This window comes from Pseudomonas sp. MPB03, from assembly GCF_046605385.1.
Classification (GTDB): domain Bacteria; phylum Pseudomonadota; class Gammaproteobacteria; order Pseudomonadales; family Pseudomonadaceae; genus Aquipseudomonas; species Aquipseudomonas zanjanensis.
The window spans coordinates 5,487,458-5,940,675 of sequence record NZ_CP176770.1 but is presented as its reverse complement, the minus strand read 5'-3'; the positions used below and the strand labels follow the sequence as shown (position 1 = coordinate 5,940,675).

The 453,218-nt window shown below is 61.5% G+C and carries 413 protein-coding genes, 8 tRNA genes, 3 rRNA genes, 1 other RNA gene and 2 pseudogenes (2 of these 427 running past the window's edge); 233 read left to right on the top strand and 194 right to left on the bottom strand.

Annotated features, from left to right (window positions below; all coding sequences use genetic code 11):
- Together eat and ACLH0I_RS25900 are read right to left on the bottom strand one after the other, a co-directional pair.
- Positions 1-89, bottom strand: partial view of an ethanolamine permease gene (gene eat, locus ACLH0I_RS25905; protein WP_411385724.1) — the 5' portion only. The gene continues 1,360 nt to the left of window position 1, outside the view; 89 of the gene's 1,449 nt are visible here — the first part of the coding sequence; its start codon is at positions 87-89; the stop codon falls past the left edge of the window.
- 238 nt (positions 90-327) lie between these two features.
- Positions 328-1,848, bottom strand: a complete 1,521-nt coding sequence (locus tag ACLH0I_RS25900) for an aldehyde dehydrogenase family protein (protein ID WP_186706587.1) — start codon at positions 1,846-1,848, stop codon at positions 328-330.
- Between the two features lie 544 nt (positions 1,849-2,392).
- Here ACLH0I_RS25900 and ACLH0I_RS25895 point away from each other — a divergent pair.
- The 4 genes from ACLH0I_RS25895 (at position 2,393) to ACLH0I_RS25880 (ending at position 6,936) form a co-directional block, all read left to right on the top strand.
- Positions 2,393-4,312, top strand: coding sequence for a sigma-54-dependent Fis family transcriptional regulator (locus ACLH0I_RS25895; RefSeq protein WP_411385723.1), 1,920 nt, complete (start codon positions 2,393-2,395; stop codon positions 4,310-4,312).
- 368 nt (positions 4,313-4,680) lie between these two features.
- Positions 4,681-6,030, top strand: coding sequence for a UDP-N-acetylmuramate:L-alanyl-gamma-D-glutamyl-meso-diaminopimelate ligase (gene mpl / locus ACLH0I_RS25890; RefSeq protein WP_411385722.1), 1,350 nt, complete (start codon positions 4,681-4,683; stop codon positions 6,028-6,030).
- On the top strand, positions 6,027-6,659 hold the full coding sequence (gene ubiX / locus ACLH0I_RS25885) for a flavin prenyltransferase UbiX (protein WP_053189919.1): 633 nt from the start codon (positions 6,027-6,029) through the stop codon (positions 6,657-6,659). The genes mpl and ubiX overlap by 4 nt, the downstream gene beginning before the upstream one ends.
- Positions 6,652-6,936, top strand: a complete 285-nt coding sequence (locus tag ACLH0I_RS25880; RefSeq protein ID WP_186706584.1) for a YceK/YidQ family lipoprotein — start codon at positions 6,652-6,654, stop codon at positions 6,934-6,936. Before ubiX ends, ACLH0I_RS25880 begins: the two co-directional genes overlap by 8 nt.
- Before the next feature lie 142 nt (positions 6,937-7,078).
- On the opposite strand, the gene ACLH0I_RS25875 is transcribed toward ACLH0I_RS25880, so the two are convergent.
- The 3 genes from ACLH0I_RS25875 to ACLH0I_RS25865 all read right to left on the bottom strand — a co-directional run bounded on the left by ACLH0I_RS25875 (position 7,079) and on the right by ACLH0I_RS25865 (position 10,024).
- Positions 7,079-7,720, bottom strand: a complete 642-nt coding sequence (locus ACLH0I_RS25875; RefSeq protein ID WP_411385721.1) for an oxidoreductase — start codon at positions 7,718-7,720, stop codon at positions 7,079-7,081.
- Between the two features lie 27 nt (positions 7,721-7,747).
- Positions 7,748-9,466 carry a C13 family peptidase gene (locus ACLH0I_RS25870; protein WP_411385720.1) on the bottom strand — a complete coding sequence of 573 codons (1,719 nt, stop codon included), beginning with the start codon at positions 9,464-9,466 and terminating at the stop codon, positions 7,748-7,750.
- Between the two features lie 102 nt (positions 9,467-9,568).
- Positions 9,569-10,024: a MaoC family dehydratase gene (locus tag ACLH0I_RS25865; protein ID WP_186730290.1), complete on the bottom strand. Its 456-nt coding sequence runs from the start codon at positions 10,022-10,024 to the stop codon at positions 9,569-9,571.
- A gap of 349 nt (positions 10,025-10,373) precedes the next feature.
- Here ACLH0I_RS25865 and ACLH0I_RS25860 point away from each other — a divergent pair, with 349 nt between their 5' ends.
- The 3 genes from ACLH0I_RS25860 to ACLH0I_RS25850 are packed head-to-tail and all read left to right on the top strand — an operon-like array spanning position 10,374 to position 12,053.
- Positions 10,374-10,739, top strand: a complete 366-nt coding sequence (locus ACLH0I_RS25860) for a CidA/LrgA family protein (RefSeq protein ID WP_053125681.1) — start codon at positions 10,374-10,376, stop codon at positions 10,737-10,739.
- Complete coding sequence (locus ACLH0I_RS25855; protein WP_053125679.1) at positions 10,736-11,452, top strand: LrgB family protein; 717 nt, start codon at positions 10,736-10,738, stop codon at positions 11,450-11,452. Before ACLH0I_RS25860 ends, ACLH0I_RS25855 begins: the two co-directional genes overlap by 4 nt.
- A 10-nt stretch (positions 11,453-11,462) precedes the next feature.
- Complete coding sequence (locus tag ACLH0I_RS25850; RefSeq protein WP_186706578.1) at positions 11,463-12,053, top strand: LON peptidase substrate-binding domain-containing protein; 591 nt, start codon at positions 11,463-11,465, stop codon at positions 12,051-12,053.
- Between the two features lie 277 nt (positions 12,054-12,330).
- On the opposite strand, the gene ACLH0I_RS25845 is transcribed toward ACLH0I_RS25850, so the two are convergent.
- Complete coding sequence (locus ACLH0I_RS25845; RefSeq protein WP_411385719.1) at positions 12,331-13,647, bottom strand: bifunctional DedA family/phosphatase PAP2 family protein; 1,317 nt, start codon at positions 13,645-13,647, stop codon at positions 12,331-12,333.
- 161 nt (positions 13,648-13,808) lie between these two features.
- A complete protein-coding gene (locus ACLH0I_RS25840) occupies positions 13,809-14,486 on the bottom strand; it encodes a DNA-3-methyladenine glycosylase (RefSeq protein WP_250965058.1) in 678 nt (225 codons plus the stop codon).
- Between the two features lie 404 nt (positions 14,487-14,890).
- Between ACLH0I_RS25840 and ACLH0I_RS25835 the strand changes: the two genes are divergently transcribed.
- From ACLH0I_RS25835 to ACLH0I_RS25770, 14 genes are all read left to right on the top strand, one after another.
- Complete coding sequence (locus ACLH0I_RS25835; RefSeq protein ID WP_186730293.1) at positions 14,891-16,162, top strand: glutamate-5-semialdehyde dehydrogenase; 1,272 nt, start codon at positions 14,891-14,893, stop codon at positions 16,160-16,162.
- Position 16,163: 1 nt separating this feature from the next.
- Positions 16,164-16,850 (top strand): nicotinate-nucleotide adenylyltransferase, encoded by a 687-nt coding sequence (gene nadD / locus ACLH0I_RS25830; RefSeq protein ID WP_411385718.1) that lies wholly within the window; start codon positions 16,164-16,166, stop codon positions 16,848-16,850.
- 71 nt (positions 16,851-16,921) lie between these two features.
- The gene (rsfS, locus tag ACLH0I_RS25825; RefSeq protein ID WP_186706573.1) at positions 16,922-17,416 is read left to right on the top strand and encodes a ribosome silencing factor; all 495 of its coding nucleotides are present in this window, start codon (positions 16,922-16,924) and stop codon (positions 17,414-17,416) included.
- A gap of 9 nt (positions 17,417-17,425) precedes the next feature.
- A complete protein-coding gene (gene rlmH / locus ACLH0I_RS25820; protein ID WP_047229490.1) occupies positions 17,426-17,893 on the top strand; it encodes a 23S rRNA (pseudouridine(1915)-N(3))-methyltransferase RlmH in 468 nt (155 codons plus the stop codon).
- 10 nt (positions 17,894-17,903) lie between these two features.
- Positions 17,904-19,799, top strand: coding sequence for a penicillin-binding protein 2 (gene mrdA, locus ACLH0I_RS25815; protein WP_411385717.1), 1,896 nt, complete (start codon positions 17,904-17,906; stop codon positions 19,797-19,799).
- A gap of 31 nt (positions 19,800-19,830) precedes the next feature.
- Entirely contained in the window at positions 19,831-20,934 is a 1,104-nt protein-coding gene (rodA, locus tag ACLH0I_RS25810; RefSeq protein WP_186706612.1) for a rod shape-determining protein RodA, read from the top strand.
- Positions 20,935-20,951: 17 nt separating this feature from the next.
- Positions 20,952-21,962, top strand: coding sequence for a lytic murein transglycosylase B (gene mltB / locus ACLH0I_RS25805; RefSeq protein ID WP_411385716.1), 1,011 nt, complete (start codon positions 20,952-20,954; stop codon positions 21,960-21,962).
- The gene (locus ACLH0I_RS25800) at positions 21,962-22,987 is read left to right on the top strand and encodes a septal ring lytic transglycosylase RlpA family protein (RefSeq protein ID WP_186706570.1); all 1,026 of its coding nucleotides are present in this window, start codon (positions 21,962-21,964) and stop codon (positions 22,985-22,987) included. Before mltB ends, ACLH0I_RS25800 begins: the two co-directional genes overlap by 1 nt.
- Positions 22,988-23,154: 167 nt before the next feature.
- Entirely contained in the window at positions 23,155-24,312 is a 1,158-nt protein-coding gene (locus ACLH0I_RS25795; RefSeq protein ID WP_186706569.1) for a D-alanyl-D-alanine carboxypeptidase family protein, read from the top strand.
- An 81-nt stretch (positions 24,313-24,393) separates the two neighbouring features.
- The gene (locus tag ACLH0I_RS25790; protein WP_053125656.1) at positions 24,394-24,669 is read left to right on the top strand and encodes a DUF493 domain-containing protein; all 276 of its coding nucleotides are present in this window, start codon (positions 24,394-24,396) and stop codon (positions 24,667-24,669) included.
- Positions 24,669-25,316, top strand: coding sequence for a lipoyl(octanoyl) transferase LipB (gene lipB / locus ACLH0I_RS25785; protein WP_411385715.1), 648 nt, complete (start codon positions 24,669-24,671; stop codon positions 25,314-25,316). Before ACLH0I_RS25790 ends, lipB begins: the two co-directional genes overlap by 1 nt.
- Position 25,317: 1 nt before the next feature.
- Complete coding sequence (gene lipA, locus ACLH0I_RS25780) at positions 25,318-26,340, top strand: lipoyl synthase (RefSeq protein WP_014340371.1); 1,023 nt, start codon at positions 25,318-25,320, stop codon at positions 26,338-26,340.
- Positions 26,341-26,544: 204 nt separating this feature from the next.
- Positions 26,545-26,685 carry a hypothetical protein gene (locus ACLH0I_RS25775; protein ID WP_250965065.1) on the top strand — a complete coding sequence of 47 codons (141 nt, stop codon included), beginning with the start codon at positions 26,545-26,547 and terminating at the stop codon, positions 26,683-26,685.
- An 848-nt stretch (positions 26,686-27,533) separates the two neighbouring features.
- A complete protein-coding gene (locus ACLH0I_RS25770; RefSeq protein WP_411385714.1) occupies positions 27,534-28,466 on the top strand; it encodes a S66 peptidase family protein in 933 nt (310 codons plus the stop codon).
- Between the two features lie 111 nt (positions 28,467-28,577).
- Here ACLH0I_RS25770 and ACLH0I_RS25765 read toward each other — a convergent pair whose 3' ends face one another.
- The 5 genes from ACLH0I_RS25765 to leuS all read right to left on the bottom strand — a co-directional run bounded on the left by ACLH0I_RS25765 (position 28,578) and on the right by leuS (position 34,779).
- A complete protein-coding gene (locus ACLH0I_RS25765) occupies positions 28,578-29,900 on the bottom strand; it encodes a lytic murein transglycosylase (protein ID WP_411385713.1) in 1,323 nt (440 codons plus the stop codon).
- Positions 29,901-29,972: 72 nt separating this feature from the next.
- Positions 29,973-30,137, bottom strand: coding sequence for an alternative ribosome rescue factor ArfA (gene arfA, locus ACLH0I_RS25760; RefSeq protein WP_030140368.1), 165 nt, complete (start codon positions 30,135-30,137; stop codon positions 29,973-29,975).
- Positions 30,138-30,399: 262 nt separating this feature from the next.
- The gene (gene holA, locus ACLH0I_RS25755) at positions 30,400-31,437 is read right to left on the bottom strand and encodes a DNA polymerase III subunit delta (protein ID WP_250965945.1); all 1,038 of its coding nucleotides are present in this window, start codon (positions 31,435-31,437) and stop codon (positions 30,400-30,402) included.
- Positions 31,438-31,476: 39 nt separating this feature from the next.
- On the bottom strand, positions 31,477-32,082 hold the full coding sequence (gene lptE / locus ACLH0I_RS25750; RefSeq protein ID WP_411385712.1) for an LPS assembly lipoprotein LptE: 606 nt from the start codon (positions 32,080-32,082) through the stop codon (positions 31,477-31,479).
- A 90-nt stretch (positions 32,083-32,172) separates the two neighbouring features.
- Positions 32,173-34,779 carry a leucine--tRNA ligase gene (gene leuS, locus ACLH0I_RS25745; RefSeq protein ID WP_411385711.1) on the bottom strand — a complete coding sequence of 869 codons (2,607 nt, stop codon included), beginning with the start codon at positions 34,777-34,779 and terminating at the stop codon, positions 32,173-32,175.
- A gap of 293 nt (positions 34,780-35,072) precedes the next feature.
- On the opposite strand from leuS, the gene ACLH0I_RS25740 reads away from it, so the two are divergent.
- Both ACLH0I_RS25740 and ACLH0I_RS25735 read left to right on the top strand, forming a co-directional pair.
- Positions 35,073-35,393, top strand: coding sequence for a hypothetical protein (locus ACLH0I_RS25740; RefSeq protein ID WP_181289424.1), 321 nt, complete (start codon positions 35,073-35,075; stop codon positions 35,391-35,393).
- 103 nt (positions 35,394-35,496) lie between these two features.
- Positions 35,497-36,258 carry a YdcF family protein gene (locus ACLH0I_RS25735; protein ID WP_250965943.1) on the top strand — a complete coding sequence of 254 codons (762 nt, stop codon included), beginning with the start codon at positions 35,497-35,499 and terminating at the stop codon, positions 36,256-36,258.
- A gap of 150 nt (positions 36,259-36,408) precedes the next feature.
- Here ACLH0I_RS25735 and lnt read toward each other — a convergent pair whose 3' ends face one another.
- The 5 genes from lnt to miaB form a co-directional block, all read right to left on the bottom strand.
- Complete coding sequence (gene lnt / locus ACLH0I_RS25730) at positions 36,409-37,932, bottom strand: apolipoprotein N-acyltransferase (protein WP_411385710.1); 1,524 nt, start codon at positions 37,930-37,932, stop codon at positions 36,409-36,411.
- A gap of 27 nt (positions 37,933-37,959) precedes the next feature.
- The gene (locus ACLH0I_RS25725; protein ID WP_186706560.1) at positions 37,960-38,799 is read right to left on the bottom strand and encodes an HlyC/CorC family transporter; all 840 of its coding nucleotides are present in this window, start codon (positions 38,797-38,799) and stop codon (positions 37,960-37,962) included.
- A 40-nt stretch (positions 38,800-38,839) separates the two neighbouring features.
- A complete protein-coding gene (gene ybeY / locus ACLH0I_RS25720; RefSeq protein WP_186730301.1) occupies positions 38,840-39,298 on the bottom strand; it encodes an rRNA maturation RNase YbeY in 459 nt (152 codons plus the stop codon).
- Positions 39,291-40,301 (bottom strand): PhoH family protein, encoded by a 1,011-nt coding sequence (locus ACLH0I_RS25715; protein WP_186706558.1) that lies wholly within the window; start codon positions 40,299-40,301, stop codon positions 39,291-39,293. Before ACLH0I_RS25715 ends, ybeY begins: the two co-directional genes overlap by 8 nt.
- A gap of 216 nt (positions 40,302-40,517) precedes the next feature.
- The gene (gene miaB / locus ACLH0I_RS25710; RefSeq protein ID WP_186706557.1) at positions 40,518-41,846 is read right to left on the bottom strand and encodes a tRNA (N6-isopentenyl adenosine(37)-C2)-methylthiotransferase MiaB; all 1,329 of its coding nucleotides are present in this window, start codon (positions 41,844-41,846) and stop codon (positions 40,518-40,520) included.
- A gap of 133 nt (positions 41,847-41,979) precedes the next feature.
- Between miaB and ACLH0I_RS25705 the strand changes: the two genes are divergently transcribed.
- Entirely contained in the window at positions 41,980-42,309 is a 330-nt protein-coding gene (locus ACLH0I_RS25705) for a DUF1820 family protein (protein ID WP_003185742.1), read from the top strand.
- Positions 42,310-42,476: 167 nt separating this feature from the next.
- On the opposite strand, the gene ACLH0I_RS25700 is transcribed toward ACLH0I_RS25705, so the two are convergent.
- The 4 genes from ACLH0I_RS25700 to ACLH0I_RS25685 form a co-directional block, all read right to left on the bottom strand.
- Positions 42,477-43,031: a tetratricopeptide repeat protein gene (locus ACLH0I_RS25700; protein WP_411385709.1), complete on the bottom strand. Its 555-nt coding sequence runs from the start codon at positions 43,029-43,031 to the stop codon at positions 42,477-42,479.
- A gap of 217 nt (positions 43,032-43,248) precedes the next feature.
- Positions 43,249-44,532, bottom strand: a complete 1,284-nt coding sequence (gene hemL / locus ACLH0I_RS25695) for a glutamate-1-semialdehyde 2,1-aminomutase (protein ID WP_411385708.1) — start codon at positions 44,530-44,532, stop codon at positions 43,249-43,251.
- Positions 44,533-44,560: 28 nt separating this feature from the next.
- Positions 44,561-45,187, bottom strand: coding sequence for a thiamine phosphate synthase (gene thiE / locus ACLH0I_RS25690; protein ID WP_250963307.1), 627 nt, complete (start codon positions 45,185-45,187; stop codon positions 44,561-44,563).
- Positions 45,188-45,204: 17 nt separating this feature from the next.
- A complete protein-coding gene (locus ACLH0I_RS25685) occupies positions 45,205-46,002 on the bottom strand; it encodes a hydroxymethylpyrimidine/phosphomethylpyrimidine kinase (RefSeq protein WP_024616125.1) in 798 nt (265 codons plus the stop codon).
- A gap of 405 nt (positions 46,003-46,407) precedes the next feature.
- On the opposite strand from ACLH0I_RS25685, the gene ACLH0I_RS25680 reads away from it, so the two are divergent.
- The 4 genes from ACLH0I_RS25680 to ACLH0I_RS25665 all read left to right on the top strand — a co-directional run bounded on the left by ACLH0I_RS25680 (position 46,408) and on the right by ACLH0I_RS25665 (position 53,091).
- Complete coding sequence (locus ACLH0I_RS25680) at positions 46,408-48,792, top strand: hybrid sensor histidine kinase/response regulator (RefSeq protein WP_411385707.1); 2,385 nt, start codon at positions 46,408-46,410, stop codon at positions 48,790-48,792.
- A 70-nt stretch (positions 48,793-48,862) separates the two neighbouring features.
- Positions 48,863-50,512: an acyl-CoA dehydrogenase family protein gene (locus tag ACLH0I_RS25675; RefSeq protein ID WP_250963305.1), complete on the top strand. Its 1,650-nt coding sequence runs from the start codon at positions 48,863-48,865 to the stop codon at positions 50,510-50,512.
- A 360-nt stretch (positions 50,513-50,872) separates the two neighbouring features.
- Positions 50,873-52,372: an AMP nucleosidase gene (gene amn / locus ACLH0I_RS25670; protein WP_186706611.1), complete on the top strand. Its 1,500-nt coding sequence runs from the start codon at positions 50,873-50,875 to the stop codon at positions 52,370-52,372.
- Between the two features lie 152 nt (positions 52,373-52,524).
- A complete protein-coding gene (locus tag ACLH0I_RS25665; protein WP_411387559.1) occupies positions 52,525-53,091 on the top strand; it encodes a pseudouridine synthase in 567 nt (188 codons plus the stop codon).
- Here ACLH0I_RS25665 and ACLH0I_RS25660 read toward each other — a convergent pair.
- Positions 53,086-53,295, bottom strand: coding sequence for a DUF2788 domain-containing protein (locus ACLH0I_RS25660; RefSeq protein ID WP_003228500.1), 210 nt, complete (start codon positions 53,293-53,295; stop codon positions 53,086-53,088). The genes ACLH0I_RS25665 and ACLH0I_RS25660 overlap by 6 nt on opposite strands.
- Before the next feature lie 306 nt (positions 53,296-53,601).
- A complete protein-coding gene (locus ACLH0I_RS25655; protein WP_003185723.1) occupies positions 53,602-54,081 on the bottom strand; it encodes an Lrp/AsnC family transcriptional regulator in 480 nt (159 codons plus the stop codon).
- Positions 54,082-54,495: 414 nt separating this feature from the next.
- Here ACLH0I_RS25655 and ACLH0I_RS25650 point away from each other — a divergent pair, with 414 nt between their 5' ends.
- Positions 54,496-55,506, top strand: coding sequence for a DUF6515 family protein (locus ACLH0I_RS25650; protein WP_411385706.1), 1,011 nt, complete (start codon positions 54,496-54,498; stop codon positions 55,504-55,506).
- Between the two features lie 153 nt (positions 55,507-55,659).
- On the opposite strand, the gene ACLH0I_RS25645 is transcribed toward ACLH0I_RS25650, so the two are convergent.
- Positions 55,660-56,553, bottom strand: a complete 894-nt coding sequence (locus ACLH0I_RS25645) for a cation diffusion facilitator family transporter (protein WP_411385705.1) — start codon at positions 56,551-56,553, stop codon at positions 55,660-55,662.
- A 28-nt stretch (positions 56,554-56,581) separates the two neighbouring features.
- On the bottom strand, positions 56,582-57,001 hold the full coding sequence (locus ACLH0I_RS25640; RefSeq protein ID WP_053125612.1) for a hypothetical protein: 420 nt from the start codon (positions 56,999-57,001) through the stop codon (positions 56,582-56,584).
- Positions 57,002-57,096: 95 nt separating this feature from the next.
- Here ACLH0I_RS25640 and hrpB point away from each other — a divergent pair, with 95 nt between their 5' ends.
- On the top strand, positions 57,097-59,613 hold the full coding sequence (gene hrpB, locus ACLH0I_RS25635; protein ID WP_411385704.1) for an ATP-dependent helicase HrpB: 2,517 nt from the start codon (positions 57,097-57,099) through the stop codon (positions 59,611-59,613).
- Positions 59,614-59,749: 136 nt separating this feature from the next.
- Here hrpB and ACLH0I_RS25630 read toward each other — a convergent pair whose 3' ends face one another.
- A complete protein-coding gene (locus ACLH0I_RS25630) occupies positions 59,750-60,829 on the bottom strand; it encodes an endonuclease/exonuclease/phosphatase family protein (RefSeq protein WP_411385703.1) in 1,080 nt (359 codons plus the stop codon).
- Positions 60,826-61,485 carry a YciC family protein gene (locus ACLH0I_RS25625; protein WP_250963295.1) on the bottom strand — a complete coding sequence of 220 codons (660 nt, stop codon included), beginning with the start codon at positions 61,483-61,485 and terminating at the stop codon, positions 60,826-60,828. Before ACLH0I_RS25625 ends, ACLH0I_RS25630 begins: the two co-directional genes overlap by 4 nt.
- A 176-nt stretch (positions 61,486-61,661) precedes the next feature.
- Between ACLH0I_RS25625 and ACLH0I_RS25620 the strand changes: the two genes are divergently transcribed.
- From ACLH0I_RS25620 to ACLH0I_RS25610, 3 genes are all read left to right on the top strand, one after another.
- Positions 61,662-62,411, top strand: a complete 750-nt coding sequence (locus ACLH0I_RS25620; RefSeq protein ID WP_411385702.1) for a DUF2076 domain-containing protein — start codon at positions 61,662-61,664, stop codon at positions 62,409-62,411.
- A 128-nt stretch (positions 62,412-62,539) separates the two neighbouring features.
- Positions 62,540-63,019 carry an NYN domain-containing protein gene (locus ACLH0I_RS25615; protein ID WP_411385701.1) on the top strand — a complete coding sequence of 160 codons (480 nt, stop codon included), beginning with the start codon at positions 62,540-62,542 and terminating at the stop codon, positions 63,017-63,019.
- 21 nt (positions 63,020-63,040) lie between these two features.
- Entirely contained in the window at positions 63,041-63,652 is a 612-nt protein-coding gene (locus ACLH0I_RS25610) for a PolC-type DNA polymerase III (protein ID WP_250963293.1), read from the top strand.
- A gap of 123 nt (positions 63,653-63,775) precedes the next feature.
- On the opposite strand, the gene ACLH0I_RS25605 is transcribed toward ACLH0I_RS25610, so the two are convergent.
- Entirely contained in the window at positions 63,776-64,228 is a 453-nt protein-coding gene (locus ACLH0I_RS25605) for an Lrp/AsnC family transcriptional regulator (protein ID WP_053125600.1), read from the bottom strand.
- A 161-nt stretch (positions 64,229-64,389) separates the two neighbouring features.
- On the opposite strand from ACLH0I_RS25605, the gene yedA reads away from it, so the two are divergent.
- On the top strand, positions 64,390-65,292 hold the full coding sequence (yedA, locus tag ACLH0I_RS25600) for a drug/metabolite exporter YedA (RefSeq protein ID WP_411385700.1): 903 nt from the start codon (positions 64,390-64,392) through the stop codon (positions 65,290-65,292).
- A 58-nt stretch (positions 65,293-65,350) separates the two neighbouring features.
- Positions 65,351-66,688, top strand: a complete 1,338-nt coding sequence (locus tag ACLH0I_RS25595; RefSeq protein ID WP_186706542.1) for a DEAD/DEAH box helicase — start codon at positions 65,351-65,353, stop codon at positions 66,686-66,688.
- Between the two features lie 135 nt (positions 66,689-66,823).
- On the opposite strand, the gene ACLH0I_RS25590 is transcribed toward ACLH0I_RS25595, so the two are convergent.
- Together ACLH0I_RS25590 and ACLH0I_RS25585 are read right to left on the bottom strand one after the other, a co-directional pair.
- The gene (locus tag ACLH0I_RS25590) at positions 66,824-68,065 is read right to left on the bottom strand and encodes a TIGR03862 family flavoprotein (RefSeq protein ID WP_411385699.1); all 1,242 of its coding nucleotides are present in this window, start codon (positions 68,063-68,065) and stop codon (positions 66,824-66,826) included.
- A gap of 277 nt (positions 68,066-68,342) precedes the next feature.
- On the bottom strand, positions 68,343-69,263 hold the full coding sequence (locus ACLH0I_RS25585; RefSeq protein ID WP_186706540.1) for a histone deacetylase: 921 nt from the start codon (positions 69,261-69,263) through the stop codon (positions 68,343-68,345).
- 73 nt (positions 69,264-69,336) lie between these two features.
- On the opposite strand from ACLH0I_RS25585, the gene ACLH0I_RS25580 reads away from it, so the two are divergent.
- The 3 genes from ACLH0I_RS25580 to ACLH0I_RS25570 all read left to right on the top strand — a co-directional run bounded on the left by ACLH0I_RS25580 (position 69,337) and on the right by ACLH0I_RS25570 (position 71,469).
- The gene (locus tag ACLH0I_RS25580; protein ID WP_207967007.1) at positions 69,337-69,906 is read left to right on the top strand and encodes a GNAT family N-acetyltransferase; all 570 of its coding nucleotides are present in this window, start codon (positions 69,337-69,339) and stop codon (positions 69,904-69,906) included.
- Positions 69,907-70,009: 103 nt separating this feature from the next.
- Complete coding sequence (tesB, locus tag ACLH0I_RS25575) at positions 70,010-70,879, top strand: acyl-CoA thioesterase II (protein WP_039594097.1); 870 nt, start codon at positions 70,010-70,012, stop codon at positions 70,877-70,879.
- Entirely contained in the window at positions 70,876-71,469 is a 594-nt protein-coding gene (locus tag ACLH0I_RS25570; protein ID WP_411385698.1) for an HAD family hydrolase, read from the top strand. The genes tesB and ACLH0I_RS25570 overlap by 4 nt, the downstream gene beginning before the upstream one ends.
- A 126-nt stretch (positions 71,470-71,595) precedes the next feature.
- Here the strand turns inward: ACLH0I_RS25570 and ACLH0I_RS25565 are convergent, their stop codons facing one another.
- Complete coding sequence (locus tag ACLH0I_RS25565) at positions 71,596-72,543, bottom strand: alpha/beta hydrolase (RefSeq protein WP_411385697.1); 948 nt, start codon at positions 72,541-72,543, stop codon at positions 71,596-71,598.
- Positions 72,544-73,428, bottom strand: coding sequence for a neutral zinc metallopeptidase (locus tag ACLH0I_RS25560; RefSeq protein WP_411385696.1), 885 nt, complete (start codon positions 73,426-73,428; stop codon positions 72,544-72,546).
- A 252-nt stretch (positions 73,429-73,680) separates the two neighbouring features.
- Here ACLH0I_RS25560 and ACLH0I_RS25555 point away from each other — a divergent pair, with 252 nt between their 5' ends.
- Positions 73,681-74,559: a DMT family transporter gene (locus ACLH0I_RS25555; protein WP_186730609.1), complete on the top strand. Its 879-nt coding sequence runs from the start codon at positions 73,681-73,683 to the stop codon at positions 74,557-74,559.
- A 197-nt stretch (positions 74,560-74,756) separates the two neighbouring features.
- Here ACLH0I_RS25555 and ACLH0I_RS25550 read toward each other — a convergent pair whose 3' ends face one another.
- The gene (locus ACLH0I_RS25550; protein WP_411385695.1) at positions 74,757-76,094 is read right to left on the bottom strand and encodes an MFS transporter; all 1,338 of its coding nucleotides are present in this window, start codon (positions 76,092-76,094) and stop codon (positions 74,757-74,759) included.
- A gap of 269 nt (positions 76,095-76,363) precedes the next feature.
- Between ACLH0I_RS25550 and quiC the strand changes: the two genes are divergently transcribed.
- Together quiC and ACLH0I_RS25540 are read left to right on the top strand one after the other, a co-directional pair.
- Positions 76,364-78,265, top strand: a complete 1,902-nt coding sequence (quiC, locus tag ACLH0I_RS25545; RefSeq protein WP_411385694.1) for a 3-dehydroshikimate dehydratase QuiC — start codon at positions 76,364-76,366, stop codon at positions 78,263-78,265.
- A gap of 102 nt (positions 78,266-78,367) precedes the next feature.
- Positions 78,368-79,045 carry a TetR/AcrR family transcriptional regulator gene (locus ACLH0I_RS25540; protein ID WP_411385693.1) on the top strand — a complete coding sequence of 226 codons (678 nt, stop codon included), beginning with the start codon at positions 78,368-78,370 and terminating at the stop codon, positions 79,043-79,045.
- Between the two features lie 149 nt (positions 79,046-79,194).
- Here ACLH0I_RS25540 and ACLH0I_RS25535 read toward each other — a convergent pair whose 3' ends face one another.
- From ACLH0I_RS25535 to ACLH0I_RS25520, 4 genes are all read right to left on the bottom strand, one after another.
- Complete coding sequence (locus ACLH0I_RS25535; RefSeq protein ID WP_411385692.1) at positions 79,195-80,046, bottom strand: shikimate dehydrogenase; 852 nt, start codon at positions 80,044-80,046, stop codon at positions 79,195-79,197.
- Positions 80,047-80,051: 5 nt separating this feature from the next.
- A complete protein-coding gene (gene aroQ / locus ACLH0I_RS25530) occupies positions 80,052-80,492 on the bottom strand; it encodes a type II 3-dehydroquinate dehydratase (RefSeq protein WP_186706530.1) in 441 nt (146 codons plus the stop codon).
- Positions 80,493-80,789: 297 nt separating this feature from the next.
- Complete coding sequence (gene trmA / locus ACLH0I_RS25525) at positions 80,790-81,869, bottom strand: tRNA (uridine(54)-C5)-methyltransferase TrmA (protein ID WP_411385691.1); 1,080 nt, start codon at positions 81,867-81,869, stop codon at positions 80,790-80,792.
- Positions 81,866-83,161: an NCS2 family permease gene (locus ACLH0I_RS25520; protein ID WP_411385690.1), complete on the bottom strand. Its 1,296-nt coding sequence runs from the start codon at positions 83,159-83,161 to the stop codon at positions 81,866-81,868. Before ACLH0I_RS25520 ends, trmA begins: the two co-directional genes overlap by 4 nt.
- 204 nt (positions 83,162-83,365) lie before the next feature.
- On the opposite strand from ACLH0I_RS25520, the gene ACLH0I_RS25515 reads away from it, so the two are divergent.
- Positions 83,366-83,821, top strand: a complete 456-nt coding sequence (locus ACLH0I_RS25515; protein ID WP_411385689.1) for a DUF4879 domain-containing protein — start codon at positions 83,366-83,368, stop codon at positions 83,819-83,821.
- Between the two features lie 161 nt (positions 83,822-83,982).
- Positions 83,983-84,549, top strand: coding sequence for a DJ-1 family glyoxalase III (locus ACLH0I_RS25510; RefSeq protein ID WP_250963278.1), 567 nt, complete (start codon positions 83,983-83,985; stop codon positions 84,547-84,549).
- 6 nt (positions 84,550-84,555) lie between these two features.
- Here ACLH0I_RS25510 and ACLH0I_RS25505 read toward each other — a convergent pair whose 3' ends face one another.
- Both ACLH0I_RS25505 and ACLH0I_RS25500 read right to left on the bottom strand, forming a co-directional pair.
- The gene (locus tag ACLH0I_RS25505) at positions 84,556-84,843 is read right to left on the bottom strand and encodes a HigA family addiction module antitoxin (RefSeq protein WP_186730615.1); all 288 of its coding nucleotides are present in this window, start codon (positions 84,841-84,843) and stop codon (positions 84,556-84,558) included.
- A gap of 15 nt (positions 84,844-84,858) precedes the next feature.
- The gene (locus ACLH0I_RS25500; protein ID WP_411385688.1) at positions 84,859-85,137 is read right to left on the bottom strand and encodes a type II toxin-antitoxin system RelE/ParE family toxin; all 279 of its coding nucleotides are present in this window, start codon (positions 85,135-85,137) and stop codon (positions 84,859-84,861) included.
- Between the two features lie 192 nt (positions 85,138-85,329).
- On the opposite strand from ACLH0I_RS25500, the gene ACLH0I_RS25495 reads away from it, so the two are divergent.
- Genes ACLH0I_RS25495 through ACLH0I_RS25485 form a run of 3 tightly spaced genes read left to right on the top strand, consistent with a single transcriptional unit; the run spans position 85,330 to position 89,056 of the window.
- On the top strand, positions 85,330-85,857 hold the full coding sequence (locus ACLH0I_RS25495) for a (2Fe-2S)-binding protein (RefSeq protein ID WP_250963276.1): 528 nt from the start codon (positions 85,330-85,332) through the stop codon (positions 85,855-85,857).
- On the top strand, positions 85,854-86,855 hold the full coding sequence (locus ACLH0I_RS25490; RefSeq protein WP_250963275.1) for an FAD binding domain-containing protein: 1,002 nt from the start codon (positions 85,854-85,856) through the stop codon (positions 86,853-86,855). Before ACLH0I_RS25495 ends, ACLH0I_RS25490 begins: the two co-directional genes overlap by 4 nt.
- On the top strand, positions 86,855-89,056 hold the full coding sequence (locus ACLH0I_RS25485; protein ID WP_411385687.1) for a xanthine dehydrogenase family protein molybdopterin-binding subunit: 2,202 nt from the start codon (positions 86,855-86,857) through the stop codon (positions 89,054-89,056). The genes ACLH0I_RS25490 and ACLH0I_RS25485 overlap by 1 nt, the downstream gene beginning before the upstream one ends.
- Before the next feature lie 156 nt (positions 89,057-89,212).
- Here ACLH0I_RS25485 and ACLH0I_RS25480 read toward each other — a convergent pair whose 3' ends face one another.
- Positions 89,213-90,451 (bottom strand): MFS transporter, encoded by a 1,239-nt coding sequence (locus tag ACLH0I_RS25480; protein ID WP_186706521.1) that lies wholly within the window; start codon positions 90,449-90,451, stop codon positions 89,213-89,215.
- Positions 90,452-90,968: 517 nt separating this feature from the next.
- Here ACLH0I_RS25480 and ACLH0I_RS25475 point away from each other — a divergent pair.
- Genes ACLH0I_RS25475 through ACLH0I_RS25465 form a run of 3 tightly spaced genes read left to right on the top strand, consistent with a single transcriptional unit; the run spans position 90,969 to position 93,591 of the window.
- Entirely contained in the window at positions 90,969-92,405 is a 1,437-nt protein-coding gene (locus ACLH0I_RS25475) for a cytochrome ubiquinol oxidase subunit I (protein ID WP_411385686.1), read from the top strand.
- Positions 92,406-92,408: 3 nt separating this feature from the next.
- Positions 92,409-93,416 carry a cytochrome d ubiquinol oxidase subunit II gene (gene cydB / locus ACLH0I_RS25470; RefSeq protein WP_411385685.1) on the top strand — a complete coding sequence of 336 codons (1,008 nt, stop codon included), beginning with the start codon at positions 92,409-92,411 and terminating at the stop codon, positions 93,414-93,416.
- Positions 93,417-93,426: 10 nt separating this feature from the next.
- Entirely contained in the window at positions 93,427-93,591 is a 165-nt protein-coding gene (locus ACLH0I_RS25465; RefSeq protein WP_003205785.1) for a DUF2474 domain-containing protein, read from the top strand.
- 39 nt (positions 93,592-93,630) lie between these two features.
- Here the strand turns inward: ACLH0I_RS25465 and ACLH0I_RS25460 are convergent, their stop codons facing one another.
- Together ACLH0I_RS25460 and ACLH0I_RS25455 are read right to left on the bottom strand one after the other, a co-directional pair.
- The gene (locus ACLH0I_RS25460) at positions 93,631-94,770 is read right to left on the bottom strand and encodes a methyltransferase (protein WP_411385684.1); all 1,140 of its coding nucleotides are present in this window, start codon (positions 94,768-94,770) and stop codon (positions 93,631-93,633) included.
- Positions 94,771-94,952: 182 nt separating this feature from the next.
- Complete coding sequence (locus ACLH0I_RS25455) at positions 94,953-95,666, bottom strand: autoinducer binding domain-containing protein (protein ID WP_250963270.1); 714 nt, start codon at positions 95,664-95,666, stop codon at positions 94,953-94,955.
- A gap of 282 nt (positions 95,667-95,948) precedes the next feature.
- On the opposite strand from ACLH0I_RS25455, the gene ACLH0I_RS25450 reads away from it, so the two are divergent.
- Positions 95,949-96,725, top strand: a complete 777-nt coding sequence (locus ACLH0I_RS25450; RefSeq protein ID WP_250963269.1) for a ferredoxin--NADP reductase — start codon at positions 95,949-95,951, stop codon at positions 96,723-96,725.
- A gap of 54 nt (positions 96,726-96,779) precedes the next feature.
- On the opposite strand, the gene mscL is transcribed toward ACLH0I_RS25450, so the two are convergent.
- On the bottom strand, positions 96,780-97,193 hold the full coding sequence (mscL, locus tag ACLH0I_RS25445; protein ID WP_003205779.1) for a large-conductance mechanosensitive channel protein MscL: 414 nt from the start codon (positions 97,191-97,193) through the stop codon (positions 96,780-96,782).
- 281 nt (positions 97,194-97,474) lie between these two features.
- On the opposite strand from mscL, the gene katB reads away from it, so the two are divergent.
- The 3 genes from katB to radA all read left to right on the top strand — a co-directional run bounded on the left by katB (position 97,475) and on the right by radA (position 101,093).
- Positions 97,475-99,016, top strand: coding sequence for a catalase KatB (gene katB, locus ACLH0I_RS25440; protein WP_411385683.1), 1,542 nt, complete (start codon positions 97,475-97,477; stop codon positions 99,014-99,016).
- Positions 99,017-99,156: 140 nt separating this feature from the next.
- The gene (locus ACLH0I_RS25435; RefSeq protein WP_411387558.1) at positions 99,157-99,684 is read left to right on the top strand and encodes an ankyrin repeat domain-containing protein; all 528 of its coding nucleotides are present in this window, start codon (positions 99,157-99,159) and stop codon (positions 99,682-99,684) included.
- 41 nt (positions 99,685-99,725) lie between these two features.
- Positions 99,726-101,093: a DNA repair protein RadA gene (radA, locus tag ACLH0I_RS25430; protein WP_030140305.1), complete on the top strand. Its 1,368-nt coding sequence runs from the start codon at positions 99,726-99,728 to the stop codon at positions 101,091-101,093.
- Positions 101,094-101,300: 207 nt separating this feature from the next.
- Here radA and ACLH0I_RS25425 read toward each other — a convergent pair whose 3' ends face one another.
- Positions 101,301-101,657, bottom strand: a complete 357-nt coding sequence (locus ACLH0I_RS25425; protein WP_411385682.1) for a PilZ domain-containing protein — start codon at positions 101,655-101,657, stop codon at positions 101,301-101,303.
- A gap of 158 nt (positions 101,658-101,815) precedes the next feature.
- On the opposite strand from ACLH0I_RS25425, the gene ACLH0I_RS25420 reads away from it, so the two are divergent.
- From ACLH0I_RS25420 to yjiA, 3 genes are all read left to right on the top strand, one after another.
- Positions 101,816-103,882 carry a carbon starvation CstA family protein gene (locus ACLH0I_RS25420; protein WP_411385681.1) on the top strand — a complete coding sequence of 689 codons (2,067 nt, stop codon included), beginning with the start codon at positions 101,816-101,818 and terminating at the stop codon, positions 103,880-103,882.
- Positions 103,883-103,897: 15 nt separating this feature from the next.
- Positions 103,898-104,095, top strand: a complete 198-nt coding sequence (locus ACLH0I_RS25415) for a YbdD/YjiX family protein (protein ID WP_003182142.1) — start codon at positions 103,898-103,900, stop codon at positions 104,093-104,095.
- A 411-nt stretch (positions 104,096-104,506) separates the two neighbouring features.
- The gene (gene yjiA / locus ACLH0I_RS25410; protein WP_411385680.1) at positions 104,507-105,475 is read left to right on the top strand and encodes a GTPase; all 969 of its coding nucleotides are present in this window, start codon (positions 104,507-104,509) and stop codon (positions 105,473-105,475) included.
- A 140-nt stretch (positions 105,476-105,615) separates the two neighbouring features.
- Here yjiA and ACLH0I_RS25405 read toward each other — a convergent pair whose 3' ends face one another.
- From ACLH0I_RS25405 to ACLH0I_RS25385, 5 genes are all read right to left on the bottom strand, one after another.
- Entirely contained in the window at positions 105,616-106,308 is a 693-nt protein-coding gene (locus ACLH0I_RS25405) for a GntR family transcriptional regulator (RefSeq protein WP_411385679.1), read from the bottom strand.
- A 22-nt stretch (positions 106,309-106,330) separates the two neighbouring features.
- The gene (locus ACLH0I_RS25400) at positions 106,331-107,035 is read right to left on the bottom strand and encodes a FadR/GntR family transcriptional regulator (protein ID WP_411385678.1); all 705 of its coding nucleotides are present in this window, start codon (positions 107,033-107,035) and stop codon (positions 106,331-106,333) included.
- A gap of 58 nt (positions 107,036-107,093) precedes the next feature.
- A complete protein-coding gene (locus ACLH0I_RS25395) occupies positions 107,094-108,407 on the bottom strand; it encodes a C4-dicarboxylate transporter DctA (protein WP_411385677.1) in 1,314 nt (437 codons plus the stop codon).
- Positions 108,408-108,902: 495 nt separating this feature from the next.
- Positions 108,903-110,156: a serine hydroxymethyltransferase gene (gene glyA / locus ACLH0I_RS25390; protein WP_039593914.1), complete on the bottom strand. Its 1,254-nt coding sequence runs from the start codon at positions 110,154-110,156 to the stop codon at positions 108,903-108,905.
- A 157-nt stretch (positions 110,157-110,313) separates the two neighbouring features.
- Positions 110,314-114,162 carry an EAL domain-containing protein gene (locus ACLH0I_RS25385; RefSeq protein WP_411385676.1) on the bottom strand — a complete coding sequence of 1,283 codons (3,849 nt, stop codon included), beginning with the start codon at positions 114,160-114,162 and terminating at the stop codon, positions 110,314-110,316.
- Between the two features lie 271 nt (positions 114,163-114,433).
- Here ACLH0I_RS25385 and ettA point away from each other — a divergent pair, with 271 nt between their 5' ends.
- A complete protein-coding gene (gene ettA, locus ACLH0I_RS25380; protein ID WP_030140297.1) occupies positions 114,434-116,098 on the top strand; it encodes an energy-dependent translational throttle protein EttA in 1,665 nt (554 codons plus the stop codon).
- Positions 116,099-116,279: 181 nt separating this feature from the next.
- On the opposite strand, the gene ACLH0I_RS25375 is transcribed toward ettA, so the two are convergent.
- The 4 genes from ACLH0I_RS25375 to ACLH0I_RS25360 form a co-directional block, all read right to left on the bottom strand.
- Positions 116,280-116,771 (bottom strand): GreA/GreB family elongation factor, encoded by a 492-nt coding sequence (locus ACLH0I_RS25375; RefSeq protein ID WP_411385675.1) that lies wholly within the window; start codon positions 116,769-116,771, stop codon positions 116,280-116,282.
- 69 nt (positions 116,772-116,840) lie between these two features.
- Positions 116,841-117,197 (bottom strand): hypothetical protein, encoded by a 357-nt coding sequence (locus ACLH0I_RS25370; RefSeq protein ID WP_250965584.1) that lies wholly within the window; start codon positions 117,195-117,197, stop codon positions 116,841-116,843.
- Between the two features lie 102 nt (positions 117,198-117,299).
- Positions 117,300-119,153, bottom strand: coding sequence for a DUF4105 domain-containing protein (locus ACLH0I_RS25365; protein ID WP_411385674.1), 1,854 nt, complete (start codon positions 119,151-119,153; stop codon positions 117,300-117,302).
- A gap of 87 nt (positions 119,154-119,240) precedes the next feature.
- Positions 119,241-119,729: a DUF3015 domain-containing protein gene (locus tag ACLH0I_RS25360; protein WP_030140293.1), complete on the bottom strand. Its 489-nt coding sequence runs from the start codon at positions 119,727-119,729 to the stop codon at positions 119,241-119,243.
- Positions 119,730-120,004: 275 nt separating this feature from the next.
- Here ACLH0I_RS25360 and ACLH0I_RS25355 point away from each other — a divergent pair, with 275 nt between their 5' ends.
- From ACLH0I_RS25355 to ACLH0I_RS25340, 4 genes are all read left to right on the top strand, one after another.
- Positions 120,005-122,443: a Lon protease family protein gene (locus ACLH0I_RS25355; protein WP_411385673.1), complete on the top strand. Its 2,439-nt coding sequence runs from the start codon at positions 120,005-120,007 to the stop codon at positions 122,441-122,443.
- 329 nt (positions 122,444-122,772) lie between these two features.
- A complete protein-coding gene (locus tag ACLH0I_RS25350; protein ID WP_013694243.1) occupies positions 122,773-123,114 on the top strand; it encodes a hypothetical protein in 342 nt (113 codons plus the stop codon).
- A gap of 131 nt (positions 123,115-123,245) precedes the next feature.
- Positions 123,246-123,734 carry a TIGR00645 family protein gene (locus ACLH0I_RS25345; RefSeq protein ID WP_250966034.1) on the top strand — a complete coding sequence of 163 codons (489 nt, stop codon included), beginning with the start codon at positions 123,246-123,248 and terminating at the stop codon, positions 123,732-123,734.
- Between the two features lie 204 nt (positions 123,735-123,938).
- A complete protein-coding gene (locus tag ACLH0I_RS25340) occupies positions 123,939-124,556 on the top strand; it encodes an FKBP-type peptidyl-prolyl cis-trans isomerase (RefSeq protein WP_186709820.1) in 618 nt (205 codons plus the stop codon).
- Positions 124,557-124,703: 147 nt separating this feature from the next.
- Here the strand turns inward: ACLH0I_RS25340 and ACLH0I_RS25335 are convergent, their stop codons facing one another.
- The 3 genes from ACLH0I_RS25335 to ACLH0I_RS25325 all read right to left on the bottom strand — a co-directional run bounded on the left by ACLH0I_RS25335 (position 124,704) and on the right by ACLH0I_RS25325 (position 126,712).
- Positions 124,704-124,961, bottom strand: coding sequence for a hypothetical protein (locus tag ACLH0I_RS25335; RefSeq protein ID WP_003205743.1), 258 nt, complete (start codon positions 124,959-124,961; stop codon positions 124,704-124,706).
- Between the two features lie 206 nt (positions 124,962-125,167).
- Positions 125,168-125,509 (bottom strand): zinc ribbon domain-containing protein YjdM, encoded by a 342-nt coding sequence (locus ACLH0I_RS25330; protein ID WP_139649853.1) that lies wholly within the window; start codon positions 125,507-125,509, stop codon positions 125,168-125,170.
- A gap of 234 nt (positions 125,510-125,743) precedes the next feature.
- Complete coding sequence (locus ACLH0I_RS25325) at positions 125,744-126,712, bottom strand: polyprenyl synthetase family protein (protein ID WP_072346139.1); 969 nt, start codon at positions 126,710-126,712, stop codon at positions 125,744-125,746.
- A gap of 239 nt (positions 126,713-126,951) precedes the next feature.
- Here ACLH0I_RS25325 and rplU point away from each other — a divergent pair, with 239 nt between their 5' ends.
- The 6 genes from rplU to ACLH0I_RS25295 all read left to right on the top strand — a co-directional run bounded on the left by rplU (position 126,952) and on the right by ACLH0I_RS25295 (position 133,153).
- Positions 126,952-127,266: a 50S ribosomal protein L21 gene (rplU, locus tag ACLH0I_RS25320; protein WP_003176051.1), complete on the top strand. Its 315-nt coding sequence runs from the start codon at positions 126,952-126,954 to the stop codon at positions 127,264-127,266.
- A gap of 35 nt (positions 127,267-127,301) precedes the next feature.
- Positions 127,302-127,559 (top strand): 50S ribosomal protein L27, encoded by a 258-nt coding sequence (rpmA, locus tag ACLH0I_RS25315; protein WP_003176049.1) that lies wholly within the window; start codon positions 127,302-127,304, stop codon positions 127,557-127,559.
- A 190-nt stretch (positions 127,560-127,749) separates the two neighbouring features.
- Positions 127,750-128,973 (top strand): Obg family GTPase CgtA, encoded by a 1,224-nt coding sequence (gene cgtA / locus ACLH0I_RS25310; RefSeq protein ID WP_039593902.1) that lies wholly within the window; start codon positions 127,750-127,752, stop codon positions 128,971-128,973.
- A gap of 289 nt (positions 128,974-129,262) precedes the next feature.
- Positions 129,263-130,381 carry a glutamate 5-kinase gene (proB, locus tag ACLH0I_RS25305; RefSeq protein WP_030140287.1) on the top strand — a complete coding sequence of 373 codons (1,119 nt, stop codon included), beginning with the start codon at positions 129,263-129,265 and terminating at the stop codon, positions 130,379-130,381.
- A gap of 9 nt (positions 130,382-130,390) precedes the next feature.
- A complete protein-coding gene (locus ACLH0I_RS25300; RefSeq protein ID WP_003205733.1) occupies positions 130,391-130,846 on the top strand; it encodes a CreA family protein in 456 nt (151 codons plus the stop codon).
- A 297-nt stretch (positions 130,847-131,143) separates the two neighbouring features.
- A complete protein-coding gene (locus tag ACLH0I_RS25295; RefSeq protein WP_411385672.1) occupies positions 131,144-133,153 on the top strand; it encodes a hypothetical protein in 2,010 nt (669 codons plus the stop codon).
- Positions 133,154-133,549: 396 nt separating this feature from the next.
- On the opposite strand, the gene rpsT is transcribed toward ACLH0I_RS25295, so the two are convergent.
- Positions 133,550-133,828: a 30S ribosomal protein S20 gene (rpsT, locus tag ACLH0I_RS25290; protein ID WP_003185593.1), complete on the bottom strand. Its 279-nt coding sequence runs from the start codon at positions 133,826-133,828 to the stop codon at positions 133,550-133,552.
- Positions 133,829-134,082: 254 nt separating this feature from the next.
- Here rpsT and murJ point away from each other — a divergent pair, with 254 nt between their 5' ends.
- From murJ to ispH, 6 genes are all read left to right on the top strand, one after another.
- Positions 134,083-135,621 (top strand): murein biosynthesis integral membrane protein MurJ, encoded by a 1,539-nt coding sequence (murJ, locus tag ACLH0I_RS25285; protein WP_186709825.1) that lies wholly within the window; start codon positions 134,083-134,085, stop codon positions 135,619-135,621.
- Positions 135,622-135,750: 129 nt separating this feature from the next.
- Positions 135,751-136,689, top strand: a complete 939-nt coding sequence (gene ribF, locus ACLH0I_RS25280) for a bifunctional riboflavin kinase/FAD synthetase (protein WP_186709827.1) — start codon at positions 135,751-135,753, stop codon at positions 136,687-136,689.
- Positions 136,690-136,702: 13 nt separating this feature from the next.
- Positions 136,703-139,534, top strand: coding sequence for an isoleucine--tRNA ligase (gene ileS / locus ACLH0I_RS25275; protein WP_411385671.1), 2,832 nt, complete (start codon positions 136,703-136,705; stop codon positions 139,532-139,534).
- Entirely contained in the window at positions 139,527-140,039 is a 513-nt protein-coding gene (gene lspA, locus ACLH0I_RS25270; RefSeq protein ID WP_014340279.1) for a signal peptidase II, read from the top strand. The genes ileS and lspA overlap by 8 nt, the downstream gene beginning before the upstream one ends.
- Positions 140,032-140,469: an FKBP-type peptidyl-prolyl cis-trans isomerase gene (fkpB, locus tag ACLH0I_RS25265; protein ID WP_030140281.1), complete on the top strand. Its 438-nt coding sequence runs from the start codon at positions 140,032-140,034 to the stop codon at positions 140,467-140,469. Before lspA ends, fkpB begins: the two co-directional genes overlap by 8 nt.
- Before the next feature lie 173 nt (positions 140,470-140,642).
- On the top strand, positions 140,643-141,590 hold the full coding sequence (ispH, locus tag ACLH0I_RS25260; protein WP_122564938.1) for a 4-hydroxy-3-methylbut-2-enyl diphosphate reductase: 948 nt from the start codon (positions 140,643-140,645) through the stop codon (positions 141,588-141,590).
- On the opposite strand, the gene ACLH0I_RS25255 is transcribed toward ispH, so the two are convergent.
- On the bottom strand, positions 141,544-142,083 hold the full coding sequence (locus tag ACLH0I_RS25255) for a GspH/FimT family pseudopilin (RefSeq protein ID WP_411385670.1): 540 nt from the start codon (positions 142,081-142,083) through the stop codon (positions 141,544-141,546). The genes ispH and ACLH0I_RS25255 overlap by 47 nt on opposite strands.
- A gap of 128 nt (positions 142,084-142,211) precedes the next feature.
- On the opposite strand from ACLH0I_RS25255, the gene ACLH0I_RS25250 reads away from it, so the two are divergent.
- The 8 genes from ACLH0I_RS25250 to ACLH0I_RS25215 all read left to right on the top strand — a co-directional run bounded on the left by ACLH0I_RS25250 (position 142,212) and on the right by ACLH0I_RS25215 (position 150,622).
- Positions 142,212-142,682, top strand: a complete 471-nt coding sequence (locus ACLH0I_RS25250) for a GspH/FimT family pseudopilin (protein ID WP_186730515.1) — start codon at positions 142,212-142,214, stop codon at positions 142,680-142,682.
- A complete protein-coding gene (pilV, locus tag ACLH0I_RS25245) occupies positions 142,679-143,140 on the top strand; it encodes a type IV pilus modification protein PilV (protein ID WP_250964791.1) in 462 nt (153 codons plus the stop codon). Before ACLH0I_RS25250 ends, pilV begins: the two co-directional genes overlap by 4 nt.
- A complete protein-coding gene (locus tag ACLH0I_RS25240) occupies positions 143,137-143,853 on the top strand; it encodes a PilW family protein (protein WP_411385669.1) in 717 nt (238 codons plus the stop codon). The genes pilV and ACLH0I_RS25240 overlap by 4 nt, the downstream gene beginning before the upstream one ends.
- A 5-nt stretch (positions 143,854-143,858) precedes the next feature.
- Positions 143,859-144,338, top strand: coding sequence for a PilX N-terminal domain-containing pilus assembly protein (locus tag ACLH0I_RS25235; protein WP_411387557.1), 480 nt, complete (start codon positions 143,859-143,861; stop codon positions 144,336-144,338).
- Complete coding sequence (locus ACLH0I_RS25230; RefSeq protein WP_411385668.1) at positions 144,325-147,426, top strand: pilus assembly protein; 3,102 nt, start codon at positions 144,325-144,327, stop codon at positions 147,424-147,426. Before ACLH0I_RS25235 ends, ACLH0I_RS25230 begins: the two co-directional genes overlap by 14 nt.
- Before the next feature lie 11 nt (positions 147,427-147,437).
- A complete protein-coding gene (locus ACLH0I_RS25225; RefSeq protein WP_250964795.1) occupies positions 147,438-147,836 on the top strand; it encodes a type IV pilin protein in 399 nt (132 codons plus the stop codon).
- Positions 147,837-147,892: 56 nt separating this feature from the next.
- On the top strand, positions 147,893-148,993 hold the full coding sequence (gene thiO / locus ACLH0I_RS25220; RefSeq protein ID WP_411385667.1) for a glycine oxidase ThiO: 1,101 nt from the start codon (positions 147,893-147,895) through the stop codon (positions 148,991-148,993).
- A 1,263-nt stretch (positions 148,994-150,256) separates the two neighbouring features.
- On the top strand, positions 150,257-150,622 hold the full coding sequence (locus tag ACLH0I_RS25215) for a DUF6124 family protein (protein ID WP_411385666.1): 366 nt from the start codon (positions 150,257-150,259) through the stop codon (positions 150,620-150,622).
- A 192-nt stretch (positions 150,623-150,814) separates the two neighbouring features.
- Here ACLH0I_RS25215 and ACLH0I_RS25210 read toward each other — a convergent pair whose 3' ends face one another.
- From ACLH0I_RS25210 to ACLH0I_RS25195, 4 genes are all read right to left on the bottom strand, one after another.
- Positions 150,815-152,158 carry a sigma-54-dependent transcriptional regulator gene (locus tag ACLH0I_RS25210; RefSeq protein WP_411385665.1) on the bottom strand — a complete coding sequence of 448 codons (1,344 nt, stop codon included), beginning with the start codon at positions 152,156-152,158 and terminating at the stop codon, positions 150,815-150,817.
- The gene (locus tag ACLH0I_RS25205; protein ID WP_411385664.1) at positions 152,155-153,744 is read right to left on the bottom strand and encodes a two-component system sensor histidine kinase NtrB; all 1,590 of its coding nucleotides are present in this window, start codon (positions 153,742-153,744) and stop codon (positions 152,155-152,157) included. The genes ACLH0I_RS25210 and ACLH0I_RS25205 overlap by 4 nt, the downstream gene beginning before the upstream one ends.
- Positions 153,734-153,970, bottom strand: coding sequence for a PP0621 family protein (locus ACLH0I_RS25200; protein ID WP_186708979.1), 237 nt, complete (start codon positions 153,968-153,970; stop codon positions 153,734-153,736). Before ACLH0I_RS25200 ends, ACLH0I_RS25205 begins: the two co-directional genes overlap by 11 nt.
- Before the next feature lie 124 nt (positions 153,971-154,094).
- Positions 154,095-155,111: an outer membrane protein assembly factor BamD gene (locus ACLH0I_RS25195; protein WP_186708980.1), complete on the bottom strand. Its 1,017-nt coding sequence runs from the start codon at positions 155,109-155,111 to the stop codon at positions 154,095-154,097.
- A 151-nt stretch (positions 155,112-155,262) separates the two neighbouring features.
- On the opposite strand from ACLH0I_RS25195, the gene rluD reads away from it, so the two are divergent.
- The 9 genes and pseudogenes from rluD (at position 155,263) to ACLH0I_RS25150 (ending at position 162,138) form a co-directional block, all read left to right on the top strand.
- Positions 155,263-156,225, top strand: a complete 963-nt coding sequence (gene rluD, locus ACLH0I_RS25190) for a 23S rRNA pseudouridine(1911/1915/1917) synthase RluD (RefSeq protein ID WP_186708981.1) — start codon at positions 155,263-155,265, stop codon at positions 156,223-156,225.
- Complete coding sequence (gene pgeF / locus ACLH0I_RS25185; RefSeq protein ID WP_411385663.1) at positions 156,222-156,947, top strand: peptidoglycan editing factor PgeF; 726 nt, start codon at positions 156,222-156,224, stop codon at positions 156,945-156,947. The genes rluD and pgeF overlap by 4 nt, the downstream gene beginning before the upstream one ends.
- Before the next feature lie 130 nt (positions 156,948-157,077).
- Positions 157,078-159,642: an ATP-dependent chaperone ClpB gene (gene clpB / locus ACLH0I_RS25180; RefSeq protein ID WP_186708990.1), complete on the top strand. Its 2,565-nt coding sequence runs from the start codon at positions 157,078-157,080 to the stop codon at positions 159,640-159,642.
- 314 nt (positions 159,643-159,956) lie between these two features.
- Positions 159,957-160,032, top strand: a tRNA-Asn gene (locus tag ACLH0I_RS25175).
- Between the two features lie 7 nt (positions 160,033-160,039).
- A tRNA-Pro gene (locus ACLH0I_RS25170) sits at positions 160,040-160,116 on the top strand.
- Positions 160,117-160,121: 5 nt separating this feature from the next.
- A tRNA-Lys gene (locus tag ACLH0I_RS25165) sits at positions 160,122-160,197 on the top strand.
- A gap of 94 nt (positions 160,198-160,291) precedes the next feature.
- A tRNA-Pro gene (locus ACLH0I_RS25160) sits at positions 160,292-160,368 on the top strand.
- Between the two features lie 144 nt (positions 160,369-160,512).
- Positions 160,513-161,283: pseudogene (locus tag ACLH0I_RS25155) on the top strand (MCP four helix bundle domain-containing protein); the annotation flags it as partial.
- Positions 161,275-162,138 carry a methyl-accepting chemotaxis protein gene (locus ACLH0I_RS25150; RefSeq protein WP_411387556.1) on the top strand — a complete coding sequence of 288 codons (864 nt, stop codon included), beginning with the start codon at positions 161,275-161,277 and terminating at the stop codon, positions 162,136-162,138. The pseudogene ACLH0I_RS25155 and the gene ACLH0I_RS25150, both read left to right, overlap by 9 nt.
- Before the next feature lie 157 nt (positions 162,139-162,295).
- On the opposite strand, the gene ACLH0I_RS25145 is transcribed toward ACLH0I_RS25150, so the two are convergent.
- The 5 genes from ACLH0I_RS25145 to ACLH0I_RS25125 form a co-directional block, all read right to left on the bottom strand.
- Positions 162,296-163,594, bottom strand: coding sequence for an NAD(P)/FAD-dependent oxidoreductase (locus ACLH0I_RS25145; RefSeq protein ID WP_411385662.1), 1,299 nt, complete (start codon positions 163,592-163,594; stop codon positions 162,296-162,298).
- Between the two features lie 60 nt (positions 163,595-163,654).
- Entirely contained in the window at positions 163,655-163,828 is a 174-nt protein-coding gene (locus ACLH0I_RS25140; protein ID WP_039593877.1) for a DUF3094 family protein, read from the bottom strand.
- 52 nt (positions 163,829-163,880) lie between these two features.
- Entirely contained in the window at positions 163,881-164,408 is a 528-nt protein-coding gene (locus ACLH0I_RS25135; protein ID WP_411385661.1) for an MOSC domain-containing protein, read from the bottom strand.
- A complete protein-coding gene (locus ACLH0I_RS25130) occupies positions 164,405-165,031 on the bottom strand; it encodes a DUF1780 domain-containing protein (protein ID WP_186709015.1) in 627 nt (208 codons plus the stop codon). Before ACLH0I_RS25130 ends, ACLH0I_RS25135 begins: the two co-directional genes overlap by 4 nt.
- Positions 165,032-165,354: 323 nt before the next feature.
- The gene (locus tag ACLH0I_RS25125; RefSeq protein WP_411385660.1) at positions 165,355-166,248 is read right to left on the bottom strand and encodes a LysR substrate-binding domain-containing protein; all 894 of its coding nucleotides are present in this window, start codon (positions 166,246-166,248) and stop codon (positions 165,355-165,357) included.
- Positions 166,249-166,399: 151 nt separating this feature from the next.
- Here ACLH0I_RS25125 and ACLH0I_RS25120 point away from each other — a divergent pair, with 151 nt between their 5' ends.
- From ACLH0I_RS25120 to ACLH0I_RS25110, 3 genes are all read left to right on the top strand, one after another.
- Positions 166,400-166,813, top strand: coding sequence for a tautomerase family protein (locus ACLH0I_RS25120; protein ID WP_250964603.1), 414 nt, complete (start codon positions 166,400-166,402; stop codon positions 166,811-166,813).
- A gap of 19 nt (positions 166,814-166,832) precedes the next feature.
- Positions 166,833-167,519 carry an energy-coupling factor ABC transporter permease gene (locus tag ACLH0I_RS25115; RefSeq protein WP_411385659.1) on the top strand — a complete coding sequence of 229 codons (687 nt, stop codon included), beginning with the start codon at positions 166,833-166,835 and terminating at the stop codon, positions 167,517-167,519.
- 63 nt (positions 167,520-167,582) lie between these two features.
- On the top strand, positions 167,583-167,798 hold the full coding sequence (locus ACLH0I_RS25110; protein WP_053125334.1) for a hypothetical protein: 216 nt from the start codon (positions 167,583-167,585) through the stop codon (positions 167,796-167,798).
- 80 nt (positions 167,799-167,878) lie between these two features.
- On the opposite strand, the gene yacG is transcribed toward ACLH0I_RS25110, so the two are convergent.
- The 5 genes from yacG to pilB are packed head-to-tail and all read right to left on the bottom strand — an operon-like array spanning position 167,879 to position 172,509.
- Positions 167,879-168,085 carry a DNA gyrase inhibitor YacG gene (gene yacG / locus ACLH0I_RS25105; protein ID WP_186709040.1) on the bottom strand — a complete coding sequence of 69 codons (207 nt, stop codon included), beginning with the start codon at positions 168,083-168,085 and terminating at the stop codon, positions 167,879-167,881.
- Positions 168,082-168,705, bottom strand: a complete 624-nt coding sequence (gene coaE / locus ACLH0I_RS25100) for a dephospho-CoA kinase (RefSeq protein WP_411385658.1) — start codon at positions 168,703-168,705, stop codon at positions 168,082-168,084. The genes yacG and coaE overlap by 4 nt, the downstream gene beginning before the upstream one ends.
- Positions 168,706-168,717: 12 nt before the next feature.
- A complete protein-coding gene (locus ACLH0I_RS25095; RefSeq protein WP_411385657.1) occupies positions 168,718-169,587 on the bottom strand; it encodes a prepilin peptidase in 870 nt (289 codons plus the stop codon).
- 1 nt (position 169,588) lies between these two features.
- Positions 169,589-170,806 carry a type II secretion system F family protein gene (locus tag ACLH0I_RS25090; RefSeq protein ID WP_411385656.1) on the bottom strand — a complete coding sequence of 406 codons (1,218 nt, stop codon included), beginning with the start codon at positions 170,804-170,806 and terminating at the stop codon, positions 169,589-169,591.
- A gap of 2 nt (positions 170,807-170,808) precedes the next feature.
- Positions 170,809-172,509 (bottom strand): type IV-A pilus assembly ATPase PilB, encoded by a 1,701-nt coding sequence (pilB, locus tag ACLH0I_RS25085; RefSeq protein ID WP_411385655.1) that lies wholly within the window; start codon positions 172,507-172,509, stop codon positions 170,809-170,811.
- A gap of 224 nt (positions 172,510-172,733) precedes the next feature.
- On the opposite strand from pilB, the gene ACLH0I_RS25080 reads away from it, so the two are divergent.
- Complete coding sequence (locus ACLH0I_RS25080) at positions 172,734-173,150, top strand: pilin (RefSeq protein WP_411385654.1); 417 nt, start codon at positions 172,734-172,736, stop codon at positions 173,148-173,150.
- 270 nt (positions 173,151-173,420) lie between these two features.
- The gene (locus ACLH0I_RS25075) at positions 173,421-173,774 is read left to right on the top strand and encodes a BON domain-containing protein (RefSeq protein WP_411385653.1); all 354 of its coding nucleotides are present in this window, start codon (positions 173,421-173,423) and stop codon (positions 173,772-173,774) included.
- A gap of 311 nt (positions 173,775-174,085) precedes the next feature.
- Here the strand turns inward: ACLH0I_RS25075 and ACLH0I_RS25070 are convergent, their stop codons facing one another.
- The 14 genes from ACLH0I_RS25070 to dksA form a co-directional block, all read right to left on the bottom strand.
- Positions 174,086-174,382, bottom strand: coding sequence for a DUF2845 domain-containing protein (locus tag ACLH0I_RS25070; protein WP_250964595.1), 297 nt, complete (start codon positions 174,380-174,382; stop codon positions 174,086-174,088).
- 1 nt (position 174,383) lies between these two features.
- Entirely contained in the window at positions 174,384-177,317 is a 2,934-nt protein-coding gene (locus tag ACLH0I_RS25065; RefSeq protein WP_411385652.1) for a DUF748 domain-containing protein, read from the bottom strand.
- A 120-nt stretch (positions 177,318-177,437) separates the two neighbouring features.
- Entirely contained in the window at positions 177,438-178,454 is a 1,017-nt protein-coding gene (locus ACLH0I_RS25060) for a class I SAM-dependent rRNA methyltransferase (protein ID WP_411385651.1), read from the bottom strand.
- Positions 178,455-178,594: 140 nt separating this feature from the next.
- Complete coding sequence (acs, locus tag ACLH0I_RS25055) at positions 178,595-180,532, bottom strand: acetate--CoA ligase (protein WP_411385650.1); 1,938 nt, start codon at positions 180,530-180,532, stop codon at positions 178,595-178,597.
- A gap of 113 nt (positions 180,533-180,645) precedes the next feature.
- Positions 180,646-182,310: a glucose-6-phosphate isomerase gene (pgi, locus tag ACLH0I_RS25050; RefSeq protein WP_186709079.1), complete on the bottom strand. Its 1,665-nt coding sequence runs from the start codon at positions 182,308-182,310 to the stop codon at positions 180,646-180,648.
- A gap of 342 nt (positions 182,311-182,652) precedes the next feature.
- The gene (panC, locus tag ACLH0I_RS25045) at positions 182,653-183,513 is read right to left on the bottom strand and encodes a pantoate--beta-alanine ligase (protein WP_411385649.1); all 861 of its coding nucleotides are present in this window, start codon (positions 183,511-183,513) and stop codon (positions 182,653-182,655) included.
- Positions 183,510-184,310, bottom strand: coding sequence for a 3-methyl-2-oxobutanoate hydroxymethyltransferase (panB, locus tag ACLH0I_RS25040; protein WP_411385648.1), 801 nt, complete (start codon positions 184,308-184,310; stop codon positions 183,510-183,512). The genes panC and panB overlap by 4 nt, the downstream gene beginning before the upstream one ends.
- A gap of 330 nt (positions 184,311-184,640) precedes the next feature.
- Positions 184,641-185,126, bottom strand: a complete 486-nt coding sequence (gene folK, locus ACLH0I_RS25035; protein ID WP_411385647.1) for a 2-amino-4-hydroxy-6-hydroxymethyldihydropteridine diphosphokinase — start codon at positions 185,124-185,126, stop codon at positions 184,641-184,643.
- A 3-nt stretch (positions 185,127-185,129) separates the two neighbouring features.
- Positions 185,130-186,527, bottom strand: a complete 1,398-nt coding sequence (locus tag ACLH0I_RS25030; RefSeq protein ID WP_250964587.1) for a polynucleotide adenylyltransferase PcnB — start codon at positions 186,525-186,527, stop codon at positions 185,130-185,132.
- Between the two features lie 717 nt (positions 186,528-187,244).
- Positions 187,245-188,678 carry a sigma-54-dependent transcriptional regulator gene (locus tag ACLH0I_RS25025; RefSeq protein WP_186709094.1) on the bottom strand — a complete coding sequence of 478 codons (1,434 nt, stop codon included), beginning with the start codon at positions 188,676-188,678 and terminating at the stop codon, positions 187,245-187,247.
- A gap of 22 nt (positions 188,679-188,700) precedes the next feature.
- The gene (locus tag ACLH0I_RS25020; protein WP_186709097.1) at positions 188,701-191,655 is read right to left on the bottom strand and encodes a sensor histidine kinase; all 2,955 of its coding nucleotides are present in this window, start codon (positions 191,653-191,655) and stop codon (positions 188,701-188,703) included.
- A complete protein-coding gene (locus ACLH0I_RS25015) occupies positions 191,639-191,815 on the bottom strand; it encodes a hypothetical protein (RefSeq protein ID WP_003176118.1) in 177 nt (58 codons plus the stop codon). The genes ACLH0I_RS25020 and ACLH0I_RS25015 overlap by 17 nt, the downstream gene beginning before the upstream one ends.
- A gap of 77 nt (positions 191,816-191,892) precedes the next feature.
- Positions 191,893-192,774, bottom strand: coding sequence for a tRNA glutamyl-Q(34) synthetase GluQRS (gene gluQRS, locus ACLH0I_RS25010; protein ID WP_411385646.1), 882 nt, complete (start codon positions 192,772-192,774; stop codon positions 191,893-191,895).
- 232 nt (positions 192,775-193,006) lie between these two features.
- Positions 193,007-193,450 carry an RNA polymerase-binding protein DksA gene (dksA, locus tag ACLH0I_RS25005; RefSeq protein WP_186709115.1) on the bottom strand — a complete coding sequence of 148 codons (444 nt, stop codon included), beginning with the start codon at positions 193,448-193,450 and terminating at the stop codon, positions 193,007-193,009.
- A 338-nt stretch (positions 193,451-193,788) separates the two neighbouring features.
- Here dksA and ACLH0I_RS25000 point away from each other — a divergent pair, with 338 nt between their 5' ends.
- Complete coding sequence (locus ACLH0I_RS25000) at positions 193,789-194,961, top strand: pyridoxal phosphate-dependent aminotransferase (RefSeq protein WP_411385645.1); 1,173 nt, start codon at positions 193,789-193,791, stop codon at positions 194,959-194,961.
- The gene (sfsA, locus tag ACLH0I_RS24995; protein ID WP_250964582.1) at positions 194,961-195,707 is read left to right on the top strand and encodes a DNA/RNA nuclease SfsA; all 747 of its coding nucleotides are present in this window, start codon (positions 194,961-194,963) and stop codon (positions 195,705-195,707) included. The genes ACLH0I_RS25000 and sfsA overlap by 1 nt, the downstream gene beginning before the upstream one ends.
- On the opposite strand, the gene ACLH0I_RS24990 is transcribed toward sfsA, so the two are convergent.
- A complete protein-coding gene (locus ACLH0I_RS24990) occupies positions 195,663-195,980 on the bottom strand; it encodes a Rieske (2Fe-2S) protein (protein WP_186709124.1) in 318 nt (105 codons plus the stop codon). The two genes, sfsA and ACLH0I_RS24990, sit on opposite strands and share 45 nt — an antisense overlap.
- 255 nt (positions 195,981-196,235) lie before the next feature.
- Here ACLH0I_RS24990 and ACLH0I_RS24985 point away from each other — a divergent pair, with 255 nt between their 5' ends.
- From ACLH0I_RS24985 to ACLH0I_RS24970, 4 genes are read left to right on the top strand one after another with little or no spacing between them, the layout of a single operon-like run.
- On the top strand, positions 196,236-197,114 hold the full coding sequence (locus tag ACLH0I_RS24985) for a hemin ABC transporter substrate-binding protein (RefSeq protein WP_411385644.1): 879 nt from the start codon (positions 196,236-196,238) through the stop codon (positions 197,112-197,114).
- Positions 197,115-197,164: 50 nt separating this feature from the next.
- Entirely contained in the window at positions 197,165-198,148 is a 984-nt protein-coding gene (locus ACLH0I_RS24980; protein ID WP_411387555.1) for a FecCD family ABC transporter permease, read from the top strand.
- Positions 198,148-198,915 carry a heme ABC transporter ATP-binding protein gene (locus ACLH0I_RS24975; protein WP_411385643.1) on the top strand — a complete coding sequence of 256 codons (768 nt, stop codon included), beginning with the start codon at positions 198,148-198,150 and terminating at the stop codon, positions 198,913-198,915. The genes ACLH0I_RS24980 and ACLH0I_RS24975 overlap by 1 nt, the downstream gene beginning before the upstream one ends.
- Before the next feature lie 16 nt (positions 198,916-198,931).
- Complete coding sequence (locus ACLH0I_RS24970) at positions 198,932-199,786, top strand: ChaN family lipoprotein (protein WP_250964578.1); 855 nt, start codon at positions 198,932-198,934, stop codon at positions 199,784-199,786.
- 222 nt (positions 199,787-200,008) lie between these two features.
- On the opposite strand, the gene ACLH0I_RS24965 is transcribed toward ACLH0I_RS24970, so the two are convergent.
- From ACLH0I_RS24965 to ACLH0I_RS24955, 3 genes are all read right to left on the bottom strand, one after another.
- Positions 200,009-200,281: a TfoX/Sxy family protein gene (locus ACLH0I_RS24965; protein ID WP_003205623.1), complete on the bottom strand. Its 273-nt coding sequence runs from the start codon at positions 200,279-200,281 to the stop codon at positions 200,009-200,011.
- Positions 200,282-200,503: 222 nt separating this feature from the next.
- On the bottom strand, positions 200,504-200,845 hold the full coding sequence (locus ACLH0I_RS24960; protein WP_250964577.1) for a pentapeptide repeat-containing protein: 342 nt from the start codon (positions 200,843-200,845) through the stop codon (positions 200,504-200,506).
- Between the two features lie 91 nt (positions 200,846-200,936).
- Positions 200,937-202,493, bottom strand: a complete 1,557-nt coding sequence (locus ACLH0I_RS24955) for an AAA family ATPase (protein ID WP_411385642.1) — start codon at positions 202,491-202,493, stop codon at positions 200,937-200,939.
- Between the two features lie 118 nt (positions 202,494-202,611).
- On the opposite strand from ACLH0I_RS24955, the gene mrcB reads away from it, so the two are divergent.
- Genes mrcB through ACLH0I_RS24940 form a run of 3 tightly spaced genes read left to right on the top strand, consistent with a single transcriptional unit; the run spans position 202,612 to position 205,995 of the window.
- Entirely contained in the window at positions 202,612-204,930 is a 2,319-nt protein-coding gene (gene mrcB / locus ACLH0I_RS24950) for a penicillin-binding protein 1B (protein ID WP_186709141.1), read from the top strand.
- A 16-nt stretch (positions 204,931-204,946) separates the two neighbouring features.
- Positions 204,947-205,666, top strand: a complete 720-nt coding sequence (locus ACLH0I_RS24945) for a hypothetical protein (RefSeq protein ID WP_250964574.1) — start codon at positions 204,947-204,949, stop codon at positions 205,664-205,666.
- Positions 205,666-205,995 (top strand): YqcC family protein, encoded by a 330-nt coding sequence (locus ACLH0I_RS24940; RefSeq protein ID WP_186709145.1) that lies wholly within the window; start codon positions 205,666-205,668, stop codon positions 205,993-205,995. Before ACLH0I_RS24945 ends, ACLH0I_RS24940 begins: the two co-directional genes overlap by 1 nt.
- 6 nt (positions 205,996-206,001) lie before the next feature.
- Here ACLH0I_RS24940 and ACLH0I_RS24935 read toward each other — a convergent pair whose 3' ends face one another.
- Positions 206,002-206,424 (bottom strand): DUF4124 domain-containing protein, encoded by a 423-nt coding sequence (locus ACLH0I_RS24935; protein WP_411385641.1) that lies wholly within the window; start codon positions 206,422-206,424, stop codon positions 206,002-206,004.
- Positions 206,425-206,824: 400 nt separating this feature from the next.
- Here ACLH0I_RS24935 and ACLH0I_RS24930 point away from each other — a divergent pair, with 400 nt between their 5' ends.
- The 14 genes from ACLH0I_RS24930 to ACLH0I_RS24865 all read left to right on the top strand — a co-directional run bounded on the left by ACLH0I_RS24930 (position 206,825) and on the right by ACLH0I_RS24865 (position 222,303).
- Complete coding sequence (locus tag ACLH0I_RS24930; protein ID WP_186709149.1) at positions 206,825-208,549, top strand: acetolactate synthase 3 large subunit; 1,725 nt, start codon at positions 206,825-206,827, stop codon at positions 208,547-208,549.
- Between the two features lie 2 nt (positions 208,550-208,551).
- Complete coding sequence (ilvN, locus tag ACLH0I_RS24925) at positions 208,552-209,043, top strand: acetolactate synthase small subunit (RefSeq protein WP_003176102.1); 492 nt, start codon at positions 208,552-208,554, stop codon at positions 209,041-209,043.
- A 45-nt stretch (positions 209,044-209,088) separates the two neighbouring features.
- Entirely contained in the window at positions 209,089-210,105 is a 1,017-nt protein-coding gene (ilvC, locus tag ACLH0I_RS24920) for a ketol-acid reductoisomerase (RefSeq protein ID WP_003185459.1), read from the top strand.
- Between the two features lie 146 nt (positions 210,106-210,251).
- The gene (gene pssA, locus ACLH0I_RS24915) at positions 210,252-211,097 is read left to right on the top strand and encodes a CDP-diacylglycerol--serine O-phosphatidyltransferase (RefSeq protein ID WP_053125264.1); all 846 of its coding nucleotides are present in this window, start codon (positions 210,252-210,254) and stop codon (positions 211,095-211,097) included.
- A 75-nt stretch (positions 211,098-211,172) separates the two neighbouring features.
- Entirely contained in the window at positions 211,173-212,186 is a 1,014-nt protein-coding gene (gene msrP, locus ACLH0I_RS24910) for a protein-methionine-sulfoxide reductase catalytic subunit MsrP (RefSeq protein WP_411385640.1), read from the top strand.
- Positions 212,186-212,806 (top strand): protein-methionine-sulfoxide reductase heme-binding subunit MsrQ, encoded by a 621-nt coding sequence (msrQ, locus tag ACLH0I_RS24905; RefSeq protein ID WP_411385639.1) that lies wholly within the window; start codon positions 212,186-212,188, stop codon positions 212,804-212,806. Before msrP ends, msrQ begins: the two co-directional genes overlap by 1 nt.
- Before the next feature lie 553 nt (positions 212,807-213,359).
- Positions 213,360-214,896, top strand: a 16S ribosomal RNA gene (locus ACLH0I_RS24900).
- A 123-nt stretch (positions 214,897-215,019) separates the two neighbouring features.
- Positions 215,020-215,096 (top strand) — tRNA-Ile (locus tag ACLH0I_RS24895).
- A 10-nt stretch (positions 215,097-215,106) separates the two neighbouring features.
- A tRNA-Ala gene (locus ACLH0I_RS24890) sits at positions 215,107-215,182 on the top strand.
- Between the two features lie 242 nt (positions 215,183-215,424).
- A 23S ribosomal RNA gene (locus ACLH0I_RS24885) occupies positions 215,425-218,316 on the top strand.
- A 157-nt stretch (positions 218,317-218,473) separates the two neighbouring features.
- A 5S ribosomal RNA gene (gene rrf, locus ACLH0I_RS24880) occupies positions 218,474-218,589 on the top strand.
- The 16S, 23S and 5S rRNA genes sit together here with 2 tRNA genes alongside, the layout of an rRNA operon.
- 148 nt (positions 218,590-218,737) lie before the next feature.
- Positions 218,738-219,397 carry a paraquat-inducible protein A gene (locus ACLH0I_RS24875; RefSeq protein ID WP_186729802.1) on the top strand — a complete coding sequence of 220 codons (660 nt, stop codon included), beginning with the start codon at positions 218,738-218,740 and terminating at the stop codon, positions 219,395-219,397.
- Positions 219,384-220,007 (top strand): paraquat-inducible protein A, encoded by a 624-nt coding sequence (locus tag ACLH0I_RS24870; protein ID WP_250965041.1) that lies wholly within the window; start codon positions 219,384-219,386, stop codon positions 220,005-220,007. The genes ACLH0I_RS24875 and ACLH0I_RS24870 overlap by 14 nt, the downstream gene beginning before the upstream one ends.
- Entirely contained in the window at positions 220,000-222,303 is a 2,304-nt protein-coding gene (locus ACLH0I_RS24865) for a PqiB family protein (RefSeq protein ID WP_186729801.1), read from the top strand. The genes ACLH0I_RS24870 and ACLH0I_RS24865 overlap by 8 nt, the downstream gene beginning before the upstream one ends.
- Positions 222,304-222,420: 117 nt before the next feature.
- Here ACLH0I_RS24865 and mksF read toward each other — a convergent pair whose 3' ends face one another.
- From mksF to mksB, 3 genes are read right to left on the bottom strand one after another with little or no spacing between them, the layout of a single operon-like run.
- Positions 222,421-225,261: an Mks condensin complex protein MksF gene (mksF, locus tag ACLH0I_RS24860; protein WP_411385638.1), complete on the bottom strand. Its 2,841-nt coding sequence runs from the start codon at positions 225,259-225,261 to the stop codon at positions 222,421-222,423.
- Complete coding sequence (gene mksE / locus ACLH0I_RS24855) at positions 225,258-225,959, bottom strand: Mks condensin complex protein MksE (RefSeq protein ID WP_014340217.1); 702 nt, start codon at positions 225,957-225,959, stop codon at positions 225,258-225,260. Before mksE ends, mksF begins: the two co-directional genes overlap by 4 nt.
- On the bottom strand, positions 225,949-227,229 hold the full coding sequence (mksB, locus tag ACLH0I_RS24850) for an Mks condensin complex protein MksB (protein WP_411385637.1): 1,281 nt from the start codon (positions 227,227-227,229) through the stop codon (positions 225,949-225,951). The genes mksE and mksB overlap by 11 nt, the downstream gene beginning before the upstream one ends.
- Positions 227,230-227,409: 180 nt before the next feature.
- Here mksB and ACLH0I_RS24845 point away from each other — a divergent pair, with 180 nt between their 5' ends.
- Positions 227,410-228,189 (top strand): energy transducer TonB, encoded by a 780-nt coding sequence (locus ACLH0I_RS24845; protein ID WP_250965036.1) that lies wholly within the window; start codon positions 227,410-227,412, stop codon positions 228,187-228,189.
- Positions 228,182-228,634, top strand: coding sequence for a ribosomal protein S18-alanine N-acetyltransferase (gene rimI / locus ACLH0I_RS24840; RefSeq protein ID WP_250965035.1), 453 nt, complete (start codon positions 228,182-228,184; stop codon positions 228,632-228,634). The genes ACLH0I_RS24845 and rimI overlap by 8 nt, the downstream gene beginning before the upstream one ends.
- 112 nt (positions 228,635-228,746) lie before the next feature.
- Here the strand turns inward: rimI and ACLH0I_RS24835 are convergent, their stop codons facing one another.
- On the bottom strand, positions 228,747-229,151 hold the full coding sequence (locus ACLH0I_RS24835) for a serine kinase/phosphatase (protein WP_411385636.1): 405 nt from the start codon (positions 229,149-229,151) through the stop codon (positions 228,747-228,749).
- Between ACLH0I_RS24835 and ACLH0I_RS24830 the strand changes: the two genes are divergently transcribed.
- On the top strand, positions 229,150-229,278 hold the full coding sequence (locus ACLH0I_RS24830) for a hypothetical protein (RefSeq protein ID WP_284739223.1): 129 nt from the start codon (positions 229,150-229,152) through the stop codon (positions 229,276-229,278). The two genes, ACLH0I_RS24835 and ACLH0I_RS24830, sit on opposite strands and share 2 nt — an antisense overlap.
- A 5-nt stretch (positions 229,279-229,283) precedes the next feature.
- Positions 229,284-229,928 carry a carbonate dehydratase gene (gene can / locus ACLH0I_RS24825; protein ID WP_003185433.1) on the top strand — a complete coding sequence of 215 codons (645 nt, stop codon included), beginning with the start codon at positions 229,284-229,286 and terminating at the stop codon, positions 229,926-229,928.
- A 178-nt stretch (positions 229,929-230,106) separates the two neighbouring features.
- On the opposite strand, the gene ACLH0I_RS24820 is transcribed toward can, so the two are convergent.
- Both ACLH0I_RS24820 and ACLH0I_RS24815 read right to left on the bottom strand, forming a co-directional pair.
- Positions 230,107-231,267: a hypothetical protein gene (locus ACLH0I_RS24820; RefSeq protein WP_411385635.1), complete on the bottom strand. Its 1,161-nt coding sequence runs from the start codon at positions 231,265-231,267 to the stop codon at positions 230,107-230,109.
- Between the two features lie 113 nt (positions 231,268-231,380).
- Positions 231,381-232,799, bottom strand: coding sequence for a short-chain fatty acid transporter (locus ACLH0I_RS24815; protein ID WP_053125223.1), 1,419 nt, complete (start codon positions 232,797-232,799; stop codon positions 231,381-231,383).
- Positions 232,800-233,011: 212 nt separating this feature from the next.
- On the opposite strand from ACLH0I_RS24815, the pseudogene ACLH0I_RS24810 reads away from it, so the two are divergent.
- From ACLH0I_RS24810 to ACLH0I_RS24795, 4 genes and pseudogenes are all read left to right on the top strand, one after another.
- Positions 233,012-233,788 (top strand): annotated as a pseudogene (locus tag ACLH0I_RS24810) (PAS domain-containing protein); the annotation flags it as partial.
- Between the two features lie 108 nt (positions 233,789-233,896).
- Positions 233,897-234,328 (top strand): methyl-accepting chemotaxis protein, encoded by a 432-nt coding sequence (locus tag ACLH0I_RS24805; RefSeq protein WP_411387554.1) that lies wholly within the window; start codon positions 233,897-233,899, stop codon positions 234,326-234,328.
- Positions 234,329-234,456: 128 nt separating this feature from the next.
- Positions 234,457-234,975, top strand: coding sequence for a DUF2975 domain-containing protein (locus ACLH0I_RS24800; protein ID WP_411385634.1), 519 nt, complete (start codon positions 234,457-234,459; stop codon positions 234,973-234,975).
- Between the two features lie 7 nt (positions 234,976-234,982).
- A complete protein-coding gene (locus tag ACLH0I_RS24795) occupies positions 234,983-235,216 on the top strand; it encodes a helix-turn-helix domain-containing protein (protein ID WP_250965030.1) in 234 nt (77 codons plus the stop codon).
- Here ACLH0I_RS24795 and ggt read toward each other — a convergent pair.
- The 3 genes from ggt to ACLH0I_RS24780 form a co-directional block, all read right to left on the bottom strand.
- Entirely contained in the window at positions 235,198-237,051 is a 1,854-nt protein-coding gene (gene ggt, locus ACLH0I_RS24790) for a gamma-glutamyltransferase (protein WP_411385633.1), read from the bottom strand. The two genes, ACLH0I_RS24795 and ggt, sit on opposite strands and share 19 nt — an antisense overlap.
- A 179-nt stretch (positions 237,052-237,230) precedes the next feature.
- Positions 237,231-237,307, bottom strand: a tRNA-Met gene (locus ACLH0I_RS24785).
- Between the two features lie 103 nt (positions 237,308-237,410).
- Positions 237,411-239,468: a methyl-accepting chemotaxis protein gene (locus ACLH0I_RS24780; RefSeq protein WP_186704998.1), complete on the bottom strand. Its 2,058-nt coding sequence runs from the start codon at positions 239,466-239,468 to the stop codon at positions 237,411-237,413.
- Positions 239,469-239,797: 329 nt separating this feature from the next.
- Between ACLH0I_RS24780 and ACLH0I_RS24775 the strand changes: the two genes are divergently transcribed.
- The 5 genes from ACLH0I_RS24775 (at position 239,798) to ACLH0I_RS24755 (ending at position 245,829) form a co-directional block, all read left to right on the top strand.
- Entirely contained in the window at positions 239,798-241,015 is a 1,218-nt protein-coding gene (locus tag ACLH0I_RS24775; RefSeq protein WP_411385632.1) for an MFS transporter, read from the top strand.
- Positions 241,016-241,247: 232 nt separating this feature from the next.
- Positions 241,248-241,691 carry a DUF3592 domain-containing protein gene (locus ACLH0I_RS24770; RefSeq protein WP_250965020.1) on the top strand — a complete coding sequence of 148 codons (444 nt, stop codon included), beginning with the start codon at positions 241,248-241,250 and terminating at the stop codon, positions 241,689-241,691.
- 4 nt (positions 241,692-241,695) lie between these two features.
- The gene (locus ACLH0I_RS24765) at positions 241,696-242,283 is read left to right on the top strand and encodes a hypothetical protein (RefSeq protein ID WP_053187275.1); all 588 of its coding nucleotides are present in this window, start codon (positions 241,696-241,698) and stop codon (positions 242,281-242,283) included.
- 5 nt (positions 242,284-242,288) lie between these two features.
- Entirely contained in the window at positions 242,289-242,660 is a 372-nt protein-coding gene (locus ACLH0I_RS24760) for a c-type cytochrome (protein ID WP_250965018.1), read from the top strand.
- A gap of 1,105 nt (positions 242,661-243,765) precedes the next feature.
- Complete coding sequence (locus ACLH0I_RS24755; RefSeq protein ID WP_411385631.1) at positions 243,766-245,829, top strand: calcium-binding protein; 2,064 nt, start codon at positions 243,766-243,768, stop codon at positions 245,827-245,829.
- Between the two features lie 94 nt (positions 245,830-245,923).
- On the opposite strand, the gene ychF is transcribed toward ACLH0I_RS24755, so the two are convergent.
- The 8 genes from ychF to ACLH0I_RS24715 all read right to left on the bottom strand — a co-directional run bounded on the left by ychF (position 245,924) and on the right by ACLH0I_RS24715 (position 252,841).
- A complete protein-coding gene (gene ychF, locus ACLH0I_RS24750) occupies positions 245,924-247,024 on the bottom strand; it encodes a redox-regulated ATPase YchF (protein ID WP_411385630.1) in 1,101 nt (366 codons plus the stop codon).
- A gap of 22 nt (positions 247,025-247,046) precedes the next feature.
- Complete coding sequence (gene pth / locus ACLH0I_RS24745; protein ID WP_003185374.1) at positions 247,047-247,631, bottom strand: aminoacyl-tRNA hydrolase; 585 nt, start codon at positions 247,629-247,631, stop codon at positions 247,047-247,049.
- A 166-nt stretch (positions 247,632-247,797) separates the two neighbouring features.
- Positions 247,798-248,400, bottom strand: a complete 603-nt coding sequence (locus ACLH0I_RS24740) for a 50S ribosomal protein L25/general stress protein Ctc (RefSeq protein WP_060740648.1) — start codon at positions 248,398-248,400, stop codon at positions 247,798-247,800.
- A 140-nt stretch (positions 248,401-248,540) separates the two neighbouring features.
- The gene (locus ACLH0I_RS24735; RefSeq protein ID WP_003171603.1) at positions 248,541-249,482 is read right to left on the bottom strand and encodes a ribose-phosphate pyrophosphokinase; all 942 of its coding nucleotides are present in this window, start codon (positions 249,480-249,482) and stop codon (positions 248,541-248,543) included.
- 47 nt (positions 249,483-249,529) lie between these two features.
- Positions 249,530-249,604 (bottom strand) — tRNA-Gln (locus tag ACLH0I_RS24730).
- Positions 249,605-249,641: 37 nt separating this feature from the next.
- On the bottom strand, positions 249,642-250,493 hold the full coding sequence (gene ispE, locus ACLH0I_RS24725) for a 4-(cytidine 5'-diphospho)-2-C-methyl-D-erythritol kinase (RefSeq protein ID WP_411385629.1): 852 nt from the start codon (positions 250,491-250,493) through the stop codon (positions 249,642-249,644).
- 1 nt (position 250,494) lies between these two features.
- Positions 250,495-251,112, bottom strand: coding sequence for a lipoprotein insertase outer membrane protein LolB (lolB, locus tag ACLH0I_RS24720; protein WP_186705004.1), 618 nt, complete (start codon positions 251,110-251,112; stop codon positions 250,495-250,497).
- A 4-nt stretch (positions 251,113-251,116) separates the two neighbouring features.
- The gene (locus ACLH0I_RS24715) at positions 251,117-252,841 is read right to left on the bottom strand and encodes a tetratricopeptide repeat protein (RefSeq protein WP_186705005.1); all 1,725 of its coding nucleotides are present in this window, start codon (positions 252,839-252,841) and stop codon (positions 251,117-251,119) included.
- 172 nt (positions 252,842-253,013) lie between these two features.
- Between ACLH0I_RS24715 and hemA the strand changes: the two genes are divergently transcribed.
- From hemA to ACLH0I_RS24685, 6 genes are all read left to right on the top strand, one after another.
- On the top strand, positions 253,014-254,303 hold the full coding sequence (gene hemA / locus ACLH0I_RS24710) for a glutamyl-tRNA reductase (RefSeq protein ID WP_186705006.1): 1,290 nt from the start codon (positions 253,014-253,016) through the stop codon (positions 254,301-254,303).
- Positions 254,300-255,382 (top strand): peptide chain release factor 1, encoded by a 1,083-nt coding sequence (gene prfA, locus ACLH0I_RS24705; RefSeq protein WP_250964074.1) that lies wholly within the window; start codon positions 254,300-254,302, stop codon positions 255,380-255,382. Before hemA ends, prfA begins: the two co-directional genes overlap by 4 nt.
- 14 nt (positions 255,383-255,396) lie before the next feature.
- Positions 255,397-256,227, top strand: coding sequence for a peptide chain release factor N(5)-glutamine methyltransferase (gene prmC, locus ACLH0I_RS24700; RefSeq protein ID WP_411385628.1), 831 nt, complete (start codon positions 255,397-255,399; stop codon positions 256,225-256,227).
- A complete protein-coding gene (locus ACLH0I_RS24695; protein ID WP_186705009.1) occupies positions 256,221-256,976 on the top strand; it encodes a molybdopterin-synthase adenylyltransferase MoeB in 756 nt (251 codons plus the stop codon). Before prmC ends, ACLH0I_RS24695 begins: the two co-directional genes overlap by 7 nt.
- The gene (gene murI / locus ACLH0I_RS24690) at positions 256,969-257,760 is read left to right on the top strand and encodes a glutamate racemase (RefSeq protein ID WP_411385627.1); all 792 of its coding nucleotides are present in this window, start codon (positions 256,969-256,971) and stop codon (positions 257,758-257,760) included. Before ACLH0I_RS24695 ends, murI begins: the two co-directional genes overlap by 8 nt.
- A 114-nt stretch (positions 257,761-257,874) precedes the next feature.
- Positions 257,875-258,393: an acyloxyacyl hydrolase gene (locus ACLH0I_RS24685; protein WP_186705011.1), complete on the top strand. Its 519-nt coding sequence runs from the start codon at positions 257,875-257,877 to the stop codon at positions 258,391-258,393.
- Between the two features lie 134 nt (positions 258,394-258,527).
- On the opposite strand, the gene ACLH0I_RS24680 is transcribed toward ACLH0I_RS24685, so the two are convergent.
- The 6 genes from ACLH0I_RS24680 to ACLH0I_RS24655 form a co-directional block, all read right to left on the bottom strand.
- Positions 258,528-258,833 carry a YkgJ family cysteine cluster protein gene (locus tag ACLH0I_RS24680; RefSeq protein ID WP_250964070.1) on the bottom strand — a complete coding sequence of 102 codons (306 nt, stop codon included), beginning with the start codon at positions 258,831-258,833 and terminating at the stop codon, positions 258,528-258,530.
- A 27-nt stretch (positions 258,834-258,860) separates the two neighbouring features.
- On the bottom strand, positions 258,861-259,634 hold the full coding sequence (locus ACLH0I_RS24675) for an SDR family NAD(P)-dependent oxidoreductase (protein WP_250964069.1): 774 nt from the start codon (positions 259,632-259,634) through the stop codon (positions 258,861-258,863).
- Between the two features lie 121 nt (positions 259,635-259,755).
- Positions 259,756-261,207: a deoxyribodipyrimidine photo-lyase gene (gene phrB, locus ACLH0I_RS24670; RefSeq protein ID WP_411385626.1), complete on the bottom strand. Its 1,452-nt coding sequence runs from the start codon at positions 261,205-261,207 to the stop codon at positions 259,756-259,758.
- 12 nt (positions 261,208-261,219) lie between these two features.
- A complete protein-coding gene (locus ACLH0I_RS24665; protein WP_411385625.1) occupies positions 261,220-262,164 on the bottom strand; it encodes a MerR family transcriptional regulator in 945 nt (314 codons plus the stop codon).
- Positions 262,164-263,126 carry a YbgA family protein gene (locus ACLH0I_RS24660; protein WP_411385624.1) on the bottom strand — a complete coding sequence of 321 codons (963 nt, stop codon included), beginning with the start codon at positions 263,124-263,126 and terminating at the stop codon, positions 262,164-262,166. The genes ACLH0I_RS24665 and ACLH0I_RS24660 overlap by 1 nt, the downstream gene beginning before the upstream one ends.
- A gap of 176 nt (positions 263,127-263,302) precedes the next feature.
- Positions 263,303-264,289: an NAD(P)/FAD-dependent oxidoreductase gene (locus ACLH0I_RS24655; protein WP_186705017.1), complete on the bottom strand. Its 987-nt coding sequence runs from the start codon at positions 264,287-264,289 to the stop codon at positions 263,303-263,305.
- Between the two features lie 196 nt (positions 264,290-264,485).
- On the opposite strand from ACLH0I_RS24655, the gene ACLH0I_RS24650 reads away from it, so the two are divergent.
- Positions 264,486-265,385, top strand: a complete 900-nt coding sequence (locus ACLH0I_RS24650) for a TIGR01777 family oxidoreductase (protein ID WP_411385623.1) — start codon at positions 264,486-264,488, stop codon at positions 265,383-265,385.
- Between the two features lie 13 nt (positions 265,386-265,398).
- On the top strand, positions 265,399-266,424 hold the full coding sequence (hemH, locus tag ACLH0I_RS24645; protein WP_411385622.1) for a ferrochelatase: 1,026 nt from the start codon (positions 265,399-265,401) through the stop codon (positions 266,422-266,424).
- Between the two features lie 144 nt (positions 266,425-266,568).
- Here the strand turns inward: hemH and ACLH0I_RS24640 are convergent, their stop codons facing one another.
- Complete coding sequence (locus tag ACLH0I_RS24640) at positions 266,569-267,843, bottom strand: uracil-xanthine permease family protein (RefSeq protein WP_411385621.1); 1,275 nt, start codon at positions 267,841-267,843, stop codon at positions 266,569-266,571.
- Between the two features lie 2 nt (positions 267,844-267,845).
- Positions 267,846-268,484 (bottom strand): uracil phosphoribosyltransferase, encoded by a 639-nt coding sequence (upp, locus tag ACLH0I_RS24635; protein ID WP_186705021.1) that lies wholly within the window; start codon positions 268,482-268,484, stop codon positions 267,846-267,848.
- Positions 268,485-268,646: 162 nt separating this feature from the next.
- Here upp and ACLH0I_RS24630 point away from each other — a divergent pair, with 162 nt between their 5' ends.
- Positions 268,647-269,204 (top strand): hypoxanthine-guanine phosphoribosyltransferase, encoded by a 558-nt coding sequence (locus ACLH0I_RS24630; protein WP_053125250.1) that lies wholly within the window; start codon positions 268,647-268,649, stop codon positions 269,202-269,204.
- Between the two features lie 3 nt (positions 269,205-269,207).
- Positions 269,208-269,681: a WbuC family cupin fold metalloprotein gene (locus tag ACLH0I_RS24625; RefSeq protein ID WP_250964062.1), complete on the top strand. Its 474-nt coding sequence runs from the start codon at positions 269,208-269,210 to the stop codon at positions 269,679-269,681.
- Between the two features lie 173 nt (positions 269,682-269,854).
- Here the strand turns inward: ACLH0I_RS24625 and dauA are convergent, their stop codons facing one another.
- A complete protein-coding gene (dauA, locus tag ACLH0I_RS24620) occupies positions 269,855-271,597 on the bottom strand; it encodes a C4-dicarboxylic acid transporter DauA (protein WP_411385620.1) in 1,743 nt (580 codons plus the stop codon).
- Between the two features lie 329 nt (positions 271,598-271,926).
- Between dauA and ACLH0I_RS24615 the strand changes: the two genes are divergently transcribed.
- From ACLH0I_RS24615 to ACLH0I_RS24605, 3 genes are all read left to right on the top strand, one after another.
- Entirely contained in the window at positions 271,927-272,412 is a 486-nt protein-coding gene (locus ACLH0I_RS24615; RefSeq protein WP_411385619.1) for a hypothetical protein, read from the top strand.
- Between the two features lie 61 nt (positions 272,413-272,473).
- The gene (locus ACLH0I_RS24610; protein WP_411385618.1) at positions 272,474-272,761 is read left to right on the top strand and encodes a PA4642 family protein; all 288 of its coding nucleotides are present in this window, start codon (positions 272,474-272,476) and stop codon (positions 272,759-272,761) included.
- A gap of 179 nt (positions 272,762-272,940) precedes the next feature.
- The gene (locus ACLH0I_RS24605; RefSeq protein ID WP_411385617.1) at positions 272,941-273,399 is read left to right on the top strand and encodes a hypothetical protein; all 459 of its coding nucleotides are present in this window, start codon (positions 272,941-272,943) and stop codon (positions 273,397-273,399) included.
- Between the two features lie 63 nt (positions 273,400-273,462).
- On the opposite strand, the gene mqo is transcribed toward ACLH0I_RS24605, so the two are convergent.
- Together mqo and ACLH0I_RS24595 are read right to left on the bottom strand one after the other, a co-directional pair.
- Positions 273,463-274,968, bottom strand: coding sequence for a malate dehydrogenase (quinone) (gene mqo / locus ACLH0I_RS24600; protein ID WP_411385616.1), 1,506 nt, complete (start codon positions 274,966-274,968; stop codon positions 273,463-273,465).
- A 738-nt stretch (positions 274,969-275,706) separates the two neighbouring features.
- Positions 275,707-275,940: a hypothetical protein gene (locus tag ACLH0I_RS24595; RefSeq protein ID WP_014340171.1), complete on the bottom strand. Its 234-nt coding sequence runs from the start codon at positions 275,938-275,940 to the stop codon at positions 275,707-275,709.
- A gap of 364 nt (positions 275,941-276,304) precedes the next feature.
- On the opposite strand from ACLH0I_RS24595, the gene ACLH0I_RS24590 reads away from it, so the two are divergent.
- Positions 276,305-276,889 (top strand): YajG family lipoprotein, encoded by a 585-nt coding sequence (locus tag ACLH0I_RS24590; protein WP_003205489.1) that lies wholly within the window; start codon positions 276,305-276,307, stop codon positions 276,887-276,889.
- Between the two features lie 132 nt (positions 276,890-277,021).
- Here the strand turns inward: ACLH0I_RS24590 and ACLH0I_RS24585 are convergent, their stop codons facing one another.
- A complete protein-coding gene (locus tag ACLH0I_RS24585; RefSeq protein WP_058544127.1) occupies positions 277,022-277,228 on the bottom strand; it encodes a hypothetical protein in 207 nt (68 codons plus the stop codon).
- Positions 277,229-277,453: 225 nt separating this feature from the next.
- Between ACLH0I_RS24585 and ACLH0I_RS24580 the strand changes: the two genes are divergently transcribed.
- Positions 277,454-277,735, top strand: a complete 282-nt coding sequence (locus ACLH0I_RS24580; RefSeq protein WP_411385615.1) for a hypothetical protein — start codon at positions 277,454-277,456, stop codon at positions 277,733-277,735.
- 237 nt (positions 277,736-277,972) lie between these two features.
- Here ACLH0I_RS24580 and ACLH0I_RS24575 read toward each other — a convergent pair whose 3' ends face one another.
- Positions 277,973-279,139 carry a 1-acyl-sn-glycerol-3-phosphate acyltransferase gene (locus ACLH0I_RS24575; RefSeq protein WP_060740673.1) on the bottom strand — a complete coding sequence of 389 codons (1,167 nt, stop codon included), beginning with the start codon at positions 279,137-279,139 and terminating at the stop codon, positions 277,973-277,975.
- Positions 279,140-279,278: 139 nt separating this feature from the next.
- On the opposite strand from ACLH0I_RS24575, the gene ACLH0I_RS24570 reads away from it, so the two are divergent.
- From ACLH0I_RS24570 to ACLH0I_RS24560, 3 genes are read left to right on the top strand one after another with little or no spacing between them, the layout of a single operon-like run.
- Positions 279,279-279,461, top strand: coding sequence for a CPXCG motif-containing cysteine-rich protein (locus ACLH0I_RS24570; protein WP_250964054.1), 183 nt, complete (start codon positions 279,279-279,281; stop codon positions 279,459-279,461).
- 11 nt (positions 279,462-279,472) lie between these two features.
- Positions 279,473-279,733: a putative signal transducing protein gene (locus ACLH0I_RS24565; protein WP_186705031.1), complete on the top strand. Its 261-nt coding sequence runs from the start codon at positions 279,473-279,475 to the stop codon at positions 279,731-279,733.
- 39 nt (positions 279,734-279,772) lie between these two features.
- Positions 279,773-280,396 carry an SOS response-associated peptidase gene (locus ACLH0I_RS24560; protein ID WP_207964445.1) on the top strand — a complete coding sequence of 208 codons (624 nt, stop codon included), beginning with the start codon at positions 279,773-279,775 and terminating at the stop codon, positions 280,394-280,396.
- Positions 280,397-280,702: 306 nt separating this feature from the next.
- On the opposite strand, the gene ACLH0I_RS24555 is transcribed toward ACLH0I_RS24560, so the two are convergent.
- The 3 genes from ACLH0I_RS24555 to algW form a co-directional block, all read right to left on the bottom strand.
- Positions 280,703-281,422 (bottom strand): DUF4198 domain-containing protein, encoded by a 720-nt coding sequence (locus tag ACLH0I_RS24555; protein WP_250964052.1) that lies wholly within the window; start codon positions 281,420-281,422, stop codon positions 280,703-280,705.
- A 10-nt stretch (positions 281,423-281,432) separates the two neighbouring features.
- A complete protein-coding gene (locus ACLH0I_RS24550; protein ID WP_411385614.1) occupies positions 281,433-283,538 on the bottom strand; it encodes a TonB-dependent siderophore receptor in 2,106 nt (701 codons plus the stop codon).
- Between the two features lie 245 nt (positions 283,539-283,783).
- Positions 283,784-284,944 carry a Do family serine endopeptidase AlgW gene (algW, locus tag ACLH0I_RS24545; RefSeq protein ID WP_411385613.1) on the bottom strand — a complete coding sequence of 387 codons (1,161 nt, stop codon included), beginning with the start codon at positions 284,942-284,944 and terminating at the stop codon, positions 283,784-283,786.
- Positions 284,945-285,048: 104 nt separating this feature from the next.
- On the opposite strand from algW, the gene ACLH0I_RS24540 reads away from it, so the two are divergent.
- The 3 genes from ACLH0I_RS24540 (at position 285,049) to cysN (ending at position 288,900) form a co-directional block, all read left to right on the top strand.
- Positions 285,049-285,807, top strand: a complete 759-nt coding sequence (locus ACLH0I_RS24540) for a Nif3-like dinuclear metal center hexameric protein (protein ID WP_411385612.1) — start codon at positions 285,049-285,051, stop codon at positions 285,805-285,807.
- Positions 285,808-286,074: 267 nt separating this feature from the next.
- Positions 286,075-286,992: a sulfate adenylyltransferase subunit CysD gene (gene cysD / locus ACLH0I_RS24535; protein WP_411385611.1), complete on the top strand. Its 918-nt coding sequence runs from the start codon at positions 286,075-286,077 to the stop codon at positions 286,990-286,992.
- 9 nt (positions 286,993-287,001) lie between these two features.
- Positions 287,002-288,900: a sulfate adenylyltransferase subunit CysN gene (cysN, locus tag ACLH0I_RS24530; RefSeq protein ID WP_411385610.1), complete on the top strand. Its 1,899-nt coding sequence runs from the start codon at positions 287,002-287,004 to the stop codon at positions 288,898-288,900.
- Positions 288,901-289,084: 184 nt separating this feature from the next.
- On the opposite strand, the gene ACLH0I_RS24525 is transcribed toward cysN, so the two are convergent.
- From ACLH0I_RS24525 to ACLH0I_RS24515, 3 genes are read right to left on the bottom strand one after another with little or no spacing between them, the layout of a single operon-like run.
- Positions 289,085-289,993 (bottom strand): acyltransferase, encoded by a 909-nt coding sequence (locus ACLH0I_RS24525; RefSeq protein WP_411385609.1) that lies wholly within the window; start codon positions 289,991-289,993, stop codon positions 289,085-289,087.
- Positions 289,994-292,093 (bottom strand): phosphate acetyltransferase, encoded by a 2,100-nt coding sequence (pta, locus tag ACLH0I_RS24520; RefSeq protein ID WP_053125134.1) that lies wholly within the window; start codon positions 292,091-292,093, stop codon positions 289,994-289,996.
- 54 nt (positions 292,094-292,147) lie between these two features.
- Positions 292,148-292,486, bottom strand: coding sequence for a DUF3565 domain-containing protein (locus ACLH0I_RS24515; RefSeq protein ID WP_250964045.1), 339 nt, complete (start codon positions 292,484-292,486; stop codon positions 292,148-292,150).
- Here ACLH0I_RS24515 and ACLH0I_RS24510 point away from each other — a divergent pair.
- The 3 genes from ACLH0I_RS24510 to ACLH0I_RS24500 all read left to right on the top strand — a co-directional run bounded on the left by ACLH0I_RS24510 (position 292,455) and on the right by ACLH0I_RS24500 (position 294,899).
- A complete protein-coding gene (locus tag ACLH0I_RS24510; protein ID WP_018612607.1) occupies positions 292,455-292,940 on the top strand; it encodes a peptidylprolyl isomerase in 486 nt (161 codons plus the stop codon). The two genes, ACLH0I_RS24515 and ACLH0I_RS24510, sit on opposite strands and share 32 nt — an antisense overlap.
- Positions 292,941-293,053: 113 nt before the next feature.
- The gene (locus ACLH0I_RS24505; protein WP_250964044.1) at positions 293,054-293,536 is read left to right on the top strand and encodes a glutathione peroxidase; all 483 of its coding nucleotides are present in this window, start codon (positions 293,054-293,056) and stop codon (positions 293,534-293,536) included.
- 259 nt (positions 293,537-293,795) lie between these two features.
- Positions 293,796-294,899: an NADH:flavin oxidoreductase gene (locus ACLH0I_RS24500; protein WP_411385608.1), complete on the top strand. Its 1,104-nt coding sequence runs from the start codon at positions 293,796-293,798 to the stop codon at positions 294,897-294,899.
- Positions 294,900-295,036: 137 nt separating this feature from the next.
- On the opposite strand, the gene ACLH0I_RS24495 is transcribed toward ACLH0I_RS24500, so the two are convergent.
- Positions 295,037-296,236 carry a glycosyltransferase family 4 protein gene (locus ACLH0I_RS24495; RefSeq protein ID WP_411385607.1) on the bottom strand — a complete coding sequence of 400 codons (1,200 nt, stop codon included), beginning with the start codon at positions 296,234-296,236 and terminating at the stop codon, positions 295,037-295,039.
- Positions 296,237-296,276: 40 nt separating this feature from the next.
- The gene (gene cysZ / locus ACLH0I_RS24490) at positions 296,277-297,032 is read right to left on the bottom strand and encodes a sulfate transporter CysZ (protein ID WP_186729782.1); all 756 of its coding nucleotides are present in this window, start codon (positions 297,030-297,032) and stop codon (positions 296,277-296,279) included.
- A 311-nt stretch (positions 297,033-297,343) separates the two neighbouring features.
- Between cysZ and trxB the strand changes: the two genes are divergently transcribed.
- Positions 297,344-298,306: a thioredoxin-disulfide reductase gene (trxB, locus tag ACLH0I_RS24485; RefSeq protein WP_207964420.1), complete on the top strand. Its 963-nt coding sequence runs from the start codon at positions 297,344-297,346 to the stop codon at positions 298,304-298,306.
- Positions 298,307-298,491: 185 nt separating this feature from the next.
- Here trxB and ACLH0I_RS24480 read toward each other — a convergent pair whose 3' ends face one another.
- The 7 genes from ACLH0I_RS24480 to ACLH0I_RS24450 form a co-directional block, all read right to left on the bottom strand.
- On the bottom strand, positions 298,492-299,742 hold the full coding sequence (locus ACLH0I_RS24480; RefSeq protein WP_411385606.1) for an aspartate aminotransferase family protein: 1,251 nt from the start codon (positions 299,740-299,742) through the stop codon (positions 298,492-298,494).
- Between the two features lie 301 nt (positions 299,743-300,043).
- A complete protein-coding gene (locus ACLH0I_RS24475; protein WP_411385605.1) occupies positions 300,044-300,382 on the bottom strand; it encodes a HopJ type III effector protein in 339 nt (112 codons plus the stop codon).
- Entirely contained in the window at positions 300,375-300,671 is a 297-nt protein-coding gene (locus ACLH0I_RS24470; RefSeq protein ID WP_250964037.1) for a DUF1244 domain-containing protein, read from the bottom strand. Before ACLH0I_RS24470 ends, ACLH0I_RS24475 begins: the two co-directional genes overlap by 8 nt.
- A 97-nt stretch (positions 300,672-300,768) precedes the next feature.
- Positions 300,769-301,149, bottom strand: coding sequence for a dihydroneopterin triphosphate 2'-epimerase (gene folX / locus ACLH0I_RS24465; protein ID WP_025211888.1), 381 nt, complete (start codon positions 301,147-301,149; stop codon positions 300,769-300,771).
- On the bottom strand, positions 301,150-301,710 hold the full coding sequence (gene folE, locus ACLH0I_RS24460) for a GTP cyclohydrolase I FolE (protein ID WP_186705049.1): 561 nt from the start codon (positions 301,708-301,710) through the stop codon (positions 301,150-301,152).
- A 20-nt stretch (positions 301,711-301,730) separates the two neighbouring features.
- The gene (folM, locus tag ACLH0I_RS24455) at positions 301,731-302,441 is read right to left on the bottom strand and encodes a dihydromonapterin reductase (protein WP_250964035.1); all 711 of its coding nucleotides are present in this window, start codon (positions 302,439-302,441) and stop codon (positions 301,731-301,733) included.
- 233 nt (positions 302,442-302,674) lie between these two features.
- Entirely contained in the window at positions 302,675-303,235 is a 561-nt protein-coding gene (locus tag ACLH0I_RS24450; RefSeq protein WP_250965704.1) for an antibiotic biosynthesis monooxygenase, read from the bottom strand.
- A gap of 219 nt (positions 303,236-303,454) precedes the next feature.
- On the opposite strand from ACLH0I_RS24450, the gene ACLH0I_RS24445 reads away from it, so the two are divergent.
- Positions 303,455-304,414, top strand: coding sequence for a MerR family transcriptional regulator (locus ACLH0I_RS24445; RefSeq protein WP_250965705.1), 960 nt, complete (start codon positions 303,455-303,457; stop codon positions 304,412-304,414).
- A 19-nt stretch (positions 304,415-304,433) separates the two neighbouring features.
- On the opposite strand, the gene ACLH0I_RS24440 is transcribed toward ACLH0I_RS24445, so the two are convergent.
- The gene (locus ACLH0I_RS24440; protein WP_411385604.1) at positions 304,434-305,039 is read right to left on the bottom strand and encodes a hypothetical protein; all 606 of its coding nucleotides are present in this window, start codon (positions 305,037-305,039) and stop codon (positions 304,434-304,436) included.
- A 54-nt stretch (positions 305,040-305,093) separates the two neighbouring features.
- Complete coding sequence (locus ACLH0I_RS24435; RefSeq protein WP_250965702.1) at positions 305,094-305,567, bottom strand: PAS domain-containing protein; 474 nt, start codon at positions 305,565-305,567, stop codon at positions 305,094-305,096.
- A 152-nt stretch (positions 305,568-305,719) separates the two neighbouring features.
- On the opposite strand from ACLH0I_RS24435, the gene ACLH0I_RS24430 reads away from it, so the two are divergent.
- The 8 genes from ACLH0I_RS24430 (at position 305,720) to ACLH0I_RS24395 (ending at position 317,056) form a co-directional block, all read left to right on the top strand.
- Complete coding sequence (locus ACLH0I_RS24430) at positions 305,720-306,175, top strand: flavodoxin (protein ID WP_250965701.1); 456 nt, start codon at positions 305,720-305,722, stop codon at positions 306,173-306,175.
- Positions 306,176-306,315: 140 nt separating this feature from the next.
- Positions 306,316-307,098, top strand: a complete 783-nt coding sequence (locus ACLH0I_RS24425) for a class II aldolase/adducin family protein (RefSeq protein ID WP_186705055.1) — start codon at positions 306,316-306,318, stop codon at positions 307,096-307,098.
- A complete protein-coding gene (locus ACLH0I_RS24420) occupies positions 307,098-308,000 on the top strand; it encodes an alpha/beta fold hydrolase (RefSeq protein WP_411385603.1) in 903 nt (300 codons plus the stop codon). The genes ACLH0I_RS24425 and ACLH0I_RS24420 overlap by 1 nt, the downstream gene beginning before the upstream one ends.
- 508 nt (positions 308,001-308,508) lie before the next feature.
- The gene (locus ACLH0I_RS24415) at positions 308,509-309,420 is read left to right on the top strand and encodes an SDR family oxidoreductase (RefSeq protein WP_053181805.1); all 912 of its coding nucleotides are present in this window, start codon (positions 308,509-308,511) and stop codon (positions 309,418-309,420) included.
- 673 nt (positions 309,421-310,093) lie between these two features.
- Entirely contained in the window at positions 310,094-311,887 is a 1,794-nt protein-coding gene (locus ACLH0I_RS24410; RefSeq protein ID WP_411385602.1) for a DUF1302 domain-containing protein, read from the top strand.
- Between the two features lie 22 nt (positions 311,888-311,909).
- Positions 311,910-313,277: a DUF1329 domain-containing protein gene (locus tag ACLH0I_RS24405; protein ID WP_186705062.1), complete on the top strand. Its 1,368-nt coding sequence runs from the start codon at positions 311,910-311,912 to the stop codon at positions 313,275-313,277.
- Between the two features lie 322 nt (positions 313,278-313,599).
- Positions 313,600-316,149, top strand: a complete 2,550-nt coding sequence (locus ACLH0I_RS24400; protein WP_411385601.1) for a LuxR C-terminal-related transcriptional regulator — start codon at positions 313,600-313,602, stop codon at positions 316,147-316,149.
- Between the two features lie 205 nt (positions 316,150-316,354).
- A complete protein-coding gene (locus ACLH0I_RS24395; protein ID WP_250965695.1) occupies positions 316,355-317,056 on the top strand; it encodes a hypothetical protein in 702 nt (233 codons plus the stop codon).
- Here ACLH0I_RS24395 and ACLH0I_RS24390 read toward each other — a convergent pair.
- Positions 317,021-317,842, bottom strand: coding sequence for an IclR family transcriptional regulator (locus ACLH0I_RS24390; protein ID WP_411385600.1), 822 nt, complete (start codon positions 317,840-317,842; stop codon positions 317,021-317,023). The genes ACLH0I_RS24395 and ACLH0I_RS24390 overlap by 36 nt on opposite strands.
- A gap of 340 nt (positions 317,843-318,182) precedes the next feature.
- Here ACLH0I_RS24390 and hmgA point away from each other — a divergent pair, with 340 nt between their 5' ends.
- Genes hmgA through maiA form a run of 3 tightly spaced genes read left to right on the top strand, consistent with a single transcriptional unit; the run spans position 318,183 to position 321,435 of the window.
- The gene (hmgA, locus tag ACLH0I_RS24385) at positions 318,183-319,487 is read left to right on the top strand and encodes a homogentisate 1,2-dioxygenase (RefSeq protein ID WP_411385599.1); all 1,305 of its coding nucleotides are present in this window, start codon (positions 318,183-318,185) and stop codon (positions 319,485-319,487) included.
- 2 nt (positions 319,488-319,489) lie between these two features.
- Positions 319,490-320,788 carry a fumarylacetoacetase gene (gene fahA / locus ACLH0I_RS24380; RefSeq protein WP_411385598.1) on the top strand — a complete coding sequence of 433 codons (1,299 nt, stop codon included), beginning with the start codon at positions 319,490-319,492 and terminating at the stop codon, positions 320,786-320,788.
- Positions 320,789-320,796: 8 nt separating this feature from the next.
- Positions 320,797-321,435, top strand: a complete 639-nt coding sequence (gene maiA, locus ACLH0I_RS24375) for a maleylacetoacetate isomerase (protein WP_411385597.1) — start codon at positions 320,797-320,799, stop codon at positions 321,433-321,435.
- Positions 321,436-321,558: 123 nt separating this feature from the next.
- On the opposite strand, the gene ACLH0I_RS24370 is transcribed toward maiA, so the two are convergent.
- Complete coding sequence (locus tag ACLH0I_RS24370; RefSeq protein WP_411385596.1) at positions 321,559-322,362, bottom strand: SirB1 family protein; 804 nt, start codon at positions 322,360-322,362, stop codon at positions 321,559-321,561.
- 187 nt (positions 322,363-322,549) lie between these two features.
- On the opposite strand from ACLH0I_RS24370, the gene ACLH0I_RS24365 reads away from it, so the two are divergent.
- A complete protein-coding gene (locus ACLH0I_RS24365; RefSeq protein WP_186705070.1) occupies positions 322,550-323,569 on the top strand; it encodes a Glu/Leu/Phe/Val dehydrogenase family protein in 1,020 nt (339 codons plus the stop codon).
- Between the two features lie 227 nt (positions 323,570-323,796).
- On the opposite strand, the gene glyA (ACLH0I_RS24360) is transcribed toward ACLH0I_RS24365, so the two are convergent.
- The 5 genes from glyA (ACLH0I_RS24360) to ACLH0I_RS24340 form a co-directional block, all read right to left on the bottom strand.
- Positions 323,797-325,035, bottom strand: a complete 1,239-nt coding sequence (gene glyA / locus ACLH0I_RS24360) for a serine hydroxymethyltransferase (protein WP_186705071.1) — start codon at positions 325,033-325,035, stop codon at positions 323,797-323,799.
- Positions 325,036-325,046: 11 nt separating this feature from the next.
- Positions 325,047-326,300: a threonine synthase gene (thrC, locus tag ACLH0I_RS24355; RefSeq protein WP_411385595.1), complete on the bottom strand. Its 1,254-nt coding sequence runs from the start codon at positions 326,298-326,300 to the stop codon at positions 325,047-325,049.
- A gap of 96 nt (positions 326,301-326,396) precedes the next feature.
- Positions 326,397-326,828, bottom strand: a complete 432-nt coding sequence (locus tag ACLH0I_RS24350; RefSeq protein ID WP_250965561.1) for a Rid family detoxifying hydrolase — start codon at positions 326,826-326,828, stop codon at positions 326,397-326,399.
- Positions 326,829-326,855: 27 nt separating this feature from the next.
- The gene (locus tag ACLH0I_RS24345; RefSeq protein ID WP_250965562.1) at positions 326,856-328,028 is read right to left on the bottom strand and encodes an NAD(P)/FAD-dependent oxidoreductase; all 1,173 of its coding nucleotides are present in this window, start codon (positions 328,026-328,028) and stop codon (positions 326,856-326,858) included.
- Positions 328,025-329,230, bottom strand: a complete 1,206-nt coding sequence (locus ACLH0I_RS24340) for a benzoate/H(+) symporter BenE family transporter (RefSeq protein WP_411385594.1) — start codon at positions 329,228-329,230, stop codon at positions 328,025-328,027. Before ACLH0I_RS24340 ends, ACLH0I_RS24345 begins: the two co-directional genes overlap by 4 nt.
- A gap of 341 nt (positions 329,231-329,571) precedes the next feature.
- Here ACLH0I_RS24340 and ACLH0I_RS24335 point away from each other — a divergent pair, with 341 nt between their 5' ends.
- Positions 329,572-330,963: a PLP-dependent aminotransferase family protein gene (locus ACLH0I_RS24335; protein ID WP_186705075.1), complete on the top strand. Its 1,392-nt coding sequence runs from the start codon at positions 329,572-329,574 to the stop codon at positions 330,961-330,963.
- A 66-nt stretch (positions 330,964-331,029) separates the two neighbouring features.
- Here ACLH0I_RS24335 and ACLH0I_RS24330 read toward each other — a convergent pair whose 3' ends face one another.
- Positions 331,030-331,290, bottom strand: a complete 261-nt coding sequence (locus ACLH0I_RS24330; RefSeq protein WP_003205410.1) for a YebG family protein — start codon at positions 331,288-331,290, stop codon at positions 331,030-331,032.
- 336 nt (positions 331,291-331,626) lie between these two features.
- Between ACLH0I_RS24330 and ACLH0I_RS24325 the strand changes: the two genes are divergently transcribed.
- A complete protein-coding gene (locus ACLH0I_RS24325) occupies positions 331,627-332,127 on the top strand; it encodes a phosphate-starvation-inducible protein PsiE (RefSeq protein ID WP_053125067.1) in 501 nt (166 codons plus the stop codon).
- Here the strand turns inward: ACLH0I_RS24325 and ACLH0I_RS24320 are convergent.
- On the bottom strand, positions 332,124-332,441 hold the full coding sequence (locus tag ACLH0I_RS24320) for a DUF3509 domain-containing protein (protein WP_250965565.1): 318 nt from the start codon (positions 332,439-332,441) through the stop codon (positions 332,124-332,126). The genes ACLH0I_RS24325 and ACLH0I_RS24320 overlap by 4 nt on opposite strands.
- A gap of 496 nt (positions 332,442-332,937) precedes the next feature.
- On the opposite strand from ACLH0I_RS24320, the gene ACLH0I_RS24315 reads away from it, so the two are divergent.
- The gene (locus ACLH0I_RS24315; protein ID WP_411385593.1) at positions 332,938-333,348 is read left to right on the top strand and encodes an HPF/RaiA family ribosome-associated protein; all 411 of its coding nucleotides are present in this window, start codon (positions 332,938-332,940) and stop codon (positions 333,346-333,348) included.
- Between the two features lie 319 nt (positions 333,349-333,667).
- Here the strand turns inward: ACLH0I_RS24315 and ACLH0I_RS24310 are convergent, their stop codons facing one another.
- Entirely contained in the window at positions 333,668-334,543 is an 876-nt protein-coding gene (locus ACLH0I_RS24310; RefSeq protein ID WP_250965567.1) for a helix-turn-helix domain-containing protein, read from the bottom strand.
- A gap of 136 nt (positions 334,544-334,679) precedes the next feature.
- Between ACLH0I_RS24310 and ACLH0I_RS24305 the strand changes: the two genes are divergently transcribed.
- The gene (locus tag ACLH0I_RS24305; RefSeq protein ID WP_186705081.1) at positions 334,680-335,582 is read left to right on the top strand and encodes a DMT family transporter; all 903 of its coding nucleotides are present in this window, start codon (positions 334,680-334,682) and stop codon (positions 335,580-335,582) included.
- A 154-nt stretch (positions 335,583-335,736) separates the two neighbouring features.
- Here ACLH0I_RS24305 and ACLH0I_RS24300 read toward each other — a convergent pair whose 3' ends face one another.
- The 5 genes from ACLH0I_RS24300 to norR all read right to left on the bottom strand — a co-directional run bounded on the left by ACLH0I_RS24300 (position 335,737) and on the right by norR (position 340,993).
- On the bottom strand, positions 335,737-336,708 hold the full coding sequence (locus ACLH0I_RS24300; RefSeq protein WP_411385592.1) for a 2-hydroxyacid dehydrogenase: 972 nt from the start codon (positions 336,706-336,708) through the stop codon (positions 335,737-335,739).
- Positions 336,709-336,911: 203 nt separating this feature from the next.
- Entirely contained in the window at positions 336,912-337,661 is a 750-nt protein-coding gene (locus tag ACLH0I_RS24295) for a YkgJ family cysteine cluster protein (RefSeq protein ID WP_411385591.1), read from the bottom strand.
- Positions 337,662-337,740: 79 nt separating this feature from the next.
- Entirely contained in the window at positions 337,741-338,070 is a 330-nt protein-coding gene (locus tag ACLH0I_RS24290; RefSeq protein WP_411385590.1) for a hypothetical protein, read from the bottom strand.
- Positions 338,071-338,187: 117 nt separating this feature from the next.
- Positions 338,188-339,090 (bottom strand): chemotaxis protein CheV, encoded by a 903-nt coding sequence (locus ACLH0I_RS24285; protein ID WP_030139917.1) that lies wholly within the window; start codon positions 339,088-339,090, stop codon positions 338,188-338,190.
- A gap of 346 nt (positions 339,091-339,436) precedes the next feature.
- Positions 339,437-340,993 carry a nitric oxide reductase transcriptional regulator NorR gene (norR, locus tag ACLH0I_RS24280; protein WP_411385589.1) on the bottom strand — a complete coding sequence of 519 codons (1,557 nt, stop codon included), beginning with the start codon at positions 340,991-340,993 and terminating at the stop codon, positions 339,437-339,439.
- Positions 340,994-341,145: 152 nt separating this feature from the next.
- On the opposite strand from norR, the gene hmpA reads away from it, so the two are divergent.
- The 9 genes from hmpA (at position 341,146) to ACLH0I_RS24235 (ending at position 349,711) form a co-directional block, all read left to right on the top strand.
- Positions 341,146-342,327 carry an NO-inducible flavohemoprotein gene (gene hmpA, locus ACLH0I_RS24275; RefSeq protein ID WP_250965151.1) on the top strand — a complete coding sequence of 394 codons (1,182 nt, stop codon included), beginning with the start codon at positions 341,146-341,148 and terminating at the stop codon, positions 342,325-342,327.
- Between the two features lie 456 nt (positions 342,328-342,783).
- The gene (locus ACLH0I_RS24270) at positions 342,784-343,293 is read left to right on the top strand and encodes a disulfide bond formation protein B (protein ID WP_060740730.1); all 510 of its coding nucleotides are present in this window, start codon (positions 342,784-342,786) and stop codon (positions 343,291-343,293) included.
- Between the two features lie 776 nt (positions 343,294-344,069).
- Positions 344,070-345,017, top strand: coding sequence for a ubiquinol oxidase subunit II (cyoA, locus tag ACLH0I_RS24265; RefSeq protein WP_186705089.1), 948 nt, complete (start codon positions 344,070-344,072; stop codon positions 345,015-345,017).
- 3 nt (positions 345,018-345,020) lie between these two features.
- Positions 345,021-347,051, top strand: coding sequence for a cytochrome o ubiquinol oxidase subunit I (gene cyoB / locus ACLH0I_RS24260; protein WP_411385588.1), 2,031 nt, complete (start codon positions 345,021-345,023; stop codon positions 347,049-347,051).
- A gap of 3 nt (positions 347,052-347,054) precedes the next feature.
- The gene (locus ACLH0I_RS24255; protein WP_186705091.1) at positions 347,055-347,681 is read left to right on the top strand and encodes a cytochrome o ubiquinol oxidase subunit III; all 627 of its coding nucleotides are present in this window, start codon (positions 347,055-347,057) and stop codon (positions 347,679-347,681) included.
- Positions 347,682-348,017, top strand: coding sequence for a cytochrome o ubiquinol oxidase subunit IV (gene cyoD / locus ACLH0I_RS24250; RefSeq protein WP_014340102.1), 336 nt, complete (start codon positions 347,682-347,684; stop codon positions 348,015-348,017).
- A gap of 11 nt (positions 348,018-348,028) precedes the next feature.
- A complete protein-coding gene (gene cyoE, locus ACLH0I_RS24245) occupies positions 348,029-348,916 on the top strand; it encodes a heme o synthase (protein ID WP_003178131.1) in 888 nt (295 codons plus the stop codon).
- 139 nt (positions 348,917-349,055) lie between these two features.
- Positions 349,056-349,400 carry a toxin gene (locus ACLH0I_RS24240; protein ID WP_250965154.1) on the top strand — a complete coding sequence of 115 codons (345 nt, stop codon included), beginning with the start codon at positions 349,056-349,058 and terminating at the stop codon, positions 349,398-349,400.
- On the top strand, positions 349,397-349,711 hold the full coding sequence (locus ACLH0I_RS24235) for a helix-turn-helix domain-containing protein (RefSeq protein WP_030139928.1): 315 nt from the start codon (positions 349,397-349,399) through the stop codon (positions 349,709-349,711). The genes ACLH0I_RS24240 and ACLH0I_RS24235 overlap by 4 nt, the downstream gene beginning before the upstream one ends.
- Positions 349,712-349,902: 191 nt before the next feature.
- On the opposite strand, the gene ACLH0I_RS24230 is transcribed toward ACLH0I_RS24235, so the two are convergent.
- The 4 genes from ACLH0I_RS24230 to ACLH0I_RS24215 all read right to left on the bottom strand — a co-directional run bounded on the left by ACLH0I_RS24230 (position 349,903) and on the right by ACLH0I_RS24215 (position 353,712).
- Positions 349,903-350,607, bottom strand: a complete 705-nt coding sequence (locus ACLH0I_RS24230) for a hypothetical protein (protein ID WP_411385587.1) — start codon at positions 350,605-350,607, stop codon at positions 349,903-349,905.
- Positions 350,608-350,728: 121 nt separating this feature from the next.
- Positions 350,729-351,472: a DUF72 domain-containing protein gene (locus tag ACLH0I_RS24225; protein WP_411385586.1), complete on the bottom strand. Its 744-nt coding sequence runs from the start codon at positions 351,470-351,472 to the stop codon at positions 350,729-350,731.
- Positions 351,473-351,551: 79 nt separating this feature from the next.
- Positions 351,552-352,565, bottom strand: coding sequence for a sensor domain-containing diguanylate cyclase (locus tag ACLH0I_RS24220; RefSeq protein WP_250965157.1), 1,014 nt, complete (start codon positions 352,563-352,565; stop codon positions 351,552-351,554).
- 244 nt (positions 352,566-352,809) lie between these two features.
- Positions 352,810-353,712, bottom strand: a complete 903-nt coding sequence (locus ACLH0I_RS24215) for a LysR family transcriptional regulator (RefSeq protein WP_411385585.1) — start codon at positions 353,710-353,712, stop codon at positions 352,810-352,812.
- A 98-nt stretch (positions 353,713-353,810) separates the two neighbouring features.
- On the opposite strand from ACLH0I_RS24215, the gene ACLH0I_RS24210 reads away from it, so the two are divergent.
- The gene (locus tag ACLH0I_RS24210; protein ID WP_411385584.1) at positions 353,811-354,986 is read left to right on the top strand and encodes an aspartate aminotransferase family protein; all 1,176 of its coding nucleotides are present in this window, start codon (positions 353,811-353,813) and stop codon (positions 354,984-354,986) included.
- 152 nt (positions 354,987-355,138) lie between these two features.
- Positions 355,139-355,873: an OmpA family lipoprotein gene (locus tag ACLH0I_RS24205; RefSeq protein WP_018604257.1), complete on the top strand. Its 735-nt coding sequence runs from the start codon at positions 355,139-355,141 to the stop codon at positions 355,871-355,873.
- Positions 355,874-356,118: 245 nt separating this feature from the next.
- On the opposite strand, the gene ehuA is transcribed toward ACLH0I_RS24205, so the two are convergent.
- The 4 genes from ehuA to ehuB all read right to left on the bottom strand — a co-directional run bounded on the left by ehuA (position 356,119) and on the right by ehuB (position 359,230).
- Positions 356,119-356,988 carry an ectoine/hydroxyectoine ABC transporter ATP-binding protein EhuA gene (ehuA, locus tag ACLH0I_RS24200; RefSeq protein WP_408003292.1) on the bottom strand — a complete coding sequence of 290 codons (870 nt, stop codon included), beginning with the start codon at positions 356,986-356,988 and terminating at the stop codon, positions 356,119-356,121.
- On the bottom strand, positions 356,988-357,644 hold the full coding sequence (gene ehuD / locus ACLH0I_RS24195; RefSeq protein WP_250965161.1) for an ectoine/hydroxyectoine ABC transporter permease subunit EhuD: 657 nt from the start codon (positions 357,642-357,644) through the stop codon (positions 356,988-356,990). The genes ehuA and ehuD overlap by 1 nt, the downstream gene beginning before the upstream one ends.
- Positions 357,641-358,300, bottom strand: a complete 660-nt coding sequence (gene ehuC, locus ACLH0I_RS24190; protein ID WP_411385583.1) for an ectoine/hydroxyectoine ABC transporter permease subunit EhuC — start codon at positions 358,298-358,300, stop codon at positions 357,641-357,643. The genes ehuD and ehuC overlap by 4 nt, the downstream gene beginning before the upstream one ends.
- A 72-nt stretch (positions 358,301-358,372) precedes the next feature.
- The gene (gene ehuB / locus ACLH0I_RS24185; RefSeq protein ID WP_411385582.1) at positions 358,373-359,230 is read right to left on the bottom strand and encodes an ectoine/hydroxyectoine ABC transporter substrate-binding protein EhuB; all 858 of its coding nucleotides are present in this window, start codon (positions 359,228-359,230) and stop codon (positions 358,373-358,375) included.
- A 290-nt stretch (positions 359,231-359,520) separates the two neighbouring features.
- Here ehuB and ACLH0I_RS24180 point away from each other — a divergent pair, with 290 nt between their 5' ends.
- From ACLH0I_RS24180 to ACLH0I_RS24145, 8 genes are all read left to right on the top strand, one after another.
- Positions 359,521-360,915 (top strand): PLP-dependent aminotransferase family protein, encoded by a 1,395-nt coding sequence (locus tag ACLH0I_RS24180; RefSeq protein ID WP_411385581.1) that lies wholly within the window; start codon positions 359,521-359,523, stop codon positions 360,913-360,915.
- A 332-nt stretch (positions 360,916-361,247) separates the two neighbouring features.
- The gene (gene eutB / locus ACLH0I_RS24175) at positions 361,248-362,219 is read left to right on the top strand and encodes a hydroxyectoine utilization dehydratase EutB (RefSeq protein WP_411385580.1); all 972 of its coding nucleotides are present in this window, start codon (positions 361,248-361,250) and stop codon (positions 362,217-362,219) included.
- 22 nt (positions 362,220-362,241) lie between these two features.
- Complete coding sequence (locus ACLH0I_RS24170; RefSeq protein ID WP_411385579.1) at positions 362,242-363,234, top strand: cyclodeaminase; 993 nt, start codon at positions 362,242-362,244, stop codon at positions 363,232-363,234.
- Between the two features lie 39 nt (positions 363,235-363,273).
- Entirely contained in the window at positions 363,274-364,464 is a 1,191-nt protein-coding gene (gene doeA, locus ACLH0I_RS24165) for an ectoine hydrolase DoeA (RefSeq protein ID WP_411385578.1), read from the top strand.
- A gap of 3 nt (positions 364,465-364,467) precedes the next feature.
- Complete coding sequence (gene doeB, locus ACLH0I_RS24160; RefSeq protein WP_411385577.1) at positions 364,468-365,469, top strand: N(2)-acetyl-L-2,4-diaminobutanoate deacetylase DoeB; 1,002 nt, start codon at positions 364,468-364,470, stop codon at positions 365,467-365,469.
- A gap of 188 nt (positions 365,470-365,657) precedes the next feature.
- A complete protein-coding gene (locus tag ACLH0I_RS24155; RefSeq protein WP_411385576.1) occupies positions 365,658-366,137 on the top strand; it encodes an Lrp/AsnC family transcriptional regulator in 480 nt (159 codons plus the stop codon).
- A gap of 130 nt (positions 366,138-366,267) precedes the next feature.
- Positions 366,268-367,755, top strand: coding sequence for an NAD-dependent succinate-semialdehyde dehydrogenase (locus tag ACLH0I_RS24150; protein WP_411385575.1), 1,488 nt, complete (start codon positions 366,268-366,270; stop codon positions 367,753-367,755).
- On the top strand, positions 367,752-369,137 hold the full coding sequence (locus tag ACLH0I_RS24145; protein WP_411385574.1) for an aspartate aminotransferase family protein: 1,386 nt from the start codon (positions 367,752-367,754) through the stop codon (positions 369,135-369,137). Before ACLH0I_RS24150 ends, ACLH0I_RS24145 begins: the two co-directional genes overlap by 4 nt.
- Before the next feature lie 245 nt (positions 369,138-369,382).
- On the opposite strand, the gene ACLH0I_RS24140 is transcribed toward ACLH0I_RS24145, so the two are convergent.
- On the bottom strand, positions 369,383-369,820 hold the full coding sequence (locus ACLH0I_RS24140) for a YhcB family protein (RefSeq protein ID WP_181287677.1): 438 nt from the start codon (positions 369,818-369,820) through the stop codon (positions 369,383-369,385).
- Positions 369,821-369,968: 148 nt separating this feature from the next.
- Between ACLH0I_RS24140 and ACLH0I_RS24135 the strand changes: the two genes are divergently transcribed.
- The 3 genes from ACLH0I_RS24135 (at position 369,969) to zapE (ending at position 373,174) form a co-directional block, all read left to right on the top strand.
- Complete coding sequence (locus ACLH0I_RS24135) at positions 369,969-370,598, top strand: alpha/beta hydrolase (protein WP_411387553.1); 630 nt, start codon at positions 369,969-369,971, stop codon at positions 370,596-370,598.
- 24 nt (positions 370,599-370,622) lie between these two features.
- Positions 370,623-371,978, top strand: a complete 1,356-nt coding sequence (locus ACLH0I_RS24130; RefSeq protein WP_411385573.1) for a tryptophan--tRNA ligase — start codon at positions 370,623-370,625, stop codon at positions 371,976-371,978.
- 101 nt (positions 371,979-372,079) lie between these two features.
- Positions 372,080-373,174: a cell division protein ZapE gene (zapE, locus tag ACLH0I_RS24125; protein WP_411385572.1), complete on the top strand. Its 1,095-nt coding sequence runs from the start codon at positions 372,080-372,082 to the stop codon at positions 373,172-373,174.
- Positions 373,175-373,355: 181 nt separating this feature from the next.
- Here zapE and ACLH0I_RS24120 read toward each other — a convergent pair whose 3' ends face one another.
- Entirely contained in the window at positions 373,356-374,252 is an 897-nt protein-coding gene (locus ACLH0I_RS24120) for a GlxA family transcriptional regulator (protein ID WP_186705196.1), read from the bottom strand.
- 244 nt (positions 374,253-374,496) lie between these two features.
- Between ACLH0I_RS24120 and ACLH0I_RS24115 the strand changes: the two genes are divergently transcribed.
- Positions 374,497-375,633, top strand: a complete 1,137-nt coding sequence (locus tag ACLH0I_RS24115; RefSeq protein WP_186729577.1) for an acyl-CoA dehydrogenase family protein — start codon at positions 374,497-374,499, stop codon at positions 375,631-375,633.
- A 127-nt stretch (positions 375,634-375,760) separates the two neighbouring features.
- Here the strand turns inward: ACLH0I_RS24115 and ACLH0I_RS24110 are convergent, their stop codons facing one another.
- On the bottom strand, positions 375,761-376,801 hold the full coding sequence (locus ACLH0I_RS24110; protein ID WP_250962891.1) for an NADP(H)-dependent aldo-keto reductase: 1,041 nt from the start codon (positions 376,799-376,801) through the stop codon (positions 375,761-375,763).
- Positions 376,802-377,046: 245 nt separating this feature from the next.
- Between ACLH0I_RS24110 and rplM the strand changes: the two genes are divergently transcribed.
- The 7 genes from rplM (at position 377,047) to ACLH0I_RS24075 (ending at position 381,924) form a co-directional block, all read left to right on the top strand.
- Positions 377,047-377,475: a 50S ribosomal protein L13 gene (gene rplM / locus ACLH0I_RS24105; protein WP_003205365.1), complete on the top strand. Its 429-nt coding sequence runs from the start codon at positions 377,047-377,049 to the stop codon at positions 377,473-377,475.
- Between the two features lie 14 nt (positions 377,476-377,489).
- Positions 377,490-377,882 carry a 30S ribosomal protein S9 gene (rpsI, locus tag ACLH0I_RS24100; RefSeq protein ID WP_003205364.1) on the top strand — a complete coding sequence of 131 codons (393 nt, stop codon included), beginning with the start codon at positions 377,490-377,492 and terminating at the stop codon, positions 377,880-377,882.
- Positions 377,883-378,138: 256 nt separating this feature from the next.
- Positions 378,139-378,732, top strand: coding sequence for a ubiquinol-cytochrome c reductase iron-sulfur subunit (petA, locus tag ACLH0I_RS24095; RefSeq protein ID WP_039591565.1), 594 nt, complete (start codon positions 378,139-378,141; stop codon positions 378,730-378,732).
- Complete coding sequence (locus ACLH0I_RS24090) at positions 378,732-379,943, top strand: cytochrome b (RefSeq protein ID WP_186705118.1); 1,212 nt, start codon at positions 378,732-378,734, stop codon at positions 379,941-379,943. The genes petA and ACLH0I_RS24090 overlap by 1 nt, the downstream gene beginning before the upstream one ends.
- Positions 379,943-380,725, top strand: a complete 783-nt coding sequence (locus ACLH0I_RS24085) for a cytochrome c1 (protein ID WP_186729579.1) — start codon at positions 379,943-379,945, stop codon at positions 380,723-380,725. The genes ACLH0I_RS24090 and ACLH0I_RS24085 overlap by 1 nt, the downstream gene beginning before the upstream one ends.
- Positions 380,726-380,876: 151 nt before the next feature.
- Positions 380,877-381,494 carry a glutathione S-transferase N-terminal domain-containing protein gene (locus ACLH0I_RS24080; protein WP_003178195.1) on the top strand — a complete coding sequence of 206 codons (618 nt, stop codon included), beginning with the start codon at positions 380,877-380,879 and terminating at the stop codon, positions 381,492-381,494.
- A gap of 16 nt (positions 381,495-381,510) precedes the next feature.
- Positions 381,511-381,924: a ClpXP protease specificity-enhancing factor gene (locus tag ACLH0I_RS24075; protein ID WP_053124982.1), complete on the top strand. Its 414-nt coding sequence runs from the start codon at positions 381,511-381,513 to the stop codon at positions 381,922-381,924.
- A 769-nt stretch (positions 381,925-382,693) separates the two neighbouring features.
- Here ACLH0I_RS24075 and ACLH0I_RS24070 read toward each other — a convergent pair.
- From ACLH0I_RS24070 to ACLH0I_RS24055, 4 genes are all read right to left on the bottom strand, one after another.
- Positions 382,694-383,272 (bottom strand): BON domain-containing protein, encoded by a 579-nt coding sequence (locus ACLH0I_RS24070; RefSeq protein ID WP_030139689.1) that lies wholly within the window; start codon positions 383,270-383,272, stop codon positions 382,694-382,696.
- The gene (locus ACLH0I_RS24065) at positions 383,269-383,862 is read right to left on the bottom strand and encodes a phosphoheptose isomerase (RefSeq protein ID WP_007928463.1); all 594 of its coding nucleotides are present in this window, start codon (positions 383,860-383,862) and stop codon (positions 383,269-383,271) included. Before ACLH0I_RS24065 ends, ACLH0I_RS24070 begins: the two co-directional genes overlap by 4 nt.
- 102 nt (positions 383,863-383,964) lie before the next feature.
- Positions 383,965-384,327, bottom strand: a complete 363-nt coding sequence (locus ACLH0I_RS24060; protein ID WP_411385571.1) for a YraN family protein — start codon at positions 384,325-384,327, stop codon at positions 383,965-383,967.
- Positions 384,327-386,138, bottom strand: a complete 1,812-nt coding sequence (locus tag ACLH0I_RS24055; RefSeq protein WP_411385570.1) for a penicillin-binding protein activator — start codon at positions 386,136-386,138, stop codon at positions 384,327-384,329. Before ACLH0I_RS24055 ends, ACLH0I_RS24060 begins: the two co-directional genes overlap by 1 nt.
- 363 nt (positions 386,139-386,501) lie before the next feature.
- Between ACLH0I_RS24055 and rsmI the strand changes: the two genes are divergently transcribed.
- The 18 genes from rsmI (at position 386,502) to lpxC (ending at position 405,978) form a co-directional block, all read left to right on the top strand.
- A complete protein-coding gene (gene rsmI, locus ACLH0I_RS24050; protein WP_411385569.1) occupies positions 386,502-387,407 on the top strand; it encodes a 16S rRNA (cytidine(1402)-2'-O)-methyltransferase in 906 nt (301 codons plus the stop codon).
- 74 nt (positions 387,408-387,481) lie between these two features.
- Positions 387,482-387,835, top strand: an RNA gene (gene rnpB, locus ACLH0I_RS24045) — RNase P RNA component class A.
- Between the two features lie 308 nt (positions 387,836-388,143).
- Entirely contained in the window at positions 388,144-388,599 is a 456-nt protein-coding gene (gene mraZ / locus ACLH0I_RS24040; protein ID WP_003205355.1) for a division/cell wall cluster transcriptional repressor MraZ, read from the top strand.
- Positions 388,596-389,543, top strand: coding sequence for a 16S rRNA (cytosine(1402)-N(4))-methyltransferase RsmH (gene rsmH / locus ACLH0I_RS24035; RefSeq protein ID WP_411385568.1), 948 nt, complete (start codon positions 388,596-388,598; stop codon positions 389,541-389,543). The genes mraZ and rsmH overlap by 4 nt, the downstream gene beginning before the upstream one ends.
- Entirely contained in the window at positions 389,540-389,833 is a 294-nt protein-coding gene (ftsL, locus tag ACLH0I_RS24030; RefSeq protein WP_003178214.1) for a cell division protein FtsL, read from the top strand. The genes rsmH and ftsL overlap by 4 nt, the downstream gene beginning before the upstream one ends.
- A complete protein-coding gene (locus tag ACLH0I_RS24025) occupies positions 389,833-391,572 on the top strand; it encodes a peptidoglycan D,D-transpeptidase FtsI family protein (RefSeq protein WP_186705198.1) in 1,740 nt (579 codons plus the stop codon). Before ftsL ends, ACLH0I_RS24025 begins: the two co-directional genes overlap by 1 nt.
- Positions 391,572-393,035, top strand: a complete 1,464-nt coding sequence (locus tag ACLH0I_RS24020) for a UDP-N-acetylmuramoyl-L-alanyl-D-glutamate--2,6-diaminopimelate ligase (RefSeq protein WP_411385567.1) — start codon at positions 391,572-391,574, stop codon at positions 393,033-393,035. The genes ACLH0I_RS24025 and ACLH0I_RS24020 overlap by 1 nt, the downstream gene beginning before the upstream one ends.
- Positions 393,028-394,395, top strand: coding sequence for a UDP-N-acetylmuramoyl-tripeptide--D-alanyl-D-alanine ligase (locus ACLH0I_RS24015; protein ID WP_411385566.1), 1,368 nt, complete (start codon positions 393,028-393,030; stop codon positions 394,393-394,395). Before ACLH0I_RS24020 ends, ACLH0I_RS24015 begins: the two co-directional genes overlap by 8 nt.
- Entirely contained in the window at positions 394,395-395,477 is a 1,083-nt protein-coding gene (gene mraY / locus ACLH0I_RS24010) for a phospho-N-acetylmuramoyl-pentapeptide-transferase (RefSeq protein ID WP_047228816.1), read from the top strand. The genes ACLH0I_RS24015 and mraY overlap by 1 nt, the downstream gene beginning before the upstream one ends.
- Before the next feature lie 5 nt (positions 395,478-395,482).
- Entirely contained in the window at positions 395,483-396,829 is a 1,347-nt protein-coding gene (gene murD, locus ACLH0I_RS24005) for a UDP-N-acetylmuramoyl-L-alanine--D-glutamate ligase (RefSeq protein WP_186705125.1), read from the top strand.
- The gene (gene ftsW / locus ACLH0I_RS24000; RefSeq protein WP_411385565.1) at positions 396,826-398,043 is read left to right on the top strand and encodes a putative lipid II flippase FtsW; all 1,218 of its coding nucleotides are present in this window, start codon (positions 396,826-396,828) and stop codon (positions 398,041-398,043) included. The genes murD and ftsW overlap by 4 nt, the downstream gene beginning before the upstream one ends.
- Positions 398,033-399,103 (top strand): undecaprenyldiphospho-muramoylpentapeptide beta-N-acetylglucosaminyltransferase, encoded by a 1,071-nt coding sequence (murG, locus tag ACLH0I_RS23995; RefSeq protein ID WP_186705126.1) that lies wholly within the window; start codon positions 398,033-398,035, stop codon positions 399,101-399,103. Before ftsW ends, murG begins: the two co-directional genes overlap by 11 nt.
- Positions 399,096-400,556 (top strand): UDP-N-acetylmuramate--L-alanine ligase, encoded by a 1,461-nt coding sequence (gene murC / locus ACLH0I_RS23990; protein WP_053124957.1) that lies wholly within the window; start codon positions 399,096-399,098, stop codon positions 400,554-400,556. Before murG ends, murC begins: the two co-directional genes overlap by 8 nt.
- Complete coding sequence (locus tag ACLH0I_RS23985; RefSeq protein ID WP_053124955.1) at positions 400,553-401,518, top strand: D-alanine--D-alanine ligase; 966 nt, start codon at positions 400,553-400,555, stop codon at positions 401,516-401,518. Before murC ends, ACLH0I_RS23985 begins: the two co-directional genes overlap by 4 nt.
- A gap of 3 nt (positions 401,519-401,521) precedes the next feature.
- Entirely contained in the window at positions 401,522-402,388 is an 867-nt protein-coding gene (locus ACLH0I_RS23980) for a cell division protein FtsQ/DivIB (RefSeq protein WP_186705128.1), read from the top strand.
- A gap of 15 nt (positions 402,389-402,403) precedes the next feature.
- Positions 402,404-403,663 carry a cell division protein FtsA gene (gene ftsA / locus ACLH0I_RS23975; RefSeq protein ID WP_003205342.1) on the top strand — a complete coding sequence of 420 codons (1,260 nt, stop codon included), beginning with the start codon at positions 402,404-402,406 and terminating at the stop codon, positions 403,661-403,663.
- A gap of 97 nt (positions 403,664-403,760) precedes the next feature.
- On the top strand, positions 403,761-404,954 hold the full coding sequence (gene ftsZ / locus ACLH0I_RS23970) for a cell division protein FtsZ (RefSeq protein WP_411385564.1): 1,194 nt from the start codon (positions 403,761-403,763) through the stop codon (positions 404,952-404,954).
- Between the two features lie 112 nt (positions 404,955-405,066).
- Positions 405,067-405,978 carry a UDP-3-O-acyl-N-acetylglucosamine deacetylase gene (gene lpxC / locus ACLH0I_RS23965; RefSeq protein ID WP_095106092.1) on the top strand — a complete coding sequence of 304 codons (912 nt, stop codon included), beginning with the start codon at positions 405,067-405,069 and terminating at the stop codon, positions 405,976-405,978.
- Between the two features lie 580 nt (positions 405,979-406,558).
- Here lpxC and ACLH0I_RS23960 read toward each other — a convergent pair.
- From ACLH0I_RS23960 to ACLH0I_RS23940, 5 genes are all read right to left on the bottom strand, one after another.
- Complete coding sequence (locus tag ACLH0I_RS23960; protein WP_411387552.1) at positions 406,559-408,052, bottom strand: sensor domain-containing diguanylate cyclase; 1,494 nt, start codon at positions 408,050-408,052, stop codon at positions 406,559-406,561.
- Between the two features lie 230 nt (positions 408,053-408,282).
- Entirely contained in the window at positions 408,283-409,650 is a 1,368-nt protein-coding gene (locus ACLH0I_RS23955; protein WP_186705130.1) for a heavy metal sensor histidine kinase, read from the bottom strand.
- Complete coding sequence (locus tag ACLH0I_RS23950) at positions 409,637-410,320, bottom strand: heavy metal response regulator transcription factor (RefSeq protein ID WP_186705131.1); 684 nt, start codon at positions 410,318-410,320, stop codon at positions 409,637-409,639. Before ACLH0I_RS23950 ends, ACLH0I_RS23955 begins: the two co-directional genes overlap by 14 nt.
- Positions 410,321-410,329: 9 nt before the next feature.
- Positions 410,330-413,446, bottom strand: coding sequence for a multidrug efflux RND transporter permease subunit (locus ACLH0I_RS23945; RefSeq protein ID WP_411385563.1), 3,117 nt, complete (start codon positions 413,444-413,446; stop codon positions 410,330-410,332).
- On the bottom strand, positions 413,443-414,600 hold the full coding sequence (locus ACLH0I_RS23940; protein ID WP_250962876.1) for an efflux RND transporter periplasmic adaptor subunit: 1,158 nt from the start codon (positions 414,598-414,600) through the stop codon (positions 413,443-413,445). Before ACLH0I_RS23940 ends, ACLH0I_RS23945 begins: the two co-directional genes overlap by 4 nt.
- A gap of 467 nt (positions 414,601-415,067) precedes the next feature.
- Here ACLH0I_RS23940 and ACLH0I_RS23935 point away from each other — a divergent pair, with 467 nt between their 5' ends.
- Complete coding sequence (locus ACLH0I_RS23935; RefSeq protein WP_250962875.1) at positions 415,068-415,325, top strand: hypothetical protein; 258 nt, start codon at positions 415,068-415,070, stop codon at positions 415,323-415,325.
- A gap of 28 nt (positions 415,326-415,353) precedes the next feature.
- Here the strand turns inward: ACLH0I_RS23935 and ACLH0I_RS23930 are convergent, their stop codons facing one another.
- Complete coding sequence (locus ACLH0I_RS23930) at positions 415,354-416,322, bottom strand: LysR family transcriptional regulator (protein WP_186705135.1); 969 nt, start codon at positions 416,320-416,322, stop codon at positions 415,354-415,356.
- A 318-nt stretch (positions 416,323-416,640) separates the two neighbouring features.
- On the opposite strand from ACLH0I_RS23930, the gene ACLH0I_RS23925 reads away from it, so the two are divergent.
- The 4 genes from ACLH0I_RS23925 to ACLH0I_RS23910 are packed head-to-tail and all read left to right on the top strand — an operon-like array spanning position 416,641 to position 421,495.
- A complete protein-coding gene (locus ACLH0I_RS23925) occupies positions 416,641-418,218 on the top strand; it encodes an efflux transporter outer membrane subunit (RefSeq protein WP_411385562.1) in 1,578 nt (525 codons plus the stop codon).
- A gap of 11 nt (positions 418,219-418,229) precedes the next feature.
- On the top strand, positions 418,230-420,431 hold the full coding sequence (locus ACLH0I_RS23920; protein WP_250962873.1) for an FUSC family protein: 2,202 nt from the start codon (positions 418,230-418,232) through the stop codon (positions 420,429-420,431).
- Positions 420,421-420,621 (top strand): DUF1656 domain-containing protein, encoded by a 201-nt coding sequence (locus tag ACLH0I_RS23915; protein ID WP_250962872.1) that lies wholly within the window; start codon positions 420,421-420,423, stop codon positions 420,619-420,621. The genes ACLH0I_RS23920 and ACLH0I_RS23915 overlap by 11 nt, the downstream gene beginning before the upstream one ends.
- Positions 420,622-420,631: 10 nt before the next feature.
- Entirely contained in the window at positions 420,632-421,495 is an 864-nt protein-coding gene (locus ACLH0I_RS23910) for an HlyD family secretion protein (protein WP_250962871.1), read from the top strand.
- A gap of 334 nt (positions 421,496-421,829) precedes the next feature.
- Here the strand turns inward: ACLH0I_RS23910 and ACLH0I_RS23905 are convergent, their stop codons facing one another.
- From ACLH0I_RS23905 to yaaA, 15 genes are all read right to left on the bottom strand, one after another.
- Complete coding sequence (locus ACLH0I_RS23905) at positions 421,830-422,654, bottom strand: SDR family oxidoreductase (protein WP_411385561.1); 825 nt, start codon at positions 422,652-422,654, stop codon at positions 421,830-421,832.
- 34 nt (positions 422,655-422,688) lie between these two features.
- Positions 422,689-423,153: a multidrug transporter gene (locus ACLH0I_RS23900; RefSeq protein WP_411385560.1), complete on the bottom strand. Its 465-nt coding sequence runs from the start codon at positions 423,151-423,153 to the stop codon at positions 422,689-422,691.
- A gap of 174 nt (positions 423,154-423,327) precedes the next feature.
- Positions 423,328-424,779, bottom strand: coding sequence for a mannose-1-phosphate guanylyltransferase/mannose-6-phosphate isomerase (locus ACLH0I_RS23895; RefSeq protein ID WP_250962868.1), 1,452 nt, complete (start codon positions 424,777-424,779; stop codon positions 423,328-423,330).
- 217 nt (positions 424,780-424,996) lie between these two features.
- Positions 424,997-425,662: an alginate O-acetyltransferase AlgF gene (locus ACLH0I_RS23890; RefSeq protein ID WP_411385559.1), complete on the bottom strand. Its 666-nt coding sequence runs from the start codon at positions 425,660-425,662 to the stop codon at positions 424,997-424,999.
- A 14-nt stretch (positions 425,663-425,676) separates the two neighbouring features.
- Positions 425,677-426,852: an alginate O-acetyltransferase gene (locus tag ACLH0I_RS23885; protein WP_186705141.1), complete on the bottom strand. Its 1,176-nt coding sequence runs from the start codon at positions 426,850-426,852 to the stop codon at positions 425,677-425,679.
- An 11-nt stretch (positions 426,853-426,863) separates the two neighbouring features.
- A complete protein-coding gene (locus ACLH0I_RS23880; RefSeq protein ID WP_411385558.1) occupies positions 426,864-428,429 on the bottom strand; it encodes an MBOAT family O-acyltransferase in 1,566 nt (521 codons plus the stop codon).
- 222 nt (positions 428,430-428,651) lie between these two features.
- Positions 428,652-429,788, bottom strand: coding sequence for a mannuronate-specific alginate lyase (locus tag ACLH0I_RS23875; RefSeq protein WP_186705143.1), 1,137 nt, complete (start codon positions 429,786-429,788; stop codon positions 428,652-428,654).
- Positions 429,789-429,799: 11 nt separating this feature from the next.
- Positions 429,800-431,251 carry an alginate O-acetyltransferase gene (locus ACLH0I_RS23870; protein ID WP_186705144.1) on the bottom strand — a complete coding sequence of 484 codons (1,452 nt, stop codon included), beginning with the start codon at positions 431,249-431,251 and terminating at the stop codon, positions 429,800-429,802.
- 11 nt (positions 431,252-431,262) lie between these two features.
- The gene (gene algG / locus ACLH0I_RS23865; RefSeq protein WP_411385557.1) at positions 431,263-432,855 is read right to left on the bottom strand and encodes a mannuronan 5-epimerase AlgG; all 1,593 of its coding nucleotides are present in this window, start codon (positions 432,853-432,855) and stop codon (positions 431,263-431,265) included.
- Positions 432,856-432,881: 26 nt separating this feature from the next.
- Positions 432,882-434,372: an alginate export family protein gene (locus ACLH0I_RS23860; protein WP_411387551.1), complete on the bottom strand. Its 1,491-nt coding sequence runs from the start codon at positions 434,370-434,372 to the stop codon at positions 432,882-432,884.
- 5 nt (positions 434,373-434,377) lie between these two features.
- Positions 434,378-435,889, bottom strand: a complete 1,512-nt coding sequence (gene algK, locus ACLH0I_RS23855; RefSeq protein ID WP_411385556.1) for an alginate biosynthesis TPR repeat lipoprotein AlgK — start codon at positions 435,887-435,889, stop codon at positions 434,378-434,380.
- A gap of 9 nt (positions 435,890-435,898) precedes the next feature.
- Complete coding sequence (locus ACLH0I_RS23850) at positions 435,899-437,068, bottom strand: HlyD family efflux transporter periplasmic adaptor subunit (RefSeq protein WP_411385555.1); 1,170 nt, start codon at positions 437,066-437,068, stop codon at positions 435,899-435,901.
- Between the two features lie 35 nt (positions 437,069-437,103).
- On the bottom strand, positions 437,104-438,585 hold the full coding sequence (gene alg8, locus ACLH0I_RS23845) for a mannuronan synthase (RefSeq protein WP_411385554.1): 1,482 nt from the start codon (positions 438,583-438,585) through the stop codon (positions 437,104-437,106).
- A gap of 100 nt (positions 438,586-438,685) precedes the next feature.
- Positions 438,686-440,002: a nucleotide sugar dehydrogenase gene (locus tag ACLH0I_RS23840; RefSeq protein ID WP_053124910.1), complete on the bottom strand. Its 1,317-nt coding sequence runs from the start codon at positions 440,000-440,002 to the stop codon at positions 438,686-438,688.
- An 810-nt stretch (positions 440,003-440,812) separates the two neighbouring features.
- On the bottom strand, positions 440,813-441,592 hold the full coding sequence (yaaA, locus tag ACLH0I_RS23835; RefSeq protein WP_411385553.1) for a peroxide stress protein YaaA: 780 nt from the start codon (positions 441,590-441,592) through the stop codon (positions 440,813-440,815).
- Between the two features lie 299 nt (positions 441,593-441,891).
- Here yaaA and ACLH0I_RS23830 point away from each other — a divergent pair, with 299 nt between their 5' ends.
- The 6 genes from ACLH0I_RS23830 (at position 441,892) to ACLH0I_RS23805 (ending at position 447,217) form a co-directional block, all read left to right on the top strand.
- Positions 441,892-443,016, top strand: a complete 1,125-nt coding sequence (locus ACLH0I_RS23830) for a polysaccharide deacetylase family protein (RefSeq protein WP_250962857.1) — start codon at positions 441,892-441,894, stop codon at positions 443,014-443,016.
- A 335-nt stretch (positions 443,017-443,351) separates the two neighbouring features.
- Positions 443,352-444,746, top strand: a complete 1,395-nt coding sequence (locus tag ACLH0I_RS23825; RefSeq protein ID WP_030139644.1) for a PhoH family protein — start codon at positions 443,352-443,354, stop codon at positions 444,744-444,746.
- A gap of 259 nt (positions 444,747-445,005) precedes the next feature.
- Entirely contained in the window at positions 445,006-445,479 is a 474-nt protein-coding gene (gene moaC / locus ACLH0I_RS23820; RefSeq protein ID WP_030139643.1) for a cyclic pyranopterin monophosphate synthase MoaC, read from the top strand.
- Positions 445,476-445,718: a molybdopterin converting factor subunit 1 gene (moaD, locus tag ACLH0I_RS23815; RefSeq protein WP_250962855.1), complete on the top strand. Its 243-nt coding sequence runs from the start codon at positions 445,476-445,478 to the stop codon at positions 445,716-445,718. Before moaC ends, moaD begins: the two co-directional genes overlap by 4 nt.
- A gap of 3 nt (positions 445,719-445,721) precedes the next feature.
- On the top strand, positions 445,722-446,174 hold the full coding sequence (gene moaE / locus ACLH0I_RS23810) for a molybdopterin synthase catalytic subunit MoaE (RefSeq protein ID WP_411385552.1): 453 nt from the start codon (positions 445,722-445,724) through the stop codon (positions 446,172-446,174).
- Between the two features lie 266 nt (positions 446,175-446,440).
- Positions 446,441-447,217: an ABC transporter substrate-binding protein gene (locus ACLH0I_RS23805; protein WP_250962853.1), complete on the top strand. Its 777-nt coding sequence runs from the start codon at positions 446,441-446,443 to the stop codon at positions 447,215-447,217.
- Positions 447,218-447,322: 105 nt separating this feature from the next.
- On the opposite strand, the gene ACLH0I_RS23800 is transcribed toward ACLH0I_RS23805, so the two are convergent.
- The 5 genes from ACLH0I_RS23800 to ACLH0I_RS23780 all read right to left on the bottom strand — a co-directional run bounded on the left by ACLH0I_RS23800 (position 447,323) and on the right by ACLH0I_RS23780 (position 452,607).
- Positions 447,323-447,949: a transcriptional regulator gene (locus tag ACLH0I_RS23800; RefSeq protein ID WP_186705153.1), complete on the bottom strand. Its 627-nt coding sequence runs from the start codon at positions 447,947-447,949 to the stop codon at positions 447,323-447,325.
- An 89-nt stretch (positions 447,950-448,038) separates the two neighbouring features.
- Entirely contained in the window at positions 448,039-449,166 is a 1,128-nt protein-coding gene (locus ACLH0I_RS23795; RefSeq protein ID WP_411385551.1) for an NAD(P)/FAD-dependent oxidoreductase, read from the bottom strand.
- A 151-nt stretch (positions 449,167-449,317) separates the two neighbouring features.
- Positions 449,318-450,265: an ornithine cyclodeaminase family protein gene (locus ACLH0I_RS23790; RefSeq protein ID WP_411385550.1), complete on the bottom strand. Its 948-nt coding sequence runs from the start codon at positions 450,263-450,265 to the stop codon at positions 449,318-449,320.
- 123 nt (positions 450,266-450,388) lie between these two features.
- The gene (gene rhlB, locus ACLH0I_RS23785; RefSeq protein ID WP_186705156.1) at positions 450,389-451,852 is read right to left on the bottom strand and encodes an ATP-dependent RNA helicase RhlB; all 1,464 of its coding nucleotides are present in this window, start codon (positions 451,850-451,852) and stop codon (positions 450,389-450,391) included.
- Positions 451,853-451,950: 98 nt separating this feature from the next.
- Positions 451,951-452,607: an alpha/beta hydrolase gene (locus tag ACLH0I_RS23780; RefSeq protein ID WP_250962849.1), complete on the bottom strand. Its 657-nt coding sequence runs from the start codon at positions 452,605-452,607 to the stop codon at positions 451,951-451,953.
- A 472-nt stretch (positions 452,608-453,079) separates the two neighbouring features.
- Between ACLH0I_RS23780 and ACLH0I_RS23775 the strand changes: the two genes are divergently transcribed.
- A protein-coding gene (locus ACLH0I_RS23775; protein ID WP_053124867.1) for an amino acid ABC transporter substrate-binding protein crosses the window boundary here: on the top strand, positions 453,080-453,218 show its 5' end (the start). Its footprint extends 893 nt past the window's final position; the window shows 139 of its 1,032 coding nt (coding positions 1-139); its start codon is at positions 453,080-453,082; the stop codon falls past the right edge of the window.

The following is a 453,218-nucleotide window of genomic DNA, read 5'->3' as shown; positions in this document are numbered from 1 at the left end:
AGTTCGCGTTGTTGGAAATAATCGGAACCGACTTTTTCGAAGTCGACCGAGGACGTTGCCGGTTGCGGGTTTGCATGATCGCTTGGCATAAGGGTTTACCTGTTTTTATTGTTTTTTGGCCCTGTTGGAGCGGGGCTGCTCTTGGAACCGGTGTGTTGCATACAGCATGGATGCAAGCTGGACCGCCGCTATCGCGAGCAAGCTCGCTCCCACAGTGGATCTACTTCAACCCTGAAGGAGAGTTATCCACAAATCCCTGTGGGAGCGAGCTTGCTCGCGATAGCGATCTAAAGGGCCAGGCAGAATGACCTGCCTGGCCCCAAGGGCTTAGAAGAACCCCAACGGATTGATGTCGTAGCTCACCAGCAAATTCTTGGTCTGCTGGTAATGATCGAGCATCATCTTGTGCGTCTCACGCCCGACGCCGGACTTCTTGTAGCCACCGAACGCGGCATGCGCCGGGTACAGGTGGTAGCAGTTGGTCCACACGCGACCGGCCTTGATCGCCCGGCCCATGCGGTAGGCGCGGTTGATGTCGCGGGTCCAGAGGCCGGCGCCGAGGCCGAACTCGGTGTCGTTGGCGATCGCCAGGGCTTCGGCTTCGTCCTTGAAGGTGGTAATGCTCACCACTGGACCGAAGATTTCTTCCTGGAACACGCGCATCTTGTTGGTGCCCTTGAGCAGGGTCGGCTGGATGTAATACCCGGTCGCCAGGTTGCCTTCGAGTTTTTCCACCTTGCCGCCAGTCAACAGCTCGGCGCCTTCGCCCTTGGCGATTTCCAGGTACGAAAGAATCTTGTCGAATTGCTGCTCGGACGCCTGGGCGCCGACCATGGTGTCGGTGTCCAGCGGGTCGCCGCGTTTTATCTGCAGGACTTTCTTCATCACTACTTGCATGAATTCGTCGTAGATCGACTCCTGCACCAGGGCGCGGGATGGGCAGGTGCAGACTTCGCCCTGGTTGAAGAACGCCAGCACCAGGCCTTCGGCGGCTTTCTCGATGAAGCTTGGCTCGGCCTGCATGATGTCTTCGAAGAAGATGTTCGGCGACTTGCCGCCCAGCTCCACGGTGGACGGGATGATGTTCTCGGCGGCGCATTTCATGATGTGCGAGCCCACCGGGGTCGAGCCGGTGAAGGCGATCTTGGCGATGCGCTTGCTGGTGGCGAGGGCTTCGCCGGCCTCTTTGCCGAAACCTTGCACCACGTTCAGTACGCCGGGTGGCAGCAGGTCGCCGATCAGCTCCATGAGCACGCAGATGCCCAGTGGAGTTTGCTCGGCCGGCTTGAGCACCACGCAGTTACCGGCGGCCAGGGCCGGGGCGAGTTTCCAGGCGGCCATCAGCAGCGGGAAGTTCCACGGGATGATCTGCCCGACCACGCCCAGCGGTTCGTGGATGTGATAGGCCACGGTGTTGCCGTCGATCTCGGCGGCGCTGCCTTCCTGGGCCCGCAGGCAACCGGCGAAGTAGCGGAAGTGGTCGGCGGCCAGGGGGATGTCGGCGTTGAGGGTTTCGCGTACGGCCTTGCCGTTGTCCCAGGATTCGGTGATCGCCAGCACTTCAAGGTTGGCTTCGATGCGGTCGGCGATTTTCAGCAGGATCAGCGAACGGGCCTGGACCGAGGTGGCGCCCCAGGCATCGGCGGCGGCGTGGGCGGCGTCCAGGGCTTTGTCGATGTCTTCGGCCGTGGAGCGCGGGAATTCGGCAATGGGCTGGCCATTGACCGGGGATGTGTTGGTGAAGTACTGACCTTTGACAGGCGCGACGAACTCGCCGCCGATGTAGTTACCGTATTTAGCCTTGAACGAAACGATAGCGCCTTCAGTACCGGGGTGAGCGTAACGCATGATGAGTTCTCCTTGGCTTTTGTGCTTATTAGGGAGCCGCGCAAATTCGCGCTGGTACTTAAGCCTAGAGCAAAGGTTGGGCCATTGCCTTGCAGGGCCCGGAAATCAAGACTTTAGGAGGAGTTGGCCGGACAAACGGAGGGGCTGTGTGACGCTTGCGATACAGCGGGTGTGACAGTTTGTGCCAGATGCGAGACAGTCTGTGACCGGCAGGTCGCGCCAGCATTGCAAAGGCGGTTGGGCTGGAGGATGCTGGCTCCGACGGCGAGGCCATGGACGGAGCGCTTTTGTGGCAAGACTGCTTTTCTTGCAGGACTGTTTGGGTGACAAGACCGCTTTTGTGGCGAGGGAGCTTGCTCCCGCTGGACCGCGAAGCGGTCCCCCAAAGCCAATTCGGTCAGCCTGATACACCGCAAACTCAGGTTTTGGGGCTGCTGCGCAGCCCAGCGGGAGCGAGCTCCCTCGCCACAAGGTTGGGTGTTCACAGTTGGATATTCACCAGTTGCTCCAGTGAGGCAGATCCTTCGGGGAGAACAATAAAAAAATGCACAGCAACCATTTGAGTCGCCATGCCCAGCAAGTCCTGACGGTCACCCAGGGCAAGGCCCATTTGCAGGGCCCTGGCAGCGATCCGTCGATTGCCCGTTCCTGGCTGCGCTGCCTCGAGGACTATCACCTCGACCCGGCCCAGAACCTGGCGCCGACGGTGCTTGAGCATGGCCGGGTGCTGGAGAGCCGCGAGCGCTTGCAGCAAGTGCTGCACATCGCCGGCAATGAAATGACCAGCCTGCACCAGCAACTCTCCGGCGCCGGCCACGCGGTGCTGCTCACCGACGCCCGGGGCGTGATCCTCAACTGCGTCACCGCCCCCAGCGAACGGAAGATTTTCGAACGGGCCGGCCTCTGGCTCGGCGCCGACTGGAGCGAAGCCTGCGAAGGCACCAACGGCATCGGCACCTGCCTGGTGGAGCGCCAGGCCCTGACCATTCACCAGGAAGAACACTTTCGTGGCCGCCACACCGGCCTGACCTGCTCGGCCAGCCCGGTGTTCGATCCCCACGGCGAATTGCTGGCGGTGCTCGACGTGTCCTCGGCCCGGCCGGACGTGTCGCGCCAGAGCCAGTTCCACACCATGGCCCTGGTCAATCTCTCGGCGAAGATGATCGAGAGCTGCTACTTCCTGCGTTGCTTCGACAATCAATGGCTGCTGCGCTTCCACTTGCAGGCCGAGTCCGTAGGACTATTCAGCGAAGGCTTGATGGCCTTCGACGGCGACGGGCGGATCTGCGCGGTCAATCAGAGCGCGCTCAATCTCTTGGGACATATTCGCGGAGGCTTGCTCGGTCAGCGGGTCGAGGACTTCTTCGACTGTTCACTGGACGAGTTGCTGGGCCGGGCCAGCGCCCAGGCCAGCGCCAGTTGGCCGTTGCGCACCCGTGACGGCCGGCATTTGTTCGCCGTGTTGCGTGGCCAGCCCCGCAGCGTGCCGGTGCCGGTCGCGCCGTTGCTCAAGGCCATCGAGCCCGCGCGGCTGCCGGGCATCTGCCTGGGCGACGCGGCGTTGCAGGAGCATTTTCGCAAGGCGCTGCGGGTCTACGAGCGCGATGTGCCGCTGCTGATCCAGGGTGAAACCGGCTCCGGCAAGGAGGCGTTCGCCAAGGCCGTGCACCACGCCAGCCAGCGCGCCGGGAAAAACTTCGTCGCCCTCAACTGCGCGGCCATCCCGGAAAGCCTGATCGAGAGCGAGCTGTTCGGTTATCGCGGCGGCAGTTTTACCGGCGCACGCAAGGAGGGCATGCGCGGCAAGCTGCAACAGGCCGACGGCGGTACGCTGTTCCTTGATGAAATCGGCGACATGCCCCTGGCTTTGCAGACCCGCTTGCTGCGGGTGTTGGAAGATCGCCAGGTGGTGCCCATTGGTGGCGAGCCCGAGGCGGTGAACGTGCGCATCATCAGCGCCACTCACCGGCAACTGCTCGACCGCGTTCGCGATGGCAGCTTTCGTGAGGATTTGTATTACCGCCTTAATGGCTTGGAAATCCCCCTCCCAGCGTTGCGCGAACGCAGTGACAAGTCGCAGTTGCTGGATTTCCTGTTGGCTGAAGAGAGCGGCGCCGAGACGGTGTTCATCGACGAGCCGGCGCGCCAGGCATTGCTGGGCTTCGACTGGCCGGGCAACGTGCGACAACTGCGCAATGTGCTGCGCACCCTTGCCGCTTTGTGTGATGGCGGGCGGATAGGGCTGGAGGATTTGCCAGCGATGATCCGCCAGCGTCCGGTTGCGCCGGTTGAAGCCCCGACTGAACACCCGCTGGCAGATGCCGAGCGCGTGGCATTGCTCGATGCGCTGGAACGCCAGCGCTGGCACATGACCCACACGGCGGAACAACTGGGGATCAGCCGCAATACCCTTTACCGCAAGTTGCGTAAACACGCGATTGCCCGCTGTGCCACTGACAATTGAACTGCTGACTGCTGACTGCTGACTGCTTGGCAACTGACTGCTTTTGTGGCGAGGGAGCTTGCTCCCGCTGGGCTGCGCAGCAGCCCCAAGCTTTTTTCCCACCCTGAAACCGAAGGCGACTGCTGCGCAGTCGAGCGGGAGCAAGCTCCCTCGCCACAAAAGCAGCCGGTAGCAAGCCGGGGTTGTGCGGTCAACTGTGGGAGCGAGCTTGCTCGCGAAGGGGCCTGTCCATTCAACATGGATGCAACCTGAACCACCGCTTTCGCGAGCAGGCTCGCTCCCACACTGGATCTCGGTGTGGGGCTCAAACACAAGGTGCGATTTTCCCCTCCCTACGCTAACCTGCGGCCATGTTTACGAGGTCGACTATGCACATCCATATTCTCGGTATTTGCGGCACTTTCATGGGTTCGATGGCGGTCCTGGCCAAGGAGCTGGGCCATCATGTGACCGGTTCCGACGCCAACGTCTACCCGCCGATGAGCACGCAGCTGGAGGCCCAGGGCATCGAGCTGACCCAAGGCTATGACCCGGCGCAACTGGACCCCGCGCCAGACCTGGTGGTCATCGGCAACGCCATGTCCCGTGGCAACCCGGCGGTGGAGTACGTGCTCAACAAAGGCCTGCCCTACGTATCCGGGCCGCAGTGGTTGGCCGATCACGTGTTGCAGGGCCGTTGGGTCCTGGCCGTGGCCGGCACCCATGGCAAGACCACCACCAGCAGCATGCTCGCCTGGGTGTTGGAGCACGCGGGCATGAGCCCGGGCTTCCTGATCGGTGGCGTGCCGCAGAATTTCTCGGTGTCGGCGCGCCTGGGTGGCACGCCGTTCTTCGTGATCGAGGCCGACGAATACGACAGCGCGTTTTTCGATAAGCGTTCGAAATTCGTCCACTACCGTCCACGCACGGCGATCCTCAACAACCTTGAGTTCGATCATGCCGATATCTTCCCCGATCTACCGGCCATCGAGCGGCAGTTCCACCACTTGGTGCGCATCATTCCCAGCGAAGGCCTGGTGATTCACCCGACCACTGAGCCGGCGTTGCAGCGCGTCATTGAAATGGGCTGCTGGACCCCGGTGCAGACCACCGGCGTGGGCGGTCAGTGGCAGGTGAAGTTGCTCAAGGATGACGGTTCGCAGTTCGAAGTCATGTTCGAAGGCCAGTCCCAAGGCGTGGTCGAGTGGGACATGACCGGCCAGCACAACGTTGCCAATGCCTTGGCGACCCTGGCGGCAGCCCGTCATGTCGGCGTGGTGCCGTCCATGGGCATTGCCGCGTTGAGCGCGTTTAAAAGCGTGAAGCGGCGGATGGAGAAGGTCGCCGAGGTCAACGGCATCACCATTTATGACGACTTCGCCCACCACCCGACGGCCATCGCCACCACCCTCGACGGTCTGCGCAAGCGCATCGGTGACGCGCCGCTGGTGGCGATCATCGAGCCGCGTTCCAATTCCATGAAGCTCGGCGCCCACCGCGACGGCCTGCCGGAAAGCGTGGTCGATGCCGACCAGGTGATCTGGTACGCACCGGCCAACCTCGGCTGGGACCTCGGCGCCACCGCCGCGCTGTGCACGGTGCCGTCGATTGTCAGCGATTCCCTGGAGGGCATCATCGAGCGCGTGAAAAGCCAGGCCCAGCCCGGCACCCACGTGGTGATCATGAGCAACGGCGGCTTCGGCGGCCTGCACGGCAAACTCGCCGAGGCGCTGAAATGAGCAACGGCCCGGAACGCATCACGCTGGCGATGACCGGTGCGTCCGGCGCCCAGTACGGCTTGCGCCTGCTCGATTGCCTGGTGCGCGAGGACCGCGAAGTGCATTTCCTGATCTCCAAGGCCGCGCAACTGGTGATGGCCACCGAGACCGACGTGACCCTGCCGTCCAAGACCCAGATGATGCAGGCCTTCCTCACCGAATACACCGGTGCGGCGGCGGGGCAGATTCGTGTGTACGGCAAGGAAGACTGGATGTCGCCGGTGGCCTCGGGCTCCGGCGCGCCAGCAGCGATGGTGGTGGTGCCGTGTTCCACCGGGACGCTGTCGGCGATTGCCACCGGGGCCTGCAACAACCTCATCGAACGGGCGGCGGACGTCACGCTCAAGGAGCGCCGCCAGTTGATTCTGGTGCCGCGGGAAGCGCCGTATTCGAGCATTCACCTGGAGCACATGCTCAAACTGTCGAACATGGGCGTGACCATCCTGCCGGCGTCGCCGGGTTTCTATCACCAGCCGCAGACCATCGACGACCTGATCGATTTCGTGGTCGCGCGGATCCTCAATCTGCTGAACATTCCCCAGGACATGTTGCCCCGTTGGGGCGAGCATCATTTGAGCAGTGATGAGTAAGCTGCTGATCGTGCTGCTGGCGCTGCAACTGACCGGCTGCGCCACCGCCCGCACCCTCGACGCGGCCAAGCCGGGCGCGCCGGTGGTCTACGCCGGCACGCGCCTGGACTTGTATGCCCTGAAGGGTGGCTGCTGCGCCAAGGACCGCTTTGGGGCCGAGGCGCCGAGTTACCCGGGCGTGGACCTGCCGGGTAGCGCGCTGTTGGATACCTTGTTGTTGCCGTTGTCGTTGTTCACGGCATTAGGCGTAGGGTTCCGGGCGACAGGCGGGTTGTAGCAAACACCACAATGAGTGCTTGGCTTTGGATTGGCGGTGCTTCCCATCGCGAGCAAGCTCGCTCCCACAGAGATTGCGGTCCAACTCGGTCCACTGTGGGAGCGAGCTTGCTCGCGATGGCTTCTGTCCAGGCACCACAGGGCTATTTGCCAAGCCTGCGCAACTCATCCGACTCCACCACCCGCACCCCATCCTGTTCTTCCAGCGCCAGACGCCACATGGCCCGGGCCAGTTGGCAGGCTTCGATGCCATGGTATTTGCCGGGGATCAGCTTCGACAACGGCCCGGCCAGTTGCTCGGCCAGGCGCGGTTCGACGCGGTCGCCCAGCAGCAGGGAAGGGCGGCAAATGGTCAGTTGCGGCCAGCCCTGGGCCTTGAGGGCCGCCTCCATCTCACCCTTGACCCGGTTGTAGAAGAGCGATGACTTGGCATCGGCCCCCAACGCGCTGATCACCACCAAATGCCGTGCGCCCAGTTCCCGGGCGCGCTTGGCAAACGCCAGGACCAGGTCCAGGTCCACCGCGCGGAAGGCTTGCTCGGAGCCGGCTTTCTTGAGGGTGGTGCCAAGGCAGCAAAAGGCAATGTCGACCTGGCCACTGAGTTGTGGCAGCACCTGGGCCGGCTCCCCTACCGGGTTTTCCAAGTGTGGATGCTCGGCCAGTGGCCGGCGTGAAGGCGCCAATACACGGGTGATGGTCGGCTCGTTGAGCAGCCGGTCCAGTAGGTGTTCCCCGGTCAATCCGGTCGCACCGGCGAGCAAAACATGCTGAGGCGTCAAGTACATAGTGTTTCCCCCTTGATACGGTTCAGCTTAGTTGCTCTTTGTCGCCTCGTCGTTCAATGCCGCACTTTGCAATGCTTTTCGCGCCTGCTGCTTGCGCAGCAATTGCCAGTGGGACAGGACCGTCCTTGGCGCCCAGATCTGCGGTTCCGAGGCTTCGAAGTTGTCTGCCTGCTCGCGCTCGGCAACGATGCCCTTGGCCCGTTTGAAGGCCTGCTCCAGGTCGTCGGTCTGGTTCAGCGCCTGGGCGAACAGCGCGTCGCCGAAATAGGTGAAGTTGGCTTCCTCGGAGCAGCCGAAGGACACCCGGTCGGCCCGGGAAGCGGTCATGACCAGCGTGCGTTCGTCCTTGAGCGCCGGGATGAAACCGCCGGAATAACAGGCCGAGATCACCACGATCTTGTCGCGATGCTTCAGCGGTGCGAGGACCACGGCCAGTTCATCGGCGGGCAGGTCGGCCAGCTCCATGCGCGGCTGGTCGAGCACCAGTTCGTGCTCGCTGGTGCCGTGGCTGGTCAGGTAGATGAAAATCAGGTCTTCCGGGCCGCTGCGTTCGGCCAGGGTGGCGGCGGCGCGGCGCAGGCTTTCACGGCTGGCCATGGGCCGGTCGCCGAGGTGGTCGCGGTGGTTCACCAGGCGGATCTGCCCGAACGCGCCGAAGCGGCTGGTGAGCATGTTGGCGACATAGTCGGATTCGCGCAGGAACACGCTTTGCTTGCCGTCGCCGCCCAGGGTCAGGCTGTACAGCTCCACCGCCGGTGTCGAGGCCGGGATGTTCGCCAGGGCGTCCTCCAGCAGGCGGCCCTGGGCCAGCAGGCCGAGTTCGAGCACATCCGGCAGCAGCCTGCCGTCGGCGTCGCGCACCCGTTGGCCGTTGGCCCAGGTGCCGCTTTGCACCGTGCCATCGGTGAGCACCAGGGTACCGCGCCCGTGATAGCTGTCGGCCTCGAACTGGCCAATGTAGAAACTGCCGTCGGGCAGGTTCAGGCGGCCCTCGCCGGTAAAGCGCCAATCATTGAATCGACCGAGGTAGTGGCTGCCGTCGGCGCCGATCAGTTCGCCCTTGCCGGTCAGTGCGCCGTCCTTGAACTGGCCGATCCAGACATCGCCGTCGGCATTTTCGTAGCGACCGCGACCGTTGAGCTGGTTGTTCCGGAAACCGCCAATGTAGACATCGCCTTCGGCACTGTTGAAGGTGCCTTTGCCTTGTAGTTGCCCATCGACAAAGTGCCCGGTGAACTGGTTGCCGCTGGCGTCGAAGCGCTGGCCTTCACCGTTGGGCTTGCCGTTGACGAAGGGGCCCTGGTACTGGCTGCCGTCGTCGAGTTCCAAGCGTCCGAGGCCGGAATAGCGGTCGGCCTTGAATTCGCCCCGGTAGGTCATGCCGTTTTCCTTGAGCGTCCCTTCACCGTCCCGTCGCCCCAGCTTGAAGCCGCCGGTGTAGCTGCTGGTGGGTGTGGTCAGGCTGCCCTGGCCATGAAACAGGCCCTGGTGGAACTGGCCGCGATAGACCTCGCCGTTGCTGCCATGCCATTCCCCGGTGCCGTGCCATTGACCCTTGTCGAACTGCCCGGCGTACCAACTGCCGTTGGGGTAGTCGATGCGCCCCTGGCCCTGCAGCAGCCCGTCCACCAGGTCGCCACGGTAGCGGCCGCCGTCGGGCAGGCGCGCGTCGGGAGGCAGCGGCGATTCGCCGGCGCCACAGGCGGTGAGCAACAGGGTCAGGGTCAGTGGGACGAGTAAGCGCATAACGGGATCCAGGTCATCAGGCCACGAGTATGCCGCAGCTTTGGCTCCCGGATATAGAGAAGCGATGCGAAACTGCCTGGACGGTTTCGCATGTGCGCAGGTTTACACGAAGCAGAGCGACAGCGGCTCGGCGATGTAGGCCGGTTTTTCCGAACCTTCGATTTCCAGGGTGGCGGTGGCCTTGAGCAGCCATTGGCCGGGTTTTTTCTCGGTGACTTCCACCAGGTCGACCTTGAGCCGGACCTTGGAATCGACCTTCACCGGTTGGATGAAGCGCACGCTGTCCAGCCCGTAGTTGACGACCATCTTCACGCCCTCGGGCAGGATCAGGATGTCTTCCATCAACTTGGGCATCAGCGACAGCGACAGGAAACCGTGGGCGATGGTGCTGCCGAACGGGGTCTGCGCGGCCTTGACCGGATCGACGTGGATGAACTGAAAGTCGCCAGTGGCTTCGGCGAACAGGTTGATGCGGTCCTGGTCGATGGTAAGCCAATCGGAACGTCCAAGTTCCTTGCCGACATAATCTTTGAGCGCTGCAACGGGGACGTAGGGCATTGAGACTCTCCTTGGGTTCATCGTTTTTACTTTTTCTGGAGCGGGGATTTTGCGTCCCCGGAAAACCACTGTAGATCAACATGGCGGGCCGGGAAGGTCATCGACCATGCTTTTTACGAATGCCGAACCATAGCGCGGGCATGCTTATAATGCCGGCGCATTCTTTGCAATTCGGTTCATTCAACGTGTGTGTTCGATTGTGGCGAGGGAGCTTGCTCCCGCTGGGCTGCGCAGCGGCCCCATTTTATGAGCGCTTCGCACTCAAACGGGAGCAAGCTCCCTCGCCACAGAATCACGCCGTGAACCGAATTGGCGCGTTCATTGGGGCTGTTGCGGGGGGATAGAGCGGATGTTGCTACGGGGCCTGACCTGGCTGGTGCTGTTTCAATTGCTGGGCACTGCGATCAATCATTTGTTCCTGCCGGTACTGCCGGGGCCGATCATTGGCCTGCTGTTGCTGCTGGGGTATCTGGTGGTGCGCGGCGAAGTCAGCGAGCCGTTGAACCTGGCCGCCGGCAGTCTGCTGCGTTACCTGCCATTGCTGCTGGTGCCGCCTGCGGTAGGGGTGATGGTCTACGCCGGGGCGATTGCCGCCGATTTCTGGGCCATCGTTGGCGCGTTGACCTTGTCCCTGGTGCTGTCCGTGGCGCTGACGGGCGTGCTGATGCAGCGCCTGGCCCGTCGCCACGTCGCCGCTCCGGAGGACAGCCAATGATGCTCGATTGGCAGGGCGCCTGGACCTCGGTCATCCATCATCCGCTGTTCGGCATTGGCATAACCCTGGGCGCCTACCAACTGGTGCTGGCGGCGTACGAAAAAACCCGCTGGGTGTTCCTGCAACCGGTGCTGATGTCGATGGTGCTGTTGATCGGGGTGCTGGTGGGCTGTGGCATCGGTTATGCCGAGTACCGCAAGAGCACCGAGATCCTCAGCATCCTGCTGGGCCCGGCCACGGTCGCCCTGGCGGTGCCGCTGTATTTGAACCTGCGACGGATCCGGCAGTTGTTCTGGCCGATTTTTACTACGCTGGTGATAGCCGGGGTGTTTGCCACGGGCTCTGCAGTGGTGTTGGGCTGGGCCTTTGGCGCCGAGCACATGATTCTGATGACCATGGCGCCCAAGTCGGTGACCTCGCCGATCGCCATGCTGGTGGCCGAGCAGATCGGCGGCGTGGCGGCCATGGCGGCAGTGTTCGTGTTGATCACCGGGGTGCTCGGGGCGATTCTCGGCCCGAGTATTCTGACCCGGTTGGGTGTCCATAGCCCTGAGGCCCGAGGCATGGCCCTGGGGTTGGCGGCCCATGCGGTGGGCACGTCGGTGGCGTTGCAGGAAAGCGAGGAGTCGGGTGCCTTCGCGGCGCTGGCAATGAGTCTGATGGGCGTGGCCACGGCGGTGTTGCTGCCGTTGGTGGTGTCGATGACGGTTTAAGGAATTGGTTATGAGCTTGCCGCTTTTCCCGTTGAACACCGTGCTGTTCCCCGGTTGCATCCTCGACTTGCAGATTTTCGAGGCGCGTTACCTCGACATGATCGGGCGCTGTATGAAAAAGGGCGAAGGCTTTGGTGTGGTGTGCATCCTCGATGGCGAGGAAGTCGGCGTCGCGCCTGAAGGTTATGCGCGGGTCGGTTGTGAGGCGCTGATTACCGATTTTTCCCAGCAGGACAATGGCCTGCTGGGGATTCGCGTGCAGGGCGGACGGCGTTTTCTGGTGCACAGCAGCAGTGTCCAGGCCGATCAACTCACGGTGGCCGAGGTCGAGTGGCTGGAAGACGAGCCGGAACAACCGCTGCAAGACGAAGATGCCGACCTGGTGGCGCTGCTCAAGGCCCTGGCCGAGCACCCGATGGTCGAGGCGCTGAACATGGGCACCGAAGCGACCGGCCAGCAATCGCTGGCCAATCAACTGGCCTACCTGTTGCCATTCAATGAGCTGGACAAGATCGACCTGCTGCAACTCGATGATCCCCAGCAGCGGCTGGATGCGATCCAGGCGTTGCTCGATGAGTTGCAGGGCGAACTGTTCGCCTGATCCCTCACTGATAGGGCTGGCCCCTGTGGGAGCGAGCTTGCTCGCGATAGCGGTGGATCAGCTGCGTCAATGTTGAATGTGCCGCCGCCATCGCGAGCAAGCTCGCTCCCACAATGGTTTTATGTTGATTGCGGGATTGATGTTCGCCACAGCCTCCTGTGGGAGCGAGCTTGCTCGCGAAAGCGGTGGGTCAGCTCGCATCAAGGGTGACTGTGCCGCCGTCTTCGCGAGCAGGCTCGCTCCCACAGGGGATCTTCAGTGCCCACAAATAGTGTGTTCAATAGGCATACCGCAACATCGCATGGGGCAAGTGCCGCAGGGCGAAGAAGCTGAACGCCGCCGTCAGCGCCGGCAGGACCAGCCACCAGACTTTCGGTGGCATGGCCGGCAGCAGGGTCTGGCGCTGGCTCAGCCATAGGGCGGCCGCACAGATGCTGGCGGCGAGCATCGCCCCGGCGACGATGTCGCTCGGCCAATGCGCTCCCAGGTAGACCCGCGACAGGGCGATGGCCAAGGCCGGCAAGCAGCCCAGCAACAGCCAGGTCAGGCGCAGGCGTGGCGGTTGGCCGCGGCCGGCCAGCACGGCGAGAGACAGGAACAGCGCGAATGCCCCAGAGGAGTGGCCGCTGGGCATGCTGTAGCTGGTCAGTGGGTCGGTGAGGATTTCCGGGCGCACCCGGGCAAAGAAGTGTTTGCAGCCGGTATTGGCCAGGGCGGTGAACAACATCGTGCCGCCGGCAAAGATCGCCTGGCGCCATTGCCGTGCCAATAGCAGCAACGCGGTCACCAAGCTGCAGACAATCAACATGTAGCGGAATTCGCCGATCAGGGTAAAGGTCACGGCGATTTCATCCAGCGTCGCGCTGCGATGCTCCTGGACCAGGGCCATCAAGCCTTGGTCGAACGCCGTCAGGTAGCGAAAGCCGATGAACAGGCCGATCAGGATCACCAGGCCGATGCCGGCGATCAGCGCCGTGGCATGGCGATGGCGACGCAGGGTGCTGTTGACGCTCAGCCCGATCATCACCGCGATGCTGCCGATGACCACGCCGGCCTGGGGCCAGAAACCCTCGGGCAGCGGCAGGCGAAACGCCGCCCCGGTGGCCCAGCCCGGCAACAGGTACGCCACGGTCCAGCCGGCGGCGGCCAACACGCTGACGGCGGCGAAGCGCGGGAACGGCATGTCGCACATGCCGGCCACCATCGGCAACATGGGCCGCAGCGGGCCGATGAAGCGGCCCACCAGCAGGCTGGCGATGCCGTAGCGCTGGAAATAGCTTTCCGCCGCGCTCATCCATTCCGGGTGATGCCGCAGCCCCGGCAGGCGCCGGATATTCTGGTGGAAATGCCGGCCGAGTAAATACGACACCAAGTCCCCCAGCAGGCCTCCGAGCAGCCCCAGCAGCAGCGTCTCGCCCAAGGACAACGCGCCGCTGCCGGCCAGCACCGCAATCGCAAACAACAGCACCGTGCCCGGCACGATCAACCCGGCGATGGCCAGGCATTCCACGCAAGCAACGACAAAAACCGCCACCGCCAGCCATTGCGGGTTGACGGTCAGCCAGGCGGTGATGCTATCGAGCCATGGGCCCATAAGAACAACTCCATTGAATAGTGATGGGCATGCAGTTTTTACTGTGGGAGCGAGCTTGCTCGCGATTGCGGTGTGTCAGTCAGCCCCCCTTCTGCTGACCCGACGCTATCGCGAGCAAGCTCGCTCCCACAAGGGGCCGCAGGGTCATGCAGTGTTTGTGTTCATGAAAGCAAAAAATAATCCCGCCCTTCGACCTGTCCGCGCCGCAACGGGTTGCGGGTGCACCAAGGGGCGTAGGCAGCGTCGACGAAGCGGTAGGGCAAATGCTCGTCCCGTCCCAGGGGAATGCCCAGGCGGGTGGTCTGGATCGCATTGACCGTTGGCACGCCGACGTCTTCCACCAACAAGCGCTCGGGGTCGAAGCGCTTGGCGTCCCAGTCCGGCACTTTCAGCCCCAAAGCTTTGCACAACAGGGTCTGGCCGGCACAGAGTTTTTGCGGTGTGCGTGGCCGGCCTTGGGCGTCGGGGTTGTTCAACAGCATCTGCGCCAGGCTCGCCGGCCCCGAAACGGCATCGACCCACGGGTAGGCCGATTTGATCAACACCGCGTTGCCCGGGCCCTGGGCGCTGAAGTTCAGCGAATCGCCGCCCCGGGCGTAGTACATATAGATGTGCCCGCCATCCAGAAACAAAGCCTTACGTTTTTCCGTGTAGCCCAGGGAGGCGTGGCTGCCTTTTTCGGCGAAGTAATACGCCTCGGTCTCGATGATCCGCGCGCTGAGCCACAGGTCGCCGACCTTGTGGCGGATGACTTTGCCCAGCAGGTCCTTGGCAAGCACCTGGGCGTCGCGATCGAAAAAGGCGTGGGGCAGGGCGTTGGGCGATGGCAAATCGGTCATGGCGATAGACGAAGTGAGGCCAAAGGAAGCGCGATGATAGCAATGGAAAGCTTAATCACCGCTGAACACTCGTTTCAACCGTAATGCCGTTCACTTAGGAAAAATGATGACCCAGTGGCGAGGGAGCTTGCTCCCGCTCGGCTGCGAAGCAGCCGTAAACCGGCGGGTGCGGTGTGTCTGATACGCCACAATTGGCAGGTTTTGGGGCCGCTTCGCGGCCCAGCGGGAGCAAGCTCCCTCGCCACGGGTTTGTCGATTGCCTTAAGTGAACAGCATTGCGCTTCAACCGGCTGTTTATGGCTGTTTTGCTTCTCCGCCGGTCACCACTGCGAGTCCATGCTGTTAGTCGAGGGTTACGACAGCTATAATCTGCCGCTTTCCCCATCGCCAAGACCACACAGACCATGACTGAGTCCGTTCTTGACTACATGACCCGCCTGGGTCGCGCCGCTCGCGAAGCGTCGCGCATCATCGGCCGGGCCAGCACCGCGCAGAAAAACCGCGCCCTGCAGGCCGCCGCCAATGCGCTGGACGCTGCGCGCGCCGAGTTGTCCGCTGCCAACGAGCTGGACCTGGCCGCCGGCCGGGCCAACGGTCTGGAGCCGGCCATGCTCGAGCGCCTGGCGCTGACTCCGGCCCGCATCGACGGCATGATCGTCGGTCTGCGCCAGGTCGCGGCCCTGCCGGACCCGGTCGGGGCGATTCGCGACATGAGCTACCGCCCGTCGGGCATCCAGGTCGGCAAGATGCGCGTGCCCCTGGGCGTGGTCGGGATCATCTACGAGTCGCGGCCGAACGTGACCATCGACGCCGCGAGCCTGTGCCTGAAGTCCGGTAACGCAACCATCCTGCGGGGCGGCTCCGAGGCCATCCATTCCAACCGTGCCATTGCCGCCTGCATCCAGCGCGGCCTGGCCGAGGCCGATCTGCCGGCGGCCGTGGTGCAAGTGGTGGAAACCACCGACCGCGCCGCAGTTGGCGCGTTGATCACCATGCCCGAGTTCGTCGATGTCATCGTGCCGCGCGGCGGCAAGGGCCTGATCGAACGGGTCAGCCGTGACGCCCGGGTGCCGGTGATCAAGCACCTGGACGGCATCTGCCACGTCTACGTCAGTGCCCACGCCGAATTGCCGAAGGCCCAGCGCATCGCCTTCAACGCCAAGACCTACCGCTACGGTATCTGCGGCGCGATGGAAACCCTGCTGGTGGACCAGGCCGTTGCCCAGGACTTCCTGCCGTCGATGGCTGCCCAGTTCCGCGAAAAAGGCGTCGAACTGCGCGGTTGCGAGCGCACCCGGGCAATCATCGAGGCCGTCGCGGCCACGGCAGAAGACTGGGACACCGAATACCTGGCGCCGATCCTGTCGATCCGCGTGGTCGACGGGCTGGACCAGGCCATCGAACACATCAACCGCCACGGCTCGCACCACACCGATTCCATCGTCAGTGAGCACCAGGGCGAAACCCGGCGTTTCGTGGCCGAAGTGGATTCGGCGTCGGTGATGATCAACACCCCGACCTGCTTCGCCGATGGCTTTGAATACGGATTGGGTGCCGAGATCGGCATTTCTACTGATAAGCTGCACGCCCGCGGCCCGGTGGGCCTGGAAGGCCTGACCTGCGAGAAATACATCGTGGTCGGTGACGGCCAGTTGCGCGGACAGGAGTCGGTCTGACTTGGGCGACCTCGAACCGCCGGCCCCTGTGACGACGACAACCCCGGCCCGGCGCATCGGTATCCTGGGCGGCACGTTCGACCCGGTGCACATCGGCCATTTGCGCGGTGCGCTGGAAGTCGCCGACGCCCTGGCCCTCGATGAGCTACGCCTGACGCCCAGCGCCCGGCCGCCTCACCGGGATACGCCGCAGGTGTCGGCCCGGGATCGCCTGGCGATGGTCGAGTGCGCGGTGGCCGGTGTGGCACCGCTGGTGGTGGACGCCCGCGAATTGCAGCGGGACAAACCGTCCTACACCATTGATACCCTGGAGCTGATGCGCGCCGAACTGGCCGTTGATGCCCAGGTTTTCCTGCTTCTGGGCTGGGACGCATTTTGCGGCCTGCCCACTTGGCATCGCTGGGAAGAGTTGCTCCAGCATTGCCACATCCTGGTGTTGCAACGCCCGGATGCCGACAGCGAGCCGCCGGATGCCTTGCGCAACCTGCTGGCGGCCCGCTCGGTGAGCGACCCGCTGGCCCTGAAAGGGCCGAGCGGACAGATTGCATTCGTCTGGCAGACGCCGCTCGCGGTATCCGCCACCCAGATCCGTCAACTGCTGGCCAGCGGTAAGTCGGTACGTTTCCTGGTGCCCGACGCGGTCCTGGCCTACATCGATGCGCACGGGCTCTACCGTGCGTCGAACTGAAAAAGGCGCGCTTCAAGGCACGTGAATGCGTGTAGCGAAGCGCCCGAACATACGAGCAAAACGAGTTTTATATGACTGACAAAGACGTAAACAAAGTAAAGCGCAAGGGCACGTTCAAGAGCGCCCCGCTGCCTGTAGAAGTCCACACCGGCGTGGCGCTGGTTGGCGAAGAACTGGTCAAGGTGGCCGTGGCAGCCCTGGAAGACGTCAAGGCCCAGGACATCCAGGTGATCGACGTTCGTGACAAGCAGAGCATCACGGACTACATGATCATCGCCACCGGTACCTCCAACCGCCAGATCGGCGCGATGCTGGACAAGGTCCGCGAAGCGGTCAAGGCCCAGGGCGTCAAGCCATTGGGTGAAGAAGGCAAGGGCGACAGCGACTGGGTCCTGTTGGACATGGACGATGTCATCGTGCACATGATGACTGCCTCGGCGCGCCAGTTCTATGACCTGGAACGCCTGTGGGCCGGTGCCGAGCAGAGCCGTTCGGCCAGCGCTGCGCACCACAGCCCGGAAAACCCCCATGAGCACTTCACCAAGCTCAACAAAGACCAGCAATAAGGGACCGCTGTGCGACTGCGCCTGATCGCCGTCGGTTCTCGCATGCCCAAGTGGGTGGAAGAAGGCTGGCATGAATATGCCAAGCGTCTTCCGTCCGAGCTGGCCCTGGAACTGGTGGAAATTCCGCTCAACACCCGTGGCAAGAACGCCGACGTGGCGCGCTTCATCCGCCAGGAAGGCGAAGCCATGCTGGCCAAGGTCGGGCCGAACGAGCGCATCGTCACCCTCGAAGTCCACGGCAAGCCCTGGAGCACCGAGCAACTGGCGGTGGAGCTCGATCGCTGGCGATTGGACGCGCGCACGGTCAACTTCATGGTCGGTGGCCCGGAAGGGCTGGCGCCGGAAGTCTGTGCCCGGGCCGACCAGCGCTGGTCGTTGTCGCCGTTGACGTTGCCGCACCCGCTGGTGCGGATCCTGATCGGCGAACAGCTGTATCGTGCCTGGACAGTCCTGTCCGGGCACCCTTACCACAAGTAATCCTGCCCTCATGCCCCAGCCGATCCGCATCAAGGACCACGAAAAAGACGCCCGCCTGGTGCGTGGTCGCGTCGTGTTCGGCGCTATTGCGGTGGTGACGCTGATTGGTGTGCTGATCGCGCGGTTGTATTTCCTCCAGGTGATCCAGTACGAGTATCACTCGACCTTGTCGGAGAGCAACCGCGTACACGTACAGCCGATTCCGCCGACCCGCGGGCTGATTTTCGACCGCAATGGCGTGGTGGTGGCGGATAACCGGCCCAGCTTCAGCCTGAGCATGACCCGCGAGCGTTCCGGCGACTGGCAAAAAGTCCTCGACGTGATCGTCGAAGTGCTGCAGTTGACGCCCGAGGACCGGGCGATCTTCGAGAAGCGCATGCGCCAGGGCCGGCGTCCCTTCGAGCCGGTGCCGATCATGTTCGAGCTGACCGAAGAACAGATCGCCCTGATTGCGGTGAACCAGTTCCGCCTGCCGGGCGTCGAGGTGGTGGCGCAGCTGGTGCGGCATTATCCCCAAGGGCCGCACTTTGCCCACTCGGTCGGCTACATGGGGCGGATCAACGAGAAAGAGCTCAAGACTCTCGACCCGGTCAACTACAGCGGCACCCACCACATCGGCAAGACCGGTATCGAGCGTTTCTACGAGGCCGAGCTGCACGGGCAAGTGGGTTACGAGGAAGTCGAGACCAATGCCCGTGGCCGCGTGTTGCGCGTGCTCAAACGCACCGACCCGATTCCCGGCAAGGACATCGTCCTGAGCCTGGACATCAAGTTGCAGGAAGCCGCCGAAGCGGCGCTGGGCGGCCGGCGCGGCGCCGTGGTGGCGCTGGACCCGAACACCGGCGAAGTGCTGGCGATGGTCAGCCAGCCTAGTTTCGACCCGAACCTGTTCGTCACTGGCATCAGTTTCAAGGCCTATGCCGAGCTGCGGGATTCCATCGATCGGCCGCTGTTCAACCGTGTGTTGCGCGGCCTCTACCCGCCGGGCTCGACCATCAAGCCGGCCGTGGCGATTGCCGGGTTGGATGCGGGCGTGGTCACCGCGTCGAGCCGGGTCTACGACCCGGGGTATTACCAACTGCCGAACTACGACCACAAGTACCGCAACTGGAACCGCACCGGTGACGGCTACGTGGACCTGGAAGCGGCGATCATGCGTTCCAACGACACCTACTTCTACGACCTGGCCCACAAGCTGGGGATCGATCGGTTGTCGTCCTACATGAACAAGTTCGGCCTCGGTCAGAAAGTCTCCCTGGACATGTTCGAGGAGTCGCCCGGCCTGATGCCGTCCCGGGAATGGAAACGGGCGACCCGCCGCCAGGCCTGGTTCCCGGGTGAAACCCTGATCCTGGGGATCGGCCAGGGCTACATGCAGGCAACGCCCTTGCAACTGGCCCAGGCCACGGCGCTGGTGGCGAGCAAGGGCAAGTGGTATCGCCCGCACCTGGCCAAGACCATCGAAGGCCAGAAGCCGGTGGACCCGGACCCGATGCCGGACATCATCCTGCGCAATCCGGCGGACTGGCAGAGGGTCAACAACGGTATGCAGGCGGTGATGCACGGCGCCCGAGGCACCGCGCGCAAGGCGGCCCTCGGCGCGCAATACCGGATTGCCGGCAAGAGTGGTACGGCCCAGGTCGTCGCCATCAAGCAGGGCGAGAAGTACGACCGCTCCAAGGTCCAGGAACGTCACCGCGACCACGCCTTGTTCGTCGGTTTTGCGCCAGCCGAGAACCCGAAGATCGTCGTGTCGGTGATGGTCGAGAACGGTGAATCCGGTTCCGGCGTCGCCGCGCCGGTGGTGCGCCAGATCATGGACGCCTGGTTGCTGGATGAGCACGGCCAGCTCAAGCCTGAATACGCAAGCCCCATCACTGCGGAGGCTACGGCCCGTGAAGAATAATTTCGACCGGATCCTGTCCAGCGAAGACGTGATGCGCCGCCGTGCCACCTTGCTGCAGCGCATGCACATCGACGGTCCGTTGCTGATCCTGCTGCTGACCCTGGCCGCCGGCAGCCTGTTCGTGCTGTATTCGGCCAGCGGCAAGAGCTGGGACTTGCTGGCCAAGCAGGCCACCTCGTTCGGCATCGGCCTGGTGTCGATGATCGTCATCGCCCAGCTCGAGCCGCGGTTCATGGCGCGCTGGGTGCCGGTGGCCTACATCGTCGGCGTCGGTTTGCTGGTGGTGGTGGACATCATGGGCCACAACGCCATGGGCGCCACCCGCTGGATCAACATTCCCGGGGTCATCCGCTTCCAGCCTTCGGAATTCCTCAAGATCATCATGCCGGCGACCATTGCCTGGTACTTGTCCAAGCGCTCCTTGCCGCCACAGCTCAAGCATGTATGTGTCAGCCTGTTGCTGATCGGCATCCCATTCATCCTCATCGTGCGCCAGCCGGACCTCGGCACCTCGCTGTTGATCCTGGCCGGCGGCGCCTTCGTGCTGTTCATGGGCGGGTTGCGCTGGCGCTGGATCCTCAGCGTGATCGCCGCCGCCGTGCCGGTGTCGGTGGCCATGTGGTATTTCGTGATGCACGACTACCAGAAGCAGCGCGTCCTGACTTTCCTCGACCCGGAAAGCGATCCGCTGGGCACCGGCTGGAACATCATCCAGTCCAAGGCCGCCATCGGTTCCGGCGGCGTATTCGGCAAGGGCTGGCTGATGGGCACCCAGTCGCACCTGGACTTTTTGCCGGAAAGCCACACCGACTTCATCATCGCCGTGATGGGCGAGGAGTTCGGCCTGGTGGGCATCTGCGTGCTGCTGCTGATCTATTTATTGCTGATCGGCCGGGGGCTGGTGATCACCGCCCAGGCCCAGACATTGTTCGGCAAGTTGCTCGCGGGCAGCCTGACCATGACGTTTTTTGTTTATGTTTTCGTCAACATCGGTATGGTCAGTGGCCTGTTGCCGGTCGTGGGGGTGCCGTTGCCTTTCATTAGCTACGGAGGAACTTCGCTGGTGACACTACTGTCAGCGTTTGGGGTTTTGATGTCGATTCATACGCATCGCAAGTGGATCGCGCAGGTTTGAATAAGGTGAAGAGTTCAATGCAAGCAATGCGTGGCTGGTCGACGCGATGTGCGCCGTGGATCGGCCTGGTCGGCCTCCTGGGCAGTGCGTCGCAGGCCTTGGCCGGTGAATACGAAGGCTCGCCACAGGTGGCCGAATTCGTCGGCGAGATGACCCGCGACTACGGTTTCGCCGGTGAACAACTGATGGGGGTGTTTCGCGAGGCCGAGCGCAAGCAGTCGATCCTCGACGCGATCTCCCGGCCCGCCGAGCGGGTCAAGCAGTGGAGCGAGTACCGGCCGATGTTCATCACCGAGGCGCGTGTCGCCCGGGGCGTGGACTTCTGGCGCCAGCACGAGGCGGCCCTGGCCCGTGCCGAGCAGGAATACGGCGTGCCGGCCCAGTTCATTGTGTCGATCATTGGCGTCGAGACCTTCTTTGGCCGCAATACCGGGAATTTCCGGGTGATCGACGCGTTGTCGACCCTGGGCTTCGATTACCCGCCGCGTGCCGAGTTCTTCCGCAAGGAGCTGCGCGAGTTCCTGCTGCTGGCCCGTGAAGAGCAGGTCGATCCGCTGACCCTCAAGGGCTCCTACGCCGGGGCCATGGGCCTGCCGCAATTCATGCCCAGCAGTTTCCGCGCCTACGCGGTGGACTTCGATGGCGACGGCCACATCAATATCTGGACCAACCCGACCGATGCCATTGGCAGTGTCGCCAGTTATTTCAAGCGGCACGGTTGGGAACCCGGCCAGCCGGTGGTCAGCCGCGCCGATGTGCGCGGCGAGCAAGTGGACCAGGGCCTGACCGAGGGCATCGAGCCGACGAAAACCGTCGGGGAGTTGCGGGCGTTGGGCTGGTCGAGTCATGATGCGCTGCGTGACGACATGCCGGTCACCGCGATGCGCCTGGAAGGCGAACAGGGCCCCGAATACTGGATGGGCCTGAAGAATTTCTACGCGATTACGCGTTATAACCGCAGCGTGATGTACGCCATGGCCGTATATCAACTGTCTGAAGAGCTGGTCAAAGCACGGGGCGTCAAATAATGCGGGCATTGCCTACCTATCAACCCCTGAAAACCAAGCCTTTCAAGCTGGTGGCGCTGGCTGCGCTGTCGCTGCTGGTCGTCAGTTGTTCGACCAGCCGCGCGCCGGTCCAGAAAAACACCACCGCCGTGCGCGCCACGCCCGGTCTGGACATCAACCGGGCCCACAAGGACGGCGCGCCGTGGTGGGACGTGGACGTCTCGCGCATTCCCGACGCCACGCCGACCCTGCACACCGGCCCCTACAAGGCCAACCCCTATACGGTGCTGGGCAAGACCTATTTCCCGATGGCCGAGTCCAAGCGCTACGTGGCCTCGGGCACGGCATCCTGGTACGGCACCAAGTTCCACGGCCAGAACACCGCCAACGGCGAAGTGTACGACCTGTACGGCATGAGCGCGGCCCACAAGACCTTGCCGCTGCCCAGCTATGTGCGGGTGACCAACCTGGACAACAACAAGACGGTGATACTGCGGGTCAACGACCGTGGGCCGTTCTATTCCGACCGCATCATCGACCTGTCGTATGCGGCGGCAAAAAAGCTGGGTTACGCTGAAACCGGCACCGCCCGGGTCAAGGTCGAAGGCATCGACCCGCAGGAATGGTGGGCCCAACGTGGCCGTCCGGCGCCTTTGATGCTCAACGAGCCGAAAGTGGCGCAAAATGCCGCGCCCACCGTGACGGCGTCCACCGGCACGGTCGAGCAGTGGACACCGCCGCCGCAGCAACACGCCGCGGCCGTGCTGCCAGTGCAGATCGATGCAAAAAAAAACGCTTCTGCAACAGCGTCTGGCCAGTTTCTGCAAGTGGGCGCGTTCGCCAACCCGGACGCTGCCGAGCTGCTGAGGTCGAAGCTCAGCTCGATGGTGAGCGCCCCGGTGTTCATCAGCTCGATCGTGCGCAACCAGCAGACACTGCATCGGGTGCGCCTGGGGCCGATCGGTTCTCCGGGTGAAGTCCAGAAGGTGCAGGACAGTGTGCGCCTGGCCAATCTCGGTTCGCCGAGCCTGGTCACTGCTGAGTAATTGATTGAGGCCCGCTTGCGGTTGGAGCGGGTCAGGTTGTTGGCTCCATGAATAACAAAAGCCCGGCAAGGGTTGTGAGTGAGCAACTTAAATACGCGGCGGCCCGTTAGAAGGTTGCCTGTTTTAGTTTGCCTTCGGGCAGTCCCATTAGCGATTTCGAGAGACGGATGAACATCACCACCTTTGCCAAACGCCTTTGCCTGCTAGTCCCGCTGCTTCTCTCACCGGCCGCGTTCGCGGTCGAGATGATGCCGGCGCCCCCTCAATTGGCTGCTAAATCCTTTGTGCTGATGGATGCCAGCAGCGGCGAGGTGCTGGTGGAGAACAACGGTGACCAGCGTCTGCCACCGGCCAGCCTGACCAAGCTGATGACCGCCTACATCGCGACCCTGGAAATCCGTCGTGGCCAGATCGGTGAAAACGATCCGGTGACCGTCAGCGAAAACGCCTGGCGCACCGGCGGCTCGCGGATGTTCATCAAGGTCGGTTCGCAAGTGACCGTCAGCGACCTGCTGCACGGCATCATCATCCAGTCCGGCAACGACGCCAGCGTCGCCCTGGCCGAGCACATCGCGGGCAGCGAAGATGCGTTCGCCGACATGATGAACAAAACCGTGGCCGACCTGGGCATGACCAACAGCCACTTCATGAACCCCACCGGCCTGCCGAACCCTGAGCACTATTCGTCGGCTCACGACATGGCGATCCTGGCCCGGGCAATCATTCATGAAGACCCGGCGCACTACGCCATCTACTCCCAGAAGGAATTCTTCTGGAACGGCATCAAGCAGCCTAACCGCAACCTGCTGCTGTGGCGCGACAAGACCGTCGATGGCCTGAAGACCGGCCACACCGACGAAGCCGGCTACTGCATGGTGTCCTCGGCTGTGCGTGACGGCATGCGCCTGATCGCCGTGGTCTTTGGCACCAGCAGCGAAGTGGCCCGTGCCGCCGAGACCCAGAAGCTGTTGACCTACGGCTTCCGTTTCTTCGAAACCCAGACCTTCTACCAGAAGGGCACCGAACTGGCCCAGGCCCAGGTCTGGAAAGGCTCGACCAACCAGGTCAAGGCTGGCCTGGCCCAAGACCTGACCATGACCCTGCCTAAAGGCCAGCTCAAGAAGCTCGCTGCCAGCATGACCATGAACCCGCAACTGACCGCTCCTATCGCCAAGGGCGACGTGATCGGTAAAGTCGAAGTCAAACTGGACGACAAAGTGGTGCACAGCGCTGACCTGATCGCTCTGGACGCGGTCGAGGAAGGTGGTATCTTCCGCCGCATCTGGGATAGCATCCGTCTATTCTTCTACGGCTTGTTCAACTGATTGAAGTGTTGACGTGCATGGCCTCGTTCCCCTCCGGAGCGGGGCCATGTGCGTTACCACGGCTTACGAGGCCGTTACGCCATGACAGACTCCGAAGTAAAGGCGCCAAAAATTGAATTCCCCTGCGCGGATTACCCGATCAAGGTAATCGGCGACACCGGCGTGGGTTTCAAGGACAAGATCATCGCGATCCTTGAAAAACATGCCACCGTTGATCACAAGACCCTGGCCGAGCGCCAGAGTACCAACGGCAAGTACACGACGATCCAGTTGCACATCATTGCCACCGGTCAGGAACAGCTCTACGACATCAACAGCGAGCTGCGCGCCACCGGTTTCGTGCACATGGTGTTGTGATGCCGGGCACGCTGGGCTTTCGCGAGCTGGGCACGATGGCTTACGAGCCGGTCTGGCATGCCATGCAACGCTTCACCAACGAACGCGGCACCAGCGCCGACGATGAAGTCTGGCTGGTGCAACATCCGCCGGTGTTCACCCAGGGCCAGGCCGGCAAGGCCGAGCACCTGTTGCTGCCGGGGGAAATCCCGGTGGTGAAGGTCGACCGCGGCGGGCAGGTGACCTACCATGGGCCTGGCCAACTGGTCGCCTACCTGTTGCTGGATGTGCGCAAGCTGGGGTTTGGCGTGCGCGAGCTGGTCACCCGCATGGAAACGTGCCTGATCGAGCTGCTGGCCAGCTACGGGGTGACGGCGGCGGCCAAGCCGGATGCGCCGGGTGTCTACGTCGATGGGGCGAAGATCGCGTCCCTGGGTTTGCGGATCCGCCACGGCTGTTCGTTTCATGGCCTGGCGTTGAACGTGGACATGGACCTGGCGCCATTCCGACGGATTAATCCCTGTGGCTACGCGGGACTGGCGATGACCCAGTTGAGCGAGCACGCAGGACCGATTGAATTTGCCGAGGTAAGTGCCCGGCTGCGCGCGCAGCTCGTCAAACACCTCGACTATGCTGAGCAGACGACCCTCACGGGCGGAATCGACTGATATGACTACTGATGCAGTGCAAACCATGATCCCGACGCTGGACGTCACCGAGCGTCCGGCCCCGCGTGCCAAGGTAGAGGCCGGCGTCAAGCTGCGCGGCGCCGAGAAGGTTGCACGCATCCCGGTCAAGATCATCCCTACTACCGAATTGCCGAAGAAACCCGACTGGATCCGCGTGCGCATCCCGGTTTCCCCGGAAGTCGACCGTATCAAGGCCCTGCTGCGCAAGCACAAGCTGCACAGCGTCTGCGAAGAAGCCTCCTGCCCGAACCTGGGCGAGTGCTTCTCCGGCGGCACCGCCACGTTCATGATCATGGGCGACATCTGCACCCGTCGCTGCCCGTTCTGCGACGTCGGCCACGGCCGTCCGAAGCCCTTGGACACCAACGAGCCGGAAAGCCTGGCCATCGCCATCGCCGACCTGAAGCTCAAGTACGTGGTCATCACCTCCGTGGACCGCGACGACCTGCGTGACGGCGGTGCCCAGCACTTCGCCGACTGCATCCGCGAGATCCGCAAGCTGTCGCCGAACGTCCAGCTGGAAACCCTGGTGCCCGATTACCGTGGCCGCATGGACATCGCCCTGGAAATCACCGCCGCCGAGCCGCCGGACGTGTTCAACCACAACCTGGAAACCGTGCCGCGCCTGTACAAGGCCGCGCGTCCGGGTTCGGATTACCAGTGGTCGCTGACCTTGCTGCAGCGCTTCAAGCAGATGATGCCGCACATTCCGACCAAGTCTGGCTTGATGCTGGGCTTGGGTGAGACGGATGAGGAAGTTATCGAGGTCATGAAGCGCATGCGTGAGCATGACATTGACATGCTGACCTTGGGCCAATATTTGCAGCCTTCCCGTAGCCACTTGCCGGTGCAGCGTTTTGTGCATCCCGATACTTTTGCCTGGTTTGCCGAGGAAGGGTACAAGATGGGGTTCAAGAACGTGGCTTCGGGGCCGTTGGTGCGGTCTTCGTATCATGCGGATGAGCAGGCTAAGTTGGTCAAGGCTGAGCTTTTGGGGTCCTGATTTTTTGGGGCGGTGTGTATATCCGTTTCTTCGGTAACGGCTACTTATGGTTCCGCCCTTACGGCGGGTCACTTTTGAAAAGCCCGGAAGCCGGCCCAGCCAAAAGTAACCAAAACGCTCTTGCCCCACCACTCGGTGCCTCGCTTAGGCTCGGCATGCCCTCACTCCGGCATTGCTCCGTGGGCCCGCCGCGAAGGGCCATCCATGGCCCAGCGCGGCTATCCCGGCATCCATGCCGGGATACCCACTCCACAATGCCTGCGTTCGGCCATCGTGGTTAACGGGGCGCCCCAGATCAAGATCAAAATCAAGATCAAGATCAAAAGCCAAAGCGAGGCGGCCTGATAGCCGACCTGGCTCTGGCAGTCGTACTTCGATCCAATTGTGGGAGCGAGCCTGCTCGCGAAGGCGGTGGGTCAGTTTGCGGTGATGTTGGATGTGCTGGCCCCTTCGCGAGCAGGCTCGCTCCCACAGGTTTTTGCGGTGTATATGGGTTTGTGTCTGCTGAAGATCTAATGTGGGAGCGAGCCTGCTCGCGATGGCGGTGGGTCAGTTTGCGGTGATGTTGGATGTGCTGGCCTCATCGCGAGCAAGCTCGCTCCCACAGGTTTTCGCGGTGTATATGGGGTTTGTGTCTGCTGTAGCTCCCATGTGGGAGCGGTGTATATGGGTTTTGTGTCTGCTGAAGATCTAATGTGGGAGCGAGCTTGCTCGCGATAGCAGTGGTGCAGCCACACAAATGCCAGCTCCGACCGCTTTTGCTTTGCTTTGCTTTGCTTTGCTTTGCTTTGCTTTGCTTTGCTTTGCTTTGCTTTGCTTTGCTTTGCTTTGCTTTGCTTTGCTTTGCTTTGCTTTGCTTTGCTTTGCTTTGCTTTTGATCTTGATCTTGATCTTGATCTTGATCTGAGACGCCCCGTTAAACCACGCTGGCCGAACGCAGGCATTGCGCAGTGGGCATCCCGGCATGGATGCCGGGATAGCCGCGCTGGGCCATGGATGGCCCTTCGCGGCGGCCCACGGAGCAATGCCGGAGTGAGGGCACACCGAGCCTTAGCGAGGTGCCGAGTGGTGGGGCAAAGCGTTTTTGGTTACTTTTGGCGCTCTTCCAAAAGTGACCCGCTGTAAGAGCGGAACCCTAAGTGGCCGTTACCGCAGAAACGGATATTCACACGATCAAAAAAACCGGGAACCCCATGGCCCTAACCCCACACCACCCAGTCCCAGCCCTCCCTAAAGAAGGCCTGATCGGAGTGATAGCCCCAGCCGGCCCCGCCCCCCTGGACACCGAAAAAGCCACCCAATGGATGCGCGCAAGGGGCCACGAACTGCGAATCTTCCCAGGCGTCTACGAAAAAGACGGCTACCTCGCCGGCAGCGACGACACACGCCTCAACGACCTGCACACAGCCTTCGCCGACCCAGAAATCAAAGCCATCATCTGCCTGCGCGGCGGCTACGGCACCCCCCGGCTGCTGGATCGCATCGACTTCGACCTCATACGCCGCAACCCCAAGCCATTCGTAGGCTACAGCGACATCACCGCCCTGCACCTGGCCATCAACCGCTACGCCGGCTTCGTGACCTTCCACGGCCCGCTGCTCAACGCCGACCTCCTCGGCGACAAGGAACCCCCAACCGTCACCTCGTTCTTCAGCCTGCTACGTGGACAAGTGAAAGCCGGCAGCCTGCTGAGCCATCCCGCGGCCTATCCGTTGACCACCGTCGAGCCAGGCATCGCCCACGGACGCCTGCTGGGCGGCAACCTCTCGATGATCGCCGCGACCATGGGCACGCCCTATCAGATCGACGCCGAAGGGGTGATCCTGTTCATCGAAGATGTCAACGAACCGCTGTATCGCATCGATCGACTGCTGACTCAATTGCGACTGGCGGGCACCCTGGCGAAGTTGCACGGGGTCCTGGTAGGGGATATAGCGGGGGTAGACCTCGAGGCGTTGAACCGGTTGCTCAAGCAGACCTTCACGCCGTTGCGCATCCCGGTGTTGTCCGGCTGGCGCAGCGGGCACTGCGATCCGAACCTGACTTTGCCCATGGGGGCATTGGTGACGCTGGATGCGGGGGAGAAGCGGCTGGTGTTGGAGCAGGATGTGGTGATCAGCCGCTAGTCATGTAGCGCCTGCAAGTCAGTCTTCGCGAGCAAGCTCGCTCCCACAGGGTGACCGGAAACCCGGTGGGAGCGAGCTTGCTCGCGATGGCGTCAGCGGCCATACGCCCATTCAGCGGTTGCGCAACGCCTCAAGCAGTTGGTGCGTCGGATACCCATCCGCCGGCCAGCCGAACGACTGCTGGGCGCTGCGGATCGCTTTGCGGGTGTTGGCACCGATGATGCCGTCGGGGTTGCCCGCGTCGTAGTTGTGCTTGCCCAGCAGGGTTTGCAGTTCCACGCGTTCGCTGCGGCTCAGGGGCAGGTCTTCCTTTGGCCATTGGCCGTAGACCAACCCCGCACCGCTGAAGCGCTTCGACAACAGTCCGACCGCCAAGGCATAGGACGATGAATTGTTGTACTTGAGGATGGCGCGGAAGTTATCGAAGATCAGGAACGCCGGACCGCGATGGCCAGCCGGCAGGAGCAAGGACGCCGAGAGCTGCTTGTCCTCGGGGGCGATTGGCAAGCCGCCATATTCTGAAACGCCTAGCCGCATCCATTCGGAGACAGGCTTGCGGATCGTGCCATCGGCCAGCGTGTAGTCGAAGCCCTCGTTGAGCGAGACCTCGAACCCCCACGGCTGGCCGCGCTGCCAGCCGGAGCTTTGCAGGTAGTGCGCGGTCGAGGCCAGGGCGTCGGTGGAGCTGCCCCAGATGTCGCGGCGCCCGTCGCCGTCGAAATCCACTGCATGGGTGTTATACGTGGTGGGAATGAACTGGGTCTGGCCCATGGCACCGGCCCAGGAGCCGAGCATTTTTTCCGGTGTGATATCGCCCTGTTGCAGGATCTGCAGCGCGGCGATCAATTGCGCATGGGCAAAGCCCGGGCGCCGTCCTTCGTAGGCCAGGGTCGCCAGGGAGTTGATGACCGACTTGCTGCCCTGGAACTGGCCGAAGTTGCTCTCCATGCCCCATACCGCCACCAGCGCCTCGCGATCGACGCCATAACGCTGCTCGATACTTTGCAGGATCTGGGCGTGCTGTTGGATCAGGCTCTTGCCCTTGTTGACTCGCAGTGGCGACAGCGCACCGTCGAGGTATTCCCACACGGGACGGGTAAATTCCGGCTGGCTGCGGTCGGCCTTGATCACGCTCATGTCCGGGCTGACGCCGACAAACGCGCGGTCGAACAAATCGGCACGGATCCCGGCGGCCAGCGCTTCCTTGCGAAACCCGGCCTGCCATTCAGCAAAGGTCTGGGTGGGCGCAATCACCAAGTCGTCACCGGTGGGCACCACGGGCGGCACGATGGCAGGCGCGGTCACGATGGGAGCTGTCGGGAGCGGTTGGGCGTCGGCGGCGGTAGGTTTTTCGGCGCAGGCGACAAGCAGGACAACGCTTGCGGCAACAATCATTTGGCGCAGTGGCCAACGATGGGAAAGACAGAAGGGCATGCACGGGTCCAGAAATACAAATCAGGTGCTGACCTTATCATGCGAAAGGGGCGTAGGGCTTGTCCGAGTGTTTCAAGCGGCCAGAAAGCAAGAAGCCTCCCAGTTGTCAGACTGGAAGGCTTCGCGGCGGTAGCTGCCCTTGCCCTTGGCGGGTCGTTCCTGGCGGCTGCGGAACAGGGGCTGGGCGACGATGGACTTGGCCTTGTTGGGGCCATGCCTGGATGGCTTTTTGCTCATGATGGGTACTCTCGTGGGGTGGTTTTTGCGGGGCAAATCATGGGACAGAGTTGGGTGGTTGTCCAGTCCCTGCATTGCGTAGGAAATGTCATCTGAGGTGAAGCGCTTTTGTGGCGAGGGAGCTTGCTCCCGCTGGGCCGGGCTGGCGTTCCAGCGCGCAGCGGCCCTGTTTTTTTGGGTCTGCTGCGCAGCCCAGCGGGAGCAAGCTCCCTCGCCACAACAGCATTCTTGTCACAAAAAATCTGTTGTCTGGAAACGAGGGTTATTCAGCGGGCAAGGAGAGCCGCTGCCCGGCCATCAACAGCGACAACCGACTGAGGCTCATCCACGGCGAGCCCGCGGCCTGGCCCTTGATCTGCGCGTCGATGCGTTGGGCCTCGAGCAGCAATTGCGCCCAGCGCGACGCGGAATAGCGCTGCAGGGCCTTGCTCATCAGCGGTTTGCGCTTGTCCCAGACGGGCGGGCGGGCCTGGCTGAAGGCTTTGTCCAGCGGTACGCCCTGGCTGTATTGCAGGGACAGGTTGGCCAGCAGGCGCAGCTCCCGAGCCAGGGCCCAGAGGATGACCGGCGGCTCGACGCCTTCGCCCCGCAGGCCTTCGAGCATGCGCAGGGCATGGGCGGCCTCACCGTTGAGGATCGCATCGGTCAGCCCGAAGACATCGAAGCGCGCACTGTCGGCCACGGCGGCTTGCACCGTTTCCACGGTGATCTGCCCGCCCTCGGCCATCAGCTTGAGCTTTTCGATTTCCTGGGCAGCGGCCAGCAGGTTGCCCTCGACCCGGGCGGCAATCAGCTCCACTGCGTCCTGTGTGGCCGAGAGACCCGCCTGGGACAGGCGCTGACGAATCCAACTGGGCAACTGGCTGACGTCCACCGGCCAGATCTGCACGAACTGGGTCTGCGGGCCTTCCACCAGGGCTTTGCCCCATTTGGTCTTCTGCGCGCTGCCGTCAAGTTTCGGCAAACTGATGAGCAGCACCGTGTCTTCGGCCGGGCGTGAGCAATATTCGATCAGCGCGGCGGCGCCCTTGTCACCGGGCTTGCCAGACGGCAAGCGCAGTTCCAGCAGGCGTTTTTCGGCGAACAACGACATGCTCGCCCCTGCCTGCAGGAGCGTGCCCCAGTCGAAACTGGCATCGGCGGCGAAGACCTGGCGTTCGTCGAAGCCTTGTTGGCGAACGGCGCAGCGGATGGCGTCGGCGGCTTCCTGGCACAGCAGCGGGTCATCGCCGCTGATGATGTAGACGGGCGCAAGCGTGCCTTGCAGGTGTTTGCCGAGTTGGGCGGGAGCGAGCTTCATAAGAGAAGGCGAGCGGGGCGCCGGAGCGCCCCGCAAGGCTTATTCAGCCGGGATCTGCATCGGCGACTGCTGCGGGGTTTCCGCTTCAGCCTTGCGTGCCGCTTCCAGCGCTTCGGCTTCGGCCTTGGCCTTGGCGTCGGCGGTCTGTTGCAGCTGGTCCAGTTGGGCCGGGCTCAGCTGTTGCAGACGCAGCATCATGCGTTGCACGAGGTCACGACGCATTTCGTCGCGCACTTCGCTCGACTCCTGGTCGGAACCGGTGATGTTGTTGCCGTCGTGCAGGTAGACCTTCTGTACCTCCAGCTTGTCGTCCAGCAGCACCAGATCGTTCTGGCCGCGGATTTCATAGCTCAGCACGTTGTTCAGTTCGTATTCGGCCGCACGACCGGCGCCGGCATAGCTCAGGCTGCGCTGGCTTTGCTGTTCGCGGGTCAACACCAGCTTGTACGGCGCTCCGCCGTAGACTTTCACGCCGCTGTTTTCCAGGTTGTCGCGCAGCATCTTGACGGTTTCGCCATAGGCGTCCCGTGCGCTGAGGTCCAGTTCGTTGATCGCCAGCTCGGTGGTGCCGGTGCCGCGCAGTTGGAAGCCGCAGGCGCTCAACAGGACCGCCAGGCCCACTACCAGCAGATTACGTTTGATCATCTTGTTGCTCCCCTTGAACCCTATGGGGGTCGACCAGGCGACCCCGCAGGTTGTATTCGGCGCCAGGCTCGAGCCTGGCGCCCGATCCAATTAGCTTGCGACGATGTTGACCAGCTTGCCGGGCACGACGATCACTTTGCGAATCGTCAGACCATCGACGAAGCGCAGCACGTTTTCGTTGGCCCGTGCAGCGGCTTCGACTTCTTCGCGAGTGGCGGCGGCCGGCATTTCGATCTGGCCGCGCAACTTGCCGTTGACCTGGATGACCAGGGTCAGGCTGTCCTGCACCAGCGCGGTTTCGTCCACCAGCGGCCAGCGTGCATCGATCACCGGGTCGGCGTGACCCAGTTGATTCCACAGCTCGTGGCTGATGTGCGGCGTGATCGGCGCCAGCAGCAGCGTCACGGCTTCCAGGCCTTCGTGAATCAGTGCGCGATCCTGCTCGGTGCCTTGGGCGGCTTTTTCCAGCACGTTCATCAGCGTCATCACCTGGGCGATGGCGGTGTTGAACTTGTGGTTCTGGCCGACGTCATGGCTGGCCTGCTTGATGGCCAGGTGGATCGAGCGGCGAACGGCTTTCTGCTCGTCGCTCAGGCCGGCGACGTCCAGTTTGCCCGGCAGGCCCTGGCTGACATGGGCTTGGGCCAGGCGCCAGACGCGCTTGAGGAAACGGTGCGAGCCTTCGACGCCGGAGTCGGACCATTCGGCGCTCATGTCAGGTGGCGAGGCGAACATCATGAACAGGCGGCAGGTGTCCGCGCCGAACTGGTCGATCATCGACTGTGGGTCGACGCCGTTGTTCTTCGACTTGGCCATCTTCTCGGTGCCGCCGATTTCCACCGGCAGGCCGTCGGCGATCAGCTTGGCGCTGATGACCTTGGCCTTGCTGTCGCGTTCGAGTTCGACGTCGCTCGGGTTGAACCAGGTGTAGGCACCGTTGGCTTCGCGACGATAGTAAGTCTCGGCGATCACCATGCCTTGGGTCAGCAGGTTCTTGAACGGCTCGTTGGAGCTCACCAGGCCTTCGTCGCGCATCAGCTTGTGGAAGAAGCGTGCATAGAGCAGGTGGAGAATGGCGTGTTCGATGCCGCCGATGTACTGGTCCACTGGCAGCCAATGGTCCGCCGCGGATTTTTCCACCAAGCCACCTTCATAGTGCGGCGAGGCGTAGCGGGCGTAATACCAGGAGGACTCGACGAAGGTGTCCATGGTGTCGGTTTCACGCTTGGCTGGCGCGCCGCATTTCGGGCAACTGCACTCATAGAATTCAGGCATGCGTGCCAGGGGCGAACCGGCGCCGTCGGGTACGACGTCTTCCGGCAGGACCACAGGCAGTTGGTCTTCCGGCACCGGTACGTCACCGCAGGTGTCGCAATGCACGATCGGGATCGGGCAGCCCCAGTAGCGTTGGCGGCTGATGCCCCAGTCACGCAGGCGGAACTGGGTGCGCGAGGCACCGAGGTTCTTCTTGATCAGGGCGACTTCGATGGCGTCGAACGCACCGGCGAAATCCAGGCCGTTGAACTCGCCGGAGTTGATCAGCTCGCCGTGTTCGCCGTAGGCGTCCTGCCAAGGTGCCGGGGTCTGGTCGCCCGCGCTGGTGCGCACCACCGCCTTGACCGGCAGGTTGTACTTGTGGGCGAATTCGAAATCACGCTCGTCGTGGGCCGGCACGGCCATGACCGCGCCGTCGCCGTAGTGCATCAGCACGTAGTTGGCGACCCACACCGGCAGTTTTTCGCCGGTGAGCGGGTGCTCGACGAACAGCGACGTCGGCAGGCCTTTCTTCTCCTGGGTGGCGACGTCGGCTTCGGCGACGCTGCCGCCCTTGCATTCGGCGATGAACGCCTGCAGCTCAGGGTTGTTGCGGGCGGCCAGGGTCGCCAGCGGATGCTCGGCGGCCACGGCCACATAAGTGGCGCCCATCAGCGTGTCGGGGCGGGTGGTGAAGACTTTCAGGGTGCCGGCTTCGCCGATGGAGGCGACGTCGTACGGGAACTGCACTTCCATGCCCCGGGACTTGCCGATCCAGTTGCGCTGCATGGTCTTGACCTGCTCGGGCCAGCCGGTCAGCTCGTCGAGGCTCTCCAGGAGTTCATCCGCATAGGCGGTGATCTTGAAGTAGTACATCGGGATCTCGCGCTTTTCGATCAGCGCGCCGGAGCGCCAGCCGCGCCCGTCGATCACTTGCTCGTTGGCCAGTACGGTCTGGTCCACCGGGTCCCAGTTCACGGTGCCGTTCTTGCGGTAGATCACGCCTTTTTCGAACAGGCGGGTGAACAGCCATTGTTCCCAGCGGTAGTAGTCGGGCTTGCAGGTGGTCACCTCGCGGGACCAGTCCACCGCCAGGCCCAGGCTGCGCAGCTGGGATTTCATGTAGGCGATGTTTTCGTAGGTCCACTTGGCGGGCGCCACGTTGTTCTTCATCGCGGCGTTTTCCGCCGGCATGCCGAAGGCGTCCCAACCCATGGGTTGCAGGACGTTCTTGCCTTGCATGCGCTGGTAGCGGGAGATCACGTCGCCGATGGTGTAGTTGCGCACGTGCCCCATGTGTAGCTTGCCGCTGGGGTAAGGGAACATCGACAGGCAGTAGTAAGTCTCCTTGCCTGGCTGTTCACTGACTTCAAAGGACTTTTGCTCGTCCCAGAACGACTGGGCGGCGGCTTCGATTTCACGGGGCTGGTAGTGTTCGTGCATGGCTACTTTTGTACTGAATGGGGTGGCCCAATCCTCTTCGTGGCCATGCTGGGCGCAGACGACGCCGAATGCGGCGTTTTCGATGCCCAGCCAAGCTGGAAGTGGAGTTACAGGAAGCGCCGTAGCATACATGACCGCGCTCTACCGAGGGAAACCTTAGATTGCGTGTCGACCATCGACGACCCCAGGCGATGACCCGTGTTCAGGGCCGTTGGTCGCGGCGCCCTGCCGGTTTGCCCAGCGAAGCTAAGCTTCTCAATGGGGAGTGAGTCTTATCTTCAATGAGGTGAGGGATGGTTGAATCACAACGAAAAGTCGCTACACCTGAGTTGTATGAAAAATTGATCGATCGTCTCGGGGTGGCCCTGGACGCTGCAAGAACCGCCGGTCGCTTGCGTGATGAGCGCCCGGCAGAGCTGGAGCTGCGTGGCTTGAGCCCCGCAGAGTTCGAACTGGTCAAGGCCTACCTTGAGCAGGTCGGGCACCAGGCCCCCGCAATCGGGGCCCAGGCAAACAAGCGTCTCGATGCGCCCCGTTCGGCCAAAGTCGTGTGGCTCAAGGACCGGACGCCTGACAAGGATGCTGTAAAGGTCCGGTCACTGCAGTTCAAGTAACGCCGGATTCACGCGTGTCGCTTTTTTTGATTCAAGGTTTTTTCGAATCTGTTGTCGCTTTGCGTCAACCCACCTAGGCTTCGGGCATCTATGGAGATGCCCGATGCCGTTTCGCTATTTCATCAAACAACTTTTATTGCCTCCCGGCATTCTTTTGCTGCTGTTGGCGCTTGCCTGGTGGTGGCGCCATTCACGACCGCGCCTGGCCCGCCTGTGTTTCGTCGTGGGCTTGGGCGGCTTCTGGCTGATGAGCCTGCCGGTGGTGGTGCAGTGGAGCGCCAAGGCCTTGGAGCGTGATCCACCGCTGCTGCGCAGTGACTGGGCGACCCTGGCCCAGCGTGCCGACGCCATCGTGGTGCTGGGCTCCGGTCGCGAGCGCGGTGACCCGGCCTGGGGGGCCGACCAGCCCACCGGTGTGGGGCTTGAGCGCCAGCGTTATGCGGCGCGGCTGGCCAAGGCTTCGGGCTTGCCCGTGCTGACAACCGGGGGCTTGCACTATGGCACCCCGCCCAGCGAGGCCAGGCTGATGGCTGACTCGATGCGCGATGATTTCGGCGTGACCGTGCGCTGGCAGGAAGAGCGCAGCCGCACGACCTGGGAAAACGCCCAGATGAGCGCCGAAATCCTGCTGCCCGCCGGCATCAAGCGAGTCGTGGTGGTCACCCAGGCCTGGCACATGCCGCGGGCGGCCTGGAGTTTCGAACGCTCGGGGTTTGAAGTGGTGCCGGCGCCTGTCGGCTTCCTGGGCCAGGACAACGCCCGGCCACTGGGTGGCTGGATGCCGGAATTCAAGGCGATCTGGCAGTCCGGGCAACTGATGAACGAGGCGGTGGGGCTGGTGGGGTATTGGTTGTTCTACCGCTGAAACACCGCGTGGAGTGAGCTGATCGCTGTTGTGGCGAGGGAGCTTGCTCCCGCTGGGTCGCGAAGCGGCCCCAAAAAAAGGGCCTGCTGCGCAGGCCAGCGGGAGCAAGCTCCCTCGCCACAGGGTTTTTCATTCACATGGGGGAACGAGTTAAACCGTCCTGGCCATCCGGCTCGCCATCAGCGCCCAGCCCAGCAACAACACGCACAAAACGATCAGCGGCCACGAGCGCCATTGCAGGTACGGGGTCAAGCCGTGCATCGGCACTACTTCGCCATACAGGATGCCGCGCTCGAATTGCGGGATCTGTGCGGTGATCTGGCCGAAGGGGTTGATCAGGCCGGTCACGCCGTTGTTGGTGGCGCGGATCATCCAGCGGCCGGCCTCCAGGGCGCGCATCTGGGCCATTTGCAGGTGTTGCAACGGGCCGATCGAGGTGCCGAACCAGGTGTCGTTGCTGATGGTCAGCAGCAGGTCGCTGCGCGCCGACAGGCTGGCGGCAAACTCCGGGTAGACCACTTCATAGCAGATGAACGGTGCGATCTGGTAACCCTTGGCTTGCAGCAACGGCTGGTCGGCCGGGCCCCGGGCGAAGTCCGACATGGGCAGGTCGAAGAAGGCGATCAGGCCGCGCAGGATGTCCTGCAGGGGCACGTATTCGCCGAACGGCACGAGCTTTTGCTTCAAATAAGTACCGTCACCTTCGCCGGTCACGGTGATGCCGTTGTAGTAACGCTTTTCGTGGCGCACCACTTGCCGAATCGGCACGCCGGTGATCAACGCCGACTGCCGTTCAGCGGCGAAGTTGCCCATCATGTCCAGGTAGCCCTGGGCGGACTCCTTGAGCACCGGCACTGCGGTTTCCGGCCAGATCAGCAGGTCGACGCGCTTGGAGGCGAAGCTCATGTCGCGGTACAGCGCCAGCTGCGCATTGAGCTGGTCGGGGTCCCACTTCATGCTTTGTTCGATGTTGCCCTGGATCGCCGCGACACTCAGCGGCTCGCCCGAAGGGCTGGTCCAGGCATGGCCCTTGAGCGCCATGCCGGCCACCCATGGGCCGATCAGCAGCAACACGCCCGCGGCAATAAAGCCTTTGCGGGCACCGCGGAGCAATCGGGGCGCGTTGTACAGCAGCGCGGCGGTCAGGGCCAGGGTGAAGGAGATCAGCCACATCCCGCCCAATGGCGCGAGGCCGGCCAGGGGGCCGTCGAGTTGGCTGTAGCCGGAATACAGCCACGGGAACCCGGTGAGAAACCAGCCACGAAACGCTTCCTGGCCCAACCACAGCGCGGCGAATGCCAGGGCATCGGCCAGTGGCGCCTCGTTGCGGCGCAACCAGCGCGCCCACAACCAGGCGGGCAGGGCGAAGAACCAGGCGATGGCGGCGATGAACAGCAGCATCAAGAACCCGGCGAGCAGCACCGAGGCGCCACCGAAGTTGTGGATGCTGACGTAGATCCAACTGGTGCCGGCACCAAACAAACCGAAACCGAAACACCAGCCACGGCCCAAGGCCTGGCGCGGCGAAAGCTCGCGCAGCCCGGCGTAGAACAAACCGACCGCCAGCAATGCCAGCGGCCAGATATCGAACGGCGCCAAGGCCAGGGTGGTGATCGCACCGGCCGCCACGGCCAGCAAGTTACCGGGCCAGCCGGGGCGGGTTGTCCAGCGCATGTGTGTCCTTAGCGGGTCTCGCAGGGGTTATCGGCCAATGGGTGATAGGCGCAGCAAGTGAATTCGACGGCTGTCGGCATTCAGGATGCGGAAGCGCCAGGAGCCGATTTCCGTGGTTTCGTTGCGCTTGGGCAGGTGCCCGAAAGCACTCATCACCAAGCCGCCGACGGTGTCGAACTCATCGTCGGAGAACTGGCTGTCGAAGAATTCGTTGAAGTTCTCGATCGGCGTCAGGGCCTTGATCAGGAAGTCGCCGCTGGGCAGTGGCTTGATGTAGCTATCTTCCTCGACGTCGTGCTCGTCCTCGATGTCGCCGACGATCTGCTCGAGCACGTCTTCGATGGTGACCAGGCCGGCCACGCCGCCGTATTCGTCGATGACGATGGCCATGTGGTTGTGGTTGGCGCGGAATTCACGCAGCAGCACGTTCAGGCGCTTGGACTCGGGCACGAAGGTAGCCGGGCGCAGCAGGTCCTTGATGTTGAAGCTGTCGCCGTTCTCCTGGAGGATCAGCGGCAGCAGGTCCTTGGCCAGCAGCACGCCCATGACATCGTCATGGCTCTCGCCGACGACCGGGTAGCGCGAGTGAGCGGAGTCGACCACGGCGGGCAGGAATTCACGCGGGGTCTGGGTCGCCTTGATGCTGACCATCTGCGAGCGCGGGACCATGATGTCCCGCACTTGCAGGTCAGCGACCTGGATGGCGCCTTCGACGATGGCCAGCGCTTCGCTGTCCAGCAGTTTGTTCTGGTGTGCATCGCGCAGCAGCTCCAGCAGCTCCTGGCGGTTTTTCGGCTCATGGGCAAAAGCCTGGGTGAGCTTGCCCAGCCATGACTTCTGCCCGTTGGTCGATCGATCTTCGCTCATAGCGATTACTCTGAATCCTTTGTCGTTACAGGTTGATGTATCAGTGTTCGTCGCCGGCGTAGGGGTCGGGATGACCCAGCTCTGCAAGCAACGTTCGTTCCAGCGCTTCCATTTCTTCGGCTTCGTCATCTTCTATATGGTCGTAACCCAATAGATGCAAGCAGCCGTGAATCACCAGATGGGCCCAGTGGGCCTCGGATGTCTTGTCTTGTTCCGCCGCTTCACGCTCCACCACCGGGACGCAGATCACCAGATCGCCCAGCAGCGGGATGTCGAGCAGTTCGTCGGGAACATCGGCGGGGAACGACAGCACATTGGTGGCGTAGTCTTTCTGCCGCCAGGTGTGGTTCAGTTCACGGCCTTCGGCTTCGTCCACCAGGCGGATCGTCAACTCGGAATCGGCGCTGCGCTGGCGCAGGGCCAGTTCGCACCATTGGCGGAACTGGGCTTCGCTGGGGGCGGCGTGTTCACAGGCCACTTGCAGGTCGAGTTCAAGCATTGCGGCCATTGCCTTTGCTTTCGGCCAACTCTTCCTCGGCGCGATGCTCGAAACGCTCGTAGGCTTCGACAATGCGCTGCACCAACGGGTGGCGCACGACGTCCTTGGGCATGAAATGCGTGAAGCTGATGCCCGGCACGTCCTTGAGCACCTGGATCACATGGTTCAGGCCGGACTTGGTGCCCCGGGGCAGGTCGACCTGGGTGATGTCCCCGGTGATGACGGCGGTGGAGCCGAAGCCGATCCGGGTCAGGAACATTTTCATCTGCTCGACCGTGGTGTTCTGGCTTTCGTCGAGGATGATGAAGCTGTTGTTCAGGGTCCGGCCGCGCATGTAGGCCAGCGGCGCAACCTCGATGACTTGGCGCTCGATCAGCTTGGCGACGTATTCGAAGCCGAGCATTTCGTACAGCGCGTCATAGAGCGGGCGCAGGTATGGGTCGATCTTCTGGGCCAGGTCGCCGGGCAGGAAGCCGAGTTTTTCACCCGCTTCGACCGCCGGTCGCACCAGCAGGATACGCCGCACCTGTTCGCGTTCCAGCGCATCGACGGCGCAGGCCACGGCCAGGTAGGTCTTGCCGGTACCGGCCGGGCCGATGCCGAAGTTGATGTCGTTGCCGAGGATTTCCTTCACGTAGCGCTGCTGATTCAAGCCGCGCGGGCGAATCATGCCTTTTTTCGTGCGCAGGGCCACGGCAGGTTCCGACGGGGCGGGGTTGTCGAGTTCTTCGACAGCCGACTCCTGGAGGAACAGGTGGACCGTATCCGGCGACAGCTCGCTCCCCTTGGTTTCCCGGTAGAGACGGCGCAGCAGGTTTTCCGCGGAGGTGGTGTGCTTGGGTTCGCCGATCAGTTCGAACTGGTTTCCGCGGTTGCGGATCTCGATGGCCAGGCGCTGTTCGATCAAGCGCAGATGCTCGTCGAATTGCCCGCACAGATTGGCGAAGCGGCGAGCCTCGAAGGGCTCGAGAATAAAGCGATGTGGTTCGATGGGTGCGTTCAAGGTCGTTTTTAGCCGCCCAGGGGCAATTAAGGTGAAATCAAGGATAACGCCAGTAGGCTGGGTGCGAAAGCTCTTAAACAGGCGAATCTGATGACAGGGTTTGGCACGGCCACTGTGGGAGCGAGCTTGCTCGCGATGGGGGCCTCACATTCAACCTGGGTATTGACTGTGATACCGCTATCGCGAGCAAGCTCGCTCCCACAGGGGAATAAGTGCTCACTGAATGAGCGAACCCCGCAGCGAGTGCGGTTGCGCGGCGTCGATGTGCACGTCGGCGAACTGGCCGATCAGGGCCGGGGTGTCGCAGCGGAAGTTGACGATGCGGTTGTTTTCGGTGCGTCCTTGCAGCTCGCCCGGGTCTTTTTTCGAATAATCGGTCACCAGAATCCGCTGGACGGAACCGACCATTTGTCGGCTGATCTCGAAACCTTGCTGGTTGAGGCGGTGTTGCAAGGCGTTGAGCCGTTCTTTTTTCAGTTCTTCCGGGGTTTCGTCCGCCAGGTCGGCCGCCGGGGTGCCAGGGCGTTGGCTGTAGACGAAGGAATAGGAGAAGTCGAAGCCCACGTCTTCGATCAGCTTCATGGTTTGCTGGAAATCTTTCTCGGTTTCGCCGGGGAAGCCGACGATAAAGTCCGAGCTGATGCAGATACCGGGCACTGCGGCGCGCAACTTGCGCAGTTTGGATTTGTACTCCAGCGCCGTGTGGTTGCGCTTCATGGCCGCGAGGATCCGGTCAGAGCCCGATTGCACCGGCAGGTGCAGGTGCTTGACCAGTTCGGGAACCTCGGCGTGGGCCTGGATCAGGCTGTCGGAGAACTCCAGCGGGTGGGAGGTGGTGTAGCGGATGCGGTCGATGCCGTCCACTGCCGCCACGACGCGGATCAGTTCGGCGAGGTCCGCCAGGCGCCCGTCATGGGTCAGGCCGCGATAGCCGTTGACGTTCTGCCCCAGCAGGGTCACTTCGCGCACGCCGTTTTCCGCCAGGTGGATGATCTCGGCGATCACGTCGTCGAACGGCCGGCTGACTTCTTCGCCGCGGGTATAAGGCACCACGCAGAACGTGCAGTACTTGCTGCAGCCTTCCATCACCGACACGTAGGCACTGGGGCCGTCGATGCGCGGTTCGGGCAGGTGGTCGAATTTTTCGATTTCCGGGAACGAGACGTCCACTTGCGGCAGTTTGGTGCTGCGGGCGGCGTCGATCATCTCCGGCAGGCGGTGCAGGGTCTGCGGGCCGAAGACCACGTCCACGTAGGGCGCGCGATCACGAATGGCGGCGCCTTCCTGGCTGGCCACGCAACCGCCCACGGCGATGACCATCTCCGGGTTGGCCAGCTTCAGTTCACGCCAGCGGCCGAGCTGGGAATACACCCGGTCCTGGGCGCGTTCGCGGATCGAGCAGGTGTTGAGCAGGATCACGTCCGCGTCTTCGGCGCGAGCGGTGACTTCCAGGGCCTGGTGTTCGCCCAGCAGATCGACCATGCGCGAGCTGTCGTACTCGTTCATCTGGCAACCGTGGGTTTCGATGTAAAGCTTCTTGGCCATGGACGGGGTCATCACGTGATTCAAAGAACCGCGCATTATAGAGAACAAGTCCCTGGGTTCCCACCGCTGTGCGAACAGTGGCTATGCTATAGTTCGCGCCCTCATTTTTACCCGCCGATGTGTTTCGCCAGCCATGACCAAACGTGAAGCTCCAATCTACAAGGTGATTTTCCTCAACCAGGGCCAGGTGTTCGAAATGTACGCCAAGCAGATCTATCAAAGTGATCTGTGGGGCTTCCTGGAAGTGGAAGAGTTCGTCTTTGGCGAGCGCACGCAAGTGGTCGTCGACCCGAGCGAGGAAAAGCTCAAGGCGCAGTTCGAAGGCGTGGTGCGCAGTTTCGTGCCGATGCACTCGATCGTGCGCATCGACGAAGTCGAACGCCTGGGCACCCCGAAAATCAGCGAAGCCCGCGGCGCGGTCGGCAATGTGATGCCGTTTCCGATGCCGATGCCTGAGAAGTAAGCCTGTCGATAGGTTGAGCGCAGTCCTTTGTGGCGAGGGAGCTTGCTCCCGCTGGGCCGGTCCGACGCCTCGGGCGCAGCGGCCCCAAGATCTTGCGGTCGCTGCGCAACCGAGCGGGAGCAAGCTCCCTCGCCACAAAAGCTCCCAGCCACAGGCCTGTGGTGGATTCAGGGCAACGGCGAAAAAGGCGTACGCCCATCGGCGTTCTGCAATTCCATCAGGTATTTGCGAAAGATCTGGCCCAGCACCTGGGTCGCCACTTCCAATTCATCGCGAGGCATCTGCTCGGCGACTTCGTCGGCGGTGTCCAGGGCTTCTTCGGCGCCGTTGACCGCGGCCATCTTCAGCACGATGTAGGCCTGGACGTTGTTGGCCGGCACGCCTTCGCCATGGAAGAACATGCCGCCGAGCTTGAATTGCGCCTGGGCATGGCCTTGCAGCGAGGCTTTTTCGAAGTAGTTGAGGGCTTGCTTGAGGTCGCGGGGTGCCGACTTGCCTTCGTAGTAGAACTCGCCCAACTCGTATTGCGCTTGTGCATCACCCGCGTCCGCCGCTTTTTGACAGGCGTCGAGTGCCGGTGCGAGATCTTGTGGCTGGGTGTTGAGCGTGCAACGGCCCAGCGCCGGGATCAACAACGAGTTGCCGCCTGCCTGTGCATTCGCCAGCAGCGGCTGAAGGAGCAACAGGCAGCCCAAGGCAAGGGTGCGGCCGGTGCGGTTCATGGGAATCGACTTACCTCTGAGGGGCGCGCGGACCCTCCGGGGGATCCAATAAGCGCGCATTATGAAATAAGCGGGGCCATCCTTACAAAGTCTTTACTCGTTTTTCTGCTGCGAGGGAATGCTAATAGCAGCTTCGGGCATAAATACGTAGGAAAAGGGCGGGGGGTTGTCAGCAATCACTGACGCCGGCGTCAGCCAGCGTCAGTTATCCACAGGCTTACTTCAGTGCCGCGAAGGCCCGTTCGGCCGCGTCGAGGGTAATCTTCAGCTCGGCCTCGCCATGGGCGATGGAGGTGAAGCCGGCTTCGAACGCACTCGGGGCCAGGTACACGCCGCCGTCGAGCATCAGGTGGAAGAAACGCTTGAACCGATCGGCATCGCTGGCCATGACGTCTTCGAAAGTGACGATGTCATCGGCGCCGCTGAAATACAGGCCGAACATGCCGCCGGCCTGGGTGGTCACGAAGGGGATGCCGGCCGCATCGGCGCGGATCTGCAAGCCGTCGAGCAGGCGGGTGGTGTAGTCGGTCAGTTCGGCGTGGAAGCCCGGGCGGCTGATCAGGCGTAGCGTGGTCAGGCCGGCGGCCATGGCCAACGGGTTGCCCGACAGCGTACCCGCCTGGTAGACCGGGCCCAGCGGCGCGATGCATTCCATGATCTTGCGCTTGCCGCCGAAGCAGCCCACCGGCATGCCGCCGCCGATGATCTTGCCAAAGGTGCTCAGGTCCGGCGTGACGCCGTAGTGGGTCTGGGCGCCGCCGAGGGCCACGCGAAAGCCAGTCATCACTTCGTCGAAGATCAACACCACGCCATGCTGGTCGCACAGGCTGCGCAGGCCTTCGAGGAAGCCCGGCGCCGGTGGTACGCAGTTCATGTTGCCGGCCACCGGCTCGACGATGATGCACGCCACTTCCTGGCCGACTTCGCCGAGCATCTTCTCGACTTCTTCGAGGTCGTTGAACGGCAGGGTCAGGGTGTGCTTGGCGAAGGCTGCGGGTACGCCGGCCGAACTCGGCACACCTTGGGTCAGCGCGCCGGAGCCGGCCTTGACCAGCAGGCTGTCGGAGTGGCCGTGGTAGCAACCTTCGAACTTGATGATGCTGTCGCGACCGGTGTAGCCCCGCGCCAGGCGGATTGCGCTCATGGTCGCCTCGGTGCCGGAGCTGACCATGCGCACCATTTCCATCGACGGCACGATCGAACAGACCAGGTCGGCCATCTCGGTTTCCATCGCGGTCGGGGCGCCGTAGGACAGGCCGTGGACCAATTGCTTGCGCACCGCATCCAGCACGTCCGGATGGCTGTGGCCAAGGATCATCGGGCCCCAGGAGCCGACGTAGTCGACATAGCGCTTGTCGTCTTCGTCAGTGACGTACGCGCCTTCGGCGTGCTTGAAGAACAACGGGGTGCCGCCGACGCTCTTGAACGCACGAACAGGCGAGTTCACGCCGCCGGGGATGTGTTTCTGGGCGTTGGCAAACAGGGTTTCGGAACGGGACATGGTTGGGCTCTCGAAAACGAAAAATGGACTATTTGATCTGCAGCAGTGCGTTGAAGGCGCGGGCACGGCGCGTCACTTCAGTGGTGCTGTCGGCGCCGAACAGGCCATGGACCACCGCCAGCAGGTCGACCCCGTGGGCCACCAGCGGGGCGGCGTTCTCCAGGGTGATGCCGCCAATGGCGCAGACCGGGGTATGCAGTTTGATGTGCGCCTGTTCGAGCAGTTCAAGGTTTGCGCTGGGGGCGCCGGGTTTGGTGTTGGAATTGAAGAAGCGCCCGAACGCGACATAGGTGGCGCCTTCGCTGGCGGCCTGTTCGGCCAATGCCAGGCTGGCGTGGCAGGTGGCGCCGACGATTGCCTTGTGCCCGAGCAGTGCCCGTACTGGTGCCAACGGGCCGTCGGTCTGGCCCAGGTGCACGCCGACGCCCAGGCGTGCGGCCAGCTCGGCGTCGTCGTTGATGATCAATTGGGTCTTGTAGCGTTCGCACAGGTTGCGCAGGGCTTCGGCTTCCCGCAGGCGGCGGGCCTCGTCGCTGCTTTTGTCGCGGTATTGCAGCAGGGTCACGCCACCTTCCAGCGCCGCTTCTACATAAGCGAGGAACTTGCCGGCCAGCAATTGGCTATCGGTGATGGCGTAAAGGCCACGTAATTTCATTCCACAGGCCTCCGGTGCTACGAGCAGAAATCCAGCGGCAGGCGACGCGGGACGAACTGGCCTTTGCCCAGTTGTTCGGCATCGCGCAAGGTGCGCCAGGTGTAGTCCAGCGCTGTCTTGACGGCGCTGGCGAGCTGTTCGCCCTGGGCCAGCCGACCGGCGAGGGCGCTGGCCAGGGTGCAGCCGGAACCGTGGTAGCTGCCAGGCAAGCGCTGGCAGGTAAAGGTTTCGCGGCGGCCATCGCGGCTGTACAGGCGATTATGGACTTCATGTTCGTCGCCATGGCCACCGGTGATCAACAGGTGTTTGACGAAGGGCAGCAGTTTTTCCGCGCACTCGTCGGCGCTGCCTTCGGGCAGTTCGGCGAGGATGCGTGCTTCAGGCAGGTTGGGGGTGGCGATGATCGCCAGGGGCAACAGGCGTTCGCGCATGGCGTAGCCGACCTCATCCTTGCCCAGGCGCCCACCACCGCCGGCGCGCAGCACCGGGTCGCAGACCATCGGCAGATGCGGGTGCGCCTGGAGCAGTTCGACCACCGTGTCGACCATTTCCAGTGAGCCGAGCATTCCCAGCTTGACTGCTGCTACTTGGGCATCGTTGAGCACGGCATTGGCTTGCGCCAGCACCCACTCACGGTCGAGCACACGGAAATCGCTGACGTTGACGGTGTCTTGCACGGTCAATGCGGTAACGGCCGGGGCGGCGTGACAACCCTGGGCGAGCAGGGCTTCGATATCTGCCTGCAAGCCGGCGCCACCACTGGGATCATGGCCGGAGAGACAGAGGACAACGGGGCGAGAGCTGTAGATATTCATGGTGCGCGAGCTTACCACCAAACCTGTTTTATCGGTGCTCGGACGCTGAGGGTTTTGTACTGGGTTGCTTGCGACTGAGTGCTTTTGTGGCGAGGGAGCTTGCTCCCGCTGGAGTTCGCAGCGCTCCCAAAAACCGAGGCCGCTTCGCAGCCCAGCGGGAGCAAGCTCCCTCGCCACATTGATCCGTCAGTTATCGACCTGACCAATGCAACAGCTCTATCTCAATGCTTTGCTCTGAAACGCCCGTTCTAGAGCCCTCTGTCGGAAAAATTTCAATGGTGCAAATTGGCCATCAGCGGCTATGCTAGAGATGGATCCAACACATAACAGGTAATGCCGGTTTTACGTCTACTCAGGGAATGGGGGGCTTCCTGACTCAACCGGACAGGCCACGCTGGGGCTTAAATGCGCTATTTGCTGATGTTGCTGCTGTGCTTGCCCTCGCTGGCAAGTGCCCTCGAATTCGATGAATTCACCCAAAGCCTGCCCTTGGGCCATGCCCTGCAAGTGTTCGAAGACGCGGCCGGCACGGCCACTATTGACGAGGTCCTGGCCCAATCCGCGGCGGGTGCTTTCAAGCCCCACGATAAAACCACGCTGAACGCCGGTTACTCACGGTCAGCCTTCTGGCTGAAAATCGACCTGCACTATCGCCCCGCCAATCCGGACGCCCAGCGCACCTGGCTGCTGGAGCTGGCGTACCCGCCGCTGGACCACCTCGATTTGTACCTGCCTGACGCGGCGGGAGCCTATCGCCTGGTTCGCCAGACCGGTGACGCGTTGCCATTCGCCAATCGCGAAATCCGCCAGAACAATTACTTGTTCAGCCTGGCGTTCAAGCCCGAGCAGCGGCAGACCGTCTACCTGCGCCTGCAAAGCCAGGGTTCGATCCAGGCGCCGTTGACGCTGTGGTCGAGCACCGCGTACCTCGAGCAACAGCCGGTGCGCCTGTATGTGCTGGGCATCATCTATGGCGTGCTGCTGGGGATGCTGGTGTACAACCTGTTCATCTACCTGAGCGTGCGCGATACCAGCTACCTCTATTACATCTTCTATATCGCCTCGTTCGGCCTGTACCAGTTGTCGGTCAACGGCGCCGCCGTCGAATACTTCTGGCCGGACAACCCCTGGTGGGCCAACGCCGCGACACCGTTCTTCATCGGTTGCGCGGGGCTGTTCGGCAGCCAGTTCGCCCGCAGCTTCCTGCAAACCGCCCAGCATGGCCGCTGGATGGATCGCTTGCTGTTCGCATTGATCGCCTACAGCGCCGTGGTGGTCGGCCTGTCGCTGATGACCAGCTACGCCCTGGCGCTGCGCCTGGCCACGGCGTTGGCGCTGGTGTTCACGGTGGCGATCTTCGCCGCCGGGCTGTTCGCCTGGTGGCGTGGCCTGCGGGTGGCGCGTTATTTCATCATTGCCTGGTCGGCGTTTTTGCTGGGAGGCATCATCAATACCTTGATGGTGTTGGGTTACCTGCCGAACGTCTTCCTGACCATGTACGCCAGCCAGATCGGCTCGGCCATCGAAGTGGCGCTGTTGTCCCTGGCCCTGGCCGATCGTATCAATGCCATGCGCGAACAGCAGGCCCAGACCCTGTTGGACGCCGGGCAGAAGCTCGAAGTGCTCAACCAGCAACTGGCCCACGGCAACAAGCTCAAGGATGAATTCCTCGCCACCTTGACCCACGAACTGCGCACGCCGATGAACGGTGTGATCGGCTCCCTGGAGTTGATGGAAACCGTCGAGATGGACGAGGAACTGACCCAGTATCAACAGACCGCCGCCGGTTCGGCGCGGGACATGATGCGCATGGTCAACGGCATGCTCACCCTCACCGAGTTGCAGGCCGGCAAGCTCAAGGTCTATCCGGCGCCGTTCAGCCTGCGCGGGGTGGTCGATGCGCTGCAGTTGCAGTTCGGCGCCAATGCCGCGGCCAAGGGCCTGGATTTCAAGGTCGACGTAGCTCCGGGCCTGGCGGACCGCTTGCTCGGCGACAGCGGCAAACTGGCCCAAAGCCTGGAATGCCTGTTGGACAACGCCATCAAGTTCACCCGGGTGGGCGGCCTGGCCCTGCGCGTCAGCGGCCGGCCGACGGAGTTTGGTCGGGTGGTGTTGTCCTTTGCCGTCATCGACACCGGAATCGGTTTTACCGACCTGGGGGAAGCGACCTTGTACCAGCGCTTCTTCCAGCTCGACGGCTCGATGACCCGGGAGTACGGCGGTCTCGGCGTGGGCCTGGCGATCTGTCGGCAATTGGTGGAACTGCTGGGCGGACGCCTGACCCACACGTCCGAGCCCGGTCGCGGCAGCCGTTTCCAGTTGGACGTGGAGTTTGATGTCGCCTTGCCGGCGGCGGTCCCGACGCCGTTTTCCTTCGGGAGCCGCCAGGGCTCGCGCCAGCCCCAGGATTGCACGGTGCTGCTGGCGGACGACAACAACATCGATCAGTTGGTCATGCGCGGCATGTTGCTCAAGCTGGGTTATCGGGTGCGCACCGCCGACAGCGGCCGCGCCGCGCTGGAGCTGCTGCACGGCGAGCGCTTTGATGCGGTACTGCTCGATTGCCAATTGCCGCCGTTGGACGGTGTGTCGGTTTGCTGCCAGATCCGCGCGTTATCCGGCTGTGAAGAGCTGCCGGTGCTGGTGGTCAGCCCGAACCTGGGCCAGGCGTGCTGCCCGTCGGGCGCGTTGATCGATTACCTGAGCAAACCGGTGAAATTCGAGGCATTGCAGGCGACGCTCCAGCGCCGGGTACTGTGCCCAAGGCAGGGCGAAAGCGCCGATATTTAGGCGTATATGACACTTTGTTCGGCCTGGAGGCGGTGCTTAACTGAATCCCTGCCGATCGAGGAGCCCTGTCATGAACCTGCATCAGTTCGCTGAAACCCACGACGTCACCAATCAGCCGCCGTCCCTGGATGGCGCCAACCTGTACCGCATCGACCTGCCGCTGCAACAGTGGTCGCAGCGCTTTGGCGCCGGCTGGGCGCAGGCGCGGATCGATGCCTATGGGGCGCTGGCCGGTGGGCCGTTGATGGAAGCAGGCTTCCTCGCCAACCAGAACAAGCCGGTGTTCTCCAGCCATGACCGTTATGGCCATCGCATCGACCTGGTGGAATTCCATCCCGCTTATCACCAGTTGATGCGCACCGCCATTGAACATGGCCTGCCCAGTTTGCCCTGGGCCCAGCCACAGCCCGGTGCGCATGTCGCCCGTGCCTCGATGACCTATCTGCACAGCCAGGCCGAAGCCGGCACCGGTTGCCCGCTGACCATGACGTTTGCCAGCGTGCCGGCGCTGCGCTTGCAGCCGGACCTGGCCGAGCGTTGGATGCCGAAGGTGCTGGCCACCGAGTACGACCCGCGCAACGTCGGCATGGCCCACAAGGCCGGGGTGACCCTGGGCATGGCGATGACCGAAAAACAGGGCGGCACCGATGTGCGCGCCAACACCACCAAGGCCTATCCGGTGGGCGCCAGCGGCCCGGGCCAGGCCTATGAGCTGGTGGGCCACAAATGGTTCTGTTCGGCGCCGATGTGCGACGCCTTCCTCACCTTGGCCCAGACCGACAAGGGCCTGACCTGTTTCCTGCTGCCGCGCCATCGCCCCGACGACACGCGCAATCAGTTCTACATCCAGCGCTTGAAGAACAAGCTGGGCAACTGTTCCAACGCCTCCAGCGAAGTCGAGTTCCGTGGCGCCCTGGCCTGGATGGTCGGTGAGGAGGGCCGAGGTGTGCCGACAATCATCGAGATGGTCGCCATGACCCGCTTCGATTGCATGGTCGGTTCCAGTGCCCTGATGCGCCAGGCGCTGACCCAGGCCAGTCATCACTGCGCGCACCGCAAGGTCGGTGGCAAGCTGTTGAGCGAACAGCCGCTGATGCAAAACGTCCTGGCGGACCTGGCGCTGGAAAGCGAGTCTGCCCTGGCCTTGAGCCTGCGCATGGGTCGGGCGCTGGACCACTTGAGCGACGAGCACGAGGCCAAGTTCGCCCGGCTGGTGACGGCGGTGGGCAAGTACTGGATCTGCAAGCGCGCCCCCGCGATGATCAACGAAGCCGCCGAATGCATGGGCGGCGCCGGCTACGTCGAAGACAGCATCCTGCCGCGCCTGTACCGGGAGGCACCGGTCAACTCGACGTGGGAGGGTTCCGGTAATGTGCAGTGCCTCGATGTGTTGCGCGCCTTGTCCAAGGAACCCGGTGTATTGGAGGTCTTGTTCAATGAGTTGGGCGATGGCCACGGCGACAAGCGCCTGGCCCGCCATATCGACCAATTGCACGCCGCGTTCAAGGACACCGTCGACATCCAGTACCGCGCCCGACAATTGACCGAAGACATCGCCGTGGGCCTGCAAGCCAAGCTGTTGCTCGAAGCGGGCAATAGCGAGGTCAGCGATGCGTTCATCGCCAGCCGCCTGGGGTCGACCGGCCGGGTGTACGGTGCCTTGCCGAGGGGCTTGAATGTCGAGGCCATCGTCGCCCGCTCGACCCCGCACGACTTTTAAGAAGACTCAGGTCGGCACAGGCCCCTGTGGGAGCGAGCCTGCTCGCGAAAGCGTCGGCCCATTCAGCATCTGTAGTGGCTGATACACCGCTATCGCGAGCAGGCTCGCTCCCACAGTGGACCTGAGTCGTACACAGCATCGGAGTACGCCACCGAACCTTGTGGGAGCGGGCTTGCTCGCGAAAGCGTCGGCCCATTCAGCATCTGTAGTGACTGATACACCGCAATCGCGAGCAAGCTCGCTCCCACAGTGGACCTGAGTCGTATACAGCATCTGAGTACACCACCAAACCTTGTGGGAGCGAGTCGTACGCAACATCTAAGTACGCCACTGTTCCCGTCGGGCGGCGATGCAGGCAAGATGAAGACCTGCAAGTCAGAACACAGGAAGCTGATCGTGACCGAAGCGTTTATTGTCGTTCAAACCGCCGAACAAGCCGTGGATCGTCTGGCGGCCCTGCACGAGCGTGCGACCACCGCGCTGAACCAGGCGCTGATGCGGTATCTCAAGGACCGCGTCGAGCCGGATGCCGAGCAGCGTGCATTGTTTCGTTATCCCGCCCTGCGCCTGACCTATCACTGCCACGGTGAAGTCCCGCAAACCACGCGTGCCTATGCCAAGGTCCAGTTGCCCGGCACCTACAGCGTCACCGTCACTCATCCCGCCGCGTTCCGTAAATACCTGCTGGAACAGCTGGTCCCGCTGATGCACGACTTTACCGTCACCGTGGAAGTGGGGGTCAGCGAGCAGAACATTCCGTACCCGTACGTGGTGGAACAAGGTGATGAGTTGGCCGGCTCCGGCGTGACCGCCGCCGTGCTGGCGCGGGTATTCCCCAGCACCGACCTGTCGGCCGCCACCGATGGCATCGCCGACGGCCTCTATGATTGGGAAAACACCGACCCGCTGCCCCTGGCGCTGTTCGACGCCGCGCGGGTGGACTTTTCCCTGCGCCGGCTGGTGCATTACACCGGCAGCGACTGGCGCCATGTGCAGCCGTGGATCCTGCTGACCAACTACCACCGCTACGTCGACCAGTTCATCGTCCATGGCCTGGAGCAGTTGCGCAGCGACCCGCGTTTCGTGCGCATGGTCCTGCCGGGTAACGTGATCATCGACAAGAACATGGAGCACAGCGAAGCGTCGGCCATCGCTGCCGGCGTGGTCTGGCACCGCTACCAGATGCCGGCCTATCACTTGCAGGCCAGCGACGGTCATGGCGTGACGCTGGTGAACATCGGTGTCGGCCCGTCCAACGCCAAGAACATCACCGATCACCTCGCCGTGCTGCGCCCGCATTGCTGGCTGATGATCGGCCACTGCGGCGGGCTGCGGCAGTCCCAGACCATCGGCGACTACGTGCTGGCCCACGCCTACATGCGCCGCGACGGGATTCTCGACCGGGTGGTGCCGCCGAATATTCCGATTCCAGCCCTGGCCGAAGTGCAGATGGCGCTTCAGCAGGCCGCGGCGAACATCACTGGCGAGAAGGGCGACGAGCTGAAAAAACGCCTGCGCACCGGCACCGTGCTGACCTACGACGACCGCAACTGGGAATTGCGCTGGGCCCAGGAACGGCCGCTGATCAACCTGTCCCGCGCCGTGGCGGTGGACATGGAAAGCGGCACCATCGCCGCCCAGGGTTATCGCCTGCGGGTGCCCTATGGCACGTTGCTGTGCGTCTCGGACAAACCGTTGCACAGCGAGATCAAATTGCCGGGCTCGGCCAACGCATTCTATGAACGGGCGGTCAACCAGCACCTGAAGATCGGCATCGCGGCGTTGGACCTGCTGCGCACCGAACTCAACTCGTTGCACTCGCGCAAGCTGCGCAGCTTCGACGAGCCGCCGTTCCGCTGATGTCCTGTTGAAGGGGGATGGTGGTTATTTAACGGTCGGGCCACTAGCATGGTCGGCCCTGACCGTTAGATGTTGTATTTGCCATGCCCCGTCCTCCACGCCCTGCTTCCCGTCGCCCTGGCGCGAAGCCTGCAATCGCCGCACCGCGCCGTGTGGCCAAGGCTCCGCCGGCCGCGCCGAAGCTGATCCTGTTCAACAAACCCTTCGATGTGCTGACGCAATTCAGCGACGGTGAGGGGCGGGCGACGCTCAAGGATTTTATCGACGTACCGGGCATCTACCCGGCCGGACGCCTGGACCGGGACAGCGAAGGTTTGCTGTTGCTGACTAACGATGGGCAGTTGCAGGCGCGTATTGCCGACCCCAAGCACAAATTGGCCAAGACCTATTGGGTGCAGGTCGAGGGTGAGCCGAGCGCTGAACAGTTGCAGCGTTTGCGTGATGGCGTGGAGTTGAACGACGGCATGACGTTGCCGGCCGAGGCGCGCCCATTGGACGAACCGCAATTATGGCCACGCAACCCGCCGGTGCGTTTTCGTAAAAGCGTGCCGACGAGCTGGCTGGAGCTGGTGATCCGCGAAGGGCGCAATCGCCAAGTGCGGCGCATGACTGCCGCAGTGGGCTTGCCGACACTGCGCCTGGTGCGGGTCAGGATCGGCGACTGGACACTCGAAGGGCTCGACCAGGGCCAGTGGAAAGAAGTCCCGGCGCGCTTATAACGCGCCGGATTCGATCAGGCCGATCACCACGCTCTTGATGATGAACGCCGCCACGCCGAGGCCCAGCACGAAAAACAGGATGAACGAGCCAAAACGCCCGGCCTTGGACTTCTTCGCCAGGTCCCAGACGATGAAGCCCATGAAAATGATCAGGATGCTGACCAGGCCGGTCATCATCCACTCTTCGAAGACAGCAGGATCCATCAGGACACTCCGGCGTGGGCGGGATTGAAAAGGCGCGGCGAGTATAAGGCATGGGGGGCGGGTGGAGGATTGGCCTGCGGCGGTGTGTCGCAGCTATTCATCGCCTGGGCTGACGCTATAGCCCCCTGTGGGAGCGAGCTTGCTCGCGATGGCGGTAGCACATCCAACATCAATGCAAGCTGAACCACCGCTATCGTCGGATCGCCGCCCGGAGCAAGCTCGCTCCCACAGGGATTTGCAGTAGACGCGTTTTCTGTGTGCACCCCGGAACCCAGGCGGGAGCAAGCTCCCTCGCCACAAAAGCGGTCAGCTGCGCAGATGAGTCAACGGCAGTTCGGTGCTGTTAAGCACCTGGTTCAGCACAAAACTCGAACGCACGCTGGTAACGCCATCGATCCGGGTCAGGTGCCCCAGCAGCAGTTTCTGGTAATGGTCCATGTCCGGCACGACGACCTTGAGTTGGTAGTCGGCGTCCATGCCGGTGACCAGGCTGCACTCCAGCACTTGTGGCAGGTTGCGGATGGCGGCTTCGAAGTTCTCGAAGCGCTCGGGAGTGTGGCGGTCCATGCCGATCAGCACATAAGCCGTCAGGCTCAGGCCGAGCAGCTTGCGGTCGAGCAGGGCGACCTGACGGGTGATGTAGCCGTCATCCTCCAACTGCTTGACCCGCCGTGAGCAGGGGGAGGGCGACAGGCCGATGCGTTCGGCCAGTTCCTGGTTGGAGATGCGCGCGTCACGTTGCAATTCCGCCAGAATGCTCAGGTCGTAACGGTCGAGTTTGCTCATCGGTCGGGCCTTTATCTTGATAATTGCGGCGGATTATCTATCCGGGGTTAAAAATTGCGCAAGTGATGTTTATTTCCGCAATCTTCGCAATCATCCGTCGGCACCCCAGGCTTATGCTTACCACCAAGATCACTGCTCGGACAAACAGTCCAGTGCAGCCCGCCCAATCAGGCCGGCTGCGGCCGCAGTACCCACCGGTACTGGCAGGCCCCCGAGCTGCACACCGTCCAGAAGACGGCGTGAGGTGAGCCGACGTCATAAGCGTCGCGCACGGACGAAATTCTCAAGGGGAGGCCGACGGGCCTCCCTTTTTTAATGCCTGCGAAATAAACCCCGTGGCTGATAATCTGTCGCAGAACCGGCCTGGGCTTTCTCAGTCTTATCATCAGGCCTTGAACCGTTGTGAGGAATTTCATGAAGTCGCGCATCTGGCGTTTGGCAGGTGTTGGTCTGTTGTGGGCAAGTGTCAGTGCGCAGGGAATGGCCGACGATCAGCAAAGCCGTGGCGGCCCGGACGGCGGTCGCGGGCAGGACGGTCGGGGCGGCAATGGCCAGGGTCATTCGGGCCAGCCACGGCCGCAGAGCAACGAGATCATTCGGGGCGACAACAGTCGTCAGTTCGAGGTCAAGCCGCAGCCGCAATACCAGGGTGGCCAGCACTATGAGCGTGGGCCCCAAGACCCCAACGGCCAGGGCCGCCCGCAGCCGCAGCCTGGCAACAACTTGCCCATCCAGGGCCGGCCCGACAGCGTGACCCAGACCCGTGAACCGCAACCGGGGTATTACCGCGATATTCCTCGGCGCAACGATGGCTATCCGAACGCAGGTCCGCGACCCGACCATGACGGTCGTCCCGATCAGCATTGGTCCGGTCGGCCGGGTGGGCATGGCAACGGTTGGGGGCCAGGGCCGCAATACCGTCCGGGTTATGTGATCGACCGTTTCCCGGATCGCAACTACCGCGTGCCCTATCGCGGCCAGGACTATTTCTATTCGGGCGGCTACTGGTATCGCCCGCAAGGGCCGCGTTATGTCGTGGTCGAGCCGCCGCGGGGCATCCGCACCCGTTACCTGCCTGATTACGCCCGGGAAGTGTGGATTGGCAGCTCGCTGTTCTTCCTCGCAGCTGGCGCCTATTACATCTATGAAGCCAACACCCAGGATTACGTCGTGGTCGATGCGCCGGTCGCCAACCCGCAGCCGCAACCCCAGGGCAATAGTTTCGATGTGGTGGCCTATCCCGCCAATGGCCAGCCGCCCGAACAGGTCAATCAGGATGGCTACGACTGTTATCGCTGGGCAGTGCAACAGAGTGGTTTCGACCCGCGCAACTACACCTACCCACCGGCACCGGAAGTGGTGCAGACCTATCGCCAGGCCCAAGGCAGTTGCTTGAACAGTCGTGGGTATCAGGTGATGTACTGAGTTCTGCTGGGAGGCAAGATGCCGCTCTTGTGGCGAGGGAGCTTGCTCCCGCTGGGCCGGTCCGACGCTTCGGGCGCAGCGGCCCTAAGATCTTGCGGTCGCTGCGCAACCGAGCGGGAGCAAGCTCCCTCGCCACGAGTTCTGTGTTCGGTATCAGGCGCTGGCGCGCTTCACGACTTCCGACGGATCTGCATGCACCAGCACTTCGGCTTTCGGATAAGCGCGATGGATCGCATCGGCGGCCTGGTCGCTGATGCCGTGGGCGACTGACAGGGTCAGTTCCCCCGGCAGCTCCAGGTGCAGTTGCACGAACCAGTGGTTGCCGGAGACCCGCGTACGCAGGTCATGGGCGCCGAGTACGCCGGGCACCGCGCAGGCCAGTTCCAGCATGCGTTGGCTGACGTCGGGCGGCAGTTCTTCATCCATCAGCACGGCGAAGCTTTCCCGGGCGATCTGGATGGCGCTCCACAGGATGTACACCGCGATCCCCAGGCCGAACCAGGCGTCGAGTTGATACCAGCCCAACCCGGCCAACACCAGCGCCACCAGGATGCTGCCGTTGAGCAACAGGTCCGAGCGATAGTGCAGCGAGTCGGCGCGCACGGCGTTGGACCCGGTGGCGCGGATGACCCGATGCTGCAACGCCAGCAGCGCCAAGGTCAGCACCAGGGAAAACACGATCACACCGACGCTGAGCCAGGGCGCGTCCACCGGCACCGGCTCCTTCAGGCGTTCGAAGGCCTGCAAGGCGATCAGTACCGCACTGCCACCGATAAACAGCGCCTGGGCCATGCCCGCCAGGGATTCGGCCTTGCCGTGACCGTAGCGATGGTCATCGTCGGCGGGACGCAAGGCATAATGCACCGCCAACAGATTGAGCAGCGAGGTGACGCCGTCCAGTGCCGAGTCGGTCAGGCCGGCGAGCATGCTCACCGAACCGCTGAGCCACCAGGCGAAGGCCTTGGCGACAATCAATGTCAGTGCCACGGCCACCGACGCCCGGGTGGCAAGGCGCAACAGGCGAGCGTGTTCGGTGCTGGTGGTCATGGCGCGGTCGTTCCTTCCGTCGCGTCGGTCATGCGGCCGGTTTGAGACCGAGGGCAGCCAGTTGTTGTGCGCTGCCCTTGTGCTGGATCAGGCGCGGATCGTCCAGCGGGAAGCTGCGGCCCAGTTCGCGTTCCAGGATCGCCTGCAATTTCTGGTTATTGACGGTGCCATCGGGGTTGATGGCCGGCTTGAGTTTCTCGGGCTCGATCTGGACGCTGCGGCCCGGTTCGAAATAAATGGCCCCGGTGGCAAAGTCCACGGCGAACGCGATCAGGCCGGGGATGATGTAGAACAGCAGGCCGACGGCATCGAGGGCGGCGATGGCCGGGTCGATCTTGCCGTCGATCTGGCCGCGACGGTCCGGGTAGAAGATCGAGCCGCAGGCGCTGATCTGGGTCAGCAGGGTGGCGACCAGCACGCCACCGATCACGCGAAAGGGAATACGCATAGCAATCTCCTGAACAGGTAGAGGCGTTGCTGGTTGGAGTCCAGACCACGCTAAACAGTTCGCCGTTATACTCGGCCCTCTGTTTTGGAGCCAGCATGATTTCTTTGCCGATTGATGAAGTTTTACCCGCCCTGCGCCAAGCCTTGGCCTCGCGCCACGAAGCCGTGCTCGAAGCGCCGCCCGGTGCCGGTAAAACCACCCGTGTTCCCCTGGCCTTGCTGAACGAGCCGTGGCTGGCCGGACAGACTATCCTGATGCTCGAACCCCGGCGCCTGGCGGCACGGGCGGCGGCCGAGCGGCTGGCCAGCGAACTGGGGGAAAAGGTCGGCGAGACGGTCGGCTACCGGATTCGCCTCGACAGCAAGGTCGGGCCCAAGACCCGCATCGAAGTGGTCACCGAAGGCATCCTCACCCGCCGCTTGCAGGACGATCCGGCGCTGGACGGTGTGGGGCTGCTGATCTTCGATGAATTCCATGAACGCAGCCTCGACGCCGATCTGGCCCTGGCGCTGAGCCTCAACGGTCGGGAGTTGTTTCGCGACGACCAGCCGCTGAAGATCCTGTTGATGTCTGCCACCCTGGAAGGCGAGCGCCTGGCCGGGTTGCTGGGCGACGCGCCGATCCTGCGCAGCGAAGGCCGCATGTTTGCGGTGACGGTGCGCTGGGGCCGGCCGTTCCAGCCCGGCGAGTTCATCGAGCCGCGCCTGGTGCAGACGGTGCTCGACGCCCTGCACGATGAAACCGGCAGCGTCCTGGTGTTCTTGCCCGGGCAGGCGGAGATTCGCCGGGTGCATCAGCAACTGGCCGAGGCCTTGGGTGAGGGCGGCAATGTATTGCTCTGTCCGTTGCACGGCGAACTGGACCTCGCCGCCCAACGCGCCGCCATCGATCCGGCGCCCCCCGGCCAGCGCAAAGTGGTGTTGGCCACCAACATCGCCGAGACCAGCTTGACCATCAACGGCGTGCGGGTGGTGATCGACGCCGGACTGGCCCGGGTGCCGCGTTTTGATCCGGGCAGCGGCATGACCCGTCTCGACACCCAGCGCATTTCCCGGGCCAGCGCCACCCAGCGGGCCGGTCGTGCTGGGCGCCTGGAACCGGGGGTGTGTTACCGGTTGTGGTCCGAAGACCAGCATGAACAATTGGCCGCTTACGGCAGTGCGGAGATTCTGTCGGCGGACCTGGCCGGGTTGGCCCTGCAACTGGGGCGCTGGGGCGTGACGCCGCAGCAACTGGTCTGGCTCGACGTTCCGCCCGCCGCTGCGTATGCCCAGGCCCAAGACCTGCTGCAACGCCTGGGCGCGCTGGAGGGTGAGCAACTGACCCGTCACGGCCAGGCCATGGCGGAACTGCCGGCCCACCCGCGTATCGCCCATTTGCTGTTGCGCGGCCAGGCGCTGGGCCTGGCAGACATGGCCTGCAATGTCGCCGCACTGTTGGGCGAGCGCGACATTCTCCGCGGTGCCGGCGCGGACCTGCACAGTCGCCTGGCCTTGCTGTCCGGCGAAGAACGCGCCGCGCGGGGCGCCCAAGGTGGGGTGCAACGGGCCCGGCAATTGGCTCGGCAGTATCGCGGCTACCTGCGGGGCAAGGCCGAAGAAGCCGTGGCCGATCCCGATCATCCGCGCTGGCTCGGCGCCTTGCTGGCGTTGGCCTATCCGGACCGTGTCGCCCAGCAGCGCCGGCCCGGCGGCGCGGAATATCGTTTGGCCAATGGTCGTGCGGCGCTGTTTGCCGAGGCCGACAGCCTGATGAAACAGGCGTGGTTGGTGATCGCCGATTTGGGCAGTCGCCAGGGCCAGCGCGAAGAGCGAATCTATCTGGCGACGGATTTCGACCCGACGCTGTTCGATTCGGTGCTGGCCGAGCAAGTGAGCACTGTGGACCAACTGGATTGGGACGAGCGCGAAGGCGTGCTGCGGGCCGAGCGCCAGCGCAAGGTCGGCGAACTGGTGCTCAGCCGCGAACCGCTGACCGGCCTGGATGAGTCAGCCCGTAGCCAGGCCTTGGTGAACCTGGTGCGGCGCAAGGGCCTGGAATTATTGCCCTGGACCCCGGAACTGCGGCAATGGCAGGCGCGGGTGGCGCTGCTGCGGCGCCTGGACCTGGACGCCAAGGGCGAGAGCGAATGGCCAGACGTCAGCGACGGCGCCTTGCTGGACAGCCTCGAGCATTGGTTGATGCCGTATCTGGGCCGCGTCTCGCGCCTCAGCCATTTCGCCAACCTGGACGTGTCGAGCTTCGTTCACAACCTGTTGCCCTGGCCCCTGCCGCAACGCTTGGATGAACTGGCGCCGCACCATTTGCACGTGCCCTCGGGTTCGTCGATCCGCCTGGACTACAGCGAGCATCCACCGATCCTCGCGGTGCGCCTGCAGGAACTCTTCGGCCTTGCCGACACCCCGCGCATTGCCAGCGGCCGGCAGGTGGTCAAGTTGCACCTGCTGTCGCCAGCGCGGCGGCCGGTGCAGGTGACCCAGGATTTGGCGAACTTCTGGCGCAGCACTTATGCCGAGGTGAAGAAGGATCTCAAGGGGCGTTACCCCAAGCATTACTGGCCGGACGATCCGCTGGTGGCGGAGGCGACGGCGCGGGTCAAGCCGCGTAAGTGAGCTGATTCAAGATCCAACACAGATCCACTGTGGGAGCGAGCTTGCTCGCGATTGCGGTGGATCAGCAGCATTATTATCGACTGACACACCGCTATCGCGAGCAAGCTCGCTCCCACAGGGGGCTTCGGTGAGTCCGCTAAGGCGCGGCCGGCAACAGGAACCGCGCAATCACCGGCAAGTGATCGGAGATGCGCAAGGTATCGTCCTGCCTTACCTGGGCCTGGACCCGTTTGATGCGCGGGCTGTAGAACAGGTAGTCGACGGTGCGGTCGGGGCCGTTGAGGCCGGGGTCGTTCGGGTAGTGGGTCAGCCAATGTTCGCGGTCGATGCCGCTGGCTTCGTTGTTGGTGGGGATCATCGGGTATTTGTCCCACAGCAGGTGCAGCGGGCTGTCGGCGGCGTAAGGCGTGCGCTGCTCGGATGGCAGGCGCCGGTACTGGCCCAGGGGCAGCAGGTTGAAGTCGCCGCCGATCAGCCAGGGCGTGCCCGCGGATTCGAATTTATCCACTGCCTTGGTGACGGCGGCGATTTGCTTGGGCAGGGTGTCGTCCGGCTCGGTGGCCCGTTCCAGATGGGTGTTGAGCACCGCCAGTTGGCCGCCGTCGCTCAGCGCCAGATAACTCACCAACAAAGCGTTTTTTGGCTGGAACTGACGGCTGATGAAGTTGGCGTCGGCCACCGGCAGTTGCACCCGTTCGGCATGGTCGATGCGGTAGCGACTCAGGGTCGCCAGTTGCCGGCCGACACTGCCGAAGATACGCGGGTTGGGGATGAAGTCGGCCTTCCAGTCGAAGGCGCTGGTGCCGCACGGATAGAGGTCGGCCAGGCGTTCCTGTAGCAGCTTGAGCTGGTCCTGGTAATCGCTGGCCTTGGCGCCCTTGTCCAGTTCCTGGAGCAACACGATGTCCGGTTGTTCGTCGCGAATGACCCGGGCCACTTCGTCGAGGCTGAAGGCCATGTCCTCCAAGGTCGGGCTTTCATCGTCGCCCTGGGCCAGGTCGTGCCAGAACACGTAGCGCTTGCCGGCGAGGAACTGGACGTTCCAGGTCATCACCTTCAAGGCCTGGCCGGGCACCAGCGCTGCTGCGTTGGCAGTGCAACTGACGGGCAGTGCTTCCCGGGCCTGGGGGCGCCAGGTCAGGCCATAGGTTGCAAAGGCACCGATGCCGACAATCAACAGCAGGCCCAGCAAGGCGTGGCGTAGTAGACGGGTCATGGCTTGGGTTTTTCTGCAATCAGCATGAACATTCGGAACAACACCACGGTGGTGAACAATTGCAGGAAGCTGTGGAGGCTGTCGACCAACAAGCTGATCAACGGATTCTGCGGCGGCGGATACACCGAGACGCTGGCACCCTTGAGCAACCACAGCGGGACCATGACGGCCAGGATGCAAAGCAGGATTCGCCAGAAATGGCCTCGACTCAGGCGCGCGCTTTCCTTCATGGCGGCCAGTGGCGCCATGCCCCTCAACACCAACAGGTATTCGCCGAAGGCCAGGACGACCATCAGCCACAGCCCAGGCAGGAAGTACAAGGAGATGCCGATCAGGATCAGCAACGTGTTGAGAGCGGTCAGCAAGGCGAAGCGCGGCCACTGGAGCAGGGCGGCGGCAAGCAGGTCTCGCGTGCGTGGCGCTTCACCACGGCTGCGGGCATCGAGAAACAGAATCAGCGCCGCGGTGTACAGCGGATAGACCAATAACCCAACGATGACGCTGTAGCCGGAAAAACCGTCGGCCCCCAGGGCGTTGTCCACCCCTTGTTGCAGCACGGCTTCAAGTATCACCAGCGGCAGGCACAACTGGGCGATCCGGCCCAGATGGCGCTTGAAAAAATACAAGGAGTCACGCAGTACTTCTAACGGATTCATGGGTCGGTATCGCAGTTCAAAAAAAGCGGTCCGACACTTTACCCATCAGGTGACCGCAGAAACAAACGTAAACATCAGGTAAAGACCATTGAAAGCTTTTCGACGCGCCCCATTACTGATGGGCACCGGTCTTCGGGATCGGAATGGTTTCTACCCGGCAATCGAATGAGGTCGCCATGAACAGCGAAGAACAAACCCTGATCGATGGACTGTTTTCACGGCTGCGACAGGCCGAAAAGGATTCAGCCCCGCGCGATGCCCAGGCCGAGGCGCGGATCAAGGAGCACCTGGCGAGCCAGCCAGCGGCGGGCTATTTCATGGCCCAGGCGATCCTGGTGCAGGAGGCTGCGATCAAGCGCCTCGATGAGCAGAACAGGCAGCTCTCCCAGCAGGTCGAGCAGTTGCAGGCCGAGTTGCAACAGGCTCGCAAGCAAGCGCCGGCGTCCAGCGGTGGCGGTGGTTTCCTCTCGAGTATTTTCGGCGGAAGCCCACGGGACTCGCGCCCGGCGAGCGCACCGGCCTCCAGCGGAGGTGGTTGGCGCGAACCGACACCGTCGTCCTTCAATGCCCCGGCGCAACAGGGTTTCGGCGCGCCGCCCGGCAATTATGGCGCGCCGCAGCAGCAGGCCCCGGCAGCGGGCAGCTTCCTCGGCGGCGCGCTGAAAACCGCGGCGGGCGTGGCCGGTGGCGTGATGCTGGCCCAGGGCATCAGCAGCCTGTTCCACAGCAACCAGCAACCGCAGGAAATCGTCGAGATCCTCAAGGAAGAACCGGCGCAACCGGTCAACGACACCACTGACAGCAGTTGGGGCGATGACCAGCGTATGGCCGATAACGACGCCTACGGAAACGACCCGGGCGGCTTCAGCGACGCGGACTACAGCGACGATTCATCTTCCTTCGGCGACGACGACTCCTTCGTCTGAGCTGCCATTCGTCCGGGGCGCCCTGGCGCCTCGGGCCGATTATTCGCGGAACAACCCCTCTGGCTGGCATACTGGGCGACTTTTCGGCCCTGGTGGTCTGCCTGCGTGTGCATCCAAGAGGAAACGCGGTGAAAAAAATTGCAGTGTTCGCCGATGTCCAGAACCTCTACTACACCGTGCGCCAGGCTTATGGTTGCCATTTCAACTATGCCGCGCTGTGGGCAGATGTCAGCAAACAAGGCCAGATCGTCGAGGCCTACGCCTATGCGATCGATCGCGGTGACAGCAAGCAGCAGCAGTTCCAGCAGATCCTGCGCAACCTGGGTTTCATCGTGAAGCTCAAGCCCTACATCCAGCGCAGCGACGGCTCGGCCAAGGGCGACTGGGACGTGGGCATCACGCTGGACATCATGGACGCTGCCGATCACGTCGATGAAGTGGTGCTGGCCTCCGGCGATGGCGATTTCGACATGCTGCTCGAACGCATCATCAACAAGCACAGCATCCAGGCCGTGGCCTATGGCGTGCCGGGGTTGACCGCCAACTCGCTGATCCGCGCCGCCAGTCGCTATGTGCCCATCGAAGGCGCGTTGTTGCTCAAGAATTGATTTTCACGGAGTTCAAAAGGTTTGGAACGCATCGCAGTCATCGACTTTGAAACCACCGGCATCACCCCGAGCAGCAGCTGCCGGGCCACTGAAATCGCAGTGGTGATGCTCGAACAAGGCCGGATCGTCGACCGCTACCAGAGCCTGATGAATGCCGGTGTACGCGTCCCAGCCTTCATCGAACAACTGACCGGCATCAGCAACGCCATGTTGCGCAGCGCACCGTCGGCGGAAAAGGTCATGAACGAGGTCAACGAGTTTGTCGGCACCACGCCGCTGCTGGCCCACAACGCTGCGTTCGATCAGAAGTTCTGGGATTTCGAGCTGGGACGCATCAAGCGCACCCGCCTGCAGAATTTTGCCTGCTCACTGTTGCTGGCCCGGCGCTTGATGCCGGCGGCGCCGAACCACAAGCTAGGCACACTCAACACGTTCGCCGGCTTGCCCCACACCGGCCAGGCTCACCGGGCCATGGCCGACGCCGAAATGGCCGCCAACCTCACCGCGCACCTGGCTGCGGAACTGCGGCAGAAGCACGGGCTACGGGAGCTGTCCCATGATCTGCTGTGCAGTTTGCAGAAGGTGCCGGCGGCGAAGATCAACGAGCACCTCAAGCGGCATCGCGGGTTCTAGACACACCACAAAACAAAAACTGTGGGAGCGAGCTTGCTCGCGATAGCGGTGTGTCAGTCAATAGAGAGGCTGACTGATCCGACGCTATCGCGAGCAAGCTCGCTCCCACAGTTTCGATTAGCGTTACTTGCCATTCCCTTCCAACTGCCCCAACGGCACGCGCTTTTCAATGGCACTGGACAGCACGATCGAGGTCTTGCTGAAACCGAACTTGGCGATGCGGTTGATCAGCTCTTCCAGCTCGGGCATCGAGCCGACAGCCGCTTGCATGATCACGCACGGGTCCCCGGTGACCCGATGGCATTCGGTCAGTTGTGGGATCTTGCACAGTTCATCGTAGGTCTTCTGGTTGCCGTGCTGGTTCATGCGCAGTTCGATGACGCACTGCACCGGCAGGCCGATCTTGGCCATGTCGACCTTGGCTTGATAGCCGGTAATGACGCCGCTGGTTTCCAGTTTGCTGACCCGCTCGGCCACGGCCGGGGCTGACAGGTTCACTTTGCGGGCCAGTTCAGCGTAGGACGCACGACCGTTTTCCAACAAGGCGCTGAGCAGCATGCGGTCGTATTTATCCACAGGTAGGCTTCCAAATGACGTGACTTTCGAAAGCGCGATTTATAGCGCCGAACGCCGTGTTTTGAAAAGTGTATGGCTTGGATAAACAGGTTTTGTAACTTAAATTCCGTCTGTCGCCTTTCTAGAATAACGTCTCTCATTGTCCTGACTTCGAGTTGAACATGCCTGGCACACGCCGTTTTCCCCTGCCCTTGATCGCTGCCTTCTTTGCCTTGTACGTCATCTGGGGGTCGACCTACCTGGTGATTCGTATCGGCGTGGAGCATTGGCCGCCGTTGCTGCTGGCCGGGATTCGTTTTGTGCTGGCCGGTTCGCTGATGTACGGCTTCCTGCGCTGGCGTGGGGCGCCGGCACCGACCTGGGCGCAGTGGAAGGCCGGGGCGATCATTGGCGTGCTGCTGCTCAGTTTTGGCAATGGCGCGGTGAGTGTCGCCGAGCACACGGGCGTGGCGTCCGGGGTCGCGGCATTGGCGGTGGCGACGGTGCCTTTGTTTACCCTGTTGTGCGGCTATTTCTGGGGCGCGCGTAATACGCGTCTGGAATGGGCGGGCATTGTGCTGGGGTTGATCGGCATCGCCATGCTCAACCTCGGTTCCAACCTGCAGTCCAGCCCGTTGGGCGCGACCTTGCTGGTGTTCGCGGCGGCGTCCTGGGCCTTTGGCTCGGTGCTGAGCAAGCATTTGCCGTTACCGGCCGGGGCGATGGCCAGTGCCGTGGAAATGCTGGTGGGCGGTGTGGTGCTGTTGATCGGCAGTTTCGCCAGCGGCGAACACTTGGACAGCATGCCGCCGCTGGAAGGTTGGTTGGCCTTGTTCTACCTGATCGGCTTCGGTTCGATCATCGCCTTCAACGCCTACATGTACCTGCTCAAGCATGTGCGCCCGGCGGCGGCCACCAGTTATGCCTACGTCAACCCGGCCGTGGCGGTGCTGTTGGGCATCGTGTTTGCCGGTGAAACCATCGGCATCGAGGAGGCCCTGGCGATGTTGGTGATCATCAGTGCCGTGGTGTTGATCGGCTTGCCGCAGTGGCGCAAGCCCAAGCCTGCGCCGGCCGCCGCCTGATTTAGGGTAAACTGCCGCGCATTGCACACCTTGCGCTGATTTTTCCTACGGTACTTCCATGACTTTCGCCACCCTTGGCCTGATCGAACCCTTGTTGCGCGCCCTCGAGACGCTCGGCTACCAGACTCCGACCCCGGTTCAGGCCCAAGCCATGCCGGCGGTGCTCGCCGGTCGCGACCTGATGGCCGCGGCCCAGACTGGCACCGGCAAGACCGCCGGTTTTGCGGTGCCGCTGTTGCAGTTGCTGACCACTGAAGGGCCGAAGGTCGCGGCCAACTCGGTGCGGGCGCTGATCCTGGTGCCGACCCGTGAACTGGCTGAGCAGGTCCATGAAAGCGTGCGGCAGTACGCGCAGAACCTGCCACTGAGCACCTACGCGGTCTACGGCGGCGTCAGCATCAATCCGCAGATGATGAAGTTGCGCAAGGGTGTCGACCTGCTGGTTGCCACGCCGGGTCGCTTGCTCGATCTGTTCCGCCAGAACGCACTGAAGTTCAACCAGTTGCAGACCCTGGTGCTGGACGAAGCCGACCGCATGCTCGACCTGGGCTTCTCCGAGGAACTGGCGAATATCTACAAGGCGCTGCCGAAGAAACGCCAGACTCTGTTGTTCTCGGCGACCTTTTCCGATGCGATCCGCCTGTTGGCCGGGCAGATGCTCAACGATCCGCTGAGCATCGAAGTGAGCCCGCGCAACGTCGCCGCCAACACCGTCAAGCAATGGGTGGTGACGGTGGACAAGAAGCGCAAGGCGGAGTTGTTCGTGCACCTGATGCGCAAGAACAAGTGGAAGCAGGTGCTGGTCTTCGCCAAGACCCGCAACGGTGTCGATGCGCTGGTGGAAAAACTCCAGGGCCTGGGCGTCAACGCCGACGGCATCCACGGGGACAAGCCCCAGGCCACTCGCCAGCGGGCGCTTGACCGCTTCAAGGCCAGCGAAGTGCAGATTCTGGTCGCCACTGACGTCGCTGCTCGTGGCTTGGACATCGAGGATTTGCCGTTGGTGGTGAACTTCGACCTGCCGATCGTCGCCGAAGATTACATCCACCGTATCGGCCGTACCGGTCGGGCGGGCGCCACCGGGCAGGCGATTTCCCTGGTCTGTGCCGACGAGGTGAATCTGCTCTCGGCCATCGAGATGCTGACCCGCCAGACGTTGACTCGGCAGATGGAACAGGACTTCGAACCCGAGCACCGGGTGCCGGACACCGATGCCAGCGGCCAGGTGATCAAGAAGCCGAAAAAACCGAAGAAACCGAAAACTTCCGGTGGTGGCGGCAAGCGCAACCTGGGCAAGTGGGTGGACAGTGGCGACGCTGCGCCTGTGGAACCTTCGGTCAAGCCTGTGCGAAAAGTGCCAGTGTTCAATACCGGGCCGCGTAAGCGTAAGCCTTGATGATTTGCTGTGCCTGAGATACCGCTATCGCGAGCAAGCTCGCTCCCACAGTGGTGCTCAGGTGCTCACAGATCCTGTATGCACCACAGATCTTCTGTGGGAGCGAGCTTGCTCGCGATGGCCGCGCCTCGGTCTTCAATCCAGGCGCTGTAACCACTCCACCAACCCCAACCCCGCCGCCCGGCCGCTGGCAAAGCAGGCGGTGAGCAGGTAGCCGCCGGTCGGCGCTTCCCAGTCGAGCATTTCCCCGGCGCAGAACACGCCGGGCAGGTGCTTGAGCATCAGGCGTTCATCCAAGGCCTCGAAGGTCACGCCACCGGCGCTGCTGATGGCTTCGTCCAGGGGACGAGGCTTCACCAGGGTGACCGGCAGGGCCTTGATCGCCTGGGCCAGTTGCGCCGGGTCAGTGAAGCACTCGGCCGGCGTGAGCTCGCGCAGCAGCGCCGCCTTGACGCCATCGATCCCCAGCTGGCTGTGCAAGTGCTTGGCCATCGAGCGTGAGCCGCGCGGTTTGTTCAAGGCCTGGAGGATTTTATCCACAGGCCGGCCCGGCAACAGGTCCAGATGAACGGTCGCATGGCCATGCTGGTTGATGGCTTCACGAATGGGCGCCGACAGGGCATAGACCAGGCTACCTTCGAGGCCGGTGACGGTGATCACGCATTCGCCGAGGCGTGGCACATCGTCGTTCAGGCCCATGGCGATGTTCTTCAGCGGGGCGCCGGCGAATTTGCTGATCATCAGGTCGCTCCAGGCCTCGACCTCGAACCCGCAGTTGCTCGGTTGCAACGGCGCCAGCGCTACGCCGCGTTGTTCCAGCGGTAGCATCCAGGCGCCATCGGAGCCCAGGCGCGACCAACTGCCGCCGCCCAACGCCAGCAAGGTGGCCTGGGGGCGCAGGGTTTTTTCGCCTTCCGGCGAGGCGATGCGCAAGCTGCCGTCGGGGTTCCAGCCGAGCCAGCGGTGACGGGTGTGAATCGCCACACCGGCATCACGCAGGCGCTTGAGCCAGGCGCGCAATAGCGGCGCGGCCTTCATGTCGGTGGGAAATACCCGCCCGGAGCTGCCGACAAAGGTGTCGATGCCCAGCCCGCGGATCCAGGTGCACAACTCGTCCGCCCCGAACGTTCGCAGCAGTGGCGCGAGGTTGGGCGCGCGTTCGGCGTAGCGGGACAGGAAGGCCGGGAAGGCTTCGGAGTGGGTGATGTTCATGCCGCCCACACCGGCCAGCAGGAATTTGCGGCCCACCGATGGCATGCCGTCGTACAGGTCGACCTGCAAGCCGGCTTGGCTCAACACCTCGGCCGCCATCAGGCCGGCGGGGCCGCCGCCGATGATGGCGATGTTTGGGGTAGAAGGCTGGACGGTCGAGGTCATGATCTGGGCTGCGGGGCTGGAATAGGCGAGGCATTCTATCAGCACAAAATTCTGTGGGAGCGAGCTTGCTCGCGATGGCGGTGTGTCAGTGGCATTGATGTAACGGGTCCACCGCTATCGCGAGCAAGCTCGCTCCCACGGGGAATGCAGGTGTTTTTTAGAACTCTGATCAAAAAACAGCCAAGCCTCTGTACGCTTCAGGCGGCATAGCCTGTAGGCCGTTTCGCTCAGGTTATCCACAAGCCGCTCCACAGGCATTGTGGGTAAAGCCCAGGTTTCAGTGACAACCTGATGACGTCCAGACCCTTTGTGCGCTGTGGTGCAGGATCCCGTGGCGGCGGGCCAGGGCCTGGCGATCCTTGCTATAGCCACCGCCGATCACCCCGACCACCGGGATGTCGCGTCCCAGGCAATGGCGCATGACGCTCTCGTCCCGGGCGGCGAGGCCTTCGTCCGTCAGCTTCAGGTAACCGAGGGCGTCATCCTTGTGCACGTCGACGCCGGCGTCATACAGCACCAGGTCCGGTTGATAGAGCGGCAGCAGGTAGTTGAGCGCATCGTCCACCACGTTCAGGTAAGCGGCGTCGCCCATGCCCATCGGCAGCGGGATGTCCCAGTCGCTTTGCGCCTTGCGTGCGGGAAAATTCTTTTCGCAGTGCAAGGAAACTGTCACGGCGTCCGGGGTGTCATGGAGTATTCGAGCGGTGCCGTCGCCCTGATGCACATCGCAATCGAAGATCAGCACCCGCGACACCCGGCCGCTGGCCAGGAAATAACGGCTGATCACCGCCAGGTCGTTGAAAATGCAGAACCCGGCCGGGTGGTCGTAGTGGGCGTGGTGGGTACCGCCGGCCAAGTGACAGGCCAAGCCGTGTGCGAGGGCTTGCTCGGCGGCCAGGAGCGAACCGCCGACGGCGCGCACCGTCCGGCGGGCCAGGGCCTCGCTCCAGGGCAGGCCCAGTCGCCGTTGGTCTTCACGGGACAACTCGCCGCCCATGTAGCGCTCGATATACGCGCGGTCGTGAGCCAGGGCGAGAATGTCCGGCGGACACAGTGAGGGGCGCAACAGGTCGGCATCGCGGGTCAGGCCGCTCTCCACCAGGTGGTCGCGCAACAGGCGAAATTTGTCCATGGGGAAGCGGTGTTCCGCCGGGAATTCGGGGCTGTAGTCTTCGTGATAGATCAGCGGTAGCGGCATGGTGTTTTCAGTGGTGATTGAGCCACGAATCCTACCAGCGATGTAGACTCTGAGGGCATGGAGGGGAGTGAAGATGGAGCCGATACTGGAACTGGAAAGCGCACGGCTGATATTGCGGCAGTGGCGCGACGATGATTTGCCGGCGTTTGCGGCCATGTCTGCCGATCCGCAAGTGATGCGTTATTTTCCGGCACCCTTGAGTCGCCTGGAAAGCGCTGCGTTGATCGGCCGTGTGCGCGGGCATTTTGCCGAGCATGGTTTTGGTTTGTGGGCGTTGGAGCGCAAGGACACCGGGGCTTTCATTGGCTTTACCGGGCTGGGCGTGGTCGGGTTCGACGCGCCTTTCACGCCAGCGGTGGAGATCGGCTGGCGCCTGGCGCGCGAGCATTGGGGGCTCGGTTATGCCAGCGAAGCGGCGTGGACCGCGCTGCGCTGTGCCTTCGACCGCCTGGGGTTGGATGAAGTGGTGGCGTTTACCGCTGTGGATAACCTGCCGTCGCAGAAAGTCATGCAGGCCATCGGCATGCAGCATGATCCTGCCGACGATTTCGAGCACCCAAAACTCGCGGTCGATCATCCATTGCGTCACCATGTGCTTTATCGCATCAATCGTGAGCAATGGTTGCAGACCCTTCACGGTTAGCCGACACGGACGTTTACAATGCCCGCCAGAATGGCCTGGGCCAACAATCGATCCACCGCCGCGGCGTAGACTGCGGCAATTGCGCTGTGTGAGGAAAGTCTGAATGAGCCACGTGTTGGAAGATCTGGTCGACCTGCTGACCCTGGAACCGATCGAAGAGAACCTGTTTCGCGGTCGCAGCCAGGACCTGGGGTTTCGCCAGCTGTTCGGCGGCCAGGTACTGGGCCAGTCGTTGTCGGCGGCCAGCCAGACCGTGGAAGAGGCGCGCCATGTGCATTCGATGCACGGTTATTTCCTGCGTCCAGGCGATGCTGCGCTGCCGGTGGTCTACCAGGTGGACCGGGTGCGTGACGGTGGCAGTTTCAGCACCCGCCGGGTGACGGCGATCCAGAAGGGCAACCCGATCTTCACCTGCAGCGCCTCGTTCCAGTATGACGAGCAGGGTTTCGAGCACCAGAGCACCATGCCGCAAGTCGTCGGCCCGGAGAACCTGCCGTCCGAGCTGGAGCTGACCCAGCAGCGCGCGCACCTGTTGCCCGAGCACATGCGTGAAAAACTGCTGTGCCCCAAGCCGATCGAAGTCCGCCCGGTCACCGAAAAAGACCCGTACAACCCGCAACCGGCCGACCCGGTGAAATACGTGTGGTTCCGTGCCGATGGCGCCTTGGCGGACATCCCGGCCCTGCACAAATACCTGCTGGCCTACGCGTCGGACTTCGGCCTGCTGACCACCTCGATGCTGCCCCACGGCAAATCGGTGTGGCAGAAGGACATGCAGGTCGCCAGCCTTGATCACGCGTTGTGGTTCCACGCTGACCTGCGCGCCGATGACTGGTTGCTCTACGCCATGGACAGCCCGTGGGCCGGCAATTCCCGTGGTTTCTCCCGTGGCAGCGTGTTCAATCGCGCTGGGCAACTGGTGGCGTCGGTCACCCAGGAAGGCCTGATTCGCCACCGCAAGGACTGGGCATGAGCCTGGCCGAGGTTCGTCACTGGGTGTTCGACATGGATGGCACGCTGACCATCGCCGTGCATGATTTCGCGGCGATCCGCGTGGCCCTGGCGATTCCGGCCGAAGATGACATTCTCACTCACCTGGCAGGGTTGCCCGCTGAGGAGGCCGCGGCCAAGCATGCCTGGTTGCTGGAACACGAGCGGGACCTGGCGCTGGGCTCCAAGCCTGCGCCGGGCGCGGTCGAATTGGTGCGCGAGCTGGCCGGGCGCGGCTATCGCCTGGGGATCCTGACCCGCAACGCCCGTGAGCTGGCCCACGTGACCCTGGAGGCCATTGGCCTGGCGGACTGTTTCGCGGTGGACGATGTGCTGGGCCGCGATGAAGCACCGCCCAAGCCGCATCCCGGTGGCCTGTTGAAACTGGCCGAGGCCTGGAGCGTGACGCCCGACACGATGGTGATGGTGGGCGACTACCGCTTCGACCTGGATTGCGGCCGTGCGGCGGGGGCGCGGACGGTGCTGGTGAATTTGCCGGACAATCCATGGCCGGAGCTGACGGATTGGCATGCGCGGGATTGCCTTGAGTTGCGGCGGATGTTGTCGGCTTGAGATTGATATTGGCCGGCTAGCCGCCATCGCGAACAAGCTCGCTCCCACAGGGGATGTGTGGCGAACACAGAAAACCCTGTGGGAGCGAGCTTGCTCGCGATGAGGCCCTATCAGTCGCCACGAGGCTTACTGCCCAAACAACACCCTCAGCCCCTCCGGCGAATTGAACATCCCATCCCCATCGTGCCCGACCCCAGGCACCTCGATCAGCCGCTGGTTCAGCCCCTCGGGATGGCGCCGGGTCAGGTAGTCGAAAAAGAAATGCCCACGCAGTAACCGATACGCCCCCTGGGTCTGTGCTTCACAACCCTTGTCCAACGCCGGATGCTCCGGATCGATGTCCTGCTGCCCGAGCAGATAAACGATATCGCGCTTGACGTAGTGTTCCTCCAGCTGGGCGGGCGTTCGCCCAGCGGCATAGGCGGGCAGGTCCTGCAGGCCGTATTTCCAGCGGTTGAAGCCCGGGCAACTGGCGGCGTCGAAGGCCATGGGCCGTTGCGCATCGAAGTAGGCATAGGACGACGGGTTGGCGATGACGAAACGCGGGTTGATCCGGTATTGGCCTTGGGCGAGCAGGGCATAGCGCTGCACGACCTGGGCGCCGCCGGAATGACCGGCGATGACGATGTCCTTTACTTGGGGAAATTGCTGCCGGTCACTGACCCGCGCGACGATGTCGTCGAGGACTTGGAAGGAGCTGACCGGGTTGGGCCCCGTGGACAGGCCTGCGGCCATCCAATCATTGCCCTGCCAGCGCAGTAGATCATTGGGCAACGTGTGGCGAGCCACGTCCTGCTCGTTGAGGAATTGCGGGGCGATGACCAGCGTCGTGCCCTGTTGCCCGGCCTGCCCGGCAGCTTTTTCGGCGCTGTGCAGGTAGGTGTCGGCGTTGCGCAGCCGACCATGAAGGATGATCAGCACGCGTTGGATGGATGCCGGGGGCGGGCTGACGGCGACGGCCATGGCACCGCCCTTGAGTTGCAGGCGCCCCTGGGCGACCACGTTGACGCCGTGTTCATCGGCCTGGGCCGCGGCGCAGCACAGCACCAGCCCGATCAACGCCCACCCCTTCATCTACAGGGTTTTCGCCGCGAACGTGTCGCACTGACTGACCTGGCCCTGGGCGAAGCCGGTCTTGAACCAACGCACCCGCTGCGCCGACGTACCGTGGGTGAAGGAGTCCGGCACCACGCGGCCCTGGCCTTGCTGCTGCAAGCGGTCGTCACCGATGGCATTGGCGGCGGTCAAGGCCTCTTCGATGTCTCCCGGCTCCAGCCAGTTCAGGCGCTTCTGCGCATGGTTGGCCCAGACCCCGGCCAGGCAATCGGCCTGCAACTCCTGGCGCACCAACAAGCCGCCGTCGCCCTCCATCTGCCGGCCTTGCTGGCGTGCTTCCTGGATTTTCGCCGACACGCCGAGCAGCGTCTGCACATGGTGGCCGACTTCGTGGGCAATGACGTAGGCCTGGGCGAAGTCGCCGGCGGCGGCAAAGCGTTGGGACATTTCCTTGAAGAAACTCATGTCCAGGTAGACCTGCCGGTCCGCCGGGCAATAGAACGGCCCGGTCGCCGAGGAGGCCAGGCCGCAAGCCGAATTGACCCGACCACTGAACAGCACCAGTTTGGGCTGCTGGTATTGGCGTCCGGCCTGCTGGAAGACTTGGCCCCAGGTGTCTTCGGTATCGCCGAGGATCGAGCGCACGAACTCGGCCTGTTCGTCGTTGGCCGGTGGCGCCTGGCGGGTTTGTGACGTGGCGGGTGCGGACTGGTCCATCTGCCCGGCCAGTTGCCCGAGAATCTGCATCGGGTCCTGGCCGGTGATCCAGCCGATGCCGACGATCAGGAGAATGGCCGTCAGGCTCAATCCCTTGCCGCCGCCAAAACGCATTCCGCCACCGCCCCCACCATCACCACGGGCGTCCACCACGTTGTCACTGCGGCGACCTTTTTTCCATAACATGTGGGAGATCCTCTAAATGACGCTGCGAGAAATGACTGCTGTGGCGGTGAGTCTAGCTTTTAGGCGCCCAAGGTGCGCGCCGCGCTTGTGCTGTCAGGCAACGGACACGGGTTTTGGTTCATCGAAGTGCCGATCCTGCCTGGCGCCGGAATTTTCATTACACTGCCGATTCAGAACTTATCGGCATGCTCGCTGGCCCAACAACTGCATCGTGCGTCACGGCCCTTATATCAAGCAACGCAGGTTTCCCTCATGACCGTCAGCACACCGCTCTCCGGCGTCAATCAGGCTTTCAAGGGCATCGTGCTAATCCTGGCCGCAACGTTCCTGTTCTCCAGTCATGACGCGTTGTCCAAATACCTGTCCGGTTTTTATCCGATCGTCATGGTGGTCTGGGCGCGTTACGTGGTGCACACGTTGTTGATGGCGGGTATTTTCCTGCCACGCTCGGGGCTGCGGGTACTGCGTACCAAGCGCCCGTTGTGGCAGTTGGCCCGGGCGTTGTGCCTGCTGGGCACCAGTCTGTTTTTCACCACCGCGTTGATGTTCATACCTCTGGCGGAGGCGACGGCGGTCAACTTCCTCGCGCCCGTACTGGTGACGGCGCTGTCGGTGCCATTGCTGGGCGAACGGGTGACGCGCGGTCAATGGATCGCGGTGATCTTCGGTTTCATCGGGGTGTTGATCATCGTCCATCCCGGCGGCGATCTGTTCACCCCGGCGGTGCTGTTACCGTTCTGTTCGGCACTGTTTTTCTGCTTCTACCAACTGCTCACGCGCAAGCTCAGCGAGATCGACAGCCCGACCACCAGCAATTTCTTCGCCGGCCTGTGCAATACCTTGGTGATGAGCGCGCTGGTGCCGTTCTTCTGGCAGGTGCCGAGCCTGATGCACGGGGCGATGATGTTGGCGCTGGGGGCCTGCGGGATGACGGCGCACCTGATGCTGACCCAGGCCTTCCGCTTTGCCGCCCCGGCGCTGCTCGCGCCGTTCGGGTATTGCCAGATCGTGTTTGCCGGCCTGCTGGGCTGGTTGTTGTTCAACCACACGCCGACGCTGACCACCGTGGTGGGCATCGTCTTGATCTGCTTGAGTGGGTTGGCGGCGGCGTGGCAACAGCGGCGGGCGTAACCGCTGACAAACCCTTTTGTGGCTAGCACAGCACTCTCTGGGCTAGCACAGCCCCCAGTGGCGAGGGAGCTTGCTCCCGCTGGGCCGGTCCGACGCTTCGGGCGAAGCGGCCCTCGCTTTTTTGCGATTGCTGCGCAATCGAGCGGGAGCAAGCTCCCTCGCCACAGGTGAATCGTTGCCCGTTAGCGTGTGGACAGTCATTTTTCCAGGGTAGGCACCTTGCGCGGCGCCATGAAGTACAGCCAGGTCAGGGCAATGAAGTACATCGCCGGGATCAGGGTGAACAGCACGGTGTAGTTATTGTGGGTGATCGTGAGAATGTGGCCCACCAGTTGGGTCATGAACATCCCGCCGATGGCCGCGCACATGCCGCCGAAGCCGAACACCGTGCTCATCATGTGCTTGGGCGTGTAGTCCATCACCAGGCTCCAGATGTTGGCGGTCCAGGCCTGGTGCGCGCCAATGGCCAGGGAAATGGCGAACACCGCCATCCACAGGCTGCTGGAACCCGCGGCCATGATCACGCCGATGATGCAGCAGGCGAACAGCAGCATGGACACCAGGCGCGCCTTGATCGGGTCGAGGCCGCGGCCGATCAGGAACGACGACAGGATCCCGCCGCCGACGCTGCCGAAGTCGGCGGTGAGGTAGATGATGATCAGCGGGATGCCCATCTGGGTCACGTTGATGCCCAGGTTGTATTGCTGGTTCAGGAACGGCGGCAACCAGTAGAGGTAGAACCAGAATACCGGCGCGGTGATCGAGTAGGCCAGGGCGAACGCCCAAGTGCCGCGCATGCGCAGGATGCGCGAGAACGGTACGCGGACCGGGTCCGGTTCGTCCTGGGCCTGGATGTAGTCCAGCTCCGACTGTTTGACGGTGGGATGGTCTTCAGGGTTGAAGTACTTCAGGCCCCAGAACAGCAGCCAGATCCCGCCCAGCGCGGCCATGCACAGGAACGCCGCCTGCCAGCCCCATACGTGCAGGACCAGTGGCAGCAGCATCGGCGTGAACATCGCACCGACGTTGGTTCCGGCGTTGAAGATACCGGTGGCGACAGCCCGTTCGCCCGCCGGGAACCACAGCCGGGTGGTCTTCACGCAGGCCGGGTAGTTGGCGGCTTCGGTAAGGCCGAGAATGAAACGGCAAACCATGAAGCCCACTGCCGACGTGGCCAGGCCGTGGGCGCCGGTCGCCAGGCTCCAGAGCAGCACGGCGCAGAAGAACACGCGCTTGACGCCGATCCGGTCGATCAGTCGCCCCTGCAACACGAAGCCGATGGCATACCCGACCTGGAACCAGAAGTTGATGTTGGCGTAGTCCATCGCCGTCCAGCTCATTTCCTTGGCCAGGATCGGCTGCATGACGCCCAGGGCGGCACGGTCGATGTAGTTCAGGGTGGTGGCGAAAAACACCAGGGCGAGCATGCCCCAACGGGTCTTGCCCACGGCCATGGCGCCGCGGATCTTGTCACCGACGCTGCCGGTGGAGGCACCCAGGCCAGGGGCCAGGCGGGAGCTTTGGGAGGGAATCATAGCGTGTACCCGTTTTTGAAATTCTTATGGTTGGTCTGGGTCTGTCCATCGAGATTGGCGATCAGAGCCGGTGTCAATGTGGAAGCGATGGTGCGCAGTGAGCAAAAAATCGTCAATTCAGCCATGGGCATTGTGTTCGATAATCGCCCAAAAAACTAACCGGATGGTACATATTGAATTGCTGAAAGAAACCGGCAGCTCAATAATCGGCTGACTCTTTAAAAAGCGGCGCACCTTTGTAGCCGATGCCTGTCCCGGGAGCCGAAGTCATGCAGCGTTCCATTGCCACCGTGTCCTTGAGCGGTACTTTGCCGGAGAAACTCGACGCCATTGCCGCCGCCGGTTTTGATGGGGTGGAAATTTTCGAGAACGACCTTCTTTATTACGATGGCAGCCCTCGAGAAATCAGGCAGATGTGCGCTGACCTGGGCATCGCCATCACCTTGTTCCAACCGTTTCGTGATTTCGAAGGCTGCCGCCGCGATCGTCTGCCGCGCAACCTGGAGCGGGCCGAGCGCAAGTTCGACTTGATGCAGGAGCTGGGCACCGACCTGGTGTTGGTGTGCAGCAATGCCTCGGCCGACAGCGTCGGCGATGAACAGATCCTGATCGATGACTTGCGCCTGCTGGCCGAACGGGCCGGTGCCCGCGGCTTGCGCATCGGTTACGAGGCGCTGGCCTGGGGCCGCCATGTAAATACTTATCAACAGGTCTGGAACATCGTGCGCCAGGCCGATCACCCCAACCTCGGCGTGTTGCTCGACAGCTTCCACACCTTGTCCCTCAAGGGCGACCCGAGCGCCATTGCTCAGATCCCGGGCGACAAGATCTTTTTTGTGCAAATGGCCGATGCACCGATCCTGGCCATGGACGTCCTGGAGTGGAGCCGGCATTTCCGTTGTTTCCCGGGCCAGGGCGAATTCGACTTGCCGGGGTTCCTGGCGCCGATCATCAAGAGTGGTTATACCGGGCCGCTGTCGCTGGAGATCTTCAACGACGGTTTTCGTGCCGCGCCGCCACGGGCCAATGCCGCCGACGGCCTGCGTTCGCTGCTGTACCTGGAAGAAAAGACCCGCCAGCGCCTGGCCGAAGAAGCGAGCGCCGCTGGCAATGCCGACATCCTGTTCGCTACACCCCCGGCCAGCGAATACGACGGCATCGAATTCCTCGAGTTTGCCGTGGACGATAACCTCGGTGCCAAGCTCTCCCACTGGTTGGAACGGTTGGGGTTCGTCAAGGCGGGCCAGCATCGCTCGAAGAATGTCAGCCTGCTGCGCCAGGGCGACATCAACCTGATCCTCAACAGTGAACCGTATTCCTTCGCCCACAGCTTTTTCGAAGCCCACGGGCCATCGTTGTGCGCCACCGCCGTGCGGGTGAAAAACAGCGCCAGTGCCCTGGAGCGGGCGGTTGCCTACAAGGGTCAGCCCTATCGCGGATTGGTGGGGCCCAATGAGCTGGAGCTGGCGGCGGTGCGTGCACCGGACGGCAGCCTGATTTACCTGGTAGACCAGGACGCCGACGTCTATGGCACCGATTTCAACCTGCAACCGGGGGCGGTCATCGGGGCCGGGCTCAAGCGCATCGACCACATGGCGATGGCGCTGCCGGCCGACAGCCTCGACAGTTGGGTGCTGTTCTACAAGAGCCTGCTGGATTTCGAGGCCGACGACGAAGTGGTCTTGCCCGACCCCTATGGCCTGGTAAAAAGCCGGGCGCTGCGCAGCCGCTGCAGTTCGATCCGCTTGCCGCTGAACATTTCCGAGAACCGCAACACCGCGATCTCACATGCGCTGTCGAGTTATCGCGGCTCCGGCGTGCATCACATCGCCTTCGACTGCGACGACATCTTCGCCCAGGTCAGTCGGGCCAAGGAGGCGGGCGTACCGTTGCTCGACATCCCGCTCAACTACTACGACGACCTGGCGGCGCGTTTCGATTTCGATGACGAGTTCCTCAGCGAACTGGCTTACTTCAACGTGCTGTACGACCGTGATGCCCAGGGTGGCGAGCTGTTCCACGTCTACACCGAGCCGTTCGAGGGGCGGTTTTTCTTTGAGATCATCCAGCGCAAGAACGGTTACGCCGGTTATGGCGCCGCCAACGTCGCGGTGCGCCTGGCGGCCATGGCCAAGTCCCGCAGCGGTGGCTTGCGGCACGCCAAGTTGTAGGGAAATCGTAAACGTGGCGGTAATGGGCGGTGCCGTGGCTTCCTTCAGTGCACGGTGCGGCCCATAATCGCCAGCCTGTGCAGTGATGGCCGTGAGCCCGCAATGACTATGAATCCAGAGCTTTCCGCAGCGCTCGACGAACCTGTCGCCCAGCCGCGCAAGAGTCGCAAGAACAACCCGGAGAAGACCCGGGAAAACATTCTTCAGGAAGCCATCGTCGAATTCGTCCAGCAGGGCCTGGCGGGTGCCCGGGTCGACGCCATCGCCGAGCGCATCCACACCTCCAAGCGCATGATCTACTACTACTTCGGCAGCAAGGAGCAGTTGTACGTCGAGGTGCTGGAAAAACTCTACGGCGATATCCGCACCACCGAGAGCCGCCTGCACCTGGCGGAACTGGCCCCGGTGGACGCGATCCGGCGCCTGGTGGAATTCACCTTCGACCACCACGATCGCAATGTGGATTTCGTGCGCATCGTCTGCATCGAGAACATTCACAACGCCGAGTACGTGAAGCAGTCAGGCGCGATCAAGGCGATGACCAATACCATCCTCGATTCCCTGGGGGTGATCCTGCGGCGCGGCGCCGAAGAGGGCGTGTTCCGTGCCGGCCTCGAGCCGCTGGATGTGCATCTGCTGATCAGCTCGTTCTGTTTCTACCGGGTGTCCAACCGCCAGACGTTCGGTGAGATCTTTCAGATCGACCTGTCGGATGAAGCGGTGAAGCAGCGGCATCGGCAGATGGTGTGTGAATCGGTGTTGCGGTACTTGCAGGCCTGACACCGAACCTGATGTGTGAGCGGGCTTATGTGGGAGCGAGCTTGCTCGCGATAGCGGTCGATCAGCCAACATCAGTTGCGACTGACACACCGCCATCGCGAGCAAGCTCGCTCCCACAGGTCATTTCCACAGGGGATTCATCACCGGCTTCAGTGATTCATGCTCTGAAAATGCGCCAGCATCCGCTGCGCGTCCGGCGCCACGCCACTGAACAGTTCGAACGCCTTCACCGCCTGGAACACCGCCATGTTGCCGCCATCCAGCGTGCGGCAGCCGATGGCGCGGGCGTTGCGCAGCAGCTCGGTTTCCAATGGGAAGTAAACGATTTCAGCGACCCACAAAGCGCCCCGCAACAACTCGACCGGCACTGGCATGCCCGGCAGTTTCGCCATGCCCATGGGCGTGGTGTTCACCAGACCGTCGGCCTCGGCCATGGCCGTTGGCAGGTCATGCCCGGCGCGAGCGCGGCCGGTGCCGAAGTGTTGATTCAAGTTGTTGGCCAGTGCCTCGGCGCGGCTGACTTCGACGTCAAAGATGCTCAGGGTTTCCACGCCCTCTAGCAACAGCGCATGGGCCACCGCCGCGCCAGCGCCCCCCGCGCCCATCTGGACCACGCGCTTGCGCGCCACTTCCCCCAGGCCACGGCGAAAACCTTCGGCGAACCCCAGGCAGTCGGTGTTGTGGCCGATGCGCTTGCCGTCCTTGAGCACCACCGTATTGACCGCGCCGATGCCTCGGGCCTCGGGCGACAGCTCGTCCAGCAGCGGGATGATCGCCTGCTTGCAGGGGAAGGTGATGTTCAGGCCGGTGAAGTCCATGCGTTCGGCGGCCATCAGCAAATCGGCCAGGGCACCGCTGTCGAGCTTCAACGCGTCCAGGTCGATCAGTCGATAGAGATAACGCATGCCTTGGGCATCGCCTTCGCGCTCATGCAGCGCCGGCGTGCGGGACGCCTGGATACCCGCGCCGATCAGGCCGGCCAGCACAGTGATATTCGACATGCCCATCAACCCTTCAACCGCTGACTGAAATGTTCAAGGGCCAGGCGATAACCATGGCTGCCAAACCCGCACATCACGCCAATGGCGACGGATGAGACAAAGGAGTGGTGGCGGAAGGTTTCACGGGCATGAACGTTGGACAGGTGGACTTCGATGACCGGCACTTCGCTGGCCACCAGGGCGTCACGGATCGCCACGGAAGTGTGGGTCCAGGCCGCCGGGTTGATGACGATACCGGCGCACCGGCCCCGGGCACCGTGAATCCAGTCCAGCAATTCGCTTTCCTGGTTGGTCTGGCGGAACTCTACCGCCAGGCCGAATTCGTCGGCGGCGCGCCCGCACAGTGCAGAGATATCGGCCAGGGTTTCATGGCCGTAGGTGGCCGGCTCGCGGGTGCCGAGCAGGTTCAGGTTCGGGCCGTTGAGCACCAGAACGATCGGAGGCATCGCAGTTTCTCCACATTTTTATTGTTGGTGTCGGCGGGGTTTCAGCCGGTGGAGATAAATTGTACTAGATGGTTAATTTGGTCAAATAAAGCCGCGGTCGTTGGGCAATAAGTGTTCGATGATCGAACATTGCCGGCCGAAAGGTGAGGGAGAGCAATTGTGGCGAGGGGATTTATCCCCGCTCGAGTGCGCAGCACTCGCAAGAGGCCAGACAAGACAGAGCAGAGGGCCGCTTCGCAGCCCAGCGGGGATAAATCCCCTCGCCACAGGGTAATCCTTCACCCCGAAAGGGAGGACTCAGCGCCGAGTCAACAACACCCCGGATTCCATGTGATGGGTCCAAGGAAATTGATCGAACAACGCACAACGCGTGATGCGGTGGGTGTCGTTCAATTGCGCGATGTTCGCGGCGAGGGTCTCCGGGTTGCAGGAGATGTAGAGGATGTTGTCGAACCGCCGAGTCAACTCGCAGGTGTCCGGGTCCATGCCGGCACGCGGCGGGTCGACGAATACGCTGCCGAATTCGTAGCTTTTCAGGTCGATGCCCTGCAGGCGACGGAACGGTCGGACTTCGTTCAAGGCTTCGGTCAGTTCTTCGGCGGACAGGCGCACCAGGGTAACGTTATCCACAGCGTTTTCGCTGAGGTTGCTCAGCGCGGCGTTCACCGAGGTCTTGCTGATTTCGGTGGCCAGGACTTTGCGCACGCGGGTGGCCAGGGGCAGGGTGAAGTTGCCGTTGCCGCAGTACAACTCCAGCAGATCGTCGCTGCGATCGCCCAGCGCTTCATAGGCCCAGTTGAGCATCTTCTGATTCACCGTGCCGTTGGGCTGGGTGAAGGCACCCTCGGGTTGGCGATAGCTGAAGGTGCGGCCGCCCACTTCAAGTTTCTCCACCACGTAATCGTGGCCGATCACTTCCCGCTTGCCCTTGGAGCGGCCAATGATGCTGACGCCCAGGTCGGCCGCCAATTTTGACGCGGCCGCGTGCCAGTGCTCGTCCAGCGGGCGGTGATAACACAGGGTGATCATCGCATCGCCCGCGAGGGTGGTCAGGAATTCCACTTGGAACAGCTTATGGCTCAGGGGCGCACTGGCTTGCCAGGCGGCCTTGAGCTGCGGCATCAATTGGTTGATGCGCAGGCTGGCAATGGGAAATTCCTCAATGAGGATCGGTGTGCGTTTGTCGTCCTGGGAGAACATTGCGTAATGCCGTTCGCCGGCCTCGCGCCAGAGGCGGAATTCGGCCCGCAGGCGAAAGTTTTTCAGGAGCGAATCGAACACCGCAGGTTCCGGTGCGTCGAACGGCGCCAACAGGTCACGCAAGCGGGTGACCTTGTCCTGTAACTGGGCGGCGTAGGCCTGGGAATCAAAAGTCATGCGTTGAACCAACCCAACTTGATCACGAACAGGATCGACAGAATAACCAGCGCCGGGTTCAGCTCACGGCCACGGCCAGACACCAGTTTGATGGCGGTCCAGGCGATGAAACCGAAAGCGATGCCGTTGGCGATGGAATAGGTGAATGGCATCGCCAGGGCGGTCACCACCACGGGCGCGGCGACGGTGATGTCATCCCATTCGATTTCCGCCAGGCCCGAGGTCATCAGCACGGCGACGAACAACAGGGCAGGCGCGGTGGCGAAGGCCGGGACGCTGGCGGCCAGTGGCGAGAAGAACAGCGCCAGCAGGAATAGGATCGCCACCACGATGGCGGTCAAACCGGTGCGGCCGCCGGCGCTGACGCCCGCCGCCGATTCGATGTAGCTGGTGGTGGTGGAGGTGCCCAGCAGCGAACCGGCCATGGCGGCGGTGCTGTCGGCGATCAGCGCACGGCCCATCTTCGGCATGTGGCCGTCCTTGCCCATGAGTCCGGCGCGCTTGGCCACGCCAATCAGGGTGCCGGAGTTGTCGAACAGGTCGACGAACAGGAAGGCGAAGATCACGCTCACCAGGCCGATGTCCAGGGCGCCCTTGATGTCCAGTTGCAGGAAGGTCGGGGCCAGGGACGGTGGCGCGGAGATGACGCCGTTGAACGGGGTGAAGCCCATCAGGATCGAAACGATGGTGACCGCGAGGATGCCGATCAGCACCGCGCCGCGTACTTTCAAGGCTTCGAGGGCGACGATCAGGACAAAGCCGAGGGTCGCGAGGATCGGCGCCGGTTGCTTCAAGTCGCCGAGGCCCACCATGGTCGCCGGGTTTTTCACCACGATGCCGGCATTGTTCAGGGCGATCAGCGCCAGGAACAGGCCGATACCGGCGGCAATGGCCGAGCGCAGCGGCAGCGGGATGCTGTTGATGATCCACTCGCGGATGCGGAAGATCGACAGCAGGAAAAACAGCACGGCGGAGACGAACACCGCGCCCAGGGCCACTTGCCAGGTGTGGCCCATGTGCAGGACCACGGTGTAGGTGAAGAAGGCGTTCAGGCCCATGCCCGGCGCGAGGGCGATCGGGTAGTTGGCGATCAGGCCCATGACCGTGGAGCCAATGGCCGCCGCCAGGCAGGTGGCGACGAATACCGCGCCTTTGTCCATGCCGGTTTCGCCGAGGATGCTCGGGTTGACGAACAGAATGTAGGCCATGGCCAGGAAGGTCGTGACGCCCGCCAGGATCTCGGTCCGCACGTTGGTGTTGTGTGCCTTGAGTTGAAACAGCCTTTCCAGCATGTCTGCTCCCCGTGGCGCGCCCGGCGCCGTGAATGTATCGACCTCAACAGCAAAGCACAGGTCGCCAGCGGCGCCCGGGAATTTTCTGCGGGTCGGAAAAAGCCGCGCATCATACCAGCAGCGTAGCGTTGTGGCTGCGATCGTCGTCGATGTTTTGCCAACGCGCCAAGTGGGCCATACTGCCCGCGGTTCCGGGAGGTCTCTATGCTTCACATGAATAAAAAGCGGCTGGTGGCCGTGGGCTGCGCGCTGGCCCTGTGGATGCTCGGCCAAGCCGTCAATGCCGCGTCGGCACCGCCCTTGAGTGAGGTCAAGGTACTCAAGGTCGAGTCGCCGGCCTGTGGTTTCGAGGACATCGTCCCCGGGCAGGCGCAGACGCGTTGCGATCACGGCGGGCCGAACATCAAGGTCTACGTGCTGGAAGTCGGCTATGGCCATCAGCCCCATGTCACCCTGGACGGCTTTGAAGTCGACGGCACCCGCTCGCCGGTATGTGCCTACAGCAATGGCAATCTCAACGACTGCTCGGTGCGGACCAAAGTCGTCGGCTATGTGTACATCTTCGACCTGAAGGGCAAGCAAGAGGGCACCTTCAGCTTCAGCAACCAGTCGATCAACGCCCCGGGCAACCGGATGTCGACCCAGTTGTACATCAAATAGCCCGGCCCCCGCGTGAGAAATGCATAACCGTTGTGTAGGAGCTGCCGAGCGAAGCGAGGCTGCGATCTTTCCCCAGACGCTTGAGTCTCAAGCGCTTGTAAAAAGATCGCAGCCTTCGGCAGCTCCTACACTACAGGCATCACCCAGTGGAGAGAGCGCCCATGATTCCTGGAACCAAGATCCCCCGAGCCCTGATTGCCGTCGCCGAGGGCGTCGACGACTTGCAGACGGTCACCTTGATCGATGTGCTGCGGCGCGCGCAGATCGAAACCGTGGTGGCGAGCATCGAAGGACGGCGCATGCTCACTTGCGCCCGCGGCACGCGCCTGACGGCCGATGGCATGCTGGTGGACGTGCTCGTGCAGGATTTCGACCTGGTCGTCCTGCCGGGCGGCATCATCGGCGCTCAGCACTTGGCGGCCCATCAGCCGCTGCAACAATTGATCAAGGACCAGGCCGCCGCCGGGCGTTTCTTTGCCGCCATCGCCGAAGCCCCGGCCCTGGCGCTACAGGCCTTCGGCGTCCTGCGCCAGCGCCGCATGACCTGCCTGCCAGCGGTAAGCCAGCAACTGTCCGGTTGCAGCTTCGTGGATCAGCCCGTGGTGGTAGACGGCAACTGCATCACCGCCCAAGGCTCGGCCGCCGCCCTGGCGTTTGCCTTGATGCTGGTGGAACAACTCAGTGGCAAGGGCGTGAGGAGCGTGGTGGCGGCGGAGTTGCTGGCCTGACGGAGGTCAAGCGTGTTGGGGGAAAGGTTCGATCGCGGGTTGCTCGCGGCGCTCGGCTTGCCACAAGTCATAGTCGGCCTGGACGCCCAACCACACCCTGGCCTTGCCGATCCCGGCACGTTCCAGGCGCACCGCCAGATCGGGGCTGATGGGCGCATGGCCATGCAATACCCGGGAGAGATGAGGCCGGGCGAAGCCCAGGTGTCGTGCCAGTTCGGTGACCGTGATGCCCAGCTCGGGCAACACGTCCAACCGCAAGGTTTCGCCAGGGTGTGGCGGATTGTGCATGGGCATGTTCCAGCCTCCTGATCAGTGGTAGTCCAGATAATCGACCAGTTCGATATCGGACCCGATGAAACGAAAAATAACCCGCCAGTTTCCCGAAACCCCCAGCGACCAGTATCCATCCAGCCCACCCTTGAGCGGATGCAATCGCCATCCCGGGATATCCAAGTCGTTGGCGGCCTGCGCCCTGTCCATGAACTGGAGCATGCGGGCCAGGCGTTTTCCGTGGTCCGCCCGGATACCACGGGTCGACCCCGTCTCATAAAAGAGCCTGAGGCCTTTGTGCTGGAAGGATTTAATCATGGAACAGAGTGTAAGGCGATACATTACACTCGGTGCGGTACATATATACCGCACAGGCCCGTTAAATTCATGTTGCTTGCAGTGCCCGCAGCATCGCAATTGCCTTGAACGCATCACCCCACCCTGAAGTCGTAACCCTTATGACGGCGGTTTCCCAAAACGCCGCGAGTACGACCAACCGTGAGGTGTTCCATGAGCGCGACCCTGTCCGAAGCGACGTCGGCGTCCTTCGTCCGTCATCCGATTCGCCTGACCCTCAATGGCCAAGTGCGAGAGTTGCAAGTGCTGGCCTGGACCACCTTGCTGGACCTGCTGCGTGAGCAACTGGACCTGGTGGGCAGCAAGAAAGGCTGCGACCACGGCCAGTGTGGGGCCTGCACCGTGCTGCGCGATGGCAAGCGGATCAATGCCTGCCTGACCCTGGCGGTGATGTGCGACGGCGCCGAATTGACCACCATCGAAGGCCTGGCCAGTGATGGGGCATTGCATCCCATGCAGCAGGCGTTCATCACCCATGACGCGTTCCAGTGCGGCTACTGCACGCCGGGGCAGATCTGTTCGGCGGTGGGGCTGGCCAACGAGGGCAGGGCGCAGACCCGCGCACAGATCAGTGAGCTGATGAGCGGCAATCTGTGCCGGTGCGGTGCCTACAACAACATTCGCGATGCCATTGAAGACGCCTTGCCTCGTTGCCGTCAGGAACAAGGGGGTGACCGATGAACCCTTTCCAATACAGCAAGCCGGACACGGTGCAGGCGGCCGTCGATCTGTCGAGCCCGGTGTCCCGCTTCATCGCCGGCGGCACCAATCTGCTGGACCTGATGAAGGAGAACCTCACCCGCCCTGAACACTTGATCGACATCACCGGCTTGCCCCTGGCGGACCTCAGTGAAACCCCTTCCGGCGGGGTGATGATCGGGGCCTTGGTGAGCAATGCCGACCTGGCCTGGCACCCGTGGATCGAACGCCGTTATCCACTGCTGGCCCAGGCGATCCTGGCGGGGGCCTCGCCGCAACTGCGCAACATGGCCAGCACCGGCGGCAATCTGCTGCAACGTACCCGCTGCTATTACTTCTATGACGCGAGCGTGCCGTGCAACAAACGCCGGCCCGGCAGCGGGTGCCCGGCCCGGAACGGTTTGAACCGCATCCACGCGATTTTCGGTGCCAGCGATCAATGTGTCGCCACCCATCCCTCCGACATGTGCGTGGCCTTGGCGGCCCTGGAAGCGGTGGTCCACGTCATGGGACGGGGCGGGGCGCGGACCATCGAGTTCGCCGATTTCCATCGTCTGCCCGGCGATGCCCCGGAACGTGATAACCAGTTGGCTGACGATGAATTGGTCACCGCCATCGAGTTGCCTGCCGCCGGTTTTGCCGACCATAGCCACTATCTGAAGATCCGTGACCGTGCCTCCTACGCCTTTGCCCTGGTTTCGGTGGCGGCGGCGCTGGAGCTGGACGGGCCGGTGATTCGCCAGGCACGCCTGGCCCTGGGAGGCGTGGCGCACAAACCCTGGCGCGACAGGGCGGTGGAGAGCTGGCTGACCGGGCAGACTGTCAGCCGCGAAACGTTCACCGCCGCCGCCGATGCGCTGCTGCAACACGCCGAGCCGCTGGAGCACAACGGCTTCAAGGTCAGGTTGGCGCGGCGGGCGATTGTCCGCGCCTTGAGCAATGCCGCGTTGGGTAGCGCACCGCAGGGAGGACACGCCTGATGAACGCTTCGAGCAAATCCATAGGGCAGCCACTCGACCGGGTCGATGGCTTGCTCAAGGTGACGGGCCAGGCGCGTTACGCCGGCGAATACCCCGAGGACGGCCTGCTTCATGGCAGCGTCGTGTCCGGTACGGTCACCCGTGGCCGTGTGCTGCGCATCGATGCGTCCCGAGCCTTGGCACTGCCCGGCGTAGTCGCAGTCATCGACCACACCAACCGGCCGAGAATCGCCAGCTACGACGAGCCCTACCAGGATGCCGATGCGGCGGATGGCTCGCCGTTCCGGCCGTTGTACAACGACCAGATACTCTACAGTGGCCAGCCACTGGCCCTGGTGGTGGCGGAAAATCTCGAGCTGGCGCGGTATGCCGGCTCACTGGTTGATATCGAATATGCGGCCGAGGATCACCAGACCGATCTGAAAATCCTGCAAAACGAGGCCCATCCGGCACCCGCTGAATTGCCCAAGCCTCGTGGGAATTTTCAGGGCGAGTACGCCAGTTCCGCGCTCAGCGTGGATGTGTCCTACAGCACGCCGGTGGAACACCACAACCCGATGGAGCCACACGCCTCCACCGTGCTGTATCAGCCTGACGGCAGCCTACACATCCACGACAAGACCCAAGGCACGCAAAATTGCCAAGCCTATGTGCAAAAGGTCTTCGGCCTTGAGAAAGAGCAGGTGCGCGTGTTTGCCGCGTTTGTCGGCGGCGCCTTCGGTTCCGGACTGCGTCCGCAATATCAATTGCCGTTGGCGGTGATGGCGGCACTGGCCCTCAAGCGTTCGGTGCGGGTCAGCCTGACGCGCCAGCAGATGTTCACCTTTGGCTATCGGCCGCGCACGTTCCAGCGCGTGCAGCTGGGGGCGGCGGCCAATGGTCGCTTGCTGGCCGTGGCGCACACCGCTGTCGGCCAGACCTCGCGTTTCGAAGACTTCACCGAGCACGTGGTGGAGTGGAGCGGCATGCTCTATCACTGCGACAACGTGACATTGACCTATAAGTTGGTGCCGCTGGACGTCTACACGCCCCTGGACATGCGTGCGCCCGGCGCGGCCCTGGGGCTGATCGGCCTGGAATGCGCCATGGATGAACTGGCCTGTGCCCTGGCGATCGATCCGGTGCAACTGCGGTTGATCAACTACGCCGAACGCAACGAGAACGAAGGCAAGCCCTATTCCAGCAAGGAACTGCGTGAATGTTATGCCCAAGGTGCCCGTCGTTTCGGCTGGGACAAGCGCAATCCGGAACCGCGCAGCATGCGTGAAGGCCGGCAACTGGTCGGCTGGGGCATGGCCGGTGGCGTGTGGGAGGCCATGCAGCAGAAGGCCAGTGCCCGGGCCTCGCTGGATACGAATGGCAAGCTGACCGTCAGCAGCGCCACCACGGACATCGGCACCGGGACCTACACGGTCATGACCCAGATCGCCGCCGAGGCGTCAGGCGTTTCCCTTGAGAACGTCACGTTTGTCCTGGGCGATTCATCGCTGCCCACCGCGCCGTTGCAGGGCGGTTCGTTCACCGTCTCGTCGGTGGGCACCGCCGTGCAGCAGGCCTGTGAGGCGCTGAAGGAAAAACTCCTGGCCGTGGCCCGCCAGGCGTGTCCGGCCTTCAGCGGCGCGACCCTTGAGCAGGTGACGTTTGCCGATGGCCAGCTGCGGCTGGGCGAAGCGAGTGTGGCATTGGCAGAGCTGGCGCAGAAAAGCGGCGAGACACCGCTGCAGGCCCAGGTCACCGCCGAGCCGGACAAAAAACGCCAGGCCTACGCCACGGCCACTCACTCGGCGGTGTTTGTCGAAGTGTGGGTGGACGAGGATTTGGGGACGGTGAAGGTCAACCGAGTGGTCAGTGCCATCGCCGCCGGCCGGGTCGTCAACCCGAAAACCGCCCGCAGCCAGATTCTCGGGGGCGTGGTGTGGGGCGTCGGCATGGCCCTGCACGAAGAAACCCTGACCGACCACGCCCTCGGACGCCACATGAACCACAACCTGGCCGAGTATCACGTGCCGGTCAGTGCCGACATCGGTGACATCGAGGTGATTTTCGTCGAGGAACAGGACGATATCGTCAATGCGCTCGGGTCCAAGGGCGTCGGTGAGATCGGCATCGTCGGGGTGGCCGCGGCGGTGGCCAATGCGATCTACCATGCCACTGGCAAGCGGGTGCGGGACTTCCCAATCACCCTCGACAAATTAATCTAGTGGCCTGTGTGGCTAATTCGTGCACTCAACTTCGGCGCCAGAACTTGCCAGGCTGCGTTGCCATTCCTCGCCGTAGCGGGCTACGACTCGTCATGGCGCCTTGCCTGGCAAGCCCTGGCACTCGAATTTGAGTACTCGAATTAACCGTACAGGCCACTAGGCCTTCGCTTCGTCCACCGGTTCGTGCATCCGGTCGCGGTTGGCCAGGGTCGGGAACAGCTTGATCCAGGTCCCGGTCACCAGCAGCGTGCCCACACCGCCCATGACCACCGCCGGCACCGTGCCGAACCAGTGGGCGGTGAGGCCGGATTCGAATTCGCCCAACTGGTTCGAAGCGCCGATGAACAGCCCGTTCACCGCGCTGACCCGGCCGCGCATTTCATCCGGGGTTTCCAGTTGCACGAACGAGGCGCGGATCACCATGCTGATCATGTCTGCCGCGCCCAGCACCACCAGCACTGCCAAGGAAAACCAGAACGAGGTGGAAAGGCCGAAGGCAATGGTGGCGACGCCGAACACGCCCACTGCGGTGAACATCACCCGGCCAACCTTGCGCTCCACGGCAAACCGCGCCAGCCACAGCGACATCAGCAAGGCCCCGACCGCTGGCGCCGAACGCAGCAGGCCCAGGCCCCAGGGGCCGGTGAGCAGGATGTCCTTGGCGAACACCGGCAGCAGCGCCGTCGCGCCGCCGAGCAGCACGGCGAACAGGTCCAGGGAGATCGCCCCGAGGATGTCCGGGCGGCTGCGAATGAAGCGAACCCCGGCCAGCAACGAATCCAGGGTCGCCTTGCCTTTGTTCAGCGGCGTCTGCCGGGCGGGCAGGTTGAGCATCAGGCAGCAGGCAATGAGGTAAAGCACCACGGTGGGCCCATAGACCCAGACGCTACCGAAGGCGTAGAGCAAGCCGCCCAGTGCCGGAGCGACGATGGTGGCTGATTGCTGGGCCGATTGCGCGGCGGCCACGGCGCGGGGAAACAGGCCGGCCGGCACGATGCTGGGCAACAACGCCTGGGTGGTCGGCATTTCGAAGGAGCGGGCGGCACCCAGCAGGAAGGCAAGGATGAAGATCATTTCCCGGGTGACATGGTCGGTGGCGCTGCCGATCGCCAGCGCCAGGGCAATCATCGCCTGCAACGACTGGCAAATGGCTGCGACCTTGCGCCGATCGTAGCGGTCCGCCACATGCCCGGTGTGGAGCATGAACAGCACGCGCGGGGCAAATTCCACCAGGCCCACCAGGCCCAAGTCGAGAACGTTGCCGGTCAGTTGATAGAGGTTCCAGCCGATGGCCACGGTGAGCATCTGGAAGCCGCTGGCAGTGAAGATCCGGGCCAGCCAGAAGGCGATGAAGGGACGATGGTGACGGAGCAGCAGCGGTGCTTGGCTGGGCATCTATGACGGGTCCGGTGATGAAGGCTACGAGATTATCATCGAGCTGTAACAGGAAGTTGCGGTAGCGGGAAAAATAGTTAGCCAAACATCTACTTTTACTGGCAGAAGCGGTTGTTCCCGGGAACATGCGGGCCTCTGTGGCGAGGGAGCTTGCTCCCGCTGGGCTGCGCAGCGGCCCCTGGATTTTGCGGTCGCTGCGCAACCGAGCGGGAGCAAGCTCCCTCGCCACGGGGGCCGTGTGGGTTTGGAAATCACAGCTTGAAGCAGGATTACGACACTGAGACAACCTGTCACGCGACAAAAGACCACGCCGTCCATCGGCAATAATGCGACTACTCTTTGAGCATTGCTTGATCCAGATCAATGCCCTTCGGGGCGTTGCACTGGTGGCCATCCGGCCTGCGTCCTGCGTTGTGACGGTTAAAAAAAGAACGATTTGAAAAGCACTGCACTCCATATCCCTGGGGGTTGGTGCAAGCCCCACCCGCAGCCGGTTTTACCTGACAGAGGAAGACTTATGTTCGGTTTGGAGGCGCTCGATCTCGCCCGAATCCAATTCGCGTTCACCATCTCGTTCCATATCCTGTTCCCGGCCATCACCATCGGCCTGGCGAGTTACCTGGCGGTGCTCGAGGGCTTGTGGCTCAAGACCCGCGATGACACCTACCGTGACCTGTATCACTTCTGGTCGAAGATCTTTGCCGTCAACTTCGGCATGGGGGTGGTGTCCGGGTTGGTCATGGCCTATCAGTTCGGGACCAACTGGAGCCGCTTTTCAGACTTCGCCGGTGCGGTGACCGGGCCCCTGCTGACCTACGAGGTGCTCACGGCGTTCTTCCTCGAGGCGGGTTTCCTCGGCGTGATGCTGTTTGGCTGGAACCGCGTCGGCCGTGGCCTGCATTTCTTTTCCACGGTCATGGTGGCGATCGGCACCCTGATCTCGACCTTCTGGATCCTGTCGTCCAACAGCTGGATGCAGACCCCCCAGGGCTACGAAATCATCGACGGCCGGGTGATCCCGGTGGACTGGCTGGCGGTGGTGTTCAACCCCTCGTTTCCTTATCGCTTGTTGCACATGTCCACCGCGGCGTTCGTGGCCACAGCGTTCTTCGTCGGCTCATCGGCGGCTTGGCATTTGCTACGCGGTCGCGACAACCCAGCCATCCGCCGGATGCTGTCGATGGCGATGTGGATGGCGTTGCTGGTGGCGCCGATACAAGCGGTCATCGGCGACTTCCATGGCCTGAACACCCTCAAGCATCAACCGGCGAAGATCGCCGCCATCGAGGGCCACTGGGAAAACGTCGGCAATGAACCGACCCCGCTGATCCTGTTCGGCTGGCCCGACATGCAAGCGGAAAAAACCAAATACGCCGTGGAAATTCCCTACCTGGGCAGCCTGATCCTGACGCATTCGTTGACCGAGCAAGTGCCGGCCCTCAAGGAGTTCCCGCCTGAAGATCGACCCAATTCGACCATCGTGTTCTGGTCGTTCCGGGTCATGGTCGGCCTTGGGTTGCTGATGATTTTTACCGGCCTGTGCAGCCTGTGGCTGCGCCGCAACGATCGGATCTATCAGTCCCGGCCGTTCCTCCACCTGGTGCTGTGGATGGGGCCGTCCGGGCTGGTTGCGATCCTGGCCGGCTGGTTTACCACTGAGATCGGCCGCCAGCCTTGGGTGGTCTACGGCTTGATGCGCACAGCCGATGCTTCGTCCGGCCACAGCTTCGCCCAGATGAGCATCACTCTGGTGCTGTTCGTCGTGGTGTATTTCGCGCTGTTCGGTGCGGGCCTGAGCTACATGATGCGCCTGGTGCGCAAAGGGCCGGTGGCCCACGAAGCCGAACCGAGCGATGGCGGCCCGGGCCAGAAACGCACCCCGGCCCGGCCATTGTCGGCCGCCAACGAAGGCGACGACGTGGACCACAACGACCGCTCGAACAAGGGGAATTGAGTCATGGGTATTGATCTTCCGCTGATCTGGGCCGTGGTCATCATCTTCGGCATCATGATGTACGTAATCATGGACGGCTTCGACCTGGGGATTGGCATCCTCTTCCCCTTCGTCAAGGGCGAGCGCGACCGCGACGTGATGATGAACACCGTGGCGCCGGTCTGGGACGGTAACGAAACCTGGCTGGTGCTGGGTGGTGCCGGATTGTTCGGGGCGTTTCCGCTGGCCTATTCGGTGGTGCTTTCGGCCCTGTACCTGCCGTTGATCTTGATGCTCATCGGCCTGATCTTCCGCGGCGTGGCTTTTGAGTTCCGTTTCAAGGCCAAGGCTGAAAAGCGCCACCTCTGGGACAAAGCGTTCATTGGCGGTTCGCTGACGGCCACCTTCTTCCAGGGTGTGGCGCTGGGGGCGTTCATCGACGGTTTCGAGGTGGTCAATCGCCAGTTCGCCGGAGGCTCCCTGGACTGGTTCACGCCGTTCACGGTGTTCTGTGGCCTGGCGTTGATCGCGGCGTACGCGTTGCTCGGCTGCACGTGGCTGATCATGAAGACCGAGGGCAAGCTGCAAGAGCAGATGCATGACCTGGCCCGGCCGCTGGCGTTCGTGGTGCTGGCCGTGATCGGTATCGTCAGCATTTGGACGCCGCTGGCCCACGCCGACATTGCGGCCCGCTGGTTCACGTTGCCGAACCTGTTCTGGTTCCTGCCGGTGCCGATCCTGGTATTGGTGACCATGTACGGGTTGTTCCGCGCGGTGGACCGCAATGCCAACTACACGCCTTTCATCCTGACCCTGGTGCTGATTTTCCTCGGCTACAGCGGCCTGGGCATCAGCCTGTGGCCGAACATCGTACCGCCGTCCATCTCGATCTGGGACGCCTCGTCACCGCCCCAGAGCCAAGGCTTCATGCTGGTGGGCACGCTGTTCATCATCCCGTTGATCCTGGTGTACACCTTCTGGAGCTACTACGTGTTCCGCGGCAAGGTGACCCATGACGACGGCTACCATTGAGGGCGTGAGCATGGCCAAACCTGACTTGAAAGACATCGAAGCCGCCGAACGCAAGCCACTCTGGCAGCGGCTCGGCTGGCTGGCGCTGATCTGGGCTGGCAGCGTACTGGCGTTGTTCATCGTCGCCAGTTTGATGCGGATGTTCATGAATGCCGCCGGGCTGACCACCCACTGATCCCCTGTGGGGGCAAGCTTTGCTCCCACAGGCCAATCATTATTTTCGGGCCTTGAGGATCACGAATTTCGGCGTGGCGGCCACTTGCTCGACACCTCGGAACAGCCGCGCCACTTTGCTGTGGTAGCCCAGGTGCCGGTTGCCGACGATGTACAGCGCGCCGCCTACTACCAACGCTTCGCGAGCCTGCTGAAACATCCGCCAGGCGAGGAAATCGCCCACCACCTGCTGCTGGTGAAAGGGCGGGTTGCACAGCACCACATCCAATGACTGCGCCTCTTGCCCGGCCAGGCCATCACCGGCCCGGACGGTCACTTCGCGCTCGCCCAAGGCCGCGCGCCAGTTCTCGGCGGCCGATTGCACGGCCATGTACGACTCGTCCACCAAGGTGTAGTGGGCCTCAGGGTTTTGCAGGGCACTGGCGATGGCCAGCACGCCATTGCCGCAGCCCAGATCGGCGACCCGGGCCGTCCCGAGATTTTTTGGCAGATGGGGCAGGAACGCACGGGTACCGATGTCCAGGCCTTCGCGGCAGAACACGTTGGCGTGGTTGAGCAGTTCGATCTTCGGCTCGTCCAGCCAGTAGCGCGTGGGATAGGGCGATACGGCCGGCACATTGCCCGGCGAAGAGGCAGCTGGCGGCGTGGCGATCAATAGCCGCGCTTTTTTCACCGCCAGTGAGGCCTGCACCGGGCCGATGTAACGCTCCAGCAAATCGCCGGCGGCCCGGGGCAAGTGCTTGACCATGGCCCCGGCAATCACTTGGGCGCCCGGCGCCAGTTGGCCTTGCAGGCGAATCAGTTGTTCCTCCAGCAGGGCCAGGGTTTTCGGTACTTTGATCAGGACGCGATCGAACGGGCCGGTCAACGGCTCGCTGGCGGGCAACGTGGGCACCGCATCGAAGGGCCGGCCATTGCGCACCAGGTTTTTCTCCAGGGCCTGCAAAGCCAGGAAGGAATCACCGCTGCTGGTCACCAGGACGTTACCGGCCAGGCTGGCCGCCAGGGCGCCGAAGCCGTCATTGAGCACCAGGACCCGAGTCTGCGCGACCGGTTGTTGTTCGGCCAGGTACGCGAGCAGGTATTCGTCGGCCGCATCGAAGGCTTGCAGCGGTTCGTTCTGCTGTTCGGGTTGGCGGATCAGGTCAAGTTGAGCGAAAGGGCTGTCAAGCAGGGGCATGGCTGGGGACTCTGGAGATCAACGAATGTCCCGCTGCCTGGAGGTAGGTGTCTGTGCGGGACCACCTGAATGAACGGCGTCGCGTGCTAGCAGCGGCATCATTCAAGAGGAACCGCAAATGGTACGTTTTTTTGTTGCACATTACTCGCGGGTTTTTCAGCTCGGCAACGCCGGGCCAAGGGTTAGATCACATGGATCTGGGCGGCTTTGGCCACTGCTGAAATCTTATTGCTGACGTTTAGCTTTCGCATGCAACTGCACACATGAAAATTCACGGTTCGTTCGGAAAGACAGAGAATCCTGCCCACTTCCGACGCCGTCTTGCCTTCGGCTGACCACCTCAACACTTCGATTTCTCTTGGCGACAAGTGACATTTGGGTTGGGCTGTGATGGCGTCTGCCAGTTTTTTGCTGGCCAGGGCATGCAGTTTTTGACTGGCATAGATGGCGTAGCCGAGATTTCCATAGTGCTCCTCGATATCGATGGGGCAATGAGTCCGTGCGAGGCTGAACAGGCTGCATTGCGCGTCTTGTTCGTCATGAACGGCCTGGGTCCAGCCGTACTTGAGTCCCAGTCGATTAAGTTCCCGCCATAACTTGGGGGCTTTAGCGAAAACACTCTCCTCCCACAGGATCGGGAGCGTTGATTGATTGCAATGTGCTACTACTGGGTCATTCGCTGCATAACCGTTTTGTTCATAAAACCGGTCCCATCCATAAGGGTAGTTGTTCAGGTCCACCTTACTGGTGTGTTTGTGGGGGCTTCCGAGATAGGCTGAAAATGCACAATATTCAAATCCTTGATTGTTAAAGAAATTCAGTACCAGACGATAGGCCGTCTGCAGGTCTTTTTCACAGGATAATTTCCTCAGCTGTAAATCCTTCCACCTGTCCATCGCTTTCTCCTGAGTTTGATCCGTCTATATGGATCCAATCCATGATGCGCATTTTTTAGTGTAGGACTATTCCTAACTTTGTATGAGATTTTTTAACTAGCTTACAAAACTGTAATGTAATTTTTCTGTAGGTTGATTTCTTTTGCAGCGTTTATAACTTTGTACAGTTTTGGTAAAAGTTATGCGTGGAATGAGTCCAGCTAAAGTGCTATTGCTCGCTCGTCGGTGGTGAAAGGGTTCACTTTGCGGGACACTGCACGTCTTGTCTCATAGGAGTGGCCCATGACCGACAGCGCAGAGAAGTTCACCCGCCAGACCCTGCTCGATGTCCAGCCGTTGACGCCTCATTTATTTACCTTGCGCACGACCCGGGATCGCGGTTTTCGCTTCCGGGCGGGCCAGTTTGCCCGGCTGGGCGTCGCCAAGGCGGACGGCGCCACCGTCTGGCGGGCGTACTCCATGGTGTCGTCGCCATTCGACGAATTCCTCGAATTTTTTTCCATCGTGGTTCCCGATGGCGAATTCACCAGCGAACTCAGCCGCTTGCAGCCGGGTGACGAACTGTTGGTGGATCGCCAGGCTTTTGGCTACCTGACGCTGGACCGCTTCGTCGACGGTCGGGATCTGTGGTTGCTGTCCACGGGGACGGGCGTGGCGCCGTTTCTTTCGATCCTCCAGGATTTCGAGGTCTGGGAAAAATTCGAGCGGATCATCTTGGTCTACAGCGTGCGCGAGGCACGGGAGCTGGCCTATCAGGAGCTCATCAAGGAACTGCCCCAGCGTGACTACCTGGCCGAGTACGCTCACAAGTTTCGTTTCATTGCGACCATCACCCGTGAGCAGCATCTGGGAGCGCTCAACGGGCGGATTACTACGCTGATCGACAATGGCGAGTTGGAGCGCGCGGCCGGCGTAGCGCTGACACCGGAGCATTCGCGGGTGATGCTATGCGGCAACCCGCAAATGATCGACGACACGCGCAAGCTGCTCAAGGCCAGGGGCCTGCAACTGAGCCTGACCCGTCGTCCGGGCCAGGTGGCGGTGGAAAACTACTGGTAGGTTGTGGTGTGGAGGATTGGCTCCTCGCCACAGAAGTGTCAGTGATTAAACGGCTCAGGGCCGCTCGTTCTGAGCCTTGAGCAGATCGCGAATCTCACTCAGCAGCAGCTCTTCCTTGGTCGGGACCGGCGGGGCGCTGGGAGCCACGGCCTCTTCACGCTTAAGGCGGTTGATGGCCTTGACGCCCATGAAGATGGCGAACGCGACGATGATGAAATCAATGGTGCTCTGGATGAATTTACCGTAGGCCAGTACCACCGCAGGCGCATCACCCTGGGCGGCCTTGAGGGTGATGGCCAGGTCACTGAAGTCCACGCCACCGATCAACAGGCCAATTGGCGGCATGACCACGTCGCCAACGAATGACGAAACGATTTTGCCAAAAGCGGCCCCGATGATGATCCCGACGGCCATGTCGACGACATTGCCTTTGACCGCGAAGGCCTTGAACTCGCTTAGCACGCCCATGAGTTATTCCTTGTGACAGATGAAAGATGAGTGGCAGTGTAAGTCAGCCCAACGGGTCTTGCTCGAAACGCTTGCTTACAAAGCTTCCGTTATCGACCTGAGCGGGGAGGAAAAGTTTACAAAGTGCCATCAATCGCGCGCGATACGCGGTTTCAGGCCCGGGCCCTATAACGTTTTTTCTATCGGCACGGTATGGCATTTCTATTTAGGTTTTCTTTTTTCCGGCACTAGCCTCTGGATGGCGCACATGGATGCGCTCTATAACATCAGAGGAACATGCTATGAACACTTCCCTTGGCCACGGGGCTTATTCCCATCGCCGCGCTTTTTTTGTGCTGACCGCGAGCCTTCTATCCTTGTCTGTCAATGCGGCCACCCTGACCCGGGACAACGGTGCGGCGGTCGGCGATAACCAGAATTCGCAAACGGCAGGTCCCAACGGTCCGACCCTGTTGCAAGACGTGCAGTTGATCCAGAAGCTCCAACGCTTCGACCGTGAACGCATCCCCGAGCGCGTGGTGCATGCCCGCGGTACCGGTGCCCACGGCACCTTCACGGTGTCCGACGACCTCAGCGACTTGACCAAGGCCAAGGTGTTCGCCGCAGGCCAGGTGACCCCGGTGTTCGTGCGGTTTTCGGCCGTGGTGCACGGTAATCATTCACCGGAAACCCTGCGCGACCCCCGAGGCTTCGCCACGAAGTTCTACACCGCCGACGGTAACTGGGACTTGGTGGGCAACAACTTCCCGACCTTTTTCATTCGTGATGCCATCAAGTTTCCAGACATGGTTCATGCCTTCAAACCCGACCCGCGGACCAACCTGGACGATGATTCGCGCCGGTTCGACTTCTTCTCCCATGTTCCAGAATCGACCCGCACCCTGACCGAGTTGTATTCCAACGCCGGCACGCCCGCCAGTTATCGTGAAATGGACGGTAATGGTGTGCATGCCTACAAATTGGTTAACGCCAAGGGTGAAGTTCATTATGTGAAGTTTCATTGGAAAAGTTTGCAGGGTTTGAAAAATCTCGATCCGAAAGAAGTTGTGAAAGTTCAGGGTCAAGATTACAGCCATATGACCAATGACTTGGTCAGTCATATCAATAAGGGCGACTTCCCGAAGTGGGACTTGTACGTCCAAGTGTTGAATCCACAGGACCTGGCCAAGTTTGATTTCGATCCATTGGACGCGACCAAGATCTGGCCGGGTGTGGCTGAGCGCAAGGTCGGGCAAATGGTCTTGAACCGTAATCCGGCGAATGTCTTCCAAGAAACCGAGCAGGTGGCCATGGCGCCGGCCAACCTGGTGCCGGGCATCGAGCCTTCCGAGGACCGTTTGCTCCAGGGACGGGTGTTTTCCTACGCCGATACGCAAATGTACCGGATAGGCGCCAATGCCCTGCAGTTGCCGATCAACGCCCCCAAGGTGGCGGTGAACAACGGCAACCAGGACGGCGCGATGAACCCGGGCAGCACCAGCACCGGCGTGAATTACCAACCGAGCCGCCTGATGCCTCGCGAAGAACCGCAAGCGGCACGCTACAGCCAGGCCGCGCTGAGCGGCAGCACCCAGCAGGCGAAGATCCAGCGCGAGCAGAACTTCAAGCAGGCCGGTGATCTGTATCGTTCGTTCAGCAAGAAAGAGCGTGATGACTTGATCGAAAGCTTTGGTGGCTCCCTGGCGACCACCGATGACGAGAGCAAGCACATCATCCTGTCGTTCCTCTACAAGGCCGATCCTGAATACGGCACTGGCGTGGCCCGTGTTGCCAAAGGCGACCTGGCCCGGGTCAAGGCGCTGGCGGGAAAACTGAGCGACTGATCCATCTGTGAGAGCGAGCTTGCTCGCGATGCAGGCAACTCGGTCTGGCTGTGCACCGCAGTGTCTGCATCGCGAGCAAGCTCGCTCCCACAGTCTTTGAGGAATGAGGAGACGTCATGATGGGTAAATTGCTTTTATCGATGCTTGTGGCCTGGTCAGTGAATGCACTGGCCGATCAACCAATAGCCACCGAACCGGCGGCGGTGCAGGAGCAACTGCAAAGTTATTATTTCGACGCCGCGCGTCGGGGCGACGTGCCGATGCTCGATACGTTTATCGAGGCCGGCTACTCGTTGGATACCCGGGATGAGAAGGGCTACACCGCGCTGATTCTGGCGGCCTATCACGGCCACGGGCCGGCGGTGGAGCGGTTGCTGGCCGCGGGGGCCGATGCCTGTGCCCAGGACAAGCGTGGCAACACCGCACTGATGGGCGCCATTTTTAAAGGCGAAGTGCAGATTGCGCGTCGTTTATTGTCCACCGACTGCAGCCCGGACCAACGCAATGGCGCGGGGCAGACCGCCGCGATGTATGCCGGCCTGTTCAAGCGTGGCGAGTTGCTCGATGCCTTGAAGGCCAAGGGCGCCGACCTGGAGGCCAGGGATCCGTTGGGCAATACCGCGACGAATCTGGCCAACGGTGAAATCAGAATGCCGGCCCCGCAATAAAGCCCGACTGCTATCATCGCGGTTTTTACCCCGGAGTTGAGATGGCCAAGGCAAAGCGCATGTACGGCTGCACCGAGTGCGGCTCGACCTTCCCCAAGTGGGCCGGACAATGCAGTGAATGCGGAGCCTGGAACACCCTGACCGAAACCATGGTGGAAAGCGGCGGCGCGGCGGCCCCTACCGGGCGCACGGGCTGGGCCGGCCAACAGGCGCAGATCAAGACCCTGGCCGAAGTCAGCGTCGAAGAAATCCCGCGTTTCTCCACCGCGTCCGGTGAATTGGATCGGGTGCTGGGGGGCGGCTTGGTGGACGGCTCGGTGGTGCTGATCGGTGGCGATCCGGGCATCGGTAAATCCACCATCCTGTTGCAAACCTTGTGCAACCTCGCCACGCGCATGCCGGCGTTGTACGTCACGGGCGAAGAGTCCCAGCAACAGGTCGCCATGCGCGCCCGGCGCCTGGGCTTGCCCCAGGACCAACTGCGGGTCATGACCGAGACCTGCATCGAAACCATCATTGCCACGGCGCGCCTGGAAAAGCCCAAGGTGATGGTCATCGACTCGATCCAGACCATTTTCACCGAACAACTGCAGTCGGCCCCGGGCGGCGTGTCCCAAGTGCGTGAAAGCGCGGCGTTGCTGGTGCGCTACGCCAAGCAGAGCGGCACGGCGATTTTCCTGGTGGGCCATGTCACCAAGGAAGGTGCGTTAGCGGGACCGCGGGTGTTGGAGCACATGGTCGACACCGTGTTGTATTTCGAAGGCGAATCCGATGGGCGCCTGCGTTTGCTACGGGCGGTGAAGAATCGCTTTGGCGCGGTCAATGAACTGGGGGTGTTCGGCATGACCGACAGGGGCCTGAAAGAAGTCTCGAACCCGTCGGCGATCTTTCTGACACGTGCCCAGGAAGAAGTCCCCGGTAGCGTGGTCATGGCAACGTGGGAAGGGACCCGGCCGATGTTGGTCGAGGTGCAGGCGCTGGTGGACGACAGTCACTTGGCGAACCCACGACGGGTCACCCTGGGCCTGGATCAGAACCGGCTGGCCATGCTGCTGGCGGTATTGCATCGACACGGTGGGATCCCGACACATGACCAGGACGTGTTCCTCAATGTCGTGGGTGGGGTCAAGGTACTGGAGACCGCATCCGACCTCGCGTTGATGGCGGCGGTCATGTCCAGCCTGCGCAACCGGCCGCTGCCCCATGATCTGTTGGTGTTTGGTGAAGTCGGGCTGTCGGGGGAAGTGCGACCGGTGCCCAGCGGGCAGGAGCGGCTCAAGGAAGCCGCCAAGCACGGCTTCAAACGCGCCATCGTGCCCAAGGGGAACGCGCCGAAGGAAGCGCCGGCTGGGTTGCAGATCATTGCAGTGACACGCCTGGAACAGGCGTTGGATGCGTTGTTCGAATAATGCCGAGGCGGATGCAGGCCTCCGTGGCGAGGGAGCTTGCTCCCGCTGGGGTGCGCAGCAGCCCCTCAAATATGCATCGCGGTGTGTCAGGTTGGTGGAGTTGCTGCTCTTGGGGCTGCTACGCAGCCCAGCGGGAGCAAGCTCCCTCGCCACAGGGGATCGTGCACAGGGCGGGGACTGTGCACACGGGGGCTGCGGCGGGGCTTTTCAAATATGGATCAAAGCCTTCAACTCCCGCTCCAGCTCCTTAGGGTCGCCCAGGTTCAGCTCTATCAATCGGCGTAGGTGTGCGATGGAAGCCAGGTCGATATGTTCGCAGACGAAGCCCAGGTGACCATGGTCATCATGGGCCAACCGAACTTCCATTTTGATCTCCGCGTCAGGGCTCAAATGGATATCCGCCATGAAGGGTTGGTCGGGGGCGCCAAGCCAGGGTTCGGGTTTTGTGATCAGCAGCCCCTTGAGGGATAAATCCAATAACTCCACCGGCCAGATAAACGGGCCCTGGCTCAGTTCGGTCCTGGCATGGAATTCAACTCGTACGAAGCGGCGACGTTCGCTCATTACGCATTCCCTCTGGAGATTCACTGACTATAGACCGAACTGGGAGAGCATCGTCACCGTTCGGCAACAGACAGACGAATGTCGGGTATGGCCTTTGCCCAGGTTAGCGCTAAACTCCAGTGGCTATCTTTCTTGTCCACCCTGGCTGGAATATAAAAATGAAAAACAATAATAGCCTGCTACGCCATCTGCCCTGGCTACTGCTGGCCGTCATAGGTGCGAGCGCCCTGGGCGTCGTGGCCTTGCGTCGAGGCGAGGCGATCAACGCCCTCTGGATCGTCGTCGCCGCCGTGGCCATCTACCTGGTCGCCTACCGCTACTACAGCCTCTTCATCGCCAACAACGTGATGCAACTCGATGCGCGCCGGGCCACCCCCGCCGTGCTCAACAACGATGGCCTGGACTACGTCCCGACCAACAAACACATCCTTTTTGGCCACCACTTCGCGGCCATTGCTGGCGCGGGGCCGTTGGTCGGGCCGGTGCTGGCGGCGCAGATGGGCTACCTGCCCGGCACGCTCTGGCTGATCGCCGGCGTGGTGCTGGCCGGTGCGGTGCAGGACTTCATGGTCCTGTTCCTGTCCACCCGCCGCAACGGTCGCTCCCTGGGCGACATGGTGCGCGAGGAAATGGGCCGTATCCCCGGCACCATCGCGCTGTTCGGCTGCTTCCTGATCATGATCATCATCCTCGCGGTGCTGGCGCTGATCGTGGTCAAGGCCCTGGCCGAGAGCCCGTGGGGCATTTTCACGGTGATGGCGACCATCCCGATCGCGATGTTCATGGGCATCTACATGCGCTACATCCGCCCGGGCCGCATCGGCGAGATCTCGATCATCGGCGTGCTGTTGCTGCTGGGTTCGATCTGGCTGGGCGGGCAGATTGCCGCCGACCCGGTCTGGGCCAAGGCCTTCACCTTCACCGGGATCCAGATCACTTGGATGTTGATCGGCTACGGTTTTGTCGCGGCGGTGCTGCCGGTGTGGCTGATCCTCGCGCCACGGGACTACCTGTCCACGTTCCTCAAGATCGGCACCATCGTCGCCCTGGCGATCGGCATCCTGGTCACCATGCCCGAGCTGAAAATGCCGGCACTGACCCAGTTCACCGACGGCACCGGGCCGGTGTGGAAGGGCGGGCTGTTCCCGTTCCTGTTCATCACCATCGCCTGCGGCGCGGTCTCGGGCTTCCACGCGCTGATCTCCTCGGGCACCACGCCCAAGCTGCTGGATAACGAAACCAACGCCCGCTACATCGGTTACGGCGGCATGCTGATGGAGTCCTTCGTGGCGATCATGGCCATGGTGGCCGCTTCGGTGATCGAACCGGGCGTGTACTTCGCCATGAACAGCCCGGCGGCGATCGTCGGTACTGATGTGGTGGCCGTGGCCCAGACCGTCAGCAGTTGGGGCTTTGCAATCACCCCCGACGCGCTGCAAGCGGTGGCCAAGGACATCGGCGAGACCACCATCCTGGCCCGTGCCGGCGGTGCGCCGACCCTGGCGGTCGGGATCGCGCAGATCCTGCACTCGGTGCTGCCGGGTGAGAACACCATGGCGTTCTGGTACCACTTCGCGATCCTGTTCGAAGCGCTGTTCATCCTCACCGCGGTGGACGCCGGCACCCGTGCCGGGCGGTTCATGCTGCAGGACTTGCTCGGCTCGTTCGTGCCGGCCCTCAAGCGCACCGAATCCTGGACCGCCAACCTGATCGCCACCGCCGGCTGCGTGGCGCTGTGGGGTTACTTGTTGTACCAGGGCGTGATCGATCCGCTGGGCGGCATCAACACCTTGTGGCCGCTGTTCGGCATTTCCAACCAGATGCTGGCCGGGATCGCCCTGATGCTCGCCACCGTGGTGCTGATCAAGATGAAGCGCCAGCGCTATGTCTGGGTCACGCTGCTGCCGGCGAGCTGGCTGCTGATCTGCACCACCACCGCGGGCCTGATCAAGCTGTTCGACGCCAACCCGGCGATCGGCTTCCTGGCCCTGGCGCGCAAATACAACGACGCCCTGGCCGCCGGCCAGATCCTGGCCCCGGCCAAGAGCATCGAGCAGATGCAGCACGTGGTGTTCAACGCCTACACCAACGCAACGCTGACGGTGTTGTTCCTGTTCGTGGTCTTCAGCATCCTGTTCTACGCGCTCAAGGTTGGCATCGCCGCCTGGGGCACGAAGGAACGCACGGACAAGGAAGCACCCTTCCAGGCCCTGCCGGACGCTTGATAGAGGATTGCAACGATGTTCAATGACTTGAGTCGCTTGGGTAAATACCTCGGTCAGGCCGCCCGCCTGATGGTCGGCATGCCCGACTACGACAACTACGTCGAGCACATGCAAACCAAGCACCCGGACAAGCCGATGATGGACTATGAGGCGTTCTTCCGGGAACGCCAGGAGGCCCGTTACGGTGGCAAGGGTGGGCCCAAGTGCTGTTGAACCGCTGATTGCCAGTGGATGATGCAACCCTGTGGGAGCGAGCTTGCTCGCGAAGGCGTCAGGTCAGTCGCCATTGATGTGGCTGACACACCGCTATCGCGAGCAAGCTCGCTCCCACAGTTGTTTTGGGTTGGTCCTCAGGATTTGCCTACACCACAGATCCCTTGTGGGGTGGTCTCAGGATTTGCCTACACCACCGATCCCTTGTGGGGTGGTCTCAGGATTTGCCTACACCACCGATCCCTTGTGGGGTGGTCTCAGGATTTGCATACACTACCGGTCCCTTGTGGGAGCGAGCTTGCTCGCGATAGCGGCGTGTCAGTTAATGATAATGTCGACTGACCTGACGCCTTCGCGAGCAGGCTCGCTCCCACAAAACCGTTTTCCTTTCAGGCATCAAGGAGATTCAGTTTGTCCTCTCCCATCCCGGTCACCATCCTCAGCGGCTTCCTCGGCGCCGGCAAGACCACGCTGTTGCGCCATCTGCTCAAGGCCGAACACGGCCTGAAAATCGCCGTGATTGAGAACGAATTCAGCGACGCCAGTATCGACACCCAACTGCTGGGCGACGAGCCGGTGCAAGTCATGACCCTGGCCAACGGTTGCGTGTGCTGCACCATTCACACCGACCTGACCAAGGCCTTGTACCTGTTGCTCGAGCGGCTGGACAGCGGCGAAATCGCTTTTGATCGCCTGGTGATCGAATGCACCGGATTGGCCGACCCGGCCCCGGTGGCGCAGACTTTTTTCATCGACGAGGACTTGCGCGAGCGTTATATCCTCGACGGCATTCTGACGCTGGTGGATGCCGCTCACGCCGATATCCACCTGGCCCAGGCCATCGCCCAGGCCCAGGTCGGGTTTGCCGATCGCCTGCTGCTGAGCAAGACCGACCTGGTGGACGCCGTCCAGGTCCAGGCCCTAGGCGAGCGCCTGACACGCATCAATCGGCGGGCGCCGATCAGGGTGGTCGAACACGGCCAGATCGACTTGGCCGAGTTGCTCGACATTCGCGGCTTCAACCTCAATGCGGACCTGGGCGCAGGGTTCAGCCTGCGACCGGTGGGCAAGGCCACCCCGGGCGATCGCATCAGCAGCCTGGTGTTGCGCACCGACAAGGCGCTGGATATCGACAAGCTCAGCGAGTTCATGAACCAATTGCTGGAAGAACACGGCAAGCAACTGCTGCGCTACAAAGGCGTGCTGAACATCGCGGGCGAACCCCGTCGACTGGTGTTCCAAGGCGTGCTCAAGTTGTACGGTTTCGATTGGGACACCGAATGGGCACCCGACGAAGCTCGGGAAAGCGTGATCGTGTTCATCGCCGACGAACTGCCTGAAGAGAAGATCCGCGCCGGATTCGAAGCCGCGCTACTTTGACTGTGCCTGCGTTCGTCAAAACGTCTGCCTGAGGCGCTTTTCGTGGCGAGGGAGCTTGCTCCCGCTCGGTTGCGCAGCAACCGCCAAAAAGCGAGGGCGGCTACGCCCCCCAGCGGGAGCAAGCTCCCTCGCCACAACAGCTATTTGATCAGCAATTTTTGCTCCAGATGGTCCAGGTGCTCGTCCATCAGCCGCACGGCTTCGTTGACGTTGCGACCTTCCACGGCGTCGACGATCGCCAAGTGTTCCTGCCAGGCGCAATGTCGGCGCGACTTGACCTCGTGTCGCGCCAGGGCCAACGAGGTCAACGGCACCAGGCTGCCGAGAAATTGCAGCAACGGCGCGTTACCGGCCATGGCGGCCAGTTGCAGGTGAAACTCGCCGGACAGGCGTATCGCCGGGCCACGCTCGCCGCGGTCCAGGCAGTGCTGTTCCTGTTCCACCAGATCCCGAAGCCGTCGTAGATCCTGCGGTCGCGGCGCCTGGCAGGCCAGGCGCACCAGCGTCTGCTCGGCCAGGCGGCGAGCGTGGAGGATCTGCCGGGTCTGCTCCAGATCTGGCGCGGCGACCTGGGGGCGGTGGTTGGGCCGCAGTATCACCACTTGCTGGTGGGACAGGCGCGCCAGGACGCGGCGAATGATGCTGCGGCTGACACCGAACACGTCTCCCAGGCTTTCCTCGGTGAAGCGGCTGGCCGGGGCAATGCGTTGTTCGAGGATGGCGTCGAAGATCCGCGGGTAGATATCGTCCACCGACGGTTTGCCGATCCGGCCGGGCAGGGGCAGGGTGGCGAGTACATTGCGGTTATGTTGATGGGAAACGAGAGTGTTCATGACGGTCTCCGCAGGCCCAGGCTCAAGTGCCGAGGCTGTCGTCCGGAATATTCAATTCGATGCCCATGCGCTGGCCTTCCCGGAGAATGTGCCGACGCATTTCGGCGCTGGCCTGGGCGCTGTTCTTGCCACGGATGGCACGGACCACGGCTTCGTTTTCTTCCAGGCGTTCGGCCAGGTGTTCGGGCGAGTTACGCAACACATCGGCGCTTTGCTTGAGGGCGTTGCTGGTCTGCTGGACCACGTTCTGGAAGATCGGGTTGGACGTCAGGGCAAACAGTTCTTCATGGAAAGCGATGTAGGCGTTGGCACAGGCGTCGCTGTCATTGGCTTCCAGGGCTTCGCGCATGTCCATGAGGGTCAGGCGCAACTGGCCGACTTCCTTGCTGCTGATGGACTGGGCAACGAGGCCGACGATGAAGGGCTCCAGGGTGTAGCGCAGTTGCAGCAGGTCTTCCAGGCTCGCGCCGGCCATGGCGCTGCCTTCACTGACGGTATCGTTGAGATTGGCCTCCAATACCACGACGCCTTTGCCGGGCATCGAACGCACCAGACCCAGGGTCTCCAGGACGATCACCGCTTCACGCAGGCTGGGCCGGCTGATGCCCAGTTGCTCGGCCAGTTCGCGCTGGCCGGGCAGCATGTCCCCCGAGCGCCACTGGCCCCGGGCGAGGGCGGCGCGGAGTTTCTCCACCACGGAATTGACGACGGTCGATGAGCTGATCACATGTGACTCCTTGGAAATCAACAGGCAATGCCGGCTCGCGGGCCGGCATCGCCGTCTTTCAGAATTGCTGGTGATGGGCACTGCCCACCGGTTTTCTGGGTTGAAAGGTATAGCCTTGTTGGCCGGACAGCACCTTGCGCGCGCGAGGAACATCGATGTCTTTCTCCCAGCGGGCAATCGCCACGGTGGCCACGCAGTTGCCAATCAGGTTGGTCAGGGCCCGGCCAATGCCCATGAACCAGTCGACGGCTAACACCAGCACCAGGCCCACCACCGGGATCGCCGGGATCGCGGTCAGCGTCGCCGCCAGGATTACCAATGCCGAGCCGGGAATGCCATGGGCGCCCTTGGAAGTGATCAGCGACACCAGCAGGATGGTCAACAGATCGCTCAGGGCCAGGGGTGTACCGGTGGCGTTGGCAATGAAGACAATCGCCAGGGTCAGGTAAATCGAAAAGCCATCCAGGTTGAACGAGTAACCGGTTGGAATCACCAAGCCCACGGTGGAGCTGCCGATCCCCAGGTGCTCGAGCTTGCGCATGATCTGTGGCAGCACGGCATCGGACGAAGCGGTACCGAGGACGATCAGCAGCTCTTCGCGCAGGTATTTGAGAAACGGCAGCATCGGCAGGCCCGATGCGCGCATCACCAGACCGAGAATCACGGCGACGAACGCGATGCAGGTCAGGTAGAACAGGCCGACGAGGCTACCCAGGTGCTGCAGCGAGTCCAGGCCATATTTGCTGGTGGTGAAGGCAATGGCGCCAAACACGCCGATAGGGGCCAGGCGCACGATCATGCCCATGATGCGGAAGATCACGTGGCTGAGTTCGTTGATCAGCCGTGAAATACCGGAAGCGGCGTCACCCACGAGGTTCAAGGCACTGCCGAACAGCACGGCGAACAGCAGCACCTGCAGGATATTGTTTTCCGCGAACGCTCCGATCACTGAGGTCGGGATCAGGTTCATCAGGAACTGCGTAGTGGTGACCAGGTGCTGGCCGCGCTGGGCGATATCGTTCACGTCCGTGCTGGAGAGCTGCTCCAGGTGGATGTTCGCACCACTGCCAATGCCGGTGCTGAAGGCAAGGACCAGGCCGATGATCAGGGCGATGGTGGTGAGCACTTCGAAGTAGATGACCGATTTGAGGCCAATGCGCCCGACCTTCTTGAGATCACCGGCGCCGGAGATGCCGCTGACCACCACGCAGAACACGATCAGGCCGATGAGCATCTTGATCAGCTTGATAAAGCCGTCGCCGAGGGGTTTGAGCTGTGCAGAGTATTCGGGAAGGGTAAGCCCGCAGACGATGCCGAGCACCAGTCCGAGGACAACTTGAAGGAAGATCGACCGCGAGCACCATTTGAGCATGGGAGGGATTCCTGGTTCGGTGTCCTTGTTCGCCAGAGGGGCTGGCGTCGGGACTTCATTATTGTGGTCTTACCGGTTTGTCCAGTGCAGGCGCAGTCTAGGCGCTGTTTTCGCGGGTATGCAAGCCCGGCTACAGCGATTTGGCTTGACCGGTCTTACCAGTTGTGGTGAAAGCCCTGTGCTTGAGCCTTTCCCAAGTTGGAAAAAATTTTGCCCCCAAGGCCTAAGCGAATAACGAGGACATGATACAAACCTGTGGCGAGGGAGCTTGCTCCAGCTGGCCGGTCCGACGCTTCGGGCGCAGCAGCCCCAACATTTTGCGGTCGCTGCGCAACCGAGCGGGAGCAAGCTCCCTCGCCACAGGGGGTAGATGGTTATCCCAGCCTCACCGGTGTTCTACCGGTATTCACCTCAGAGGATGCTAAAAATGAACGCCAATAAAAAAGGCCCGCATCTTTCGATGCGGGCCTTTTTGGCTACGCGTTAGCGAGCTAATTAAGCGCCGTATACCGGCAGCTTCTTGCAGATGGCCTTGACCTTCTCACGCACGGCGTCGATGACCGCTTCGTTGTTCAGGTCTGCCAGGATGTCGCAGATCCAGCCGGCCAGTTCCTTGCACTCGGCTTCCTTGAAGCCGCGAGTGGTCACGGCTGGGGTGCCGAAGCGCAGGCCCGAAGTGACGAACGGCGAGCGTGGGTCGTTGGGCACCGAGTTCTTGTTGACGGTGATGAACGCCTTGCCCAGCGCCGCGTCGGCGTCTTTGCCGGAGATTTCCTGCTTGATCAGCGAGAGCAGGAACAGGTGGTTTTCAGTACCGCCGGACACCACGTCGAAGCCGCGCTCGATGAACACGCCGGCCATGGCCTTGGCATTCTTCACCACTTGTTGCTGGTAAGCCTTGAACTCAGGTTGCAGGGCTTCCTTGAAGCAGATCGCCTTGGCTGCGATCACGTGCTCCAGCGGGCCACCCTGGGCGCCCGGGAAGACGGCGGAGTTCAGCTTTTTCTCGATGTCGGCGTTGGCACGGGCCAGGATCAGGCCACCACGTGGACCGCGCAGGGTCTTGTGGGTGGTGGTGGTGACCACGTCGGCGAACGGCACCGGGTTCGGGTAGACGCCTGCGGCGACCAGGCCGGCAACGTGGGCCATGTCGACGAACAGGTAGGCACCGACCTTGTCGGCGATCTCGCGGAAACGCGGGAAGTCGAGGACTTGGGAGTAGGCGGAGAAACCGGCCACGATCATTTTCGGCTTGTGCTCGAGGGCCAGGCGCTCGACTTCGTCGTAGTCAATCAGGCCGTTGCCGTCGATGCCGTACTGGACGGCGTTGTACAGCTTGCCAGAGGAGGAAACGCTGGCGCCGTGGGTCAGGTGACCGCCGTGGGCCAGGCTCATGCCCAGGATGGTGTCGCCGGCCGACAGCAGCGCCAGGTACACGGCGGCGTTGGCTTGGGAGCCAGCGTGTGGCTGGACGTTGGCGTAATCGGCGCCGAACAGTTGCTTGGCGCGGTCGATGGCCAGTTGCTCGACCACGTCGACGTATTCGCAACCACCGTAGTAGCGCTTGCCTGGGTAGCCTTCGGCGTACTTGTTGGTCAGTACCGAGCCTTGAGCTTCCATCACCGCGGGGCTGGTGTAGTTTTCCGAAGCGATCAGCTCGATGTGCTCTTCCTGGCGCTGAGCTTCTTGCTCCATGGCGGCAAAGAGATCGGCGTCGTACTTGGCAATAGTCAAATCACGGCTGAACATGGCGGTCCTCAAGGATCGGGGCAGAAAAGGGGGGCATTCTACCTCAACCGGTTTTGGAAGGCATATGAAAGGGCGTCATGTCTTGGACGAATGGGTTTCATGGACAATTGTGTGTCGTCCAGGCTCGCGATGAGGCCGCTACAGGCGCTGAAGGGCCTCAGTCGAGCATGAACAACGCATCATTGCTGAACTGCGCTTCGAACCGATTGGCCGGCATCGGCCGGCCGAACAGGTAACCCTGGACTTCGTCGCAGCCGTGTTCACGCAGGAAGTCCAGTTGCTCGTGGGTCTCGACGCCTTCGGCGATCACCGCCAGGTTGAGGCTGTGGGCCATGGCGATGATCGCCCGGGCGATCTGCGCATCCTGCTCGCCGGAGGGCAGGCCGTCGACGAAGGTGCGGTCGATCTTCAGCACGTCGATGGGGAATTGCTTGAGGTAGTTGAGCGACGAATAACCGGTGCCGAAATCATCGACGGCAATGCTCAGGCCCAGGTTCTTCAACCCGGCGAGGATCTGCATCGCCTCGCTGACTTCACGCATCAGGATACTTTCCGTCAGTTCCAGCTCCAGGCAGGCCGGCGGCAGGCCAGTGCTGCGCAGGATATTGGCAATGCGCGTGCCCAACTGGCCGTCGGAGAACTGCCGGGCGGAAATGTTGACCGAGACTTTCGGCACCCGGACCTTGGCCTGGTGCCAGGTCCTGAGCTGCCGGCAGGCTTCGGTGATGACCCAGTCGCCGACATCCACCACCAGCCCGAGTTCTTCGAGTACCGGGATGAAATCCCCCGGCGGCACCAACCCGCGTCGCGGATGGCGCCAGCGCAACAAGGCCTCGGCGCCGGTCAGGCGTTTGCCATCGCCGCTGAACTGCGGCTGGTAATACAGCACGAACTCGTTCTGCTCCAGGGCATGGCGCAGGTCACTTTCCAGTTCCAGGCGCTCCAGGGCGCTGGCGTTCATGTCGGCCTGGTAGAACTGGAAGTTGTTCTTGCCGCGTTCCTTGGCGTGATACATGGCCGTGTCGGCGTTCTTCATCAACTGGCTCAGCTCGTTGCCGTCCTGGGGGCTCAGGGCGATGCCAATACTGGCGGTGACGAAGAACTCGCGGCCTTCGAGCACGAAGGGGCGGACCAGACTGGCGAGGATCTGCTCGGCCACGTTGATGGCCCGGTTCAGCGCCATTTCACGGCTGGCGCGCGGTTGCAGCAGCAGGGTGAACTCGTCGCCGCCCATGCGCGCCACGGTGTCGTCGTCGGCGACGCAGCCGAGCAGGCGCGTGGCCATTTCCTTGAGCATCCGGTCGCCGGCGGCATGGCCGAGGGAGTCGTTGATCGGCTTGAACCGGTCCAGGTCGAGGAACATCAGCACGACCCAGGTCTTCTGCCGTTCGGCCGATTGCAGCGCGGTGTGCAGGCGATCCTGGAACAGCGTGCGGTTGGGCAGGTGGGTCAGGGCGTCGTAATAGGCCAGGCGATGAATGCGCTGCTCGCTGGCCTTGCGTTCGCTGATGTCGCTGAAGAAACACACATAGCTGGCCAGGTCGCCTTCGTCATCCAGCACCGCGGTGATGCCGACCCAGGCAGGGTAGTGCTCGCCATTGCGGCGCTTGAGCCAGACTTCGCCTTCCCAGGTGCTGTGCTGTTGCAGTTGCTTGAGCACGTAGCGCAGGTGGGCTTCCTGCTGGTCGTCCACGGTCAGCATGTTGGGCAATTGGTCCAGCACTTGCGATACAGCATAACCGCTGACGCGACTGAAGGCTTCGTTGGCCTGGACGATGTAGCCGGCCGGGTCGGTGATCAGGATCGCCGAGGTCGAGTGCTCGAAGACCGTGGCGGCCATGCGCAGGTCTTTTTCGGCGCGACGTTGCTGGCTGATGTCGCGGCCCACACCCAGAACGCCTTCGAACGCGCCATGTTCATCCCACACCAGCACCAACCGCAGCTCGATGGGGATCTTGCGCCCGTCGGCACGCAGGCAGTCGAACAGGAACAACTGGGTCTGCATCTGGTTGCGCAGCTCGGCCAGTTGTGCGGGCTTGTCGAGGGCCTTGCTGACCCGGTCCATCAGGCTGTAGATGCCGGTCAGTTGTTGCGGGTTGGCGATGATCGATTGCCAACCGTTCTGGAAAATCCAATCGGCGGTGTAGCCCAGCACCGCTTGCACCGACGGGCTGACATAGTTGAGCGAAAGCTTGTTGTCGGTGGAGAAAATCACGTCGCTGATGCTTTCGGCGAGCATCCGGTAGCGTTGCTCGCTGTCGCGCAGCGATTCGCTGGCCTCGATCTGCTCGGTGACGTCCTTGGCCACGCCGATGATTCGCGTCACCTGGTTATGTCGGTCGCGGGCCAGGGCCTGTTCACGGATGTCGAAACAGCGCCACTTGCCATTGCGATGACGAAAGCGCAATTGGCATTGCAGCAACTGCGTGTAGCCGCCCCGCCGTTGTTCCTGGCGCAGGTTGTGGTAGTGATCGGCATCGTCGCTGTGCAGCAGGATTTCCCAGAAGTACTCGCCCATCTGGTGCAGTTCGGTGCGGTCATATCCCAGGGTCTGGCCCAGGTGATGGTTGCTGAAGATCATCCGCTGGCTGATGACGTCCTGCACATAGAGATGGTCCGGCACGGTGCGCACCACGTCGGACCAGAACCCCTCGCGTTCGAGCAGCGAGAGCTCGATCAGCTTGCGGCTGGTGATGTCGCTGATGCTCAGGATGACCGCGTTGTAGTCGTGCTGTTTTTCCGGCAGGCGCAGCACCAGCCACAGGTGCTGGTCGCGACCATGGGCGTCCTGGAGCTTGATCTCCAGTTCCAGTTGCTTGTGTTGGTCGAGCAGCGCTTCGAGCAGCTTCGAGCCGACGGGGTTGTTGTCCTGCGCACCTTTGCCGACCAGCAACTGCCAAGCCTGGTCGCAGGAATCGACGTTGAGCAATTTCAACGCCATCTGGTTGACTTCGGTGACGTGAACTTCCTGGCGCAGCTGTTCGAGTTGGTGAGTGGTTTGCAGCCAGGCGCGCAATTGATCGCCCGTGTGCAGGCCGGCTCGCTCAAAAAAGGCCTTGAGCCCCGACAGGTCAAGTACGCACAGGGCCACGCCGGTGCCTTCGAAAATATCCTGGTAACGTCGCCGCCCCTCGTGCAACTGCCGTTGGCGCCGACGCATGTTCAACAGCGCGATCACCGGCAACAACGAAAACGCCAGGCCCAGCAGGCATTTGCCGATGAAGGCCGGCAACAGTTGTTCGATCACCTGGCGGCGGTCGAACAGCCCTCGCAGTTGCCAGTCGCTGCTGCTCAGGGGCACGGTCAGTACGGTGCTTTTCAGGTCATCCGGCGACAGATGGGTCGGGCTGCTCGAAGGCAGGCTCTCGTCGCGGCTGATGATTTGCTGGTTGAGGCGGTTCTCCACCAGCCATAGCGGGCGCAACCCCACATCGGCTTGCTTGGTCAGGGTGGCGAAAAAGTTCGGGGTCAAGCGCAGGGCCCAATAGCCACGGCCGCTACCGCTGGCCTGGTGCAACAATAGATGCACCACGGAACCGTCTTCGGCATTGCTGAAATAATGGGCCTGGGCCCGGCTGCGTCGCACCAGTTCGCTCAGGTAATCGGCATCGTGGCTGTTGGCATCACTGTCACTGAGCACCCGGCCGGAAGGGCTCAACAATGCCAAGCTGCGCAGCTCGGGGAGCGACTGCTGGAGTTTGTGAACCAGGGCCTGCTGCTCGTCGATACTTTGCGGTTGTTCGACGATCGGTAGCAGGTTGAGGGCGATTTGCGCGTTCAAGGCCATGTTCAGGCTGACCTGCGCGGCGAGATCGGCGGTGTAGTCGATGGTGTACTGGCGCTGTTGCTGCTGGGTTTCGCGCAGTTGATCGAGCAGTTGCCAGAACAGCAAGCCGAGCAACAGCAGCACGAGCGTGGCCAGCGCCCCCTTCAATGTCCCGCGCAGGGGCGAGCCGGGCACGACAGCGGGTGCGCGAGGGGACAGGGGTGGAGTGACGTTGGACAAGCTGTAATCCTGCGTTTTGCTGGACTGGCGCGACGTGCACTATAAGCCGGACGCCCGAAGGGCGGCTAGCATGCCTTGACTTGTGGCAAAGTGCCAGCCCTGGGCGGCTGGACCTTGACCGACGGTTGAGGTAGCTTTGCCGGTCAAACAAGAGCGTTCCAGCTCCAGATTCCCAGGCTCTATCCGCCCGCAGGCATTGATGATCGTCAAGAGCCCGCGCCGCGCATGGCCTGGCTCGTTCTTTTCACCTGTCACTGACGCTAGGTTCACCATGGCTCAATACGTCTTCACCATGCATCGGCTGAGCAAAGTTGTTCCGCCGAAGCGGGAAATCCTGAAAAACATTTCTCTGTCCTTCTTCCCTGGCGCCAAGATCGGCGTGTTGGGCCTCAACGGTTCGGGTAAGTCCACGCTGTTGAAAATCATGGCCGGCGTCGATAACGAATTCGACGGCGAAGCCCGTCCGATGCCGGACCTGAACATCGGCTACTTGCCGCAAGAGCCACAGCTGGACCCAACCAAGACCGTGCGTGAAGTGGTCGAGGAAGCGGTCAGCGTGATCAAGGACGCCCAAGCGCGTCTCGACGAGGTCTACGCCGCCTACGCCGACCCGGATGCCGATTTCGACAAGCTGGCCGCCGAACAGGCCAAGCTCGAAGCGATCCTGCAGGCCAGCGACGGCCACAACCTCGATCGCCAGCTGGAAGTTGCCGCCGATGCGCTGCGCCTGCCGGCGTGGGACGCGAAGGTCGAACACCTCTCCGGCGGTGAGAAGCGCCGCGTGGCCCTGTGCCGCCTGCTGCTGTCGGCCCCGGACATGCTGCTGCTCGACGAACCGACCAACCACCTGGACGCCGATTCTGTCGCCTGGCTCGAACACTTCCTGCACGACTTCCCAGGCACCGTGGTGGCGATCACGCACGACCGGTACTTCTTGGACAACGTCGCCGGCTGGATTCTCGAACTCGACCGCGGCGCGGGCATTCCGTACGAGGGCAACTACTCGGGTTGGCTGGAAGCCAAGTCCGATCGTCTGGCCCAGGAATCCAAGCAGCAGTCGGCCCATGAAAAAGCCATGAAGGAAGAACTGGAATGGGTGCGCAAAGGCGCCAAGGCCCGCCAGTCCAAATCCAAGGCACGTCTGCAACGCTTCGAGGAAATGCAGTCCCAGGAATTCCAGAAGCGCAGCGAAACCAACGAGATCTACATCCCGGCCGGTCCGCGCCTGGGTGACAAGGTCATCGAGTTCAAGAACGTCACCAAGGGTTATGGCGACCGCGTGCTGATTGACAACCTGTCGTTCTCCATGCCCAAAGGCGCCATCGTCGGTGTGATCGGTGGTAACGGCGCGGGCAAATCCACGCTGTTCCGCATGTTGATGGGCAAGGAAACCCCGGATTCGGGCAGCATCGAGATCGGCGAAACCGTGCAACTGGCCTGCGTTGACCAGAGCCGCGAAGACCTGGACGGCAGCAAGACCGTGTTCCAGCAGATCTCCGACGGTTCCGACCAGATCCGCATCGGCAACTATGAAATCCCGTCGCGCACTTACGTGGGCCGCTTCAACTTCAAGGGCGGCGACCAGCAGAAGTTCGTCAAGGACCTGTCCGGCGGTGAGCGCGGTCGCTTGCACCTGGCGTTGACCCTGAAGGAGGGCGGCAACGTCCTGCTGCTCGACGAACCGTCCAACGACCTCGACGTGGAAACCCTGCGTTCCCTGGAAGAAGCCTTGCTGGACTTCCCGGGCGCCGCCATTGTGATCTCTCACGATCGGTGGTTCCTCGACCGCGTGGCGACCCACATCCTGGCGTACGAAGACGACTCGCAAGCGGTGTTCTTCGAAGGTAACTACACCGAGTACGAGGCCGATCGCAAGAAACGCCTCGGCGAAGCCGCTGCCCAGCCCCATCGCGTACGGCACAAGAAGCTGGCCTGATTCGGTCGGTTGCATAAAAAAACGGAGCCTTCGAGGGCTCCTTTTTTTATGGATGCAAATCCATTGTGGGAGCGAGCTTGCTCGCGATAGCGGTGTGACAGTCAGTGGAAATGTTGACTGATACTCCGCTATCGCGAGCAAGCTCGCTCCCACAGTGTGTAAGGCTTAATTACCGGCAGTATCACTGGAGATCGATCGCAACGACCTCGATAACGAGATTCCCCAGCGGTCGTTCCCATGTCACCTCATCCCCAACCTTTGCCCCCAGCAACGCCCGTCCAAGCGGCGAGCCCCAATTGATCAAGCCACTGGCCGCATCGGCCTGGTCTTCCCCGACCAATTGCACCCGCTGCTCGTGGTCCTGTTCATCGACAAAGGTCACCCAGTGGCCGATCCGCACTTGTTCGGATGAAGTCGGCGCAACGACCTGTGCGCTTTGCAAGCGTTGGTTGAAATACCGCAGGTCCCGTTCGATATCGGCGATACGCTGTTTATCCGCTTGCTCGCCCTGGGCAGTCTGTTGGCTATGCAGTTGCTGCAATTCGGCGACCTGCGCCTGCAATTGGGCAAGCCCTGCGGATGTGACGTAGTTGGGCTGCGAACTGACCTGGCGTTCGACCGGCTGGTCGGCCTGGGCAGCGGCGTTGTCTTCGTTGACGAAAGCGCGGCTCATGAAACCTCCTCTTGTTGGAGTTTGGGCCATGGTCGCAGGTTTTGGTTTCGACAGATGTCTGTATGCGACTTACTGCGAGCGATAAGCCCGGGCGGCGTCCTGGTCCTTCTGTTGCTGCCAGGCCCGTTCACGTTCGTCCCAATGGCGTTCGCGGTAGGCGTTACGCTCTTCACTCTCACGCATCGCCTGGCATTGGCGGAAGCCGTCGCTCCAGCCTTCGGCGTAGCGCGGGTCCTTGAGGTAACGCGGCACATCTTTCCTGAACTGCCCGGTGATCACCCCGGCCGCTTGCCGGCCACTGCTGCAGCCATCGTCGTAGCCATCGGCGAAGGCCGGTGGATAACCTCGGGCGATCAGGTCTTCGTGGGTGGTTTCACAACCACCGAGCAACATCAGCACACCCAGTACCATCGCCGCGCGCTTCATTTTCGTTTTCCTGCCGAATCCCGCCTACAAGAAGTCTAGAAGTGGATTCGTCGCAGAGACGTGAAAGCGCGGTGATCAATCCGTTGGTTGCTCAGGCCAAGGTCAGTAGTGATACCACTTCACCTCAAGCATCACCTCGTTCTCCGGCGAGGCCAATTGGCTGAACTCCCGTTGGGCACTCAGGCGCAGGCCGAGGTTGCGGGACAGTTCCCATTGCTGATTGAGGCTCAGGCTACGGCGCACTTCGCCGTTGACGAAATAATCGCCCTTGGCTTCCAGGCTCAGGTTGCCCAGTGGGTTTTTCCACAGCACACCGCTGTTGAAACCGGCGGCCGGGGCGATGAACTGGGCAAAATCGTTGTTGTGTTCCACCCGCACCGTGCCCAGGGCAAAGCCCAGCACATTGTCGCCCAGCGCCCAGGTGCCGCCTGCGCCGCCGTTGACGTGGCTGACCAGGGTTTCATCGTCGTGTTTGCCCGGCACCCGCTCCAGGCCGCCGGTGACCTGCCAGGACAGCGGCTGTAGCAACTCGTTGCGTGGGGTCAGGGAGCGAATGGTCGCCAGGTCCAGTTGCTGCACCTGCCAGTCGTTGCCCTCGTACTGGCGCAGCTTCAATTGGAGGATTTCGATCTGTGCCCCCAACGGAAAGCTTTCGGCATTGTCGTTGAGGTCGTGATAGGCCATGCGCAAGCCATATTCGCCGAATGCCCGGTCGCCCCGCGTGCCGAGGCCGGCCTGCCAGGTGCGCGATTGATGACCGTCCTCGGGCAGGCCCGGTTGCGGGATCTCGAGTTCCGGCGCGGGGTTCTGGTTGATCGCCCGCAACAGCTCGAAGCTGCGTTGGGCCCGTTGCGGATCACGTTCCTGGCCGTTGGCGCGATAGCGCTCCAGGCGATAGGCCGCATCGATGATCAGCGCCTGGCGCTCACGCGGCAGCGCCTTGAAGGCCGGCGTTTGCAACTGCTGCTGGTCGGCGCTGACCTTCAGTACCCATTGCTGTTCATCATCGCTGAGCGGTTCGGCGCGGCTGAGCAGTTCCCGTTCCCGGGACGGTCGATACTGGATGCTTTCCACCAGGCCGGCTTCCTTCACCGCCTTGACGGTGTCGGTGGGAATCGCCGTCAGCGGGAATTGTTCGGTCAGGCGCAGGCTGGGGCGGGCCACTTGCAACAACTCGAGCAGGCGATAGGAGCAGTTTTCGTCGAAGAAGAAATAGTCGAACTGGATCTGCTTGAGTTCCCAGACATGCTCGACCATGCGCTCGGTTTCCGCCTGGCTCAGGTTGAGGCGGTATTCCCACAGGTCGCGGTTCTCCAGGCTACGGTACTCGGAGAGTTTTTCCTGATATGGCACCAGGGCGAACAGGCCGGGGTAACCGCCCATCAGGCCTTTCCAGGCATAGAGGAGGCTATTGTCGGAACCTTCGATGTAGGCGCCGAAGTTGATTGCGTAGCTGAGCAGGGCAGTCTTGTCGCTTTGCACGTCGGCCTGGTCGATGCGCAACAGGGTGTGGCCGAACATCGAGGACGGGCTGTTCAGGTACGCGGCCGGGAAAATCATCACCGCGCTGTGGGGCGCCACGTCCTTGAACCATTGGGTGAAGTCGTGGCAATCGACTGCCGGCAGGTCTGCCAGGTTGAGCTGCGCCTTCAGCCAGCGGGTTCGCGCCGGGTAGACGCACTGGGCATGTTGCTGGCCGGCGTTGGCTGGGCCATACAAGGCTTGCAGCGTGGCGGTCAGTTCACGGTCGGGATGTTCGTTGCCATCGGGGGCGAGGAAGAATTTTTTCTCGCTGATATAGCTGCGCCAACCGCCGAGCTTGGCGGTTTCGTAGTGGCCCAGGGAAATCCAGAAGGGGTCGTTGGCCAGTTGCTGCAAACGTTGAGGGTCGACATGAGGTGCGGCGGACAGCGGGGCGCACACACAGAGCGCCAGCCAGGCAAGGCGTTTGAGCATAGTCGGCTACTTGGAAAGTCGAAAAATAAAGACCGAAGGGCCCCAAAAAGAAAACCCGCTCCCCGAGAGGAGCGAGTGCTGCCGAGCTTAAGCTTGAGTGGCGTACTTGGCCAGGCGTGGGTCGTTTTTCAGCACGGCCAGGGTGTTGGTATGCACGTCTTCGGCAGTTACGTCAGCTTTGCTGAAGATCTGCTGGAAGTGCTCGTGGGTCACAGCGGAGAAGTGCGCGCGGTCTTCCGGCGCCACGCCCAGTACCACGGCGTAGGTGGTCAGCGCTTCGCCCTGACCCTTGGCCATGTCTTCGGACAGCTCGTTCATCATCCCATTCATGGCCAGCCAGGACTTGCCGCCGTAGGTCAGTGCCGCGTTGGTCGAGCAGCCGTTGGTGCCGGAGGTCATGCCGAAGGTTGCGTTACCGGACGTGCCGTTGGTGGTGGATGCCAGGAAGTGTGCCGGAGTGCCACGCTGACCTTCGAACAGCATGTTGCCCCAGCCGCAATCCGGACCGCCCGGCGCCTGAGCCATGGCGTTGATGGATACAGCGGTGAAGAGAGTACCGAGAAGAATCCGTTTCATAGCTATGTTCTCTTTTATGTGCATACCGATGGACAGGGTCTGGCCCCTACAGCAGCCAGTGGGCCGGTTATTGTTCCAGCCGCGCAGTTTGGAGTTTAGGCACGATCCGAGGGTTCCGTGACATTTTGCAAAAACATTACATGTGATCGGCGTTTTACGGGGCCCGGCCCGGGGTTTTGCCGTTGGCTATGCTTTGGTCAGAGGCGCTCCTTGCCAGTCAGGTACAGGCAGCGCCAGAATGCCGCTATCTGCCCCGCCTGATGTAAGGAAGCCCGATGCCTGATCCTGTTGCTGCCAGCTTGCGTCTAGCGCCCGAAGCGCTGACCCGTCCGTTTTCCGCTGAACAGTTCAGCTTCTCTACCACCAATGATCTGGAGCCCTTCCGCGGTGTGCTTGGCCAGGAACGTGCGGTCGAAGCCTTGCAGTTTGGCGTGGCCATGCCACGCCCCGGTTACAACGTATTCGTCATGGGCGAGCCCGGCACCGGCCGGTTCTCGTTCGTCAAACGCTACCTCAAGGCCGAAGGCAAGCGCCTGCAGACCCCGGCGGACTGGGTCTACGTCAACAATTTCGATGAGCCCCGCGAACCCCGCGCCCTGGAACTGCCGTCGGGCACGGCGGGTGCGTTCATCGGTGACATCAACGGCTTGATCGACAACCTGCTGGCGACCTTTCCGGCGGTGTTCGAACACCCGTCCTACCAGCAGAAGAAAAGCGCCATCGACCGCGCCTTCAACCAGCGCTACGACCGCGCCCTGGATGTGATCGAGCGCCTGGCGCTGGAGAAGGACGTCGCGCTGTACCGTGACAGCAGCAACATCGCCTTCACGCCGATGAGCGAAGGCAAGGCCCTGGACGAGGCGGAGTTCGCCCAGTTGCCGGAAGCCGAGCGCGAGCGTTTCCACGAGGACATCTCCGGCCTTGAGGAGCGCTTGAACGAAGAGCTCGCCAGCCTGCCGCAATGGAAGCGCGAGTCCAGCAACCAGCTGCGCCAGCTCAACGAAGAAACCATCACCCTGGCCCTGCAACCGTTGCTGGCGCCGCTGTCGGAAAAATACGCGGAGAACGCCGCGGTCTGTGGTTACCTGCAAGCCATGCAGGTGTATCTGCTCAAGACCGTGGTCGAGCAACTGGTGGACGACAGCAAGAGCGACGCCATCGCCCGCAAACTGCTGGAGGAACAATACGCCCCGAGCCTGGTGGTCGGGCATCCGTCCAGCGGTGGCGCGCCGGTGGTGTTCGAGCCGCACCCGACCTACGACAACCTGTTCGGCCGGATCGAATACAGCACCGACCAGGGCGCGCTCTACACCACCTACCGGCAACTGCGTCCGGGTGCCTTGCACCGGGCCAATGGTGGCTTCCTGATCCTGGAAGCGGAAAAAATGCTCAGCGAACCGTTCGTATGGGATGCGCTCAAGCGCGCCCTGCAATCGCGCAAGCTGAAGATGGAATCGCCCCTGGGTGAAATGGGACGCCTGGCCACGGTGACCCTGACGCCGCAACACATCCCGCTGCAGGTCAAGGTCGTGATCATCGGCGCCCGCCAGCTCTATTACGCCTTGCAGGACCTGGATTCGGATTTCCAGGAAATGTTTCGCGTGCTGGTGGATTTCGACGAAGACATCCCGATGGGCGACGAGAGCCTGGAGCAGTTCGCCCAGCTGCTCAAAACCCGCACTTCGGAAGAAGGCATGGCACCCCTGACCGCCGACGCGGTGGCGCGCCTGGCGACCTACAGCGCCCGCCTGGCTGAACACCAAGGGCGCTTGTCGGCGCGCATCGGTGACTTGTTCCAGTTGGTCAGCGAGGCGGATTTCATTCGCCAATTGGCCGGTGACGAAATGACCGATGCCGGCCACATCGAACGCGCCCTCAAGGCCAAGGCCACCCGCACCGGGCGTGTCTCGGCGCGGATCCTCGACGACATGCTGGCCGGGATCATCCTGATCGACACCGCAGGTGCGGCGGTGGGCAAATGCAACGGACTGACGGTGCTCGAGGTCGGCGACTCGGCGTTTGGCGTGCCGGCACGGATTTCCGCCACGGTGTACCCGGGCGGCAGTGGCATCGTCGACATCGAGCGGGAGGTCAACCTTGGCCAGCCGATCCACTCCAAGGGTGTGATGATCCTCACCGGTTACCTGGGGAGTCGTTATGCCCAGGAATTCCCGCTGGCGATCTCGGCCAGCATCGCCCTGGAGCAATCCTACGGTTATGTGGACGGCGACAGTGCGTCCCTGGGCGAGGCGTGCACGCTGATCTCGGCCCTGTCGAAGACGCCGTTGAAGCAGTGCTTCGCCATCACCGGCTCGATCAACCAGTTCGGTGAAGTGCAGGCGGTGGGCGGGGTCAACGAGAAGATCGAAGGCTTCTTCCGCCTCTGCGAAGCCCGGGGTTTGACCGGTGAGCAGGGGGCAATCATTCCCCAGGCCAACGTCGCGACCCTGATGCTCGATGAGAAAGTGCTGGCCGCCGTGCGCGCCGGGCAGTTCCATGTCTATGCGGTGCGCCAGGCCGACGAAGCCCTGAGCCTGCTGGTGGGCGAGCCTGCCGGCGAGCCGGATGAAAACGGTGAGTTCCCGGAGGGCAGCGTCAACGCCCGGGTGGTGGAGCGGCTGCGGGTGATCGCGGAGATGATCAGCGAAGACGACATCAAGGAAGCGGAAAAGGAACTGGCACAGCAGGCCTTGGCGGAGGCCAAGCCGGCTTGATGTTTTCCTGAGGGCCGCAAGACGTCTGTAGAAGTCCACTGTGGGAGCGAGCTTGCTCGCGATAGCGGAGTTTCAGTCATGGTTTTCTCGACTGTCACACCGCTATCGCGAGCAAGCTCGCTCCCACACTGTTTTGTGGATTATCGCTAAAAAGCGCCACCACTTTGGCGTCAATATTCACACTGTGACCGCTCGGCGCATTCTGGTCTCGAAAAGCCGTGGGGCCGGAACTTTTCTTCTATCCTCAGCTCAAGGATAACGAGAGTCATCATTGGATCGAAACAGTCTCCTCCCGAGACTGAATACCGGATCTACCGAGGGGCGCCGCCATGTCGCGCAACCTTTGCCTCACTCGTCAATGCCTGGGCCTTGTCACCCGTATCGAATGCGCCATCCGCCCGCTGGCGGGAGATACCGGTATGTGGACCTTGCTCTTCGCCGCCGGAATGGCGGGCGAACAACCCTCCGCCATCAAGGCCCAAGGGCCATTCCCCGGCCCGACTGCCGCCGAATCCATCCTCGATACCATCGTGCAAAGCCTGACCTTGCACGGCTATGAGCTGGCCGATGACCCGCAGATCTGGTCCTTGCACATGCAGGCCCAACTGCGTGAAATCAATGGAGGCCGTTGTCGCAACGTCGGCGGCTTCGAGTTTCGTCCGCTGCATTGAAAGCTGGCACCGCACGGGCAGTGGCAGTAAAGTTTTGACACAAGGCGGGGACCAGGGAGGGGCCCGGCATTTGTGGGGCTGGTCATGGCTGATATACTCGCCGCGATTTTTCAGCCCAGGTGTGAGATTCAATGGAACGCTTTATCGAAAACGCAATGTACGCCTCCCGTTGGCTGCTGGCGCCGATCTACTTCGGGCTGTCCCTCGGCCTGCTGGCCTTGGCGTTGAAATTCTTCCAGGAAGTCTTCCACGTCATCCCCAACGTGTTTTCCATGGCCGAGTCCGATCTGATCCTGGTGCTGCTGTCGTTGATCGACATGGCGCTGGTGGGCGGCCTGCTGGTGATGGTGATGATTTCCGGCTACGAGAACTTCGTTTCGCAGCTGGATATCGCCGACGACAAGGAAAAGCTCAACTGGCTGGGCACCATGGACTCTTCGTCGCTGAAGATGAAGGTCGCCGCCTCGATCGTGGCCATCTCGTCCATCCACCTGCTGCGCATCTTCATGGACGCCAAGAACGTCGATCCCGACCACCTGATGTGGTACGTGATTATCCACATGACCTTCGTGGTCTCGGCGTTTGCCATGGGCTACCTGGACAAACTGACCAAGCACTGAGGTCTGTCGACCGCGCTGATGCAACGCCCGCCTGTAGAGCCACAGGCGGGCGTTGTCGTTTCCGGCGCCGCACTTTGGCGCGAGGGCTCGTCACCCGCCGTGGCATCTGTGCTAGTCTGCTCGCCCTTTTGGTTCCGGGCGCTCCGGGATGCGCTGTGGCACACACGGCAACTTCTCGAGCCGTCCGCACAGCGGAGCAGCATCATGTCCGAAGTTAACCTGTCCACCGACGAAACCCGCGTCAGCTACGGCATCGGCCGTCAGTTGGGCGACCAACTGCGCGACAACCCGCCACCGGGTGTCAACCTGGACGCGATCCTGGCCGGCCTGACTGACGCGTTCGCCGGCAAGCCAAGCCGTGTGGGCCAGGACGAGATGTCTGCCAGCTTCAAGGTCATTCGTGAAATCATGCAAGCCGAAGCAGCCGCCAAGGCTGAAGCCGCTGCTGGCGAAGGCCGTGCGTTCCTGGCGGAAAACGCCAAGCGTGAAGGCATCACCACCCTGGCTTCCGGCCTGCAATTCGAAGTGCTGACCCAGGGTGAAGGCGCCAAGCCGACCCGTGAAGACCAGGTGCGTACCCACTACCACGGCACCCTGATCGACGGCACCGTGTTCGACAGCTCCTATGATCGCGGCCAGCCAGCCGAATTCCCGGTAGGCGGCGTGATCCCAGGCTGGACCGAAGCCCTGCAACTGATGAACGCCGGCAGCAAATGGCGCCTGTACGTGCCGAGCGAACTGGCCTACGGCGCTCAAGGCGTTGGCAGCATTCCACCGCACAGCGTGCTGGTGTTCGACGTCGAGTTGTTGGACGTCCTGTAAGACCCTGTCCGGTTTTTACAGTCGGACAAAAAACTGTGGGAGCGAGCTTGCTCGCGAAAGCGGATAGTCAGTCGACATCCTCGTTGCTGACGCACCGCCATCGCGAGCAAGCTCGCTCCCACAGGTTCTCCCACAGGTTATTTATGCTCATCCGTGGAACCTGCCGCTGAAATCACCCGTCGGGCGCAACGCCCGGGCATAGCAGAACAGGAACAGATTGCGCACCAGCTCCTTGAGCACCAGTGGCTCACTGGAATTGAGGCTGTTGAGGTCGAGGTCTCCTTGGTCCTGCAGCTCATTCAAGGCTTCTTCTTCAAGCACCGCACAGACTTCCCCGGTTTCCCGATGCAGGATCCTGAGGTAGGGATGTGGGCGGTCCAGCCAGGCATCGATCAAATAAGTCATGGTTCTCATCTCCTTGATGGGTTCGATGAGAATAATTCTTATTCGCTAAATAGCAAGTCTCTATTGGTGTTCCGATTGTTTTTCTGACGATGGGTTGTGGTAGCTCAAGACGACTGGCACTTGGCTAACGCCCGGAAAATAGGGCTGAAGCGGGGGAGGGTCAAGCGCCATCCCACACGCGGGGCATGGGATGGAATACAGCAGGATCAGACTTTTCTGACGAACTCGGATTTGAGTTTCATCGGGCCGATGCCGTCGATCTTGCAGTCGATGTCGTGGTCGCCGTCGCACAGGCGGATGTTCTTGACCTTGGTGCCGACCTTGACCACCAGTGAGGTGCCCTTGACCTTGAGGTCCTTGATCACGGTGATGGTGTCGCCGTCCTGCAGGACGTTGCCGACCGAATCTTTCTTCACAGTGTCGTCGGACGCCGCTTCAACTTCGCCGCTGGCGGACCATTCGTGGGCACACTCCGGGCAGACCAGTTGGGTGCCGTCTTCGTAGGTGTATTCGGAATTGCATTTCGGGCAGGGAGGCAACGTGCTCACTAAGGTTCCTTGGGTATCAGGAGGGCAAAAGGGCGCACATTGTATAGGGTTTTGTTACGAGATGGGTGATGCGGGGCTTTTGTGGCGAGGGAGCTTGCTCCCGCTGGGCTGCGAAGCCGCCCCAATTGGATTGCTGCGATCATTCAGTTGGATCGCGTCAGCCGGATTTACGACGGCTGCGCCGCCGAGCGGGAGCAAGCTCCCTCGCCACAAAAGCTCGCCGTTTTCATGCAATCAATGGGTACGGGCGACCGCAAATTCACTCAGCTCCACCAGTGCATCGCGGTATTCGCTGGCTGGCAGGGCATCGAGGCATTTGATTGCGCGGGCGACGTAGTCCCGGGCCAGTTTCGCAGTGTATTCCAGCGAGCCGGAGGCTTCGACCGCGACACGGATGCTTTCGAGGTCTTCGATCCCGCCTTTCTGGATCGCCTGGCGTACCAGCGCCGCCTGTTCCGGCGTGCCCTCGCGCATGGTGTAGATCAGCGGCAGGGTCGGCTTGCCTTCGGCCAGGTCGTCGCCAACGTTCTTGCCCAGGGTCTCGGCGTCGCCCTTGTAGTCCAGCAGGTCGTCCACCAACTGGAAGGCCACGCCCAGGTGGTCGCCGAAGGTGCGCAGCGCTTCGCTCTGCTCGGCGCTGGCACCGGCCAGGGCGGCGGCGCTGTGGGTCGAGGCTTCGAAGAGCATCGCGGTCTTGCCGCGGATGACTTCCATGTAGGTTTCTTCCGTGGTGCTGGCATCGCGCACCTTGGACAGCTGCAGCACTTCGCCTTCGGCGATGATGCGCGTGGCTTGGGACAGGATCTTCATCACCGGCATCGAGCCCAGTTCGACCATCATCTCGAACGAGCGCGAATATAGAAAGTCGCCCACCAGCACGCTCGGGGCATTGCCCCACATGGCGTTGGCGGTCGAACGGCCACGGCGCATGCCGGACATGTCGACCACGTCGTCATGCAGCAGGGTCGCGGTGTGCAGGAATTCGATGGTGGCGGCCAGCAGGCGCATGTCGTCGCCTTCGCGACCCAGGGCCTTGCCGCACAGCAGTACCAATAAAGGACGCAGGCGTTTGCCGCCGGCCGAAGTGATGTAGTCGCCGATTTTCGATACCAGCGGCACTCGGGAAGTCAGCTGCTTCTTGATGATGCCGTCGACGGCACTAAAATCGTCCGCCACTGCGCGGTAGAAAGCTTGGGGTTGCATCAGCGACAGGCGCTCCAGAAGGGTTGCGCGGCATGCTAGGACCCACGTCCAGGCCTGTCAAGGCGCGATAGACGGCCACTTGCAAGGCTCGACCGGCTTGCGTACAATCGCGCACCCTGAACTTCCTGGGCAGCACCTGCCTTACGCAATTGCATCCGGGCCTTCCAGCCCATGCAGCCATGCCAGCCAATACCTCTTCTTATAAAGCGCTGGGTGAGCAGGATTATCGGAGAAATACCATGTCGTACGCAGTAATTGTTACTGGTGGCAAGCAATACAAGGTCGCCCCAGGTGAATACCTGAAGATCGAAAAACTGGAAATCGCTACCGGCGAATCCGTGACTTTTGATCGCGTTCTGTTGGTCGCCAATGGCGATGACGTGAATATCGGCGCTCCAGTCGTTGCTGGCGCTACCGTTGTGGCTGAAGTGATCTCCCAAGGTCGTCACGATAAAGTCCGCATCATCAAGTTCCGTCGTCGTAAGCACCACATGAAGCGTATGGGCCACCGCCAGTGGTACACCGAGATCAAAATCACCGGTATTCAGGCTTAATTTCAGCCTAATTCCTCACTAGGAGAATTGAACTCATGGCACACAAAAAAGCTGGTGGTAGTACCCGTAACGGTCGCGACTCAGAAGCCAAACGCCTTGGCGTGAAGATGTATGGCGGCCAGAAGATCATTCCGGGCAACATCATCGTGCGTCAGCGCGGCACCCAATTCCACGCCGGTTACGGTGTTGGCATGGGTAAGGATCACACCCTCTTCGCGAAAATCGAAGGCGTGATCAAGTTCGAAGTAAAGGGCGCGTTCAACCGCCGTTACGTGAGCGTTGTCGCAGCTTAATTGCGAGATCGCTGGAAAAGCCCTGTCTTGCGACGGGGCTTTTTCGTTTGTGGGGTGAGTCTCTTGCAAAACTGTTTGTATGGGCTGTCGGCGCTGCGGTTGGGGCGTGTCATCAGGTCGCTGCGCTCATTTTTGCAAGAGTCTTATGTCTTGTTTTTTTGGCTCGTCCGTATGGCGAGAGGCGTGTGTCATGAAGTTTGTTGATGAAGTATCGATTCGAGTGAAGGCTGGCGACGGCGGCAATGGTTGCATGAGTTTCCGTCGGGAAAAGTTCATTGAAAACGGTGGTCCGAACGGTGGTGACGGGGGTGACGGCGGCTCGATCTACATGCTCGCCGACGAAAACCTCAACACCCTGGTGGACTACCGTTACACCCGGCACTTCGATGCCGAGCGTGGCTCCAACGGCGGCAGCACCGACTGCACCGGCAAGAAGGGCGAAGACCTGATCCTGCGCGTGCCGGTTGGCACCACGGTGATCGATTCGGCCACCCAGGAAGTGATCGGTGACCTGACCAAGGCCGGCCAGCGTCTGCTGGTCGCCCATGGCGGTTGGCACGGCCTGGGCAACACCCGTTTCAAGTCCAGTACCAACCGCGCGCCGCGCCAGACCACGCCAGGCAAGCCGGGCGAGCAGCGTGACCTTAAGCTGGAAATGAAAGTGCTGGCCGATGTGGGCCTGCTGGGCCTGCCGAACGCCGGTAAAAGTACCTTCATTCGCTCGGTATCCGCTGCCAAGCCGAAAGTGGCCGACTACCCGTTCACCACCCTGGTGCCGAACCTGGGCGTGGTCAGTGTCGACCGCTGGAAGAGCTTCGTGATCGCCGACATTCCGGGGTTGATCGAAGGGGCTTCCGAGGGCGCCGGCCTGGGGATTCGTTTCCTCAAGCACTTGTCCCGTACCCGTTTGTTGCTGCACCTCGTCGACATGGCGCCGCTGGATGAAACCAGTGCTGCCGATGCTGCCGAAGTCATCGTCAACGAGCTGACCAAGTTCAGTCCGGCCCTGGCCGAGCGCGACCGTTGGCTGGTGCTGAACAAGTGTGACCAGATCCTTGAAGAAGAGCATGAGGAGCGGGTCAAGGAAATCGTCGATCGCCTGGAGTGGGAAGGTCCGGTCTACGTGATCTCGGCCATCGCCAAGGAAAACACCGAGCGCCTGTGCCACGACATCATGCGGTACCTGGAAGATCGTGCCGACCGCCTGGCCAACGACCCGGCCTACAAGGAAGAGCTGGCCGAGCTCGATCAACGTATCGAAGACGAGGCCCGTGCCCAGTTGCAAGCGCTGGACGACCAGCGTGCCTTGCGCCGCAGCGGCGTCAAGTCGGTCCATGACATCGGTGACGACGATTGGGACGAAGAGGATGTGGATGACGAGGACGGTCCGGAAATCATCTACGTTCGCGACTGATCGTGTGCTGATGCGACTCAGCTGAAGTCAGTACCTGTGAGAACCCCTGTGGGAGCGAGCTTGCTCGCGATAGCGGTGTATCAGCCGCTATCGATATGGCTGACCCCACGCATCGCGAGCAAGCTCGCTCCCACAGGTTCAACTGTTTCGGTGCGGTGTTATCATCGCAGCCAGCCGGTTTCCAAGGCGCCGCTCATTCGAGCGGCGTTTTGGTATCTGTAAAACGCAAATACGAATAATCCCATGGGCGGCGCTGGGTCGCGCCGTTCGCTGGCAAAGGTTGAAGATGATGCGGAGCAAGGTGACGGGTGCGCAGCGCTGGGTCGTGAAGATCGGCAGTGCACTGCTGACAGCGGATGGCAAAGGCCTGGATCGCCAGGCGATGGCGGTGTGGGTCGAGCAGATGGTGGCCTTGCATGAGGCTGGCGTCGAGCTGGTATTGGTCTCTTCCGGGGCTGTGGCTGCCGGTATGAGCCGCCTGGGCTGGACGTCGCGACCCAGCGCGATGCATGAGCTGCAGGCTGCCGCCGCCATCGGCCAGATGGGCCTGGTGCAGGCCTGGGAGTCGAGCTTTGCCGAGCATGGCCGCCATACGGCGCAGATCCTGCTGACCCATGACGACCTGTCCGACCGCAAGCGCTACCTCAATGCCCGCAGTACCTTGCGGGCGCTGGTGGAGCTGAAAGTCATCCCGGTGATCAACGAAAACGACACGGTGGTCACCGACGAGATCCGTTTCGGCGATAACGACACCCTGGCCGCGCTGGTGGCGAACCTGGTGGAGGCGGACCTGCTGGTGATCCTCACGGATCGCGACGGCATGTTCGATGCCGATCCGCGCAACAACCCCGATGCCAAGCTGATCTACGAAGCCCGTGCCGACGACCCGGCGCTGGATGCGGTGGCGGGCGGCACTGGCGGTGCGCTGGGTCGTGGCGGCATGCAGACCAAGCTGCGTGCGGCGCGTCTGGCGGCGCGCTCCGGCGCTCACACCATCATTGTCGGCGGGCGCTTGGAGCGGGTGCTGGATCGTCTGAAGTCGGGCGAACGCATTGGCACCTTGCTCTCCCCGGAGCGCGGCATGCTGGCGGCGCGCAAGCAGTGGCTGGCTGGGCATCTGCAAACCCGTGGCACGCTGGTGCTGGACGCCGGTGCCGTATCGGCCCTGTCCCAGGGCAACAAGAGCCTGCTGCCGGTGGGCGTGAAGCTGGTCCAGGGCAGTTTCCGCCGGGGCGAAATGGTCGTTTGCGTGGCGCCGGACGGTCGTGAGATCGCTCGCGGCCTGGCTAACTACAGCGCGCTGGAAGCGCAGAAAATCATCGGTCAGTCGTCTGATGCGATTGTCGGTCTGTTGGGTTACATGGCGGAGCCCGAACTGGTTCACCGTGACAACCTGATCCTCGTCTAAGGAAAAATCATGGGTTTGGCAAAAGGATTGATCGGCTTGCTGCTGGCAGTGCCGCTGCTGGCTTCGGCCGAAGAAATCGGTCAGGTGTCCACCGTGTTCAAGTTCGTCGGGCCGAATGACCGGATTGTGGTCGAGGCGTTCGACGATCCTAAAGTGGATGGCGTGACCTGCTACCTGTCGCGAGCCAAGACTGGGGGTGTAAAAGGCGGCCTGGGCCTGGCCGAAGATCGCGCCGAGGCGTCCATCGCCTGTCGCCAGGTCGGGCCGATCAGCTTCAAGGGTGAGCTCAAGGACGGCGAAGAGGTGTTCCGCGAACGCACTTCGCTGGTGTTCAAGACCATGCAGGTGGTGCGGTTCCTCGATAAGAAGCGCAATACGCTGGTGTACCTGGTCTACAGCGACCGGGTGATCGAGGGCAGTCCGCAAAATGCGGTGACCGCCATTCCGATCTTGCCTTGGCGTTAAGTATCGACTGATGAGCGAGCCAGTCGGCTAATGCCGATCAGTTGAGTGGGTGTCACGAGGAAACACACAAGCCGTGGCGAGGGAGCTTGCTCCCGCTGGGTCGCGAAGCGGCCCTGTTTTGGGGCTGCTGCGCAGCCCAGCGGGAGCAAGCTCCCTCGCCACAGGATGATTGCCCGGCTTTATTTCGCTTAACTGACGGGCATTAAGCCAGTCGGCTCGTTTTTTTAATGTCCATGAATGTTGTTGTGCTTTTGGCGCGAAGGGATTCGTATGCGTTCGTTTTTGCTGCTGTTTGTATTGAGTTGTACTGTTTCCGTCGGAGCCCTGGCGGAGCCGTTTTATAACGCCAAGCCCCTGGCCCATCCGCTGATAAAAAGCTCCCAGGAGAGTGGGGCGACGCTGGCGTTTATCCGTGAAGCGGAGGGAGTTGTCGGCTATTCATGCCTGTGCGATTCGCCGGATGGCGCGCCGCAAGTGCTCGACCGGTATGGCGAGGCCAGTGTCGAGTCGGTGTTCTACGCCAGCCTCGACAGTGATCTCCAGACGTTGGTCGTGCTGTCCCGGGCGAAGGGGCAATACGCCCTTCATGGTTATCGGTTCGTGCCGTCTGCTGGGACGTACCGTCGGCTCGAGACGCTTCAGCCGGTGCTGGATCGTATCGCTGCCAATCGCAAAGTCCTCAATGCCGCCATTGTCCAAAAAGCCCTGGGCGCGTTGCCGCCTTACGCTTACGGCGCCGTGGTGCCTGTGACCGGTATCGTTGAATTCGACACGCTCAATCCCGCTGACGGTACGCTGGTGGGCTACTTCGGTGTCGACGGTGTCCCGGCCTCGGCGGGGCAGCCGGCAGAGGACCCCCATCGTGACACCTACAAAAAGACCTTCCAGCAGCGCGACGGGCGCTGGCTCACGCTGACGTATGAGCGCGTGTCGCCTGGGGATGAGGATGTGGGGGCTGCGTATAGCGTCAGCCGGATGGCTTGGGAAACCCGTCCGCAGCTGTACCGAGGCTCTGAGGATGGGATGGGGGCGATCATGGGGGATAGGCAGCTCTGGGCGCTGGGTTCGTATGTCCAGGGCAAGAAATCCGGTCAGTGGAAGGAGTTTGGCCCGTCGGGCGACGAGTCTACCGGCGCCTACGTGGATGGGGTGCGCCAGGGGCCGTGGGTTATCAGTGATAGGGGGACGGTTTCCAAAGGCATGATTGTCGATGACTTCTACGAGGGGCGCTGGACGATCGAGGGGTACGACGATGAGGTGCTGATGTCGGGCTTCGATACTTACAAACACGGTGATTTTGACGGGCCTTCCGAGCGTGTGCGTCATGGCGAGGTGATCCAGCGCGGCGATTTCGTGGGGGGCATGCAGCACGGGGATTGGAAAATGCCGTGGGGCGAGGGGCGTTACGTGCAAGGCGTCCGGGAGGGGCGTTGGACATTGAAGGTGGAGGGCGGTGGCGTCCAGACCGTGGATTTTGTCGCCGACAAGATGCACGGCGAGTTGCGAGAAGTGGATGCTGCGGGGGTGTTGCGGCGGGTCGAGCACTACCGAGCGGGTGTGTTGGATGGGTTGAAAGAGACCTATGCGGCGAATGGCAAGCTCACCTATTCGGCTCACTACGCCAATGGCCAGATCGAAGGGCGGGCGCTGACCTACACGGACGACGGTGCCGTGCTGCTGTCGGATATCTCCTGGCGTTACGGTTCGCGAGAGGGCGCCTTTCGTCTCTATCACCCCAATGGCCAGCCCGATACGGTGGCAACGTACGAAAAGGATGAGCCCATTGGCAACGTGCAATCATTCGACGCGAATGGGGTGTTGATCGCGGACCGCAACTATTGCCATGTGCCGGATGGGAAGTACACCCGCATCAAGTTGTGCGGCAAGCAGCGCGGGGCGTTCAATAACGGCCACTTCGATTCCGAGAGTGACTACCTGTTTGGTAACGAACAGAGTGCCCGCCATACCCAGGATGGGCGCAATGTGCGGGAGGTGTTGCTGGGGCCTGATGATCGTGTGACCCACAAGGAGTACTACCCCAGCGGTCAGTTGAAGTCCTCCGAGGCCCGGCAGGGGTTCCGGCTGATAACGGTCTATGGGCGCGAATACAAGGACTATTCGTACGCCAAGCGCGAAGGCGAGACGGTTTATTACTATCCGACGGGTGTGGTCGAGCGCCGCATGACCTTCAAGGATGACAAGATCGTGGGCTGCTACACCGGCTACGACGAGGCGGGCGTACAGAACTTCCCACCACCAGGAGGTTGCCCTCCGCCGAAGCCGGTGGTGTTCAATTTCGGCGAGTAGGGATTCTGATTTTTTTGGTCTTCCCCCTCCCAGTCAGTGTGGGCGGTTGTGGTGAGTGGAAAATTTATGCCCGCTGAAGAGCGAGTGTGGGAGCGAGCTTGCTCGCGAAGGCGGCAGTACAGTCGGCATCTCCATTACCTGACCCACCGCCATCGCGAGCAAGCTCGCTCCCACAGGGGGAATGTGGTGGGTACAAGATGTATGCCCCGCTGCAGTTCCAGTGTGGGAGCGAGCCTGCTCGCGAAGGCGGCGATACAGTCACTATCTCCATTGACTGACCCACCGCCATCGCGAGCAGGCTCGCTCCCAAAAGGGGAGGGGCTGTTCTGGTTGGGGGGTTAAATCGCAGGCAATAAAAAACCGACCCTGAGGTCGGTTTTTTAATGAGCGCGTCGCTTAGGCAGCAGCGGCAACGTTCAGGGCCTTTACGTGGCCATTCAGGCGGCTCTTATGGCGAGCAGCCTTGTTCTTGTGGATGATGCCTTTATCGGCCATGCGGTCGATAACTGGCACAGCCAGAACGTAAGCAGCTTGAGCTTTTTCAGCGTCTTTTGCGTCGATGGCCTTGACTACGTTCTTGATGTAGGTACGGACCATGGAACGCAGGCTGGCGTTGTGGCTGCGACGCTTCTCAGCCTGTTTTGCACGTTTTTTGGCGGAAGGTGTGTTGGCCACCGTCGAGCTCCTCGAAAGACTTTTTGGGAAATAGCAAACAAAATAGGCCGCGAATCATGCCGATGAGTTGAAGTCTTGTCAAGGGCGGGTGACGCGTTCCGCTGAATGGCAGGTGCTGCGCACCGAAGGATTTCTTTCCGGCGTGCGACCTGTAAACTCGCGGGCTTTGGCTCTGCACTGTTTAGCGGCGCGGAGTATCGCACAAGTGGGCGCGTTGTTCGCCTGCTGTTTATCGACAGGCAAAAACTCTTTTCATGAATCTGCTCAAATCGTTGGCCGCCGTCAGCTCTATCACGATGCTTTCCCGTGTCCTGGGGTTCGTTCGCGATACGTTGATCGCACGGATATTCGGCGCCGGGATGGCCACCGACGCCTTCTTCATCGCCTTCAAGCTGCCCAACCTGTTGCGGCGGATCTTCGCCGAAGGCGCGTTCTCCCAGGCCTTTGTGCCGATCCTGGCGGAATATAAAAGCCAGAAGGGCGACGAGGCGACTCGCACATTCATTGCCTACGTCACCGGCCTGCTGACCTTGGTGCTGGCGCTGGTCACGGCCGCCGGCATGCTCGCCGCGCCCTGGGTGATCTGGGCCACGGCGCCGGGCTTTACCGATACCCCGGAAAAATTCCAGCTCACCGCTGACCTGCTGCGGGTGACCTTTCCTTATATATTGCTGATTTCCCTGTCGTCCCTGGCCGGGGCGATCCTCAATACCTGGAACCGCTTTTCCGTGCCGGCCTTTGTGCCGACCCTGCTCAACGTCAGCATGATCGTGTTCGCGGTATTCCTGACGCCTTACTTCGATCCGCCGGTAATGGCCCTGGGCTGGGCGGTACTGGTCGGCGGCCTGGCGCAACTGTTGTATCAACTGCCGCACCTGAAAAAGATCGGCATGCTGGTGCTGCCGCGGCTGAACCTGCGCGACAGCGGCGTATGGCGGGTGATGAAGCAGATGCTGCCGGCGATCCTCGGGGTGTCGGTGAGCCAGATTTCCCTGATCATCAACACCATCTTTGCCTCGTTCCTGGTGGCCGGCTCGGTGTCGTGGATGTACTACGCCGATCGCTTGATGGAGTTGCCGTCCGGCGTGCTGGGCGTGGCCCTGGGCACGATCCTGCTGCCAACCCTGGCCAAGACCTACGCCAGCCAGGACCGCCACGAATATTCGCGGATCCTCGATTGGGGCCTGCGCCTGTGCTTTGTGCTGGTGCTGCCGTGTGCGCTGGCGCTGGGGATCCTCGCCGAACCGTTGACCGTCTCGCTGTTCCAGTACGGCCAATTCAGTGCCTTTGATGCCTTGATGACTCAGCGGGCACTGATCGCTTACTCGGTGGGCTTGCTCGGGATCATCGTGATCAAGGTGCTGGCGCCTGGGTTCTACGCTCAGCAGAACATCCGCACGCCGGTGAAGATCGCCATTTTCACCCTGGTGATGACGCAGTTGTTCAACCTGCTGCTCATCGGCCCGCTGGCCCACGCGGGCCTGGCCCTGGCGATCAGCGCCGGTGCCTGCCTCAATGCCGGGCTGCTGTTCTATCAGTTGCGCAAGCAGAAGATGTATCAACCACAACCGGGCTGGGCCAAGTTCGGCCTCAAGCTGCTGGTTGCCGTGGCGGTGATGTCGGCGGTATTGCTGGGGGCGATGCATTTCATGCCGGCCTGGGGCGAAGGGCAGATGCTCGAGCGTTTCCTGCGCCTGGGCGCCCTGGTGGTTGCTGGCGTGGTGGCGTATTTCGGCATGTTGCTGCTGATGGGGTTCCGCCTGCGCGACTTCAACCGCAAGGCCTTGAGCTGAGGGCGGGCCCTCGATAATCCCGGGCCGGGCAGTGGTTTTGTCGGTTCGATCACTTTGGGGTGCGGTGTTGCCTGTCGTCGGCCGCCGGGTGTGGTTATAATCGGCCACTTTATGAGCAAGAAGCGCGTTATGCAGCTGGTTCGAGGCCTCCACAACCTGCGCCCCCAGCATCGGGGCTGTGTCGCCACTATTGGCAACTTTGACGGTGTTCACCGTGGCCACCAGGCTATCCTGGCGCGGCTGCGCGAGCGTGCGCTGGAATTGGGCGTGCCCAGCTGCGTGGTGATCTTCGAGCCGCAGCCCCGGGAATTTTTCGCCCCGGACACCGCCCCGGCCCGTTTGGCCCGGTTGCGGGACAAGCTGCAACTGCTGGCCGCCGAAGGCGTCGACCGGGTCCTGTGCCTGGCCTTCAACCAACGCCTGAGCAAACTCAGCGCCGCCGAATTCGTCGAGACCATCCTGGTGGACGGTCTCGATGTGAAACATCTGGAAGTCGGCGATGATTTCCGTTTCGGCTGCGACCGGTCCGGGGATTTCGATTACCTGCAACAGGCCGGTATCGCCCAGGGGTTCACCGTCGAAGCGGCGCAGACCGTCGAGATGGATGGCTTGCGCGTCAGCAGTACCCAGGTCCGCAATGCCTTGGCGGCGGCCGACTTCGAATTGGCCGAGCGCTTGCTCGGCCGGCCGTACCGGATTGCCGGGCGGATCCTGCACGGGCAGAAACTGGCGCGCCAACTGGGCACGCCGACGGCCAACGTGCAGCTCAAGCGCCGTCGTGTGCCGCTGACCGGGGTGTTCCTGGTGAGTGTCGAGATCGACGGCAAGACCTGGCCCGGCGTCGCCAACATCGGCGTGCGACCCACGGTCCAGGGCGATGGCAAGGCCCACCTTGAAGTACATGTTCTGGATTTTGCCGGCGATCTGTATGACCGGCGTTTGACGGTGGTTTTCCACCATAAGCTGCGTGAAGAGCAGCGTTTTGCCTCCCTGGAGGCGCTCAAGACGGCGATCCATGCAGATATCGCCGCCGCCCGTGCCCTTGTCGCAACCAGCGCCAATCGCTAATGAAGAGCCTTAAATGACCGACTATAAAGCCACGCTAAACCTTCCGGACACCGCCTTCCCAATGAAGGCCGGCCTGCCTCAGCGCGAACCACAGATTCTGCAGCGTTGGGACAGCATTGGCCTGTACGGAAAGTTGCGCGAAATTGGCAAGGATCGTCCGAAGTTCGTCCTGCACGACGGCCCTCCGTACGCCAACGGCACCATCCACATCGGTCACGCGCTGAACAAGATTCTCAAGGACATGATCATCCGCTCCAAGACCCTGTCGGGTTTTGATGCGCCGTATGTCCCGGGCTGGGACTGCCATGGCCTGCCGATCGAGCACAAGGTCGAAGTGACCCACGGCAAGAACCTGGGCGCGGACAAGACCCGCGAGCTGTGCCGTGCCTACGCCACCGAGCAGATCGAAGGGCAGAAGTCCGAATTCATCCGCCTTGGCGTGCTGGGCGACTTCGCCAACCCGTACAAGACCATGGACTTCAAGAACGAAGCGGGCGAAATCCGTGCCCTGGCGAAAATCGTCGAGGGCGGCTTCGTGTTCAAGGGCCTCAAGCCGGTGAACTGGTGCTTCGATTGCGGTTCGGCCCTGGCCGAGGCGGAAGTCGAGTACGAAAACAAGAAGTCCTCGACCATCGACGTCGCGTTCCCGATCGCCGATGAAGACAAGCTCGCCGCCGCGTTCGGCCTGGGCAAGCTGGCCAAGCCCGCATCGATCGTGATCTGGACCACCACCCCGTGGACCATCCCGGCCAACCAGGCGCTGAACGTCCACCCGGAATTCAACTACGCCTTGGTCGACGTCGGCGACAAGCTGCTGGTGCTGGCCGAAGAACTGGTCGAATCCTGCCTGGTCCGCTACAACCTCGAAGGTTCGGTGATCGCCACCGCGCCGGGTTCGGCGCTGGAACTGATCAATTTCCGCCATCCGTTCTATGACCGCCTGTCGCCAGTGTACCTGGCCGACTATGTGGAGTTGGGCGCGGGCACTGGCGTGGTTCACTCCGCACCGGCCTATGGCGTCGACGACTTCGTGACCTGCAAGAAATACGGCATGGTCAACGACGACATCCTCAACCCGGTGCAGAGCAATGGCGTGTACGCGCCATCGCTGGAGTTCTTCGGTGGCCAGTTCATCTGGAAAGCCAACCCGGCCATCGTCGACAAGCTCACCGAAGTCGGCGCGCTGCTGCACACCACCGTCATCGAACACAGCTACATGCACTGCTGGCGCCACAAGACCCCGCTGATCTACCGCGCCACCGCGCAGTGGTTCATCGGCATGGACAAGCAGCCCACCAGCGGTGACACCCTGCGCCAGCGCTCCCTCAAGGCCATCGAGGAAACCCAGTTCGTGCCGGCCTGGGGCCAGGCGCGCCTGCACTCGATGATCGCCAACCGTCCGGACTGGTGCATCTCCCGCCAGCGCAACTGGGGCGTGCCGATCCCGTTCTTCCTGAACAAGGAAAGCGGCGAGTTGCACCCGCGCACCGTCGAACTGATGGAAATCGTGGCCAAGCGCGTCGAGGCCGAAGGCATCGAGGCCTGGTTCAAGATGGATGCCGCCGAGCTGCTGGGCGACGAAGCATCGCTGTACGACAAGATCAGTGACACCCTGGACGTCTGGTTCGACTCCGGCACCACCCACTGGCACGTGCTGCGCGGTTCGCACCCGATGGGCCACGAGACCGGCCCACGCGCCGACCTGTACCTGGAAGGCTCGGACCAACACCGTGGCTGGTTCCACTCGTCCTTGCTGACCGGTTGCGCCATCGACAATCACGCGCCGTACCGCGAACTGCTGACCCACGGCTTCACCGTCGATGAGTCTGGCCGCAAGATGTCCAAGTCCCTGGGCAACGTGATCGCGCCGCAAAAGGTCAACGACACCCTGGGCGCCGACATCATGCGCCTGTGGGTGGCGTCCACCGACTATTCCGGCGAGATGGCCGTTTCCGAGCAGATCCTGCAGCGCAGCGCGGACGCCTACCGGCGGATCCGTAACACCGCGCGCTTCCTGCTTTCGAACCTGACCGGCTTCAACCCGGCCACCGACCTGCTGCCGGCCGAAGAAATGCTCGCGCTGGACCGTTGGGCCGTGGACCGTACCCTGTTGCTGCAACGCGAATTGCAGGAGCACTACGGCGAATACCGCTTCTGGAACGTCTATTCCAAGATCCACAACTTCTGCGTGCAGGAGCTGGGTGGTTTCTACCTCGACATCATCAAGGACCGCCAGTACACCACTGGCGCCAACAGCAAGGCCCGTCGTTCGTGCCAGACCGCGCTGTTCCACATCAGCGAGGCCCTGGTGCGCTGGATCGCGCCGATCCTGGCGTTCACCGCCGACGAGCTGTGGCAGTACCTGCCAGGCGAGCGCAACGAGTCGGTGATGCTCAACACCTGGTACGAAGGCCTGACCGAACTGCCGCAAGGCTTCGAGCTGGACCGTGCGTATTGGGATCGTGTGATGGCAGTCAAGGCGGCGGTCAACAAGGAAATGGAGATCCAGCGGGCGGCCAAGGCTGTCGGCGGCAACCTCCAGGCCGAAGTGACCCTCTACGCCGAAGATGCCCTGGACGCCGACCTGGCGAAGCTGGGCAACGAGCTGCGCTTCGTGCTGATCACCTCCACCGCCAGTGTCGCGCCGTTGGTGCAGGCGCCGGCCGATGCGGTGGCCACTGAAGTCAGCGGCCTGAAGCTGAAGATCGTCAAGTCGAACCACACCAAGTGCGCCCGTTGCTGGCACTGTCGCGAAGACGTCGGCGTGAACCCGGAGCATCCGGAAATCTGCGGTCGTTGCGTGGACAACATCAGCGGTGCTGGCGAGGTTCGTCATTATGCCTAACGCAGCGGGCCGCTTCGGGCGGTTGGGCTGGCTCTGGTTGAGCGTGCTGGTCCTGGTCATCGACCAGGCCAGCAAGTACTACTTCGAGAACTCGCTGACGATGTACCAGCAGATCGTGATCATTCCCGATTACTTCAGCTGGACCTTGGCCTACAACACCGGGGCGGCGTTCAGTTTCCTGGCCGACAGCTCCGGCTGGCAGCGCTGGCTGTTCGCCCTGATCGCCATTGTGGTCAGCGCCGTGTTGGTGGTCTGGCTCAAGCGCCTGGGGCGCAATGAGACTTGGCTGGCGGTGGCGCTGGCCTTGGTGCTCGGTGGGGCCTTGGGCAATCTCTATGATCGTATCGCCCTGGGCCACGTCATCGATTTCATCCTGGTGCATTGGCAGAACCGCTGGTATTTCCCGGCGTTCAACTTTGCCGACAGCGCCATCAGCGTGGGTGCGGTGATGCTCGCCCTGGATATGTTCAAGAGCAAGAAAACCGGAGAAGCCGTCCATGACTGAGCAGCGTATCGCTCAAAATACCGAAGTGAAGCTTCACTTCGCCCTGCACCTGGAAAACGGCGACACCGTCGACAGCACCTTCGACAAGGCGCCGGCGGTGTTCAAGGTCGGTGACGGTAACCTGCTGCCGGGCTTCGAAGCGGCGATCTTCGGGTTCAAGGCCGGCGACAAGCGCACCGTGGTCGTGCCACCAGAAAACGCCTTTGGTCAGCCCAACCCGCAAAACGTGCAGACCATGCCACGCTCCCAGTTCCAGGACATGGAGCTGTCCGAGGGCCTGCTGGTGATCTTCAACGACGCGGCCAATACCGAATTGCCGGGTGTGGTGAAGGCTTTTGATGACGCCCAGGTGACCGTGGACTTCAACCATCCGCTGGCAGGCAAGACCTTGAACTTCGAAGTGGAAATCCTCGAAGTGAAGGCGGTTTAAGGTTTAACAGGCAGTTCCTGCTGCCACCCGATTCACTGTGGGAGCGAGCTTGCTCGCGATAGCGTCGTACCAGTCAATATTGACGTTGGCTGATATACCTCATCGCGAGCAAGCTCGCTCCCACACGGTATTGCACCGATTCAATTTCTTGCGCGCAAGACACGAGGCACAGCATGCAAATCAAACTCGCCAACCCCCGTGGCTTCTGCGCCGGTGTGGACCGGGCGATCGAAATCGTCAACCGCGCCCTGGAAGTCTTCGGGCCGCCGATCTACGTGCGCCACGAAGTGGTCCACAATAAATTCGTCGTCGAAGACCTGCGCAGCCGCGGGGCGATTTTCGTCGAGGAACTGGACCAGGTGCCGGACGACGTCATTGTTATCTTCAGTGCCCACGGGGTTTCCCAGGCCGTGCGCAGCGAAGCCGCCGGCCGTGGCCTGAAGGTGTTCGACGCGACGTGCCCATTGGTGACCAAGGTGCACATCGAAGTGGCCCGCTACAGCCGTGACGGTCGCGAATGCATCCTGATCGGCCATGAAGGCCACCCGGAAGTCGAAGGCACCATGGGCCAATACGATGCCAGCAACGGCGGTGCGATCTACCTGGTCGAAGACGAGGAAGACGTTGCGGCCTTGCAGGTACGCAACCCCGAGAGCCTGGCCTTCGTGACCCAGACGACCCTGTCCATGGACGACACCAGCCGCGTGATCGACGCCCTGCGTGCGCGCTTCCCGGCCATCGGTGGGCCGCGCAAGGATGACATCTGCTACGCCACCCAGAACCGCCAGGATGCGGTCAAGCAACTGGCCAACGAATGCGATGTGGTGCTGGTGGTCGGCAGCCCGAACAGCTCCAACTCCAACCGCTTGCGTGAGCTGGCCGAGCGCATGTCCACCCCGGCCTACCTGATCGACGGTGCCGAGGACATGCAGCGCAGCTGGTTCGAGGGCGTCGAGCGCATCGGCATCACCGCCGGTGCGTCCGCGCCGGAAGTCCTGGTGCGCGGCGTGATCCAGCAATTGCAGGCTTGGGGTGCCACCGGTGCCGATGAGTTGGCCGGTCGCGAGGAAAACATCACGTTTTCGATGCCGAAAGAGTTGCGCGTCCGCTCTTTGCTTTGAGCCCTTTCTCGCACAGGGCCTGCTCGGTTTTGACGCTTTCCAGGCGAACACGGCCTGAAGGCGCCAATATCACTTGATGATGGCTGAGCGGCCCGCGTTTGGCGCAGACATGCAGCGTGCCGGCCTGGAATGCGCCGCTGGGGTGCAGGGCTTCCCCCTGGTTGCCGAACCTCACCCTGCGTTTTACCGGCCCGTTGCCCATCACCCGGGCGTTTGCGCGGCGCTCCATCAGCACGGTCTTCTTCTTGTCGTCCAGGGTAATGCGCCAGCCCTGGCCCCAATCGTTGTCTATCGCCCTGAGCACGACCGTCCGGTTGCGCGCGATGGCTTCGCTGCGTGCGCTGCGTAATCCGCTGATCAGCAACTGCGCGGTATCCTCGCGTTCGATGGACTCGATCAGCTCTTTGTAGCCCGCGCTGGCCCACGGCAGAACAATTGCGGCAATTGCCAGTCCCATGAGCAGTTCGATCAGGCTGAAGCCCTGTTGATACATGACGTCTCCTCCCTGGAGTCCGAAAACGACGCGCTCCTGGCGCCGCAAACCGAAACAACCGCACACAAAGGCGGTGGTTTGTTCTAGCGTGTAGAAGCAGGTATAGCCGACGGCAACGGAGGGCACCGATGGATCTTCGTACAAAAGGTTTCACGCTGATCGAGGTGCTGGTGGCCCTTGGCGTGCTGCTGATCCTGATCACCATGGCGGTGCCGTCATTTACCGGGTCGCTGCAGAGCACCAAGGCCGACACCGATATCGACGACTTGCGCCGGGCGCTGAACTTTGCCCGGATGACGGCGATCGACCGTGGTATCACCACGCGAATTCGCCCCACCGCCGAGGGCAGCGCCTGGAGCGGCGAATTGACGGTGTATGACAGTACTGGCTCGTCGCCCAATATATTGCGGGTTGTTCCAGCAATGAGCAGCGGCGCGACTCTGACGCTAACCTCAGACGTGACCAACATTGATTTCAACAATCTGGGCGGGCTATCGGCACCGGCCACGCCGGTGAGTTTCAATTATGTACGCGGGGCGCAGAGCAGGACGCTGAGTGTTTGCCTCAATGGACGAATCGTATTGGGAAGTTGCGGATGAAGGGTTGCAGTAAAAGGAGACAGGGAGGCATGACCCTGATCGAGGTGCTGGTGGCGGTGCTGATTCTCGGCGTCGGCTTGCTCGGGGCGGCGATGATCCAGCTCAATGCGCTCAAGTACACCGACAGCTCGCGCATGACCAGCCAGGCCAGTTTCATTGCCTACGACCTGCTGGACCGCATTCGCGCCAACTCCGGCGCCGACTACACCATCACGCCGCCCAGCTCGCCGAACCTCAACGTGGCCCGCGACCAGGACCTTTATGACTTCAAGACCAATATCGTCGCCTTCGGCGGCGCCACGGCCACGGGCACCGTTGCGCTGAACCAGCGGGTCTACACCATCACCGTTTCCTGGGACGATGCCCGGGCCGCCAACACCACCGACGCCGCCGAGGCGCGGCGCAGCTTTGTCCTGACCAGCCGCGTCGCTGTCGACCCGCCGGGGACGGTGCCATGAACCGGCACAGTCGCGGTTTCGGCCTGATCGAATTGATGATCGCGCTGGTGCTCAGCCTGATCGTCATCCTGGGTGTGGTGCAGATTTTCATCGCCGCGAAGAACACTTACGTCAGCCAGAGCGCCGCCGCGGTGATGCAGGAGGACGCGCGGTTTGCCTTGAGCAAAATGGTCCAGGAAATTCGCATGGTGGGCATGTTCGGTTGCTTGGCGACCATCATCGATGCCTCATCGGATAACAGTTTCGCTGTCAGCCAGGTCACGCCAATCCGTTGGGATAACGCCAACCGGAGGTTGACCCTGGTCACCGCCGACATAGGCAGTGGCGGTAGCGCCCCAACCTGGACCGTCGTCTCCGATTGCCTCACCTCGGCGACGGCCTATAGCAACGCACGGCTACCGGCGACGGGGCAGTTGGCGTTTCCGATTCGCCGACTGGTCTACAGCTTCAACAACAATCAATTGCTACTGGGCAGCGGCACCGGCAACCCGCCGACCCTGTCGGTGCTGGTGGACAACGTGCGGGCGTTCGACGTGACCTTCGGCGTGGCGGGCAGCGCTACGGATATCGCGGCGTCGAGCTACACCAGTAACCCGGCTGACCCGGCCCTGATCCGCAGCGTGCGCCTGACCCTGACGCTTTTTGATCCGAGGAACGCGGTGCGCGAGCAGACCTTCAATGTCGTTGCCGCGTTGCGCAACCGGCTGCTATGAAGGAGATGACTTCGATGGGGCATGTGCATCGCCAACGTGGCATGGCCTTGCTGGTCAGCCTGGTTTTCCTGTTGTTGCTGACGTTGATCGGGTTGTCGTCGATGCAGAGCGCCACCCTCCAGGAAAAAATGACCAGCAGCGTCATGCAGCGCAACCAGTCGTTCCAGATGGCCGAGGCGGCGCTGAGGGTCGGTGAAAGCGCGGTGCAGGTCGAAACCTATTCCCTGCCGAGGTGCGCCCCCACGATCCAGTGCGCACCGCCGGCCGAGTCGGCGACGTTGACGGTCGCGGGGCGCAATTCGTCGTCAGGGGTGCTCTGGGTGGCCGCCGCCGGTGGGTTCTATGGTGTGCAGAACATCGGCACGACGCTCACGGCCGTCAATGTGCCGCTTAATACGTCGGCGACGCTGTACCGGATCACGGCGGTAGCGGTGGTGGGCAATAACCAGCGCAGCGTGGTGGAGAGCATCTATGCGAAATATTAAGGCGCTTCGCAGAGGGTGGCAGATGTTGCGGGGCGCGATGCTGAGCCTTTACCTGGCGGCCCCGGCCTATGCGTTCACGCCTTCGGACTCGCCCTTGCTGAGTGCGGCCGCTGTCACGCCGAACGTGATGCTGCTGATCGATGATTCGGGGAGCATGAACAACATCATTTGGGCTGCGGGGTTTGATCCGGCGGCGACGCAAACACGTACTTATGCATGCAACGCCAGTAACAACTGCAACGACAGGTATGAGCTGGACCTGGAGGACTCGAATATCCTGTTGGTGAGCCTGTTGCGTGGCGGCTGCTCGTCTGGCTGGTATGGTTTCTATCGACCCAGTATCGGCCGGATCTGTCTGCGCTTGCCAGATCCTGTGGGAGGCGGCGATACCCGTTACACCGGCAAATACTTGGCGTATCTGGTGACACTGGCCAACGGCTCGAGCCGCGATTTCACCACGGGTACGATCCCCACGGATTATCGGATCAACGTGGCGCGGGATGTCTCCAATGAGTTGGTCGCCAATAACCGCGCCCTGCGCATCGGCCTTGCTACCTTCAACCCACCCAATTTCAGCAACTCCGGCCCGGGAGGCTACATTGCCCGGGCTGTCAGCGACCTGTCACCCGTCAGCGGCAGCGTGACCCAGACCCAGGCCAACAGCAACTACAGCGCCCTGATCAATGCCATCAACGGCCTGGGCGCTGTCGCGAACACACCGTTGGCCGAGAGCTATTACGAGGTTACCCGCTACTTCAGGGGCATGGCGCCTTACTACAATGGCACGCCTGCCACCTACACCAGTCCGATCCAGTACCGTTGCCAGAAAAACTTCGGCGTAGTGGTCACCGACGGCTTGCCCACCTACGACCGGACGTTCCCCACCAACGACCCGCAGGGCCTGTCCCGGCTGCCAAACTGGGATGGCATCAGCAGCAACGATGGCGTCGATCCTCTCGGTAATGCGGAGGGCGACACGCTTTACCTGGACGACATCGCCAAGTTCGCCTTCGACATCGACATGCGCTCCACCGGCACCGACGCCACCGGCAAGAGCTGGAACAGCGTGGATTTTCCTCGGCAGTACCTCAATACCTATACCGTAGGATTTGCCGTCACCAACCAGATGTTGTCCGACGCCGCCCGTTACGGGGCGGGCAAGTATTATCCGGCGAGCGACAGCGAAGGCCTGAATTCGGCGCTGTCGTCAGCCCTGAGTGATATCACTTCCAAAGCTGGCTCCGGGGGCGGCGGCACCACCAACGCCGCCACGTTATCCAGCACCTCCAGCTACTACCAGACCACTTATGACCCCAAGGACTGGCGTGGGACCATCCGGGCATTCGGCTTCACCCCGGCGGGTACGGTCAACACGGCAGCGGTGCAATGGACCACCGACACCGCCATCGTGCCCGGCGCCACGGCGCCGATCTATCAATCCTGGAACACCGCGACCAACGTGCCGGTGACCCTGGCCTACGGCAATTTTTCGCCGGCCCAGCAAACCAGCCTCAGCCAGAACCTGCCCACGGGGATCACCGGCAATGACTTGGTGGAGTGGAGCAAGGGCGTCAACAAGACCGGCCTGAAGGTGCGCAGCGCATTATTGGGCGACATCATCAATTCGCCGTTGGTGCTGGCGTCGCCCAATGACCAGACCGCTGCGGACCTGCTCAACGACACCAGCTACAGCACCTACCTGGCGACCAAGGCGACAAACATGAGCACCAGCCTGGTGGTGAATGGCAACGATGGTTTCTTCAGTGTCATCAACAGCGCAAACGGCGCGCGGCGTTACGCCTACATGCCTTCGAACGTGCTGCCCTCGTTGCAGGACATTGCCGACGTCAACTACATCAACGGCGTGAGCCACAAATTCCTCGTGGATGGACAAATCGGTCTATTCGACGTGCAGTCGGGGAGCGCCTGGAAGACCGTGGCCGTCGGTGGCACCGGGGCTGGGGGCAAGGTGTTCTATGCGGTCCAGCTGTTCGATGCGGCGGCCGGCAATGCGTATCGGGCGTTGTGGCAAATCAGTGCGCCAACCGTCGCCAACACGGCCAATGCCTTTAATGACCTGGGCTACGCCTATGCGCGTCCCGAAGTCGCACGCCTGGCGGACGGTCGCTGGGCGGCGTTCATCGCCAATGGCTACGGCAGCAATACAGGTGTGGCGGCGTTGTACGTGGTGGATATCCGTGACGGTTCGCTGATCCGCAAAATCGTCATCAACAGCAGCGAAACCGATAACGGCCTGTCGTCGGTCAAGCTGCGAGTCAACTCGCAGAATATAGTGCAGGCCGCGTACGGTGGTGACTTGAAGGGGCGGATGTGGAAGTTCGACCTCAGCGGCACTTCACCCACCGCCTGGGGCCTGGCGTTTGCTGGGCAGCCGTTGTTCACCGCACCCGGAGGCGCGACCCAGCCGATCACTGTGCAACCTCTGCTGGCAGACAATCCCCAGGGCGGCACCCAGGTGTTTTTTGGTACCGGCAAGTTCAACGAAGCAGCCGACAAGCTCAACAAGGACCTGCAGGCGTTCTATTCGATCTGGGACGCCACGGGCAGCGCGGGGCAAATCACCGTGTCGAGCCTGCAGGCCCAGTCGATCACCGGGGTGTTTTCCGGCAGCACCGGGCAGTTCGTGACCACCAGCCAGACGGACGTGGCGTATCCTGCAAAGAAGGGCTGGTACCTGCCGTTGGTGTACAACAACGTGCTGACCGGGGAGCGAGTCATCAACCCGGCCAGCCTGGTGCTCGGGCGTGTGGTCTTTACCACGGCCGCCGTGGACACCACTGACCCTTGCGCCAGCTTCGGTACGGGCAAACTGATCGAATTGGATGCGTTCAACGGTAAGATGCTCAACTATGCGGTACTCGATACCAACAATGATGGTTCGCTCACCAGCCTCGACACGATTTCCGCCGGCGTGGTGTTCACGGGCGGCATCCCGACATTGAGCGCCGTCGTCAGTGCCAACGGGGCCACCAATATGATCGTGAACGACTCCGGTGGTGGTATCACCGACCTGCTGGGCAAATCCGTCGGCGGCAGCCGCCGTATCATGTGGCGGCAAATACAATGAGGGAGCAAGGCATGCGCAGATCCAACCGCGGTTTCACCTTGATCGAAATCATGATCGTGATCGCGATCATCGGTATCGTGATCACCGTCGGCTATCCGAGCCTGACCGAATACATGAAGAAGGGCCGACGGGCCGAAATCGCCGGGCTCTTGTCGGAGCAGGCGCAAATTCTCGAACGCCACTATTCGAAGAACAGCGTCTACACCAATGCGACCGGGCTGAGTAGTGGCAACGATTTCTACACCATTACCCCGACACTGACGGACCAGAGCTTCATCCTGACCGCCGTGCGCAAGAGCGGCTCGTCCATGGCGACGGACAAGTGCGGTGACTTCAAAATTACCAATACCGGCGTACGAAGCGTGGAAAATGCTGCTGGGGTGACTGCCAAGGATTGTTGGGGGCGCTGAGTTTCTTTTATCCGGGCGCGCTTTATGCGCCCTTTGTTTGTGAGTCGAATCAGAACATGACCAGGCAACAGCAAGTGGTGATTGTCGGTGGCGGAGTCATCGGCCTGCTGACGGCGTTCAATCTGGCGTCCGAAGGGCAACGTGTGGTGCTGCTGGACCGTTCCAATGTCGGCCAGGAATCGTCCTGGGCCGGTGGCGGTATCGTTTCGCCGTTGTACCCGTGGCGCTATAGCCCGGCGGTCACGGCGCTGGCCCATTGGTCACAGGATTTTTATCCACAGCTGGGGGAGCGTCTGTTCGCAGCCACCGGGATCGACCCGCAAGTGCATGTGACCGGGCTGTATTGGCTGGATCTGGACGACCAGGACGAAGCGCTGGCCTGGGCCAAGCGGGAAGGGCGCCCACTACGGGCTGTGGATATCTCGGCGGTTCATGATGCGGTGCCGGTGCTGGGCGCGGGTTTTTCCCGGGCGATCCACATGGCTGACGTGGCCAACGTGCGTAATCCGCGGCTGGTGAAATCCCTCAAGGCTGCGTTGCAGGCGATGCCGAACGTCACGCTGCATGAGCATTGCGAAGTCAGCGGGTTCATTCGCGACGGTGGGCGCGTGGTGGGTGTGCGCAGTTCTGCCGGTGAAATTCATGGCGATGAGGTGGTGCTGGCCGCCGGTGCCTGGAGCGGTGAATTGCTCAAGACCTTGGGCTTGAAATTGCCGGTCGAGCCGGTCAAGGGCCAGATGATTCTGTACAAGTGCGCATCGGATTTTCTGTCGAGCATGGTTCTGGCCAAGGGGCGTTATGCGATCCCGAGGCGTGATGGGCATATTCTGGTCGGCAGTACGCTGGAGCGTGAAGGTTTCGACAAGACCCCGACCGAGGTTGCGTTGGAGAGCCTGAAGGCTTCGGCGCAGCAGCTGATTCCGGCGTTGGCGGGTGCCGAGGTGGTGGGGCATTGGGCCGGGTTGCGGCCTGGGTCGCCTGAAGGTATTCCCTATATCGGCGAGGTGCCGGGGATTGCAGGGCTTTGGCTGAACTGTGGGCATTATCGCAATGGGTTGGTGTTGGCGCCGGCTTCGTGTCAGTTGTTTACGGATTTGATGTTGGGGCGTGAGCCGGTGATTGATCCTGCGCCTTATGCGCCGGCGGGGCGGTTGTAAGGTTTTATACTCTGATCCAAATTGTGGGAGCGAGCCTGCTCGCGATGGCGGTTTGATTGAGTACATATCCATTTCTGCGGTAACGGCTACTTAGGGTTCCGCCCTTACGGCGGCTCACTTTTTTTCAAACGCCAAAAAAAGTAAGCAAAAAAGGCTTGCCCCACCACTCGGTGCCTCGCTTAGGCTCGGCATGCCCTCACTCCGGCATTGCTCCGTGGGCCGCCGCGAAGGGCCATCCATGGCCCAGCGCGGCTAACCCGGCATCCATGCCGGGTTGCCCACTCCACAATGCCTGCGTTCGGCCATCGTGGTTAAAGGGGCCTCCAGATCAAAAGCCGGGCCGAGGCGGCCTTATAGCCGACCTGGCTCTCCCGCTCGTACACCCATCAGATCTGTGGGAGCAAAGCTTGCTCGCGAGGCGGGCTTACAGTCGACCTGATTCTTCCGTTCGTACACCGATCCAATTGTGGGAGCGAGCCTGCTCGCGAAGAGGCCTGCACATTCAGCACCTTCATCGGCCATGACACCGCCATCGCGAGCAGGCTCGCTCCCACATTGAATCTTCAGTAGACACAATATTTCATGCGCTCGGACCTCCTGTGGGAGCGAGCTTGCTCGCGATGGGGCCAGCAGCCCAACATCTTCTCAACTGGGGCACCGCCATCGCGAGCAAGCTCGCTCCCACAGGATTTAGGTGGCCAAAAAGTTTGTAAATCATCTTCGAGCCAATGTGGGCCTATCCCTCTGTTGCTGTTGCTGTTGCTGTTGCTGTTGCTGTTGCTGTTGCTCTGCTTTTGACTTTGATCTCGGGCGCCCCGTTAAACCACGCTGGCCGAACGCAGGCATTGCGCAGTGGGCATCCCGGCATGGATGCCGGGATAGCCGCGCTGGGCCATGGATGGCCCTTCGCGGCGGCCCACGGAGCAATGCCGGAGTGAGGGCACACCGAGCCTAGGCGAGGTGCCGAGTGGTGGGGCAGAAAGCGTTTTGCTTACTTTTGCGCTTTTCAAAAGTGAGCCGCTGTAAGAGCGGAACCCTAAGCCGCCGTTACCGCAGAAACGGATATACACACCGCCCTTACAGCCGACCAAGCTTTGTGGGAATGGTCGGACAAAATTCTGATTCAAAAAGAATTTTCCGACGAGTTCTGGCGGTTGCCGGGTGGGAAGAACCCTGGCTAACCTTTCCCCGTCGCTGCCAATTCAGCGTCCGGGCGTCGCGGCCCGAAAACTTGGTAATCCATTTCCTCTTTGGAGTACCGCAATGAGTGACAAACCACTACCACCTTCAGAAACCAATAACTCTTCTCCTGACTCCAGCCATAACACGAAAGGGCTCGATGAAGCCGCCAAACGCGCCCTCGACTATTACCTCGGCCCAAAGCCCGACACCAAAAAGAAACCCACCTCAAACCAGCTATTCACTGTAGTGGATGGCATCGACACCGAATGCCTCCTCACCAACCTCAGCGAAACCCTGGCCTCCGCCAATGCCACGATCAGCGACCTGGCCTTCGAACTTGAAGGCTCGCGACGGCATGTCGCCTTGGGGGTGCAGCAGCTTATTGAACTGTGTGCATTACTGGCCAATCGAGTGCTGGACGAACGGGTGCCAGTGCCGGAGGGCTAGAAAGCGGCGTTACAGAGGGTGAACGCCGAACCTGTGGCGAGGGAGCTTGCTCCCGCTGGGCTGCGTAGCAGCCCCAAAAGCAGCGACTCGATCTACCTGATGCATCGAGGTGTCAGGTTGGGGGCCGCTTCGCAGCCCAGCGGGAGCAAGCTCCCTCGCCACAGGGGTAAGCGTAAGCTTAAAAAGCGTGGCTCAATCCAGCCCAAGTTTCTTCAACCGATACCGCATCGACCGAAACGACAACTTCAACCGCTGCGCCGCCGCCGTGCGGTTCCAGCGGGTTTCTTCCAATGCCTGGAGGATGAGCTTGCGCTCGATCTCTTCCAGGTAATCCTCGAGATTGTCGACCTGCATCAAATCGGGATTGCCCGCCTCAGTCGCATTGCCCTCGGCCAGACGCAGGTCATCCGCTTCGATCAGTTGCTGTTCGCACAAGGTATAGGCCCGCTCAAGCATGTTCTCCAACTCCCGCACATTGCCCGGGAAACGGTAGTTCTGCAGGGCTTCCAGGGCTCGCGGATGGAGCTTTGCCGCAGGGCTGCCGGTAGCGCTGGCCAGGCGCTGGAGCATGTGGTTGGCCAAGGGCTCGATGTCTTCGCGGCGTTCGCGCAAGGGCGGGACGCGCAGTTCGATGACGTTCAGTCGGTAATACAGATCCTGGCGAAAGCGTCCGGCGGCGACCTCGGCGTCGAGATCCTTGTGGGTGGCGCAGAGGATTCGCACATCCACCACCTCCTCCTGCTGGCCGCCCACGGCGCGCACGGCCTTTTCCTGGATGGCTCGCAACAGCTTGACCTGCATCGCCAGGGGCAGGTCGGCCACCTCATCGAGGAACAAGGTTCCGCCATGGGCTGCCTGGAATAAGCCGGGCTTATCTTCGATGGCGCCGCTGAAACTGCCTTTTCGGTGCCCGAAGAACTCGCTTTCCATCAACTCTGTGGGAATCGCCCCACAGTTGACCGGTACAAAACGCTGGTTCGCACGGGGGCCTTGTTCGTGAATCAACCGGGCGACCAGCTCCTTGCCGCAGCCCGATTCCCCGCTGATATATACCGGTGCCTGGCTGCGGGCGAGTTTCTCGATCTGCTTGCGCACACCGAGCATGGGGGGCGAATCGCCCAGCAGGCAGCGTTCGAGGGTGCTGGTCGGTGTGGCGACCGGTGGCAGGCGCAGGGCGCTGGTGACCAGTTCCCGCAGCCGACCCAGGTCGACCGGTTTGGTCAGGAAGTCGAAGGCACCGGCCTTGAGGGCATCGATGGCGGTTTCCAGGCTGCCATAGGCGGTGATCATCGCCACGGGCAGTTGTGGATAACGTTGCTGGATGTGCTGTACCAGCTCCAGGCCGGTGCCATCGGGCAGGCGCATGTCGGTCAGGCACAGGTCGAAGGCATCCCCTGCCAGCAGGGCTTGGGCCTCGGCAAGGTTCTTGGCGCTGCGGGTGTCGAGTTTCATCCGGCCCAGGGTGATGTCCAGGAGTTCGCGGATGTCCGGTTCGTCATCGACGATCAGGATTCGTTGCCGTGAGCGATTGTTCAAATCTGTTTCCGTCCGTGAGCAAAAGTGATGCGAAAGCAGCCGCCGCCTTGGCGTGGTTTGAAGTCTAGGCGGGCCTGGTTGCTTTCGCACAGCTCACGGGACAGATAGAGCCCAAGGCCGGTGCCCTGGCTGCTGGTGGTAAAGAAGGGTTCGAACAGATGTGCCTGTTGCTCGGGCGTGACACCGGGGCCGTTGTCGATGATGTCCAGGGTCGACAGCTGGCTGTGAGGGTCGATGAACAGTTTCAGCCAGGCCTCGGCCTGTTCATGGGCCATGGCGCTGTGGCGCCAGGCGTTGCGCAGCAGGTTGTCGAGCACCTGGGTGAGCTGGTCGGGGTCCATGAGCGTGGTGTAGTCGCCCGGGTCGATGCTCAAGTGCAATCGTTGGTGGTCGGCCATGCTTTCGCGGGTCTGCCGGACGAACTGATCGAGCCAGGTCCGCAGGTCGAGGCGCTGGGGTGTGGTTTGCTGGCGGCGAGACAGCTGCAGGACGTTTTCAATGACGCGATTCATTCGTTGGGAGTGATCTTGAATAATCTGCGTCAGACGCCGATCCGCGTCGTTCAGTTCCTCGGATTCGCGCAGCAATTGCGCCGCGTGGCTGATGGCGCCCAAGGGGTTGCGGATTTCATGGGCGATACCGGCGGTCAGGCGCCCCAGGGAGGCGAGCTTGAGCTGTTGGGCGTGCTGGGCCACCTGGGCCAGGTCTTCGAGAAACACCAGGATCTGCTGCTGGTCGTTGTGGCCCAGGGCGATGAAGCTCGGTTGCAGGGTCAGGCCCGTGCCGCTGATGGTCAGGCTGGGCGGGCGCAGGCTGGGGTTGTTCAGCCAGAGTTGCAGGCGCTCGACCAGGGCGCTGGAACAATCGTCGATCGGCTGGCCGACCAGATCGTGCATGCCCAGCAGGTTCAGCGCGCTTTCGTTGGCCAGTTGGACCCGGCGCTGGCGGTCGAGCACCAGGATGCCGGTGCGCATGCGTTGCAGGATCAGGGCATTGAGGGCTTCCAGTCCGACTACTTCGCTGGCCCGCTGCTCGGCCAGGGTTTCGCTGGCTTCCAAACGTCGGATCAGGCCCTGCACCAGCAGCGCGGCGGCAAAACACAACGCCCCGAGGGTGCCGGCTTGCAAGTAACTGCTGGGACGGTTCGAGTCGCTCAAGCCAAGAAATAAACTCGAACCGACGATGCCAAGGGTGGCGACGGCCGCGATCAACAGGCCGATCCTTCCGCGCAGCAGCGTATTGCCGATGGCCACCGAGACGATGATCAGGTTACCGATGGCGCTGGGGGCACCGCCCGCGGCGAAGAACAGCCACGAGAGCAGCAGCACGTCGGTCAGGGCCAGGCCGAACAGCCGGGCAGGGCGGCGGGTGTTTTCCAGGAACACCACCAGCAGGATATTCAAGACCAGGTACAACCAGCTGCCACTGCGCAGCAGGTCGTCGTTGGCGTACTCCAGCAGACGGTTGTCCATGTTGCTGGAGATCAGCAGCACCAGGGTGATGCCGATACTCAGGCGGTACAGGTGGTAGAGGCGCAGCAGGCGCTGCGCCTGTTTGATGCGTGGGCTTGTAGCCTCAGCGTTCACGAGTGCCCGGGCCTTGCTCGAGATGAGCCTGGCTGCAATACCATTGCTGTTCGAGGGCCAGTGCCCGGTCACGGGGCAGGTGTACGCCGCAATGGGCGCAACGGACCATGGGCGGTGCGTCCTGTTCCTGGGTGGGGCGGGACGCGCGGCCGCCGGTCTTCTTCACTCCGCGAAAGATCCAGATAGCGAAGGCAACGACTGCGAACAAGATCAATAAACGAAGCATGATGGGCGGCTTTTTGGCTAGAGATCAGGCAGTTTAGCCAAGGACAGGAACGGCGCACAGCGCAATAAAACCCGGGCACAAAAAAGGGAGACCGTCGGGTCTCCCTTTTTGTAGGTGCCTTGGCTCAGTCGAACAGGCCAAAGGTCATGTAGCTGAACCAGGAGCGGTCGCTGGAATCGCTCTCAGGCTCTTCTTCCTCGATCACGTCGCCATTTTCATCCTTGGGCTTGAGTTCGTTCGGGATGGCTTCCTTGGCATCCTGGAACTGACGCTGTACGTCCTGGTTGGCGCGGGTTTCGCCCGGCGGCAGCGGTGGACGGGACTCGATCAGGCCCAGGGTCGCCTTGCTCAGCCACGAACGGTTGTCGGCTTCGTCAACGCGCGGGGTGAACTGGCCGTCGACCAGCGAAGGGTGGTCCGGGTAGTTCAGCTTGAGGGTTTCCAGGCTGGTGGCGGCCAGGTCGTCCAGGTGCAGGCGCTGGTAGGCTTCGGTCATCACCGCCAGGCCATCACCCACCGAAGGGGTTTCCTGGAAGTTTTCCACCACGTAGCGGCCACGGTTGGCGGCGGCGACGTAGGCCTGACGGGTCAGGTAGTAGTCGGCCACGTGGATTTCGTAGGAAGCCAGCAGGTTGCGCAGGTAGATCATGCGCTGCTTGGCGTCTGGCGAGTAGCGGCTGTTGGGGAAGCGGCTGGTCAGCTGGGCGAACTCGTTGTAGGAGTCGCGCGCGGCACCCGGGTCACGCTTGGTCATGTCCAGCGGCAGGAAGCGCGCCAGCAGGCCGACGTCCTGGTCGAAGGAGGTCAGGCCCTTGAGGTAGTAGGCGTAATCGACGTTCGGGTGCTGCGGGTGCAGGCGAATGAAACGCTCGGCGGCGGATTTTGCAGCTTCCGGCTCGGCGTTCTTGTAGTTGGCGTAGATCAGCTCCAACTGGGCCTGATCGGCGTAGCGACCGAACGGATACCGCGACTCCAGCGCCTTCAGCTTGGCGGTGGCGCTGGTATAGCTGTTGTTATCCAGGTCGTTCTGCGCCTGTTGGTACAGTTCGACTTCGCTCAGGTTTTCGTCTACGACTTCCTTCGACGAGCAAGCAGCAGTCAATGCGAGGATGGCGATCAGCAGCAGGTGTTTCACTTGCATGGCGGCTTGCGTCCCTATGACGGCCGCTGTCTTGGGCGGGGCCGTCCTGTTATGATGAGCGCCCCGTTGAAAAGCCTCGGGGCAAAAGACGCCGTATTTAACCACAAGCGCGCAGCCGAAACCAAAGGCTGTGCCGACGCCCAGTCCGAGCATGTCCGATAAAATAGAACTTCGCGCAGAGGTGCCGTCCGATTTGGGCGGCCAACGCCTCGATCAAGTCGCCGCACAACTCTTTGCCGAGCACTCTCGCTCGCGCCTTTCCGCCTGGATCAAGGACGGCCGCCTGACTGTGGATGGGGCGGTGATCCGTCCGCGCGACATCGTCCACGGCGGTGCCATCCTCGAGCTGACTGCCGAGCAGGAGGCCCAGGGAGAATGGGTCGCCCAGGACATTGCCCTGGACATCGTCTATGAAGACGATGACATCCTGGTGATCAACAAGCCCGCGGGCCTGGTGGTGCACCCGGCGGCCGGTCATGCCGACGGCACGCTGCTCAACGCCTTGTTGCACCACGTGCCGGACATCATCAATGTGCCCCGTGCCGGCATCGTCCATCGCCTGGACAAGGACACCACCGGCCTGATGGTGGTGGCCAAGACCATCCAGGCGCAGACACAGCTGGTCACACAGCTGCAAAGCCGCAGCGTCAGCCGCATCTATGAGTGCATCGTGATCGGTGTGGTCACCGCCGGTGGCAAGATCAACGCCCCGATCGGTCGCCACGGCCAGCAGCGCCAGCGCATGGCGGTGATGGAAGGCGGCAAGCAGGCGGTCAGTCATTACCGCGTGCTGGAGCGTTTCCGTTCCCACACCCACGTGCGGGTCAAGCTGGAAACCGGCCGTACCCACCAGATTCGTGTGCACATGGCCCACATCAACTTCCCGTTGGTGGGCGACCCGGCCTACGGCGGTCGTTTCCGCATCCCGCCGGCCGCCAGCCAGACCATGGTCGAATCGCTGAAGAGTTTCCCGCGCCAGGCACTGCACGCGCGTTTCCTGGAGCTGGATCACCCGACGACCGGCAAGCGCATGAGCTGGGAATCGCCGTTGCCGGATGATTTCGTCTGGTTGCTGACGTTGCTCAAGCAGGACCGCGAGGCGTTCATCGGATGAGTGACTGGCTGATACCCGACTGGCCCGCGCCGGCCCGGGTCAAGGCCTGCGTCACCACCCGCGAGGGCGGCGCCAGCCTGGCGCCGTTCGACAGCCTCAACCTCGGCGACCATGTCGGCGACGACCCCACGGCCGTCGCCGAAAATCGCCGCCGCCTCACCGATCCATTCGCCATCACCCCGGCCTGGCTGCAGCAGGTCCACGGCATTGTCGTGGTCGAGGCTGACCCGACCCAGGTGGCGACCGCCGATGCCAGTTGGACCGCCACGCCGGGTATCGCGTGCACGGCGATGACCGCCGATTGCTTGCCGGTGCTGTTCTGCAACCGTGCCGGCACCCGCGTCGCGGCGGCCCACGCCGGTTGGCGCGGGTTGGCGAACGGTGTGCTGGAAGCCACCCTCGACAGCCTTGCCGTGCCTGCGGATGAAATCCTGGCCTGGCTCGGCCCGGCCATCGGCCCGCAAGCCTTCGAAGTCGGACCGGAAGTGCGTGAAGCCTTCATCGCGCAGTTGCCCCAGGCGGCACAAGCCTTCGTTGCGAGCCCCAACGCCGGCAAATGCCTGGCCGACATCTACGCATTGGCACGGCTGCGTCTGGCGGCACGCGGTATCACGGCCGTCTACGGCGGCGGTTTCTGTACCGTGACCGACCCACGTTTCTTTTCCTACCGGCGCAATCCGCGCACTGGTCGCTTCGCCTCGCTGATCTGGATCGAGCGCTAGACTTCTCTGATCTGCATCAAGGGCGCCCGGCTTGAATCTTCCAGAATCGACCACATCTATAACGGTATCTGGCAGGTTTCTTCATTCAGGATGTTTTCTAGGTCCGGCCTGCTCATTAGGAAGGTGACCCATGCGTATTGATCGTTTAACCAGCAAACTGCAATTGGCCCTGTCCGATGCCCAGTCCCTGGCCGTCGGCCTGGACCATCCCGGTATCGAACCGGCGCATTTGATGCAAGCCATGCTCGAACAGCAGGGCGGCTCCATCAAGCCCCTGCTGATGCAGGTCGGCTTTGACGTCAACAGCCTGCGAAAAGAGTTGGCCAAAGAACTCGACCAGTTGCCCAAGATCCAGAATCCGACCGGTGACGTAAACATGTCCCAGGATCTGGCGCGGCTGCTTAACCAGGCCGATCGCCTGGCCCAGCAGAAGGGCGACCAGTTCATTTCCAGCGAGCTGGTGCTGCTCGCCGCCATGGACGAGAACAGCAAGCTCGGCAAGTTGCTGCTTGGCCAAGGGGTGAGCAAGAAGGCCCTGGAAAACGCCATCAACAACCTGCGTGGCGGCGAAGCGGTCAACGACGCCAACCACGAGGAGTCGCGCCAGGCGCTGGACAAATACACCGTCGACCTGACCAAGCGTGCCGAGGAAGGCAAGCTCGACCCGGTGATCGGTCGCGACGATGAAATCCGCCGCACGATCCAGGTGCTGCAACGCCGTACCAAGAACAATCCGGTGCTGATCGGTGAGCCTGGCGTGGGTAAAACCGCCATCGCCGAGGGCTTGGCCCAGCGCATCATCAACGGCGAAGTGCCGGACGGCCTCAAGGGCAAGCGCCTGTTGTCCCTGGACATGGGGGCTCTGATCGCCGGTGCCAAGTACCGCGGCGAGTTCGAAGAACGGCTCAAGTCCCTGCTCAATGAACTGTCCAAGCAGGAAGGGCAGATCATCCTGTTTATCGACGAACTGCACACCATGGTCGGTGCCGGCAAGGGCGAAGGCTCGATGGACGCCGGCAACATGCTCAAGCCAGCGTTGGCCCGTGGCGAGTTGCACTGTGTCGGCGCGACCACGCTCAACGAGTACCGTCAATATATAGAGAAGGACGCGGCCCTCGAGCGGCGCTTCCAGAAAGTGCTGGTGGAGGAACCGAGCGAAGAAGACACCATCGCCATCCTGCGTGGCCTTAAAGAGCGCTACGAAGTGCACCACAAGGTGGCGATCACTGACGGCGCGATCATCGCGGCGGCCAAGCTCAGCCACCGCTACATCACCGACCGTCAATTGCCGGACAAGGCCATCGACCTGATCGACGAGGCCGCGAGCCGCATCCGCATGGAAATCGACTCCAAGCCCGAAGTGCTGGATCGGTTGGAGCGTCGCCTGATTCAACTCAAGGTCGAGTCCCAGGCGCTGAAGAAAGAAAGCGACGAAGCGGCGAAGAAACGTCTGGAGAGGTTGCAGGAAGAAATCGTGCGTCACGAGCGTGAGTATTCCGACCTCGAGGAAATCTGGAACTCGGAGAAAGCCGAGGTCCAGGGTTCTGCGCAGATCCAGCAAAAGATCGAACAGTCTCGCCAGGAACTGGAAGCGGCTCGCCGCAAAGGCGACCTCAACCGCATGGCCGAGCTGCAGTACGGGGTGATCCCGGACCTGGAGCGCAGCCTGCAAATGGTCGACCAGCACGGCAAGAGCGAAAACCAGTTGCTGCGCAGCAAAGTCACCGAGGAAGAAATCGCCGAAGTGGTGTCCAAGTGGACCGGCATTCCTGTCTCGAAGATGCTCGAAGGCGAGCGTGACAAGTTGCTGAAAATGGAAAGCCTGCTGCACCAGCGCGTGATTGGCCAAGAAGAAGCCGTGGTGGCAGTGTCCAACGCCGTGCGCCGGTCCCGCGCCGGATTGTCGGACCCTAACCGTCCGAGCGGCTCGTTCATGTTCCTCGGCCCGACCGGTGTCGGTAAAACCGAGCTGTGCAAGGCACTGGCCGAGTTTCTCTTCGATACCGAGGAGGCAATGGTGCGCATCGACATGTCCGAGTTCATGGAGAAACATTCCGTGGCACGGCTGATCGGTGCACCACCGGGTTATGTTGGCTACGAAGAGGGCGGCTACCTGACCGAGGCCGTGCGTCGCAAGCCGTACTCGGTGATCCTGCTCGATGAGGTCGAGAAGGCGCACCCGGATGTGTTCAACATCCTGCTGCAAGTGTTGGAGGATGGTCGCCTGACCGACAGCCACGGGCGCACGGTGGACTTCCGCAACACGGTGATCGTGATGACCTCCAACCTGGGCTCGACGCAGATCCAGGAGCTGGTGGGTGATCGCGAGGCGCAGCGCGCGGCGGTGATGGACGCAATCTCTACCCATTTCCGGCCGGAGTTCATCAACCGGGTCGACGAAGTGGTGATCTTCGAGCCTTTGGCCCGGGATCAGATTGCCGGCATTACCGAGATCCAGTTGGGCCGCCTGCGCAGTCGCCTGACCGAGCGCGAGCTGAAACTGCAATTGAGCGATGAGGCGTTGGACAAGCTGATCGCGGTGGGTTACGACCCGGTCTATGGCGCTCGGCCGCTGAAGCGGGCGATCCAGCGCTGGATCGAAAACCCGCTGGCGCAGCTGATTCTGTCGGGGCGCTTCATGCCGGGGGAAACCGTGACCGGAACGGTGGAGAACGACGAAATCGTCTTTAACTGATAGCCGGGACTGCTGGCAATTGAAATGGCCTTGCCTTGCGAGGCCATTTTTTTCATCAGGCCGTTGAACTCAAAGGAAAAGGCTTGTAAAGTGCGCCCCGCAGTACGTCACCCCAAGGGTTACTTCTCACTGGGAAGGAATCCAAAATAAGTTGCAAATCATTGTCTTGAAAGCAATTTAAGGGGTTGACAGAGGTTTTGAAAATTGTAGAATAGCGCGCCTCAGACACACGAACGCAGCGATGCAGACGGTGAAAGAGGTTGAGGCGAGATTCAACGATGTAGCTTCAAATTGCAGTAACTTGAAATATCAGTTCCGTGATAGCTCAGTCGGTAGAGCAAATGACTGTTAATCATTGGGTCCCAGGTTCGAGTCCTGGTCACGGAGCCATTTCAATCGGGGTATAGCGCAGTCCGGTAGCGCGCCTGCTTTGGGAGCAGGATGTCAGGAGTTCGAATCCCCTTACCCCGACCATATTTGGGTCGTTAGCTCAGTTGGTAGAGCAGTTGGCTTTTAACCAATTGGTCGTAGGTTCGAATCCCACACGACCCACCATTTTTGAAACCAGCTCGCTGGAATCGAATCTTAAGATCAGAGGCCAAAAGCACTGATCGAGGAAGGCGACTTGCAAAGGTCGCCTTTTTTTTACCGGGGTATAGCGCAGTCCGGTAGCGCGCCTGCTTTGGGAGCAGGATGTCAGGAGTTCGAATCCCCTTACCCCGACCATATTAAAAATCCTCGTATCGAAAGATACGGGGATTTTTTTTGCCTGGAATAAAGTGGATTGACTTAAGTCATCGTACAACTTGCCGATAACCCACCGACAGGGGCCCGGCCCCACCTCGGGCCAACAATAAAAAAGGCACCCTTATGTTTCTTCGTCAGTTGAATATCGCCCCTCGCGCCGCGCTGGGGTTTGCCTTGATCGCCGTGTTGGTGGCATTGCTCGGGGTGTTTGCGCTGGGGCAGATGTCGAGCATTCGTGACAGTGAAGTCGCCGTGGAAACCCAATGGCTGCCTAGCATTCGCGGGGGTGACGAGATTCGTGAGTGGATGTTGCGAATCCGCACGATCTCCCTGCGCATGGCCCTGGACCAGGATCCGAAGAACATCCCGGTGTACCGCGGCCAGATGGACACCCGCGACAAGGAACTGGGCGAAAAAATTGCGGCTTACGAAAAACTCGTCGTGACGCCTGAAGGCAAGGCCCTTTACGACCAGTTCAAGCAAACGTTCGCTGCGTACCGTACCGGTATCGCGCAATCCTTCACCCTGGCGGAACAGGGGCGTCGGGATGATCTGATCAAGTTGCTGCTGGTGGACATGAAGACCGTGGTGGACGGTTCCGGCAAGCAGCTCAACGATCTGGCGGAGTTGTTCTCCAAGCAGGTGTCCATCGAGAGCCAGAAGTCCCAGGAGCACTACGCCAATTCCCGCATGATCGTCAGCCTGTTCATTGTGCTTGCCGCCCTGGCCACGGTGGCCCTGGCCATGTTGCTCACGCGCAGTATCGTCAAGCCCCTGGGCGAGGCGCTGAATGCTGCGGAGAGCGTCGCCCGGGGTGACTTGACCCGACCGATCGAAACCCATGGCAACGACGAAGTCAGCCGTTTACTCAAGGCGTTGGCGGCCATGCAGCAGAATCTGCGCGAGACGTTGCAGGGCATCAGCGGCTCGGCCGCGCAACTGGCCACGGCAGCCGATGAGCTGAACGCCGTCACGCTCGACAGCACCCACAGCCTGCAGCAACAGAACAACGAAATTGAACAGGCTGCCACCGCCGTCACCGAGATGACCACCGCTGTGGAGGAGGTTGCACGCAATGCGGTTTCCACTTCCGATGCCACGCGTCAGTCCAGTGAGTCGGCATCCCTGGGGCAGCAGCGGGTCAGCGACACGGTCGAGGCCATTGGCGCCCTGGCTAACGATGTGCAAGTGACCGGCGGCCTGGTGCAATCTTTGGCCAACCAGTCGCAGGATATCGGCAAGGTGCTGGACGTAATCCGCGCCATCGCCGAGCAGACCAACCTGCTGGCCCTCAACGCGGCCATTGAAGCGGCCCGGGCGGGAGAGAGTGGACGTGGCTTCGCGGTGGTGGCTGACGAGGTGCGGGCGCTGGCTTATCGCACGCAGCAATCGACCCAGGAAATCGAGCAGATGGTCCAAGGCATGCGCAGCGGTGCCACCCAGGCACTCGATTCCATGCAGGCCAGCTCCAGTCGTGCGGCAAGCACCCTGGCGATGGCGGAGCGGGCAGGGGAAGCGCTGCACACCATTACGGCGTCGGTCAGCGAGATCCATGAGCGCAACCTGGTCATCGCCAGTGCTGCCGAGGAGCAAGCACAAGTGGCCCGCGAGGTCGATCGCAACCTGGTGAACATTCGTGATTTGTCGGTGCGCTCGGCTTCCGGCGCGGATCAGACCAGTGCCTCCAGCCACGAGTTGTCGCAACTGGCGAATTCGCTGCGCACGATGGTGCAGCGGTTTCAGGTTTGATCGGTGGATAGCTTGGACAGTTATCCTGCCCGAGCTTAAGTATTGACTGCGCCGCCCTCATCGCGAGCAAGCTCGCTCCCACAGGGTGATCGCACTCAACTGTGGGAGCGAGCTTGCTCGCGATGGCGGTGGATCATTCGACCTCAGTGCTGCTGACTCAATGCAACTTCAGCCGAGGCTCGGTCCCGCGTCCGATCTTGCTGCCCAGCATCAGCATGGCCGTGCGGAACATGCCGTACAGCGCCATCTGGTGCATGCGGTACAACGACACATAGAACATCCGCGCCAGCCAGCCTTCTAGCATCACGCTGCCGGTCAGGTTGCCCATCAGGTTGCCCACCGCCGAGAAGCGCGACAGCGAGATCAGCGAGCCGTAGTCGGTGTATTTGTAGTCGGGCAGGGCCTTGCCTTCGATCCGCAGTTTCAGGGATTTGGCCAGCAGCGAGGCTTGCTGATGCGCGGCCTGGGCGCGGGGCGGAACGTTACGATCGCTGCCGGGTTGCGGGCAGGCGGCGCAGTCGCCGAAGGCAAAGATGTCTTCGTCGCGAGTGGTCTGTAGCGTCGGCAGCACTTGTAGCTGGTTGATCCGGTTGGTCTCCAGCCCGTCGATATCCTTGAGAAATTCTGGCGCGCGAATCCCGGCCGCCCAGACCTTCAAGCTCGCGTCGATCACTTTGCCATCTGCCGTAATCAGGCTGTCGGCGGTCACCTGGCTGACAGCAGCGTTGGTCATCACGTTGACGCCGAGTTTTTCCAAAGTCTTGTGCACCGGTCCGCCGATGCGTTCTGGCAGTGCCGGTAACACCCGTGGGCCGGCCTCGATCAGGGTGATGTGCATGTTCTCCGGTTTGATCCGGTCCAGGCCATAGGCGTGCAGTTCGTGGGCGGCATTGTGCAGCTCGGCCGCCAGTTCGACCCCGGTCGCGCCGGCGCCGACGATGGCGACGCTGATGCGCTCGACGATATCGGTCTGCCCTGCGTGGGCACGCAGATAGTGGTGGAGCAATTGCTGGTGGAAGCGCTCCGCCTGTTTGCGGGTGTCGAGGAACAGGCAGTGTTGCGCCGCGCCTTCGGTGCCGAAATCATTGGTGGTACTGCCGACGGCAATCACCAGGGTGTCGTAGCCCAATTCCCGGGCTGGCAGCAGCTCGATGCCCGCCTCGTCATAGGTGGCGGCCAGCTGGATTCTCTTGCGCTCGCGATCCAGGCCGCTCATGCGCCCCAGTTGGAACTCGAAGTGGTTCCATTTCGCCTGGGCAACGTAGTTGAGTTCGTCTTCGGAAGAGTTGAGGGAGCCGGCAGCCACTTCGTGCAGCAGGGGTTTCCAGATGTGGGTCAGGTTCGCGTCGACCAGCATCACACTGGCCGTGCCGCGCTTGCCCAGAGTCTTACCCAGACGGGTAGCCAACTCCAGGCCGCCGGCGCCGCCGCCAACGATGATAATACGATGAGTCATGGGGATATCTCGCAAGGCTAAAGGAATTCGGTGCCGTTACCCGCGCGAGCATCAAGCGGCTCATAGCGTCAGGTAACTGATCAGTCGGCTCAACAGGCCCAGGCCAATCGTGATGGCCAGTACCACCACCAGGAGCATCCACGGCCGGAAAGGCCGGCGCTCGACTCGGTGCTGGGACAGTTGCAGGTACTCTTCGACATGCTTCTGGTCGTCTGGGTTCAGGCGGCTGGTCATAAAGGCCTCGTCAGGTAGACGTTGCGGAATGTGCAGACGTTACAGCGTCCGGCTAGTTGGCATTGAAAGCAGCATAGCCGCTCGCCGGAACGGGTTCGACGGCCAGGGGGTCGTCCAGGCGAATGATTCCACTTTTTAACACCCGGGCGGTGATTCCGCCATGGCCGCGTACGGCCTGGAATGTACCTTCGCCGAGGTTTCGCTCCAATCGGGCGCAGGGCTGGCACCAGCCGGTGGTTTCAAAAATCGCCTGGCCGATGCGAAAGCGCCGGCCCTTGAGGCTGAACAGATTGATGCCGCTGACCGCAATGTTGCGCCGCAGCGCCTGTGGCAGCACCGGCTGGTCCTCGGGGCGGCCCATCAGCGCGCTGATCACGGCCAGGTGCTCCCATTGGATCAGCGTCACTTGCCGCGCATTGCGTACACCGGGGCGGGCATGATCGCCGGTCAGCCCGGCCTCCAGGCGCGCCTCCACGGCGTCCAGTTCGATCATCGGTGCGTGGCCCTGGGGACGCACGCCGATCCAGCGCACACGGCCCTGTTGCGGCACGGCGGCGATCAGTTCCTGCAATGGACTCACAGGCTGATCCCCACATCGAAGACAATGCTGCGGCCCAGGTTGCCTCGCAGGAAATCCGGCGCATCGGGATGGGCGAACAGCACCCGGGCAAACGTCGGCCCCACCAGCGACAGCGAGCGCCAGCCCTGGCGCAAATATTCGGTGGGCGGTGGAAAGTGACTGTTGAGGTCCAGCACTTCGCGCTTGAGGCTGGCGAAGGCGATGATGTCCAGGTCGCCCAGGTCCATGCCGCGCTCGGTGTAGTTGTGGGCTTTCTTGCGCAGCGTCGGGGCCAGGCGCAGCAGGAACTCATTGGCCGGGATCCGCCTGGGCTTGGCTTCGCGCCGCACCAGTTGGCTCAGGGAAAAGGCGCTGCGGCGGCGTTGCAGTTCATCGCGCCATTCGTCATTGAGGCGACGGCCCTCGTCGAGCACGAAAAACACCTCGAAATTGGCATCGCGAAACAGCACGTCCGGCGGCTCCCCGGCCGGAGCGAACTCGTCGGCCCGATAAGGCACGTTCAGCCCTTGCAGCAGACGCTGGCAGACCCAACGCTCACGCTCCCATTTGCGGGCATTGGAAAGAAAGGCGTTGGCTTGCTCGGCCGCGATGGTCAGCAGGCGTAAGTAATCGGAGTCATCCATGAGCCCAAGCTTAGCGTTCAAATGTGGCCAAAAAAAATAAAGCTGCTGTGATGGGGCGAAATTTTCGCTCAGGCAGGTAATGCTGTTCGCTTGAAGCCCAGCAAGAGCAGAAGGCAGGTCGAGCTTTTTATGCCCCTGCGCCATCGCCATCGCGAGCAAGCTCGCTCCCACACTTGATCTTCAGCCGCCACAAAACTCATGTACACCGCAGACCCCATTGTGGGAGCGAGCTTGCTCGCGAAGAGGACAGCACATTCAACATCATCGTTGACTGTAATGCCGCCTTCGCGAGCAAGCCCGCTCCCACAGGATGAGCATTAGCTTCAGGCAGGGCCCGGCAGGCCATCCTGTTCAGCCTGACGCGCCAACCAGGCGCAGAAAAGATCCAGTTTCTTGCTGTGTTGCGCGCTGCGCTTGGCAATGTAGGAGTAGCGGCTTGGCTGAAATCCGAACGGTGCCACCAGGCGACCCAGGCGAATGTCATCGGCCACCAGGTGCCATGGCGCGACACCAATCCCCAAGCCGGCAATCGCCGCCTCCAACGTAAAGTAATAGTGCTCGTATTCCAGTCCGGCCGGCGCGCTGGCGGGGTATCCCATCGCATCGCCCCAGTTCGCCCAGGCATCCGGACGGGTTTTGGTGTGCAGGAGGGGATGGCGAAAAATCGAGCTCAAGTCAGTCAATTGGATACGCGCGGATAAGGACGGCGCCAAGACGATGCCCAATCGTTCGGCGAACAACAGGACGGTGTTTTTGCGTTCATCCATGACGTCCTGTTCTGCCGTGATCATCACGTCATAACGGTCCCGCCCCGGATCGGTCCCATGGACCGGTGAACTCAAGCGGATCTTGATCTGCGGGTAAGTCGTATTGAAGTCGAAAAGACGGGGAATCAGCCACTTGACCGTGAACGTGCTGAAGCAGGACACGTCGAGGGTGCCGGTCGCCGTGTCTCGGACCCTGCCCACTGCAGCCTCGATCTGATCCAGCGCGGCCGTCAATTCAGGCAGGAGTTCCTGCCCGGCAGGGGTGAGCTGCGGTTTGTTCTTTGGGCCTTCGAACAGGTCCACGCCAAGGCTCAGCTCCAACTGACGGACCTGGCGACTGACAGCGCCCGGGGTGACGGACAGCTCTTCGGCGGCCGCATTCATCTTGCCCAGGCGGGCAGCCGCCTCGAAGGTACGCAGTGCATTCAATGGGGGTAGGTGACGTTTCATGAAGTGACTTTAACTCAATTACATCGGGCGCATAAATCGGTATCCGGTACGGTGGGGATTTCGCAGAATTCCCCGGCTTCCAGGGGGTTGTCGATTGTTCAACATCGCGACGATTGGAAGCATTTTCCCAATCAAATTGAGAGCACCTCACATGCCATTCGTTCGTACAGCCGTCACCAAGGGCACCAGCCAGTCGCAACGCCAGCACATTGTCGAGGGCATACACCAAGCGCTGGTCGAGAGCATTGGCATGCCCGAGGATGAACTGTTCAACCTGGTCACGGACTACGATCCCGAGCAGTTTTTCTACAGCCGCACGTTTAACGGTGTGGATCGTTCAGACCATTTGATCGTGATTGAGATTACGATGCGCAGGGGCCGCAGTGATGCGATGAAGCGCGAGCTCTACAGAAAAATTGCCGACAACCTCGGGATTCAAGCCCAGGTTCGTCCACAAGACGTTTTCATCTTCATGCATGAGAATGACTATTCGGATTGGTCGGTAGGCTTTGGTAGGTTTGCAATGGCTCTGGTACAACAACCAGGAAGTGTCGCTCCCCAATAGCGAACGAACGGAGTAACCCATGATCGGTGCCGAACTGCTCTCCTCGCAGACCCAGGCGGCCGGCTGGCTGGTGTATGTGCCGGTGTTGGCCTGGGCCTTGGTGCGGGCACCGTGGGTCGAGCTGTTCACCGACAGCCGTCGCCAGCACCTGTTGTTCGGCACGGTGCTGGCGTTGTTCATGCTGTGGCTGGTACGCCGGGATTTCGATACGGGTGTCTCGTATCATTTCATCGGCATGACCGCCGTGACGTTGCTGCTGGACTGGCCGTTGGCGATCCTGGGGGGCTTGTGCGCGCAGCTTGCGCTGGTGCTGCTGGGACGTCAGGACATGGCGGCGGTCGGGGTCAACGGCGCGCTGCTGATCCTGCTGCCGGTGCTTATCACCGAATGCTGCGCGATCCTGGTGGAGCGCGCCCAGCCACGCAATCTGTTCGTCTACATCTTCTGTTCGGGGTTTCTCGCCGCCGCGCTTTCGGCATTGGCGTGCCTGCTGCTTGGGCTTGGCCTGCTGTGGTACGACGGGATATTCGCCATGCCTTACTGGCTGGAGGATTTCATCGGCTACCTCTGGCTGATCATCTTTCCCGAGGCGTTCATCAACGGCATGGTGATCAGTGCGTTGGTGGTGTTCAGCCCCGAATGGCTGGAGACCTTCAACCGCACGCGCTACCTGTCGGCGCCGTGGAACGATGATGACAAGCCTTGATTCACGTCAAGGCTGCCCCTGCGCACGCCCTGCATGCTCTGGAAAATTTCCAGGAGCACAACCATGAGTGTTTATGAGTGGGCCAGACAAGAGATCAGGCGTAGCCACGACGCCGCCATGGAGATCGGTTTCGACCCGGGCTTGAGCCTGCGAGCCTTGCTCAGTGCCATCGTGCAGCAGAGCAAGACCGTGCGCAGCGCTGAAGACTTGGCCGACGAGCTGAGTTTCCTGGCGGAAAACCTCGACGATGAACAGGATTACGGTTTCATGCGGCCTTAGGGGAGAACTCCGTTACCTGAGATGACAATGAGCCGTGGCGAGGGAGCAAGCTCCCTCGCCACAATGATTCCTACCGGGCCTTAGTGATGGGAGCGAGGATTGAAGTCTTCGCTGAACAACTCATCCTCGGCGTCCGGGGCCACGGGGATCTTGTGTTCTTCCGACGCCCAGGCGCCCAGGTCGATCAGTTTGCAGCGGTCGGAACAGAACGGCCGGAATTTGCTCTCCGGGCTCCATTCCACGGGTGCGCCACAGGTTGGACAATCGACGGTTGGGGTTTGGCTCATGATTGGCCTCCACGCAAAGTAAGGTAAAAGTGATGCAGGCGCTCGACCTCGCTGTGCAGCCAGGCGAGGTCGCGGTCGTTGACCACCACGTCGTCGGCATGGCTCAGGCGATCCTGGCGGCTGGATTGGGCCTTGAGGATCGCTTGGACCTGCTGCTCGCTGGTCTGGTCGCGCTGTAAGGTACGTTCGATCTGCAGTTGTTCTGGCGCGTCGATCACCAGGATCCGCTGGGTCATGGCGTACTGGCCTGACTCGATCAGCAGCGGCGACACCAGGATCGCGTAGGGCGATTGTGCCTGGGCCAGGTGATGGGCGATTTCCTCGGCGATCAACGGATGCAGCAGTGCTTCGAGCCAGCGGCGTTCCTCGGCCTGCTCGAAAATCAGCTTGCGCAGCGCCGCCCGATCCAGGGTGCCGTCGGCCTGTAATACGCCAGGGCCGAAGTGTTCGGCGATTTTCGCCAGCGCCGGGCGCCCGGGCTCGACCACCCAGCGTGCGGCGTGATCGGCGTCGACGGCGTGCACACCCAAGTCGATAAAATGCTGGGCCGCCGCGCTCTTGCCGCTGCCGATGCCACCGGTCAGGCCGAGGATCCAGGGTTTTTCCAGGGGGTTATTCATAAAAGATCGACATTAGAAACCGACAGACTGCCAGTAGAAGTCGGTTATTTGACCACCCCAGAGCAAGGCAATCCAGCCGGCAATGGCCAGATAAGGCCCAAAGGGGATTTGTGTCGACCCGGGAGCGTCACGCAGGCGCAGCACAATGACCCCGATAACGGCGCCCACCAGCGCCGACAAGAGCAGCGTCAGCGGCAGGATCTGCCAACCGCCCCAGGCGCCCAGCATTGCCAGCAGCTTGAAGTCCCCGTAGCCCATGCCTTCCTTGCCGGTGATCAGCTTGAACACCCAGAACACCGACCACAGCGCCAGATAGCCGGCCACCGCGCCCCACATCGCCTGGTCCAAAGGAACGAACAGGCCGAAGCTGTTGACGATCAAGCCCAGCCACAACAACGGCAGCACCAAGGTATCGGGCAGCAATTGATGCTCGGCGTCGATCAGGCTCATGCCCAGCAGGCCCCAGGTCAACACCATCACCATGCCGGCCTGCCAGCCAAAGCCGAAATGCCAGGCGACGAATGCCGACAACGCACCGCAGGCCACTTCGGTCAGGGGGTAACGCTTGCCAATGGGCGCGGCGCAACTCGAACAGCGGCCGCGCAACATCACGTAGCTGAGCACGGGGATATTTTCCCAGGCGCGGATGCGATGGTCGCAGTGGGGGCACTGGGAGTGCGGCAACATCAGGTTATAGACCGGGCCCGGGGCCTCAGCCGGCAGGCCCAGCAGATCGTGGGCTTGCAGGCGCCATTCGCGGTCGAGCATCTTCGGCAGGCGCCACACCAGCACGTTGAGGAAGCTGCCGATGATCAGGCCGAGCAATGCCGCAACGAGCACGAAAGCCAGGGGATACAGCACGAAAAATTCGCTCAAGGGCATGTCAGATCGCAGAGCCGAGTTGAAATATGGGCAAGTACATGGCAACCACCAGGCCACCGACGACGATCCCCAGGATCACCATGATGAAGGGTTCCATCAGGCTGGTGAGGTTGTCCACCAGATTGTCCACTTCGGCCTCATAAAAGCTCGCGACCTTGTCGAGCATGTCGTCCAGCGCGCCGGACTCCTCGCCGATGGCGGTCATCTGGATGGCCAGGTTCGGAAAGATCCCCGACGCGCGCATGGAAAAATTCAACTGCATGCCGGTGGAGACGTCCTGGCGGATGCGCTGCACGGCGCGCTTGAATACCACGTTGCCGGTGGCGCCCGACACCGAATCGAGGGCTTCGACCAGCGGCACGCCGGCGGCGAAGGTGGTCGAGAGCGTGCGGGCAAAGCGAGCCACCGCGGACTTGTACATCAAGGTGCCGATCAAGGGGAGCTTGAGTAGCCATTTGTCCCGCCAGTCACGAAACGCCTGGGACCGCTTGAGGGCATATTTCACCCCGAAAAACGCGCCGGCCAAACCGCCCAGCAGCATCCACCACCACTCCTGCATGAACTCCGACAGGCCGATGACCATCACCGTGAAGGCCGGCAACTGCGCCCCGAACCCGGAGAAGACCGATTCGAACTGCGGCACCACCTTGACCAGCAGGATGCCCGTGACCACCGCTGCGACGAGTATCACCGCCGTCGGGTAGGTCATGGCTTTCTTGATCTTGGCCTTGAGGGCTTCGCTCTTTTCCTTGTAGGTCGCCACCCGGTCCAGCAGCGTATCCAGGGCACCGGCCTGTTCGCCGGCGTCCACCAGGTTGCAGTACAGCTCGTCGAAATACTGCGGGCATTTGCGCAGCGAGGCGGCGAAGCTGTTGCCGGCGGCAACTTCCTGCTTCACCGTATCCACCAGTTTACGCATGTTGGGGTTGTCGAAGCCTTCGCCGATGATGTCGAACGCTTGCAACAGCGGTACGCCAGCCTTGAGCATCGTGGCCATCTGGCGGGTGAAAAGGGCGATGTCCAGCGGCTTGATGCGCTTGCCCTTGCTGAATATCGAGGTGGATTTCTTGCGGACCTTCTCCGGGTTGATGCCTTGCTTGCGCAGTTGTGCCTTGACCAGTGCCGGGCTCTGGCCCGTCAGCTCACCGGTCATTTTCGTGCCTTTGCGGTCCTTGCCTTCCCACGTGTACACATCGGTTTTGACTGCCTTGACCGCCATGTTCAATCCTTGGTGACCCGGTTGATTTCTTCGAGGCTGGTGACGCCCTGCATCACTTTGAGCAGCCCCGATGCGCGCAGGTCATTGAAGCCGTCGTTGCGCATCTGCAGATCGATTTCCAGCGAGTTGCCCTCGGCCATGATCAACCGTTGCAGCTCGGGCGTGTTCTTGACCACTTCGTAAACCCCCACGCGCCCTTTGTAACCGTGGTTGCACTGTTCGCAACCGACCGGCTCATAGATCGTGAATGTGCCGATGCGTTCCCGAGGGAAACCTTCCTTGAGCAAGGCTTCCTCGGGAACCTCGATGGCCTTCTTGCAGTGGTTGCACAGCTTGCGCGCCAGCCGCTGGGCGATGATCAGGTGCACGGCTGTGGCGATGTTGAACCCCGGAATGCCCATGTTCTGCAAGCGGATCAGGGTTTCGGCGGCGCTGTTGGTGTGCAGGGTGGACAGCACCAGGTGGCCCGTCTGGGCGGCCTTGATGGCGATTTCGGCGGTTTCCAGGTCGCGGATCTCGCCGACCATGATCACGTCCGGGTCCTGGCGCAGGAACGAGCGCAGGGCCTGGGCGAAGTCCAGCCCCTGGCGCGGGTTCACGTTGACCTGGTTGATGCCTTCCATGTTGATCTCCACCGGGTCTTCGGCGGTGGAAATGTTGATGTCCACGGTGTTGAGGATGTTCAGCCCGGTGTACAGCGACACGGTCTTGCCCGAGCCGGTCGGGCCGGTGACCAGGATCAGCCCTTGCGGCTGCTTGAGGGCGGCCATGTACAGGTCTTTCTGGTCTGGCTCGTAGCCCAGGGCATCGATGCCCATTTGCGCGCTGGACGGGTCGAGGATCCGGATCACTACTTTTTCGCCCCAGAGCGTGGGCAGGGTGTTGACCCGGAAGTCGATGGACTTGGTTTTCGACAGGCGCATTTTCAGCCGGCCGTCCTGGGGTTTGCGCCGCTCGGAAATATCGAGGCTGGCCATGACCTTCAGGCGGGCGGCGATGCGGGTCGCCAATTGGATCGGCGGCTTGGCCACTTCCCGCAGCATGCCGTCGGTGCGCACCCGCACCCGGTAGGTTTTTTCGTAGGGTTCGAAGTGCAGGTCGGAAGAGCCGCCCTTGATCGCGTCCAGCAACATCTTGTTGACGAAGCGCACCACGGGCGCGTCATCGGTGTCTTGGGTGCCGATGGAGTCCTGCTTGGTGTCGTCGATCGATTCGATGTCCAGGCCATCGAGGTCAACATCGCCCATGCCTTCCAGGCCGGTGCTACTGGACTCGAAGAATTTTTCGATGGCGTCGCTGAGCTTGTCGTCCTCCACCAGGATGGCTTCGGTGGTCAGGCCGGTGCTGAACTGGATGTCGTTGATGGCCTGGTGATTGGTAGGGTCGGAGATGCCCACGTACAGCTTGTTGCCACGCCGCCACAGCGGCAGGGCGTGGTGCTGGCGCACCAGTTTTTCGCTGACCAGGCCGGTGGGCTGGGCTTCCTTGTCCAGGCTGTTGAGGTCCAGCAGGGCCACGCCGAAATGCTCCGAGGCGATTTCCGCGATCTGGCGGCTCTGGACCAGTTTGTTCTGCACCAGGTAGCTGACCAGGGGGATGCGGCTGCGTTGGGCCTGTTGATACGCCTGTTGCGCACTTTGCTCGGTGAGCAGTTCGGCCAGCACCAATTGCTTGGTCAGGCCGCTGAGGGCGATGTCATTCATGGGGATACCGGACGCGGACAGTTCATGACTTATAGCCTAGTCAAGCATCGACGCCAAACCAGCGGGCCAGGGTGACAAAAAACGTCAGATAGTGCGGTTGTTGAGGTAGGACGCCGCCGTTGTGCGGGATCGACACCCTTTATTGATGGGGCTTGAGGGTTGGCATGTGCCCTGCAATGGCGATTTCAGGTCATGAGATTTCGACTCATGCATGGGAGATGTCTATGAATAAGCAAAAGGGCTTTACGCTGATCGAGCTGCTGATTGTCGTGGCGATCATTGGCATTCTGGCGACGTTTGCGTTGCCGCAGTATTCCAAGTATCAGGCGCGGGCGAAGGCTACGGCTGGGTTAGGGGAAATCAGCGCATTGAAAGTGACATACGAGGATCTGGTCAATCAGGGGACCGATCCGTCGACGACCAATATGAACTTCCCTACATCCAGTAATTGCTCGTTTTCCGTCTCTGGCACGGCCGCCGCCGGGGGAACCATTGTGTGTACCCTTACGAAAGCACCCAGTCAGGTAATGGGCAAGACCATTACGCTCTCTCGCTCGTCGGCAGGGGCATGGACATGTGCTTCGAATGCCGCCCAAGACTTTCTGCCAGCGGGTTGCACCGGCTCTGGAACAGCTCCGTGATTTAGATTGGTTAGGTGGCGGGATGCAACGTCCCGCCACAGAAAATCTTCGAAATCATAAACTTAGAATGAACACTGAATCGGCAAGTTGCATGTTGAAAATCGGCAAGTCTTGCATTTTGCATGATTTCAAAAAAAGCCGCTTCGCTTAACCTATTGATTTAAAACAAATTAATCACCATCTCAAAACTGGCACAGCCTTCGCACTATTCCTGTTAACCCTGCCGGGATTCATCTCCGGCGGTTTCTGAGAAAAACAGGAGTTACTCGTATGAAAAAGTTCGCTATCACTGCCGCCGCTGCTACCGCTCTGACCCTGACCATGGCTAGCGCATTCGCCGAGACCACTCAAGCAACTCAGGCGCCAATGATGCTGGCTGCAGGCGAAGTGACAGAGGCTAAAGAAGACGTTTCCGATACCTGGATCACCACCAAGGTCAAGGCTGACCTGGTTACTGAAAAAGGCATTCCAGGTACTGATATCAAAGTCGAAACCAACAAAGGCGTTGTGTCGCTGTCGTCCACTGTTGCCGTGACCGACGCTCAGAAAGATATGGCCGTGGCGATCGCCAAGAAAATCAAAGGCGTCAAGGCCGTATCGGCTGACGGCCTGAAAGCCGAGTAAGGCCAAGGCTTCTCGCCTGGACTGGGAGAAGGCACGGCAAGCGGGCTGAGTCATACGCTTGCCGTTGCTTTGGAGTTCATGCGAAAGGCCATAGGGATGTGGCCATTACAGGCCTCCGGCATTCGTGTCGGGGGCCTGTTCTATTTGGAGAGGGGGCAGTGCGTGGCAGCCGGGAACCGGGTTGCCCTCATCGCGAGCAAGCTCGCTCCCACACTGGATCGCATTGAAATCGGGCCCCTGTGGGAGCGAGCTTGCTCGCGATGGCGGCGGCACGACCAACACACATGACTGCTAGTTGTGTAGTCGCCCGGTCACCGCCCCCGCTTGCTGGTGATCTCCACCAGCCGATTCCCCTCGAAACGCAGGTACTGATACATGCCGTTGTTGGGGCCGTAGGTCAATTCTTCCACCGGGTACTCTTCCCGGCGATTGACACTGCGCTTGTAGCCCAAGTCATCCCGCGCCGCAGGCTGTCCGCACTTCTGCAGCACTTCGCCCAAGCGGTCGCCGACGCTGATCAACTGGTTGCCGCAGCGCAGCGTGGTGGCCGCCGATGCCTGGCCGGCGGCGAGCAATAGACCCAGGCCGAGCCCGTACCAGGGTTTCATCTTATTCGGCATCCAGATGCATAGGCGTGACCACCCGGCCGTCACTTTCGGCCTGGCCGAGGCTGGCGTCGATGAAATACACGCGGTCGTCGGCCAACTGACCTTTGTCCACCAGGAAATCCTTGATGCTGCTGGCCCGTTCTTGTCCCAGTTGGCGCAACAGCACGTCGCTGCCGCTCCAGAACTTGATCACGCCTTCGCGCAGTTTCTCGATGCGCGCCGTTTTATCCAGTTGCGTCCATTCGGCCGGCGGCTGGGTCTTGAGGCGCGTGCGGTAGATGCCTTCGAGCAGCGGTGCCTTTTCATCCTCGGGCACCTCTATCAGCGAAGCCTGGGCCGGAACCTTGTCACCCCGACGCTGGAGCATCTTGTAGTAGTTGTACTGGTATTCGCGCTCCAGCCGCTGGGCCGCGAGCAATGGCCCGTCGCTGCTTTCGGCGGCGGTACCCTCGATTTCCAGGCGCAGCTCCGGCCGTTTGGCCAAGGCTTCGGAGAGTTTGAGCAGCGTGCCTTCGTTATCCTTGCTCAGGTCGCTGGAGCCCGGCGCAAATGCGACGCTGCCCAGGTCTTCCGAACCGCCGCCGGCCACCAGTCCACCAATGAGCTTGAACGGCGCCTGGGCCGCGCGGACCACCAGGTTGCGCAGGGTCTGCCAGACGATCGGCATGACGCTGAATTGTGGATCGTTGAGGTTGCCGCTGACCGGCAGTTCGATGGAAATCTTGCCCTCGGAGTCCTTGAGCAACGCGATGGCCAGTTTCAGCGGCAGGCTCACGGCGTCCGGGCTGTCGACTTTTTCCCCCAACTGCAATTGCTCGACCACCACCTTGTTGTCCGCCTGGAGCTGGCCCTTGGTGATGCGGTAATGCAGGTCGAGATTGAGTCGACCCTTGCGGATGCGATAGCCAGCGAACTTGCCGGAGTAGGGCGTCAGGGTAGTCAGCTCGACCCGCTTGAAGCTGGTGGCGATGTCGAGGCTGGCCATCGGATCGAAAGGGTTGACCGCGCCCTTGATGGTGACCGGCGCGTAACGGTCGACCTTGCCCTTGATGTCCACGCTGGCCGGTTTGGCCTGGCGGCTGTCGATGGTGCCGATCTGGCCATTGAGTTGCTGGATGGCCGTGGCGAAGTTGGGGGTCAGGCTGAAGTCGGCGAAGTTGGCCGAACCGTCATTGATGGCGACGCCGCCGATGTGGATGCCCAGCGGTTTTTCCTGGGTCGCCGGTTTGGCCGCGGTGCTCTTCGCGCCGCTGTCGGCCGGTTGCGGGATCAGCAGGTCATCGACGTTGGTGGTGCGGTCGTCATTGATCATGAACCGCGCGTAAGGCTGAAACAGGTTGACCTTGTCGATGGACAGGCTGTCGCCGTGCTGGTAGTTGAGGCCTTCGAGAACCAGCTTCTGCCACTTGAGGAAATCACGGGTCTTGAGGGTGTCGAGGGTGTGCAACTGGTCGACCTGGGCGCGGCCGGTGATGGCAAAGGCCAATGGCTCGGTGCTCTTGAGGTCGACCGCCAGGTCGCTGCCGAGCATCCCGGAGCGCAGCTCCAGGCGAATGAACGGATTGATGTATGCCTGGGCGACGCGCAGGTCGATGTCCTGGGTCTTGACCTTGAGCCTGGCGCTGATCGGGTTGAGGTTGACCTCGCCGTCGGCCAGGATCTTGCCCTGTTTGCCCAGCCCGGTGTCGAGCTTGAGGGTAAAGGGCGAGCCGTTGAGGGTGTCGTAGTTCTGCAGGTCGAGGTTCAGCGGGCCGACCTCCAGCGCCACGGCGGGCTGCGCCTGGCGGTCGGCCAAGTGCACGTGATAGTCGCGCAGTTGCACGTCCTTCAACAGCACCTGCCACGGTTTGCTCGGTGGTGCCGGTTCAGGTTTTGGCGAGTCGGCGGCCGCCGGGGCGGATGCTGGTTCAGCCTTGACCTGCGGTTTGGCTGGCTGGCTGGCGAAGAGTTTCTGCCAGTCCAGCTGCCCGTCTGCCTCGCGAGCGGCCCAGGTTTCCAGCTTCTGGCTGCGGATCTTGCCCACGATCACTTGCTGCTTGGCCAGGTCCACCGTGGTTTCACTGACATCCAGGCGTTCGAGTTTCACCAGTGGACGCCCATCGGGGGCTTTAATGGCGAAGGGCGCGACACTGACCGCGACATTGTTGAGCAGCAGTTCGGTGCCTTTGGCCAAGTTGAGCTTGTAGTCGGTGCTGAGGTTCAGGACACCGTTTTCCAACACCAGCGGCACCGCGTCGCGCACGTAGGGCCACCAGGCTTTCATCTGGCCACCAGTGACTTTGAGCGTACCCTGGGAAGCAATTGGCGAGAGGCTGAAATTGCCGGTCCAGTCGATCTGCCCGCCCTCGGGGCCGGCGGCCACCAAGGTCATGTCGGCGTTGTCGTCGGGCAGGGTGCTGAGGTTCTTCAGCTCGAAATCGAGGGTGTCGTACAGGAACTCGATGGGCTCGCTGGGGCGCAGGTCCTGGAAATGCACGTAACCGCCAGCCAACTTGATTCGATCGACCCGCAGCGGAAAAGGTTTGGCCTCGGGATCGGCGGGCGTCGGTTCGCTGGCTGGCAACTTGAACAGGCCCAGTAGGTTCAACTGACCGTCCTTGGTGAACACGACTTCGGTCTTGGGCTTGTCCAGCTCAATGTTCACCAGATGGAGGGCCCCGGACCACAGGCTGTCGAGTTGCAAATTGGCGTACAGCCGTTCGAAGCCGACTTGCTCTTTGCCCGGTTCGCCGATGTTCAAGCCCCAGAGGGTGACTTCAAGGCTGAAGGGATTGAGTTCGATGCGCTGGATCTGGGCCGGTACTGTCGCAAGGGCGGCCAATTGCTGGTTGGCGATGCGCAAGGCGATGCCTGGCAGAATCAGGAAACCCAACAGACTGTAGAGGGCCAGTGCGGTCAACAGGGCGCCGATAGCGCGAATCAATCCTTTGGGCATGTGCGGCTTCATCTAGGTGTGAATTCGGAGTGCCTTGGAGTATGGCATGCGTTTACGGTTCCGAAGCCACTGTGATTTATGAGATTTATCTGGTTTCCCTGTGAGAATTCAGTCCGGGGCCTAGAGCTGGAGGATCAGCGTCTTGAGCGGCGGTTGCTGATCCAGGGAGGGGAAATCGCTGCCTGGGGTCAGCACGCTCCAGTCGCGCACCGGGCGGCCGGCTTTTTCCGCACAACGCAACACCTGCTCGCGCCAGTCGTCCATGGGCACTTTTGCCAGGTTGTTGCAGCAGATCAGCACACCATTGTCAGCTGTGGTGAGCAGCGCCGGTTTCAGCAGGCTTTGGTAGTCGCGCAACAGATCGACGGTGCCGAACGCACTTTTGGCCCAGGCCGGTGGGTCGAGTAGCACCAGGTCGTACTGGCGTTGCTCCAGGCGCACATAGCTGGGCAGTTTTTGCCCGCGACGCTGGCTGATGGGCAGGCCGGCCAGTTGGCGAATCGCCGGGAAGTAATCCGACTGCACGAATTCCATGGGCTGCAAATCGGGGTTGAGCAGGCCGTTTTCACGGCCCACCGCCAGGTTGCCTTCGGCGAAGTCCAGGTTGCACACTTCACGCGCGCCACCCGCGGCGGCGCTCAGGCCGACGCCGCAGGTGTAGGCAAACAGGTTCAACACGCTTTTGCCGCGGCTGTGGGCCTTGACCCAGCCCCGGGCGTTGCGCAGGTCGAGGAACAGGAGTGGATCCTGCCCGGCATGCCGGCCACGGACACGATAATTCAAGCCCCACTCATGCCCGACCAGGTCTTGCAGGGCGGCTTCGTCCGCCTGATAGACGGTGTCCTGGCGGTCGATGCGGGAATTGCCCCGGGCGCGGTCGTTGTAGACCAACAGGGTCTCCAGGCCCAGGCGTTCGTTGACAATGCCGTGCAACTGCAGCAGGTCGTCGCGTTCCAGCGACTGGTGGAAGCTCTGCACCAGCAGTTGCGGGCCATAGCGGTCGATGGTCAGGCCGGGCGCGCCTTCCTGGCTGCCATGGAACAGGCGATAGCAGTCGGTGCCTTGCTGGTGCAGTTGGCCGAGCAGTTCCAGGCGCTGGTCGAGGGCGGCGCGCAGCGCCTGATTCAAGGAAGACATGCCGGGCGCGCCTTAAAGAAATGAGGCGCGGGAGTTTAGCAGTTATGGCTGGCGTGGTCCTTGTGGGAGCGAGCTTGCTCGCGATGGCGGTCAAGACTGACAGGGCCCCATCGCGAGCAAGCTCGCTCCCACAGGAATCCTCAGCGATTCAGCCGTTTGTCGATCAACCCCTCCACCACGCTTGGATCGGCCAGGGTCGAGGTGTCGCCAAGGCTGTCGAGTTCGTTGCAGGCGATCTTGCGCAGGATGCGCCGCATGATCTTGCCCGAGCGGGTCTTGGGCAACGCCGGCGCCCACTGGATCAGCTCCGGCTTGGCGAAGCTGCCGATTTCCTTGCTGACGTGAGCCAACAATTCTTTCTTCAACTCGTCGTTGGCCTCCACACCGTTCATCGGCGTGACAAACGCATAGATGCCCTGGCCCTTGAGGTCGTGGGGGTAACCGACCACGGCGGCTTCGGCGATGCTGTCATGCAGCACCAGGGCGCTTTCCACCTCGGCGGTGCCAATGCGATGCCCGGAGACGTTGATCACATCGTCGATACGCCCGGTGATCCAGTAGTCGCCGTCTTCGTCGCGGCGCGCGCCGTCGCCAGTGAAGTAATAACCCGGATAGGGCTTGAAGTAGGTGTCGACCATGCGTTGATGGTCGCCGTAGACACTGCGAATCTGCCCCGGCCAACTGGATTTGATCGCCAGCACACCGCTGCCGGCACCGTTGATTTCCTTGCCCACCTCATCCAGCAAGACCGGTTGCACGCCGAACATCGGCCGTGTGGCGCAGCCTGGCTTGAGCCGTGGGGCACTGACCAATGGGCTGAGCATGATGCCGCCGGTTTCGGTCTGCCACCAAGTATCGACAATCGGGCAGCGCTGTTCGCCTACCACGTTGAAATACCATTCCCACGCCTCCGGGTTGATCGGCTCGCCGACGCTGCCGAGCAATCGCAGGCTTTTGCGGGACGTTTCCTGCAACGGTCCGGCTCCTTCACGCATCAACGCGCGCAGGGCGGTCGGCGCGGTGTAGAAGATGTTGACCTGATGCTTGTCGATCACTTGCCAGAAACGCGAACTGGTGGGGTGGCTCGGCACGCCCTCGAAGATCAGCGTGGTGGCGCCGTTCGCCAGCGGGCCATAGACAATGTAGCTGTGGCCGGTGACCCAGCCGACGTCGGCGGTGCACCAGAACACCTCGTTGTCGCGGTAGTCGAGTACGTACTTGAACGTCATCGCCGCTTGCAGCAGATAGCCGCCGGTGGTGTGCAGCACGCCCTTGGGCTTGCCGGTACTGCCTGAGGTGTAGAGGATGAACAGCGGGTCTTCGGCGTCCATCGGTTCGGGCGGGCAATCGTCGCTGATGTCGTGCATGGCCTGGTGATACCAGAGGTCACGACCTTCTGCCCAGTCCACTTCGCCCTGGGTGCGCTCGACCACCAGCACGGTGCTGACGTTCGGGCAGCTTTCCAGGGCCTTGTCGACGTTGCGCTTGAGCGGTATGAAGCGCCCGCCGCGTACACCTTCGTCAGCGGTGATCACGGTGCGGCAATCGGCGTCGAGAATCCGGTCGCGCAGGGAGTCCGGCGAGAAGCCGCCGAACACCACCGAATGCACCGCGCCGATGCGGGTGCAGGCGAGCATGGCGTAGGCGGCCTCGGGGATCATCGGCATGTAGATGCAGACCCGGTCGCCTTTCTTCACGCCACGGCTTTTCAGCACGTTGGCCAGGCGGCAGACATGATTGTGGAGTTTCTTGTAGGTAATTTGCGCCGATTCGGCAGGGTCGTCGCCTTCCCAGATGATCGCGATCTGGTCGCCCCGTGTGTCCAGGTGACGGTCGATGCAATTGGCGCTGACGTTCAGCTTGCCGCCGGCGAACCAGGTCGCGTCGCCATTCTTGAGGTCATAGCGCTGGACGGTTTGCCAGGGCGTCATCCAGTCGAGAAAGCGCGTGGCCTGCTCGGCCCAGAAGGCGCTGGGGTGTTCGATGGATTCCTTGTAGAGCCGCTTGTACTCGTCCTGACTCAGTTGCGCAGCCCGGCGGACGGCATCGGCGTGGGGGTACTGGCTGATATCGAACATGACGGTTCCTTATTCTTGTTTTGCGACAAGATATAAAGATGCGCCCAGTAGCCTGAGGGTTCAAGTCACACACAAAGCAACTGTGACAAAGCAACTGTGGGAGCGGGATACGATCAGCCGCGATGACGCCCGCGGAAGTAGTTGATCAAGCCTTGGGTCGAGGCGTCTTCGGCCGGGTTTTCTTCGCTGCCTACCAGGCGGTTGTAGACACCCTTGCCCAGTTCCTTGCCCAGCTCCACGCCCCATTGGTCGAAGGCGTTGATGCCCCAGACCACGCTCTGCACGAACACTTTGTGCTCATACAGCGCCACCAGTGCGCCGAGGCGCCGTGGGCTGATGCGTTCGACCACCAGGGTGTTGCTTGGGCGGTTGCCCGGGATCACCTTGTGGGAGGCCAGTTTCTGCACCTCTTCTTCGCTGGCGCCCTTGTCCCGCAGCTCGGCTTCGGCCTCGGCGCGGGTCTTGCCCAGCATCAGTGCCTGGCTCTGGGACAGGCAGTTGGCGTACAGCCACTGGTGATGGTCGGCAACCGGGTTGAAGCTGACGATCGGCACGATGAAGTCGGCCGGGATCAACTGGGTGCCCTGGTGCAGCAACTGGTGGTAGGCGTGCTGTCCGTTGCAGCCAACACCGCCCCAGATGACCGGGCCCGTGTCGGTCGACACCGGGGTACCGTCCTGGCGCACGCTCTTGCCGTTGGATTCCATGTCCAACTGCTGCAAATGTTTGGTGATGTTACGCAGGTAGTGGTCGTACGGCAGGATCGCATGGCTCTGCGCACCCCAGAAGTTGCCGTACCACACGCCCAGCAGCGCCAGCAGCACCGGCATGTTCTGCTCGAATGGGGCGCTCTGGAAATGCTGGTCCATGGAATAGGCGCCGGACAACAATTCCTTGAAGTTCGACATGCCGATGGCCAGGGCGATCGGCAGGCCGATGGCCGACCACAGCGAGTAGCGCCCGCCGACCCAGTCCCACATCGGGAAGATGTTTTCTTCACGGATGCCGAAGGCCACGGCGGCGGCATTGTTGCTCGACACGGCGATAAAGTGGCGATACAGCTCCGCTTCGGAACCACCCTGGGCCAGGTACCAGGCGCGGGCGGCCTGGGCGTTCTTCAGGGTTTCGAGGGTGTTGAATGATTTCGACGAGACGATGAACAGCGTGGTTTCGGCGCGCAGTTTCATGGTCAGTTCGTGGAATTCGCTGCCGTCGATGTTTGCCAGGTAGTGGCAGCGGACGCCTTTGTGCGTGTAGGACAACAGCGCTTCGGATACCAACTGCGGGCCGAGGAAGGAACCACCGATACCGATGTTCACCACGTCGGTGATGGGCTTTTCGGTGTAGCCGCGCCACAGGCCGTCGTGAATGCGGCCGACCAGGTCAGTGATCTGGTTCAGCACTTTGTGCACGTCCGGCATCACGTTGACGCCGTTGACCAGCAATTTGTCCCCCACCGGCCGACGCAGGGCGGTGTGCAGGGCAGGGCGGTTTTCCGAGGCGTTGACGATTTCGCCTTCGAACAGCGCCTTGATCGCGCCCTTGAGGTCGACTTCGTTGGCCAGGCCCACCAGCAGGTCGCGGGTCTGGGCGTTGATCAGGTTTTTCGAGTAGTCGAGAAACAGACCGCAGCTCGACAGGGTGAATTGTGTGAAACGCTGCGGATCGGCATTGAACGCTTCGCGCATGCTGAAATCCTGCATGGCTTTGCGGTGGTCATTCAGCGCTTGCCAGGCTGGCAGAGCGGTCACGTCATGAGGGGTTCGGTAATACGCCATCGCTGCGGGTTTCCTTTTTACTTGAACGACCTTTTGTACACGAAAAATTCCGGCGCGGCTCGAGGTGGGCGTCCGGACACTGCATCGACACGATCGCCGGACACAGGGCGACTACAGTAAACCTCGCGTTGCGATCTGTCTTGACTTTGTCTGACTGGTTCCCGGTACTTTTTTATACAACGGGGGCGGGAAAGCTCCGACAGATGGAACACAGATGACTCACTGGGAGATGACTCTATGTGGGAGCGAGCTTGCTCGCGATGGCGGTGGGTCAGTGCCAGGTGTATTGGCTGACAGACTGCTATCGCGAGCAAGCTCGCTCCCACAGGGAATTTGTAGTGTTTAGGCGGGGGTGTCGAGATCCAAGTGCAGGTTGTCGATCAGGCGTGTGGTGCCCAGGAAGGCGGCGACCAGAATCACCAGGTCGCGGTCCCCGCTCGACGCTGGACGCAAGGTCTTGGCGTGACGGATTTCCAGATAGTCTGGACGCAGGCCGGCGGCTTCGAGCTGCTTGAGCTGCGCACCGATCAGCGCCGGGAAATCCCGCTGACCCTGCTTGATCGCCTCGGCGATCTGGTTCAGGGCGCGATAGACCACGGGCGCGACGGCGCGTTGGTCCGGGCTGAGGAAACCGTTGCGTGACGACAGAGCCAGGCCGTCTTCGGCGCGAACGGTCGGCTCGCCGATGATCTGGATCGGCATGTTCAGGTCATGGACCAGGGCGCGGATCACCGCCAGTTGCTGGAAATCTTTCTGGCCAAACACCGCCAGGTCAGGCTGGACCATATTGAACAGTTTGCTGACCACCGTCGCCACACCCTCGAAATGCCCGGGACGGCTGGCGCCGCACAAGCCTTCGGACAATTGCGGAACGCTGACCCGGGTTTGTCCGGTCATGCCGTCGGGGTACATCTCTTCGACGCTGGGGGCGAACAGCAAGTGGCAGCCGGCCTGGAGCAGCTTCTCCTGGTCGGCCGCCAGGGTACGGGGGTATTTGTCCAAGTCCTCGCCGGCGCCGAATTGCAGCGGGTTGACGAAAATGCTCGCCACCACGAAGTCGGCCCGTTGCGCAGCCTTGGTGACCAACGCCACGTGACCGCTGTGCAGGTTGCCCATGGTCGGCACGAAGGCAATGCGCTTGCCTTCGCCGCGGGCACGGGCCACGGCGGCCCGCAGTTCGCGTACGGTTTTGACGGTGTTCATGCAGAAAACCCGTGTTCGGTGCCCGGGAAGGTCGCGGCCTTGACTTCCGCGACGTAGGCACTCAAGGCGCCGTGGATAGAGGTTTGCCCAGCCATGAAGTTCTTGACGAACTTGGGCACGCGCCCGGTGATCGATAATCCGAGCATGTCGTGCAGCACCAGTACCTGACCGTCGGTAGCGCTGCCGGCGCCGATCCCGATCACTGGAATCTTCACCGCCTGGGTGATTTCTTCAGCCAGCTCGCTGGGCACGCATTCGAGCAGCAACATCGCCGCGCCCGCCTGCTCCAGGGCAATCGCATCGGCGCGCATCTGCCGCGCCTGGTTCTCATTGCGGCCCTGGACCTTGTAGCCGCCGAGGATATTCACCGCTTGGGGGGTCAGGCCCAGGTGCGCACACACTGGAATGCCTCGCTCGGCCAGTAGTCGAATCGAATCGGCCAGCCACAACGCGCCTTCGACCTTGACCATGTGGGCACCGGCCTGCATCAGCATGGCGCTGTTGGTCATGGTTTGCTCGAGGGTGGCGTAGGCCATGAACGGCAGGTCGGCGAGAATCAGCGCATCGGTGTTACCACGTTTGACGGCGGCCACATGGTAGGCCATCTCGGCGGTGGTCACCGGCAGCGTGCTGTCGTGACCTTGCAGCACCATGCCGAGGGAATCGCCCACCAGCAGCACTTCGACACCGGCCTCGTTGCAGGCGTGGGCGAAGGTTGCGTCATAGCAGGTCAGCATGGTGATTTTTTCACCTTTTTGCTTGAGACCTTGCAGCGTGGTCAGGGTAATAGCTGGCATGAAAAAGTCCTCATTAGGCGCTCGAATTCAGGCGCACCTTCTATGCGTGGTGCTTGTAAGGCCTGGATTACGCCCATTAGCGCCGCGTTGGCGGCGACGGGACGCCTATAGTCGTGAGGAGCACTCGGGAAGTCAATTGGATGTGTTACCGCCGGGTGTTACCGGGGTGACTGATGCGTTTCAGCGTAGGGGCGTGTTCCGAATCTGACTGCTGGGTCCCGGATCCTGTGGGAGCGAGCTTGCTCGCGATAGCAGTGTGTCAGTCATCCTGGATGCTGGATGTGATGACGCCATCGCGAGCAAGCTTGCTCCCACAGGAGGTGGTGTTCGTCAGATTGGTGGCAAGCGTTCCAGGCCGACGAATGGGCACGCCGCAAGGAGATCCTTGAGCAGGCGCCCATCGGCCAGACGCAGGTCGGCGGGGGCCAGTTCGGCCAGCGGGTAGAGCACAAAGGCCCGGGCCTGCATGTGGTAGTGGGGAACCTTGAGGCGTGGCTCGTCGATCAGGTGATCACCGAACAGCAGGATGTCCAGATCCAAGGTGCGCGGCCCCCAACGTTCGAGGCGTTCGCGACCCTGTCCGGTTTCGATGGCTTGCAGCGCATCGAGCAGGTCCAGTGGTGCCAGGCGGCTATCCAGCGCTGCCACCGCGTTGGTGTAGCGGGGCTGGCCGGGGAGCAAAGAATCGCTTTGATAAAACGCCGAGACACCTACCAGTTGCGTGTCAGGCAACTGCGCCAGCGCTTGGACGGCGCTGCGCAATTGTTCGGCGGGTTCGGCGAGGTTGCTGCCCATGCCGATGTAGATGCGTTCCATCGATTATTCGCCCGAAGCGCTCGGTTCACTGGCCCGTTTACGCTTGGCACCGCTGCTGCGACGACGCTTGCGTGGGCCGCTGGCGCCGTCATCCTTGCCGCTGAGCTCGCGAATCATGTCGCGACGCTCGCTGTCGTTGGCGTCCTGGTAGTCGGTCCACCATTCGCCCAGGCCATCGGTCTGCTCGCCTGCGCTTTCACGCAGCAGGAGGAAGTCGTAGCCGGCGCGGAACCGCGGGTTGTCCAGCAGCAAGTCGGCACGTTTGCCGCTGCGCCGTGGCAGGCGCTCCTGCATGTCCCAGATCTCGCGGATCGGCATCGTGAAGCGTTTTGGAATGGCGATGCGCTGGCACTGTTCGGCGATCAGCTCGTGGGCGGCTTCCTGCATCGCCGGGATCGGCGGCATGCCACGGTCTTGCAGGCGCAGCACCCGGGCCGGCAGGGCAGGCCAGAGCAGGGCGGCGAACAGGAACGCCGGCGTCACCGGCTTGTTCTGCTTGATGCGCAGGTCGGTGTTGATCAGTGCTTCGCTGATCAAGGTGTGGGTATAGGTCGGATTGTGCTCCAGGGCCTCGGCACTGGCGGGGAACAGCGGATCGAACAACTGCAAGTCCACCAGCATCTCGAAGGTATCTGCCGCGTTGCCCGACAGGAACAGCTTGAGCACTTCCTCGAACAGGCGGGCCGAGGGGATTTCTCGCAACATCGGCGCCAGTTCGCGAATCGGCGTGGCGCTGTGTTTTTCGATGCCGAAATTCAGCTTGGCGGCGAAACGCACGGCCCGCAGCATCCGCACCGGGTCTTCCTGGTAGCGTTGCTTGGGATCGCCGATCAGGCGGATCAGGCGATTGCGGATGTCGTGTACACCGTTGGCGTAATCGAGGATGCGTTCGCTGACCGGATCGTAATACAGGGCGTTGATGGTGAAGTCGCGGCGTTGCGCGTCTTCTTCCAGCGTGCCGTAGACGTTGTCGCGCAGGATGCGCCCGCTCTCGTTGCGGGAAGACTGGTTGCTGTCTTCCTCTTCATCGCTCTGCGGGTGATTGGCCCGGAAAGTCGCCACTTCGATGATTTCGCGGCCGAAATGGATATGGACCAGCTTGAAGCGCCGGCCAATGATCCGGGCGTTGCGAAACTCGGCCCGTATCTGTTCCGGCGTGGCGCTGGTGGCAACGTCGAAATCCTTGGGTGTGATGTTGAGCAGCATGTCGCGCACGCAGCCACCGACCAGGTAAGCCTGGTAGCCGGCGTTCTGCAAACGTTCGACGATGTTCACCGCATAACGGCTGAACTGGGCCTTTTGCAGTGAATGCTGGCCGCTGTTGAGCACTTCAGGCGTGCTGCGAATATGTTGCGTACGACGCAAGGGAGAACGGAATGACTGGAACAGCTTCTTCAGCATGGGATGCACTGTTTGAAGGAATGTTCGGCCAAAAACGAAGAATGACCGCATGATGGGCGGGGATTCTAGCATTTAGTCGAGGGATGGTGTAGGACAGAGGAGTTTTGGGCTGCAAGCTTTCAGCGATAGGCGTGTAGGCGGCGGGGAAGGCGGAACGCCAGAAACCACAAGGGGAGCCGAAGCTCCCCCAGAATTAGTTGCGTGCTCTGTTTTTATTATTGGTTTCGGGCTTCTTGTTTTTGTTGAGTGCCCGCGCCACGAGGTTTTCCCTTCGTGACCCTCCCAATCGGGAGCCAAGAGCAAACGGATTGCTTTGGTCGCTGTGTTGCAGTGATCAATCGATCCAACCAGTTCAGGCAGCTGTCTTGAGACAGTTTTTATTATTCTCGGCCTGGTTGCGGGGCAAGCCCCAAATACAACGCCTCTCCAAAAGAATCAGTTAGCTGCGCCTCTCGCCGTCTTGTTTTTATTGTGCGTGAGTCGATTCGTCTTATTTTTATTGTCTTTTGCATTGCTTGTTATTGTTCTTGTACCAAAGCTATAGCAGGGTGCGTGCCAACTTTTGCGAGGCCCAGCGAAACCGGGGGTTATAGGGTTATAGCCATTTTTTCGAGGCGAAAAAAAGCCGGGGTTTCGTTACCGTAAACCCCGGCTTCTGTTACGTGAAAAAGACTGGGGTAACAGTTTTTTCACATTCAGCGGTGTTACCCCCACACCTCAGCTTTCGCTGGTCGCTCCGGTCTTGCGTCGTGGAATCCCCAGGCGCTGACGACGTTCCCACAGGCACTTGCGGCTGACGCCCAGCTTGCGTGCCAGTTCGGTTTCGGTCATGTGGTCCTGGTGCTCGAGGACGAAGTGCTGGAAGTAATCCTCCAGGGACAGGTCTTCGGTAGGTTCGTGGCTGGTGTTGTTGGCGCCGCCGCCCTGTTGCGGGGCCAGGCCGATGAATTCTTCGTCGTCCAGGTCACTGAGCTCGATATCGATGCCCAGCAGGTCGGCGGAAATTTCCGGGCTCTCGCACAGGATCACCGCCCGCTCGACCGCGTTTTCCAGCTCTCGAACGTTACCCGGCCAGGCGTAATGACGAATGGCCTGTTCGGCGTCCGGGGCGAACTTGAGGTCGGTGCGGTTGACCCGCGCGCTCTGGCGGGCCAGAAACGCCTGGGCGATTTCATTGACGTCGGCGCCACGCTCGCGCAGGGCAGGGAGCTTCAAGGCGATCACGTGCAAGCGGTAGTACAAGTCTTCGCGGAACTGGCCAATTTTCGCCAGGCTCTTGAGGTCACGGTGGGTGGCCGCGATCAGGCGGACATCGACCTTTTGCGACTGCACCGAGCCGACCCGGCGGATTTCGCCTTCCTGGAGCACCCGCAGCAACCGCGCCTGGGCTTCCAATGGCAGCTCGCCGATTTCATCGAGGAACAACGTACCGCCGTCCGCCGCTTCCACCAGCCCGGCACGCCCGGCGCTGGCGCCGGTGAACGCGCCCTTCTCGTGACCGAACAGTTCGGACTCGATCAGGCTTTCCGGAATCGCCGCGCAGTTCACCGAAATCATCGGTGCCTTGGCTCGGCGCGACAGGTTGTGCAGGGCACGGGCCACCAATTCCTTGCCGGTGCCCGACTCGCCCTGGATCAGGACGTTGGAGTCGGTCGGCGCGACTTTGCGGATCTTGCCGTACAGGTCCTGCATGGGCGGGCAGGAGCCAATGATGCCGATTTCGCCATTATTGTTGCTGGCGCCGGCTTTCGCCGACGCGCTGGCCTTGCCGACGGGTTCCGCAGGATTGCTGGTGGCCGCCTGTCGATCCCGCAGGATGCGGGCCACGGCCTGGAGCATCTCGTCGTGGTCGAACGGTTTGGCGATGTAGTCCACCGCGCCCATTTTCATGGAGTCGACCGCCGAGCGCAGGCTGGCGTAGCTGGTCATGATCAGCACCGGCGTGCCCTGGCCGAGCTTGATCAGCTCGGTGCCCGGGGCGCCAGGCAGGCGCAGGTCGCTGACGATCAGGTCGAACGTGGGGATGCTGAAACGTTCTTGTGCTTCCTGCACTGAACCGGCTTCGCTGACCTGGTACTGGTTGCGTTCCAGCAGGCGGCGCAAGGCGGAGCGGATAATTGTTTCGTCTTCGACGATCAAAATGTGCGGCATTGATTCGATTCTCTCGACGGTCTCAGTTCACAGCGGACGTCGCTTCGACATGACGCGGCAAGGTCACCCGGATACGGGTGCCGCGTTGGCTCTGAACATCGGCCGGGCTGTCGATGGTGATTTGTCCATAATGCTCTTCAACGATGGAATAGACCAGTGCGAGGCCCAGACCGGTGCCTTCGCCAGGATCCTTGGTGGTGAAGAAAGGTTCGAACAATCGGTCCATGATGTTCTGTGGGATACCGCTGCCTTCGTCTTCGACGATCAGGTCGATCGTGTGTTCGAAAGCTTCGCTCTTGACCCGCACCGCGCTGCCGGCCGGTGAGGCGTCCCGCGCGTTGGAGAGCAGGTTGATCAACACCTGGGCGAGCCGCTGGGGGTCGCCATCGACCCAGTGCTCCGGGTCGCACAGGTTGAAGAATTGCACTTCGAAATTGCGCCGGTTGAGGGCCAGCAGACCAATGGCGTCCTGGGCCACTTCGGCCAGGCAGACAGGTTCGTCATTGTGTTGGTGGCCGCCAGCATGGGCGAAACTCATCAGCGACTGGACGATGCGCGACACGCGCTTGGTCTGTTCGAGGATCTGCCCGCTGATTTCCGTCAGCTCGCCGTCGTCCTCGCGCTCTTCGCGCAGGTTCTGCGCCAGGCAGGCGATGCCGGTGATCGGGTTACCGATTTCATGGGCCACCCCGGCGGCCAGGCGGCCGATGCTTGCCAGCCGTTCGGAGTGGACCAGCTTGTCTTCGAGCATCTGGGTATCGGTCAGGTCTTCCACCAGCAGCACCAGGCCGCTGTTGCCGGGAGCCAGTGGCTCGTCGATTGCCGCTTTGTGCAGGTTCAGCCAGCGGGTCTGGCCGTCGAGGGCCAGGTGCTGTTTGTGCAAGTGCTCGTCCGGCAGGTCGATGAACCCTTGCAGCAAGCCTTTCCACGGCTCGCCCAGGGTGCTCAGGCGGGAACCGACCACGCGCTGGGCGGCGATTCCGGTGAGCTCTTCCATGGCCTTGTTCCACATCAGGATTTCCTGGTCCTTGGCCAGGGAGCACACGCCCATCGGCAATTCCTGCAGGGTCTGGCGATGGTAACGGCGCAAGGCGTCCAGTTCGGCGGCCAGGCCGGTGAGGCGCGAGTGGTAATCCTCGAGACGGCTTTCGATGAAGTGGATGTCTTCGGTGACGTAGTTCTCGCCGCCAGCCTTGTAGGGTAGGAACGTCTCGACCATGTCCTGGGCCACGCTGGGGCCCATCAGGCCGGACAGGTTGGCCTCGATCCGGTCCCGCAGGCGACGCAAGGCGTATGGGCGGCGTTCATCGAAAGGCAAGTAGAGGTCGCGCAGGGCCTGTTCAACTTCCTTTTGCGCGGCCTTGGCACCCAAGGGCTTGGCCAGTTGCGTGGCGAATTCCTGGGGTGAGGCGGCGTGCAACTCGCGGCGCTGCGGGCGACGCACGTTGTCCACCGCACAGGCCTCGGCGGCGCTGGCTTCTTCGCTGCTGGCGTTGGTGAACAGCGAGATCAGCGTGAACATCAGCACGTTCGCCGCCAGGGAAGCGATGGCCGCCATGTGCCAACTGGTGTCGTCGAGCACGTAGATCATGTTCAGCAGCGGAATATAGAAGCCCTGCAGGTTGCCCATCAGCGGCAACAGCATCGCCACCAGCCACACCAGGATCCCTGCCAGCAGGCCGGCGATGAAGCCGCGGCGGTTGGCAGTCGGCCAATACAGCACCGACAGCACGCCGGGCAGGAACTGCAAGGTGGCGACGAAGGCGACGATGCCCAGGTTGGCCAGGTCCTGCCCGTCACCGAGCATCAGGTAGAAGCCGTAGCCGGCCATGATGATCGCGACGATCAGCGCCCGCCGGGTCCACTTCAACCAGCGATAGATGTTGCCTTCGGCTGGCGGCTGGTAGAGCGGTAGCACCAAGTGGTTGAGGGCCATGCCCGACAAGGCCAGCGTGGTGACGATAATCAAGCCGCTGGCCGCCGACAGGCCACCGACGTAGGCCAATAATGCCAGGGCCTTGCTGTTGGCGGCGATGCCGATGCCGAGGGTGAAGTATTCCGGGTTGGTGCTGGCGCCCAGCTTCAGGCCAGCCCAGAGGATCAGCGGCACCGCCAGGCTCATCAACAGCAGGAACAACGGCAGGCCCCAACTGGCGCTCACCAGCGAGCGCGGGTTGAGGTTTTCGGTAAAGGTCATGTGGTACATGTGCGGCATCACGATCGCCGAGGCGAAGAACACCAGCAACAGCGTGCGCCACGGGCCTTCCTGCAAAGGCGTGTGCAGGGCGGCGAGGGCGGTCTGGTTCTGCAGCAGCCAGAGCTCAAGCTGCTGCGGGCCATCGAACACGCCGTACAAGGCATAGAGACCGACACCGCCGATGGCGATCAGCTTGATCACCGACTCGAAGGCGATCGCAAACACCAGGCCTTCGTGTTTTTCCCGCGTGGCGATGTGCCGGGAGCCGAAGAAGATCGTGAACAGAATGATCAGCGCACAGAAGCTCAACGCCACTCGGTGCTGTACCGGCTCGCGGGTCAGGATGCTGATGGAATCGGCCACGGCCTGGATTTGCAGGGCCAGCAGCGGCAACACCCCGACCAGCATGAAGATCGTGGTCAGCGCGCCGGCCCAGGTGCTGCGAAAGCGAAAGGCGAACAGGTCGGCCAGTGACGACAGTTGGTAGGTGCGGGTGATTTTCAGGATCGGGTAGAGCAACACTGGCGCCAGCAGGAACGCCCCTGACACCCCCAGGTAACTGGAGAGGAAACCATAGCCGTACTGATAGGCCAGCCCGACCGTGCCATAGAACGCCCACGCGCTGGCATAGACACCCAGCGACAGGGTGTAGGTCAGCGGGTGGCGGATGATCGCCCGGGGGATCATGCCTCGTTCGCTGATCCAGGCTACGCCGAACAGCACCGCCAGGTAGGCGGCGCTGATCAGGATCATCTGGGTCAGGCTAAAGCTCATCGGCATCTTTTTGGCTCTGCAGGATGAAGGTCACGACAATCAGTATCAGCCAGAGCAGATACGGCCGATACCAGGCACCCGTGGCATCGATCCACCAATCCATGATGGCCGGGGAGAACAGGTAAATCCCCACTACCAGGAGCAGGACCAAGCGATAGATGTACATCCCGGCCTCTCTAATTTATGCGCGTGCCCGAAAACGTGCGGCGATGGTAACGGATGGGCGCCAAGCTGCAAGGGCCGTCAACGTATTTGCGCTTCGGGCAGGCTCAGTGTGCGCGGGATCTTGCCCGCATCCCAATGGCGAATGCCCCAGGCCAGCAGTTCCCATGGGCTGGCATCGACCAGTTCGAGGCCCGGTTGCTGGCCCAGTGCTCGCAAAGCCCTTAGCAACAGCGGCGTGGCCTGGTCGGCCGCCAGCGGCGGGGAACGGTAGGATTTGCCAAGCTTGTGCCCGTCGGGCTGGGTGATCAGCGGCACGTGGAGGTAACGCGGTTGCGGCAACCCGAGCAGTTCTTGCAGGTAGAGCTGGCGCGGCGTGGAGTCCAGCAGGTCGGCGCCGCGCACGATATCGGTCACCCCTTGCCAGGCGTCGTCCAGGACCACGGCCAGTTGATAAGCGTAGAGCCCGTCGCGGCGGCGGATCACGAAGTCACCGACCTCACGGCCGAGGTGCTGGCGGAACTCGCCCTGGACCCGGTCGGTGAAGTGGTATTCAAGCTCGGGGACGCGCAGGCGGATGGCGGCGTCCTCGGTGCCGTGCCCGGCATTGCGGCACAATCCCGGATAAATACCCTGGTAGGCCTCCAGTTGCTTGCGTGAACAGGTGCACGCATAGGCCAACCCTTGGCTGAACAGCCGGTTGATGATCTGATCGTAGGCGTCATGGCGTTCGCTCTGGCGAACCATCTCGCCGTCCCATTCGAACCCGTAGCTTTCCAGCGCCTGGAGAATTGCCGCTTGCGCACCCGGCTCCTCCCGGGGCGGGTCGAGGTCCTCCATGCGCAGCAACCAACGCCCACCCACAGCCCGGGCGTCCAGGTACGAAGCCAGTGCGGCGACCAGCGAACCAAAATGCAAGTGGCCGCTGGGGGTGGGGGCGAAGCGTCCGATGTAGGCAGTCATAGGCGAATGTTACTGGGTCCGGGCGAAAGGCATACAAATCTTGATGCCGAAGCATAATTCCCTTGTGGGAGCGGGCTTGCTCGCGAAGGCGGTGTATCTGTACATCAATGCTGGCTGATCCACCGCTTTCGCGAGCAAGCCCGCTCCCACATGGGTTCACCAGGCTTGGAGAAAATATCGGAAACAAAAAACGGAGCGTATGAACGCTCCGTTTCGGTGACAGCCCCGGCAATTACTTGCCGACCTGTTTTTCCTTGATTTCCGCCAGGGTCTTGCAGTCGACACACATGTCGGCGGTCGGACGCGCCTCCAGACGCTTGACGCCGATCTCGACGCCGCAGGACTCGCACCAACCGTACTCTTCGTCTTCGATCAGTTGCAGGGTCTTGTCGATTTTCTTGATGAGCTTGCGCTCACGGTCACGGGCGCGCAGCTCGAGGCTGAACTCTTCTTCCTGGCTGGCACGGTCGGCCGGGTCGGGGAAGTTGGCCGCTTCGTCTTTCATGTGATCCACGGTGCGGTCGACTTCCTGCATCAAGTCCTGTTTCCACTTGTTCAGGATCTTGGTGAAGTGCGCGCGCATGGGGGCGCCCATGTACTCTTCGCCAGCTTGCGGGACGTACGGCTCAAACCCGCTGAGCGTTTGATTTTGATTTTGCTTTGCTTGGGTGGGCATGAATGGACCGCCTCTACTCTTGTAATCCACTACGCAGGATTGCTCCATCACCGACACCTGCCGGCCCTGCGGCTGCAAGCGGGCGAACTTACCAGATCAAATCGGGCCGCGCTACTCCCGGTTGTCGAGCCTGCGGCGGCCGGGGCTTGTAAAACGTGGCCGGGTTCGCTTCGGTGGGGATGTCAACCTGCTCAATGCTTGATTCTAGTCAAGCCTGGGCCAATCGCGGGAGTCATTTCCTGCAATCCGAGGGCTCAGACCGCTTTGGGTTCGTGCTCGTTCCCGCAGTTGTTCCCGAGTTGGGTAGAATCGATTCTTTTTCCCCTGAAGGAAGGCCAATGGCTCAGCCCTACAGTGCGCGCAGCCGCGCCATCGAACCTTTCCATGTGATGGCGCTGTTGGCCCGCGCCAACGAACTGCAAGCCGCCGGGCATGACGTTATTCACCTGGAGATCGGCGAGCCGGACTTCACTACTGCCGAGCCGATTATCCAGGCCGGCCAGGCCGCGCTGGCGGCGGGCAAGACCCGTTACACCGCGGCCCGGGGCATCCCTGAGCTGCGCGAGGCCATCTCGGGTTTCTATGGGCAGCGCTACGGCGTCGACATTGACCCTCGACGCATCATGATCACGCCGGGCGGCTCTGGCGCGCTGCTGCTGGCCAGCGCTTTGTTGGTCGACCCGGGCAAGCATTGGCTGTTGGCCGACCCTGGCTATCCCTGTAACCGTCATTTCCTGCGCCTGGTGGAAGGCGCGGCGCAATTGGTGCCGGTGGGACCGGATGTGCGTTACCAACTGACGCCGGACCTGGTGAACCGCCATTGGGACCAGGACAGCGTCGGCGCATTGGTGGCCTCGCCGGCCAACCCGACCGGAACGATTCTGACCCGGGACGAGCTGGCGGGGTTGTCCAAGGCCATCAAGGGCCACAACGGTCATCTGGTGGTCGACGAGATCTATCACGGCCTGACCTACGGCACCGACGCCGCCAGCGTATTGGAAGTGGACGACGATGCCTTTGTCCTCAATAGTTTTTCCAAGTATTTCGGCATGACCGGTTGGCGGCTCGGCTGGCTGGTGGCCCCTTCGGCGGCCATCGGCGAGCTGGAAAAGCTTGCGCAGAACCTCTACATCAGTGCGCCGAGCATGGCCCAGTATGCCGCCCTGGCCTGTTTCGAGCCCGCCACGATCGAAATCTTCGAGCAGCGTCGGGCCGAGTTCGCGTTGCGCCGCGACTTTCTGCTACCGGCCTTGCGGGAATTGGGCTTCGGCATCGCGGTGGAGCCGCAAGGGGCGTTTTACCTCTATGCCGACATCAGCGCGTTCGGCGGCGATGCCTTTGCGTTCTGCCAGCACTTCCTGGAAACCGAACACGTGGCCTTCACGCCGGGTCTGGACTTCGGACGCCACCAGGCCGGCCACCATGTGCGTTTCGCCTATACACAGAGCCTGCCGCGGTTACAGGAAGCGGTGGAGCGAATCGGGCGCGGACTGCGGAGTTGGCAAGGCTGATGCGTTTTTCCCCTGCGTTGGAAGAAGGCCGCTTGATTCGACGTTACAAGCGTTTTCTCGCTGATATCGAGACCGTTCACGGCGAACTTCTTACTATTCACTGCCCCAACACTGGCTCGATGCTCAATTGCATGGCCGAAGGCGCGCGCGTCTGGTTCAGTCGCTCCAGCGACCCCAAGCGCAAGTTGCCCGGCACTTGGGAAATCGGCGAAACCCCTCAGGGACGGCTCGCCTGCATCAATACCGCACGGGCCAATGCCTTGGTCGAGGAGGCCCTGCGCGCCGGGATCATTAGCGAACTGAACGGGTTTACCGGGCTCAAGCGTGAAGTGGCGTACGGCGTGGAAAACAGCCGTATCGATTTTCGCCTGGACTATGAGCTGGGCTCGGCCTGGGTCGAAGTCAAAAGTGTCACGCTGGGGTTCGATGGCACCCACGTGGCAGCGTTTCCCGATGCGGTGACCTTGCGTGGGGCCAAACACTTGAGAGAACTGGCCTGCCTGGCCCGGCAAGGCGTGCGGGCGGTGCAGCTGTATTGCGTGAACCTCAGTGGTATCGAGGCCGTGCGCCCGGCACACGAAATCGACCCGGTGTACGCAGTTGCCCTGCGTGACGCGGTGGCGGCGGGTGTGGAGGTGCTGGCCTACGGGGTCACGCTGACGCCCGAGCAGATGTGGGTGGACCGTGCGTTGCCGGTGTTGCTAGAGCTCGACCCAGACGCCGTGCTCGTCCTCCCGGCTATCTAGGGCAGCGAGGAACTGACCGGCGCAGGGGCCGGCCACGCATTCACCGCTTTCGATCAGGAACAGCGCGCCGTGAGTGGCGCACTGGATCAGGCTGGCGCTGGGGTCGAGGAACTGGTCGGGTTGCCATTCCAGCGGCACGCCACGGTGCGGGCAGCGATTGAGATAGACGTACACCTGGCCGGCGCGTCGCACGGCCAGGAGCTTGCGCCCATCGAGCTCGAAGCCGCGACTGCCGTTGTCGGGCAATTGGGCGGCGGTACAAAGAAACTTCATGTGTATCTCAATATTTGTCGGAGTGAATCCATTGTGGGAGCGAGCTTGCTCGCGATGACGGTGACACATTCAACATCTGAGTGACTGACAGGCCGCTATCGCGAGCAAGCTCGCTCCCACAAGGTTTCGTGTGGCAAAAGATCCATGCTTGACGGTCAAATGAAAACAATTATCAAATGGCGCCTCCTTCGCAGGTGGCTGAGGATACTTGGCCCTACCCGGTCCTGTGAAAAACTTCTTCGAGGAAGCTGCCCGATGCGCCTGAACATCCGCGTTGTTGCGCTCTGTGTCGCACTGTTGGTCAACCAGGGGATCAGCGCCGCTGAGTCGCCGCAGCGTTGGGTCAGCGCTGGCGGCGCCCTTTCGGAGTGGGTCAGTGCCCTGGGTGGCGAATCGAAACTGGTGGGCGTGGACACCACCAGCCAGCATCCTGAGTCGTTGCGGGCCCTGCCCAGCATTGGCTATCAGCGACAATTGTCCGCCGAGGGTGTATTGAGCCTGCGCCCGCAGATCCTGGTGGGCACCGAAGAAATGGGACCTCCACCGGTGCTGGCGCAAATCCGCAGCGCCGGCGTGCAGGTCGAACTGTTCTCGGCCACCCCTGACCTGCCGACGTTGCAAGGCAATTTGCGCCACTTGGGCCAGTTGCTGGGGGCCGAGGCCGCGGCGGCCCAGGTGTTTGATCGTTACCAGGAACAGCTCACCCAGCAACACGCCCGTATAGTCGAGGCCCAGCGCAAGCAAAAGGCACCCGGGGTATTGCTGTTGGTGGGCAGTTCCGGTGGCAAGCCACTGGTCGCTGGCAAGGGCACTTCCGCCGACTGGCTGTTGCAGCAGGCCGGCGGTCACAACCTCGCGACCCACAATGGCTACAAGTCTTTTTCCGTGGAAAGCCTGGCTGGCCTGAATCCTGAAGTGTTGGTCTTTGCCGACCGTGCCCTGAGCGGTGAAGAGGCGCGAGCGGCGTTGTTCAGGGAAAACCCGATTCTGTCCTCGACCCGGGCCGCCAGGGAAGGGCGCGTCATGGAGCTCGACCCGACGCTGTTGGTGGGCGGGTTGGGTCCGCGTCTGCCACAAAGCCTGGTGAAACTGACGGCCGGCTTCTATCCGGCTGAGTCGGCCACGGCGCCATGACCGCGTTGGTCAAGCCACGCACTTTATTCACCGGCCTGGGCCTGCTGTGTCTGCTGGCGACCTGGTTGTCCCTGGCCCTGGGGCCGGTGAGCCTGCCGCTGCTGGACACTTTGCGCGCCGCCTTGCGCTTGTCGGGTTTGCCTGTGGCCGCCGATGGCCTCGAGCAGGCCGAACTGATCCTCGGCCAGATCCGTTTGCCACGCACGCTGCTCGGCTTGGCGGTGGGCGGGGTGTTGGCGTTGTCCGGCGTGGCGATGCAGGGTCTGTTCCGTAATCCACTGGCGGACCCGGGGCTGGTGGGGGTGTCCAGCGGCGCGGCGCTCGGGGCCGCATTCGCGATTGTCGCTGGCTCGACGCTGGGCGGGTTGCCCGAAGCCTTTGGTCCCTACGTGTTGTCGTTGTGTGCGTTCCTCGGCGGGCTCGGCGTGACGGCGCTGGTCTATCGTCTCGGTCGACGCAATGGCCAGACCCATGTCGCGACCATGCTCTTGGCCGGCATTGCCTTGACCGCGTTGTCCGGTTCCGCCGTCGGCCTGTTCACTTACCTGGCGGATGACGCGACCCTGCGCACCTTGACGTTCTGGAACCTGGGCAGTCTCAACGGCGCCAGCTACACGAGGTTGTGGCCGCTGTTGCTGGTCAGCGCCGGCGTCGCGCTCTGGTTGCCACGCCGGGCCCGGCAACTCAATGCGCTGTTGCTGGGCGAGTCCGAGGCCGCCCACCTGGGTGTCAACGTCGAAGCCCTCAAGCGTGAGCTGGTGTTTTGTACGGCGCTGGGGGTTGGCGCGGCGGTGGCGGCGGCGGGCATGATCGGCTTTGTCGGGCTGGTGGTGCCGCATCTGGTGCGCCTGGTGGCCGGCCCTGATCACCGGGTCTTGTTGCCCGCTTCGGTGCTGGCGGGCGCGAGCCTGTTGTTGCTGGCCGACCTGGTGGCACGCCTGGCGCTGGCCCCGGCGGAATTGCCGATCGGCATCGTCACGGCGTTCATCGGCGCGCCGTTCTTTCTCTATCTATTGGTGCGAGGGCGCGCCTGATGCTGCAAGCGCAGAACCTGCACATTCAACGTGGCCGGAAAACCGTGCTGGCGGGCGTCGACCTGCTGCTCAACCCCGGCGAAGTGCTGGGGGTGCTCGGGCCTAACGGTGCGGGTAAAAGCACCTTGCTGGCGGGCCTGTGTGGCGAATTGCGCCCAAGCCAGGGGCAGGTATGGCTCGATGACCGGCCGCTGGCTCACTGGCAGGGTGCCGAGCGCGCCCGCCGCGTGGCGGTCTTGCCGCAATCGTCGACCCTGGATTTTGCTTTCCGTGTCGAGGAGGTCGTCGGCATGGGGCGCCTGCCGCACCAGAGCGGTCGGCTGCGGGACGAGCAAATTGTCGCCGCGGCGCTGCAAGCGGCAGACGCCGCGCATCTCCACGGCCGCAGTTACCTGGCGTTGTCCGGTGGGGAGCGCCAGCGGGTGCATCTGGCGCGGGTGCTGGCCCAGTTGTGGCCCGGTGAAGCGGGGCAAACCCTGTTGCTGGACGAGCCGACTTCGATGCTCGATCCGTTGCACCAGCACACCATCCTCCAGGCGGTGCGGGAGTTCGCCAGTCGCGGCGCTGCTGTGTTGGTAATCCTGCATGACCTGAACCTGGCGGCGCGTTACTGTGATCGCCTGTTGCTGCTCGCGTCCGGTCGACCGGTGGCCCTGGACACGCCCCGGCAGGTGCTGCGCCCGGAACCGCTCAAGGCGGTGTTCGGCCTGGACGTGCTGGTGCAAGACCATCCGGAGCGCGGGCATCCGTTGATCATTGCCCGCTGAGGGCGCCCTGGAGGATATGGACGTGCGCTTGTTCCTGATCCTGGCATTAAGTGTACTGACGGCCTGCCAGAGCATTGCACCGCCCCCGCTTGGCGGACGGATTCGTGACTTGCACAACGGTCAGGCCGTGACGCCCCAAGTGTTGGTCGAACGCCTGGCAAGGGCGCCACGGGTAGTGGTGGGTGAGCGACACGACAATCCTGATCACCACGTGCTGCAGCGATGGCTACTCCAATCCTTGGCCGGACAGCGGGCCCAAGGCAGCCTGTTGCTGGAAATGCTCACCCCCGCGCAACAGCCACGGGTTGATTCCGTTCGCCAGTTGCCCGCCTTGCCCAAGGATTTGCCCGGCGCGCTGGCCTGGTCCCCCGGCTGGGATTGGAATCTCTATGGGCCCATCGTCGAGTTTGCCCTGGCGCAACGTTATCCATTGTTGGCCGCCAATCTGGACGCCACTGAGATCCAGCGCTTCTATCGGCAAGCGCCCGGCTTGGCGGGCGCTCGCTCCAATGCCGTCACGGTGAAGGACGCGTTGTTGGAACAGATTCGTGAATCCCACTGCGGTTTGCTGCCAGAGTCGCAAATGCCGCCAATGCTGGCCGTACAGCAACAGCGTGACCGGCGCATGGCCGAACGTTTGCTGCAAGCGCCGACACCGGCATTGTTGTTCGCTGGCGCCTGGCATGGGCGAAAAGATGTCGGTATGCCGCTGCATACGCTGGATCTTGGCGCCAGCGAGGCACCGGTCGTCCTGATGCTGGCTGAGGAGGGCAGTGACGTAACGTCGGCCATGGCCGATTACGTGTGGTACACCCCGGCCATGCCGCCACAGGATTATTGTGTGCAGATGCGTGAACACATCCGTCAATGAAATTGCAGGCAAAAAAAGACCCGGCAAGAGCCGGGTCAAATAACCGTGATTAGCCTGATGAGGAGATATCTGAGAGTCCGAACCAAGGGCTGTTCAAATATCGACCAGTCTCGCGACCGGATGTGCTAATCATAGCGATTCTCATTACCATGTCAAACATTGTTTTACGATTCGTCGAAATAACCTCGTGGCCAGGGTTCGCACAGGGAACGAAAAGGGGTGTCAGGCTTTGTGACGCGTCGAAATAGCGTCCAGCTGTTTATTCAAGGCTTCCTTGCGTTCAGCGGGGATGTCATTCCAATGCACATCCATCAACGCACCCTCGATGGCGTAGAGCAACACCTTGGACGCCCGGAAACCGCGAGTGCGCACGGCGCGATAGGCATCCACGGCCCCGAGCCGGCGTAGATCAGAAGCGCTGTGGATACCCACGGCGTGCAGCCACTGGGCCGATGTCTTGCCCAGATTCTTCAGGTGTTGCAGTTCATCATTCATCGAGCCTCCTTGCGACGGCCGACTGGTGCGGTGGGCAAGCTTCTGAGCAGTGTAGCGGTCAGTAGGAAAAACGTGATTCTTTGGTGGGATTCGACGCAAAAGCTTCTAATGCATTACGCACGATGAGGTGGGAATAGACTGCATTCTCCAGCGCAAGCGAGGGCGCTGGAGATGTGTTCGGTCGTGGCAGGGCCGCGGGTTGACCGGCCTCGTTAGAGATTATCAGCGGGTGCGGTAGCGCAATCGGGTGCCGAAATTCATCGACATCAGGATTTCGTCCGCAGACAGCTCGGGCGGGAAGTAGGCCCCGGATATCTGCGCATGGGCCAGGCTCGCGCCTTCCAATGATGATTTGCGGAAATCGATGCCGCGTAAATCGGTGGCACGGAAATACGCATCGGTGAAATCGACGTCGTCCGCATTCAGTTCCCGCAGATCGAGGCCGCGAAAATCGCCGCCGCGCATGTCGACCGTGCCTTGAGGGCGCTCCTTGTTGAAGCCTGAAATGTCATCTTTGCGCAGCAGAGCATAAAGCGGGCTGTTGAGAATCTTGGGATGGCTCATTTCATATCACCTGTTGGTTTTATGACGCCAGTATAGTGCCACTATTTATTGGCCGTGAAGCCGGGCATCGCCTCACGGCCAAAATAGTGATTTACAGGCCTGGCAAACGCTGGCGGATTTGCGCGACGACAATGTCGAGCGTACCGCTTTCATTGGTTTGGACCCGTTTGCTGCAGAGAATTTCCGCCGGGGTCAGGGCTTCGCGGCTGGACTGTTGTGCGGCAATGACCGCCAGGTTCGCATCGGAGGGGTCTTGCTGGTCGGCCTGGCGCTGCGCCAGTCGGCTTTCGATGACCGCTTGCGGCGCGTCGCAGTCGAGAATCAGGAACGGAGCGCCGGTGGCCTCGGCGACTTTTGCCGCGGCATCGCGCTGATCGTGCTTGAGATAGGTGGCATCGATCACCACCGGGAAACCGGCGCGCAGGATCGTCGCGGCGACTTCATGCAGGTGGGCGTAGGTGGCGCTGCTGGCGTCGCTGCCATAAATGCCGGCCTGCGGATCGTTGGGGACCTGTTGTTGGCCGAACAGGCGCTTGCGCTCCACGTCCGAACGCAGGCGAATGGCCCCCAGTGCTTCGACCAGGCGCATCGCGACATGGCTTTTGCCAACGGCCGAAACACCGTGGGTGATGGCCAGGAAGGGCGAAGGAATGGTGCTGTAGCTTTCGGCCAGGTTGGCGTAGTTGCGGTATTGGCGCAGGGTGGTTGCGCGCTGCACCGGATCGGCTTCGGCCGGCATGCTGAACAGTGCGACTTTGGCCCGGACGAGGGCGCGGTAGGCTTTATAGAAGTTCAGCAGCTCCAAGCCCTGGTAGTCGCCGGTCAGTTCCAGGTATTGGCTGACGAAACGCCGCGCCAACGATTTGAGGCCGCGATCTTCCAGGTCCATCGCCAGGAAGCCGGTGTCGGCGTAGACGTCGGTGAAGCGGAACGGTTCGTTGAATTCGATGCAGTCGAAAATCACCACCTTGCCGTCGATCACGGTGGCGTTGCCCAGGTGGATATCACCGTGGCATTCGCGGATGAAACCGTCGGCCTTGCGCTGGGTGAGCAGCGGCTTGAGGCGTTCGAAACTGCTTTCGGCCCAGGCTTGCAGTGCTTCAAGTTGCAGCAGGTCGGCCTTGTCGTTGAGGAACGGACGGATCTGTTCGAAGTTCTGCAGCACCGGCGCCATCACGCTTTGCGGCGTGCCGGCGACGTTTTCGGCGGGCACCTTGGGCGTGGAGAGGTGGAACTGGGCGATCTGGGCGGCCATCTCGTCGATGTGCGCGGTGGTCAGTTCGCCGTTGGCTTGCAGTGTGCTGAGCAATTGGCTCTGGGGGAATTGACGCATTTTCAGGGCGTATTCGATGGCCGGGCCGTCGCCGCCGAGCTGTGGCGCTTCGGCGCTGCCGGAAATCGGCAGGACTTCCAGGTACAGGTCCCGGGTCAGGCGCTGGTTCAGGCGCAACTCTTCGCTGCAGAAATGCTGGCGCGCTTGGAGGTTGGTGAAATCGAGGAAGCCGAAGTTGACCGGCTTTTTGAATTTGTAGGCGTAAGGCCCGGTGAGCAATACCCAGGAAATGTGGGTTTCGATGACCTGGAACGCTTCGACGGGATGCGGGTAGAGGGCCGGGTTTTGCAAGGCGGCGATCAGGGATTGGCTCACGGGCGGTCCTTCATAGGCTGGAAAATTCAAGGCCGTCATTATGGCCGCTAGCCGCGCTAACGCAAACCGCGTGGGGGGCTCATGTTGAACCGCAGCAAAGTGCGTATAATCCGCCGCCATGACTCGTACCCGATCCCCCCGTACCCCCAAGAAACCACCCGCCAGCCGCCTGCGGCCCTGGCTGGGCTGGGCCCTTAAACTCAGCCTGGTGGGCCTCGTCGTGCTCGCCGGTTTTGCGGTCTATCTCGATGCCGTGGTCCAGGAGAAGTTCTCCGGCAAGCGCTGGACCATTCCGGCCAAGGTCTATGCCCGGCCGTTGGAGCTGTTCGTCGGACAAAAGTTGAGCAAGGCCGACTTCCTGACCGAACTCGATGCCTTGGGTTATCGCCGTGAAAGCGTGGCCAATGGTCCGGGTGCGGCCTCGGTCAATGGCAATACCATCGACCTCAACACCCGTGGTTTCCAGTTCTATGAAGGCATGGAACAGGCGCAACCGGTTCGGGTGCGTTTTTCCGGCGACTACGTGGCTGCGCTGACCGGCGCCAACAACGCGAGCCTGTCGGTGGTGCGCCTTGAGCCGCTGCTCATTGGTGGCCTGTACCCCAAGAATCTCGAAGACCGGATCCTGATCAAGATCGACCAGGTCCCACCGTTCCTGCTCGATACGCTGATCGCCGTCGAAGACCGCGACTTCTACCATCACTTCGGCGTCTCGCCCAAATCGATTGCCCGGGCTATTTGGGTCAACACTTCCTCGGGCCATATGCGCCAGGGCGGCAGTACCCTGACCCAACAGTTGGTCAAGAACTTCTACCTGACCAACGAGCGCAGCCTGACCCGCAAGCTCACCGAAGCCATGATGGCGTTGTTGCTGGAGTTGCACTACGACAAGCAGGAGATCCTGGAGGCCTACCTCAACGAGGTCTTCGTCGGCCAGGACGGTCAACGGGCGGTGCACGGTTTCGGCCTTGCCAGCCAGTTCTTCTTCAGCCAGCCGCTGTCCGAACTCAAGTTGCATCAAGTGGCGCTGCTGGTGGGCATGGTCAAGGGGCCGTCTTCCTACAACCCGCGTCGGAATCCGGAGCGTGCCCTCGAGCGGCGCAACCTGGTGCTCGACTTGCTGCAACAACAAGGTGTGGCGACAGCCGAGCAAGTCGAAGCGGCGAAAAAGATGCCGTTGGGCGTGACCAAGCGTGGCAGCCTGGCGGACAGTTCGTTCCCAGGGTTCATGGACCTGGTCAAGCGGCAACTGCGGGAAGACTACCGCGACGAAGACTTGACCGAAGAAGGCCTGCGCATCTTCACCAGTTTCGACCCGATCCTGCAGATGAAGGCCGAAGCCTCGGTCGAGGACACCTTCAAGCGATTGGCGGGGCGCAAGGGCTCCGACGAAGTCGAAGCGGCCATGGTCGTGACCAACCCGGAAACCGGTGAGGTCCAAGCGATGATCGGCAGTCGCCAGGCCAGCTTTGCGGGATTCAACCGGGCATTGGACGCGGTGCGCCCGATCGGCTCGTTGATCAAGCCAGCGGTTTACCTCACCGCCTTGGAAAAGCCCAGCCAGTACACGCTGACGAGCTGGCTGTCCGACGAGTCATTCTCGATCAAGGGCGCGGACGGCCAGGTCTGGACGCCGCAAAACTATGATCGTCGCCCCCACGGCACGGTGTTCCTTTACCAAGGGCTGGCCCATTCCTACAACCTGTCGACGGCTCGCCTTGGGCTGGAAGTCGGCGTGCCGAACGTACTCAAGACCCTGGCGCGCCTGGGGGTAAGCCGCGAATTCCCGGCCTTCCCGTCGATGCTGCTGGGGGCTGGTGGGCTGACGCCAATAGAAGTGGCGGCGATGTACCAGACGTTGGCCAACGGCGGTTTCAATACACCGATGCGCGGGATTCGCAGCGTGCTGACCGCCGATGGCGAGCCGCTCAAGCGTTATCCGTTCCAGATCCAGCAACGTTTCGATCCGGCATCCATTTACCTGATCCAGAGCGCGATGCAGCGGGTCATGCGTGAAGGCACCGGCAGTTCGGTCTATAACGTGCTGCCCCGGACCCTGACCCTGGCGGGTAAGACCGGCACCAGTAACGACTCGCGTGACAGCTGGTTCGCCGGTTTCAGCCAGGACCTGCTGGCGGTGGTCTGGCTCGGGCGTGATGACAACGGCAAGACCCCGTTCACCGGCGCCACCGGCGCGCTGCAGGTCTGGACCAGTTTCATGCGCAAGGCCGACCCGTTGCCGCTAGACATGCCGCAACCGGACAATATCGTCCAGGCCTGGGTTGATTCGCGTACTGGCCAAGGTTCCGACGCCAATTGCCCGGGCGCAGTACAGATGCCGTATATTCGCGGCAGCGAACCGCCACCCGGTGCAGCCTGTGGCGGCACGAATCCCGCCGAATCGGTGATGGATTGGGTCAAGGACTGGATGAATTAAGCAAAGAGGGTTTCAAGTGAACAAGTGGTTGATTCCAGCGGTAACGGCCGTGGCTTTGCTCAGTGGTTGCTCTACCGTACAACGCGGTTCGATTCCGGTCGTTGACTCCGGCACCGCGGTGTCCAACAGCGAGCGGATCTCGGCCAATGGTGGTTTCCGTCAGACGACGGTGAAACGACCCGTGCAGGGCCAGGCCCAGGCGATTCCGCAAGGCGACACCGGTGTGGTGGTGATGGTGCCCGGTGGCGGCGCGACGACCTCGGCGCCGATCAGCAGCACGCCGATCACGCCGGGCCCGATCACGCCAGGCCCTATCGAAACCTCGCCGATCAATCAGGGCAGCTACAGCATGCCCTCGACGCCGAGCAGCATCCCGTCGGCCAGTGCCGGTGGCTTGTCCGCCGATGAGCAGCTGGACGGCCCGGTGCTGGCCCTGCTGACCACGGCACAACAGCAACAGGCTGGCGGCGACCTCAACGGCGCCTCCTCCAGCCTGGAGCGTGCCCAGCGTGTGGCGCCACGTGAGCCCCAAGTGCTTTATCGCCTGGCCCAGGTGCGTATGGCCCAGGGCGATGCGCCGCAAGCCGAGCAATTGGCCCGCCGTGGCCTGACCTTCGCCAGCGGTCGCCCGGCACTTCAGGCGAGCCTGTGGGAATTGATCGCCCAGGCTCGTGAGAAACAAGGCGATTCGGCTGGCGCGGCGTTGGCCCGTCAGAAGGCCAAGGTTTCGCTCTGATGGATACGCGTTTTCCCCAAATCGCCGATCAGTTGCTGCTGATCGAGCGGGAGCTGCGGGTCCAGGGCTGGTGGAGCGATGTCTCACCTTCGGCGCAAGCGCTGGCCAGTGTCGAGCCGTTCGCGGTCGATACCCTGGATTTCGAGCAGTGGCTGCAATGGATTTTCCTGCCCAGGATGAAAGCCATCCTGGAAAACGACCTGCCGCTGCCCAACGCCTCGGGCATCCTTGCCATGGCCGAGATGGTCTATGCCCAGCGGCCAGGGCAGGGTGCCCAGTTGCAGCGGCTGCTGGCGCAGTTCGATCAGTTGATCAGCGACGTCGGCTGATCGCCATTATTGGCAGTGTTCCTCGATCTGCTGGCGGGTCTCATCGATCCGCTGGCGTCGCTCTTCATCCGTGAGGCGGCGCATTTCCCCCTCCACGTCTTCCCGCACCCTGGGGTTGTTCTGCAATTGCGCCAGGTTGGTCCGGGCCTGTTCGCAGAAGGCCTTGAGCTGGGCTTCCTGCTCGGCAACCTCTTTTTTGACCTGTTGGTCGATGGCCTTTTGATCGCCAACGACCCCGCCTGAAGCGGGGGGCGGTGGTTTGGGCGCTGGCGTTGCGGACTTGCCCACGGTCGTCGCTTCCACGCCTTGGGGCGGCTGGGCGCCAAAGTGGGTCACGCCTTGGGCGTCCACCCATTTATAGATCTGGCCGGCCATGCTTATCGGGCTCAGGCCCACCAGCAGGCTGGCCGTCAATAACATCATTCGCATGCTGTTTCCTTGTCTTGGATTGCGCAATTGAAGCTAACACAGTTGCCGTTTAAGGGTTTTTTCTTGCGTTCTCATGCGCTTACTTCGAATAAAGCACATAGACGACTTGACTTGAAGGAGGCGAAACAGAAGAATCCAAAGTCCGCTGTAGAGGGACTGCCAGAAGCAGACCCACTCGGCAGATCATGAGGCGCATATCCGCGCCGACCTGTTACACCCGCAACGCGTTACCTCGCGCTGGGTGGGAAAGGCCCGCAACACTTGGGACGATCCCAATACTTGCTCAGTCAGTGCTGACGTAGTCGGCGACCACCGTCGCTCATGCTCTGCCGAGAAGTAAACCTATTAAGACCCGTCCCCTTTTGTGGGTCGGTATTCTGGCGTTTTAGAGGTGAACAACGTGGAGCTTTTATCTGGCGGTGAGATGCTCGTCCGCTTTTTGCGTGACGAAGGCGTCAAATATATCTACGGGTACCCCGGTGGTGCTCTTCTTCATGTCTACGATGCCCTGTTCAAAGAACCGGAAGTGACCCACATCCTGGTTCGTCACGAGCAGGCGGCCACCCATATGGCTGATGGTTATGCCCGTGCTACCGGCAAGGCCGGCGTGGTCCTGGTGACTTCCGGTCCTGGCGCCACGAACGCCATCACCGGTATCGCCACCGCGTACATGGACTCCATCCCGATGGTGATCATCTCCGGCCAGGTGCCCAGCACCATGGTGGGCACCGATGCATTCCAGGAAACCGACATGATCGGTATCTCCCGGCCGATCGTGAAGCACAGCTTCATGATCAAGCACGCGTCGGAAATCCCGGAAGTCATGAAGAAGGCCTTCTACCTGGCCGAATCCGGTCGTCCGGGTCCGGTCGTGGTCGACGTTCCCAAAGACATGACCAACCCGGCCGAGAAGTTCGAATACATCTTCCCGAAAAAAGCCAAGCTGCGTTCCTACAGCCCGGCGGTCCGTGGTCATTCCGGGCAAATCCGCAAGGCCGCCGAAATGCTGCTGGCGGCCAAGCGCCCGGTGTTGTACTCCGGTGGTGGCGTGATCCTCGGCGGTGGCTCCGCGCCGCTGACCGAGCTGGCGAAAATGCTCAACCTGCCGGTCACCAATACGCTGATGGGCCTGGGTGCGTTCCCGGGTTCGGACCGTCAGTTCATTGGTATGCTCGGCATGCACGGCAGCTACACCGCCAACCTGGCGATGCACCACGCCGATGTCATCCTCGCGGTCGGCGCGCGTTTCGACGACCGTGTGATCAACGGCGCGGCGAAATTCTGCCCGAACGCCAAGATCATCCACATCGACATCGACCCGGCGTCCATCTCCAAGACCATCAAGGCAGACGTGCCGATTGTCGGTCCTGTAGAGAGCGTGCTGACCGAAATGGTCGCCATTCTCAAGGAAATCGGCGAGGTTCCGAACAAGGAGTCCGTGGCCAGTTGGTGGAAGCAAGTCGATGAATGGCGTGGCGATCGCGGCCTGTTCCCTTATGACAAGGGCGACGGCAGCGTAATCAAGCCGCAGACCGTGATCGAAACCCTGTGCGAAGTGACCAAGGGCGATGCCTTTGTGACCTCCGACGTGGGCCAGCACCAGATGTTCGCCGCGCAATACTACAAGTTCGACAAACCCAACCGCTGGATCAACTCCGGCGGCCTGGGCACCATGGGCTTCGGTTTTCCGGCGGCCATGGGCATCAAGTTGAGCTTTCCGCAAGCCGATGTCGCCTGCGTCACGGGCGAGGGCAGCATCCAGATGAACATCCAGGAACTGTCCACCTGCCTGCAATACGGTTTGCCGGTGAAGATCGTGATCCTGAACAACGGTGTGTTGGGGATGGTTCGCCAGTGGCAGGACATGAGCTATGGCAGCCGTCACTCGCACTCCTACATGGAATCGCTGCCTGATTTCGTCAAGCTGGCGGAGGCTTACGGTCACGTTGGCGTGCGCATCACCGAATCGAAGGATTTGAAGTCGAAGATGGAGGAAGCGTTCGCCATGAAGGATCGCCTGGTGGTGATCGATATTGCGGTCGATACCAGCGAGCACGTCTACCCGATGCAGATCAAAGACGGCTCCATGCGCGATATGTGGCTGAGCAAGACGGAGCGTACCTAATCATGCGACACATTATTTCCTTGCTTCTGGAAAACGAACCGGGTGCGCTGTCTCGTGTGGTGGGCCTGTTCTCGCAGCGCAACTACAACATCGAAAGCCTGACCGTGGCGCCGACCGAAGACCCGACCCTGTCGCGTCTGACGCTGACCACCGTGGGGCACGATGAAGTCATCGAGCAGATCACCAAGAACCTGAACAAGCTGATCGAGGTGGTCAAGCTGGTGGACCTGTCGGAAAGCGCTCACATCGAGCGTGAACTGATGCTGGTCAAGGTCAAGGCCACCGGCGCCCAGCGCGCCGAGATCAAGCGTACTACCGATATTTATCGTGGGCAGATCGTCGATGTCAGCGCCAGCGTCTATACCGTTCAGTTGACCGGTACCAGCGACAAGCTCGACAGCTTCATCCAATCGATCGGCACTGCCTCGATTCTGGAAACCGTACGCAGTGGCGTCACCGGGATTGCCCGTGGCGACAAAGTACTGAGCATCTAAACCAAATTAGCGAATGGCCTGAATGGCCAGATATAGGGGAAATTCATGAAAGTTTTCTACGATAAAGATTGCGACCTGTCGATCATCCAGGGCAAGAAAGTCGCCATCATTGGTTACGGTTCCCAAGGCCACGCCCAGGCGTGCAACCTGAAAGATTCCGGCGTTGACGTAACTGTCGGCCTGCGTAAAGGCTCGGCCACCGTTGCCAAGGCCGAGGCCCACGGCCTGAAAGTGACCGACGTGGCTTCTGCCGTTGCCGCTGCCGACCTGGTCATGATCCTGACCCCGGACGAGTTCCAATCGGCGCTGTACAAGAACGAAATCGAACCGAACATCAAGAAAGGCGCCACCCTGGCCTTCTCCCACGGCTTCGCGATCCACTACAACCAAGTCGTGCCACGTGCCGACCTCGACGTGATCATGATCGCGCCGAAGGCCCCGGGTCACACCGTGCGTTCCGAGTTCGTGAAGGGCGGCGGTATCCCTGACCTGATCGCGATCTACCAGGATGCGTCCGGCAACGCCAAGAACGTGGCCCTGTCCTACGCCGCTGGCGTGGGTGGCGGTCGTACCGGCATCATCGAAACCACCTTCAAGGACGAGACCGAAACCGACCTGTTCGGCGAGCAAGCCGTTCTGTGTGGCGGTACCGTCGAGCTGGTCAAGGCCGGTTTCGAAACCCTGGTTGAAGCCGGCTACGCGCCAGAAATGGCCTACTTCGAATGCCTGCACGAGCTGAAGCTGATCGTTGACCTCATGTACGAAGGCGGTATCGCCAACATGAACTACTCGATCTCCAACAACGCCGAATACGGCGAGTACGTGACCGGTCCGGAAGTGATCAACGCCGAGTCCCGCCAGGCCATGCGCAACGCCCTGAAACGTATCCAGGACGGCGAATACGCCAAGATGTTCATCAGCGAAGGCGCCACCGGCTATCCTTCGATGACCGCCAAGCGTCGCAACAACGCCGCCCACGGTATCGAAATCATCGGCGAGCAACTGCGTTCGATGATGCCGTGGATCGGTGCCAACAAGATCGTCGACAAAGCCAAGAACTAAGTCGCGAGCTTGATCGAAAAAACGCGGCCTTGGCCGCGTTTTTTCGTTTGGGCGATGGCTTCTGGTATAAAGCTGCATCGTTTGCGGCCGAACCGTCGTCCCAGACATCTGTCGAATTTTTTCACACCGTTGCAAGGTAATTGTCCATGAGCGAACGTCCCGACGAGCCAAACCAGGCTCCTGACGCCGAAAGCCTGTTGCCCATCGATGAGCACATCGAAGAAGGCCATGACGCTGAAGGCCGAAAGGTCCGGCATCGTGGCATCTATCTACTGCCGAATCTGTTCACCACCGCGAACCTGTTCGCCGGTTTCTATTCCATCATCAGCTCCATGAGCGCCCAGGCCGCCTTGAGCGCTGGCGATAGCGCAGGGGCGAGCCGTTACTTCGCCTTCGCCGCCATTGCGATCTTCGTCGCCATGGTGCTCGATGGCCTGGACGGGCGCGTCGCCCGAATGACCAATACCCAAAGCGCGTTCGGCGCCGAATATGATTCGCTGTCCGACATGGTCGCGTTTGGCGTGGCTCCCGCCTTGCTGGCGTTCGGCTGGGCGCTGGGAGACATGGGCAAGGTCGGCTGGATGGTCGCCTTCATCTATGTGGCGGGTGCGGCGTTGCGCCTGGCGCGTTTCAATACCCAGGTCGGCAAGGCTGACAAGCGTTACTTCATCGGCCTGGCCAGTCCGGCTGCGGCGGGTGTCGTGGCGGGTGTGGTCTGGGCATTCAGCGACTATGGCATCCAGGGTTCAAAAATGTCGTTCCTGGTGGCGCTGCTGGTTGCCGCGGCGGGGATGCTGATGGTCAGCAACATCAAGTACAACAGCTTCAAGGAGCTGGATCTGAAGGGGCGTGTGCCGTTCGTTGCGATTCTAGCGGTGGTGCTGGTATTCGCCGTGGTGTTCAGTGATCCGCCGCGTATCCTGCTGCTGGTATTCCTCGCCTATGCGGCTTCCGGCCCGGTGCAGTACTTGTTGCGTCTTCGCCGACGCTAAACGTTGCCTTAATGTAATTTCCCCCATACTCCGCAGTCTATTGGTGCACCTGCCCTCCAATACTGCGGAGTTGTCATGCTGATCAAGATCCCCAAGTCGTCCGACAGCCGTGAATCGGACGTCACGCCCGAATCCTTCTATCTATCTCGTCGCCAGATGCTCGGTGCAACCATGGCGGGTCTCGCCGTGAGCGGCTTGCCGCAATGGGCCAGCGCTGCCGATGCGGCGCGTTATGCCGATGTCGAGCCGGGCAAGGCACCGTCCTGGTTTGCCGAGAAACTGCCTTCGGTCCAATGGGAGGCGGTCACGGTCAAGAATGAGGCGATCACGCCGTTCAAGGACGCGACCCATTACAACAATTTCTATGAGTTCGGCACCGACAAAGGGGACCCGGCAGCCAATGCAGGCTCCTTGAAGACCGAGCCCTGGAGCGTGGTGGTGGACGGGGAGGTGGGTAAGCCGGGGCGCTATGGGTTGGAAGACTTCATGAAGCCTTATCAACTGGAAGAGCGGATTTATCGGCTGCGCTGTGTCGAGGCCTGGTCCATGGTCATTCCGTGGATCGGCTTTCCCATCTCCGCATTGCTCAAGCAAGTCGAGCCGACCTCAACGGCCAAGTACATCCGCTTCGAAACCCTGCAGGACCCCAAGGTCATGCCGGGGCAGCGTTCCGGTTTCGCCTTGATCGACTGGCCGTACGTGGAGGGCCTGCGTTTGGACGAGGCGATGAACCCGTTGGCGATCCTCGCGGTGGGGATGTACGGGCGGGAGTTGCCGAACCAGAACGGCGCGCCGCTGCGGTTGGTGGTTCCTTGGAAGTATGGGTTCAAAAGTGTGAAGTCCATCGTGCGCATCAGTCTGGTGAGCGAGCAGCCGAAGACCACGTGGCAAAGCATTGCGTCTGACGAATACGGTTTCTATGCCAACGTCAATCCAACAGTCGATCACCCGCGTTGGACCCAGGCGCGTGAACGCCGTCTGCCGAGCGGGCTGTTCAGCCCCAATGTGCGCGACACGCTGATGTTCAACGGCTATCAGGATGAAGTCGCTTCCTTATATGCAGGGATGGACCTGAGGAAGGACTACTGATGCGTTTTCCAGTCTGGCGAATCAGCGTCTTCATCGCGGCGGCGGTCTGGCCGTTGTTCTGGCTTTACGAGGCCTTGATGAATTCGTTGGGTCCTGACCCGGGCAAAGTGCTGGTGGATCGGCTCGGGTTGGGGACGCTGATCCTGTTGTTGATCACCTTGAGCATGACACCGCTGCAGAAATTGACGGGGTGGGCGGGGTGGATTGCAGTCAGGCGTCAGTTGGGATTGTGGTGCTTTGCTTATGTGGTGCTGCATTTAAGCGGGTATGCGGCGTTCATATTGGGGTTCGACTGGTCGCAGTTGGGCGTCGAGTTGAGTAAGCGGCCTTATATTATTGTGGGGGCGCTTGGGTTTCTCGGGCTATTGGCATTGGCGGTTACATCCAATCGCTACAGTCAGCGACGATTGGGGGGGCGCTGGAAGAAACTGCATCGTCTGGTGTACCTGATTCTGGGGCTGGGGTTGCTGCATATGCTGTGGATCGTGCGGGCGGACCTGAAAGAATGGGCGATCTACGCCTTTATAGGTGCCGCACTATTAGTGCTAAGAGTGCCGTCGGTTATGCGCCGGATCCCGCGTTTGCTGGGTAGGAAAGTATCTTCTGCAACAAAAGCGTAATTAGAGGTTGACGGCAGATTCTGGAAGTCTATAATTCGCCCCACTTCCGGCGCAGTCGAAACGGAAAACTCCTTGAGATTCAATGAGTTAAGTAGGTTTCGAAGGTGTTGGGCTTCAGTTCATCGAGGCCCGGAAGGAGCAGATAGAGCGGTGATGTTTGGCTCTATCGGCGGTTCGATCTTCTCGGTCGAAAGCGGTGAAAAAGAGGTGTTGACAGCAGCGAGTAACGCTGTAGAATTCGCCTCCCGCTAACGAGAGATCGGAAGCGCAAGTGGTTGAAGTTGTTGATGTTTCCGAAGCGAAACTTTGAAAACTTCTTAAAATAACCGCTTGACAGATACACGGGGCGCTGTAGAATGCGCGCCTCGGTTGAGACGAAAGACTCAGCCAACCGCTCTTTAACAACTGAATCAAGCAATTCGTGTGGGTGCTTGTGGAGTCAGACTGCTAGTCAACAGATTATCAGCATCACAAGTTACTCCGCGAGAAATCAAAGATGTAACCAACGATTGCTGAGCCAAGTTTAGGGTTTTCTCAAAACCCAAAGATGTTTGAACTGAAGAGTTTGATCATGGCTCAGATTGAACGCTGGCGGCAGGCCTAACACATGCAAGTCGAGCGGTAGAGAGGTGCTTGCACCTCTTGAGAGCGGCGGACGGGTGAGTAATGCCTAGGAATCTGCCTGGTAGTGGGGGATAACGCTCGGAAACGGACGCTAATACCGCATACGTCCTACGGGAGAAAGCAGGGGACCTTCGGGCCTTGCGCTATCAGATGAGCCTAGGTCGGATTAGCTAGTTGGTGGGGTAATGGCTCACCAAGGCGACGATCCGTAACTGGTCTGAGAGGATGATCAGTCACACTGGAACTGAGACACGGTCCAGACTCCTACGGGAGGCAGCAGTGGGGAATATTGGACAATGGGCGAAAGCCTGATCCAGCCATGCCGCGTGTGTGAAGAAGGTCTTCGGATTGTAAAGCACTTTAAGTTGGGAGGAAGGGCATTAACCTAATACGTTAGTGTTTTGACGTTACCGACAGAATAAGCACCGGCTAACTCTGTGCCAGCAGCCGCGGTAATACAGAGGGTGCAAGCGTTAATCGGAATTACTGGGCGTAAAGCGCGCGTAGGTGGTTCGTTAAGTTGGATGTGAAAGCCCCGGGCTCAACCTGGGAACTGCATTCAAAACTGTCGAGCTAGAGTATGGTAGAGGGTGGTGGAATTTCCTGTGTAGCGGTGAAATGCGTAGATATAGGAAGGAACACCAGTGGCGAAGGCGACCACCTGGACTGATACTGACACTGAGGTGCGAAAGCGTGGGGAGCAAACAGGATTAGATACCCTGGTAGTCCACGCCGTAAACGATGTCAACTAGCCGTTGGGAGCCTTGAGCTCTTAGTGGCGCAGCTAACGCATTAAGTTGACCGCCTGGGGAGTACGGCCGCAAGGTTAAAACTCAAATGAATTGACGGGGGCCCGCACAAGCGGTGGAGCATGTGGTTTAATTCGAAGCAACGCGAAGAACCTTACCAGGCCTTGACATCCAATGAACTTTCCAGAGATGGATTGGTGCCTTCGGGAACATTGAGACAGGTGCTGCATGGCTGTCGTCAGCTCGTGTCGTGAGATGTTGGGTTAAGTCCCGTAACGAGCGCAACCCTTGTCCTTAGTTACCAGCACGTAATGGTGGGCACTCTAAGGAGACTGCCGGTGACAAACCGGAGGAAGGTGGGGATGACGTCAAGTCATCATGGCCCTTACGGCCTGGGCTACACACGTGCTACAATGGTCGGTACAGAGGGTTGCCAAGCCGCGAGGTGGAGCTAATCCCACAAAACCGATCGTAGTCCGGATCGCAGTCTGCAACTCGACTGCGTGAAGTCGGAATCGCTAGTAATCGCGAATCAGAATGTCGCGGTGAATACGTTCCCGGGCCTTGTACACACCGCCCGTCACACCATGGGAGTGGGTTGCACCAGAAGTAGCTAGTCTAACCTTCGGGAGGACGGTTACCACGGTGTGATTCATGACTGGGGTGAAGTCGTAACAAGGTAGCCGTAGGGGAACCTGCGGCTGGATCACCTCCTTAATCGACGACCGCAGCTGCTCCATGAGCTCCCACACGAATTGCTTGATTCATTGAAGAAGACGATAGAAGCAGCTTTAAGCTCCAAGCTGATAGCTCACAGCTAACAGTTACAAGCTCGAAATTGGGTCTGTAGCTCAGTTGGTTAGAGCGCACCCCTGATAAGGGTGAGGTCGGCAGTTCGAATCTGCCCAGACCCACCAATTTTGTTATGGGGCCATAGCTCAGCTGGGAGAGCGCCTGCCTTGCACGCAGGAGGTCAGCGGTTCGATCCCGCTTGGCTCCACCATAAACTGCTTCTGAAAGCTTAGAAATGAGCATTCCATCAAGGTGATGGTGAATGTTGATTTCTAGTCTTTTGATTAGATCGTTCTTTAAAAATTTGGGTATGTGATAGAAAGATAGACTGAACGTTACTTTCACTGGTAACGGATCAGGCTAAGGTAAAATTTGTGAGTTCTCTTAGTTGAGAAGTTCGAATTTTCGGCGAATGTCGTCTTCACAGTATAACCAGATTGCTTGGGGTTATATGGTCAAGTGAAGAAGCGCATACGGTGGATGCCTTGGCAGTCAGAGGCGATGAAAGACGTGGTAGCCTGCGAAAAGCTTCGGGGAGTCGGCAAACAGACTTTGATCCGGAGATGTCTGAATGGGGGAACCCAGCCATCATAAGATGGTTATCTTGTACTGAATACATAGGTGCAAGAGGCGAACCAGGGGAACTGAAACATCTAAGTACCCTGAGGAAAAGAAATCAACCGAGATTCCCTTAGTAGTGGCGAGCGAACGGGGACTAGCCCTTAAGCTTCTTTGATTTTAGCGGAACGCTCTGGAAAGTGCGGCCATAGTGGGTGATAGCCCTGTACGCGAAAGGATCTTAGAAGTGAAATCGAGTAGGACGGAGCACGAGAAACTTTGTCTGAATATGGGGGGACCATCCTCCAAGGCTAAATACTACTGACTGACCGATAGTGAACTAGTACCGTGAGGGAAAGGCGAAAAGAACCCCGGAGAGGGGAGTGAAATAGATCCTGAAACCGTATGCGTACAAGCAGTGGGAGCCCACTTTGTTGGGTGACTGCGTACCTTTTGTATAATGGGTCAGCGACTTATTTTCAGTGGCGAGCTTAACCGAATAGGGGAGGCGTAGCGAAAGCGAGTCTTAATAGGGCGTCTAGTCGCTGGGAATAGACCCGAAACCGGGCGATCTATCCATGGGCAGGTTGAAGGTTGGGTAACACTAACTGGAGGACCGAACCGACTACCGTTGAAAAGTTAGCGGATGACCTGTGGATCGGAGTGAAAGGCTAATCAAGCTCGGAGATAGCTGGTTCTCCTCGAAAGCTATTTAGGTAGCGCCTCATGTATCACTGTAGGGGGTAGAGCACTGTTTCGGCTAGGGGGTCATCCCGACTTACCAAACCGATGCAAACTCCGAATACCTACAAGTGCCGAGCATGGGAGACACACGGCGGGTGCTAACGTCCGTCGTGAAAAGGGAAACAACCCAGACCGTCAGCTAAGGTCCCAAAGTTATGGTTAAGTGGGAAACGATGTGGGAAGGCTTAGACAGCTAGGAGGTTGGCTTAGAAGCAGCCACCCTTTAAAGAAAGCGTAATAGCTCACTAGTCGAGTCGGCCTGCGCGGAAGATGTAACGGGGCTCAAACCATACACCGAAGCTACGGGTATCACGTAAGTGATGCGGTAGAGGAGCGTTCTGTAAGCCTGTGAAGGTGAGTTGAGAAGCTTGCTGGAGGTATCAGAAGTGCGAATGCTGACATGAGTAACGACAATGGGTGTGAAAAACACCCACGCCGAAAGACCAAGGTTTCCTGCGCAACGTTAATCGACGCAGGGTTAGTCGGTCCCTAAGGCGAGGCTGAAAAGCGTAGTCGATGGAAAACAGGTTAATATTCCTGTACTTCTGGTTATTGCGATGGAGGGACGGAGAAGGCTAGGCCAGCTTGGCGTTGGTTGTCCAAGTTTAAGGTGGTAGGCTGGAATCTTAGGTAAATCCGGGATTCTAAGGCCGAGAGCTGATGACGAGTTACCCTTTGGGTGACGAAGTGGTTGATGCCATGCTTCCAAGAAAAGCTTCTAAGCTTCAGGTAACCAGGAACCGTACCCCAAACCGACACAGGTGGTTGGGTAGAGAATACCAAGGCGCTTGAGAGAACTCGGGTGAAGGAACTAGGCAAAATGGCACCGTAACTTCGGGAGAAGGTGCGCCGGTGAGGGTGAAGCACTTGCTGCGTAAGCCCACGCCGGTCGAAGATACCAGGCCGCTGCGACTGTTTATTAAAAACACAGCACTCTGCAAACACGAAAGTGGACGTATAGGGTGTGACGCCTGCCCGGTGCCGGAAGGTTAATTGATGGGGTTAGCTAACGCGAAGCTCTTGATCGAAGCCCCGGTAAACGGCGGCCGTAACTATAACGGTCCTAAGGTAGCGAAATTCCTTGTCGGGTAAGTTCCGACCTGCACGAATGGCGTAACGATGGCGGCGCTGTCTCCACCCGAGACTCAGTGAAATTGAAATCGCTGTGAAGATGCAGTGTATCCGCGGCTAGACGGAAAGACCCCGTGAACCTTTACTATAGCTTTGCACTGGACTTTGAATTTGCTTGTGTAGGATAGGTGGGAGGCTTTGAAGCGTGGACGCCAGTCTGCGTGGAGCCATCCTTGAAATACCACCCTGGCAACTTTGAGGTTCTAACTCAGGTCCGTTATCCGGATCGAGGACAGTGTATGGTGGGTAGTTTGACTGGGGCGGTCTCCTCCTAAAGAGTAACGGAGGAGTACGAAGGTGCGCTCAGACCGGTCGGAAATCGGTCGTAGAGTATAAAGGCAAAAGCGCGCTTGACTGCGAGACAGACACGTCGAGCAGGTACGAAAGTAGGTCTTAGTGATCCGGTGGTTCTGTATGGAAGGGCCATCGCTCAACGGATAAAAGGTACTCCGGGGATAACAGGCTGATACCGCCCAAGAGTTCATATCGACGGCGGTGTTTGGCACCTCGATGTCGGCTCATCACATCCTGGGGCTGAAGCCGGTCCCAAGGGTATGGCTGTTCGCCATTTAAAGTGGTACGCGAGCTGGGTTTAGAACGTCGTGAGACAGTTCGGTCCCTATCTGCCGTGGACGTTTGAGATTTGAGAGGGGCTGCTCCTAGTACGAGAGGACCGGAGTGGACGAACCTCTGGTGTTCCGGTTGTCACGCCAGTGGCATTGCCGGGTAGCTATGTTCGGGAAAGATAACCGCTGAAAGCATCTAAGCGGGAAACTTGCCTCAAGATGAGATCTCACTGGGACCTTGAGTCCCCTGAAGGGCCGTCGAAGACTACGACGTTGATAGGCAGGGTGTGTAAGCGCTGTGAGGCGTTGAGCTAACCTGTACTAATTGCCCGTGAGGCTTGACCATATAACACCCAAGCAATTTGCTGACTCGAAAGAGCACCAGATTGCGGTGTGTGAAGACGAAACGAACCGAAAGTTCGAATCTCACAAAACACCGAAAGCTGTCACATACCCAATTTGCTGAAGCGAGGCCACCAGGCCACGATTCGGTACCCGAATTTCTTGACGACCATAGAGCATTGGAACCACCTGATCCCATCCCGAACTCAGCAGTGAAACGATGCATCGCCGATGGTAGTGTGGGGTTTCCCCATGTGAGAGTAGGTCATCGTCAAGATTAAATTCCGAAACCCCTATCTGCTGATGCAGGTAGGGGTTTTGTTTTGCCCGTCATAAAACGCTGCGAAAGCTCGTGATAAATTTGCACAGTTATTTTCGAGCTGGAGCACTAGAATAGCCCCACCTTAGCTGAGCCAGAGCTGTTTATGCCCGATCCGTCAGACACTGATAGGTTGTCAGATCTACCCCTGAGCGATCTGGTGGCGTGTCATGAGTGCGACCTGTTGATGCGCAAGCCCCAACTGGCCCATGGCGAAAAAGCCGAGTGCCCCCGCTGTGGTTATGAGCTGTATGCCCACAGACACAATGTAGTCGAACGCAGCCTTGCCTTGGTGATCGCTGCCTTGCTGTTATTTGTGCCGGCCAACTTCTTACCCATCATGCAACTCAATCTGCTCGGGCAGTCCTCCCAGGACACCGTTTGGAGCGGAGTAGTGGGTCTGTTCGATACCGGCATGCAAGGCGTCTCGGTCGTCGTGTTCCTGTGCAGCATGGGCATTCCACTGCTCAAGTTGCTTTGTCAGTTGGCGGTATTGCTGACCATTCGCTTGGATATTGGCCGTAGCTACGGTTTGTTGCTGTACCGCATTTATCACCATCTACGGGATTGGGGGATGCTCGAGGTTTACCTCATGGGCGTGTTGGTGGCCATCGTCAAGTTGGCAGACATGGCGGCCATCACCGTAGGCCTTGGTTTGGTGTGCTTCATCAGTTTGTTACTTGTTCAGGTCTGGCTGGAGGTGGTGATGTCACCGCATCAGATCTGGCAGGCGTTATCAGGAGAAGATGCCCATGCGGGCGATTGATGCCGGCATTCTGGTTTGTACGGAATGCCATGAGTTGAATCGGCAAGACGCCGAAACCGACAACCAAACCTGTACTCGCTGCGGCGCACGGGTCCATCCCCGTCGCCCGAACAGCTTGGTGCGGACCTGGGCGTTGTTGATCACTGCCGCGATTCTTTATATCCCGGCCAATATGCTGCCGATCATGACCATCAACTCATTGGGCCAAGGCGCTCCGAGCACCATCATGGCCGGTGTCATTGAGTTGGTTCAGCACGGCATGATCCCTATCGCCGCCGTGGTGTTCATCGCCAGTATCCTCGTGCCCACCTTCAAACTGGTGGGCATCGCCTTGTTACTGTTTTCCGTACAGCGGCACCAGCCCATGTCGGCGCGGCAACGCATCCTGATGTACCGTTTCATCGAGTTCATTGGGCGTTGGTCGATGCTGGATATTTTCGTGATCGCCATCCTGGTGGCGGTGGTGAATTTTGGACGACTCGCCAGTGTCGAAGCCGGTCTCGGTGCGATTGCTTTCGCCAGCGTAGTGATTTTGACAATGATTGCCGCAGTAACCTTCGATCCCCGACTGATTTGGGATAACACGGAGTCGGATAACGACCATGACTGATTTGCCTACCGCTAAAACCCGACCGGCTTCGAACTGGTCGGCCATCTGGGTCCTGCCGCTGATTGCGTTGATCATCGGCGGCTGGCTCGGCTGGCGGGCTTATAACGAGACCGGAATCGAAATCAATGTGCGCTTTGAGAGCGGTGAAGGGATTCAGGTCAACAAGACCGAGGTCGTCTACAAAGGTATGACGGTTGGCAAAGTCAAAGACCTCACGCTCGATGATGAAGGCAGCTCGAAGGGCGTTATCGCAACCATCGAGATGAACAAGGATGTCGGGCAGTACCTCAAGAGCGGAACACGTTTCTGGCTGGTCAAGCCGAGCGTGAGCCTGGCCGGGATCACTGGCCTGGAAACCCTGGTATCGGGCAACTACGTGGCGATCAGTCCGGGTGAAGGCGAGTCGACCCGTAAATTCAAAGCCTTGGTCGAAGAGCCGCCGCTGTCGGATTCCAAGCCGGGTTTGCACCTGACTGTGAAGGCTGAGCGCTTGGGGTCGCTGGACCGCGGCAGTCCGGTTTTCTACAAGCAGATCCAGGTTGGCCAGGTGAAAAGCTACCTGTTGTCCGAAGACCAGCGCACTGTTGAAATCAAGATCTTCATCGAGCCGACCTACGCCAGCCTGGTGCGTAAACACACGCGTTTCTGGAACGCCAGTGGCATCAGCATCGATGCCAACCTCTCGGGCGTCAAAGTGCGCAGTGAGTCCCTGGCCAGCATCGTGGCCGGAGGCATCGCCTTCGCCACGCCGGAAAGCCGCAAGGACAGTCCGCCGACGGATCCAAGCCTGCCCTTCCGCCTTTACGAAGACTTCGATGCAGCGGCAGCGGGCATTCGCGTGAAGGTCAAGCTCAGCGACTTCGAAGGCTTGCAGGCCGGTCGCACACCTGTGATGTACAAAGGCATTCAGGTCGGCAGTCTGAAGACCCTCAAGGTCGATCCGGATCTGGCCAGTGCCACGGCCGAACTGACCCTGGACCCGTTGGCCGAAGATTACCTGGTGACCGGCACGCAGTTCTGGGTCGTCAAGCCGTCGATCTCCCTGGCGGGTATCACCGGCCTGGAAGCCTTGGTCAAGGGCAACTACATTGCCGTGCGGCCGGGTGACAAGGGTGGCGCGCCGCAGCGCGAGTACGAAGCCCGGGCCAAGGCGCCACCGCTGGACTTGCGTTCACCGGGCCTGCATTTGGTCCTGCTGACCGAAAACCTCGGTTCCCTGGAAGTCGGCAGTCCGATTCTCTACAAGCAGGTCAAGGTCGGCTCGGTGCAGAGCTACCAGTTTTCTCGCAAAAAGAAGCAACTGATCATTGGTGTACACATCGAGAAGGAATATGAAGGGCTGGTCAACGGCTCGACACGGTTCTGGAACGCCAGTGGCATCACGCTCACGGGCGGTTTGACAGGGGGGATCCAGGTCAAGAGCGAGTCCTTGCAAAGCCTGATGGCCGGCGGGATTGCCTTCGAAACGCCGGAACCCAATGTGCCGCTGAAAAGACGCATTCCGCGTTTCCGGCTGTTTGCCGATCACGAAGCCGCACAACAGCGCGGCACCGTGGTGACGATCAAGGTCGACCGCGCCGATGGCTTGCGCAGTGGTACGCCGATCCGTTTCAAAGGGTTGGACGTCGGCAAGATCGAAGGTGTCGATCTCAGCGCCGACATGCAATCGGTGTTGCTCACTGCGCGTATCACCGAAGTGCCTGAGCGCATCGCCCGGGTCGGGTCCCAGTTCTGGGTGGTCAAGCCTGAGTTGGGGTTGATGAAGACCTCCAACCTGGAGACGCTGGTCACAGGCCAATACGTTGAAGTGCAGCCTTCGGTGAAAAACCTTGGGCCGCAGAAAAGCTTCGTGGCCCTGGCCAACCCGCCGGAAAGCGCGATACCCGAAGCCGGTCTCAGCCTGGTGCTGAGCGCGGCCCGCCGTGGTTCGTTGAAGATCGGCGTGCCGGTCACCTATCGGGAAATCACGGTGGGCAAGGTCACAGGTTATGAGCTCGGCCAGACGGCGGACCGGGTGCTGATCCATATCCTGATCGAGCCCAAGTATGCACCGCTGGTGCGCAGCGGCAGCCGCTTCTGGAATAGCAGTGGCTTCGGTCTGGACTTCGGTCTGTTCAAGGGCGCGACGGTGCGAACCGAGTCCCTTGAAACCTTGATCCAGGGCGGTATTGCGTTCGCTACGCCGGATGGTGAGCGGATGGGCAACCCGGCGCGACCGGAGCAAACCTTCCCGTTGTTCGACAAGTTTGAAGATGAATGGCTGACCTGGGCGCCGAAGATCAGTCTCGGCAAGTAAGCTATTTGGATGTGATGCCTGTGGCGAGGGAGCAAGCTCCCTCGCCACAGAATATGCGATAACAAAAAAGGCCGCGATCCAAGGGATCGCGGCCTTTTTCACATCCAGAGATTCACATCACACCGAATCCAGCTCCGGCTCATCGGCCTGGACATTTACCGTGGCCTTCACCGCATCGTGACGACGGATGTATTTCCAGTCCGCTTCGTCGATGTAAATGCCGTTCGGGCCGCTGCCGCCTTCCAGGTCGATGGCGACACTGGCGCAGACTTGCGGCTTCACACTGGCGAGGATCGGCACGAAGCCCAGTTGCAGACTGGTTTCCAGCAGTGCGGCCTGGTTTTTCTCGTCGATGTCCGCCGCTTCGTCCAGGTAGTACGGCAGGCGCACGCGACCGGCCTGTTCGCGGTCCATCAGGTGCAGCAACAAGTACATGTTGGTCAGCGCCTTGATGGTCATGGTGGTGCCGTTGGACGCCGCACCGTCGATGTCGGTGTGAATCACCGGCTGGCCGTTGACCTTGGTGATCTCGAACGCCAGTTCGAACAGGTCCTTGAGGCCGAGCTGGTTGTGGTTCGCCGCCACCAGCCGCGCCAGGTATTCCTTGGCTTCTTCGTTCTTGTTGTCCTGCTCGGCGCTCTGGCTGAGATCGAACACCGACAGCGTCTCGCCTTCTTCGTACTGGCCGGCGCTGTGGATGATCTGGTCGATGTGCTTGAGCGCTTCCTTGTTCGGCGCCAGGACGATACGGAAGCTCTGCAGGTTGGACACCTGGCGCTTGTTGATCTCGCGGTTGAACAGCGCCAGTTGATGCTCGAGGCTGTCGTAGTCGCTGCGGATGTTGCGCAAGGTCCGGGCGATATCGGTCACGGCAGCACGACGCGCCTTGCCCAGGGTCAGGGCCTCGTCGGTGCGGTGGGCGTAGGCGTTGATCAGCAGCTGCAGGCGCCGCTCCATGTCGTCTTCGCTGTCGAACTTGGCCACGCCCTTGAGGCGCACTTGGGCATACAGCGCTTCGATCTGGCCGTCGACCCGCAGCAGTCCTTGCCAGCTGTCCTGGTAATCGTTGAGCAGCGGCAGCAGGTTGTCCATGGAGTCATCGACTGGGTCCATGAACGGCGTGCCGAACGGCAGGTCCGCCGGCAGCAATTGACGACGGCGCAGGGCGTCGTCGAGGGTGCGCTGCTTGGCTTCCATGTCGGCGATCTGCCGGCCCACCAGTTGCAACTTGGCGGACAGCTGCTGGACGCGTTCGGTGAACGCATCGCTGGAGCGCTTGAGTTCGTCCTGGGCGGCTTCCATCTGCGCCAGTTGCTCGAGTTTCTCGCCTTCCTCTGCGCTCAAGGTCTGGGTGCGACGGAAATCTTCCAGGGCTTTCTGTGCGTCCAGGACCTGCTGGTACAGCGCCTCGGTCTGGGTCTTGCTCGCGGCGCGGTCGGCGGCCACGGCTTGCTGGGTCTTGAGCTGCTTGAGCTCTTTTTCCAAGCGTTCTTTCTGGTCCCGCAGTGCGGCACGGTCGGCCAGGGCTTGCAGGGCCGGCGGCTCGATGTGGGACAGGTCGATGGACAGGCCCGGCACTTCGAAACGCTCGCCCTTGAAGCCGTCGAGGATCAGCTCCATGGATTTGACCCACTCGCCGTTCTCGTCCAGCGCGATGCCGTGCTCGCCCAGCGGCAGGCTGAACAGGGCGCTGTTGAACAAGCGCATCAGGCGTTCCACGTCCTGCTGGGAGAACTCTTCCCGCAGGCGGGCATAGCTGTTGTTGTCGGCGTGATCGAGTTGCTGCTTGACCGACTTCAGGCGCTTTTCCAGGTCGCGCAGACGTTCTTCCAAGTCTTCGGCGCTGAACTGCCGGGACTGGGCCAGGGCGCCGGCCAGTTCGTCGTGGGCGTCCTTGGCGGCGAGCAGTTGTTGCTCCAGGACCTTGACGTCATCCACCAGGGCAAAGCGGTTCTTGAGCACCGACAGCTCGCCGATCCAGCGCTGGATACCGCTGATTTCCCGTTCCAGGCGCATCAGTTCCTGGGTGCCGCCGCGCTGGTCGTTCTGCAGCGAATCCTGCTCGTTGCGGTAGTGTTCGGCCTGGATGGTCAGCTCTTCCTTGCGCGCGCTGGCGTAGTCCGACCAGGTGCCCAGCAGCGAGTCGAGCAACGGCGAGAGGCGATGCAATTTGCCGCGCAGGATGTCGCGCTGCTTCACGCCATTGGCCAGGGCTTCCACCAGCGGACCGGCTGCCACCAGGGAGTTGTAGTCCTGCTCCATGCGTCGTACATCGCGGAAGGCTTCTTCGCACGCGGCGATGTAGTCCACGCTGCCGGAGCGCAGGCTGTGTTCGAACGCATCGAGGAACAGTTGCTTGAGCTTGGCCGCGGTGATTTCGCGCATGTGCAGCAGGTTGATAAACAGCGCGCGGAAGGTCTTGAGGCTTTGCTCGCTGGTGGAGCGCAGCGGGATCAGCGTCAGGTCCAGCGGGATCGAGGTGTGACCACCCACCAGCAGGCGGCGCAGTTCATCCGGCTTGAGTTCGTAGGCTTTCAGGCCTTCGCGCTCCAGGTTGGTGAACAGCTCTTTCTGGCGCAGGCAGGTGTCATTTTTCTGATAGTGGGCCAGGTCCAGTTTGCCGGCATAGGCAAAGAACTGGTGACCGAAACCACCGCCAGGGCCGCGCCCGACCACGCCAATCACGTGTGGACCGTGGGGCAGGGCGACTTCAACCAGGATGTAGCTGGTGTCTGAGGCAAAGTAGAAACGCCGGGATTGTTCCAGGCTGTACTTGCCGAAGCTCATGTCCGACATGCGCGCCAGGATCGGGAACTGCAAGGCGTTGATCGAGGCGGATTTACCCAGGTTGTTCGCGCCATACACCGACAGCGGTTCTTCCAGGGGGAACAAGCCCAGGCTGTAGCCGGCGGTGTTCAAAAGGGCAAAGCGGCGGATGCCGTAGCGTTCCTTGCTCATGCGTCGGTCTCCTGTTCTTCGGCAATGGCGCGGGCCAGTGCGTCTTCTTCGCTTTCGCCTTCGAATTCGCTGAGGTCCAGCGGATCATCGGTCTGCAGCAGTTTTTCGTCGCTGTCTTCATCGATCAATACCGGTGCCGGTAGCGGCAGCACGCTGTGCAGGCTGGCGGCGAGGTCGCGGTCCTGCTGGACGGACAGGCAGACATCAAGGAAGCGATGCATCGGCGGCAGGAAGCGGTACACGCCGTTTTCTTCGCTGGCAAAACCCAGTTGGGTCATGCGGCGCATGATTTTTTCTTCCAGCTCTTCCTGGGTCTGTACTTCGGCCTGGATGAACAGGTCGCGGTATTTCTCCAGCAATGAAGGCAGCTCATCGCGGCCCAGGCTACCGCCATCGAGCACGGCGATGGGGTCGCGGCCCTGGTCGGCCAGGTGCTCGACCAGGATGAACGTGAACAGGGCCAGGCGCTGGGCGGTCTTGTTCACCGCGGCGGCGGCCAGGTCCGGCACGAAGTAGTAGAAGCCACGGGTGTCGCAGACCAGTTCGAAGCCCAGGGCCTTGAACAGCGTGCGGTACTGGTCCTGGAAGTTCGACAACTGCGCGTACAGTTCCGGGTCGCGGCGGCTGACGTGGTAACCCTTGAACAGCTCGCGGAAGATCGGCGCCAGCTGGGACAGTTCGGATAGATCAAGATGCATGGGGGATGCTCGCAGAATCCTCGGCGGCGGTGTCGCCGGCCGAGAGCAGGGCGAAGGAGCGCAGGCTGACCTGATGCTCGTGAGTGTGGTATTCGCGGCGTTCCAGACGCTCGCGCTTGAAACGTTTTTCCCGCGACAGGCGCGAGAACCAGTACAGCAATTCGTCGGTGGCGCCGTCCGGCTCCTGCTCCAGCAGCCAGGTCATCAAGTCCGGCATCGGCAGGGCGTCTTCGCAGCGCTCGACCATCTCGCGCACGGTGCGCGGCGCACGTGGTGCTTCGCCGCCCTTGTGGGTCTTGTGGGACTTGGGGAAACGCGCCGGTTTCGGTTCGAAGCGGGCCAGGGCATAGACGTAGGCTTCAACCTGGCTGGCGCTGCCCAGGAAGGTGCTTTGCGGCCGGGTGAACAGCGGCATGGCCGCTTGCGGCACAGCGTCAATGCCTTTGCGGCGAATGGCCGCCAGGGCCAGCGCCGCGCCACGGGTCACGGCGTTATGGCGGCGGGCCTCTTCGCGCAACGGCAAAAGCAGTTCCCGGGCGTGGCGCAGGGTCAGCTGGGCGCTGGTCTGCATCTCCAGGATGCGCGCGTGGGTGCGCAGCAGCATGTCGTCGTCCACCAGATGGCCGAGGCGCTGCTGTTCGGTGAGCATGCGCAACAGCACGTTCTCGACCTTGCGCACGCCTTGCTCGAACGCGCCATCAGCGTTCACCAACTGGATCATCGGCTCGACGTATTCGTCCCAGGTCGCCAGCACTTCGGCATAGCGCTGGCGCAGCGGGATCTGCCGGTCACTGGTCTTGGCCCGTTCGGCGACGGCCACCAGCGCCTGTTCGTCGTTGGCCAGTTTCTTCAGGACGTCGCGCACGCGCATGTCCAGCAGGCGCAACTGGCGGGCCAGGTCGTTGCCGTCGCGCACATCGAAGGCATCCTGGATGTAGCCGGCCAGGCGTTCGAGGTGACGCAGGTAGGCTTCGATCTCCAGGCACAGGCCCAGGCGGTGCTCGCGGCGCAGGTAGGCGAGGAAGTCATGGATCTGGGCGTTGAGCTCGAAGCGGTTCGGGCTTTTCGCCACCGGTACGAGGATGTCCAGGCGGATCCACACGTCCAGCAGGTTGGTGATGTCCTGGGGCGTGCTGTCCAGTTGTTGGGCGGCCAGCTGTGAACGCAATTCGTTGAGGCTCAGGGTGCCCTGGTCGAAGTGCTCGCACAAAGGTTCCAGCAATGCCCAGTGTTCGGCGAGGGCGCGCAAGACGCGCTTGGGTTCGATCATCGCAATGGCCGTCGGGTTGGCAATTAAAAGCGGCGATTGTACTGCATCGGGCCGGTTGCGATTCACCCCTTGGACGGACTGTCGCTCCCTATTGATCGATAATTGACTCACAGGGCAGCGATCCGCGTCGAAGGGCGGTAGAATCGCTTCCACTTTCAGTTATCCACAAGTGGCCGACCCTTGCTTATCGAGTCCCGTCGCCGCGCCTATCTGACCGCCATGCAGGTGGTCAACTGGCTGCCGCGTACCGAATTGCCGTTCGCCGCCCCGTCGCGGCCCGAGCTGTTGGAAACGCCCGAGCCCGAGTACGTCGCGCCGGTCGTGACGGCGCCTGTGGCCAAGACGGTCGCCGAGGCGCCAGCCGCCGCACCCGAGCGGCCCAAGATCGAAGTGCCGCGCCCGAGCCTGGCCTCGACCCGCACCAATGCCAAACCGGTGGAAGAGGTGGTCGAGGCGCCGCCCAAGGCCCCCTATGTCGCCCCGCCGCGTTTCGCCCTGCAACTGCTGCGGGCCGGGCGTTGCCTGCTGTTGGTGGAGTTGCCCACGGGCGAGCCGTTTCAAAGTCGCGATCCGGCCTACCTGCTGCTCAAGGACATGCTGCGCGCCGCCGGTCTGCCGGACAGCCCGCAGATCATTGGCGAACCGGTGCGTTGGCCGCTGTTGTCGCGAGGCACCATGGACCAGGGGCCGGAAGCGGCGCGGGATTTCGTCCAAGGCTTCGTTTCGGCGCGGCTCGAAGACGAGCCCTGCGTGTGCCTGTGGCTGATCGGCCTGCCGGCGGTGAAGTTTGCCGGCGAGGCGGATGCCGAGGCGTTCAATCGCGAACTGCAGGTCGAAGGCCTGGGCTCGGCCTGGGCGTTGCCCGGGCTGGAATTGTTAATGGAAACGCCACAGCGCAAGGCTGATGTCTGGCAAGCCATGCGCCGGCTGATGGCGCGCTGGAAAGAATCGAATGAGTGACGCTGTATCGTTCCGCCCGATGACCGAGGCGGACCTCGACGCTGTACTGAAAATCGAATACGCGGCCTACAGCCACCCCTGGACCCGCGGGATATTTCTCGACGGACTGGGCAAATACCAGATATGGCTGATGTTCGAAGGCCAGCAGCAAGTGGGCCATGGGGTGGTGCAGATCATCCTGGACGAGGCGCACCTGCTCAACATCACCGTCAAGCCGGAAAACCAGGGCCGTGGCCTGGGCTTGTGCCTGCTGGAACACCTGATGTCGATCGCTTACAAGGCCGAGGCCCGGGAATGTTTCCTGGAAGTGCGCGACAGCAATCGCACGGCGTTCCGGCTGTATGAGCGCTATGGCTTCAACGAAGTGGGCCGGCGCCGGGATTACTACCCGGCAGTGGGTGGGCGCGAGGATGCGGTGGTCATGGCATGTACCTTGGTGGACTGAACGGCCACGACCCCTTGTGGGAGCGAGCTTGCTCGCGAAGACGGCGGCACATTCGACATTGATGCAAGCTGATCCACCGCTATCGCGAGCGGGCTCGCTCCCACAGGGCGGGTCAGCGCTTGCCATCCAATGGATCGATATCGGCCATTTCCGCTTCATCCAGCCCATCGCCTCCGCCAATATCATTTTCATGCACGACGCTCAGGTCCCAATCCGCCTGCTCGTCGTCGCCGGCCTCGGAGGCGTCCCGGGCGCCGTCTTCGCGGATGAGGGTTTCCGGGCTCATGTCGTCATCGGTGGATTGATGGTCATCCGTCGAGGCGCCGGTCATGCCCGCTTCACGCACGCGCTCACGCGGCATCAGCTGTTCGCGTTCGCCTTGCGGCAATTCGTCGCCGATTTTCGCGCTGGGCTGTTCGTCGTCGAACTCCAACTCATGCATCGAGCCCATGCGATCCTCGTTGTCGTCGATGGGTTCCGGTTGCGTCGCATCGAAGGGGCGTCGTGAATCATTCATGGCAATTCCTCCTACTGTGGGCCTTACTGGTGTCGACCGGCAGCGCAGCCAGGAATTCCAATGCATCACCGACGTGACCCCGACCGGCGGTCGTCTGTCACAGTTGCGCACTCTCTATCGAGGCTAGACAGCATGAACGAATTACAAGATCTGATTGATAACAACGCGCGTTGGGCCGATGCGATCAAGCAGGAGGATCCTGACTTTTTCGCCAAGCTGGCTCGTCAGCAAACCCCGGAGTATCTGTGGATCGGCTGTTCCGATGCGCGGGTGCCGGCCAACGAGATCGTTGGCATGCTGCCGGGTGATCTGTTCGTGCACCGCAACGTGGCCAACGTGGTGCTGCATACCGACCTCAACTGCCTGTCGGTGATCCAGTACGCCGTGGACGTGCTCAAGGTCAAACACATCCTGGTCACCGGCCATTACGGCTGTGGCGGTGTGCGCGCCTCGATGCAGGACCGCCAATTGGGCCTGATCGACGGCTGGCTGCGCTCGATTCGCGACCTGTACTACGAGCATCGCGAGGCGTTGGGCCAGTTGCCGACCGAAGAGGAACGTGTGGATCGCCTGTGCGAACTCAACGTGATCCAGCAGGTCGCCAATGTCGGCCATACCAGCATCGTGCAGAACGCCTGGCACCGTGGGCAGAAACTGTCGATTCATGGCTGCATCTACGGCATCAAGGACGGACGCTGGAAGAGCCTGGACACCACGATCAGCGGTTTCGAGCAATTGCCGCCGCAGTATCGGCTGCGCCCGGTTGGCGCGCCCTGACTTAGGCTTGTCAGTCGCACTGACATTGACGACGCCAGTGCCGTAGAAATGTGGTGGTTGAAAGACGCTCTTGATAGCTTCGCCCAAGTCGGGGGGCGACATCTACTGTCGACTCTGACAGGAGCCAAAGGCGCTTTCCCGCGTTAGCGCAGGCTTACGCGGGAAAGCGCCTCAAGGTTTACACCGCCTCGGCAGGCAGCGGCATGGGCTCCTTCAATTGTGGAAGTTGCGACTTGATCGCCGGTGTTTCGCATTTCTTCGCCGCGTCTGCCTCGCTCAGTTTACGCACCGAGGTGTAGAACAACTCGCAGGTCTTTTCCTTTTCCGTGACCTGCCAGGTCTGCGTGCACTGGTTCAGCAGGGTGCTTGGGTCGGTGCCCGGCTTGCTGCCCATGCCGGCCTGCCAGCAGGCAGCACTCAAGTCCTGGCCCATGACTTTCAAGCCGGCGGCATCCGCCTTGGCTTCGTCACCGTCGTAGTTTTCCTTGTCAGCGGCGTACCAGATATAGCTCGGGTGGTTGGAACCCAGGACCGGCACCTTGACCCCCGCCGTCGGCGTGATGGTTGCCAGGCCGAGCACGCCTATGGTCTGGCCGTACTGGGTCTTGATCCAGTTCCGAACGGGCGCTCCGAAGGCCACCATCGGCAATGCGGCGCCGCTGGCGGTTTGGGTAACCTCTTTGACCATGGTGGTCTGGTAATCGTTGAAGTAGCTGTAGAGCCCCTCCAAGGTGCTGCCAGCATTGGACGGCGCCGCGATGGGCGCGATGTCGATGATGGTCTGGTAGGCGGGTGTGTTTGGCGCGGCGATGCCGTTGACGGTGAGCAGCGTGGCCCAGCGGTCGGTGGTGGCCGATTCCAAGTAATCCTGGGCCTGGGTCAGGGAGTAATCCGGCGGGAAGTGCAGTAACTCGACGCTCTTGCGGTTCTCCAAGGCCATGCCCAGCGGCAGGAACAGGTACCAGTTGTAGGACCATTTCTTGTCGTTGTTGAGTTTGGTTGCGCCGTTGTACGCCAGGTCCCCAGCGTCGAGTAGGGCCTTCAGCGGTTGGCCATAGCTTTTCGGCACGCCGCTGATGTTGGCGTAGACGGTGCCGTTATCGCTTTTGACGCTGACCTTGGCCGCGTCGTAGCCGTCGCGCTGGACACTTTGCGTCAGGTAATGCTCGACGGTCTGTTCCAGCGTCCAGTCGCGAAAACAAATGACGTTGCAGTTGTTGGGATAAGCGAAGAGACGGGTGACGCGTTCGGTGCTGCCAAGATTTACGTCGATGTCGGCGGCGTGGGCGGCGGCGCTCAGGGTGAGGGCGGCAAGGGGAAGTACAGCGAGTTTGAACATGCTCAGATCCTTTTCAGCGTGGGGGCCCCAGGAAAACAGGGTGTATCCATACTGAAACAGACCGAGCCGAAGAAGAAGTGGGCCGATGGAAATATCGGCCCTGTTTTGTGGCTTTATGGCATCACTGGCGGCAAATACGTCAATGTCGTCCCGAGCGCCCACAGCAGCGCCAGTACCAACGGCGTGTGCACCAGCAACTGTACAAAGGAAAACCCGATCAAGTCCCTGGCCTTCAGGCCCAACACCCCCAGCAACGGCAGCATGTAGAACGGGTTGATGAGGTTCGGCAGCGCTTCGGCGGCGTTATAGATCTGCACCGCCCAACCGAGGTGATAGTTCAGGTCGTTAGCCACTTGCATGACGTAGGGCGCCTCGATGATCCACTTGCCGCCACCGGAAGGAATGAAAAAGCCCAGCACCGCCGAATAGACGCCCATCAGCAAAGCGTACGTGTCATGGGAGGCGATCTGGACGAAAAAGGTCGAGATGTGGTGAGCCAGGGTCTGGGCATCGCTGCCTTTGACCGTGGTCAGCAGCGCGGCGATCGAGCCGTACAACGGGAACTGGATCAACACGCCCGTGGTGGTCGGCACCGCGCGGGCCACGGCGTCGAGAAAGCTGCGCGGCCGCCAGTGCAGCAAGGCGCCGAGCATGATGAACAGGAAGTTATAGGTGTTGAGCCCGGAAATGGCGCTGATCGCAGGCTTGGTCGAAAATTCATGGAACAGCCAGCCGGCGGCCAGTAGCACCAGGGCGATGGTCAGCAGTGGGCTGTGCTCCAGCCATTCTCCCGGGCGGGTACGGGGCTGCAATGCCGGCATGCTGAAACTCGGATCGATTCCACACGCGGCGGCATCACGGGCGCTGTTGGGGCCGGGAGCGGTGGCGTAGGCGACAATCAGCGAGATCACGATCAGCGCCAGCAGCATCACGCCGGACTGCCAGAGAAAAATGGTCTGGGTGAAAGGAATGACGCCGGTAATCGACAGGATCGAGGGTGGCAGGCTGGCCGGGTTGGCCTGTAATTGCGCCGCTGACGAAGACAGCCCCAGGGCCCATACCGCGCCGAGGCCCAGGTAAGCGGCGGCGCCGGCGGCGCGGTAATCCATCTTCAGGTCGGTGCGCCGGGCGAGGGCGCGCACCAGCAAACCGCCAAATACCAGCGACAGGCCCCAATTGAGCAACGACGCGACCATGGAAATCAGGGCCACCCACGCCACCGCAGAGCGACCGTTGGTCGGAATGCGCGCCAGGCGATCGATCAATTTGACGGCCGGCGGCGAGCTGGCCACCACGTAACCGCCAATCACCACGAAGGCCATTTGCATGGTGAACGGGATCAGGCTCCAGAAGCCGTCGCCGAACGCCATGGCCGCTGCCGTGGGCGTGGCACCGATGAATTGCGTCGCCACGGCGACCACCAGCACCGCCAGCGCGGCGAAGACCCAGGAGTCGGGAAACCAGCGCTCGGCGAAACTGGAACAGCGCAAGGCGAAGCGGGCGGAACGGCTGTCTTCGATGTCAGTGGTCACGGCAATTACCTCGTTTTTATGATTATGAATATTCAAGGCTGCTTCGAAAGCCAGGCGCAACAGTAGAACAATCCAGTGACCGTGGGAGGCTGATCGGGTTCGGCGGGCGACGGTATATTTTCAGTACCGGCTCGCGGCGCTCTTTAGAAAAAAAACGCCGGGCCGATGGCAAGGGAACAGCCTATTCAATTCTTCTGCTGTCGGAGCTGCCCATGTTCAACCACCGCCTGAAGCAGGAGCTACTGGCTCTTCGCCAAGAACTGTCCAGCCTTGTGCAAGTCAAGGAAAGCCTGGATCGCGAAATGCTTGGCCTCACCCTGGATGCCGACGGACGGATTCAATCGGTCAATCAGAATTTCCTCGACGAGATGCGCTACAAGAGCCAGGACCTGATCGGCCGGGCTGTGGATGAGCTGGTTCCCGCGTATCTGAGATCCAATGAATTCCAGGTTCGCTTCAAGTCGGCGCTGACCCGTGGCGAGCACTTTTCCGGTGCCGTGCGCTTGCTGCGGGGCAACGGCCAGGAAGCCTGGCTGCGTTCGATCCTCCAGCCCGTACGGAATGCTGACGGGCGGATCCGCTATTTTTCGATGTACTCCAATGACCTGACCCGCACCATCGAAGCGTCCCGGGAACACGAGAACCTCATCGGCGCGTTGGTGCGTTCAACGGCAGTGATTGAGTTCGATCTGGGCGGGCACGTGCTGACGGCCAATGATCGCTTCCTCAATGCCATGGGTTACAGCCTCGCGCAGATCAAGGGCAAGCACCACCGCACGTTTTGTGAGCCTGAGGAATACAACAGCGCGGGCTATCAGCATTTCTGGAAACGCTTGAACAGTGGGGAATTCGTGGCCGGGCGCTTCAAGCGCATTGATAGCAGCGGTCGTGAAGTATGGTTGGAGGCGTCCTATAACCCGGTGGTCGATGCCAACGACCGACTGTATAAAGTCGTGAAGTTCGCGACCAACATCACCGACCAGGTCAACCAGGAAAAAGCCGTCGCCGAGGCGGCCAACATTGCCTACAGCACCTCGCTGCAGACCGACAACAGCGCCCAGCGCGGCACGACGGTGGTGACCCAGGCCGTGGACGTGATGCGCGACTTGGCCCGGCACATGCAAACCGCCGGTCAAGGCATCGAGGCGTTGAACGAGCAATCCCTGGTGATCGGCACCATCGTCAAGACCATCAGCGGCATCGCCGAACAGACCAACCTGCTGGCGCTCAACGCCGCGATCGAAGCGGCCCGGGCCGGCGAGCAGGGCCGGGGCTTTGCGGTGGTGGCCGATGAGGTGCGCCAATTGGCATCGCGTACCAGCCAGGCCACCGATGAAATCGTCGGCGTGGTTCGCCAGAACCAGGACATGGCCCGCAACGCCGTAGCGCTGATGACCGACGGCCAGCACCAGGCCGAACACGGACTGGCCTTGGCCGCCGAGGCGGGGACGGTGATCGTTGAGATCCAGGACGGGGCGAAAAAAGTGGTCGATGCGGTGAGCCAGTTCGCTAATCAGCTTTCCACGTAAGGTCTGTTATTATCGTTTTTTACATATTAATTATTGTTTTGCGATAATTTGTTGGTTATGTTCTGGGCTCCTTTATTCTATTGGAGCCTCACATGCACTCGAATCGTCTTGCCTTGTATAGCCAGCGGATGGCAGCCATCACCCTTGTTTTCATGGTCGCGATGATGGCCGTCAACGCTGTGGCCTGGCTGTATCCTGAGGCGACCTCGCGATACGGCCTGGGGTTTGCCCTGACCGAGCGGCAGCTGTCGAGTCTGCCTGAAGAGGCGCTGCGGTTGACGGGGTGGCAATGCCTGGGTGGAGCACTGTTGACGAGCATTCCCTTGCTGGCCCTGGCGGTCGGGCTTACCAACTTGCGCAGGCTCTTCAAGCACTACGCCCAAGGGCAGTACTTTTCCAGCGCAGCAGCGGTTTACCTGGGAAATGCGGGGCGCGCAGTGGCGGTGTGGGTGCTGCTGGACTTTATCTGCGAGCCGTTTCTCAGCCTGCTGGTGACGATCAATGCACCGGTCGGCCAGCGATTGCTGACCTTCAGTATTACCGCGCCATCTTTCGTCGCTTTATTTCTCGCCGCCTGCATTGCGATCATTGCCCGGATACTGTCCCAGGCCAGTGAAGTCGATTCAGAAAACAGAACTTTCGTTTGAGATCGTCATGCCCATAGTTATTCAACTTGATGTGATGCTGGCCATGCGCAAGGTCAAATCCAAGGACCTTGCGGCTGCAATCGGCATTACCGAGGCCAACCTTTCCTTGTTGAAACAAGGAAAGGTCAAGGGTATCCGCCTGGCAACGCTCGAAGCCATTTGCAGCTACCTGCAATGCCAGCCCGCAGATCTACTGATCTATCAACCGCAGAGCGAATTGGATCAGTCGCCCAGTGCCTGACCTTCGCGTCTTGGGTCCGCACCGCCGGCCAGTGAGGTTTTCCCCTGAGCATCACGCACCCGGACAATAGCCTGGGTGCCGCTGTTCATGTCGATTTCGCTCACCGTGTGGCCCTTGTCTTTCAGCGCCTGGACCAGCGTCGGGCTGAACTGTCCTTTCTCCAGTTCGGTGGGGCCATTGCGGCTGCCGAAGTTGGGAAGGTTGATGGCGGTCTGCGGATCCAGGTTCCAGTCCAGCAGGCCGATCACTGACTTGGCGACGTATTCGATGATCTGCGAGCCGCCGGGGGAGCCGACAGCGGCCAGCAGTCTACCTTGATGGTCGAAGACCAGTGTCGGCGCCATGGATGAGCGTGGGCGTTTGCCGGGCTCGACGCGGTTGGCGACTTTTTGCCCGTTTTCTTCAGGGATGAACGAGAAATCAGTCATCTGGTTGTTGAGCATGAAACCCTGGACCATCAGGTGTGAGCCGAACGCCGACTCCACCGTCGTGGTCATGGACACCGCACCACCCTGGTCATCCACCGCCACCACTTGCGAGGTGGAAATACGCAGCGGCGAACGGTCCGGGGCGTAGGCTACCTGGATGCCCGGTGGTGTGCCGGGCTTGGCGACACCCATGCTACGAGGGCCGATCAGGCTGGCTCGGCTGGCCAGGTAACCTTGATTGACCAGTCCGTTGAGCGGCACGGCTACAAAATTCGGGTCGGCGATGTATTGGGCGCGGTCGGCGTAGGCCAGGCGCTCGGCTTCGGCGATCAGGTGCACCGCTTCGGGAGAGGGTTCAATGCCGGCGGGTTTATCGGTCTTGAGGGGTTTCAAGGGGGCGAGGGCGGCATTGCTGTCGCGCTGTTCCAGGGCCTGCAACGTCCCGAGGATCTGTGCCACGGCAACCCCGCCCGAAGACGGTGGAGGCATGCCGCAGATTTGCCAGCGCTTGTAATCGGTGCACAACGCGGGCCGCTCCCGTGCGGTGTAGCCCTGGAGGTCGTTCAGGGAAAGGCTGCCGGGGTTGGCGTGACCCTGCACCTTGGCGACGATCTCCTCGGCAACCGGCCCTTTATACAACGCATCGGGACCTTCGTTGGCGATGCGCTTGAGCACCCCTGCCAATGCCGGGTTTTTCAGGATGGTGCCAACTGCCTTCGGACTGCCATCGGCATTGAGAAAGTATGCCGCCATGTCCGGCGAGCCCGGCAAAGACGGGTCGGTCGCGATCAATGAATGCAGCCTGGGCGAAATCGCGAAGCCTTGTTCGGCCAACGCAATGGCCGGTTCGAACAACGTCGCCCATTGCAGGCGCCCATGTTTACGGTGGGCCAGTTCCAGTCCACGCAACACCCCGGGAGTGCCTACGGAACGGCCGCCAATTTGGGCGGCGGTAAACGGCATGGGTTTGCCGTCGGCTTGCAGGAAAAGTCTTTCGGTGGCGCCGGCCGGTGCCGTTTCGCGACCGTCGTAGGTGCGCACAGCCTTGCCATCCCACAGAACGATGAACGCGCCGCCGCCAATGCCCGACGATTGCGGCTCCACCAGGGTCAGCACCGCTTGCATCGCAATCGCCGCGTCGATGGCCGAGCCGCCGCGCCGCAACATCTCCCGCCCGGCTTCGGCCGCCAGCGGGTTGGCCGCGGCCGCCATGTGCTTGTCGGCGTAACGCGTCTGCACGTCGGTGCGGTAGCCGGACGTGATCTCCGGCGGGGCGGGCAGTGCTGGTGTGGCGGTGGAGGAGGGCGGGGCCTTGCAGGCGCCAAGCGTTAACGCGACAGCCAGCAACGAAACGGCTGACAGGCGATGAAGGTTCGGTTTCAGATCTGTGAGCACGTGTCGCTCCATCCGTGGGCTTGGGATATAGGATCGACTGTAGCGATGCGAGGCGTGTGGCGCAAATCGACACGAGACTGAGCAAAGCCCTGTCTGTCCCTGATCGCAGGGGCATAAACAGTTTCTGAGAGAGCGGGTTTTTTCAAGGCATAAAAAAACGGCTTATCTTTCGATAAGCCGTTTTTAGTACTTGGTGGCTACACAGGGACTTGAACCCCGGACCCCAGCATTATGAATGCTATGCTCTAACCAACTGAGCTATGTAGCCAAGTGGCGCGCATTATTCGCCGGTAACGAAGATGTGTCAAGCGTAAATCTGAAATATTTCTCTGCGCTTTCAACCGCTTAACAATCCTCACTGCAAATCCCCGTCAGCCGAGCTGAAATCTCCCTGTGTTGGCACTCAAGGCCTGGCTTCCCTGGCTCAAGGTATCGGCCGCCACGTTCACGGCCCGTGCGCCTTCGAGCAAGCGCATGGCCGCCTGGTCGACCTGTTGGATGTTGCCGCTGACTTCGTCGGCGGTGCTGGCTTGTTCATCCACGGCAGTGGCGATTTGCGCCAGGGTGTCGGTGACGCTTTGCACGGCGCTGGCAATTTCGCCCAATCGCTCGCCCAGGCCAGTGACGGCTTGGGCGTCGGTCTGGGCTTGGCCGCAGGCGGCTTCCATCAGGCTGACGGCTTCGTTGACCGTGGCGCGCAGGCTGTCGACGGTGCCGGCAATCTGTTGCGTGGAGGACTGGGTGCGTTGCGACAGGCTGCGCACTTCATCGGCGACCACCGCGAAACCGCGGCCTTGTTCGCCGGCGCGAGCCGCTTCGATAGCGGCATTGAGGGCCAGGAGATTGGTCTGCTCGGCGACGCCACGAATGGTATCGACCACCAGTTGGATCTGTTGCCCCTGTTCGCTGACCCGTCCCAGTGCGGCGGCGGTTTCGTTGAGCCGTTGGTTGAGCTGCTGGATACTCGCCGTGGTGCGCTGGCTGTCGCGGCTGCTGTCGGCAGCGATGCGCCGGGTTTGCTGGGCGCTGTCGGAAGCTTGTTCACAGCTCTTTGCCACGCCTTGGGAGGTGGCGGCCAGTTGCGTCGCGGCGGCGGCGATCTGGCTGATCTGTATTTGTTGGGCCTCGACTTCTCCCAGGGCGCCGCTGGAGTGTGTATTGAGGGTGCGCACGGCGTTGCTCAACTGCAACGTCTCGTGATCCACCCCCAGCAGGCTGTTGCGCAACTGCACCACGGCGACGTTGAGGGCGGTGCTGATGGCCGCTAGTTCATCGCGCCCTTGCACCGGTACTTGCAAGCTGAGATTGCCGTCGCGCAGGGCCTCGGCCAGTAGGGTGATACCGCTGGCGCTGCGCCGGATCGACGCTTGCAGGCAGACAAAAAGATACAGCGCGGCCAGCAGCAGGCAGCCGAGGATCGTCGCGACCAGGATGAACTGGCGAATCGCCGAGCCGTAGTAGTGGTCCAGTCGCGTATCCAGCGCCACCAGCGATTGTTGCCGCAGGGTCGCCAGGTCGGCGAGGAGGGCATCCATGTGTTTTTCGAAGTCTTCCGGCTTCAGATTGATGGCGCCGCCGAACACGCCGTCATCCAGGACTTTGAGGCCGGCGTCCAAGTGCTTGAGGCTGCCTTGGAATTGTCCAGCCCACGTCTGCAGGTCGCTGGGCAGGCGGGTTTCCAGCAATGTTCCAGTCTTGACCAGTTGATCCCGGGCGTCGCCGATACGGCTGCGCAGGTCCCGCAGTTGCAGGCGGCTCTGCAAAGTGAATTGGCCCGACACCACGGAGGCCTGGCCGACGCTGGCCAGACGGCCGACCCGTTCGATCAGGTCCGGCGTCTGCTGGGTGGAAATCTGGGTCAGCAGATAAGTCTCCAGCCAGGAGGCGAGGGTCAGGCGGTTATCCATGACCATTTGTTCGCGCAACGCTTGCAGGGCGCTGAGCGCTGCGGTGAAGCGGTCATAGCCATCCGGCCACCAACCCACGCTGCCCAGGCTTTTCGAATCCAGGCCGTTGAGGCTGGTTTGCAGGGTTTGGTAACGGGCGAGGGTGTCGGCTTCGGCCCCTGCGGTTTGCAGGGTATTGGCCAGGTCACTGGCGGCCTGGTTGAGGGCCGGCTGCACTGCATCGTACGCCGCCATGGCGGCCAGCGTCGCGGGTGTCGGCTGCCGATTGGTCTCGGTGGCACGCCAGCGGGCGGCGCGGTTGCGCTGGGCGGTGAGCAGGTTGTCGAGGTTATCCAGGGCCAGCAATTGGCGCACCCCGGCGCGTTCCCCGGAAATCAGGCTGAGTTTGTCGCGATAATCCTGGCCAATGAGCCACAGGCTGCCCATGAGCGGCAGGATAAAAAGCAGGAACAGCAATTGGAATTTGCGGGCGAAGCCGAAACGCCCCAACAACCTGATTCCCGGTGATAGAAAAGCCTGCATGCCCATACTCCCCTGAACACCCCTGCACTGTTTCTGTGCGTTTCTACACAGTGCTAAAACGGGTGCCCTTTTAAAAGGCCTCGAAAGTTTGTCCAAATCGGCTCGGTAGGCCAGCTCTGTAGCGAAACTTCCCATTCTCGGTCCCCTTTGTAAGGAGCCGCGTTGTAGCTCATTAACAAGGCAAGATTCAGACCATGGCGTTGGGCTATCACCTTGGAATTCGACAATTTTTCAAGGTCGATAGCAAGCTAAGGGGATAGCCTTGTCGCACCGAAAAATGGCACATTGACGCACCTGCCCGTGTGCACCCTCTGTCGTATGGAAACCCCATGGCTATCAGCAATACCCAAGCCGACACCTCGGCCGTTGCCGCCCCGGCGCAAAGCAGCCCATTGGTCATGCGCATCATCGGCGCCGTGGCGCTGGCGCACTTGATCAATGACTTGATCCAGGCGGTGCTGCCGTCGATCTATCCAATGCTCAAGGACAGCTATGGCCTGACCTTCACCCAAGTTGGCCTGATCACCCTGACGTTCCAATTGACCGCATCTTTGTTGCAGCCGTGGGTCGGCTATCACACCGACCGGCACCCCAAGCCGTGGCTGTTGCCGGCCGGGACGGTGTGCACGCTGATCGGCATTGTGATGATGTCCATGGTCGGCAGTTTTGCCTTGATCCTGTTGGCGGCTGCGTTGATCGGCATTGGTTCGTCGACCTTCCACCCGGAAGCGTCGCGGGTGGCGCGACTGGCCTCGGGTGGCCGCTATGGGCTGGCGCAATCGACGTTCCAGGTGGGCGGTAATGCCGGCTCCGCCTTCGGCCCGCTGCTGGCGGCGGCGATCATCATTCCCTACGGGCAGGGCAATGTGGCCTGGTTCGGGCTGTTCGCCCTGTTTGCGTTGTACGTGCTGTACCGCATCAGCCGCTGGTACGCCAACCACCTGAACCTGTTCAAGCTCAAGCAAGGCCAGGCGGCCACTCATGGGTTGTCCAAGGGCCGAGTCTTGAGTGCTCTAGTGGTGCTGGGGCTGCTGGTGTTTTCCAAGTATTTCTACATGGCCAGTTTTACCAGCTACTTCACGTTCTACCTGATCGAGAAGTTCGACCTGTCGGTGGCCTCTTCGCAGTTGCACCTGTTCCTGTTTCTCGGCGCGGTGGCGGCGGGGACCTTTTTTGGCGGGCCGATTGGCGACAGGATCGGGCGCAAGGCGGTGATCTGGTTCTCGATCCTCGGCGTGGCACCGTTCACCCTGATTCTGCCTCACGTTGACCTGCTGTGGACCAGCATCCTCAGCATGGTCATCGGTTTCATCCTGGCCTCGGCGTTCTCGGCCATCGTCGTGTACGCCCAGGAACTGGTGCCGGGCAACGTCGGGATGATCGCCGGCGTGTTCTTCGGGCTGATGTTTGGTTTCGGCGGGATTGGCGCCGCGTTGCTCGGGCACCTGGCGGACATCCGTGGTATCGAGTATGTGTACTGGCTGTGCTCGTTCCTGCCGTTGCTCGGGGTGTTGGCGATTTTCTTGCCGAGGGCCCGGAAGGCTTGAGAGGGGCGAGAGGTTTGAACATCCATGTGGGCTGAGCCGCCGCTATCGCGAGCAAGCTCGCTCCCACAGGTTCAGTGGTGTTCACGCGCTTGCTCGCGAAGGTGTCGGTACCTCCAGCATCATTTCAAACTGACCCAACACCGTAGCCCGCATTTAAATCCAGCATTACGCCATAGCCCGGCTTTTTGTTATTCTCACCGCCTTCTTTCATGGACGAATACCGGGACAAGCCATGGCTAACGACACCCCGTCACGCATCGGGACGATACTGCTGGGCCTGCTTTTTTCTCTGATTGGCGTTGGCTTGTTGGGCATTGCCGTCAACCTCACCCTTGATCGACGCGACTTTCTCGCCCAGGCACAGACCGCCGATGGCATCGTCAGCCATTTGAATGCCGGTGGTTCGCATCCTGAAATCGCCTTCACCACCGTCAGCGGCGAAAAAATTTCCTATCCCCAGGGCGGCTTTATTTTCGGTTACCAGAAAGACCAACCGGTGCGCGTGCATTACTTGCCCGAGCAGCCGGCTGGCAGCGCCATCGTCGATGCCCCGTCAGCACTGTGGGGGACCTCCGGGGTGCTGGGGTTCATCGGTTTGGTGTTCACCCTTGTCGGCCTGCTAAAAGCTTTCCGTCAACGCGGCCGCGGTGCGGCTCATTCACATAAAGGACTTTGAACGTATGAGCTACAACATCCCTCTCCCGGTCAATGAAAGTCGCTGGCAGTACCAGACCGCCAGCGGCGGCGGTCTGACCGTGGTCATGGTGGCGGGCAGTGGCGGCTCGATTATCCTGCGTTCGCCCCAGGGCGAGGACGTCAGCTATCGCTATGGCGGTGTTGGCGTGGGTGTCGGGTTTGGCGCAAGGCTGCCACGCTTCGGCAAGATCAATATCCAGATCAAGGGCAAGGGTGTGGCTGCGGCCGGTGCGGCGGAGGCGTTTCCCAGCACCGGCAAGGTGTTTGTCAGCGACGCCTTGGTCAATCGGGACCTGACCAGCGACGACATCACGGGTCCTTGCATGTATACCGAAGTGGGCGTGGGCCTGGTGGTCGGCGGTTCGGCCACGGCCCTGCTGTTCGGGCTCGATCCCAAGTTGCTGGCGTTATCGGTGGCGCTGAGTTCCAACCCGGCGACTTCGCTCATTGCGGCGACCACGGTCAACCGGCAACTGGCGCGCTCGGCCAAGGGGGCGGTGGTCATGGCGGGTGTGAACGCTGGGTTGCAGGCCGGTGGTGGTGCGGCGATCTACATGGGTTACCTGTTCTAGTGAGAATGTCAGTCATTGCTTCGCTAGGGATTTTGTCGCTGATTCAAACATCGCTGTCCTTTGCGGATAATGCCAATGGGAAAAATATCTATTTGCAGCGATGTGTGATGTGCCATGGGGTGGACCTCAAGGGGACGGGGCCTTTGGCTCATAAGAGCAATCCTCCTACGCCTGATCTTACGACTGCGGCTTTCAAGGAACGTTTGAGGGTTTATCCGGGTGTTATTGTGTCGTCGGTAATACTTCGTCCCAATGGAGATTTGATTCCCAGGACGTTGAAAGAGAATGGTGTGAAGTTGGTGCCGTTTGATTGGGGCGTTAAGGACTTTCGCGATTTGAATCAGTATATGAGTGGTGTGGTTTTCAAAGGTCGGTGACTTTCGGGGCTTTTTTTCGTGTTGTTGATGATCTTGTGTGTATATCCGTTATCTAGGTAACGGCTAATTATGGTTCCGCTCTTACAGCGGGTCACTTTTGAAGAGCCCGGAAGCCGGCCCAGTCAAAAGTAACCAAAACGCTTCTGCCCCACCACTCGGTGCCTCGCTAGGGCTCGGCATGCCTGAACGAAGGCATTGCTCCGTGGGCCGCCGCGAAGGGCCATCCATGGCCCAGCGCGGCTATCCCGGCATCCATGCCGGGATGCCCACTCCACAACACCTCCGTTCAGCCATCGTGGTTAACGGGGCGTCCGAGATCAACATCCTCCCCGAGGCGGCCTTATAGCCGACCTGGTTCTGGTGGGACCGAGTTTCCCCTGTGGGGGCGAGCCCGCTCGCGAAAGCGGTATCACAGCCAATGAAGTTGTGTGAATGTACAGGCCTCTTCGCGAGCAAGCTCGCTCCCACAAGTTTTGTGGCGTACATGAGTTTTGTGTCTGCTGAAGATTAAGTGTGGGAGCGAGCTTGCTCGCGATAGCGGAGGCTCAGACAAATAGTGCTGGCATGTGTCTCTTGCTCTTGCTCTTGCTCTTGCTCTTGCTCTTGCTCTTGCTCTTGCTCTTGCTTTTGATCTTGATCTTGATCTGGATGCCCCGTTAAACCACGCTGGCCGAACGCAGGTATTGCGCAGTGGGCACCTCGGCATGGATGCCGAGGTAGCCGCGCTGGGCCATGGATGGCCCTTCGCGGCGGCCCACGGAGCAATGCCGGAGTGAGGGCACACCGAGCCTAGGCGAGGTGCCGAGTGGTGGGGCAGAAGCGTTTTGGTTACTTTTGCGCTTCTCAAAAGTGACCCGCTGTAAGAGCGGAACCATAAGTAGCCGTTACCTGAATAACGGATATACACACCATCACCACCATCACCACCATCACCACCATCACCAACACCGTCTTATACAACTCAGACGTTAAAGCGGAAGTGCCCCTTTCCTTCGACTTCCACAAACCACCGGTCGAACTCTGCTCATGCCAACGCTGGGGCGGCGTGCAAATCCTTACTGCTCTACTAGAGTGACGAATCCAACACCCGTTAAAGGATTAACCCATGGCAACCAGCGATAGCACGATGGCAAATACCCATACCGTGATAACTGGCCCGGGCACTGTCCAGGTCGACCTCACCGGCCAGTTCGATAATAACCAGAGCATCATTATCCAACCGGACGGCAAGATATTGGTTGGAGGCTATACCGAGTACCTGGCATGGGGATACCCCGGAGCGCCAGGTGAGGAAAGCTACGGTTACGAACAGAAGCATTCCGTTGTCCGGCTAAACGCCGATGGTAGCCTGGACACCAGCTTCCATGAAGGTGGCATCGACATCGTACCTGCTGCGATAGCCCCGGCGTCGCGCTACGAGCTGACGGCGGTGCAGACCGATGGCAAGGTGCTTGTCGCCGTTGCGTTGAACACCGGCGTACAGGTGGAGCGCTTCAACAGCGACGGGACGCGCGATGCCAGCTTTGGCCAAAATGGCGCTATTACGGTCGACATCAGCCACGACTTCAAGGACATCGACCTGACGGCGAATACGGATGGCACATTCCAGGTCAGCGCCCGTGGATTTGATCAGGCCACAGTGACAAGGATCGGCAATGACGGCACTTTCGTCGATGGCTTTGGCGAAAATGGCGTGCTGACTGTCAAGATTCCCGAAGACGCTTACTACAACGGAGGGATTTCTACTGCGGTGCAGGCAGATGGAAGTGTTGTGGTCGGGGCTGCATACAATGCCGCCGGCGTGGGTGATCCGACGTACACCCTACAGCGCTTCAACCCCGACGGTCAGCTGGATACCCGCTTCGGTGATGATGGTGTCCTCTCCTTGAACGCTGCCATGGGTTTTGGCGAAGACTCCGTGGTCACCGTACAGGCTGACGGCAAGATTATCGTGATGGGTCATGGCGAAGGCGAGGCTTTGGCTACTCTCGCACGGCTTAACGCTGATGGCTCCTTCGATGCCAGCTTTGGCTCCATGGGTAGGGTGACCTTCGAGGCCGACACGCCTGTGGCGTTGACGGTACAAGACGATGGCAAGATCCTCGCCGCGGGCACGAGCAACGGAGATTTCAGCGTCATCCGTTTGAACGCGGATGGCAGTGTGGATACCGGCTTCGGCAGCCAGGATGGCAAACTCCATGTGGACGGATACGCCGGCGAAGAAATCCTGCACGGGAGCGATGCCGCTGAAATCATCCACGGCTTGGCGGGTGATGATGTGCTCCAAGGCAACGGCGGACGCGACGTTCTGCAGGGAGGCGCTGGCGCTGACATTTTCCGCTTCACCGAACTGAACGACAGTTTCCGCACGACCACGCAAAACAACAGCGACCGGGTCATGGACTTCGACGCCTCTCAGGACCGCATCGACCTGATTGGCCTGGGCTTCACCGGCATTGGCGACGGCCATGGCGGCACCTTAGCTGTCATGGCAAGCTCAGACGGCACTCGCACCTACCTCAAGAACTACGACGCGGATGGCTCTGGACAGCGGTTTGAACTGATCTTGGACGGCAACCTGTCGGGGCAATTGGACAGCTCTAACGTGGTGTTCACCGCACCCACTGTCGAAGGGACGTCTGGTAAAGACACGATGACCGGTTCTGCCTTGTCGGAAATCATCTATGGCCTGGATGGCAATGACCGTATCAACGGCGGTGCTGGCGCTGATGTCATCATCGGTGGCGCGGGCGCAGACCGTCTCAACGGCGGAGATAGAACCGACATTTCGTTGTGGACAGATAACCGTGAAAACGCCGACGTGTTCCGCTATCTCTCTACCGAGGACAGCTATCGTACGGACAGCCATAGCTTTGCCGATCTTATCGAAGGCTTTACCGTTGACGACAAGATCGATGTATCGGCCCTGGGCTATACCGGCTTCGGAGAGGGTACGGGTACTACGCTGGAGATGGTTTATAACAACGAACTGGACCGCACTTACCTGAGGGATGTGGAGGCGGATGCACAAGGCCACCGATTCCAGGTCGGGCTTGCTGGGGACTGGCGAGAAAGCCTTGATGAGGATGACATGATCTTTGCTCCCGACGCCGAGATAGGGCTGATCGGGGTAGCGCCCGAGGCCGATCCAGGGCATTTATTGACCTGACGTCGGCTCCAGACGGTCGCGTGGCAGCGAGTAGCTGCCACGCGATGGGGGCTGAGGACTTTGATCGCCTCCAATAACCTGATGCGAAAAAACGTCAGACGTTGAAGCGGAAATGCATAACGTCGCCATCCTTGACGATGTATTCCTTACCTTCCAAACGCCATTTACCCGCTTCCTTGGCGCCTGCTTCGCCCTTGTACTGGATGAAATCCGAGTAGGCGATGACTTCGGCGCGGATGAAGCCTTTCTCGAAGTCGGTATGGATCACGCCAGCGGCTTGCGGTGCAGTAGCACCGACGCGGACGGTCCATGCGCGGACTTCTTCAACGCCAGCGGTGAAGTAGGTCTGCAGGTGGAGCATCTCGTAGCCCGCGCGGATCACGCGGTTCAGGCCAGGCTCTTCCAGGCCGAGGGCCTCGAGGAACATGTCTTTCTCTTCACCGTCGTCCAGCTCGGCAATTTCCGCTTCGATCTTGTTGCAGACCGGCACGACCATGGCGCCTTCTTCTTCGGCGATGGCCCTGACCACGTCCAGGTGCGGGTTGTTCTCGAAACCGTCTTCAGCGACGTTGGCGATGTACATGACCGGTTTGGTGGTCAGCAGGTGGAAGCCCTTGATCACCAGCTTCTCGTCAGTGCTCATGTTCTTCATCAGGCTGCGTGCAGGCTTGCCTTCGGTGAAGTGGGCGATCAACTGCTCCAGCAGGCCTTTCTGGACGACCGCGTCCTTGTCGCCGCCCTTGGCGTTGCGGGCGACTTTCTGCAGTTGTTTTTCACAGCTGTCGAGGTCGGCGAAAATCAGTTCCAGGTCGATGATTTCGATGTCGCGTTTCGGGTCGACGCTGTTGGAGACGTGAATCACGTTCTCGTCTTCGAAGCAGCGCACGACGTGGGCGATGGCATCGGTTTCACGGATGTTGGCCAAAAACTTGTTGCCCAGGCCTTCACCTTTCGACGCACCGGCCACGAGGCCGGCGATGTCGACGAATTCCATAGTAGTCGGCAGGATGCGCTTGGGGTTGACGATCGCCGCCAAGGCTTCCAGGCGCGGATCGGGCATCGGTACGATGCCGCTGTTCGGCTCGATGGTGCAGAAGGGGAAGTTCTCGGCCGCGATACCGGATTTGGTCAGGGCGTTGAACAGGGTGGACTTGCCGACGTTAGGCAGGCCGACGATGCCGCAATTGAATCCCATGGTGTTTCCCCTCGGATAAGTGTCAGGCCTTCTGGCTGTGCAGGTTTTTCATCGCACGGTTCCATTCACCGGCGAGGATATCCGGCAGCACGCCGAGGGCAAAGTCGATGCTGGCATCGAGTTTTTCCTGTTCGGCGCGAGGCGCACGACCCAGGACAAAGTTTGAAACCATACTGGCAACGCCCGGGTGGCCGATGCCGAGCCGCAGGCGGTGAAAGGTATTCTGATTACCCAGTTGCGCGATGATGTCGCGCAAGCCGTTGTGACCGCCATGGCCGCCGCCTTGCTTGAGCTTGGCAACGCCCGGAGGCAGGTCGAGTTCGTCGTGGGCCACCAGGATTTCTTCAGGCTTGATGCGGAAGAAACCGGCCAATGCCGCCACGGCCTGGCCGCTGCGGTTCATGTAGGTGGTGGGAATCAACAGGCGAACATCCTGACCCTGGTGCGAGAAGCGCCCGGTCAGGCCGAAATACTTGCGATCGGCGGCCAGGCTGACGCCTTGTGCGTGCGCGATGCGCTCAACAAAAAGGGCCCCTGCGTTATGCCGGGTCTGTTCGTATTCAGCGCCTGGATTTCCCAGGCCAACGATCAGTTTAATGGCAGTCACGATAGGGGCCCTTCCTGGAGTGTGGATAACAATGTCGCAATCAGGCGGTGTTGCGACAGTGGACGAAAATGGCGGATCTACCGTTAAGTAAACTTCGCGTTCTCGCCCGCTGTCTCGCTACGTTCCAGTCCGCGATGTTTCCGGTCACTCCGGCGACAGAGTGAAATTACTCTGCAGCGCCTTCTTCAGTGGCTTCTGGAGCAACACGTGGAGCGTGGACGTTGGCAACAGCCTTGTCATCGCCGTGTGCCAGAGCAACAAACTCAACGCCTTTAGGGGCCTTGAGGTCGGACAGGTGAATGATCGTGCCGACTTCGGCGTCAGCCAGGTCGACTTCGATGAATTCAGGCAGGTCTTTCGGCAGGCAGGACACTTCCAGCTCGGAAGTCACGTGCGAGATCTCGCCGCCTTTCTTGACCGGGGCAGCTTCGTTGATGAAGTGCACTGGAACAACAGCAGTCAGCTTCTGACCGGCAACAACGCGGACGAAGTCAGCGTGCATCACGTGGCCTTTGGCCGGGTGACGCTGCAGGGCTTTGATCACGACGTTTTGCTTGGTGCCGCCAACGTTCAGCTCGATGATGTGGCTGTAGGCCGCTTCGTTTTCGAGCAGTTTGGCAACTTCTTTGGCCAGCATGCTGATGGACTCAGGGGCTTTGTCGCCACCGTAGACTACAGCTGGAACCAGGCTTGCGAGACGACGCAGGCGGCGGCTCGCACCTTTCCCCAGGTCGGAACGCACTTCAGCATTCAGAGTAAAATCGTTCATGTTGTATCTCCAAAATAGCCATTTCCGAATGACGTCTGCGACCGACGCCAAAGCGGTATGGGCAAAAAAGCCCCGCCCCAACATGAGTGTTGGGGCGGGGCGCTTTTCGTCAACGAGATCTTCTGGAAAGGGCAGGGCCCTTAACGGAACATCGCACTGATCGATTCTTCATTGCTGATGCGGCGAACCGCTTCGGCAACTACCGGTGCGATATCCAGTTGGCGGATACGCGCACAGGCTTGTGCTGCAGCGGACAGCGGGATGGTGTTGGTCACCACCAGCTCGTCCAGCACGGAATTTTCAATATTCTCGATCGCTCGACCCGACAGCACAGGGTGTGTGCAGTAGGCAAAGACCTTGGCAGCGCCATGCTCTTTCAGGGCCTTGGCCGCGTGGCACAGGGTGCCGGCGGTATCGACCATGTCATCGACCAGGATACAGGTGCGCCCTTCGACGTCGCCGATGATATGCATCACTTCGGAGTGATTGGCTTTCTCACGACGTTTGTCGATGATACCCAGATCCACTCCCAGGGATTTGGCAACAGCCCGTGCACGCACGACGCCACCAATGTCCGGGGACACGATCATCAGGTTTTCGAAGCGCTGATCTTCAATATCATCCACCAGGACCGGGGAACCGTAGATGTTATCCACGGGGATATCGAAGAAACCCTGGATCTGGTCAGCATGCAAATCAACCGTGAGGACACGGTCGATGCCGACTACGGTCAGCATATCAGCCACGACTTTCGCGCTGATCGCCACACGTGCGGAACGCGGACGGCGATCCTGACGGGCATAACCAAAGTAAGGAATAACAGCAGTGATACGAGTAGCCGAGGAGCGGCGGAAGGCATCAGCCATCACGACGAGTTCCATCAGGTTATCGTTGGTCGGAGCGCAAGTCGGCTGAATAATGAAGACGTCTTTACCGCGAACGTTTTCATTGATCTCGGCAGTGATTTCGCCATCGGAGAACTTACCGACAGAAATGTCACCGAGAGGGATATGCAGCTGACGTACGACACGCCGAGCCAGATCGGGGTTAGCGTTCCCCGTAAAGACCATCATCTTGGACACGCGCAGTACCTGAAGGCTGAGGGTATACCTGGATGAGTATAGGAAAATGGCAGGGGCGGCTGGATTCGAACCAACGCATGGCAGGATCAAAACCTGCTGCCTTACCGCTTGGCGACGCCCCTGTATCTGTTGCTGCGAGTGCCCAGCACTCGATTCCTTTTAGAGCAGGTCTTGCAGCTTGCGATGCAACATCGAAACGTTGCTTCCTTTTGCTACAAACCCTGTAAGGGTCTCTGTCAGAAGGGCCGAGACTTTATCAGCTTCAGCTTTGCTTGGGAAGCCCCCAAACACACAACTTCCAGTTCCGGTGAGTTTTGCTTCGGTAAATTTACCTAACAAATTCAAAGCGTTACGAACATCTGGATAACGCCTTGCTACCACCGCTAAGCAGTCATTTCGACTGTTTCCCTTGGGAACGGGGCGCACTTTAATGGGAGGAGAGTTACGTGTCAACAGCGGATCTGAAAAAATTTCTGCTGTACTTACAGAGACTTGCGGCACCAGCACCACGTACCAGGGTTCTTCGGGTTCCACCGGGGTGAGTTTTTCCCCAACGCCCTCGGCAAAAGCGGCGTGGCCACGCACGAAAACCGGCACGTCGGCGCCCAGGGAAAGGCCCAGCGCCGCGAGGCGATCGATGTCCCAGTCCAACTGCCACAAGTGATTGAGGCCCAGTAAAGTCGTCGCCGCATTCGAGCTGCCGCCACCAATGCCGCCGCCCATGGGCAGGATTTTTTCGATCCAGATATCGATGCCTAGCGCACAACCGGATTGCGCCTGGAGTTTTTGCGCGGCCTTGACGATCAGGTTGCTGTCGTGGGGGACGCCTTCGAATTCGGTGTGCAGGCGAATCACGCCGTCGTCGCGCACGGCAAAGGTGATCTCGTCGCCGTAGTCCAGGAACTGAAAAATCGTCTGCAACTCGTGGTAGCCGTCCGGGCGGCGGCCGAGGATGTGCAGCATCAGGTTGAGCTTGGCCGGAGAGGGCAGGGTCAGGCGTGCAGCGGTCATGTCATTGCCCCAGCTTGCGCGGCTGCCATTGCTTGATCACCAGTGTGACGTCGAGGTTGCTGCCGTGCAGCTTGATGCGTTCGGGCAGCCAGTAGCCGTTCTGCTGGGCATAACTGAGGTATTCGATCTGCCAGTCGTCCTGTTCCAGGTTGGACAGGCGGCTGTCGGCGTCGAGTGTCAGGCGACTTTTACTGTCCGGTGCCGGCAATCCACGAACCCACCAGGTCAGGTGGGAAACCGGCAGTTTCCAGCCCAGTTGTTCTTCCAGCAGCGCTTCGGGGCTGGGCGCCTCGTAGCGCCCCTGGTTGGCGACTTCCAGCGAAACCTGGCCCGGCCGGCCGGTCAGGCGGGCCGCACCGCGACCCAGCGGGCCCGACAGGCGAATATCGTAATAGTCCTGGCGTTGCAGCCAGAACAGCGTGCCACTGCCCGAGTCTTTCGGGGCGCGGATGCCGATCTTGCCGTCGATCTGCCAGCCGTCCAGGCCGCTCAGTTGCTGCTTGTGCTCGCGCCACTGGGCCTGGTTGCCCTGGCCTTGGACGGATTCACGGGCGCCGAAGCCCGCGCAACCGGCGAGCAGGGCAATGAAACTGAAAACGATGAGATGGCGCAAAAACATAATCTTAAAGAGTCTCGGATCCGGTCAGGCGTTTGATGGTGCTGCGCAAGATAGGGCTGTCGGGCTGATCCTTGAGGAATCGGCTCCAGATCTGCCGGGCTTCGCGTTGTTTGCCGTTGGCCCACAGGACCTCGCCCAGGTGAGCGGCGACTTCCTGGTCGGGAAAGCGCTCCAGGGCCTGGCGCAACAGGCGTTCGGCTTCGTCGAGATTACCCAGGCGGTAATTCACCCAGCCAAGGCTGTCGAGTACCGCCGGGTCTTCCGGATTGATCTGGTGGGCCTGTTCGATCAGCAGCTTGGCCTCGTCGTAGCGGGTGGTGCGATCCGACAACGTATAGCCCAGGGCGTTAAGGGCCATGGCGTTGTCCGGGTCACGCTGGATGATCAGGCGCAGGTCTTTTTCCATCTGGGCCAGGTCATTGCGTTTTTCCGCCAGCATGGCGCGGGTATACAGCAGGTTCAGATCGTCCGGGTATTGCTTCAAGGCTTGTTGCAGTACGTTCCAGGCCTTGTCGCCCTGATTGTTGGCCGACAGGGTTTCGGCTTCGATCAGGTACAGCTGGATCCCGTAGTCGGGCTGGGAATCACGTTGTACCGCGAGGCGGCTCTGGGCATCGGCGGTCTTGCCATTGCTGATCAGGATATCGGCCTGGCGCAACTGCGCCGGCAGATAATCGTTGCCCGGGCCGACCTGCGCGTACTCGATCAGTGCGCTCTCGGGGTCGTTGCGTTCCTCGGCGATGCGACCCAGGTTCAGGTGGGCCGAGTCGACATGGCTTTCCCGGGCGATCAGGTCTTCCAGGTAACCCTTGGCCTCTTCCCAGGCCTTGGCTTCCAGGCAGACCAGCGCCAGGGAATAGCGCAACTCGTCGTCTTCCGGGTATTGCTGGACCAGGCTGGAGAACTCCACCTTGGCGTCGTCCATGCGGTTGTTTTCCACCAGCATGCGGGCGTAGGTGAGGCGCAGGCGCTTGTCGTCCGGATACTTCTTGATGCTTTTTTGCAGCAGCGGCAGCGCTTCGTCGCCACGGTTCAAGCCTTGCAGCAGGCGTGCCCGTAACAGGATAGGCGCCACTTCGCCGGCTTCCGGCGGGTTGTCTTCCAGCAGGGTGAGGGCACCCTGGGCGTCACCGTCCTGTTGCAACAGCAGGGCCTTGCCGAAAATCAGCTGGCCGTTGTTCGGGTGGCGCTGCAACAGGCGATCGAAGCTTTTCATCAGGCCGTTGCGGGTTTCCTGGTCGGTATCGGCGGCGGACAGCGCCAGGAAATCGAAATGAGTGTCGCCCTTGCCCAGCAGGACTTTCTCCATATACACCATGGAGTCGTCGTAGCGCCCGGCCCTGGCCAGTTGCACGGCGGCGGCGCGCTGCGCTTCGAGGTCGTCGGGGGCATTCCTGGCCCAGATCAGCGCCGTATCGAGCGCGGGTTGGTCGGCGCCCAGGTATTCGGCAATGCGAAATGCCCGCTCGGAGATGCCCGGGTCCTGGGTATTGATGGCCTGGGTCACGTAGTTGTCCAGCGCAATGTCGAAGCGATTGCGCTGGCCTGCCAGTTCGGCGCTCAACAGGCTGAAGATGGTTTCTTCGCTGAAGGAGCCGTAGACCTTGGGTTTTTCAGGGGCCTGCACGCTGTCTTCGACGGGCGGCGTACCGTCCGTCGAAACGGGGGCCATGGACTGGCAGCCGCTGAGCACGGCGAGGGCGAGGAGCAACGCGGAAGATCTATTCATATAGGAAGAGGACGACTAACCTGCGGTCGGATCATCATGACACAAGCCTTGGGGCAAACATAACCGCCCCGTCGATTTACCCTCCAGGGCCAGGCGATAGAGATGGAGTAGTTGTTCTGGATCTGACGAAGTAGGACAATTGCCGGCTTCACGTCACCATCAGCGACCTTGAATGGCCTTCCTTGCACTCGGTATCAACCACAAGACTGCTTCAGTAGACGTCCGCGAGCGCGTGGCCTTTACGCCTGAGCAGCTGGTCGAGGCCTTGCAGCAGCTCTGCCGACTGACCGACAGCCGCGAAGCTGCGATCCTCTCCACCTGCAATCGCAGCGAGCTCTATATAGAACAGGATCACGTTTCGTCCGATTCAGTGCTGCGCTGGTTGGCCGAATACCATGATTTGAGCCTTGAAGAGCTGCGCGCCAGCGCCTATGTGCATGAAGACGATGCGGCCGTTCGTCACATGATGCGCGTTGCCTCGGGGCTCGATTCGCTGGTGCTGGGCGAGCCACAGATTCTCGGCCAGATGAAGTCGGCCTACGCCGTGGCCCGCGAGGCCGGCACCGTCGGCCCGCTGCTGGGGCGCCTGTTCCAGGCGACGTTCAACGCCGCCAAACAGGTGCGCACCGACACGGCCATTGGCGAGAACCCGGTGTCCGTGGCGTTTGCCGCGGTCAGCCTGGCGAAACAGATTTTCAGTGATTTGCAACGCAGCCAGGCGCTGCTGATCGGCGCCGGCGAGACCATCACCCTGGTCGCTCGCCATCTCCATGACCTGGGTGTGAAACGTATCGTCGTTGCCAACCGCACCCTGGAACGGGCCAGTACCCTGGCCGAACAGTTCGGTGCCCATGCGGTGCTGTTGTCGGACATTCCCGCCGAGTTGGTGCACAGCGACATCGTCATCAGTTCCACCGCCAGCCAGTTGCCGATTCTTGGCAAGGGCGCCGTGGAAAGTGCCCTGAAGCTGCGCAAGCACAAGCCGATTTTCATGGTGGACATCGCCGTTCCCCGGGACATCGAGCCGGAAGTCGGCGAGTTGGATGACGTTTACCTCTACAGCGTCGACGACTTGCACGAGGTGGTTGCCGAGAACCTTAAGAGCCGGCAGGGCGCGGCCCAGGCGGCGGAGGAAATGATCAGCGTCGGCGCCGAGGACTTCATGGTGCGCCTGCGCGAGCTGGCTGCGGTGGATGTGCTCAAGGCGTATCGTCAACAGAGCGAGCGCCTGCGCGACGAGGAACTGCAAAAGGCCCAGCGCCTGCTGGCCAACGGCGGCAGTGCCGAAGAGGTGCTGGTGCAACTGGCCCGCGGCCTGACCAACAAGTTGCTCCATGCCCCCAGTGTCCAGCTCAAGAAGCTGACCGCCGAGGGCCGCCTCGATGCGCTGGCCATGGCCCAGGAACTCTTTGCCCTCGGTGAGGGCTCACCGGATAGCTTTTCGGATAAAAAACCGCAATGAAAGCGTCACTGCTCAACAAGCTGGACATCCTCCAGGACCGTTTCGAAGAACTGACCGCCTTGCTGGGCGATGGCGAAGTCATTTCCGACCAGAACAAATTCCGCACCTATTCCAAGGAATACGCGGAAGTCGAGCCGATTGTCGCCACCTATAAACAGCTGCTTAAAGTGCAGGGCGATCTCGAAGGCGCCCAGGCGCTGCTCAAGGACAGCGACCCGGACATGCGCGAAATGGCCGTGGAGGAAGTCCGCGAAGCCAAGGAACAACTGCTCGAACTGGAAAGCAGCCTGCAACGCATGTTGCTGCCCAAGGACCCGAATGACGGGCGCAACGTGTTCCTGGAGATCCGTGCCGGCACCGGCGGCGACGAGGCGGCGATTTTTTCTGGCGACCTGTTCCGCATGTATTCGCGTTATGCTGAGCGTCGCGGTTGGCGGGTGGAAATTCTCTCGGAGAACGAGGGCGAACACGGCGGCTATAAAGAAGTCATCGCCCGGGTCGAGGGCGACAATGTCTACGGCAAGCTGAAGTTCGAATCCGGCGCCCACCGCGTGCAACGCGTGCCGGCCACCGAATCCCAGGGACGCATCCACACCTCTGCCTGCACCGTGGCGGTATTGCCTGAGCCGGACGAGCAGGAAGCCATCGAGATCAACCCGGCGGACCTGCGGGTCGACACGTACCGTTCCTCCGGCGCGGGCGGCCAGCACGTCAACAAGACCGACTCGGCGATCCGTATCACGCACTTGCCCTCGGGCATCGTGGTCGAGTGCCAGGAAGAACGTTCCCAGCACAAGAACCGTGCGCGGGCCATGGCCTGGTTGTCGGCCAAGCTCAACGACCAACAGACCAGTGCCGCCGCCAACGCCATCGCCAGCGAGCGCAAGTTGCTGGTGGGCTCGGGCGATCGTTCCGAGCGGATCCGTACCTACAACTTCGCCCAGGGCCGGGTCACCGACCATCGCGTCAACCTGACCCTGTATTCCCTGGACGAGATACTTGCCGGTGGTGTCGATGCGGTGATCGAGCCGTTGTTGGCCGAATACCAGGCCGACCAATTGGCGGCGATTGGCGAGTAAGCACAGGTGAATAAATGACGATCATCGCCAGTCTGTTACGCGCCGCCGAACTGCCGGATTCACCCACGCCACGGCTGGACGCCGAGTTGTTGCTGGCCGCTGCCCTGGGCAAGTCCCGCAGCTTCCTGCACACCTGGCCCGAGCGGATCGTGCCCAGCGAGGCAGCGTTGCTGTTCTCCGAATACTTGCGGCGGCGGCGTTCCGGCGAGCCGGTGGCCTACATTCTCGGGCAACAGGGCTTCTGGAAGCTCGACCTGGAAGTCGCGCCCCATACCCTGATCCCGCGTCCCGACACCGAGCTGCTGGTGGAAACCGCGTTGGCCTTGTTGCTGGCGACACCGGCCCGGGTCCTGGACCTGGGCACCGGCAGCGGCGCGATTGCCCTGGCCTTGGCCAGCGAGCGCCCGGCCTGGAAGGTCACGGCGGTCGACCGGGTGTTGGAAGCCGTAGCCCTGGCCGAACGCAATCGCCAGCGCCTGGACCTGCGCAACGTCACGGTGTTGAGCAGCCACTGGTTCAGTGCTTTGGAAGGCGAGCGTTTCCAGTTGATCATCAGCAACCCGCCGTACATCGCGGCCAGCGATCCGCACCTGGCCGAGGGCGACGTGCGTTTCGAGCCGGCCAGTGCCTTGGTGGCCGGGCCCGACGGGCTCGATGATCTACGCCAGATCGTGGCCGAGGCCCCGGCTCACCTGGAACCGGGTGGCTGGCTGATGCTAGAGCACGGATACGATCAGGCCGAAGCGGTGCGCGATTTGCTGAGCGCCCAAGGTTTCACGCAAGTCCACAGCCGCAAGGACCTCGGCGCTCATGAGCGCATCAGCCTGGGGTGCCTGCCGTGCTGAACGATCAGGAGCTGTTGCGCTACAGCCGGCAGATTCTGTTGCAGCACGTCGACATCGACGGCCAGTTGCGTCTCAAGCAAAGCCGGGTGTTGATCATCGGGCTCGGCGGGCTCGGCGCCCCGGTGGCGTTGTACCTGGCTGCCGCTGGCGTGGGCGAGATGCACCTGGCGGATTTCGACAGCGTCGACCTGACCAACCTGCAACGCCAGATCATCCACGACACCGACAGCGTCGGCCTGAGCAAGGTCGATTCGGCGATGCGGCGCCTGGGGGCGATCAATCCCGAGGTTCGGCTGGTGCCTCACCGAGCGGCCATGGACGAAGACAGCCTGGCCGCGGCGGTCGGGGCGGTGGATGTGGTGCTCGACTGCTCGGACAATTTTTCGACCCGCGAAGCGGTGAACGCGGCCTGTGTCGCGGCGGGCAAGCCGCTGGTCAGCGGTGCGGCGATTCGCCTGGAAGGGCAGTTGTCGGTCTTCGACCCGCGCCGCCCCGAAAGCCCTTGCTACCACTGCCTCTACGGCCACGGCAGCGAAGCCGAGCTGACCTGCAGCGAAGCCGGTGTGATCGGGCCGCTGGTGGGCTTGGTGGGCAGCTTGCAAGCCCTTGAAGCCTTGAAGTTGCTCGCCGGCTTCGGTGAGCCGCTGGTGGGGCGCCTGCTGTTGATCGATGCCTTGGGTACACGGTTCCGTGAACTGCGGGTCAAGCGTGACCCAGGTTGCAGCGTCTGCGGTGATCCACATGAGTGAAGCGCCGGTTGGTGTGCTCGACTCGGGTGTCGGCGGGCTGTCGGTGCTGGGGGAGATCCGTCGACTGCTGCCCAATGAATCGCTGTTGTACGTGGCAGACTGTGGGCATATTCCCTACGGCGAGAAGACTCCGGAATACATCCGACAACGCTGCGCGATCATTGCTGACTTTCTCCTGGGCCAGGGCGCCAAGGCGCTGGTTGTTGCCTGCAACACCGCAACGGTGGCTGCCGTTGCCGACCTGCGCCGTGATTTTCCCCATTGGCCCATCGTTGGCATGGAGCCGGCGGTCAAGCCGGCGGCCGCCGCGACCCGCAGCGGTATCGTCGGCGTATTGGCCACCACCGGCACTTTGCAGAGCGCCAAGTTCGCCGCGTTGCTCGACCGTTTCGCCAACGATGTGCGGGTCATCACGCAGCCGTGTCCGGGTTTGGTGGAACTGATCGAAACGGGTGACCTGCAAAGCACGGCCCTGTATCAACTGCTGCAACAGTACATCGAGCCGTTGCTGGCGGCCGGCTGCGATACGCTGATCCTGGGGTGCACGCACTATCCGTTCCTCAAGCCATTGCTCGAGAGGATGATTCCTGAACATATCAGCCTCATCGACACGGGGGCGGCGGTGGCCCGGCAACTTCAACGCCTGTTGATTGAACGAGGTCTGCTGGCTGAAGGACCTGCCAGTGAAACGCACTTCTGGACGAGTGCCGATCCGATACATCTAAGAAAAATCCTACCAACGCTATGGCATTCGTCTGGCGTTGTGCGAAGCTTCGATCTGTAAAAAAAACGTGAAAATTATGTAATTCCTGCTGAACTTCTGTTTTAGCGTGGATTTCTATAGCTTTGAGTGTTTGTAACAAAATCTACTAAGTCTGTTCGGAAAAGGATGTTTCTAATGAAGCGCTTATTCTGCTTTGCCGCGTTTGCGGCTGCGTTGTTGGGGCACACTTACACTGCGCAGGCAGCGGGTGTGGAGTTTGGGGTGGGCCAGACCAGCGACTCGACCATGACCTATCGCCTGGGCATGCAGTTCGACTGGGACAAGAGTTGGTTGCAAAGTGACGTCGGCCGCCTGACCGGCTACTGGAGCGGCGCCTATACCTATTGGGACGGGGACGAAGCATCCAGCAACCACAGCCTGTCGTTCTCGCCCGTGTTCGTGTATGAATTTTCCGGCCAGAACGTGAAGCCTTATATCGAGGCGGGTGTCGGTGTGGCGTTGTTCGCCAATACCCAAGTGGAAGACAACAAGCTCGGCACGGCCTTCCAGTTCGAAGATCGCATCGGGTTCGGCCTGCGCTTCAATGGTGGGCATGAAGTGGGCATTCGCGCCACTCACTACTCCAACGCGGGTATCAAGTCGACCAACGACGGTGTGGAAAGTTACGCGCTGCATTACACGATGCCGTTGTAACAGCAGAAAAACTGTGGGAGCGAGCTTGCTCGCGATAGCGATCGACCAGCCACCCTGTAGTGCCTGGTCCACCGTCATCGCGAGCAAGCTCGCTCCCACAGTGATATCCAGCAGAAATCAGTCAGATCATTCTGTTATCGATACGCCGTGGCAATGCCCTGGCGTTCTTCCAGGCATTCCGGTGCGCCCATCTCGAACTCGCGGCAGATCAGCGGGCGCTTTTCGTAGATGGTGCACATCATGCTGTCGCGATCCAGGGCCGCGCACCATCCGTCGTCAAGCCGCAGCATCACTTCCCCACCCCAATCGTCCGTGTCGATAAAACGCTCCGGGACCCCGGTGTCGGTGATCAGCATCACTTCCAACTGACAGCAGCACGCCGCGCACGTCGAGCACGTAACCGCCGGTGCCTGGATTTCACGGAGGGGGATGGTTTTCATGGCGCGCAGTGTAAGGCAATCGGCGGCTCAGGGGCGTCCCTTGATCGGATAGCCGTTTTTTGCCTGGCATGAGTCCGAGTCGGCCGGCAGGGGGTCGGTGGATGAAGGCAGGGGCCAGAGCGCGGTCATGGAGGCAATGGGGAGCGCAACTTCCCGGGGGCGTTCGACCAAATGATTCAGCACCTGTCGCGCCGCTTCCTCTGGCGACCAGTGGCGCGGGGCCGGGAAGCAATCGTCGGGCTCCAGCGATGGGCCGTCGAACCCCGGGTGCACCAACGTCACATCGATGCCGGCGGGGGCCAGTTCTGCCCGGGCCGACTCAAACAGATGACGCATCCCGTTGCCCCCCGCTTCGATTTGCGAAGGCGCCAGGTAGGTTGCCGGGCTGGCGATACCCACCAGGTGAGGTTCGATCCCGGCGCGTAACAAGGGCATTGCCACTTCGATGCAGAAACTGGCGGCGAGGAGGTTGCTGCGCACGATATGCTCGATCGATAGGTGATCGGCGGCTTGCCCGTCAACGTACTCAGTGGTCCCGGCATTGAGGATCACCTGATCCAGGGCGCCCCATTGTCGAGTGATGTGTTCGCCGATCTCGCGCACGGTCTGGCTGTCGGTCAAATTGCCGGGCACTGCCAGCACTTGTCCTGGATAACGTATCGAAAGGGGTTCGCACGATCGGGCCGAGCACGAACTGACTGCCAGGTAGGCACCTGACTCGAGTATCGCTTCAGCCAACGAAGCGCCGATTCCGTTGCTTGCCCCGGTAAGCCAATAGCGCCGTGGCGGTCGTAGACCCATTTCATGCTCCTTTCGCTTGCGCAGGGCTTGGATACACTGCTTCAGTCGAGCTCCTGCGATTAGTAGGACTATATGTCATCGGGCGAATAATGCATCCAGGAGGCCAGCAATTTAATGTTCGCTAATCGCCGGTCCCTTCAAGGGCTGCGTCCTGTCGCGTCGGCAGGTTTCTGAACGCTGCCAGCGCACGTGCCCGGGATTGGGCCAGATCAACAATCGGTGCCGGGTACGTTGTATTGCCAAACAATTCGCCTTGCACATTAGGGTGGTGGACACTTTGCTTATCGAGGTCGTTCAGTTCGGGTAACCAGCGCTTGATGAAAAGCCCGTCGCGGTCGAACTTTTCCGACTGGCTCAACGGGTTGAAGATACGGAACCAGGGCGCCGAATCGGTGCCGGTGGAGGCGCTCCACTGCCAGCCGCCATTGTTGGCGGCCAAGTCGCCATCAATCAGGTGCTGCATGAAAAAGCGCTCGCCTTCGCGCCAATCGATCAACAGGTTTTTGGTCAGGAACATGGCGACTACCATCCGCAAGCGATTATGCATCCAGCCGGTCTCGAGCAATTGACGCATGGCCGCATCGATGATCGGCAAGCCGGTGCGTGCCTGTTTCCAGGCCTCCAGTTCCGCGGGGGCCTTGCGCCAGGCCAGCGCCTCGGTTTCCGGGCGGAACGCGCGGTGGCGTGATACCCGGGGGTAACCCACCAAAATGTGTTTATAGAACTCTCGCCAGAGCAATTCATTGATCCAGGTCACAACACCGGCACTTCCGCTTTCGAATTCTCCCTGGTTGGCTTGCAGCGCGGCATGCAGGCACTGACGCGGCGACATCACCCCAGCCACCAGGTACGCCGAGAGTTGGCTGGTGCCGGGCCGGGCCGGGAAGTCCCGTTCGTGCTGGTAATCGTCGAGGTGCTGGTCGACAAAACTGTCCAGGCGCCGCCGGGCTTCGGTTTCACCGGCGGGCCAGAGGGCGCGCAATGCTTCACTGGGCGGGGCGAATCCATCGACTTGCATCGGCACCGGGTCGCGAACAATGCCGGTGGGCGCCTGCCGCGGCGGTGTGGCGACCAGGCTCGGCAATGAGAAATGCAGGCGGTTGTAGCAGACCTTGCGGAACTGACTGAACACCTGGAAATAATTGCCGGTCTTGGTCAGCACGCTGCCGGGCTTGAACAGCAGTTGATCGAGGTGACTGTGAAACTCGATGCCCTGGTCATTCAAGGCATGGGCGACCTCGGCGTCTCGTCGCGTTTCATTCACGCCGTACTCTTCATTGACATGCACGGCACTCACATTCAGTTCGCGACATAGCGTGAGCAGCACGTGCGGAGCCTGATGCCAATGCGCTGCCTCGCGGATCAAGAGTGGGACGTTCAATTCATCCAGGGCCGCGCTCAACGCGCCGAGGTTGCGCAGCCAGAAATCGATCTTGCACGGTGCGTCGTCGTGGGCGCGCCATTGCTCGGGGCTGGTCAGGTACACCGCCACGCAGGGCCCTTGGGCTGCGGCGGCCGCCAGGGCGGTGTTGTCGCGCAGGCGCAAGTCGCTGCGCAGCCAGATCAATCGCATGCTGTTTTTCATCTAAAGGAGTTCTCGGCGACTCAGTTCGCGGTGAGCCGATAGCGGGTCTTCGGCCCAGGACACCTCGATCATCGAGACGCCTGTGGATAGCCGGGCGTGGTGGATCGACGCGGCCGGGCCGGCAATGATGATAGGGCAATCAATTGCGCCCAGTAGCCTGGGCAGTTGGGACAGATTGAGGGCGTGACTGGAATACAGCAGGACGCCACGGGCCTTGAGGCGTTCGACCGCCAAGGCCAGCTCACCCGCCGGCAGCGGGCTGTCGAACACTTCCACCGGGCAGTCGGCGCTGCTGGCCAGCCAGGCGGTGAGCCACAGGTGCGGCTCCAGGGGTACGTCCGATTGATTGACCAGCAACAGGGGCGCGCCGTGCAGCTGGCGGTTGTTGTGATAGATCCGGCTGCCGAACTTGCTGCGCAGCCACGAGTACAGGAAGACGCGTTCCAACTGCGCGCCGAACTGGCCTTGCCAGCGCAGGTGCAGGTCGGCCAGCAATGGCAGGAGCAATTGCTCGCACACGGTCCAGGGCGGATACAGCGCCATCGCCTGGTTGACCAGGTCGTCGATCTGGCGCTCGGCCAGTTGCGTCACCGCCAGCACCAGGGCGTGGCGCTGACGCTGCCAGTCGTTCTCTGCCGGCTGTGTGGTTTCGGTCGGCGCTGGCGTGTCCAGCAACGGCTTGATCTTGCTCACCGCAACGCCACGATCGATCCACGTGAGGATGTGCCGGATCCGTTGTACATGCTCGGCATTGAACAGTCGGTGACCCTTGGGTGTGCGGTGCGGCACGATCAGGCCGTACCGGCGCTCCCAGGCCCGTAGCGTGATGGCGTTGACCCCGGTCTGCCGGGCGACTTCGCGAATGGGCAGCCAGCCTTGGGCCAAGGCCTTGGCAAAATCGGCCCCCAGGTCTTCGCGGGCGCTGGCGTCGGGGTCGTGCTTCATTAGATAGCGTTTCGCAAGCTGAGGTTTTCCGGGTGCGGTTGCAGGTAGACCTGCTGCGCCAGGTAAGGATCGGGGTGCTGGCGCAGGTGATGCTTGAGCAACGTCAGCGGCACCACCAAGGGCACGATGCCGAGGCGATATTGCCCGATGAGGTGCTGCACCTCTTGTTTGTCCTCGGCGTCGATGTCGCGCTTGAGATACCCGCTCAGGTGTTGCAGCACATTGGTGTGGGTGCGGCGGGTGGCGCATTTCTTCAGGGCGGCCATCAATGCGCTGAAATAGCGTGGGCCTAGCTCGTTGGCATCGGCCTTGCCCATGGTGCCCAGCAGTTTGCCCAAGGCTTTGTACTGCTCCGGGTTGTGGGCCATGAGCAGGTATTTGTAGCGCGAGTGAAATTCGATCAGGTCGCGACGGGTCAGGCCCTGGCGGCGCAAGGATTGCCAAGCGGCATAGGCAAACACCCGGGTCAGGAAGTTTTCCCGTAGTACCGGGTCGTTGAGGCGACCGTCTTCCTCCACCGGCAGGTCGGGATGGCGTTCGCAAAAGGCCTTGGCATAGATGCCGCGCCCGCCGCCGTCCTGGGTCACGCCGTTGTGGTCATAGACCTTGACCCGCTCCAGTCCGCAGGAGGGCGATTTCTGCATGAAGATGTAGCCGCAGATGTCCTCCAGTTCACCCGCCATCTGCCGCCCGTAGTCGGCCAGTGGTCGGGTCACGTCGAGGTCGCGATTCACCGTGCCGAGCGCCTCGGGGTGTTCGGGGTCGCCCACCAGGCGGATCGGTTCCCGAGGAATGCCCAGGCCGATAGCGACTTCAGGGCACACCGACACGAAATCGAAATACTCGACGAGGGTGCGGCTGCACAATGGCGATTGCTTGTGCCCGCCATTGAAGCGAACTTCAGCCCCCATCAGGCAGGCGCTGATGGCGATTCTGGGTTTGGCGATGGCTGCTTTGGACATGGGCGACCTCTGATAGCTAAATCTTGTACAAATTATTTGATCTGTACAATATTTTCATCATAGGTCCGAATGTGTGCAAGTCAACCGGATTTATCCAAGGGGGTGACGCAATGAGTGTCGCAGGCAGGCTGCTGTCTCGTTCGACAGCAGCGGATGATGAGCGTTAACGCGCGATCTTACTGCAGGCTGGCATGCAGGCGGCGTGCTGCCTCCTGGCCGCTGAGCCATGCGCCTTCGACCCGGCCGGACAGGCACCAGTCGCCGCATACATACAGGCCCAGGTCGGCATCGGCCAGGGCGCCCCATTCATGGCTGCCGGCGGGGCGGGCGTAGAGCCAGCGATGGGCCACGCTGAAGCTCGGGGCGGGCATCGCACTGTGCAGCAGTTCAGCGAACGCGCCGTGCAGGTGTTCGATCACCGCTTCCTTGGACAGGTCGATGTGCTGCCGGCTCCAGTCGCTGGTGGCGTGCAGCACCCAAGTGTCGAGCTTGCTGTCGCGTCCCGGTTTGCTGCGGTTGCGTGCCAGCCAATCCAGCGGACTGTCCTGCACGAAGCAGCCCTCCATGGGCGTATCCAGCGGTGCTTCGAAAGCCAGCGCCACGGCCCAGGTCGGGTCCATCTTCACGCCGGCGGCCACCGCGGCCAGTTTCGGTACGGCCGCCAGCAATGCGGTGGCCTGGGGCGCGGGTGTGGCAATCACCACTTGGCCAAAGGGGCCATGGGTGAAACCTTCCGCGTCCTGCAGATGCCAATGTTCCTGGCCGCGGTACACCTCGGTGATCCGGCAGGAAAACTGCACTTGCAACTTGTCGAGCAAAGCGCGGGTGATGGCGCTCATGCGCGGGGTGCCGACCCAGCGGGTCTGCTCGTCCGGCGATGGGCTCAGTTGTCCATTCTGGAAGTTGTAGAGCTGCGGGTTCCATTCCGCGGCCCAGCCGTTGGCTTGCCAGCGCTGGACCTCCGTGACAAAGCGGCGGTCACGGGCGGTGAAGTATTGCGCGCCCATGTCCAGCGCGCCGGCATCGCTGCGCTTGCTCGACATGCGTCCGCCACTGCCATGGCTTTTATCGAAGAGTTGAACGACATGCCCGGCCTCCGTCAGGGCCTGGGCGGCTGAAAGTCCGGCGATGCCGGTGCCGATGATTGCGATAGGTACAGTCATGAGGGCCTCGTTTACCTTTCTGTACAGACTACGCCGTCGTTTAAACCTGTACAATCTGGGTTTTTGGTATAAGTTTTACCGTTCGCGTTTGGACAGGTTGTCCTATTGTTAAACACAGACCCTGTCCGATACGAAAAATCCCTACCTATAAAAATAGACTAATGGGCCGGGTAAAACGCGATGCGAGGAACATCTCATGCACATATTGCTGACCGGCGGTACTGGTTTGATCGGACGTCAGCTCTGCCGCCTCTGGTTGCAGCAGGGACATCGCTTGACGGTATGGAGTCGCCGACCCGAAGAGGTGGCAAAAATCTGCGGGACATCGGTGCGAGGTATTGCCAGGCTGGACGAAATTGACGAGCCGGTGGATGCAGTGGTCAACCTTGCGGGGGCGCCGATTGCCGACCGTCCCTGGAGCCACAAACGCAAGATGTTGTTGTGGAGCAGTCGCATCACGTTGACCGAAGTTTTGCTGGCGTGGCTGGAGCGTTGCGAGCAGAAACCGCAGGTGTTGATTTCCGGTTCCGCGGTGGGTTGGTACGGCGACGGTGGCGAGCGTGAATTGACCGAGGAGTCGGGACCGGTGAGCGAAGATTTCGCCAGCCAGTTGTGCATCGCCTGGGAAGAAACCGCGCAACGGGCCGAGGCCTTGGGCCTGCGCGTGGTGCTGGTGCGTACCGGCCTGGTCCTGTCTGCCGAGGGCGGCTTTTTGTCGCGGTTGTTGCTGCCGTTCAAACTGGCGTTGGGCGGGCGTATCGGCAATGGTCGGCAGTGGATGCCGTGGGTTCACATTGACGATCAAATCGCCCTGATTGATTTTCTTCTGCACCGCACCGATGCCAGCGGTCCTTATAATGCGTGCGCGCCGAACCCGGTGCGCAACCGCGATTTTGCCAAGGCCCTGGGGCGCGTCTTGCATCGGCCGGCCGTGGTGCCGATGCCGGAGCTTGCGCTGAAGGTCACGCTGGGGGAGTTGTCCTTGCTGTTGCTCGGCGGCCAGCGCGCCACGCCGGCCCGATTGCAGGCGGCGGGTTTCACATTCCGGTTCACTGATTTGCCTGCGGCCCTGGAAGACTTGTCCAGCCGCCTTTGAAATAGGACGTTGCATGACCGATCACGCGTTGCTTCTGGTGAATCTGGGTTCGCCTGCCTCCACCTCGGTGGCCGATGTGCGCCGCTACCTCAATCAATTCCTGATGGATCCGTATGTCATCGACCTGCCATGGCCGGTGCGGCGCTTGCTGGTATCGCTGATCCTGATCAAGCGTCCCGAGCAGTCGGCCCATGCCTACGCCTCGATCTGGTGGGAGGAGGGTTCGCCGCTGGTGGTGCTCAGTCGCCGGCTGCAACAGGCCATGACCGCGCAGTGGACCCAGGGTCCGGTGGAACTGGCGATGCGTTATGGCGAGCCGTCCATTGAATCGGCGCTCGTGCGGCTGGCGAGCCAGGGACACAAGAAGATCACCTTGGCGCCGTTGTACCCGCAGTTCGCCGACAGCACCGTGACCACGGTGATCGAGGAGGCCAAGCGGGTCGTGCGGGAAAAGAAACTCGATGTGCAGTTTTCGATCCTCCAGCCGTTCTACGATCAGCCGGAATACCTCGACGCCCTGGTGACCAGCGCCAAGCCGTACCTGATGCAGGAACACGATCATCTGTTGTTGAGTTTCCACGGCCTGCCGGAACGGCACCTGACCAAGCTCGACCCAACGGGGTTCCATTGCTTCAAGGATGCTGATTGCTGCAAGAACGCGCCGCCGGAGGTGATGGCAACCTGTTATCGCGCGCAATGCATCCGCACCGCCGAACTGTTCGCCCAACGCATGGGGCTGGCTGACGGCAAATGGTCGGTGTCGTTCCAGTCGCGCTTGGGACGGGCCAAGTGGATCGAACCCTACACCGAGGCGCGCCTGGAAGAACTGGCTAAAAGCGGCGTGAAGAAAGTGTTGGTGATGTGCCCGGCGTTCGTCGCCGACTGCATTGAAACCCTGGAGGAAATCGGCGATCGCGGCCGCGAGCAGTTCCGCGAAGCGGGAGGGGAGGAGTTGGTGCTGGTGCCTTGCCTCAATGATGAGCCGCAGTGGGCGAAGGCGTTGAGCACCCTCTGTGAACGGGCGCCGATAGCTTTGTGAGGTTCTAGGGCCTCATCGCGAGCAAGCTCGCTCCCACAGTGGATCTCGAGTGGTCACAAAATTTGTGTTCACAACAGATCCCCTTGTGGGAGCGAGCTTGCTCGCGATGGCTATCTGACTGACAACAAAGCCTTCAAGCTTGAGTCAGATCAGCGGCTCATCCACCTTCTTTTGCTTCCAACCGTCATTACCCGGCAGCAGCAGGTTCAGCGCGATCGCCACCACCGCGCACAGCGCGATGCCTTTGAGGCCGAAGTCGTCCGGGCCGGTGCCGGTGCCCACCAGCACGCCGCCGATGCCGAACACCAGCGTCACCGAAACGATCACCAGGTTGCGTGCCTCGCCCAGGTCGATCTTGTGGCGGATCAGCGTGTTCATGCCCACCGCCGCAATCGAACCGAACAACAGGCACAGGATCCCGCCCATCACCGGCACCGGAATGCTTTGCAGCAGCGCGCCGAATTTGCCGATGAACGCCAGGCTGATGGCAAAGATCGCCGCCCAGGTCATGATCTTCGGGTTGTAGTTCTTGGTCAGCATCACCGCGCCGGTCACTTCGGCGTAGGTGGTGTTGGGCGGGCCGCCGAACAGGCCGGCGGCGGTGGTGGCAATGCCGTCACCTAGCAACGTGCGATGCAGGCCGGGTTTTTTCAGGTAGTCGCGACCGGTCACGCTGCCCACGGCAATCACCCCACCGATGTGCTCGATGGCCGGTGCCAGGGCGACCGGCACGATGAACAGGATCGCCTGCCAGTTGAACTCCGGCGCGGTGAAGGCCGGCAGGGCGAACCATGGCGCGGCGGCGATTTTCGCGGTATCCACGACGCCGAAGAAAAACGCCATGGCAAAGCCCACCAGCACGCCGGAAATGATCGGCACCAGGCGGAAAATACCTTTGCCGAACACCGCGACGATCAAGGTCGTGAGCAGGGCCGGCATCGAAATCATCATCGCGGTCTGATAATGAATCAGCTCGGTGCCGTCGCCGGCCTTGCCCATCGCCATGTTGGCGGCAATCGGCGCCATGGCCAGGCCGATGGAGATGATCACCGGGCCAATCACCACCGGCGGCAGCAGCCGATCGATGAACCCGGTGCCCTTGATCTTCACCGCCAGGCCCAAGAAGGTGTAGACGAAACCCGCCGCCATCACGCCGCCCATGGTCGCGGCCAGGCCGAACTGGCCCTTGGCGAGGATGATCGGGGTGATGAAGGCAAAGCTCGAGGCCAGGAACACCGGTACCTGGCGCCCAGTGACGACCTGGAACAGGATCGTTCCCAGGCCGGCGGTGAACAGCGCCACGTTAGGGTCCAGCCCGGTGATCAGCGGCATCAATACCAGCGCGCCGAAGGCGACGAACAGCATCTGGGCACCGGACAGGATCTGGCGCCAGAGCGGATCGTTGAACTCGTCTTGCATGCTCAAGCGTCCTTCTGCTTGGTGCCGAAGATCTTGTCGCCGGCATCGCCCAGGCCCGGGATGATGTAGCCATGTTCGTTGAGTTTCTGGTCGATGGACGCGGTGTAGATGGTCACATCCGGGTGGGCGTCCTGCACGGCCTTGATGCCTTCGGGGGCCGCGACCAGCACCATGGCGCGGATGTCCCGGCAGCCGGCTTTTTTCAGCAGGTCGATGGTGGCGACCATGGAGCTGCCAGTGGCGAGCATCGGGTCGATGATCATCGCCAGGCGCTCGTCGATTTCCGGCACCAGTTTTTCCAGGTAGGTGTGCGCTTGCAGGGTCTGCTCGTTGCGAGCCACGCCCACGGCGCTGACCTTGGCCCCGGGGATCAGGCTCAGGACGCCCTCGAGCATGCCGATGCCGGCGCGCAGGATCGGCACCACGGTGATTTTCTTGCCAGCGATTTTCTCGACCTGGACCGTCCCGGCCCAACCGTCGATGTCATAGGATTCCAGCGGCAGGTCCTTGGTGGCTTCGTAGGTGAGCAGGGCACCGACTTCCTGGGCCAGTTCACGGAAGTTCTTCGTGCTGATGTCGGCGCGGCGCATCAGGCCGAGTTTGTGTCTGATCAGCGGGTGGCGGATCTCGAGGATGGGCATGGGGAAGGCTCCGGCGGCGGGCAAAAAAACCGGCCTAGATTAATCTATCCGAGGGTGTTGTCCTATAGACAATACAGAACGTTAGTCCACAAACGCTTGATCTGGCCGGGCGGGATGCGTACCTTTGCCGGCTTTTCCGAACCCTGCCCCTTGGAGAGCGCCATGTCCGCTGATCTCGAGCATATCCGTCAAATCATGCGAGAGGCTGACTGCCTGTACACCGAAGCCGAAGTCGAAGCGGCCATCGCCCGTGTCGGTGCGCAAATCAACGAGCAACTGGCCGATGCCAATCCGGTGGTGTTCTGCGTGATGAACGGCGGGCTGATTTTCTCCGGCAAGCTGTTGACCTACCTGAACTTCCCCCTGGAAGCGTCCTACCTGCACGCCACTCGTTATCGCAACGAAACCAGCGGTGGTGACTTGTTCTGGAAAGCCAAGCCAGAAGTCTCGTTCATCGACCGCGACGTGCTGATCATCGACGACATCCTCGACGAAGGGCACACCCTGGGCGCGATCATCGACTTCTGCAAACACGCCGGCGCCCGTGCCGTGCACACCGCCGTGCTGATCGACAAGGACCATGACCGCAAGGCGCGGCCGGACTTGAAAGCCGATTTCGTCGGCCTGCCGTGCATCGACCGCTACATCTTCGGCTACGGCATGGACTACAAAGGTTACTGGCGCAACGCCAATGGCATCTTCGCCGTCAAGGGCATGTAATCGATGACTCGGCCAAGCTTTCTGGAACAAGCGCTGTTCGATGAGTTGGCCGAGAAAGCCGCGGCCAATCCTCGCGGGCGGCAGCACCATAATTTCCATGGGATGGATGAGCCGTGCCATCGCATGGCGGTGGGGCTGCAGCCTTCGACCTACATCCCGCCGCACCGTCACCTGAGCGCCGACAAGGCGGAAACCTTGCTGGTGCTCAAGGGCCGATTGGGGGTGTTGATTTTTGACGAGGCCGGTGCGGTGGTGGACAAGCGCATCCTGCAGGCCGGCGGCGATTGCCTCGGTGTCGACTTGCCGGCTGGCGTGTATCACGGCTTGGTGGTGCTGGAAGCCGACAGCCTGATGTTCGAATGCAAGGCCGGCCCTTACCGGCCCGTGGGCGAGGGCGAACTGGCTCACTGGGCGCCCCGCGAAGGCGAGGCCGGCGTGGCGCAATACCACGCCTGGATGCGCGCCCAGTTCGACTAGCACCTGCTTTTGTGGCGAGGGAGCTTGCTCCCGCTTGGGTGGGAGCGAGCTTGCTCGCGATAGCGGAGTGTCAGATTACTTGGATGTCGAACGTGCCGACGTCATCGCGAGCAAGCTCGCTCCCACAGTTGTTGGCGTATCCGCCCTTGGTGCGTGCAATCTCTGACCACCGATCAAGCCAGTCTTGCATGGGCCGTGCTGCCAGCAGCCAGCCATTTTTCGCTTTTGACCCGCGCTTGCTCCAAAGTCTGCACATACGCCAATTGCCGCTGTTCGCGATGAATGCCGGCGCGTCGCAATTTCAGGCGTACCCGGGGCGCGGTCGCGACCAGGATCAGGCCGATGCCGTGCTTGCGGTAATCCTTCAGGATATTTTCCAGCGCGGCCAGGGCGGTCATGTCCAGCATCGGCACGGCGCTCATGTCCACGACCACTACACGAACGCCCGGGTCGAACCGGCGCAGCACATCCAGGGCCTTTTCCGCCGCGCCGAAGAACAGCGGCCCACGAATCCCGTAGCAGCGTACATGTTCGGGCATGTCCAGCAGGGCCTGGTGGAAGTGGCGCGGCAGTTCGGCACTGTCGGTCAGTTCGCTCATGCGCTTGATGAACAGCCCGGCGGCGAGCAGCAGGCCGACGGCGACGGCCAGGACCATGTCGAACAGCACCGTCAGGCCCAGGCAGGTCAGCAGCACCAGTACGTCGCTGCGCGGGGCGATGCGCAGGGTGTGCAGCACATGCCCGGCTTCGCTCATGTTCCAGGCGACCATCACCAACAGCGCGGCCAGTGCGGCCATGGGCAAGTAACTGAACAGCGGCGCCAGCAGCACAATCGCCACCAGCACCACGAGGCTGTGGATGATCGCGGCCAGCGGTGAAGAGGCGCCGCTGCGCACATTGGTGGCGCTGCGGGCAATGGCGGCGGTGGCGGTGATGCCACCGAACAGCGGCGCCACCAAATTGCCCAGGCCCTGGCCCAGCAGCTCGGCGTTGGGGTCGTGCTTGCTGCCGGTCATGCCATCCGCCACCACCGCGCACAACAAGGATTCGATGGCGCCGAGCATGGCGATGGCAAAGGCGGGCGCCAGCAGTTGGCGGATCAGGTCATAGGACAGGATCAACCGATGCCCCTGGCCGTCCGGCAGGTTCCAGGGCCAGTCGAAGCTCGGTAGAAAGGGCGGAATGCCCGGGTGAGCGATGCCATCGACAACGTAGCTGAACCGTTCGCCCAGCGTCGCGATCGGCCATCCGCCGCGTTCCATCGCCAGCCCCAGCAGCGTACCCACCAGCAGGGCCACCAGATGCCCGGGCACCCGGGGCACCCAGCGCGGCCAGGCAATCAGTACCGCCAGGCACGCGGCGCCGATGAGCCCATCGCCGAGACGGGCACCGGGCAGCGCCACGATCAATTCCCCCAGTTGTTCGATGTAGTGTTTGGCTTGGCCTGCGGTGGTCAGCCCCAGCAGGTCCTTCAGTTGCAGGGTAGCAATGACCACGCCAATGCCCGCGGTGAAACCGAGGATGACCGGGTAGGGAATGTACTGGATCAAGCGGCCGGCGCGGATCAGGCCCAGGGCGATCAGGATCAGGCCGGCGAGCATGGTGCACAACAAGAGGCCGCCCAGGCCGTATTGCTGGGTGATGGGCAGCAGGATGACCACGAACGCCGCTGTCGGCCCGCTCACGTTGAAGCGTGAGCCGCCGGTGAGGGCGATCAGCGGCGCTGCCACCAACACCGTGTACAGGCCGTGCTGCGGCGGCACGCCGACGGCAATCGCCAGGGCCATGGCCAGGGGGATGGCGATGATGCCGACGGTCAGCCCGGCCACCAGATCGCCGCGCAGGCGTTCGAGGGTGTAACCGGCCCGCCAGGTTTGGCGCCAGGCGGCGAACAGCGGTGGGGCGGAGAAGGACATGGGCACTCCACACAAAATGAACGGGCGTTACATCTGGACCTGCCGAACAACGATCCCTGTGGCGAGGGAGCTTGCTCCCGCTCGGCGGCGCAGCCGTCGTAAAACGGGTCGACGCGGTTTGCCAGGGGAATCGCAGTCGCCTGTTGTTGGGGCGGCTGCGCCACCCAGCGGGAGCAAGCTCCCTCGCCACACAGGCATGCGCCAGTGAGATCGACGCTGATGGCTCTTTGAGTATGCCGCGCCCGCTGCCCGGATGTATTGATCCGGATCGCTTATTTTTACCGTCGGTGCTCATGCTAGAGTGCCCGGCCAAGACCCTGGAGCTTGCCATGCGTGTATCGATCCGCCGTTGCGCCATTTTGTTGTTGATCGCCAGTCTGCCTTTGACGGCCGTGGCCGCGCCGATGCACAGCCAGTTCCTGCCACCGGATGACCTGGTGGTGCGCCAGGAACAACCTGAACAGCAGCAGTTGCTGCAAGTGACCGAATATTCGGTGGTGCTGGGTAACCAGCGCCAGTCCAACCAGCAACCGATCCCGGTCACTTCGCCCCTGCTGGTCCGTCTCAAGGGCAAGCCCTTGAACAAAGGAGCGACCGTCAGCCAGGTGATCCTCAACTTCGACGGCGAAAGCAAAAGCCTGAAAAAACCGGCCTTCGACGAGGCGAGCAAGACCCTGACGCTGTCTTATCCACAGGCCCAGTACCGGGTGGTCATCGATCTGTTGCGCAACAACACGGTCTATGTGCAGTTCCTCACTTACGCCAACGGCCATATCTGGGCCGACCTGCACACCGGCGCCGAACGCCCGCGTTGAGCCCCGGGGCCTGCCGGGGGTAAACTGCCCGCCCCGTGAATTGTGCGAGTTGGAGCCGGCAATGCGTAAAGACAAGAAACAAGTGATTGGCGACGAAATTGGCGATGAGCAGATCAAGCTGTTCCTCGATTTCGAACCGGTCGATGCCACTTCGCCGTCGTTGCACAAACTGATCAAGGCCTACCGTGGCCTGCGGGTCGACGATTTCGAGCGCTTCCTGACGTTCTTCGTCGAGGCCGGCCATGACCTCAACGGCAAGGATGAGCACGGCAACGATTTCGTTGCGCTGATCAAGGATCAGCGAAATGCCGAAGAGTACATCGCGTTGATCAACAAGGCGCGCGGCTGAATCAACGCTCTTCGGAGCGTTGAATATTCCGCTTGTATGCAACTAACTTTTTCTTTTTTACAGCGCTCTGAAAGGTTATGTCACCATTCGGGCTGTTCTGTTTTATTTGAAATTCCATTACCTTTGCGTTCGAAGCCAAGAGGCTTTTACGTCAGTGTCTTAATGGAGTTGTATTGGTCATGGAAGATCAAAAAAAGTGTATCGCCGGCGTGCTGCTGTCCTTGGCGGCGTGTCTGGCAAGTTCCGCGGCCTGTGCGCGGGATGAAGTTGTCAATGTCGAGATTCACAATGCCACGGCAGACGATATTGTTCCTGGGAGCGGCTTTAGTTGGACTAATTATTGGGCCGGTTCGGGCCACAACTTTTGGATAAGTCCGAGTGAGAGCCAGGAGCTGACGTACTACCTGCCTCAGTCACGCTCCAAGGAAGAGGCTTTTAGCTACACGCAAGACAGTCGCATCTGCCATTTCAGTTTTGGACATGTCGCACGAAGACCGATCAGCGAAGGGGCAATGCCTTTTCGTCGCTGGGTCAACGCGGAGCCGACGGATTATTGTGTCGCTCAATTGATTGATGTAGAAGATGATGACGACTATGTTCGTAACGGCGGAACACGCATCAAATTCACCATGAAATAACGCCGCGGAAAATAAAAAGCCTCCCGTTTTGCACGGGAGGCTTTTTATATTGACGGCAAGGTATCAGGCGTAACTGTGCGCCTTGCTGTCTTCGACCAACTCCAACGCAATGTTGTTCTGCGCATTGATCTTGCGATACAGCGCCGCGTCGGTTTCCAGCACTTTTTCCCGTGCCGGAAAGATCTCCGCGAGCTTGCTAGCCCACTCGCCCTTGGACTTGTCCGGGAAGCAGCGCTCGATCAGTTCCAACATGATCGACACGGTCACCGATGCACCCGGCGATGCGCCGAGCAGGGCGGCGAGGGTGCCGTCCTTGGCTGCCACCAGTTCGGTACCGAATTGCAGGACGCCACCTTTCTTCGGGTCTTTCTTGATGATCTGTACCCGTTGGCCGGCCACTTCCAGGCGCCAGTCTTCGGCTTTCGCCTCGGGGTAGAAGCGGCGCAGGGATTCCAGGCGCTGTTCCATGGATTGCATCACTTCGCTGATCAAGTACTTGGTCAGGTCCATGTTGTCCCGGGCCACGGCCAGCATCGGGCCGATGTTGCCGGCACGTACCGACAGCGGCAAGTCCATGATCGAGCCGTGCTTGAGGAACTTGGTGGTGAAACCGGCGTAGGGTCCGAACAGCAGGGATTTCTTGCCGTCGACCACGCGGGTGTCCAGGTGCGGCACCGACATGGGCGGCGAACCCACCGCGGCCTGGCTGTAGACCTTGGCCTGGTGGTGCTTGACCACTTCCGGGTTGTCGCAACGCAGCCACTGGCCGCTGACCGGGAAGCCGCCGAAGCCCTTGCTTTCCTCGATGCCCGAGGCTTGCAGCAGCGGCAGCGCCGCGCCGCCGGCACCGAGGAATACAAACTTGGCGTCGACTTCGCGGGTGCTGCCGGAATTGACGTCCTTGATGCTCACGGTCCAGCCGCTGCCGTTGCGCTTGAGCCCGGTAACGCGCTTGCAGTATTTGACTTGGGTGTCCGGGGCGCTGGTCAGGTGCTTGAGCAATTGGTTGGTCAGCGCGCCGAAATTGACGTCGGTACCGTTCATGACACGGGTGGCGGCGATGACTTCATCGTCTGGCCGGCCAGGCATCATCAACGGCATCCACTCGGCCATCTTGGCCTTGTCTTCGGTGTATTCCATGTCGGCGAAGGCGTGATGCTGGTGCATCAACTCGAAACGCTTCTTCAGGAACGCCACGCCTTTCTCGCCTTGCACGAAGCTCAGGTGTGGCACCGGGGCGATGAAAGACTTGGAGGAGCCGAACGTGCCTTTTTTGGTCAGGTACGTCCAGAACTGTTTCGACACCTCGAACTGGGTGTTGATGTGCACGGCTTTCTTGATGTCGACAGTGCCGTCGGCCGCCTGGGGCGTGTAGTTGAGCTCACACAGCCCGGCATGGCCGGTACCGGCGTTGTTCCACGGGTTGGAACTCTCCGCGGCACCGGAATCCATCAGCTCGACGACTTCCAGCGAGATCGCGGGGTCGAGCTCCTTGAGCAGCACGGCCAGGGTGGCACTCATGATGCCGGCCCCTACCAGAACTACATCGACTGCTTCGTTATGCGCCATTTAACGCGTCTCCAAAATCTGCAGCACCAAATTGTCGGCATAGCGGCCAGGAGTGGCGGGGCAGGTCAGTTGCGCCCCAGTGATCCATGGCCAGGATCGCCATGTCCGAATCTTCGCAATTTTTCGCACCTACTGCGGATGCATGCAGCCTGGCCTCAAGAGTCACATGAACTCATTTAAGCGCCGGGCGGGCAATTCGACTTATGGCCGAGACATCCGTTCGTGCAACCAAATCCGTAGCGGACAGGCTTCAGGCGCCGGTTCTTGAGCGATATCCGGTCCTGTGTCGTTGGGCTGTTTCAGACGCCAATGGTGCTTGTTCAGACGCAAAACTCTTCATTTGCTCGCCACACTCTCGTGAAGTTGTGAAAACCCGTTTTTTCACGCTCTTTTGAAGACGTGAACCTCAAAAAAGGGCTGTCCCAGCCTGGCACTGCGCCCGGTTTGGTTGCCCCCATGGAATACATGACAGGCAAAACGGGCAGACAGCTCAGTGACCGAGCGTAATGACAGCTCTGCAGATTCGCGAAAAGTGGTGATTTGCCTGGAGGAACAGCAAGCGCGCCAGCTTCACTCGATCTGTGTGGGCGGCTCTCTGTGGGCGGTGCGGGGTGCCAATACCAGCGCATCAGCGGTGTTGCGCGGCCCGATCAGGAGACGTCCTTATAATCGGGGGGAGATTGTATCGAAGAAACGCAGGGAAATGGTCGTGTTTAATGACTTTTATTAGCCGTCCGGTCAGATGGTCAACAGTTGCCGGTTGCGTGCGCGGGCACGAAGCGGTTGCACGCGGGCGCTGGCGGGCAATGGCTGGTGCAACCAGTTGAGACGGATCTCATCGATTTCCACCCAGCCTTCGCCCATGGGTTGCAGGCTGCACTGCTTGAACGCCTGGCAACGGCCGTTGCGATCGAGCAGGGCGAAGCTGCGGTGATGAGGGCGCGGGGTGAACAGCGAAATGAGGAAGCGCATGAGCGGATACCGGGTCAGGAAGCTTGAAGCAAGCCTGACAGCGAGCCATGACATACCGGTGTAAGGATCGTGACAATGGGGTGACAGGAACCGCCAATCACGGCTCGTGTCAGACATTTCAGTATCCATCGCAAGTCTTAGTGGCCTGTGTGGCTAATTCGTGCACTCAACTTCGGCGCCAGAACTTGCCAGCCTGCGTTGCCATTCCTCGCCGTAGCGGGCTACGACTCGTCATGGCGCCTTGCCTGGCAAGCCCTGGCACTCGAATTTGAGTACTCGAATTAACCGTACAGGCCACTAGTTCACCGCGATGGCGCACCGCTATACTGCCGGCCTGTTTGTGCCCGATTCTGGAGAGAAGAGCATGTTGCAACGCCTGTTGTTCGGTTTGATCGCTGTGACCAGTCTGACCCTTGTCGGCTGCGCCCACAGCCCGCAACAACTTAACCCGGAGCCCAAGCTCAATGCCCAACTGGCCCCTGTGGGGCGTGGCCAGCCGGTGGTGGTGCGGGTCGTGGACGGTCGTCCGTCGCCGACACTCGGCACCCGCGGCGGGTTGTACCCGGAAACCAGCGTGATCACGGTGCAGGGCGCGCAGATCCTGCCCAAGTTGCAGGCCCAGGCTGAAGCCGCAGTACGTCTGCTGGGCTTCACGCCGACCGCCAATGCCTTGAATGCACCGCAACTGACCGTGACCTTGGCCGAGCTCAAGTACCAATCGCCCAAGGAAGGCATGTACGTGACCGAAGCCACCATCGGCGCGACCTTCCGCTCCGACGTGCAGAACGCCAACCGGCGCTACAGCGGTCGCTACGGTGCGTCCCTGGACCAGCGCTTCGGCATGGCGCCGAACCAGGACACCAATACCAAGCTGGTCAGCGATGTCTTGAGCGATGCCCTGACCCGGCTGTTCAAGGACCCGACCATCGGCCAGGTGCTGGCTGAGTAAGTAACAACCCCCTATCCCCTGTGGGAGCGAGCTTGCTCGCGATAGCGGAATTTCAACCACTTTTTATATTGGCTGATCCACCGCCATCGCGAGCAAGCTCGCTCCCACAGGGGTTTTTTATGGGCGAAATTCTCAGGCTGCCTGGGAATAGAACTCCAGCACGCTGATCCCGGTCAGCAGGTCTGTCTCCGGCAGGTCGGCGTGTGGATGGCCGCCGAGGGCGCAATACACCAGCCAATGGCGGTCCTGCACATTGAAGGACAAGCTGTCGACGAGGTTCTGTTGTTCGTCGCTCGGGCTGATGAGATAGAGGCGATCCTGGTTTTCGGCGTGCAGCATGACGGGTTCCGTGAAGGTTTGAAGGGCGACAGGGTGGCCTAATCAGATGACGAAACGGTGACGGGGGAAATTAATCTTGGCTCCCTCGCCACAAAGGAACCCAGCGCCGCGATGGGATCGTTACTGGTCGGAAAAAACGGCGCAGGGCGACAGGCTTTCGGTAGAATCCGCGCCCTGTTCGTAGGCCACGGGCATGTCCTGTCCGTTTTTCCCTTGAGGTTCGTGATGTCGTCGCATCTGTTTTCGCTGTTCGCCGCCCACCCCGCCAAACTGATCAACCTGCTCGCGCTGCTGTTTGCCTGCCCGGGCGGCTGGGTGCTGCATGCGACGCGTCGCCGGGAACAACGGGCGCGGGCCTGCCTGCAAGCACGCAGTGGCAATGGCGAGGAACGCTTCGAAGCATTGCTGGACCTGGCCACCCAGCGCATGAACCGGTTTTTCTACCGGTTTGGCTTCGGCTGCCTGGCGCTGGCGTTGCTGGTGTCGTGGATCAGCACGCAGTTCTAACGCAGTAGCCTTGCAAGGCAATCGAGGATCGCTTTGCAAAAGTGTTTGCAGGGCAAATGAGGGTTGCCTGGCAAAAGTGCTTTTGTGGCGAGGGAGCTTGCTCCCGCTGGGCTGCGAAGCAGCCCCCGTCGAAGGTCAACTCAAATCACTGCAAGCCCGTTTTGCGATTGCTGCGCAATCGAGCGGGAGCAAGCTCCCTCGCCACAGAGGCCAAACCAGGCCCTCGCAAGCCCGGCTTTAAAGCGCCAACCCGGCCTTGACCCGATACTGGTTACGCACCGGCGTCGCATATTGCAGCACCAGGAACGGTCGGTGTTCCGGCGGGCATGCGTCCAGTCGGCGTTGCCATTCTTCCTGGGCCTTGGCCAACTCATCAGCACCAAACACCTCGGCCGCCGTCGGCACCTGCAACTGCGGGTCGGCGTCGGCCCATTGGGCGTAGGCCAGGTAATGCACCGGGAACAGCCGATAGCCGCCGAGAATCTGCCGGTCCATTTCCAGGGCCAATTGCTTGGTGTCCTCGAACAGCTCGGTGATGGGCGCCGCGAAGTTCACATGGACCCGGCCCTTGTAGCCGGTGATGCCCTTGGCGATGCTCACGTCGTCTTCGCCCGGGGCCTTGGTGTAGGTGCCGGTGGTGGCGCGGATGTACAACTCGCGGGCCTTGGCCTGGTCGCACGGGTCGTATTCGTAGCTGATCGATACCGGCGTGAGGTTCAGTGACTGGATCACCTCACCGAACGGCTCGTCCTTGCGGCTCATGTGGAACATCTTGAGGATCGCCGATTCGGTCCGGTCGTCACCGTCCTTGGCCCGCCCTTCGGCTTGGGCGATCCAGATCGAGGCGCAGTCGTTGCGGATCGAATGGTTGATATACGCCGACAGCAACTGGTACGCCGCCATTTTTTCCCGCCGCCCGGTGATGGAGCGGTGCACGATGAAACTCTTGTTCAGGCGCATCAGGTCGCTGACAAAGGGCTTTTGCAGCAGGTTGTCGCCAATGGCGATGCGCGGCGTCGGCAGGCCGGCGTGGTACACGGCGTAATTGACGAAGGCCGGGTCCATCACGATATCGCGGTGGTTGGCGATGAATAGGTAGGCACTGCCGGACTTGAATTGCTCCACCCCGGTGTAGGTCACGCCATCGGTGGCGCGCTCGATGGTGTGGTCGACGTAGAACTCCACCTTGTCCTGCAACGTAGCGACCGAGGTCACACCGGCGAACTCACGGCGCAATCTTTGCGCTATAAGGGGTTTGAGCATCCAGCCGAAGGCGCCGGCCAGGCGTGGGAAGCGGAAGTGGGTGAGGATATCTAGAAACGCCTTGTCGCCGAGCAGCCGTGCCAGCACCGCTGGGACTTCGCTGTCGTCGTAAGGTCGGATGGCATCGAATTCGCCCATCATGCTCTCTTGTTGGAAACGGCTAGGGTAAGTAAAGGTTCGATCGAAAAAACGACGGGGCACGGCCTGGAAGATAAGCCAGACGAAAATAGCCCTGCAAATAGACCGGCGATTATACGCACAAGTCACTTGGGAGACCGCGATGCTGGAAGAGGCTAGTTATGATTGTCCCTATTGTGGGGAGGAAATAGAGACAACCGTGGACCTGTCCGGCGGTGACCAGACCTACATCGAGGACTGTCAGGTGTGTTGTCGGCCGATCACCTTTGTACTGCAAGTCCATGAAGAAGAGTGGCATCTCGAAGTCTTCAGCGAAAACGAGTGAAGGGGGCGCCCATGCAGCGAATCTACGAGCTGGACAACTTGATGGAAGGTGAGTTGCTGCAAGGCATGCTCGCCAGCGAAGGCGTCACCGCGCACCTGGTGGGGCGTGACCTGGTCGGCGGCGTGGGGGAGTTGCCGATGCATGGATTGCTCGGGCTGGCGGTGGAAGACGACCAGGCGCAATACGCCCGGGAGTTGATCGCCGCGTACAATGCGGCGCTGCCGCTGCCGGGTGACGAACCGGACAGTTATCCCGGCACGCTGGTCTGTTAGGCTGGCGGTCGTTCGTTCGATCAAGAGTCGTGTTGCCCCATGTGTGGACGTTATGCCCTGTTTCGCTGGAACCCCGCCTTCGCGGCCCTGCCCGGTTTTCCCGCCGATCAGAAGGCCCAATGGAATATTTCGCCCAACGATTCGGTGCTGATGCTGCGGGCCGGCGCCGAGGGGCAGCGCGAGCTGGCCCGGGCGCGCTGGGGCCTGACGCCGCCGTGGCTGACCGACCTGTCCCGCACCCCGGCCCATGCCCGGGCCGAAACCGTGGCCGAGCAACCGATGTTCCGCGAGGCCTTGCGCCTGCGCCGCTGCCTGCTGCCGGCCAACGGCTTCTACGAGTGGCGCGGGGGCACGCGCAAGCGTCCGTACTGGCTGACGCCGGGAGAGGGCTCGTCGTTGTTTTTTGCCGCGATCTGGGAAGCGTATCCGGTGCAGGAACAGGTGTGGTTGAGCACGGCGGTAATCACCCAACCGGCGGCGGGTCAACGCCGGCCGTTGATCCTGGACGAAGAAGGCCAGCGCCTGTGGCTCGACCCCGAGACCCCGCTGCATGCCTTGCAAGGGCTGTTGGCCAGCGAGCCGGCGCCACTGCGCGAGCGGGTGTTGGCCAACATGGTCAATGATCCGAAGCTCAATGGGCCGGAGTGCTTGACGCCGGCTTGAGTTTTGCGGCGCTTGTATTGGCCCCATCGTCGGATCGCCGCCCGGAGCAGGCTCGCTCCCACAGTGGATTACAGGTGTATTCAAATTTCTCGTACACCCACCATCCCTTGTGGGAGCGGGCTTGCTCGCGAAAGGGGCGTGTCATCCAACATTCATGCAAACTGACCCACCGCTTTCGCGAGCAAGCTCGCTCCCACACTAGGCTGCGGGTGTTCACAAAAGTGTGGTCCCCGCCAATCCCCTGTGGGAGCGAGCTTGCTCGCGATGGCATCGTGTCAGTCAACCTTGCTCCCATAGGTTCTGAGGTTACTCGTGATGCGGCTCACCCAGGAACGTCAGCGAGGTGAACACGCCACGGGTGTCCACGTCCTTGTTGTCCTTGAGCTTGATTTCCATGTGCGCCGCGATCACATTCAGGCCTTCGTTGCGCACCAGTACCTTGGCCCGGCCCTCTGCGTCGGTTTCCGTCGAGACGGTGTTCGGCGCGCTGCGGTAGTCGCCCACCAGTTTCACCCCGGCCGCCGGTTTGCCGTCCAGCAGCACCCGGACCGGCAATGGCTGGCCTGGGCCTACGGTCAGCGGGTCGACTTCCGGCAGGATCACGAACTTGATCGGTTCCAGCGCTGGCAGTTTCGCCCCAGGCTCATAGATCGCCAGGCTGTACTTGAACGTCTGGGTCGCTTCGACCGCCCCGGGCACTTTGCTGCGGCCTTCGTTGATCCACTTCTTGTCCGCCGTCTGGGACCACATGCCGTTGTCCAGCGCCACCGCCAATACGGCTGGCGGCTTGAGCGGTTGCAGGCGGGCGTGGTCCGGCAGGCGTTCTACGGTGACCGGAATCATCTTGCCGCCCAGGTCATAGGCCCAGGCACCGCTGATTTTCTGCGCCTTGAAGGCATTGTCTTCGGCACCGTGGCCGTAGATCACTTCGATGTTGCCGCGACGCTGTTCGGTCCACAGGCCATGGGCTGAGGCCTGCGCGGCCAGGAGCAGGCCAAGCAGGGCGAAGGTCTTGGGGTATTTCATGCTGACTTCCTTATAGATCGAGGGTGAGGCTGACAGTGAAGTTGCGCGGATCGCCGGGAGTGACCCAGTAATTGCTGTAGGAGCGTTCGTAGTATTTTTCGTCGAAGACGTTATTCAGGTTCAGGCCCACGGTGACGTCATCGCTGGCCTTGTAATGGGCCAGCAGGTCCACGGTGTGGTAGGCCGGCAGTTCGAAATCCTTGCCGGCTTCGCCCGAGCGATCACCGACGTACGTGAACGCCGCGCCAACATCCGAGCCGCGCAGGTGCCCATCCTGGAATTCGTAGACCCCCAGTAGGCTGCCGCTGTGTTTGGCGACGCCGAGGATCCGGCTGCCGGTGGGATTCCCCGGGTCACCCTTGGTCACTTCGGCGTCGATGTAGGCATAGGCGCCGATCACCCGCACGGCGTCGGTCACCTGCCCGGTCAGTTGCAAGTCGATACCCTGGCTGCGGGCCTTGCCGATGGCGCGGCTGAAGTCGGTGCCGGCGACCGGGCTCAGGACGTTTTCCTTCTCGATATGGAACGCCGCCAGGGTGGTGCTCAGGCGATCGTCGAACAACTCGCTCTTGATCCCCACTTCATAGCCGACCCCTTCCTCGGGATTGAAAGTCTTGCCGCCGGCATCCAGGCCGTTGTTGGGCTTGAACGAGGTGGAGGCGTTGGCGAACAGGCCGACCTCGGGCGTCAACTGATACAGCAGGCCGGCCCGTTGCGTCAGGGCGTCGTGGCGTTGGTGGCGGGTGAGATGGGTGTTGTGGTCGTCGATGCTCTGCTCGAAATGCTCGTAACGCACGCCGAGCATGCCCCGCAGCTTGTCGGTGAAGACGATCTGGTCCTGCAGGTTCAGCGCGCGGCTTTGTACATGTTCGAAAAAATCGGGCCCGGTGCGTTTGCCATCAGGTTTTGGCTGGCCGTAAATCGGTTGATAAATGTCGATGGGATAAGCGCTGCCGTTGATGGTGGTCACGCGCTCGTTCTTGCGATAGTCCTCATATTCCGTGCCCATCAGCAGTTCGTGCTGCCAGGGGCCGAGGTCGAACATTCCGCGCAATTCAAGTTGGGTGATGCTGTCGTGCCAATTGTTGTCGCGCTCGCGATAGCGGCGATTCACGGTGTGGCCGTCGGGGTTCAGCGGACGCGCTTCGGAGGCGAAGCCCCAGAGTTCTCCCTGCTTGTAGTGGCTGGCCAAGCGTAACTGCCAGGCGTCGTTGAGCTGATGCTCGAGGGCGGCCTGGAGCATGTTGTTGTGGTTGTCGATGTCGCCGTCGTTGGGCTCGCCCAGGAAAGTCGAGCGGGAAACCCCGCTCCAGCGATTGTTCGGAGCGACGATGCCGCGGTCGAACGTCGAGCTGTGGCGCACGATTTCGCTTTCCACCAGCAACCGCGTATCGGGGCTCAGTTGCCAACTGATGGAAGGCGCAACGAAAACACGTTTGCTGCCGACATGGTCGCGAAAGCTATTGTTGTCCTCGACCGCCAGATTGACCCGTGACAGCACGTTGCCTTCGGCGTCCAGTGGCGTGTTGACGTCCAGCGCGGTTCGGTAGCGATCCCAGCTTCCGGCGCTGGTTTGCAGCGTGGTGAAGGCTTCCGGTTGCGGTTTCTTGGTGGCGATGTTCACCGTGCCGCCAGGGTCGCCTCGGCCATACAGGCTGGCCGCCGGGCCCTTGAGTACTTCGATGCGTTCGATGTTCGCGGCGTCCGGGGTGCTTGGATAACCGCGGTTGGCGCTGAAACCGTCCTTGTAGAACTCCGAGGTGGTGAAACCGCGCACGCTGTATTCGTAAAGCGTCAGGCCACCGAAGTTGTTCTGCTTCGACACGCCGCCGGCATATTCCAATGCCCGTTCGACGTTGGTGCTGCCCAGGTCCTTGAGCACGCTGGCGGGAATCACGCTGATCGATTGCGGGATGTCACGCAGGGCCGTGTCGGTCTTGGTTGCACTGGCGGAGCGGGTGGCGCGATAGCCCGTGACAGGCCCGGTGGCGGATTCGTAGTCGGACGTTACGGTGATGGCGTCCAGCTCCAGCGGCTGGATTTCTTCGGCGTAGGTCGGATCGCCGAGCAGGCCCAGGGTGAGGCTGGCGATGGAAATCCGTTTCAGGGATGACATGTTATGTTGTTCCAAACCTTGAGATTGAAACAATATAACACTACTAATGAGAATTTATGCTATTTATCTTTCTCTGAAAACGTGGAGCCGAACGCCGTTTTTGTGGCGAGGGAGCTTGCTCCCGCTGGGCTGCGCAGCAGCCCTAAACCTGCCACCTCAAAAACACCAGACCGATTGCATTCAATCCTGTTGGGTCTGCTTCGCAGCCCAGCGGGAGCAAGCTCCCTCGCCACGGTGCTGCGCGGTTATTGTTCTTCCTTGACCGCCACCGGCGCCGGCGGTGGGCGCAGGCCGATTTCGGCGGTGAGCTTGAGCTCCTTGCCGTTGCGCATGACCTGGATCGTCACCTTGTCGGTGGGCTTGATCCGCGCCACCTGGTTCATCGAGCGGCGGCCATCGCCGGCCGGTTCGCCATCGATGCTCAGGATCACATCGCCCAGTTGCAGGCCGGCCTTCTGCGCCGGACCGTCGCGGAAGATCCCCGCCACCACGATGCCGGGCCGCCCGGACAAGCCGAAGGATTCCGCCAGTTCCTGGGTCAGCGGCTGGACTTCAATCCCCAGCCAACCGCGGATTACCTGGCCGTGTTCGATGATGGATTTCATCACCTCCATCGCCAGTTTCACCGGAATGGCGAAACCGATGCCCTGGCTGCCGCCGGACTTGGAGAAGATCGCCGTGTTGATCCCGGTGAGGTTGCCGTTGGCATCCACCAGCGCGCCACCGGAATTGCCGGGATTGATCGCGGCGTCGGTCTGGATGAAATCCTCGTAGTTGTTCAGGCCCAACTGATTGCGCCCGGTGGCGCTGATGATGCCCATCGTCACGGTCTGGCCAACGCCGAACGGGTTGCCGATGGCCAGGGTCACGTCGCCGATGCGGATGCTGTCGGAGCGGCCGATGGTGATGGCCGGCAGGTTCTTGAGATCGATCTTCAGTACCGCGAGGTCGGTTTCCGGGTCGCTGCCGATCACCCGGGCCAGGGTTTCACGGCCATCCTTGAGGGCCACCACGATTTGGTCGGCACCGCTGGTGACGTGGTTGTTGGTCAGGATGTAGCCTTCCGGGCTCATGATCACGCCCGACCCCAGGCTCGACTCCATGCGCTTCTGCTTGGGCGAGTTGTCGCCGAAGAAGCGCCGGAATTGCGGATCTTCGAACAGCGGATGGCTGGGTTTGTTGATGACCTTGGTGGTGTACAGGTTCACCACGGCCGGCGCGGCGGTGGTCACGGCGTCGGCATAGGACACCGGCCCCTGCATCACCGCTTTGGTTTGCGGCGCCTGCTGCAGGTTGACGTCGAGGCTCGGCAGGCCAACCCACTCCGGGTAGCGCTGGATAATCAGTAGAGCGACAAGCACACCGGCCAATAGCGGCCAGCCGGAAAAACGCAGCGCCTTGAGCATTAAGCACGTCCTACAAAGGTTGCAGGCGGTATGAGACCGCCCATAATGTCGCGCATTATACGAGGCCGCGCGCGCCTCTGAACGGGATATTTAGGAGTCTTTTCATGGCCGTCGCCCTGAACACCCTGGTAGAAGAAGCGGACCGTTACCTGGCCAGCAGCCGGATTGCCGATTATTGCCCCAACGGCCTGCAGGTCGAAGGCGTGCCCCAGGTGATGCGCATCGTCAGCGGCGTCACCGCCAGCCAGGCCTTGCTCGATGCGGCTGTCGAGGCCGGGGCCGACCTGGTGCTGGTGCATCACGGTTATTTCTGGAAGGGCGAGAACCCTTGTATCACCGGTATGAAACAGCGTCGTCTCAAGACGTTGCTCAAGCATGACATCAGCCTGCTGGCTTACCACTTGCCCCTGGACCTGCACCCCGAAGTGGGCAATAACGTGCAGTTGGCCCGCCAGTTGGACATCACCGTCGAGGGGCCGCTGGATCCGGATAATCCCAAGATCGTCGGCCTGGTCGGCTCTCTGTCCGAACCGATGACGGCCCGGGATTTCGCGCGCAAGGTCCAGGAAGCCTTGGGCCGCGAGCCCTTGCTGATCGAAGGCGAGCAGATGATCCGCCGGGTCGGCTGGTGCACCGGTGGCGGCCAGGGGTATATCGATCAGGCGGTGCTGGCAGGTGTCGACCTTTACCTCAGCGGCGAGGCCTCGGAGCAGACCTTCCACAGCGCCCGGGAGAACGGCATCAGCTTCATTGCCGCCGGGCATCATGCCACTGAGCGCTACGGCGTCCAGGCGCTGGGTGACTACCTGGCGCGACGCTTTGCCCTGGAACACATCTTCATCGATTGCCCGAATCCGATCTGACTGTTTATAACCCTATGGGAACTAACCCCTGTGGGAGCGAGCTTGCTCGCGATGGCGGCGGATCAGTCGACATTAATGTGGCTGACACACCGCTATCGCGAGCAAGCTCGCTCCCACAAAAAGACCGGTGCGGGGCCCGAACCACTGGGCATATCCATATGCTGTTTCGATCTAGTTGGCGCCCTGATTAGAAGAGGTCGCTGTGCTAGGATTCCCCGCTCGAACACGGCCCGCTGGCCGTTCATAAGAAAGTTTTCGTGAGTAGCCATGGTCGACAAACTGACGCATCTGAAACAGCTGGAGGCGGAAAGCATCCACATCATCCGCGAGGTGGCCGCCGAGTTCGATAACCCGGTGATGCTGTACTCCATCGGTAAAGACTCCGCCGTGATGCTGCACCTGGCACGCAAGGCGTTCTTCCCCGGCAAGCTGCCGTTTCCGGTGATGCACGTCGACACCCGCTGGAAATTCCAGGAAATGTACAAGTTCCGCGACCGCATGGTCGAGGAATTGGGCCTGGACCTGATCACTCATGTGAACCCGGACGGCGTGGCGCAGGGCATCAACCCGTTCACCCACGGCAGTGCCAAGCACACCGACATCATGAAGACCGAAGGCCTCAAGCAGGCCTTGGACAAGTATGGTTTCGATGCTGCGTTCGGCGGTGCCCGTCGCGATGAAGAGAAATCCCGCGCCAAGGAGCGCGTGTACTCGTTCCGTGACAGCAAGCACCGCTGGGACCCGAAGAACCAGCGCCCGGAGCTGTGGAACGTCTACAACGGCAAGGTCAACAAGGGCGAGTCGATCCGCGTCTTCCCGCTGTCGAACTGGACCGAGCTGGACATCTGGCAGTACATCTACCTCGAAGGCATCCCGATCGTGCCGCTGTACTTCGCCGCCGAGCGTGAAGTGATCGAGAAGAACGGCACGCTGATCATGATCGACGACGAGCGCATCCTCAAGCACCTGTCCGACGAAGACAAGGCCCGTATCGTCAAGAAGAAAGTGCGTTTCCGTACCCTTGGCTGCTACCCGTTGACGGGCGCGGTGGAGTCCGAGGCCGAAAGCCTGACGGACATCATCCAGGAAATGCTCCTGACGCGAACTTCCGAGCGCCAGGGCCGGGTCATCGACCACGATGGCGCAGGCTCGATGGAAGATAAAAAACGTCAAGGTTATTTCTAAGGGGCTGTCATGTCGCATCAATCTGATTTGATCAGCGAGGACATCCTCGCCTACCTGGGCCAGCACGAGCGTAAAGAGCTGCTGCGCTTCTTGACCTGCGGTAACGTCGACGACGGCAAGAGCACCCTGATCGGGCGCCTGCTGCACGACTCCAAGATGATCTACGAAGATCACCTGGAAGCTATCACCCGCGATTCGAAGAAAGTCGGCACCACCGGTGACGACATCGACCTGGCGTTGCTGGTCGATGGCCTGCAGGCCGAGCGCGAACAAGGCATCACCATCGATGTCGCGTACCGCTATTTCTCCACCGCCAAGCGCAAATTCATCATCGCCGATACCCCAGGCCATGAGCAGTACACCCGCAACATGGCCACCGGTGCTTCCACCTGTGACCTGGCGATCATCCTGGTGGACGCCCGCTACGGCGTGCAGACCCAGACCCGTCGCCACAGCTTCATCGCCTCGTTGCTGGGCATCAAGCACATCGTCGTGGCCATCAACAAGATGGACCTCAAGAACTTCGACCAGGGCGTGTTCGAGTCAATCAAGGCCGACTACCTGAAGTTCGCCGAAGGCTTGAAGATGAAGCCCACCAGCATGCACTTCGTGCCGATGTCCGCCCTCAAGGGCGACAACGTGGTGAACAAGTCCGAGCGTTCGCCGTGGTACACCGGCCAGTCGCTGATGGAAATCCTCGAGACCGTGGAAGTGGCGGGCGACCGCAACTTCACCGACCTGCGTTTCCCGGTGCAGTACGTCAACCGTCCGAACCTCAACTTCCGCGGTTTCGCCGGCACCCTCGCCAGCGGCATCGTGCACAAGGGCGACGAAGTGGTGGTGCTGCCGTCAGGCAAGAGCAGCCGCGTGAAATCCATCGTCACCTTCGAAGGCGAGCTGGAACACGCCGGTCCAGGCCAGGCAGTGACGCTGACCATGGAAGACGAGATCGACATCTCCCGTGGCGACCTGCTGGTGCATGCCGACAACGTGCCGCCGGTCACCGACAGCTTCGAAGCGATGCTGGTGTGGATGGCCGAAGAGCCGATGCTGCCGGGCAAGAAATATGACATCAAGCGTGCCACCAGCTACGTGCCGGGCTCGATTGCCAGCATCGTCAACAAGGTCGATGTGAACACCTTGGAAGAAGGTCCGGCCAGCGCGTTGCAGCTCAACGAAATCGGCAAGGTGAGGATCGCCCTGGATGCGCCGATCGCCCTGGACGGTTACGAGAGCAACCGCACCACTGGCGCGTTCATCGTCATCGATCGCCTGACCAACGGTACGGTCGGCGCCGGCATGATCGTCGCCCAGCCGCTGACCCACGGCAGCAGCACGCACCACGGCAAACTGGCCCATGTGTCGGTGGAAGAACGCACCCAGCGTTTCGGCCAGCAGCCGGCGACAATCTTGTTCAGTGGCCTGTCGGGCGCTGGCAAGAGCACGCTGGCCTATGCGGTCGAGCGCAAGTTGTTCGACTCGGGCCGTGCGGTCTTTGTCCTCGATGGCCAGAACCTGCGTCATGACCTGAACAAGGGCTTGCCGCAGGATCGTGCCGGGCGGACCGAGAACTGGCGCCGTGCGGCGCATGTCGCTCGTCAGTTCAACGAAGCGGGGCTGCTGACCTTGGCCGCGTTCGTTGCGCCGAGTGCCGAAGGGCGCGAGCAGGCCAAGGACCTGATCGGCCGTGAGCGTCTGCTGACGGTCTACGTCCAGGCCTCGCCAACGGTGTGTGCCCAGCGTGATCCGCAAGGGCTCTATGCCGCGGCCGGCGACAACATCCCGGGCGAGTCCTTCCCGTATGACGTGCCGCTGGATGCCGACCTGGTGATCGACACCCAGGCGCTGACCCTGGAAGAAAGCGTCAAGCAGGTGCTGGATCTGTTGCGCAAGCGTGGGGCGATCTAAGGGAAACAGCTGCAAGCTTCTAGCTTCAAGCGGCAAGTAAAAGCCCGCCGATGAGTGATCATCGGCGGGCTTTTTTGTTGTCTGGAGGGGCGCCATCGCGAGCAAGCTCGCTCCCACAATGGTCAGCGCTGAGGCAAATACCTGTGGGAGCGAGCTTGCTCGCGATGAGGCCGGTGCAGCCACCTCAAGACTTGGCGGGATACTCCCGATGCATCTGCGCAAGCAACGCATCCTTGTCCTGCCACAACTGATTGATCCAGCCCTGGAACTCCAGGCGATAGGCACCGTCCTGGTCGTAGCTTTTACCAATGAACTGCGGCGGGATCGTCAGCGCCTGGCAATGCACCACCACCTCGCCAACGTTGCCGCAGAGCAAATCCCAATACCCAGGACGTCCGCCCGGGTAATGGATGGTCACGTTGATGATCGACTCCAATTGTTCGCCCATGGCATCGAGCACGAACGCGATGCCACCGGCCTTGGGCTTGAGCAGGTAGCGAAACGGTGACTGCTGCTGGGCGTGCTTGCCTTCGGTATAACGCGTGCCTTCGACGAAGTTGAAGATGCCCACGGGGTTGTCGCGAAACTTCGCGCAGGTTTTGCGGGTGGTTTCCAGGTCCTTGCCTTTCTTCTCCGGATGCTTTTCCAGGTAAGCCTTGGAGTAGCGCTTCATGAACGGGAAACCCAGGGCCCACCAGGCCAGGCCGATCACCGGCACCCAAATCAGCTCTTGCTTGAGGAAAAACTTCAACGGCCGGATGCGCCGGTTCAACACGTACTGCAACACCATGATGTCGACCCAGCTCTGGTGGTTGCTGGTGATCAGGTACGAGTGCTGGTAATCCAGGCCCTCCAAGCCGCTGAGGTGCCAGCGGGTACGCCGCACCAGGTTCATCCAGGCCTTGTTGTTGCTGATCCAGGCTTCATGGATGTGGCTCATCAGCCAGTCGGTGAAGCGCTGGGCGGCGGGGAAGGGCAGCACCAGCTTGAAGATCGCCACGATGAACAGAGGTGTGCAGCAGGCGATGGTGTTCAGGGCCAACAGCAGCGAAGCAATGACGCCGCGCAAGGGGGCAGGCAGGAAGTCCAGCATTTAAATATCCAAAGGTCGGTTGGCGGCTTGGATCGCAGTCAGGGCGATGGTGTACACGATGTCGTCGACCTGGGCGCCACGGGGCAAGTCATTCACCGGTTTGCGCAAGCCTTGCAGCATCGGCCCGAGGCTGACGCAATCGGCGCTGCGCTGCACGGCCTTGTGGGTGGTGTTGCCGGTGTTGAGGTCCGGGAAGATGAACACCGTCGCCCGGCCGGCCACTTGGCTGTTGGGCGCCAGTTGCCGGGCCACGGTTTCGTTGGCGGCGGCGTCGTATTGCAGCGGGCCGTCGATCAGCAAGCCGTGCTGGGCTTCGTGGGCCAGCAGGGTGGCTTCGCGGACTTTTTCCACTTCTTCGCCACTGGCCGACTCGCCGCTGGAATAACTGAGCATCGCCACCCGTGGGGTGATGCCGAACGCGGCGGCCGAGTCGGCGCTTTGCAGGGCGATTTCCGCCAGCTCCGCAGCGCTGGGGTGCGGGTTCATCACGCAGTCGCCGTAGACCAGCACTTCTTCGGGAAACAACATGAAAAACACCGAGGACACCAGCGAGCAGCCTGGCGCGGTCTTGATCAGTTGCAAGGCTGGGCGGATGGTGTTGGCGGTGGAGTGGATGACCCCGGAGACCAGTCCGTCCACTTCATCCAGGGCCAGCATCATGGTGCCTATAACCACGGTGTCTTCCAGTTGCTGCTCGGCCATCGGCGCGTTCAGGCTCTTGCTCTTGCGCAATCGCACCATCGGCTCGACGTAGCGCTCGCGGATCGAGTCCGGATCGAGGATCTCCAGCCCTGGCGGCAGTTCGATGCCTTGGGCGCGGGCCACCGCCTCGACGTCGGCCGGCTTGGCCAGCAACACGCAACGGGCAATGCCCCGGGCCTGGCAGATGGCGGCGGCCTGGACGGTCAGCGGTTCGCTGCCTTCGGGCAGGACGATGCGTTTGTTGGCGGCCTGGGCGCGCTGGATCAACTGATAGCGGAACACCGCTGGCGACAGGCGCATTTCCCGTGGCGTGCCGCAGCGCTGGTGCAACCATTTGGCGTCCAGGTGGCTGGCGACAAAATCGGTGATGATCTCCGCACGTTCGCGGTCATCGATGGGGATTTCCTTGTTCAGGCCGTTGAGCAGGTTGGCGGTGTCATAGGAGCCGGTGCTCACCGACAGCACCGGCAACCCTGCCTGCAAGGCGCCGCGGCACAGGTCCATGATGCGTGGGTCGGGCAGCGTGTCGCTGGTCAGCAACAGGCCGGCCAGTGGCACGCCGTTGATTGCCGCCAGGCTCACGGCAAGGATGATGTCGTCGCGATCGCCAGGCGTCACTACCAGCACGCCGGGCTTGAGCAGTTCCACTGTGTTGCGCATGGTGCGGGCGCAAATGATGATGTTGCTCATGCGCCGGGTTTCGTAGTCGCCGGCATTGAGCACCTGTGCGCCCATCAGGTCGGCCACGTCGCGGGTGCGCGGGGCATTGAGTTCGGGGCGAAACGGCAGGCAACCGAGCAGGCGGAAATCGCCGCTGCGCAACAGGGGCGAGTGCTCCTTGAGCCGTGCGGAAAACGCTTCCATGCTTTCGTCGGTGCGGACCTTGTTCAGGATCACCCCGAGGACTTTCGGGTCCTTCGGCCCGCCGAACAACTGCGCTTGCAACTCCACCCGCCCGGAAAGCTCGGTCAGCACTTCGTTTTCCGGTGCCGACACCAGGATGACCTCGGCGTCGAGGCTCTTGGCCAGGTGCAGGTTGACCCGGGCGGCGTAGCTGGCGTTGCGGGTCGGGACCATGCCCTCGACGACCAGCACGTCCTTGCCGATGGCCGCTTGCTGGTAAAGGGTGATGATTTCTTCCAGCAGTTCATCGAGCTGGCCATCGCCGAGCATGCGCTCCACATGGGCCAGGCCCAGGGGTTGCGGCGGCTTGAGACCATGGGTGCGGGCCACCAGCTCGGTGGAGCGCTCTGGCCCGGTGTCGCCGGGATGCGGCTGGGCAATAGGTTTGAAAAAGCCGACTTTCAGCCCGGCCCGTTCAAGGGTACGCACCAGCCCGAGGCTGATGGAGGTCAGACCCACCCCAAAATCGGTGGGCGCGATAAAAAAAGTTTGCATGCGAATTCTCTAAGGGGGAATGGCGCGACCTATGACTGGCCGTCTACCCACGATTCAGTCGCCAAGGTTATCGCTAACCGGGCCTTGAGCGCACCAGCCGCAATCAAAGGGCTGGCCTATTTTTCCAATACGTTGCGCAGGGTCCAGCACCCAGGCCCGAGACTGCCACGGCGGTTGGTGACGCAGGTGCTGGGTGTGGCCACAGGACAGCTCGGCCACCCAGTGTCCGTCCTCGTCCTGATGGAAACCGGTGACCGTCGGTCTGTTCGAGCTAGCCCGTTTGTCCGGGTTCCGTTCGCTTTCGGGCAAATCCTTGTTTAGACTTGTCCGTTCTTCATTCTTATGCAAAAGGTCTCGCCCCATGCTGATCGCCGCCAATAAGGCTGTCTCCATCGACTATACCCTGACCAACGACGCTGGTGAGGTCATCGACAGCTCTGCCGGCGGCGCTCCGCTGGTCTACCTGCAAGGCGCGGGTAATATCATTCCAGGCCTGGAGAAGGCCCTGGAAGGCAAAGCCGTCGGTGACGAGCTGAAAGTCGCCGTTGAGCCGGAAGACGCCTATGGCGAATATTCCGCTGAACTGGTCAGCACCTTGAGCCGCAGCATGTTCGAAGGCGTGGATGAGCTGGAAGTGGGCATGCAGTTCCACGCCTCGGCGCCCGATGGCCAGATGCAGATCGTCACCATTCGCGACCTGGAAGGCGACGACGTCACCGTTGACGGCAACCACCCGTTGGCCGGTCAGCGCTTGAACTTCCAAGTCAAGATCGTTGACATCCGTGACGCCAGCCAGGAAGAAATCGCCCATGGTCACGTCCATGGTGAAGGCGGCCATCACCATTGATTTCTGCGCTACGCTCAAGTTGACTGGAGAGGCGCCCTATGGCGCCTTTTTAGTCGCTGCTGTTAGCATCACCCATGGCTGTTTCGAAAAGATCCGCAAACCTGGAGTTCGTCATGAGTGCTTTCCACGACCTTAAACTGAAAGCCCTGGATGGTCAGGAGCTTCCTCTGGCGCCTTTCAAGGGGCAAGTCGTGCTGGTGGTCAACGTCGCCTCCAAATGTGGCCTTACGCCTCAGTACGCGGCGCTGGAAAATCTCTATCAGCAATACAAGGACAAGGGCTTCAGCGTGCTGGGCCTGCCCTGCAATCAGTTCGCCGGGCAAGAGCCGGGGAGCGAGCAGGAAATCCAGGAGTTCTGCAGCCTCAACTATGGCGTGACGTTCCCGCTGTCCAGCAAGCTGGACGTGAATGGTCATGAACGTCATCAGTTGTACCGCCTGCTGGCGGGCGAGGGGGCCGAGTTTCCCGGGGACATCACCTGGAACTTCGAAAAATTCCTGCTCGGCAAGGACGGCAGGGTGCTGGCGCGTTTCTCACCGCGCACGGCGCCGGATGATCCTTCCGTGATCCAGGCGATCGAAAAAGCGCTGGCTTGATCCCAATAATGTATGGCGGTCCCTTTGTGGCGAGGGAGCTTGCTCCCGCTGGGCTGCGAAGCGGCCCTGGCTTTTTGCGGTTGCTGCGCAACCGAGCGGGAGCAAGCTCCCTCGCCACAGGGAGCGTGCTTGAGGCTGTGGTACTCACCGCTCCCTTTTGATCCTTGATCATTCAAATCAATAGTGCTGTCCAGCGCCCCTCGTGCTCCATATTATCGTCGTCATATCCGACCTGTGACTTCGTTCCGTGGAGTGCCCCATGCCTGTAAAAGCCCTGTTCAAACCCTTCCACCTCGGCGCGTTCGAGTTGCCGACCCGGGTGGTGATGGCGCCGATGACCCGTTCCTTTTCGCCGGGCGGCGTGCCGAACGCCAAGGTGATCGAGTACTACCGTCGTCGCGCGGCGGCCGGGGTCGGCCTGATCATCACCGAGGGCACGACGGTCGGGCACAAGGCCTCCAACGGCTACCCGAACGTGCCGCATTTCTACGGCGATGCAGCGTTGGCCGGCTGGAAGCAGGTGGTCGATGCGGTGCATGCCGAAGGCGGCAAGATCGTTCCACAGTTGTGGCACGTGGGCAGCGTGCGACGCATCGGCACCGAGCCGGACGCCAGCGTGCCGGGTTACGGTCCGACCGAAAAGCTCAAGGACGGCCAGGTGGTGGTCCACGGCATGACCCAGGCGGACATCGACGATGTCATCGCGGCCTTCGCCCAAGCGGCAAAAGACGCCCAGGGCATCGGCATGGACGGAGTGGAGATCCACGGTGCCCACGGTTACCTGGTGGACCAGTTCTTCTGGGAAGGCAGCAACCAGCGCACCGACGGCTACGGCGGCAGCCTGGCCAACCGTTCGCGCTTTGCGATCGAATTGATCCGTGCCGTGCGTGCGGCGGTGGGCGAGGGCTTCCCGATCATTTTCCGCTTCTCCCAATGGAAACAGCAGGATTACGCCGCGCGCCTGGTGCAGACGCCTGAAGCCTTGGGCGAATTCCTCAAACCGTTGTCCGAAGCGGGCGTGGATATTTTCCACTGTTCGACGCGACGTTTCTGGGAGCCGGAATTCGAAGGCTCCGAGCTGAACCTGGCCGGCTGGACCCGCAAGCTCACCGGCAAGCCCACCATCACCGTCGGCAGCGTCGGCCTGGATGGCGAGTTCCTGCAGTTCATGGTCAACACCGACAAAGTCGCGCAACCGGCCAGCCTGGAAAAGCTGCTGGAGCGCTTGAACAACGATGAGTTCGACCTGGTGGCGGTGGGGCGTGCGCTGCTGGTGGATCCGGACTGGGCGCAAAAAGTCCGTGAAGGGCGGGAGCAGGAGATCTTGCCGTTCAGTCGCGAGGCGTTGATGACCCTGGTCTAAGCGGCGCCTGATCCGACGCCATCGCGAGCAAGCTCGCTCCCACATTTGATCTTCAGCGCGCACAAATTTTGTGTTTAGCCGAGAACCCCTGTGGGAGCGAGCTTGCTCGCGATGGCGGCCTCAGCATCACCAAACAATCAGCGCACAGTCGGCGCAGCAGGCATCACCTGCTCACCCACGCAAACCCCTCGCAACTGCGCTTCAAATTGCTCGATCACCGACGCCCACCCCTGGCGACTGGCATGCTGGCGTGCATTGAGTCGCACACAACGCAAGGTCTCGCGCTCTTCCAGCAGCCAACGGGCGGCATCGCAGAACGCCTCTTCATCCCCCGGCATCGCCAGCACGCCGTTGTAGCCATGGCGAATATGTTGCGCCGCGGCGGCCTGGTCGTAGGCCACCACCCCCAGCCCGGACGCCAGTGCCTCCAGTACCACATTGCCGAAGGTTTCGGTCAGGCTCGGAAAGACAAACACATCCCCGGACGCATAGTGGCTGGCCAGCGCCTCGCCGCGTTGCGAACCGCAAAAGATCGCCTCGGGCAATGCCTGCTCCAGCGCGGACCGCTGCGGGCCGTCGCCGACCACCACCAGTTTCATCCGGCGCCCCGGGAAAGCGCTGCACAGCGTGTCGAAACTGCGCTTGAGCAGCCCGAGGTTTTTCTCCGGTGCCAGGCGTCCGACATGGATCACGGCGATGTCATCGTCACCCAGGCCCCACGCTTCGCGCAGGCTCGCCGAGCGCTTGATTGGATGGAACAGTTGGCTGTCCACGCCCCGGGACAACAACGCCACCCGCTCGAAATGGCGCCGCTCCAATTCCAGGCGTTGGCTGAGACTGGGCACCAGGGTCAGGCTGGAGCGGTTGTGAAACCAGCGCAGGTAATGGGTGAGCCCGCGACTCAACAGCCCGAGGCCGTACTGTTGGGTGTATTGCTGGAAATTGGTATGGAAACCACTGACCACCGAGATGCCCAGGCGACGCGCCGCCCGCAGTGCCGACAAACCCAGCGGCCCTTCCGTGGCGATGTACAGCACGTCCGGACGATGGCGTTTCCAGCGCCGGAGGAGTTTGTGCATCGACGCCTGGCCCCACTGCAAGCCCGGATAACCCGGTAGCGGCCAGCCCCGGCACAGCAGCAGTTGGTCGTCACTGGCCTGGCGCGGGTCGTCGGCCTGGCGAGGTCGTATCAGCTCGACCTGATGCCCGCGGGCGCGCAAGCCGTCGTACAGGCGGCCCAAGGTGTTGGCCACGCCGTTGATTTCCGGCGGGAAGGTTTCGGTGATCAGGGTAATGTGCAGGGGTGTGGTCATGACCCCAGTGTCGACCGGGGCCATTTCGTCATTGTGACGCCTGGATGATGGATTTGTGACCGGCTCAGCCCTGACGGGCCAACGCGGTCTCGGCGCCTTGCTCGCGCACCCAGAATAATGTCGCCCCAGCCACCGCCGCCGGCATCATCAGGATGTTCACCACCGGGATCAGTAGCACGAGATAGACGCTGCCGCCAAAGCCCAGGCTCTGCCAGCGTTTTTCCCGCAGCCAGGCGAGCATTTCGTTCCAGCCCAACTTGTGGTTGTCCGCCGGGTAGTCGATGTACTGGATCGCCATCATCCACACGCCGAACAGCAGCCACAGTGGCGCCGCCACCAGATTGACCACGGGGATGAACGACAGCACGAACAGCCCCAGGGCGCGGGGCAGGAAATAACCCAGCTTGCGCGCCTCCCGGCTGAGGGTCCGGGGGATCATGGCGATCAACTCGGCCCAGCTGAAGGCCGGAAAATCGTCGGTGCCACGGATGACCACCTCGACCTTTTCCGCGAGAAAACCGTTGAACGGCGCCGCGATGATGTTGGCGAGCATGGTGAAGGTGAAAAATACCATCAACACGACGAGCACCACGAACAATGGCCAGAGCACGTAGCTGAGGAAACTCAGCCATTCCGGCAGCGACGGCATCAGCGTATCGACCCACAGGCTGAACTGATGGCCGGCCAGGTAGATCAATCCGACGAACAGCACCAGGTTGATCGCCAGGGGCAAGAGGACGAACAGGCGCAGGCCCGGGCTCAAGACCAGCTTGAGGCCTTCTCGCAGATATTGCGGGCCGGACAGGACGGGGGCGGGCATAGGTGGCTCCGAGCGAAGATGAACGCGCCGACCTTACCGGCTTTGCCCCGCCCGGGAAAGCGGCGACATGGCGTGTAACAACGTTTCTTGAGGCGAAGGCGCCTATTAAAAGGACCGCCGGGGATAGAGCTCACCTATGAGCTGGATTGTTAAACCGTATTTCCTTAATCTTCGCTCCCTCGATACGCTGCACCCATTCTTTTCCAGGACTGTCGAACCCAAGCCTTCCCCAAGTGCGTCAACGGTCCTTTTTTATTCGCGCCGCTCACCCGGCGTTCCGGCCCGCAAGGTCCGGTCAACAGGAGCAGGTCATGTCTGAAGTGCGTCATTCGCGAGTGATTATCCTTGGTTCCGGCCCTGCCGGTTACAGCGCTGCGGTCTATGCGGCCCGTGCCAACCTCAAGCCGTTGCTGATCACCGGCATGCAGGCCGGCGGTCAATTGACCACCACCACCGAAGTCGACAACTGGCCGGGCGACGTCCACGGCTTGACCGGCCCGGCCCTGATGGAGCGCATGAAGGAACACGCCGAGCGCTTCGAGACCGAGATCGTCTTCGATCACATCAATGCCGTGGATTTCGCCGCCAAGCCGTACACCCTGACCGGCGACAGCGCGACCTATACGTGTGATGCCCTGATCATCGCCACCGGCGCCAGCGCTCGTTACCTGGGCCTGCCGTCGGAAGAAGCGTTCATGGGCAAAGGTGTTTCGGCCTGCGCCACCTGCGACGGCTTCTTCTACCGCAACAAGCCAGTGGCTGTGGTCGGTGGCGGCAACACCGCCGTCGAGGAAGCCCTGTACCTGGCCAACATCGCCAGCACGGTCACCTTGATCCACCGTCGCGAAACCTTCCGCGCCGAGAAGATCCTGATCGACAAGCTCAACGCCCGCGTCGCCGAAGGCAAGATCATCCTCAAGCTCAACGCGACCCTGGACGAAGTGCTGGGCGACAACATGGGCGTGACCGGTGCCCGCCTGAAGAACAACGACGGCAGCTTTGACGAGATCACAGTGGACGGCGTCTTCATCGCCATCGGCCACACCCCGAACACCTCGTTGTTCGAAGGCCAACTGGAACTCAAGGACGGCTACCTGGTAGTCAAGGGCGGCCGCGACGGCAATGCCACCGCCACCAGTGTCGAAGGCATCTTCGCGGCCGGCGACGTGGCTGACCATGTCTACCGCCAGGCGATCACCTCGGCCGGTGCCGGTTGCATGGCAGCCCTGGACACCGAGCGTTACCTGGATGGCCTGCAGAACGCATCGTTCTGATTCATCGGGTACAAAAAAACCGGCTTCGGCCGGTTTTTTTGTGCTTGGATATCTGCCGGTGGACCCTGTGGGAGCGGGCTTGCTCGCGAAGGCGGTGTTCCAGTCGACATCGATGCTAACTGACACACCGCCTTCGCGAGCAAGCCCGCTCCCACAAGTCCTCTGTTTGGTCAGAAGATCGATTGTCAGGCCAGCTTCGCCAGGCACGCCTCCAAGATATCCAACCCTTCTTCCAGCACGGCCGGTTCGGTCGTCAACGGCGCCAGCAGCCGGATGATGTGCCGTGATTTGCCGCTGGGCATCAGCAGCAGGCCCGCTTCCCGTGCCAAGGCCAGCAGTTGCGTCAGTTGTGCCGAGGCCGGAGTGCCATCGGCGTGGCTCAGTTCGATGCCGCGCATCGCGCCGACACCGGTCAGGCGGCCCAGGTAAGGGCTCAGCCCGCGACGGCGCCAGGATTCGTAGCGGCTGACGATCGCCTCTTCCTGTTGTGCACCCCAGGCGTTCAGGTTGGCGTCGGTCATTTCGTCCAGGGTCGCCAGTGCGGCGGCGCAGGCAATGGGGTTGCCGGAGTAGGTGCCGCCCAAGCCACCCTTGGGCAGGTTGTCCAGCAGCGCCTTGCGGCCCACCACTGCTCCCAGGGGCACGCCGCCGGCAATGCTTTTACCCAGCAGCACCAGGTCTGGCTCGATGCCCAACCGGGGGAAGGCAAAGCGCTGGCCGGTGCGGCCGAAGCCGGACTGGATCTCATCAACGATCAGAACAATGCCCTTGTCGTCGCAGAACCGCCGCAGGGCCTGGGCGAAGGGCACGTCCAACGCCAGGAAGCCGGCTTCGCCCTGCACCGGCTCGACAATGAAACAGGCCACGTCATTCACGTCGATCTCGACGCTGAACAGCCGCTCCATGGCCTTCAACGCCTCATCGCAGGTGATGCCGTTGTCCTGGCTGGGGTACGGCAGGTGATACACCGGCCCGGGCAGCACGCCAACTTTCTGTTTGTAGGGCGCGACCTTGCCGTTGAGGTTGAGGGTCGCCAGGGTGCGGCCGTGAAAGGCGCCGTCGAACGCGATCACGGCGGTGCGGCCCGTGGCACCGCGCACGATTTTCAAGGCATTCTCCGCCGCTTCGGCGCCGCTGTTGGTGAGCATGCCGCTGACGGGATAGCCCAGCGGGATGAACGCTGCCAGACGTTCCATCAACTCAATGTAGGGCGCGTGAGGCGCGGCGTTGAAGGCGTAGTGAGTCAGCCGGGTGGCCTGTGCGCGGATTGCCTCGACGATGCGCGGATGGCAATGGCCCAGGTTCAATACACCGATGCCGCCGACGAAATCGATGTAGCGTCTGCCGTCGGTGTCCCAGACCTCGGCATTCTTGCCGTGGCTGAGGCTGACGGGATGCACGATAGAGATCGATTGGCTGATGGTTTCGCTGCTCATGGAGGACGGCCCGGACGAAGGAGAGATTTCCGTTATCTAAGCCGCGAGCAGAGGCGCCCGGCAAACGAAATAAAGTTGCCGGGTCAATCTTAAAAGTCGGGATGTGGTGAGGCGCCGCTTACTTGAGATGTGCAGCCCGTGGCGAGGGAGCTTGCTCCCGCTGGGGCGCGAAGCGGCCCCGAAACCTGGCAACTCGGAGTGTCAGGCAAATTGAGTTTGATTGTTTGGGGCTGCTGCGCAGCCCAGCGGGAGCAAGCTCCCTCGCCACAAAAGCGGACCTGGCTACAGAGCGGGGCTCGGATCAACGCCGCTGCAGCGGCTGCGCCTCAAACGTCACGCCCGCCAGCCCATGGGCCATCAACGCGCGGATATTACCGTGATCGCTGCCTTCGGGCGTGGCCAGCACCGAACGGTAATGTTCGCCGAATGCCAGCAGCGCTTCTTCATTGCTCAAGCCTTCGAGCAGCGCCAGGCCCAGGGTCTTGCACGAACCTTCGTTCTGCCCGGCGGCGTTTTGCACGCCGCCGTTGTTGAAAGCCTGGGGTTGGTAGTCGTAGCCGGCGGCGATAAAGGCCAGGGTGTCGGCGAAGGCATGTTCACCGCTCATGAGACGGGTACGCAGGGTGGCAAGATCAAACATCGGGTTTTCCTTTGGAGAACGCCGCCTGTTGTTCGGCGCTGGCTTCTTTCTGGTAGAGGGCTTTCCACTCGGCGTACGGCATGCCATAGACCACTTCGCGGGCGTCGTCGAGGCTGACCTCGACCTGGCGCTCATCGGCGGCGGCCTTGTACCACTTGGACAGGCAGTTGCGGCAGAAGCCGGCGAGGTTCATCAGGTCGATGTTCTGCACATCCTTGCGGCTGTCCAGGTGGGCAACCAGCCGACGGAAAGCGGCGGCTTCGAGTTCGAGGCGTTGTTGGTCGTTCATGGGGGTCTCTGCGAGACAGCTTCAAGTGGCAAGCTTCAAGCTGAAAGTGGGTTTGCGGTGTTCAGGCTTGAAGCTTACAGCTTGAAGCTTTTGGCTGCTACGAAGTAGCCCTGCTTGCCGCGAGCGTAATCGATACGGACTCGGCGAAGCGCAAGGCGTGCGGCTTGTCCACTTCGACTTCGGCGTACAGCACCGACTCATTAGCCATGACCAGGTCGAGCAGTTCTTGGGTCAGGCGTTCGAGCAGGGCGAAGCGGTTGCCTTCCACGTGGGCGATGATCGCCTTGGTGATGGTGCGGTAGTTCAGCGCGTGGTCGATGTCGTTGTCGCGCACCGCTTCTTGGGCAGCGTAGAGGATGGTCAGGTTGATCAACACATCCTGCTTGTTGAGGATTTCATCCTCGTTGATGCCGATGAAGGTGCGCAGGCGCAGGTCCTTGACCTTGATACGTGCCATGGCTGGCTGAAGTTGTGGCATTTACTTGCTCCGTCGAATCAATTGCAGGAACTCCTGGCGCGTGGTGCTGGAATCGCGAAAGGCGCCGAGCATCACCGAGGTGTTCATGGTCGAGTTCTGTTTTTCGACACCGCGCATCATCATGCACATGTGCTGGGCCTCGATCACCACCGCCACGCCGGCGGCCTGGGTGACCTGCTGCACCGCGTCGGCGATTTGCCGGGTCAGGTTCTCCTGGATTTGCAGGCGGCGGGCGAACATGTCCACCAACCGGGCGATCTTCGACAGCCCCAAGACCTTGCCGGTAGGAATATAAGCCACATGGGCCTTGCCGATGAAGGGCAACAGGTGATGTTCGCAGAGTGAATAGAGTTCGATGTCGGCGACGATCACCATTTCATCGCTGTCAGAGGCGAACAGCGCGCCGTTGACGATTTGCTCGACGCTTTGTTCATAGCCATGGCAAAGGTACTGCATGGCCTTGGCGGCACGCACCGGGGTATCGAGCAAACCCTCGCGCTCGGGGTTCTCCCCCAGGCCGATGAGGATCTCGCGGTAGTGCTGGGGCAGGGATAGCGTCATGGTGCATCCTCGAAACAAGGCTATTTGACGTGCCGCCCGCCGTTGACGGTCAGGGTCGTGCCGGTGACATAGGGGTTGTCCAGCAGATAACGCAGGCTCTGGTAGATCACTTCGCTGCCAGGTTCGATACCCAGCGCGGACTTGGCCAGGGCCTTGGCGCGGTAAGCCGCGTCGTCTTCGGGGTTGAACAGTAGCAGGGCCGGGGCGATGCCGTTGACCTTGATCGCAGGGGCGAACTTCGCCGCGAACGACAGGGTCAGGCTTTCCAGGCCGGCCTTGCTGGCGCAATAGGCGATATGCCGGGCGCTGCCCTTGCGAGTCACGTCATCGCTGATGTGCACGATATCCGCGGGCGTTGAACGCCGCAGCAGTTCGGCGCCATGCAGGTTGATCAGGTAAGGCGCGAGCATGTGCACGCCGAACATGGCGCTGAAAGCCGTCGCTTCGTTGCCAGGCGCCTCGGGCATCCAGGTCGAGGCGTTGTGCACGATGGCCCGCAGCTGGTCGGTGTGCTGCTTGAGTTGTTCGATAAAGGCCAGGATTCCCGTTTCGCTGGAGAAGTCGGCGAACAGCACCGTCGCCCCCAAATCGCGCAACGCCTGCACGCCGGGGCGTTCGGTGCGATAGGTCGCGATCACCGGCTGCCCGTCCTCCAGCAAGCGTCGGGCGCAGTGCAGGCCGACGCGCTGGGCTGCACCAGTGATCAGGATAGGAGCGGTGGCACTGGACATGGGACGGCTCGGTTCACGGCAAGAGCAAAACTATAACAGCGACGGAGGAGGCATCCTACGTACAACGGCTAATCCAGTGGCAACTCAACTGTCCCCTGTGGGAGCGAGCTTGCTCGCGATAGCGGTGCGACAGTCAATGACGAGTTTGACGGACAGGCCGCCATCGCGAGCAAGCTCGCTCCCACAGGTCCTTTGTTGCCTATGAGTCAGGGTAACTGTTGAGGCGGGTGGCATCACTGATTCTGCGTAGCCGGCAATGCCCGCTGCGGCGGGCCGTTGAGCCAGTTCGCCAGCAAATGGGTCGACATCGGGATAAACAGGTAGACCATCAGCGGTGTCAGGATGAGTGTGCTGATCAGCACGCGGTTCAACAGGCCCAGTTCGCCCAGCAGCGGCCCCAACAGGAAGTTGAACAACAGCGATACGGGAAAGAACGCGAGCCAGATGGCCACGGCCTGTTTCCAGCGAGGCGGACGCTGGCCGACCGCGCCGAACCAGCCATCGATGCCACGCACCCGATGTTCGGAGGGATGGGCAAACAGATCGCTGCCCCGTCCCAGCCAGGCCGTGCGTGAAGCGGAGTGTTCCCAGGCGTGCAGGGTCTGCTCGTCGGCAAACCGGAAGATGATCTGGAATTCATCGTCCTGGGGCGGTGGCGCGAGCACGCCGGAACCCAGGTAGCCGGGAAAATCGGTGGCCAGTTGTTCGCCTTCACGCAACCAGGCAATCAGATCTTCATAGCGCCCGTTGGCGACACGGCGGGCCACCATCAGGGTGACGGGTGAGGTAGACATTATGTATCTCCGTAAGACAGGCGCAATACTCCGGGTAGGAGATTCGCGGGGAGACGCCCCGGGGTGGTGGTAGCGTCTGGTCGCCAAAAAACACGCAAGGATTATTCCCGATTGTGCGTAAAACAACAAAAACGCACCTTTAACACGTTTGTTCTTGTCATGGCGTGTGTTCAAGGGGTTAAACTGGGATCCAATTTCCCTGTCGGAATTGTCTGTCAAATGAGCGTAGTCACAGAGGAAAGCCTGGTTTTCCAGGCAGCAGGTGCCTTGAAGCAGGAAGACCTGTTCCCCATTCGCGAAGTTGCGCGCATGACCGGCGTGAATCCCGTGACCCTACGCGCATGGGAGCGGCGCTACGGTTTAATCCAACCCACTCGCACCGAAAGTGGGCACCGCCTGTACTCTTTGAGTGATATCGAAAAGGTGCGCAGTATCCTGGCGTGGATAGACCGGGGAGTAGCCGTAAGCAAAGTGGGAAAGATCTTGGCGAAGACCGAGTCGGTGCAACCGGTCTCCACGCTTATTTCATCGGATCTGGTCAGGGAGGATTACGCCGGGTGGCAGCAACAGGTGGCGGCCGCAATCGCCAACTTTGACGATGTGGAACTCGATCACGTCTATGGGCAGATCTTCTCCACCTACACCGTGCCGGTCGTGTTCCAGGACATCCTGATGCCGCTTTGGCGACAAATGCTGTATCGCCAGCCAGAGTTCGGGCAAATCAGCGAATGGGTATTTTTCGACGGCTTCCTGCGTTCACGCATCATCCAGCGGCTTTTGCTCAAGCGCGAAGTTCATGTGCCTCGCATCGTGGTCTGTGCCATTGAGGGCCAATGCCGTGAACTGGAGTTGCTGATTGCAGCGCTGTTCCTGTCCAAGGCGGACGTGGGAGTCAAAGTGCTGTCGATCGGCCTGCCGTTCGACGAACTGTCCCTGGTGTGCCAAAAGGTCCAGCCGCTGGCCTTGGTGCTGGTTTCCGACCACGCGCCGGCCCCGGATTTGCCCAAGCGCCTGGGCAAATTGGCGATGAGCCTGGATTGTCCGTTGATGCTGGCGGGTGAGGCATCCGACCTCGCGCAGGAAAGCCTCGCTGGCTCGTCAATCGGTTGCCTGGGTAATGAAGGAACAGTGATGCGTCAGCGCCTGCGCCAGTTTCTAGCAGGCAATCTCGACACTTGAATGTCCTGCGTACAGGGCACTAGAGATGCATGGTTGGATGGGTCAGGCGATGTTGCTGCAGGATGTACTGGCGCAGGCGCTCGGTCTCGTCCTGGTCATTCTGGTTCAGGTGATAGGCCAACAAGCCTCGATCGGTTCCCCGTTCGAAGGAACCACGTAATGAAATCCTCTCGTAGCCTGACGGGCTGAACCACAAGACAAATTGCTTTGGTGGCTTGGTGCGGCTGCGGTTTTCCAGCAATACACCCTTGCAGGACACTTCATGGACCCAGAGCGGTCCCGGCTGGCCGTTGATATTCTCCAGCGCCACCGGCTCGTCGAGCACCAGGCGCCACGGGCGGATCTTCGGTCCGTCCTCGTAGATGCTTGGCACACCCAGGCGCAGATGCATCGCATGGAATTCGTCTTCCACCAGATGCAGAGGAAAAGTCATTTGCTGGTTTTCGAAATTGGCTTGCAACGTGACCTGCTCATTCGCTGCCAGGCGCGTCAGCAAGTCACGGATCTGCGACCCACCGTTGACCAGCAAGCTCGACGTGACATCCCGCTCGTTCAGCTGCGGGTTGTGTTGCATGGTCCGGATGAAATCCAGTTCATCCTGCGTCAGGAGGGCATCGCGCTGCATGGTCGGCTCGAAATGATAATTTACATATTCACTGGTGATTGTAGTGACTGACCATTAATTCGGGGTTTTGTTTGCACCGTTCGTCGCTTCGAGCCGTGCAATCGTTTCCCGGGCTTCGGCCAGCTCCTTTTCCAGCTGGATGACGCGTTGTTGAGCCTTGACTTGAGTCGTGACGTTTTTTTGCACACCGATGAAATAGGTGTGCCCGTCAGCCGAATTTTTCACCGTGGACAGTGACAATTCGTTCCAGAACGGCGTGCCGTCCTTGCGGTAGTTGCGCAACACCTCGCGACAGGTACCTCCCTCCCTCAAGGCCTTGCGAATGGGCTCCAGGGCAGGTTGGTCCCGATCACCCGATTGCAGGAAGCGGCAATCCTGATAGAGGATTTCGTCGCGGTGATAGCCGGTCAATCGTTCGAAGGCTGGGTTCACGTAGATCAGGATGTTGTCTTCGCCTTCTTTTTCAGCGATGACAATCCCGTCGTTCGAAGCATCGATGACCAGTTGCATCAGTTGAGCGTTGATCATTGGAAAGCGCCCTTTGAACATTCTTTGATGCAACATCTTAAAAGAAATCGACGGGCTGTCCACTGGCCATCACTGCCGTTGAGAGCCATTCGCAGCCCGGCAGGTGCAGCTGTTACTATCCCGGCTCTTTTTTCAGGTTCAGGATCAGATCGATGAAAGTCGCCATTCTTTCCGGCTCAGTGTATGGCACCGCCGAAGAAGTCGCCCGGCACGCCGCCAAACTGCTTCGCGACGCGGGCTTCGACGCCTGGCACGACCCTCGCGCGATGTTGGCGGATGTGCAGGCGTTCGCGCCAGAGGCCTTGCTGGCGGTGACGTCCACGACCGGCATGGGCGAGTTGCCAGACAATTTGATGCCGTTGTATTCGATCATCCGCGACCAATTGCCAGGGTTCTTTCGCGGCTTGCCTGGCGCGGTGATCGGCCTGGGTGACGCCAGCTATGGGGATACCTTCTGCGCCGGCGGCGAGCAGATGCGCGAGTTGTTCGCCGAACTGGGCGTGAGCGAGGTGCTGCCGATGTTGCGCCTGGATGCCAGCGAAAGCGTCACCCCGGAAACCGATGCCGAGCCGTGGCTGGCTGAATTGATCGACGCGTTGCGTGCTTGAAGCGAATGCGGTGACTCGTTTGGCCAGTAAGCTGGCTGCCAATGCAACTACCGCCTCTGAAAGACCTGACTAGACTGATTTTCTTGCGTAAGACGTTTTGATGACGAGACGCCTATAACTGGAAACCAGAGGTCAGAGCCGTGAGCGTAGCGCCCGTCCAAACGACACTCAGTATCAAGGAACAGGTCAGTGCCGCCGAATGGCAGACCCGGGTGGACCTTGCCGCCTGTTATCGGCTTGTCGCGCTGCATGGCTGGGATGACCTGATCTTCACCCATATCTCCGCGAAGGTCCCCGGCACCGAGGATTTCCTGATCAACCCCTTCGGGTTGATGTTCCATGAAGTCACCGCCTCGAGCCTGGTCAAGGTCGACCAGGCTGGCAACAAGTTGATGGACAGCCCCTACGACATCAACCCGGCCGGCTACACCATCCACAGCGCGGTGCATGAGGTGCGCCATGATGTCGCCTGTGTGTTGCACACCCACACCGCCGCCGGCGTTGCGGTATCGGCACAGAAGCAAGGTGTGTTGCCGATCAGCCAGCAGGCGCTGTTCGTGCTGTCGAGCCTGGCCTATCACGCCTACGAAGGGGTGGCCTTGAATCACGAAGAAAAGGCGCGCCTGCAGGCCGACCTGGGCGAAAGCAATTTCCTGATGCTGCACAACCATGGCTTGCTGACATGCGGCGGCACCATCGCCGATACCTTCCTGATGATGTTCACCTTTCAACGGGCCTGTGACATCCAGGTCCTGGCCCAGAACGGCGGGGCCGAATTGATCGCCATCGAGCCGCAGATTCTGGCCGGAGCCCGAGCGATGATCGCCGGCGTGACCAAAAGCGCCCAGGGCATGGGCGGTGCGTTGGCCTGGCCGGCGTTGCTGCGCAAGCTCGATCAACACGATACCGGGTATAGAAGCTGATGCCCCTGGCCCAGATCCCCCTGCGTATCTGGCGCCAGCGCAGCCAGATCTTCATGTTCCGTGGCCATGCCATCCGTTATTGGGTGGCGGGGCAGGGCGAGCCGCTGCTGTTGCTCCACGGTTTCCCCACCGCCAGTTGGGATTGGCATTACCTGTGGCAACCCTTGGCGCAACGCTACCGGGTGATCGCATGTGACATGCTCGGTTTCGGCGACTCGGCCAAGCCGACGGATCACGTCTATAGCCTGCTGGAGCAGGCCGATCTGCAACAGGCCTTGCTGGCGCACCTGAGTGTGAAGGGCGCCGTGCATCTGCTGGCCCACGATTACGGCGACAGCGTGGCCCAGGAGCTGCTCGCGCGGCACTACGACGCGCGCATCCACCTTGCCAGTTGTGTCTTTCTCAATGGCGGTCTGTTCCCTGAAACCCACCGTCCGGTATGGGCCCAGAAAGTTCTGCTAAGTCCGCTGGGCTGGCTCTTGGGGCGAATGTTCTGCCGGGAAAGCCTGGCCAGCAGCTTTCGGCAGATTTTCGGGCCCTCGACCGGCCCCACCGAAAGCGAACTGGATGACTTCTGGAGCCTGGTGGAGGCCCATTGCGGTCCGCGGATCATGCACAAACTCATCGCCTATATTCCCGAACGCCGTGTGCAGCGGGATCGCTGGGTGCAGGCGATGCAACGCGGCGAAGTGCCGTTGCGGGTGATCGATGGCGCGGTCGATCCGATTTCCGGTGAACACATGGTGGCGCGCTACGAGGCCCTGATCCCCAACCCGGACACGGTTTTGCTGCCCGACATCGGCCACTATCCGCACACCGAGGCACCGGTGCAGGTGCTCAAGCATTACCTGGCGTTTCGCGAAGCCATCGCCGTGCCGCACAGGCAAATGGCCTGTTCCTGAGGGCGCGGGAGGGAGTGAGCTTATGTGGGAGCGAGCCTGCTCGCGAAGGCGTCAGCACATCCAACATATTCCCGACTGAAAGACCGCTATCGCGAGCAAGCTCGCTCCCACAGTAGATCGAGGTTGAATACAGAATTTATGAGCGACAAAAGTCCCGTGTGGGAGCGAGCCTGCTCGCGAAGGCGTCAGCACATCCAACATATTCCCGACTGAAAGACCGCTATCGCGAGCAAGCTCGCTCCCACAATAAATCGATTGTGAATGCAGAAATTGTGGACACTAAAAATCCCCTGTGGGAGCGAGCTTGCTCGCGATGGCGTCAGCACAGCCAACATCTGTCCTGACTGAAACACCGCTTTCGCGAGCAGGCTCGCTCCCACAGGGCTTGGGCCCGCATCATCCCCCCGCCTTATCGGCCACCATTCACTGGCAGCCGTGTTGATTGTGACCGGCCGACAGGTGCCCGACACTCGTGCCCATTGTCCTATTCGCCTGCTGGAGTTCTGCCATGAGTGAGTCTGTGCGCTTCGAAGATAAAGTCGTGATCGTCACGGGAGCCGGCGGTGGCCTGGGACGCGCCCACGCGCTGCTATTCGCCAGACAAGGCGCGAAAGTGCTGGTCAACGACCTGGGCGGCTCGGCTCAAGGGGAAGGGGCCAATGCCTCGGCAGCGGACCGGGTGGTCGCCGAAATCCGCGAAGCGGGCGGTATCGCCGAGGCCAACCATGACTCGGTGACCGACGGTGACAAGCTGGTCCAAAATGCGCTCGACGCGTTCGGTCGTGTCGATGTGGTGGTCAACAATGCCGGGATCCTGCGGGACAAGACGTTTCACAAAATGGACGACGCCGATTGGGACCTGGTCTACCGCGTCCACGTCGAGGGCGCCTACAAGGTGACCCGGGCCGCTTGGCCGCACCTGCGTGAGCAAAACTACGGGCGGGTGATCTTCACCGCATCCACCTCCGGCATCTACGGCAACTTCGGCCAATCCAACTACGGCATGGCCAAGCTTGGCCTCTATGGCTTGACCCGAACCCTGGCCATCGAAGGCCGCAAGAACAACATCCTGGTCAATGCCATCGCCCCCACCGGCGGCACCCGCATGACTGAAGGCCTGATCCCGCCGCAGGTGTTCGAGCAACTCAAGCCCGAACTCGTCAGCCCGCTGGTGGTGTACCTGGCCAGCGAGACCTGCCAGGAAACCTCCGGCCTGTTCGAAGTGGGCGGCGGCTGGATGGGCAAGGTGCGCTGGGAGCGCAGCCTGGGCGCTGGCTTCGATCCACGCAAAGGCTTTTCCCCCGAAGACGTCGCCGCCCATTGGCAGCAGATATGCGACTTCGAAAATGCCGTACACCCGAACGACAACCTGGAAGCCTTGAAGGAAATGATGGCGAATCTGCAACGGCACGCCATTTAGGCCCTTATTGCCCGGGCCGGTTGCCGCTCGCTGCGGTAACTGTGCTCACGGGGACGTGTACCTAAAAGCCGCCAGGTTCGCGGCGGTTTCTCTATCCATCACACCCTTGATATCTCGCCGGACGGCGTGCATCTATAAAGCGCGTGGCAGCCGCTAGAAGCCTGCATTCATCGTAGTGGCTCCTGTGTCATATCCATGCGCATTCTGCTGTCATTCCAAGCAAACAACCGCACATAAAAAAGGCCGCTGCAAAAAGCAGCGGCCTAAGCGTGACGTTGTAAGGGAGCTACAAACCAACGTCGATAAGCACGGGATGATGGACCGATGCGCCAATCCATCCGAATGACGGTGCGCCAGGCGTGAGGGATGCCGTGGCGACTTGCGTTTGCAGGCCCGTTGCCCTGCAAGCCCGGCCAGCATAGGGACCGAGCCCGGTGGGAAACAGCCCGAATCCGGACATGCACCGTTGCAGGGCGCGTAACAGTCGTCGGCGAGGCAGGGGTATGCGCGGCGCTGATAACCCATCATCCAATCCATCCATGCACGCCTCAAAGGTCCGCTGGGCAGGGGCTGTCATCCTTTTGAGGTACAGCGTGAATACCTCCTTGGTGCGCTTATCGCCCAAGGCATCCGGCAGTAGGGTGAAGACTCTGTCACTCACCGGGGAAGACGCATGACAACAATAACAATGCGCGCCATCTTCAAGCCGCAGGCGCTGGCCGTCGCGGTGGCCTTGGGTTGCTGTGCCCAGGCGCAGGCCGTTTCATTCAACATTGGCGAGATCGAGGGTCAGTTCGATTCGTCGCTGTCCGTGGGCGCGAGCTGGGGCATGCGCGATGCCGACAAGGACCTGGTCGGTACGGTCAATGGTGGTACGGGCCAATCCTCCACCGGCGATGATGGACGGCTGAATTTCAAGAAGGGCGAGACCTTCTCCAAAATCTTCAAGGGCCTGCACGACCTCGAGCTCAAGTACGGCGATACCGGTGTGTTCGTGCGCGGCAAGTACTGGTACGACTTCGAACTCAAGGATGAAGGCCGCGAGTTCAAGGACATCAGCGACAGCAATCGCAAGGAGGGCGCCAAGTCATCGGGGGCGCAGATTCTTGATGCCTTCGTCTACCACAATTATTCCATCGCCGATTTGCCAGGCACCGTTCGCGCCGGCAAGCAGGTGGTCAGTTGGGGGGAAAGTACTTTCATCGGCAACTCCATCAACAGCATCAACCCGGTGGACGTGTCCGCGTTCCGTCGCCCCGGTGCGGAGATCAAGGAAGGCCTGATTCCGGTGAACATGCTGTTCGCCTCCCAGGGGCTGACCGACAAACTCACCATCGAAGGGTTCTACCAGTTGGAGTGGGACCAGACCGTGGTGGATAACTGCGGTACGTTCTTCGGCAACGACGTGGTGGCTGACGGTTGCACCAGTGGCTACACCGTAGGCAGCCCGGCGATTGCGCCGTTCGTCCCCTTGACCCAGGCATTCGGCGAGGAGATCCAGGTGTCCAGCGAAGGGGTGATCATTCCCCGTGGTGGCGATCGTGACGCCCGCGACTCCGGCCAGTGGGGCACGGCGTTGCGCTGGCTTGGCGATGACACCGAGTACGGCCTGTACTTCATGAATTACCACAGCCGTACGCCTACTGTCGGCACCACCACGGCGGGGCTCTCGACACTGGCGGCATTGCCGGGCATGGTCGCGATTGCCAACGGGCTGGCCCCCGGCAGCGGCGCGGGCCTGGCGCAGAGCGTGATGCTGGGCCGCGGGGGGTACTACCTTGAATACCCGGAAGACATCCGCCTCTACGGCGCCAGTTTCTCCACGACGCTGCCCACCGGCACCGCCTGGACCGGGGAAGTCAGCTACCGTCCCAACGCGCCGGTGCAGGTCAATACCAACGACCTGACCCTGGCCCTGGTCAACCCGATTGCCGGTGGCGCCGTATCGCCCATCGCCACCTCGCCTGGCGCCGACAACACCGGTTACCGCCGCAAGGAAATCACCCAGGTCCAGAGCACCCTGACGCATTTCTTCGATCAGGTATTGGGCGCTGATCGCCTGACCTTGGTCGGCGAAGCGGCGGTGGTGCATGTCGGTGGCCTGGAGTCCAAGGACACGCTGCGTTATGGCCGGGATTCGGTCTATGGCCAATACGGCTTCCAGGGCGACACCGACGGTTTCGTCACTTCGACGTCCTGGGGTTATCGCGCCCGGGCGATTCTCGATTACTCCAATGTAATCGGTGGCGTGAACTTCAAGCCCAACCTGTCCTGGTCCCACGACGTGGCGGGCTATGGCCCCAATGGTTTGTTCAACGAAGGCGCCAAGGCCGTCAGTGTTGGTGTCGATGCCGATTACCGCAACACCTACACCGCCAGCTTGAGCTACACCGACTTTTTTGGCGGCGATTACAACGTTCTCGAAGACCGCGATTTCCTCGCGCTGAGCTTCGGCGTGAACTTCTGATTTGGCTGACAAGGAAAACCCAATGCGCAAGATGATCCTGCAATGCGGTGCCCTGGCCTTGAGCCTGCTGGCCGTGAACGTGATGGCGGCGGTGTCGCCGGAGGAAGCGAACAAACTGGGCACCAGCCTTACGCCGTTGGGCGCGGAAAAAGCCGGCAATGCCGATGGCTCGATCCCGGCCTGGACTGGCGGCATCCCGAAAAACGCCGGGGCGGTGGACAGCAAGGGTTTTCTGGCCGACCCGTTCGCCAATGAAAAACCACTGTTCACCATCACCGCCGCGACTGTGGACAAGTACAAGGACAAACTCTCCGAAGGGCAGGTCGCGATGTTCAAGCGCTATCCGGAGACTTACAAGATCCCGGTCTACCCGACCCATCGCAGCGTCGGCCTGCCGCCGGAAATCTACGAGTCAGCCAAGCGCAGCGCCCTCAATGTAACGTCCATCAACGACGGTAACGGCTTGTCGAATTTTACCGGCAACCGCTACTACGCCTTCCCGATTCCCAAGAACGGCGTGGAAGTGCTGTGGAACCACGTTACCCGTTATCACGGTGGCAACCTGCGCCGGGTCATCACCCAGGTCACGCCGCAGACCAATGGCAGCTTCACGCCGATCCGCTTCGAAGAAGAAATCGCCGTGCCGTTCCTGATCAAGGACGCCGACCCGGAAAAGGCCAGCAACGTGCTGACCTATTTCAAGCAATCGGTCACCGCCCCGGCGCGCCTGGCCGGTAACGTGTTGCTGGTGCATGAGACCCTCGACCAAGTGAAGGAGCCGCGCCTGGCGTGGATCTACAACGCCGGCCAGCGCCGTGTGCGTCGCGCCCCGCAAGTGGCCTACGACGGCCCGGGTACCGCCGCCGACGGGTTGCGTACCTCCGACAACTTCGACCTGTTTTCCGGGGCGCCGGACCGCTACGACTGGAAGCTGATCGGCAAGAAGGAAATGTACATTCCGTACAACAGCTACAAGCTCGATTCGCCAAGCCTCAAGTACGACGATGTGGTCAAGGCCGGCCACATCAACCAGGACCTGACCCGCTACGAGCTGCACCGGGTCTGGGAAGTGGTGGGGACGGTCAAGCCCAGCGAGCGGCACATTTATGCCAAGCGCCACATGTACATCGACGAGGACAGCTGGCAGGCGGCGCTGGTGGATCACTATGACGGTCGCGGCCAACTGTGGCGGGTGGCCGAAGGTCATGCCCAGTTCTATTACGACCATCAGAACCCGGGCTACACCCTTGAAGCGCTCTACGACATCATCGCCGGCCGCTACATCGCGCTGGGGATGAAGAACGAAGAAAAGCACAGTTACGAGTACGGCTTCGAAGCCAGGGCGGCCGACTACACGCCGGCGGCGTTGCGTTCGACCGGGGTTCGGTAAGTCTTTTCTTGAGTGATGAGGGCTCGTGGCGAGGGAGCTTGCTCCCGCTGGGCCGGGCTGGCGCTCCAGCGCGCAGCGGCCCTGAAACCAGGCGGCTCGATGTATCAGGTGCATCGAGTGGTCCTTTTTGGGGCTGCTGCGCAGCCCAGCGGGAGCAAGCTCCCTCGCCACGGGACCGAGTCTGATTTGAACCAGGCATGACGACCGGCAGCGACCCTGCCGGTCGTTTTTTTATGGGCACCAATCAGCGCGCTGAATACTTCTCCAAAGGTCGGCAACACAGGTCTAGGGTGGTGAGATAACAATAAACAGGATCGCCCACATGACCGCCATGACCCCGTGTCCGGACCGTCCAGGATTGCTGCCTCGCCTGTCCTCGACGCATGTGCCGCGGCGGTCCCTGAGCGAGCCGCTGCTGACTTCCGAAGCACGGGTAAAACTGCTCTGCGCGCCGGCGGGCAGTGGCAAGAGTGCGTTGTTCGCCGAGTGCTTTTTGCAGGCCCCCAGTGACTTCCGGCTGCATTGGCTGCCCCTGGGGGGGGCGGCGTTGAGCACGGTGCAAATGTGCGAGTGCCTGGCACAGACCCTCGGCTTGCCGATGCTGGACGAAGCGGGGCTGTTGGCTCATCTGGCCCGTTTGCAAACGCCCACCTGGTTGTTTCTGGACGACTATTGCCGGGTACCGAATCCCGAACTGGACCAGTTGCTCGACCGTCTGTTGAATACCAGCAGTCCGGCATTGCACCTTTGGCTCAACGGTCGCCGTCGTCCCCACTGCAACTGGCCGCGGCTGTTGCTCGATGACGAGCTGTACGAGTTTGACCCTCAGGCGTTGTTCTTCAGCCCTGACGATGTCCAGCCGCTGCTTCGTCATCTGCCCGGTCCCCAGGCTGCCCGCACGGCCCGGGAGGTGATCCTGCGCAATGGTGGCTGGTGCGCCGGGGTGCGCATCAGCCTGCTAGAGCGCTGTGAATGGGCGCGCAGTCATGCATCGCCAGGGCGGCCGGGGACGTTACTCGATTACCTGGAGTACGAACTGTTCAGCACACTGACCCCGGACCTGGCAGAGGCCTGGCGGGTGCTGGCGCATCTGCCACGCTTCAATGCCCGGCTGTGCGAGCACCTGTTCGGCGACACGGTGGGCGCGCAATGCCTGCCGTTGTTGCTGGAGCTGGGTTGTTTCATCGAGCCGTGGGAGCAGACCTCGGATTGGTTGCAGATCTTCCCGGCCCTGGCCCGGTTGGTGCGTGAAGAGCCCTGGTCCCAGGGCCGCTCCTGGCATCGACGGGCCTGCCAATGGTTTGCGGCCGAGCAGGACTGGCAAATGGCGTTCGAGCAAGCGATGTTGGCCGAGGAGTTCGAGACCGCCGTCAGTTTCTTGCAGCATTTGAGCTTCGAGCACGTCTTGCAGCGCCGCAACGCGGTGCTGTTGCTGAGCTTGCACGATCAACAAGGCGACGCGCTGACCCTCGGGACGCCGCAGTCGGTGGGGCTGGTCACCGCTGCGCTGTTGTTCGCCGGGCGCTTCGACGAGGCGTCGACCTGCATCGAGCAATTGTCCAGGTTCCTGCCGCAGCCTTGGGCCTGTCGACAGCGACAGGTGCTGGCCAGGTGGCAGGTCTTGCAGGGCTGGTTGCTGCACCTTTCTGGCGATGGCGAACCGGCACGCGAGCATTTTCTCCAGGCCCAGGCCAGCCTGGACACGGAGGCCTGGTCCCAACGGGTGTTGTGCCTGGGTGGGCTGACGCAGCAGGCGCTGCTGGCTGGCGATCTGGCCTCGGCGCAATGGATCAACCGCCAGGCGTTGTGCCTGGCGCGTGCACAGGGTTCGCTGGTCTTCGAGGGCTTGCTGGAACTGGATCACGCCCAGGTTCTGGAGCAACGCGGCGCACCGCATCGGGCCGATCATTTGCTGGCCGCCGTCCAGGCGCTGCTGGATAAACCGGGCCAGGACTTTTCCCCGTTGTTGGGGCGTATTGCCTTGCGGCGCGGGCGTCTGGCGCTGCGCATGGGCTTTGAGGAACAGGCCGCCGAGCACTTTCAAACTGGCCTGGAAACGGGCCTGCTCAGCCAGGACAAACAGGTGCTCTATGGCTTTCTTGGCAAGGCCTGCCTGGCGGCCAACCAAGGCGACTATGGCGAGGCCTTCATGCATTTGCGCGATGCCGAGCGGACCATGCAGCAGCGGCACATCCCCGACACCGTTTACCGCGGCGTGTTGTTGCAAACCAGCTGCCAGTTCTGGTTGCAGCAGGGACGGGCGGAACTGGCCCATGAAGCCTTGACCCGTGTCTTGCGGCACTTTCGCGGATCCCAGGCCAAGCACGCGCCTCCCGCGACCCTGGAGTTGATTGCGCGACTTGAATACCTGCTGGTGCTGGCCGAGGTCTACTTGCAGCGGGCGCAGGAACCACAGGCGCGCTTGCAGGCCATGATCGCCCAGGCACAGCGCGGTGAAATGCACAGCCTGGAAACCGAACTGCACCTGGTGCTGACGGAAATCGTCTGGTTGTCCGGCGATCGCGCCCAGGCCCGGGAACGCCTGCAAGAGGGGCTCAAGCGCGTCACCTGCTGGCGGGCCCAGCAAGCGTTGTGCGAGCTGCGCTTGCGCCAGCCCGAGCTGTTGCGCTGGGGTCAATCGGCAGAGCAGGTCGAGTCGCCTGCCACCGTCGAGGACACCTTGCTCAGTCATCGCGAACTGGAAGTCCTGGAGCTGATTGCCCAAGGTCATTCAAACCAACAGATAGCCGAGCAGTTGTTCATTTCGCTGCATACGGTGAAGACCCATGCGCGGCGAATCCACAGCAAGTTGGGCGTGCAACGGCGTACGCAAGCGGTGGCGAAAGCCAAGGTCATGGGGGTGATGGGTTAGGGCTACGAATGATTGAAACTTCACGCACGCTTACACTTGCTTTTTTTACAATCGACGATTGGCCTGTGTATAACGGCGTGACTGAAGTTCAACGATAAGTTGCGACTTCAGTTGAACCGAGAGGCCGTGCTGTTGCATTCAGCTGCACAATCAATAACGCCTCGAACAGGAAGTTCGAGGCCATGACATGACAAGGATGTCTGATATGAATACCCCGCTGTTCTCTTCCCACTCCGAAAGACTGGTCGCGCTGAAGAACACCCGCGTGGATTTTGCCGTGCAGGTGCTGTTGGGTCATTACCTGGAGCCACTGGGCATCAACCCATTCACTGCCTACGTGAATACATTGAAGAACTTTCCAAGTCCTGAAGTGGGAAGCTCTCGAACATTGTTCGAAGAAACCCTGGCCTGCGTTGAAAAGCAACACCTGCCCTCTTATACGCAAGGCGCCAGCAATCTATTCAGCAAACGTTATTCCTTTGCCGCCGAAGATCGGCTCAAGACATTGGACTTGATAGCATTTGAAAAAATCGTCATAGACATTGTTGCAAGTTTGACTCGACAGCCGGCAATCGAGCTGTCCCTGCGTCCCCTCAGGCCCTTGACCGCCGAGGACGTGCATGGAGCATTGAAAGTCCACGCGTCGGGTATCAACGCTGGCGGCGTATACGTGACCAGCTTCATTGAGGATGACCCCGGCCAGCGCCTGGTGTCGTCTTCCGAGGGGTTGGTCGAGTACTTACTGGGCCATTTCCAGAATGATGTGATTCCTTATCACTCGGAGGGCAACCACCAGGGTATCTATACCGTTCGCTTCAGCGGGGAAGACCGTCATGTCCACCCGCAACTGATCACCGCGCATCTCAACGATCTAGTGATCAGGATTGTCCCGGATTTCCTGGACTGATCCTGGGGCCGCCTCATACCCCATCCGCCAACTCACGGCCCGGGTCGCCGCCAACAGCCGTTGCGCCGCCGGGCCGTTTTCGTCGGCGTGGAACAACGAGGTCGGGCCAACAATGGTCATCACCGCCTTCACCTCGCCGACGGCATTGAAGACCGGGGCGGACAAGGCGTCCACGCCCGGCATCAGCAAGCCATGCACATGGTGCAGGCCGCGGCTGCGAATCTGCTCGCAGAGGGTGGCATAGGCGCGGTCGTCGGCCAGGGCGTGGTGCTCGGTGCCTTGCACTTCCTGCTCCCGCAGGCCGATGGTCTCGCGCGCCGGCAAATAAGCACTGAACACCAGCCCGGTGGACGAACTGAGCAACGGCAAGACCGAGCCCAGTTGCGTCACCACGGTCACGGCTCGCACGGCGGGTTCGATGCGCACCACGGTCGCGCCATGGTTGCCCCACACGGCGAGGAAGCAGGTTTCGTTCAAGTCGTCGCGCAACTCGGCCAGGGGCAGGGCGGCCACTTGCAGCACGTCCATGCCATTCAGCGCTGCCAGGCCCACACGCAGGGCTTCACGGCCCAGGCCGTAGTGGTTGGTGGCGGCGTTCTGCTCGGCAAACCCGCTGGCGATCAAGGCCTGCAAGTAGCGATGGACCTTGCTCGCCGGCATTTGCACGTGCTCGGCCAGGCGCGACAGCGACGTGGAGGGGGAGAGTTCGGCCAGGGCCTTGAGAATGTCGGTGCCGACTTCGGCCGAGCGAACTTTCTGTTTACCGTTGCTGAGCGGGTTTTCCATGGAGGCGCAGGTCCAGAGGCGAATGGGCTAATGCTTGTCAGTTAAGTGGATAGCACGGGCAAACACACAAACCGTGGCGAGGGAGCTTGCTCCCGCTGGGCTGCGTAGCCGCCCCAAAAACAGGGCCGCTTCGCGCCCCAGCGGGAGCAAGCTCCCTCGCCACAGGGTTACTGCCGGGCTCTATTTCGCTTAACTGATCGGCATTGGGGCGAATGGGCGTCTTTATAGCTTGACGGTCGCCGTCGAGCAAATTACGTTATGCGTAATTGAATTACGATAAAAATAACCCGGTGCGCCTCAACTCCTCCGTTGAGTGACGGCCGCATCCCCAGGAGGCTCCATGAACCTCGATTCCACCGCGTCGGACCTGGTTTATCAATCAGGCTTGGGCAACGAATTTGCCAGCGAAGCCTTGCCCGGCGCCTTGCCCGTCGGCCAGAACTCCCCGCAGAAAGCCCCGTACGGTCTCTATGCCGAGTTGTTTTCTGGCACGGCGTTCACCATGGCCCGCAGCGAAGCGCGGCGCACTTGGATGTATCGCATCCGACCGTCGGCCAACCATCCGGCCTTCACCAAGCTCGAACGGCAGTTGGCGGGAGGCCCATTGGGCGAAGTCACCCCCAACCGCCTGCGCTGGAACCCGCTGGACATTCCGGCCGAGCCCACCGACTTCATCGACGGGCTGGTGCGCATGGCGGCCAATGCCGGCGCGGATAAACCGGCGGGCGTCAGCCTTTATCACTACCGGGCCAACCGCTCCATGGAGCGGGTGTTTTTTAATGCCGACGGTGAGTGGCTGATCGTGCCGCAACTGGGGCGGCTGCGGATCGCTACGGAGCTGGGCGTGCTGGAACTGGCACCGCTGGAAATCGCCGTGCTGCCCCGGGGCCTGAAGTTTCGCGTTGAACTGCTCGACCCCCAGGCCCGTGGCTACCTCGCCGAAAACCATGGTGCGCCGTTGCGTCTGCCGGACCTCGGGCCCATCGGCAGCAACGGCCTGGCGAACCCGCGGGACTTCCTGACGCCGGTCGCCCATTACGAGAACCTCGCGCAACCGACCACCTTGGTGCAGAAATTCCTCGGTGAGTTGTGGGTGTGCGAGCTGGATCACTCGCCCCTCGATGTGGTGGCCTGGCACGGCAACAATGTGCCGTACAAATATGACTTGCGCCGATTCAACACCATTGGTACGGTCAGCTTCGATCACCCTGACCCGTCGATTTTCACCGTGCTGACCTCGCCCACGAGTGTCCACGGCCTGGCCAACCTCGATTTCGTGATCTTCCCGCCACGCTGGATGGTGGCGGAAAACACCTTCCGTCCACCGTGGTTCCACCGCAACCTGATGAACGAATTCATGGGCCTGATCCAGGGTGCCTACGACGCCAAGGCCGAAGGTTTCCTGCCGGGCGGTGCGTCCCTGCACAGTTGCATGAGCGCCCATGGCCCGGATGGCGAGACCTGTACCAAGGCGATCAACGCTGATCTTCAGCCAGCGAAAATCGACAACACCATGGCGTTCATGTTCGAGACCAGCCAAGTGCTGCGCCCCAGTCGTTTCGCCCTGGACTGCCCGCAACTGCAAACCGACTACGATGCTTGTTGGGCTTCGCTGCCTGTCACGTTCGACCCGACCCGGAGATAACCATGACTCAACTTTCCCCTGCCCGTAGCTGGGTCGCCAGCGCCAACGGCCACGCCGACTTCCCGTTGCAGAACCTGCCATTGGGTGTCTTCAGCGTCGATGGCGGTGCCCTGCGCAGCGGCGTGGCGATTGGCGAGCGGATTTTCGATCTGCAGGCGGCGCTGCACGCGGGCCTGTTTGACGGTGCGGCCCGACAAGCCGTAGAGGCCATGGCCGACGGCCAATTGAATGGATTTTTCGACCTGGGCCGCAGCGCCCGGGTGGCCCTGCGTGAACGGCTGCTGGAACTGTTGCGCGAAGACAGTCCGTTGCGTGGCAAGGTTGAAGCGGCGAAGCTGCTGCTCGTCGCCGCCGACTGCCAGATGCACCTGCCCGCCAGGATCAACGACTACACCGACTTCTACGTCGGTATCGAACACGCCCAGAATGTCGGCAAACTGTTCCGCCCCGATAACCCGCTATTGCCCAACTACAAATACGTGCCTATCGGCTACCACGGTCGCGCCTCGACCATTCGCCCGTCCGGCACCGACGTGCGCCGCCCCAAGGGCCAGACCCTGCCGGCTGGCCAGGCCGAACCGACCTTGGGCCCGTGCGCGCGGCTGGACTATGAGCTGGAGCTGGGCATCTGGATCGGCAAGGGCAATGCCCTGGGCGAACCGATCCCCATTGGCGATGCCGCCGAGCACATTGGCGGATTCTGCCTGCTCAACGACTGGTCGGCCCGGGACATCCAGGCGTGGGAATACCAGCCCCTGGGGCCGTTCCTGTCGAAGAGTTTCCTGACCAGCATTTCGCCGTGGGTGGTGACGGCTGAAGCCTTGGAGCCGTTCCGCCGCCCACAGCCGGCGCGCCCGGAAGGCGATCCGCAACCGCTGCCCTATCTGCTGGACACCCGTGACCAGGCCGGCGGTGCCCTCGACATCGAACTGGAAGTTCTATTGCTGACCGAGGCAATGGTCGAGCAGAACCTGCCGGCTCAGCGCCTGACGTTGAGCAACACCCGATACATGTACTGGACCGTGGCGCAGATGATCGCGCATCACAGCGTCAACGGCTGCCAGTTGCAGGCCGGCGACCTGTTTGGCTCGGGCACCTTGTCTGGGCCTGAAAGCCATCAATTCGGCAGCCTGCTGGAAATCACCGAAGGCGGGAAAAAACCAATCGAACTGGCATCTGGCGAAGTGCGCCGATTCCTCGAGGACGGTGACGAAATCATCTTGCGCGCCCGTTGCCGCCGCGAAGGTTTCGCTTCCATCGGTTTCGGCGAATGCCGGGGCAAGATCCTGCCGGCGCGTTGAGGGCAGCCATGGAACTCTATACCTACTACCGCTCCACCTCGTCCTACAGGGTGCGCATTGCGTTGGCCCTCAAGGGCCTGGATTACCAGGCCTTGCCCGTCAACCTGATCGCTGCGCCGGGGGGCGAGCATCGCCAGCCGGCCTACCTGGCGATCAACCCCCAGGGGCGGGTGCCGGCGCTACGTACCGATGAGGGCGCGTTGCTGGTGCAATCACCCGCCATCATCGAATACCTGGAGGAGCGTTATCCCCAGGTGCCGCTGCTCAGCGCCGACCTGGCGGTACGCGCCCACGAGCGTGGCGTCGCCGCGCTGATCGGTTGCGACATTCATCCCCTGCACAACGTCAGCGTGCTCAACCGGCTGCGGCAGTGGGGCCACGATGAAACGCAGGTGGCGGAGTGGATCGGACATTGGATCAGCCAGGGATTGGCTGCGGTGGAGCAGCTGATTGGCGACGACGGCTATTGCTTCGGTGCGCTGCCGGGGTTGGCGGATGTGTTCCTGATCCCGCAGCTGTACGCCGCCGAGCGGTTCAATGTTTCCTTGCAGGAATATCCGCGGATCCGGCGCGTGGCGGCGTTGGCGGCTGGGCATCCGGCGTTCCAGCAGGTGCACCCGGCGAATCAGCCGGATACACCCACTTGATATTGATGTTGGCTGGTCTGCCGCTATCGCGAGCAAGCTCGCTCCCACAGTTGATCAATTGTGGGAGCGAGCTTGCTCGCGATGACGATTCAACTGTCACAAAAGGTGCCGCCTCACGACAACTCAATGCACCACCGAATTCGGCGGCAGATGCCCCAGCCGCTCCGTCAGCCGGATTCGCTGGATCGGATCGTCACTGAGCATCAGCGCATGCTCCAAGTCGAAGCGTTCGGCGTTGGGGCAATCGAGCCGCTGGTACAGGCTGGCGCGGGCCAGGTAGTCGGCGGCGCTGGCGTTACCCAGTTCCAGCACCCGTTCGGCGTCGATCAGGGCCGCGATGTAGTCGTCGTTCGCCAGATGCAGTTGGCGCAGGTTGCGCGACAGGCGCTGCAGCATCTGCATCGGCTCGGCGTTGACCAAGTGCTCGGCCTTGAGCGACATGTTCGCGCCGTATTGGCGCTGGAGCAGTTCCCGGCAGTCATTGGGGTACAACCGGCGGCCACCGCATGGGTCGAGCAGGTGGTCGGCCCCAGGTACCTTCAACAGGAAATGCCCGGGGAAATTGACACCGACCATCGGAATTTCCAGGCCGCGAGCCAACTCCAGGGCAATCAGCCCGAGGGCCAGGGGCTGCCCGCGTTTGCGCGCCAGGACTTTATCCAACAGCGCCGCTCGCGGCCGCAGGGGTGTGAAGTCGTCCTGGGCGAAACCCAGGTCGTTGAGCCGTCGTAGCAGAGGCTGGCCCAGCTCGCTGACAGGCAGCATCGGCAGGTCATGGCTGACCCGCTGTTGCAGTTCCTTGAATTCCTTCAGCAAGGTCGGAACGTTGACGTCGCGATCATGTTCGGCAGCGATCCACAACGCCGCTTCGAACAACGCCGGCGGCGAGCGGTGCAGGCAATCAAAAAAGGCTTGGCGCGGTTTCATCGAACTCTCCGGGCTATGCTCCCGTTTTAGCCCTGCCATGGATTTTCGTCCAGTCTCCAACAGATGCTGTGACAGGTTATGCCGAAAAAGACTGACCACCCAGGCGACTTATTCCGGCGTGCTCCAGCAATTTTCGACTGCACGCCTATACTGGCGAAACAAACAAAAGTGATTCGGGAGCCTTACGATGTTTGCTCTCATGCAAAGCTCCCGCCTTGAATCGCTGCACCTAAGCGTAGACCCGACGACCGGGTTGAAGGCGGTGATTGCCATTCATTGCAGCCGTCCCGGGCCTGCCCTGGGAGGCTGTCGTTATCTTGCCTACCCCGACGACGAAAGTGCCGTGGCGGACGCCGTGCGCCTGGCCCAAGGCATGAGCTACAAGGCAGCGCTGGCTGGTTTGCCCGTGGGCGGCGGGGTGGCGGTGATCATGCGACCGGCCCATGTGGAGAGTCGGGCGGCCTTGTTCGAAGCCTTTGGTCGTTGCATCGAGCAATTGGACGGGCGCTACATCACGGCCATCGACAGCGGCACGTCGGTGGCCGACATGGATTGCATCGCCCAGCAGACCCGCCATGTCACTAGCACCACCGCCGCGGGAGACCCCGCGCCCCACGCGGCAATGGGTGTCTTTGCCGGCATCCGTGCCACCGCCATGGCTCGCCTGGGCAGCGATAACCTCGAAAGCCTGCGGGTGGCGATCCAGGGCCTGGGCAATGTCGGTTATGCCCTGGCCGAACAGCTGCATGCGGCGGGGGCCGAATTGCTGGTCAGCGATATCGACCCTGGCAAGGTGCAACTGGCCATGGAGCAACTGGGCGCCCATCCGATCGCCAACGACGCGCTGCTCAGCACCCCCTGCGACATCCTCGCCCCTTGCGGCCTGGGCGGGGTACTCAACAGCCAAAGCGTGGCGCAACTGCGCTGCTCGGCCGTTGCCGGCTCGGCCCACAATCAGTTGAGCAACCTGCAGGTGGCCGATCAGTTGGAAAGACGCGGGATTCTCTATGCGCCGGACTATGTGATCAACTCGGGCGGGCTGATCTACGTCGCCCTCAAGCATCGTGGTGAAGAGCTGCCGACGATCACCGCGCACCTGTCGAAGATCGGGGCAAGGCTCACGGAAGTCTTCGCCCATGCCCAGGCGGAAAAGCGCTCACCGGCCCGGGTGGCCGATGAACTGGCGGAGCGCCTGTTGTACCGCTGAAAATCAAACCGTGGCGAGCTTTACTGCAAATCCAAGTGTGGGAGCGAGCTTGCTCGCGATAGCGGTGCGCCAGTCAATGAAGGTGTTGAATGTACGGCCGCCATCGCGAGCAAGCTCGCTCCCACAGGTTTTTCTAGCGCTCACAGACTGATCATTTCAGGCGAACACTCCCTCGCCACGGTGTGTGTTCGCCTCTCTATGCGCTTTGTGCTGCCCTTATCCAGCCATCACCTCAGCAGGTACACCGGAAAGCATTCACACAAATGCATCACGCGGCGCCGGGTGTTATCCAGGCGTGCGGCGTTGTTCGGCTGTTCCAGCAGGTCGGCGATCAGGTTCGCCACTTCGGCACATTCCGCTTCACCAAAACCGCGTGTGGTCAGGGCTGGGGTGCCGATGCGAATGCCGCTGGTGATCGCCGGTTTCTGCGGGTCATTGGGGATCGCGTTTTTGTTCAGGGTGATATGGGCGCTTTCCAGCAGTGCCTCGGCATCTTTGCCGGTGATGTTCATCGAGCGCAGGTCAAGCAGGAACATGTGGCAGTCGGTACCGCCGGACACCACCCGCAAGCCACGCCGGGTCAGGACGTCGGCCATGACCCGGGCGTTATCGACCACCCGCTGCTGGTAATGCTTGAACCCGTCGCCCAAGGCTTCGTTGAAAGCCACGGCCTTGGCGGCGATGACGTGCATCAGCGGGCCGCCCTGATACACCGGGAAAATCGTCTTGTCGAGCAGGGCGGCGTATTGCGCCTTGGCCAGGATCAGGCCGCCGCGGGGGCCGCGCAAAGTCTTGTGGGTAGTGGAAGTGATGAAGTCGGCGATGCCCACCGGCGAGGGGTACACGCCGGCGGCGATCAACCCGGCGTAGTGCGCCATGTCCACCATCAGGTAGGCGCCGATTTCATCGCAGACCTTGCGAAAGCGCTGGAAGTCAATGGTCCGCGAATAGGCCGAGGCTCCAGCAATGATCATCTTTGGCCGGTGTTCCCGGGCCAGGGCTTCCATCTCTTCGTAGTCGAGGGTTTCGGTTTCCGCGTCCAGGCCATAGGAAAAGGCCCGGTAGATTTTGCCGGAAAAATTCACCGAGGCGCCGTGGGTCAGGTGGCCGCCGTGGGCCAGTGACATGCCCAGGATCGTGTCGCCGGGTTCCAGCACCGCCAGGAAAACCGCCTGGTTGGCCTGGGAGCCGGAATGCGGCTGCACGTTGACGTATTCGCAGTTGAACAATTTGCGCGCACGCTCGATGGCCAGATTCTCGATTTCATCGACGACCTTGCAGCCGCCGTAGTAACGCTTGCCCGGATAGCCTTCGGCGTACTTATTGGTGAGCACGGAACCCTGGGCCTGGAGCACTTCTTCGCTGACGTAGTTTTCCGAAGCGATCAGTTCCAGGTGGGTTTCCTGGCGGTTGCGCTCGCGGTCGATCAGGCGGGCAACGGCGGGATCGAAATTTTGCAGACTCATGGTGTGATTCCTTAGATAAACGCTTCGGCCAGCGGAGCAGTCATGGGATGCGGCAACACCCGCGGCTGGCTTTTGGACGAGTCGGACAGAAAAATGGAGGTGTCTTTCAAACCGCTGCCGGTGATCAGGATCACGGCGGTTTGCGGGGTGTCGGGGTGTGTTTCTGCGTACTTGAGCAGGCCGGCGAAGGCACTGGCGGCGCCGGCTTCCGGAAACACGCCGGTGCTGGCGGCCAATCGAGAGGCGGCGGCGACAATGCTTGGGTCGCTGACGCAGATGAACTCGCCGTCGCTGGCGGTCACCGCACGCATGGCCTTGAGGCGATCACGTGGCAATGCCACGTTAATGCTGCTGGCCAGGCTGGTGGGCGGCAGGCGTTCGGTTTGTCGCATCGAGCGGTCGTAGCGCCAGGCGCGGTACATGAAGTTGCTGTGCTCGGCCTGAACGCCGATCAGGCGCGGAATGCGTTCGATCCAGCCCAGTTGCAGCAGGTCGAAAAAGCCTTTGTAGACCGAGCCCAGGATGCAGCCGTTGCCGACGGGCACGAACACCAGGTCCGGCACCTGCCAGTTGAGCTGTTCGCACATCTCGAAGGCGACGGTCTTCTTGCCTTCGCTCATGTACGAGTTGATCCCGGTGGTGCGGTTGTACCAGCCGTGTTTTTCGCAGGCGTCGAGGCATTGTTCGAAGGCTTCGTCGTATTGCCCGTCGACCAGCACGATCTCGGCGCCGTAGCCCTGCATCTGCGCGAGCTTTTCCCGGGGCGCGCTCTTGGGCAGGTAAATGACGTTGTGCAAGCCCAGGCTGGCGCTCATCCCCGCCAATGCCGAAGCCGCATTGCCGGTGCTGGCCACCGCCACGGTGCGCGCACCGGATTGCATGGCGTGGGCCACCGCCAGCGCGCTGGCGCGATCCTTCAATGACCCGGTCGGTTGCCGCGATTCGTCTTTTACGTAGACTTTGATCCGGGCACCTTTGCCGAGCAATTCCGGGCGCGAGTACAGCGGCGTATTGCCCACCAGTAACGGTGGAATGAACTGCGTCGAGCTCAACGGCATCAAGCGGTCATAGCGCCACATGCCACGGGCGTGGTCATGGGCCAGGCTGTCCCGGGACCATTCGCGCTTGAGTGTGGGGTAGTCGTAAAGCGCATCCAGGGCACCATCGATTTGGCAATGAGGACAGTAGTAGCTGACCTCATGGGGCTGGTAGCTTCGATCGCAAGCCAGGCACTGCAAGACATACGCTCTGTACGAATTTTTCATGGTCACCCTCTGAAAGTACGCTGTGCTGGTGCTTTCCTTGTCAACGTCGGTCCGGCGCACCGGACCGACGTTGGCACTCCGCTGGCAGAAGGTGTTTCAGATCACCATGATGGCGTCGATGGCGACCAGGGTATTGCGGGCCAGCGCACTGGCGCCGGCGGTGGTGCGGGCCGGGTACGGCTTGGTGAAATATTCTTCCATCACGCGGTTGAGGGTCGGGAACTCACTCAGGTCGGTAATGAACGCCGTGACCTTGACCACGTTCGCCAGGGTGCCGCCTGCCGCTTCGGCCATTTGCACCAGGTTGTCGAGGGTCTGGCGCAGTTGGCCTTCGAAATCCTTGGCCAGCACTTCGTTGTTCAGCGCCGAGACCGGGGTCTGCGCCGACAGGTAGATGGTCTGCCCGTGGCTGACCTTGATGCCCTGGGAATAGGTGCCCAGCGGTAGCGGCGCCTTGTCGGTGAAAATGACGTTCTCTTCGCCCAGGAAAGGTTTGGCGGCGGACTGGATGTGAGCGGTGGTTTGCATAGGGACGTTCCTTGTTAAGTGGATGGGTTAGTGCAAATCGGCAACCTGCTTGACGGCCAGGCTGGAAAATTCCTCGTCGCGACAACGGGCTGGGGAAAAGTGCTGGTAGTTGAGTTGCAGCGCCGCCAGGTCGACCGGTAGGGCGATGCCCAGCGCCGCATGACTGCATAGGCGGGCAATGGCGGGCGCGGCCTGGATGCCGTAGCCACCGAGGGCGGCGAGCCAGATAAAACTTTCTTGCTGTGGGTCTTGGCCGAGCACCGGCGAGCGGTCGGCGACGAAGGTGCGCAGGCCCGCCCATTTGTTGATGATCGAGCGGGGGCGCAGGCGCGTGGTGTTTTGCAGGCGATCCATGGTGATGGCCAGGTCGAGCTCTTCCGGTAACGCGTCGCAGGGCAACGATGGGCTTTCATCGCAGGGCGAGACGATCAGTCGCCCGGCTTCAGGCTTGATGAAAATGTCCTCGTCCACCGTGCCCAGGTAGGGCGTGTGGTGCACGTCGCACTGTGGATCGACCGCTAGCACGGTGCGCCGCAACGGCCGGACACCGACCTTGGGCACGCCGCAGCGCTCGGCGAACTCATCGGCCCAGGCACCGGCGGCGTTGACCACAATGGCGCTTTGCAGCTGCTGGCCGTCCCGGGTGTGCAAGCGCCAATGCCCGTCGCGATATTCGCCACGCAGCACTTCGGTCTCGCGCTTGACCACGCCACCGCGGGCACGCAACCCGCTGAGGTAGGCACCGTGAATGCCGTGCACATCCAGGTCGAAGGCGCTGGGCTCGTAGATCCCGGCGCTCCAGGTGCCTTCGGCGAGGTAGGGGACCAGTTCCTGTACTTGCTTGTCGTCGAGCAACTCGGCCGTAGGCACTTGGCCCAATACGGCGCTGAAACGCGCTTTGAGTTTGTCCACCCGTGCCGCCTGGGCCACGATCAACGCGCCCCGTGGCGCCCAGAGTGGATGCTCGGCCAGACCCTCGGGCGGGTTCTCGAAGAAGCGCCGGGACGCGCAGGTCAGCGAACGGATCTGCTGGTTGCCGTAGCTTTCCATCGAGATCGCGGCCGAACGCCCCGTGGTGTGGTAGGCCAGTTGTTGTTCCTGTTCGAGCAGGCAGACGCTGCCATGGGCCGCCAGTTCATAAGCGACGGAGACGCCGGCGATGCCGCCACCGACCACAATGAAGTCGTAACGAGCAGTCATGGTCGGCTGCCCTCGGCGATAGCGGTGGCTTTGCTTTCCCGGGTGTAGGTCAGCACGAAATGCGCCACGAGACCGAAGATCAGCCCCCAGAACGCGGCGGCCAAGCCGAGGAAACTCATGCCCGAAGCGGTGACCAGAAAGGTGATCAGCGCGGCTTCCCGCTGTTTCTCGTCGGCCATGGCGCCGGTCAGCCCGGCACTGATCGCGCCAAACAGGGCGAGGCCGGCGAGGGAGGCGATCAACTCTTTCGGCAGTGCGGAAAACACCGAGGCCAGGGTCGCCCCGAAAGTGCCCATCAGGATGTAGAACACCCCGCAGGCAATCCCGGCGATGTAGCGTTTGTCGCGATCCTCGTGGGCTTCGCGACCGGTGCAGATCGCGGCGGTAATGGCCGCCAGGTTAAGACCGTGGGACCCGAACGGGGCCATCAGGGCCGAGCCAATCGCGGTGACCGAAATGATTGAGCGCGCCGGTGTGTTGTAGCCCGAGGTGCGCAATACGGCCATGCCGGGCACGTACTGGCCGGTCAAGGTCACCAGCGCCAATGGAAGGCCGATGTTGATGATTGCGTGCCAGCTCCATTCCGGTGCGATGAAGACCGGATGAGCCACGGCGATGGTGATCGAGTTGCTGTTGAGTTCACCGAACGAGGCGGCCACCGCGCAGCCGATGATCAGCACCGACAGGATGGCGTAGCGTGGCGAGAATCGCTTGAAGACCAGGTACGCCGCGATCATCGCCAGCACCATCGCCGGCTGCAGCTTGATCGACGTGAACAGCTCGGCGCCGAAGCGAAACAGGATGCCGGCGAGCATGGCGGCGGCAATGGCCTTGGGCAGGCGGCTCATCAATTTGTCGAACGCCCCGGACAAACCCACCACGGCGATGATCACCGACGCCACCACATAGGCTCCGATGGCCTGGGGCAGGGTCACGGTGGGCAGCATTGACACCAGCAGCGCCGCCCCCGGTGTGGACCATGCGGTGATGACCGGGACACGCAGGCGCCAGCTCAAGAGGAGGCCGGTAATCCCGCTGCCGATGGAAATGGCCCAGATCCACGAAGACACCACGTCGTTGGGCAGGTGCGCTTCCTTGGCTGCCTGGAACACGATGATGAGCGGGCCGGCGTAGGAAATGATCACGGCGATGAAGCCCGCGATGACCGCTGACAGGGATAGATCCTTTCTGAATGTGTCCATGATGTCTCGACTTGGCGCGGCAGGAGCGCGCAGTGGGGGATTGAGTCGATTGCTTCGATTCGCAATCAGTGTATTTGAATGGATTGAGTTGATTCAATAGGGGGCGTGATTGTTACGAGATATTTTTCTGCTATCACGGGGCGATTTTGCAATTTATTGCAGATAGTTGATTGATTTATATGAATATTATTTGTTGTAAAATTTCTTTAAGCCATGCTTATAAACAATTCAATAATCGTATCAATCGACTCAATGGATCGAATGCGTCGAATTATTAGTTGCCTAACCTCCATGTGATATGCTCGGATATTCATCATTTCTACGATGGGCAGTGATCATTCATGTGGGTTCCCCAGCTAAGCGAGTTCAGCCAGCCGATGTATCTGTCGATTGCCGATGCGTTGGCGCGCGATATCAACAACGGCGTACTGAACGAGGGTGATCGCCTGCCGACGTTGCGGGAGCTGGCCACCACCTTGAATGTCACGCCGGGCACCATCAGCCGGGCGTACAGCGAAGCTCATCGACGTCGGCTGGTGCAGGGGGAAGTGGGACGTGGCACTTATGTGCTCAACCAGAAGCAGCTGGAGCTGCCGGCCAGTAACAGCGCGTCCGCGCCGCTGAACCTGGGGCAGTCCGAACTGCTCGACCTTTCGATCATCAAGCCCTATAGCGAGACGCTGGAGTACTGGTTGCGCGGCGCGCTGGTGGGCATGGCCAAAAGCACTGATTTCGCGCGCGCGCTCGACTACGCGCCGGACGGCGGCCACCCGGCCCATCGCGAGGCGGGGGCGCAGTGGTTGCGTCATTCATTGCCCGACGCGCAATGGCAGCAAGTGGTGATTACCGCCGGGGCCCAGCATGGCTTGATGGTCGCGATGAGCGCCCTGACCAACGCTGGCGACCTGGTGCTCTGCGAGGCGCTGTGCTACCCGGGGATCATTTCCCTGGCCCACGGTCTTGAGCGTCGCCTGCGTGGCGTGCCGATGGATGACGAAGGCATCATTCCCGAGGCCTTGCGCGAGCTGTGCCTGCGGGAGAAGCCGGCGATGCTGGTCTGCGTGGCGACCTGCCAGAACCCGACGGCGGCGATCATGTCGCAGAAGCGTCGGGCCCAGATTGCCGCGCTGGCTGAGGAATTCGACTTCATCATCCTGGACGATGACATCTACGGCTTCCTGGCCACCGATCCGTCGATCAAACCCCTGTCGGCCTTTGCGCCGGATCGCTCGGTTTACCTGACCAGCCTGTCGAAATCGGTCATGCCGGCGCTGCGCATTGGTTACATCTACAGTCCGCCGAAATTGCTGTCGCGCCTGACCTCGATGGTGCGCAGCAGTGTGTGGATGCCGTCGCCGTTGACGGCGCAACTGGCCAGCAATGTGATTACCGAAGGCCTGGACAAGAAATTGATCCGCATCCAGCGCAACGAGGCGGCGGGGCGACAAGCGATCGCTCGGGAAATCTTCGCCAATTTCGAGCTCAAGACCCAGCCGTATTCCTATCACGTCTGGTTGACGCTGCCCGAGCCTTGGACGAGCGACGAGTTCACCATGCTCGCCCGGGCCAACGGCGTATTGGTGCTCAGTGGTACCCAGTTCCAGGCGGAGCGTTCAGGCACCACCCGGTGCGTGCGGTTGGTGCTGATGTCGCCCACCAGCCAGGACGAACTGCGCTTCGCACTAACCAAGTTGGCCAGCCTGATCGATTCAGATCCGCGTCGTTATTATTAAAAAAGATCGCAGCCCTCGGCAGCGCCTACGCGGTGTAGGCGCTGCCGAGGGCTGCGATCTTTTTGGTTATTCGTCCGACGGGTTGAGCAGTTCGGACAAGGCGTCCGGCTGGCTCTTGAATGCCTTGGCGAACACATCGCGATTTTTCGCCATGTAGATCCCGGCTTCCTCGACCTGTTGCTCGCTTAGCGATGGAACGGCTTTTTGCAACACTTCGGCCAGCAATTCGGCGAGTTCCAGCATTTTGTCATGACGGTCAGCTTCGGCTTTATCCATGAACAAGCGCTCCAGATCTCGGCTGCTGCGGTATACCACTTCGACGGCCATTCACCACCTCACATGCCTTCACATTGGTTTGTCTTTGCGACTACTGTATTTATATACAGGCAAAAGAATAAGCGAATCCTCTTGCTTTGGATAGTGGCTTTTTAATGTAGACCTAATTCAGCATGTGAGCGCAAAGCTGATGTGGACAAAGCTTGAGTGGGAGCAAGCCTTGTGGGCGCAAAGCTTGCTCGCGATCAGGTCGCATGAAGCTTCCAAAGTGCCCCGTGCCAGCCTATCGCCATCTCACCCTCACTCGCTGGCCTTTTTTCTGCATGCAGAACAACCGTCACGTCCAACCCGCATCATCCGGTCGAACCGACCTAAGGAAACTACATCGTGAAAATCAACTGGGCCGAGAACCTGCGCCAGAACGTCCATCAACTGGCCGAGTCCCTGGGAAACCTCTTCGTCGAGACCTTCCACTACCTGGCGCTATTCGCCATCGGTGCGGTGACCGCGTGGGCGGCGGTGATGGAGTTCTTGCAGATGCTCGAGGCGGGGCACATCAAGATCGATGACATCCTGCTGCTGTTCATCTACCTGGAATTGGGGGCGATGGTCGGGATCTACTTCAAGACCAACCACATGCCGGTGCGATTCCTGATCTACGTGGCGATTACCGCGCTGACGCGGTTGCTGATTTCCAACGTTTCCCACCACAGCCCGCCCGACCTGGGAATCATCTACTTGTGCGGTGGCATCTTGCTGCTGGCGTTTTCGATCCTGGTGGTGCGCTACGCTTCGTCGCAGTTCCCCTCGGTGAAGATCGAGCACCCGCACCGCAAGGTTGGCGCGGGTTCCAGCGAGCATGCCGAAGTGGAGAAAGGCGAAATCTAGATCCCGGCGGCCGAGGGCGCCGGCCCCTGTGCATGCGGCGGTGGCAGCTTGATGTGGTCACCGCCGGTCATGGCTTCGAGGATGGCCACGGCGCTGTGGCCCTGCTCGATGGCGATGCCGAACTGAATGCTTTGCACCAGGCGTTTGAGCCGCTCCGGGTCGTTGCGCTGCTGGGCGCTGATCATGCGTTTGGCGACGATGCGCCCGCTCTTGGACAGGGTCAGCATGATGCTGCCATCCAGTCCCTGGATACTCAGGTTGATTTGATAATGCGGCGCAAAAGCGTCGGTAATGATTTGAAAAGGGTTGTCCATGATGCGTCACCGCCTGATTGAACGTGCAGTTGTTGACCGGCCGTGATCGGGATTAGTTCGCAACACCGGACCATCGGCCATTCCATGATCGTGTTCATCTGAAGGTTCCTGGGCCAGGCAGGCTTCAACATCAAGGATCGCAGCCTGCGGCAGCTCCTACAGGGCGTTAGCAAGGGGCATGCCGGAAAAAACGTCGGACAATGATCCCGGTGCCCAAACGCCAAACGCTCTGGAATGCGGCTGCCCGTTTCGGGGCAATAACGTGCGGATGTTCGTTGACGGTGCAGGCGCGGAGGTGAATTGCAGCGGGTAGGCAGGGCGGGGCAACTCCCGACATTAACAGCGCTTTTGCCCGTTGTCCGGCTTTATTTGCATATGAATATTTATCTTTTTTTAGGGCTTGAATTGTTCTTCCGCCAGCCCGACTCTGTATTCAAGGGGCCGTTGCGCTAATGTCGACGGCCCCCGGCGAGCTAGCTGAAATAAGGGATGAACTATGCAAATCCAAGTCAACAGCGATAACCATATTCAAAGCAGCATCCGACTGGAGGAGTGGGTACGTACTACCATCGAAAGCACGCTCGAACGTTACGAAGAAGACCTGACACGGGTCGAGGTCCATTTGCGCGATGAGAACGGCGACAAGCCCGGCCCTCATGACCTGCGTTGCCAGCTTGAAGCACGGCCAAAGGGCCATCAGCCGATTTCCGTGACCCATAAGGCCGATTCGCTGGAACTGGCGATCGAAGGTGCAGCCACCAAACTTGAAAGTGCACTGGAGCATTTGTTCGGCAAACTGCGCGGCAAGCGCGCCGCCACCAAAGGCCCGGCCGACTCGATTGCCCTGGCTGATGCCATGCTGGAAGAAGAATTCCTGGAGAACGAGCGGGCCGCACTCAACGGCTAAGCACGATCACTTAAAAATACTCACCGAACAAACGGGCCTGCAATCGCAGGCCCGTTTCGTTTTCAGCGATCCGATGGGGTTGGCAAGCTTGCTCCACAAAAGGGGGGGCACGGTGAATGAGTATTTGTGAGCGCCCTGAAATCCCTGTGGGAGCGGGCTTGCTCGCGAAAGCGGTGGGTCAGCTTACAGGGTTATCGAATGTCCTTACGCCATCGCGAGCAAGCTCGCTCCCACAAAGGGATTTGCGGTGAATGAAGATTTTGTGAGCGCCCTGGATCCCCTGTGGGAGCGAGCTTGCTCGCGATGACGACAGTCGGGGCTAGCGCAAAAACGCCAGCCGATACTCTCCGGGCGTCGCGCCCAAGGCCTGGCGAAAGCGGTGGGTGAAATGACTGGCGCTGGCAAACCCGCAGGCCAGCGCCACGTCGCCCAGCGGTTGGGAAGTGTTGCGCAACAAATGCCGCGCGCGGGCCAGGCGCCGGGCCAGTACATATTGATGGGGTGGCAGCCCGAAACTTTCGCGGAACATCCGCGCAAAGTGATATTCGGACAACGCACACAGCGCCGCCAATTGCCCGAGGCTGATGGCCTCGGCCAGATGGCTGTCGACGTAATCCACCAGCAACCGTCGCTGGTGAGCAGCCAGGCCGCCCTTGAGGCGAAGCCCCTGGCGCTGGCCGACCTGGCTGAGCAGCAAGTGGTTGAGCAGGTCATGGGCCAGGCTGGTGGTCAGCAGGCGTTCGCCGGGTTCGTCCCAGTTCAGTGCGATCAACTGGCGAAAGCGCTGGGCCTGTTGCGGGTCGTCGAGGAACGTTTCCTCGTGCAGTTGCACTTGCCGGGGCTCGCGGTCCAACAGGGTGATGCAGCCAAGGGCAAATTGTTCCGCGCTGAAGTACAGGTGGGCGAGGCGGATGTCGCCATTGATGACCCAGGCGGACTCATGCCCGGCCGGCAAGATGCAAAGTTTGTCCGGTGCGCCTGTGGTATCGGGCCGTTCACGACGGAACGTGCCGGTGCCCCCCGCGATGTAGCACGACAGCGTATGGTGCGTCGGCGCCTCGTAGTCCCGGGCGTCGTGGTGATTGGTCCACAAAGCGGCCGCCATGCCGTCTCCGAGCTCGGCACTGTGCTCCAGGCGAGCGTTGGGCGAGCTGTTGAGGGCTTGGAAGACTTGTAGGGTCTGCAGTGTGGACATGATCGGTTCTCCAACGTTTGCATCCTACTCCGTAGACCGTTCCCTGCCAGCCCATCGCTCATAAAAACCGCAAGTTTACGCAAGCGACGGCCAAGCATCGGCGTGACACTGGGGGCCATTGCCAGGAGTCACCGTCATGAACCTCTCGTTGTACCTGCTCACCGTGCTCATTTGGGGCACCACCTGGATCGCCCTGAAACTGCAGTTGGGTGTCGTCGCCATCCCGGTGTCGATCGTTTATCGCTTTGGCCTCGCGGCATTGATCCTGTTTGCCATGCTCTTGCTCAGCCGGCGCTTGCAGGTGATGAACCGGCGGGGCCACTTGATTTGCGTTGCCCAGGGCCTGTGCCTGTTCTGCATCAATTTCATGTGCTTCCTGACCGCCAGCCAATGGATCCCCAGTGGTTTGGTCGCCGTGGTGTTTTCCACCGCCACGCTCTGGAACGCCCTCAATGCCCGGGTTTTCTTCGGTCAACGGATTGCCCGTAACGTATTGCTGGGCGGCGCCTTGGGGCTGTTCGGGCTGGCGTTGTTGTTCTGGCCGGAGCTGGCCGGTCACAGCGCGAGCCCGCAAACGGTGCTCGGCTTGGCGTTGGCGCTGCTGGGGACGTTGTGTTTTTCAGCGGGCAACATGCTCTCGAGCCTGCAACAGAAGGCCGGCCTCAAGCCGTTGACGACCAACGCCTGGGGCATGGCTTACGGGGCGGCGATGTTGTCGGTGTGGTGTCTGTTCCAAGGCATCCCGTTCGATATGGAATGGAATGCACGTTATGTCGGCTCGCTGCTGTATCTGGTGATCCCGGGTTCGGTCATCGGCTTTACCGCCTACTTGACGCTAGTGGGGCGCATGGGGCCGGAGCGGGCGGCGTATTGCACCGTGCTGTTCCCGGTGGTGGCGTTGAACGTCTCGGCGTTTGTCGAGGGCTACCAGTGGACGGCGCCGGCATTGGTGGGGTTGGTGCTGGTGATGCTGGGGAACGTGTTGGTGTTTCGCAAGCCCCGGCCAGTAGCCGTGAAAGTCGCGCTGGGTGCCCGATGAGAGACGTCTGGCGATAGCTCCTGTAGCGAGGGAGCTTGCTCCCGCTGGGTTGCGAAGCGACCCCAAGGTGTATCTGCCACCACGGTGCATCAGATAAACCGCAAGGGGCTGCTGCGCAGCCCAGCGGGAGCAAGCTCCCTCGCCACAGTGTGTTTTATTTCCAGACTTGTGGGTTGACCAGGTTCTTCGGTCGCTCGCCCAGCAAGGCACTGCGCAAGTTATCCACAGCAAGGTTGGCCATGGCCTCACGGGTCTCGTGGGTGGCGGAGCCGATATGGGGCAGGGTCACGGCGTTTTTCAGCTGGAACAGCGGCGATTCGGCCAGAGGTTCTTTCTCGTAGACATCCAGCCCGGCACCGCGGATGCGACCGTTCTGCAAGGCTTCGACCAGCGCTGGCTCATCCACCACCGGGCCACGGGAAATGTTGACCAGGATGGCGCTTGGCTTCATCAGCCCCAGTTCACGCTGGCCGATCAAATGGCGGGTCTTCTCGCTCAATGGCACCACGAGGCAGACGAAATCGGCTTCGGCCAGCAACTGGTCCAGTTCGCGAAATTGTGCGCCCAATTGGTTTTCCAGCTCGGTCTTGCGGCTGTTGCCGCTGTACAGGATCGGCATGTTGAACCCCAACCGGCCACGCCGGGCAATAGCCGCGCCGATGTTGCCCATGCCGACGATGCCCAAGGTCTTGCCATGTACGTCGCTGCCGAACAGTTGCGGACCGACGGTCGCTTGCCATTGCCCGGCCTTGGTCCAGGCGTCCAGTTCGGCCACGCGCCGGGCGCTGCTCATCAGCAGGGCGAAGGCCAGGTCGGCGGTGCTTTCGGTGAGCACGTCGGGGGTATTGGTGAGCATGATCCCGCGCTCGTTGAAGTAGGCCAGGTCGTAGTTGTCGTAGCCCACCGACACGCTGGAGACCACCTGCAGGTTCGTGGCGCTCTGCAGTTGCTCGCGGCCGAGCTTGCGACCGACACCAATCAGCCCATGGACGTGGGGCAAGGCTTCGTTGAACTGCGCGTTGATGTCGCCGTTCGACGGGTTGGGGACGATCACCTCGAAGTCCTGGCGCAGGCGCTCGATCATGGGAGGTGTGATACGGCTGAAGGCAAGTACGGTTTTTTTCATCGTGCAAGGCTCATCTGCAGGGAATACCAAGCACGCTAACATTCCTGGCGCGGGTTAGGCGAGAGGGGGTGGTGTAATCGCAGCACCACAAGTCCCCTTGTGGGAGCGAGCTTGCTCGCGATAGCGGTGTATCAGGCGCCGATAGGCTGGCAGATAAATCGCTATCGCGAGCAAGCTCGCTCCCACAGGGTATCTCTACAAATTCAGGCGGCCCGCAGGGAAATGAAGGCGTAGTTGACCGGTGCCTCGGTGACCACGCTTGCGCCACTGGCCGTCACTTGGCTGGCAACATCCTCGCCGGACAGGTGGAATTGCCATTCACCCGCTTCGGGGTCCAACGGCTGCGAGCGGGCCTGATCAATCGCGGTGGCAAACGCGGCCATGTTCGGCAGGTAGGCTGTGAATCCATCGCCCTTCAACGCTGTCGTGTGGATGCCCAGGGACACGCAGATGCGCGCCTTGATCGCGATCTCTTCACGATCGGCCTGGCGTGAACGGTCGATCAACCGAGCCAGCTCCTGGTCCACCAACTCACCGCCGACGATCAACTGCGGCCCCGTTTCCCACGATTCTGGCGGGCAATCCTTGGCGGCGGTATTGAGCGGGATGTGCGGGTTGATTTCCATGGGGTAGATGCGGCAAACCAAAGGCCTGCGCTCATAGATGCGGCACAGGTTGTCGGCGTCCAGATTATGGCAAGGGCCTGGGTTATAAGCGGCGAAGGTAATTGCCACGAGCGCCTCGCTCGTGCCGCTGCGGACCACTGCCGAACGGCGTTCGGCATGTTCGCGTTGCGCCACCGGAAGGCCGAGGCCATTGGGCAGGAAGGCCTCGACCAGGACAATCACCTGGCCGCCGTCATTCGCCCACATCCTGGCTTCGTCGAGCGTCAGGGGAACGTGATGACCGGTGCAGCATTTACCGCACCCTACGCAGGAAAACGTTGTGTTCATTAATCGACCGAAGGCAATAGGCTGAAAGCGGCGACAGAAAAACGCCGCGATAAGCCGTGCGAAGCAAGTTATGCGCCATTCATTGGGGGGCTTCGGCCGGGCGGATCGAGTCCCACTCGGTGACGAAGGCGGTCTTGGTTTTTTTGCGATAGAGGCACAGTTCGGTGCCCGTCGCGCCGTTCATGTGCTTCTGTGGGTATTGGCCTTGCAGCAACAGCGCCGTATAGCCTACCCGATCGTCGAATTGCGCAGCGGTGCCGACAGGTTCGGGATCTTTCAGGCCGCTGGTCTTGAGGCAACTGGCGAGCACTTTTTTGTCGTAGGCGGCCCACGCGTCGGGGCTGGCAGCCTGAGCCTGAAAGGCGATGGCGGCAGTGAGGCCGAGGAGCATCAGTGCAGGGGTTTTCATCGACAATGTCCTTGTTCGGGGAACCAGGACAGGAGTATGCCTGAGGTCGGGGCAGGGGTCAGAGGCCGCGACGATCGCAGCCTCCTTGAACCTGGCCCGCATTGACGCGGGTGGGTCTCAGCGACCTTGTTCGGCGACGGCCTTGGCCGCGGTGATCAGGCACTTGGTCAATTCGGGCGACGAAAATTTGGTAAGCACCCCGTTTGCGCCGGCCAATCGCGCTTTCTCACTGTTCATGGCGCTGTCCAGCGACGTGTGCAGCAGCACATAGAGGTGGGCGAAATCCGGCGTCTCGCGCAGGGTCCGGGTGAGGGCGTAGCCGTCCATTTCCGACATTTCAATATCGGAGACGATCAGGTTGATCTCCTGCGCCGTGCCCTGCAGCTCCAGCAGGCAGTCGATGGCTTCCTTGGCGCTGCGGGCGGTATGGCATTGCAGGCCCAGGTTGCGCAGGGTGTGCACCGATTGCTGCAAGGCGACTTGGCTGTCATCGACCACCAGGATCCGGGCGTTGCCCAGGACTTCGGCGTCTTCCATGCTCAATTCGGTCGGCGCGGTTTCGATCTGCGCCGGTGCGATGCCATGGATGACCTTTTCGATATCCAATACTTGCACCAGCGTGCCGTCCACCGAGGTCACGCCAGTGATGAACGCGCGCACGCCGCCGGAGCCGTAGGGCGGCGGTTTGATGTCGGTGGTCAGGCAATGCACGATCTTGCTGACCGCCTGCACATGCAGGCCCTGCTTGGAACGGCTGACGTCGGTGACGATCAGGCAGCCGCCGTCCGGGTCTTCCAGCGGCCGCTCGCCAATGGCGCGGCTCAGGTCGATAACCGACAACGAGGTCCCGCGCAGGGTGGCAATGCCTTTGACGTGGGGATGGGACTCCGGCAGCTTGGTCAACGGTGGGCAGGGAATGATTTCACTGACCTTGAGCAGGTTGATCGCCATCAGCTTGCCGCTGCGCAAGGTAAACAGCAGAAGCGAAAGTGAATCTGCGCGGGCTTTGTTGGAAGACATAAAAACCTTCTGTGGAAAAAGGTGGGGCGAGCATGAAGGTCGCCAGAACAGCTTGTAATATTGGGTTATCGACTTGTCGGGGGCAGGCTTTAGGATGAAAGCCTGTCGATCGCATGGATCGCTGCCATAAGGTCCTGGTGCGGGACCGCTTTTGTGGCGAGGGAGCTTGCTCCCGCTCGGCTCTGTAGGAGCTGGCGAAGCCTGCGATCTTTTGATCTTGATCTTGATCTTGATCTTGATCTTGATCTTTCGCTTGCGACTCAATTGCCAGTGGAAAGATCGCAGCCTCGTTGCACTCGACAGCTCCTACACAGCTCTTACGGCGCAGCCCAGCGGGAGCAAGCGACTATTTCAGGCCAAGCCGTTTGGCCATCCGCCCCAGGTTCGCGCGGTCCAGCCCCAGCTCCCGGGCGGCGCTGGCCCAGTTGTGCTGGTGACGCTCCAGGCAGGCGGCGATCAGATTGCGTTGGAACGCGTCCACCGCTTCGCGCAAGTCCCCCGTCACGCCTGGTGCGACCGGCGCCGGGTTGGGGGATGACGGTTCGGCGTTATCCCCAGGGGCCTGGGGCAAATCCAGGTCCTGGGCGCTGAGGCTGAGGATTCTCGGGCGCGCCGGGTGGCGGCCCAAGGCCTTCAGGGCGCTACGGCCGATCAGGTGTTCCAGCTCGCGCACGTTGCCCGGCCAGTCGTAGGCCAGCAATGCGGCCTGGGCGTCGCTGGTCAGGCGCAGGCTGCCCAGGCCCATGCGCGAACGATTCTGTTCGAGGAAGAAGCCGCTGAGCAGCAGCACGTCCCGCCCGCGTTCACGCAGTGCCGGCACCTGCAGGGGGTATACGCTCAAGCGATGATAGAAATCGGCCCGATAACGGCCGTTGCGCACTTCTTCGGCGAGGTCGCGATTGGTGGCGGCGATCAGGCGAACATCGACTCGGTGCTCCTTGTCCGAACCCAGGCGCTGCAGTTGGCCGCTTTGCAACACCCGCAGCAACTTGGCCTGGACAGTCAGGGACAACTCACCCACCTCGTCGAGGAACAAGGTGCCGCCGTCGGCCAGTTCAAACTTGCCGCGGCGGTCGTTCGTGGCCCCGGTGAAGGCGCCCCGGACATGGCCGAAGAGTTCGCTTTCCACCAGCGTATCCGGCAGGGCGGCGCAGTTGAGGCTGACCAGCGGCTGGCCGGCGCGTTTCGACGCGGCGTGGATGGCCTGGGCGACCAGTTCCTTGCCCACGCCGGTTTCGCCGGTGATCAATACTGTCAGGTCGCTGCCGCCCACCAGCGTGATCTCTTCCACCAGGCGCTTGTGGGCCTTGCTCTGGCCGACCATGTCGCGGTGTTGCTGGCCGCTGGCCTGGCGATAGACCTCGGCGCGGCGATGTTCGTCCTCGGCTTTCAAGGCCAGGCGCTCGATGCGCTCGGCGGCGCTGACCGTGGCGGCGGCGAGGCTGGCGAAGGCTTGCAGGGCACTGAGGTCGATGGGTTCGAAGCGCTCCGGGTCCAGCGAATCCAGGGTCAGCAGGCCCCAGGGGCGCTCATCGATGAACAGTGGGCAACCCATACAGTCGTGGACTTCCAGATGCTTGGCCAGCCCCTCGACCAGCCCGTCGTAGGGATCGGGCAGGCCACTGTCGGCGGCGAAGCGGGTGGGGTGCGGGTTGGCCAGCAGCGCTTCGAAGCGTGGATGTTCGCTGACCCGGAATCGCCGGCCCAGTGTATCGGTGCTCAAGCCATCCACGGCGAGCGGTACCAGGCAGTCTCCATCCAGGCGCAACAACGCTGCCGCATCGCAGGGCAGCAGGGCGCGCAGGGTGCCGAGCAGGCGCCGGTAACGTTCACCTTCAGGCAGTTCGCGGGACAGGTCGGCTACCAGCGGCAGTAGAGAGGTCAGCAGGGCGGTTGCGGTCATAATGACTCCATGTAGTCGAAACGACTATAAGGTGGGTCGTGTCGATATGACTACACTCTTTTTAACTTGCTGATATTAAAGGTAAAAAAATATGGCACGGAAACTGATATGACATAAGCAACTGTTATCGATCATACGCCAGGAGTCACCTTATGCTCAGTCGAGAAGAGCGCGCCATCATTCGCTCCACCGTGCCCTTGCTGGAAAGCGGTGGGGAGGCGCTGATCACCCACTTCTATCGCATGATGCTGTCCGAGTACCCTCAGGTCCGCCCGCTGTTCAACCAGGCTCACCAGGCCAGCGGCGACCAACCACGTGCCTTGGCCAACGGCGTGTTGATGTATGCGCGGCACATCGACCAGCTCGACCAATTGGGCGACCTGGTGGCGAAAATCGTCAACAAGCACGTTGCCCTGCAGATCCTGCCGCAACATTACCCGATTGTCGGTTCGTGCCTGCTGCGGGCGATTGCCGAGGTGCTGGGCGAAGAAATCGCCACCCCCGAAGTGATCGCGGCGTGGGGCGCTGCCTACAACCAGCTGGCCGATATCCTGATCGGCGCCGAAGCCGACATGTACGACAAGAAGGCCGAGGCGCTGGGCGGCTGGCGTGGCGAGCGCGAGTTCATCCTGGCGGCCAAGGTCCAGGAAAGCGCGGAAATCACCTCTTTCTACTTCGAACCTGCGGACAAGGGCCCGATCCTGGTGGCCGAGCCGGGCCAGTACATCGGCATGAAACTCGTGCTCGAGGGCGAGGAAGTGCGCCGCAACTATTCGCTGTCGGCCCTGGCGGACAATGGCCAGTACCGGATCAGTGTCAAGCGTGAGCCAGGCGGGCGGGTGTCGAACTTCCTGCATCATCATTTTGAGGTTGGCAGTCGTATCCAGTTGTTCCCGCCGTCCGGGGATTTCTACCTGAGTGCCAGCGAAAAACCGTTGGTGCTGATCAGCGGCGGCGTTGGTATTACCCCGACCCTGGCCATGTTGCAGGCAGCACTGCAAACCGAGCGGCCGGTGCATTTCATTCACTGCGCACGCAACGGCCGCGTCCATGCCTTCCGTGACTGGATCGACGATTTGGCCAAGCGGCATCCGCAACTCAAGCGTTTTTACTGCTACGACGAAGACGACGGGGTAAGCCCGGCGGCGGACAAGGTGGGGCTGTTGAGCCAGGAGCAACTGGCGCAATGGCTACCGGAGCAGCGTGACCTGGACGCCTATTTCCTTGGGCCGAAGGGCTTCATGGGCGCCGTCAAGCGCCACCTCAAGGCCCTGGGCGTGCCCGACCGGCAGAGCCGCTACGAATTCTTCGGCCCGGCGGCGGCGCTGGAATAAGGTCGCGGCCAACTGGGGAAGCCGGGTTGGTCTCATCGCGAGCAGGCTCGCTCCCACAGGGGACATGTGGTGGACACGATTTCTGTGAACACCACAAAAAACTGTGGGAGCGAGCCTGCTCGCGAAGGCATCGGTAGATCCGACATCAGTGCAAGCTGACCCACCGCCATCGCGAGCAAGCTCGCTCCCACATGGGGTTGCGGGTTGTTCACAGATATCGCACTCATCACAAATCCCTGTGGGAGCTGAGCTTGCTCGCGATGGCGGCTGCAGCTCCACCCCTGTCCAACTGACCCGCATTAATCCCCGCTTAACCTTCTTGCGCTCTATTCCCTTCAATTGTCGACGCCCGCTGCTCGTTCACTGTCATGGTCAGCGTGTAGACTTCGGTACATCCGATCGCGCGCCGGGTGTTGCGAGGCTGCGCGTCGATCCATGCAGACAAAGGGAAACGCAATGAGTGAGGAAATGATGCGGCTGGGCCGCGAGCGGCGCTATCTGGTGCTGCTGGGGCTGATCTGCCTGGCACTGATCGGTGGTGCGCTGTACATGCAGGTGGCCCTCGGCGAGGCGCCGTGCCCGCTGTGTATCCTGCAACGCTATGCGTTGTTGCTGATCGCTATTTTCGCTTTCATCGGCGCCGCCATGCGCACCCGCCGCAGCCTGACGATCTTCGAAGGCCTGGTGGTGCTCTGCGCCCTGGCTGGGGCCGGTGTGGCCGGGCATCACGTGTACACGCAGTTCTTCCCCGCGGTCAGTTGCGGTATCGATGTCTTGCAACCGATTGTCGATGACCTGCCGCTGGCGAAGATCTTCCCGCTGGGGTTCCAGGTCGATGGTTTTTGCTCTACTCCTTACCCACCGATCCTGGGCCTGTCCCTGGCGCAATGGGCACTGGTGGCCTTCGTGTTGACGGTGGTGCTGGTGCCGTTGCTGGTGTCGCGTAACCGCAAACCGCTTCGCTGAAACGCCTCAACGAAACGCCCCGGTTACTCCCTTGGAGAGCCGGGGCGTTTTTCGTTTCACCCCCGAGCCGGAGCGTCCTTGATCCGAGGCAAGAATGACCTGCGACAACGTGCGACACGTTGTCACATATCTTGCGACGCTCAGCCTTTCCGACGGCGATTAAACGCTTATTCCTGTAACAAAAAAACGTCTGGTTTCGCAGCCAGCGTCTCGCTTGTAGCAGGCATTTTTAACAGCGCAGCGTCAGGCGCCCCAGGCCCCTGAAAATGGGCGCTTGCCGGGCAAAAAAGCCCTTGCGAATCGATCCAAGCTGTCTAAATCGGGCGTAGTAGACCTACGTTTTTTGGGGTTCTTGTTGAGAATTAATTTCGATAAGATGCTGGCCCGTTGCAATATCAGCAAGAGATTGTTGCCGGATCGGATAAAAATTATTTCGGGATGAGACATGGTCTACAGCGCGTCACCTCACTACAATCGCCCGCACCGATTTTCCGACCCGGCTCAAGCTTGAGCACGAGAGTGGTCGAAGGGCGCCAGCGCCCCATGCGACCCCAGGTGTCGGTGCCTCCAACTATCCGCACCAAATGGAATTGGGCTTGAACTAGGCCTTTTGACCAACGAATAAGAACTCACTGCTGGCCCAGGATGTGTCGAACAGCCGCTGACGTTCGACGGGCAGCCCTTATTCAATCCAAGAAAATGCCAACCCTTGGCAGGGTGAAGTGTTGGCGATCAAAACCCAACTGCATTGCGCAAGCTGCTTTAGAGGTCGTGAGATGAGTAAAAACAGGTACCCCCGATTACTAGGCTTGTTGCCGCTGCTCGGCACGTTGCTGCTGGGAGGCTGCAACATGACCTTGCTCGATCCCAAGGGCCAGGTCGGCCTGGATGAACGAAACCTGATCATCACCGCCACGCTGCTGATGTTGCTGGTCGTTGTGCCGGTTATCGTCATGACTTTCCTGTTCGCCTGGAAGTACCGCGCAACCAACACCCAGGCCACCTACACGCCGAAATGGTCGCATTCGACCAAGATCGAAGTGGCGGTGTGGACCATTCCGGTGCTGATCATCATTGCCCTGGGTTATGTCACCTACAAGTCGACCCACGCCCTCGACCCTTATCGTCCGCTTGAATCCGACGTCAAGCCGATCACCATCGAAGTGGTCTCGATGGACTGGAAGTGGCTGTTCATCTATCCGGAACAAGGCATCGCCACGGTCAACAAGATCGTGTTCCCGGCCCACACGCCGATCAATTTCAAGGTCACCTCCGACACCGTGATGAACTCGTTCTTCATCCCGGGCCTGGGCGGCCAGATCTACGCGATGGCCGGCATGCAGACCAAGCTGCACCTGATCGCCAACCAGAACACCGAACTTGAAGGTATCTCCGCCAACTACAGCGGCGCGGGTTTCACCGGCATGAAGTTCAAAGCGACCGCCACCACCCAGGAAGAGTTCGACGCCTGGGTCAACGAAGTGAAGAAGGCACCTAAACAGCTTGAAAAAGCTGAATACGAAGCCCTTTCCAAGCCGAGCCAGAACAACCCAGTCGAACTCTACTCGTCGGTTACGCCGAACCTGTTCCAGACCATCATCGACAAGTATGAAGGGATGAATCCGGGCAAGCCGATGCACCACGAGAAGAAAGACAAGGAAGTGGCTCACAACATGGAAGGGATGGACATGAGCTCGCATTCAGCTGCCGGGGCAGAGGAGTAAACGATGTTAGGTAAATTAAGTTGGGAAGCGATCCCGTTCCACGAGCCGATTGTCATGGTGACCCTCGCCATCATCGCGCTCGGTGGTCTGGCATTGTTCGCCGGTATCACTTATTTCAAGAAGTGGACCTACCTGTGGACAGAGTGGCTGACCTCGGTCGATCACAAGAAAATCGGCGTGATGTACATCATCGTCGCCATGGTCATGCTGCTGCGCGGTTTTGCCGACGCCATCATGATGCGTACCCAGCTGGCCATGGCCACCGAGGGTTCGCCTGGCTACCTGCCGCCTGAACACTATGACCAGATCTTCACCGCCCACGGTGTGATCATGATCATCTTCATGGCGATGCCATTCTTCACCGGCCTGATGAACCTTGCAGTGCCGCTGCAGATCGGCGCGCGCGACGTTGCCTATCCGTTCCTGAACTCCCTCAGCTTCTGGCTGCTGGTGTCCGGCGTGGTACTGATCAACGTATCGCTGGGTGTTGGCGAATTCGCCAAGACCGGTTGGGTTGCCTATCCACCGTTGTCGGGGCTGCAATACAGTCCGGGCGTGGGGGTGGATTACTACATCTGGGCGCTACAGCTATCCGGGTTGGGGACAACGCTGACGGGGGTCAACTTCCTGGCCACCGTGCTGAAGATGCGTACCCCAGGCATGAAGCTGATGGACATGCCGATCTTCACCTGGACCTGTACCTGGGCCAACGTGCTGATCGTCGCTTCGTTCCCGATCCTCACCGCTACCCTGGCACTGCTGACGCTTGACCGCTACATGGATTTCCACATTTTCACCAATGAACTGGGTGGAAATCCGATGATGTACGTCAACCTGTTCTGGGCCTGGGGTCACCCCGAGGTGTACATCCTGATCCTGCCGGCGTTCGGTATTTTCTCCGAAGTCATCTCGACCTTCTCCGGCAAGAAACTGTTTGGCCACCACTCGATGATCTACGCTTCCGGCGCGATCTCGGTACTGGGCTTCATGGTCTGGCTGCACCACTTCTTCACCATGGGCTCGGGGGCCAGCGTCAACGCCTTCTTCGGCCTGGCGACGATGCTGATCTCGATCCCGACGGGTGTGAAGCTGTTCAACTGGCTGTTCACCATCTACCAGGGCCGCCTGCGTTTCACCAGCCACGTGCTGTGGACCCTGGGCTTCATGGTGACCTTCGCCATCGGCGGCATGACCGGCGTACTGCTGGCCATCCCGGGTGCGGACTTCGTGTTGCACAACAGCCTGTTCGTGATCGCGCACTTCCATAACGTGATCATCGGCGGCGCCGTGTTCGGCTACATCGCAGGCTTTGCGTTCTACTTCCCGAAAGCGTTCGGCTTCAAGCTGCACGAAGGTTGGGGCAAGGCAGCGTTCTGGTTCTGGATCTCGGGCTTCTTCGTCGCGTTCATGCCGCTCTATGCACTGGGCTTCATGGGCATGACCCGTCGCCTGAACGCCACCACCAACCCTGAGTGGGTGCCGTACCTGTACGTCGCCATGTTCGGCGCGGTGATGATCGCGGTCGGTATCGCCTGCCAGTTGATCCAGCTGTACGTCAGCGTGCGTGATCGCAAGAAGCCGGAAAACATGTGCGAACACGGTGATCCGTGGAATGCCCATACCCTGGAATGGTCGACTTCGTCGCCACCACCGTTCTACAACTTTGCCGTGCTGCCGAAAGCGGAAACCATCGACCCGTTCACCGAAGCCAAGGAAGCCGGTACCGCGTACCAGGTTCCGGCCAAGTACGAGCCGATCCACATGCCCAACAACACCGCCACCGGTGTGGTCATGGGTGCGCTGTTGACTGTGTTCGGTTTCGCGATGATCTGGCACATCTGGTGGCTGGCCATCGCCAGCCTGGTCGGCACCGTGGCGTATTTCGTGATCCATGCCGCCCGTGACGATCAGGGCTACATGGTGCCGGTGGATGTCATCGAACGCATCGAAGCCGAGCAGCACAAGCGCCTGGTCGCGGCCGGGAAAGTCCCCGCCACCTCCACCCGTGTTGAAACCTCGTTGGAACAGGCTTAAACCATGTCGAACTTAGTGACCAATGTTGGACACGCCCATGGTCATGACCATGGGCACGATGACCATCACCACGACTCGGGCGAGATGACCGTATTCGGTTTCTGGCTCTACCTGATGACCGACTGCATTTTGTTTGCGTCGATCTTCGCGGTGTACGCGGTGCTGGTTAACAACGTCGCCGGTGGCCCGTCGGGCCACGAAATCTTCGAACTGCCTTATGTACTGGGCGAAACCGCGCTGCTGCTGTTCAGTTCGATCACCTACGGCTTCGCCATGCTGGCGTTGTTCAAGGGCAAGAAAACCCAGGTCCTGGGCTGGTTGGCCATGACCTTCCTGTTGGGCGCCGGCTTTATCGCCATGGAGATCAACGAGTTCCATATCCTGATCGCCGAAGGCTACGGCCCTAGCCGCAGCGGCTTCCTGTCCGGGTTCTTCACCCTGGTCGGCACCCACGGCCTGCACGTGACCAGCGGCCTGATCTGGATGGCGATCATGATGTACCAGGTCCAGAAAAACGGCCTGACCGCCACCAACAAGACGCGCCTGAGCTGCCTGAGCCTGTTCTGGCACTTCCTGGACGTGGTGTGGATCTGCGTATTCACCGTTGTTTATCTGATGGGGACCCTGTAAATGGCTAACGCACATTCCCATGATGGCCATGACGCCGGCCACGGCAGCGTCAAGTCCTACGCCATCGGTTTCATCCTGTCGGTGATCCTGACCGTCATTCCGTTCGGCCTGGTGATGTACCCGTCGCTGCCCAAGAGCCTGACCCTGTGGATCATCCTGATCTTCGCCGTGGTCCAGGTACTGGTGCACCTGGTGTACTTCCTGCACCTGGACCGCTCCGCTGCCCAACGTAACAACGTGGTCGCGTTTGTGTTTGCCGCGATCGTGATTGTCCTGCTGGTCGGCCTGTCGTTGTGGATCATGTTCAGCATCCACACCAACATGATGGCGCACTGAGGAAAGTCCGGATGTCACTGAAGCACTTTATCCAAATCACCAAGCCGGGGATCATTTTCGGTAACGTGCTTTCTGTGGCGGGCGGGTTCTTCCTGGCCTCGAAAGGGCATGTCGATCTGGCCATCTTCCTGGCGGCGATGATCGGCACTTCCCTGGTGGTGGCGTCCGGTTGCGTGTTCAACAACTGCATCGACCGCGACATCGACATCAAGATGGAACGCACCAAGAACCGGGCGCTGGTCCAAGGCCTGATTCCGGTGCAACTGGCCCTGGCCTTCGCCACGGTGCTGGGCGTGGCCGGCGTGGCGCTGCTGTACTGGGTGGCCAATCCGCTGGCGGCGTTGTTCGCGGTGATCGGTTTTGTCATCTACGTCGGCCTCTACAGCCTGTACCTCAAGCGCAAGTCGGTCCACGGCACGCTGGTGGGCAGCCTGTCGGGGGCGATGCCGCCGGTGATCGGCTATGTCGCGGTCAGCAACAGTTTCGACATGGCGGCGCTGACGCTGCTGGTGATGTTCAGCTTGTGGCAGATGCCGCATTCCTACGCCATCGCGATCTTCCGCTTCAACGACTACCTGGCAGCCTCGATTCCGGTGTTGCCGGTCAAGCGCGGCATCCGCGTGGCCAAGAAGCACATCCTGCTCTACATCCTGGCCTTCCTGGTGGCGACCTTGATGCTGACATTCAGCGGCTACGCCGGCATGAGCTACCTCGCCGTCGCCGCTGCCATGGGCATGTACTGGCTGTACATGGCCTGGACCGGCTACAAGGCGGTGGACGATACGGTCTGGGCACGCAAGCTGTTCGTGTTCTCGATCTTCACCATCACCGCCCTGAGCGTCATGATGTCCCTGGATTTCAAGGTGCCGAGTGAGTTGTTGCTGACTTACGCGCCTTAAGCGCCAGAGCTGCAAAAAAAGCCCCGCCTTCGAGAGAAGCGCGGGGCTTTTTTTGATATGGGCCATGGCTAGCCGCTGTCATTCGTCGCAATAAAGTGTGGCTTGTTGATCTATACGCGATTTGCCTATAGTTTCTGCCATGCGAACCTTATTTTTTGAAACGACTACGTTCACTGCCACGGTTGGCCATTACCTGACCGATGATGAATATCGCCTGCTTCAGTTCTATATGCAGCAGCATCCAGAGGCCGGTGACGTCATGCCACGTACCGGGGGCTTCCGTAAGCTGCGTTGGTTCGATGAACGTCGTGGCAAAGGGAAGCGAGGTGGGCTGCGGGTCATTTATTATTGGTTGAGGCATGATCGTCAGTTTTGGATGTTTGCGATTTATGACAAGGACGAACTGGAAAGCCTGACCTCCGAGCAAGAGAAGATGCTCAAGCGCGCCATAGAAGCTGAGTTGAAAGTACGAGGTACCTTATGAAAAAGCGCGATCTGTTTGCCGAGATGATGCAAGGCGTCGAGGAGATGGCTGCTCACCGCGAGGGCAAGATTACCCTTCGCCAGATTTCGATTGAAGACAAGCCGGTTCCCGAGGTGTCAGCCCAGGAAATCGTAGCTTTGCGCGACAGGCTTCATATGTCCCAAGCCGTCTTCGCCAAGAGCATCAGGACCAGTCCGGGCACCCTCAGGAACTGGGAGCAGGAAAAGTCCAAGCCTAATGCCCAGGCGGCTTTGTTGATCAAATTGGTCGAGAAGTTTCCGGATATGGTCGAGCGGCTTGGTGCTGTTTGATCCGCTCATAGCCATGGGAAAGCCCCGCCTTCGAGAGAAGCGCGGGGCTTTTTCATGATCGTTATTCGGATGTTATCGATATTCCTGTGGGAGCGAGCTTGCTCGCGAAGCGGTGGGTCAGTTGAACTGATATTGACTGACACGATGCAATCGCGAGCAAGCTCGCTCCCACAGGAGACCCGGATTCGGGCTTATTGCTGGGCGATGCTGTAGCCGTCGAACGCTTTCTGCTGTTGCAGCGCGGTGACGATGCTTTTGCGGGTGACCGGTTGTTCAGTGCCGTCGTTGTCCAGGAAGGTTTCGCTTTCCAGCTCGGCTTCGTCGCCTTCGCCGACGAAGTTGAAGCCCAGGAACTCGAAGGCTTCGCGGTCGACGTTCGGCTTGGAGCGTGGCGTGCGCAGGGGCAGGGTGACGCTGATGCCGTCCTTGCTGATGACAAACACTTCGGCTTCCTTCTTGGGCCGCGAGGCCTTGCCCTTGCTGCCGCTCGGGTTGCTGATGGCCTGGTGGGTCTGGTTCAGCACTTTCAGAGCCAGGCCGTAGACGAGCTCCTGGAACGACGGGTCGTCTTTGTAGCTGGAAAGAATGCGGCTGATCGGGAAGCGGCTGCCCAGGTCTTCCAGGGCAGCAAAATCCGCAGCCTCAGCGTCCTTGAGCTGCTTGAGCTGACCCATCAACTCGTAGGCCTTGTCGTCATCGAACGCATCGTGGGCCTGGCGAATGGCGTTGCGCAGTTCGCGGATCTGGTCGCTTTCGCGGTTTGACTGGAACGCATCGAGGACCATTTCGCTGATGGTCTTGGCCTGGGGCAGATGCTGTGAAAGATTGATGGAGTTTTCGTATTCCGCTTTGGACGACAGGGTGACTACGGATTCAGCGGTGTTGGAATCGGACATTGAAATTTCACTACTTCTGTTAGCGGGATGAGGCGAGAAAGGCATTGAGCTTTTTTCCGGCCGCCTAATCTATTGGACCCGGGCGGTGTTGTCACGGTCGGAGCGGTGGCCGGTACGTATTTCAGTCGCGCATCAGTTCCATCAGCCGCAATGCGTCCGGCGTTGCGGCGCCGCTGGCGGTGTTATCGAAGATGCACCAAGTCGGCGTATCCGCAGCGCTCTTCAATTGTTGCGCGAACTGCTTCAGCCAGGTCTCCTCATAAGGGGAATAGTAGATTCGCGGCGAGCCATGCAAACGGTAATAACGAATGCCAGGCCAGCCTGCCGGTCGAACGCCCCCCGATAAGGGGGACGGATCGGCAGCGACACGACCGATCCGCTCGTTCTCCAGCATCGCCATGGCCTGCGGCGCGAGCCAGCTCGGGTGTCGGGGTTCGAGAACCGCGGGGCCCTGATACCGATCCCGCAAAGCCCCGAAGAAGCGTTCGGCTTGGGTGTTGTCGAAGGCCAGTGATGGCGGCAATTGGATCAACAGGCAACCCAGTTTTTCACCCAACTGTGAACACTGCCCAAGGAACTCATCCACAAGCCCCTCGCAATCGTGCAGTCGTCGATCGTGAGTGATCTGCTTTGGCACCTTGACCGAGAAGCGAAAGTCCGGCCCCACGCTGTCCGCCCACTTGGCGTAAGTGGCAGGACGATGTGGGCGATAGAACGAACTATTGATCTCCACCGCCGGGAAGCGTGCGCTGTAGCGCTGCAAATGGCTGCCTTCATCGGGAAACGCCGGCCAATGTGCCCTGGGCAACGACCAGCCGGCGCAGCCCAGGAAAAGGTTCGAAGAGCAGGGGAGTCGAGTCGGCAATTTTGAAGACCTATCGCGGGGGGGACAAAGCTATGACCGCGACAAACGCCTCATCGGTTCATTCCTGGCAATCGCGGCTTCAGTTGCAGATCACGTTTTTGCCGGCCATCTTGGAGCGATACAACGCCTGGTCTGCCCGATCCATCAGTACTTCTTGCGTCTCGTCGTCGAGCCGCTGGACCACACCAAAGCTCATGGTGATCGGGAAGTCGCCCACCGGAAGCAGGTCGGACAGGCCTCGGCGAATGGTTTCAGCCATCAGGACCGCATCGGCCAACGACGTGTTTGGCAAGATCATGATGAATTCATCGCCGCCCCAGCGCACCAACAGGTCTCCGTCGCGCTCGCAGCGTTTGACCGCCTGCACCACCTGCACCAGCGCTGCGTCACCAAAGGCGTGGCCGTAGCGGTCATTGATGTCCTTGAAGTCGTCGACGTCCATGGCGATCAGCGACAACGGTTCGCGAAAGCGCTGGGCACGCTCACAGGCCAGTGGCAGCGCCTGCTCCAGGCGATAGCGGTTGGCGACCAGGGTCAAGGCATCGGTTTCGGCGAGCCTGCGGTTTTCGTCGAGTTGGATTTGCAGTTGATGGTTGACGCGAGACAACTCGCGAGTGCGCTCTTCGATGATCGCTTCCAGGGATTTGTTACGCCGTTCGAGTTGCTCGAACAGGCGCTTCTTGTCGTCGATGCTGCGATGGGCGCCGATCATTCGAGCAACGCTGCCGTCGGGGTTGCGAGCAATCACATAACCGCGGTCTTCGATCCAGATATAGGAGCCGTCATGGGCCCGGCAGCGGTATTCGGCTTGGTATTTTGGCGACCGTTGTTCCAGATAGTCGTCGAACAGGGCCATCACCTGGGGATAATCCTCTGGATGGATCACGCTCTCCCAAGTCAGCACGGTATTGCTCAGGGAATGGGGCGTATAACCGAGCATGGTGTACCAGCCGGGGTTGCGATAGACGAACCCGGTATTGGCGTTCCAGTCCCAAATGCCGTCGCTGACCAGCTCCATGATGGTGTGCAGCACGCTTTCGTCCAGATCGGACAAATCGAACCGCAGCAAATCGATCTTCGAGGCGTCGTCCATCGTTGTTCCCTCAATCAGCCCTGATATCAAAATGCTCTCCAGGGGTGAAGAGTAGCCGATGGGGCGCGGGGTCACTAGCGGGCAGCGCTTCGGGTGAACGCCTGAACTGTGGCGAGGGAGCTTGCTCCCGCTGGGCCGGTCCGACGCTTCTGGCGTAGCAGTTCCAAAGCAGGGCCGCTTCGCGCCCCAGCGGGAGCAAGCTCCCTCGCCACGGGATTTATCCAACACTTATCGAGCACGCCCATCAGGGTTTACCCCATTTCTCCAGCGCAAACTCGACAAAACTGCGCAGCTTCGGCAAACGGTAGCGATCCTGGGCATACATCAGGCTCATTGGCCGATGGGGCAGTTGATAATCCTGCAGCAGCGCCACCAGATCCCCTTCCTGTAGATCCTTTGCCACCAGCGCGTCGGGCAGCATCACCACACCCATGCCGGCCAACGCGGCGCGGTGCAGGCCCGAGGAGCTATTGATCAGCATCGGCCCGGTCACCGGGACTTTGATTTCCCCTTCCGGACCGTTGATTGGCCAGTGCTCCTGGGCGAAGCGCCATTCGTCACCAGCGGAATAGGCAAACGACAGGCAATCGTGATGTTGCAGATCGTCGGGCTTTTGCGGCGTGCCTTTGCGCGCCAGGTAAGCAGGGGAGGCACAAATGGTCAGGGTGTAGTCCACCAGCGGACGCACGATCAGTTTCGGGTCGGGAAGGCCGAGGCGGATGGCAACGTCGAAGCCATGGTCAAGCAGGTCCAGGCGCTGGTTGGTCAGTACCACGTCGAGTTTGACCTGAGCGAAGCGCTGGCTGAATTCGGCCAGGGCCGGCGCGAGGCGTTCGGTGCCGAAGGTCAGCGGCGCGGTGATGCGCAGGGTGCCGGTGGGCTCGCCTTGGGTCTGTTCCGCCAGGCGCTCGGAATCGGCCACCAGCCCCAGCACTTCCAGGCAACGCTGGTAGTAGGCCGCGCCGAATTCAGTCAGGCGCTGGCGACGAGTCGTACGATTGATCAGGCGCACGCCGAGACGTTGCTCCAGCGCGCGAAGATGATTGCCTACCATGGTGGTCGACATTTCGCAGGCCTGGGCTGCCGCTGTCAGGCTACCGGACTCCACCACTTTCACGTAAACGGTCATTGCCTGGAATAGGTCCATTATCAAGCTCAGCTTATAGATGATTGAAGTAAAGTGGCGTTTATCCATCGAGGGTGGCTAACCATACTGGAAAAAACCACCCGATGGAGCTTGATGCCATGACCGCTGCCTGCCTGATGACCACTTACCAACCCCTGGCGCTGAATTTCACCCATGGTTTGGGGACGCGCCTGTGGGACCAGGACGGCCGCGAATACCTCGATGCGGTGGCGGGGGTGGCGGTGACCAATGTCGGCCATTCCCACCCGCGGCTGGTGGCCGCCATCAGTGAGCAGGCCGGCCTGCTATTGCACACCTCCAACCTGTACAGCATCGACTGGCAGCAGCGTCTGGCGCAAAAGCTCACCCGGCTGTCCGGCCTGGAGCGAGCGTTTTTCAACAACTCGGGCGCCGAGGCCAACGAAACCGCGCTGAAACTGGCGCGCCTCTATGGCTGGCACAAGGGCATCGAGCAGCCGTTGGTGGTGGTCATGGACAACGCGTTCCATGGGCGCACCTTGGGCACTATGTCCGCCAGTGATGGTCCGTCCGTGCGGCTGGGCTACAACCGCTTGCCGGGGGATTTCATCAAGGTGCCGTTCGGTGATCTTGCGGCGCTGGAACAGATTCAACAGGCCCATGGCGAGCGCATCGTCGCGGTGCTGGTGGAGCCGATCCAGGGCGAAAGCGGTGTGCAACTCGCCCCGCCGGGTTACCTCAAGGCCTTGCGGCAGCTGTGCAGTCGGCGCGCCTGGCTGTTGATGCTCGACGAGATCCAGACCGGCATCGGTCGTACCGGCCAATGGTTCGCGTTCCAGCACGAGGGCATCGTGCCGGACGTCATGACCCTGGCCAAAGGCCTGGGCAACGGCGTGCCCATCGGTGCCTGCCTGGCACGGGGCAAGGCCGCCGAGCTGTTTACCCCGGGCAGCCATGGCAGCACGTTCGGTGGCAATCCATTGGCCTGTCGGGTCGGCTGCACGGTGCTGGACATCATCGAGGAACAAGCCCTGGTGGATAACGCCAGGCAGCAGGGCGAACAATTGCTGGGTCGGCTGCGGGCCGAACTGGCGGACAACCCGAACGTATTGGCGATTCGCGGCCAAGGCTTGATGATCGGCATCGAACTCAAGCAACCGGTCCGCGACCTGACCCTTCGTGCTGCCCAGGACCACGGCCTGCTGATCAATGTCACCCGGGGCCAGACCATTCGCCTGCTGCCGCCGCTGACGATCGATGGGCGCGAAGTGGAGATGATTGTCAGGGGCGTGAGCCGCTGTCTGGCGCAGGGTTGAGGGTACTTCGCCCGGACGACGGATTTTGTCCGGCAGCCGGGCGAAGCGCGACGCAGCGGGACGGAATTTTTAACGGTTGTCGCGTTCCAACGCCTGCCAGAGTCGATTGCCTACACTTTGGCAACCAGACTGAAAATCCCAGGAGCATCTTCATGTTCACCTCGCGTCGCTTGATCGTTGTCGCTACTGCTGTGGCCTTGTTGTCCGGCTGTGCGTCGCCCAACCCCTATGACAACCAGGGCCAGGCCTCTACCGAATCGTCGGGCATGAGCAAAACCGCCAAGTACGGCGGCCTCGGGGCACTGGCGGGGGCGCTGGCCGGTGCGGCCATTGGTCACGATAACCGTGGCAAGGGCGCCTTGATCGGCGCGGCGGTGGTGGGGGCTTCCGCGGCCGGCTACGGCTACTACGCCGACCAGCAGGAAAAGAAACTGCGCGCGAGCATGGCCAATACCGGTGTTGAAGTGCAGCGCCAGGGCGACCAGATCAAGCTGATCATGCCGGGCAACATCACCTTCGCTACCGATTCGGCGAACATCGCGTCCAGTTTCTACCAGCCGCTGAACAACCTGGCCAACTCCCTCAAGGAATTCAACCAGAACCAGATCGAAATCGTCGGTTACACCGACAGCACCGGCAGCCGCCAGCACAACATGGACCTGTCCCAGCGCCGCGCCCAGAGCGTGGCGACCTACCTGACGTCCCAGGGCGTGAGCGGTGCCAACCTGTCAGCCCGTGGCGCCGGCCCGGACAACCCGGTGGCGAGCAACGCCGACGTCAATGGCCGCGCGCAGAACCGTCGGGTCGAGGTTAATCTCAAGGCCATTCCTGGGCAGCAGTACCAGGCGCCGCAGCAGCAGGGCCAGACTTACCAGCAGTATCCTTGATCGCTGGGCGGTAAATGAAAGGGGGACCCCGGAAATGGGTCCCCCTTTTTTTGCGACTAGCGTTTGGGCTTTTGTGGCGAGGGAGCTTGCTCCCGCTGGGCTGCGAAGCAGTCCTGAGAGCATTCGCCTTGATTCTCCTGACACACCGCGTTCGCTGATTTGGGCCTGCTGCGCCCGAAGCGTCGGACCGGTCCAGCGGGAGCAAGCTCCCTCGCCACGGAGGTGTTCACTTGAGTAATTAGGGGTCAATTCGCCTCTTTCACCGCACTCAAGAACGCACACGTACGCTCCTGCTGCGGATTCTCGAAAATCTGCGCAGGCGTGCCTTGTTCATGGATCTGCCCCTTGTAGAAGAAGCACACCCGATCAGCGAACTCTCGCGCAAACCCCATCTGGTGGGTCACCATCAGCATGGTCAGGTTGTGTTCGGCCCCCAGTTTGCGGATCACATTCAGCACCTCGCCGCACAACTCCGGATCCAGCGCCGAAGTCACCTCGTCAAACAACATCACCTTGGGCCGCATCGCCAACGCCCGGGCAATCGCCACCCGCTGCTGCTGGCCGCCGGACAGTTGCGATGGGTAATGGTCGAGCTTGTTGCCCAGCCCCACCAGTTCCAGCAGGTCGGCGGCGCGTTCCCGGGCTTCCTTCGGGTTCATGCCCAGCACCTGCACCGGCGCCTCGATCACGTTCTGCAGCGCGGTCATGTGGGGGAACAGATTGAAGCTCTGGAACACCATGCCGATCTTGCCGCGCACCCGGCGGATGTGCCGGTCGTTGGCCGGCACCAGTACGCCGTTGCGGTTGGGCATGTGGGTCAGCGAGTCGTCCTCGACGCGGATCTGGCCCTGGTCGATGCCTTCCAGGGTCATCAGCACCCGCAGCAGCGTGGACTTGCCCGAACCGCTGGGGCCGATGATCGCGACTTTTTCACCGGGCGCGACATCCAGGTTCAGATGGTCGAGTACCGTGAAGCTGCCGTAGCTTTTGGTCACGTCCTGGAAACTCACAATCGGCCGGGACGGTGTCGGAATTTGCATGGCCGGGGCCTCCTGCTGTGACGCCAGCGTGCTGCGCCGGGACAAATCGGTGGGCGTGGACAGGGGTAAAGTCATTAGCGTAGCTCCATGCGCGTTTCAAGGCGCCGTACCAGATAAGCCAAGGCGAGGCTCAGGGCGAGGAAGAACAGGCCGACCAGGGTGATGGGTTCCAGGTAACGGAAATGCTCGGAACCGATGTTCTTGGCCTGCTGCATGATTTCCACCACGGTGATCGCCGACAGCACCGGCGTGTCCTTGAGCATTGCCACCAGGTAGTTGCCCAGGGGCGGCACGATCGGTCGCAGCGCCTGGGGCAGGATGATGTTGCGGTAGGCGTCGTACGGCGCGATGTTCAACGCCGTCACCGCTTCCCACTGCGCCCGTGGCACCGCGTCGAGGCCACTGCGATAGACCTCGGCGATGTAGCAGGCATAGTGCAGGCCGATGCCGAGGATGCCGACTTGCATGGCCGTCAGGCTCAAGCCGTAGTTGGGCAGCACGTAGTAGAGGAAATACACCTGGATCAGCAACGGCGTGCTGCGGATGAACTCGATCACCGCCGTGGCCGGCCACGACAGCCAGAACTTGCGACTGCGCCGGCCAATCGCCAGGAACAGCCCCAGCACGATCGCGATCAGGAAACCGATCAGGGTAATGCCCACGGTATTGAGGGAGGCGCGCAGCAGGTCCGGGAGGATCAGTGCGGCGTAGGACCAGTCGAACAGCGTCATGACAGACCTCCACGCATCCGGCCCCGGCTCAGCCGTCGCTCGACGTTGCGCATGCCGAAGTTGATGGCTTGGGCGAGAATGAAATACAGCACCAGCGCCAGGCTGAAGACCTCCAGGGTCTGGAACGTCGCCTGATCCAACTGGCGCGCCCGGAAGCTCAGGTCGGACAAGGTGATCAGCGACACCAGCGAGGTGTTCTTCAGCAACTCGATCAACAGGTTGGTGCCCGGTGGAATCGCCGCCAGCAATGCCTGGGGCAAGATGATTCGCTTGAAGCGGGTGAAGCCGCTGAAATTCAACGCTGTGCAGGCTTCGTATTGGCCCTTGGCGACCGAGCTGATGGCGCCGCGCATCACTTCGGCCCCGTAGGCGCCGATGTGCAGGCCCAGGCCGACGATGGCCACGGCGTAGGGGCTCAGCTCCACATTGAAGGGCGGCAGCGGCAGCACGAAGAACAGCCAGAACAATTGCACCAGCAACGAAGTGCCACGAAACACTTCGATGTAGGTGATGGAAAACCAGCGCAACGCGCGCCACGGCGACAGCCGTCCGAGGGCCGCGAGGACCGCCGCGACAATCGCCAGCAGCGAGCCGAAGAACGTCACCTGGAGCGTAACCCAGGCCCCTTGAATCAATAACGGAAGTAATTCGCCCATGGTTCAACCCGATATCCGATGAAACAGGGAACAGGCATCACGCCTGCGCGTCATGCCCGTTTCGGCGTGCCATTAGGGCTGAGCGCAAAGCTCGGCCGCGGTCTTGCTGGTGACGTTGGATTTGTCGAAACCGAATGGCGCGACGGCCTTGAGGTGTTCCTCCGAACCCAGCCACTTCTTCAGCTCGGCATTGACCGCGTCGCGCAGGTCTTTGTCCTCGGGGCGGAAGGCCAAGGCGCCGTAGCCGATATGGGACGGGTCGTCCTTGAATTCGGTCATCGCTTCCACCTTGTCGCCGCCCTTGCTGGCCAGGCCTTTCATGGTCAGTTGGGTGCCGACGGCCGCGTCGGCGCGACCGGCGCGCACGGCTTGCAATTGCGCGGTGGTGTCGGGGACCTGGAGGATCTGATCGTCCTTGACCCCGGAGTCGCGGGCATAGGCCAGGTTCACCGTGCCGGCCATGATGGCCAGCTTCACGTCCGGTTGCTTGGCGATGTCTTCATAGCTGTGGAGTTTTTTCGGGTTGCCCTTGGCCACGAGCAACGCGTCGGGCAATTGATACTGCGGATCGGTGAACAACACTTGCTTGCAGCGCGCCGGGGTGATGTACATGCCGGCGGCAATTACATCGAAGCGACCCGCGCGCAGGCCAGGGATCAGCGAGCCCCATTCGGTGAGCACGCCATTGACCTGCTTGATGCCCATCCTGGCGAAAATGATCTTGGCGATCTCCGGCGACTCACCGGTGACGGTGCCGTCGGTTTCGGTGAAGGCGAATGGGGTCTCGTTGGCGTAGCCGATCCGGATGCTGCTGTTGCTTTTGACGGTATCCAAGGTGGCCGCTTGAACGCTGCCGGCCAGGCCCAGTGCGGCACAGGTCAACAAGAGCCGACGCAAGGGCGCATGGGTGCTGGGAAGAAAATTGCTCATCGATAAAATCTCCTGTTTCTTGTGGATCCGTCGTTTGACGGCTCTGTGGTAGGAGGCAGTGTGACAAGAGCAAAGCGTACAGCGGCGGATCCGGGCGAGGCCTGGAATCGGGAACGGCGCCGGTACAGGTCGATCCGGCTTTTTGTCGGGGCGATAAGCCCGCCTGGGTGACGACCTTGGACCGAGCATACAAAAGCCCCGGCATTGATTGTATTGCACTAGGACAATTGCTTTGCCGCGAGGGCCGCGCAATGCTGTGCGCACCCCTACACACGCCGGTTGCAGTTGTCATGGATAAGTGGAAGTCAGCCTTGGACCTCGCCCGCAGCGGTGAATCCAAATACAAGATCCTGGTGCAGGCCATTGCCGACGATATCGAACAGGGCGCCTTGGCCAACGACCAGCGCCTGCCGCCGCAGCGGCAGGTGGCCGACGCCATGGGCATCAGCGTGCAGACCGTTACCAACGCCTACAAGGAGCTGGAACGCCAAGGGCTGGTCCGTTGCGAAGTAGGGCGCGGCAGTTTTGTTTCGCGGCGCATGAGCGACCGGGTCGCCACCTACATACTCGACAGCCCCGAGCGGGCGCTGGTGGATTTTTCCATCACTCGCATCCTCCACACTCGCGAGCATGACCAGGCCTGGCGGGATACCTGCGCGGCGTTGAGCACTGAAGAGGATCAGCCGTGGATTCACGCGTTTCGGCCCATCGCCGGTTTCGAATCCCATCGCGAAGCGGCGACGCAGTGGATTGGCCGGCAAGGGCTGAAAGTCGACCGTAACGATGTGCTGATCACCAACGGCGCGGCCCATGGGATTTTCCTGGCGCTCGCTTCCCTGGCGGGCCCCGACGATGTGGTGCTCTGCGAAGGCTTGACCGACCACGGCGTGATCGGCAATTCCCAGGTGTTGGGCTTCACCCTCAAGGGCCTGGAGATGGATCGCCATGGCATCGACCCCGAACATTTCGAAGACATGTGCAGCAACGAGCGCATCACGGCGCTGGTGTGCACACCGAACCTGAACAACCCCACCACCAGCCTGATGCCCGACGCCCGGCGCCGGGAAATCGCCGAGATCGCCCGGCGCTTCGGTGTGCACATCATCGAGGATGATGTGTACGGTCCGCTGCTGGACGAACGCCGCGCGCCGCCCATCAGTCATTACCTGCCGGAACTGTCGTTCTACTGCACGAGCATGACCAAGTCGGTGCTCACGGGGTTGCGCATCGGCTACCTGGTGGTGCCCAAGCGCTTGGCGTTGCGTACCGAGAGCATTCTGCGGGTCAACAGCTGGATGGCCACGCCGATGGTCTCGGAGATCGCCACCCGCTGGATCCGCGATGGCCGCGCCGAGTCGCTGGTGCAGTTGCAGCGCCAACTGTTGGCTGGGCGCCAGGCGATGGTCACCGAATACATGGGCGAGCATGTGTTGGCCCAGCATCCTCATGCCTTGAACGCCTGGATCGGCATCCCGCCTCACTGGGAAGTGGACAGCCTGGTGCGGGCGCTGCGCCACAAGCACATCGCGGTCACTTCCCCCGACCCGTTCACCGTACGCGGCACTCCTCGACCGCGCGCGGTGCGAGTGTGTGTCGGCGCCGAATGCAGCGATGAAGAAATGCGCCATGCGCTGATCGGCATGCGCGAGATCTTCAACCAGTATCCGCAGATTCATGATTTCTGATAGGCAAGCAGTGGGCTTTCTCCAGAGTTGCATGTGCTTTTGTGGCGAGGGAGCTTGCTCCCGCTCGGCTCTGTAGGAGCTGGCGAAGCCTGCGGTCTTTTGATCTTTCAATTGAGTTCAAATATCTGGGAAAAAGATCGCAGTCTCGCTTCGCTCGGCAGCTCCTACAGGCCCAGCGGGAGCAAGCTCCCTCGCCACAGGGATAGGTGGGTCATGCTGAATTTGTCGATCTTTCAGCCGACACTGAATGCAAAGTAAATTGCCCTAGTACATTCATCACCACAATCCAGCCCTCTTAGACTGCGCCCAACACATCCGCTCGGGACGCAGTCATGACAGGGTTGCAGCTTCAGGACATTTACCTCGCCCGCCAGCGCATTGAGTCGCTGGTGCGGCGCACGCCCATGGAGCACTCCCCGAGCCTGTCGCGCCGGATCGGCGTGCCCGTATACCTCAAGCTGGAAGCCCTGCAAATCACCGGCAGCTTCAAGCTGCGCGGGGCGAGCAATGCCGTCGCGCAACTCAGTTCGGAGCAGAAGGCCCAGGGCGTGGTCACCGCGTCGACCGGTAATCATGGCCGGGCGCTCGCTCACGCGGCCTCGCAGCAGGGCGTCCGGGCGATTGTCTGCCTGTCGAACCTGGTACCGGCCAACAAGGTACAGGCGATTCGCGATTTGGGCGCCGAGGTGTGCATCGTCGGCCAGTCCCAGGACGACGCCCAACGCGAAGCCGAGCGCATCGCCCGAGAGCAGGGCGCAACCTTCCTGCCGCCCTTTGATCACCCGGCGATCATCGCCGGCCAGGGCACCCTCGGCCTGGAGATCCTCGAGCAGCAGCCGGACGTGGCCCAGGTCCTGGTGCCGTTATCCGGTGGCGGTCTGTTCGCCGGTGTCGCCCTGGCCCTCAAAAGTGCCAATCCCGCGATCCAGGTCCACGGCATCAGCATGGCCCGAGGCGCGGCGATGCACGCCAGCCTAGCCGCCGGACAACCGGTGGACATCGAAGAGTTGCCGACCCTGGCCGACTCCCTCGGTGGCGGCATCGGCCTGGACAACCGCTACACCTTCGTCATGACGCGGCAACTGCGTGATGACTTGCACCTGCTCTCGGAAGCCTCCATCGCCAACGCCGTCCGCCACGCCTATCACCACGAACGCCTGGTGCTCGAAGGCGCCGCCGTGGTGGGCATCGCGGCGCTGCTCGACGGCCTGGTCGAGCCGCGCGGCCCCATCGTTCTGGTGGTCAGCGGGCGCAACGTCGACACCGAACAACATGCCCGCGTGATCGCTGGCGCCAATGCCTGATAACCGTTAACGGAGCCCTGCCATGAGTGAAGTCACCCTATTGAGCGAGGCTGACCTGCGCAGTTGCGTGGCCCTCGACCTGGCCAGCATCGACGCCATCGAGCAGGCTTTCGTGCTGTTGGCCACCGCCGCCGTGGCGATGCCGCCGATCCTGCGATTGGACATCCCCGAGCACAACGGCGAAGTGGATGTGAAGACCGCTTACCTGCCGGGCCTGGAACGCTTCGCCATCAAGGTCAGCCCGGGTTTTTTCGATAACCCCAAGCTTGGCCTGCCCAGCCTTAACGGCATGATGATGCTGCTCTCGGCACGCACCGGTTTGCTGGAGGCGCTGTTGCTGGACAACGGTTACCTCACCGCCGTGCGCACCGCCGCCGCCGGTGCCGTGGCGGCGCGGTGCCTGTCTCGCGAGGACAGTCGCAGCGTCGCGCTGATCGGTGCCGGCGAACAGGCGGCGTTGCAGCTTCAGGCGCTGCGCCTGGTGCGGCCCATCGACGAGGTGCGGGTCTGGGCGCGTGATGTACAAAAGGCCAAGGCGTTCAGCGCCGGGCTCGCTCGCGACACAGGGCTCGCCGTCACGCCATGCGTCTCCATTGATGCTGCCCTGGAGGCCGTGGACATCGCCATCACCTGCACCCCCAGTCGCGAACCGTTGATCCAAGCTCGCCATCTGCATCCCGGCCTGCACATCACGGCGATGGGTTCGGACGCGGAGCACAAGAACGAAATTTCCCCGCAAGCCCTCGCGGCCGTCGACTGCTATGTCGCCGATCGCCTGAGCCAGACCCGCGTACTCGGCGAACTGCACCACGCCCTGGCGGCCGGCACCGTACACGATGACCTGGCGCTTCTGGAGTTGGGACGAGTATTGGCAGGGCAACGGCAGGGGCGCTCCGATGCGGCGCAAGTGACGCTTTGCGACCTGACCGGCACCGGCGCCCAGGACACCGCCATCGCCAACCTGGCGTTCGAGCGGGCAAGGGCGGCGGGCAAGGGCTTTGCGTTCGGTCGCTAGATCATTTTCTTCATGAGTAATTGAACAGAGGGCAGGTGGATGTCAGAGATCGTCGTCAATCTTCCGTTTAAACGGGAGGAATACGCCCAGCGCCTGGCGAAGGTTCGCGCGGCCATGCAGGCCCAGGGCCTGGAGCTGCTGCTGGTCACCGATCCGTCGAACATGGCTTGGCTCACCGGCTATGACGGTTGGTCGTTCTATGTGCACCAGTGCGTGCTGCTGGCGCTGGAGGGCGAGCCCGTGTGGTTCGGTCGCGGCCAGGATGCCAACGGTGCCAAGCGCACGGTGTTCATGCAGGCCGACAACATCGTCGGCTACCCGGACATCTACGTGCAGTCCCGCGAGCGCCATCCCATGGACTACCTGTCCCGGGAGGTGATCATCGCCCGTGGCTGGGGCGCGCTGAGCATTGGCGTGGAGATGGACAACTATTACTTCAGCGCCGCCGCGTACCTGTCGCTGCAAAAGCACTTGCCCGAGGCGACGCTGGTAGACGCGGTGGGCCTGGTGAACTGGCAGCGGGCCGTGAAGTCGCCCCAGGAAATCGCCTACATGCGCATCGCCGCGCGCATCGTCGAGAACATGCACAGCCGGATCCTCGAACGGATCGAACCGGGCATGCGCAAGAACGAACTGGTGGCCGAGATCTACAGCAGCGGCATCCTCGGTGCCGATGGTCATGGCGGCGACTACCCGGCCATCGTGCCGCTGTTGCCCACCGGCGCCGACGCCAGCGCACCGCACCTGACCTGGGACGATTCGCCGTTCGAACGGGGCGCCGGGACCTTTTTTGAAATCGCCGGTTGCTACAAGCGTTACCACTGCCCGCTGTCGCGGACGATTTACCTGGGCAAGCCGCCCCGACATTTCCTCGACGGCGAAAAAGCCGTGGTCGAGGGCATCGCCGCCGGCCTGGACGCGGCCAAGCCGGGCAACACCACCGGCGACATTGCCGTGGCGTTTTTCAAGGTGCTGGAGAAGTTCGGCATCCACAAGGACAGCCGTTGCGGCTACCCCATCGGCATCAGTTATCCGCCGGATTGGGGCGAGCGCACCATGAGCCTGCGCCCTGGCGACAACAGCGTGTTGCAACCGGGCATGACCTTCCACTTCATGCCGGGGCTGTGGATGGACGATTGGGGCTTGGAAATCACCGAGAGCATTTTGATCACCGAAAACGGCGTCGAGACGCTGTGCAACGTGCCTCGTCAACTGTTTGTGAAGGATTGAGCCATGCCTGACGTGCCCAACAATCCCATCAGCGCCACGGTCGACTTCAGCCGCGAGGGCGTGCAGCACGGCTTTCTCAAGCTGCCGTATTCGCGGGACGATTCGGCCTGGGGCGCAGTGATGATCCCCATCACCGTCATCCAGCGCGGCAGCGGCCCGACGGCGCTGCTCAGCGGTGGCAACCACGGTGATGAATACGAAGGCCCGGTGGCCTTGAGCAAACTGGCCCAGCAGTTGACCGCCGAGGACGTCAGCGGGCGAGTGATCATCGTGCCGTTCATGAATACCCCGGCGTTCCATGGCGGGCGCCGCACTTCACCCATCGACAAGGGCAACCTGAACCGCAGTTTTCCCGGCCGGCCGGACGGCTCCGTTACCGAGAAAATCGCCGACTATTTCAATCGCACGTTGTTGCCGTTGGCAGACATTGTCCTGGACATTCACTCCGGTGGCCGGACCCTGGATTTCCTGCCGTTCGCCGCCTGCCACGTCTTGCCGGACAAACAGCAACAGGCCCGCTGCGAGGCCGGGATGCTGGCGTTCAACGCGCCATATTGCATGCGCATGTTGGAGCTGGACGCCGGGGCGATGTACGACACGGCGGCCGAATCCCAGGGCAAGGTGTTTGTCACTACCGAACTGGGCGGCGGCGGTTCATCAACCGCCCGCAGCGTGGCGATTGCCGAGCGTGGGGTGCGCAACCTGCTGATCCACGCCGGCATCCTGCGGGGCACGATCGAGTTGCAGCCGTCGTTGGTGCTCGACATGCCGGACGCCAGTTGTTTCATCGCCAGCGAACACAACGGTTTGCTGGAGATGTGTCGTGATCTTGGTGAAAACGTTATCCAGGGTGAGGTGGTGGCGCGTATCCATGACACCACCCGCAGCGGCGTCGCCCCGGTCCAATACCGCGCCGCCCGCAGCGGCCTGCTGGCGGCCCGGCACTTTCCCGGGCTGGTGCAGTGTGGCGATACGTTGGTGGTGATTGCGGATGTGTTGGCTTGATAACAGCCAGCCACAAAATCCCCTGTGGGAGCGAGCTTGCTCGCGATAGCGGTCTGCCTGAGTCGGTGATGTTGGATGTGCCGACGCCTTCGCGAGCAAGCTCGCTCCCACAGGGGTTTGCGGTGACTGTAGATTTATGCCCCCACAGGGCGGTGTGATTTTCTGATTTGTCTGGAGAGCCCGGCCCCATGCACAAGCTCGATCGCTACGACCTCAAGATCCTGCAGATCCTCGCCGAGGACGGGCGCATCACCAAGTCGAGCCTGGCCGAGGCCATCAACCTGTCGGTGACGCCGGCCTGGGAGCGGGTGCGCAAGCTGGAAGCGGCGGGCCTGATCATCGGCTATCGGGCGCAGATCGATTGGGGCGCGGTGTTCAAGCGCCAGCAGGTGCTGGTGGAAATCACCCTGGCCCGGCACACCGCCCAGGACATGCGCCGTTTCGAGCAACGCATGATCGCCGCGCCGGAAGTGGCGTTCTGTTACGCCACTGGCGGCGGTGTGGATTACCTGGCGATGATCCAGGCACCGGATGTCGATGCCTATCAGCGTTTCGTCGACCAACTGCTGCTCGAAGACCTCGGCATCGAACGCTACTTCACCTACATCGTCACCAAGACCATCAAGACCGCCGGTGCGTTGCCGGCGGAGTTGGTGCCATCCTCCTGAGCACCGCAGAAAACACGTTCCAGCAGGTCTTTTCCAGAAAAAAACCAAGGTCTGGCCCCGCGCAAACACCCGAAAGCCCAAGCATCGCTGCCCTAGCATGGATTCACGCAAACGGTCTGGAGTGAACGTCATGCCTTATCAACATCCGCTGCTGTTCAAAGCGCTTTGCTACATCGATGGCCATTGGGTCCACAGCGACAGTGGCCAAAGCATCGCGGTGCACAACCCTGCCACCCGCACGGTCATTGGCCATGTGCCGATGCTCGATCAGCCACAGATCGTCGCGGCGGTGGACGCAGCGCATCGCGCCTTCCCGGCGTGGCGCGAGCAGAGCCTGGAGACGCGCGGCGCGATCCTGCGGCGCTGGGCAGCGTTGATCACCGAACACAGCGAAGACCTCGCACACATTCTCAGCCTGGAACAGGGCAAACCGTTGGCCGAGTCCCGTGGCGAAATCGGCTATGCCGCCAGCTTCATCCCTTGGTTCGCCGAGGAAGCCCGGCGCCTTTACGGCCAGAACATCCCCAGCCATATCCCGAATGCGCACCTGGGCACCATCAAGGAGCCGGTGGGCGTCTGCGCGCTGCTCACACCGTGGAATTTCCCTTCGGCGATGATTACCCGCAAGGCCGCCGCGGCCCTGGCTGCCGGCTGCACGGTGGTGATCAAGCCCGCCCACGAAACGCCGTACTCAGCGTTGGCCCTGGCGCAATTGGCCGAGGAAGCGGGCTTTCCCGCCGGGGTTTTCAACGTGGTCTTGGGCGAGCCGCAAATGGCCATGGAAACCCTGGTCAAGGACCGTCGTGTACGCTCGGTGAGTTTCACTGGCTCGACCCGGGTCGGCAAACTGGTGCTTCAAGCGGCGGCCCATGACGTGAAGAAAGTCGCGCTGGAACTGGGCGGCAACGCGCCGTTCATTGTCTGCGCCGATGCCGACCTGACGCTGGCGGTGAAAGTCGCTGTGGAAGCGAAGTTCCAGACCTCGGGCCAGGATTGCTGCGCGGCCAATCGAATCATGGTGCAACGCTCGGTGTACCCAGCGTTCCTCAGTCGTTTCGCCGCAGCGGTGCGTGCCTTGCGCGTCGGGCCGGCCATGGTCGGTCAACAGGAACAGGACGTGGATGTCGGGCCGTTGATGCACCAGGCGGCGTTCGATGCGACCGCTGATCGTGTCACCGATGCCCTGGCGCTGGGCGCTCAGCGCCTGGTGGGGGGCGAGGCCCATGCCTTGGGCGGGTTGTTCTATCAACCGACCGTGCTGGCCGATGTCACGCCGCAGATGCGCATCTACCGTGAAGAAAACTTCGCGCCCATTGCCGGGGTGATGCCGTTCGACACCCTGGACGAAGCCATCGAAATGGCCAACGACACCGAATACGGACTGGCGGCCTATATTTGTTCGAACCGCCTGGATGTCATTTATCCGCTGATCCGCCGTCTCGACCACGCCATGGTCGCGGTCAACGGCGTCAAGTTCACCGGCCACCCGATCCCCTTCGGTGGCATGAAAGCCTCCGGCCTCGGTCGTGAGGGTGGCAGCGAGGGCTTCGAGCCCTTTGTCGAAACCAAATATTTTTGCCTGCACCATCAAGGCCAGTTCCCAGGAGAGTCCGCATGAGCCAAGAACTCAATACGCTATTCGAACAAGACCGTGCGCATTTCATGCACCCCTCGACCCACGCCCATGACCATGCCAGCGGCGCGCTCAAGGGACGGATCATCAAGAGTGCGTCAGGCGTTCGCATTCGCGACCATGAGGGCCGTGAGTTCATCGACGCCTTCGCCGGCCTCTACTGCGTGAACATCGGCTACGGCCGCACGGAGGTGGCTGACGCCATCTATAAGCAGGCCAAGGAACTGGCCTACTACCACACCTACGTCGGCCACTCGAGCGAGGCGATCATTGAGCTGTCCAGTCGCATCATGGACTGGGCGCCGGAAGGGATGAAGAAGGTCTACTACGGATTGTCCGGCTCCGATGCCAACGAGACCCAAGTCAAATTGGTGCGCTACTACAACAACGTGCTGGGCCGGCCGCTGAAGAAAAAGATCATCTCGCGGGACCGTGGCTACCATGGTTCGGGCATCATGACCGGCAGCCTGACGGGGCTGGCGACCTTCCACCAGCATTTCGATCTTCCGGTGGAAGGGGTCAAGCACACCGTGTGCCCGCACTGGTATCGCAAGGCCCCGGTGGGCATGGACGAAGCGGCATTCGTGAGCTATTGCGCCGATGAGCTGGAGAAGATGATTCTCGCCGAAGGCCCGGACACCGTCGCGGCGTTCATCGGTGAACCGCTGATGGGCACCGGCGGCATCATTGTCCCGCCTGTCGGTTACTGGGATGCGATCCAGGCCGTGTTGAAGAAGTACGACGTGCTGTTGATTGCCGACGAGGTGGTCTGCGCGTTTGGTCGCCTGGGGTCGAAGATGGGCAGCCAGCGCTACGGCATGAAGCCGGACCTGATCACCACCGCCAAAGGCCTGACCAGTGCTTATGCACCGTTGTCGGCGGTGATCATCGGCGAGAAGGTCTGGAGCGTGATTGAAAAGGCCTCCCAGGCCGAAGGCGCCATGGGCCATGGCTGGACGTATTCCGGGCATCCGATCTGCGCGGCGGCGGCGTTGGCCAACCTCGACATCCTCGAACGGGAAAACCTCACGGCCAACGCCGAGAATGTTGGGGGCTACTTGAACCGTCGGTTGCGTGAAACGCTGGAAGGTCATCCGCTGGTGGGGGAGGTGCGCGGCGACGGCATGCTGGCCGCAGTGGAGTTCATGGCCGATCGTGAACAGCGCACGGCGTTCGACCCGGCACTTAAAGTCGGCCCGAAGGTCTCGGCTGCCTGCCTGGAGCGCGGCATGATCGCCCGCGCCATGCCCCACGGCGACATCCTGGGCTTCGCCCCACCGCTGATCCTGACCCGCGAAGATGCGGACCTGATCGTCGACATCACCAAAGGGGCCATCGACCAGGTGGCGGGTGAGGTGTTGGCTTAACTGAGATGCCTCAGGACACCGATCCCTGTGGCGAGGGAGCTTGCTCCCGCTGGGCCGCGAAGCGGCCCCAAAACCAGGCAACTCGGTGTGTCAGGAAAATCGAGTTCGCTGCTATAGGGCTGCTTCGCAGCCCAGCGGGAGCAAGCTCCCTCGCCACGGGGGATCAAATTGAAATAGGGAATAGGAACCGATAAAAAGCCCGCCCGATCATGGGATCGGGCGGGCTTTTTGGTGTCGCTTGGAAATTACTTCTTCAAACCGTAATGCTCATCGAGCATGCCGGGCGAATTCGGGGCCTTTGGCGCGTAGTCCCGTGGCGGTTCCTGGATCCCTTTGGGTGGGGTCAGGCGTTCCCGTGGCGTCTGTGCCGCATCGGCTTGCAGGGCAGCCAGCAGGCGCTGGCGAGTCTGCTCGTCCAGGGCCAGGCGATTGGCACCCTCGGACAGATGATCCTGGACTTCCTGGTAGCTCTGGGTGAGTTTTTTCACCAGAGAGGCGGTGCTGTTGAAGTGGGTAACCACTTCATTCTGATAACTGTCGAAACGTTCCTGGATGTCGTCCAGCTGACGTTGGGTGCTGTTGGGCACCGCGTTGGGCAGCAGTCGGGCAAGCAGGAATCCAATGGCGACACCGGCAACCAGGGCAAGAGTCGGCAACAACCAAACTAAGAGCGAGTGTTCCACGAGTCCTTCCTCTATAAACGGCTTTGCTTTACGTTAACGGCTCGGACCTGCGCTGTATACCGCGAAGAACATCGCAATCATGCCAGGCACAGACTTTTAGCTAGACGAGTCGACCCCATTCGGGGTCACGGAGTTCTTTCCCTTGCTTATGCGCGAAACCCCTGTAGTCATCGATGGCCCCGTGGGCCAACTGGAAGCCTTGTACCTGGACAACGAGGCCCCCCGTGGCCTGGCGCTGATCTGCCACCCGAACCCGGTGCAGGGCGGGACCATGCTCAACAAAGTGGTCTCGACCCTGCAACGCACCGCCCGGGATGCCGGGCTGGTTACGTTGCGTTTCAATTATCGTGGCGTGGGCGCCAGTGCCGGCACTCATGACATGGGCACTGGTGAAGTGGACGACGCCCAGGCGGTCGCCCAATGGCTGCGGGAACAATACCCGCAATTGCCCCTGACCCTGTTCGGCTTTTCCTTCGGCGGATTCGTCGCCGCCAGCCTGGGTGGGCGCCTGGAAGCCCAGGGACAACCGGTCAAGCACTTGTTCATGGTGGCCCCGGCGGTGATGCGCCTGGATGAGCAGTCGCCCTTGCCGACCGGTGGCGAATTGACCGTGATCCAGCCGGAAACCGACGAAGTGGTCGATCCGCAGCTGGTCTACGCATGGTCCGACACGCTCCAACGTCCCCATGAGCTGCTGAAAGTGGCAGAATGCGGACACTTTTTTCATGGCAAGCTGACTGATCTCAAGGATCTGATCCTGCCGCGCCTCTCGAATTGACAGCAGTCTGACAAGCGATAACCCATGACGACGCGTACCCGTATCCTGACCGGCATCACCACCACCGGCACCCCGCACCTGGGCAACTATGCCGGCGCCATCCGTCCGGCGATCCTCGCCAGCCGCGACAGCAACGCCGATTCGTTCTACTTCCTGGCCGACTATCACGCCCTGATCAAGTGCGATGACCCGCTGCGTATCCAGCGTTCGCGCCTGGAAATCGCCGCCACCTGGCTGGCCGGCGGCCTGGACGTGGACCGCGTGACGTTCTATCGCCAGTCCGACATTCCCGAGATCCCGGAACTGACCTGGCTGCTGACCTGCGTCGCTGCCAAGGGCCTGCTCAACCGCGCCCACGCCTACAAGGCCTCGGTGGACAAGAACGTCGAGGCCGGCGAAGACCCGGACGCCGGCGTCACCATGGGCCTCTACAGCTACCCGATCCTCATGGCCGCCGACATCCTGATGTTCAACGCCCACAAGGTGCCGGTCGGCCGCGACCAGATCCAGCACGTGGAGATGGCCCGGGACATCGGCCAGCGCTTCAATCATCTGTTCGGCCAGGGCAAGGAGTTCTTCACCATGCCCGAGGCGCTGATCGAAGAAAGCGTCGCCACATTGCCGGGCCTCGATGGCCGCAAGATGTCCAAGAGCTACGACAACACCATTCCGCTGTTCAGCAGCGCCAAGGACATGAAGGACGCGATCTCGCGGATCGTCACCGACTCCCGCGCCCCGGGCGAAGCCAAGGATCCGGACAATTCGCACCTGTTCACCCTGTTCCAGGCTTTCGCCACTGCCGAGCAGTCCGCCGAGTTCCGCAGCGAACTGTTGCAGGGCCTGGGTTGGGGCGAAGCGAAGAACCGCCTGTTCCAGTTGCTCGACAGCGAGCTGGGTGAGGCCCGCGAACGTTATCACCAGTTCATCGAGCGTCCATCGGACCTCGAAGACATCCTGCAACTGGGCGCGAGCAAGGCCCGGGCCGTGGCAACGCCGTTCCTCAATGAACTGCGCGAAGCCGTTGGCTTGCGGTCCTTCGTCAGCCAGGTCCAGGTGGCCACCCAGACCAAAAAGAAAGCGGCCAAAGCGGCACGTTTCGTCAGCTTCCGCGAGGATGACGGCAGTTTCCGTTTCCGCCTGCTTTCCGCCGAGGGTGAGCAACTGTTGCTATCGAACAATTTTGCCGACGGCAAGACCGCAGGGCAGGTGACCAAGCAATTGCAGGCTGGCCAACCCCTGGACGTACGCAGCGACGAGCTGAGTTTCAGCGTCTGGCTCGAAGGCGAATGCGTGGCGAATAGCCCAGCGTTCACCGACAGTGCCGCCCGGGACGCGGCCATTGATGCCTTGCGCATTGCCCTGACGCCTGCCCAGGACTGATCCGGCACGTCACCCGACCATCGGCCCGAATAAGGGCCGATTGCCATTCTTCCGGGCCATCGCTACAGTGACGGCCCGTTTTTGTTGCCTTGCTAACGAATATGACGCCCCTAGAACGATATCAAGCTGATCTGAAACGCCCGGAGTTCTTCCACGACGCAGCCCAGGAAACGGCGGTGCGGCATTTGCAGCGCCTGTACGACGACCTGGTCGCGGCATCGAAGAACAAGCCGGGCCTGTTGGGCAAACTGTTCGGCAAAAAAGACCAGGCGCCCGTCAAGGGCCTGTACTTCTGGGGCGGCGTTGGCCGTGGCAAGACCTACCTGGTGGATACCTTCTTCGAAGCGCTGCCGTTCAAGGAAAAGACACGGACGCACTTCCATCGCTTCATGAAGCGCGTGCACGAGGAAATGAAGACCCTGGGTGGCGAAAAGAACCCGCTGACCATCATCGCCAAGCGTTTTTCCGACGAGACCCGGGTGATCTGCTTCGATGAGTTTTTCGTTTCCGATATCACCGACGCGATGATCCTCGGCACCTTGATGGAAGAACTGTTCAAGAACGGCGTGACCCTGGTCGCCACCTCGAACATCGTGCCGGACGGCCTGTACAAGGATGGCCTGCAACGGGCGCGTTTCCTGCCGGCCATCGCGCTGATCAAGGAACACACCGAAATCGTCAACGTCGACAGCGGCGTCGACTACCGCCTGCGCCACCTCGAACAAGCGGAACTGTTCCACTTCCCGTTGGATGCCGCCGCCGAAGAAAGCCTGCGCAAGAGCTTCCGCGCCCTGACACCGGAATGCACCCAAGCGGTCGAAAACGACGAACTGATCATCGAAAATCGCAAGATCCGCGCCATTCGCACCTGCGACGACGTCGCCTGGTTCGACTTCCGCGAACTGTGCGACGGCCCGCGCAGCCAGAACGATTACATCGAACTGGGCAAGATCTTCCACGCCGTGTTGCTGAGTAATGTCGAGCAGATGAGCGTCACCACCGACGACATCGCCCGTCGCTTCATCAACATGGTCGACGAGTTCTACGACCGTAACGTGAAGCTGATCATTTCGGCTGAAGTCGAACTCAAGGATCTCTACACCGGCGGTCGCCTGACCTTCGAATTCCAGCGGACCCTGAGTCGCTTGTTGGAAATGCAATCCCACGAATTCCTGGCGCGGGCGCATAAGCCGTAGGGCGTTCGGAGCACAAAAAAAGGCCTGCGATTGCAGGCCTTTTTATTTGCTGATTCCCCACCGGACCCTGTGGGAGCGAGCTTGCTCGCGATAGCGTCCTGCTAGCCAACGTCCATGCTGCTGAACCACCTCCATCGCGAGCAAGCTCGCTCCCACAGTGGATTTTTGCCAGGTACTTGGTTCACGCCGCCTGCTGAAACTGCTGTCGATACTGGTTCGGCGACAGGTCGGTATGTTGCCGGAACAGTCGTGCGAAAAAGCTCGCGTCGTCGTAGCCGACTTCGTAGCTGATGGTCTTGATGCTCTTGCGGCTGCCGGAGAGCAGGCCCTTGGCGGTTTCGATCCGCAGCCGTTGCAGATAGTGCAGCGGTTTGTCGCCCGTGGCGGTCTGGAAGCGGCGCATGAAATTGCGGATGCTCATGCCATGTTCCCGGGCAACGTCCTCGAAGCGGAATTTATCGGCGAAGTGCTCTTCGAGCCATTGCTGGATCTGCAGGATGATCACGTCCTGGTGCAGTTTCTGCCCGCCGAAGCCGATCCGTCCTGGCGAATAGCTGCGTTGCACTTCATACAGGATGTCCCGCGCCACGGCCTGGGCCACGTTGGCGCCGCAGAAGCGTTCGATGAGGTAGATGTAGAGGTCGCAGGCTGAGGTCGTACCGCCAGCGCAGAACAGGTTGTCGGCGTCGGTCAGGTGTTTGTCCTGGTTCAGGTGCACCTGGGGGAAGCGCTCCTTGAAGGCATTGAAGAAGCGCCAGTAAGTGGTGGCTTCCTTGCCGTCGAGTAGCCCGGCCTCGGCCAGCCAGAACACCCCGGTGGCTTCGCCGCAGAGGACTGCGCCGCGAGCGTGTTGTTCGCGCAGCCAGGGCAAGACCTGGGGATAACGTTGGCAGAGGCCGGCGAAATCATCCCAGAAGGCTGGCAGGATGATGACGTCGGTATTTTCCAGGCCACCGTCCACCGGCATGATCACATCGCTGAAACTGTTCACCGGTTTGCCATCGGGGCTGACCAGCCGGGTTTCAAACGCCGGCGTCAGGCCGTGGCCCAGTTGTTTGCCATAGCGCAGGCTGGCCAGGTGGAAAAAATCCTTGGCTTGCATGAGGGTGGAGGCGAAGACCCGGTCGACTGCCAGGATGCTGACGCGCCGCAAGGGCGTGGAGGCGTGCATAGACATAATTCATCTTTATTTTTATAGGGGAAAGTGGTCAACAGACGGCTGGATCGTCTTATTTTTTGTCGGATGTGTCCAGTGTCCTGTCGTACGTCGCAGGCTTAGGCTCTGTCGGATAACCACGCCCAACAATAACCAAAGGTGCGCCATGATCCCAAGAACCCTGTTCAGTCCCGAGCACGAATTGTTTCGCGACAGCGTACGAACCTTCCTCGAAAAAGAAGCCGTGCCGTACCACAGTCAGTGGGAAAAACAGGGGCATGTCGATCGTCAACTCTGGAACAAAGCGGGGGAGGCGGGCATGTTGTGCTCGCACCTGCCAGAGGCCTATGGCGGGCTTGACGCGGATTTCCTCTACAGCACCGTGGTGATCGAGGAGATCGGCCGCCTGGGGCTGACGGGGATCGGCTTCTCGCTGCATTCCGACATCGTCGCGCCGTACATCCTGCATTACGGCAGCGAAGCGCTGAAACACAAGTACCTGCCGAAACTGGTGTCTGGCGAAATGGTCACGGCCATTGCCATGACCGAGCCGGGCGCCGGCTCCGACCTGCAAGGGGTGAAGACCACGGCGGTGCTCGACGGTGATGAATACGTCATCAACGGCTCGAAGACATTCATCACCAATGGCTTCCTGGCGGACCTGGTGATTGTGGTCGCCAAGACCGACCCCAAGGCCGGCGCCAAGGGCACCAGCCTGTTCCTGGTGGAGGCGGGCACCCCGGGCTTTGAAAAGGGCAAGCGCCTGGAGAAAGTCGGCATGAAGGCCCAGGACACGTCGGAACTGTTCTTCCAGGATGTCCGCGTGCCGAAGGAAAACCTGCTGGGGCAGGCCGGAATGGGCTTTGCCTACCTGATGCAAGAGCTGCCCCAGGAACGCCTGACCGTCGCCATCGGTGGCCTGGCTTCGGCCGAAGCGGCGCTGCAATGGACCCTGGACTACACCCGTGATCGCAAGGCGTTCGGCAAATCCATCGCCGACTTCCAGAACACCCGTTTCAAGCTCGCGGAAATGGCCACCGAAATCCAGATTGGCCGGGTCTTCGTCGACCGCTGCCTGGAGTTGCACCTGCAAGGCAAGCTGGACGTGCCGACGGCGGCGATGGCCAAGTACTGGGGCACCGACCTGCAATGCAAGGTGCTCGACGAGTGCGTGCAGTTGCATGGCGGCTACGGCTTCATGTGGGAATACCCAATTGCCCGGGCGTGGGCGGATGCGCGGGTGCAGCGGATCTATGCCGGGACCAATGAAATCATGAAGGAGATCATTGCGCGGTCGCTTTGATAAGGGGGTGGGTTTGAGTCGGCTATCGCGAGCAAGCTCGCTCCCACAGGGGATTTGTGCCTGATCGTAAATCGTGATCAGCACAGCCCCCTGTGGGAGCGAGCTTGCTCGCGATGAGGCCTATGGATCAGGGCGCCGGGTTCGGCTGATCCTTGTGAATCGCCTCGATCCCCGCCAGCACTTCATCCGACAGCTTCAGATCGAAGCTGGCGATGTTGCTGTCCAGTTGCTCCAGCGTGGTGGCGCCGATGATGTTGCTGGTCACGAACGGCTGCTGGGTGACGAACGCCAGGGCCATCTGCGCCGGGTCCAGGCCGTGCTCACGGGCCAGGGCGACATAACGGCTGCAGGCGGCCTCCGACTGCGGGTTGAAGTAACGCATGAAGCGGCTGTAAAGGGTCAGGCGGCCCTTGGCGGGCCGTGCGCCGTTTTCGTATTTGCCCGACAGGAAGCCGAACGCCAGTGGCGAATAAGCCAGCAGTCCACATTGTTCGCGAATGGCGATTTCCGACAGGCCGATCTCGAAGCTGCGGTTGAGCAGGTTGTACGGGTTCTGGATCGACACCGCCCGCGGCCAGCCACGGGCCTCGGCCAGGGCGAGGAATTTCATGGTGCCCCAAGGCGTTTCGTTGGACAGGCCGATGTGGCGGATCTTGCCGGCGCGGACCTGCTCGTCCAGGGCTTCGAGGGTTTCCTCCAGCGGGGTGAACGTTTCGTCGGCCTTGTGCTGGTAGCCCAGTTGACCAAAGAAGTTGGTGCTGCGCTCGGGCCAATGCAGCTGGTAGAGATCGATCCAGTCGGTCTGCAGGCGCTTGAGGCTGGCGTCCACCGCTTCGACGATGTGGCGGCGGTTGTGCTTGAGGTTCTTGTCGCGGATGTAGTCGATGGTGTTGCCGGGGCCGGCGATCTTGCTCGCCAGGATCCAGTCGGCACGGTCGCCACGGCTCTTGAAGTAATTGCCGATGTAGCGCTCGGTGGTGGCGTAGGTATCGGCCTTGGGGGGGACCGGGTACATCTCGGCGGTGTCGATGAAATTGATGCCGGCACCCTTGGCGCGTTCGATCTGGGCGAAGGCCTCTGCCTCGCTGTTCTGCTCACCCCAGGTCATGGTGCCGAGGCACAGGGCGCTGACATTCAGATCGGTACGGCCTAGCTGGCGATAGTCCATCGGGAACTCCTCGGGCAAAACAATCATAAAAGCAGGTTGAAATATTTTTCGCAATCTGCATAATTGCGCACCTCTTTCTGCAGTGGAAGTGATGCGCCGCCGCCGAAGAATCTTGCCGTTGAACGGACGCGCCGACCCGAGCCCCCGAAAGCGTCTGTATCCGGCTGCCTTTGACTTGTCAAAGTACGCACTATTCAGTAAGATCCGCCGTCTAATTTACAGGGCGGCCCCTGAGGCTATAAAGAATGAAAACTTTTACTGCTAAACCGGAAACAGTAAAGCGCGACTGGTTTGTCGTCGACGCTGCTGGTCAGACCCTGGGTCGTCTGGCCACCGAAATCGCGAGCCGTCTGCGTGGCAAGCACAAGCCTGAGTACACCCCTCACGTTGACACCGGTGACTACATCGTCGTGATCAACGCTGAGCAAGTACGTGTTACTGGCGCTAAAACCACTGACAAAATGTACTACTCCCACTCCGGTTTTCCTGGCGGCATCAAGTCGATCAACTTCGAAAAGCTGATCGCCAAAGCCCCTGAGCGCGTGATCGAGACCGCGGTTAAAGGCATGCTGCCTAAGAACCCACTGGGTCGCGACATGTATCGTAAGCTGAAGGTTTATGCGGGCGCTGCTCACCCTCATACTGCTCAGCAGCCCCAAGAACTGAAGTTTTAACGGAATAGTTCATTATGTCGGCGACTCAAAATTACGGCACTGGCCGTCGCAAGACTGCAACCGCACGCGTTTTCCTGCGTCCGGGCACTGGTAACATCTCCATCAACAACCGCTCCCTGGATAACTTCTTCGGCCGCGAAACTGCCCGCATGGTAGTTCGTCAGCCGCTGGAACTGACCGAGACCGTCGAAAAATTCGACATCTACGTCACTGTTATCGGTGGTGGTGTAAGTGGTCAAGCTGGCGCAATCCGCCACGGCATCACTCGCGCCCTGATGGATTACGACGAGACTCTGCGTGGTGCTCTGCGCAAAGCCGGCTTCGTAACTCGCGATGCTCGCGAAGTTGAACGTAAGAAAGTCGGTCTGCGTAAAGCGCGTAAGCGTCCGCAGTACTCGAAGCGTTAATTTCGCTTCCGCTTTCAAAAGGCGCCCAGTTCCTCACGGAGCTGGGCGTTTTTTTATGGGCAAAAGAATTGCTCTGTGACAACTTGCCACATTCGTAGAGCCCCTATACTACAAGGCTTGGCGGTTTGGCCGCTTGGTAATTACCTTGTCAGAATTGGGGCTTTTCATTACCATTCGGCAAAATTTTTATAAGTTCAGATTTTTACTTAGTAGACGCCTGATCTAACAGGCCACAAAGCTGATGGGAGAGGACTGAATGAGCAATGACGGCGTGAATGCAGGCCGGCGTCGCTTCCTGGTAGCAGCCACATCCGTGGTGGGTGCTGCAGGAGCGGTGGGGGCTGCGGTCCCGTTCGTGGGGTCATGGTTTCCCAGCGCCAAGGCGAAAGCCGCAGGTGCACCGGTGAAAGTGAATGTCAGCAAGATCGAGCCAGGCCAGCAGATGATTGCTGAGTGGCGCGGCCAGCCGGTGTTCATCGTCCGCCGTACAGAGGAAATCCTGGGGAATCTGAAAAAGATCGAGGGTCAGTTGTCCGACCCGTCCTCCAAGAACTCGGTCCAACCGGAATACGTCAACCCTGAAACGCGTTCGATCAAGCCAGAGGTTCTGCTGCTGATCGGTATCTGCACGCACCTGGGTTGCTCGCCAACGTTCCGTCCTGAAGTGGCCCCTGCCGATCTGGGCAAGGACTGGGTCGGTGGCTATTTCTGCCCTTGCCACGGCTCCCACTACGACCTGGCCGGTCGCGTCTACAAATCGCAGCCTGCACCTCTGAACCTGCCAGTTCCCCCGCATTCCTATGAGACCGATGACATCATTGTCGTTGGCGTCGATACGGAGAAAGCGTGATGAGCAAACTTATGGATTGGGTTGATGCGCGCTTTCCCGCGACCAAGATGTGGGAAGACCATCTCAGCAAGTACTACGCTCCGAAGAACTTCAACTTCTTCTACTTCTTTGGCTCCCTGGCGCTGCTCGTTCTGGTCAACCAGATCGTCACCGGTGTCTGGCTGACCATGAGCTACACGCCGTCGGCGGAAGAGGCGTTCGCCTCCGTCGAATACATCATGCGCGACGTCGAGTACGGCTCGATCCTGCGCCTGCTGCACTCCACCGGCGCTTCGGCGTTCTTCATCGTGGTCTACCTGCACATGTTCCGTGGCTTGCTCTACGGTTCGTACCAGAAGCCCCGTGAGCTGGTGTGGGTCTTTGGCATGCTGATCTACCTGGCGCTGATGGCCGAGGCCTTCATGGGTTACCTGCTGCCGTGGGGCCAGATGTCCTACTGGGGTGCCCAGGTGATCATCTCGCTGTTCGGTGCGATCCCGGTCATCGGCGACGACCTGACCCAATGGATCCGTGGTGACTACCTGATCTCGGGCATCACCTTGAACCGCTTTTTCGCCTTGCATGTCGTGGCCCTGCCGATCGTGATCCTCGGCCTGGTGGTGCTGCACATCCTCGCGCTGCACGAAGTCGGTTCGAACAACCCCGACGGCGTGGATATCAAGAAGCACAAGGACGAGAACGGCGTACCGCTGGATGGCATCGCCTTCCACCCGTACTACACCGTGAAAGACATCGTCGGCGTGGTGGTCTTCCTGTTCATCTTCTGCTCCATCGTGTTCTTCTTCCCGGAAATGGGCGGTTACTTCCTCGAGAAGCCGAACTTCGAGCAGGCGAACGCGTTCAAGACCCCTGAGCACATTGCCCCGGTCTGGTACTTCACGCCGTTCTACGCGATCCTGCGGGCGATCCCGGACAAGCTGCTGGGTGTTATCGCCATGGGCGCGGCCATCGCCGTGCTGTTCGTCCTGCCGTGGCTGGACCGCAGCCCCGTCAAGTCGATGCGCTACAAAGGCTGGCTGAGCAAGATATGGCTCGTGGTGTTCTGCGTCTCGTTCGTGATCCTGGGCGTGCTGGGCGTATTGGCACCGACACCGGGCCGGACGCTGCTGTCGCAGGTCTGCACCTTCCTGTATTTCGCCTACTTCATTTTGATGCCGTTCTACACCAGGCTCGAGAAGACCAAACCGGTTCCGGAAAGGGTGACTGGCTGATGAAAAAGCTATTTGCTGTACTGATTCTTGCTGCTATGCCTGTACTGTCCTTCGCGGCTGAACACGGTGGTCCGGAGCTCGAAAAAGTCGACATCGACGTTTCCGACAAAGCGGCCATGCAGGACGGCGCCCGTACGTTCGCCAACTACTGCATGGGTTGCCACAGTGCCAAGTTCCAGCGCTACGAGCGTGTTGCCGATGACCTGGGCATCCCTCATGAGCTGATGCTCGAGAAGCTGGTGTTCACCGGTGCCAAGCTGGGTGACCACATGAACATCGGCATGCAGCCGGCGGACGCCAAGACCTGGTTCGGCGCCGCGCCGCCGGACCTGACGCTGGTTGCCCGTGTGCGTGGCACCGACTGGCTTTACGGCTACCTGCGCTCGTTCTACGAAGATCCTTCGCGTCCATGGGGCGTGAACAACAAGGTCTTCCCGAACGTCGGCATGCCTAACGTTCTGGTCGGCCTCCAGGGTCGCCAGGTGGTAGGCTGCAAACAGGTCCAGATCGTTGAAGACGGTAAAAAGCAATTCGATCCGCTGACCGGCTCCGCGTTGACTCACGAAGCTTGCGACCAGCTGACCGTATTGCCGAACACCGGCAGCCTGACCCCGGAGCAGTTTGACGAGAAGGTCAAGAACCTGGTGACCTTCCTGGCCTACTCGGCCAACCCGGTGAAGCTGGAACATCAGCGCATTGGTACCTATGTATTGCTGTACCTGGCGTTCTTCTTCGTATTCGCTTACCTGCTCAAGCGTGAATACTGGAAAGACGTGCATTGATAAAGCTGTAAGCCATTGCTGTTAATCGTGCGCGCCCAAGGGCGTCTCTGAAAATGTAACGAGCCTGGCCAGCCAGGTGTTACGGGAGGCGCCCTCTGGGCGCGCTCGCTTTTCCGTTTTTCGATAATTTCAACAAGCGAGGAGGATCGCCATGGGCGTGACCAATCGGTTGGCCTGTTACTCCGACCCCGCCGACCACTATTCCCACCGGGTACGCATCGTACTGGCAGAGAAGGGTGTCAGCGCCGAGATCATTTACGTCGAAGCGGGCCGTCAGCCGCCGAAGCTGATCGAGGTGAACCCTTACGGCAGCCTGCCCACACTGGTCGATCGTGACCTGGCGTTGTGGGAGTCGACTGTGGTGATGGAATATCTGGATGAGCGTTATCCGCATCCACCTTTACTGCCGGTTTATCCTGTCGCGCGTGCCAACAGCCGTTTGCTGATCCATCGCATCCAGCGTGACTGGTGCGGGTTGGTGGACTTGATCCTGGATTCCCGGACCAAGGAGCCGGCGCGGGTCGTGGCACGCAAGGAATTGCGTGAAAGCCTGACAGGCGTATCGCCGCTGTTCGTCGACAAGCCGTTTTTCCTCAGTGAGGAACAAAGTCTGGTGGATTGCTGCCTATTGCCCATACTCTGGCGTTTGCCGATTCTGGGTATCGAACTGCCGCGGCCTGCCAAGCCGCTGCTTGATTATATGGAGCGCCAATTTGCGCGTGAGGCATTCCAGGCGAGTCTGTCTGGTGTCGAACGCGACATGCGCTAAGGCTTAGGGAGCCGCTATGAACTCCAGTCGACCTTATCTGGTCCGCGCGCTCTACGAGTGGATTGTGGACAACGATTGCACCCCGCACATGCTGGTCAACGCCGAGTTTCCGTCGGTGCAGGTGCCGCAGGGTTTTGCCAATGACGGGCAGATTGTCCTGAACGTGTCGCCAGCCGCCGTGCGTCACTTGCACATGGATAACGATGCTGTCAGTTTCGAAGGGCGCTTCGGTGGTGTGCCGCATACCCTGTACGTGCCTGTTGCTGCGATCCTGGGCATTTATGCCCGGGAGAATGGCCAGGGCATGGTGTTCGAGCTGGAAGCGCCGCTGGACGGTGAGGAAGAGTTCGAGCCGGATGATGATTTGCCGCCACCGGATGACGAGCCGCCGCGTCCTAGCGGGCGGCCGAGTTTGAAAGTGGTGAAGTAGGTTGCCGATAAGTGCCAGTCACTGGTTGGGCGAAAGCCTGCAACTTGGTTAAGAAAATGCCTGTGTCGTGAGATGCGGGCATTTTTTTGTGTCGTGGTTTTGTGTGCATATTCGTTTCTGCGGTAACGCGTGCTTATGGTTCCGCTCTTGCAACCATCCCTTTCAAGGTCCTGTGGGAGCGGGCTTGCTCGCGAAGAGGCCGGCAAGCCCAGCATCCATTTGACTGAACCACCGCCATCGCGAGCAAGCTCGCTCCCACATTCAATCTCCAGTGGGCACAAAATTCATATCCAACACAGAACCCCTGTGGGAGCGAGCCTGCTCGCGAAGAGGCCGGCAAGCCCAACATCCATTTGACTGAACCACCGCCATCGCGAGCAGGCTCGCTCCCACATTCAATCTCCAGTGGACACAAAATTCATATCCAATACAGAACCCCTGTGGGAGCGAGCTTGCTCGCGATGAGGCCAGTAAACCAACATCCATGTGACTGAGCCATCGCCTTCGCGGCGGCCCACGGAGCAATGCCTTCGTTCAGGCATGCCGAGCCCTGGCGAGGCACCGAGTGGTGAGGCAGAAGCGCTTTGGTTACTTTCGACTGGGCCGGCTTCCGGGCTTTTCGAAAGTGACCCGCCGCCAGGGCGGAACCCTAAGCGGCCGTTACCGCAGCAATGGATATACACACCGATCAACCAGCCCCAAAACGAAGCCATAAAAAAACGGCGCCTTCCTTTCCAGGAAAAGCGCCGTTCGTGTACCAGCATCTATATCAGTCAATATACTCAAACAACTTCACAATCTTCTGCACTCCAGACACACCCTGCACCAGATTAGTCGCCTGCGCCGCTTCCTGCTTGGTCAGCAACCCCAGCAAATACACGATGCCATTCTCAGTCACAACCTTGATGCGCGAACCAGGAATGCTGGCGTCGGTGAGCATCTGCGTCTTGATCTTGGTGGTCAGCCAGGCATCGTTCTGGCGCGCCAGCAGCGAAGAAGGCTGCAGAACCTGAAGCTCGTTATGCACGGTCTTGACCCGCTGCACGGCGCTGGCTTCTTGTTCGGCCTTGGCCTTGAGGTCGGCACGTGGGGTCTGGCCGGCCAGCAAGACAACGCCGTTGAAGCTGGTGACGACGATGTGCGAGTTGTTGTCCAGGTCCGGATCGGCCTTGGCGATGTTCACGCCGACCTTGGTTTCAATCAGGGAGTCGTCGATCTTGCTGCCGAAGGTGCGGGTGCCGCGGTCATCTTCAATCGGCTTTTCCCGGCTGGCGTTAACCACCGATGTGCAGCCGCTGATGCCGAGGCACAGGGTCAGGGCCAGAAGGCCTAGGCGATTAGGGGTCATTCTTCACTCCCGAACAGTTGGCTGTCGATCAAGTCGCAAAGGCAGTGGATCGCCAGCAGGTGGACTTCCTGGATACGTGCAGTGACATTGGCCGGTACGCGGATCTCGACGTCTTCGGGCAATAGCAGTGACGCCATGCCGCCGCCGTCACGACCGGTCAATGCTACGACAATCATTTCGCGATCATGTGCGGCCTGGATCGCTTGAATAATGTTGGCCGAGTTGCCGCTGGTGGAAATCGCCAGCAGGACATCGCCGGGTTGGCCCAGGGCGCGGATCTGTTTGGAGAAGACTTCGTTGTAGCTGTAGTCGTTGGCGATCGAGGTAATCGTCGAGCTGTCGGTGGTCAGGGCGATTGCCGGCAGGCTCGGGCGTTCGCGCTCGAAGCGGTTGAGCAATTCCGAGGAAAAATGCTGGGCGTCGCCGGCCGAGCCGCCGTTGCCGCACGAAAGCATCTTGCCCTCGTTGAGCAAGGCGTTGACCATCACTTGGCTGGCTTGCTCGATGTGCGGTGCAAGTACGTCCATCGCCTGTTGCTTGGTGTCGATACTGGCCTGAAAAAGCTGGCGAATTCGCGATTGCATGTCCATCTGTGTGACCTTAAGTAGCGCGACTTATCGGCACAAACATGTGCGGCGCGCAAAGCAAAGAGCAAAAAAGTTAGGTGAAGGTGTCCGGCTCGGCATGGGCGCTCAACTGTCGAAGGCGTTCTGCAGCCAGTTCAACTGGTCGGCGTTACTGTCGATGGCAACCACGTCGAAGCGGCAGGGATGATCGGCCCAGCGAGACTCGCGTTGCAGGAAGTACTGCGCGGCGAAAATCAGCTTTTGGCGCTTGCGCCCGTCAATGCTGTCGAGCGCGCCACCCCATTGGGTATTTTTTCTGTAGCGGACTTCGACGAATACTACTGTATCGCCGTCAAGCATGACCAGATCAAGCTCGCCGCGTTTGCACAACCAGTTCTGCGCCAGCAGCTGCAGGCCGTGTTGCTCGAGATGCGCGAGGGCCTGGCCCTCGGCATCCCGTCCGCTTTGCTGGCGTGATCGGTCAGGCATTAGCGCTGGGTGTCCGGCAGGCGCTGCACCTGGCCGTTGACGAACTCGGCCCAGGGCAGTTGACGCTGTACGCGCTGGGTGGGAGACACGGCCAGGCTGCCCGACAGGCCTTCGATGCGGCTGTCCGGCAACGTCTTGAGCTGGCCCAGGCGCGGCGCCAGGCGATAGGCGTCCGCCCCCATCGCGTACAACCGACCCAGGCTGCCACCCGCCTGGGGCCACTGCGCGGTGACCTGCTTGCGCAGCGGGTCATTGGCGTCGAGCAGCCAGGGGGTTTCACAGAAGCGGATGCCGCTCATGTCGTTGTACTGGTTCTGGTCGCCGCTGGCGCTGAACACCGAGGACGTTGCGTAGACCGGCACGTCGCCGGCGTACTGGAAGTTCAGGGTCGGCTTGATCTGCTGGGCCTGCTGCGGTGTCGAGGCGAGGAAGATGAACTCGATATCCTGGCGACGGGACGGCTGGGCCGCGACCGTGGTGCCGACGGTGTTTTGCAGGCTCTTGGCGCGACCTTCACTCTGGCGCAACTGGAACATGTCGGCGATCTGCTGGGCCAGCTGGACCGGCTGGTCGACACGTTCGATGGCGACGATGGTGCCGCCGTTGGCCTGCCAGTCCTGGCTGAAGGCCTTGAGCACGCGATCGCCCCATTCGCCCTTCGGCACCATGGCGGCGGCGCGGTGCAGGCCATCGGCACGGGCGCGACGGGATACTTCGCGGGCTTCATCCTCAGGTGCCAGGCCGAACTGGAACAGTTGCGGTGGCCCTTGTTCGCCTTCGCTGTAGTTCAGTGCCAGGGTGGTGATCGGCAATTGCGGGCGGGTGCTGATCTGCTTGACCAGCGGTTTTTCCAGCGGGCCGATGACCAGTTGCACGCCGTCGGCCTGGGCCTTGCGATAGAACTCGTCCATGGAGGTCAGGCTGGCGCTGTCATAGAACTGGATGCTTGGCGGCGTCTGCCCGGCCTGCTGGGCCTGGTAGTGGGCAGCCATGAAGCCCTCGCGCAAGGCCTTGGCAACCGCGGCCAACTGGCCACTCTGTGGCAGCAGCAGGGCGATCTTGCTCAATGGCTGGCTGGCCAGTTCCTTGAGCTTGACCAGGGGTGTCGGCAGTTGCAGGGCGGCAGGGTGCTTCGGGTTCTGTTCGCGCCAGTGGTCGATGGCCGCCTGCTGCTGTTCCAGGGTGCCAGCGGTCTTGACGACTTGGGCCAGGCTCAGCCAGCCGCCGAGATCGTCGTTGGAGGTTGGCTGCAACTGGTCGGTGGGCAGCGAGGCGATCAGCGACCAGATGGCTTCATGGTTTTTCGCTGCGGCGTCGTTCTCCAGCAGGGGCGCAAGGAAGATGCGCTCCTTGGCGGCGGCCAGGGTCTGGCCATCGGCTTCGAGGGCGCGGGCACGGACGGTGCCGGTGCGGACCTGCTGCTCCACCGGCATTTCGCTCAGGTGTTGCAGGCTTGGATGACTCAGGGCGGTCAGCGCAGCCTTGGGCTGGTTGCGGGTCATCGCCAGTTCAGCCGACAGCGTGCTGGCGAAAATCTGCTGGCCGGGCTTGAGTTGCTCCATCGGCACTTGTTGCAGGATCTGTGCGGACTGGCCGGCATTGCCCTGGCGGTAGGCCAGGTCCGCGGCGCTCAGGCGCAGCAGGGCGGCCTTTTCCGGGGTTTTGCTTTGGGTGGCCTGTTCGAGCAGTTGCTCGATACTGGCATCCGGGGTCCGTGGAAGTTCGCCAAGGCTGGACGAGGGCGAGCTGGCGCAAGCCGCCAGGAGGGCAGCGAGGCAAAGGGCGGAGAGCAGCCGCAGGCAAGCGATCATGTAAGTGTTCCTGATACGAGATCAAATTAGCGTCGAATTGTACCCAAGCACTGGCCGGGGCGCGATGTTAGTGGCGTGAATCGATCAATTTAGGTATTTCAAAGAGTGCGGCGCAGCACAAAAGACGCTGATCGCTCCGCAATATTGCATTTGTGGCGAGGGAGCTTGCTCCCGCTGGGCTGCGTAGCAGCCCTAAGCCATTCAATACGCTACATCAATGTGGCTGGCAGATTTTTACGACTGCTGCGCAGCCGAGCGGGAGCAAGCTCCCTCGCCACAAGGGCTTGTGCAACCTTCTAGTGAGAGGTGGCGCCTCGGGGTGCCAGGTACTGCGAACAGCCGAGACCGCCGCTACACGCTACAATGGCGGTTTTTACCGATCATGAGGTGCGCGTTTTGACTGCTCCAGGTGCTTTGAATTCCGCTGCCGGCTCGCTTTATGTGGTGGCGACGCCCATCGGCAACCTGGACGATATCAGTGCCCGGGCGCTGAAAATCCTGCAGGAGGTCGCGCTGATCGCGGCTGAAGACACGCGCCACTCCCAGCGCCTGCTGCAACATTTCGGCATTTCCACGCCGTTGGCGGCCTGTCATGAACACAATGAGCGGGACGAAGGCAGTCGTTTCATCACCCGGCTGTTGGCGGGTGATAACGTCGCGTTGATTTCCGATGCCGGTACGCCGCTGATTTCCGACCCCGGCTACCATCTGGTGCGCCAGGCCCGCGCGGCTGGCATCAATGTGGTGCCTGTGCCGGGGGCTTGCGCATTGATCGCGGCGCTGTCGGCGGCAGGCCTGCCGTCGGACCGTTTCATTTTCGAGGGTTTCCTGCCGGCCAAGGCGGTAGGGCGGCGGGCGCGCCTGGAAGCTATAAAGGAAGAACCGCGCACGCTGATCTTTTATGAGGCGCCGCACCGCATCCTCGAATGCCTGCAAGACATGGAGCTGGTGTTCGGCCCCGAGCGCCAGGCGCTGCTGGCCCGGGAGTTGACCAAGACCTTTGAAACCCTCAAGGGCCTGCCCTTGGCCGAGTTGCGCGCCTTCGTCGAAAGCGACAGCAACCAGCAGCGCGGTGAGTGCGTCGTGCTGGTGGCAGGCTGGACACCGCCGCAAAACGAGGACGCTGTCAGCAGCGAGGCGATGCGCGTCCTGAACCTGCTGCTCGAGGAAATGCCCCTCAAGCGCGCCGCGGCCCTTGCGGCGCAGATCACCGGCGAGCGCAAGAATGTGCTGTACCAGGTCGCACTGGAAAAACAGAAAGACCAGTGAAACCGGGACACGGTGCTGGCCCGGGGCTTTTAGCGCTTGTTCTTCAAGCGCTCTACCGTTAACCTTCGCGGCGGAGAGTCGATCGGACAGTCGCTGCCCTCTATGAAAATTAGAGGGGGGAGGAAAGTCCGGGCTCCATAGGGCGAAGTGCCAGGTAATGCCTGGGAGGCGTGAGCCTACGGAAAGTGCCACAGAAAATAACCGCCTAAGCGTTTCGGCGCCGGTAAGGGTGAAAAGGTGCGGTAAGAGCGCACCGCACGGCTGGCAACAGTTCGTGGCTAGGTAAACCCCACTTGGAGCAAGACCAAATAGGGTCCCAAGGCGTGGCCCGCGCTGGGACCGGGTAGGTTGCTAAAGATGTCCAGTGATGGCCATCGTAGACGAATGACTGTTCAAGACAGAACCCGGCTTACAGATCGACTCTCCACCTTTTCCCTTCCTGCCGGAATCACTGGCAGATGCAGTTCCTAATACCAAAAAAATCTTACTCTTAACAAATCACTTTAACTTGTGCGCGCAGTCCCCTGTGCAGCCTCAGGTTGAGGCGCCTTTTCCTACGTCAGATTCTTGTTACCCCTCCTGAAACGCTCCTAAATCTCCGATCTATAAGGCTTTTCCTTCATTCCGCGCCTTGACGGTGCGGTGGGCGCATTCCTATAGTGTGCGCAAGTGGCGGAAAGTGGCATGAAGTGGGTTTTTTTGAAGGTAAAACGCCAAAAAGTGGAGAAACGCAGACGTGTTTCGCGGAGCTAACGCTATCAGTCTCGATGCAAAAGGCCGGCTCGCCATGCCCAGCCGGTATCGTGACGAGCTCGTTTCGCGAAGTTCGGGGCAATTAATCGTCACAATCGACGCTGTTGACCCATGTTTGTGTGTCTACCCCTTGGATGAGTGGGAAATCATCGAAACCAAACTGCGCGCACTGCCTTCGCTGCGTGAAGAAAACCGCCGCCTGCAACGCTTGCTGATCGGTAATGCCGTCGACCTCGAGCTCGATGGCAGCGGTCGTTTCCTGGTGCCGCCGCGCCTGCGCGAGTACGCCAAGCTGGACAAGCGCGCGATGCTGGTGGGCCAACTGAACAAGTTCCAACTGTGGGACGAAGATGCCTGGAATGCGGTTTCTGCCGCTGACCTCGCTGCTATTCAACAACCGGGCGCCATGCCTGATGAACTGCGTGATTTGATCCTGTGACTATTGATAGCGGCTTTAACCACATCACCGTACTGCTTGACGAAGCCGTCGAGGCTCTCGCCGTACGTCCTGATGGCTGCTATCTGGACGGCACGTTCGGGCGTGGCGGGCACAGCCGGCTGATTCTCAGCCAGCTCGGTCCGGACGGTCGGTTGCTGGGGTTCGACAAGGATCCTCAAGCGATTGCCACCGGGCAAGCGCTGGCGGCCGAAGACGGCCGCTTTGTCGTTGTGCAGCGCAGCTTTGCCGAGTTGGGCGCGGAAGTCGCCGAGCGTGGCCTGGCGGGCAAGGTCAGTGGCGTGCTGCTCGACCTGGGCGTGTCGTCGCCGCAACTGGACGACCCGGAGCGCGGCTTCAGTTTCCTCAATGACGGTCCGTTGGACATGCGCATGGATCCGTCCCGTGGCATCAGCGCCGCCGAATTCGTCAACACCGCCCCGGTGGAAGAAATCGCCCGTGTCTTCAAGGAATACGGCGAAGAGCGTTTCTCCGGCCGCATGGCCCGTGCCGTGGTCGAACGCCGCGACGTCAAGCCCTTCGAGCGTACCGGCGACCTGGCCGAAGTGCTGAAAGTGGCCAACCCGGCCTGGGAGAAGGGCAAGAACCCGGCGACCCGTGCTTTCCAGGGCTTGCGCATCCACGTCAATAACGAGCTGGGCGATCTGGAAGTTGGTCTCGAAGCAGCGCTTGAGGCGCTGGAGATCGGCGGTCGGCTGGTGGTGATCAGCTTCCATTCCCTGGAAGACCGCATCGTCAAGCTGTTCATGCGCAAGCTCACCAAGGGCGAAGCCGATAACCTGCCGCGCAACCTGCCGGTGCGTTTCGAAGCCTTCGTACCGAAAATCAAGATCCATGGCAAAGCGCAGTTCGCCTCCGACGCCGAACTCAAGGCCAACCCACGTGCCCGTAGCGCCGTCATGCGTGTCGCGGAGAAGTTGCGGTGAGCAAGCTCTTCGCCAAGCCCCTGCCTGGCGGCAGCTTTTTCATGCTGCTGCTGTTTATCGGCGTGCTCGTGTCGGCCATCGCCGTGTCCTATAGCGCGCACTGGAACCGGCAGTTGCTCAACACCCTCTACAACGAACTGAGCGTGCGCGACAAGGCGCAGGCCGAGTGGGGCCGGTTGATCCTGGAGCAAAGCACCTGGACCGCCCATAGCCGTATCGAAGTACTGGCTACCGAACAGCTGAAAATGCGCATTCCCGGCGCCGCCGAAGTGCAAATGGTGGCGCCATGATGAAACTCGAAGGGGCGCTGTTCCCGTGGCGGTTTCGTCTGGTCCTGGGCTTGCTCGGGATCATGGTGGCGGCGATTTCGTGGCGCATCATCGACCTGCAGGTCATCGACCGTGACTTCCTCAAGGGGCAGGGCGACGCTCGCAGTGTGCGTCATATTCCGATTCCGGCGCACCGTGGCCTGATCACCGACCGCAACGGCGAACCCCTGGCCGTGAGTACCCCGGTGACCACCTTGTGGGCCAACGCCAAGGAAATGCAGCAAGCCAAGGAAAAATGGCCGGCCTTGGCCGCCGCCCTCGGGCAGGACCCCAAGGCCTTGGCCGAGCGTCTTGAAGCCCAAGCCAATAAGGAATTCATCTACCTGGTGCGCGGGTTGACGCCCGAGCAAGGCCAGGGCGTGCTCGACCTGAAAGTGCCCGGTGTCTACGGCATCGAAGAATTCCGGCGTTTCTACCCGGCCGGTGAAGTTACCGCCCACATGGTCGGGTTTACCGACATCGATGATCGAGGGCGCGAAGGGGTCGAGCTGGCCTATGACGAATGGCTCGCCGGGGTCGCCGGCAAGCGCCAGGTCATCAAGGATCGGCGCGGCAGGCTGATCAAGGATGTCCAAGTCACCAAAAACGCCAAGGCCGGCAAGCCCTTGGCGTTGTCCATTGACCTGCGCCTGCAATACCTGGCCAACCGCGAGCTGCGCAACGCCATCGTCGAGAACGGTGCCAAGGCCGGCAGCCTGGTGATCATGGACGTGAAGACCGGCGAGATCCTGGCGATGGTCAACCAGCCGACCTACAACCCGAACAACCGCCGCAACCTGCAACCGGCGATGATGCGCAACCGCGCGATGATCGACGTGTTCGAGCCGGGTTCGACCATGAAAGCCGTGTCCATGGCCGCCGCCCTGGAAACCGGGCGCTGGAAACCGAGCGACACCGTCGAGGTCTACCCGGGCACCTTGCAGATCGGCAAGTACACCATCCGTGACGTGTCCAAGACTGAAGGCCCGGTGCTCGACCTGACCGGCATCCTGATCAACTCCAGTAACGTCGGCATGAGCAAGATCGCCTTCGATATCGGCGGCGAGACGATTTATCGCCTGGCCCAGAAAATCGGCCTCGGCCAGGACACCGGCCTGGGCTTCCCGGGCGAGCGTGTCGGCAACCTGCCGAACTACCGTGACTGGCGCAAGGCTGAGACCGCCACGTTGTCCTATGGCTACGGCGTTTCCGTGACCGCGATCCAGTTGGTCCACGCGTTTTCCGCGCTGGCGAACAACGGGCGCATGGCACCGCTGACCCTGATCAAGACTGACAAGCCACCGCAAGCCACCCAGGTGATCCCGGAAAACGTCGCCAAGACCATGCAGGGCATGCTGCAACAGGTGATCGAGGCGCCGCGTGGTGTCTACCGCGCCCAGGTGCCGGCCTATCACGTGGCAGGCAAGTCGGGTACGGCCCGCAAAACCTCCGTGGGCACCAAAGGCTACGCCGAGAATTCCTACCGTTCGCTGTTTGCCGGCTTCGGGCCGATGAGCGACCCACGCTACGCCATCGTCGTGGTCATCGACGAACCGAGCAAGGCGGGCTACTTCGGTGGCCTGGTCTCGGCGCCGGTGTTCAGCAAAGTGATGTCCGGCACCCTGCGCCTGATGAACATTACCCCGGATAACCTTCCGCCGACCCAGCAGGCCAATACCGCACCGGTCATTCCCTTGAAAGCCGAAGGAGGGCGTGGCTGATGTCCCTGAGCCTGAACAAGATTTTTGCCCACGCCGGTCACGATCTGCTGATTCGTGAATTGGCCCTGGACAGCCGCAATGTACGTGCCGGGGACTTGTTCCTGGCGGTGCCGGGCGCCCGTGTCGATGGTCGCGACCATATCGCCGACGCCCTGAAGCGCGGCGCGGCTGCCGTGGCGTATGAAGTGCAAGGCGCGACCGTGCTGCCGATCACTGACGTGCCGCTGATTCCGGTCAAGGGCCTGGCGGCGCAGCTGTCGGACATCGCCGGACGGTTCTATGGCGACCCGAGCCGCCACCTGAACCTGGTGGGCGTGACCGGCACCAACGGCAAGACCAGCGTGACCCAACTGGTGGCCCAGGCCTTGGACCTGCTCGGCCAGCATTGCGGCATTGTCGGCACCTTGGGCAACGGTTTTCATGGCGCGCTGGAAAGCGGCCTGCACACCACGCCGAACCCGATTGCCGTGCAAGCGACCCTGGCGGACCTGAAGAAGGCCGGTGCCAAGGCCGTTGCGATGGAAGTCTCGTCCCATGGCCTGGACCAGGGTCGTGTGACGGCGCTGGCGTTCGACGTCGCGGTGTTGACCAACCTGTCCCGCGACCACCTGGACTACCACGGCACCATGCAGGCCTACGGCGAAGCCAAGGCCAAGCTGTTTGCCTGGAGTGACTTGAAATGCCGGGTCATCAATCTCGACGACGAGTTCGGCCGGCAACTGGCCGCCGACAAGCGCGAGTCCCGGTTGATCACCTATAGCCTGGAAGATACCAGCGCCTACCTTTATATACGCCAGGCGCAGTTCGACGATGAAGGCGTGCGCGCCACACTGGTCACGCCCCAGGGCGAGCACCATCTGCGCAGCACCTTGCTCGGCCGCTTCAACCTGAGCAACGTATTGGCGGCCATCGGCGCCTTGCTCGGCCTGGACTACGCGCTGGACGAAATCCTCAAGGTGTTGCCAAGACTTGAAGGGCCGGCCGGGCGCATGCAGCGCCTCGGCGGCGGGGCCCAACCGTTGGTGGTGGTCGATTACGCCCATACCCCCGACGCGTTGGAAAAAGTCCTCACGGCCTTGCGTCCTCACGCCAAGGGCCGGCTGCTGTGCCTGTTCGGCTGCGGCGGCGATCGCGATCGCGGCAAGCGCCCGTTGATGGCAGAAGTGGTGGAGCGTCTGGCGGACGGCGTGCTGGTCACCGACGACAACCCGCGCAGCGAAGACCCGCTGCGGATCTTCGACGACATCCGCGCCGGTTTTACCGCTGTGGATAACGTCACCTTCGTCGCTGGTCGCGGCCAGGCCATTGCCCAGTTGATCGCCAGCGCCTCGGCGGACGATGTCATCGTCCTGGCCGGCAAGGGTCACGAGGACTATCAGGAAATCAACGGCGAACGCCATGGGTTCTCCGATCTGGTGGAAGCCGATCACGCCCTGACCGCGTGGGAGGTGGCCCATGCTTAAGGCCCTGAAACTCAGCGAGCTGACCAACGCCCTGAATGCGCGCCTCATTTCTGCGGACGCCACCTTCAGCGGCGTGAGCATCGACAGCCGGGCGATCGCGCCGGGGCAATTGTTCGTCGCCCTGACCGGTCCGCGTTTCGACGGCCACGATTACTTGAACGAGGTCGCGGGCAAAGGTGCGGTCGCCGCATTGGTCGAGCGGGAAGTGAGCAACAGCACGTTGCCGCAATTGCTCGTCAGCGACACTCGCCAGGCCCTGGGCCAGCTCGGTGCGCTGAACCGCGCAGCGTATGGCAACCCGGTCGCGGCCATTACCGGTTCCAGCGGCAAGACCACGGTCAAGGAAATGCTTGCCAGCATCCTGCGCACTCGTGGTGCGGTGCTGGCGACCCGTGGCAACCTGAACAACGACCTCGGTGTGCCCCTGACCTTGCTGGAACTGGCACCGGAACACAGCGCCGCCGTCATTGAATTGGGGGCTTCGCGGCTCGGCGAGATCGCCTACACCGTGGCCATGACCAAGCCCCACGTGGCGGTGCTCAACAACGCCGGGACCGCCCACGTCGGCGAGTTCGGCGGCCCGGAAAAAATCGTCGAGGCCAAGGGCGAGATCATCGAAGGGCTGGATGCCAATGGCGTCGCCGTGCTGAATCTCGACGACAAGGCCTTCGAAATCTGGAAGACCCGGGCGGGGGAGCGCAAGGTGCTGAGCTTTGCCCTGAGCAACCTCGCCGCGAATTTCTACGCCAGCGACCTGGACCGTGATGCCCGCGGTTGCCCGGCCTTTAACCTGCACAGCCCCGACGGTGCCGAGCGGGTCCAATTGAACCTGCTGGGCACCCATAACGTCGCCAACGCCCTGGCCGCCGCAGCTGCCGCCCATGCCCTGGGCGTGTCGCTGCCGGGCATCGTTGCCGGGCTGAACGCCGTGCAGCCGGTCAAGGGGCGCTCTGTCGCGCAACTGGCCAGCAACGGCATGCGCGTGATCGACGACACCTATAACGCCAACCCGTCGTCCATGTGCGCGGCGGTGGATATCCTCGCCGGTTTCTCCGGCCGTACCGTGCTGGTGCTGGGGGATATCGGCGAGTTGGGCGAATGGGCGCAACAGGGACATCACGATGTCGGTGCCTATGCGCGCGGCAAGGTCGATGCGCTGTATGCGGTCGGTCCGATGATGGCCCATGCAGTCGCCGCGTTTGGCGAGCACGCACGGCATTTCACTACTCAAGCCGAATTGATCCAGGCCCTGGGCGCCGAGCAGGACCCGAACACCACCTTATTGATCAAGGGTTCACGCAGCGCAGCGATGGAAAACATCGTCGCGGCGCTGTGCGGCACCACCACGGAGAAACATTAATGCTGCTGCTGCTAGCGGAGTACCTGCAACAGTTCCACAAAGGCTTCGCGGTCTTCCAGTACCTGACCCTGCGCGGGATCCTGGGTGTGCTGACCGCGTTGTCGTTGTCGCTGTTCCTGGGCCCGTGGATGATCCGCACCCTGCAGAACCTGCAGATCGGCCAGTCGGTCCGTAACGACGGTCCGCAATCGCACCTGTCCAAATCCGGTACGCCGACCATGGGGGGCGCGCTGATCCTGTCGTCCATTGGCATCAGTACCGTGCTGTGGGCTGATTTGGCGAACCGTTATGTCTGGGTTGTGCTGTTGGTGACGTTGCTGTTCGGCGCCATCGGCTGGGTCGACGACTACCGCAAGGTCATCGAGAAGAACTCCCGTGGGCTGCCAAGCCGCTGGAAGTATTTCTGGCAATCGGTGTTCGGCCTTGGCGCGGCGATCTTCCTTTATATGACCGCCGCCTCGCCGGTGGAAACCACCCTGATCCTGCCGATGCTCAAGGACTACAGCATTCCGCTGGGCGCTGGTTTCATCGTATTGACCTACCTGGTGATCGTCGGTTCGAGCAACGCGGTCAATCTCACCGACGGCCTCGACGGCCTGGCGATCATGCCCACGGTCATGGTCGGCGGCGCCCTGGGGATCTTCTGCTACCTGTCGGGTAACGTGAAGTTCGCCGAATACCTGCTGATCCCGTATGTGCCGGGCGCGGGTGAATTGATTGTGTTCTGCGGTGCGCTGATCGGTGCCGGACTGGGCTTCCTGTGGTTCAACACCTACCCGGCGCAAGTCTTCATGGGCGACGTCGGCGCGCTGGCGCTGGGCGCGGCCCTGGGCACCATCGCCGTGATCGTTCGCCAGGAAATCGTCCTGTTCATTATGGGCGGTGTGTTCGTGATGGAGACCCTGTCAGTCGTCATTCAGGTTGCCTCCTTTAAATTGACCGGCCGCCGCGTATTCCGCATGGCGCCGATCCACCACCACTTTGAACTCAAGGGCTGGCCCGAGCCACGCGTGATCGTCCGTTTCTGGATCATCACCGTGATCCTGGTGCTGGTCGGCCTTGCCACCCTGAAGCTGAGGTAGAACGAGTGTCCCTGATTGCTTCTGACCACTTCCGCATCGTTGTCGGCCTCGGCAAGAGCGGCATGTCCCTGGTTCGCTTCCTGGCGAACCGGGGCGTGTCGTTTGCCGTGGCCGATACGCGGGAAAATCCGCCTGAGCTGGCCACGCTGCGCCGTGACTATCCACAGGTGGACGTGCGTTGTGGCGAGCTGGACGTCGAATTCCTGTGCCGTGCCGATGAACTCTACGTGAGTCCCGGCCTGGCCCTGGCGACCCCAGCCCTGCAGGCTGCCGCTGCCCGTGGCGTGAAGTTGTCCGGCGACATCGAGCTATTCGCGCGCAACGCCAAGGCGCCGATCGTTGCCATCAGCGGTTCCAATGCCAAGAGCACCGTCACCACCCTGGTGGGTGAGATGGCCGCGGCGGCCGGCAAGCGTGTCGCCGTGGGCGGCAACCTCGGTACCCCGGCACTGGACCTGCTCAGCGATGACGTCGAGTTGTACGTGATGGAACTGTCGAGCTTCCAGCTCGAGACCACCGACCACCTCGGTGCCGAAGTGGCCACCGTGCTCAACGTCAGCGAAGACCACATGGACCGCTACAGCGGCCTGCCGGCTTACCACCTGGCCAAGCACCGGATTTTCCGGGGTGCCCGGCAAGTGGTATTCAACCGCCAGGACGCCCTGACCCGGCCGTTGTTGGGCGAGGGCATGCCGTGCTGGTCCTTCGGCCTGGGCGTTCCGGATTTCAAAGGCTTCGGGTTGCGCGAAGAGAACGGCGAGAAATACCTGGCCTTCGAATTCCAGATCCTGATGCCGGTGCGCGAGTTGAAAATTCGCGGCGCCCACAACCAGGCCAATGCCCTGGCTGCGTTGGCCCTGGGGCATGCGGTCGGCCTGCCGTTCGACGCCATGCTCTCGGCCCTGCGCACCTTCGCCGGCCTTGAGCACCGCTGCCAGTGGGTACGCGACCTCGATGGCGTGGCCTGGTACAACGACTCCAAGGCCACCAACGTCGGTGCCGCGCTCGCGGCCATCGAAGGCCTTGGCGCGGACATCGACGGCAAGCTCGTGCTGATCGCCGGCGGCGACGGCAAGGGTGCCGACTTCAAGGACCTGCGCGACCCCGTTGCCGCCAACTGCCGCGCCGTGGTGCTGATGGGCCGTGATCGCGAATTGATCGCCCAGGCCCTCGGCGATGCCGTGCCGCTGGTACGCGTCGCTTCGCTGGACGAGGCGGTGCAGCAATGCCGCGCCCTTGCCCAGCCGGGCGATGCGGTCCTGCTGTCGCCGGCCTGCGCCAGTTTCGACATGTTCAAGAACTACGAAGAGCGTGGGCAGTTGTTCGCCCAGGCCGCGGAGGACTTGGCATGAACCTGATGAACATCATCAAGCCGTACCCGTCGCCGCTGATTACCGGTCGTGGCATCGATCTGGATTTCCCGATGCTCGCCGGTTGCCTGGCCTTGCTGGGCCTGGGCCTGGTGATGATCACCTCCGCGTCGTCGGAAGTGGCCGCCGTGCAGTCGGGCAACACCCTTTACCACATGATCCGCCACCTGATTTACCTGGTGATCGGCCTGGGCGCGTGCATCGTCACCATGATGGTGCCGATCGCCACTTGGCAACGCCTGGGCTGGATGATGTTGCTCGGTGCCTTCGGCCTGTTGGTGATGGTGCTCTTGCCGGGTATTGGTCGCGAGGTCAACGGCTCGATGCGCTGGATCGGCTTCAGCTTCTTCAACGTCCAGCCTTCGGAGATCGCCAAGGTCTTCGTGGTGATCTACCTCGCCGGTTACCTGGTGCGTCGCCAGAAGGAAGTGCGCGAGAGCTGGATGGGGTTCTTCAAGCCGTTCATCGTGTTGCTGCCGATGGCCGGCCTGCTGCTGATGGAACCGGACTTCGGTGCCACGGTGGTGATGATGGGCGCGGCGGCGGCGATGCTGTTCCTCGGCGGCGTCGGGCTGTTCCGTTTCACCTTGATGGTCGCGCTGGCGGTTGCGGCGGTGACGGTGCTGGTGCAGGCGCAACCGTATCGGATGGCGCGCCTGATCACCTTTACCGATCCGTGGGCGGACCAGTTTGGTTCCGGCTATCAATTGACCCAGGCGCTGATTGCCTTCGGTCGCGGCGAGTGGCTGGGCGTGGGCCTGGGCAACAGCGTGCAGAAGCAGTTCTACCTGCCGGAAGCCCACACCGACTTCGTGTTCTCGGTCCTGGCCGAAGAACTGGGGATGGTGGGTTCCCTGTGCACCGTCGCCCTGTTCGTGTTCGTCTGCGTGCGTGGCATGTACATCGGCTTGTGGGCGGAAAAGGCCAAACAGTTTTTCGCCGCCTATGTGGCGTATGGCTTGTCGTTCCTGTGGATCGGCCAGTTTTTGATCAACATCGGCGTGAACGTCGGCCTATTGCCGACCAAGGGCCTGACGCTGCCGTTCCTCAGTTATGGCGGCAGCTCCCTGGTGATCTGCTGTGCCTGTCTCGGCCTGTTGCTGCGTATCGAATGGGAGAGTCGAACCCACCTGGGCAGCGAAGAGATGGAATTCCAGGAGAGCGACTTCGCCGAGGAGCCGACTCATGGGCGCTAACGTGCTGATCATGGCGGGCGGTACCGGCGGGCACGTATTCCCGGCGCTGGCCTGTGCCCGGGAGTTCCAGGCACGCGGCTACACCGTGCATTGGTTGGGCACGCCACGGGGCATCGAGAACGAACTGGTGCCCGGCGCCGGCCTCGAACTGCACCGGATCGACGCCAGCGGCCTGCGGGGCAAGGGCAAGCTGTCGTTGCTCAAGGCACCGCTGATGCTGCTCAAGTCGGTCTGGCAAGCGCGGGCGATCATTCGTCGGCTGCGGCCGGTGTGCGTGGTCGGGTTCGGCGGTTATGTGACCGGGCCGGGCGGCGTTGCGGCAAAACTGGCCGGTGTGCCGGTGATCGTCCACGAGCAGAACGCCGTGGCCGGTACCGCCAATCGGTTACTGGTGCCGTTGGCCGCCCGGGTCTGTGAAGCCTTTCCCGACACCTTTACCCTGTCGGGCAGCCGCCGCACCACCGGCAATCCGGTGCGTACCGAGCTGTTCCTCGAAACACCGCGCCCGGCCCTGGCCGGACGCAAGGCGCGTTTGCTGGTCCTGGGTGGAAGCCTGGGGGCAGAACCGTTGAACAAATTGCTGCCCGAAGCCCTGTCGCAGGTCGCCCCCGAACTGCGCCCGGAAGTGTTTCACCAGGCCGGCAAAAACCACGATGAAGTGACCGCCGAGCGCTACCGCGCCGCCGGCGTCGAGGCGCAAGTGCAGCCTTTCATCAAAGACATGGCCCAAGCCTATGGCTGGGCCGACCTGGTGGTCTGCCGCGCAGGCGCGCTGACCATCAGTGAACTGGCTGCCGCCGGTCTGCCCTCGATGCTGGTGCCTTTGCCCCACGCCATCGACGATCACCAGACCCGTAACGCCGATTATTTGGCCCGTGAAGGCGCTGCCTTCCTGATGCCGCAAAGAACGACTGGCGCCGCGGATCTTGCCGCCCGCCTGACAGAGGTTTTGATGCAGCCGCAACGACTTGAAGACATGGCCCGCGCCGCCCGCCGCCTGGCCAAACCCGATGCCACAGCCCAAGTGGTCGATACCTGCCTGGAGGTGGCCCATGGTTGAGAATCGCAAAGCCATGCCGCAACCGGAAATGCGCCGTATCCGCCGCATCCACTTCGTCGGTATCGGCGGCGTGGGCATGTGCGGGATCGCCGAGGTGCTGCTGAACCTGGGTTACCAGGTCTCGGGTTCCGACCTGAAGGCTTCCCCGGTCACCGAGCGCCTGGAGTCCTTCGGCGCGCAGATTTTTATCGGCCACCGTGCCGAGAACGCCGCCAATGCCGACGTGCTGGTGGTGTCCAGCGCCGTGAACACGTCCAACCCGGAAGTCGCCACCGCCCTGGAACGCCGCATCCCGGTGGTGCCACGGGCTGAGATGCTCGCCGAGCTGATGCGCTATCGCCACGGCATCGCCGTCGCCGGTACCCACGGCAAGACCACCACCACCAGCCTGATCGCCTCGGTGTTCGCCGCTGGCGGCCTGGACCCGACGTTCGTGATCGGTGGCCGCCTGAATGCCGCGGGCACTAATGCCCAACTGGGTACCAGCCGCTACCTGATCGCCGAAGCCGACGAGAGCGATGCGAGTTTCCTGCACCTGCAACCACTGGTGGCCGTGGTGACCAACATCGACGCCGACCACATGGCGACCTACGACGGCGACTTCAACAAGCTGAAGAAAACCTTCGTGGAGTTTCTGCACAACCTGCCGTTCTACGGTCTGGCGGTGGTGTGCCTGGACGATCCGGTGGTGCGTGAGATCCTGCCGCTGATCAAGCGTCCGACCGTGACCTACGGTTTTGGCGAAGACGCCGACGTACGCGCCATCAACGTGCGCCAGCAGGGCATGCAGACATTCTTCACCGTCTTGCGCCCTGATCGCGAGCCGTTGGACGTGTCGGTGAACATGCCTGGCAACCACAACGTGCTCAACGCCTTGGCCACTATCTGCATCGCCACCGACGAAGGTGTCAGCGATGAAGCCATCGTCCAGGGCCTGTCCGGGTTCCAGGGTGTGGGTCGACGCTTCCAGGTCTACGGCGAATTGCCGGTGGACGGCGGCAACGTGATGCTGGTGGATGACTACGGCCACCACCCGACCGAAGTCGCGGCGGTGATCAAGGCCGTGCGCGGTGGCTGGCCGGAGCGGCGCCTGGTGATGGTCTACCAGCCGCACCGCTACAGCCGCACCCGCGACCTGTACGACGACTTCGTCCAGGTATTGGCCGACGCCAACGTGCTGCTGTTGATGGAAGTCTACCCGGCCGGTGAAGAGCCGATCCCCGGGGCCGACAGCCGCCAGCTGTGCCACAGCATTCGCCAGCGTGGCCAGTTGGACCCGATCTACATCGAACGCGGCGTGGACCTCGCGCCGCTGGTCAAGCCGCTGCTGCGCGCCGGCGACATCCTGCTGTGCCAGGGTGCCGGCGACATCGGTGGCCTGGCCCCGAAACTGTTGAACAGTCCGTTATTCGCCGGAGCCATCGTGGCCTCCAGCGAGGGGAAACTGAAATGACTGCTGCCTACGCCAACCTGGTCTCGACCCTCGATCCGAAAGCCTTCGGCCGCGTTGCCGTGCTGTTCGGTGGCAAGAGCGCCGAGCGCGAGGTCTCCCTCAAGTCCGGCAACGCCGTGCTGCAAGCCTTGCAAAGCGCCGGCGTCGACGCCTTCGGCATCGATGTGGGCGACGATTTCCTGCAGCGCCTGCTCAGCGAAAAGATCGACCGCGCGTTCATCATTCTCCACGGTCGCGGCGGTGAAGACGGCAGCATGCAAGGCCTGCTCGAATGCCTGGGCATTCCCTACACCGGCAGCGGCATCCTCGCGTCTGCCCTGGCGATGGACAAGCTGCGCACCAAGCAGGTCTGGCACAGCCTCGGCATTCCAACGCCGCGTCACGCCGTGCTGGCGTCCGAGGCCGATTGTATTTCGGCGGCCACGGAACTGGGCTTCCCTTTGATCGTCAAACCGGCCCATGAAGGTTCAAGTATCGGCATGGCGAAAGTGAATTCGCTGCCTGAGTTGACCGCAGCCTGGAAGGACGCCAGTTCCTACGATTCGCAAGTGTTGGTCGAACAGTGGATCACCGGTCCCGAGTTCACCATCGCCACCCTGCGTGACCAGGTGTTGCCCCCGATTGCGCTGGGCACGCCCCACACGTTCTACGACTACGACGCCAAGTACATCGCCAACGATACCCAGTACCGCATTCCCTGCGGGCTGGATGCGGCCAAGGAAAAACAACTGATGGACCTCACGGCCAAGGCCTGTGAGGCGCTGGGTATTGCCGGTTGGGGCCGGGCGGACGTGATGCAGGACGCCGATGGGCAGTTCTGGTTCCTGGAAGTCAACACCGCCCCTGGCATGACCGATCACAGCCTGGTGCCGATGGCGGCCCGCGCCGCCGGCCTGGATTTCCAGCAACTGGTGCTGTCGATCCTGGCCGCCAGTGTCGGCCAACAAGAGCCAAGAGGTTAAGCCATGCAAGGCGCATCGCTTCGTCATCAGCCATCCGCACCCGGTCGCAAGCCGGTGCCGCGGGGTGCCAGCCGAATGGTGGCCAAAGAGCCGATGTCGGCGCGCTTGCCGAAAGCCAATTTTGGCTTTCTCAAGAGCCTGTTCTGGCCAGTGATGCTGGTTGCGCTGGGGTTCGGTACGTATGAAGGCGCGCAACGGTTGTTGCCGTATGCCGACCGGCCAATCGCCCGGATCAACGTCCAGGGCGACCTGAGCTACATCAGCCAGCAGGCGGTGCAGCAGCGGATCGCCCCGTTCGTCGCGTCGAGCTTCTTCACCATCGACCTGGCGGGCATGCGCACGGAGCTGGAGCAGATGCCCTGGATCGCCCACGCCGAAGTCCGGCGGGTGTGGCCCGACCAGGTGTCGATTCGCCTGGAAGAACAGCTGCCGGTGGCCCGTTGGGGCGACGAGTCGCTGTTGAACAACCAGGGCCAGGCGTTTACGCCGCGGGAACTGGCCAACTATGAACATTTGCCACAACTGTTCGGCCCACAGCGGGCCCAGCAGCAAGTCATGCAGCAATACCAGGTGTTGAGTCAGATGTTGCGGCCGTTGGGCTTCTCCATCGCGCGCCTGGAGTTGCGTGAGCGCGGCAGTTGGTTCCTGACCACTGGCGCGGGCAGCTCGGGGCCGGGCATCGAGCTGTTGCTCGGTCGCGGCAACCTGGTGGAAAAGATGCGCCGCTTCATCGCCATCTATGACAAGACGCTCAAAGAACAGATTACGAACATTGCGCGCATCGATCTGCGCTACGCCAACGGCCTGGCTGTTGGCTGGCGGGAACCTGTAGCGCCGACGACGGCCGAACCCGCCGTCGCGAAGAATTAAGAAGAGGCAGGACCCATGGCAAACGTGCAAAGCGGGAAAATGATCGTCGGTCTCGATATCGGCACTTCCAAAGTGGTGGCGCTGGTAGGCGAAGTCGCGGACGACGGCACGCTGGTCATCGTCGGGATCGGTACACACCCGTCCCGCGGCTTGAAGAAAGGCGTGGTGGTGAACATCGAGTCCACCGTGCAATCGATCCAGCGCGCCATCGAAGAGGCGCAACTGATGGCCGGTTGCCGGATCCACTCGGCGTTCGTCGGCGTGGCGGGCAATCACATCCGCAGCCTGAACTCCCACGGCATCGTGGCGATTCGTGATCGCGAAGTCAGCTCCGCCGACCTCGAGCGCGTTCTCGACGCGGCCCAGGCCGTGGCAATCCCGGCCGACCAGCGGGTGCTGCACACCTTGCCGCAGGATTACGTGATCGATAACCAGGAAGGCGTGCGCGAGCCCCTGGGCATGTCCGGCGTGCGCCTGGAAGCCAAGGTCCACGTGGTGACCTGCGCGGTGAACGCCGCGCAGAACATCGAGAAGTGCGTGCGCCGCTGCGGCCTGGAAATCGACGACATCATCCTCGAGCAACTGGCCTCGGCCTACTCGGTGCTGACCGACGACGAGAAAGAGCTGGGCGTGTGCCTGGTGGACATCGGCGGCGGCACCACTGACATCGCGATCTTCACCGAAGGCGCGATCCGCCACACGGCCGTGATCCCGATTGCCGGCGACCAGGTGACCAACGACATCGCCATGGCGTTGCGCACCCCGACCCAGTACGCCGAGGAAATCAAGATCCGCTACGCCTGTGCCCTGGCGAAACTGGCCGGTGCCGGTGAAACCATCAAGGTGCCAAGCGTCGGCGACCGTCCACCGCGCGAACTGTCGCGCCAGGCCCTGGCCGAAGTGGTCGAGCCGCGTTACGACGAGCTGTTCACGCTGATCCAGGCCGAACTGCGTCGCAGTGGCTACGAAGACCTGATCCCGGCCGGCATCGTGCTGACCGGCGGTACGTCGAAGATGGAAGGCGCGGTCGAGCTGGCCGAGGAGATTTTCCACATGCCGGTGCGCCTGGGCGTGCCCCATGGCGTCAAGGGCCTGGATGACGTGGTCCGTAACCCGATCTATTCCACCGGCGTGGGCCTGTTGATGTACGGCCTGCAAAAACAGTCCGACGGGATCTCGTTCTCGGGCATTGGCAGTCGCGACAGCTACAGCAGCGACGAGCCTAAGGCACCGCTGTTCGAGCGTCTCCAGGCTTGGGTCAAGGGCAACTTCTAACAGTTTCAAAGCTTCACGCGGCAGGTTTCAGGCTTGGCGCTGGAAGACGCGGCAAACGCAGTAGGCGAAAAAACTAGAGAATGAAAGGAGAGGGAACATGTTCGAACTCGTAGACAACATCCCCGCTAGCCCGGTTATCAAAGTAATCGGTGTCGGCGGTGGCGGCGGCAACGCTGTCAACCACATGGTCAAGAGCAACATCGAAGGCGTCGAGTTCATCTGCGCCAACACTGATGCCCAGGCGCTGAAATCCATCGGCGCGCGGACCATCCTGCAATTGGGCACTGGCGTAACCAAAGGCCTCGGCGCCGGCGCCAACCCGGAAGTCGGTCGTCAGGCCGCGCTCGAAGACCGTGAGCGCATCGCTGAAGTCCTGCAAGGCACCAACATGGTGTTCATCACCACCGGCATGGGCGGCGGTACCGGTACTGGTGCTGCACCGATCATCGCCGAAGTGGCCAAGGAAATGGGGATCCTCACCGTTGCGGTGGTGACTCGTCCGTTCCCGTTCGAAGGCCGCAAGCGTATGCAGATCGCCGACGAAGGTATCCGTCTGCTGTCTGAAAGCGTTGACTCGTTGATCACCATTCCCAACGAGAAGCTGCTGACCATCCTGGGTAAAGATGCAAGCCTGCTGTCGGCTTTCGCCAAGGCTGACGACGTACTGGCCGGTGCCGTTCGCGGTATCTCCGACATCATCAAGCGTCCAGGCATGATCAACGTCGACTTTGCCGACGTACGGACAGTTATGAGCGAAATGGGCATGGCGATGATGGGCACTGGCTGCGCCAGCGGTCCGAACCGTGCACGCGAGGCCACCGAAGCGGCCATTCGCAACCCGTTGCTCGAAGACGTGAACCTGCAAGGTGCACGCGGCATCCTGGTGAACATCACCGCCGGTCCTGACCTGTCCCTGGGTGAGTACTCCGACGTGGGTAGCATCATCGAAGCCTTCGCTTCCGAGCACGCGATGGTCAAGGTCGGTACCGTTATCGATCCGGACATGCGCGACGAGTTGCACGTGACCGTGGTTGCCACGGGCCTGGGCGCGAAAATCGAGAAGCCCGTGAAGGTCATCGACAACACCGTTCACACTTCCATGGCTTCGCAACCGCAACAACAAGCGGCTTCGCGTCAGGAAGCGCCTGCGGTGAACTACCGTGACCTGGACCGTCCGACCGTCATGCGCAACCAGGCCCAGGCCGGTGCTGCGACTGCCGCGAAGATGAATCCGCAAGACGATCTGGATTACCTGGACATCCCGGCTTTCCTGCGTCGTCAGGCCGATTGATGAAATGTATCAGGGGGATACAGGTGATTGGTGTTCAGCAAAGGTCTGGTCTGCTATCATCGCCAGCCTTTGTTGATACCAGTTCGCAATTTGCGCTGAAGCGGCCCATGCCATGATTAAACAACGCACCCTGAAGAATATTATCCGTGCCACAGGTGTCGGTCTGCACTCCGGCGAGAAGGTCTACCTGACCCTCAAGCCCGCGCCTGTCGACACCGGCATCGTGTTTTGTCGTGCCGACCTCGACCCTGTGGTGCAGATTCCTGCTCGCGCGGAAAACGTTGGTGAAACCACTATGTCGACCACACTGGTCAACGGTGACGTCAAAGTGGACACGGTGGAGCATTTGCTCTCGGCCATGGCTGGCCTGGGCATCGATAACGCCTACGTCGAGCTCTCCGCGTCCGAAGTCCCGATCATGGATGGCAGCGCCGGACCCTTTGTATTCCTGATTCAATCGGCTGGCCTGGAAGAGCAGGACGCAGCCAAGAAGTTCATCCGCATCCTGCGGGAAGTGACAGTGGAAGACGGCGACAAGCGCGCCACTTTCGTCCCTTTCGAGGGTTTCAAGGTGAGCTTCGAGATCGATTTCGATCACCCGGTTTTCCGTGACCGCACCCAGAGTGCAAGCGTGGATTTTTCCAGCACTTCGTTCGTGAAAGAAGTCAGCCGCGCCCGTACCTTTGGTTTCATGAGTGATATCGAGTACCTGCGCAAGCACAACCTCGCACTCGGCGGCAGTGTTGAAAACGCGATCGTGGTCGATTCCGATGGTGTATTGAACGAAGACGGTCTTCGCTATGAAGACGAATTCGTCAAGCACAAGATCCTCGATGCAATCGGCGACCTCTACCTGCTGGGCAATAGCTTGATTGGTGAGTTCAAGGGCTTCAAGTCCGGCCACGCACTGAACAACCAGCTGCTGCGCAAGTTGATTGAGCAGAAAGATGCTTGGGAAGTCGTGACGTTCGAAGACGCCAGCACCGCACCAATCTCTTACATGCGTCCTGTCGCGGCCGTGTAAGCAAAAAAACCTCTCTAGTTTTTGAAGGCTGCCTTTGGGTGGCCTTTTTTTATGGTTGCTTTTGGGTGTGTATCTTTTTGGTGTGTGTTCCGTTGCTGTGGTAACTAACGGGGCGCCCGAGATCAACGTCCTCCCCGAGCTTGCTCGCGATGAGGCCGGCACATCCAACATGTTTGCCGACTGAAGCACCGCCTTCGCGAGCAAGCTCGCTCCCACATTCGGTCTTCAGTGGACACAAAATTCATATCCAACCCAGAACCCCTGTGGGAGCGAGCTTGCTCGCGATGAGGCCGGCACATCCAACATGTTTGCCGACTGAAGTACCGCCATCGCGAGCAAGCTCGCTCCCACACTCGGTTTTCAGCGGACACAAAATTCATATCCAACACAGCACCCATGTGGGAGCGAGCTTGCTCGCGATGAGGCCCGCACATCCAACATGTTTGCCGACTGAAGCACCGCCTTCGCGAGCAGGCTCGCTCCCACATTCAATCTTCAGTGGGCACAAAATTTATGCCCAACACAGAGCTCCCACAGGAGGAACGCGGTCCCCTCAAGAACCAGCCCCCAAAAAACGGCTTTACATCGCACAAACCACACGATTTCGCCCACTGGCCTTCGCCTGGTACAGCGCCTTATCCGCAGCGAACAAAAGTTGCGAAAGCTCACCATATGGCCCATTCAGCCAAGTAGCGATGCCAATACTTACCGTCATGGGTGCTCCCCCCTCGGACACCGGCGGTAATTGTTCAACCGCGTCGCGAATGTTCTGGGCCATGGTAAAGGCGCCCGCAGTGGTGGTCTCCGGCAGAATCACCGAGAACTCTTCACCGCCATAACGCGCCGCCAGGTCGGCGGGGCGTCGCACATGCTGGCCGATCAACTGCGCCAAGGCCCGCAGGGCCTCGTCACCCTGTTGATGACCATGGCGATCGTTGAACGCCTTGAAGTGATCGGCATCGATCATCAACACAGACAACGGTTGACCCGAACGTTGCGCACGCAACCACTCCTGCTGCAACGTTTCGTCCAGGGTTCGCCGGTTGGCCAGGCCTGTGAGGGCGTCGGTAGAGGCCAGTTGTGCCAGTTCCCGTTCGGCATTGTGGCGGCGGCGCAATTCCCGGCGCAGCAGCCAGGTGAGCCAGAGCAAACCGATGCACAGCGCACCGGTGGCGCCACTGACCAGCAATGCCGTGCGCTGCCAGGACGCGAAGACCTCTCGGGAGGAGAGCGCTACCACGACGATCAGTGGCAGGTTGCCTACCTGGGAAAAGGTGTATAGGCGCTGTGTCTGATCGACACTGGATATGCTGGTAAAACTGCCGTTGCCCTCGCGCAGGATACGTACGAAATTCGGTCGGTTGCTGAAGTCCTTGCCAATCATGTCGTCAGCCAGGGGCGGTTCCTGGGCCAGCAGGATTCCATCGCGGCTGACCAGGTTGACCGTCCCATGGCCGATGTTCAGGCTCTTGAACAACTGGCTGAAGTAGTTCAGGCGCATCGCGGCTTCGGCCACGCCCATGAACTCGCCCTGGTCATCGCTCAGTCGATAGCTGAAGCTGATGCGCCAATCCTTGGTGGCACTCCTGGAACGGAACGGGCGACTGATCATCATGTCCGGAGTCGGGTTCTGGACATGGGACTGGAAATACTCCCGGTCGGCGTAGTTGCCTTTGCGCGGTTCGACCGAGGCGGAATCGGCGATCACATCGCCCCGCTTGTCGAGCAGCAGGATGTCGCCTTTATAGGGAACGGTGGTGGCGCGGTCGAACAGGGCCAGGTGGCGGATCGTTGGCGAAACGTCTTTCAGGTCGTCGCGTTTTGCCGTGGCGATCAAGCCTTGTAGCGAAAGGTCGTAGAGTTCGACGTTGCGCAGCACGTCGGCATCGATCAGTTGCACGATATTGTTCGCCGCGCGTGTGGCCGCCTGCTGGGCCGTCGCGTGTTCGCGAATCAACAGGAACGTCACGATACTCAGGATGGCAATGACAACCAGCGAGCTGGCCAGTACGAGTACCCGTTCCGAACGTATCGAAGACGGGGTGTTGCCGGGTGTCGCACTGCGCGCGCTCATGGTTCCGAATGTCTGCATTGTCATAGGGTTGGGATCCGTCCCAAAGGATTGCAAACCGGCAAATGAACCAGATGCTGGCCTTTTGCTGATTGTGCTTGGATCGATGAGAGCGGGCAATCAGTGTTTGCGCAATATCTGGTACGCGCTGCCGAAGGTGGCGATCTGTTGATTTTGATTCAGTTGGCTTTCGCCCAGCATTCAACTGGAAAACACCGGACCTTGTGGCGGTGTCAGGCTGGCAAGCGGATCCCGAACGTGTTGGCGCCCTGGTCGCTGTGCACAAAAACATCGCCACCATGCATCAGTGCGATGGCCTTGACGATGGCCAGCCCCAGCCCATGGTTGGCGCCGCTGTTGCTGCGCGAGGCATCGACGCGATAGAAGCGTTCGAACAGGCGCGGCAGGTGTTCGCCGGCAATCGGGTCGCCGGGGTTGGTGACGGCGAGGCAGATCTGCTCGCCAAGGGCTTCGATGCGCACATCGATCACTTGACCGGGCGCCGTGTGCTGCACGGCGTTGCTCAGCAGGTTGATCAGCGCCCGGCGCAGGTGGGCGATCTCGATGTTGGCCTGGGCATCGCCGCTGACCCGGACCTGGACCTGGGCGTCCTCCAGAATGAAGTCCAGGTAATCTAGGGTGGTTGCCACTTCGCTGGCCAGGGAGGTGCTGGTCAACTTGGTGGCCTTGCTGCCCTGGTCGGCGCTGGCCAGGAACAGCATGTCGTTGATGATCGAGCGCAGCCGCTCCAACTCCTCGAGATTCGATTGCAGCACTTCGAAGTAATGTTCGGCCGAGCGTCCGCGGGTCAGCGCCACCTGGGTCTGGCCGATCAGGTTGGTCAATGGCGAGCGCAGTTCATGGGCGACGTCGGCGTTGAACGACTCCAACCGTGAGTAAGCCTGTTCGACCCGGTCCAGAGTGGCGTTGAAGGAACTGACGAACTGGTTCAGTTCCGGCGGCAAGGGCGACAGTTGCAAGCGCCCGGACAGGCGGGGCGGGGTCAGGCGTTGGGCTTCATCGGAAAGCTTGATCAGCGGCTTGAGGCCGATGCGCGCGACCCAATAGCCCAGCAACGAAGCCAGGAGCACGCCGACAATCGCCAGGCTCACCAGCGCCACCAACAGGCGATGCTGGGTCTGGTAGAAGGTCTCGGTGTCGATGCCAATCATGAAGCGCAGCGGCGGGCGTTGGTCCTTGGCCGGGAACTGGCTCACCAGGACTTTCATCGGATAGTGTCGATGGGGCAACGTCAGGTCGCGTTTACCCAGGGGACCTTGGGCAAAGGTGCGGATCTGCCCATCGGGATCGCCGTACTCAAAGCGCGGATCGTCACTGACGATCCAGAAATGGATGCGCTTGTCTTCCTCGCCGAGCAATCGCAGCTTGTTGTTGATCTTCACCCAGTGTTCAGGCGTGCCATAGCGACCGACAGTAGACTCCAGGACACTGTAGCGGGCATCGAGCTCGGCTTCGGGCAACAGGCCCAGGCCTTTGGCGACTTGTTGATACAAAGCGCCACCGATCAACAGGAACACCAATGCCGCCACCAGCGTGAACAGGCCGCTGAGGCGCAGGGCGATGCTGTCAGGCAATTTCATTGCCGCGATTCTCCAGCACATAACCCATGCCGCGAATGGTGTGCAGCAACTTCTGCTCGAATGGCCCGTCGAGCTTGGCCCGCAAGCGTTTGATCGCCACTTCCACCACGTTGGCGTCACTGTCGAAGTTGATGTCCCAGACCATTTCGGCAATGGCGGTCTTCGAAAGGATTTCGCCCTGGCGGCGGGCCAGGACACTGAGCAGGGAGAACTCCTTGGCGGTCAGGTCCAGGCGCTGGCCGGCGCGTGTGGCCTTGCGGCTGATCAGATCGATCCACAGGTCGGCGATGCTCACCTGCACTGGTTCATGGCCGCCACTGCGGCGGGTCAGGGCTTGCAGGCGGGCCACCAGTTCCAGGAAAGAAAAGGGCTTGCCCAGGTAGTCGTCGGCGCCGTCGCGCAGCCCCTTGATGCGGTCCTCGACCCGTTCCCGGGCGGTGAGCATGATCACCGGCGTCTGCTTGCGGGCGCGCAAGGCCCGGAGCACGCCGAAGCCGTCCAGGCCCGGCAGCATCACGTCGAGCACGATCACCGCATAGTCGGTTTCCAGGGCCAGGTGCAGCCCCTCGATGCCGTCCGGCGCCACGTCCACGGTATAGCCCTGTTCGGTCAGGCCGCGGTGCAGGTAGTCCGCGGTTTTTTCTTCGTCTTCGATGATCAGAACGCGCATGGCTCCGCCTCAGTGGTCTGTGCTTGCCAGCGCCGCCGTCGGCGCCGACCCTGGCTGATGGGCAGGCCGATGGAACAGGCGCTCGAGCCACAAGTATATGACCGGTGTGGTGAACAGCGTCAGCGCCTGGCTCACCAGCAGGCCGCCCACCACCGCGATGCCCAGGGGCTGGCGCAGTTCCGCGCCGGCGCCATAGCCGAGCATCAGCGGCAGCGCACCGAGCAGGGCGGCCAGGGTGGTCATCATGATCGGACGGAAGCGTGTCAGGCACGCCTGGAAAATCGCCTCCTGGGGCGCCAGCCCTCTGTTGCGTTGGGCGTCGAGGGCGAAGTCGATCATCAGGATGCCGTTCTTCTTGACGATCCCGATCAGCAGCACCAGCCCGATCAGCGCCATGATCGAAAAGTCCTGGCCCAGCAGCCAGAGCATGATCAGCGCGCCGAGGCCAGCCGAGGGCAGGGTAGAAATGATCGTCAACGGGTGTACGAAACTCTCGTAGAGCACGCCGAGGATGATGTAGACGGCCACCAGCGCGGCGAGGATCAGCCATGGCTGGCTTGCCAGCGAACTTTGGAAAGCCTGGGCCGCGCCCTGGAAATTACCGGTGATGGCGGCGGGCATGCCGATTTCGTTCTTCGCCTGGTCGAGCAGGCGCACCGCGTCTCCCAAGGCCACGCCGGGCGCCAGGTTGAACGACAGGTTGGCGGCCGGGAACATGCCGTCGTGGGCAATGGACAGCGGGCCGTTGCTCGGCGCATCGAAGCGGGCCAGGGCCGAGAGCGGCACCATTTCCCCGCTCAAGGGCGAACGCAGGTAGAAATATGCCAGGCTTTCGGCCTTGCCCCGCTGCGCGGTGTCGAGCTCCAGGATCACGTTGTACTGGTTGGTCTCGGTCTGGAATTCATTGATCTGCCGCTGGCCGAAGGCGTCGTACAGGGCTTGGTCGACATCGGTGGCGGTGAGGCCGAAACGCGCCGCCGCGCTGCGGTCGATGTTGATGTGGGTGATGCTGCCGCCCAGTTGCAGGTCGTTGGAGATGTCGCGGAACGCCGGGTTGCCGCGCAGCTTGTCGGTGAGTTTTTGCGTCCAGGCGTTGAGGCTCGGCCCGTCGTTGCTCTTGAGCACGTATTGGTACTGGGCGCGACTGGGGCCGGAGCTGAGGTTGATGTCCTGCCCGGCCCTGAGGTACAGCACCACGCCAGGGATTTTCAACAATTGCGGGCGGATCCGGTCGATGAAGCCACTGGCCGACACGTCACGCTCGCCCCGGGGCTTGAGGGCGATCCAGAAGCGGCCGTTGGCGATGGTCTGGTTGTTGCCCGAGACACCGACGGAGTGGGAGAAGGTCTGCACCGCCGGGTCGGCGGCGACGATCTCGGCCAGGGCCTTGTGCTTGGCCACCATGTCAGGGAACGACACATCGGCGGCGGCTTCGCTGGTGCCCAGCACCAGGCCGGTGTCCTGTACCGGGAAAAAACCCTTGGGAATGAACACATAGCCCACCACCGCCAGTGCCAGGGTCAGGCCGAACACGCCGATCATCAGTTTTTGATGGGCGAGGGCCCGACGCAGGCCGCGTTCATACCAGCCCAGCAAGCGTTCGCCGAACCCTGGCGAGCCATGGGCGTGGTGCACCGGGGCACGCATGAACAGCGCGGCCAGGGTCGGCGCCAATGTGAGGGACACCACCACCGAAATCAGGATGGTCGAGGTGGCGGTCAGGGCAAACTCCTTGAACAGACGCCCGACCACGCCGCCCATGAACAGCAGCGGAATGAACGCGGCGATCAGCGAGAAACTGATGGAGACCACGGTGAAGCCAATCTCGCCGGCCCCCTTGATCGCCGCCTCGCGCATGCCATCGCCGGCCTCCAGGTGCCGGTGGATGTTCTCCACCACCACGATTGCATCGTCCACCACGAACCCCACCGAGATGACAATCGCCACCAGGGTCAGGTTGTTCAAGCTGAACCCCATCACGTACATCAAGGCGAAACTGGCGATCAGCGACACCCCCAGCACCGCCGAGACGATCAACGTCGCCGAGAGCTGGCGTAGGAACAACGCCATTACCGCCACCACCAGCAGCACCGCGATCAGCAAGGTGATCTCCACTTCATGCAACGAGGCGCGGATGGTCTGGGTGCGGTCGATCAACACTTTGACCTGCACCGCGGCGGGCAACATCGCTTGCAAGGTGGGCAGGGCCGCCTGGATGCGGTCGACGGTCTCGACGATGTTCGCCCCCGGTTGCCGGAAGATCACCAGGTTGACCCCCGGCTCGTTGTCGGACCAGGCCTGGACGTAGGCGTTCTCCGAGCCGTTGACCACCTTGGCGATGTCCTTGAGGTGTACCGGTGCCCCGTCCCGGTAGGACACGATCAGCTCGCCATACTCGGCAGGTTGGAACAACTGGTCGTTGGTGGACAGGGTGGAAATGCTCGACTCGCCGTACAGCGCGCCCTTGGCCAGGTTGAGGCTGGCCTGTTGCAGCGCCAGGCGAATGTCCGCGAGGGTCAGGCCGATGGCCGCGAGCCGGTCGGCCGAGGCCTGGACGCGGATCGCCGGGCGTTGCTGGCCGGTGATGTAGATTTGTCCGACGCCGTCGATCTGGCTGATCTGGCGGGAGAGCAGGGTTTCGACGTAGTCGCTCAGTTCGGTGCCGGGCATCAGGCTGGAGCTGATGCTGAGGATCAGCACCGGGCTGTCCGCGGGGTTGACCTTGCGCCAGGTCGGCAGGTTCGGCATGTCGTTGGGCAGTTTGCCGGCGGCGGTGTTGATGGCGGCCTGCACTTCCTGGGCGGCGGTGTCGATGCTTTTATCGAGGCTGAATTGCAGGATCAGGTTGGTCGAGCCCAGGGCACTGCTGGACGTCATTTGGGTGATGCCGGGAATGGCGCTGAATTGCACTTCCAGCGGCGTCGCCACCGACGACGCCATGGTTTCGGGACTGGCCCCGGGCAACTGGGCGTTGACCTGGATGGTCGGGAACTCCGCCTCCGGCAACGGCGCGACGGGCAGGCGAGGAAACGCGATCACCCCCAGCAATACCAGGGCAAATGTCAGCAGTACCGTGGCGATGGGGTGGTCGATGCACCACGCCGAAACCGAGCCGCGGCCCTTCATGGTTGCGGCTCCACAGTCTTGGCCAGGGCGGGCGGATCACTGAGCACCTGGATGTGGCTGCCCGGCTTGAGCCGTGACTGGCCGTCGCTCACCAGTTGGTCGCCGGCGTTGACCCCCTTGATGATGTGCAGGTCGCTGTCCTGGTAAACCATCGTCACCGGCACGCTCTCGACCATGTCGCCCTTGATCCGGTACACGAAGTGTTGCTCCAGGCCGCGCTGGACCACGGTGGGCGGCACCACCAGGGCGTCCTTGTCGATGGCCGTCTGGATTTTCAGCGTCACCAGTTGCCCAGGCCACAGTCGTTGCGCGGCGTTGTTGAATTCGGCCTTGGCCCGCAGGGTTCCGGTGTTGGCGTTGATCTGGTTATCGATGAGGCTCAGGCGCCCCTCGCCGAGCAGCTCCCCGGTGGCGCCATCGGCACCGATGTAGGCCTTGACCAAGGCTTGCTCAGGGGCGGCGATCAACCGTTGCAAGGTCGGCAGCATTTGTTGGGGCAGGGAGAACTCCACCGCGATCGGGTCGATCTGGGTCACCGTGAACAGGCCTTCGGCATCGCTGGTGCGCAGGAAGTTGCCTTCGTCTACGTTGCGAATGCCGACGCGCCCGCTCACCGGGGAGCGGATCTGGGTGTAGGACAGTTGCACCTGTGCCGAGTCGATGGCCGCCTGGTTGCCCTGGGCGGTCGCCTTGAGCTGGTTGACCAGGGCCTGTTGCTGGTCATAGGTCTGCTTCGAGACGCCGTCATCGACGCTCAGCAACTTGTAGCGCTTGAGGTTGACCTGGGCCACCGCCAACTGCGCCTGGCTCTCGCCGAGCTGGGCCCGGGCCTGGTCGAGGCTGGCGCGGATCGAGCGGTCATCGATGGTCGCCAGCAGGTCACCCTTCTTGACCCGTTGCCCTTCCTTGACCAGAAGCCGGGTGAGGATGCCGTCGATCTGCGGCCGGATCACCACGCTGTGCAGCGACAGGACCGTACCGATGCCGCTGGCAAAGCGCGGCACATCCTTTTGCACCACGCTGACGGCCCGTACCGGAACGGCGGCGGGGGCGCCGGGCTTGGCGGCCACGGGCTTGAGCACATACCAGAGGGCCAGGGCCGCCAGGGCGACCAACAGCATGACAAGCAGGATAGTTTTCTTCTGGGTGCGCATGGATATGAAGGGCCGGTTCGGGACGCAGGAGTTTGAGCTTTCTTATATAGCGTTGCGAGCCGGTCAGGAAGGTGACGGCTAACTGACAGGCGTGTCAGTTTTGTCCTGGATTGCTGTCGGACGAATGGATGTTGGGCTTGCTGGCCCCATCGCGAGCAAGCTCGGCTCCCACAGTGGCTCTGTGTTGGATATCAGTTTTGTGCCCACTGAAGATTGAATGTGGGAGCGAGCCTGCTCGTGATGGCGGTGGTTCGTGTTGGATGAAACTGGCCTGCGCGCCGGGATATCGGGCAGGTATACTGCCGCCTTTCGCGGCTCGCCTACCGAGCCCGGCATACTGAATTGTGGCGAGGGAGCTTGCTCCCGCTGGGCTGCGAAGCGGCCCCATCCCTGTGAGCGCTTCGCACTCAAGCGGGAGCAAGCTCCCTCGCCACGGGTTTGTTGTCCTACTCAAGTGAATAATTCAAATGACTTCCTCAATACCATCGCCCGCGGACGAACGCTCGCAAGGCGAACCGTCCGGCCAGACGGACAGCGATGTTTCCAACAGCGAGGACGTGAAAGCGGCGATCCCCGCCTTCAAATTCCCGTTCAAACCCGGTGAACTGGCTGCGGCCAAGGGCGCCGGCCAGCAGCCGTGGTACAAGAATGGCGCAAAGAATGGCCACACCAAGACTCCGGGCGCCGCGCCTCCTGGAACGCGCCGTTCAATGGGCAAGCGCTGAAGTCATCCTTCGAGCACGGGGCACGACTTCAGTTCGCGACCCGTGTGCCCGCCAGGCTGCCACTCAATTCGTAAGCCGTCAGTTCAGCCTGGTGCGCCGCGAGGATTTCCGGCAACGAGCCGCGCAGGTATTCGACCCAGGTCTTGATCTTCGCGTCCAGGTATTGGCGCGACGGGTAGATGGCGTAGAGGTTCAGTTCCTGGGAGCGGTAGTTGGGCATGACCCGCACCAGCGTGCCGTTGCGCAAGCCTTCGATGGCGGCGTACACCGGCAGCACCCCCACGCCCATGCCACTGGTGATCGCGGTTTTCATCGCATCGGCGGAATTCACCAGGAACGGTGAGCTGTTGATGGTGACCATCTCTTGGCCTTCCGGGCCGTCGAACACCCATTTTTCCAGCGGAATGACCGGGCTGACCAGGCGCAGGCAGGCGTGGTTGAGCAGATCGCTGGGTTTTTGCGGGCAGCCGCTGGCTTTCACGTAGGCGGGCGACGCGCAGACGATGCTGTAGGTGATTCCCAGGCGTTGGGAAACGAAGCCCGAATCCGGCAGTTCGCTGGCGAGCACGATGGAGACGTCGTAGCCCTCGTCGAGGATGTCCGGCACGCGGTTGGCCAGGGTCAGGTCGAAGGTCACGTCCGGATGAGTCTTGCGGTAGCGGGCGATGGCGTCGATCACGAAATGCTGGCCGATGCCGGTCATGGTGTGGACCTTCAACTGCCCGGCCGGTCGCGCATGGGCGTCGCTGGCCTCGGCTTCCGCTTCTTCGACATACGCCAGGATCTGCTCGCAACGCAGCAAGTAGCGTTTACCCGCCTCGGTCAACGCAATGCGTCGGGTGGTGCGGTTGAGCAGACGGGTTTGCAGGTGGGCTTCCAGGTTGGAAACCGCACGCGAGACGTTGGCTGTGGTGGTATCCAATTGCGCGGCGGCGGCGGTGAAACTGCCGGCTTCGGCCACACAGCTGAACGCGCGCATGTTTTGCAAGGTGTCCATGGAGGGCTCTCTTGGGAGGTGGCAAATTGTGACATGAAGTTACAGAGATGCGGGACCCGACTAATGGATTATCGCGTTAACGGTAACAAAGATTCGCAGAAAGGTCGGCTTATCGCCGGGGAGGGCGATGCATAGAATTGCCGCCAAAGCAGGAGCCGGCCTTGGCGAACACCTGTGGGAGCGAGCTTGCTCGCGATGAGGCCATTACCTTCAACCTTTGAGGTGAATGTCCGGACGCCATCGCGAGCAAGCTCGCTCCCACAGATTTTGCGTTACAGCCACCCTCGTCGTTGTGCCCCTCTCAGGAATTTTGCGCCAGTGCCGCGTTGCATCAGCAGAGAGCTGAAGACTCTCAGTGTTTGGGTTCTGACATTAACCATCAGCGGTTGCATCGGCACAGGCGGCATTGCGCCACACGGCCAGGTAGTGCCGGCCAACCAACTGGTAACCGATGCCGCCATCCGCGAGGCCGCCCGCGATGCCCACTGGCCCGCCGGCCAATGGTGGCAAGCCTACGGTGATCGGCAATTGGATCGCTGGATCGACCTGGCGGTGCAGGGCAGCCCGAGCCTGGCCATGGCCGCCGCCCGGGTGCGCCAGGCCAAGGCCATGGCCGGTGTTGCCGAAGCCGCCGAGTCGCTGCAGATCAATGGCCAGGCGACCCTCAAGCGCCATGACTGGCCTACCGATCAGTTCTACGGCCCGGGCGAGTTGGCTGACACCACGACCTGGGACAACCAGGCTTCCCTGGGCTTGAGCTACGCCCTGGACCTGTGGGGCCGTGAGCGTAATGCCAGCGAACGGGCGGTTGATTTGGCCCACGTGAGCGTCGCTGAAGCACGACAGGCGCAACTGGAGTTGCAGAGCAACATCGTGCGCGCCTACATCCAGTTTTCACTGCACTATGCCCAGCGCGATATCGTCGCCGCGACGCTTCATCAACAAGAGCAGATTCTCGCTCTGGCGCAAAAGCGTCTGGACGGCGGCATCGGCACCCAGTTTGAAGTCAGCCAGGCCCAGGCGCCCCTGCCCGAGACCCATCGCCAACTCGACGCCCTCGACGAAGCCATCGCCTTGAGCCGCAATCAGTTGGCGGCGCTGGCAGGCAAAGGGCCGGGCGCAGGCGCGCCGTTGCAGCGCCCGACCCTGGTCCTCGGCGCGCCCTTGAAGCTGCCGTCGGCTTTGCCCGCCGAACTGCTTGGCCAGCGGCCGGATGTGGTGGCCGGGCGTTGGCAAGTGGCGGCCCAGGCCCGGGGCATCGATGTGGCCCGGGCCGGTTTTTATCCCAACGTCGATCTGGTGGGGAGCCTCGGCTACATGGCCACCGGGGGTGGGGCGCTGGAGTTCCTGACCGGCAAGAAACTCACCTACAACGTCGGGCCGGCGATCACTTTGCCGATTTTCGACGGCGGGCGCCTGCGTTCGCAATTGGGCGAGGCGGCCGCCGGTTATGACATCGCCGTGGCGCACTACAACCAGACACTGGTGAATGCCCTCAAGGGCATTTCCGATCAGTTGATCCGCCGCCAGTCCCTGGACAAGCAACAGGTCTTCGCGGCTGAATCGGTGGCTGCCGCCCAGCGCACCTACGAGATCGCAAGGGTGGCGTTCCAGCGCGGGCTCACCGACTACCTCAACGTGCTCAACGCCCAAGGCCTGTTGTTCAAACAGCAACAGGTGCAACAGCAGGTGCAGGCGGCCCGGTTGAGTGCCCATGCCGATCTGGTGACGGCGCTGGGTGGCGGGCTTGAGGCCGGCAACGACAGTCCTGACTCGGGCCATACCCTGTGGCGAGGGAGCTTGCTCCCGCTGGGCTGCGCAGCAGCCCCTCCAATCGCGCCGCAAAGTGGGTGCTGCGCACCCAAGCGGGAGCAAGCTCCCTCGCCACAATGCTGAGTCGTTCTATTGTGATGTCTTTATTCGCCCCTGCCCGCTGGCTGTACCGTCTCGAATGGCGCCGTGGTTTTTTCGACTGGGCCCGTAGCGACGGGGTGACCTGGGTCTATATCTTCAAGGTCCTGTTGGCCGCGTTCCTGACCTTATGGCTGGCGATGCGCCTGGAATTGCCACAACCACGCACGGCCATGATTACCGTGTTCATTGTCATGCAACCCCAGAGTGGGCAGGTGTTCGCCAAGAGTTTCTATCGTTTCCTCGGCACCCTGGCCGGCTCGGCGGTGATGGTGGCGCTGATCGCCTTGTTTGCCCAGAACACTGGGCCATTCCTCGTTTGCCTGGCGATCTGGGTCGGCCTTTGTTCGGCGGGGGCGGCGCGTTATCGCAATTTCCGCGCCTATGGTTTCGTGCTGGCCGGTTATACCGCGGCGATGATCGGCCTGCCGGCCCTGGCCCATCCGGAAGGTGCATTCATGGCGGCGGTCTGGCGGGTGCTGGAGATTTCCCTGGGGATTCTTTGCGCCACCCTGGTCAGTGCCGCGATCCTGCCGCAAACCGCCAGTGCCGCCATGCGCAATGCCTTGTACCAGCGCTTCGGGGTGTTTGCCCTGTTTGTCACCGACGGCCTGCGTGGACGCAGCCAGCGAGAGGCGTTCGAGGCGCGCAACGTGAGCTTCATTGCCGAGGCCGTGGGCCTGGAAAGCCTGCGTAGCGTGACCGTGTTCGAAGACCCGCACATGCGCCGGCGCAACGGTCGGCTCAGTCGCTTGAACAGCGAGTTCATGGGCATCACCACTCGCTTCAACGCCTTGCACCAGTTGCTTGAGCGCTTGCGCAGCAGCGCGGCGGGTCATGTCGTCAATGCCATCAAGCCTGGTTTGCAAACCCTGGCCGAACGGTTGGACGGCTTCAGTGGCCGGGCCCTGACCGACGGCGATGCGGCCCGTCTATCTGCGGCGCTGGCTGAGTACAAGGCCGATTTGCCGGCCCAGGTGCGGCGGCTGCGGGCGGTTTTCCAGGACACCGCGCCGAGCGACGGGCAACGGCTGGATTTCCATACCGCCTATGAACTGCTGTATCGCTTCGTCGACGACCTGCATGGCTACGCTCAGACCCACGCGTCCCTGGCCGAGCATCGCCATGACCGTGAACGCTGGGACGAGCCGTTCGTGCCGCAGACCAACTGGCTGGCCGCCACGGCGTCGGGGGTTCGCGCTGCTTTCATCCTGTTGTTGCTGGGCGGCTACTGGGTCGCCACCGCCTGGCCGAGCGGCGCAACCATGACGATGATCGCTGCCGCCACGGTGGGCTTGTCGGCCGCGACGCCTAACCCCAAGCGCATGGCCTTCCAGATGGCCTGCGGCACGTTGGCCGGGGCGTTGATCGGCTTCGTCGAGATGTTCTTCGTCTTCCCGTTGATCGATGGTTTCCCGCTGCTCTGCATGATGCTGGCACCGGTGATCATGCTGGGCTCGTTCCTCAGTTCGCGCCCCCAATACGCCGGGGTCGGGCTGGGGCTACTGATCTTTTTCTGCACCGGCTCGGTGCCGGACAACCTGACGGTCTACAACCCCTACGCCTTCATCAACGATTACATCGCGATGATCCTCGGCATGCTGGTGTGCGCCGCGGCCGGGGCGATTATTCTGCCGCCCAACAGCCGCTGGCTATGGCGCCGACTGGAACAGGACCTGCGCGAGCAAGTGGTGTTTGCCATCAGTGGCAAGCTCAAGGGCCTGGCCTCGGGTTTCGAGAGCCGTAGCCGCGACTTGCTGCATCAGGCCTACGGGCTGGCGGCGGGGCAGCCTCGGGTGCAACGGGACTTGCTGCGCTGGATGTTCGTGGTGCTGGAAGTCGGCCACGCGATCATCGAACTGCGCAAGGAACAGGCGATCCTGCCGGTGCACCCGGCCTATGCACAAAGCCAGCCGTGGCGCCAGGCGATCCGGGTGATGGGGCGGGCGCTGGTGCGGCTGTTCCGCCAACCGAACCCGAGCAATCTGGAGCGTGCCCTGGTGGCGGTGGACCACGCCATTGGCCGTGTGCAGGCCACCGACGAACCCTTCGCCCCGCATTTCGACACCTCGGCCCTGCGTCGGGTGAAAAGCTACCTGCATTTCATCCGCACCTCGCTGCTGGACCCGCAATCGCCGTTGGCCGGCTATGTCATACCGCCTGCCACGCTTCCCCAGGAACCTGAACATGCCCCGTGAGATCGCCTTCCATGGCGTGTACATGCCCACCATGACCCTGATGTTTTTCATCGCCGCCGGCCTGGCCTGGGCCTTGGACCGTTTCCTGTCGGGGGTGGATTTGTACCGCTTCTTCTGGCACCCGGCGTTGTTGCGCCTGAGTCTGTTCACTTGTCTGTTCGGCGCGCTGGCGCTGACGGTCTACCGTTGAGATCGATGCGATGAAAAAGTTCTTCAGCCTGCTGGCGACGCTGCTGGTGCTGGGTCTGGCCTTGTGGATTGGCCGTACGCTGTGGGTCCATTACATGAACACGCCCTGGACCCGCGATGGCCGGGTGCGGGCCGACATCATCAACGTGGCCGCCGATGTCAGCGGCGAGGTGGTCGAGGTGCCGGTGGGCGACAACCAGTTGGTGAAAAAGGGCGACCTGCTGATGCGCATCGACCCCGAGCATTACCGCATCGCGGTGAAGCAGGCGCGCTCCCTGGTGGCGTCGCGCAAGGCCACTTGGGAAATGCGCAAGGTCAACGCCCATCGGCGTGCCGACCTGGACAGCCTGGTGATCTCCCGCGAAAATCGCGACGACGCCAGCAACATCGCCGACTCGGCCCTGGCCGATTACCAGCAGGCCCAGGCGCAATTGGAAGCCGCCGAATTGAACCTGTCCCGTACCGAGGTTCGCGCAGCGGTGGACGGCTACGTCACTAACCTCAACGTCCACCGTGGCGACTATGCGCGCATCGGTGAGGCGAAGATGGCCGTGGTGGACATGCATTCGTTCTGGGTCTATGGCTTCTTCGAAGAGACCAAGTTGCCCAAGGTGCGGGTCGGCGATTCGGCGCAGTTACAGTTGATGAGCGGAGAGGTGCTCAAGGGGCATGTGGACAGCATCTCCCGTGGTATCTACGACCGCGACAACCCCGAAAGCCGCGAGCTGATCGCCGATGTCAACCCGACCTTCAACTGGGTGCGCCTGGCCCAGCGGGTGCCGGTGCGCATTCATCTGGATGAGGTGCCGGACGGCGTGCTGCTGGCGGCGGGGATGACCTGCACGGTGGTGGTAGAACCACGCGACAAGCGTTGAGACCAGTGGCTTGCTTGTGGGTGATGGTGAGCCAAAAAAACCTGTGGGAGCGAGCTTGCTCGCGATAGCCGTGGTCCAGCTTGAACTGATGTTGGCTATGCCGCCGCCATCGCGAGCAAGCTCGCTCCCACATCCGATCTTCGCTGGGCATGAATGTTGTGTTCACCCCCAGGTCCCTGTGGGAGCGAGCTTGCTCGCGAAAGCGGTGGTCCAGCTTGCACTGATGTTGGCTATGCCACCGTCATCGCGAGCAAGCTCGCTCCCACTTTTTTCCGGTTGCCCCCGGAACTCTAGCCACAACAGCCAAGAAGCCAAGAAGCCAAGTTCGCGATGATTACAGCGATTTGCCCAACCCAAACCGCTTCATCAACCCCTTCTCCAGCAACCCTTTTGGCAACAAACCAGCCATCAACGGCAACGCCCGGCTGCCATTGCCCAGTCGCAGCAGGCGGGGCGGCTTGGGTTGTTGTACGGCCTTGAGCAGCGCGGCGGCGAATTCGTGGGCCGGGGTCGGGTTGTCCTGGGACGCCTTGGCCCGGGCGCGGATGCCCTCGCGCAGGGGCCACCAGGGCGATTGCTCGCTGATCAATTGTTCGGCTTCGTGGCCGGCATTCTTGGCGAAGCTGGAGGCGATCGCGCCAGGCTGGACCTCCATCACGCGGATGCCGAACGGCGCCAGTTCCATGCGCAAGGCATCGCTCAGGGCATGCACCGCCGCCTTCGAGGCGCAGTAGGCGCCGGCAAACGGCGTGACCAGCACCCCGGACACGCTGCCGATGTTCACCACCAGCCCCCGGGCCCGACGCAATACCGGAAACAGCGCCCGGGTGACCCCGACGATGGCGAACACGTTGGTTTCGAACTGACGTTGCATGGCCGGCACGCCACCATCCAGCAGCGGGCCCATGGCGCCGTAGCCGGCATTGTTGACCAGCACATCCAGGCCACCCTGCTGTTGGTTGATCCGTTCGCTCAACCGCTCCAGCGCCTGGCCGTCGTTGACGTCCAGTTGCACGGCGGTGAACCCGGCCGTGGCGAGTGTCGCCACGTCCTCAGCCTTGCGCGCCGTGGCCCAGACCTGATAACCCGCGGCCTTGAAGGCTTCTGCGAGGGCGCGGCCAATGCCGCTGGAACATCCGGTGATCAACGCAACAGGCATGGCGCGTTCCTTGTGCAAAAAAGGGGGGAGGCAATCAGTTGGAGAAGCTGCCGTGCAAGCGCTCGGCGCGAAACTCCAGGGTTTGCGGGCGATAACCCGGACGCAGGGGCGGCAGGGGCAGGCAGTCCTGCCAGTCGGCGCCGGCCTGCAAGTCGCCAGGGCCACGGTAGCGTGGTGCGTCGTAGGGGCTGTCGGCCAGGTTGATGGTGTCGCCAGGTGCATAGGCCGCGACCCGCCAGCGCAGTTCCAGCAGCGGCACGTCGTTGTTGTTCTTCAGGGTCAGGGACAGCGGCCGGTCGGCGGGGCACTGTCCGGGGGCATAGCTGAGGCGCAGTTCCAGGCGCTCCAGTTGCCGGGTCTCGCGACTCTCCTGCCAGAGCACCCACACAGCGACCAGTCCCAGCCCGATGAACGCCGCGAGGGAGACCGGCAAGGCCTTGGCCGGGTAGCGCAACAGCAGGATGAGCCAGGTGATGACCAGCAAGACGCCGATAAGCATGGTGGAAGCCTCCGTTACCGTAGGCACATCCTACCGAAGGGCGCGGGCAATGTTGAAGCAATGATGCCCGGCCATGACTTACTTGCAAAAAAAAAGCCCCCACCCAACCCACTGCGGATAGGGGACGCAGTGGGCTGGATGGGGGCTTCTTGTACGGCTGATCGTTGCTGCGGGTTACTGTGCGATGGTCTTCACCGACACGCCACGTTCGATTGGGGTGGAGCGACCATAGATGTCTTCGAAACGCTCGATGTCGTCTTCGCCCAGGTAGCTGCCGGACTGCACTTCGATGATTTCCAGCGGGATCTTGCCCGGGTTGCGCAGGCGGTGCACCGACGCGATCGGGATGTAGGTCGACTGGTTTTCGCAGAGCAGGAACACGTTCTCGTCGCAGGTCACCTCAGCGGTGCCGCTGACGACGATCCAGTGTTCGGCGCGGTGGTGGTGCATCTGCAACGACAGGCACGCACCCGGCTTGACCGAGATGTGCTTGACCTGGAAGCGCCCGCCCATGTCCACCGAGTCATAGGAACCCCACGGACGATAGACCTCGCAGTGGTTCTGGGTCTCGGTACGACCCTGTGCGTTGAGGGTGTTGACCATCTGTTTCACGCCTTGGACCTTGTCCTTGTGGGCGATCATCATGGCGTCCTTGGTTTCGACCACCACGATGTTTTCCAGGCCGATCACCGACACCAGCTTGCCGTTGCCGTGGATCATGCAGTTGCGGCTGTCCTGGATGACGACGTCGCCCTTGGTGACGTTGCCATTGGCGTCTTTCTCGTTGACTTCCCACAGCGACGCCCAGCAGCCGACATCGCTCCAGCCGGCCGACAGCGGAACGACGCAGGCACGCTGGGTCTTTTCCATCACGGCGTAGTCGATGGAGTTGTCCGGGCAGCAGGCGAAGGTGGCTTCGTCGAAGGTGATGGTGTCGGCCGTCTGCTCACTGCGCTCCAGGGTCAGCAGGCAGGTGTCGTAGATGTCTGGATCGTGCTTTTTCAGCTCTTCGAGGAAGCGGCTGGCGCGGAACAGGAACATGCCGCTGTTCCAGAAATAACCGCCGGCCTCGACGAACTCGGTGGCACGCTTGACGTCGGGTTTTTCGACGAAGTGCGAGACGCGGCTCACGCCCTCGGGCAGCAGCGCATCGTTGGTCGACTTGATGTAGCCGTAGCCGGTTTCCGGTTTGGTGGCCGGTACGCCGAACAGCACCATTTCGCCACGCTCGGCGGCCACGGTGGCCAGTGCCAGGGCGCGTTGCAGGGCTTTCTGGTCGTCGATCACGTGGTCGGCCGGCAGCACCAGCATCAGCTCGTCGCGGCCTTCGTTGACCAGCATCATCGCGGTCAGCGCGACGGCCGGTGCGGTGTTGCGCCCGAACGGTTCCATCAGGATGCGCTGGGCTTCGAGCTTACGGGTGCTCAGCTGTTCGTTGACGATGAAACGGTGGTCTTTGTTGCAGACCACGATCGGCGTGTCCATGCCTTCGAACACCAGGCGCTCGAGGGTCTGCTGGAACAGGGTGTGTTCACCGGTCAGGGCCAGGAACTGTTTAGGGAATTGCTTGCGCGAAAGCGGCCAAAGACGTGAGCCACTACCACCTGACAAGATCACCGGAATCATGTTTGTTACTCCTTGAAGCGAAATGGTTGTTAGAGCTACTGCGTTCTGTCGTTTCACTCTCTTGTTCTTGTTCCGTACCCGATTGACACCCCGATTCAGGGTGGGAGCGGGCTTGCTCGCGAAAGCGGTGGTTCAGCCAACATCAATGTTGAATGTGAGACCGTATTCGCGAGCAAGCCCGCTCCCACAGGGGTACAGCGTCAATCAGGTGAGTTCATCAGCGGGTCGACACTGGGCGTTTCACCCACACTGGCGACAGGCTGCTGCCCGAGCCGGTCACGTACAGCACGGCCGCTTCGCCGCGCTCCAGGGCCACGGGCTTGACGTCGCCGACTTTCTTGTCGCCTTCGTACAGGGCCAGGGATACTTTCACTGGGTTGATTTCACGTTCGCCACGGCCCTTGGCGGCCACGTTCGGCACCACTTCGGTCTTGCCGTCGGCGGTCTTGAGGGTCAGTGCCTTGTCGCTGAGGTTCTGTACGCGGACCAGGGACTTCTGCTTGTTCTTGAACGGTGGCTCTTCGATCAGTTGCGGCTGGCCGGTGGCGTTGTTGACCAGGGTGTAATAGTGATCGGAGGCCAGTTTCACCGGCACGGACTGGCTGCCGACCTTGGCGCTGTAGTCGCCACCGGGCATGAAGCTGAAGTCGCTGCTGGCCAGTGGGGCTACGTCGCTGATGTTGGTGCTGCCGACGGTGGCGCTGACTTCGGCGTTGCTGGCGTTGTACACCCGCACGAAGCTCGAGCCTTTTGGCGCGACCGGACCGTAGAGGGCCGAGTCACCGGCGAAGGCCGAGAAGGAAAGGGCGCTCATGCTGGCGACCAGGGCAACAGCCTTGAAGGAGCGAGCAGCGAGACGGCGAGGAGTAGTGTTGAAAGTCATGGTGGACCTCTCTTTCAGTTTTGCGCCCGGTCGGGCGTCTCGGATTGTGTGTTAGCAGCTACGTTCTGTTGGCGGGCGCCGGCCTGCTTGAGTTCGGCGACCCACTGCGGATCGGCGTCGCCGATCTCGTTGTTCACGGGCAGATAACGTTCAGGGAACTCCCAGATCAGCACCTGTGGCGGGCTGTTCTTGAAGGCGTCGCTCTTGAGGTAGCTGAGCATCGGCAGAATCGGGCCATGGCCGTCTTCGGCGTAGTTGACGACGTCGCTGTGCAGGGCTTGCTTGAGTGCACCGACGAAGTTCCAGTTCGGGTTGGCGCTGTAGCTGGTGCCGATCAGGGCCACGGGCACCTGGGCATCGGCGAACAGTGCGTCATCGCTGGCCGGCTGGTCGTCGGCTTCGCGGGTGTTGCGCTTGACGAGCGGCTCCTGGGCCGGCATCAGGTTTTCGAACAGCGGGTCCAGCGGCAGGAACTGACGCAGGTCGCCTTTATGAATGACTTTCTCCGCAGGCTCGGTGACGAAACGCTGTGGCTCGCCATTGAGTGGTGTGCGTTCGGCAATGGCTTTGGCCAGATGTTCCGCAGCAATTTGCGCGCCTTCCGGTGTCCAGTGGGTGTCGGTGCGCAGGAACACTTGCTGGCCGCTTTGCTTGGCCTGCTGCAGCGGGGCGAGCAGGTCAGGGGCGACGATCTTGTCCGCGGCCACGCGGGCATGGAAGTCCTGGTACAGGTTGGCGTGAATGCTTGAAGGCTTCACTTCACCCAGGTGCTCGGGGTACAGCCGCGCCTTGGCCGGCACGATCGCCATGACCAGGGTGATGCCTTGCTCCTTGAGCTTCTGGCGCACGCCTTCGATCAGCGCGTAGTTGCCTTGCAGGTTCTGGTCTTCGTTGACGATCGGGTTGAACTCTTCGTCGCTGTACAGCCACTGGTCGCGGCCCAGGACCACGCCTTTGCGGCCCTCATTGAACAGCTTGTAGTCCAGCGCGGCCCAGATGTTGGTGCCCAGGCGCTTGATCGGAAACTCTTCGTCGTAGTGCGTTTCCACGGCCTTGGCCCAGCGCCCGTTGAGCACGGTCGCGTCGGGGTTGGTGCTGAAGCCGAAGAAGCTGCGCATCGACCACAGGCCCAGCGCTGTCAAAATCAGCATGAACAGTGCGATGTAAAAGATGCGTAATGAGCGGGTCATGTTCAGATCCCTCAGAACTGGAAGTAAAGGAACGGCGAGAAGCTTTGCGCCGAGAGTTTGAGAATCGAGGCAATGAACAGCATCAGCACCAGGGCGCGCATCACGTAGCGTGACCAGTCCGCGGTCCAGTAGGCCGGTTGCACTTGGGCCTCGACGCCGACGGTGTAGCCTGGCTCGTGGATCGCCGCTGGGTTGTCACCCGGCACGGCCTTGATCATTCCCGGTTGCGCGGTGGCCGGGCCGTTGGCTTCGGTATTGACCTCAGGCTTGGTCTTGACCGGTGGACGGTTGGTGTAGAAGTCCCGCAGGCCGAAGAAGGCGAGGGTGGCATAGGCCACCACCAGCGTGGCGATCTGCAGGCCGGTGAGGTTGGCGCGGGTCAGTTCCGACAGCGACCAGTCGCCGAAGCTGAACATCGCGCTGTACATGCGACCGGCCACGTGCAGGTTTTCGGCACGGAAGATCACCCAGCCCATCACCACCAGCAGGAAGGTCAGCGCCCAACGAATCGGGTTGATGCTGCGTGGGTTGGTGTCGATGCCCACCGCTTTTTCGATGGCCAGCCACATGCCGTGCCAGGCACCCCAGATCACGTAGGTGATGTTCGCGCCATGCCACAGACCACCGAGCAGCATGGTCAGGAACAGGTTGCGATAGGTCATCAGCGTGCCTTTGCGGTTACCGCCCAGGGTGATGTAGAGGTAGTCGCGCAACCAGGTCGACAGGCTGATGTGCCAGCGGCGCCAGAACTCGGTGATCGACTGGCTGATGTAGGGCTGCTTGAAGTTTTCCATGAAACGGAAACCCATCATCAGGCCCAGGCCGATGGCCATGTCGCTGTAGCCGGAGAAGTCGAAGTACAGCTGCGCGGTGTAGGCCAGGGCGCCGAGCCAGGCATCGCCCGTGGTCGGGTTCTGCAAGGCGAAGCAATGGTCGGCCACCACCGCCAGGGTGTCGGCGATGAACACTTTCTTGATGAAGCCCTGCATGAAGCGGGTGCAGCCTTCGGAGAACTTGTCCAGTGTGTGGGTGCGGTTGTTGAACTGGTCGGCCAGGTCGCGGAAGCGCAACACGGGGCCGGCGATCAGGTGCGGGAAGATCGCCACGAATGCCGCGAAGTCGATCAGGTTGCGAGTCGCCGGTGTGTCACCGCGATAGACGTCGATGATGTAGCTGATGGACTCGAAGATGTAGAACGAGATCCCGATCGGCAACAGCACGTGGGTCAGGATGAACGGGTTCAGACCAAAGCCGGTGATGATCGCATTGAGGCTGTCCACGCCGAAGTTGGCGTATTTGAAATAGCCCAGGATGGCCAAGTCCACGCCCACGCCGAGCAACAGCCAGCGCTGGGCCGGTTTGGTGCGCACGCCGGCGGCGCCGACTTTCAGGCCGATCCAGTAGTTCCACAGGGTCACGCCGGCGAACAGCGCGAGGAAGTCCACGCGCCACCAGGCATAGAACACGTAGCTGGCGATCAGCAGCAGCAGGTTGCGATAGCGTTGCCCGCTCAAGTAGTACAAGCCGAGAAAGATCGGCAGGAACAGGAACAGGAACACGTTGGATGAAAATACCATCCCGATCTCTCCATGTTGAATCAACAGTCAAGGGCCAGAGCCCCCCCAAACCCCCCCGTGAAAACCGGGGGATTTATTACATTTGAAACAGACCACTTTCCCTTGTGGGAGCGAGCTTGCTCGCGATAGCAGTGGATCAGCTTGCATCGCAGTCGCATGTGCCGCCGTCATCGCGAGCAAGCTCGCTCCCACAGGGTTCCCTTTCAGGCAGGGAGAACGGTGTCAGCTTCCTTTTTCGCCTTTCTCCCGCGAAGGGTCATACACCCGGGTCAAGTCCCCGCCGAGGCGGAAGGTCTTGAACGGTTGCATTTCGTGCTTGCGTTCCAGCACGTCCTCCGAGCAGGTGTAGAGACTGCAGAACGGTTCGAGCCAGGCGAATTTCGAATCGACCTTCAGGTCCTTCATGTCCTGCTCTTCGCCGTTCTTCTCTTCGAAGATGTCCGGGTCTTTCACCCCGGCCAGCACCCGGTCACCCAGGCGCTTGAGCGCACCGTTGTTTTCCTGGCGCAGGTCGACACCGTTGACCTGGGCGAAACTGGCGATCATCGCCAATGGCGGCAGGGCATAGTTGTGGTAGGACAGGGCTCGTTGCTTGCGCTTGAGTTCGTTGGGCAAATAGCCCTCGGCGTCGACTTGATTGACGCCGACCTTGTATTCCTTGACGGCCCAATCGAACAGGTCGCGGCGGTTGGTTGCCACGGAGGTGGCCATCACCGACCAGGCAGCCCAGTAGGAATGGTTGTTGATCTTGTCCAGCGGCAGGTTGTCCCAGTCGCTGACCACCTGGTCGGCCATCCGGCTGAACCAGCCTTCGATCAGTTGCGCCTGCTCCGGGTGATTGGCCAGCGGACGGGACTCGGAGAACTTCAGGCGCACATAGGCCGAAGCCATGCTGCCCAACGCCCATTTGCGCATGGACTTGCCAGTGTGGTTGAAGTCCTTGGACATCAACGCATCGGCCTGGGCCCAGGCGGTCAGCCAGTTCAGCGTGCATTCCAGTTGCTCGGGGCGGCCGTCACGCATGAACTGCATCACTTGCTTGCTGACGCCACGCTCGATCTTGGTGATGTCGGCGGTGCTATCGCGGAAGGCTTTTTCCGATTGCACGTTCAGCGTCGCGCGGGCCTTGTCGGAGCCCTCGTACTTGCTGCGAAATTGCAGGGAACCGGTGTAGGGCGTCGGCGTGGCGTCGCAACCTTTGGCCGCTTCGCCGGCCTTGACCTTCTCGATCGGTGCGAAGTAACCCTGTGGCGGGCGCAGCGGGGCCGCCGCCTGCGTGGCCCCGGCGAACATCGCCAGGGTCAGCAGGGAGGGCGCCAGCAGCGTTTTCAACGTTCGGGTGCGCGTGGTACTGGTCATGAGACGAGACCTCATTGTCCGATTTGAGCCGTTTGTTGCCCGGCTTGCGGAGATGCGTTGCGTTTGCAGACTTTCGCTTCCACTTGCAGTGGCTCCTTGCCGGCTTCAGGCCCCTGGACCTCTAGAGCCAAGAGGTTCTGGGAGGCCCAGTCCTCGTCGGTACGCAATTGGAAGGCGAAACGTCCGTCGGTGTCGGAGGTATTCGGTTTTTCGATCTTGATGTCCTCGTGGCGCCCATTCATGTACCAGAGGGTGGCTTGCAAAGTTTTCACCGAGGTGTCGGCGAAGCGGATGTCGACCTGGTGGCTGCCGTTACGCAGATCCATGTTCTGGCTGTTGACCATCAATTCGTTCTTGCCCGGCTTGAGCTTGGCCTTGCTGCTCATCAGGGCCGGCTTGCCTTCGCAACCGTTGTTGTCCAGCAGCGCCATCATCTGGCGGTAGATGGTTTCCTGGTCCAGGCGATACAGCGGCGAGAATTCCCAGATGAGAATCTTCGGCGGGTTCTTCTGGAACTCTTCGCTGCCCAGGTACTGGATCATCGCGCCCTCGAAACCACCGCCGGGGAAGGCGACGTTGAGGATGTCGGCGCCGATGGCTTCTTCCAGGAAACCGGCAAAGTTGTAGTTCTTGCCGCTGTGACTGGTGCCCACGAGGGTGATCTGCGGGTTGCCGGAATCGCCGAACAGGTCGCCGTCGCCGGCCTCGCCCTTGGGTTCGGTGGTGAACTGGTCCATGTATTGGATCGCGTAGCTGGTGCCGCACAGCTGCCCGGCCATGTTGTGCAGGGTGCCGGTCTTGCCCATGCGGCCGGACTTCTTGGTCTCGAACTCACGCTTGGGGATGTCGGCGAAGGCCGGGATCTGCTTGACCTTCTCGGCCACGACCTTGGCGGTGCGCTGGGCGCCGTATGGGGTCCAGTGCTGGTCGCCACGGAAATAGAAATCGTGGGCCGGCAGGGTTTCGGGCAGGTTTTCGTTGGTCAGCGGCGACAGGTCCGGCACCACATAACCCATCTGGGCGAAACGGCCGAGCATCGATTTGTAGTTGGCCAGGGCTTTCTCGTAGTCGAAAGCGGCTTTTTCCTGCGGGTTGAGCTTGTTGCGGTTCACCAGGCCCCGGGTCGGCTGGTAGACGAGCACCAGCTCGACGCCTTTGGCCTTGAACGCATCGTGCAACTGCTGCAGGCGCTTGTAGCCGGCCGGGGTGGTGTTGAATTCGGTCCGCAGGTCTTCCTGGGTCCGGAACAGCCAATCGCCCTGGGCTTGTACCAGCGTGGTGAAGTTCTGCTGGTAGCGCGTGGTGTAGTTCTTCGCGTCATGGGCCGCCGGGCACAGGTTGCAGCACGGTTCGGCGGTGAAGCTCGGTGCCTTGACTTCATCGGCGCGCGCGCCACTTGCGGCGGCGAGAATGCCGGCAGTCAGGGCGGACAGGCCCAAAAGTTTGATCATCTGTGGGTTCATAAAGGTCATCCTCAGTCCCGCATTTCGGTCTGGCGTTCGACAGGGTCGATCAGCACGGCTTTCTGCTGGCGCACCAACAGGTCGAGAATTTCATCCTGGCGCTCGCCAAGGATCCCCGTGAAGCTGATGCCGCTGGATTTGGTCGGCGCGAGCATGGACACGCGGTACAGCTCGACGCTCAGGGGCGAGTCGATGGACAACGGGCCGCTGCCGTTGGCGGCCAATTCGCCACCCACCACGATCAGCGAGACCTGGGCGTCGAACGGGTCGAGCTTGATGTCCCGGTCGGTGTCCGACAGGTCTTTGATGTGGCCGTAGAGACCGGTCAGGCCGTTGGCCATGGACACGTTTTCGTAGAGGCGGATGTTCACGCTGTTACGAATCCGGATGCCGTGGCGGCGGTTGCTGATCACTTTGTTGCCCCACAGCAGGTTGTCACCACTCTCGTACAGCGTGATGCCGTCGGTGTGGTTCTTGTAGATCTCGTTGTAGGCGATCAGGTTGTTCACGCTGTTACGGTCGATCACCAGGCCCGAGAGTTTGTTGTCGTAGCTGCGGTTGTTGAAAATGAAGCTGTCGTTGACCTCACGGGAAATGATGATCCCGTGCTTCTTCTTGGTCCCGTAGACGGTGTTGTCGGCAATGATCAGCCGATGGGAACGGTCGTGGGGGTCGATGCCGTAGACGATGTTGTCCTTGTAGGTATTGCTCTTGACCACGAAGTCGTTGGTTTCGTAGCAGTAGAAGCCGTACCACATGTCCGAGAACTCGGAACCGATGATCCAGCCGGTCGGTTCCGGGCGCTTGAGGACCTTGGCCATGTTCGGCGTGTACTGGGAAATACTCACCCCGTACGACTTACTGTTGGCGTAGCCGAAACTGGCCATCTTGCTGTTGACGATGTAGGTCTCGGTGCCGCCCCAGGACAGCAGGAACGGACGGAATTCATTGGGCGAGCGGAACGTGGCAGGGCCGTTTTCCTTTTCGCGCCAGCCGGTGACCTTGGTGTCGCGGATGAACATCCGGCCATCGTTGACCAGGAACGCGCCGCCCTCCTGGGACAGGCGCAACTCCTGGGTCTGCTTGTCGATCTCAAGGATGCCTTTCTGGCCGACCACAATCGGAATCCTGGCCAGGAACACGCCTGGCGAGGTTTCGCTGAGGTACTGCTTGGGCACCTTCTTGACCAGGTCCTTGAGGTTCATGTAGCCATCGTCGATGAAGATGGCCTGTGGGATGCCGCGCTGGCGCACCACCCACTCGGCCATCTTGTTGTCGCCGCCGATGAAGTCCTTCAAGGCGTTTTCCTGCATCATCCGGCGCACGCTGATCTTGCCGGGCTTGCTGCGCACGATCTTGGCCGCGACCGCTTCGGGCGTATAGCCTTTGAGGTCGGGCAGGGTCGGCGCGGCCAGCTCCAGCGGTGCGGTCGGCGCGCTGCTGACGGTGTAGGTCTTGGCTTGTTGCAGTTCCTTGGCCACGTTGCCCGGCTTGACCACCGGTTCAACGTTGGCGAACGCCGGCGAGCCGGCCAGCAGCATCGCTGCGACCAACAGGCTGATCGAACCTTTCATCGCCTGGCTGTTCCTGAGGTAGCGGTTCATATCGGGCACTCCCATGGCCATTCGCATCAGAAGCGCCAGATCACGTCGACAAAGGCGCGATGCATGTACGAATCGACCTCTTTGCCGTAGGCGTCGCCTGGCTTGAACACGCCGCCACGAAAGCGCACCAGCGCCGACGGCTCATCAATGGACTGACTCAGCGCGGCCGGCAGCAGGCCTTGCTTGAAGTACTTGGTGACGACGAGGTCGACTTCCTGGCCCAGGTCCTTGTCGCCATCACGCAGCGGCAGGGTCGAGGTGGACAGGATCGCGCCGGTCACGTCGTCGGTGTTGTTTTCCACGGCATTGATGCCGTTGCTGCCCACCGGCTTGTTGCCGTCCACGCGCCAGAACTTGTGGTACACCAGGCTTGCGTCGTATTCGTCACGCAGTTGCCAGGAACCGAACAGGCTGGCGCTCTGGGTGTTGGCCATTTCGCCGCGGAACGCTTCGCCGAAACGGTGCACGCGCGAGCGGGTGCCGGTGAAGTTCGAGCGGTTGCTCTGCAGGCCATTCTGCTCGTAGTCCTCGCTGGCGCGGGCATAGGCCGCACCGACTTGCCATTGCGGGTCCAGACGCAGACGGATACCCAGGTCGGTGGCCCAGCCGTCGACGTCATCGCTGTGCTTGGCTTCTGTAGGGCGGGTGCCGTCGGCGTTGAGCGGGTTGACGGTGTCGCGGTCGCCGGTCATGCCGGTGAGGCTCGCCCAGTAGTTGACGGTGTTGGTGTTGCGCCAGTTGTAGGCGTCGCTGTTGGCTTCCAGGCCCAGCCAGGTCAAGTCACCGTTCTCGGTCTTGTCCAGGGTGTCGGTGGCTTCGCCCGGGGTCGGGTAATCGAGGCTGCCGCTGTCATGGGAGTGGTGGGCACGGATCCCGGCCCACTGGCCTGGCATCCACTGGTAGCCCACGTCGCCGTAGACGTGCATGCGGTCCTTGTCCTTGGGGGACAGTTCCTTGAGGTCGGTGCGGTATTCGCTGAACCGTTCGGCCACGCCGAGGTTGGCCCGCAGCAAGGTGGTGTCGAAGGTCCAGTTCAGGGCTTCGATGTTGGTGTCGCGCCATTGGCCGTCGTCGTTGCGCAGGCGCTGGCGACCGAACTTCAACTGCTCGCCCGGGTAAGGGGTCAGGCCACGGTAGCCGATCCAGAACTCGCGCATGGCCAGGTAGCTTTTCTTGGCTTCACGATCACCGCTGTCGGTTTGCTGGGTGTTGCCATCGGACTGCTGCAGGGTGTCGGTCTCGATGATGTCGCTGGACGTCACGGCCTGGGCCATGGCGTAGGCGCTCCAGGCGCCGCTTTCGCTTTCGCCGTAGACCCATGGACGCAGGTCCAGGCCGACACCGTTGACGTCGCCACCGCTCTGGGTGCCGAGGTCACGGTCGTCTTCGGACTGGCCGGTGATCTTCACTTCCAGGCCGAAGTTCTTGGTGTCAGTCAGGGCCGCCAGGGTCGGGCTGGACCACAACAGGGCAAACGACAGGCCAATACCAGCCTGCACAAAAGGATTGAGCTTCAAAAGCTTCATAGAGGTTCCTCGCCGTCATCTTCTTTTAGGGCTTGCAATTCCAGCGTATCGGGGCTCATTGCGCCGCGAATGGCCTGCTCTTGTTGTAGCAGGCGTTGCGCTTGTGCAAGTTGTTCCGGCGGTAATTGTGCTTCGAGGGTTTGGGCAAGCTCGGTGGCTTGCGGGGTGTTCTGCGCCTTGGCCAACTGGCTGAACACATACGCGTTGACCGGGTTGGGCTTGGTGCCCTTGCCCTGGGAGAACAGCTGGGCAATGGCGTAGTCGGCGCTGTTCTGGCCGTTGCGGGCGGCCTTGAGCAGGTGGTCCAAGGCTTTTTGCGAGTACACCTGGCCCAGGTAACCACGGCGATAAATCTGGCCGAGGTAATAGTCGGCGGCCACTTCACGGCCCACGGCTTTCTGGAAATGCGCCTCGGCGACCTTGGCATCGGCCGGGACCCACTTGCCTTCGTAGTACAGCTTGCCCAGCAACAGATCGGCGCGCGACTGGTCGGCGGCCCGGCCGTTTTCCAGGTACTGCATCATCTTGTCGACGTCACCCAGTTCCGGGAAGTCGTAGAGCAGTTGCGCCAGGCTGACCCAGGCAGCGGGGTAGCCAGGGGCGATGCCTTCGAGCAGCGATTGGGCGGTCTTTTCATCGGTCTTGCCCAGGCTGGCATCGGCCAGGACGCGGGCGACGCTGTCCACGCGCTGGGCGGAAACGACGCCACGGGCATGGCCATCCTGCATCTGCTTGAGCAGCGCGGCCTGCTGTTCCGGCTGGCCGCGTTTCTGATAGACCGTGGCCAGCTCGACGTAGCAGATGTCCGTGGTCGCCAGCGCGGCCTTGCAGACTTTCTCGACTTCATCCAAGTGCTGGTCGTAGGTGCCTTGGGTGCGGTAGAGCAGGATCTGCGCCAGGCCCGCTTCCGGATAACCGGCGCTGCGCCATTGACTGATCTGCTGCTGGGCGTTGACGTTCGGGAAGCTGTGGGGATATTGCAAGTACAGCATCGCCAGCGGGATCAGGGTGTTGCCTTCGCCGTTGGCGAAGGCTTTCTTCAACAGGCCTTCGGCTTCGTGTTTTTCCGCTTCGGTGGAACCGGGCTTGGCCACCAGCAGGCGACCCAGGCGCGCCTGGGCCCGCGGCGAGATGTCGGCCGCGGCGCGGTAAGTCGCCTCGGCTTTTTTCATCTGCTCGGGATCGCGGCTGTCCACTTGGATATCGGCCAGGCCTACTTGGGCTTCGCTGTAGCCCAGGTCGGCCAGTTGCTGGTAGTTCTGCTGCGCCAACGCCGTGTCGCCGCGCTTGAGGGCTTCGTTGGCCAGGCGTTGATCGGGCAGGCCGGCGCAACCGGCCAGGCTGACGGCCAGTGCCAAGGCACACAACGCATAGCCTGTGTGGGAGCGAGCTTGCTCGCGATGCAGGCCGCTCGGAGTACCAGACAGTCCGCGTCGATCCCATCGCGAGCAAGCTCGCTCCCACAGGGAACGCGGTGCATTGTTGTTTTGTGGAGTGGTCACGGGCATATCCTCGACTTAAATACCGACGGCCATGGCTTTGTCGATCAGCCAGTTCAGGTTTGGGCCACGGTCGCTGGTGACTTCTACCGGACGGCCGGCCAGCGCGCTGTCCAGGGGTTCGTCAGGCTGGATCAGCACACGGATATCGGAGGACAGGTCGGCACTTTTCAGGCTGGTGCTGCTGACGATCTTGCCGGTACGGGTGGTGTCTTCGCCGGCGACCTGGAAGCTGACCGGCGTGCCTGGGCGCACGTCGCCGAACTGGCGATAGGAGAAACGCGCTTCGACGTTGGCTTCAGTGCCCCGTGGGACCAGTTGGAAGATCACGTCGCCCTTGCTGGCGTACTGACCGTTGGCAACCAGTTGTTGGGCCACGATGCAGTCGCACGGCGACGTCAGGGTGCCGGTCATCTGCTTGCCGAACAGCTCTTCGACTTTGGACGGCTGCAACTGGTTGTCGTCCAGGTGACCCTTGAGCACATCGAGCATGCTGGTGCTGAAGGTTGCCAGTGGGGCGCCCTTGGCGGCTGCGCCGTCGGCCTTGACCAGGCTCTGCACGGTGCCGTCGCGCGGCATGGTGATCGCCATGCCCGGTACATTCACCAGGCCTGCCTGGGCGTGGCTGACGAAGTACATGCCATACACCGACTTGAAGATGAACCCGAACGCCGCCAGGCCAACGATGAAGATCCCGAGGCTGAAGGTCACGGCGCGCAGGCGACCGAAGGCGCTCATGCCGCCGTTGTCGTCTTTCTGCTTGCGAGCCTTGGTGAAGTTGTCGCGCTGCAGGGTCGCCAGCACGTCGCCGACGCCGACGATGTCGCCGGCCAGGTGCGAGGTGATGATGTGACGCAGTGTCGAGATGTCCCGCGGCTCCAGGTTCTGGAACTGGCAACCGGTACGGCCGGTCTCGCGGTCGTAGGAGCGGATCTGCAATTCCACGTCCATGGCCAGGCCGAGGTTGTCGATGACGAATTGCAGGCGAGCCTTGTAGGTCTCGCCAATCTTGAGCGGCAGCTGGCCGGCGTTGAAGCACAGCCCGCCGGCGGACAGGTCCAGGACCTTGACTTCCATGGGCGTGCGGTCGGGACCGAAGAAGCGCAGCTTGGCCGGGATTTTGACCCGGGCGTGTTGGCGCTGGGCTTCGGATTCATGCACTACGTTGACATTCACGGCGGTGTTCATAGGGGCGATTTCCTAGTTAATTCATTCAAGTCCGGTCAGACCATCGTCAGCAGCACGGCGACAAAAATGCTGCCGGCGGAGAAGGTCATGGTCCGAGACGACCAAGTGTTGAACCAACGTTGAAAGCTGGCGAGATCACGGGTCAGGTGGGTGGGCTGGCGAGTCCAGGACTGCTGGTCGAGGCGGAAGAACACATAGATCTTCACCAGGGCACCGACGATCTGGTTGTAATAGAGAATCGCCGGGTAGGCAGGGCCGATCTTGTGTCCGGAGCACGACAGCAGCAGAGTCAGCAGGAACCGGGTGATGCCGATCCACAGCAGGTACACCAGGATGAACGCGGTGCCGTACTTGAAGCTGGCGATCAAGGCCACGGTCAGGCCCAGCAGCGAGGTCCACATCGACACCCGCTGGTCGAACAGCACCACCGAGGTGAACAGGCCCAGACGCCGCATGCCCAGGCCCAAAGCCCGGGAGTTCTGCCGCAGGTTGTTGCCGTACCAGCGAAACATCAGCTTGCGGCTGGCCTTGATGAAGCTCTTCTCCGGCGGATGCTCGACGGTGTTGATCGCCGCATCGGGCACGTAGAAGGTGTCGTAGCCCAGGCGCATCAGGCTGAACCAGCTCGACTTGTCATCGCCGGTCAGGAACTTGAAGCGGCCCAGGCGCCAGTGTTGCAGCGAGTCGCTTTCCACATCGGCGATGAAGTCCGGGTTGGTGACCACGGTGGCGCGGAATACCGACATACGCCCGGTCATGGTCAGCACGCGCTTGGACAACGCCATGGAGCACATGTTGATGTGTCGCTGGGCGAAGCGCAGCTTGTGCCACTCGCTCATGATGTAGCCGCCGCGCACTTCGCAGAACTCGTTGGTGGTCAAGCCGCCGACATTGCCGAACAGCTGGAACCACGGCACGGTCTTGCGCACGACGCCTTCGGCGAGCACGGTGTCGCCGTCGATCACCGCCACCACGGCGCGGTCGTCCGGCAAGTGACGGGAGATGGCGCGGAAGCCGAAGGCCAGGCCGTCGCGCTTGCCGGTGCCGGGAATGCGCACGAAGTCCAGCTTGACCCGCGCTGGCGGGTTCATGCGGGCCCAGAGGCTCTTGACCAGCAGTTCGTCGGACATTTCCACGATGGAGCAGACCACGGTGGTGGGCAGCCCGCAGTCGATGGCCTCGCGGATGACCGAGCTATAGACCTGGGCCGTGGTCAGCGCGTCGATCCGGAAACTGGTGACCATCAGGTACACATGGGACGGATCCGCCGCCTTGCCCAGCTTGCGGACCTTGCGGCGCAGGTGCGGGTAGACGATGTACAGGAAGATCATGCCGCGCACGAAATGCGTCGCTCCCATGGAGTAACGCCAGATGCCCACGGCGCCGATCAGGAAGATGAAATCCTTGGATTCGGAGTCGAACGTGGACGTGGGCAGCGCCATGGCGATGCCCATCAATAAACTCATGTAAAACAGCCAACCGGCGGCCTGAAGCAGGCCGTGCTTTAGCCTGTGCATAATCTGCATCCGTCTCTATCTCGGGCGGGCCTTGTGGGCGGCCCGATGGGTTAAGGCAGGCGAAAGGCCGGCCAGGGCATGCCCTGGCCGGCAAACAGACTTACCAGCAGATGCCTTCGGTCCGGCCACTCGGGTTGGTGGCCTTGGACATGAAGCCGACCAGGTCGATGACCTGCTTGCCTTCCGGTACGTTTTCGGTCAGCGCGCGGAACTTCTCGTCGCGGTTGCCCAGGATGATGATGTCGGAGCTGTCGATCACCGAGTCGAAGTCGGCGTTGAGCAAGGACGAGACGTGAGGAATCTTCGACTCGATGTAATCCTTGTTCGCACCGTGGACGCGGGCGTATTCGACGTTGCTGTCGTAGATCTTCAGGTCGAAGCCCTTGCCGATCAGCATTTCCGCCAGTTCTACCAACGGGCTTTCACGCAGGTCGTCGGTGCCGGCCTTGAAGCTCAGGCCCAGCAGCGCGACTTTGCGCTTGTCGTGGCTGGAGACGATGTCGAAGGCGTTCTGCACTTGGGATTCGTTACTGCGCATCAACGAGTTGAGCAGCGGTGCTTCCACGTCCAGGGCGCCGGCGCGGTAGGTCAGGGCACGAACGTCCTTGGGCAGGCAGGAGCCGCCGAAGGCGAAGCCTGGGCGCATGTAGTACTGGGACAGGTTCAGGGTCTTGTCCTGGCAGACCACGTCCATCACTTCACGACCATCGACGCCGACGGCCTTGGCGATGTTGCCGATCTCGTTGGCGAAGGTCACCTTGGTGGCGTGCCACACGTTGCAGGTGTACTTGATCATCTCGGCAACGGCGATGTCCTTGCGGATGATCGGCGCGTCGAGTTCTTCGTACAGCGACTGCAGAACGTCACCGGAAGCGGTGTCGAACTCACCGATCACGGTCATTGGCGGCTGGTCGTAGTCCTTGATCGCGGTGCTTTCGCGCAGGAACTCTGGGTTGACCGCGACACCGAAATCGACGCCGGCTTTCTTGCCGGAGCAGTCTTCCAGGATCGGGATGACAACGTTTGCCACGGTGCCCGGCAATACGGTGCTGCGCACTACGATGGTGTGGCGGGTGGTCTTGTCACGCAGGACAAAACCGATCTCGCGGCACACGGCCTCGATGTAGTTCAGTTCCAGGTCACCGTTCTTTTTGCTGGGTGTACCGACGCAAATCATCGACAAGTCAGTATCACGAATGGCTTCGGCGAAGTTGGTTGTACCGCGCAGTCGGCCTGTTTGAATGCCTTGCGCCAATAGCTCGCCAAGACCAGGTTCAACGATTGGCGATTTGCCCGCGTTGATCATGTCGATTTTGTCTTTGGCGACATCTACGCCAACTACATCATGGCCCCGTGCAGACAGGCAACCGGCACATACTGCACCGACGTAACCCAAACCAAATATGCTAATGCGCATCGCATTTACCTCTGTTTTTCACGCCATTAAATGGCCGGAGTTAATAGTGTTCAGCGGTCATCGTGCACTCGGAAGTGTGGAATGCAGGCGCCACAGTGCCGTGTGCAGGCATACTAAGTTCCGAGTGTCTAAATAATTGCACTCAAGTTGTGCGCAAAGCGGCCTAGTTGTTATGACCTGCCCTGTTATGCAGCCAGTCCTCGTTGTCGGGAACGCTCGTGCAAAGGTCCTTCACTTCCAATCCCTGGCGAAAAGCCCACAAAATCAGAAGCTTGTGTGCTCGGGTGAGCACGTTATAGGGGCGCAGCCTTGGCCTTGTAGGGGATAGTAATGGTGCGTTATCTCCCATCCTTTAAGGGTGGATCCAATTAGACGACCGTTTCGCTAAGTTGTCGTGACAACTTGGTTAATCCGTTCGACGTCCTGTGTAAGTTATCTCCTACAGATCTGCGAAGAATCGTTACGGGTGGTATGAGCCGTGCAATTTCACATAGTTCCGATCCGCTCATCGCGATTTTCGAAATTTTTCGAAATATTATCGAAGATGGCACTGCTCTCAAGATGATGGCACTCGCCATTTTGGCCTTTATAAATGGGGAGTTAATGAGCTGAGATATTTTTGTGCCACTACCGATGAAAAAAATCGGTGCCACTACGCAAAAAACTGACGAGTGTCGAGTGAAAGAAAAGTTAGCGGGGGAGTGGGGCGATTTATTGACGTCATGAAACTGGCGAAACAGGTGGGGAACTAGGATGACAGATCGGGGCTTGATCGAAGCCCCCGATCAGAGAGCGATATAAGGTGATGCCTTATTCGGGGGCGTGATCGCGCAGGAACACCAATTTGTTCTGGCTCGATTGCTCGGAGTTGAAACGATAGCCTTGCACGTCGAATTGGCTGAGTGCCGCAGGGTCGTTGATCCGTTCCTCGATCACGAAACGACTCATCAGGCCCCGGGCTTTCTTGGCGTAGAAGCTGATGATTTTGTACTGGCCGTTTTTCAGGTCGCGGAATTCGGTATCGATGACGCGCGCTTTCAGTGCGCTGCGCTTGACCGCTGAGAAATATTCGTTGGACGCCAGGTTCAGCAGTATGTCGTCGCCCTGGTCGGCCAGGGCTTCGTTCAGCCATTCGCTGATGCGCGTGCCCCAGAAGGCATACAGGTCCTTGCCCCGGGAGTTGGCCAGCTTCGTGCCCATTTCCAGGCGATAGGGCTGCATCAGGTCCAGTGGTCGCAACAGGCCATAGAGGCCTGAGAGCATGCGCAAGTGTTGCTGGGCATAGTCGAAATCGGCTTCGCCAAGGCTTTGCGCATCGAGGCCGGTGTACACGTCCCCCTTGAAAGCCAGCAGCGCCTGCTTGGCGTTGGCCGGGGTGAACGCCGGTGTCCAGCTGCCGAATCGCGCGGCATTGAGGCCGCCGATCTTGTCGGAGACGTGCATCAGCTCGCTGATCTGTGCCGGCGAGAATTCGCGCAGCTGTTGGATCAGTTCCTGGGAGTGATCCAGGTACTGCGGCTGAGTGAAACGCGCGGTGGCCGGCGGTGTTTCGTAATCGAGGGTCTTGGCGGGGGAAATCACCATCAGCATGCGTTCGTCTCCTTGAAGGTGCGGCGATTCTAGGGGGTTGTCCGGGTGGACTCCAGCTATTGGGGTGATAGGTGATGGATGGGCGTGTTTGGATGGTTGCTCTCCTGGGCAGGCGCTTTTGTGGCGAGGGAGCTTGCTCCCGCTCGGTTGCGCAGCGACCGCAAAAATTCTGGGGCCGCTTCGCAGCCCAGCGGGAGCAAGCTCCCTCGCCACAAGGGCTTGTCCGCCAAGTTTGCGCAAGGGGGACGCGTCAGGATCAGCTATCATGCCGCGCGGGTTTCGTTATGGAGACATCCCTTTTGCGCATCGCCCTTCTGTTATCGGCCTGGTTGTTGAGCCTGGGTGCCAGTGCCGCGCCCAACGACGTCGCCACCCTGGACCGCAGCACCTGGCCGGAACAACTGACCAGCCCGACGCTGTTCGACGTGGCCTCGCGGGCCGAGATCCTGATGTTCGCCCGGGGCCTGCTGGATATCGATGCCATGGATGAAATCGCGCTCAAGCAGTACTTGGGGTTGCGCACGGTCAACATGGCCGCGGTCGACGCGCTTCGCGCACGGCTGTGGCAGCGGCTGCTGGCCAATTACAACTTTGCCCAGCGCAGTTGCGATCAGGATGCTTCTTTCTGTTATTTGGTCGAGGACATGGCCACCCTGCGCGAAGAGGCTCGCAGGTTCCATCTGGATGACAACTCCTACTACATCAAATGGGCGGCGCCGAGCCAGATTTTCCATACCCAATATCGCGATGAACTGCTGCGTAAAGCCGCACTTTTTCCGCAAACCAGCAGTGAAGTCGCGCGTTTCGGCGATTACGAACGCAATGGCGAGAACATGAACGATCGGCTGTTCCTGCTGACCTTCGACAGCGCCGCCAACGTGGTGCCGGACAACACCCCGTGGCTGACCGATTACCTGCGCAAGGCGAACATGAACGGCACTTTCTTCGTGCTGGGCAAGGACATCCAGGCGCGGCTGGAGGAACGCTCGGCCAACAGCCTCCAAATGTTGTATGCGGGGCAGTGCGTGGGTGTGCAGGGCTGGGAGTTTCGTTCCCACAGCCATTGGCAGGACTGGCAAGACTCGGTCCGGCGCAGTGTCGAGCTGGTCAAAGGCAAGTTGCCCGAGAATTACGTGCCGCTGTTCCGCCCGCCCCAAGGCCAGCGTCGAGGCGATGCCGAAGGGTTTTTCCGGCAGCAGGGCCTGCAAGTGGCGCTGTGGGACATCGATCCCCAGGACAGCGGCAATCGGCTCAAGCCTGAGCAAAGCGCCCAGCGTGTGCTGACCCTGATGCTGCTGTGGCGTCACGGGGTGATCAATTTCAACGCCAAGCAGGATGGGGTGAAAACGGCAATGCCCTGGCTCATGGCGCAGACGGCGCAGAGCGGGATCGGTTGGGCGGACTGCCAGGAAGCGTTTCGCTGAAACCGGAAAAAGCCCGGAAACATTGGGGAGGGAGGAAAACCCGGGACACATTCGTGACAACCGGACTTCCGACTTTAACGGCGCGACGGCGGTACGCCAAGGGTTATTCGTCACTCTGAAAAATAAACTTCAAAAAAACGTCAAAGTGCTTTTTCCTGTCATGGTTTTTGGAGTATCAAGAAGTCAGACCGCCGAAACCTGCAACACAGGTGGCGTCTTCCAAGACCCAATTGTGTGCAGTTCACCTGAATCCTCGCGGGTGAATTCGGTGGCTACCTCGAGGCGCAGCACTGTCACGGTATTGCGTCGAATGGCCCCCACATAGGTGACCGAGTATGGATGACCACGGACGTAGCCCTTCCTCCAACCAGCCAATCCTCTATGTACTCGATACCAACGTATTGATCCACGATCCAAACGCGCTCCTGAACTTCGAAGAACACCACGTTGCCCTCCCGATGACCGTGCTTGAAGAGCTGGACAAGCTCAAGAGCGGGCACCACAGCGTTGCGGCCGAATGCCGGCAGGCGATCCGCCTGATCGACAAGACCCTGGGCGATGCCTCCCCGGAAGATGTCGAACTCGGCGTGCCGATCCAGCGCGGCAAAAGTGGCCCCAAGGGCCTGCTCTCGATCCTGATGAGCAAGCGCACCGAACCCAACCTGGTGCTGCCTGAACACCTGAACGACAACATCATCATCAACCAGTTGATCGACCTGCACGCGCGCAACAAGGACCAGGCCGTGGTGTTGGTGACCAAAGACATCAACATGCGCCTCAAGGCCCGCGCCTGCGGGATCGCGGCGGAGGACTACAGCACCGACCAACTGGTCGACGACGTTTCGCTCTTGCCCAATGGCTACCACACCATGACCGGTTCCTTCTGGGACCGTGTGAGCAAGGTCGAGACCCGCCAGGACCATGGCCGCACCTGGCACCAGGTGCAACTGATCGACAACCTGCCGGCGGTGCACATCAACGAATTCATTATCGATGAACAAGGCTTCGTCGGCTGGATCAAGGAAATCCAGGTCGACAAATTGCTGATCCTCGATTTGCACCAGGAACCGCTGTTGCATCAAGAGGCGTGGGGCCTCAAGCCTCGTGACATCTACCAGAGCCTGGCGCTGTTCGCCTTGCTCGATCCGGATATCCACCTGGTCAACCTGTCCGGCGCCGCCGGTTCCGGCAAGACCATCCTGGCCCTGGCCGCCGCTATCGAGCAGACCATGGTCAGCAAACGCTACCGGCGCATCATCGCCACCCGCAGCGTGCAGGGCCTGGACCAGGAGATCGGTTTCCTGCCCGGTACCGAAGCGGAGAAAATGGAGCCGTGGCTGGGGGCGATCACCGATAACCTCGAAGCCTTGCACATGGATGACGAAAGCACCCATGGCAGCGTCGACTACATCCTCAGCAAAGTGCCGTTGCAGTTCAAATCCCTCAACTACATTCGCGGGCGCAGCTTCCAGCAGAGCCTGATCCTGATCGACGAATGCCAGAACCTGACGCCGCACCAGATGAAAACCATCATCACCCGTGCCGGTGCCGGTTCCAAAGTGGTGTGCCTGGGTAACCTGGCGCAGATCGACACCCCTTACCTGTCCGCGACCAGCTCCGGGCTGACCTACCTGACCGAACGCTTCAAGGACTTCCCCAACGGGGTCCACATCACCCTGCAGGGCGTACCGCGCTCGATCCTGGCCGAATACGCCGAATCCCATCTGTAACCCCAGCCAAGCCGGGCGACCACCAGGTCGCCCGGTTTTTTTATGGCGATACGAAACCTCCTGTGGGAGCGAGCTTGCTCGCGATAGCGGTGGATCAGATAAAAATAGGTACCTGACCCCCTGTCATCGCGAGCAAGCTCGCTCCCACAAGGGTTTTGCAGTGACTTCCGAATCCAGGATAAAAGCAGGTGCGACAATCAGCCCTGCCGGAATCTGACCCACGGGTTTACAATCGATGTTCCTGATCAGGAGTAACCCTGTGCTGACTCATCTCGATTCCCAAGGTCGCGCCAATATGGTTGATGTGACCGACAAGGCCGTGACCTTCCGTGAGGCCACGGCCGAAGCTTTTGTGCGCATGCTGCCCGACACGCTGCAGATGATCGTCAGCGGCGGTCATCCCAAGGGCGATGTATTCGCCGTTGCGCGCATTGCCGGCATCCAGGCCGCCAAGAAAACCAGTGACCTGATTCCGCTCTGCCACCCGTTGATGCTCACCAGCGTCAAGGTCGAGCTCAATGCCGAAGGCGAGGACCGGGTGCGCATCGTCGCCCGCTGCAAACTGTCGGGACAGACCGGCGTGGAAATGGAAGCGCTCACCGCCGCCAGCGTCGCTGCGCTGACGATCTATGACATGTGCAAGGCCGTCGACCGGGGCATGACCATCGAAGGCGTGCGGGTGCTGGAAAAGCTCGGCGGCAAGAGCGGCCATTTCCAGGCAGATGCATCATGAACATCACCGTGAAGTTCTTTGCTCGCTACCGCGAAGCGCTAGGCGTGGACTCGGTAAAGGTGGAAGGCGATTTCGCCACGGTCGACGACGTGCGCGCATTGCTTGCCCAGCGTGACGGTGCCGAGGTGCTGAGAGAGCAAAACCTGATGTGCGCGCGCAATGAAGAGCTGTGCCAGCTCGACGAGCCGCTGGCGGACGGTGACGAAGTCGCGTTCTTCCCCACCGTGACCGGAGGCTGAGCCATGGCGATTCGTGTGCAGGTCGAACCGTTCGACCCGGGTGTCGAAGTCAACGCGATGCATGCGGCCAATGTCGGCGTGGGGGCGGTGGTGAGCTTTGTCGGCTACGTGCGCGACTTCAATGACGGCCTCGATGTGTCGGGGATGTTCCTGGAGCATTACCCGGGCATGACCGAAAAAGCCCTGGGCAAGATCGCCGCCGAGGCCGAACAGCGCTGGCCGTTGCTCAAGCTGGAGGTGTTGCACCGTATCGGGGCGCTGGAGCCGGGCGAGCCGATTGTCTTCGTCGGGGCCGCCAGTGCCCATCGCCAGGCGGCGTTCGACGCCTGCGCCTTTGTCATGGACTACCTCAAGACCCGCGCGCCGTTCTGGAAGAAGGAAAACACCGTCGACGGGCCGCGCTGGGTGGAAGGGCGGGACAGTGATCATGCGGCGGCGGATCGCTGGAAGCAGTAACTCCCCTACAGGCTCTCATTGATTGTTAGTCCGTCATCGCGAGCAAGCTCGCTCCCACAGTGGATCTTCGTTGTACATGATGTTTGTGTCTTACACAGATCCCTGTGGGAGCGAGCTTGCTCGCGAAGGGGCCATCAGCCTCCCATCACATTCCCTGTTTCCCCCAATTGACGATATGTACATTAAAGTCCACTATGGATTTATAAGTACAAAACAGTCGCGCCCACCTTTCTCTGCCAAACCAACAACAACCGCGAGAGAACATCATGAGCAAACTCCCCCTTATCACCGGCCTGGCCTTGAGCCTGATGGCCTCCAGCGGCCTGTTCGCCGCTGAGAAAACCCTGCGCATCGGCATCGAGGCAGCTTATCCGCCGTTTGCTTCCAAGACTTCGGAAGGGAAAATCGAGGGGTTCGACTACGACATTGGCAACGCCTTGTGCACCCAGATGCAGGTCAAATGCGAGTGGATCGAGGGTGAGTTCGACGGGCTGATCCCGTCGCTCAAGGTGAAAAAAATCGACCTGGCGCTGTCGTCCATGACCATCACCGAAGAACGCAAGAAGTCGGTGGATTTCACCCACAAGTACTACTTCACCTCATCTCGCCTGGTCATGAAGGAAGGGGCGGTGGTCGATGACCAGTACGCCAGCCTAAAGGGCAAGACCGTGGGCGTGCAACGGGCGACCACCACGGATCGCTACGCCACTGAAGTACTCGAACCCAAGGGCGTGGTCGTCAAGCGCTACAGCAACAACGAAGAAATCTACATGGACCTGGCGTCCGGTCGCCTGGACGCGATTTTCGCCGACACCATCCCCCTGGAAGACTTCCTGTCGATGCCTCGTGGCAAGGGCTACGCGTTCGTCGGGCCGGAGCTCAAGGACCCGAAATACGTGGGTGAGGGCGCTGGTATTGCGGTGCGCAAAGGCAATACCCAGTTGGTGGCGGACTTGAACAAGGCCATTGATGGGATTCGGGCGAATGGGGAGTATCAGAAGATCCAGGCCAAGTATTTCAAGTCGGATATCTATGGTGACTGATTGACCGTCATCGCGAGCAAGCTCGCTCCCACAGGGACCTGGGTACAGAGATCCAATGTGGGAGCGAGCTTGCTCGCGATGGCGTCAGGCCAGGCAACACAAACCTTAGCCCTTCAACTCCTTCAAATGCTTGTACACCGTCGCCCGCCCCATGTTCAGCACATTGGCCACATAGTTGGACGCGCTCTTGCCTTTGAACGCGCCTTCGGCATGCAGCGCCAATACCAGCTCGCGTTTGTGGTCGCGGGTCAACAGGTTCAGGCTCAGTTGACGCTCGCGCATCCAGGCGTGCAGGAAAGTGTTGATCCGCTCCTGCCAGTCATCGCGAAACAATGAATCTGGCTGGGGGATCAGCTTGCCCGGCGACAGGAACAGATCCAACGCGGCCTTGGCATTCTCGAACAGCGAAATATTCAGGTTGATGCACAACACCGCCAACGGACGACCCTGGGCATCGCGCAGGACGCTGCTGAGGCTGCGAATCTTCTGTCCGTCCCAGTTCAGTTTTTCGTACGGCCCGATGTTACGTTCGCTGACGTCCTCGCTGAGCATGTCTTCCAGGGACGAGTCATCGCCGATTTCGCGCTTGGACAGGTTATTGGCGATGTAGTCGACTTTCTGGGTGCGCAGGTCGTGCAGCACCACTTCGGCGTGGGGGTAGAACAGCGTGGCGATGGCGTCGGCGATGGTGCGGAAGTTTTCCAGCGCCGTATCGGAGGGCGAAGCGGTCATGACAGGGCTCCAGGCAGCGTCAGCGCCCCGTGGAACAGGGGCGCGGGGGGAGTGTGCCGCAATCGTGGCGATGCGTCACCTGAGTGGGTTCATCCCAAGCGCTCGGGAGAGAGCATGGCGCTGCTCAGGCCGAAACGCGCCAGGGCTTCGGACAGCGGTTCGCCACGCACCAGCGCCGCACTGGCCTGGCCCATGGCCGGGGAGGTCTGGATGCCGTAGCCGCCCTGTGCCGCGACCCAGAACAGCCCGGGCACCTGCGGATCGAAACCGGACAGCAGATCACCGTCGTGGACGAAACTGCGCAACCCGGCCCAGGTGCGGGTTGGACGGCGAATGGTCAGGGTGGTGGCCTCTTCGATCTGGTAGATGCCCATGGCGATGTCCAGCTCTTCCGGCTGCACGTCGTGGGGTTCCACCGGGTCGGCGTTGGCCGGCGAGCCGAGGAACATGCCGGCGTCGGGCTTCATATAGAAGGATTCGTCGAGGCTCACCAGCATCGGCCAGTCGTGGATGTCCACGCCCTCGGGGCCGGCGAAGATGAACGCCGCACGGCGCTTGGGCTGCAGGCCCAGTTTGCGGGCGCCGGCCATTTCGGCCAGTTGATCGGCCCAGGCGCCGGCGGCATTGATCACGATGGGGGCGGTGAAGGTCTGGCTGGCGGTTTTCACCTGCCAAAGCCCGTGGTCATCGCGGCTCAGGTCCAACACTTCGCTGTCGGTGTGCACACTGCCGCCGCTGCGACGGATGCCACGCAGGTAGCCTTGGTGCAGGGCATCCGTATCGATGTCGCAGGCCGTGGGGTCATAGATCGCCCCGTGGACCTTTTCCCGCCGCAGGATCGGCAGCCTCACGCAAGCTTCGTCGGCGCTGAGCAGTTGCATCTGCGGCACCGTGGCCTTGGCGCTCAGGTATTGGTTGTTCAGCTCGGCGGGGTCGCCAGTGAAGTCCACGGTCATTTCGCCCCGTGGGCTCAGCAACGGGTGCTCACAGAAACCGGCCGGTGGCACGTCGAAAAAATCCCGGCTGGCCTGGGTCAGCGCCCGCACCTGAGGGGTGCCGTAGGCCGCGGTATACAGCGCCGCGGAGCGTCCGGTGGAATGGTAGGCCGGGTGCGATTCGCGTTCGAGTACAACGACCCGGCCGTGGGGTGCCAGCCAGTAACCGGTGGAAGCACCGGCAATGCCGCCGCCGATGATGATGAAGTCTGCTTGTATCATGAAACGCTCCTGTCGAACGCGGTGCCGGGAGTCTGGAGAAAATCCTGTGGGAGCGAGCTTGCTCGCGATGAGGCCAGTACATTCAATCTGGATGTCGACTGTCAGGCCGCCATCGCGAGCAAGCTCGCTCCCACAAGGGAAAATGGGCGTGTCAGTTGTGAAGCCGGTACAGCGCATTCGCCAGCGCAACATCCTCCAGCCCCAGGCCGATGGAGCGGAAGAATACGTGGCGGTGGTAGTCGGGACGCGCCACGTGTTCGCTGAGCAATTCAGGCAAGTCGCCGATGATGCTCGACGCTTGCCAGCCGTGCTGTTCGCCTGCGATCAGCATTTCGCCGGCCGAGCCCGGGGTGGTCTGACGGTAGTCGCAGTACACATCCATGTCATTGAGGCAGTGGGGCGGTACTTCGTGGGCGCGTGGGGCATTGGTGCTGATGGAGGTAATCAGCGCTGGTCTGCCCAAGGTCCGTGGGTCGAACACGGCGTTGGCGGAGGAGGTGCAGAGCATCACCACATCGGCATCGTGCAGCGCCGCTTCGAGGGTGTCGGCGATTTGCAGGCGCGGGTCCAGGCCGGTGAGCGAGGCAAGTTCCTGCGCCGACTTGGTTTTCAGGCCGGGCGAAAACAGGCTGATGCCTTGCCAGTCCCGCAGGTCCTTGACGTAGTGCACATGCGCCCGCGCCACCGCGCCGCTGCCAATGACCACCAAGCGCCGGGCGGTATGCGGGGCGAGGGCATCGACGGCGACGGCAGTGGTCGCGGCGGTGCGGGCGGTGGTCAGTTCGGCGGCGTCGCACAGCAGCAGCGGTTGGCCGGTCTGCATCGACATCAGCAAGGTCCAGGCGGTAACCAACGGGCCTTGCTCGCGCACGATGTAGGGCGAGGTCTTGATCCCGTAGACCTGCTCTTCAGCCAGCACGCCCAGGTAATTGATGAAGTCCCCGGCACCCTGGGGAAACACCACCAATTGCTGGGGGGGCTGCACCGCTTGCCCGGCCGCGAGATCACGAAACAGCTTGCGCAAGATGTGTGGCACATCGACCTGTCCGAGCAGTTCTCGGGCTGTCGCTTGGGTCATGACATAAGGCGTGCTGGACATAGGGACTCCGGGATGGGCTTGGAAACTAATTTGTCCATTATGGACTTTTAGTTTATTCGAGCAATATCCCGGGCAAAAAAAAGCGCAGCCTGTCGTGGCTGCGCTTTTTGTTCTGTAGGACGGTTAAGGACGCTTGCGCTCAACCGGCCGCAACAAATGCGTCGGTGGCATCTCACAACTGATCTTGCGCCCCAGCAACGCCTCGATCGACGGCAATTGGTAAGAATCATCTTCACCGGCGAAGCTGATCGAAACCCCAGCGGCCCCGGCACGACCGGTGCGGCCGATACGGTGCACGTAATCGTCCGGTACTTCCGGCAGGGTGAAATTGATCACATGACTGATACCGTCGATGTGGATACCACGACCGGCCACGTCGGTGGCAACCAGTACGCGGATCTTGCCTTCGCGGAAGCCTTCGAGGGTCTTGATACGCTTGTGCTGGGGCACGTCGCCGGAGAGTTGGGCGGCGTTGACGCCATCACGCACCAGGCGTTCTTCGATACGCCGCACTTCGTCCTTGCGGTTGGCGAACACCATCACCCGTTCCCAACCGTTGTCGTTGACCAGGTTGTAGAGCAGCTTGTATTTGTCGGCACCGGCGACGGCGTAGATATGTTGCTCGACGTTTTCGCTGGCGACGTTCTCGGCTTCGATCTCGACGATGGCCGGGTCGGTCGTCCACTGCTTGGCCAGGTTCATCACGTCTTCGGTGAAGGTGGCGGAGAACAGCAGGGTCTGGCGTTCGCTTTTCGGTGGGGTCTGGCGAATGATCTGGCGCACTTGTGGGATGAAACCCATGTCGAGCATGCGGTCGGCTTCGTCCAGCACCATCACTTCGACCATGTCCAGGTGCACGTCGCCGCGCTGGTTGAAGTCCAGCAGGCGGCCCGGGGTGGCCACCAGGATGTCGCAGTGGCGGGCTTCGAGGTGCTTGAGTTGCTTGTCGAAATCCATGCCGCCCACGAACGTCATCACGTTCAGGCCGGTGTACTTGGTCAGGTCGGCGGCGTCCTTGGCGATCTGCACCACCAGCTCACGGGTCGGCGCGATGATCAGTGCCCGCGGTTCGCCCATGTAGCGTTCCTTGGGCGGCGGGGTCTGGAGCAATTGGGTGATGATGGAGATCAGGAACGCGGCGGTCTTGCCGGTGCCGGTCTGGGCGCGACCGATCGCGTCTTTGCCGGCGAGGGTGTAACCGAGCACTTGCGCCTGGATCGGCGTGCAATAGGGGAAACCCAGGTCCTGGATGGCATGCATCAATTCAGGGGCGAGCTTGAAGTCGTGGAAGCGGGTCTTGCCTTCCTGGGGTTCTACGGCGAAGTCCTCGAGTTTCCAGGCGACGACCGGTGGTTTCGGTGCGCGTTCGCGGCGCGGCCTGGGGGCTTCGTTGCGAGGTTTCTCGGGCTCGGGGGCCGTGACAGGCTGGACGACGGGTTCTTTTGTTGCCTGTGCAACAGGTGCCGCCCGGCGCGGTTGTTGCGCATCGGTATGGCTCGGGCCGTGGGTCGGCGCTGTGGGGCCAGGCGCGAGTTGCTCGGCCTCGCTTTTACCGAACATCTTCTTGAGTGCTTTGAGCACGGTCATCTCATCGATTGGTTAAGGAATGTACGCCGGCCAGTGTAATGCAAGAAACGGGCGCGGCGTAGTGGGATCGTCAAAGGACCGGCGTGGCGATTGGCCGCTTAGCGCAACCGCTCGGCCAGCCAGGTGCCGATGTCGCGAATCTCCTCGGGTAACACTTCGTGGCCCATTGGGTATTCCTGCCATGTCACGGTGACACCATGCTGCTTTAAATACTCTTTAGCGGTCCGTCCCATGGGGTTGAGTACCACTTCGTCGTACTGACCATGCAGCGCCAGGACCGGAATGCGCTGCTGGCTGGCCGATAATTGCAGTTCTTCGCTGAAGGTCGGTGCATAAGTAGACAGTGCGACCACGCCGCCCAGCGGGCCCTGCCATTTCACGAAGGCGGTGTGATAGACCACCGCGCCACCTTGGGAAAAGCCGGCGAGGAAAATCCGCGAGGCGTCTATTCCGCTGGCTCGCTGGGTTTCGATCAGGTCAATGACCCGTTGCGCCGAGGCTTCGAGTTGCTGTTCGTCGATGGCCCGGGCCGGGCTCAAGGCACGGATGTCGTACCAACTGGGCATGGCATAGCCGCCGTTGATCGTTACTGCTTGGGTCGGGGCCTGGGGTAGAACGAAACGTGTGGTGAGCAGGCTTTGCTGCAACATTTCGGCGACCGGCAGGAAATCAAAACGATCGGCGCCCAGGCCGTGGAGCCAGATAACGCACGCGTCAACAGTGCCGCTGGGCTCGAGAATCAAGGGGTCGGTCATGGTTGTGCTCCAAATCTGTGCGGGTGCGCTCAATCAGTGCGTGATTACAGTGCGCTTCCGGTGTCTCAGTTAATTAGATGTCGCAAAGTTGAAAGTTTTTGTCTTGACGTGTTTTACATGGCCTAAGCGCAGCGGTCTGGTACGGGCTTTGCTATGGGGTAGCTGAGTGATGATTCTTACGCTGCGCGGTAACACTATCAGTTAGACGCGCCGCATGGGATATCAGAAATCCGGTGATGAATGTTCGCCAATAGCCGCTACGGGCTTCGCGAACGTGAAGGGCTACAGCCCGTTCGGCCGATTGGTGAGAGATGGGCATGACCACTGTTTACGGACATCCTCATTAGTAGACCCATAGCGAAAGTCCAGACGTCGGTTGACCCTAAAAAAAGCCAACAAGGGTCGGCAATGCCCCAAAAGGGTGCGACAGGGCTCGAGCTCCGACACAACAAGAGCAAAACTGGAGGTTTGAATGAAGTTACTGAAATCCACCCTGGCAGTCGTGACTGCAGCAGCAGTCCTCGGCGTCAGCGGGTTCGCTCAGGCGGGTGCAACCCTGGATGCCGTGCAGAAGAAAGGTTTTGTGCAATGTGGTGTAAGTGACGGCTTGC

Coding starts and splice junctions, on each gene's coding strand:
- ACLH0I_RS25900 (WP_186706587.1), bottom strand. CDS start 1,848: ATGCGTTACGCTCACCCCGGTACTGAAGGCGCTATCGTTTCGTTCAAG.
- ACLH0I_RS25895 (WP_411385723.1), top strand. CDS start 2,393: ATGCACAGCAACCATTTGAGTCGCCATGCCCAGCAAGTCCTGACGGTC.
- mpl (WP_411385722.1), top strand. CDS start 4,681: ATGCACATCCATATTCTCGGTATTTGCGGCACTTTCATGGGTTCGATG.
- ubiX (WP_053189919.1), top strand. CDS start 6,027: ATGAGCAACGGCCCGGAACGCATCACGCTGGCGATGACCGGTGCGTCC.
- ACLH0I_RS25880 (WP_186706584.1), top strand. CDS start 6,652: ATGAGTAAGCTGCTGATCGTGCTGCTGGCGCTGCAACTGACCGGCTGC.
- ACLH0I_RS25875 (WP_411385721.1), bottom strand. CDS start 7,720: ATGTACTTGACGCCTCAGCATGTTTTGCTCGCCGGTGCGACCGGATTG.
- ACLH0I_RS25870 (WP_411385720.1), bottom strand. CDS start 9,466: ATGCGCTTACTCGTCCCACTGACCCTGACCCTGTTGCTCACCGCCTGT.
- ACLH0I_RS25865 (WP_186730290.1), bottom strand. CDS start 10,024: ATGCCCTACGTCCCCGTTGCAGCGCTCAAAGATTATGTCGGCAAGGAA.
- ACLH0I_RS25860 (WP_053125681.1), top strand. CDS start 10,374: ATGTTGCTACGGGGCCTGACCTGGCTGGTGCTGTTTCAATTGCTGGGC.
- ACLH0I_RS25855 (WP_053125679.1), top strand. CDS start 10,736: ATGATGCTCGATTGGCAGGGCGCCTGGACCTCGGTCATCCATCATCCG.
- ACLH0I_RS25850 (WP_186706578.1), top strand. CDS start 11,463: ATGAGCTTGCCGCTTTTCCCGTTGAACACCGTGCTGTTCCCCGGTTGC.
- ACLH0I_RS25845 (WP_411385719.1), bottom strand. CDS start 13,647: ATGGGCCCATGGCTCGATAGCATCACCGCCTGGCTGACCGTCAACCCG.
- ACLH0I_RS25840 (WP_250965058.1), bottom strand. CDS start 14,486: ATGACCGATTTGCCATCGCCCAACGCCCTGCCCCACGCCTTTTTCGAT.
- ACLH0I_RS25835 (WP_186730293.1), top strand. CDS start 14,891: ATGACTGAGTCCGTTCTTGACTACATGACCCGCCTGGGTCGCGCCGCT.
- rsfS (WP_186706573.1), top strand. CDS start 16,922: ATGACTGACAAAGACGTAAACAAAGTAAAGCGCAAGGGCACGTTCAAG.
- mrdA (WP_411385717.1), top strand. CDS start 17,904: ATGCCCCAGCCGATCCGCATCAAGGACCACGAAAAAGACGCCCGCCTG.
- rodA (WP_186706612.1), top strand. CDS start 19,831: ATGCGCCGCCGTGCCACCTTGCTGCAGCGCATGCACATCGACGGTCCG.
- mltB (WP_411385716.1), top strand. CDS start 20,952: ATGCAAGCAATGCGTGGCTGGTCGACGCGATGTGCGCCGTGGATCGGC.
- ACLH0I_RS25800 (WP_186706570.1), top strand. CDS start 21,962: ATGCGGGCATTGCCTACCTATCAACCCCTGAAAACCAAGCCTTTCAAG.
- ACLH0I_RS25795 (WP_186706569.1), top strand. CDS start 23,155: ATGAACATCACCACCTTTGCCAAACGCCTTTGCCTGCTAGTCCCGCTG.
- ACLH0I_RS25790 (WP_053125656.1), top strand. CDS start 24,394: ATGACAGACTCCGAAGTAAAGGCGCCAAAAATTGAATTCCCCTGCGCG.
- lipB (WP_411385715.1), top strand. CDS start 24,669: ATGCCGGGCACGCTGGGCTTTCGCGAGCTGGGCACGATGGCTTACGAG.
- lipA (WP_014340371.1), top strand. CDS start 25,318: ATGACTACTGATGCAGTGCAAACCATGATCCCGACGCTGGACGTCACC.
- ACLH0I_RS25775 (WP_250965065.1), top strand. CDS start 26,545: ATGGCCCAGCGCGGCTATCCCGGCATCCATGCCGGGATACCCACTCCA.
- ACLH0I_RS25770 (WP_411385714.1), top strand. CDS start 27,534: ATGGCCCTAACCCCACACCACCCAGTCCCAGCCCTCCCTAAAGAAGGC.
- ACLH0I_RS25765 (WP_411385713.1), bottom strand. CDS start 29,900: ATGCCCTTCTGTCTTTCCCATCGTTGGCCACTGCGCCAAATGATTGTT.
- arfA (WP_030140368.1), bottom strand. CDS start 30,137: ATGAGCAAAAAGCCATCCAGGCATGGCCCCAACAAGGCCAAGTCCATC.
- holA (WP_250965945.1), bottom strand. CDS start 31,437: ATGAAGCTCGCTCCCGCCCAACTCGGCAAACACCTGCAAGGCACGCTT.
- lptE (WP_411385712.1), bottom strand. CDS start 32,082: ATGATCAAACGTAATCTGCTGGTAGTGGGCCTGGCGGTCCTGTTGAGC.
- leuS (WP_411385711.1), bottom strand. CDS start 34,779: ATGCACGAACACTACCAGCCCCGTGAAATCGAAGCCGCCGCCCAGTCG.
- ACLH0I_RS25740 (WP_181289424.1), top strand. CDS start 35,073: ATGGTTGAATCACAACGAAAAGTCGCTACACCTGAGTTGTATGAAAAA.
- ACLH0I_RS25735 (WP_250965943.1), top strand. CDS start 35,497: ATGCCGTTTCGCTATTTCATCAAACAACTTTTATTGCCTCCCGGCATT.
- lnt (WP_411385710.1), bottom strand. CDS start 37,932: ATGCGCTGGACAACCCGCCCCGGCTGGCCCGGTAACTTGCTGGCCGTG.
- ACLH0I_RS25725 (WP_186706560.1), bottom strand. CDS start 38,799: ATGAGCGAAGATCGATCGACCAACGGGCAGAAGTCATGGCTGGGCAAG.
- ybeY (WP_186730301.1), bottom strand. CDS start 39,298: ATGCTTGAACTCGACCTGCAAGTGGCCTGTGAACACGCCGCCCCCAGC.
- miaB (WP_186706557.1), bottom strand. CDS start 41,846: ATGGCCAAGAAGCTTTACATCGAAACCCACGGTTGCCAGATGAACGAG.
- ACLH0I_RS25705 (WP_003185742.1), top strand. CDS start 41,980: ATGACCAAACGTGAAGCTCCAATCTACAAGGTGATTTTCCTCAACCAG.
- ACLH0I_RS25700 (WP_411385709.1), bottom strand. CDS start 43,031: ATGAACCGCACCGGCCGCACCCTTGCCTTGGGCTGCCTGTTGCTCCTT.
- hemL (WP_411385708.1), bottom strand. CDS start 44,532: ATGTCCCGTTCCGAAACCCTGTTTGCCAACGCCCAGAAACACATCCCC.
- thiE (WP_250963307.1), bottom strand. CDS start 45,187: ATGAAATTACGTGGCCTTTACGCCATCACCGATAGCCAATTGCTGGCC.
- ACLH0I_RS25685 (WP_024616125.1), bottom strand. CDS start 46,002: ATGAATATCTACAGCTCTCGCCCCGTTGTCCTCTGTCTCTCCGGCCAT.
- ACLH0I_RS25680 (WP_411385707.1), top strand. CDS start 46,408: ATGCGCTATTTGCTGATGTTGCTGCTGTGCTTGCCCTCGCTGGCAAGT.
- ACLH0I_RS25675 (WP_250963305.1), top strand. CDS start 48,863: ATGAACCTGCATCAGTTCGCTGAAACCCACGACGTCACCAATCAGCCG.
- amn (WP_186706611.1), top strand. CDS start 50,873: ATGAAGACCTGCAAGTCAGAACACAGGAAGCTGATCGTGACCGAAGCG.
- ACLH0I_RS25660 (WP_003228500.1), bottom strand. CDS start 53,295: ATGGATCCTGCTGTCTTCGAAGAGTGGATGATGACCGGCCTGGTCAGC.
- ACLH0I_RS25655 (WP_003185723.1), bottom strand. CDS start 54,081: ATGAGCAAACTCGACCGTTACGACCTGAGCATTCTGGCGGAATTGCAA.
- ACLH0I_RS25650 (WP_411385706.1), top strand. CDS start 54,496: ATGAAGTCGCGCATCTGGCGTTTGGCAGGTGTTGGTCTGTTGTGGGCA.
- ACLH0I_RS25645 (WP_411385705.1), bottom strand. CDS start 56,553: ATGACCACCAGCACCGAACACGCTCGCCTGTTGCGCCTTGCCACCCGG.
- ACLH0I_RS25640 (WP_053125612.1), bottom strand. CDS start 57,001: ATGCGTATTCCCTTTCGCGTGATCGGTGGCGTGCTGGTCGCCACCCTG.
- hrpB (WP_411385704.1), top strand. CDS start 57,097: ATGATTTCTTTGCCGATTGATGAAGTTTTACCCGCCCTGCGCCAAGCC.
- ACLH0I_RS25630 (WP_411385703.1), bottom strand. CDS start 60,829: ATGACCCGTCTACTACGCCACGCCTTGCTGGGCCTGCTGTTGATTGTC.
- ACLH0I_RS25625 (WP_250963295.1), bottom strand. CDS start 61,485: ATGAATCCGTTAGAAGTACTGCGTGACTCCTTGTATTTTTTCAAGCGC.
- ACLH0I_RS25620 (WP_411385702.1), top strand. CDS start 61,662: ATGAACAGCGAAGAACAAACCCTGATCGATGGACTGTTTTCACGGCTG.
- yedA (WP_411385700.1), top strand. CDS start 64,390: ATGCCTGGCACACGCCGTTTTCCCCTGCCCTTGATCGCTGCCTTCTTT.
- ACLH0I_RS25595 (WP_186706542.1), top strand. CDS start 65,351: ATGACTTTCGCCACCCTTGGCCTGATCGAACCCTTGTTGCGCGCCCTC.
- ACLH0I_RS25590 (WP_411385699.1), bottom strand. CDS start 68,065: ATGACCTCGACCGTCCAGCCTTCTACCCCAAACATCGCCATCATCGGC.
- ACLH0I_RS25585 (WP_186706540.1), bottom strand. CDS start 69,263: ATGCCGCTACCGCTGATCTATCACGAAGACTACAGCCCCGAATTCCCG.
- ACLH0I_RS25580 (WP_207967007.1), top strand. CDS start 69,337: ATGGAGCCGATACTGGAACTGGAAAGCGCACGGCTGATATTGCGGCAG.
- tesB (WP_039594097.1), top strand. CDS start 70,010: ATGAGCCACGTGTTGGAAGATCTGGTCGACCTGCTGACCCTGGAACCG.
- ACLH0I_RS25570 (WP_411385698.1), top strand. CDS start 70,876: ATGAGCCTGGCCGAGGTTCGTCACTGGGTGTTCGACATGGATGGCACG.
- ACLH0I_RS25565 (WP_411385697.1), bottom strand. CDS start 72,543: ATGAAGGGGTGGGCGTTGATCGGGCTGGTGCTGTGCTGCGCCGCGGCC.
- ACLH0I_RS25560 (WP_411385696.1), bottom strand. CDS start 73,428: ATGTTATGGAAAAAAGGTCGCCGCAGTGACAACGTGGTGGACGCCCGT.
- ACLH0I_RS25555 (WP_186730609.1), top strand. CDS start 73,681: ATGACCGTCAGCACACCGCTCTCCGGCGTCAATCAGGCTTTCAAGGGC.
- ACLH0I_RS25550 (WP_411385695.1), bottom strand. CDS start 76,094: ATGATTCCCTCCCAAAGCTCCCGCCTGGCCCCTGGCCTGGGTGCCTCC.
- quiC (WP_411385694.1), top strand. CDS start 76,364: ATGCAGCGTTCCATTGCCACCGTGTCCTTGAGCGGTACTTTGCCGGAG.
- ACLH0I_RS25540 (WP_411385693.1), top strand. CDS start 78,368: ATGACTATGAATCCAGAGCTTTCCGCAGCGCTCGACGAACCTGTCGCC.
- ACLH0I_RS25535 (WP_411385692.1), bottom strand. CDS start 80,046: ATGTCGAATATCACTGTGCTGGCCGGCCTGATCGGCGCGGGTATCCAG.
- aroQ (WP_186706530.1), bottom strand. CDS start 80,492: ATGCCTCCGATCGTTCTGGTGCTCAACGGCCCGAACCTGAACCTGCTC.
- trmA (WP_411385691.1), bottom strand. CDS start 81,869: ATGACTTTTGATTCCCAGGCCTACGCCGCCCAGTTACAGGACAAGGTC.
- ACLH0I_RS25520 (WP_411385690.1), bottom strand. CDS start 83,161: ATGCTGGAAAGGCTGTTTCAACTCAAGGCACACAACACCAACGTGCGG.
- ACLH0I_RS25515 (WP_411385689.1), top strand. CDS start 83,366: ATGCTTCACATGAATAAAAAGCGGCTGGTGGCCGTGGGCTGCGCGCTG.
- ACLH0I_RS25510 (WP_250963278.1), top strand. CDS start 83,983: ATGATTCCTGGAACCAAGATCCCCCGAGCCCTGATTGCCGTCGCCGAG.
- ACLH0I_RS25505 (WP_186730615.1), bottom strand. CDS start 84,843: ATGCCCATGCACAATCCGCCACACCCTGGCGAAACCTTGCGGTTGGAC.
- ACLH0I_RS25500 (WP_411385688.1), bottom strand. CDS start 85,137: ATGATTAAATCCTTCCAGCACAAAGGCCTCAGGCTCTTTTATGAGACG.
- ACLH0I_RS25495 (WP_250963276.1), top strand. CDS start 85,330: ATGAGCGCGACCCTGTCCGAAGCGACGTCGGCGTCCTTCGTCCGTCAT.
- ACLH0I_RS25490 (WP_250963275.1), top strand. CDS start 85,854: ATGAACCCTTTCCAATACAGCAAGCCGGACACGGTGCAGGCGGCCGTC.
- ACLH0I_RS25485 (WP_411385687.1), top strand. CDS start 86,855: ATGAACGCTTCGAGCAAATCCATAGGGCAGCCACTCGACCGGGTCGAT.
- ACLH0I_RS25480 (WP_186706521.1), bottom strand. CDS start 90,451: ATGCCCAGCCAAGCACCGCTGCTGCTCCGTCACCATCGTCCCTTCATC.
- ACLH0I_RS25475 (WP_411385686.1), top strand. CDS start 90,969: ATGTTCGGTTTGGAGGCGCTCGATCTCGCCCGAATCCAATTCGCGTTC.
- cydB (WP_411385685.1), top strand. CDS start 92,409: ATGGGTATTGATCTTCCGCTGATCTGGGCCGTGGTCATCATCTTCGGC.
- ACLH0I_RS25465 (WP_003205785.1), top strand. CDS start 93,427: ATGGCCAAACCTGACTTGAAAGACATCGAAGCCGCCGAACGCAAGCCA.
- ACLH0I_RS25460 (WP_411385684.1), bottom strand. CDS start 94,770: ATGCCCCTGCTTGACAGCCCTTTCGCTCAACTTGACCTGATCCGCCAA.
- ACLH0I_RS25455 (WP_250963270.1), bottom strand. CDS start 95,666: ATGGACAGGTGGAAGGATTTACAGCTGAGGAAATTATCCTGTGAAAAA.
- ACLH0I_RS25450 (WP_250963269.1), top strand. CDS start 95,949: ATGACCGACAGCGCAGAGAAGTTCACCCGCCAGACCCTGCTCGATGTC.
- mscL (WP_003205779.1), bottom strand. CDS start 97,193: ATGGGCGTGCTAAGCGAGTTCAAGGCCTTCGCGGTCAAAGGCAATGTC.
- katB (WP_411385683.1), top strand. CDS start 97,475: ATGAACACTTCCCTTGGCCACGGGGCTTATTCCCATCGCCGCGCTTTT.
- ACLH0I_RS25435 (WP_411387558.1), top strand. CDS start 99,157: ATGCTTGTGGCCTGGTCAGTGAATGCACTGGCCGATCAACCAATAGCC.
- radA (WP_030140305.1), top strand. CDS start 99,726: ATGGCCAAGGCAAAGCGCATGTACGGCTGCACCGAGTGCGGCTCGACC.
- ACLH0I_RS25425 (WP_411385682.1), bottom strand. CDS start 101,657: ATGAGCGAACGTCGCCGCTTCGTACGAGTTGAATTCCATGCCAGGACC.
- ACLH0I_RS25420 (WP_411385681.1), top strand. CDS start 101,816: ATGAAAAACAATAATAGCCTGCTACGCCATCTGCCCTGGCTACTGCTG.
- ACLH0I_RS25415 (WP_003182142.1), top strand. CDS start 103,898: ATGTTCAATGACTTGAGTCGCTTGGGTAAATACCTCGGTCAGGCCGCC.
- ACLH0I_RS25405 (WP_411385679.1), bottom strand. CDS start 106,308: ATGAACACTCTCGTTTCCCATCAACATAACCGCAATGTACTCGCCACC.
- ACLH0I_RS25395 (WP_411385677.1), bottom strand. CDS start 108,407: ATGCTCAAATGGTGCTCGCGGTCGATCTTCCTTCAAGTTGTCCTCGGA.
- glyA (WP_039593914.1), bottom strand. CDS start 110,156: ATGTTCAGCCGTGATTTGACTATTGCCAAGTACGACGCCGATCTCTTT.
- ettA (WP_030140297.1), top strand. CDS start 114,434: ATGGCTCAATACGTCTTCACCATGCATCGGCTGAGCAAAGTTGTTCCG.
- ACLH0I_RS25375 (WP_411385675.1), bottom strand. CDS start 116,771: ATGAGCCGCGCTTTCGTCAACGAAGACAACGCCGCTGCCCAGGCCGAC.
- ACLH0I_RS25370 (WP_250965584.1), bottom strand. CDS start 117,197: ATGAAGCGCGCGGCGATGGTACTGGGTGTGCTGATGTTGCTCGGTGGT.
- ACLH0I_RS25365 (WP_411385674.1), bottom strand. CDS start 119,153: ATGCTCAAACGCCTTGCCTGGCTGGCGCTCTGTGTGTGCGCCCCGCTG.
- ACLH0I_RS25360 (WP_030140293.1), bottom strand. CDS start 119,729: ATGAAACGGATTCTTCTCGGTACTCTCTTCACCGCTGTATCCATCAAC.
- ACLH0I_RS25355 (WP_411385673.1), top strand. CDS start 120,005: ATGCCTGATCCTGTTGCTGCCAGCTTGCGTCTAGCGCCCGAAGCGCTG.
- ACLH0I_RS25350 (WP_013694243.1), top strand. CDS start 122,773: ATGTCGCGCAACCTTTGCCTCACTCGTCAATGCCTGGGCCTTGTCACC.
- ACLH0I_RS25345 (WP_250966034.1), top strand. CDS start 123,246: ATGGAACGCTTTATCGAAAACGCAATGTACGCCTCCCGTTGGCTGCTG.
- ACLH0I_RS25340 (WP_186709820.1), top strand. CDS start 123,939: ATGTCCGAAGTTAACCTGTCCACCGACGAAACCCGCGTCAGCTACGGC.
- ACLH0I_RS25335 (WP_003205743.1), bottom strand. CDS start 124,961: ATGACTTATTTGATCGATGCCTGGCTGGACCGCCCACATCCCTACCTC.
- ACLH0I_RS25325 (WP_072346139.1), bottom strand. CDS start 126,712: ATGCAACCCCAAGCTTTCTACCGCGCAGTGGCGGACGATTTTAGTGCC.
- rplU (WP_003176051.1), top strand. CDS start 126,952: ATGTCGTACGCAGTAATTGTTACTGGTGGCAAGCAATACAAGGTCGCC.
- rpmA (WP_003176049.1), top strand. CDS start 127,302: ATGGCACACAAAAAAGCTGGTGGTAGTACCCGTAACGGTCGCGACTCA.
- cgtA (WP_039593902.1), top strand. CDS start 127,750: ATGAAGTTTGTTGATGAAGTATCGATTCGAGTGAAGGCTGGCGACGGC.
- proB (WP_030140287.1), top strand. CDS start 129,263: ATGCGGAGCAAGGTGACGGGTGCGCAGCGCTGGGTCGTGAAGATCGGC.
- ACLH0I_RS25300 (WP_003205733.1), top strand. CDS start 130,391: ATGGGTTTGGCAAAAGGATTGATCGGCTTGCTGCTGGCAGTGCCGCTG.
- murJ (WP_186709825.1), top strand. CDS start 134,083: ATGAATCTGCTCAAATCGTTGGCCGCCGTCAGCTCTATCACGATGCTT.
- ribF (WP_186709827.1), top strand. CDS start 135,751: ATGCAGCTGGTTCGAGGCCTCCACAACCTGCGCCCCCAGCATCGGGGC.
- ileS (WP_411385671.1), top strand. CDS start 136,703: ATGACCGACTATAAAGCCACGCTAAACCTTCCGGACACCGCCTTCCCA.
- lspA (WP_014340279.1), top strand. CDS start 139,527: ATGCCTAACGCAGCGGGCCGCTTCGGGCGGTTGGGCTGGCTCTGGTTG.
- fkpB (WP_030140281.1), top strand. CDS start 140,032: ATGACTGAGCAGCGTATCGCTCAAAATACCGAAGTGAAGCTTCACTTC.
- ispH (WP_122564938.1), top strand. CDS start 140,643: ATGCAAATCAAACTCGCCAACCCCCGTGGCTTCTGCGCCGGTGTGGAC.
- ACLH0I_RS25255 (WP_411385670.1), bottom strand. CDS start 142,083: ATGTATCAACAGGGCTTCAGCCTGATCGAACTGCTCATGGGACTGGCA.
- ACLH0I_RS25250 (WP_186730515.1), top strand. CDS start 142,212: ATGGATCTTCGTACAAAAGGTTTCACGCTGATCGAGGTGCTGGTGGCC.
- pilV (WP_250964791.1), top strand. CDS start 142,679: ATGAAGGGTTGCAGTAAAAGGAGACAGGGAGGCATGACCCTGATCGAG.
- ACLH0I_RS25240 (WP_411385669.1), top strand. CDS start 143,137: ATGAACCGGCACAGTCGCGGTTTCGGCCTGATCGAATTGATGATCGCG.
- ACLH0I_RS25235 (WP_411387557.1), top strand. CDS start 143,859: ATGACTTCGATGGGGCATGTGCATCGCCAACGTGGCATGGCCTTGCTG.
- ACLH0I_RS25230 (WP_411385668.1), top strand. CDS start 144,325: ATGCGAAATATTAAGGCGCTTCGCAGAGGGTGGCAGATGTTGCGGGGC.
- ACLH0I_RS25225 (WP_250964795.1), top strand. CDS start 147,438: ATGCGCAGATCCAACCGCGGTTTCACCTTGATCGAAATCATGATCGTG.
- thiO (WP_411385667.1), top strand. CDS start 147,893: ATGACCAGGCAACAGCAAGTGGTGATTGTCGGTGGCGGAGTCATCGGC.
- ACLH0I_RS25215 (WP_411385666.1), top strand. CDS start 150,257: ATGAGTGACAAACCACTACCACCTTCAGAAACCAATAACTCTTCTCCT.
- ACLH0I_RS25200 (WP_186708979.1), bottom strand. CDS start 153,970: ATGCTTCGTTTATTGATCTTGTTCGCAGTCGTTGCCTTCGCTATCTGG.
- ACLH0I_RS25195 (WP_186708980.1), bottom strand. CDS start 155,111: ATGCAAGTGAAACACCTGCTGCTGATCGCCATCCTCGCATTGACTGCT.
- rluD (WP_186708981.1), top strand. CDS start 155,263: ATGTCCGATAAAATAGAACTTCGCGCAGAGGTGCCGTCCGATTTGGGC.
- pgeF (WP_411385663.1), top strand. CDS start 156,222: ATGAGTGACTGGCTGATACCCGACTGGCCCGCGCCGGCCCGGGTCAAG.
- clpB (WP_186708990.1), top strand. CDS start 157,078: ATGCGTATTGATCGTTTAACCAGCAAACTGCAATTGGCCCTGTCCGAT.
- ACLH0I_RS25150 (WP_411387556.1), top strand. CDS start 161,275: ATGCAGCAGAATCTGCGCGAGACGTTGCAGGGCATCAGCGGCTCGGCC.
- ACLH0I_RS25145 (WP_411385662.1), bottom strand. CDS start 163,594: ATGACTCATCGTATTATCATCGTTGGCGGCGGCGCCGGCGGCCTGGAG.
- ACLH0I_RS25140 (WP_039593877.1), bottom strand. CDS start 163,828: ATGACCAGCCGCCTGAACCCAGACGACCAGAAGCATGTCGAAGAGTAC.
- ACLH0I_RS25130 (WP_186709015.1), bottom strand. CDS start 165,031: ATGGATGACTCCGATTACTTACGCCTGCTGACCATCGCGGCCGAGCAA.
- ACLH0I_RS25125 (WP_411385660.1), bottom strand. CDS start 166,248: ATGAAACGTCACCTACCCCCATTGAATGCACTGCGTACCTTCGAGGCG.
- ACLH0I_RS25120 (WP_250964603.1), top strand. CDS start 166,400: ATGCCATTCGTTCGTACAGCCGTCACCAAGGGCACCAGCCAGTCGCAA.
- ACLH0I_RS25115 (WP_411385659.1), top strand. CDS start 166,833: ATGATCGGTGCCGAACTGCTCTCCTCGCAGACCCAGGCGGCCGGCTGG.
- ACLH0I_RS25110 (WP_053125334.1), top strand. CDS start 167,583: ATGAGTGTTTATGAGTGGGCCAGACAAGAGATCAGGCGTAGCCACGAC.
- yacG (WP_186709040.1), bottom strand. CDS start 168,085: ATGAGCCAAACCCCAACCGTCGATTGTCCAACCTGTGGCGCACCCGTG.
- coaE (WP_411385658.1), bottom strand. CDS start 168,705: ATGAATAACCCCCTGGAAAAACCCTGGATCCTCGGCCTGACCGGTGGC.
- ACLH0I_RS25095 (WP_411385657.1), bottom strand. CDS start 169,587: ATGCCCTTGAGCGAATTTTTCGTGCTGTATCCCCTGGCTTTCGTGCTC.
- ACLH0I_RS25090 (WP_411385656.1), bottom strand. CDS start 170,806: ATGGCGGTCAAGGCAGTCAAAACCGATGTGTACACGTGGGAAGGCAAG.
- pilB (WP_411385655.1), bottom strand. CDS start 172,509: ATGAATGACATCGCCCTCAGCGGCCTGACCAAGCAATTGGTGCTGGCC.
- ACLH0I_RS25080 (WP_411385654.1), top strand. CDS start 172,734: ATGAATAAGCAAAAGGGCTTTACGCTGATCGAGCTGCTGATTGTCGTG.
- ACLH0I_RS25075 (WP_411385653.1), top strand. CDS start 173,421: ATGAAAAAGTTCGCTATCACTGCCGCCGCTGCTACCGCTCTGACCCTG.
- ACLH0I_RS25070 (WP_250964595.1), bottom strand. CDS start 174,382: ATGAAACCCTGGTACGGGCTCGGCCTGGGTCTATTGCTCGCCGCCGGC.
- ACLH0I_RS25065 (WP_411385652.1), bottom strand. CDS start 177,317: ATGCCCAAAGGATTGATTCGCGCTATCGGCGCCCTGTTGACCGCACTG.
- ACLH0I_RS25060 (WP_411385651.1), bottom strand. CDS start 178,454: ATGTCTTCCTTGAATCAGGCGCTGCGCGCCGCCCTCGACCAGCGCCTG.
- acs (WP_411385650.1), bottom strand. CDS start 180,532: ATGTTCGATATCAGCCAGTACCCCCACGCCGATGCCGTCCGCCGGGCT.
- pgi (WP_186709079.1), bottom strand. CDS start 182,310: ATGGCGTATTACCGAACCCCTCATGACGTGACCGCTCTGCCAGCCTGG.
- panC (WP_411385649.1), bottom strand. CDS start 183,513: ATGAACACCGTCAAAACCGTACGCGAACTGCGGGCCGCCGTGGCCCGT.
- panB (WP_411385648.1), bottom strand. CDS start 184,310: ATGCCAGCTATTACCCTGACCACGCTGCAAGGTCTCAAGCAAAAAGGT.
- folK (WP_411385647.1), bottom strand. CDS start 185,126: ATGGAACGCATCTACATCGGCATGGGCAGCAACCTCGCCGAACCCGCC.
- ACLH0I_RS25030 (WP_250964587.1), bottom strand. CDS start 186,527: ATGCTGAAGAAGCTGTTCCAGTCATTCCGTTCTCCCTTGCGTCGTACG.
- ACLH0I_RS25025 (WP_186709094.1), bottom strand. CDS start 188,678: ATGCCGCACATTTTGATCGTCGAAGACGAAACAATTATCCGCTCCGCC.
- ACLH0I_RS25020 (WP_186709097.1), bottom strand. CDS start 191,655: ATGCCGATGAGCTTTAGCCTGACCCAGATGATCCTGATCAGCGCCGCC.
- ACLH0I_RS25015 (WP_003176118.1), bottom strand. CDS start 191,815: ATGTACATCTATCGCTTGGTCCTGCTCCTGGTAGTGGGGATTTACCTG.
- gluQRS (WP_411385646.1), bottom strand. CDS start 192,774: ATGACTGCCTACATCGGACGCTTCGCCCCCACCCCCAGCGGCCACTTG.
- dksA (WP_186709115.1), bottom strand. CDS start 193,450: ATGCCCACCCAAGCAAAGCAAAATCAAAATCAAACGCTCAGCGGGTTT.
- ACLH0I_RS25000 (WP_411385645.1), top strand. CDS start 193,789: ATGGCTCAGCCCTACAGTGCGCGCAGCCGCGCCATCGAACCTTTCCAT.
- sfsA (WP_250964582.1), top strand. CDS start 194,961: ATGCGTTTTTCCCCTGCGTTGGAAGAAGGCCGCTTGATTCGACGTTAC.
- ACLH0I_RS24990 (WP_186709124.1), bottom strand. CDS start 195,980: ATGAAGTTTCTTTGTACCGCCGCCCAATTGCCCGACAACGGCAGTCGC.
- ACLH0I_RS24985 (WP_411385644.1), top strand. CDS start 196,236: ATGCGCCTGAACATCCGCGTTGTTGCGCTCTGTGTCGCACTGTTGGTC.
- ACLH0I_RS24975 (WP_411385643.1), top strand. CDS start 198,148: ATGCTGCAAGCGCAGAACCTGCACATTCAACGTGGCCGGAAAACCGTG.
- ACLH0I_RS24970 (WP_250964578.1), top strand. CDS start 198,932: ATGGACGTGCGCTTGTTCCTGATCCTGGCATTAAGTGTACTGACGGCC.
- ACLH0I_RS24965 (WP_003205623.1), bottom strand. CDS start 200,281: ATGAATGATGAACTGCAACACCTGAAGAATCTGGGCAAGACATCGGCC.
- ACLH0I_RS24960 (WP_250964577.1), bottom strand. CDS start 200,845: ATGAGCCATCCCAAGATTCTCAACAGCCCGCTTTATGCTCTGCTGCGC.
- mrcB (WP_186709141.1), top strand. CDS start 202,612: ATGACTCGTACCCGATCCCCCCGTACCCCCAAGAAACCACCCGCCAGC.
- ACLH0I_RS24940 (WP_186709145.1), top strand. CDS start 205,666: ATGGATACGCGTTTTCCCCAAATCGCCGATCAGTTGCTGCTGATCGAG.
- ACLH0I_RS24935 (WP_411385641.1), bottom strand. CDS start 206,424: ATGCGAATGATGTTATTGACGGCCAGCCTGCTGGTGGGCCTGAGCCCG.
- ilvN (WP_003176102.1), top strand. CDS start 208,552: ATGCGACACATTATTTCCTTGCTTCTGGAAAACGAACCGGGTGCGCTG.
- ilvC (WP_003185459.1), top strand. CDS start 209,089: ATGAAAGTTTTCTACGATAAAGATTGCGACCTGTCGATCATCCAGGGC.
- pssA (WP_053125264.1), top strand. CDS start 210,252: ATGAGCGAACGTCCCGACGAGCCAAACCAGGCTCCTGACGCCGAAAGC.
- msrP (WP_411385640.1), top strand. CDS start 211,173: ATGCTGATCAAGATCCCCAAGTCGTCCGACAGCCGTGAATCGGACGTC.
- msrQ (WP_411385639.1), top strand. CDS start 212,186: ATGCGTTTTCCAGTCTGGCGAATCAGCGTCTTCATCGCGGCGGCGGTC.
- ACLH0I_RS24875 (WP_186729802.1), top strand. CDS start 218,738: ATGCCCGATCCGTCAGACACTGATAGGTTGTCAGATCTACCCCTGAGC.
- ACLH0I_RS24870 (WP_250965041.1), top strand. CDS start 219,384: ATGCGGGCGATTGATGCCGGCATTCTGGTTTGTACGGAATGCCATGAG.
- ACLH0I_RS24865 (WP_186729801.1), top strand. CDS start 220,000: ATGACTGATTTGCCTACCGCTAAAACCCGACCGGCTTCGAACTGGTCG.
- mksF (WP_411385638.1), bottom strand. CDS start 225,261: ATGAGCAAGGAACGCTACGGCATCCGCCGCTTTGCCCTTTTGAACACC.
- mksE (WP_014340217.1), bottom strand. CDS start 225,959: ATGCATCTTGATCTATCCGAACTGTCCCAGCTGGCGCCGATCTTCCGC.
- mksB (WP_411385637.1), bottom strand. CDS start 227,229: ATGATCGAACCCAAGCGCGTCTTGCGCGCCCTCGCCGAACACTGGGCA.
- rimI (WP_250965035.1), top strand. CDS start 228,182: ATGAGTGACGCTGTATCGTTCCGCCCGATGACCGAGGCGGACCTCGAC.
- ACLH0I_RS24830 (WP_284739223.1), top strand. CDS start 229,150: ATGGCAATTCCTCCTACTGTGGGCCTTACTGGTGTCGACCGGCAGCGC.
- ACLH0I_RS24835 (WP_411385636.1), bottom strand. CDS start 229,151: ATGAATGATTCACGACGCCCCTTCGATGCGACGCAACCGGAACCCATC.
- can (WP_003185433.1), top strand. CDS start 229,284: ATGAACGAATTACAAGATCTGATTGATAACAACGCGCGTTGGGCCGAT.
- ACLH0I_RS24820 (WP_411385635.1), bottom strand. CDS start 231,267: ATGTTCAAACTCGCTGTACTTCCCCTTGCCGCCCTCACCCTGAGCGCC.
- ACLH0I_RS24805 (WP_411387554.1), top strand. CDS start 233,897: ATGCGCGACTTGGCCCGGCACATGCAAACCGCCGGTCAAGGCATCGAG.
- ACLH0I_RS24800 (WP_411385634.1), top strand. CDS start 234,457: ATGGCAGCCATCACCCTTGTTTTCATGGTCGCGATGATGGCCGTCAAC.
- ACLH0I_RS24795 (WP_250965030.1), top strand. CDS start 234,983: ATGCCCATAGTTATTCAACTTGATGTGATGCTGGCCATGCGCAAGGTC.
- ggt (WP_411385633.1), bottom strand. CDS start 237,051: ATGGAGCGACACGTGCTCACAGATCTGAAACCGAACCTTCATCGCCTG.
- ACLH0I_RS24780 (WP_186704998.1), bottom strand. CDS start 239,468: ATGCAGGCTTTTCTATCACCGGGAATCAGGTTGTTGGGGCGTTTCGGC.
- ACLH0I_RS24775 (WP_411385632.1), top strand. CDS start 239,798: ATGGCTATCAGCAATACCCAAGCCGACACCTCGGCCGTTGCCGCCCCG.
- ACLH0I_RS24770 (WP_250965020.1), top strand. CDS start 241,248: ATGGCTAACGACACCCCGTCACGCATCGGGACGATACTGCTGGGCCTG.
- ACLH0I_RS24765 (WP_053187275.1), top strand. CDS start 241,696: ATGAGCTACAACATCCCTCTCCCGGTCAATGAAAGTCGCTGGCAGTAC.
- ACLH0I_RS24760 (WP_250965018.1), top strand. CDS start 242,289: ATGTCAGTCATTGCTTCGCTAGGGATTTTGTCGCTGATTCAAACATCG.
- ACLH0I_RS24755 (WP_411385631.1), top strand. CDS start 243,766: ATGGCAACCAGCGATAGCACGATGGCAAATACCCATACCGTGATAACT.
- ychF (WP_411385630.1), bottom strand. CDS start 247,024: ATGGGATTCAATTGCGGCATCGTCGGCCTGCCTAACGTCGGCAAGTCC.
- ACLH0I_RS24740 (WP_060740648.1), bottom strand. CDS start 248,400: ATGAACGATTTTACTCTGAATGCTGAAGTGCGTTCCGACCTGGGGAAA.
- ispE (WP_411385629.1), bottom strand. CDS start 250,493: ATGACCGCTGCACGCCTGACCCTGCCCTCTCCGGCCAAGCTCAACCTG.
- lolB (WP_186705004.1), bottom strand. CDS start 251,112: ATGTTTTTGCGCCATCTCATCGTTTTCAGTTTCATTGCCCTGCTCGCC.
- ACLH0I_RS24715 (WP_186705005.1), bottom strand. CDS start 252,841: ATGAATAGATCTTCCGCGTTGCTCCTCGCCCTCGCCGTGCTCAGCGGC.
- hemA (WP_186705006.1), top strand. CDS start 253,014: ATGGCCTTCCTTGCACTCGGTATCAACCACAAGACTGCTTCAGTAGAC.
- prfA (WP_250964074.1), top strand. CDS start 254,300: ATGAAAGCGTCACTGCTCAACAAGCTGGACATCCTCCAGGACCGTTTC.
- prmC (WP_411385628.1), top strand. CDS start 255,397: ATGACGATCATCGCCAGTCTGTTACGCGCCGCCGAACTGCCGGATTCA.
- murI (WP_411385627.1), top strand. CDS start 256,969: ATGAGTGAAGCGCCGGTTGGTGTGCTCGACTCGGGTGTCGGCGGGCTG.
- ACLH0I_RS24685 (WP_186705011.1), top strand. CDS start 257,875: ATGAAGCGCTTATTCTGCTTTGCCGCGTTTGCGGCTGCGTTGTTGGGG.
- ACLH0I_RS24680 (WP_250964070.1), bottom strand. CDS start 258,833: ATGAAAACCATCCCCCTCCGTGAAATCCAGGCACCGGCGGTTACGTGC.
- ACLH0I_RS24675 (WP_250964069.1), bottom strand. CDS start 259,634: ATGGGTCTACGACCGCCACGGCGCTATTGGCTTACCGGGGCAAGCAAC.
- phrB (WP_411385626.1), bottom strand. CDS start 261,207: ATGCGATTGATCTGGCTGCGCAGCGACTTGCGCCTGCGCGACAACACC.
- ACLH0I_RS24665 (WP_411385625.1), bottom strand. CDS start 262,164: ATGAAGCACGACCCCGACGCCAGCGCCCGCGAAGACCTGGGGGCCGAT.
- ACLH0I_RS24660 (WP_411385624.1), bottom strand. CDS start 263,126: ATGTCCAAAGCAGCCATCGCCAAACCCAGAATCGCCATCAGCGCCTGC.
- ACLH0I_RS24655 (WP_186705017.1), bottom strand. CDS start 264,289: ATGACTGTACCTATCGCAATCATCGGCACCGGCATCGCCGGACTTTCA.
- ACLH0I_RS24650 (WP_411385623.1), top strand. CDS start 264,486: ATGCACATATTGCTGACCGGCGGTACTGGTTTGATCGGACGTCAGCTC.
- hemH (WP_411385622.1), top strand. CDS start 265,399: ATGACCGATCACGCGTTGCTTCTGGTGAATCTGGGTTCGCCTGCCTCC.
- ACLH0I_RS24640 (WP_411385621.1), bottom strand. CDS start 267,843: ATGCAAGACGAGTTCAACGATCCGCTCTGGCGCCAGATCCTGTCCGGT.
- upp (WP_186705021.1), bottom strand. CDS start 268,484: ATGCCCATCCTCGAGATCCGCCACCCGCTGATCAGACACAAACTCGGC.
- ACLH0I_RS24630 (WP_053125250.1), top strand. CDS start 268,647: ATGTCCGCTGATCTCGAGCATATCCGTCAAATCATGCGAGAGGCTGAC.
- ACLH0I_RS24625 (WP_250964062.1), top strand. CDS start 269,208: ATGACTCGGCCAAGCTTTCTGGAACAAGCGCTGTTCGATGAGTTGGCC.
- dauA (WP_411385620.1), bottom strand. CDS start 271,597: ATGTCCTTCTCCGCCCCACCGCTGTTCGCCGCCTGGCGCCAAACCTGG.
- ACLH0I_RS24615 (WP_411385619.1), top strand. CDS start 271,927: ATGCGTGTATCGATCCGCCGTTGCGCCATTTTGTTGTTGATCGCCAGT.
- ACLH0I_RS24610 (WP_411385618.1), top strand. CDS start 272,474: ATGCGTAAAGACAAGAAACAAGTGATTGGCGACGAAATTGGCGATGAG.
- ACLH0I_RS24605 (WP_411385617.1), top strand. CDS start 272,941: ATGGAAGATCAAAAAAAGTGTATCGCCGGCGTGCTGCTGTCCTTGGCG.
- mqo (WP_411385616.1), bottom strand. CDS start 274,968: ATGGCGCATAACGAAGCAGTCGATGTAGTTCTGGTAGGGGCCGGCATC.
- ACLH0I_RS24595 (WP_014340171.1), bottom strand. CDS start 275,940: ATGCGCTTCCTCATTTCGCTGTTCACCCCGCGCCCTCATCACCGCAGC.
- ACLH0I_RS24590 (WP_003205489.1), top strand. CDS start 276,305: ATGTTGCAACGCCTGTTGTTCGGTTTGATCGCTGTGACCAGTCTGACC.
- ACLH0I_RS24585 (WP_058544127.1), bottom strand. CDS start 277,228: ATGCTGCACGCCGAAAACCAGGATCGCCTCTATCTCATCAGCCCGAGC.
- ACLH0I_RS24580 (WP_411385615.1), top strand. CDS start 277,454: ATGTCGTCGCATCTGTTTTCGCTGTTCGCCGCCCACCCCGCCAAACTG.
- ACLH0I_RS24575 (WP_060740673.1), bottom strand. CDS start 279,139: ATGATGGGCGAATTCGATGCCATCCGACCTTACGACGACAGCGAAGTC.
- ACLH0I_RS24570 (WP_250964054.1), top strand. CDS start 279,279: ATGCTGGAAGAGGCTAGTTATGATTGTCCCTATTGTGGGGAGGAAATA.
- ACLH0I_RS24565 (WP_186705031.1), top strand. CDS start 279,473: ATGCAGCGAATCTACGAGCTGGACAACTTGATGGAAGGTGAGTTGCTG.
- ACLH0I_RS24560 (WP_207964445.1), top strand. CDS start 279,773: ATGTGTGGACGTTATGCCCTGTTTCGCTGGAACCCCGCCTTCGCGGCC.
- ACLH0I_RS24555 (WP_250964052.1), bottom strand. CDS start 281,422: ATGAAATACCCCAAGACCTTCGCCCTGCTTGGCCTGCTCCTGGCCGCG.
- ACLH0I_RS24550 (WP_411385614.1), bottom strand. CDS start 283,538: ATGTCATCCCTGAAACGGATTTCCATCGCCAGCCTCACCCTGGGCCTG.
- algW (WP_411385613.1), bottom strand. CDS start 284,944: ATGCTCAAGGCGCTGCGTTTTTCCGGCTGGCCGCTATTGGCCGGTGTG.
- ACLH0I_RS24540 (WP_411385612.1), top strand. CDS start 285,049: ATGGCCGTCGCCCTGAACACCCTGGTAGAAGAAGCGGACCGTTACCTG.
- cysD (WP_411385611.1), top strand. CDS start 286,075: ATGGTCGACAAACTGACGCATCTGAAACAGCTGGAGGCGGAAAGCATC.
- cysN (WP_411385610.1), top strand. CDS start 287,002: ATGTCGCATCAATCTGATTTGATCAGCGAGGACATCCTCGCCTACCTG.
- ACLH0I_RS24525 (WP_411385609.1), bottom strand. CDS start 289,993: ATGCTGGACTTCCTGCCTGCCCCCTTGCGCGGCGTCATTGCTTCGCTG.
- pta (WP_053125134.1), bottom strand. CDS start 292,093: ATGCAAACTTTTTTTATCGCGCCCACCGATTTTGGGGTGGGTCTGACC.
- ACLH0I_RS24510 (WP_018612607.1), top strand. CDS start 292,455: ATGCTGATCGCCGCCAATAAGGCTGTCTCCATCGACTATACCCTGACC.
- ACLH0I_RS24515 (WP_250964045.1), bottom strand. CDS start 292,486: ATGGAGACAGCCTTATTGGCGGCGATCAGCATGGGGCGAGACCTTTTG.
- ACLH0I_RS24505 (WP_250964044.1), top strand. CDS start 293,054: ATGAGTGCTTTCCACGACCTTAAACTGAAAGCCCTGGATGGTCAGGAG.
- ACLH0I_RS24500 (WP_411385608.1), top strand. CDS start 293,796: ATGCCTGTAAAAGCCCTGTTCAAACCCTTCCACCTCGGCGCGTTCGAG.
- ACLH0I_RS24495 (WP_411385607.1), bottom strand. CDS start 296,236: ATGGCCCCGGTCGACACTGGGGTCATGACCACACCCCTGCACATTACC.
- cysZ (WP_186729782.1), bottom strand. CDS start 297,032: ATGCCCGCCCCCGTCCTGTCCGGCCCGCAATATCTGCGAGAAGGCCTC.
- trxB (WP_207964420.1), top strand. CDS start 297,344: ATGTCTGAAGTGCGTCATTCGCGAGTGATTATCCTTGGTTCCGGCCCT.
- ACLH0I_RS24480 (WP_411385606.1), bottom strand. CDS start 299,742: ATGAGCAGCGAAACCATCAGCCAATCGATCTCTATCGTGCATCCCGTC.
- ACLH0I_RS24475 (WP_411385605.1), bottom strand. CDS start 300,382: ATGTTTGATCTTGCCACCCTGCGTACCCGTCTCATGAGCGGTGAACAT.
- ACLH0I_RS24470 (WP_250964037.1), bottom strand. CDS start 300,671: ATGAACGACCAACAACGCCTCGAACTCGAAGCCGCCGCTTTCCGTCGG.
- folX (WP_025211888.1), bottom strand. CDS start 301,149: ATGCCACAACTTCAGCCAGCCATGGCACGTATCAAGGTCAAGGACCTG.
- folE (WP_186705049.1), bottom strand. CDS start 301,710: ATGACGCTATCCCTGCCCCAGCACTACCGCGAGATCCTCATCGGCCTG.
- folM (WP_250964035.1), bottom strand. CDS start 302,441: ATGTCCAGTGCCACCGCTCCTATCCTGATCACTGGTGCAGCCCAGCGC.
- ACLH0I_RS24450 (WP_250965704.1), bottom strand. CDS start 303,235: ATGTCTACCTCACCCGTCACCCTGATGGTGGCCCGCCGTGTCGCCAAC.
- ACLH0I_RS24445 (WP_250965705.1), top strand. CDS start 303,455: ATGAGCGTAGTCACAGAGGAAAGCCTGGTTTTCCAGGCAGCAGGTGCC.
- ACLH0I_RS24440 (WP_411385604.1), bottom strand. CDS start 305,039: ATGCAGCGCGATGCCCTCCTGACGCAGGATGAACTGGATTTCATCCGG.
- ACLH0I_RS24435 (WP_250965702.1), bottom strand. CDS start 305,567: ATGATCAACGCTCAACTGATGCAACTGGTCATCGATGCTTCGAACGAC.
- ACLH0I_RS24430 (WP_250965701.1), top strand. CDS start 305,720: ATGAAAGTCGCCATTCTTTCCGGCTCAGTGTATGGCACCGCCGAAGAA.
- ACLH0I_RS24420 (WP_411385603.1), top strand. CDS start 307,098: ATGCCCCTGGCCCAGATCCCCCTGCGTATCTGGCGCCAGCGCAGCCAG.
- ACLH0I_RS24415 (WP_053181805.1), top strand. CDS start 308,509: ATGAGTGAGTCTGTGCGCTTCGAAGATAAAGTCGTGATCGTCACGGGA.
- ACLH0I_RS24410 (WP_411385602.1), top strand. CDS start 310,094: ATGACAACAATAACAATGCGCGCCATCTTCAAGCCGCAGGCGCTGGCC.
- ACLH0I_RS24405 (WP_186705062.1), top strand. CDS start 311,910: ATGCGCAAGATGATCCTGCAATGCGGTGCCCTGGCCTTGAGCCTGCTG.
- ACLH0I_RS24400 (WP_411385601.1), top strand. CDS start 313,600: ATGACCGCCATGACCCCGTGTCCGGACCGTCCAGGATTGCTGCCTCGC.
- ACLH0I_RS24395 (WP_250965695.1), top strand. CDS start 316,355: ATGAATACCCCGCTGTTCTCTTCCCACTCCGAAAGACTGGTCGCGCTG.
- ACLH0I_RS24390 (WP_411385600.1), bottom strand. CDS start 317,842: ATGGAAAACCCGCTCAGCAACGGTAAACAGAAAGTTCGCTCGGCCGAA.
- hmgA (WP_411385599.1), top strand. CDS start 318,183: ATGAACCTCGATTCCACCGCGTCGGACCTGGTTTATCAATCAGGCTTG.
- fahA (WP_411385598.1), top strand. CDS start 319,490: ATGACTCAACTTTCCCCTGCCCGTAGCTGGGTCGCCAGCGCCAACGGC.
- maiA (WP_411385597.1), top strand. CDS start 320,797: ATGGAACTCTATACCTACTACCGCTCCACCTCGTCCTACAGGGTGCGC.
- ACLH0I_RS24370 (WP_411385596.1), bottom strand. CDS start 322,362: ATGAAACCGCGCCAAGCCTTTTTTGATTGCCTGCACCGCTCGCCGCCG.
- ACLH0I_RS24365 (WP_186705070.1), top strand. CDS start 322,550: ATGTTTGCTCTCATGCAAAGCTCCCGCCTTGAATCGCTGCACCTAAGC.
- glyA (WP_186705071.1), bottom strand. CDS start 325,035: ATGAGTCTGCAAAATTTCGATCCCGCCGTTGCCCGCCTGATCGACCGC.
- thrC (WP_411385595.1), bottom strand. CDS start 326,300: ATGAAAAATTCGTACAGAGCGTATGTCTTGCAGTGCCTGGCTTGCGAT.
- ACLH0I_RS24350 (WP_250965561.1), bottom strand. CDS start 326,828: ATGCAAACCACCGCTCACATCCAGTCCGCCGCCAAACCTTTCCTGGGC.
- ACLH0I_RS24345 (WP_250965562.1), bottom strand. CDS start 328,028: ATGACTGCTCGTTACGACTTCATTGTGGTCGGTGGCGGCATCGCCGGC.
- ACLH0I_RS24340 (WP_411385594.1), bottom strand. CDS start 329,230: ATGGACACATTCAGAAAGGATCTATCCCTGTCAGCGGTCATCGCGGGC.
- ACLH0I_RS24335 (WP_186705075.1), top strand. CDS start 329,572: ATGTGGGTTCCCCAGCTAAGCGAGTTCAGCCAGCCGATGTATCTGTCG.
- ACLH0I_RS24330 (WP_003205410.1), bottom strand. CDS start 331,290: ATGGCCGTCGAAGTGGTATACCGCAGCAGCCGAGATCTGGAGCGCTTG.
- ACLH0I_RS24320 (WP_250965565.1), bottom strand. CDS start 332,441: ATGGACAACCCTTTTCAAATCATTACCGACGCTTTTGCGCCGCATTAT.
- ACLH0I_RS24315 (WP_411385593.1), top strand. CDS start 332,938: ATGCAAATCCAAGTCAACAGCGATAACCATATTCAAAGCAGCATCCGA.
- ACLH0I_RS24310 (WP_250965567.1), bottom strand. CDS start 334,543: ATGTCCACACTGCAGACCCTACAAGTCTTCCAAGCCCTCAACAGCTCG.
- ACLH0I_RS24305 (WP_186705081.1), top strand. CDS start 334,680: ATGAACCTCTCGTTGTACCTGCTCACCGTGCTCATTTGGGGCACCACC.
- ACLH0I_RS24300 (WP_411385592.1), bottom strand. CDS start 336,708: ATGAAAAAAACCGTACTTGCCTTCAGCCGTATCACACCTCCCATGATC.
- ACLH0I_RS24295 (WP_411385591.1), bottom strand. CDS start 337,661: ATGAACACAACGTTTTCCTGCGTAGGGTGCGGTAAATGCTGCACCGGT.
- ACLH0I_RS24290 (WP_411385590.1), bottom strand. CDS start 338,070: ATGAAAACCCCTGCACTGATGCTCCTCGGCCTCACTGCCGCCATCGCC.
- ACLH0I_RS24285 (WP_030139917.1), bottom strand. CDS start 339,090: ATGTCTTCCAACAAAGCCCGCGCAGATTCACTTTCGCTTCTGCTGTTT.
- norR (WP_411385589.1), bottom strand. CDS start 340,993: ATGACCGCAACCGCCCTGCTGACCTCTCTACTGCCGCTGGTAGCCGAC.
- hmpA (WP_250965151.1), top strand. CDS start 341,146: ATGCTCAGTCGAGAAGAGCGCGCCATCATTCGCTCCACCGTGCCCTTG.
- ACLH0I_RS24270 (WP_060740730.1), top strand. CDS start 342,784: ATGAGTGAGGAAATGATGCGGCTGGGCCGCGAGCGGCGCTATCTGGTG.
- cyoA (WP_186705089.1), top strand. CDS start 344,070: ATGAGTAAAAACAGGTACCCCCGATTACTAGGCTTGTTGCCGCTGCTC.
- cyoB (WP_411385588.1), top strand. CDS start 345,021: ATGTTAGGTAAATTAAGTTGGGAAGCGATCCCGTTCCACGAGCCGATT.
- ACLH0I_RS24255 (WP_186705091.1), top strand. CDS start 347,055: ATGTCGAACTTAGTGACCAATGTTGGACACGCCCATGGTCATGACCAT.
- cyoD (WP_014340102.1), top strand. CDS start 347,682: ATGGCTAACGCACATTCCCATGATGGCCATGACGCCGGCCACGGCAGC.
- cyoE (WP_003178131.1), top strand. CDS start 348,029: ATGTCACTGAAGCACTTTATCCAAATCACCAAGCCGGGGATCATTTTC.
- ACLH0I_RS24240 (WP_250965154.1), top strand. CDS start 349,056: ATGCGAACCTTATTTTTTGAAACGACTACGTTCACTGCCACGGTTGGC.
- ACLH0I_RS24235 (WP_030139928.1), top strand. CDS start 349,397: ATGAAAAAGCGCGATCTGTTTGCCGAGATGATGCAAGGCGTCGAGGAG.
- ACLH0I_RS24230 (WP_411385587.1), bottom strand. CDS start 350,607: ATGTCCGATTCCAACACCGCTGAATCCGTAGTCACCCTGTCGTCCAAA.
- ACLH0I_RS24220 (WP_250965157.1), bottom strand. CDS start 352,565: ATGGACGACGCCTCGAAGATCGATTTGCTGCGGTTCGATTTGTCCGAT.
- ACLH0I_RS24215 (WP_411385585.1), bottom strand. CDS start 353,712: ATGGACCTATTCCAGGCAATGACCGTTTACGTGAAAGTGGTGGAGTCC.
- ACLH0I_RS24210 (WP_411385584.1), top strand. CDS start 353,811: ATGACCGCTGCCTGCCTGATGACCACTTACCAACCCCTGGCGCTGAAT.
- ACLH0I_RS24205 (WP_018604257.1), top strand. CDS start 355,139: ATGTTCACCTCGCGTCGCTTGATCGTTGTCGCTACTGCTGTGGCCTTG.
- ehuA (WP_408003292.1), bottom strand. CDS start 356,988: ATGACTTTACCCCTGTCCACGCCCACCGATTTGTCCCGGCGCAGCACG.
- ehuD (WP_250965161.1), bottom strand. CDS start 357,644: ATGACGCTGTTCGACTGGTCCTACGCCGCACTGATCCTCCCGGACCTG.
- ehuC (WP_411385583.1), bottom strand. CDS start 358,300: ATGGGCGAATTACTTCCGTTATTGATTCAAGGGGCCTGGGTTACGCTC.
- ehuB (WP_411385582.1), bottom strand. CDS start 359,230: ATGAGCAATTTTCTTCCCAGCACCCATGCGCCCTTGCGTCGGCTCTTG.
- ACLH0I_RS24180 (WP_411385581.1), top strand. CDS start 359,521: ATGGATAAGTGGAAGTCAGCCTTGGACCTCGCCCGCAGCGGTGAATCC.
- eutB (WP_411385580.1), top strand. CDS start 361,248: ATGACAGGGTTGCAGCTTCAGGACATTTACCTCGCCCGCCAGCGCATT.
- ACLH0I_RS24170 (WP_411385579.1), top strand. CDS start 362,242: ATGAGTGAAGTCACCCTATTGAGCGAGGCTGACCTGCGCAGTTGCGTG.
- doeA (WP_411385578.1), top strand. CDS start 363,274: ATGTCAGAGATCGTCGTCAATCTTCCGTTTAAACGGGAGGAATACGCC.
- doeB (WP_411385577.1), top strand. CDS start 364,468: ATGCCTGACGTGCCCAACAATCCCATCAGCGCCACGGTCGACTTCAGC.
- ACLH0I_RS24155 (WP_411385576.1), top strand. CDS start 365,658: ATGCACAAGCTCGATCGCTACGACCTCAAGATCCTGCAGATCCTCGCC.
- ACLH0I_RS24150 (WP_411385575.1), top strand. CDS start 366,268: ATGCCTTATCAACATCCGCTGCTGTTCAAAGCGCTTTGCTACATCGAT.
- ACLH0I_RS24145 (WP_411385574.1), top strand. CDS start 367,752: ATGAGCCAAGAACTCAATACGCTATTCGAACAAGACCGTGCGCATTTC.
- ACLH0I_RS24135 (WP_411387553.1), top strand. CDS start 369,969: ATGCGCGAAACCCCTGTAGTCATCGATGGCCCCGTGGGCCAACTGGAA.
- ACLH0I_RS24130 (WP_411385573.1), top strand. CDS start 370,623: ATGACGACGCGTACCCGTATCCTGACCGGCATCACCACCACCGGCACC.
- zapE (WP_411385572.1), top strand. CDS start 372,080: ATGACGCCCCTAGAACGATATCAAGCTGATCTGAAACGCCCGGAGTTC.
- ACLH0I_RS24115 (WP_186729577.1), top strand. CDS start 374,497: ATGATCCCAAGAACCCTGTTCAGTCCCGAGCACGAATTGTTTCGCGAC.
- ACLH0I_RS24110 (WP_250962891.1), bottom strand. CDS start 376,801: ATGGACTATCGCCAGCTAGGCCGTACCGATCTGAATGTCAGCGCCCTG.
- rplM (WP_003205365.1), top strand. CDS start 377,047: ATGAAAACTTTTACTGCTAAACCGGAAACAGTAAAGCGCGACTGGTTT.
- rpsI (WP_003205364.1), top strand. CDS start 377,490: ATGTCGGCGACTCAAAATTACGGCACTGGCCGTCGCAAGACTGCAACC.
- petA (WP_039591565.1), top strand. CDS start 378,139: ATGAGCAATGACGGCGTGAATGCAGGCCGGCGTCGCTTCCTGGTAGCA.
- ACLH0I_RS24090 (WP_186705118.1), top strand. CDS start 378,732: ATGAGCAAACTTATGGATTGGGTTGATGCGCGCTTTCCCGCGACCAAG.
- ACLH0I_RS24085 (WP_186729579.1), top strand. CDS start 379,943: ATGAAAAAGCTATTTGCTGTACTGATTCTTGCTGCTATGCCTGTACTG.
- ACLH0I_RS24080 (WP_003178195.1), top strand. CDS start 380,877: ATGGGCGTGACCAATCGGTTGGCCTGTTACTCCGACCCCGCCGACCAC.
- ACLH0I_RS24075 (WP_053124982.1), top strand. CDS start 381,511: ATGAACTCCAGTCGACCTTATCTGGTCCGCGCGCTCTACGAGTGGATT.
- ACLH0I_RS24070 (WP_030139689.1), bottom strand. CDS start 383,272: ATGACCCCTAATCGCCTAGGCCTTCTGGCCCTGACCCTGTGCCTCGGC.
- ACLH0I_RS24065 (WP_007928463.1), bottom strand. CDS start 383,862: ATGGACATGCAATCGCGAATTCGCCAGCTTTTTCAGGCCAGTATCGAC.
- ACLH0I_RS24060 (WP_411385571.1), bottom strand. CDS start 384,327: ATGCCTGACCGATCACGCCAGCAAAGCGGACGGGATGCCGAGGGCCAG.
- ACLH0I_RS24055 (WP_411385570.1), bottom strand. CDS start 386,138: ATGATCGCTTGCCTGCGGCTGCTCTCCGCCCTTTGCCTCGCTGCCCTC.
- rsmI (WP_411385569.1), top strand. CDS start 386,502: ATGGCGGTTTTTACCGATCATGAGGTGCGCGTTTTGACTGCTCCAGGT.
- ACLH0I_RS24025 (WP_186705198.1), top strand. CDS start 389,833: ATGAAACTCGAAGGGGCGCTGTTCCCGTGGCGGTTTCGTCTGGTCCTG.
- ACLH0I_RS24020 (WP_411385567.1), top strand. CDS start 391,572: ATGTCCCTGAGCCTGAACAAGATTTTTGCCCACGCCGGTCACGATCTG.
- ACLH0I_RS24015 (WP_411385566.1), top strand. CDS start 393,028: ATGCTTAAGGCCCTGAAACTCAGCGAGCTGACCAACGCCCTGAATGCG.
- mraY (WP_047228816.1), top strand. CDS start 394,395: ATGCTGCTGCTGCTAGCGGAGTACCTGCAACAGTTCCACAAAGGCTTC.
- ftsW (WP_411385565.1), top strand. CDS start 396,826: ATGAACCTGATGAACATCATCAAGCCGTACCCGTCGCCGCTGATTACC.
- murG (WP_186705126.1), top strand. CDS start 398,033: ATGGGCGCTAACGTGCTGATCATGGCGGGCGGTACCGGCGGGCACGTA.
- murC (WP_053124957.1), top strand. CDS start 399,096: ATGGTTGAGAATCGCAAAGCCATGCCGCAACCGGAAATGCGCCGTATC.
- ACLH0I_RS23985 (WP_053124955.1), top strand. CDS start 400,553: ATGACTGCTGCCTACGCCAACCTGGTCTCGACCCTCGATCCGAAAGCC.
- ACLH0I_RS23980 (WP_186705128.1), top strand. CDS start 401,522: ATGCAAGGCGCATCGCTTCGTCATCAGCCATCCGCACCCGGTCGCAAG.
- ftsA (WP_003205342.1), top strand. CDS start 402,404: ATGGCAAACGTGCAAAGCGGGAAAATGATCGTCGGTCTCGATATCGGC.
- ftsZ (WP_411385564.1), top strand. CDS start 403,761: ATGTTCGAACTCGTAGACAACATCCCCGCTAGCCCGGTTATCAAAGTA.
- lpxC (WP_095106092.1), top strand. CDS start 405,067: ATGATTAAACAACGCACCCTGAAGAATATTATCCGTGCCACAGGTGTC.
- ACLH0I_RS23960 (WP_411387552.1), bottom strand. CDS start 408,052: ATGAGCGCGCGCAGTGCGACACCCGGCAACACCCCGTCTTCGATACGT.
- ACLH0I_RS23955 (WP_186705130.1), bottom strand. CDS start 409,650: ATGAAATTGCCTGACAGCATCGCCCTGCGCCTCAGCGGCCTGTTCACG.
- ACLH0I_RS23950 (WP_186705131.1), bottom strand. CDS start 410,320: ATGCGCGTTCTGATCATCGAAGACGAAGAAAAAACCGCGGACTACCTG.
- ACLH0I_RS23945 (WP_411385563.1), bottom strand. CDS start 413,446: ATGAAGGGCCGCGGCTCGGTTTCGGCGTGGTGCATCGACCACCCCATC.
- ACLH0I_RS23940 (WP_250962876.1), bottom strand. CDS start 414,600: ATGCGCACCCAGAAGAAAACTATCCTGCTTGTCATGCTGTTGGTCGCC.
- ACLH0I_RS23935 (WP_250962875.1), top strand. CDS start 415,068: ATGACTTCCTCAATACCATCGCCCGCGGACGAACGCTCGCAAGGCGAA.
- ACLH0I_RS23930 (WP_186705135.1), bottom strand. CDS start 416,322: ATGGACACCTTGCAAAACATGCGCGCGTTCAGCTGTGTGGCCGAAGCC.
- ACLH0I_RS23915 (WP_250962872.1), top strand. CDS start 420,421: ATGCCCCGTGAGATCGCCTTCCATGGCGTGTACATGCCCACCATGACC.
- ACLH0I_RS23910 (WP_250962871.1), top strand. CDS start 420,632: ATGAAAAAGTTCTTCAGCCTGCTGGCGACGCTGCTGGTGCTGGGTCTG.
- ACLH0I_RS23905 (WP_411385561.1), bottom strand. CDS start 422,654: ATGCCTGTTGCGTTGATCACCGGATGTTCCAGCGGCATTGGCCGCGCC.
- ACLH0I_RS23900 (WP_411385560.1), bottom strand. CDS start 423,153: ATGCTTATCGGCGTCTTGCTGGTCATCACCTGGCTCATCCTGCTGTTG.
- ACLH0I_RS23895 (WP_250962868.1), bottom strand. CDS start 424,779: ATGATTCCGGTGATCTTGTCAGGTGGTAGTGGCTCACGTCTTTGGCCG.
- ACLH0I_RS23890 (WP_411385559.1), bottom strand. CDS start 425,662: ATGACTTTCAACACTACTCCTCGCCGTCTCGCTGCTCGCTCCTTCAAG.
- ACLH0I_RS23885 (WP_186705141.1), bottom strand. CDS start 426,852: ATGACCCGCTCATTACGCATCTTTTACATCGCACTGTTCATGCTGATT.
- ACLH0I_RS23880 (WP_411385558.1), bottom strand. CDS start 428,429: ATGGTATTTTCATCCAACGTGTTCCTGTTCCTGTTCCTGCCGATCTTT.
- ACLH0I_RS23875 (WP_186705143.1), bottom strand. CDS start 429,788: ATGACCAGTACCACGCGCACCCGAACGTTGAAAACGCTGCTGGCGCCC.
- ACLH0I_RS23870 (WP_186705144.1), bottom strand. CDS start 431,251: ATGAACCCACAGATGATCAAACTTTTGGGCCTGTCCGCCCTGACTGCC.
- algG (WP_411385557.1), bottom strand. CDS start 432,855: ATGAACCGCTACCTCAGGAACAGCCAGGCGATGAAAGGTTCGATCAGC.
- algK (WP_411385556.1), bottom strand. CDS start 435,889: ATGCCCGTGACCACTCCACAAAACAACAATGCACCGCGTTCCCTGTGG.
- ACLH0I_RS23850 (WP_411385555.1), bottom strand. CDS start 437,068: ATGAACACCGCCGTGAATGTCAACGTAGTGCATGAATCCGAAGCCCAG.
- alg8 (WP_411385554.1), bottom strand. CDS start 438,585: ATGCACAGGCTAAAGCACGGCCTGCTTCAGGCCGCCGGTTGGCTGTTT.
- ACLH0I_RS23840 (WP_053124910.1), bottom strand. CDS start 440,002: ATGCGCATTAGCATATTTGGTTTGGGTTACGTCGGTGCAGTATGTGCC.
- yaaA (WP_411385553.1), bottom strand. CDS start 441,592: ATGCTGATGGTGATTTCCCCCGCCAAGACCCTCGATTACGAAACACCG.
- ACLH0I_RS23825 (WP_030139644.1), top strand. CDS start 443,352: ATGGATGACCACGGACGTAGCCCTTCCTCCAACCAGCCAATCCTCTAT.
- moaD (WP_250962855.1), top strand. CDS start 445,476: ATGAACATCACCGTGAAGTTCTTTGCTCGCTACCGCGAAGCGCTAGGC.
- moaE (WP_411385552.1), top strand. CDS start 445,722: ATGGCGATTCGTGTGCAGGTCGAACCGTTCGACCCGGGTGTCGAAGTC.
- ACLH0I_RS23805 (WP_250962853.1), top strand. CDS start 446,441: ATGAGCAAACTCCCCCTTATCACCGGCCTGGCCTTGAGCCTGATGGCC.
- ACLH0I_RS23800 (WP_186705153.1), bottom strand. CDS start 447,949: ATGACCGCTTCGCCCTCCGATACGGCGCTGGAAAACTTCCGCACCATC.
- ACLH0I_RS23795 (WP_411385551.1), bottom strand. CDS start 449,166: ATGATACAAGCAGACTTCATCATCATCGGCGGCGGCATTGCCGGTGCT.
- ACLH0I_RS23790 (WP_411385550.1), bottom strand. CDS start 450,265: ATGTCCAGCACGCCTTATGTCATGACCCAAGCGACAGCCCGAGAACTG.
- rhlB (WP_186705156.1), bottom strand. CDS start 451,852: ATGACCGTGCTCAAAGCACTCAAGAAGATGTTCGGTAAAAGCGAGGCC.
- ACLH0I_RS23780 (WP_250962849.1), bottom strand. CDS start 452,607: ATGACCGACCCCTTGATTCTCGAGCCCAGCGGCACTGTTGACGCGTGC.